The organism is Frigoribacterium sp. PhB107 (assembly GCF_003751515.1).
Lineage (GTDB): Bacteria > Actinomycetota > Actinomycetes > Actinomycetales > Microbacteriaceae > Frigoribacterium.
In genome coordinates this window covers 399,325-860,697 of record NZ_RJKU01000001.1, presented here as the reverse complement: position 1 = coordinate 860,697, position 461,373 = coordinate 399,325, and the positions used below count along the sequence as shown (strand labels likewise).

General features: G+C 72.6%; 411 protein-coding genes, 8 tRNA genes, 2 other RNA genes, 1 pseudogene and 1 riboswitch (2 of these 423 cut by a window edge). Of the genes and pseudogenes, 304 read left to right on the top strand and 118 right to left on the bottom strand.

What is annotated here, in order from left to right:
• From EDF18_RS03875 to EDF18_RS03865, 3 genes are all read left to right on the top strand, one after another.
• Positions 1 to 622 carry the 3' portion of a 1-acyl-sn-glycerol-3-phosphate acyltransferase gene (locus tag EDF18_RS03875; protein ID WP_123546458.1) on the top strand. Its footprint begins 203 nt before the window's first position, so the window shows 622 of its 825 coding nt (coding positions 204-825); its start codon lies off the left edge, out of view; it ends in the stop codon at positions 620 to 622.
• 127 nt (positions 623 to 749) lie between these two features.
• Positions 750 to 1,763, top strand: coding sequence for an NAD(P)H-dependent glycerol-3-phosphate dehydrogenase (locus EDF18_RS03870; RefSeq protein WP_123547277.1), 1,014 nt, complete (start codon positions 750 to 752; stop codon positions 1,761 to 1,763).
• A 93-nt stretch (positions 1,764 to 1,856) separates the two neighbouring features.
• Positions 1,857 to 3,005: a D-alanine--D-alanine ligase family protein gene (locus tag EDF18_RS03865; protein ID WP_123546457.1), complete on the top strand. Its 1,149-nt coding sequence runs from the start codon at positions 1,857 to 1,859 to the stop codon at positions 3,003 to 3,005.
• A 195-nt stretch (positions 3,006 to 3,200) separates the two neighbouring features.
• Here EDF18_RS03865 and EDF18_RS03860 read toward each other — a convergent pair whose 3' ends face one another.
• Positions 3,201 to 3,788 carry a DUF3515 domain-containing protein gene (locus EDF18_RS03860; protein ID WP_123546456.1) on the bottom strand — a complete coding sequence of 196 codons (588 nt, stop codon included), beginning with the start codon at positions 3,786 to 3,788 and terminating at the stop codon, positions 3,201 to 3,203.
• 24 nt (positions 3,789 to 3,812) lie between these two features.
• On the opposite strand from EDF18_RS03860, the gene thiL reads away from it, so the two are divergent.
• A complete protein-coding gene (gene thiL / locus EDF18_RS03855; RefSeq protein WP_123546455.1) occupies positions 3,813 to 4,862 on the top strand; it encodes a thiamine-phosphate kinase in 1,050 nt (349 codons plus the stop codon).
• A gap of 45 nt (positions 4,863 to 4,907) precedes the next feature.
• Here thiL and rsmD read toward each other — a convergent pair whose 3' ends face one another.
• Positions 4,908 to 5,477: a 16S rRNA (guanine(966)-N(2))-methyltransferase RsmD gene (gene rsmD / locus EDF18_RS03850; protein WP_123546454.1), complete on the bottom strand. Its 570-nt coding sequence runs from the start codon at positions 5,475 to 5,477 to the stop codon at positions 4,908 to 4,910.
• A gap of 131 nt (positions 5,478 to 5,608) precedes the next feature.
• On the opposite strand from rsmD, the gene EDF18_RS03845 reads away from it, so the two are divergent.
• The 11 genes from EDF18_RS03845 to smc all read left to right on the top strand — a co-directional run bounded on the left by EDF18_RS03845 (position 5,609) and on the right by smc (position 21,439).
• Entirely contained in the window at positions 5,609 to 7,315 is a 1,707-nt protein-coding gene (locus EDF18_RS03845; RefSeq protein WP_148050033.1) for an acyl-CoA dehydrogenase family protein, read from the top strand.
• 61 nt (positions 7,316 to 7,376) lie between these two features.
• Positions 7,377 to 9,620, top strand: a complete 2,244-nt coding sequence (locus EDF18_RS03840) for an ATP-dependent DNA helicase RecG (RefSeq protein WP_255416168.1) — start codon at positions 7,377 to 7,379, stop codon at positions 9,618 to 9,620.
• Positions 9,621 to 9,654: 34 nt separating this feature from the next.
• Entirely contained in the window at positions 9,655 to 10,137 is a 483-nt protein-coding gene (coaD, locus tag EDF18_RS03835; RefSeq protein WP_123546452.1) for a pantetheine-phosphate adenylyltransferase, read from the top strand.
• 197 nt (positions 10,138 to 10,334) lie between these two features.
• Positions 10,335 to 11,300: a MoxR family ATPase gene (locus tag EDF18_RS03830; protein WP_123547275.1), complete on the top strand. Its 966-nt coding sequence runs from the start codon at positions 10,335 to 10,337 to the stop codon at positions 11,298 to 11,300.
• A gap of 2 nt (positions 11,301 to 11,302) precedes the next feature.
• Entirely contained in the window at positions 11,303 to 12,568 is a 1,266-nt protein-coding gene (locus EDF18_RS03825) for a DUF58 domain-containing protein (RefSeq protein WP_133737744.1), read from the top strand.
• The gene (locus tag EDF18_RS03820; protein ID WP_123546450.1) at positions 12,561 to 14,900 is read left to right on the top strand and encodes a transglutaminaseTgpA domain-containing protein; all 2,340 of its coding nucleotides are present in this window, start codon (positions 12,561 to 12,563) and stop codon (positions 14,898 to 14,900) included. Before EDF18_RS03825 ends, EDF18_RS03820 begins: the two co-directional genes overlap by 8 nt.
• Before the next feature lie 11 nt (positions 14,901 to 14,911).
• The gene (locus EDF18_RS03815; RefSeq protein WP_123546449.1) at positions 14,912 to 15,502 is read left to right on the top strand and encodes a DUF177 domain-containing protein; all 591 of its coding nucleotides are present in this window, start codon (positions 14,912 to 14,914) and stop codon (positions 15,500 to 15,502) included.
• Between the two features lie 69 nt (positions 15,503 to 15,571).
• On the top strand, positions 15,572 to 15,775 hold the full coding sequence (gene rpmF, locus EDF18_RS03810; RefSeq protein WP_043593937.1) for a 50S ribosomal protein L32: 204 nt from the start codon (positions 15,572 to 15,574) through the stop codon (positions 15,773 to 15,775).
• Positions 15,776 to 15,828: 53 nt separating this feature from the next.
• Positions 15,829 to 16,533 (top strand): ribonuclease III, encoded by a 705-nt coding sequence (rnc, locus tag EDF18_RS03805; RefSeq protein WP_123546448.1) that lies wholly within the window; start codon positions 15,829 to 15,831, stop codon positions 16,531 to 16,533.
• Positions 16,534 to 16,536: 3 nt separating this feature from the next.
• Complete coding sequence (locus EDF18_RS03800) at positions 16,537 to 17,565, top strand: Fpg/Nei family DNA glycosylase (RefSeq protein WP_123546447.1); 1,029 nt, start codon at positions 16,537 to 16,539, stop codon at positions 17,563 to 17,565.
• Positions 17,566 to 17,716: 151 nt separating this feature from the next.
• A complete protein-coding gene (smc, locus tag EDF18_RS03795) occupies positions 17,717 to 21,439 on the top strand; it encodes a chromosome segregation protein SMC (RefSeq protein ID WP_123546446.1) in 3,723 nt (1,240 codons plus the stop codon).
• A gap of 33 nt (positions 21,440 to 21,472) precedes the next feature.
• Here smc and EDF18_RS03790 read toward each other — a convergent pair whose 3' ends face one another.
• Both EDF18_RS03790 and EDF18_RS03785 read right to left on the bottom strand, forming a co-directional pair.
• The gene (locus EDF18_RS03790; RefSeq protein ID WP_123546445.1) at positions 21,473 to 22,039 is read right to left on the bottom strand and encodes a histidine phosphatase family protein; all 567 of its coding nucleotides are present in this window, start codon (positions 22,037 to 22,039) and stop codon (positions 21,473 to 21,475) included.
• 131 nt (positions 22,040 to 22,170) lie between these two features.
• Positions 22,171 to 23,190: a TerC family protein gene (locus tag EDF18_RS03785; RefSeq protein ID WP_123546444.1), complete on the bottom strand. Its 1,020-nt coding sequence runs from the start codon at positions 23,188 to 23,190 to the stop codon at positions 22,171 to 22,173.
• A 250-nt stretch (positions 23,191 to 23,440) separates the two neighbouring features.
• Here EDF18_RS03785 and ftsY point away from each other — a divergent pair, with 250 nt between their 5' ends.
• Both ftsY and ffh read left to right on the top strand, forming a co-directional pair.
• Positions 23,441 to 24,310, top strand: a complete 870-nt coding sequence (ftsY, locus tag EDF18_RS03780; RefSeq protein WP_123546443.1) for a signal recognition particle-docking protein FtsY — start codon at positions 23,441 to 23,443, stop codon at positions 24,308 to 24,310.
• A gap of 43 nt (positions 24,311 to 24,353) precedes the next feature.
• Entirely contained in the window at positions 24,354 to 25,931 is a 1,578-nt protein-coding gene (ffh, locus tag EDF18_RS03775) for a signal recognition particle protein (protein WP_123546442.1), read from the top strand.
• 70 nt (positions 25,932 to 26,001) lie between these two features.
• On the opposite strand, the gene EDF18_RS03770 is transcribed toward ffh, so the two are convergent.
• Positions 26,002 to 27,147, bottom strand: a complete 1,146-nt coding sequence (locus EDF18_RS03770; protein ID WP_123546441.1) for a glutamate--cysteine ligase — start codon at positions 27,145 to 27,147, stop codon at positions 26,002 to 26,004.
• Positions 27,148 to 27,399: 252 nt separating this feature from the next.
• Between EDF18_RS03770 and rpsP the strand changes: the two genes are divergently transcribed.
• From rpsP to EDF18_RS03705, 13 genes are all read left to right on the top strand, one after another.
• Complete coding sequence (gene rpsP / locus EDF18_RS03765; protein ID WP_123546440.1) at positions 27,400 to 27,822, top strand: 30S ribosomal protein S16; 423 nt, start codon at positions 27,400 to 27,402, stop codon at positions 27,820 to 27,822.
• Positions 27,823 to 27,825: 3 nt separating this feature from the next.
• Positions 27,826 to 28,062, top strand: a complete 237-nt coding sequence (locus EDF18_RS03760) for an RNA-binding protein (protein WP_123546439.1) — start codon at positions 27,826 to 27,828, stop codon at positions 28,060 to 28,062.
• A gap of 3 nt (positions 28,063 to 28,065) precedes the next feature.
• Positions 28,066 to 28,755, top strand: coding sequence for a ribosome maturation factor RimM (gene rimM, locus EDF18_RS03755; RefSeq protein WP_233568969.1), 690 nt, complete (start codon positions 28,066 to 28,068; stop codon positions 28,753 to 28,755).
• A 10-nt stretch (positions 28,756 to 28,765) separates the two neighbouring features.
• On the top strand, positions 28,766 to 29,458 hold the full coding sequence (trmD, locus tag EDF18_RS03750; protein WP_123546438.1) for a tRNA (guanosine(37)-N1)-methyltransferase TrmD: 693 nt from the start codon (positions 28,766 to 28,768) through the stop codon (positions 29,456 to 29,458).
• A 497-nt stretch (positions 29,459 to 29,955) separates the two neighbouring features.
• On the top strand, positions 29,956 to 30,525 hold the full coding sequence (locus EDF18_RS03745) for a hypothetical protein (RefSeq protein WP_123546437.1): 570 nt from the start codon (positions 29,956 to 29,958) through the stop codon (positions 30,523 to 30,525).
• Between the two features lie 242 nt (positions 30,526 to 30,767).
• Positions 30,768 to 31,115, top strand: coding sequence for a 50S ribosomal protein L19 (gene rplS, locus EDF18_RS03740; protein WP_043596315.1), 348 nt, complete (start codon positions 30,768 to 30,770; stop codon positions 31,113 to 31,115).
• Positions 31,116 to 31,180: 65 nt separating this feature from the next.
• A complete protein-coding gene (lepB, locus tag EDF18_RS03735; protein ID WP_369878094.1) occupies positions 31,181 to 31,933 on the top strand; it encodes a signal peptidase I in 753 nt (250 codons plus the stop codon).
• Positions 31,933 to 32,568, top strand: a complete 636-nt coding sequence (locus tag EDF18_RS03730) for a ribonuclease HII (RefSeq protein ID WP_123546436.1) — start codon at positions 31,933 to 31,935, stop codon at positions 32,566 to 32,568. Before lepB ends, EDF18_RS03730 begins: the two co-directional genes overlap by 1 nt.
• Positions 32,569 to 32,637: 69 nt before the next feature.
• Positions 32,638 to 32,961 carry a DUF2469 domain-containing protein gene (locus EDF18_RS03725; protein WP_123546435.1) on the top strand — a complete coding sequence of 108 codons (324 nt, stop codon included), beginning with the start codon at positions 32,638 to 32,640 and terminating at the stop codon, positions 32,959 to 32,961.
• Between the two features lie 105 nt (positions 32,962 to 33,066).
• Complete coding sequence (locus tag EDF18_RS03720; RefSeq protein ID WP_123547272.1) at positions 33,067 to 33,429, top strand: YraN family protein; 363 nt, start codon at positions 33,067 to 33,069, stop codon at positions 33,427 to 33,429.
• Positions 33,426 to 34,955 (top strand): YifB family Mg chelatase-like AAA ATPase, encoded by a 1,530-nt coding sequence (locus EDF18_RS03715; protein WP_123546434.1) that lies wholly within the window; start codon positions 33,426 to 33,428, stop codon positions 34,953 to 34,955. Before EDF18_RS03720 ends, EDF18_RS03715 begins: the two co-directional genes overlap by 4 nt.
• Positions 34,952 to 36,202: a DNA-processing protein DprA gene (dprA, locus tag EDF18_RS16450; RefSeq protein WP_199732317.1), complete on the top strand. Its 1,251-nt coding sequence runs from the start codon at positions 34,952 to 34,954 to the stop codon at positions 36,200 to 36,202. Before EDF18_RS03715 ends, dprA begins: the two co-directional genes overlap by 4 nt.
• An 83-nt stretch (positions 36,203 to 36,285) precedes the next feature.
• On the top strand, positions 36,286 to 37,227 hold the full coding sequence (locus EDF18_RS03705) for a tyrosine recombinase XerC (RefSeq protein ID WP_123546433.1): 942 nt from the start codon (positions 36,286 to 36,288) through the stop codon (positions 37,225 to 37,227).
• A gap of 93 nt (positions 37,228 to 37,320) precedes the next feature.
• On the opposite strand, the gene EDF18_RS03700 is transcribed toward EDF18_RS03705, so the two are convergent.
• Positions 37,321 to 37,917, bottom strand: a complete 597-nt coding sequence (locus EDF18_RS03700) for a M23 family metallopeptidase (protein WP_123546432.1) — start codon at positions 37,915 to 37,917, stop codon at positions 37,321 to 37,323.
• A 78-nt stretch (positions 37,918 to 37,995) separates the two neighbouring features.
• Here EDF18_RS03700 and EDF18_RS03695 point away from each other — a divergent pair, with 78 nt between their 5' ends.
• The 10 genes from EDF18_RS03695 (at position 37,996) to EDF18_RS03650 (ending at position 46,841) form a co-directional block, all read left to right on the top strand.
• On the top strand, positions 37,996 to 39,516 hold the full coding sequence (locus EDF18_RS03695) for a sugar porter family MFS transporter (protein WP_123546431.1): 1,521 nt from the start codon (positions 37,996 to 37,998) through the stop codon (positions 39,514 to 39,516).
• Positions 39,517 to 39,879: 363 nt separating this feature from the next.
• On the top strand, positions 39,880 to 40,845 hold the full coding sequence (gene rpsB / locus EDF18_RS03690) for a 30S ribosomal protein S2 (protein WP_123546430.1): 966 nt from the start codon (positions 39,880 to 39,882) through the stop codon (positions 40,843 to 40,845).
• 45 nt (positions 40,846 to 40,890) lie between these two features.
• Positions 40,891 to 41,718, top strand: coding sequence for a translation elongation factor Ts (gene tsf, locus EDF18_RS03685; RefSeq protein WP_123546429.1), 828 nt, complete (start codon positions 40,891 to 40,893; stop codon positions 41,716 to 41,718).
• Positions 41,719 to 41,887: 169 nt separating this feature from the next.
• The gene (pyrH, locus tag EDF18_RS03680) at positions 41,888 to 42,607 is read left to right on the top strand and encodes a UMP kinase (RefSeq protein ID WP_123546428.1); all 720 of its coding nucleotides are present in this window, start codon (positions 41,888 to 41,890) and stop codon (positions 42,605 to 42,607) included.
• Between the two features lie 72 nt (positions 42,608 to 42,679).
• Positions 42,680 to 43,198 carry a ribosome recycling factor gene (gene frr / locus EDF18_RS03675; protein ID WP_197980542.1) on the top strand — a complete coding sequence of 173 codons (519 nt, stop codon included), beginning with the start codon at positions 42,680 to 42,682 and terminating at the stop codon, positions 43,196 to 43,198.
• Positions 43,199 to 44,197, top strand: a complete 999-nt coding sequence (locus EDF18_RS03670) for a phosphatidate cytidylyltransferase (protein WP_123546426.1) — start codon at positions 43,199 to 43,201, stop codon at positions 44,195 to 44,197. It abuts the gene before it with no gap.
• 46 nt (positions 44,198 to 44,243) lie between these two features.
• Positions 44,244 to 44,804, top strand: a complete 561-nt coding sequence (locus tag EDF18_RS03665; RefSeq protein WP_123546425.1) for a DivIVA domain-containing protein — start codon at positions 44,244 to 44,246, stop codon at positions 44,802 to 44,804.
• A gap of 95 nt (positions 44,805 to 44,899) precedes the next feature.
• Positions 44,900 to 45,694 carry a lytic transglycosylase domain-containing protein gene (locus tag EDF18_RS16565; RefSeq protein ID WP_233568967.1) on the top strand — a complete coding sequence of 265 codons (795 nt, stop codon included), beginning with the start codon at positions 44,900 to 44,902 and terminating at the stop codon, positions 45,692 to 45,694.
• Between the two features lie 50 nt (positions 45,695 to 45,744).
• On the top strand, positions 45,745 to 46,062 hold the full coding sequence (locus EDF18_RS03655; protein ID WP_123546424.1) for a hypothetical protein: 318 nt from the start codon (positions 45,745 to 45,747) through the stop codon (positions 46,060 to 46,062).
• A gap of 2 nt (positions 46,063 to 46,064) precedes the next feature.
• Positions 46,065 to 46,841 (top strand): alpha/beta family hydrolase, encoded by a 777-nt coding sequence (locus tag EDF18_RS03650; protein ID WP_123547271.1) that lies wholly within the window; start codon positions 46,065 to 46,067, stop codon positions 46,839 to 46,841.
• A 40-nt stretch (positions 46,842 to 46,881) separates the two neighbouring features.
• Here the strand turns inward: EDF18_RS03650 and EDF18_RS03645 are convergent, their stop codons facing one another.
• Both EDF18_RS03645 and EDF18_RS03640 read right to left on the bottom strand, forming a co-directional pair.
• Positions 46,882 to 47,940 carry an AI-2E family transporter gene (locus EDF18_RS03645; RefSeq protein ID WP_123546423.1) on the bottom strand — a complete coding sequence of 353 codons (1,059 nt, stop codon included), beginning with the start codon at positions 47,938 to 47,940 and terminating at the stop codon, positions 46,882 to 46,884.
• Positions 47,941 to 47,995: 55 nt separating this feature from the next.
• On the bottom strand, positions 47,996 to 49,747 hold the full coding sequence (locus EDF18_RS03640; protein ID WP_123546422.1) for a hypothetical protein: 1,752 nt from the start codon (positions 49,745 to 49,747) through the stop codon (positions 47,996 to 47,998).
• Positions 49,748 to 49,994: 247 nt separating this feature from the next.
• Here EDF18_RS03640 and EDF18_RS03635 point away from each other — a divergent pair, with 247 nt between their 5' ends.
• Both EDF18_RS03635 and EDF18_RS03630 read left to right on the top strand, forming a co-directional pair.
• Positions 49,995 to 51,803, top strand: coding sequence for a hypothetical protein (locus tag EDF18_RS03635; protein ID WP_123546421.1), 1,809 nt, complete (start codon positions 49,995 to 49,997; stop codon positions 51,801 to 51,803).
• Positions 51,800 to 52,780, top strand: a complete 981-nt coding sequence (locus EDF18_RS03630) for a tetratricopeptide repeat protein (protein WP_123546420.1) — start codon at positions 51,800 to 51,802, stop codon at positions 52,778 to 52,780. The genes EDF18_RS03635 and EDF18_RS03630 overlap by 4 nt, the downstream gene beginning before the upstream one ends.
• 85 nt (positions 52,781 to 52,865) lie before the next feature.
• On the opposite strand, the gene glgB is transcribed toward EDF18_RS03630, so the two are convergent.
• From glgB to glgX, 5 genes are all read right to left on the bottom strand, one after another.
• The gene (gene glgB, locus EDF18_RS03625; protein ID WP_123547270.1) at positions 52,866 to 55,073 is read right to left on the bottom strand and encodes a 1,4-alpha-glucan branching protein GlgB; all 2,208 of its coding nucleotides are present in this window, start codon (positions 55,071 to 55,073) and stop codon (positions 52,866 to 52,868) included.
• A 473-nt stretch (positions 55,074 to 55,546) separates the two neighbouring features.
• The gene (locus EDF18_RS03620) at positions 55,547 to 57,547 is read right to left on the bottom strand and encodes an alpha-1,4-glucan--maltose-1-phosphate maltosyltransferase (protein ID WP_123546419.1); all 2,001 of its coding nucleotides are present in this window, start codon (positions 57,545 to 57,547) and stop codon (positions 55,547 to 55,549) included.
• Positions 57,548 to 57,939: 392 nt separating this feature from the next.
• On the bottom strand, positions 57,940 to 58,248 hold the full coding sequence (locus EDF18_RS03615) for a DUF1294 domain-containing protein (protein WP_123546418.1): 309 nt from the start codon (positions 58,246 to 58,248) through the stop codon (positions 57,940 to 57,942).
• A 28-nt stretch (positions 58,249 to 58,276) separates the two neighbouring features.
• On the bottom strand, positions 58,277 to 58,804 hold the full coding sequence (gene ybaK / locus EDF18_RS03610) for a Cys-tRNA(Pro) deacylase (protein WP_123546417.1): 528 nt from the start codon (positions 58,802 to 58,804) through the stop codon (positions 58,277 to 58,279).
• Positions 58,801 to 60,855 (bottom strand): glycogen debranching protein GlgX, encoded by a 2,055-nt coding sequence (gene glgX, locus EDF18_RS03605; protein WP_123546416.1) that lies wholly within the window; start codon positions 60,853 to 60,855, stop codon positions 58,801 to 58,803. The genes ybaK and glgX overlap by 4 nt, the downstream gene beginning before the upstream one ends.
• A gap of 95 nt (positions 60,856 to 60,950) precedes the next feature.
• On the opposite strand from glgX, the gene EDF18_RS03600 reads away from it, so the two are divergent.
• From EDF18_RS03600 to ssrA, 8 genes are all read left to right on the top strand, one after another.
• Positions 60,951 to 62,117 carry a cysteine desulfurase family protein gene (locus EDF18_RS03600; RefSeq protein WP_123547269.1) on the top strand — a complete coding sequence of 389 codons (1,167 nt, stop codon included), beginning with the start codon at positions 60,951 to 60,953 and terminating at the stop codon, positions 62,115 to 62,117.
• A gap of 370 nt (positions 62,118 to 62,487) precedes the next feature.
• Entirely contained in the window at positions 62,488 to 63,240 is a 753-nt protein-coding gene (locus EDF18_RS03590) for a hypothetical protein (protein WP_148050032.1), read from the top strand.
• An 83-nt stretch (positions 63,241 to 63,323) separates the two neighbouring features.
• Positions 63,324 to 63,929 carry a hypothetical protein gene (locus EDF18_RS03585; protein ID WP_123546413.1) on the top strand — a complete coding sequence of 202 codons (606 nt, stop codon included), beginning with the start codon at positions 63,324 to 63,326 and terminating at the stop codon, positions 63,927 to 63,929.
• A gap of 11 nt (positions 63,930 to 63,940) precedes the next feature.
• Entirely contained in the window at positions 63,941 to 65,047 is a 1,107-nt protein-coding gene (prfB, locus tag EDF18_RS03580; RefSeq protein WP_123546412.1) for a peptide chain release factor 2, read from the top strand.
• 155 nt (positions 65,048 to 65,202) lie between these two features.
• Positions 65,203 to 65,946: a cell division ATP-binding protein FtsE gene (gene ftsE / locus EDF18_RS03575; protein ID WP_123547268.1), complete on the top strand. Its 744-nt coding sequence runs from the start codon at positions 65,203 to 65,205 to the stop codon at positions 65,944 to 65,946.
• Positions 65,943 to 66,857, top strand: a complete 915-nt coding sequence (ftsX, locus tag EDF18_RS03570; RefSeq protein WP_123546411.1) for a permease-like cell division protein FtsX — start codon at positions 65,943 to 65,945, stop codon at positions 66,855 to 66,857. Before ftsE ends, ftsX begins: the two co-directional genes overlap by 4 nt.
• A gap of 154 nt (positions 66,858 to 67,011) precedes the next feature.
• Positions 67,012 to 67,488: an SsrA-binding protein SmpB gene (smpB, locus tag EDF18_RS03565; RefSeq protein ID WP_123546410.1), complete on the top strand. Its 477-nt coding sequence runs from the start codon at positions 67,012 to 67,014 to the stop codon at positions 67,486 to 67,488.
• Positions 67,489 to 67,572: 84 nt separating this feature from the next.
• Positions 67,573 to 67,950, top strand: a transfer-messenger RNA (tmRNA) gene (gene ssrA / locus EDF18_RS03560).
• 196 nt (positions 67,951 to 68,146) lie between these two features.
• On the opposite strand, the gene EDF18_RS03555 is transcribed toward ssrA, so the two are convergent.
• Complete coding sequence (locus tag EDF18_RS03555) at positions 68,147 to 69,643, bottom strand: hypothetical protein (protein ID WP_123546409.1); 1,497 nt, start codon at positions 69,641 to 69,643, stop codon at positions 68,147 to 68,149.
• A gap of 249 nt (positions 69,644 to 69,892) precedes the next feature.
• Positions 69,893 to 73,291 carry a hypothetical protein gene (locus EDF18_RS03550; protein ID WP_123546408.1) on the bottom strand — a complete coding sequence of 1,133 codons (3,399 nt, stop codon included), beginning with the start codon at positions 73,289 to 73,291 and terminating at the stop codon, positions 69,893 to 69,895.
• 180 nt (positions 73,292 to 73,471) lie between these two features.
• On the opposite strand from EDF18_RS03550, the gene EDF18_RS03545 reads away from it, so the two are divergent.
• Complete coding sequence (locus EDF18_RS03545) at positions 73,472 to 74,971, top strand: MFS transporter (RefSeq protein WP_123546407.1); 1,500 nt, start codon at positions 73,472 to 73,474, stop codon at positions 74,969 to 74,971.
• Between the two features lie 13 nt (positions 74,972 to 74,984).
• Here EDF18_RS03545 and EDF18_RS16215 read toward each other — a convergent pair whose 3' ends face one another.
• The 4 genes from EDF18_RS16215 to aroA all read right to left on the bottom strand — a co-directional run bounded on the left by EDF18_RS16215 (position 74,985) and on the right by aroA (position 79,160).
• Positions 74,985 to 75,134, bottom strand: coding sequence for a hypothetical protein (locus EDF18_RS16215; protein WP_158614604.1), 150 nt, complete (start codon positions 75,132 to 75,134; stop codon positions 74,985 to 74,987).
• A 196-nt stretch (positions 75,135 to 75,330) separates the two neighbouring features.
• Positions 75,331 to 76,212 carry an inositol monophosphatase family protein gene (locus EDF18_RS03540; RefSeq protein ID WP_233569050.1) on the bottom strand — a complete coding sequence of 294 codons (882 nt, stop codon included), beginning with the start codon at positions 76,210 to 76,212 and terminating at the stop codon, positions 75,331 to 75,333.
• A 388-nt stretch (positions 76,213 to 76,600) separates the two neighbouring features.
• Positions 76,601 to 77,734 (bottom strand): ribosome small subunit-dependent GTPase A, encoded by a 1,134-nt coding sequence (gene rsgA, locus EDF18_RS03535; RefSeq protein WP_123546406.1) that lies wholly within the window; start codon positions 77,732 to 77,734, stop codon positions 76,601 to 76,603.
• Between the two features lie 7 nt (positions 77,735 to 77,741).
• A complete protein-coding gene (gene aroA, locus EDF18_RS03530; RefSeq protein WP_123546405.1) occupies positions 77,742 to 79,160 on the bottom strand; it encodes a 3-phosphoshikimate 1-carboxyvinyltransferase in 1,419 nt (472 codons plus the stop codon).
• Positions 79,161 to 79,199: 39 nt separating this feature from the next.
• Here aroA and EDF18_RS03525 point away from each other — a divergent pair, with 39 nt between their 5' ends.
• Positions 79,200 to 79,985: a sigma-70 family RNA polymerase sigma factor gene (locus EDF18_RS03525; RefSeq protein ID WP_369878090.1), complete on the top strand. Its 786-nt coding sequence runs from the start codon at positions 79,200 to 79,202 to the stop codon at positions 79,983 to 79,985.
• Positions 79,982 to 80,224, top strand: a complete 243-nt coding sequence (locus EDF18_RS03520) for a zf-HC2 domain-containing protein (RefSeq protein WP_123546403.1) — start codon at positions 79,982 to 79,984, stop codon at positions 80,222 to 80,224. Before EDF18_RS03525 ends, EDF18_RS03520 begins: the two co-directional genes overlap by 4 nt.
• Positions 80,225 to 80,243: 19 nt before the next feature.
• Here EDF18_RS03520 and EDF18_RS03515 read toward each other — a convergent pair whose 3' ends face one another.
• Positions 80,244 to 80,687, bottom strand: coding sequence for a hypothetical protein (locus EDF18_RS03515; protein WP_123546402.1), 444 nt, complete (start codon positions 80,685 to 80,687; stop codon positions 80,244 to 80,246).
• 57 nt (positions 80,688 to 80,744) lie between these two features.
• On the opposite strand from EDF18_RS03515, the gene EDF18_RS03510 reads away from it, so the two are divergent.
• The gene (locus EDF18_RS03510) at positions 80,745 to 81,185 is read left to right on the top strand and encodes a GNAT family N-acetyltransferase (protein ID WP_123546401.1); all 441 of its coding nucleotides are present in this window, start codon (positions 80,745 to 80,747) and stop codon (positions 81,183 to 81,185) included.
• Positions 81,186 to 81,269: 84 nt separating this feature from the next.
• Here the strand turns inward: EDF18_RS03510 and EDF18_RS03505 are convergent, their stop codons facing one another.
• On the bottom strand, positions 81,270 to 85,085 hold the full coding sequence (locus EDF18_RS03505) for a multifunctional oxoglutarate decarboxylase/oxoglutarate dehydrogenase thiamine pyrophosphate-binding subunit/dihydrolipoyllysine-residue succinyltransferase subunit (protein WP_123546400.1): 3,816 nt from the start codon (positions 85,083 to 85,085) through the stop codon (positions 81,270 to 81,272).
• Positions 85,086 to 85,208: 123 nt separating this feature from the next.
• Between EDF18_RS03505 and EDF18_RS03500 the strand changes: the two genes are divergently transcribed.
• The 3 genes from EDF18_RS03500 (at position 85,209) to EDF18_RS03490 (ending at position 89,254) form a co-directional block, all read left to right on the top strand.
• Entirely contained in the window at positions 85,209 to 86,645 is a 1,437-nt protein-coding gene (locus EDF18_RS03500; RefSeq protein WP_123546399.1) for a GuaB1 family IMP dehydrogenase-related protein, read from the top strand.
• A 150-nt stretch (positions 86,646 to 86,795) separates the two neighbouring features.
• Complete coding sequence (locus EDF18_RS03495) at positions 86,796 to 88,220, top strand: hemolysin family protein (RefSeq protein ID WP_123546398.1); 1,425 nt, start codon at positions 86,796 to 86,798, stop codon at positions 88,218 to 88,220.
• Complete coding sequence (locus EDF18_RS03490) at positions 88,217 to 89,254, top strand: hemolysin family protein (RefSeq protein ID WP_123546397.1); 1,038 nt, start codon at positions 88,217 to 88,219, stop codon at positions 89,252 to 89,254. Before EDF18_RS03495 ends, EDF18_RS03490 begins: the two co-directional genes overlap by 4 nt.
• Before the next feature lie 82 nt (positions 89,255 to 89,336).
• On the opposite strand, the gene EDF18_RS03485 is transcribed toward EDF18_RS03490, so the two are convergent.
• Positions 89,337 to 90,500: an NADH:flavin oxidoreductase/NADH oxidase gene (locus EDF18_RS03485; RefSeq protein WP_123546396.1), complete on the bottom strand. Its 1,164-nt coding sequence runs from the start codon at positions 90,498 to 90,500 to the stop codon at positions 89,337 to 89,339.
• Positions 90,497 to 91,132, bottom strand: a complete 636-nt coding sequence (locus EDF18_RS16735; RefSeq protein WP_123546395.1) for an HAD family phosphatase — start codon at positions 91,130 to 91,132, stop codon at positions 90,497 to 90,499. The genes EDF18_RS03485 and EDF18_RS16735 overlap by 4 nt, the downstream gene beginning before the upstream one ends.
• Before the next feature lie 85 nt (positions 91,133 to 91,217).
• Here EDF18_RS16735 and EDF18_RS03475 point away from each other — a divergent pair, with 85 nt between their 5' ends.
• On the top strand, positions 91,218 to 92,057 hold the full coding sequence (locus EDF18_RS03475; RefSeq protein ID WP_123546394.1) for an ADP/ATP-dependent (S)-NAD(P)H-hydrate dehydratase: 840 nt from the start codon (positions 91,218 to 91,220) through the stop codon (positions 92,055 to 92,057).
• Positions 92,058 to 92,124: 67 nt separating this feature from the next.
• Here EDF18_RS03475 and EDF18_RS03470 read toward each other — a convergent pair whose 3' ends face one another.
• Positions 92,125 to 92,817, bottom strand: coding sequence for a YceI family protein (locus tag EDF18_RS03470; protein ID WP_123546393.1), 693 nt, complete (start codon positions 92,815 to 92,817; stop codon positions 92,125 to 92,127).
• Positions 92,818 to 93,199: 382 nt separating this feature from the next.
• Between EDF18_RS03470 and chvE the strand changes: the two genes are divergently transcribed.
• The 3 genes from chvE to mmsB all read left to right on the top strand — a co-directional run bounded on the left by chvE (position 93,200) and on the right by mmsB (position 97,163).
• Positions 93,200 to 94,333 carry a multiple monosaccharide ABC transporter substrate-binding protein gene (chvE, locus tag EDF18_RS03465; RefSeq protein ID WP_123546392.1) on the top strand — a complete coding sequence of 378 codons (1,134 nt, stop codon included), beginning with the start codon at positions 93,200 to 93,202 and terminating at the stop codon, positions 94,331 to 94,333.
• 77 nt (positions 94,334 to 94,410) lie between these two features.
• Positions 94,411 to 95,958 carry a multiple monosaccharide ABC transporter ATP-binding protein gene (mmsA, locus tag EDF18_RS03460; RefSeq protein WP_123546391.1) on the top strand — a complete coding sequence of 516 codons (1,548 nt, stop codon included), beginning with the start codon at positions 94,411 to 94,413 and terminating at the stop codon, positions 95,956 to 95,958.
• A 50-nt stretch (positions 95,959 to 96,008) separates the two neighbouring features.
• Positions 96,009 to 97,163 carry a multiple monosaccharide ABC transporter permease gene (gene mmsB, locus EDF18_RS03455; protein WP_123546390.1) on the top strand — a complete coding sequence of 385 codons (1,155 nt, stop codon included), beginning with the start codon at positions 96,009 to 96,011 and terminating at the stop codon, positions 97,161 to 97,163.
• 46 nt (positions 97,164 to 97,209) lie between these two features.
• Here mmsB and EDF18_RS03450 read toward each other — a convergent pair whose 3' ends face one another.
• From EDF18_RS03450 to EDF18_RS03440, 3 genes are read right to left on the bottom strand one after another with little or no spacing between them, the layout of a single operon-like run.
• Complete coding sequence (locus EDF18_RS03450) at positions 97,210 to 97,971, bottom strand: amino acid ABC transporter ATP-binding protein (protein WP_123547266.1); 762 nt, start codon at positions 97,969 to 97,971, stop codon at positions 97,210 to 97,212.
• 38 nt (positions 97,972 to 98,009) lie between these two features.
• Complete coding sequence (locus EDF18_RS03445; RefSeq protein ID WP_123546389.1) at positions 98,010 to 98,915, bottom strand: amino acid ABC transporter permease; 906 nt, start codon at positions 98,913 to 98,915, stop codon at positions 98,010 to 98,012.
• Complete coding sequence (locus EDF18_RS03440) at positions 98,879 to 99,703, bottom strand: ABC transporter substrate-binding protein (RefSeq protein WP_123546388.1); 825 nt, start codon at positions 99,701 to 99,703, stop codon at positions 98,879 to 98,881. Before EDF18_RS03440 ends, EDF18_RS03445 begins: the two co-directional genes overlap by 37 nt.
• Before the next feature lie 79 nt (positions 99,704 to 99,782).
• Between EDF18_RS03440 and EDF18_RS03435 the strand changes: the two genes are divergently transcribed.
• From EDF18_RS03435 to EDF18_RS03425, 3 genes are all read left to right on the top strand, one after another.
• Positions 99,783 to 101,162 carry a glycosyltransferase 87 family protein gene (locus EDF18_RS03435; protein ID WP_123546387.1) on the top strand — a complete coding sequence of 460 codons (1,380 nt, stop codon included), beginning with the start codon at positions 99,783 to 99,785 and terminating at the stop codon, positions 101,160 to 101,162.
• 201 nt (positions 101,163 to 101,363) lie between these two features.
• Entirely contained in the window at positions 101,364 to 101,696 is a 333-nt protein-coding gene (locus tag EDF18_RS03430) for a thiamine-binding protein (RefSeq protein ID WP_123546386.1), read from the top strand.
• Positions 101,697 to 101,863: 167 nt separating this feature from the next.
• Entirely contained in the window at positions 101,864 to 103,153 is a 1,290-nt protein-coding gene (locus tag EDF18_RS03425) for an MFS transporter (protein ID WP_123546385.1), read from the top strand.
• Between the two features lie 136 nt (positions 103,154 to 103,289).
• Here EDF18_RS03425 and EDF18_RS03420 read toward each other — a convergent pair whose 3' ends face one another.
• The 5 genes from EDF18_RS03420 to EDF18_RS03400 all read right to left on the bottom strand — a co-directional run bounded on the left by EDF18_RS03420 (position 103,290) and on the right by EDF18_RS03400 (position 109,286).
• Positions 103,290 to 103,967 (bottom strand): response regulator transcription factor, encoded by a 678-nt coding sequence (locus EDF18_RS03420; protein ID WP_123546384.1) that lies wholly within the window; start codon positions 103,965 to 103,967, stop codon positions 103,290 to 103,292.
• A gap of 79 nt (positions 103,968 to 104,046) precedes the next feature.
• Positions 104,047 to 105,306 (bottom strand): hypothetical protein, encoded by a 1,260-nt coding sequence (locus EDF18_RS03415; RefSeq protein ID WP_123546383.1) that lies wholly within the window; start codon positions 105,304 to 105,306, stop codon positions 104,047 to 104,049.
• Positions 105,303 to 106,460, bottom strand: coding sequence for a sensor histidine kinase (locus EDF18_RS03410; protein ID WP_123546382.1), 1,158 nt, complete (start codon positions 106,458 to 106,460; stop codon positions 105,303 to 105,305). Before EDF18_RS03410 ends, EDF18_RS03415 begins: the two co-directional genes overlap by 4 nt.
• Positions 106,461 to 106,673: 213 nt before the next feature.
• Positions 106,674 to 107,882: a homoserine O-acetyltransferase gene (locus EDF18_RS03405; RefSeq protein ID WP_123546381.1), complete on the bottom strand. Its 1,209-nt coding sequence runs from the start codon at positions 107,880 to 107,882 to the stop codon at positions 106,674 to 106,676.
• 72 nt (positions 107,883 to 107,954) lie between these two features.
• On the bottom strand, positions 107,955 to 109,286 hold the full coding sequence (locus tag EDF18_RS03400; RefSeq protein WP_123547265.1) for a bifunctional o-acetylhomoserine/o-acetylserine sulfhydrylase: 1,332 nt from the start codon (positions 109,284 to 109,286) through the stop codon (positions 107,955 to 107,957).
• A 191-nt stretch (positions 109,287 to 109,477) separates the two neighbouring features.
• Between EDF18_RS03400 and EDF18_RS03395 the strand changes: the two genes are divergently transcribed.
• Positions 109,478 to 110,254: an SDR family oxidoreductase gene (locus EDF18_RS03395; protein ID WP_123546380.1), complete on the top strand. Its 777-nt coding sequence runs from the start codon at positions 109,478 to 109,480 to the stop codon at positions 110,252 to 110,254.
• Here EDF18_RS03395 and EDF18_RS03390 read toward each other — a convergent pair.
• Positions 110,241 to 110,891, bottom strand: a complete 651-nt coding sequence (locus EDF18_RS03390) for a hypothetical protein (protein ID WP_123546379.1) — start codon at positions 110,889 to 110,891, stop codon at positions 110,241 to 110,243. The two genes, EDF18_RS03395 and EDF18_RS03390, sit on opposite strands and share 14 nt — an antisense overlap.
• 918 nt (positions 110,892 to 111,809) lie before the next feature.
• On the opposite strand from EDF18_RS03390, the gene EDF18_RS03385 reads away from it, so the two are divergent.
• Genes EDF18_RS03385 through EDF18_RS03350 form a run of 8 tightly spaced genes read left to right on the top strand, consistent with a single transcriptional unit; the run spans position 111,810 to position 121,767 of the window.
• Positions 111,810 to 112,688 carry a glycosyltransferase family 2 protein gene (locus EDF18_RS03385; RefSeq protein WP_233568965.1) on the top strand — a complete coding sequence of 293 codons (879 nt, stop codon included), beginning with the start codon at positions 111,810 to 111,812 and terminating at the stop codon, positions 112,686 to 112,688.
• A complete protein-coding gene (locus EDF18_RS03380) occupies positions 112,685 to 113,662 on the top strand; it encodes a glycosyltransferase family 2 protein (protein WP_123546378.1) in 978 nt (325 codons plus the stop codon). Before EDF18_RS03385 ends, EDF18_RS03380 begins: the two co-directional genes overlap by 4 nt.
• The gene (locus EDF18_RS03375) at positions 113,659 to 114,996 is read left to right on the top strand and encodes a hypothetical protein (protein ID WP_123546377.1); all 1,338 of its coding nucleotides are present in this window, start codon (positions 113,659 to 113,661) and stop codon (positions 114,994 to 114,996) included. Before EDF18_RS03380 ends, EDF18_RS03375 begins: the two co-directional genes overlap by 4 nt.
• Entirely contained in the window at positions 114,993 to 116,813 is a 1,821-nt protein-coding gene (locus EDF18_RS03370) for a glycosyltransferase family 2 protein (protein WP_123546376.1), read from the top strand. The genes EDF18_RS03375 and EDF18_RS03370 overlap by 4 nt, the downstream gene beginning before the upstream one ends.
• Positions 116,810 to 118,690 (top strand): hypothetical protein, encoded by a 1,881-nt coding sequence (locus tag EDF18_RS03365; protein ID WP_123546375.1) that lies wholly within the window; start codon positions 116,810 to 116,812, stop codon positions 118,688 to 118,690. The genes EDF18_RS03370 and EDF18_RS03365 overlap by 4 nt, the downstream gene beginning before the upstream one ends.
• Complete coding sequence (locus EDF18_RS03360; protein WP_123546374.1) at positions 118,687 to 120,081, top strand: hypothetical protein; 1,395 nt, start codon at positions 118,687 to 118,689, stop codon at positions 120,079 to 120,081. Before EDF18_RS03365 ends, EDF18_RS03360 begins: the two co-directional genes overlap by 4 nt.
• Positions 120,078 to 120,989 carry a family 16 glycosylhydrolase gene (locus tag EDF18_RS03355; protein WP_123546373.1) on the top strand — a complete coding sequence of 304 codons (912 nt, stop codon included), beginning with the start codon at positions 120,078 to 120,080 and terminating at the stop codon, positions 120,987 to 120,989. The genes EDF18_RS03360 and EDF18_RS03355 overlap by 4 nt, the downstream gene beginning before the upstream one ends.
• A 13-nt stretch (positions 120,990 to 121,002) precedes the next feature.
• Entirely contained in the window at positions 121,003 to 121,767 is a 765-nt protein-coding gene (locus EDF18_RS03350; protein ID WP_123546372.1) for a YqjF family protein, read from the top strand.
• 68 nt (positions 121,768 to 121,835) lie between these two features.
• On the opposite strand, the gene EDF18_RS03345 is transcribed toward EDF18_RS03350, so the two are convergent.
• Entirely contained in the window at positions 121,836 to 122,135 is a 300-nt protein-coding gene (locus tag EDF18_RS03345; protein ID WP_123546371.1) for a hypothetical protein, read from the bottom strand.
• A 195-nt stretch (positions 122,136 to 122,330) separates the two neighbouring features.
• Between EDF18_RS03345 and EDF18_RS03340 the strand changes: the two genes are divergently transcribed.
• The 5 genes from EDF18_RS03340 (at position 122,331) to EDF18_RS03320 (ending at position 126,663) form a co-directional block, all read left to right on the top strand.
• On the top strand, positions 122,331 to 122,972 hold the full coding sequence (locus EDF18_RS03340; RefSeq protein ID WP_123546370.1) for a phosphoribosyltransferase: 642 nt from the start codon (positions 122,331 to 122,333) through the stop codon (positions 122,970 to 122,972).
• Positions 122,969 to 123,712 carry a Type 1 glutamine amidotransferase-like domain-containing protein gene (locus EDF18_RS03335; protein ID WP_233568964.1) on the top strand — a complete coding sequence of 248 codons (744 nt, stop codon included), beginning with the start codon at positions 122,969 to 122,971 and terminating at the stop codon, positions 123,710 to 123,712. The genes EDF18_RS03340 and EDF18_RS03335 overlap by 4 nt, the downstream gene beginning before the upstream one ends.
• Positions 123,709 to 124,395 carry a uracil-DNA glycosylase gene (locus EDF18_RS03330; protein WP_123546369.1) on the top strand — a complete coding sequence of 229 codons (687 nt, stop codon included), beginning with the start codon at positions 123,709 to 123,711 and terminating at the stop codon, positions 124,393 to 124,395. Before EDF18_RS03335 ends, EDF18_RS03330 begins: the two co-directional genes overlap by 4 nt.
• Before the next feature lie 175 nt (positions 124,396 to 124,570).
• Positions 124,571 to 125,182, top strand: a complete 612-nt coding sequence (locus EDF18_RS03325) for a GNAT family N-acetyltransferase (protein WP_123546368.1) — start codon at positions 124,571 to 124,573, stop codon at positions 125,180 to 125,182.
• 32 nt (positions 125,183 to 125,214) lie between these two features.
• The gene (locus tag EDF18_RS03320) at positions 125,215 to 126,663 is read left to right on the top strand and encodes an amidase (RefSeq protein WP_123546367.1); all 1,449 of its coding nucleotides are present in this window, start codon (positions 125,215 to 125,217) and stop codon (positions 126,661 to 126,663) included.
• 9 nt (positions 126,664 to 126,672) lie between these two features.
• On the opposite strand, the gene EDF18_RS03315 is transcribed toward EDF18_RS03320, so the two are convergent.
• Genes EDF18_RS03315 through EDF18_RS03295 form a run of 5 tightly spaced genes read right to left on the bottom strand, consistent with a single transcriptional unit; the run spans position 126,673 to position 131,672 of the window.
• Positions 126,673 to 127,497, bottom strand: coding sequence for an ABC transporter ATP-binding protein (locus EDF18_RS03315; RefSeq protein WP_233568963.1), 825 nt, complete (start codon positions 127,495 to 127,497; stop codon positions 126,673 to 126,675).
• Entirely contained in the window at positions 127,494 to 128,267 is a 774-nt protein-coding gene (locus EDF18_RS03310; RefSeq protein ID WP_123546366.1) for an ABC transporter ATP-binding protein, read from the bottom strand. Before EDF18_RS03310 ends, EDF18_RS03315 begins: the two co-directional genes overlap by 4 nt.
• Positions 128,264 to 129,205, bottom strand: coding sequence for an ABC transporter permease (locus EDF18_RS03305; RefSeq protein WP_123546365.1), 942 nt, complete (start codon positions 129,203 to 129,205; stop codon positions 128,264 to 128,266). The genes EDF18_RS03310 and EDF18_RS03305 overlap by 4 nt, the downstream gene beginning before the upstream one ends.
• Complete coding sequence (locus EDF18_RS03300) at positions 129,202 to 130,155, bottom strand: ABC transporter permease (RefSeq protein ID WP_123546363.1); 954 nt, start codon at positions 130,153 to 130,155, stop codon at positions 129,202 to 129,204. The genes EDF18_RS03305 and EDF18_RS03300 overlap by 4 nt, the downstream gene beginning before the upstream one ends.
• Positions 130,152 to 131,672, bottom strand: a complete 1,521-nt coding sequence (locus tag EDF18_RS03295; protein WP_123547261.1) for an ABC transporter substrate-binding protein — start codon at positions 131,670 to 131,672, stop codon at positions 130,152 to 130,154. The genes EDF18_RS03300 and EDF18_RS03295 overlap by 4 nt, the downstream gene beginning before the upstream one ends.
• A 319-nt stretch (positions 131,673 to 131,991) precedes the next feature.
• Between EDF18_RS03295 and EDF18_RS03290 the strand changes: the two genes are divergently transcribed.
• Together EDF18_RS03290 and EDF18_RS03285 are read left to right on the top strand one after the other, a co-directional pair.
• Entirely contained in the window at positions 131,992 to 132,441 is a 450-nt protein-coding gene (locus EDF18_RS03290; protein ID WP_123546361.1) for an SIP domain-containing protein, read from the top strand.
• A gap of 92 nt (positions 132,442 to 132,533) precedes the next feature.
• On the top strand, positions 132,534 to 133,496 hold the full coding sequence (locus EDF18_RS03285) for a siderophore-interacting protein (RefSeq protein WP_233568962.1): 963 nt from the start codon (positions 132,534 to 132,536) through the stop codon (positions 133,494 to 133,496).
• Positions 133,497 to 133,534: 38 nt separating this feature from the next.
• On the opposite strand, the gene EDF18_RS03280 is transcribed toward EDF18_RS03285, so the two are convergent.
• From EDF18_RS03280 to EDF18_RS03270, 3 genes are read right to left on the bottom strand one after another with little or no spacing between them, the layout of a single operon-like run.
• Positions 133,535 to 134,356 carry an SDR family NAD(P)-dependent oxidoreductase gene (locus EDF18_RS03280; RefSeq protein WP_123546359.1) on the bottom strand — a complete coding sequence of 274 codons (822 nt, stop codon included), beginning with the start codon at positions 134,354 to 134,356 and terminating at the stop codon, positions 133,535 to 133,537.
• A complete protein-coding gene (locus EDF18_RS03275; protein ID WP_192169191.1) occupies positions 134,353 to 134,709 on the bottom strand; it encodes a Fe-S oxidoreductase in 357 nt (118 codons plus the stop codon). Before EDF18_RS03275 ends, EDF18_RS03280 begins: the two co-directional genes overlap by 4 nt.
• A complete protein-coding gene (locus EDF18_RS03270) occupies positions 134,706 to 136,106 on the bottom strand; it encodes an NAD(P)/FAD-dependent oxidoreductase (RefSeq protein WP_123546357.1) in 1,401 nt (466 codons plus the stop codon). The genes EDF18_RS03275 and EDF18_RS03270 overlap by 4 nt, the downstream gene beginning before the upstream one ends.
• 171 nt (positions 136,107 to 136,277) lie before the next feature.
• Here EDF18_RS03270 and EDF18_RS03265 point away from each other — a divergent pair, with 171 nt between their 5' ends.
• Complete coding sequence (locus tag EDF18_RS03265) at positions 136,278 to 136,448, top strand: CsbD family protein (protein WP_123546355.1); 171 nt, start codon at positions 136,278 to 136,280, stop codon at positions 136,446 to 136,448.
• A gap of 123 nt (positions 136,449 to 136,571) precedes the next feature.
• Here EDF18_RS03265 and EDF18_RS03260 read toward each other — a convergent pair whose 3' ends face one another.
• From EDF18_RS03260 to EDF18_RS03235, 6 genes are all read right to left on the bottom strand, one after another.
• Positions 136,572 to 137,393, bottom strand: coding sequence for a crotonase/enoyl-CoA hydratase family protein (locus EDF18_RS03260; protein WP_123547258.1), 822 nt, complete (start codon positions 137,391 to 137,393; stop codon positions 136,572 to 136,574).
• Between the two features lie 11 nt (positions 137,394 to 137,404).
• Positions 137,405 to 138,232, bottom strand: a complete 828-nt coding sequence (locus EDF18_RS03255; protein ID WP_123546353.1) for an arginase family protein — start codon at positions 138,230 to 138,232, stop codon at positions 137,405 to 137,407.
• Positions 138,233 to 138,278: 46 nt separating this feature from the next.
• Positions 138,279 to 139,355 (bottom strand): DUF418 domain-containing protein, encoded by a 1,077-nt coding sequence (locus tag EDF18_RS03250; RefSeq protein ID WP_123546351.1) that lies wholly within the window; start codon positions 139,353 to 139,355, stop codon positions 138,279 to 138,281.
• Positions 139,352 to 140,074: a PspA/IM30 family protein gene (locus EDF18_RS03245; RefSeq protein WP_123546349.1), complete on the bottom strand. Its 723-nt coding sequence runs from the start codon at positions 140,072 to 140,074 to the stop codon at positions 139,352 to 139,354. The genes EDF18_RS03250 and EDF18_RS03245 overlap by 4 nt, the downstream gene beginning before the upstream one ends.
• Before the next feature lie 119 nt (positions 140,075 to 140,193).
• The gene (locus EDF18_RS16730; protein WP_123546347.1) at positions 140,194 to 142,233 is read right to left on the bottom strand and encodes a TPM domain-containing protein; all 2,040 of its coding nucleotides are present in this window, start codon (positions 142,231 to 142,233) and stop codon (positions 140,194 to 140,196) included.
• Between the two features lie 126 nt (positions 142,234 to 142,359).
• Positions 142,360 to 142,767, bottom strand: coding sequence for a hypothetical protein (locus tag EDF18_RS03235; RefSeq protein ID WP_123546345.1), 408 nt, complete (start codon positions 142,765 to 142,767; stop codon positions 142,360 to 142,362).
• A gap of 83 nt (positions 142,768 to 142,850) precedes the next feature.
• Here EDF18_RS03235 and EDF18_RS03230 point away from each other — a divergent pair, with 83 nt between their 5' ends.
• Together EDF18_RS03230 and EDF18_RS16210 are read left to right on the top strand one after the other, a co-directional pair.
• The gene (locus tag EDF18_RS03230; RefSeq protein ID WP_123546343.1) at positions 142,851 to 143,744 is read left to right on the top strand and encodes a DMT family transporter; all 894 of its coding nucleotides are present in this window, start codon (positions 142,851 to 142,853) and stop codon (positions 143,742 to 143,744) included.
• Between the two features lie 211 nt (positions 143,745 to 143,955).
• Complete coding sequence (locus tag EDF18_RS16210; RefSeq protein WP_158614603.1) at positions 143,956 to 144,132, top strand: hypothetical protein; 177 nt, start codon at positions 143,956 to 143,958, stop codon at positions 144,130 to 144,132.
• A gap of 121 nt (positions 144,133 to 144,253) precedes the next feature.
• On the opposite strand, the gene EDF18_RS03225 is transcribed toward EDF18_RS16210, so the two are convergent.
• Positions 144,254 to 144,325: transfer RNA gene (locus EDF18_RS03225), tRNA-Arg, on the bottom strand.
• Positions 144,326 to 144,413: 88 nt separating this feature from the next.
• On the opposite strand from EDF18_RS03225, the gene EDF18_RS03220 reads away from it, so the two are divergent.
• The 23 genes from EDF18_RS03220 (at position 144,414) to EDF18_RS03110 (ending at position 168,390) form a co-directional block, all read left to right on the top strand.
• Entirely contained in the window at positions 144,414 to 145,115 is a 702-nt protein-coding gene (locus EDF18_RS03220) for a pyridoxal 5'-phosphate synthase (RefSeq protein WP_199732311.1), read from the top strand.
• A gap of 94 nt (positions 145,116 to 145,209) precedes the next feature.
• Positions 145,210 to 145,995 (top strand): gamma-glutamyl-gamma-aminobutyrate hydrolase family protein, encoded by a 786-nt coding sequence (locus EDF18_RS03215; RefSeq protein ID WP_233568961.1) that lies wholly within the window; start codon positions 145,210 to 145,212, stop codon positions 145,993 to 145,995.
• A gap of 96 nt (positions 145,996 to 146,091) precedes the next feature.
• Positions 146,092 to 147,756, top strand: coding sequence for an arginine--tRNA ligase (gene argS, locus EDF18_RS03210; RefSeq protein ID WP_123546339.1), 1,665 nt, complete (start codon positions 146,092 to 146,094; stop codon positions 147,754 to 147,756).
• A 7-nt stretch (positions 147,757 to 147,763) separates the two neighbouring features.
• Positions 147,764 to 148,531 (top strand): DUF2993 domain-containing protein, encoded by a 768-nt coding sequence (locus EDF18_RS03205; RefSeq protein ID WP_123546337.1) that lies wholly within the window; start codon positions 147,764 to 147,766, stop codon positions 148,529 to 148,531.
• A 96-nt stretch (positions 148,532 to 148,627) separates the two neighbouring features.
• Positions 148,628 to 150,031, top strand: a complete 1,404-nt coding sequence (gene lysA / locus EDF18_RS03200) for a diaminopimelate decarboxylase (RefSeq protein WP_123546335.1) — start codon at positions 148,628 to 148,630, stop codon at positions 150,029 to 150,031.
• Positions 150,032 to 150,114: 83 nt separating this feature from the next.
• Positions 150,115 to 151,449: a homoserine dehydrogenase gene (locus EDF18_RS03195; RefSeq protein WP_123546333.1), complete on the top strand. Its 1,335-nt coding sequence runs from the start codon at positions 150,115 to 150,117 to the stop codon at positions 151,447 to 151,449.
• Positions 151,449 to 152,531, top strand: a complete 1,083-nt coding sequence (gene thrC / locus EDF18_RS03190; RefSeq protein ID WP_123546331.1) for a threonine synthase — start codon at positions 151,449 to 151,451, stop codon at positions 152,529 to 152,531. The genes EDF18_RS03195 and thrC overlap by 1 nt, the downstream gene beginning before the upstream one ends.
• A 13-nt stretch (positions 152,532 to 152,544) precedes the next feature.
• Positions 152,545 to 153,498 (top strand): homoserine kinase, encoded by a 954-nt coding sequence (gene thrB, locus EDF18_RS03185; RefSeq protein WP_123547256.1) that lies wholly within the window; start codon positions 152,545 to 152,547, stop codon positions 153,496 to 153,498.
• A 260-nt stretch (positions 153,499 to 153,758) separates the two neighbouring features.
• Positions 153,759 to 156,047: a transcription termination factor Rho gene (gene rho, locus EDF18_RS03180; protein ID WP_123546329.1), complete on the top strand. Its 2,289-nt coding sequence runs from the start codon at positions 153,759 to 153,761 to the stop codon at positions 156,045 to 156,047.
• On the top strand, positions 156,047 to 157,129 hold the full coding sequence (prfA, locus tag EDF18_RS03175; RefSeq protein WP_123546327.1) for a peptide chain release factor 1: 1,083 nt from the start codon (positions 156,047 to 156,049) through the stop codon (positions 157,127 to 157,129). Before rho ends, prfA begins: the two co-directional genes overlap by 1 nt.
• Positions 157,126 to 158,013 carry a peptide chain release factor N(5)-glutamine methyltransferase gene (gene prmC / locus EDF18_RS03170; protein ID WP_123546325.1) on the top strand — a complete coding sequence of 296 codons (888 nt, stop codon included), beginning with the start codon at positions 157,126 to 157,128 and terminating at the stop codon, positions 158,011 to 158,013. Before prfA ends, prmC begins: the two co-directional genes overlap by 4 nt.
• Positions 158,014 to 158,051: 38 nt before the next feature.
• Positions 158,052 to 158,729: an L-threonylcarbamoyladenylate synthase gene (locus EDF18_RS03165; RefSeq protein ID WP_123546323.1), complete on the top strand. Its 678-nt coding sequence runs from the start codon at positions 158,052 to 158,054 to the stop codon at positions 158,727 to 158,729.
• Positions 158,726 to 160,006, top strand: a complete 1,281-nt coding sequence (locus tag EDF18_RS03160; RefSeq protein WP_369878088.1) for an MraY family glycosyltransferase — start codon at positions 158,726 to 158,728, stop codon at positions 160,004 to 160,006. Before EDF18_RS03165 ends, EDF18_RS03160 begins: the two co-directional genes overlap by 4 nt.
• Positions 160,003 to 160,428: a hypothetical protein gene (locus EDF18_RS03155; RefSeq protein WP_123546321.1), complete on the top strand. Its 426-nt coding sequence runs from the start codon at positions 160,003 to 160,005 to the stop codon at positions 160,426 to 160,428. The genes EDF18_RS03160 and EDF18_RS03155 overlap by 4 nt, the downstream gene beginning before the upstream one ends.
• Before the next feature lie 240 nt (positions 160,429 to 160,668).
• Entirely contained in the window at positions 160,669 to 161,475 is an 807-nt protein-coding gene (atpB, locus tag EDF18_RS03150; RefSeq protein ID WP_123546319.1) for a F0F1 ATP synthase subunit A, read from the top strand.
• Positions 161,476 to 161,546: 71 nt separating this feature from the next.
• Positions 161,547 to 161,780, top strand: a complete 234-nt coding sequence (gene atpE, locus EDF18_RS03145) for an ATP synthase F0 subunit C (protein ID WP_043594505.1) — start codon at positions 161,547 to 161,549, stop codon at positions 161,778 to 161,780.
• 20 nt (positions 161,781 to 161,800) lie between these two features.
• Entirely contained in the window at positions 161,801 to 162,361 is a 561-nt protein-coding gene (locus tag EDF18_RS03140) for a F0F1 ATP synthase subunit B (RefSeq protein WP_123546317.1), read from the top strand.
• Between the two features lie 2 nt (positions 162,362 to 162,363).
• Positions 162,364 to 163,158 (top strand): F0F1 ATP synthase subunit delta, encoded by a 795-nt coding sequence (locus EDF18_RS03135; RefSeq protein WP_123546315.1) that lies wholly within the window; start codon positions 162,364 to 162,366, stop codon positions 163,156 to 163,158.
• 58 nt (positions 163,159 to 163,216) lie between these two features.
• Positions 163,217 to 164,854, top strand: coding sequence for a F0F1 ATP synthase subunit alpha (atpA, locus tag EDF18_RS03130; protein ID WP_123546313.1), 1,638 nt, complete (start codon positions 163,217 to 163,219; stop codon positions 164,852 to 164,854).
• A 44-nt stretch (positions 164,855 to 164,898) separates the two neighbouring features.
• Positions 164,899 to 165,798: a F0F1 ATP synthase subunit gamma gene (locus EDF18_RS03125; protein ID WP_123546312.1), complete on the top strand. Its 900-nt coding sequence runs from the start codon at positions 164,899 to 164,901 to the stop codon at positions 165,796 to 165,798.
• Positions 165,799 to 165,837: 39 nt separating this feature from the next.
• Positions 165,838 to 167,298: a F0F1 ATP synthase subunit beta gene (gene atpD, locus EDF18_RS03120; protein ID WP_123546310.1), complete on the top strand. Its 1,461-nt coding sequence runs from the start codon at positions 165,838 to 165,840 to the stop codon at positions 167,296 to 167,298.
• A gap of 2 nt (positions 167,299 to 167,300) precedes the next feature.
• Positions 167,301 to 167,561 carry a F0F1 ATP synthase subunit epsilon gene (locus EDF18_RS03115; RefSeq protein WP_123546308.1) on the top strand — a complete coding sequence of 87 codons (261 nt, stop codon included), beginning with the start codon at positions 167,301 to 167,303 and terminating at the stop codon, positions 167,559 to 167,561.
• 28 nt (positions 167,562 to 167,589) lie between these two features.
• The gene (locus tag EDF18_RS03110; RefSeq protein ID WP_123546306.1) at positions 167,590 to 168,390 is read left to right on the top strand and encodes a YaaA family protein; all 801 of its coding nucleotides are present in this window, start codon (positions 167,590 to 167,592) and stop codon (positions 168,388 to 168,390) included.
• Here EDF18_RS03110 and EDF18_RS03105 read toward each other — a convergent pair.
• Positions 168,360 to 168,920 (bottom strand): methylated-DNA--[protein]-cysteine S-methyltransferase, encoded by a 561-nt coding sequence (locus EDF18_RS03105; RefSeq protein WP_233568958.1) that lies wholly within the window; start codon positions 168,918 to 168,920, stop codon positions 168,360 to 168,362. The two genes, EDF18_RS03110 and EDF18_RS03105, sit on opposite strands and share 31 nt — an antisense overlap.
• 189 nt (positions 168,921 to 169,109) lie before the next feature.
• On the opposite strand from EDF18_RS03105, the gene EDF18_RS03100 reads away from it, so the two are divergent.
• The 9 genes from EDF18_RS03100 (at position 169,110) to EDF18_RS03060 (ending at position 185,872) form a co-directional block, all read left to right on the top strand.
• Positions 169,110 to 169,658 carry an FHA domain-containing protein gene (locus tag EDF18_RS03100; RefSeq protein ID WP_123546304.1) on the top strand — a complete coding sequence of 183 codons (549 nt, stop codon included), beginning with the start codon at positions 169,110 to 169,112 and terminating at the stop codon, positions 169,656 to 169,658.
• Positions 169,655 to 170,449 (top strand): PP2C family serine/threonine-protein phosphatase, encoded by a 795-nt coding sequence (locus EDF18_RS03095; protein ID WP_123546302.1) that lies wholly within the window; start codon positions 169,655 to 169,657, stop codon positions 170,447 to 170,449. Before EDF18_RS03100 ends, EDF18_RS03095 begins: the two co-directional genes overlap by 4 nt.
• 183 nt (positions 170,450 to 170,632) lie before the next feature.
• Positions 170,633 to 172,063, top strand: coding sequence for a serine/threonine-protein kinase (locus tag EDF18_RS03090; RefSeq protein WP_123546300.1), 1,431 nt, complete (start codon positions 170,633 to 170,635; stop codon positions 172,061 to 172,063).
• Positions 172,064 to 172,113: 50 nt separating this feature from the next.
• Complete coding sequence (locus EDF18_RS03085; RefSeq protein WP_148050031.1) at positions 172,114 to 177,924, top strand: Ig-like domain-containing protein; 5,811 nt, start codon at positions 172,114 to 172,116, stop codon at positions 177,922 to 177,924.
• Positions 177,925 to 177,961: 37 nt separating this feature from the next.
• Positions 177,962 to 178,933, top strand: coding sequence for a MoxR family ATPase (locus EDF18_RS03080; protein ID WP_123546296.1), 972 nt, complete (start codon positions 177,962 to 177,964; stop codon positions 178,931 to 178,933).
• A complete protein-coding gene (locus EDF18_RS03075; RefSeq protein ID WP_233568957.1) occupies positions 178,930 to 180,381 on the top strand; it encodes a DUF58 domain-containing protein in 1,452 nt (483 codons plus the stop codon). The genes EDF18_RS03080 and EDF18_RS03075 overlap by 4 nt, the downstream gene beginning before the upstream one ends.
• Positions 180,378 to 182,741, top strand: coding sequence for a transglutaminase domain-containing protein (locus EDF18_RS03070; RefSeq protein ID WP_123546294.1), 2,364 nt, complete (start codon positions 180,378 to 180,380; stop codon positions 182,739 to 182,741). Before EDF18_RS03075 ends, EDF18_RS03070 begins: the two co-directional genes overlap by 4 nt.
• Positions 182,742 to 182,749: 8 nt before the next feature.
• Positions 182,750 to 184,825, top strand: coding sequence for a zinc-ribbon domain-containing protein (locus tag EDF18_RS03065; RefSeq protein ID WP_123546292.1), 2,076 nt, complete (start codon positions 182,750 to 182,752; stop codon positions 184,823 to 184,825).
• A 102-nt stretch (positions 184,826 to 184,927) separates the two neighbouring features.
• Entirely contained in the window at positions 184,928 to 185,872 is a 945-nt protein-coding gene (locus EDF18_RS03060) for a hypothetical protein (RefSeq protein WP_123546290.1), read from the top strand.
• On the opposite strand, the gene EDF18_RS03055 is transcribed toward EDF18_RS03060, so the two are convergent.
• On the bottom strand, positions 185,853 to 186,881 hold the full coding sequence (locus tag EDF18_RS03055; RefSeq protein ID WP_123546288.1) for an asparaginase: 1,029 nt from the start codon (positions 186,879 to 186,881) through the stop codon (positions 185,853 to 185,855). The genes EDF18_RS03060 and EDF18_RS03055 overlap by 20 nt on opposite strands.
• Before the next feature lie 38 nt (positions 186,882 to 186,919).
• On the opposite strand from EDF18_RS03055, the gene EDF18_RS03050 reads away from it, so the two are divergent.
• From EDF18_RS03050 to rbfA, 20 genes are all read left to right on the top strand, one after another.
• Positions 186,920 to 187,399: an OsmC family protein gene (locus EDF18_RS03050; RefSeq protein WP_123546286.1), complete on the top strand. Its 480-nt coding sequence runs from the start codon at positions 186,920 to 186,922 to the stop codon at positions 187,397 to 187,399.
• A 140-nt stretch (positions 187,400 to 187,539) separates the two neighbouring features.
• Positions 187,540 to 188,103 (top strand): FKBP-type peptidyl-prolyl cis-trans isomerase, encoded by a 564-nt coding sequence (locus EDF18_RS03045; protein ID WP_123546284.1) that lies wholly within the window; start codon positions 187,540 to 187,542, stop codon positions 188,101 to 188,103.
• Positions 188,104 to 188,105: 2 nt separating this feature from the next.
• The gene (locus EDF18_RS03040) at positions 188,106 to 189,092 is read left to right on the top strand and encodes an FKBP-type peptidyl-prolyl cis-trans isomerase (RefSeq protein ID WP_123546282.1); all 987 of its coding nucleotides are present in this window, start codon (positions 188,106 to 188,108) and stop codon (positions 189,090 to 189,092) included.
• 44 nt (positions 189,093 to 189,136) lie between these two features.
• Positions 189,137 to 190,216, top strand: a complete 1,080-nt coding sequence (dxr, locus tag EDF18_RS03035) for a 1-deoxy-D-xylulose-5-phosphate reductoisomerase (RefSeq protein WP_123546280.1) — start codon at positions 189,137 to 189,139, stop codon at positions 190,214 to 190,216.
• A gap of 137 nt (positions 190,217 to 190,353) precedes the next feature.
• Positions 190,354 to 191,685, top strand: coding sequence for an RIP metalloprotease (locus tag EDF18_RS03030; RefSeq protein ID WP_123546278.1), 1,332 nt, complete (start codon positions 190,354 to 190,356; stop codon positions 191,683 to 191,685).
• A gap of 101 nt (positions 191,686 to 191,786) precedes the next feature.
• Positions 191,787 to 192,935 carry a flavodoxin-dependent (E)-4-hydroxy-3-methylbut-2-enyl-diphosphate synthase gene (gene ispG / locus EDF18_RS03025; protein ID WP_192041883.1) on the top strand — a complete coding sequence of 383 codons (1,149 nt, stop codon included), beginning with the start codon at positions 191,787 to 191,789 and terminating at the stop codon, positions 192,933 to 192,935.
• A gap of 302 nt (positions 192,936 to 193,237) precedes the next feature.
• The gene (locus EDF18_RS03020; RefSeq protein ID WP_123546274.1) at positions 193,238 to 194,155 is read left to right on the top strand and encodes a MetQ/NlpA family ABC transporter substrate-binding protein; all 918 of its coding nucleotides are present in this window, start codon (positions 193,238 to 193,240) and stop codon (positions 194,153 to 194,155) included.
• 81 nt (positions 194,156 to 194,236) lie between these two features.
• A complete protein-coding gene (locus EDF18_RS03015) occupies positions 194,237 to 195,316 on the top strand; it encodes a methionine ABC transporter ATP-binding protein (protein ID WP_123546272.1) in 1,080 nt (359 codons plus the stop codon).
• A gap of 2 nt (positions 195,317 to 195,318) precedes the next feature.
• Positions 195,319 to 195,978 carry a methionine ABC transporter permease gene (locus tag EDF18_RS03010; RefSeq protein ID WP_123546270.1) on the top strand — a complete coding sequence of 220 codons (660 nt, stop codon included), beginning with the start codon at positions 195,319 to 195,321 and terminating at the stop codon, positions 195,976 to 195,978.
• 29 nt (positions 195,979 to 196,007) lie between these two features.
• Entirely contained in the window at positions 196,008 to 197,042 is a 1,035-nt protein-coding gene (locus EDF18_RS03005; RefSeq protein WP_199732309.1) for a MoxR family ATPase, read from the top strand.
• 5 nt (positions 197,043 to 197,047) lie between these two features.
• Positions 197,048 to 197,929 (top strand): DUF58 domain-containing protein, encoded by an 882-nt coding sequence (locus EDF18_RS03000; protein WP_123546268.1) that lies wholly within the window; start codon positions 197,048 to 197,050, stop codon positions 197,927 to 197,929.
• Entirely contained in the window at positions 197,922 to 198,401 is a 480-nt protein-coding gene (locus EDF18_RS02995; RefSeq protein ID WP_123546266.1) for a hypothetical protein, read from the top strand. Before EDF18_RS03000 ends, EDF18_RS02995 begins: the two co-directional genes overlap by 8 nt.
• On the top strand, positions 198,392 to 199,393 hold the full coding sequence (locus EDF18_RS02990; protein ID WP_123546264.1) for a VWA domain-containing protein: 1,002 nt from the start codon (positions 198,392 to 198,394) through the stop codon (positions 199,391 to 199,393). The genes EDF18_RS02995 and EDF18_RS02990 overlap by 10 nt, the downstream gene beginning before the upstream one ends.
• Positions 199,390 to 200,454, top strand: coding sequence for a vWA domain-containing protein (locus EDF18_RS02985; protein WP_233568956.1), 1,065 nt, complete (start codon positions 199,390 to 199,392; stop codon positions 200,452 to 200,454). Before EDF18_RS02990 ends, EDF18_RS02985 begins: the two co-directional genes overlap by 4 nt.
• Complete coding sequence (locus tag EDF18_RS02980; RefSeq protein WP_123546262.1) at positions 200,451 to 201,275, top strand: hypothetical protein; 825 nt, start codon at positions 200,451 to 200,453, stop codon at positions 201,273 to 201,275. Before EDF18_RS02985 ends, EDF18_RS02980 begins: the two co-directional genes overlap by 4 nt.
• A 67-nt stretch (positions 201,276 to 201,342) precedes the next feature.
• On the top strand, positions 201,343 to 203,100 hold the full coding sequence (locus tag EDF18_RS02975) for a proline--tRNA ligase (RefSeq protein WP_123546260.1): 1,758 nt from the start codon (positions 201,343 to 201,345) through the stop codon (positions 203,098 to 203,100).
• A 152-nt stretch (positions 203,101 to 203,252) separates the two neighbouring features.
• Positions 203,253 to 204,242 (top strand): transcription termination factor NusA, encoded by a 990-nt coding sequence (nusA, locus tag EDF18_RS02970; protein WP_123546258.1) that lies wholly within the window; start codon positions 203,253 to 203,255, stop codon positions 204,240 to 204,242.
• Between the two features lie 80 nt (positions 204,243 to 204,322).
• On the top strand, positions 204,323 to 204,628 hold the full coding sequence (locus EDF18_RS02965) for a YlxR family protein (RefSeq protein ID WP_123546256.1): 306 nt from the start codon (positions 204,323 to 204,325) through the stop codon (positions 204,626 to 204,628).
• 95 nt (positions 204,629 to 204,723) lie between these two features.
• A complete protein-coding gene (infB, locus tag EDF18_RS02960) occupies positions 204,724 to 207,531 on the top strand; it encodes a translation initiation factor IF-2 (protein ID WP_123546254.1) in 2,808 nt (935 codons plus the stop codon).
• 96 nt (positions 207,532 to 207,627) lie between these two features.
• Positions 207,628 to 208,185, top strand: a complete 558-nt coding sequence (gene rbfA / locus EDF18_RS02955) for a 30S ribosome-binding factor RbfA (RefSeq protein WP_123546252.1) — start codon at positions 207,628 to 207,630, stop codon at positions 208,183 to 208,185.
• Positions 208,186 to 208,206: 21 nt separating this feature from the next.
• Here the strand turns inward: rbfA and EDF18_RS02950 are convergent, their stop codons facing one another.
• Positions 208,207 to 209,076 (bottom strand): A/G-specific adenine glycosylase, encoded by an 870-nt coding sequence (locus EDF18_RS02950; protein WP_199732307.1) that lies wholly within the window; start codon positions 209,074 to 209,076, stop codon positions 208,207 to 208,209.
• A 56-nt stretch (positions 209,077 to 209,132) separates the two neighbouring features.
• Here EDF18_RS02950 and EDF18_RS02945 point away from each other — a divergent pair, with 56 nt between their 5' ends.
• The 10 genes from EDF18_RS02945 to EDF18_RS02900 all read left to right on the top strand — a co-directional run bounded on the left by EDF18_RS02945 (position 209,133) and on the right by EDF18_RS02900 (position 217,258).
• Complete coding sequence (locus tag EDF18_RS02945) at positions 209,133 to 209,696, top strand: hypothetical protein (protein ID WP_123546250.1); 564 nt, start codon at positions 209,133 to 209,135, stop codon at positions 209,694 to 209,696.
• 35 nt (positions 209,697 to 209,731) lie between these two features.
• Positions 209,732 to 210,631: a tRNA pseudouridine(55) synthase TruB gene (gene truB / locus EDF18_RS02940; RefSeq protein ID WP_123546248.1), complete on the top strand. Its 900-nt coding sequence runs from the start codon at positions 209,732 to 209,734 to the stop codon at positions 210,629 to 210,631.
• A complete protein-coding gene (locus tag EDF18_RS02935) occupies positions 210,628 to 210,996 on the top strand; it encodes a hypothetical protein (RefSeq protein WP_123546246.1) in 369 nt (122 codons plus the stop codon). The genes truB and EDF18_RS02935 overlap by 4 nt, the downstream gene beginning before the upstream one ends.
• 58 nt (positions 210,997 to 211,054) lie before the next feature.
• The gene (locus tag EDF18_RS02930) at positions 211,055 to 211,492 is read left to right on the top strand and encodes a hypothetical protein (protein ID WP_123546244.1); all 438 of its coding nucleotides are present in this window, start codon (positions 211,055 to 211,057) and stop codon (positions 211,490 to 211,492) included.
• 5 nt (positions 211,493 to 211,497) lie between these two features.
• Positions 211,498 to 212,433, top strand: a complete 936-nt coding sequence (locus EDF18_RS02925; RefSeq protein ID WP_123546242.1) for a bifunctional riboflavin kinase/FAD synthetase — start codon at positions 211,498 to 211,500, stop codon at positions 212,431 to 212,433.
• Positions 212,434 to 212,457: 24 nt separating this feature from the next.
• Complete coding sequence (locus tag EDF18_RS02920; protein WP_123546239.1) at positions 212,458 to 214,095, top strand: SDR family oxidoreductase; 1,638 nt, start codon at positions 212,458 to 212,460, stop codon at positions 214,093 to 214,095.
• Positions 214,092 to 214,292, top strand: a complete 201-nt coding sequence (locus EDF18_RS02915) for a hypothetical protein (protein ID WP_123546237.1) — start codon at positions 214,092 to 214,094, stop codon at positions 214,290 to 214,292. The genes EDF18_RS02920 and EDF18_RS02915 overlap by 4 nt, the downstream gene beginning before the upstream one ends.
• A gap of 106 nt (positions 214,293 to 214,398) precedes the next feature.
• Positions 214,399 to 214,983, top strand: a complete 585-nt coding sequence (locus EDF18_RS02910; protein WP_123546234.1) for a GDSL-type esterase/lipase family protein — start codon at positions 214,399 to 214,401, stop codon at positions 214,981 to 214,983.
• Positions 214,984 to 215,119: 136 nt separating this feature from the next.
• On the top strand, positions 215,120 to 215,500 hold the full coding sequence (locus EDF18_RS02905; protein ID WP_123546233.1) for a DUF6804 family protein: 381 nt from the start codon (positions 215,120 to 215,122) through the stop codon (positions 215,498 to 215,500).
• Between the two features lie 126 nt (positions 215,501 to 215,626).
• Positions 215,627 to 217,258, top strand: coding sequence for a stealth conserved region 3 domain-containing protein (locus tag EDF18_RS02900; RefSeq protein ID WP_123546230.1), 1,632 nt, complete (start codon positions 215,627 to 215,629; stop codon positions 217,256 to 217,258).
• Here the strand turns inward: EDF18_RS02900 and EDF18_RS02895 are convergent.
• Positions 217,255 to 217,794, bottom strand: a complete 540-nt coding sequence (locus tag EDF18_RS02895; RefSeq protein WP_123546228.1) for an NUDIX domain-containing protein — start codon at positions 217,792 to 217,794, stop codon at positions 217,255 to 217,257. The two genes, EDF18_RS02900 and EDF18_RS02895, sit on opposite strands and share 4 nt — an antisense overlap.
• Positions 217,795 to 217,853: 59 nt before the next feature.
• Between EDF18_RS02895 and EDF18_RS02890 the strand changes: the two genes are divergently transcribed.
• Positions 217,854 to 218,660 carry an oxygenase MpaB family protein gene (locus EDF18_RS02890; protein ID WP_233568954.1) on the top strand — a complete coding sequence of 269 codons (807 nt, stop codon included), beginning with the start codon at positions 217,854 to 217,856 and terminating at the stop codon, positions 218,658 to 218,660.
• Positions 218,661 to 218,899: 239 nt separating this feature from the next.
• Positions 218,900 to 222,043, top strand: coding sequence for a GH92 family glycosyl hydrolase (locus tag EDF18_RS02885; RefSeq protein ID WP_123546226.1), 3,144 nt, complete (start codon positions 218,900 to 218,902; stop codon positions 222,041 to 222,043).
• An 87-nt stretch (positions 222,044 to 222,130) separates the two neighbouring features.
• On the opposite strand, the gene EDF18_RS02880 is transcribed toward EDF18_RS02885, so the two are convergent.
• The 4 genes from EDF18_RS02880 to rplU all read right to left on the bottom strand — a co-directional run bounded on the left by EDF18_RS02880 (position 222,131) and on the right by rplU (position 225,244).
• Positions 222,131 to 223,096: a phosphodiesterase gene (locus EDF18_RS02880; RefSeq protein WP_123546224.1), complete on the bottom strand. Its 966-nt coding sequence runs from the start codon at positions 223,094 to 223,096 to the stop codon at positions 222,131 to 222,133.
• 217 nt (positions 223,097 to 223,313) lie between these two features.
• Positions 223,314 to 224,489, bottom strand: a complete 1,176-nt coding sequence (locus EDF18_RS02875) for an alcohol dehydrogenase catalytic domain-containing protein (protein ID WP_123546222.1) — start codon at positions 224,487 to 224,489, stop codon at positions 223,314 to 223,316.
• Positions 224,490 to 224,624: 135 nt separating this feature from the next.
• A complete protein-coding gene (gene rpmA / locus EDF18_RS02870; protein ID WP_123546220.1) occupies positions 224,625 to 224,894 on the bottom strand; it encodes a 50S ribosomal protein L27 in 270 nt (89 codons plus the stop codon).
• A 38-nt stretch (positions 224,895 to 224,932) separates the two neighbouring features.
• Positions 224,933 to 225,244: a 50S ribosomal protein L21 gene (gene rplU, locus EDF18_RS02865; protein ID WP_123546218.1), complete on the bottom strand. Its 312-nt coding sequence runs from the start codon at positions 225,242 to 225,244 to the stop codon at positions 224,933 to 224,935.
• A gap of 88 nt (positions 225,245 to 225,332) precedes the next feature.
• Here rplU and EDF18_RS02860 point away from each other — a divergent pair, with 88 nt between their 5' ends.
• Entirely contained in the window at positions 225,333 to 226,007 is a 675-nt protein-coding gene (locus EDF18_RS02860) for a hypothetical protein (RefSeq protein ID WP_123546216.1), read from the top strand.
• Between the two features lie 19 nt (positions 226,008 to 226,026).
• On the opposite strand, the gene EDF18_RS02855 is transcribed toward EDF18_RS02860, so the two are convergent.
• From EDF18_RS02855 to EDF18_RS02830, 6 genes are all read right to left on the bottom strand, one after another.
• Complete coding sequence (locus EDF18_RS02855) at positions 226,027 to 226,479, bottom strand: DUF779 domain-containing protein (RefSeq protein WP_123546214.1); 453 nt, start codon at positions 226,477 to 226,479, stop codon at positions 226,027 to 226,029.
• The gene (locus tag EDF18_RS02850; protein WP_123546212.1) at positions 226,479 to 228,020 is read right to left on the bottom strand and encodes an aldehyde dehydrogenase family protein; all 1,542 of its coding nucleotides are present in this window, start codon (positions 228,018 to 228,020) and stop codon (positions 226,479 to 226,481) included. Before EDF18_RS02850 ends, EDF18_RS02855 begins: the two co-directional genes overlap by 1 nt.
• 54 nt (positions 228,021 to 228,074) lie before the next feature.
• Positions 228,075 to 229,427: a helix-turn-helix domain-containing protein gene (locus EDF18_RS02845; RefSeq protein WP_123546210.1), complete on the bottom strand. Its 1,353-nt coding sequence runs from the start codon at positions 229,425 to 229,427 to the stop codon at positions 228,075 to 228,077.
• A 128-nt stretch (positions 229,428 to 229,555) separates the two neighbouring features.
• Positions 229,556 to 229,891 (bottom strand): TraR/DksA family transcriptional regulator, encoded by a 336-nt coding sequence (locus EDF18_RS02840; RefSeq protein ID WP_233568953.1) that lies wholly within the window; start codon positions 229,889 to 229,891, stop codon positions 229,556 to 229,558.
• Positions 229,888 to 230,910, bottom strand: a complete 1,023-nt coding sequence (locus tag EDF18_RS02835) for a glutathione S-transferase family protein (RefSeq protein WP_123547247.1) — start codon at positions 230,908 to 230,910, stop codon at positions 229,888 to 229,890. Before EDF18_RS02835 ends, EDF18_RS02840 begins: the two co-directional genes overlap by 4 nt.
• A 45-nt stretch (positions 230,911 to 230,955) precedes the next feature.
• Positions 230,956 to 234,462, bottom strand: a complete 3,507-nt coding sequence (locus EDF18_RS02830; RefSeq protein WP_123546208.1) for a DNA polymerase III subunit alpha — start codon at positions 234,460 to 234,462, stop codon at positions 230,956 to 230,958.
• 146 nt (positions 234,463 to 234,608) lie between these two features.
• Here EDF18_RS02830 and EDF18_RS02825 point away from each other — a divergent pair, with 146 nt between their 5' ends.
• Positions 234,609 to 235,925: an aromatic acid exporter family protein gene (locus EDF18_RS02825; RefSeq protein ID WP_123546206.1), complete on the top strand. Its 1,317-nt coding sequence runs from the start codon at positions 234,609 to 234,611 to the stop codon at positions 235,923 to 235,925.
• 180 nt (positions 235,926 to 236,105) lie between these two features.
• Entirely contained in the window at positions 236,106 to 237,470 is a 1,365-nt protein-coding gene (locus EDF18_RS02820; protein WP_233568952.1) for a glucose-6-phosphate dehydrogenase, read from the top strand.
• Positions 237,471 to 237,532: 62 nt separating this feature from the next.
• Here the strand turns inward: EDF18_RS02820 and EDF18_RS02815 are convergent, their stop codons facing one another.
• From EDF18_RS02815 to EDF18_RS02785, 7 genes are all read right to left on the bottom strand, one after another.
• The gene (locus EDF18_RS02815; protein ID WP_123546202.1) at positions 237,533 to 239,338 is read right to left on the bottom strand and encodes a glycoside hydrolase family 15 protein; all 1,806 of its coding nucleotides are present in this window, start codon (positions 239,336 to 239,338) and stop codon (positions 237,533 to 237,535) included.
• 44 nt (positions 239,339 to 239,382) lie between these two features.
• On the bottom strand, positions 239,383 to 240,069 hold the full coding sequence (gene pnuC / locus EDF18_RS02810) for a nicotinamide riboside transporter PnuC (RefSeq protein ID WP_123546200.1): 687 nt from the start codon (positions 240,067 to 240,069) through the stop codon (positions 239,383 to 239,385).
• A 70-nt stretch (positions 240,070 to 240,139) separates the two neighbouring features.
• Positions 240,140 to 240,278: riboswitch (FMN riboswitch) on the bottom strand.
• Between the two features lie 55 nt (positions 240,279 to 240,333).
• On the bottom strand, positions 240,334 to 240,660 hold the full coding sequence (locus EDF18_RS02805; protein ID WP_123546198.1) for a DUF6504 family protein: 327 nt from the start codon (positions 240,658 to 240,660) through the stop codon (positions 240,334 to 240,336).
• A gap of 73 nt (positions 240,661 to 240,733) precedes the next feature.
• Positions 240,734 to 242,014 carry a type II toxin-antitoxin system HipA family toxin gene (locus EDF18_RS02800; protein WP_123546196.1) on the bottom strand — a complete coding sequence of 427 codons (1,281 nt, stop codon included), beginning with the start codon at positions 242,012 to 242,014 and terminating at the stop codon, positions 240,734 to 240,736.
• Entirely contained in the window at positions 242,011 to 242,358 is a 348-nt protein-coding gene (locus tag EDF18_RS02795; RefSeq protein ID WP_158614602.1) for a helix-turn-helix domain-containing protein, read from the bottom strand. The genes EDF18_RS02800 and EDF18_RS02795 overlap by 4 nt, the downstream gene beginning before the upstream one ends.
• Before the next feature lie 96 nt (positions 242,359 to 242,454).
• Positions 242,455 to 243,507 (bottom strand): App1 family protein, encoded by a 1,053-nt coding sequence (locus tag EDF18_RS02790; protein ID WP_123546192.1) that lies wholly within the window; start codon positions 243,505 to 243,507, stop codon positions 242,455 to 242,457.
• 44 nt (positions 243,508 to 243,551) lie between these two features.
• Positions 243,552 to 244,274, bottom strand: coding sequence for an SOS response-associated peptidase (locus EDF18_RS02785; RefSeq protein WP_123547246.1), 723 nt, complete (start codon positions 244,272 to 244,274; stop codon positions 243,552 to 243,554).
• A gap of 137 nt (positions 244,275 to 244,411) precedes the next feature.
• Between EDF18_RS02785 and EDF18_RS02780 the strand changes: the two genes are divergently transcribed.
• From EDF18_RS02780 to EDF18_RS02760, 5 genes are all read left to right on the top strand, one after another.
• Positions 244,412 to 245,059 (top strand): TetR/AcrR family transcriptional regulator, encoded by a 648-nt coding sequence (locus EDF18_RS02780; RefSeq protein WP_123546190.1) that lies wholly within the window; start codon positions 244,412 to 244,414, stop codon positions 245,057 to 245,059.
• 132 nt (positions 245,060 to 245,191) lie between these two features.
• A complete protein-coding gene (locus EDF18_RS02775) occupies positions 245,192 to 246,097 on the top strand; it encodes an ABC transporter ATP-binding protein (RefSeq protein ID WP_123546188.1) in 906 nt (301 codons plus the stop codon).
• The gene (locus EDF18_RS02770; RefSeq protein WP_123546186.1) at positions 246,094 to 246,822 is read left to right on the top strand and encodes an ABC transporter permease; all 729 of its coding nucleotides are present in this window, start codon (positions 246,094 to 246,096) and stop codon (positions 246,820 to 246,822) included. The genes EDF18_RS02775 and EDF18_RS02770 overlap by 4 nt, the downstream gene beginning before the upstream one ends.
• Positions 246,819 to 247,559: an ABC transporter permease gene (locus tag EDF18_RS02765; RefSeq protein ID WP_123547245.1), complete on the top strand. Its 741-nt coding sequence runs from the start codon at positions 246,819 to 246,821 to the stop codon at positions 247,557 to 247,559. The genes EDF18_RS02770 and EDF18_RS02765 overlap by 4 nt, the downstream gene beginning before the upstream one ends.
• Complete coding sequence (locus EDF18_RS02760; RefSeq protein ID WP_369878087.1) at positions 247,556 to 248,488, top strand: ABC transporter substrate-binding protein; 933 nt, start codon at positions 247,556 to 247,558, stop codon at positions 248,486 to 248,488. Before EDF18_RS02765 ends, EDF18_RS02760 begins: the two co-directional genes overlap by 4 nt.
• A 51-nt stretch (positions 248,489 to 248,539) precedes the next feature.
• Here EDF18_RS02760 and EDF18_RS02755 read toward each other — a convergent pair whose 3' ends face one another.
• The gene (locus tag EDF18_RS02755; RefSeq protein ID WP_123546184.1) at positions 248,540 to 249,196 is read right to left on the bottom strand and encodes a DedA family protein; all 657 of its coding nucleotides are present in this window, start codon (positions 249,194 to 249,196) and stop codon (positions 248,540 to 248,542) included.
• Between the two features lie 76 nt (positions 249,197 to 249,272).
• Positions 249,273 to 250,124, bottom strand: a complete 852-nt coding sequence (locus EDF18_RS02750; RefSeq protein WP_123546182.1) for an aminotransferase class IV — start codon at positions 250,122 to 250,124, stop codon at positions 249,273 to 249,275.
• 11 nt (positions 250,125 to 250,135) lie between these two features.
• Here EDF18_RS02750 and EDF18_RS02745 point away from each other — a divergent pair, with 11 nt between their 5' ends.
• From EDF18_RS02745 to holA, 5 genes and pseudogenes are all read left to right on the top strand, one after another.
• Complete coding sequence (locus tag EDF18_RS02745) at positions 250,136 to 251,560, top strand: anthranilate synthase component I family protein (protein WP_123546180.1); 1,425 nt, start codon at positions 250,136 to 250,138, stop codon at positions 251,558 to 251,560.
• Between the two features lie 103 nt (positions 251,561 to 251,663).
• Positions 251,664 to 254,294 carry a leucine--tRNA ligase gene (gene leuS / locus EDF18_RS02740; protein WP_369878086.1) on the top strand — a complete coding sequence of 877 codons (2,631 nt, stop codon included), beginning with the start codon at positions 251,664 to 251,666 and terminating at the stop codon, positions 254,292 to 254,294.
• Between the two features lie 97 nt (positions 254,295 to 254,391).
• Positions 254,392 to 255,105, top strand: coding sequence for a ComEA family DNA-binding protein (locus EDF18_RS02735; RefSeq protein WP_123546178.1), 714 nt, complete (start codon positions 254,392 to 254,394; stop codon positions 255,103 to 255,105).
• Positions 255,000 to 256,940 (top strand): annotated as a pseudogene (locus EDF18_RS16770) (ComEC/Rec2 family competence protein); the annotation flags it as partial. The gene EDF18_RS02735 and the pseudogene EDF18_RS16770, both read left to right, overlap by 106 nt.
• A gap of 693 nt (positions 256,941 to 257,633) precedes the next feature.
• On the top strand, positions 257,634 to 258,668 hold the full coding sequence (holA, locus tag EDF18_RS16545; protein ID WP_233569047.1) for a DNA polymerase III subunit delta: 1,035 nt from the start codon (positions 257,634 to 257,636) through the stop codon (positions 258,666 to 258,668).
• A gap of 115 nt (positions 258,669 to 258,783) precedes the next feature.
• Here the strand turns inward: holA and rpsT are convergent, their stop codons facing one another.
• Positions 258,784 to 259,044: a 30S ribosomal protein S20 gene (gene rpsT, locus EDF18_RS02725; protein ID WP_123546174.1), complete on the bottom strand. Its 261-nt coding sequence runs from the start codon at positions 259,042 to 259,044 to the stop codon at positions 258,784 to 258,786.
• A gap of 309 nt (positions 259,045 to 259,353) precedes the next feature.
• Here rpsT and EDF18_RS02720 point away from each other — a divergent pair, with 309 nt between their 5' ends.
• The 5 genes from EDF18_RS02720 to hemW all read left to right on the top strand — a co-directional run bounded on the left by EDF18_RS02720 (position 259,354) and on the right by hemW (position 264,986).
• The gene (locus tag EDF18_RS02720; RefSeq protein WP_123546172.1) at positions 259,354 to 260,499 is read left to right on the top strand and encodes a pyridoxal phosphate-dependent aminotransferase; all 1,146 of its coding nucleotides are present in this window, start codon (positions 259,354 to 259,356) and stop codon (positions 260,497 to 260,499) included.
• 73 nt (positions 260,500 to 260,572) lie between these two features.
• Entirely contained in the window at positions 260,573 to 260,917 is a 345-nt protein-coding gene (locus EDF18_RS02715) for a DUF4190 domain-containing protein (protein ID WP_123546170.1), read from the top strand.
• A gap of 230 nt (positions 260,918 to 261,147) precedes the next feature.
• The gene (gene lepA / locus EDF18_RS02710) at positions 261,148 to 263,001 is read left to right on the top strand and encodes a translation elongation factor 4 (RefSeq protein ID WP_123546168.1); all 1,854 of its coding nucleotides are present in this window, start codon (positions 261,148 to 261,150) and stop codon (positions 262,999 to 263,001) included.
• A gap of 3 nt (positions 263,002 to 263,004) precedes the next feature.
• Positions 263,005 to 263,757 (top strand): DUF1990 family protein, encoded by a 753-nt coding sequence (locus tag EDF18_RS02705; RefSeq protein ID WP_123546166.1) that lies wholly within the window; start codon positions 263,005 to 263,007, stop codon positions 263,755 to 263,757.
• Positions 263,758 to 263,759: 2 nt separating this feature from the next.
• On the top strand, positions 263,760 to 264,986 hold the full coding sequence (gene hemW, locus EDF18_RS02700) for a radical SAM family heme chaperone HemW (protein WP_123546164.1): 1,227 nt from the start codon (positions 263,760 to 263,762) through the stop codon (positions 264,984 to 264,986).
• A 96-nt stretch (positions 264,987 to 265,082) separates the two neighbouring features.
• Here hemW and EDF18_RS16765 read toward each other — a convergent pair whose 3' ends face one another.
• Positions 265,083 to 265,592, bottom strand: coding sequence for a DUF4870 domain-containing protein (locus EDF18_RS16765; RefSeq protein WP_123546162.1), 510 nt, complete (start codon positions 265,590 to 265,592; stop codon positions 265,083 to 265,085).
• A 255-nt stretch (positions 265,593 to 265,847) separates the two neighbouring features.
• Between EDF18_RS16765 and hrcA the strand changes: the two genes are divergently transcribed.
• The 11 genes from hrcA to leuA all read left to right on the top strand — a co-directional run bounded on the left by hrcA (position 265,848) and on the right by leuA (position 277,167).
• On the top strand, positions 265,848 to 266,870 hold the full coding sequence (hrcA, locus tag EDF18_RS02690) for a heat-inducible transcriptional repressor HrcA (protein WP_123546160.1): 1,023 nt from the start codon (positions 265,848 to 265,850) through the stop codon (positions 266,868 to 266,870).
• 94 nt (positions 266,871 to 266,964) lie between these two features.
• Positions 266,965 to 268,080 (top strand): molecular chaperone DnaJ, encoded by a 1,116-nt coding sequence (gene dnaJ, locus EDF18_RS02685; protein ID WP_123546158.1) that lies wholly within the window; start codon positions 266,965 to 266,967, stop codon positions 268,078 to 268,080.
• Positions 268,081 to 268,082: 2 nt separating this feature from the next.
• Positions 268,083 to 268,832, top strand: coding sequence for a 16S rRNA (uracil(1498)-N(3))-methyltransferase (locus EDF18_RS02680; protein ID WP_123546156.1), 750 nt, complete (start codon positions 268,083 to 268,085; stop codon positions 268,830 to 268,832).
• 97 nt (positions 268,833 to 268,929) lie between these two features.
• The gene (locus EDF18_RS02675) at positions 268,930 to 269,334 is read left to right on the top strand and encodes an HIT domain-containing protein (protein ID WP_123547242.1); all 405 of its coding nucleotides are present in this window, start codon (positions 268,930 to 268,932) and stop codon (positions 269,332 to 269,334) included.
• Entirely contained in the window at positions 269,324 to 270,454 is a 1,131-nt protein-coding gene (locus EDF18_RS02670) for a PhoH family protein (protein ID WP_369878085.1), read from the top strand. Before EDF18_RS02675 ends, EDF18_RS02670 begins: the two co-directional genes overlap by 11 nt.
• On the top strand, positions 270,451 to 270,912 hold the full coding sequence (ybeY, locus tag EDF18_RS02665; RefSeq protein WP_123546152.1) for an rRNA maturation RNase YbeY: 462 nt from the start codon (positions 270,451 to 270,453) through the stop codon (positions 270,910 to 270,912). The genes EDF18_RS02670 and ybeY overlap by 4 nt, the downstream gene beginning before the upstream one ends.
• A 7-nt stretch (positions 270,913 to 270,919) precedes the next feature.
• Positions 270,920 to 272,236 (top strand): hemolysin family protein, encoded by a 1,317-nt coding sequence (locus tag EDF18_RS02660; protein ID WP_194613311.1) that lies wholly within the window; start codon positions 270,920 to 270,922, stop codon positions 272,234 to 272,236.
• The gene (gene era, locus EDF18_RS02655; RefSeq protein WP_228506190.1) at positions 272,233 to 273,171 is read left to right on the top strand and encodes a GTPase Era; all 939 of its coding nucleotides are present in this window, start codon (positions 272,233 to 272,235) and stop codon (positions 273,169 to 273,171) included. The genes EDF18_RS02660 and era overlap by 4 nt, the downstream gene beginning before the upstream one ends.
• Before the next feature lie 106 nt (positions 273,172 to 273,277).
• Positions 273,278 to 274,549, top strand: coding sequence for a sensor histidine kinase (locus tag EDF18_RS02650; RefSeq protein WP_123546148.1), 1,272 nt, complete (start codon positions 273,278 to 273,280; stop codon positions 274,547 to 274,549).
• A complete protein-coding gene (locus EDF18_RS02645) occupies positions 274,546 to 275,217 on the top strand; it encodes a response regulator transcription factor (protein ID WP_123546146.1) in 672 nt (223 codons plus the stop codon). Before EDF18_RS02650 ends, EDF18_RS02645 begins: the two co-directional genes overlap by 4 nt.
• 189 nt (positions 275,218 to 275,406) lie before the next feature.
• Positions 275,407 to 277,167 carry a 2-isopropylmalate synthase gene (leuA, locus tag EDF18_RS02640; RefSeq protein ID WP_123546144.1) on the top strand — a complete coding sequence of 587 codons (1,761 nt, stop codon included), beginning with the start codon at positions 275,407 to 275,409 and terminating at the stop codon, positions 277,165 to 277,167.
• Positions 277,168 to 277,430: 263 nt separating this feature from the next.
• On the opposite strand, the gene EDF18_RS02635 is transcribed toward leuA, so the two are convergent.
• Entirely contained in the window at positions 277,431 to 278,093 is a 663-nt protein-coding gene (locus tag EDF18_RS02635; protein WP_123546142.1) for a trimeric intracellular cation channel family protein, read from the bottom strand.
• Between the two features lie 34 nt (positions 278,094 to 278,127).
• On the opposite strand from EDF18_RS02635, the gene recO reads away from it, so the two are divergent.
• Positions 278,128 to 278,895, top strand: coding sequence for a DNA repair protein RecO (gene recO / locus EDF18_RS02630; protein ID WP_123546140.1), 768 nt, complete (start codon positions 278,128 to 278,130; stop codon positions 278,893 to 278,895).
• Positions 278,892 to 279,731, top strand: coding sequence for an isoprenyl transferase (locus EDF18_RS02625; protein WP_123546138.1), 840 nt, complete (start codon positions 278,892 to 278,894; stop codon positions 279,729 to 279,731). Before recO ends, EDF18_RS02625 begins: the two co-directional genes overlap by 4 nt.
• Here EDF18_RS02625 and EDF18_RS02620 read toward each other — a convergent pair.
• Positions 279,728 to 280,405 carry a hypothetical protein gene (locus EDF18_RS02620; RefSeq protein WP_123546136.1) on the bottom strand — a complete coding sequence of 226 codons (678 nt, stop codon included), beginning with the start codon at positions 280,403 to 280,405 and terminating at the stop codon, positions 279,728 to 279,730. The two genes, EDF18_RS02625 and EDF18_RS02620, sit on opposite strands and share 4 nt — an antisense overlap.
• A 32-nt stretch (positions 280,406 to 280,437) precedes the next feature.
• On the bottom strand, positions 280,438 to 281,400 hold the full coding sequence (locus tag EDF18_RS02615; protein WP_233568951.1) for a LysR family transcriptional regulator: 963 nt from the start codon (positions 281,398 to 281,400) through the stop codon (positions 280,438 to 280,440).
• Positions 281,401 to 281,481: 81 nt separating this feature from the next.
• Between EDF18_RS02615 and EDF18_RS02610 the strand changes: the two genes are divergently transcribed.
• The 4 genes from EDF18_RS02610 (at position 281,482) to EDF18_RS02595 (ending at position 286,432) form a co-directional block, all read left to right on the top strand.
• The gene (locus EDF18_RS02610; RefSeq protein ID WP_123546132.1) at positions 281,482 to 282,546 is read left to right on the top strand and encodes an aminotransferase class V-fold PLP-dependent enzyme; all 1,065 of its coding nucleotides are present in this window, start codon (positions 281,482 to 281,484) and stop codon (positions 282,544 to 282,546) included.
• Between the two features lie 180 nt (positions 282,547 to 282,726).
• Positions 282,727 to 284,112: a glycine--tRNA ligase gene (locus EDF18_RS02605; protein WP_123546130.1), complete on the top strand. Its 1,386-nt coding sequence runs from the start codon at positions 282,727 to 282,729 to the stop codon at positions 284,110 to 284,112.
• A 620-nt stretch (positions 284,113 to 284,732) separates the two neighbouring features.
• On the top strand, positions 284,733 to 285,698 hold the full coding sequence (locus tag EDF18_RS02600) for a hypothetical protein (RefSeq protein WP_123546128.1): 966 nt from the start codon (positions 284,733 to 284,735) through the stop codon (positions 285,696 to 285,698).
• A complete protein-coding gene (locus tag EDF18_RS02595; RefSeq protein WP_123546126.1) occupies positions 285,695 to 286,432 on the top strand; it encodes a DsbA family protein in 738 nt (245 codons plus the stop codon). The genes EDF18_RS02600 and EDF18_RS02595 overlap by 4 nt, the downstream gene beginning before the upstream one ends.
• A gap of 153 nt (positions 286,433 to 286,585) precedes the next feature.
• Here EDF18_RS02595 and EDF18_RS02590 read toward each other — a convergent pair whose 3' ends face one another.
• A complete protein-coding gene (locus EDF18_RS02590; protein WP_123546124.1) occupies positions 286,586 to 287,119 on the bottom strand; it encodes an aminoacyl-tRNA deacylase in 534 nt (177 codons plus the stop codon).
• A gap of 15 nt (positions 287,120 to 287,134) precedes the next feature.
• On the opposite strand from EDF18_RS02590, the gene dusB reads away from it, so the two are divergent.
• The 10 genes from dusB to EDF18_RS02540 all read left to right on the top strand — a co-directional run bounded on the left by dusB (position 287,135) and on the right by EDF18_RS02540 (position 299,514).
• Positions 287,135 to 288,292, top strand: coding sequence for a tRNA dihydrouridine synthase DusB (dusB, locus tag EDF18_RS02585; protein WP_123546122.1), 1,158 nt, complete (start codon positions 287,135 to 287,137; stop codon positions 288,290 to 288,292).
• Positions 288,293 to 288,390: 98 nt separating this feature from the next.
• A complete protein-coding gene (locus EDF18_RS02580) occupies positions 288,391 to 289,662 on the top strand; it encodes a deoxyguanosinetriphosphate triphosphohydrolase (protein ID WP_123546120.1) in 1,272 nt (423 codons plus the stop codon).
• Positions 289,663 to 289,717: 55 nt separating this feature from the next.
• A complete protein-coding gene (dnaG, locus tag EDF18_RS02575; RefSeq protein ID WP_123546118.1) occupies positions 289,718 to 291,628 on the top strand; it encodes a DNA primase in 1,911 nt (636 codons plus the stop codon).
• 163 nt (positions 291,629 to 291,791) lie between these two features.
• The gene (locus EDF18_RS02570; protein ID WP_123546116.1) at positions 291,792 to 293,417 is read left to right on the top strand and encodes an ABC transporter substrate-binding protein; all 1,626 of its coding nucleotides are present in this window, start codon (positions 291,792 to 291,794) and stop codon (positions 293,415 to 293,417) included.
• 127 nt (positions 293,418 to 293,544) lie between these two features.
• A complete protein-coding gene (locus EDF18_RS02565; protein WP_369878212.1) occupies positions 293,545 to 294,624 on the top strand; it encodes an ABC transporter permease in 1,080 nt (359 codons plus the stop codon).
• A gap of 2 nt (positions 294,625 to 294,626) precedes the next feature.
• The gene (locus EDF18_RS02560) at positions 294,627 to 295,667 is read left to right on the top strand and encodes an ABC transporter permease (protein ID WP_123546114.1); all 1,041 of its coding nucleotides are present in this window, start codon (positions 294,627 to 294,629) and stop codon (positions 295,665 to 295,667) included.
• A complete protein-coding gene (locus EDF18_RS02555) occupies positions 295,664 to 297,412 on the top strand; it encodes an ABC transporter ATP-binding protein (RefSeq protein WP_123546112.1) in 1,749 nt (582 codons plus the stop codon). Before EDF18_RS02560 ends, EDF18_RS02555 begins: the two co-directional genes overlap by 4 nt.
• Before the next feature lie 5 nt (positions 297,413 to 297,417).
• Positions 297,418 to 298,296, top strand: a complete 879-nt coding sequence (locus EDF18_RS02550; protein ID WP_158614601.1) for an ATP-binding cassette domain-containing protein — start codon at positions 297,418 to 297,420, stop codon at positions 298,294 to 298,296.
• Positions 298,293 to 299,297 (top strand): NAD(P)-dependent oxidoreductase, encoded by a 1,005-nt coding sequence (locus tag EDF18_RS02545; RefSeq protein WP_123546108.1) that lies wholly within the window; start codon positions 298,293 to 298,295, stop codon positions 299,295 to 299,297. Before EDF18_RS02550 ends, EDF18_RS02545 begins: the two co-directional genes overlap by 4 nt.
• 144 nt (positions 299,298 to 299,441) lie before the next feature.
• Positions 299,442 to 299,514: transfer RNA gene (locus tag EDF18_RS02540), tRNA-Asn, on the top strand.
• 104 nt (positions 299,515 to 299,618) lie between these two features.
• Here the strand turns inward: EDF18_RS02540 and def are convergent.
• On the bottom strand, positions 299,619 to 300,185 hold the full coding sequence (gene def / locus EDF18_RS02535; RefSeq protein ID WP_123546106.1) for a peptide deformylase: 567 nt from the start codon (positions 300,183 to 300,185) through the stop codon (positions 299,619 to 299,621).
• 40 nt (positions 300,186 to 300,225) lie between these two features.
• On the opposite strand from def, the gene EDF18_RS02530 reads away from it, so the two are divergent.
• The 9 genes from EDF18_RS02530 (at position 300,226) to EDF18_RS02490 (ending at position 308,294) form a co-directional block, all read left to right on the top strand.
• A complete protein-coding gene (locus EDF18_RS02530; RefSeq protein ID WP_123546104.1) occupies positions 300,226 to 301,146 on the top strand; it encodes a DMT family transporter in 921 nt (306 codons plus the stop codon).
• A gap of 105 nt (positions 301,147 to 301,251) precedes the next feature.
• Positions 301,252 to 302,493 (top strand): glycosyltransferase, encoded by a 1,242-nt coding sequence (locus EDF18_RS02525; protein WP_233568950.1) that lies wholly within the window; start codon positions 301,252 to 301,254, stop codon positions 302,491 to 302,493.
• 34 nt (positions 302,494 to 302,527) lie between these two features.
• A tRNA-Ile gene (locus EDF18_RS02520) sits at positions 302,528 to 302,601 on the top strand.
• Between the two features lie 66 nt (positions 302,602 to 302,667).
• Positions 302,668 to 302,997 carry a hypothetical protein gene (locus EDF18_RS02515; protein ID WP_123546101.1) on the top strand — a complete coding sequence of 110 codons (330 nt, stop codon included), beginning with the start codon at positions 302,668 to 302,670 and terminating at the stop codon, positions 302,995 to 302,997.
• Positions 302,998 to 303,076: 79 nt separating this feature from the next.
• A complete protein-coding gene (locus tag EDF18_RS02510; RefSeq protein WP_123546099.1) occupies positions 303,077 to 304,216 on the top strand; it encodes an LLM class flavin-dependent oxidoreductase in 1,140 nt (379 codons plus the stop codon).
• Between the two features lie 10 nt (positions 304,217 to 304,226).
• On the top strand, positions 304,227 to 304,859 hold the full coding sequence (locus tag EDF18_RS02505) for an FMN reductase (protein WP_123546098.1): 633 nt from the start codon (positions 304,227 to 304,229) through the stop codon (positions 304,857 to 304,859).
• Between the two features lie 117 nt (positions 304,860 to 304,976).
• Positions 304,977 to 305,807 (top strand): DUF1684 domain-containing protein, encoded by an 831-nt coding sequence (locus EDF18_RS02500; RefSeq protein WP_123546096.1) that lies wholly within the window; start codon positions 304,977 to 304,979, stop codon positions 305,805 to 305,807.
• A gap of 85 nt (positions 305,808 to 305,892) precedes the next feature.
• A complete protein-coding gene (locus EDF18_RS02495; protein WP_123546094.1) occupies positions 305,893 to 307,551 on the top strand; it encodes a bifunctional 3'-5' exonuclease/DNA polymerase in 1,659 nt (552 codons plus the stop codon).
• 206 nt (positions 307,552 to 307,757) lie between these two features.
• Complete coding sequence (locus EDF18_RS02490; RefSeq protein ID WP_123546092.1) at positions 307,758 to 308,294, top strand: DUF3145 domain-containing protein; 537 nt, start codon at positions 307,758 to 307,760, stop codon at positions 308,292 to 308,294.
• Between the two features lie 146 nt (positions 308,295 to 308,440).
• Here EDF18_RS02490 and EDF18_RS02485 read toward each other — a convergent pair whose 3' ends face one another.
• The 6 genes from EDF18_RS02485 to aceE all read right to left on the bottom strand — a co-directional run bounded on the left by EDF18_RS02485 (position 308,441) and on the right by aceE (position 316,131).
• Positions 308,441 to 309,679 carry a beta-ketoacyl synthase gene (locus EDF18_RS02485; protein WP_123546090.1) on the bottom strand — a complete coding sequence of 413 codons (1,239 nt, stop codon included), beginning with the start codon at positions 309,677 to 309,679 and terminating at the stop codon, positions 308,441 to 308,443.
• Positions 309,680 to 309,782: 103 nt separating this feature from the next.
• Positions 309,783 to 310,031: an acyl carrier protein gene (locus tag EDF18_RS02480; protein ID WP_056054313.1), complete on the bottom strand. Its 249-nt coding sequence runs from the start codon at positions 310,029 to 310,031 to the stop codon at positions 309,783 to 309,785.
• 80 nt (positions 310,032 to 310,111) lie between these two features.
• Entirely contained in the window at positions 310,112 to 311,122 is a 1,011-nt protein-coding gene (locus EDF18_RS02475) for a beta-ketoacyl-ACP synthase III (protein ID WP_123546088.1), read from the bottom strand.
• Positions 311,119 to 312,039, bottom strand: a complete 921-nt coding sequence (locus tag EDF18_RS02470; protein WP_123546086.1) for an ACP S-malonyltransferase — start codon at positions 312,037 to 312,039, stop codon at positions 311,119 to 311,121. Before EDF18_RS02470 ends, EDF18_RS02475 begins: the two co-directional genes overlap by 4 nt.
• Positions 312,040 to 312,149: 110 nt before the next feature.
• Positions 312,150 to 313,349 carry a CdaR family transcriptional regulator gene (locus tag EDF18_RS02465; protein ID WP_123546084.1) on the bottom strand — a complete coding sequence of 400 codons (1,200 nt, stop codon included), beginning with the start codon at positions 313,347 to 313,349 and terminating at the stop codon, positions 312,150 to 312,152.
• A 37-nt stretch (positions 313,350 to 313,386) separates the two neighbouring features.
• Positions 313,387 to 316,131: a pyruvate dehydrogenase (acetyl-transferring), homodimeric type gene (gene aceE / locus EDF18_RS02460; protein ID WP_123546082.1), complete on the bottom strand. Its 2,745-nt coding sequence runs from the start codon at positions 316,129 to 316,131 to the stop codon at positions 313,387 to 313,389.
• A 245-nt stretch (positions 316,132 to 316,376) separates the two neighbouring features.
• Between aceE and EDF18_RS02455 the strand changes: the two genes are divergently transcribed.
• The 4 genes from EDF18_RS02455 (at position 316,377) to EDF18_RS02440 (ending at position 319,430) form a co-directional block, all read left to right on the top strand.
• Positions 316,377 to 316,850: a peroxiredoxin gene (locus tag EDF18_RS02455; protein ID WP_123546080.1), complete on the top strand. Its 474-nt coding sequence runs from the start codon at positions 316,377 to 316,379 to the stop codon at positions 316,848 to 316,850.
• Positions 316,851 to 316,938: 88 nt separating this feature from the next.
• Positions 316,939 to 317,011: transfer RNA gene (locus tag EDF18_RS02450), tRNA-Val, on the top strand.
• Between the two features lie 366 nt (positions 317,012 to 317,377).
• Positions 317,378 to 317,983: a hypothetical protein gene (locus tag EDF18_RS02445; RefSeq protein ID WP_123546078.1), complete on the top strand. Its 606-nt coding sequence runs from the start codon at positions 317,378 to 317,380 to the stop codon at positions 317,981 to 317,983.
• Positions 317,984 to 318,026: 43 nt separating this feature from the next.
• Positions 318,027 to 319,430, top strand: a complete 1,404-nt coding sequence (locus EDF18_RS02440; RefSeq protein ID WP_123546076.1) for a LamG-like jellyroll fold domain-containing protein — start codon at positions 318,027 to 318,029, stop codon at positions 319,428 to 319,430.
• Between the two features lie 73 nt (positions 319,431 to 319,503).
• On the opposite strand, the gene EDF18_RS02435 is transcribed toward EDF18_RS02440, so the two are convergent.
• On the bottom strand, positions 319,504 to 319,785 hold the full coding sequence (locus tag EDF18_RS02435; protein ID WP_123546074.1) for a GlsB/YeaQ/YmgE family stress response membrane protein: 282 nt from the start codon (positions 319,783 to 319,785) through the stop codon (positions 319,504 to 319,506).
• 119 nt (positions 319,786 to 319,904) lie between these two features.
• Here EDF18_RS02435 and EDF18_RS02430 point away from each other — a divergent pair, with 119 nt between their 5' ends.
• Positions 319,905 to 320,573, top strand: a complete 669-nt coding sequence (locus tag EDF18_RS02430; RefSeq protein WP_123546071.1) for a LuxR C-terminal-related transcriptional regulator — start codon at positions 319,905 to 319,907, stop codon at positions 320,571 to 320,573.
• Positions 320,574 to 320,648: 75 nt separating this feature from the next.
• The gene (locus tag EDF18_RS02425; RefSeq protein WP_123546070.1) at positions 320,649 to 321,671 is read left to right on the top strand and encodes a nuclease-related domain-containing protein; all 1,023 of its coding nucleotides are present in this window, start codon (positions 320,649 to 320,651) and stop codon (positions 321,669 to 321,671) included.
• A gap of 49 nt (positions 321,672 to 321,720) precedes the next feature.
• On the opposite strand, the gene cls is transcribed toward EDF18_RS02425, so the two are convergent.
• Complete coding sequence (gene cls, locus EDF18_RS02420) at positions 321,721 to 323,193, bottom strand: cardiolipin synthase (protein ID WP_123546068.1); 1,473 nt, start codon at positions 323,191 to 323,193, stop codon at positions 321,721 to 321,723.
• A 159-nt stretch (positions 323,194 to 323,352) separates the two neighbouring features.
• Between cls and EDF18_RS02415 the strand changes: the two genes are divergently transcribed.
• From EDF18_RS02415 to rnpB, 6 genes are all read left to right on the top strand, one after another.
• Complete coding sequence (locus EDF18_RS02415) at positions 323,353 to 324,012, top strand: TetR/AcrR family transcriptional regulator (RefSeq protein WP_158614600.1); 660 nt, start codon at positions 323,353 to 323,355, stop codon at positions 324,010 to 324,012.
• 7 nt (positions 324,013 to 324,019) lie between these two features.
• Complete coding sequence (locus tag EDF18_RS02410) at positions 324,020 to 325,798, top strand: MDR family MFS transporter (protein WP_123546066.1); 1,779 nt, start codon at positions 324,020 to 324,022, stop codon at positions 325,796 to 325,798.
• A gap of 125 nt (positions 325,799 to 325,923) precedes the next feature.
• Positions 325,924 to 327,243 carry a hypothetical protein gene (locus EDF18_RS02405; protein WP_123546064.1) on the top strand — a complete coding sequence of 440 codons (1,320 nt, stop codon included), beginning with the start codon at positions 325,924 to 325,926 and terminating at the stop codon, positions 327,241 to 327,243.
• Positions 327,244 to 327,252: 9 nt separating this feature from the next.
• Entirely contained in the window at positions 327,253 to 328,068 is an 816-nt protein-coding gene (locus tag EDF18_RS02400) for a Nif3-like dinuclear metal center hexameric protein (RefSeq protein WP_123546062.1), read from the top strand.
• A gap of 92 nt (positions 328,069 to 328,160) precedes the next feature.
• A complete protein-coding gene (locus EDF18_RS02395) occupies positions 328,161 to 328,901 on the top strand; it encodes a zinc ribbon domain-containing protein (RefSeq protein ID WP_123546060.1) in 741 nt (246 codons plus the stop codon).
• Positions 328,902 to 328,951: 50 nt separating this feature from the next.
• Positions 328,952 to 329,335: RNase P RNA component class A (gene rnpB, locus EDF18_RS02390), an RNA gene on the top strand.
• Positions 329,336 to 329,446: 111 nt separating this feature from the next.
• On the opposite strand, the gene ppgK is transcribed toward rnpB, so the two are convergent.
• Positions 329,447 to 330,208, bottom strand: a complete 762-nt coding sequence (gene ppgK / locus EDF18_RS02385) for a polyphosphate--glucose phosphotransferase (protein WP_123546058.1) — start codon at positions 330,206 to 330,208, stop codon at positions 329,447 to 329,449.
• A 28-nt stretch (positions 330,209 to 330,236) separates the two neighbouring features.
• Positions 330,237 to 331,100 (bottom strand): type I methionyl aminopeptidase, encoded by an 864-nt coding sequence (gene map / locus EDF18_RS02380; RefSeq protein WP_123546056.1) that lies wholly within the window; start codon positions 331,098 to 331,100, stop codon positions 330,237 to 330,239.
• Between the two features lie 215 nt (positions 331,101 to 331,315).
• Between map and EDF18_RS02375 the strand changes: the two genes are divergently transcribed.
• From EDF18_RS02375 to EDF18_RS02345, 7 genes are all read left to right on the top strand, one after another.
• Positions 331,316 to 332,383 carry a hypothetical protein gene (locus EDF18_RS02375; RefSeq protein ID WP_123546054.1) on the top strand — a complete coding sequence of 356 codons (1,068 nt, stop codon included), beginning with the start codon at positions 331,316 to 331,318 and terminating at the stop codon, positions 332,381 to 332,383.
• A 76-nt stretch (positions 332,384 to 332,459) separates the two neighbouring features.
• Positions 332,460 to 332,633, top strand: a complete 174-nt coding sequence (locus EDF18_RS02370) for an SPOR domain-containing protein (RefSeq protein WP_123546052.1) — start codon at positions 332,460 to 332,462, stop codon at positions 332,631 to 332,633.
• A gap of 73 nt (positions 332,634 to 332,706) precedes the next feature.
• Positions 332,707 to 334,044 carry a glutamine synthetase family protein gene (locus EDF18_RS02365; protein WP_123546050.1) on the top strand — a complete coding sequence of 446 codons (1,338 nt, stop codon included), beginning with the start codon at positions 332,707 to 332,709 and terminating at the stop codon, positions 334,042 to 334,044.
• Positions 334,045 to 334,059: 15 nt separating this feature from the next.
• Complete coding sequence (locus EDF18_RS02360) at positions 334,060 to 337,005, top strand: bifunctional [glutamine synthetase] adenylyltransferase/[glutamine synthetase]-adenylyl-L-tyrosine phosphorylase (protein WP_123546048.1); 2,946 nt, start codon at positions 334,060 to 334,062, stop codon at positions 337,003 to 337,005.
• Positions 337,006 to 337,538: 533 nt separating this feature from the next.
• Positions 337,539 to 339,191 (top strand): glycosyltransferase family 2 protein, encoded by a 1,653-nt coding sequence (locus tag EDF18_RS02355; protein WP_123546046.1) that lies wholly within the window; start codon positions 337,539 to 337,541, stop codon positions 339,189 to 339,191.
• Positions 339,184 to 340,755 (top strand): glycosyl hydrolase, encoded by a 1,572-nt coding sequence (locus EDF18_RS02350; RefSeq protein WP_233568949.1) that lies wholly within the window; start codon positions 339,184 to 339,186, stop codon positions 340,753 to 340,755. The genes EDF18_RS02355 and EDF18_RS02350 overlap by 8 nt, the downstream gene beginning before the upstream one ends.
• A gap of 85 nt (positions 340,756 to 340,840) precedes the next feature.
• Positions 340,841 to 342,286 (top strand): UDP-glucose/GDP-mannose dehydrogenase family protein, encoded by a 1,446-nt coding sequence (locus EDF18_RS02345; RefSeq protein ID WP_123546044.1) that lies wholly within the window; start codon positions 340,841 to 340,843, stop codon positions 342,284 to 342,286.
• 117 nt (positions 342,287 to 342,403) lie between these two features.
• Here the strand turns inward: EDF18_RS02345 and glnA are convergent, their stop codons facing one another.
• Complete coding sequence (glnA, locus tag EDF18_RS02340; protein ID WP_123546042.1) at positions 342,404 to 343,828, bottom strand: type I glutamate--ammonia ligase; 1,425 nt, start codon at positions 343,826 to 343,828, stop codon at positions 342,404 to 342,406.
• Positions 343,829 to 343,966: 138 nt separating this feature from the next.
• On the opposite strand from glnA, the gene EDF18_RS02335 reads away from it, so the two are divergent.
• Positions 343,967 to 344,407, top strand: coding sequence for an RDD family protein (locus EDF18_RS02335; RefSeq protein WP_194612238.1), 441 nt, complete (start codon positions 343,967 to 343,969; stop codon positions 344,405 to 344,407).
• 90 nt (positions 344,408 to 344,497) lie between these two features.
• Here EDF18_RS02335 and EDF18_RS02330 read toward each other — a convergent pair whose 3' ends face one another.
• Complete coding sequence (locus EDF18_RS02330) at positions 344,498 to 345,220, bottom strand: DUF4191 family protein (protein WP_123546040.1); 723 nt, start codon at positions 345,218 to 345,220, stop codon at positions 344,498 to 344,500.
• A gap of 124 nt (positions 345,221 to 345,344) precedes the next feature.
• Here EDF18_RS02330 and EDF18_RS16205 point away from each other — a divergent pair, with 124 nt between their 5' ends.
• Positions 345,345 to 346,676, top strand: a complete 1,332-nt coding sequence (locus EDF18_RS16205) for a hypothetical protein (RefSeq protein WP_123546038.1) — start codon at positions 345,345 to 345,347, stop codon at positions 346,674 to 346,676.
• A gap of 23 nt (positions 346,677 to 346,699) precedes the next feature.
• Here the strand turns inward: EDF18_RS16205 and sucB are convergent, their stop codons facing one another.
• The 3 genes from sucB to EDF18_RS02310 all read right to left on the bottom strand — a co-directional run bounded on the left by sucB (position 346,700) and on the right by EDF18_RS02310 (position 351,317).
• Entirely contained in the window at positions 346,700 to 348,226 is a 1,527-nt protein-coding gene (gene sucB, locus EDF18_RS02320) for a 2-oxoglutarate dehydrogenase, E2 component, dihydrolipoamide succinyltransferase (RefSeq protein ID WP_123546036.1), read from the bottom strand.
• Positions 348,227 to 348,314: 88 nt separating this feature from the next.
• The gene (lpdA, locus tag EDF18_RS02315; RefSeq protein ID WP_123546034.1) at positions 348,315 to 349,688 is read right to left on the bottom strand and encodes a dihydrolipoyl dehydrogenase; all 1,374 of its coding nucleotides are present in this window, start codon (positions 349,686 to 349,688) and stop codon (positions 348,315 to 348,317) included.
• Between the two features lie 153 nt (positions 349,689 to 349,841).
• Entirely contained in the window at positions 349,842 to 351,317 is a 1,476-nt protein-coding gene (locus tag EDF18_RS02310; RefSeq protein WP_123546032.1) for a leucyl aminopeptidase, read from the bottom strand.
• Between the two features lie 86 nt (positions 351,318 to 351,403).
• Between EDF18_RS02310 and EDF18_RS02305 the strand changes: the two genes are divergently transcribed.
• From EDF18_RS02305 to EDF18_RS02285, 5 genes are all read left to right on the top strand, one after another.
• Positions 351,404 to 352,318, top strand: coding sequence for a proteasome assembly chaperone family protein (locus tag EDF18_RS02305; RefSeq protein WP_123546030.1), 915 nt, complete (start codon positions 351,404 to 351,406; stop codon positions 352,316 to 352,318).
• Between the two features lie 71 nt (positions 352,319 to 352,389).
• Positions 352,390 to 353,730, top strand: a complete 1,341-nt coding sequence (locus tag EDF18_RS02300; RefSeq protein WP_123546028.1) for a nitrate/nitrite transporter — start codon at positions 352,390 to 352,392, stop codon at positions 353,728 to 353,730.
• Positions 353,731 to 353,905: 175 nt separating this feature from the next.
• Complete coding sequence (locus EDF18_RS02295; RefSeq protein ID WP_123546026.1) at positions 353,906 to 355,189, top strand: RNA polymerase sigma factor; 1,284 nt, start codon at positions 353,906 to 353,908, stop codon at positions 355,187 to 355,189.
• A gap of 4 nt (positions 355,190 to 355,193) precedes the next feature.
• Positions 355,194 to 356,453, top strand: a complete 1,260-nt coding sequence (locus EDF18_RS02290) for a MurT ligase domain-containing protein (RefSeq protein ID WP_123546024.1) — start codon at positions 355,194 to 355,196, stop codon at positions 356,451 to 356,453.
• Positions 356,450 to 357,205, top strand: a complete 756-nt coding sequence (locus EDF18_RS02285; protein WP_123546022.1) for a cobyric acid synthase — start codon at positions 356,450 to 356,452, stop codon at positions 357,203 to 357,205. The genes EDF18_RS02290 and EDF18_RS02285 overlap by 4 nt, the downstream gene beginning before the upstream one ends.
• 107 nt (positions 357,206 to 357,312) lie before the next feature.
• Here the strand turns inward: EDF18_RS02285 and EDF18_RS02280 are convergent, their stop codons facing one another.
• On the bottom strand, positions 357,313 to 357,540 hold the full coding sequence (locus EDF18_RS02280; protein WP_123546019.1) for a hypothetical protein: 228 nt from the start codon (positions 357,538 to 357,540) through the stop codon (positions 357,313 to 357,315).
• A gap of 218 nt (positions 357,541 to 357,758) precedes the next feature.
• On the opposite strand from EDF18_RS02280, the gene EDF18_RS02275 reads away from it, so the two are divergent.
• A complete protein-coding gene (locus tag EDF18_RS02275) occupies positions 357,759 to 359,855 on the top strand; it encodes a type IIA DNA topoisomerase subunit B (protein WP_123546017.1) in 2,097 nt (698 codons plus the stop codon).
• Between the two features lie 123 nt (positions 359,856 to 359,978).
• Here EDF18_RS02275 and EDF18_RS02270 read toward each other — a convergent pair whose 3' ends face one another.
• The gene (locus EDF18_RS02270; protein ID WP_123546015.1) at positions 359,979 to 362,489 is read right to left on the bottom strand and encodes a DNA topoisomerase (ATP-hydrolyzing) subunit A; all 2,511 of its coding nucleotides are present in this window, start codon (positions 362,487 to 362,489) and stop codon (positions 359,979 to 359,981) included.
• Positions 362,490 to 362,606: 117 nt separating this feature from the next.
• On the opposite strand from EDF18_RS02270, the gene EDF18_RS02265 reads away from it, so the two are divergent.
• On the top strand, positions 362,607 to 363,743 hold the full coding sequence (locus tag EDF18_RS02265; protein WP_123546013.1) for an alkaline phosphatase family protein: 1,137 nt from the start codon (positions 362,607 to 362,609) through the stop codon (positions 363,741 to 363,743).
• Between the two features lie 40 nt (positions 363,744 to 363,783).
• Here EDF18_RS02265 and sepH read toward each other — a convergent pair whose 3' ends face one another.
• Positions 363,784 to 364,965, bottom strand: a complete 1,182-nt coding sequence (gene sepH / locus EDF18_RS02260; RefSeq protein ID WP_123546011.1) for a septation protein SepH — start codon at positions 364,963 to 364,965, stop codon at positions 363,784 to 363,786.
• Positions 364,966 to 365,177: 212 nt separating this feature from the next.
• Here sepH and EDF18_RS02255 point away from each other — a divergent pair, with 212 nt between their 5' ends.
• Positions 365,178 to 365,471, top strand: coding sequence for a DUF4193 domain-containing protein (locus EDF18_RS02255; RefSeq protein WP_123547235.1), 294 nt, complete (start codon positions 365,178 to 365,180; stop codon positions 365,469 to 365,471).
• On the opposite strand, the gene EDF18_RS02250 is transcribed toward EDF18_RS02255, so the two are convergent.
• Positions 365,446 to 365,901, bottom strand: coding sequence for a DUF3093 domain-containing protein (locus tag EDF18_RS02250; protein WP_123546009.1), 456 nt, complete (start codon positions 365,899 to 365,901; stop codon positions 365,446 to 365,448). The two genes, EDF18_RS02255 and EDF18_RS02250, sit on opposite strands and share 26 nt — an antisense overlap.
• 38 nt (positions 365,902 to 365,939) lie before the next feature.
• Between EDF18_RS02250 and dut the strand changes: the two genes are divergently transcribed.
• From dut to dxs, 5 genes are all read left to right on the top strand, one after another.
• Entirely contained in the window at positions 365,940 to 366,428 is a 489-nt protein-coding gene (gene dut / locus EDF18_RS02245; protein ID WP_369878084.1) for a dUTP diphosphatase, read from the top strand.
• Complete coding sequence (locus EDF18_RS02240) at positions 366,425 to 367,138, top strand: DUF3710 domain-containing protein (protein ID WP_123546007.1); 714 nt, start codon at positions 366,425 to 366,427, stop codon at positions 367,136 to 367,138. The genes dut and EDF18_RS02240 overlap by 4 nt, the downstream gene beginning before the upstream one ends.
• A gap of 5 nt (positions 367,139 to 367,143) precedes the next feature.
• Positions 367,144 to 367,932, top strand: a complete 789-nt coding sequence (locus tag EDF18_RS02235) for a DUF3159 domain-containing protein (protein ID WP_123546005.1) — start codon at positions 367,144 to 367,146, stop codon at positions 367,930 to 367,932.
• 150 nt (positions 367,933 to 368,082) lie between these two features.
• Complete coding sequence (locus tag EDF18_RS02230; protein ID WP_123546003.1) at positions 368,083 to 370,899, top strand: aconitate hydratase; 2,817 nt, start codon at positions 368,083 to 368,085, stop codon at positions 370,897 to 370,899.
• A 118-nt stretch (positions 370,900 to 371,017) separates the two neighbouring features.
• Positions 371,018 to 372,958 carry a 1-deoxy-D-xylulose-5-phosphate synthase gene (dxs, locus tag EDF18_RS02225; protein WP_123546001.1) on the top strand — a complete coding sequence of 647 codons (1,941 nt, stop codon included), beginning with the start codon at positions 371,018 to 371,020 and terminating at the stop codon, positions 372,956 to 372,958.
• A gap of 110 nt (positions 372,959 to 373,068) precedes the next feature.
• Here dxs and EDF18_RS02220 read toward each other — a convergent pair whose 3' ends face one another.
• The 4 genes from EDF18_RS02220 to EDF18_RS02205 form a co-directional block, all read right to left on the bottom strand.
• Positions 373,069 to 375,213 (bottom strand): 3-hydroxyacyl-CoA dehydrogenase NAD-binding domain-containing protein, encoded by a 2,145-nt coding sequence (locus EDF18_RS02220; protein ID WP_233568948.1) that lies wholly within the window; start codon positions 375,211 to 375,213, stop codon positions 373,069 to 373,071.
• Complete coding sequence (locus EDF18_RS02215; protein WP_123545999.1) at positions 375,210 to 376,415, bottom strand: thiolase family protein; 1,206 nt, start codon at positions 376,413 to 376,415, stop codon at positions 375,210 to 375,212. Before EDF18_RS02215 ends, EDF18_RS02220 begins: the two co-directional genes overlap by 4 nt.
• A gap of 72 nt (positions 376,416 to 376,487) precedes the next feature.
• Positions 376,488 to 377,801, bottom strand: coding sequence for an HRDC domain-containing protein (locus tag EDF18_RS02210; RefSeq protein ID WP_123545997.1), 1,314 nt, complete (start codon positions 377,799 to 377,801; stop codon positions 376,488 to 376,490).
• A gap of 20 nt (positions 377,802 to 377,821) precedes the next feature.
• Positions 377,822 to 378,415, bottom strand: coding sequence for a DUF3000 domain-containing protein (locus EDF18_RS02205; protein WP_123545995.1), 594 nt, complete (start codon positions 378,413 to 378,415; stop codon positions 377,822 to 377,824).
• 102 nt (positions 378,416 to 378,517) lie between these two features.
• Here EDF18_RS02205 and EDF18_RS02200 point away from each other — a divergent pair, with 102 nt between their 5' ends.
• The gene (locus EDF18_RS02200) at positions 378,518 to 379,759 is read left to right on the top strand and encodes a S9 family peptidase (protein WP_123545993.1); all 1,242 of its coding nucleotides are present in this window, start codon (positions 378,518 to 378,520) and stop codon (positions 379,757 to 379,759) included.
• Here EDF18_RS02200 and EDF18_RS02195 read toward each other — a convergent pair.
• Genes EDF18_RS02195 through EDF18_RS02185 form a run of 3 tightly spaced genes read right to left on the bottom strand, consistent with a single transcriptional unit; the run spans position 379,680 to position 381,846 of the window.
• Positions 379,680 to 380,495, bottom strand: coding sequence for a dihydrofolate reductase family protein (locus tag EDF18_RS02195; protein ID WP_123545991.1), 816 nt, complete (start codon positions 380,493 to 380,495; stop codon positions 379,680 to 379,682). The genes EDF18_RS02200 and EDF18_RS02195 overlap by 80 nt on opposite strands.
• A complete protein-coding gene (locus EDF18_RS02190) occupies positions 380,492 to 380,941 on the bottom strand; it encodes a SufE family protein (protein WP_123545989.1) in 450 nt (149 codons plus the stop codon). The genes EDF18_RS02195 and EDF18_RS02190 overlap by 4 nt, the downstream gene beginning before the upstream one ends.
• A 5-nt stretch (positions 380,942 to 380,946) precedes the next feature.
• Positions 380,947 to 381,846: a sulfurtransferase gene (locus EDF18_RS02185; protein ID WP_123545987.1), complete on the bottom strand. Its 900-nt coding sequence runs from the start codon at positions 381,844 to 381,846 to the stop codon at positions 380,947 to 380,949.
• Between the two features lie 188 nt (positions 381,847 to 382,034).
• Here EDF18_RS02185 and zapE point away from each other — a divergent pair, with 188 nt between their 5' ends.
• Both zapE and EDF18_RS02175 read left to right on the top strand, forming a co-directional pair.
• Positions 382,035 to 383,051, top strand: coding sequence for a cell division protein ZapE (gene zapE, locus EDF18_RS02180; protein WP_123545985.1), 1,017 nt, complete (start codon positions 382,035 to 382,037; stop codon positions 383,049 to 383,051).
• Positions 383,052 to 383,287: 236 nt separating this feature from the next.
• Positions 383,288 to 384,568, top strand: a complete 1,281-nt coding sequence (locus tag EDF18_RS02175; protein WP_123545983.1) for an ammonium transporter — start codon at positions 383,288 to 383,290, stop codon at positions 384,566 to 384,568.
• A gap of 410 nt (positions 384,569 to 384,978) precedes the next feature.
• On the opposite strand, the gene EDF18_RS02170 is transcribed toward EDF18_RS02175, so the two are convergent.
• The 3 genes from EDF18_RS02170 to EDF18_RS02160 form a co-directional block, all read right to left on the bottom strand.
• Positions 384,979 to 385,050 (bottom strand) — tRNA-Val (locus EDF18_RS02170).
• A 62-nt stretch (positions 385,051 to 385,112) separates the two neighbouring features.
• Positions 385,113 to 385,186: transfer RNA gene (locus EDF18_RS02165), tRNA-Cys, on the bottom strand.
• A 62-nt stretch (positions 385,187 to 385,248) separates the two neighbouring features.
• Positions 385,249 to 385,320, bottom strand: a tRNA-Gly gene (locus EDF18_RS02160).
• Positions 385,321 to 385,495: 175 nt separating this feature from the next.
• Between EDF18_RS02160 and EDF18_RS02155 the strand changes: the two genes are divergently transcribed.
• From EDF18_RS02155 to EDF18_RS02145, 3 genes are all read left to right on the top strand, one after another.
• Positions 385,496 to 385,571: transfer RNA gene (locus tag EDF18_RS02155), tRNA-Val, on the top strand.
• A gap of 88 nt (positions 385,572 to 385,659) precedes the next feature.
• A complete protein-coding gene (locus tag EDF18_RS02150; protein WP_123545981.1) occupies positions 385,660 to 386,691 on the top strand; it encodes an alcohol dehydrogenase catalytic domain-containing protein in 1,032 nt (343 codons plus the stop codon).
• A 135-nt stretch (positions 386,692 to 386,826) separates the two neighbouring features.
• Positions 386,827 to 387,174, top strand: a complete 348-nt coding sequence (locus EDF18_RS02145) for a hypothetical protein (RefSeq protein WP_148050027.1) — start codon at positions 386,827 to 386,829, stop codon at positions 387,172 to 387,174.
• A 49-nt stretch (positions 387,175 to 387,223) separates the two neighbouring features.
• Here EDF18_RS02145 and EDF18_RS02140 read toward each other — a convergent pair whose 3' ends face one another.
• The 4 genes from EDF18_RS02140 to EDF18_RS02125 are packed head-to-tail and all read right to left on the bottom strand — an operon-like array spanning position 387,224 to position 391,546.
• Positions 387,224 to 388,072, bottom strand: coding sequence for a glycosyltransferase family 2 protein (locus EDF18_RS02140; protein ID WP_123545977.1), 849 nt, complete (start codon positions 388,070 to 388,072; stop codon positions 387,224 to 387,226).
• Positions 388,069 to 389,133, bottom strand: coding sequence for a glycosyltransferase (locus EDF18_RS02135; RefSeq protein WP_123545975.1), 1,065 nt, complete (start codon positions 389,131 to 389,133; stop codon positions 388,069 to 388,071). Before EDF18_RS02135 ends, EDF18_RS02140 begins: the two co-directional genes overlap by 4 nt.
• Positions 389,130 to 390,347 (bottom strand): glycosyltransferase, encoded by a 1,218-nt coding sequence (locus EDF18_RS02130; RefSeq protein WP_123545972.1) that lies wholly within the window; start codon positions 390,345 to 390,347, stop codon positions 389,130 to 389,132. Before EDF18_RS02130 ends, EDF18_RS02135 begins: the two co-directional genes overlap by 4 nt.
• Positions 390,344 to 391,546, bottom strand: a complete 1,203-nt coding sequence (locus tag EDF18_RS02125; RefSeq protein ID WP_158614599.1) for a glycosyltransferase — start codon at positions 391,544 to 391,546, stop codon at positions 390,344 to 390,346. Before EDF18_RS02125 ends, EDF18_RS02130 begins: the two co-directional genes overlap by 4 nt.
• 252 nt (positions 391,547 to 391,798) lie before the next feature.
• Here EDF18_RS02125 and EDF18_RS02120 point away from each other — a divergent pair, with 252 nt between their 5' ends.
• The 7 genes from EDF18_RS02120 (at position 391,799) to EDF18_RS02090 (ending at position 399,377) form a co-directional block, all read left to right on the top strand.
• Positions 391,799 to 392,731, top strand: coding sequence for a WcbI family polysaccharide biosynthesis putative acetyltransferase (locus EDF18_RS02120; protein ID WP_123545968.1), 933 nt, complete (start codon positions 391,799 to 391,801; stop codon positions 392,729 to 392,731).
• On the top strand, positions 392,728 to 393,783 hold the full coding sequence (locus EDF18_RS02115; RefSeq protein WP_123545966.1) for a hypothetical protein: 1,056 nt from the start codon (positions 392,728 to 392,730) through the stop codon (positions 393,781 to 393,783). The genes EDF18_RS02120 and EDF18_RS02115 overlap by 4 nt, the downstream gene beginning before the upstream one ends.
• Positions 393,780 to 395,168 carry a glycosyltransferase family 2 protein gene (locus EDF18_RS02110; RefSeq protein ID WP_233568947.1) on the top strand — a complete coding sequence of 463 codons (1,389 nt, stop codon included), beginning with the start codon at positions 393,780 to 393,782 and terminating at the stop codon, positions 395,166 to 395,168. Before EDF18_RS02115 ends, EDF18_RS02110 begins: the two co-directional genes overlap by 4 nt.
• Before the next feature lie 210 nt (positions 395,169 to 395,378).
• The gene (locus EDF18_RS02105) at positions 395,379 to 396,518 is read left to right on the top strand and encodes an ABC transporter substrate-binding protein (protein ID WP_123545964.1); all 1,140 of its coding nucleotides are present in this window, start codon (positions 395,379 to 395,381) and stop codon (positions 396,516 to 396,518) included.
• Positions 396,518 to 397,438, top strand: coding sequence for an ABC transporter permease (locus tag EDF18_RS02100; RefSeq protein WP_369878211.1), 921 nt, complete (start codon positions 396,518 to 396,520; stop codon positions 397,436 to 397,438). The genes EDF18_RS02105 and EDF18_RS02100 overlap by 1 nt, the downstream gene beginning before the upstream one ends.
• Positions 397,435 to 398,298, top strand: a complete 864-nt coding sequence (locus tag EDF18_RS02095; protein WP_123547230.1) for an ABC transporter permease — start codon at positions 397,435 to 397,437, stop codon at positions 398,296 to 398,298. Before EDF18_RS02100 ends, EDF18_RS02095 begins: the two co-directional genes overlap by 4 nt.
• A complete protein-coding gene (locus EDF18_RS02090; RefSeq protein ID WP_123545962.1) occupies positions 398,295 to 399,377 on the top strand; it encodes an ABC transporter ATP-binding protein in 1,083 nt (360 codons plus the stop codon). The genes EDF18_RS02095 and EDF18_RS02090 overlap by 4 nt, the downstream gene beginning before the upstream one ends.
• A gap of 72 nt (positions 399,378 to 399,449) precedes the next feature.
• Here the strand turns inward: EDF18_RS02090 and EDF18_RS02085 are convergent, their stop codons facing one another.
• Positions 399,450 to 399,722 carry a hypothetical protein gene (locus EDF18_RS02085; protein WP_123545960.1) on the bottom strand — a complete coding sequence of 91 codons (273 nt, stop codon included), beginning with the start codon at positions 399,720 to 399,722 and terminating at the stop codon, positions 399,450 to 399,452.
• Positions 399,723 to 399,916: 194 nt separating this feature from the next.
• Here EDF18_RS02085 and EDF18_RS02080 point away from each other — a divergent pair, with 194 nt between their 5' ends.
• Positions 399,917 to 400,723: a DUF817 domain-containing protein gene (locus EDF18_RS02080; protein WP_123545958.1), complete on the top strand. Its 807-nt coding sequence runs from the start codon at positions 399,917 to 399,919 to the stop codon at positions 400,721 to 400,723.
• Here EDF18_RS02080 and coaBC read toward each other — a convergent pair.
• A complete protein-coding gene (gene coaBC, locus EDF18_RS02075) occupies positions 400,683 to 401,951 on the bottom strand; it encodes a bifunctional phosphopantothenoylcysteine decarboxylase/phosphopantothenate--cysteine ligase CoaBC (protein WP_123547229.1) in 1,269 nt (422 codons plus the stop codon). The genes EDF18_RS02080 and coaBC overlap by 41 nt on opposite strands.
• Before the next feature lie 183 nt (positions 401,952 to 402,134).
• Between coaBC and EDF18_RS02070 the strand changes: the two genes are divergently transcribed.
• The 4 genes from EDF18_RS02070 to EDF18_RS02055 all read left to right on the top strand — a co-directional run bounded on the left by EDF18_RS02070 (position 402,135) and on the right by EDF18_RS02055 (position 405,346).
• Positions 402,135 to 402,881 carry an NRDE family protein gene (locus EDF18_RS02070; protein WP_158614598.1) on the top strand — a complete coding sequence of 249 codons (747 nt, stop codon included), beginning with the start codon at positions 402,135 to 402,137 and terminating at the stop codon, positions 402,879 to 402,881.
• Between the two features lie 120 nt (positions 402,882 to 403,001).
• On the top strand, positions 403,002 to 403,868 hold the full coding sequence (locus tag EDF18_RS02065; RefSeq protein WP_233568946.1) for a transporter substrate-binding domain-containing protein: 867 nt from the start codon (positions 403,002 to 403,004) through the stop codon (positions 403,866 to 403,868).
• A 1-nt stretch (position 403,869) separates the two neighbouring features.
• Complete coding sequence (locus tag EDF18_RS02060) at positions 403,870 to 404,535, top strand: amino acid ABC transporter permease (RefSeq protein ID WP_233568945.1); 666 nt, start codon at positions 403,870 to 403,872, stop codon at positions 404,533 to 404,535.
• Positions 404,522 to 405,346, top strand: a complete 825-nt coding sequence (locus EDF18_RS02055) for an amino acid ABC transporter ATP-binding protein (protein ID WP_123545955.1) — start codon at positions 404,522 to 404,524, stop codon at positions 405,344 to 405,346. Before EDF18_RS02060 ends, EDF18_RS02055 begins: the two co-directional genes overlap by 14 nt.
• A 7-nt stretch (positions 405,347 to 405,353) precedes the next feature.
• On the opposite strand, the gene EDF18_RS02050 is transcribed toward EDF18_RS02055, so the two are convergent.
• The gene (locus tag EDF18_RS02050; RefSeq protein WP_123545954.1) at positions 405,354 to 406,580 is read right to left on the bottom strand and encodes a cobalamin-independent methionine synthase II family protein; all 1,227 of its coding nucleotides are present in this window, start codon (positions 406,578 to 406,580) and stop codon (positions 405,354 to 405,356) included.
• A 160-nt stretch (positions 406,581 to 406,740) separates the two neighbouring features.
• On the opposite strand from EDF18_RS02050, the gene EDF18_RS02045 reads away from it, so the two are divergent.
• From EDF18_RS02045 to EDF18_RS01965, 17 genes are all read left to right on the top strand, one after another.
• Positions 406,741 to 408,063 carry an aminotransferase class V-fold PLP-dependent enzyme gene (locus tag EDF18_RS02045; protein WP_233568944.1) on the top strand — a complete coding sequence of 441 codons (1,323 nt, stop codon included), beginning with the start codon at positions 406,741 to 406,743 and terminating at the stop codon, positions 408,061 to 408,063.
• Positions 408,060 to 408,509, top strand: coding sequence for a Fe-S cluster assembly sulfur transfer protein SufU (gene sufU / locus EDF18_RS02040; RefSeq protein ID WP_123545951.1), 450 nt, complete (start codon positions 408,060 to 408,062; stop codon positions 408,507 to 408,509). Before EDF18_RS02045 ends, sufU begins: the two co-directional genes overlap by 4 nt.
• 85 nt (positions 408,510 to 408,594) lie before the next feature.
• Entirely contained in the window at positions 408,595 to 409,647 is a 1,053-nt protein-coding gene (locus EDF18_RS02035; protein ID WP_123545949.1) for a hypothetical protein, read from the top strand.
• Entirely contained in the window at positions 409,644 to 411,218 is a 1,575-nt protein-coding gene (locus EDF18_RS02030; protein WP_123545947.1) for a phenylacetate--CoA ligase family protein, read from the top strand. Before EDF18_RS02035 ends, EDF18_RS02030 begins: the two co-directional genes overlap by 4 nt.
• A 179-nt stretch (positions 411,219 to 411,397) precedes the next feature.
• Positions 411,398 to 413,308 (top strand): threonine--tRNA ligase, encoded by a 1,911-nt coding sequence (thrS, locus tag EDF18_RS02025; protein ID WP_233569043.1) that lies wholly within the window; start codon positions 411,398 to 411,400, stop codon positions 413,306 to 413,308.
• Between the two features lie 2 nt (positions 413,309 to 413,310).
• On the top strand, positions 413,311 to 413,919 hold the full coding sequence (locus EDF18_RS02020; protein ID WP_233568943.1) for an HIT domain-containing protein: 609 nt from the start codon (positions 413,311 to 413,313) through the stop codon (positions 413,917 to 413,919).
• 54 nt (positions 413,920 to 413,973) lie between these two features.
• Entirely contained in the window at positions 413,974 to 414,894 is a 921-nt protein-coding gene (gene pdxS / locus EDF18_RS02015; protein WP_123545943.1) for a pyridoxal 5'-phosphate synthase lyase subunit PdxS, read from the top strand.
• Positions 414,884 to 415,522, top strand: a complete 639-nt coding sequence (gene pdxT, locus EDF18_RS02010; RefSeq protein ID WP_123545941.1) for a pyridoxal 5'-phosphate synthase glutaminase subunit PdxT — start codon at positions 414,884 to 414,886, stop codon at positions 415,520 to 415,522. The genes pdxS and pdxT overlap by 11 nt, the downstream gene beginning before the upstream one ends.
• 108 nt (positions 415,523 to 415,630) lie before the next feature.
• Positions 415,631 to 416,395 carry a YebC/PmpR family DNA-binding transcriptional regulator gene (locus tag EDF18_RS02005; protein WP_123545939.1) on the top strand — a complete coding sequence of 255 codons (765 nt, stop codon included), beginning with the start codon at positions 415,631 to 415,633 and terminating at the stop codon, positions 416,393 to 416,395.
• A 9-nt stretch (positions 416,396 to 416,404) separates the two neighbouring features.
• On the top strand, positions 416,405 to 416,980 hold the full coding sequence (ruvC, locus tag EDF18_RS02000) for a crossover junction endodeoxyribonuclease RuvC (RefSeq protein ID WP_123545937.1): 576 nt from the start codon (positions 416,405 to 416,407) through the stop codon (positions 416,978 to 416,980).
• Positions 416,977 to 417,591 carry a Holliday junction branch migration protein RuvA gene (ruvA, locus tag EDF18_RS01995; RefSeq protein WP_123545935.1) on the top strand — a complete coding sequence of 205 codons (615 nt, stop codon included), beginning with the start codon at positions 416,977 to 416,979 and terminating at the stop codon, positions 417,589 to 417,591. Before ruvC ends, ruvA begins: the two co-directional genes overlap by 4 nt.
• Positions 417,588 to 418,613 carry a Holliday junction branch migration DNA helicase RuvB gene (ruvB, locus tag EDF18_RS01990; RefSeq protein WP_123545933.1) on the top strand — a complete coding sequence of 342 codons (1,026 nt, stop codon included), beginning with the start codon at positions 417,588 to 417,590 and terminating at the stop codon, positions 418,611 to 418,613. Before ruvA ends, ruvB begins: the two co-directional genes overlap by 4 nt.
• An 82-nt stretch (positions 418,614 to 418,695) precedes the next feature.
• Positions 418,696 to 419,130 (top strand): preprotein translocase subunit YajC, encoded by a 435-nt coding sequence (gene yajC, locus EDF18_RS01985; protein WP_123545932.1) that lies wholly within the window; start codon positions 418,696 to 418,698, stop codon positions 419,128 to 419,130.
• 93 nt (positions 419,131 to 419,223) lie between these two features.
• Positions 419,224 to 420,984, top strand: coding sequence for a protein translocase subunit SecD (secD, locus tag EDF18_RS01980; protein WP_123545930.1), 1,761 nt, complete (start codon positions 419,224 to 419,226; stop codon positions 420,982 to 420,984).
• A complete protein-coding gene (secF, locus tag EDF18_RS01975; RefSeq protein ID WP_123545928.1) occupies positions 420,984 to 421,997 on the top strand; it encodes a protein translocase subunit SecF in 1,014 nt (337 codons plus the stop codon). The genes secD and secF overlap by 1 nt, the downstream gene beginning before the upstream one ends.
• Positions 421,994 to 422,359 carry a rhodanese-like domain-containing protein gene (locus tag EDF18_RS01970; RefSeq protein WP_233568942.1) on the top strand — a complete coding sequence of 122 codons (366 nt, stop codon included), beginning with the start codon at positions 421,994 to 421,996 and terminating at the stop codon, positions 422,357 to 422,359. The genes secF and EDF18_RS01970 overlap by 4 nt, the downstream gene beginning before the upstream one ends.
• 105 nt (positions 422,360 to 422,464) lie before the next feature.
• Positions 422,465 to 424,738: a bifunctional (p)ppGpp synthetase/guanosine-3',5'-bis(diphosphate) 3'-pyrophosphohydrolase gene (locus EDF18_RS01965; protein ID WP_123547225.1), complete on the top strand. Its 2,274-nt coding sequence runs from the start codon at positions 422,465 to 422,467 to the stop codon at positions 424,736 to 424,738.
• Between the two features lie 27 nt (positions 424,739 to 424,765).
• Here the strand turns inward: EDF18_RS01965 and EDF18_RS01960 are convergent, their stop codons facing one another.
• From EDF18_RS01960 to EDF18_RS01950, 3 genes are all read right to left on the bottom strand, one after another.
• Positions 424,766 to 425,320: a type IV toxin-antitoxin system AbiEi family antitoxin gene (locus EDF18_RS01960; protein WP_158614597.1), complete on the bottom strand. Its 555-nt coding sequence runs from the start codon at positions 425,318 to 425,320 to the stop codon at positions 424,766 to 424,768.
• Positions 425,321 to 425,413: 93 nt separating this feature from the next.
• Complete coding sequence (locus tag EDF18_RS01955) at positions 425,414 to 426,652, bottom strand: DUF349 domain-containing protein (protein WP_123545922.1); 1,239 nt, start codon at positions 426,650 to 426,652, stop codon at positions 425,414 to 425,416.
• A gap of 117 nt (positions 426,653 to 426,769) precedes the next feature.
• Positions 426,770 to 427,555, bottom strand: a complete 786-nt coding sequence (locus EDF18_RS01950; protein ID WP_123545920.1) for a peptidylprolyl isomerase — start codon at positions 427,553 to 427,555, stop codon at positions 426,770 to 426,772.
• 83 nt (positions 427,556 to 427,638) lie between these two features.
• On the opposite strand from EDF18_RS01950, the gene EDF18_RS01945 reads away from it, so the two are divergent.
• The 34 genes from EDF18_RS01945 to trpA all read left to right on the top strand — a co-directional run.
• Positions 427,639 to 429,048: a replication-associated recombination protein A gene (locus EDF18_RS01945; protein ID WP_123545918.1), complete on the top strand. Its 1,410-nt coding sequence runs from the start codon at positions 427,639 to 427,641 to the stop codon at positions 429,046 to 429,048.
• A 255-nt stretch (positions 429,049 to 429,303) separates the two neighbouring features.
• On the top strand, positions 429,304 to 429,933 hold the full coding sequence (gene rpsD / locus EDF18_RS01940; RefSeq protein ID WP_123545916.1) for a 30S ribosomal protein S4: 630 nt from the start codon (positions 429,304 to 429,306) through the stop codon (positions 429,931 to 429,933).
• Positions 429,934 to 430,126: 193 nt separating this feature from the next.
• Positions 430,127 to 430,363 (top strand): hypothetical protein, encoded by a 237-nt coding sequence (locus tag EDF18_RS01935; protein WP_123545914.1) that lies wholly within the window; start codon positions 430,127 to 430,129, stop codon positions 430,361 to 430,363.
• 67 nt (positions 430,364 to 430,430) lie between these two features.
• Positions 430,431 to 433,103, top strand: coding sequence for an alanine--tRNA ligase (gene alaS / locus EDF18_RS01930; RefSeq protein ID WP_123545912.1), 2,673 nt, complete (start codon positions 430,431 to 430,433; stop codon positions 433,101 to 433,103).
• A gap of 7 nt (positions 433,104 to 433,110) precedes the next feature.
• Entirely contained in the window at positions 433,111 to 433,620 is a 510-nt protein-coding gene (gene ruvX / locus EDF18_RS01925) for a Holliday junction resolvase RuvX (RefSeq protein ID WP_199732303.1), read from the top strand.
• Positions 433,621 to 433,623: 3 nt separating this feature from the next.
• Positions 433,624 to 434,871 (top strand): endolytic transglycosylase MltG, encoded by a 1,248-nt coding sequence (mltG, locus tag EDF18_RS01920; protein ID WP_123545908.1) that lies wholly within the window; start codon positions 433,624 to 433,626, stop codon positions 434,869 to 434,871.
• On the top strand, positions 434,868 to 435,455 hold the full coding sequence (locus EDF18_RS01915) for a shikimate kinase (protein WP_369878083.1): 588 nt from the start codon (positions 434,868 to 434,870) through the stop codon (positions 435,453 to 435,455). Before mltG ends, EDF18_RS01915 begins: the two co-directional genes overlap by 4 nt.
• Positions 435,452 to 436,543, top strand: coding sequence for a 3-dehydroquinate synthase (aroB, locus tag EDF18_RS01910; protein ID WP_123545906.1), 1,092 nt, complete (start codon positions 435,452 to 435,454; stop codon positions 436,541 to 436,543). Before EDF18_RS01915 ends, aroB begins: the two co-directional genes overlap by 4 nt.
• A gap of 80 nt (positions 436,544 to 436,623) precedes the next feature.
• Positions 436,624 to 437,187 (top strand): elongation factor P, encoded by a 564-nt coding sequence (gene efp, locus EDF18_RS01905; RefSeq protein WP_123545904.1) that lies wholly within the window; start codon positions 436,624 to 436,626, stop codon positions 437,185 to 437,187.
• A gap of 18 nt (positions 437,188 to 437,205) precedes the next feature.
• Entirely contained in the window at positions 437,206 to 437,616 is a 411-nt protein-coding gene (gene nusB / locus EDF18_RS01900; RefSeq protein WP_123545902.1) for a transcription antitermination factor NusB, read from the top strand.
• 100 nt (positions 437,617 to 437,716) lie between these two features.
• On the top strand, positions 437,717 to 438,259 hold the full coding sequence (gene pyrR, locus EDF18_RS01895; RefSeq protein WP_123545900.1) for a bifunctional pyr operon transcriptional regulator/uracil phosphoribosyltransferase PyrR: 543 nt from the start codon (positions 437,717 to 437,719) through the stop codon (positions 438,257 to 438,259).
• A complete protein-coding gene (locus EDF18_RS01890) occupies positions 438,256 to 439,212 on the top strand; it encodes an aspartate carbamoyltransferase catalytic subunit (protein ID WP_123545898.1) in 957 nt (318 codons plus the stop codon). Before pyrR ends, EDF18_RS01890 begins: the two co-directional genes overlap by 4 nt.
• Positions 439,209 to 440,579: a dihydroorotase gene (locus EDF18_RS01885; RefSeq protein WP_123545896.1), complete on the top strand. Its 1,371-nt coding sequence runs from the start codon at positions 439,209 to 439,211 to the stop codon at positions 440,577 to 440,579. The genes EDF18_RS01890 and EDF18_RS01885 overlap by 4 nt, the downstream gene beginning before the upstream one ends.
• Positions 440,576 to 441,100 carry a hypothetical protein gene (locus tag EDF18_RS01880; protein ID WP_123545894.1) on the top strand — a complete coding sequence of 175 codons (525 nt, stop codon included), beginning with the start codon at positions 440,576 to 440,578 and terminating at the stop codon, positions 441,098 to 441,100. Before EDF18_RS01885 ends, EDF18_RS01880 begins: the two co-directional genes overlap by 4 nt.
• Entirely contained in the window at positions 441,093 to 442,277 is a 1,185-nt protein-coding gene (gene carA, locus EDF18_RS01875) for a glutamine-hydrolyzing carbamoyl-phosphate synthase small subunit (protein ID WP_123545892.1), read from the top strand. Before EDF18_RS01880 ends, carA begins: the two co-directional genes overlap by 8 nt.
• Entirely contained in the window at positions 442,277 to 445,552 is a 3,276-nt protein-coding gene (gene carB / locus EDF18_RS01870) for a carbamoyl-phosphate synthase large subunit (RefSeq protein ID WP_123545890.1), read from the top strand. Before carA ends, carB begins: the two co-directional genes overlap by 1 nt.
• Positions 445,549 to 446,445 carry an orotidine-5'-phosphate decarboxylase gene (pyrF, locus tag EDF18_RS01865; RefSeq protein WP_199732301.1) on the top strand — a complete coding sequence of 299 codons (897 nt, stop codon included), beginning with the start codon at positions 445,549 to 445,551 and terminating at the stop codon, positions 446,443 to 446,445. Before carB ends, pyrF begins: the two co-directional genes overlap by 4 nt.
• Entirely contained in the window at positions 446,442 to 447,347 is a 906-nt protein-coding gene (gmk, locus tag EDF18_RS01860; RefSeq protein WP_123545888.1) for a guanylate kinase, read from the top strand. Before pyrF ends, gmk begins: the two co-directional genes overlap by 4 nt.
• A 60-nt stretch (positions 447,348 to 447,407) precedes the next feature.
• Positions 447,408 to 447,674, top strand: a complete 267-nt coding sequence (gene rpoZ / locus EDF18_RS01855; protein WP_123545886.1) for a DNA-directed RNA polymerase subunit omega — start codon at positions 447,408 to 447,410, stop codon at positions 447,672 to 447,674.
• 177 nt (positions 447,675 to 447,851) lie between these two features.
• Positions 447,852 to 449,072, top strand: coding sequence for a methionine adenosyltransferase (gene metK, locus EDF18_RS01850; RefSeq protein ID WP_123547222.1), 1,221 nt, complete (start codon positions 447,852 to 447,854; stop codon positions 449,070 to 449,072).
• Between the two features lie 10 nt (positions 449,073 to 449,082).
• Positions 449,083 to 451,098 (top strand): primosomal protein N', encoded by a 2,016-nt coding sequence (locus EDF18_RS01845; protein WP_233568941.1) that lies wholly within the window; start codon positions 449,083 to 449,085, stop codon positions 451,096 to 451,098.
• Positions 451,099 to 451,112: 14 nt separating this feature from the next.
• The gene (locus EDF18_RS01840; RefSeq protein ID WP_123545884.1) at positions 451,113 to 452,117 is read left to right on the top strand and encodes a methionyl-tRNA formyltransferase; all 1,005 of its coding nucleotides are present in this window, start codon (positions 451,113 to 451,115) and stop codon (positions 452,115 to 452,117) included.
• A complete protein-coding gene (locus tag EDF18_RS01835; protein WP_123545882.1) occupies positions 452,114 to 453,475 on the top strand; it encodes an RsmB/NOP family class I SAM-dependent RNA methyltransferase in 1,362 nt (453 codons plus the stop codon). Before EDF18_RS01840 ends, EDF18_RS01835 begins: the two co-directional genes overlap by 4 nt.
• Positions 453,476 to 453,560: 85 nt before the next feature.
• Positions 453,561 to 454,226, top strand: a complete 666-nt coding sequence (gene rpe, locus EDF18_RS01830) for a ribulose-phosphate 3-epimerase (protein WP_123545880.1) — start codon at positions 453,561 to 453,563, stop codon at positions 454,224 to 454,226.
• Positions 454,223 to 454,486 (top strand): phosphoribosyl-ATP diphosphatase, encoded by a 264-nt coding sequence (locus tag EDF18_RS01825; RefSeq protein WP_123354635.1) that lies wholly within the window; start codon positions 454,223 to 454,225, stop codon positions 454,484 to 454,486. The genes rpe and EDF18_RS01825 overlap by 4 nt, the downstream gene beginning before the upstream one ends.
• A gap of 67 nt (positions 454,487 to 454,553) precedes the next feature.
• Entirely contained in the window at positions 454,554 to 455,393 is an 840-nt protein-coding gene (hisG, locus tag EDF18_RS01820) for an ATP phosphoribosyltransferase (RefSeq protein ID WP_123545878.1), read from the top strand.
• Between the two features lie 2 nt (positions 455,394 to 455,395).
• Positions 455,396 to 456,172: an imidazole glycerol phosphate synthase subunit HisF gene (gene hisF, locus EDF18_RS01815; RefSeq protein ID WP_123545877.1), complete on the top strand. Its 777-nt coding sequence runs from the start codon at positions 455,396 to 455,398 to the stop codon at positions 456,170 to 456,172.
• Positions 456,173 to 456,186: 14 nt separating this feature from the next.
• Entirely contained in the window at positions 456,187 to 456,645 is a 459-nt protein-coding gene (gene hisI / locus EDF18_RS01810) for a phosphoribosyl-AMP cyclohydrolase (RefSeq protein ID WP_123545875.1), read from the top strand.
• Positions 456,638 to 458,161, top strand: a complete 1,524-nt coding sequence (locus tag EDF18_RS01805) for an anthranilate synthase component I (RefSeq protein WP_123545873.1) — start codon at positions 456,638 to 456,640, stop codon at positions 458,159 to 458,161. The genes hisI and EDF18_RS01805 overlap by 8 nt, the downstream gene beginning before the upstream one ends.
• Positions 458,161 to 458,844 (top strand): Trp biosynthesis-associated membrane protein, encoded by a 684-nt coding sequence (locus EDF18_RS01800; RefSeq protein WP_123545871.1) that lies wholly within the window; start codon positions 458,161 to 458,163, stop codon positions 458,842 to 458,844. The genes EDF18_RS01805 and EDF18_RS01800 overlap by 1 nt, the downstream gene beginning before the upstream one ends.
• 46 nt (positions 458,845 to 458,890) lie before the next feature.
• Positions 458,891 to 459,139 carry a DUF6704 family protein gene (locus EDF18_RS01795; RefSeq protein WP_123547220.1) on the top strand — a complete coding sequence of 83 codons (249 nt, stop codon included), beginning with the start codon at positions 458,891 to 458,893 and terminating at the stop codon, positions 459,137 to 459,139.
• Complete coding sequence (gene trpC / locus EDF18_RS01790) at positions 459,140 to 459,913, top strand: indole-3-glycerol phosphate synthase TrpC (RefSeq protein WP_123545869.1); 774 nt, start codon at positions 459,140 to 459,142, stop codon at positions 459,911 to 459,913.
• Between the two features lie 2 nt (positions 459,914 to 459,915).
• Positions 459,916 to 461,124 carry a tryptophan synthase subunit beta gene (trpB, locus tag EDF18_RS01785; RefSeq protein WP_123545867.1) on the top strand — a complete coding sequence of 403 codons (1,209 nt, stop codon included), beginning with the start codon at positions 459,916 to 459,918 and terminating at the stop codon, positions 461,122 to 461,124.
• Positions 461,121 to 461,373: the beginning of a tryptophan synthase subunit alpha gene (gene trpA / locus EDF18_RS01780; protein WP_123545865.1), read on the top strand. 566 nt of this gene lie beyond the right edge of the window; 253 of the gene's 819 nt are visible here — the first part of the coding sequence; its start codon is at positions 461,121 to 461,123; its stop codon lies off the right edge, out of view. Before trpB ends, trpA begins: the two co-directional genes overlap by 4 nt.

The following is a 461,373-nucleotide window of genomic DNA, read 5'->3' as shown; positions in this document are numbered from 1 at the left end:
CTTCGTGCTCGCGCCGAACCACTACACGAACATCGACCCCGTCGTCGTGGCGCGGCTGATGTGGACCCTCGGACGCGTGCCGCGGTTCCTGGCCAAGGCGTCGCTCTTCCGCGTGCCCGTGTTCGGCTCGCTGATGCGCGCCATGGGCCACGTGCCCGTCGAGCGCGGCGGCCGGACGCACGACAGCGACCCCCTGCAGGCCGGGCGTGCCCTGGCGACCAGCGGCGGGGGAGTGATCATCTACCCCGAGGGCACGCTCACGCGCGATCCCGACCTGTGGCCCATGAAGGGCAAGAGCGGTGCCGTCCGGCTCGCCCTCCAGGCGGGGGTGCCGCTCATCCCGATGGCCCACTGGGGCAGCCAGCACGTGATGGGCCGCTACTCGGCGAAGATCAGCCTGTTCCCGCGGAAGCGCATCGTGGCCGCGATCGGCGACCCCGTCGACCTGTCGCCGTGGCGGGGCCGCCACCTCGACCAGGCCGCCTACACCGAGGCCACGGCCCTCGTCATGCAGCGCATCACCGAGCTGCTGGCCAGCCTCCGCGACGAGGAAGCGCCCGCCGAGCCGTGGGACCCGCACACGAAGCACCAGAAGGAGACCGGACGCTTTGAGCAGCCGTGACGAGAGCAGCCGTGACGACAGCAACCGCGACGTGACCGGCGACGGCGGTCGAGGCGCCGGGACGAGGGAGGACGCCATCGGGGCCCTCGGGGAGGGCGCCGTCACCACGGAGGCGATCTCGGTCGTGATGCGCAGCGCCGTGCCCCGCACGGTGGCCGTCCTGGGCTCCGGCAGCTGGGGCACCACGTTCGCCAAGGTCCTCGCCGAGGGCGGGGCCGACGTCACCCTCTGGGCCCGACGTCCCGAGGTCGCGCGTGAGATCACCGAGAGCAAGCGCAACAGCGACTACCTCCCGGGCATCAACCTGCCCCGCACCCTCGTGGCGACGCCGGACGTGGCCGCGGCGCTCCGCGGCGCCGAGCAGGTCTACCTCTCGGTGCCCAGCCAGACCCTCCGCGACAACCTCGCCGCGGTGCGCGAGCTCGTCCCGCGCGGCGTCCCGGTGGTCAGCCTCATGAAGGGCGTCGAGAAGGCGACCGGCCTGCGCATGAGCCAGGTCATCGAGCAGGAACTCGGCATCGACCCCGACCTGATCGCCGTCGCGTCCGGCCCGAACCTCGCCCTCGAGATCGCGAAGCGCCAGCCGACCGCCGCCGTGGTCTCGTCGCAGAGCCTCGAGACCGCGACGCTCGTCGCCGCCACCGCGACCAACCCGTACTTCCGCTCGTTCGTGAACACCGACGTGATCGGCACCGAGTTCGGCGGGGTCCTCAAGAACCTCATCGCGGTCGCCATCGGCATCGTCGACGGGGTCGGCTACGGCGAGAACACGAAGGCGTCGATCATCACCCGCGGCTTGGCCGAGATGACCTCGTTCGCCGTCTCGTTCGGGGCCAAGGCCGAGACGCTCGCGGGGCTCGCGGGCCTCGGCGACCTCATCGCGACGTGCGAGTCGCCGCTCTCGCGGAACAACACGGCCGGCCGCCTCCTCGGCCAGGGCTACGCCTTCGGCGACGTCGTCCGGCAGATGAACCAGACGGCCGAGGGGCTGAGCTCCGTCGCGCCGATCCTCGAGCTGGCTCGCTCGCGAGGGGTCGACATGCCCATCGTGCAGCAGGTCGCCGAGGTGCTCGCCGGTACGCTCGACCCGCGGAACATCGCGCCGCACCTGACCGAGACCGACGAGCCCCAGGGCGAGTAGCGGCAGGAGGCGCGGCGTCCGTCACGGACGCGACCCGCGCCTCCTGCCTGCTCACGCGGGCCGGCGGCGCCGAACCACCCGAAGGGCCCCTCGATGACCACCACCACCCCCGCCACGACCGCGGCCCCTGCGACCGGAGCCCCGGCGAGCGTCGAGAAGCAGACCGTCGTCGTCCTGTTCGGCGGCCGCTCGAGCGAGCACTCGATCAGCTGCGCCACCGCCGGGGGCGTGCTCGCCGCGATCGACCGCGACCGCTTCGAGGTGGTGCCCGTCGGCATCACCCGGGAGGGCGCCTTCACGCTGCAGCCCGACGACGCGGCCCTCTTCGCCCTCGACGCCGAGTCGCTGCCGGAGGTGCGCGACAACGGCACCCGGGTGCGCTGGCCCGAGACCGCCGCGAGCCGGGGGCTGAGCGTCGTCGAGCCCGACGGCGGGGTCCGCCTGCTGGGCGACGTCGACGTCGTGTTCCCCATCCTGCACGGCCGGTTCGGCGAGGACGGCACCGTGCAGGGCCTGCTCGAGCTGGTCGGGCTGCCCTACGTCGGCGCGGGCCTGCTCGCGTCGGCCGTCGGCATGGACAAGCACTTCACGAAGACCGTGCTGCAGCAGGCCGGCATCGCCGTCGCGCCGTGGCGCACGGTGCGACGGACCGAGTGGACGAACGCCCCGGAGGCGGTGGCCGCCGAGGTCGCCTCGCTCGGCTTCCCCCTCTTCGTCAAGCCCGCCCGCGCCGGCTCGAGCGTCGGCGTCTCGCGGGTCGACCGCCCGGACCAGCTGGCCGCCGCCATGCAGGTCGGCCTCGCCGAGGACCACAAGGTGCTCGTCGAGGCGGGCGTCGTCGGTCGGGAGATCGAGTGCGCGGTGCTCGGCGGTCGCGACGGCGGGGCCCCGCGCACCTCGGTCGCCGGCGAGATCGTGCTCAGCGACGAGACCTTCTACGACTTCGAGTCGAAGTACCTGGGCGGGGCGGGCGCCGACCTGCTGTGCCCGGCGCCCCTGTCGGACGACGAGCTGGCCGAGATGCAGCGGCTCGCCGCCCTCGCCTTCGAGTCGATCGACGGCACCGGGCTCGCCCGCGTCGACTTCTTCCTCACCGACGAGGGCTGGGTCGTCAACGAGGTCAACACGATGCCCGGCTTCACGCCGATCTCGATGTTCCCGGCCTGCTGGCTCGCGAGCGGCCTGAGCTACCCCGAGCTCATCACCGAGCTCGTCGAGCTGGGGCTCGCCACCGACCGCTGAGCCGGCCGTTCGTCGCCCGCGCCGGAGCGCCCTGCGGCGTACGCCGTACCGGGTCCCCGCACTGCACCGGGTTTCGTACACTGCACCGCGTCTAGACCCGGTGCAGTGTACGAAAGCCGGTGCAGTAGTGGCTGCTCGCCGGGGCGACGGACCAGCGGCCGGATGGCGAGCGAGGCGGCTGGGCCGTGGGCCGGCTCAGGGAGCGGGCGTCTCCGACGGCACGTCGGTCGACGGCACGTCGGTCGACGGCACGTCGGTCGAGGTGTCGGCCGGGTCGCCGACGCTCGGCAGGTCGTCCACGCCGACGCAGCCGCGGCCGTCCTCGGGCAGGTAGCCGACGGCGTCGGCGAGGTCGAAGAGGGCCGTGCTGCCGACCTCGGCGCTGACGACGACCTGCACGGCCGGCGTGCGGCCGTAGGTCGTGAACGTGAAGGTGTCCCCGTCCTCGGGGCCGTCGTCAGAGAGCCAGTCGACGCCCTGGACGTCGTTGCAGGGGAGGTCGGAGATCGCGGGGGACTCGACGCCGCAGCGCAGCAGGACCGTCGAGGGCGTGCCCCATGCGCCCGTGCCCTGGGCATCGGTCTCGCGCCGCTGCTGCGGCTGGCTGTCGGGCCCGACGGTGTCGGGCAGGTGCACGACGACCTGGGCGCAGTCGGGGTCGTTCGCGCCGTCGGCCGACTGCATCGGCACGGCGGCCGTGCATCCCGACAGGATCGACGCGGCGACGACGCCGAGCGCGACGACGAGGGAGGGGTGCAGGAGGCGGCGGGACGGAGCGGACATCCCGGCCAGGCTACCGTCGACCCCATGGAACGATCCTCCAGGTCTCTCGACGCTGCCGACACCGCCGACACCGCCGACGCTGCCGGCAACGCCGACACCGTCGAGGCCGCCGGCGAGCTGGCCACCCTCGCGCGCATCCTGCCCCGCCTGCCCCGCGGTCTCGACACGCAGCTCGGCCCGGGCGACGACGCCGCCGTCGTCGCCGCGCCCGACGGCCGCTTCGTCGTGACGACCGACCTCATGGTGCACGGGCCCGACTTCCGGCGGGCCTGGTCGACGCCGCACGACCTCGGCTGGAAGGCCGCGGCCTCGAACCTCTCCGACGTGGCGGCCATGGGCGCCCGGCCCACCGCCCTCGTGGTCGCGCTGGCCGTCCCGGGCGACACCCCCGTGGCCGACCTGGAGGGCCTGGCCGACGGCCTCCGTGACGCGTGCGCGGCCATGGCGCCCGGCTGCGGCGTCGTCGGCGGCGACCTCTCCGTCTCCGCGGTCTTCACCGTGGCGGTCACGGCGTTCGGCGACCTCGACGGTCACGACCCGGTCCGCCGCGACGGTGCCCGCGTCGGCGACGTGGTCGCCGTGTCCGGCCCGCTCGGCCGGGCCGCCCGGGGCCTCGACCTGCTCTTCCGCCTCGGGGTCGACCACGACGGCGTCCCCGACGCCGCCCTCGCCCGTGAGGTGCGCGAGCGCGACGCCGACGTCGGCTGGCAGCTGGCGCCCACGCCGCCGATCGCCGACGGGCCCGCCGCGGCCCTCGCCGGGGCGACGGCGATGCTCGACCTGTCCGACGGCCTCGCGCTCGACGCCTCCCGGCTGGCCCGCGCCTCCGGTGTCGTGCTCGACCTCGAGTCCGCGGCCCTGGGAGCCGACCCGCACGCCGCCCTGGCCGGGGGAGAGGACCACTCCCTGCTCGCGACGTTCCCTGCCGACGCGGACCTCCCCGGCGGCTTCCGCCCGCTCGGCACGGTGCGGGACCTCGCAGGAGGCGCCCCTCGCGTCGCCGTGGACGGCCACGACCTCGGCGAGCCCGGCGGCTGGGATCCCTACCGACTCTGGACCGGCCAGCAGGGCTGACCTGCTCCCGCCGCTGCTCGGGCGTCCGGCCTCAGGCGTCAGGCATCAGGCGTCGCGCGTCGCGAACCAGACCGTCGTGTCGCCGTACGACTTGCGGGCGTCGAGCGTGAGCCCGTCGGGCCAGCCGGGCTCCCCGTCACGGGAGGCGCGCTCGACGACGACCAGCGCCTCCTCGGCCAGCGACGGGAGCAGCGCCGCGAGGTCGGCCGCGAGCTCGGCCGCCGACAGCTCGTAGGGCGGGTCGAAGAAGACCAGGTCGACGAGGGCGGCGCCGCCGCTCAGGTACGACCGGACCGGCTGGGCGACGACGTCGACCCGGGGTGCCTTCCCGGCGGGTGCCCGGCCCACGACGGCGTCGACGTTCTTCCGCAGTGCCTTCGCGGCGGCCGGCGCCTTCTCGACGAGCACGACCGAGGCGGCCCCCCGCGACGCGGCCTCGAGCCCGAGCCCACCGGTGCCGGCGTAGAGGTCGAGCACGCGGCGCCCGGTGATCTCGTCGCGCGCGTCGAGCGACGAGAACAGCGCCTCGCGCACCCGGTCGCTCGTGGGTCGGGTGCCCGTCTTCGGCACGGCCAGGGTCAGGTTGTCGGCGAAGCCGGAGATGATGCGGGACACGCCCCCATCCTGGTCCATCGCCGCAGCCGTTCGAGCAAGTCGACAACGCGGCCCCGAGGAGGCGCGCGACCGGTCGTGGGACCCGCACAAGCGAGTTGTCGGCCGGCACCCCTGCGGGCACGATCGCCCCCATGACCAGCGTCGATCGTACTGTCCGGCCCTCCTTCACCAAGTCGCTCTTCGCGGGGCGGATCGCGTCCGAGCTGGCGTTCCCGTACCCGCACATGACCACGGCCGAGGCCGCCAGGGTCGAGACGGTCTCGGCGTCGGCCCGCGAGGTGCTGGCCGACTACGACCCGCTGCGGGCCGAGCGCGAGGGCTGGATCGGTGACGACACGGTGCGGGCCCTCGGCGAGCGGGGGCTGATGGGCCTGTTCGTCTCCGAGGAGTACGGCGGGCTGGGGCTGAGCCAGAGCGCCTACTGCCGCGTCTACGAGGAGTTCGGCCGGGTCGACGGCACCCTCGCCACCGTGATGGGCGTGCACCAGTCGATCGGCACGAAGCCGCTGCACCTCTTCGGCACGGACGACCAGAAGGCCCGCTGGCTGCCCGACCTGGCGAGCGGCCGCAAGCTGGCCGCCTTCGTCCTCACCGAGCCGAACGTGGGCAGCGACGCCTTCGCCCTCGAGACCCGGGCCGAGCGGCAGGCCGACGGGAGCTGGCTGCTGAACGGCGAGAAGCGCTGGATCGGCAACGGCGACAAGGACGTCCTCACGGTCTTCGCGCAGAGCGACCTCGGGCACGTGGCCCTGATCGTCGAGAAGGGCATGGACGGGCTCAGCACCGGCCCCCGCTTCGAGACCCACGGCCTCAAGGCCAACCACCTCCAGCGCGTGCACTTCAAGGACGTGCGGGTGCCCGCCGAGAACCTGCTCGGCGAGCCGGGCGACGGCTTCCGCATCGCGGTGAACACGCTGAACAACGGCCGCATGTCGATGGGCACGGCCATCGCGGGCGGCATGAAGCGGTTCCTCGAGCTGAGCCTCACGCACACGGAGGCGCGTCACCAGTTCGGCAGGCCGCTCGCCGACTTCGAGATGGTCGGCGACAAGCTCGCGTGGATGACGCAGCAGATCTACGGCGTCGAGTCGATGTCGTACCTCACCACCGGGCTCGTCGACCGCGGCGACACCGACTTCGCGCTCGAGTCGGCCATGACGAAGGTCACTGCCAGCGACACCGGCTGGTACGCCCTCAACCGCGCGGTGCAGCTGCACGGCGGCGAGGCGTACATGGAGGGGCACCCGCTGTCGAAGGCCCTGCGCGACTTCCGCATCTTCCCGATCTTCGAGGGCGCGAACGACGTCCTCCGCGCCTTCGTCGCCCTCAACGGGCTCAAGGCCCTCAGCGAGGAGCTGCCCGACGTGACCTCCCTCAGCATCGGCGACCCCGGCCGGGCGATGGGCGTGCTGGCGCCGTACGTGGCAGGTCGCGTGCAGCGTCGGATCAGGCCCGAGCGGCCGGTGGGCGTGCACCCGCAGCTCGCGCGCGCCGCGGCCCAGGTGGGCGAGCAGGTCTCCCAGCTGCGCGAGCGGGCCGAGGGCGCCCTCCGCAAGCACGGCAAGCGGGTGCAGGAGGCCCAGCTCGTACAGAAACGCCTCGCCGACGCGGCGTCCGGCATCTACGCGCAGACGGCCGTGCTGTCGCGGGCCTCGGTCGCCCTCGAGGAGGCGCGGGCCGACGCCGACGCCGAGCGTCACCTGGCGATCGGGTTCTGCAAGCAGTCCGCACGGCAGGTCGCGCGGCAGCTGCGGGCGCTCGAGGTGAACGACGACCGGCACGTGACCGCGCTCGCGGCGTCGACCCGCGCCTCCGGCGGGTACTCGTTCCGGCTCTGAGGCGCGGGGCCGGCTCCGCGGACGACCCGGCCCTGTCGGGGGCGCGCAGTAGCGTGGGGACGTGCCCGCGCCCCTGCCCGACCCGTCGCCGCTCGACGCCGCGCTCTCGAGCGCCCTCGGCGGCCGCACGGCCCAGGCGATGCAGAAGGCGTTCGGGCTGCGGACCGTCGGCGACCTGCTGTCGCACTACCCGCGGCGCTACGCCCGGCGCGGCGAGCTGACGGCGCTCGACTCGCTGCCGCTCGGCGAGTCCGTGACTATCGTGGCCGAGGTCCTCGACGTGCGTGAGCGCACCATGCGGGCCCGGCGGGGGTCGATCCTCGAGGTGCGCATCGGCGACGGCGAGGGCATCCTCACCCTGACGTTCTTCAACCAGGCCTGGCGCTCGCGCGACCTCGTGCCCGGAGCGCGCGGCATCTTCGCGGGCAAGGTGGGCGACTACCGCGGCCTCCGGCAGCTGGCGCACCCGGACTACGAGCTGTTCGACGCGTCGCACGAGGCGGTGGCCGGGGTCGGCGACGCCGAGGCGCAGGCCTTCGCCCGGCAGCCGATCCCGATCTACCCGGCCAGCGCCTCCGTGGCGTCCTGGCAGGTGCAGAAGTCGGTCGAGGTGGTGCTCGACACGCTGCCGCCGCTCGACGACCCCGTGCCGGCCCCGGTCCGGGCCGAGCTCGAGCTCGTGCCGCTCCGCGAGGCGCTCGAGCTGGTGCACCGGCCCGAGAAGGACAGGGACCACCTGAGGGGCCGCGACGCCCTGCGGTTCCAGGAGGCGTTCGTGCTGCAGAGCGCGCTCCTCCAGCAGCGGGCCCTGCTGCGCACGACGAAGGCGACGGCGCGCTCGGCACGGCCGGGCGGCCTGCTCGAGCGCCTCGACGCGGCGCTGCCGTTCGAGCGCACCTCCGACCAGGTGCTCGTCGGCTCCGAGATCGACCGCGACCTCGCGGCCGACGTCCCGATGAACCGCCTGGTGCAGGGCGAGGTCGGCTCGGGCAAGACCCTCGTGGCCCTGCGCGCGATGCTGGCGGTCGCCGAGAGCGGCGGCCAGTCGGCGCTGCTCGCCCCGACCGAGGTGCTGGCCGGCCAGCACCTCCGCTCGATCGTCCGGTCGCTCGGCCCCGACCTCGCCGCCGAGCTGCGCCCCGTGCTGCTCACCGGTCAGATGAGCACCGCCGAGCGCCGCAAGGCCACCCTCGCCGTGGTGAGCGGGCAGTCCCGGATCGTCGTCGGCACCCACGCGCTGATCAGCGACGCCGTCGAGTTCTGGGACCTCGGCCTCGTCGTCGTCGACGAGCAGCACCGGTTCGGCGTCGAGCAGCGCGAGGCGCTCCGCCGCAAGGGCGCGGCACCGCCCCACGTGCTCGTGCTCACGGCGACGCCGATCCCGCGCACCGTCGCGATGACGGTCTTCGGCGACCTCGACGTGTCGACGATCACCGAGCTGCCGGCCGGCCGACAGCCGATCGAGTCGTTCGTCGTGCCCCTCGCCGACCGCCCCGGCTGGGCCGACCGCATCTGGCAGCGCTCCGCAGAGGAGATCGCGAAGGGGCGCCAGGTCTTCGTCGTCTGCCCGGCCATCGACGCCGCGACGGTCGAGCAGGGCGAGCCGGCCGCCGGGGCCGGGGGGCCGGAGGCAGGCAGCACAGGCTCCGCCGCGACCGACGGGACCGCAGGAGGCGCGCCTCCTTCCCCCGAGCGCGCCAGCGTCGAGGCCGTCACGGCCCTCGCCCGCTCGCTGCCCGTGCTCGCGGGCGCCCGGGTCGAGCCGCTGCACGGCCGCATGTCGGCCGACGAGAAGGACGACGTCATGCAGCGCTTCGCCCGCGGCGAGATCGACCTGCTGGTGGCGACCACCGTGATCGAGGTCGGCGTCGACGTCCCCAACGCCTCCACGATGGTGGTGCTCGACGCCGACCGGTTCGGCATCTCGCAGCTGCACCAGCTGCGCGGCCGGGTCGGCCGGGGCGGTCACCCCGGCCTCTGCCTCCTGGTGACGCACGCGCCCGTCGACTCCACGGCACGCGAGCGCGTCGACGCCGTCGCCGCCACCCTCGACGGGTTCGAGCTCGCGCAGGTCGACCTCGAGCTGCGGCGCGAGGGCGACGTCCTCAGCAGCCTCCAGTCGGGCGGCCGGTCGTCACTGCGCCTGCTGCGGGTGACGACCGACGGCGACCTGATCGGCATCGCCCGCGAGCACGCCGCCGAGCTGCTCGACGCCGATCCGTCGCTGGGGGAGCACCCCGCGCTCGCGGCGGCCATCGCGCGTCGGCTCGACGACTCGAGCCGCGACTTCATGGCGGCGGGCTGAGGGTCTCTCCGGAGCCACCGGCTAGGGTGACGGGATGAGCAGGATCGCCGTCGTCCCGGGGTCGTTCGACCCGGTCACCCTCGGCCACGTCGACGTCATCGCGAGGGCTGCGGGCATCTTCGACGAGGTCCACGTGCTGGTCGTGCACAACCCCGACAAGACCGCTCTCCTGCCCCTGCCGAAGCGGGTGTCGCTGCTCGAGCGGTCCCTCCGCGACGCGGGCCTGCCGAGCACCGTCTCGGTGCACAGCTGGAGCGTCGGGCTGCTGGTCGACTACTGCACCGAGGTGGGCGCGTCCGTCCTCGTCAAGGGCATCCGCTCCCAGGTCGACGTGGCGTACGAGACGCCGATGGCCATCATGAACCGCAGCCTGGCCGGCGTCGAGACCGTGTTCCTGCTCCCCGACCCGGCCCACGCCCACGTCTCGAGCTCGCTCGTCCGCCAGGTGGCGTCGCTCGGCGGCGACGTCCGGCCCTACGTCCCGACGGCCGTCGCCGACTACCTCGCGACGAGCTGACCGACCCGGCCCACCTGGCACACCGACCCACCTCAGCCGCACCGCACTCCGAACACGACACGACGCACCACGGACCGATCCAGATCACGCCCGGCACCCGAGAGACGACGACGATGACGACGACCACGACCAGCACCCCCGGCAGCGACGCTCGACGCGACCGCCGCAGGCCCGAGGCCGCGGTCGCGGGTCCGCCGATGTCGCTCGACGAGGTCCAGCAGAAGGCGCGCGGCATCCTCGAGGCCGTGGCCACGGTGATCGACGGCAAGGACGGGGCCATCAGCACGGCCCTCACCGTCCTGCTGGCCGAGGGGCACCTCCTGATCGAGGACGTCCCCGGCGTCGGCAAGACGCAGCTCGCCCGGGCGCTCGCGAAGGCGGTCGACGCGACCGTGACGCGCATCCAGTTCACGCCCGACCTGCTGCCGAGCGACATCACGGGCGTCTCGGTCTACGACCGGGAGCGGGGCGGCTTCCAGTTCGTCCCCGGCCCCGTCTTCGCGAACGTCGTCATCGGAGACGAGATCAACCGGGCGTCGCCCAAGACCCAGTCCGCCCTGCTCGAGAGCCTGGAGGAGCGACAGGTCACCGTCGACGGCATCACACACCCCCTGCCGCAGCCGTTCCTCGTCGTCGCGACGCAGAACCCGGTCGAGATGGAGGGCACCTACGCGCTGCCCGAGGCGCAGCGCGACCGCTTCATGGCCCGGATCTCGCTCGGCTACCCCGACGCCGAGAGCGAGCTGCGCATGCTCCGCCAGCGCGAGCGGACGAGCCCCCTCGACGTGCTCCAGCCCCTCGTCTCGCTCGACGACCTGACCCGCATGATCGCCGCCGTCCGCGGCGTCTACGCCGCCGAGGCGGTCGAGCGGTACGCCGTGCGCATCGTGCAGGCGACCCGGGTGCACCCCGACGTGCGGCTCGGGGCGAGCCCCCGTGCGACGCTCCAGCTGATGCGAGCCGCGAAGTCGTGGGCGGCCCTCAACGGCCGCTCGTTCGTGGTGCCCGACGACGTCGACGCCCTGAGCGGGCCCGTCCTCGGCCACCGCATCATCCTCGCCGGCCGTGCGGGGGCGGGGGCCGTCACGGCGGCGTACGACCTCGTCGCCGACGTGGTCGAGGCCACCGACGTGCCGCTCGGCGACCCCGCCGACGCGCGCTGACCGTGGCTCTCGGGCAGGCGCCGCGCCCCACGGCGCGGGGAGCGGGCGTGGTCGCCGCCGGCGGCGTCGTCGTCGTGTCGGGCGTGCTGCTCGACTCGACGCCCCTCGTCTTCGCGGGGCTCGTGCTCGTGCTCCTGGTCGTCGTCGTGCTCGTCTCCCTCGTCGTCCGCCGCCCCGACCTCGACGTGGCCCGGCGCTTCAGCCCCGGCCGCGGCGTCGCCGGGTGGTCGGTCGTCGAGACGCTCTCCCTCACGCCCCGGGGCAGGAGCCAGGTCGTGGTGCTGCGCGAGGGCCTGCCGTGGAGGGGCGGTCCGTCAGCCGAGTCCGCGACCGTCGCGCTCGAGCCGGGTCGCGCCTCCACCGCCGTGTTCCGCCACGTCGACCTCGTCCGGGGCCGGCACCGGGTGGGCCCGCTGACCGTCGACCTCGTCGAGTCGTTCGGCGTCGGACGGCGCCGGACGACCGTCCCCGGCACGCACGAGCTCGTCGTCGTGCCCGAGGTGCTCGATCTCGGGCTCGCGCGCGAGTCGCGGGCCCTCGGCGACGGGGCCCGCCGCCAGCGCGGGCAGAGCCTCACGGGCGCCGAGGACGACCCCGTGACCCGCGAGTACCGTCGCGGCGACCCGATGCGCCGCGTGCACTGGAAGGCCTCCGCGCGGCACGACGACCTGATGGTCCGCCAGGAGGAACAGCACGGCCTGCCGCACGTGCGCCTCGTCCTGCCGACCTCGCTCGGGTCGTGGGACGACGCGACGACGGGGCCGGGAGGCGCGGGCCGGCACAGCGACGCGTTCGAGTGGGCGCTGTCGGTCGTCGCCACGCTCGCGGTCGAGTGGGGCCACGCGGGGTCCGTCGCCCTCCTGACGACGCCGGACGGCGACCTCGTCGCCCGGCACGACCCCGAGACGACGACCGCGTTCCTCGACGCGCTCGCCGACGTCGTCCTCGACGACCCGGCCGGGCCGCCCGCACCGCCCGCCGCGGCTCGGGAGCCGGTCGTCGCCGTCGTGTCCAGCCTCCGGCGCCGCGACCTCGACGTCCTGCTCCGGTCACGCGCGGTCGGCGCGTCCGCCGTCGCCGTCGTGGTCTCCCCGACCCTCGGCTTCACCCACACGGGGCGGCCGGCCACGGGCGACGCCCGCGACGCGCCGCTCGGCCCCGACGAGGTCGCGGCCGCGCTGCGGAGCTCCCGGTGGCGGGTCGTCGAGGCAGGGGCGGGCGACGCCGTCGCGGACGTCGTCCGAGGGGCAGGGCTGCTCGATGGTTGACGGCACGCGCAACGGAGGCACGGCGACCGGCGGCCGTGCCGGCTCTCCGGCACCCCGGACGTCGAGTCCGCGCCCGCCCGACCGGGTCTCGTCGGCTCGTGGACGCCCGACCTCCCCGCCGACGGGCTGGCTCACCAGCCTGCTCGTCTGGCTCACCCTCGCGGCGTCGCTGGCGAGCCTTTCCTCGCTGTTCCAGGGGGCAGGCTGGTGGTTCGCGGGCGCCGGGGTCGCCGCGGTCGTGCTGGGCGCCTCCCTCGGAGCCAGGGCACTCGGGGCCGGGCCGGTGCTCGGTTGGGTCGCCGGGCTCGTCTCGGGCGTCCTCGTCACGTCGGCGCTGGTCTCCGGCGGCACCGCCGTCCTCGGCGTCGTGCCGACGGCCGCGACCCTGCAGCGCCTCCGCGACCTCGGCGACCAGGCGACGACGACGATCGTCGAGGGCACCGCGCCCGTCGAGGTGCAGGACGGCCTCCTCGCCGTCGTCGTGGCGGCCGTGCTCGGCGTGGCCGTGGTGAGCGACCTCGTGTCGACCGTGGGCCGGATGCCCGGCCTCACGGGCGCCTTCCCCGCCGTCGTCCTCGCCGTGCCCTCGTTCGTCCCCGGCACGGCCGTCCGCTGGCCCTGGGTCGTCATCGCCGTGCTCTGCTGGATCGCACTCCTGGCCGTCTCGACCGGGCGGCGCCCCACCCGGGCGACGGCCGTCGGGGGAGTCGCGGCCGTCGGCGTCGCCGCCCTGCTCACGGCGGTGGTGCCCTTCGGCGGCGTCGCCCCGCTGACCGGCGTCGGCACCGGCACCGGGCTCGCGACCGGGGTCAACCCCGTGGTCGACCTGGGCGACGACCTCCGTCGCGGCGCCCCGTTGACGGTCCTCACCTACCGCTCGTCGGACGCCGACGGCACCTACCTGAAGCTGGTCGACCTCGTCGACTTCAGCGGCCGCACCTGGAGCCCCGCCGACGCCGAGATCGACCCCGCCGACGGCCTCGAGGCGATCCCGGACGCGCCGGGCATCGCCGACGGCACCTCGCGTCGCGTCGTCAGCACGGAGGTGCAGATCGGTGCGCTCCGCAGCCCCTACCTGCCGGTGCCCGTGCCGCCGCAGACCATCACGGGCCTCGACGACGGCTGGTCGTTCGTCGACCAGTCGGGCGTGACGGTGCGCAGCACCAGCGAGAGCACCCAGGGCCTCGAGTACACCGTCGAGAGCCGCCCCGTCGACCCGAGCCCTGAGCAGGTCGTCGCCGCGCTGAGCGACCAGGGCACCGACATGTCGACGTACCTCTCGGTCGACGGCGTGCCCCAGACCGTCACCGACCTCGCGGCCGAGGTCACGGCCGACGCCGCGAACCCCTTCGACGCCGCGGTCGCCCTGCAGGACTGGTTCCGTGACGGCGACTTCACCTACTCGGAGGACACCCCGGTCGACGAGGGCTACGACGGCAACGGCCTCGACGCCGTCGAGCGGTTCCTCGAGGTGAAGAGCGGGTACTGCGTGCACTTCGCCTCCGCCATGGCGGTCATGGCGCGAACGCTGGGCATCCCGTCGCGGATGGCCGTCGGATTCCTGCCGGGCACGCCCACGGGCTTCGGCGACGAGACCGCCCGGGCCGTCAGCAGCGACGACCTGCACACCTGGCCCGAGCTGTACTTCGAGGGCCTCGGCTGGTTGCCCTTCGAGCCGACCGTCGGGCTCGGCACGCCGCAGTCGTACCTGCAGGAGACGGGCGTCGAGCCGACGGCCGCGCCCAGCGCGCCCGACGAGGCGACCCCCGAGCCCTCGGCAGACGAGCCCTCCGCCGTGCCGAGCGCGGCCGGCCCGACGCCCGGCGCGGAGGAGACGCAGGGCGCGTCCGCTCAGTCGGGTGCCTCGAGCCCTGTCGCCGTGGCCGGCGGCGCCCTGGGCCTCGCCGTCCTCGCCGCCCTGCTCGTCGTTCCCTCCGGCATGCGCCTGGCCCGTCGTCGACGACGGCTCACGGCGAGTCCGCCCGACCGGGCGCTCGGCGCGTGGCGGGAGGTGCTCGACACCGCCCTCGACCTCGGCGTGGCGCCGCCGGCCGGCGCGACGCCCTCAACGGCCGCAGCCGCGCTCGACGGCGTCCTCCGCTCGGCGACCCGTCCCGACGAGGAGGCGCGGCGCGCCCTGGCCTCGCTGTCGGCGGCGCTCGAGGCGGAGCGGTTCGGCGGCGACCCCGCGGGGGCCGTTGTCGCGGACGACGCTCGACGGGTGCTGCGGGCCCTCCGCGCCTCCTCGCCTCCCGGCCGCCGCGTGGCGGCGACCCTGGCCCCGCGCTCGCTCGTGAGGCCGTCGGAGGCGAGATCGGGCGTGGGCGCGTAGAGTCTTCCCTCGTGCCTCACTACACCAAGACCCCCTGGACGCTGTCGGTCTACGACCTCCTGCACCGAGCGGGCGAGATGCGCGAGCACTCGATCGAGGTCGTCGTCCCCGAGCGACTGGGCGAGGGCCAGGTCGCCGTGCAGGCGGGCGCCGTGCTCGATCTCGACGTGCGGCTCGAGGGCCTGCACGACGGCATCCTCGTGTCCGCGACCGTCAGCGGCACCGCGACCGGCGAGTGCAGCCGCTGCCTCAAGCCCATCGCCGAGCCTGTCGAAGTCGATATCGCCGAGCTTTTCGCGTACGATGTCGACGAAGCTTTTGACTACCAGGTTCACGAAGACCACGTCGATCTTGAACCTGTCGTCAGAGACGCAGTGGTCCTGTCACTGCCCTTCCAGCCGGTCTGTCGTCCGGACTGCCCTGGACTCGACCCGGTGACGGGCGAACGAGTCGAGGACATCCCCGACTACCAGCCCCGTGAAGGCGTCGATCCCCGGTGGTCGGCCCTCGCAGGGTTCCACGCTGAACAGGCACCGGTCCTCCAAGAACCAGTTGGCAGGGCAGTCACCGACAACGAGTCGAAGCCCGACACGTCTGCCTGAGACCACCCGCGTCACCCACCCACGTCAGACCCAGGCCCCCGCGGGGGCCGCAACAGAGAAGAGAACCTCATGGCCGTTCCCAAGAGGAAGCAGTCACGCTCGAACACCCACGCACGTCGGTCGCAGTGGAAGGCCACTCCCGTCCAGCTGGTGAAGACCATCGAGAACGGCAAGGTCACCTACAGCCTCCCGCACCGTGCCAAGGTCGTCGAGGACAGCGCCGGCACCGCCCTGTACATGGAGTACAAGGGCCGCAAGGTCGCCGACGTCTGAACCCGTCTCCCGTGACCACGTCACCCGTGACACCGTCACACCCCGATCAGCCCGTGTCGAGCCTCTGTGCCGACCGGGCTGATCTGTTGGTGCAGCTGGGCATCGAGGTGCGCCCCGACCTGATCGAGCTCGCCCTCACCCACCGGTCGTACGCCTACGAGCACGGCGGCATCGCCAACAACGAGCGGCTCGAGTTCCTCGGCGACTCGATCCTCGGGCAGGCCGTCACGGTCATGCTCTTCACCGAGAACCCCGACCTCGACGAGGGCGAGCTGGCCAAGCGCCGCGCGAGCCTCGTGAGCACGGTCGCCCTCGCCGAGATCGCCCGCAACATCGGGCTCGGCGCACACCTGCGCCTCGGCCGCGGCGAAGAGCTGACCGGCGGGCGCGACAAGCCGTCCATCCTCGCTGACACGGTCGAGGCCATCATCGGCGCGACCTACCTCGACGCCGGCGGAGAGGTCGCGACCGCCTTCGTGCTGCGCCTGGTGGCGCCGCTCCTCGTCGACCCCGCGCGCTTCGGCGCCGCGATGGACCCGAAGACGAGCCTGCAAGAACTCAGCGCCGCCCGCGGCCGGGGGATGCCGTCGTACCACGTGACCGACAGCGGGCCCGATCACGACAAGCGGTTCCACGCCGCCGTGCGGCTCGGCGACTCGCCGGACGACGTCGCCCACGGCACCGGCAGCAGCAAGAAGCAGGCCGAGATGGCCGCGGCGCTCGAGGCCTGGACACGGCTCTCGAGCACCGACCGCTAGCCCGTGCCCGAGCTCCCCGAGGTCGAGGTCGTCCGTGCGGGCCTCGCGCCCGTCGTGGCCGGCTCCGTCGTCACGGGCGTCACCGTGCTCGACGAGCGCTCGCTCAAGCGGCACCGGGGCCCGTCCGTCGACTTCGTCGACCGCCTCGTCGGCGGCACCCTCGACTCGGCCGTCCGCCGCGGCAAGTTCCTCTGGTTCCCGTTCGAGCCAGCTGAGCGGCACGACCACCCCCTCGCCCTCGTCGCCCACCTCGGCATGAGCGGCCAGGTGCTGCTCCGCAGCTCCGACCACCCGGCCGACCGGTTGATGCGCATCCGGCTCGACGTCGACAGCCCGAGCCTCGGTCGCGTGCGGCTCGCGTTCGTCGACCAGCGGATCTTCGGGTCGATGGCCCTCGACGAGACCGTCCCCACGCCCGACGGCCGTGCGGCCGGCTACGCGGGGGCACACCTGCTCGGGTCGCCGGAGGCGGCAGCCGACGACGCGGCACGCGCCGCCGCCGCGGCCCCGTCGGTCGCGGCCCCTGCGGCCTCGTCCGCGGTCCCCGCCGCTCCCGCGTGGGCGCTGCGGGTCCCGCAGCAGGTCGCGCACATCGCCCGCGACCCCCTCGACCCGGCCTTCGACGAGTCCGCCGTCGTGACCCGCCTCCTGGCCCGCCGCACGGGGGTCAAGCGCGCGCTGCTCGACCAGGGCCTGCTCAGCGGCGTCGGCAACATCTACGCCGACGAGAGCCTCTGGGCGGCACGCGTGCACCCCGAGCAGCCGACGGAGGCGCTCTCGCGGGCCAGGGCGCGCCTCCTGCTGTCCGAGGTCCGGGCCGTGCTGCTCAAGGCCCTCGGGGAGGGCGGCACGAGCTTCGACGCGCAGTACGTGAACGTGAACGGGCAGTCCGGGTACTTCAGCCACAGCCTCGCCGCCTACGGGCAACAGGGGCGGCCGTGCCCGCGCTGCGGCACCGCGATCGTGCGCGAGGCGTTCATGAACCGGTCGAGCCACCTCTGTCCGCGCTGCCAGCGGGTCCGCACGGCCTGAGCCTCCCGCCCTCGCGGACACCGCGCGGCAGCCGCGCCGGCGTGCGCCGCCCTGCCCGCGCCTCCCGGGGCCGGGGCCCGCGCTCGCCTATCCTCGGAGGGACGCCGCAGATCGTGTCGACACGTCACCTGGAGCAGGGGAGGAGGGGCGCGTGCACCTGAAGAGCCTCACCCTCAAGGGCTTCAAGTCGTTCGCCTCGCCGACCACCTTCGCCTTCGAGCCCGGCGTCACCTGCGTCGTCGGCCCCAACGGCTCGGGCAAGAGCAACGTCGTCGACGCGCTCGCCTGGGTGATGGGCGAGCAGGGCGTCAAGTCGCTGCGCGGCGGCACCATGGCCGACGTCATCTTCGCCGGCACGTCGACGAGGGGCCCGCTCGGCCGGGCACAGGTGGTGCTGACCATCGACAACGCCGACGGCGCTCTGCCGATCGACTACGCCGAGGTCACGATCAGCCGCACGCTCTTCCGCAACGGGGGCAGCGAGTATGCGATCAACGGCGAGGGCTGCCGGCTGCTCGACGTGCAAGAACTGCTGAGCGACTCCGGCCTCGGCCGCGAGATGCACGTGATCGTCGGCCAGGGGCAGCTCGACGCCGTGCTGCGGGCCACGCCGGAGGAGCGGCGCGGCTTCGTGGAGGAGGCGGCGGGCATCCTCAAGCACCGGCGCCGCAAGGAGAAGACCCTCCGCAAGCTCGACGCCATGCAGGCGAACCTGACGCGGCTGAGCGACCTCGCCGGCGAGATCCGGCGCCAGCTCAAGCCGCTGGGCCGCCAGGCCGAGGTCGCTCGCGAGGCGCAGACCATCGCGGCGGTGGTCCGCGACGCGAAGGCGCGCCTCCTCGCCGACGAGGTCGTGGCGCTGCGCGACGTGGTCGTCCGCCAGTCCAGCAGCGAGGCCGAGCGCCGCAGCGAGCGGAACGTGCTGCAGGAGCAGCTCGACCAGGCCAAGGCCCGCGAGCAGCGCCTCGAGCAGCAGATGGTCGGCGACGCCGTCGACGAGGCGCGCCGGGTCGCCTTCGGCCTCGAGTCGGTCGAGGAGCGGCTCCGCGGCACGTCGAGCCTCGCGCGGCAGCGCCTCCAGCTGCTCGCCGAGCAGTCCGACCAGCCCGAGCTGCCCAGCACCGTGAGCGCCGGCATGGTCGCCGACGCGCGTGACGAGGCCGAGAGGCTCCAGGGAGGCGTGGCCGAGGCGGAGCAGGCCCTCGCCGAGGCGCGGGCCGCCACGGTCGCCGCCCGGGCCGTGCTCGAGGCGCTCGACGACGAGATCGCCGCCCAGAGCGCGCTGATCTCCCGCCACGACCTCCTCCTCGGCCAGCTCCGCGGCGCCCTCGAGGTCGCGCAGTCGCGGCTGGCGGCCGTCCGTGGCGAGGTCCTCCGCCAGGGCGCGGCGCGGGAGGCGGCGGTCGCGCGCCGGGACGCGGGCCGGGCCGAGCTCGCCCAGCTCGAGGAGGAACTGGCGGGCGCGTCGGCGGGTCCCGACGACACGGACGAGGACACGAGCGACGCGGACGACACGGCCGACGGGGTCGGCGAGGGGGCCGACGGGGCTGGTGGCGACCCCGTCGACCACGAGGCCGTCCGCGCCGAGGCCGAGCGCGCCTCCGCCGAGCTGCAGTCCGAGGTCGACGCCCTTCGCGGCCGCCTGCACGCGGCCGAGCGCGAGCGTGACGCGCTGGCCGCCCGACGCTCCGCGCTGACGATGGCCCTCGACCGTGCGGACGGCACGACGGCCCTCGTCGCCGCCGACCGCCCGGGGGTGCGCGGCGCCGTCGCCGAGCACGTGCAGGTGCGGCCCGGCTACGAGGCCGCCGTCGCTGCGGCGCTCGGCAGCGTGGTCGACTCCGTCCTCGTCGACGACCTCGACGCGGCCTTCGCCGCCGTCGCGCACGCGACCGACGCCGAGCTGGGGCGCGTCGAGGTCGTCGTGGCGGCGCCCGAGCGGGTCCTGCCCGCGCTCGCCGTCGACCTGCCCTCGGGAGCCGTGGCCGCCTCCTCCGTCGTCGACGCGCCTCCGGGCGTCCTGGGCCTCCTCGCGAGCACCGTCGTCGCCGACGACCTGACGACGGCCCGGGCCGCCTGGGCCGCGCTCTCGGCGCACCCCCTGCCGGTCACCGTCATCACGCGCTCGGGCGAGGTGCTCACCGACTTCGTCCTCCGCGGCGGCTCGGGCGCCGAGCGCTCGCGCCTCGAGCTGGTCGCCGAGCGCGACGCCGCCGCCGAGCGCCTCGGCGAGGTCGAGGCCGCGGCGAGCCGGCTCTCCGCCCTGCACACGACCGCCGAGGAGGCGCTGGCCTCGTCCCGGGCACAGGCCGCGGAGGCCGCCCGCCTGGCCCGCGAGCAGGCCGCGGAGGAGGCTCGGGCGGCCGCGGAAGCCGCCCGGGCGGCCCGCGAGCAGCAGGCGGCGGCCGCGGCCGTCGAGCAGCAGCTGGCACGCCTGCGGGCCCAGGTCGACGCGGCCGAGGCCGAGGAGGCACGCCTCGGCGAGTCCCTGGCGGCCGCCGAGCAGGGAGCCGTCGCGGCCCAGGCCGCGGTCGACGCGGCACGGGCCGAGCACGACGAGCACGCCTCGCGTCCGCGTCCGATCCTCGACGCCTCGGCCCGCGACGGGGTGCTCGCCGAGGTCGAGCAGGCGAGGGCCGCGGAGATCGAGCGCCGGGTGCAGCTCGAGACCGTCCGCGAGCGGGTCCGTGCCGAGGCCGCCCGCGCCGTCGACCTGAAGCGTCAGCTCGACGAGCAGCGGGCCGCCGCCGACGAGCACGCCCGGCGCACCGTCGTCCGGCAGCGCGAGATGCGGCGTACCTCCGCAGTGCTCGCGGGGCTGCCCTCGGTGCTCGACGCCGTCGGTCGGTCGCTGGCCGAGGCCCGGCAGGAGCTCGCCGCGCAGGAGGCGGCACGCACGCAGCAGAACGACGAGCTCGCGGCGCTGCGACGAGACGAGCGAGCCCTCCGGGAGCGACTGCACGGCGTGACCGAGGACGTGCACGGCCTCGAGATGGAGATCTACGAGAAGAAGCTGCACCTCGGGCAGCTGCTCGAGCGCGCTGCGTCCGAGCTCGGGCTCGACGACGAGGTGCTCGTGGCCGAGTACGGCCCCGACGTGCTCGTGCCCGAGGACGTCACGTCGGGGAACGACTCCGGGGCGTTCGACGGCGACGCGGCGGCGGGTACGCCCTTCGACCGCGCCGAGCAGACCGCCCGGCTCGAGGCCGCGAGCCGCAAGCTCGCCCAGCTCGGCCGGGTCAACCCGCTCGCGCTCGAGGAGTTCTCGGCCCTCGAGCAGCGCCACGCGTTCCTCACCGAGCAGCTCGCCGACCTCACGCGGACGCGGCGCGACCTGCTCGCGATCATCGACGAGATCGACGAGAAGATGCAGACCGTCTTCGCGAGCGCGTTCGCGGACACGCAGGCCGCGTTCGACCGGGTGTTCCCGGTGCTGTTCCCCGGCGGCAGCGGGTCCTTGCTGCTCACCGACCCCGACGACCTCCTGGCCACCGGCATCGAGGTCACGGTGCGACCGGCCGGCAAGAAGATCGAGCGCCTGTCGCTGCTGTCGGGCGGGGAGCGCTCGCTCGCTGCCGTGGCGCTCCTCATCGCCATCTTCAAGGCCCGGCCGAGCCCGTTCTACATCATGGACGAGGTGGAGGCGGCACTCGACGACGCGAACCTCGGCCGCCTCCTCGCCATCTTCGAGGACCTGCGCGAGACCAGCCAGCTCATCGTCATCACGCACCAGAAGCGCACGATGGAGATCGCGGACGCGCTCTACGGCGTCACGATGCGCCAGGACGGCGTGAGCGCCGTCGTCGGCCAGCGGGTCGTCACCGACCGCACGCCGGACCAGCGGACCGCGGCCGCGACGGGCTCCGTGGCCTAGACGGCGTGCGCCGGCCTCGACGGGCTCTGCGGCCTAGACGGTGCGGTCGTTGATCGAGACGACCTTCCAGGCCGACCCGTCCCACTCGACCGTGTTGGCGGCGGCGTTCTCGATGTGCGGCACCTCGGCGCCCATGATCGCGGCCAGGGTGAAGCGGATGATCGTGCCGTGGCAGACGACGACGATGTGCGCGTCGGGGCCGTCGAGGGGCAGGCGGGTGTCGCGGATCATCTCGAGCGCGCCGAGGCCGCGTGCGGCGACCGACTCACGCGGCTCGATGTCGGGGAACGACTCGTTCGGCTCGTCCGGGATGGGGGAGTCGGGCACCCAGCCCTCGCGCGACGCGTAGTCGCGCTCGATCAGCTCGTCGTAGGCGTCGCCGAGCTCGATGCCGAGCTCGCTCGCGATGATCTGAGCCGTCTCGCGTGCGCGCATCAGCGGCGACGACACAATCGCCGACCACTCGGCGCCGGCCAGCACGCGCGCGGCCTCGAGGGCCTGCCCGCGGCCGGTGTCGTTCAGCGGGACGTCCGACGACCCCTGCAGCTTGTCCTGGCTGTTCCAGTCGGTCTGTCCGTGTCGGATGAGCTCGAGTCGCATGTGCCTGTGTTTCCGTCCTGGTGTCGCGGTCGTGGTGGTGCGGTGTCGCGGTCGTGTGGTGTGGCTGTGCCGCAGCTCAGCCGAGGAGGCGGTGCGCGCGTCCCGGGGACGCTCGCACCGCCTCCCGCGCCCTAGCGCTCGTCGGCCTCGGCCTCTGCGTTCGTCGCCGGCAGCGTGTCCGGGATGCCGTCGCGCTTCGTCTTGCGGAGGCTGAGGACCGTCGCGACGGCGATGGTCAGCAGGATGAAGCCGAGCGAGAACCAGATCGGGATCTCGGGGATCCACTCGATCGGCTGGCCGCCGTTGATGAACGGCACCTCGTTGACGTGCAGGGCGTGGAACACGAGCTTGACGCCGATGAAGGCGAGGATGACCGCGAGGCCCTGGGCCAGGTAGACGAGGCGCTCGAGCAGGCCCGAGATCAGGAAGTACAGCTGGCGGAGGCCGAGCAGCGAGAAGGCGTTGGCGGTGAAGACGATGTACGCCTCCTGCGTCAGGCCGAAGATCGCGGGGATCGAGTCGAGCGCGAACAGCACGTCGGTGAGGCCGATGGCGAGCATCACCAGGAACAGCGGCGTGAAGAGGCGCTTGCCGTTCACCTTGGTCGTCAGGCGGTCCTCGTCGTAGTCGTCCGACGTCGGGACGATGCGGCGCAGCGTGCGGATGAGCTTGCTGTCCGCCTGGTCGCCCTCGTCGTGGCCGCCGCGGACCTGGCTGTAGGCGAGCCAGAAGAGCAGGGCGCCGAAGAGGTAGAAGACCCACGAGAAGTTGTCGATGATCGCGACGCCCGCGGCGATGAAGAGGCCGCGCGAGATCAGGGCGATCGCGATGCCGACGAGCAGCACCTTCTGCTGGTAGATCCGCGGCACGGCGAAGCTCGTCATGATGATCAGGAAGACGAAGAGGTTGTCGACCGAGAGGGCCTTCTCGGTGATCCAGCCGGCGAAGTACTCGCCGCCGTAGGTCCAGTTCGAGAAGACGCCGACGCCGACGCCGAACAGGATCGCGATGCCGATGTAGACGATCGACCAGAAGGCCGACTCGCGGATGGTGGGCTCGTGCGGGGTCCTGACGTGGCTGTAGAAGTCGAAGATCAACAGCCCGAGGATGCCGGCGATGGTGATCGCCCAGGTGAGGAAGTGGACGTCCATGGTGTACCTCCAGTACGCGACGGGTACTGAAGGTCTCTTCCGCCCAGGCGACCGTCCAGCGCTGCTGGTGGGTCGAGGACCGGCGCACCGGGTCGAGATCGGTCTCTTCCGTATTGACGATGGCACCGCGAGGGAGTACTCCCCTTCAACCCGCTGAGCTTACATCCACTGCAACGGTCCGGGCGGTCGTCGGCCCGAGAACGAGTCTGCGAGGCCCGTGTGGTCCGTGCGGCTCGTTAGGCTGTGGCCCATGGCTTCCCCCTGGTCCCTCTCCGGTGCCCTCCGCGGCATGTTCGCGAAGAAGACGATCGACGACACCACCTGGGACGAGCTCGAGGAGGCGCTGATCGGCGCCGACTTCGGTCCCGACGTCACCGAGCAGGTCGTCGACGACCTCCGCGAGAAGGTGCAGCGCTACGCGACGACCGACCCGGCCGACCTCAAGCGCATGCTGCGCGAGACCCTGGAGGAGCGGCTGTCGGTGCTCGACTCGACGCTCAAGCTCAGCGCGCGTCCCGCCGTCGTGCTCATGGTCGGGGTCAACGGCGTCGGCAAGACGACCACGATCGGCAAGTTCGCCAAGTTCCTGCGCAACTTCGACCGGTCCGTGGTCGTGGGCGCGGCCGACACCTTCCGGGCCGCCGCGGTCGAGCAGGTGGCGACCTGGGCCGAGCGCGCGGGCGCGCAGATCGTCCGGCCGCAGCAGCCGGGCCAGGACCCGGCCTCCGTGGCCTTCCAGACGGTCGAGTACGCGATGCGCGAGGGCATCGAGATCGTCCTGATCGACACCGCCGGCCGCCTGCAGACCAAGTCCGGCCTGATGGACGAGCTCGGCAAGATCAAGCGCGTCGTCGAGAAGCAGACCGAGATCGCCGAGGTGCTGCTCGTGCTCGACGCGACGACCGGCCAGAACGGCCTGGCCCAGGCTCAGGCCTTCATCGAGCACGCCGGCGTCACGGGCCTCGTCCTCACGAAGCTCGACGGCTCCGCCCGCGGTGGGTTCGTCCTCGCCGTGCAGGAGCAGACCGGCATCCCGATCAAGCTCGTCGGCCAGGGCGAGGGCATCGCCGACCTCACGGGCTTCACGCCGCACGTCTTCGTCCAGAACCTGATCGGCTAGTCCGCAGGGCACCGGTCTCGCGGTCCGTTAAGCTGAGGCCACCATGGCCACATTCGGAACCCTCTCTGACCGCCTCGCGGACACGTTCAAGAACCTCCGCAACAAGGGCAAGCTCACGCCCGCCGACGTCGACGGCACCGTCCGGGAGATCCGGCGCGCCCTGCTCGACGCCGACGTCGCGTTCGAGGTCGTCAAGGCGTTCACCACCAAGATCCGCGACCGCGCCCTGGGCGACGAGGTGAACAAGGCCCTCAACCCGGCCCAGCAGGTCGTCCAGATCGTCAACGAGGAGCTCATCGAGATCCTCGGCGGCCAGCAGCGCCGCCTCGAGTTCGCCAAGAACCCGCCGACCGTCATCATGCTCGCCGGCCTCCAGGGCGCGGGCAAGACGACCCTCGCCGGCAAGCTCGCCAAGTGGCTCGCGAAGGACGGCCACACCCCGCTCCTCGTGGCCTGTGACCTGCAGCGCCCCAACGCCGTGCAGCAGCTCCAGGTCGTGGGCGAGCAGGCGGGGGCCGCCGTGTTCGCCCCCGAGCCGGGCAACGGCGTCGGCGACCCGGTGAAGGTCGCCAAGCAGGCCATCAAGTTCGCCCGCGACAAGGTCTACGACACGGTCATCGTCGACACCGCCGGCCGTCTCGGCGTCGACGCCGAGCTGATGAAGCAGGCCGCGAACATCCGCAAGGCGATCGATCCCGACGAGGTGCTCTTCGTCATCGACGCCATGATCGGACAGGACGCGGTCGCGACGGCCAAGGCCTTCCAGGCGGGCGTCGACTTCACGGGCGTCGTGCTCTCGAAGCTCGACGGCGACGCGCGGGGCGGTGCGGCGCTGAGCGTCGCCTCGGTCACCGGCCGACCGATCATGTTCGCCTCGACGGGCGAGACGCTCGACGCGTTCGAGCCGTTCCACCCGGACCGCATGGCGAGCCGCATCCTCGACCTCGGAGACATCCTCTCCCTGATCGAGCAGGCCCAGGGTGCCTTCGACGAAGAAGAGGCCCGAGCCGTCGCGGAGAAGATCGCGACCGACAACTTCACCCTCGACGACTTCCTGAAGCAGATGCAGCAGCTGCGCAAGATGGGGTCGATCAAGGGCATGCTCGGCATGCTCCCCGGGGCGAAGGGCATGCGCGAGCAGCTCGAGAACTTCGACGAGCGTGAGATCGTGCGCACCGAGGCGATCATCCAGTCGATGACCCCTCAGGAGAGGGCGCTGCCGAAGCTCCTGAACGGCTCCCGCCGGCTGCGCATCGCGCGGGGCTCCGGCATGACCGTCACCGACGTGAACCAGCTCGTGCAGCGCTTCGAGCAGGCCTCGAAGATGATGAAGACCGTGGCGAAGGGCGGCGTGCCGCAGGTGCCCGGCATGGGCCCCATCCCCGGGGCGTCGTACGGCGGCAAGAAGCAGCAGCCGAAGAAGAAGGGCTCCAAGGCCGGCAACCCGGCCAAGCGTGCCGCGCAGAACGCTGCCCTCGCCTCCGGCGGGTCGGCAGGTGCCTCGGGCGGATCGGCGGGCGGCTCCGGCTTCGGCCTCGGCGGCGGCGCCGGTGCCGGTGCCGGCAAGGCGCCCACCGAGGAAGAGCTGGCGTCGCTGCAGAAGATGCTCGGTCGCGGCTAGCGGCCTGTCAGGGGCGCAGGCCCTCGAGAGCGCAGGAGGCGCGGGTCGGCCGACCCGCGCCTCCTCTCGCTCACGAGGCGGGCGCGATCCCCTCGCGGAGCTCGCGCACGAGCGACGAGACGACGGGTCGCAGGTCGCCCCCGTGCTGTGCGGAGACGGTGAGCTGGCGCTGGTAGCTCGCGCCGCGCTCGATGATCGTGTCCACCCCGCGGAGCTGGTCGAGGCAGCCGAGGCGGTCGGCGACGGGCTCGAGGTCGACGAGCAGGTCGCGGAGGTCGTCGGTCACCAGGCGCTCGTCGCCGGCAGCGTCGAGGATGACGATGGCGTCCATCCCGTAGCGGGCTGCCCGCCACTTGTTCTCGCGGACGAACCACGGCTGCATCTGGGCGGGTTCGTGTCCCTCGTCGAGCTTCGCGGACATGTCGTCGACGAGGCACTGCACCAGCGCCGCCATGGCGCCGACCTCCTCGAAGGTGGAGATGCCGTCGAAGACGCGCGTCTCGAGGGTGCCCCACTTCGGCGACGGACGGATGTCCCAGCGCAGCTCGCTGTGGTCGTCGATGACGCCGGTGTGGGTCATGTCGGCGACCATCTCCTCGTAGTTCGCCCAGGCGCCGAACTGCGGGGGGAGGCCGGCGGTGGGCAGCTGCTGGAACATGAGGGCGCGGTTCGAGGCGTAGCCCGTCTCCTCGCCCACCCAGAACGGGCTCGACGCCGTGAGCGCCTGGAAGTGGGGCAGCCACGTGAGCAGGCCGTTGAGGATCGGCAGCACCTTGTCGCGGGAGTCGATGCCGACGTGCACGTGGACGCCCCAGATCATCATCTGGCGGCCCCACCACCGGGTCCGGTCGATGAGCGTCGCGTACCGCTCCTTGTCGGGGGTGACGTCCTGGTCGGCGTACCGGCTGAACGGATGCGTGCCCGCGCACATCAGGTCGGCGCCCAGCAGGTCGGCGCTCGCCTGGACGTGGTCGATGGTCGAGCGGAGGTCGTCGACGGCGTCGGAGACCCGGCGGTGCACGCCCGTCACGACCTCGACGGTGTTGGTGAGCAGCTCTCCCGTGAGGCGCTCGGGCCCGTCGTCGTTGAGGTGGGCGAGGTCGGCCAGCACGGCCGGGGCGTACGGCGCGAGCTCGCCGCTGCCCTGGTCGACGAGGGCCAGCTCCCACTCGACGCCGAGGGTCGACGGCTCGGAGCTCGTGAAGTCGATGCGCATGGTGCCTGCTCTCTCGCCGGGGGTGCGGGTCCTCGCCTGCACCATCCTGGCAGCCGCACGTGATCGGGGTCCGCCGACACGATCTCGAGGGATTGGCAGATCGGCAGTCCGGTCTGCAACAATGGTGGGTCGAGTCTTCGGTCGTCCGACCCTCTAATCAGGTGACCGCCAGACCTCATAGAGCTTCCGAGCCGAGTGTGCCCCCACGCTCACGGCTAGCAACTCGCCCACATCACATCACACAGGAGAATTGTGGCTGTCAAGATCCGTCTCAAGCGCATGGGCAAGATCCGTGCTCCGTACTACCGCATCGTCGTCGCCGACTCGCGCACCAAGCGCGACGGTCGCGTCATCGAGGAGATCGGCAAGTACCACCCCACCGAGGAGCCCTCGTTCATCGAGGTCGACTCCGAGCGTGCGCAGTACTGGCTCGGCGTGGGCGCCCAGCCCTCCGAGCAGGTCGCCGCCATCCTCAAGCTCACGGGCGACTGGGGCCGATTCAAGGGCGACGCCGACGCCGTCAGCACCGTCAAGACCAAGGCTCCGAAGGAGTCCTTCGTCGCCGACGAGAAGAAGAAGCCCGTGCTCGTCCCCAAGTCGGAGAAGCCCGCCAAGGCCGAGCCCGCCGAGGCCCCGGCCGAGGCTGCTGGCGACGCCGAGACCACCGAGGCGTAGTCAGTGCTCGCACCTGCACTCGAACACCTCGTCCGGGGGATCGTCGATCACCCGGACGAGGTGCAGGTCGTCGAGTCGTCGTCGCCCCGCGGCGACGTGCTCGAGGTGCACGTCCACCCCGACGACCTCGGGCGTGTGATCGGCCGTTCCGGCCGGACCGCCAAGGCCCTCCGCACGCTCGTGACGGCGATCGCCGACGGCAAGCGCGTCCGGGTCGACGTCGTCGACAGCGATTCCTGAGCCGTGGCTCCCACCGACAAGACCCAGCTCCGCGTGGGGCGGCTCACCAAGGCCCACGGCCTGAAGGGCGCGCTCAAGCTCGAGCTGTTCACCGACACCCCCGAGCAGCGCTTCACGCCCGGCGCGTCGTTCACCCTGCAGGTGCCCGAGACCAGCGAGTGGAGCGGCAAGACCCTGACCCTGGGCGAGCTCCGGTGGTACAACGGCCACCCCGTGGGCTTCTTCGAGGGCGTCGACGACCGCACCGCGGCCGAGTCCCTCGTCAAGGCCATCCTCTGGGTCGACCAAGATCTCGACGAGCTCCCCGACGAGGACGACGCCTGGTACCACCACCAGCTGGTCGGCCTCCGGGTCGAGCGCGACGGCGTCGTCGTCGGCACGGTGGCCCGCGTCGACCACCTGCCCGCACAGGATCTGCTGGCCGTCGAGACGGAGCACGGCGAGGTCCTCGTGCCCTTCGTCAATGCACTCGTGCCCTCGGTCGACATCGAGGCGGGCGTCGTCACCGTGACGCCGCCTCCCGGGCTCTTCGAGGAGCTCGCAGACGACACGGCCGACGCCGACACGGCCGACGGTGGCACGACTGAGGCCGACACGGCCGACGGTGGCACGACTGACGGCGGCACCGAGGCCGAGGCCGAGCCGGCGTCGAGCGAGGCCGACGACGCAGCGCGTCCCGCCGACGAGAACTGACGGCGGCGCGGTGCGCATCGACATCGTGTCGATCTTCCCGGAGTTCTTCTCCGTGCTCGACATCTCGCTCCTCGGCAAGGCCCGGCAGCAGGGCCTCCTCGACGTCGCGGTGCACGACCTCCGCGACTTCACCCACGACCGGCACCGCACCGTCGACGACACCCCGTACGGCGGCGGCGCCGGCATGGTGATGAAGCCCGAGCCGTGGGGCGAGGCGCTCGACCTCGTGCTCGGCGACGACGCCGACCCGGCGACGACGACGGTCATCGTCCCGTCGCCGGCGGGCACGCCCTTCACCCAGGCGCTGGCGCGCGAGCTTGCCGCCGTGCCGCACCTCGTCTTCACCTGCGGGCGCTACGAGGGCATCGACCAGAGGGTCGTCGAGCACGCGGCGAGTCGGGCGACCGTGCGTGAGATCAGCCTCGGGGACTACGTCCTCAACGGGGGAGAAGTGGCCGTGACCGCGATGATCGAGGCCGTCGGCCGTCTCGTCCCCGGAGTCGTCGGCAACCCCGAGAGCCTCACGGAGGAGAGCCACGAGGGCGGCCTGCTCGAGTACCCCAGCTACACGAAGCCCGCCTCGTGGCGCGGGCTCGACGTGCCCCCGGTGCTCATGGGCGGCAACCACGGAGCGATCGCCTCGTGGCGCCGCGAGCAGCAGCTCGAGCGCACGCGGCGCGTCCGGCCCGACCTGCTCGGCTGAGCCCCACCTCCTGCTGCTGCGGGTGCTGCTGCTCTCGGATGTGAGAGTGATCCGGCACCGAGCCTCGTCCCGTCCCAGCCCGTCAGCCGATCTCTCTCGCTCCGTGATGCGAGCCCGGTCCGTCCGTCCGCAAATGCCGACCGGCTGGCCTGCAATACATGGATATCCGGGTAGCAGAGGGCGTTTCGGGCCCGTTCTGTCGGGTTCTGCGGTGTCCAGCGGTGCTCGGTCCGCGCCTCCCGTGCCCGCCACTGGATCACTTTCGGATCCGAGAGCGCTCGGGCGCGCCGTGACCATCGAGCCCAGGAGGCGCGGTCGAGCTGGCCTGGATCTCTCTCGCTCTGCAGACGGGAGGGGCAGCGCCGGCAGGGGCGGCGCGGCGCGGTGATCCGGCGCAGCACGGCAGGCGAGGTGCGAGGTCCAGGCGCAGCGCACGGCGCGCACGTGGAGCCGCCCTTCGCAGCCAGTTCTCCGCCGACCGCCCGTACCCTCGAGGCATGGCGAGCCGTCGAGTCCTGTACCGCCTCCTCTGGCCTGCCGTCTTCGTCCTGCCCCTGTGGGTGCTCTTCGGGCGGGCGTTCTTCGGCGTGCCCCTCGGGCTGCAGGTGCTCGGCCAGCTCGTGCTGGTGCCCCTGCTCTTCGTCGGGCAGGCGATGGCCGCCGGCGTCGTCACCGCCCGTCGCAGCGTCCGCCACGACCGGGCGGTCTCGTGGATCGACGCCGGCCTGCTCGCCCTCACGTGGGCGGCCCAGCTCGCCCTCGGCTTCTTCCTCGTCGACGGCTCGGCCGCCTCCTCGGCGTCGTCGGCCTTCACCCGTGTGGTGCCCGGCGGCGACCTCGACCTGTCGAGCGCGCTGTTCGGGCTGTCGGCCGTCGTGACCGTCGCGGGGGGCCTCGGCCTGCTCGCGGCGGCTGTGTGGCAGTTCCTGGCGGAGGCGCGACGTCGGGTGGCAGCGTCGCTGGCCGATCTCGACAGGGTCGCCACGGCTGCCAGGGTCGACGCCCGCGCCGGGGGAGTCGCCGCGGGCGACCCCGCCCGTGTCATCCGCATCTCGCCGCGGGAGTAGCGCCCGGTCCGATCGCCCGGTCCCGCCGCCGGCAGCGCCGCCGGTCGCTCTGCCGGCCCGCCGGTCCGGCCGTCGCGGTGGCGACGGGGTGCGCGGCTGTGGCATGATTGACGCTTGTGCCTGGGCACGACTCTGCCTCAGGGGAGTCTGCCTCTCCAGAGCACGTCTTCTTCATCACCAGATGGTGGGCAACCCACCACGAACGGCAGTCGACCTGTGGCGGCTGCAGAGAGCGAACGACTATGCACATCCTCGACGCGGTTGACTCCGCCAACCTCCGCTCGGACGTCCCCGACTTCCGCGCCGGCGACACCGTCAAGGTGCACGTGAACATCATCGAGGGCACGCGCTCGCGCGTCCAGGTCTTCCAGGGCGTCGTCATCGGCAAGCAGAACGAGGGCATCCGCGAGACCTTCACGGTCCGCAAGGTCAGCTTCCAGGTCGGCGTCGAGCGCACCTTCCCGGTCCACTCGCCGGTCATCGACCACATCGAGGTCGTCAGCCGTGGTGCCGTCCGTCGCGCCAAGCTGTACTACCTCCGCGAGCTCCGCGGCAAGAAGGCCAAGATCAAGGAGAAGCGCGACAACTGACCCCGTCGCACGATCTTCACCGAGCTCCCCGCCCTGTACGATGGCGGGGAGCTCGGGCGGTTAAATTGTCGAATGCATCCCTGCGGCGCCGTCTGCGCCGCCCCCGTCGTGACGACGACCGCAAGCGCGGCGTCGGCACGTTCCTGCGCGACGTGGTGGTCATCTTCCTCGCCGCGCTCCTCATCTCGTTCCTGATCAAGACGTTCCTGATCCGGTCGTTCTACATCCCCAGCGGGTCGATGGAGGACACGCTGCAGATCAACGACCGCATCATCGTCAACGAGCTCGTCCCCGACCTCGTCGACGTGAAGCGCGGCGACGTCGTGGTCTTCACCGATCCCGGCGGCTGGCTCGAGGGCACGGCTCCCGTCGCGCCCGCGTCGGGCGGTCCCGTCTCCGACGGTCTCTCGTGGTTCCTCACCCAGGTGGGCCTCGGCGCACAGGACAGCAACGACCACCTGATCAAGCGGGTCATCGGGCTGCCGGGCGACACCGTCGAGTGCTGCAACGACTACGGCCAGCTGTCGGTCAACGGCGTCCCCGTCGTGGAGCCCTACGTCAAGTTCCCCCCGGGCGAGACGCGCGTGTCCGGCGACGACTTCTCCGTCACGGTGCCCGAGGGGTCCCTCTGGGTGATGGGCGACAACCGCTACAACTCGAAAGACTCCCGGTACAACCGCGAGACGCCGAGCCAGGGCTTCGTGCCGATGTCCGACGTCGTGGGCCGGGCGTTCGTGATCAGCTGGCCGTCCACGCGATGGACGTGGCTCGGCGACTACCCCGACGTCTTCCGCGGCACCGAGCGCGACGGCGAGTGATGGCCGTCGTCGATCCCACCCTCGACGTCGAGCGCGAGCTGCACGCCCGTGGCGCCACCTGGGTGATCGGCTGCGACGAGGTCGGCCGCGGCGCCATCGCGGGCCCCGTAGCCGTCGGCCTCAGCGCCGTCCACGCCGAGTGCGGCGAGATGCCCCTCGGCCTGCGCGACAGCAAGCTGCTCAGCGAGAAGCGCCGCGAGGCGCTCTACCCCGTCGCCACCAGCTGGGTGCAGGCGCACGCGGTCGGACTGGCCGAGGCGCACGAGGTCGACCGGATCGGCATCGTGGCCGCCCTCGGCCTCGCCGGTCGGCGTGCCCTGACCGCCCTGCACGAGGCGGGGGTGGGCATCATGAGCTCGGTCGTCGTCCTCGACGGGAACCACGACTACCTGTCCCCGGCGCTGACGACGGTGCCCCGCATCACGACCCGGGTCAAGGCCGACCGTGACTGCGCCTCCGTCGCCGCCGCCTCCGTCATCGCCAAGGTCCACCGCGACCGCATGATGATCGAGGCCGACGAGGTTCATCCCGGCTACGGCTGGGCAGGCAACAAGGGCTACGGCTCGGGGGCCCACTACGCGGCCCTCGGCGAGCTCGGGCCGTCGCCCCTGCACCGCCTCACCTGGCTGCACTGAGACTCGACCGGCTGCGGTGACGAGTCCACGGCGTGCTGCCCGTCCGCAGCCGCGTAGGATGGCTTCTCGATGGACGAGGACGAGTTCGAAGACTACGACCGTGAGGTCGAGCTCGCGTTGTACCGCGAGTACCGGGACGTGGTGTCGCAGTTCCGCTACGTCGTCGAGACGGAGCGGCGCTTCTACCTGGCCAACGAGGTCGATCTCGTGCGCCGCGACACCGAGCACGACTTCTACTTCGAGCTGACGATGACCGACGTCTGGGTGTGGGACGTCTACCGCTCCGACCGCTTCGTGAAGTCGGTCCGCGTGCTCACGTTCAAGGACGTGAACGTCGAGGAGCTGACGGCGCGCGACCTCGAGCTGCCCAAGGAACTCGCACTCGACGAGTAGCTCGTCCCTCCCCAGCTGATCGGTGCTGGGGACCCGTCCCCAGCACTCTGTCCCGGAGCAGCGACCTCGACCCCGCCTCCGGCACAGTCCGTGCAGGAGGTCGAGATGGCGAAGAAGGACGAGACGGGCCGGCACGGCGAGGTGCTCGCGGCCCGGTGGCTCGAGGACCACGGGCTGAAGGTGGTCGAGCTGAACTGGCGGTGCCGCGAGGGCGAGATCGACGTCGTCGCGCTCGACGGCGACGAGGTCGTGGTCGTGGAGGTGAAGACGCGGCGCGGCATCGGCTGGGGCCATCCTCTCGAGGCGGTGACGCCCGTGAAGCTGGCCCGGCTGAGGCGCCTGGCCGGGGCGTGGCTCGAGGCGCACCCCGGCACGGGAAGGCGGGTGCGCATCGACGTCGTCGGCGTCGTCCTCGGCCGCACCCCGGCCGACGACGAGATCTCGCACGTGCGGGGAGCCGGCGCGTGAGCGTCGGCCGTACGAGGGCCGTGTCCCTGCTCGGGCTCGAGGGTGCGCTGGTCGAGGTCGAGGCGGACATCGGCCCCGGCCTGCCGGCCTTCGTCATCATCGGGCTCCCCGACGCCTCGCTCGGCGAGGCTCGTGACCGTGTGCGAGCGGCGGCCACCAACGCCGGGTGCGCCCTTCCGGCGCGCAAGCTGACGGTCAACCTGTCGCCGGCGTCGCTGCCCAAGCACGGCTCGTCGTTCGACCTGGCCATCGCGATGGCGGCACTCGCGGCCTCGGGTCTCGTCTCGGCGCAGTCGGTGGAGGAGGCGGTCCACCTCGGCGAGCTCGGGCTCGACGGTCGTGTCCGGCCGGTCGACGGCGTGCTCCCCGCCGTCCTCGCCGCTCGTCGGGCGGGCGTCCGCACCGTCGTCGTGCCCGTGGACGCGGTCGACGAGGCGTCGCTCGTCCCGGGCATCACCGTGGTCGGGGTCGCGAGCCTGCGCGAGGCGGCCATCCGGCACGGCGCCGACCTCGTCCCCGAGCCCGTCGACGCGATCCGCAGGGCCCGGCTCGACGACCCGGGCCGCACGGACGTCGACCTCGGCGACGTCATCGGCAACTCGGACGCCGTGGAGGCGTTGGTCGTCGCCGCGGCCGGCGGTCACCACCTGCTCATGGTGGGCCCGCCGGGGGCAGGCAAGAGCATGCTCGCTGCACGCCTGCCGGGCCTCCTGCCCGACCTCGACGTCGACGAGGCGCTCGAGGTCAGCTCCGTCCGCTCGTTGTCCGGCAGGCCGGTCGACGGCGAGCTCGAGCGACGCCCGCCCTTCGAGGATCCCCACCACACGTCGAGCGCCGCGGCCATGGTCGGCGGCGGCAGCAGCGTGATCCGCCCGGGCGCCGTGACCCGTGCGAGCCGCGGCGTGCTCTTCCTCGACGAGGCCCCCGAGTTCTCGCAGTCCGTCCTCGACTGCCTCCGCCAGCCCCTCGAGTCCGGGCAGGTGGTGATCCACCGATCCCGTGCCGTCGCTCGGTTCCCGGCCCGGTTCCAGCTGGTGGCCGCCGCGAACCCGTGCCCGTGCGGACAGCACGGCACCCGGGACGGCGACTGCGTCTGCACGCCGATCCAGCGGCGGCGCTACCACGCGAAGCTCTCGGGTCCGCTCGTCGACAGGATCGACATCCAGCTGCAGGTCGCCCGCATCAGCTCGGCGCAGTTCCGCCTCGCCGAGACGGCCGAGGTCGTCACGACGGCGGTGGCGCGGGCGCGGGTCGAGGAGGCGCGGCGTCGGTCTGCCGCTCGGCTCGCCGACACCCCGTGGCGGCTCACCGCCGAGGTCTCGGGCACCTGGCTGCGGTCCCCGGGCCGCCGCCTCCCGCTGTCCGCGACCCGACCGATCGACCGCGCCCTCGAGTCGGGCGCCCTCACCATGCGGGGCTACGACCGCGTGCTGAAGGTCGCGTGGACGCTCGCCGACCTCGACGGGGCAGACGTGCCGGGCCACGGGCACGTCGCTCGGGCGCTCGGCCTGCGGAGGTCGCTGTGAACGCGCTGCTCTCGGCCAGCACGGCCGATCTCGTCGACCTCGCCGCCGGGGTGCGGGCCGACGAGCCGTCCCGGTGCGATCCCGTCGACGCCTTCGGGCTCGCGGCCTGGAGCGGCGTCGCGTCCGACGGCGACGCCGCGGCGGGTGCCTGCCGCAGGGCCCTGGGCCCCGCCGTGTCGCTCCGGCTGGTGCTCGAGTCGCTCGCGGCGCGGCGCTCGGAGCTCGACCCCGGGGTCCTCGGGGCCCGGATGGTCGAGGCCGGGGTCCCCGACGTCGATCGCCTCGAGCTGCACCGGGCGCTGAGCCGGTGGGCGCCACGCGTCGAGGCTGCGACGGTCCGTGGCTGGTTCCGGGCCGCGGCGGCCCTCAGCGTCCGCGTCGTGGTGCCGGGCGACGCGTCGTGGCCGTCGGGTCTCGACGACCTCGGTGACCACGCACCTGCCGCCCTGTGGCTGCGCGGCGGCGGGAGGCTGCCCGAGACGCGGACCGGCGTCGCCCTCGTCGGAGCGAGGGCGGCGACGTCCTACGGCGAGCAGGTCGCCGCCGACCTGTCGAGCGGGCTCTCCGACCGCGGGCTCGTCGTGGTCTCGGGCGGCGCGTACGGCGTGGACGGCATGGCGCACCGAGCCGCCGTCGCGTCCGGTGCCGGCACGGTCGCCGTGATGGCGGGCGGGGTGGACCGCTTCTACCCGACCGGGCACGACGACCTGCTCCGTGCCGTCCTGCGCGACGGCCTCATGGTCTCCGAGTCGCCGTGCGGCACCATGCCCCACCGGTTCCGGTTCCTCAGCCGCAACAGGCTGATCGCCGCCCTCAGCGCCGCGGTCGTCGTCGTCGAGGCCGGTCGGCGCTCGGGATCGCTCAACACGGCCGGCCACGCGACCGCGCTGGGGCGTCCCGTCGGGGCCGTGCCGGGGCCGGTCACGTCACCGCTCTCGGCCGGCTGCCACGCGCTGCTCCGCTCCGGCCTCGCGACGTGCGTCACCGGGCTGTCCGACGTCGTCGAGCTCGTGGGCGGCGAGGACGACCTCGTCGAGCAGGCCTGGCAGGCCGAGCAGCCCGTCGACGTCGGCCGCGTGCAGGACGCCCTCAGCACTCGGGTCGAGCGCAGCACGGACGAGGTCGCCGCCGCCTCCGGCCTCTCGGTGGCGATGGTGCGGACCCTCCTCGCCGAGATGGAGGCCGGCGAGCTGGTCGAGAGGCGGCCCGCCGGGTGGCGCCGTCGTCCCGCCCCGCGACGTGGGTAGCCTGGCCCGGTGCGAGCGACGACGGACAGCGGGCTCGGGGCGCAGGAGGCGACCGGGGCCTCCCGTGACGGCATGGTCAGCCCGTGACGCGCCTCCTCGGCGACGTCGAGCGGTTCCTCGCCCACCTCCGTGACGGGCGGGGGCTCAGCGAGCACACGGTCCGGGCCTACGCGTCCGACCTCGACGCCCTCGACGCCCACGCCGCCGAGCGGGCCGGCCGGCCGCCGGTCACCGCCGACCTCGACCTCGAGCTGCTGCGCGACTGGCTGTGGCGCTCGACGGAGTCGGGGCTCGCCCGGACGACCCTCGCGCGACGAGCCTCGAGCGCGCGGGCGTTCACACGCTGGCTGGACGAGACGGACCGCACCGCCTCCGACGTGGGCGTGCGGCTCCGCGCCCCGAAGGCCGAGAGCCACCTGCCGCGCGTCCTCACGTCGCCTCAGATCGACGGCGTGCTGCGGTCGCTGGCCGTCCGCGCCGACACGGCCGACCCCGGGGCCCGACGCGACCTCGCCGTCGTCGAGTTGCTCTACGGGTCAGGCCTGCGCGTGTCCGAGCTGGTGGGCACCGACGTCGGCGACCTCGACCTCGAGCGGCGCACCGTGCTCGTGACGGGCAAGGGCGCCAAGCAGCGGGTCGTGCCCTTCGGGGTGCCGGCGGCGGAGGCGCTCGACCGCTGGCTCACGCTCGGGAGGCCGACGCTCGCCGAGGCGGCCCCCGTCGAACCGTCCGGAGCCGACGACGCGCGTCGAGCGGCGTTCCTCGGCGCGAGCGGGGCGCGGCTCGGCACCCGCGCCGTGCACCGGCTCGTCGCGGGGCTGCTCGCCGACCTGCCGGGCGGCGGCCCGGCGGGGCCGCACGCGCTGCGGCACACCGCAGCGACCCACCTGCTCGACGGCGGTGCCGACCTCCGGGCCGTGCAGGAGCTGCTCGGGCACGCGAGCCTGGGAACCACGCAGATCTACACCCACGTGTCGACCGAGCGGCTCCGCGAGAGCTACCGGACGGCCCACCCGCGGGCCTGACCCGCCGACTCGTCGTCCACCCCGCCCCGTCGGTCCACCCCCGTCCACACGGCCGATCGCCCGCGGGCTAGACCGCCCGCACGGTCGGCGCGGTCACCCGGGTCGACGTGTCGGCAGCAGCACCGACGGCCGTCCGAGCCCGAGCATCATGAGCGGCGACACGTACTCGCCGTCGATCCGCGCTCCGAGGTGGACGCACTCGACGTCCGGGCAGTGCCCCGCCTGGACCGTCCCGACGACCTGCCCGCGCACGACGGTCTCGCCCGCGGCGAGCTCGCTGACGACGGGCTCCAGGCTGCTGAGCACGCCGTCGGCGTGGCGCAGCGACAGCACGGGACGATCGACGACCACGCCCGCGAAGTGCACGACGCCGTCGTCCGGTGCCGTCACGGCCGAGCCGATCGGCGTGCCGACGTCGATGCCCCGGTGCCCCGGCGACCAGCGGTGCTCGGGCGCGGTGAAGGCCTGGACGACAGGGTGCGGCGGAGCCGCCAGCCACGACCACGGCACGGCTGGCGCCGACGACGTCCCGGCCGTCGTCCCGGTCGACGTGGCGCTCGCCGTGATGTCGGTGCCCGAGACGTGCACGAGAAAGAGTGCCGGCAGCGCGACCAGCAGGCCGAGGAGGCGGCGGAGGCGGGGGAGGGGGCGGCGCGGCCGGGTGCGACCCCGGCGACAGGCGGTGTCCATCGTGAGACTCTGCCGAGCGTGCACCGATCCCGCACCGGGCGTACTGTTCACGCGTGCACGAACACCTGTGCACGACGGATGTGGGGGAGCGAGGACACGAGCCCGCTCCCCGAGCAGTGGAACGGAGACCCAGTGTCGAACGCGGCGCGATCACCAGAGACGACGAAGAGCCTGAACAGACGGGTGACGGCTCTCGCGGTCGCCGCGGCCGTCGGCGGCTTCCTCTTCGGCTTCGACTCGTCAGTCATCAACGGAGCGGTCCAGAGCATCACCGACGAGTTCGGGCTCACCGAGTTCGCCTCGGGCTTCGCCGTGGCCTCGGCCCTGATCGGCTGTGCGATCGGCGCGTACGTCGCCGGCCGTCTCGCCGACAAGATGGGCCGCATCAAGGTCATGCTCATCGGCGCGGCCCTGTTCCTCATCAGCTCGATCGGTGCCGCGTTCGCCTTCGCGGTCTGGGACCTCGTCCTGTGGCGCGTCATCGGCGGCCTCGGCATCGGCATCGCCTCCGTGATCGCTCCGGCGTACATCTCCGAGGTCTCGCCGAAGGCGATCCGGGGCCGGCTCGCGTCGTTCCAGCAGCTCGCCATCACCCTCGGCATCTTCGTCGCCCTGCTCTCGGACCAGCTCTTCGCGGTCACCGCGGGAGGCGCCTCCGAGCCGTCGCTCTTCGGCCTCGCCGCGTGGCGCTGGATGTTCCTCGTCGGCATCGTCCCCTCCGTCGTCTACGGCTTCCTCGCCTGGCGACTGCCCGAGTCGCCGCGCTACCTGGCCGGTGAGGGGCGGGAGGACGAGGCGAAGGACGTGCTGAAGAGCATCGTGCCCGCCGAGACCGTGGACACGAGCCTGAAGGAGATCACGGACTCCATCGCCACCGAGGCCGCCCTCGACAAGAAGTCGAGCATCCGCGGCACGAGGTTCGGCCTGCAGCCGATCGTCTGGGTCGGCATCATCCTCGCCGTGCTGCAGCAGTTCGTCGGCATCAACGTGATCTTCTACTACTCGACGACCCTGTGGCAGGCGGTCGGCTTCCAGGAGAGCGACTCCTTCACGATCTCGACCATCACGGCCGTGGTCAACGTCGTCGTCACGTTCGTGGCGATCGGCCTGGTCGACAAGGTCGGTCGTCGCCCGCTGCTGCTGGCCGGCTCGATCGGGATGTTCGTCAGCCTCGCCGTCACGGCGATCTCGTTCAGCCAGTCGGTCGTCGACTCCAGCGGCGACCCCCAGCTGCCCGGTGCTTGGGGCCCGGTCGCTCTCGTCGCGGCCAACCTCTTCGTCGTGTCGTTCGGCGCCACCTGGGGTCCGCTCATGTGGGTCCTGCTCGGCGAGATGTTCCCGAACAGCATCCGTGCGACGGCGCTCGGCGTCGGCAGCATGGCCAACTGGATCGCCAACTTCATCGTCACGGTGTCGTTCCCGTCGCTCGCCGCCGTCAGCCTCACGCTGTCGTACGGCATCTTCGCGGCCTTCGCCCTCATCTCGTTCTTCTTCGTGCTCGCGAAGATCCCCGAGACCAAGGGCCGCAGCCTCGAGGAGATGGGCGTGTCCGCGGTCGAGTCGAGCTCCGGCAAGCCCGCCAGGGGCGCTCGCGCCTGATCTCCGGCTGCTCGGACGAACGCCCTGCCCGGCTCCGGGCGGGGCGTTCTGCACGAGCGGCTCGACGCGTCGCATCGCTCCTCCGGGGCGCGCCTCGTCGGTGCTACCATGAGCACGCAGCCTGCTCAGCAGGCTGACTTCGCGTGCCCGTGCGTCTCGACGCACCTCGCCCTCTCAGCCCAGTTGCCCCACAGCTCGGCCGCCCGTGGCGTGACACCGGCCTCCGCATCCACTCGGTCCGATCGTGCTCCGGCACGGGCGGCGGATGCGCGCCCGGGCACCAGGCAGCGGCGGCCGTCCGGCCGCCCAGACAACCGACAACAGGCTCGCGTCCGCGCGTGCCGCAGAACTAGGAGAACGACCATGGCCGTCGTCACCATCCGCCAGCTGCTCGACAGCGGCGTCCACTTCGGACACCAGACCCGCCGCTGGAACCCGAAGGTGAAGCGATTCATCCTCGCCGAGCGCTCCGGCATCCACATCATCGACCTGCAGCAGTCGCTCGGCTACATCGACCAGGCGTACGACTTCGTCAAGGAGACGGTCGCCCACGGCGGCACCGTCCTCTTCGTCGGCACCAAGAAGCAGGCCCAGGGCTCCATCGCCGAGCAGGCGAACCGCGTCGGCCAGCCCTTCGTGAACCAGCGCTGGCTCGGTGGTCTCCTGACCAACTTCCAGACGGTCTCGAAGCGCCTCGCCCGCATGAAGGAGCTCGAGGACATCGACTTCGACGACACGACGCAGGGCTTCACCAAGAAAGAGCTCCTGATCAAGAAGCGCGAGCTCGACAAGCTGCACAAGACGCTCGGCGGCATCCGCAACCTCACGAAGACGCCGTCCGCCCTCTGGGTCGTCGACACCAAGAAGGAGCACCTCGCGATCGACGAGGCCAAGAAGCTGGGCATCCCGGTCATCGGCATCCTCGACACGAACTGCGACCCCGACGAGATCACCTTCCCGATCCCCGGCAACGACGACGCCATCCGCTCCGTCGGCCTGCTGACCCGCATCGTCGCCGACGCCGCCGCCGAGGGCCTGGTGCAGCGTCACCAGAAGCCGGAAGACGCTGACGCTCCCGTCGAGCCCCTCGCCGAGTGGGAGGCCGAGCTGCTCGCACAGGGCGAGGCGAAGGCCGCCGAGTCGGCTCCCGCCGAGTCCGCGCCCGCCGCCGAGACGCCCGTCGAGGCCGTTCCCGTCGAGGAGAACGACGCCGACGCCCAGGTCGCCGCGAAGCCCCTGGGCGAGCCGGTCGTCGAGCCCGTCGCCGAGCCCCGCGACGAGACCGCTGCGGAGCCGGCCGACGCCGACGCCGCCGCGGACGCGAAGTAGAACCCCCCACCTCCCCCTTCCGACTCCACGAAAGGAAGTCAGACAATGGCGAATTTCTCCGCCGCTGACGTGAAGACCCTCCGTGACCGCCTCGGCGCGGGCATGATGGACAGCAAGAACGCGCTCGTCGAGGCCGATGGCGACATCGAGAAGGCCGTCGAGATCCTGCGCGTCAAGGGACTGAAGGGCGTCGCCAAGCGCGAGGGCCGTCAGACCACCGCGGGCCTCGTCGCCGCCAAGGCGTCGGGCGGCTACGCCACCCTGATCGAGCTCGCCAGCGAGACCGACTTCGTCGCGAAGAACGAGAAGTTCATCGCGCTGGCCGACTCCGTGCTCGAGGCCGTCGCGGCCTCCGGCGCGAAGGACGCCGCCGAGGGCAACGCCGCCGCGATCGGCGGCCAGACCGTCGAGGCCTTCGTCAACGACGAGGCCGCGCTCATGGGCGAGAAGGTCGAGCTCCGCACGGTCGCCCGTGTCGAGGGCACCGAGTTCGCGATCTACCTGCACAAGACCTCGAAGGACCTGCCCCCGCAGGTCGGCGTGGTCGTGGGCTACACCGGCTCCGACGCCGAGACCGCTCGCTCGATCGCCCAGCACGTGGCCTTCGCCGCTCCGACGTACCTGTCGCGCGACGAGGTCCCCGCCGAGGACGTCGCCAAGGAGCGCGCCATCGTCGAGGAGACCGCGAAGAACGAGGGCAAGCCCGAGGCCGCCCTGCCGAAGATCATCGAGGGTCGCCTGACCGGCTTCTTCAAGGAGATCGCCCTGCTCGACCAGGCCTACGCGAAGGACAGCAAGCTGTCGGTCGCGAAGGTCGTCGAGCAGGCCGGCATCGAGATCCAGGGCTTCGCCCGGATCAAGGTCGGCGCCTAGCCAGCCACGGGACGGGGTCCGGGACGCACGCGTCCCGGACCCCGTTCGTGCGCCCGCCGCCGTCCCGGCCCGTCGAGGTCGAGGAGGTGCGCGCCGGGCACCAGACGATCGGGCACCTGCGCCGCGACTCGCTACCCTGGCTACGGCCACGACACGAGGGAGACCCCACATGACGACAGACACCACCACACGACGACGCGTCCTCCTCAAGCTCTCGGGCGAGGCCTTCGGGGGCGGGCAGCTCGGCGTCAACCCCGACGTCGTCGGAGCCATCGCCCGCGAGATCGCCGAGGCCGCGAAGGACGTCGAGATCGCCATCGTCGTCGGCGGCGGCAACTTCTTCCGCGGCGCCGAGCTGAGCCAGCGCGGCATGGACCGAGCCCGGGCCGACTACATGGGCATGCTGGGCACCGTCATGAACGCCCTCGCCCTGCAGGACTTCCTCGAGCAGGCCGGCGCCGCCACGCGCGTGCAGAGCGCCATCGAGATGACCCAGGTCGCCGAGCCGTACATCCCGCGCCGCGCGGAGCGCCACCTCGAGAAGGGCCGCGTCGTCATCTTCGGCGCGGGCGCGGGGCTGCCCTACTTCTCGACCGACACCGTCTCGGCGCAGCGCGCGCTCGAGATCGGGGCCGCCGAGGTGCTGGTCGCGAAGAACGGCGTCGACGGCGTCTACTCGGCGGACCCCCGGCACGACCCGTCCGCCGTCAAGCTCGACCGCCTCACCTACCAGGAGGCGCTGGTCCAGGGCCTCAAGGTGGTCGACTCGACCGCGTTCAGCCTCTGCATGGACAACGGCATGCCGATGCACGTCTTCGGGATGGAGGGCGAGGGCAACATCGCCCGCGCCATCCGGGGCGAGCGCATCGGGACCCTCGTCAGCAACTGACGACTAAGCTCGACGACGAACCAAGGGAGCATCGTGACGATCACTGACGTACTGACCGAGACACGCGAGAAGATGGACCGGGCACTGGAGTCGGCCAAGACGGACTTCGGGCAGGTGCGGACCGGGCGGATCAACCCCAGCCTGTTCCAGAAGATCCCGGTCGACTACTACGGGACGCCCACGCCGCTGGCGCAGCTCGCGTCGCTGCAGGTGCCCGAGGCGCGCACCATGATCGTGACGCCGTACGACAAGTCGGCCCTGAAGGAGATCGAGAGGGCCATCGCGACCTTCCCGAACCTCGGTGCCAGCCCGACCAACGACGGGACGCTCGTCCGCGTGACGATCCCCGAGCTGACGCAGGACCGCCGCAAGGAGTTCGTCAAGATCGTCCGAGGCAAGGGCGAGGACGCCAAGGTCCAGATCCGCAACGTCCGACGCAAGTCGAAGGAGTCGCTCGACGCGCTCAAGACCGAGGTCGGCGACGACGAGGTCGCACGGGGCGAGAAGGAGCTCGAGGCGGTCACGAAGGGCTACATCGACCAGATCGACGACGCCCTGAAGAAGAAGGAAGCCGAGCTGCTCGAGGTCTAGATGAGCGACGCTCCCGACGGCGCACGTCCCGACGAGTCGGTGCCGACACCCAAGACCACCCTCGGCAGCCGTCGCGCCGACTTCGACGCCAGGGCGCAGGCCGCACGGCACGACCTCGAGAACCAGATCCGCAGTCGCCGTGCCCAGCTCGGCGCCCGCAACGAGAAGCTGACGGCCCGGACTGGACGCAACCTCCCCGCAGCCATCGCGGTCGGCGTCGGGCTCGGCGCGGCGGTCCTGCTGAGCCTGATCTTCGAGCCGGCGTTCTTCATGATCGTCGCCGGCGCCCTGATCGGGTCGCTGTGCTTCGAGCTGACGAGTGCCCTCCGCTTCGCCGGGCGCGACGTGCCCCGGCTGCCGAGCGTGCTGGTGGGCCTGGCCATGGTCCCGCTCTCCTTCGTCTTCGGGGTGCAGGGCCAGTGGCTCGGCCTCGTCGGCGGGGTCCTCGTCGTGTCGCTCTGGCGCGTGGCCGAGCTGGTGCGTCCCTCGCACCGCAAGCCCGCCTCCGTCGTCTGGCGTGACATCGGCGCCGGCGCGTTCGTGCAGATCTACTGCTCGTTCCTCGGCAGCTTCATGCTCGTCCTCGCGGCCGAGCCGAACGGGGCGAACTGGACGCTGGCGACGCTCATCATCGTGATCGCCGTCGACACCGGCGCGTACGCGACCGGTCTCAACTTCGGCAAGCACCCGATGGCGCCGCGCATCAGCCCCAAGAAGACCTGGGAGGGCTTCGCCGGGTCCGTGGCCGCGAGCCTGATCGCAGCCGTGCTCACCTCGTGGCTGATGCTCGACGAGCCCTGGTGGTTCGGCTTCGTGCTCGGCGGGGTGATCATCGTCACGGCGACGATCGGCGACCTCTCCGAGTCGCTGATCAAACGCGACCTCGGCATCAAGGACATCAGCACCTGGCTGCCCGGCCACGGAGGGTTCCTCGACCGCCTCGACAGCACGTTGCCGTCCGCGGCGGCTGCCTACGCGCTGTACCTGCTGGTCACCTGACCCGGCCGAGGGTCCCACCGTGGGCCTGCGAGGTCGATGCGGCATGATGGACAGCGTGAGCTCAACTTTCCCCACGGTGCCCAAGGGCCAGCGCGGCTACGACGTGTCCGAGGTCGAGGCGTTCCTCGCCGAGGCGCGAGCCGCCTACACGGGCGGTGCCGAGGCGGCGTCGCCGGTCGACTCGGCTCGCATCCGCCGGACCGCGTTCGCGATGCGGAAGGGCGGCTACTCCCCGGCGCACGTGGACCAGGCGCTCGAGCGCCTGGAGGACGCCTTCGCGAGCCGCGAGCGTGACCGGGCAGTGACCACCGCGGGCGACGAGGGCTGGTACGGCGAGGCGCGCAGCGCGGCCGAGGAGATCGTGGCCAGGCTCGACCGCCCGGTGGGTCACCGGTTCGACCGCGTCAGCGTGCTGACCATCGGCTACCACCCGAAGGACGTGGACCGTCTGGCGCGGCGACTGCAGGGCTACTTCACCGACGGCAAGGCCCTCAGCATCGACGACGTCCGGGGATCAGTCTTCCGCGCCCGGCGCGGGGGGTACCGCGAGGCCCAGGTGGACGTGCTCCTCGATGCCGTGGTCGACGTCATGCTCGCCGTCCGCTGACGGAGGTCCCGCGGGGCTCGGCGACCTGGCCGTCCACGACGCGCCAGGGAGGGCCCTGGCCGATCCGTGACGGATCCGTTACCCTGGACGAACTCATGGGCAGGCACTCAGCGAACGCGACCACGGGCCACTCTCTCTCCGAGCAGCGGCTGGTCGTCAGTCGACCCCGCACGATCGAGAGGCGTCGCGTCCCCGCCTCGCTCGTCGCGCCTCCTGCGTCACGGCCGGCCCCTGCGCCTCGTGCCTCGGTCGGACACCGCTATGCGCTGCCGCTGGTCGGCTTCGCCGCGACCTTCGCCTTCCTCTCCGCCTCTCTCGTGAACCCGCTGTCGGGTGCCGAGGCGGCGACGACGAGCGTGGGAGGGGCCGCCGCGTTGGTGGCACCGGGCCAGTCGTTCGTCGTGGGCGCCGGCGTCGTCCTGGCTGCTGACCGTGACCAGTACGGCGTCACCCTGCCGCCGCCCCCGCCGCCGCCCGCACCGGTGGTCGAAGAGGCCTCGGCTGACGAGCCTGCGGCCGATGCCGTCTCCGGCACCGCCAAGAAGGCACCGTCGTCCAGCGCGGCGCCCGTGGCGGGCGTCCCCGACCCGGGCACGGCGAAGGCCATCGCCGCCGAGATGGTGGCCGCACGCGGCTGGGGCACCGGCGAGTACGACTGCCTGGTCTCGTTGTGGAACAAGGAGTCGGGCTGGAACATCAACGCCCACAACAAGTCCAGCGGGGCGCACGGCATCCCGCAGGCCCTGCCGGGCAGCAAGATGGCCTCGGCCGGTGCCGACTGGCAGACCAACCCTGCCACGCAGATCACCTGGGGCCTCGGCTACATCCAGGGTCGCTACGCGACGCCGTGCGGTGCGTGGGGCCACTCGAAGTCCGTCGGCTGGTACTGAGCCAGCACCGCTGAGTCCAGGCCGCTGGCCGTCCGGCTACGCTGGAGGGCATGCCCCGCAGCAACCGACCGCGTCGTCCGCGCGACCGAGCGGAGCGGAACCGTACAGAAGAAGTCCGCGACGAGCGCGATCTCGCACGCTCCCTCTTCGGGGGACCACGGACCGAGACGCGACGCGGGCGTGAGTTCGTCGTCCAGTCGGTGTCGGCCTCCTCGGCGGTCAAGGACTACACCTGCCCCGGCTGTGCCCTGACGGTCTCCCCGGGCACGCCCCACCTCGTCGTCTGGCGTGCCGACGGGCTCTTCGGCGAGCAGGACGACCTCGCCTCGCGCCGACACTGGCACACCCACTGCTGGAGGATCTCGTGACCCTGCCCTCTGCCTCTGCCTCTGCCTCTGCCTCTGCCTCTCCCGTGGACGTCCGCGGCGGCGTCGAGCTCCCGGCCCGCCGCTCCGACGTCGAGCTCCGCACGGCGGACGGGCTCACGCTGGTGGGCGAGCTCGCACTGCCGCTCGACCGCGACCCGGTCGCCACCCTGGTCACGCTGCACCCCCTCCCGACGGCCGGCGGGTTCATGGACTCGCACGTGATCCGGAAGGCCGCGGCCCGGCTGCCGGCGCTGGCCGACGTCGCCGTCCTCCGCTTCAACTTCCGCGGCGTCTCGTCGCCCCGGGGGCGTTCCGAGGGGGCGTTCGGCGAGGGCGAGGCCGAGGCAGCCGACCTGACGGCGGCCGTCGCCCTCGTCCGGGGCGCCGGCCTGCCCACGCCGTGGCTGCTCGGCTGGTCGTTCGGCACCGAGGTCGCGCTCAAGCACGGCCGCGGCGTCGACGTCGCGGGGCTCCTCCTGCTCTCCCCGCCCCTGCACCGCACGACGGACGCCGAGCTCGCGGCCTGGAACGACTCCGAGGTGCCGATCGTCGCCGTCGTCCCCGAGCACGACGACTACCTGCAGCCCGAGGAGGCGCGGGCACGGTTCGCCGCCGTGCCCCGCGCCGAGGTCGTCGCGGTCGAGGGCGGCAAGCACCTCTGGGTGGGCGAGAAGCAGACGTCGAGGGTGCTCGACGAGATCGTGCGGCGCGTGGCGCCCGGTGCGCTCCCGCTGCCGACCACGTGGCCTCCCTCGGAGGGCCAGCAGGCCGCCTCCTAGGGGAGCCCCGCCTGCGGCTCGTCTGCGGCGGGTCCTGCCCTCAGCGGGCGTCCTGCCGGGGCACGACGACCTGCCGGATGATCAGGAGGATCGAGGCGGCGACCGGGATGGCGATCAGCGCCCCGAGCACGCCCAGCAGGGTGCCGCCGGTGAGCGCGGCGATGACGACGACGACTCCCGGGACCTTGACCGCACGGCGCATGATGCGAGGGCTGAGGACGTAGGCCTCGACCTGCATGTAGACGAGGTACCAGATGGCGGCGGTGACCCAGGTCGCGGGGGAGTCCGGCAGCAGCACGATCTGCGCGAGCACGATGACGGCCGACCCGCTGATGGTGCCGACGAGCGGGATGATCGAGCCGAGGAACGCGATGAAGGCGAAGACCGCCGGCTGCTGCGCCCCGATGGAGCTGAGGAACACGAAGCTGAGGACGCCGTTGATGGCGGCGAGCGTGAACTGGCCGATCACGTACCGGCCCACCGACTGGCTGATCTGCTCGGCGATGTCGGCGAACCGCACGCGCTTGGACGCAGGGACGAGCTGGTAGATGCCGGCCTTGAAGGTGTTGATCGACGAGGTGAAGTAGAGCACGAGGATGACCACGACGACCGTGGCGAAGACCCCGTTGCCGATGGCCACGCCGACGGCCAGCACGCCGCCGCCGATGGTGACGACGTTGTCGGGGTTCGTGAGGAAGTCCAGGACCGAGTCGAGTGCCTGCTGGACGTCGAAGAAGTTCTGGGGGACGAGCGCCTGGAGGTTGTCGACGAACTCCTGCGTGGTGACGCTCTGCAGGTACGTGACGAGGTTCGTGATCAGGGCGGTGGCCTGGCTGACGATGACGGGCACGATCGCGAAGACCACCCCGACGAAGGCGCCGATCGCGACCGTGAAGACGATGACGATGGCGAGCCAGCGCGGCACCGAGCGGTTCTCCAGCCACGACACGACGGGGTCGAGGCCCAGGGCGATGAAGATCGCGGCCCCCACGTAGGTGAGGATCGTCGACAGCTCGCTGAGGGCACCCCCGATGACGAGGGCGGCGATGACGCCGAGGCCCGCCAGCAGCCCGAGGCGGAACGGATCGTGGATCTTCACGCGGGCGGCTCCTGTCGACGACCGGTGCGCCGTTCAGCTCGACGCCACCGACTGCCTACTCTGACGCACCCTGTGCCTGCGGGGCCAACACGGCGCGCAGGTTCTCGAGGTACCCCGCGACGGCGTCGCGTTCCTCCCGGATCTCGGCGAGCCGGCGCTCGGCGTCGTCCGTGAGCTCGGCTGACCGGCGCTCGGCGTCGTCGACCAGGCTCGCGGCGCGCTGCTCCGCGTTCGTCAGGACGTCGTGGGCCGTGGCGTCGGCCTCGGACCGGACCGTGCGGGCGTGCTCGTGCGACGTGCGCTCCAGCTCGTCCGCCTCGCGTCGCGTCTCGACGGCGCGCTGCCGCGCCTCCTCGAGCTGGCCCGCGGCGTCGTCGAGGTAGCCCTGCGTCTCGGCCACCGCGGCGTGGTGCCGCTGCACCAGCTCGCGCTCGGCCTCGTCGCGTCGGGTGCGCAGCTCGACCTCCGCGTCGCTGCGGCGCTCCTCGAGCTCCCGGGCGAGCTCGGCGACGGCGGTCTCGCGGTCGGCGACGAGCCTCGCCTGCTGGGTCGCGGCCTCGGCTGCGAGGCGCACGCGCTGCGCCTCCTCGTCGTCGACGAGCTGCGCCTGGCTCTCGGCCACCTCGGCGTCGAGGTCGGCCCTCGCGTTGACCGTCTCGGCCTCGACGACGGCCCGTGCCTCGCCCGCCTCGCGCTCGAGCCGGTCCCGTTGCTGCTGCACCTCGCGCTCGAGGCGCTCGTGGGTGGCGGCGACCTCGGCGGAGAGGGCGTCGCGAGCAGTCGTGAGCTCGTGTTCGAGGTCGGCCCGGGCGGACTCGACCTCCCTCCGCACCGCGAGGCGCGCCTCCTCGACCTCGCGCTCCAGGGCGGCGCGCGTCTGCGCGACGTCCGCGTCGAGCTCTGCCCTGGTGACCGCGACGTGCTCCGCGAGCTCCGCACGGCCGGTGTCGACATCGTCGTCGAGCTCGGCGCGGGCAGCCTCGACCTCACGGGCGAGGTCGTCCCGTCGGGTGGCGACCTCGAGCTCGAGATCGGCGCGGGTGGTCTCGTCGAGGCGCGCCAGCTCGGCACGGACCGTCTCGGACTCGCGGGCGAGGTCGGCGCGCACGCGCTCGTCCTCGGCGACGAACTCGGCCCGTGCGAGCTCGGTGTCCCGTGCCAGCGCCGTGGCGCCGTCCCGGGCGTCGGCGACCTCGCGCTCGACCTGGGCCCGCAGCTCGGCGACCTCGCGCTCGGCCGTCGCGTGCAGGGCGGCGACCTCGTGCCGTGCCGTGCTGACGTTCTCGGCCGACTCGGTGGCTGCGGCGCCCCGCATGGCGGAGGAGTCGCGCTGGGCCTCCTGCAGCAGCGAACGCGCCTCGCCGCGCGCCCTGGCCACCAAGCGGTCGGCCTCGCCGGTGCTCTCGGCGACCTGGGCGGCGGCTCGGCCCCGGGCGTCCTCGAGGAGGGCGTCGGCGCGCTCCCGGGCGTCGGAGAGCACCCGGCGTGCCTCGCTCGTCGACGAGGTGCGGAGCTCCTCGGAGTCGATGTCGGCCTTGCTGACGAGGGCGGTCGCCTGCTCCTCCGCGAGCCGGAGGGTCTGCTCGAGCTTGCTGCCCAGGCCGGCGTAGGTGGGCGTCCCGGCCTCCTCGAGCTCCGTCTGCAGGTCGTCGAGGCGCGTCTGCAGATGCTTGACGGACCCCGCCATCTCGGCACGGTCGGCGTTGGCCTTGATCAGCTCGCGACGGAGGTCGCTCAGGGCCGCGTCGACGTCGTCCTTGCGGTAGCCGCGCAGCTCGGTCCCGAATTCCGTGTCGTCAGCAGCCACTGTGTCTCCCTCGCGTCCGTGGCGGGCACTGCTCACGTGCCCGGCGCGACGATTTTAGCGGCCGGAGGAGGGCGTGACGGTCCGCGACGAAGGCCGAGGTGCGGCACTCAGGCTGGTCGGATACGCTGAGCCGTCTTAAATACCCGCCGCCGTGCCCGGCCTCCCGGCCAGGCCCGCGCGAGCTCCGTCGGCGTCTGCCGCGGCGCTCCCACCCGACCGGGATGGCGGCACGGAGGGAGAAAACAACGTGCGTTTCATCATCGCTGTCGTCGTCGTCGTGCTCGCGGCGCTGATGGTGGCCCTCGGGTTCGCCCAGCGCACGGTGTTCGCGCCTCCGTCGAGCGTCTCGTCCTCGGTGTCGACCAGCTCCTCCGAGGCGACCGTCACCGTCGTCCCCGCCAGCGCCCTGCACGGGCGCGAGGGGCGTCAGGCAGTCTCGATCGACGGAGCCGACACGGCGTTCGCGGCCACCGGCCGCACCTCCGACGTGCTCGGCTGGGTCGGCGACGCCGACTACAACCTCGTCGAGTGGGACGCGGACGCGGGCGAGCTGACGACCCGCACGGTCGCTGGCGACGAGACGGCGGTGCCCGACCCGGCCGACTCCGACCTCTGGTACGACCAGTACAGCGGCAGCCCCCTGACCTTCTCCCTGGACGCGCCCGACGACGTGTCGCTCGTCGTCGTCTCGGACGGGACCGCGCCGGCCCCTGCGGACCTCGCGGTCACCTGGCCGCTCTCCCAGGCGACCCCCACCGCCGGTCCGTTGATCGTGGGCGGCCTCCTGACGCTGCTGATCGGCGTGCTCCTCTACATCTGGGCGATCGTGCACCACCGCCGCACCCGCGGCCCCCGCCGCACCTCCAGCGACGGCTCGCGCCCGAAGCTCTCCCGGCCGTCCCGCCGCCGCGCGCTCAAGGCGGGGACCCCCGAGTCGATCGACGCCTCGGCGTCGTCCGGCGCGCGTCGCGGCCGGACACGCCGATCGGTCGCCGTCGTGCCCGTCCTCCTCGTCGGCTCGCTGGCCCTCGCCGGCTGCTCCGCCGACTACTGGCCGGCCCCCGCCGAGGGCGCGGGCGCGAGCTCGTCCGCGACGGCGACCCCGACGGCCACCCCGACCGACGGCGCCGACGCCGAGGACGACGCCCCGAGCGTGCAGCCCCCGGTCGTCACGGTCGCCCAGGCTGAGCGGATCGTCGAGCGCATCGCGGCGGTCGCGGCGCAGGCGGACGGCGCGCTCGACGCCGCGCTGGCCGAGACGCGGTTCACCGGTCCCGCGCTCCAGCAGCGCCAGGCCGACTACGTCATCCGGGCGAAGGACGCCGCGGCCGCCGGCCCCCTGGCCATCCCCGCCGGCGACGTGACCCTCACGCTGCCCCAGCAGTCCGACACGTGGCCGCGCACCCTCTTCACGGTCGTCCAGGACGCCGACGCGACGAAGGCGCCCGTCGCCCTGACGCTGCTCCAGGAGACGGCTCGCGACCCGTACAAGGTCGAGTACGCCCAGTCGCTGGAGGCGCAGGCCACCCTGCCGACGGTCGCGCCCGCCACCATCGGGGCCGCGAGGCTCGCACCGGACGTCAAGCTCCTCACCCTGCGGCCGGACCAGCTCGCCGAGGCCTACGGCGACATCCTCCGCAACGGCGACGAGAGCCAGTGGGCACCGCAGTTCCAGGGCGAGGGCGACACGCTGCGGGACAAGATCGGCAAGGCCTACAAGGACGCGAAGCGGACGGCCCTGCCGACCACCGCCTCCATCGAGTTCTCGTCGACCCCCGTCGAGGACGACGCGGTGGCCTTCGCGACGAACGACGCCGGGGCGCTCGTCTCGGTGGCGCTGAACGAGGTCGAGACGGTCAAGCCGACCGCCGAGGGCGCGAGCGTCGAGCCGCAGGGCGTCGTCAAGTCCCTGCTCGGCCTCGACACGTCCAAGAAGGGCATCGAGGCGACCTACGGTGTCCAGTTGTTGTTCCAGGTGCCTCCCGTGGGCAGCGACGACAAGATCGTCCTGCTCGGCTTCAGCCAGGCACTCATCCAAGCGAAGGAGCTGCCGTGACCGGCCTTCCCCCCGTCCCCGCCGGCCTCCGAGGGGCGGTCGACCTGTCGTCCCTCGTCAACCGGCCCGCACCGTCCGCCGCTGGCGCTCCTGCGCAGCCGACGGCACCCGGCCAGCCTGCCGGCGCCCCGGGCGCCGCCGTCGCGGTCCCCGCGCTCGTCGTCGACGCGACCGACGCGACCTTCTCCCAGGTGCTCGAGCTGAGCAACACGGTCCCCGTGATCGTCGACCTCTGGGCCGAGTGGTGCGGGCCGTGCAAGCAGCTCTCGCCCGTCCTCGACAAGCTCGTGGCCGAGTACGCGGGCCGCCTGCTGCTCGTCAAGGTCGACGTCGACGCGAACCCCCAGCTGACCGAGGCGTTCCAGGCGCAGTCGATCCCCGCGGTGGCTGCCGTCATCGGTGGTCGGCCCGTGCAGCTGTTCGTGGGCGCGCTGCCCGAGGCTCAGGTGCGCGACGTGTTCGAGCAGGTGCTCGAGCTGGCCGCTCAGAACGGCGTCACCGGGACGGCCGTGGTCGACGGCGCCGCGGCCTCCGAGGACGGCGAGACGCCCGAACCCGAGCCCCTGCCGCCGCACCACCAGGACGCCTACGACGCGATCGACCGGGGCGACTACGACGCGGCGATCACCGCCTACCGCACGGCCATCGCCCAGGACCCGCGCGACCAGCTGGCCGTCGCTGGCCTCGCCCAGGTGTCGCTGATCGCCCGCCTGCAGGGCGTGACGATCGCCGACGTCCGTGGCGCGGCCGCCGCGGAGCCGACCGACGTCGACGCCCAGCTGGCCGTGGCCGACCTCGACGTCAGCGGCGGCCACGTCGACGACGCCTTCGACCGCGTGCTGACGGTCTTCCCGTCGCTCGACGCGGCCGGCAAGGACGCAGCCCGCACCCGCCTCCTCGACTACTTCGAGATCGTGGGGCTGGACGACCCCCGCGTCGCCGCGGCCCGGCGTCGGTTGACGATGCTGCTGTACTGATCCGCAGCGTGCACGAAGGGCCCCGACGACCAGGTCGTCGGGGCCCTTCGCGCACGCCGCCCCGGGGGAGGAGCGACGCGGCCGCTCAGCGGCGGAGCTTCAGCCAGACGACACCGAGCGGCGGCAGCTGGACGTCCGCGGAGGCGGGACGCCCGGCCCACGGGCTGTCGACAGCCGTGACGGCGCCGAAGTTGCCGACGCCCGAGCCGCCGTAGATCGTCGCGTCGGTGTTCAGCACCTCGTCCCACGTGCCGGCCTCCGGCAGGCCGAAGCGCATGCGCTGCGGCTGGCCGGAGAAGTTCGCCAGCACGGCGAGCGAGTCGCCCGAGCCCGACTTGCGGAGGAACGCGACCACGCTCTGCTCGCCGGCACCGCCGTCGATCCACTCGAAGCCCTCGGTGTCGAAGTCGTGGGCCCAGAGTGCGCTCTCGGACTTGTACACCTGGTTCAGGCGGCTGACGAGGTCGAAGACCTGCTGGTGCTGCGGCCGGTCGAGCACCGACCAGTCGAGGCCGAGCTCCTGGCTCCACTCCGTCGGCTGGCCGAACTCGGACCCCATGAAGAGCAGCTGCTTGCCGGGGTGCCCCCACATGTAGGCGAGGTACGCACGGAGGTTCGCGCGCTTCTGCCAGTCGTCGCCGGGCATCTTCTCGAAGAGCGAGCCCTTGCCGTAGACGACCTCGTCGTGGCTGATCGGCAGCATGAAGTTCTCGCTCCACGCGTAGTGGAACGAGAAGGTGATCTCGCCGTGGTGGTACGAGCGGTACAGCGGGTCCTTCTCGACGTAGTCGAGGGTGTCGTGCATCCAGCCCATGTTCCACTTGAGGCCGAAGCCGAGGCCGCCCTCGCTGGTGGGTCGCGAGACGCCCGGCCAGCTGGTCGACTCCTCGGCGATCATGACGATGCCGGGGTGGCGGCGGTAGGCCGTGGCGTTGGTCTCCTGCAGGAACGAGATCGCCTCGGTGGCCTCGCGGCCCCCGTGCTCGTTCGGCAGCCACTCGCCGTCGTTCCGGCTGTAGTCGAGGTACAGCATCGAGGCGACGGCGTCGACGCGGAGGCCGTCGACGTGGAACTCCTCGAACCAGTACAGCGCGTTCGCGACCAGGAAGTTCCGCACCTGCGAGTCGCCGAAGTTGAAGACGTAGGTGCCCCAGTCGGGCTGCTCGCCACGACGCGGGTCGGAGTGCTCGTAGACGCTGCGGCCGTCGAAGCGGCCGAGCGCCCACTCGTCCTTCGGGAAGTGGCCGGGAACCCAGTCGACGATCACGCCGATGCCGGCCTGGTGCAGCCGGTCGATCAGGTAGCGCAGGTCGTCGGGGGAGCCCCAGGTGCTCTGCGGCGCGTAGTAGCCGGTGACCTGGTAGCCCCACGAGCCGCCGAACGGGTGCTGGGCGAGCGGCATGAACTCGACGTGCGTGAAGCCGAGCGCGGTGACGTAGTCGACGAGCGGGTCGGCCAGCTCGCGGAACCCGAGGCCGGGCTTCCACGAGCCGACGTGCAGCTCGTAGACGCTCATCGGGCCGGCGTGCTGGTCGCTCGCCGCACGGCGCTCGAGCCAGGCGTCGTCGCCCCAGTCGTGACCGGCCTCGGTGATGACGGAGGCGGTGGCCGGGGGGACCTCGGCGCGTCGGGCCATCGGGTCGGCCCGCTCGACCCACTCGCCGTCGGGCGTGAGGATCTGGTACTTGTACGAGCCCTGGTCGACGCCGGGGACGAACAGCTCCCACACGCCGTTGTCGTCCAGGCGGCGCATCGCGTGACGGTCGCCCCACCAGCCGTTCAGGTCGCCGACGACGCGGACCGCCTGCGCGTGCGGGGCCCAGACGGCGAAGGAGGTGCCGCGGACGCCCTCGTGCTCGCGCACGTGGCTGCCCAGCACGGTCCAGAGCTGCTCGTGACGGCCCTCGCCGAAGAGGTAGAGGTCGAGGTCGCCGACGGTGGGGGAGAACCGGTACGGGTCGTCGGCGACCCAGGGGGCGCCTCCGTCGTACTCGGCGGTCACCTGGTAGCCGCCGAGCGGCGCCGGGGCGACGCCCTGCCACAGCCCGTACGCGTGGTGCTCGAGGACGACGGCCTCGCCGGAGGCGCCCGTCACGCTGACGGAGCCGGCGAGCGGACGGACGACGCGCACGACCGTGACCCCGTCGACGGTGTGCTCGCCGAGGACGGCGTGCGGGTGGGTGTGGCGGCCCTCGGCCGCGGCCAGCACCTCGGCGTCGTCGAGCACGGGGAGCTGCGGGGCCGACGCTGTGGGCTCGCGGCGCACGTCGGGAGGAGTCGGGTCCTCGTGCATGAGCGTGCGCTCATCGGCTGGCTCGGCCGGCTCGGCCGGGCTCGCCGGTCCGAGGTCGAGGACGGGGCGCTCCTCGGTCGGGACCGGGGCGGGCACGGGCGAGGCCAGGAGCGGCTCGTCGGCCTCCGCCGGGTCCGACGGCTCGTCGGGGTCGTCGGCGGTGGACGGCTCGTCGGGCTCGGCGCTCGTGGACAGCTCGTCGGGCTCGTGGCTCTTGGACAGCTCGTCGGGCTCGTGGTTCGTTGCCGGCTCCTCCGCGGGGAGCGGGGGCTCGGCCGTGACGGGCGGGTCGTTCTCGTCGGGCACCGAGGTGACCGGCTCGGCGGCGACGGGCTCGGCAGCGGCGTGCTCGGGTGCGACCGGCTCGGCGACGACGGGCTCTGCGGCTGCAGGCTCGGGCTGGACGGGCTCGCGGCGGTCGTCGTCTCGGGAGGAGCCGTGGCGGGAGAAGATGCTCATGGTGGGTCGCCTTCCTACGGCGCTCGGGTGAGGTCGACGGACAGCACGTGCACGGGCTCGACGAAGGCGTCGAGGCGCACGTAGTTGTCGTCGCCCCAGGTCCACGACTGGCCGGTGATGAGGTCGCGGACCGTGTACGTGCCGCCGGGCACGAGCCCGAACTTCGTCACGTCGAGGTGCACGGTGGTCTCGCGGGCCGAGTGGGGGTCGACGTTGGCGACGACGATGATCGCGTCGGCGCGGCCGCTGCGCGTGTGCGCCCGCGACAGGTACTTCGAGTAGACGAGGACGGCGTCGTCGTCGCTCGAGTGCAGGTCGAGGTTGCGGAGCTGGCGGAGGGCCGGGTGCGAGCTGCGGATGCGGTTGAGCTGGGTCAGGTAGGGGGCGAGGGTCGCGCCCTCCGCCTCCGCGCCGGCCCAGTCGCGCGGCTTGTACTCGTACTTCTCGTTGTCGATGTTCTCTTCCGAGCCCGGACGGGCGACGTCCTCGAAGAGCTCGTAGCCCGAGTAGACGCCCCAGGTCGGCGACGCCGTCGCGGCGATCGCGGCCCGCACCTTGTACGCCGGTCGACCGCCGTACTGCAGGTAGGGGGTGAGGATGTCGTGGGTGTTGACGAACAGGTTCGGGCGCAGCCAGGCGCTCGTCTCCTTCGACAGCTCGTCGAGGTACTCCTCGAGCTCCCACTTCTCGTTGCGCCAGGTGAAGTACGTGTACGACTGGTGGAAGCCGACGCGGGCGAGCGCCTGCATCATGGCCGGCTTGGTGAAGGCCTCGGAGAGGAACACCACCTCGGGGTTCGTCTCGCGCACCTCGTGCAGCAGCCACTCCCAGAAGCGGACCGGCTTCGTGTGCGGGTTGTCGACGCGGAAGATCGTGACGCCGAGCTCGATCCAGTGCCGCACGATGCGCAGCACCTCGCGGCTGACGCCCTCGTAGTCGTTGTCGAAGTTCAGGGGGTAGATGTCCTGGTACTTCTTCGGCGGGTTCTCGGCGTAGGCGATCGTGCCGTCGGGCAGCGTCGTGAACCACTCGGGGTGCTCGGTGACCCACGGGTGGTCGGGCGAGCACTGCAGAGCCAGGTCGAGCGCCAGCTCGAGGCCCGTGTTCTTGGCGGTGTCGACGAACCAGCGGAAGTCGGCGAGCGTGCCGAGGTCGGGGTGCACCGCGTCGTGGCCGCCGTCGGGCGAGCCGATCGCGTAGGGCGAGCCCGGGTCGTTCGGCCCGGCGGTGAGCGTGTTGTTCGGCCCCTTGCGGAACGTCGTGCCGATGGGGTGCACGGGCGGGATGTAGAGCACGTCGAAGCCCATCCGCGAGATGGCGGGGAGGCGGCGGGCGGCGGTGCGGAACGTCCCGCTCTTCCACGTGCCGTCGGGCAGCTTCTTGGCGCCCTCGCTGCGGGGGAAGAACTCGTACCAGCTGCCGACCGCGGCGCGGCTGCGCTCGACGCGCAGCTCCTCGGGGGCGCTGCGCGTGACCAGGCTGGCCATCGGCTTCGCGGCGAAGACGGCGGCGAGGCGCGCGTCGGTCGCGACGCGGAGTCGCGAGCCGGGCGAGAGCGCCTCGTTGGCGAGGGCCTTCGCGGCGTCCCGCACGAGGGTCGTGTCGGGGTAGCCGGGGGCGGCGGCGGCGAGGAGGCGGCTGCCGAGCGCGAAGGTGACCTCGACGTCCAGCTCGGCCGGGACCTTGATCTCGGCGGTGTGCAGCCAGGTCGCCCAGTCGTCGGTGTACGCCTCGACCTGCCAGGTCCAGTCGCCCTCCGTCTCGAGCTGCACCTCCGTCGTCCAGCGGTCGGTGCCGGGCAGGCCCGCGACGAGCGGGTGCCGGGACTCGGACCCGGAGGGGTCGGTCAGGACCAGGTCGGCGCCGACGACGTCGTGCCCCTCGCGGAAGACGGTCGCGCCGAAGGGCACGACCTCTCCGGCGAAGGCCTTCGTCGGGAAGTCCCGGTCGGGGGTGGTCGGGGAGAGCGCCGTGACGGGGATCCGCCCGACTCTGGGTTCGTATGCTGTCGCCACGGGGGCGACGCTACCCGGTCTGGAGGCCCCGCGTACCGCCTCCCTCGGGGACGGCGGGGGCGGCCGGCTGGAGTGCGACGCCCAGCCGGCGACGAACCCCCTGGCCCCTCAACTGGGTGGATGCGATCGCATCGAATTGTCTTGTCCGCCATCAGGGGGACCAGTACAGTCGGATCTGTCGACGCGGCCTGCCCGCCCGGGGTGCGATCCGCCCCGAGAGCCCGGCGCCCTCGACACGCTCGTCAGCACGACGGGCACCGTCCTGCCGTCACCCCGGTCGATCGCCGTGGGTGCCGTCACGGGACGCTGCTGCAGCGCGCCCGGACCCGGCCCGAACCGGTCCGGTCGCCGGCAGCGGCCCCCGCTCGCCCTGATCGCCGTGCCCCGCGGACTCAGCCGGCGAGCAGGCGGACGACGAGCACCGCGACCACGACGATCGCGAGGTTGAGCGCGATCGTCAGCCGGAACGACGATTGGAACGACCGCTTGCGGTTCTTGTGCCGCAGCCGCCGCTGCGCCACGATCGCGCCCGGCCAGCCTCCGGCGAGGCCGAGCGTCAGCAGCGTGCGCTCGGGCACCCGACGGGCCCCTCGCCGGGCGGCCCGCTTGTCGAGCGCGTAGACGAGGACGGTCACGCCGTTGAGCGCGAGCAGCGCCGCGGCGACGGCCACGACGGCCCAGAGGGTCGTGGGGTCCGTCATGCTGGCCGGGTCGGTCACGGTGGCCAGGTCAGTCGCGGGCGACCGGCAACAGCCGCGCCCCGGTGGCGCGCACCAGGTCGTCGGGGGCGATCTCGAGGTCGAGCCCGCGCCTCCCGGCGCTGACGAAGACGCTGTCGAATGAGGCGGCGCTCGCGTCGACGACGGTCGCCAGCGTCGTGCGCTGCCCCACCGGGCTGATGCCGCCCACGACGTAGCCGGTCCGCCGCTCGGCCACGGCAGGGTCGGCGAGCCGGGCCTTCTTCGCGCCGACCGCGGCGGCGAGTGCCTTGAGGTCGAGCCGCCGGGCGACCGGCACGACCGCCACGACGAGCTCGTCGTCGGCAGAGGCCACGAGCGTCTTGAACACGCGGTCCTCCGACAGGCCCAGCTCGGCCGCCGCCTCCTCGCCGAAGTTCGTCGCGGTGTCGTGGTGCTCGTAGGCGTGCGCCGTGAACGGGACGCCCGCCGCGGTCAGGGCGACCGTCGCCGGGGTGCCGGCGCCCGACGGCGCGCGGTGGCTGCTGCCGCGGCTGCCGCTGCTGCGGCCTTCGCTCATGGCACGGCCCGGAAGATCACGACCGTGGGGCCCGACACCAGCACCTCGTCGCCCGGCTCGAGGGGGTGCAGCTCGGCGGAGTCGTCGCTCGACCAGAGCGGCTCCCAGCCGGCGACGCCCTCGGCGGGGGCGAGCCGCACGGACGCCGACGACTCGGCTCCGTGCACCAGCACGAGCACCGTGTTCGGGGCCTCGTGCTCGGGTGTCGACCGTGCCACGTACTGCAGGGTGCGGACGTCCGGGTCCTCCCACTCGTCCTGCCGCATCTCGGCGCCGGACGCGTCGGCCCAGGTGATGTCGTTGGCGCTGAGGGTGCAGGCGCCCTCGAGGCCGAAGCGGATCGGACGCAGCGCGGGGTTCTCCCGGCGGATCCGCGCGAGCGCGGCCACGTCGTCGTGGATTCCCTGCTGCCAGGGCTGCGTCGCCCAGTCGACCCAGGTCAGCTCGCTGTCCGTGCAGTAGCCGTTGTTGTTGCCGCGCTGGGTGCGGCCGCGCTCGTCACCGGCCGTCAGCATGGGCACTCCCGCCGAGACGAAGAGGGTCCCCAGCAGGTTCCGCATCGAGCGGCGTCGCGCGTCGCTGATCCACGGGTTGTCGCTGTGGCCCTCGACGCCGTGGTTGAACGAGCGGTTGTCGTCGGTGCCGTCGCGGTTCTGCTCGCCGTTGCTCAGGTTGTGCTTGGCGTCGTGCGAGACGAGGTCGAGCAGGGTGAAGCCGTCGTGAGCGGTGACGAAGTTGAGCCCGGCGAGCGGCCCGCGGTCGTGCGCGAAGACGTTGCTCGACCCGCTCAGCTTCGAGGCGAAGCTGCCGACGCCGGTCGGGGGAGTGCCCTGCGCCCTGGCGGTCGAGACGTCGGTCAGCCAGAAGTCGCGGGCCCGGTTGCGGAACCGGTCGTTCCACTCGATCCACCCGTCGGGGAACGCGCCGGTCTGCCATCCGCCGGCGCCGACGTCCCACGGCTCGGCGACCATCTTGACGCCCGCCAGGGCCGGGTCGGAGACGATGTCGTGCAGCAGCGGGTGCTCGGGGTCGAAGACGTGGCCCGCGTCGCGGCCGAGCGTCGCGGCGAGGTCGAAGCGGAAGCCGTCGATCTGCATCTCGTTCGCCCAGTAGCGCAGCGAGTCCAGCACGAGGCGGTGCGCGGCAGGGTGGCTCGTGTCGAGCGAGTTGCCGCAGCCGGTGACGTCGACGGGGCGGCCCTCGGAGTCGTGCCGGTAGTAGGCGGTCGAGTCGAGGCCGCGGAGGCTCGTGACGGGCCCGCCGTCCTCGCCCTCTTCTGCGGTGTGGTTGTAGACGACGTCGAGCCAGACCTCGATGCCCGCCTCGTGCAGCAGCCGGACCATGCCCTTGAACTCGCGCACGACGGCGGAGGCGCCCGCCAGCTGGGCGTCGCGGCTCGCATAGGCGGCGTGCGGCGCGAAGTAGGACAGCGTGTTGTAGCCCCAGTAGTTCTCGAGGCCCTGCGCGACGAGGCGCTGCTCGTCGACGTGCTGGTGCACCGGCAGCAGCTGGAGGGCGGTGACGCCGAGGCCCTTCAGGTAGGCGATGGTCGTGTCGGCGGCGAGCCCGGCGTAGGTGCCGCGCAGCTCGTCGGGCACGAACGGGGCGAGCCTCGTCAGGCCTCGGACGTGGGCCTCGTAGACCACGACCCGGTCGAGCGGGGTGCGCGGCTTCTCGATGCCGCCCCAGTCGAACGACTCGTCGATCACGGTGGTGCGGTGCTCGCCGCGGCCTGTCCGGCCGAGGCCGCGGGCATAGGGGTCGAGCAGGGCGGGCGGTTCGACGCCGTCGGCATGGGCCGTGTCGCCCGCCGTCCCGTCGGCATGGTCGGCCCCGTCGACGCGGAGCCAGTAGCGCCGGCCCGGCGTCAGCGCCGCGTCGGTCGCGCTCCACACGTCGTGCTCGTCGCAGGTCAGGGGGACGACCCGGTCGTGCGGCGCGTCGTCGATCACGACCTCGAGGCGCTCGGCGGAAGACGAGAAGACGCGGAGCGTCGGCCCGTCCGGCCCCTGGCGCACTCCGAGGTCGGCGAAGGGGTCGATGTCGTGCACGAGACCTACAGTAGATGAGGGCCGACACGGGCCCGCGACGAGGGTCGGCACGGCCCTCGCGCCGACCGAACGACCGACCGACAGGAGGCGCCCCCATCGTCGTCTACCTCGACCACGCGGCGACGACGCCGATGCACCCCGCGGCGATCGCCGCGTACGCCGCGGCCCTCGGCACGGTCGGCAACCCCTCGTCGATCCACTCCGCCGGCCAGGGCGCCAAGCGCGTGCTGGAGGAGGCACGCGAGCGCGTCGCCGCCTCCCTCGGCTGCGAGCCGATCGAGGTCGTCTTCACCTCCGGCGGCACCGAGTCCGTGAACCTCGGGGTCAAGGGCCTCTGGTGGGCGAGGCAGGCCGACCGGCCGCGCCCGCGCCTCCTCGTGCCCGCCGGCGAGCACCACGCCACCGTCGACGCGGTCGAGTGGCTCGAGCGGCACGACGGCGCCGTCGTCACCTGGCTCCCGCTCGACGAGCACGGCCGGCTGCGGGTCGACGCGCTCGCCGCGGCCCTCGACGAGCACGACGACGTCGCCCTGGTCAGCCTGCTCTGGGCCAACAACGAGGTCGGCACGCTGCAGCCCGTCGACGAGGTCGTGGCGCTCGCCGCCGCCCACGGCGTCCCCGTGCACTGCGACGCGGTGGCCGCGTACGGCCAGGTGCCGATCGACTTCCGCTCGAGCGGCCTCGCCGCCCTGAGCGTGTCCGCGCACAAGATCGGCGGTCCGATCGGCATCGGCGCCCTCGTGCTCGCCCGCACGGCGACCGTCGAGCCGCTGATCCACGGGGGCGGCCAGCAGCGCCAGGTGCGCTCGGGCACCCAGGACGGCCCGGCCGCGGTCGCCTTCGCCGTCGCCGCCGAGCAGCCGCACCACGCCTACGAGCCGCTGCGCGACCGCCTGGTCGCGGGGGTGCAGGCCGCCGTCCCGTCGGCGGTGCTGCGCGGCGATCCGGTCGACCGCCTCCCCGGCAACGCGCACTTCACGTTCCCCGGCTGCGAGGGCGACTCGCTGCTGTTCCTCCTCGACGCGGCCGGCGTCGCGGTGTCGACGGGGTCCGCCTGCCAGGCGGGCATCCCCGAGGCGTCGCACGTCCTGCTCGCGATGGGCCTCACCGACGAGGAGGCGCGGGGCGCGCTCCGCATGACGGTCGGGCACACGAGCACGGAGGCCGACGTCGACGCTCTGCTCGCCGCGCTGCCGGGCGCAGTCGCCCGCGCGACCCGCGCCGGCTACGCCGCGCACGCGCCCGCGACCTTCGCCCGCTAGCGCGCGCAGCGCGCGCGCGCGCGCGCGCCCGCGCCCGCGCCCGCGCCCGAACGATGTGACGCGTCGAGGGGGTGCGCCGCCCGAGCACTCCTCCGTGGCGTCACATCGATGTGCTGCCGTGGGTCGCGCACAGGAGACGGGGCAGAGCGTTCGCCCACAGGGCGGTCGACGTGCCGTCGACGGCGACGCGCACGAGGTGGATCCTCGCGTCATGCGACGCCGTCCCCTTCCGCCCGAGCTCGTGAGGCGCCCGTTCTCGACGTCCGCCGCCCGCCGTGCAGGCGTCTCCGCCGATCGACTGCAGGCGCGAGACCTGTCGTCGCCGCATCGCGGCGTGCGGACGACCGCGGACACGCAACCGTCGCTCCTCGTGGAACGGTGCCTCGAACTCCTCCCCGTCCTCCGGGACGACGAGTCGTTCGCGCACGTGACGGCTCTGGCGCTCTGGGACGTCCCCCTCCCGCATCGACTCGCCACGGAGCCACTGCATGTCGCCTGCGTCGAGTCCCGGCAGAGCCGTCGTCCTGGAGTCCGCGGGCACCGGTTCCCGAGCGACGCGCCGCGTCTGCTCGGCGACCTGCCCGTGGCCTCGCCCGTGGCGGCGATGATCCAGGCGGCTCGCGAGCTGTCCCTCGACGAGCTCGTCGAGGTCGGCGACTCACTCGCAGGGACCTGGTCGCAGCACCCGGTGGCGAGGGGGATCCCCGTGGCAGAGCTGTCGGCTGCCGCAGCCGACGCCCGCGGTCGCCCGGGAATCGGCCGTCTCCGGGATGCCCTGCAGCTCGTGAGGCCCCGGGTCGACTCGCGCCGGGAGACCACGCTGAGGCTGCTCGTCATCAGGGCGGGCCTGCCTGAGCCGGACGTCAACCTGAAGAAGTTCGGCGCTGACGGCTCGTACCTCGGCAAGCCGGACCTGAGCTACGAGGGGGCGAAGCTCGCCCTCGAGTTCCAGGGAGACCACCACCGCCTCGACCGCGAGACGTGGCGGCGGGATCTCCGCAGGCGAGAGCGCTTCGAGGACGCCGGCTGGCGGGTGGTCCTGGTGAGCGACGACGATCTGGTCGGCAGAGCCGCCGTGGAGCTCATCTCCCGGGTCCGCGCGCACCTCCGCCGATCTGGATGACGCTTTCGAGGGATGAGCGGAGTCCTGATGCCTCCGACGCGTCACATGGTCGCGAACAGGAGGGAGGGCAGCAGACTGGGGCGATGCAGATCTACTCGGCGTCGAACGCCGTCCGTGCTCGTCAGGTCGCCGGCGACGTCGTCGCGGTCGGGCTCGTCGTGGTGTTCGTGGCGCTCGGGCTCGCGGTCGCCGCCTTCGTCGGCGGCCTCGCCGAGCTGGGGCGCCAGATCGAGGAGGCGGGCACCGGCTTCCAGGGGACGATGGACGACGCCTCGCGCGTCCTGGGCGGCATCCCGCTGCTGGGCGGCGCCGCGTCCGCACCGTTCGACGGGGCGGCCGGAGCCGGCCAGACGCTCGTCGACGCGGGCCGCCAGCAGCAGGACGACGTGGCGCGCGCCGCGCTCGTGGCCGGGCTGCTGGTCGGCGGGCTGCCGAGCACCGTGGTGCTGTGGGCGTGGCTGCGCGGGCGCGTCGCGTTCGTGCGCCGCGCCTCCTCGGTGCGCGGGCTGCTCGCGCTGCCCGGGGGAGAGGACCTGCTCGCCCTGCGTGCCCTCACCGGCCGGGACGCCCGCGCGGCGCTCGCCGTCTCGCCCGACCCCGTCGCGTCGTGGCGGGCGGGCGACCCGGCCGTGGTCCGCCGCCTCGCCGACGTCGCGCTCCGCGAGGCCGGCGTCGCGCGACCCCGGTAAGCTCGACCACCATGATCGCACTGGACTTCTCTGAGCAGATTGCCGCCCTCCGGGCCACGTTCGAGGACATCCGGGCCGTGATCGGGCAAGACCGTCTCGTCGCCGAGATCGCCCAGCTCAGCGAGCAGGCGTCGGCGCCCGACCTCTGGGACGACACGGAGAACGCGCAGAAGATCACGAGCGCGCTCAGCCACCGCCAGGCCGAGCTCGAGAAGCTCGAGACCACCGAGCAGCGCCTCGACGACCTCGGCGTCCTGGTCGAGATGGCCAACGACGGCGACGACCAGGAGTCCGCCGACGAGGCACAGGTCGAGCTCAAGGCCCTGCAGAAGATGATGGACACGCTCGAGGTGCAGACGCTCCTCGACGGCGAGTACGACCCGCGGCCCGCGGTCATCACCATCCGTGCGGGGGCCGGCGGCGTCGACGCGGCCGACTTCGCCGAGATGCTGCTCCGCATGTACCTGCGCTACGCCGAGAAGCACGGCATGGCGGCCACGGTGATGGACACGAGCTACGCCGAGGAGGCCGGCATCAAGAGCGCGACCTTCGAGATCGACGCGCCCTACGCCTTCGGCACCCTCAGCGTCGAGGCCGGCACGCACCGCCTCGTCCGGATGAGCCCCTTCGGCGCCGCAGGCAAGCGCCAGACGAGCTTCGCCGCGGTCGAGGTCATCCCGCTGATGGAGGAGACGGAGGCGGTCGAGATCCCCGAGAACGACATCCGCGTCGACGTCTTCCGGTCGTCGGGCCCCGGCGGCCAGAGCGTCAACACGACCGACTCGGCCGTCCGCCTCACCCACATCCCGACCGGCACCGTCGTCTCGATGCAGAACGAGAAGAGCCAGATCCAGAACCGGGCCGCGGCGATGCGCGTGCTGCAGTCGCGCCTCCTCCTGTTGCAGAAGGAGGCGGAGAACGCGAAGAAGAAAGAGCTCGCCGGCAACATCACGGCCAGCTGGGGCGACCAGATCCGCAGCTACGTCCTCGCGCCGTACCAGATGGTGAAAGACCTGAGGAGCGAGCACGAGGTCAACAACCCGTCGAACGTGTTCGACGGCGACCTCGACGGCTTCATCTCGGCGGGCATCCGCTGGCGCAAGCGCGACGACGACTGAGCCAGGCGCGAACGAGGCGCGGGGGAGTCATGGAGGAGGCGCGGTGCGCGACAGCACCGCGCCTCCTCCGCGCTCTCCCAGCGCTTCCATAGGCCCGTTCGAGGGGCGAGTCGCGACCGCGATCGGAACAGCCCGCGCTTAGGGTGATCCCCGTCATGATCCGTTTTGATGAAGTCACCAAGGTGTATTCCGGCAACCCCCGGCCGGCACTGAACTCGGTCACCCTCGAGATCCTCAAGGGCGAGTTCGTGTTCCTCGTCGGCGCCTCCGGCTCCGGCAAGTCCAGCTTCCTGCGCCTCGTGCTCAAGGAGGAGAAGCCCTCCAAGGGCCAGATCCACGTGCTCGGGCAGAAGCTCGGCGTGCTCTCGAGCCGCAAGGTCCCGTACTTCCGCCGCAACCTCGGGGTGGTCTTCCAGGACTTCCGCCTGCTGCCGCAGAAGAGCGTGTTCGACAACGTCGCCTTCAGCCTGCAGGTGATCGGCAAGAGCAAGGGCTTCATCCAGGAGGCGGTCCCCGACGTCCTGAAGATGGTCGGCCTGGTGGGAAAGCAGCAGCGCCTGCCGCACGAGCTCTCCGGCGGCGAGCAGCAGCGCGTGGCCATCGCCCGCGCCATCGTCAACAAGCCCTCGATCCTGTTGGCCGACGAGCCGACGGGAAACCTCGACCCCTCGACCAGCGCCGGCATCATGACGCTGCTCGAGCGGATCAACGCCGGCGGCACCACCGTGATCATGGCGACGCACGACGCCGGCATCGTCGACCAGATGCAGCGCCGCGTGATCGAGCTGTCGGCGGGCAACATCCTCCGCGACGAGCGCCACGGCGGCTACCAGACGCAGGCGGTGCCCATCCAGGCCATCGGTGTCGAAGACCTCAGCCTGAGGGGAGCGGACGAATGAGACTCGGACTCGTCCTCAGCGAGGTCGGCAGCGGCCTCCGGCGCAACGTCTCGATGGTCGTCGCGGTCGTGCTCGTCACGTTCATCTCGCTGACCTTCGTCGGCACCGCGGCCCTGCTCCAGCTGCAGATCAACCAGATGAAGGGCTACTGGTACGACAAGGCCCAGGTGGCCGTCTACCTCTGCACCGAGACCGACACGACCGGCAACTGCACGGGCGCCAAGGCCACGCAGGACCAGATCGACGGCGTCGAGGCCCAGCTCAGCAGCCAGGTGCTCGCGCCGTTCGTCGACCGGTCGTACTTCGAGACCCAGGACGAGGCCTACGACCGCTTCACGACCCAGTTCGCGGACAGCCCCGCGACCGAGTTCGTCCAGCCCTCGTACCTCAACGAGACGTTCTGGGTGAACCTCAAGGACCCGACGCAGTCGGACGTCCTCACCGAGAGCCTCTCGAGCCTCGCCGGCGTGCAGAGCGTCGTCGACCAACGGGGTTACCTCGACCCGATCTTCTCGGTGCTCAACGCCGCGAGCTACACGGCCATCGGCATCGCGGTGCTGATGCTCATCGCGGCGGTGCTGCTGATCGCCACCACCATCCGCCTCAGCGCCTTCAGCCGACGGCGAGAGCTCGGCATCATGCGGCTGGTGGGCGCGTCGAACAGGTTCATCCAGACCCCGTTCATCCTCGAGGGCGTGATCGCCGCGTTGGTGGGCTCGGTGCTGGCGGGCGGCGCCCTGATCGTGATCGTCAACTTCTTCGTCAAGGGCTATCTCGTGACGACCTTCGCGTCGACGCCGTTCATCGGGCTGCGCGAGACGGCGATCGTCGTGCCGGTGGTGGTCGTGATCGGCATCGCCCTGGCGGCGCTGTCGGCCAACGTCGCCATCAAGCGCTACCTCAAGGTCTAGCGACGCCGAGGGCCGCGACGTCCCGACGAGCGGGTCCTCGAAGGAGGCGCGGTGCAGGTCAGCCTGCACCGCGCCTCCTTCGTCGTCGGGCTGTGTAGACTGACAGGCTGCCTGATCGCGGGCAGACCACCACACGAACGACCGGAGGCACAGCGTGGCGAAAGAACGCGGCGAGAAGGTCGTGGCCACCAACCGTCGGGCGCGCCACGACTACCTGATCGAGGACACCTACGAGGCGGGCATCGTGCTGAGCGGCACCGAGGTCAAGTCGCTGCGGCAGGGGCGTGCGTCGCTCGTCGACGGCTACGCCTTCGTCGATGCCGGCGAGGCCTGGCTCGACGCGGTGCACATCCCCGAGTACACCGAGGGCACCTGGAACAACCACGCGCCCCGGCGCAAGCGCAAACTGCTGCTGCACAAGCAGCAGATCGTCAAGATCGGGCAGAAGACGAAGGAGGGCGGCTTCACGGTCATCCCCCTCAAGATCTACTTCAGCGACGGCCGGGCGAAGGTCGAGATCGCGGTCGCCAAGGGCAAGCGCGAGTACGACAAGCGGCAGACCCTGCGCGAGCGCACGGCGACCCGTGAGGCGCAGTCGGCGATGTCGGCCCGGAAGCACCTGGGCGAGTAGAACCGTCCCGCCCGGCGGAGTAGACTCGTCCACAGCGACAACGGTTCTTCACAGATCAACAGAGTGTGACAACGGCCCCCTCACGGGGATGATCGGTTTCGACATCGCCTGTGTGCGAACGAGAAGCGGGCCGAGGATCCAGGGTTATCTCGTTAACGATCTCTGGAAAACAATAAGTGCCAATAACAAGCGCACTGACTTCGCTCTCGCTGCGTAAGCAGTAGAGCCACATGGAGTCCGTCAGTCTGGTGACCGCCTTCTAACCAGAGCCTGACGTCATCTAGAGGGCTTGCTGCGTGACTACGCCTGAGGGTCACGCGGGACTTTCACTCGGGCTGGGCTCGTCGACCTAGAAGCCAGTAGCGAAGGTCGGGGCCGAGCAGAACGTCTCATCTGGCTACGCCCGTAGAATGCGTGCAATCTCAGCGATGGACGGGGGTTCAATTCCCCCCATCTCCACCACCGGGTCGTTGTCACACTCTGTTCCGTCGTCGCGGCGTCGAAGGCCCCCTCCCATCTCGGGAGGGGGCCTTCGTCGTTCCGTGGGCGCACGGCCCGCTGCACACCGCAGGGCAGCCCGCAGGAGGCGCGGTGCCAGAACACGAGGAAGGCCCCCGACCGTGCGGTCAGGGGCCTTCTCCGTGTGCGTGGTGCGGTGCTACTCCGAGTCGGTGACCGACAAGGGGGCGAGGCGCGCACGGCGACGAGCCGCGACGGCGAGGCCGGCGCCGGCGAGGGTCAGGGCAGCGCCCAGGCCGATCGCGAGGCCCTGGTCGTCCGAGCCGGTGTAGGCGAGGCCGCCCGGGGCACGGACGGGGGTGACGGCAGCGGCGACCGCGGTGGCGGCGACGACGCTGAAGTCGACCGAGTTCGAATCGCCGGAGATGCCGGTCAGGACGCCGTCGGCGTCGACCGTGAACGCGAAGGCGACGACGGTGAAGCTGCCGGCCTCGACGTTGCGCAGGGTGGTGGTCCAGTTGCCGGCCGCGTCGACGACGATGCTCTCGTCGGCGATGGCCTCGTCGAAGGCAGCGGACGACTCAGGCGTCTGGCCCTTGGGGAAGACCACGTAGGCGATGTTGTCGCCCGGCGTGCCGGTGCCCGAGATGACGACGTCGGAACCGACGATGACCTGGTCGGGGATCGGCGAGGTGATGACCGGAGGGGCGAGCACGGTCGGGGTGACCGGGACGGCCGCGACGGCGGGCAGGGTGAAGGCACGCGTCACGGTGTTGTCGAAGCCGCTGCCGCCGACGAAGCCGCTGACCGTGACGGTCTGCGCGACGGGGGCGGTGTCGGAGTAGGTGACGACGATCGACCAGGTCGAGCCGCTGCCGAGGTTCTGACGGCCGAGCTCACCGGTCGGGCCGTTCACGACGACCGTGGAGCCGACGGGCGCCGTGCCCGAGAACGTCACGGTGCGGCTCGCGGTCGTGGAGCCCGCGACGGGGCTGTCGAGTGCGACCACCTTGGCGGCGGCCGGCGCGACGACGGGCGCCGGGATCGAGAACGCACGGGTCACGGGGGTGATGCCGCTGCCGCCGAGGGTGCCGTTCACGGTGACCGACTGGGCCGCCGCCGACGTGTCGGCGTAGGTGTACGTGATCGCGTACGACGTGGCGTTGCCGAGGTTCTGGCGTCCGAGCTCGCCCGAGGCGTTGCTCACGACGACCGTCGAGCCCTCGGACGCGGTGCCCGAGAAGGTGACGGTGCGCGTGTCGAGCACCTGGGCCTCCGTCGGGGTCGCGACGGTGAGGAACTTCGAGATGGGGAGGCGGAAGGCCACCGTCTTGGCGTCCGAGAAGCCGCTGCCGCCGGCGATGCCGTCGACGAAGACGCTCTGTCGCGAGGACACGGTCTCCGCGTAGGCAGGCAGGTCGACGGTGAAGGCACCGGTGGTGCGGTCGGTCGTCGCCGAGCCGAGGAGGGTGGTGCGAGTCGTGTCGCTGAAGACACGGATCGACGAGCCGGCGACGGCCGAGCCCACGATGTCCACGTCACGGGAGGTCGTGGTCGCCCCCTCCGCAGGGCTCGTGACGACGAGGTCGCCGACAGCGGCGGAGGCGGCGGTGGAGGTGAGGAGGACCCCACCGAGGGCGAGCGAGAGCGCAGCCGGAACGGCTAGCGCGCGACGCCAAGAGAACTTGGTGATCACGTACCTGGTGCTTTCTGTAGGAGATGGAGCGACAGTGCTCATCGCCCTAGCCCAGCGCCGGGGGACATGCGTGGGGCACCCAGACGAGGCCCCTGTGACGAGCCTAAGGAGATCCGCCCACCATTTCCGGGTCCGTGGGGTGGTCGCCGGATGGTCTCGGCCCTCGAACGGGTGACGAGCCGGGTGGTCCAGATGGGGGACACAGGACAGGCGCGGCGAGTTCGCCGTGCCCGTCCTGTCGCGGCTCGGTCAGCGACGCTGGTGTCGACCGCCGCCCGTCCGGAGGCGCGCGACCGACACCGCACCGATGCCGGCCACGAGGAGCATCGCCGCGAGGCTCGCGAGCCAGGCGCTCTCGGCACCCGTGAACGCGAGACCGGTGCGACCGGCCGTCGTGCCGCCGCCGCCGTTCCCGACGCCGGGTGCCGTGCCTGCTCCCGGACCGGGCGCGACCGGCGTGACGGTGCCCGGCCCGACGGGGCCCGTCCCCGGATCGACGGGCGGCGTCGAGGGATCGGTCGGCGACGTCGGCACCGCTCCGGCCTCGACCGTCACGATGTCGGCCGCCGAGGTGACGAGCGTCCCGCCGGGGGCGGTGCCGGTGGCGCGGGCCGTCGTCCGCACGGTGCCGTCGCCTGCTGCGGCGGCGAGCACGTCGCGGTCCGTCACCGTCCGCGTGGCGGTGAAGGTGACCGACTCGCCCGGGGCGAGGTCCGCTGACTCGGGGGCGAGACCCTGGGCGTCGGGGTCCGCGACCGAGACGCCGGTGAGGCTCAGCGTGCCGTCGTTCCGGACCACGTAGCGGTACGTGACGACCTCGCCTGCGTCGGCCACGCCGTTGCCGTTGGTGTCGGTGAGCACGGCCGTCACCTCGATCGACAGGCCGGCGGTGCCGGGGGCGACCGGCGTCGGGATCGCGAGGGCGACCTCGGGTGACGTCACCGCGCCTCCTTCCGGGTCGGTGGCCGTGGCGACCGCCGCGGCGCCCAGGTCGGTGCCGGCGTCCACGTCGGCCTGCGTGACCACGTAGCTGCCGGTCACGGTGACGGATGCTCCCGGTGCCAGCGACGCGGGCGGCGCCGTCGTGACGGGGGTGCGCGGCGCCGTCACGCCCAGGCCGGTCAGCGTCGCCGTGCCCGTGTTGGTCGAGGTGTACGTGTAGGTGATCGTCTCGCCTGCGTCGGCCGCGCCGTTGCCGTTAATGTCGGAGAGCACGGCCGTGAGCTCGAGGTCGAGGCCGCCCACGGCAGCGAGCAGCGGCGTACTGCCCGAGGCCGCGGGGCTGTCGATCGTGGTGCCCTCCGGAGTCGTGCCCGTCGCCGTGGCGGTGACCACGAGAGGGTCGCCCGCGTCGACGTCGGCCTGCGTGACGGTGCGGGGAGCGGACGTGAAGCGGACGGTGCCGTCGGGGGCGGCGGTCCCGTCGCCGACGCGCTCGGGCCGCAGCACGCCCGGGCCGGCGATGACGATGCCGGTCAGGCTCGTGTTGCCCGCGTTCGTCACGACGTACTCGTACGAGATCGTCTCGCCCGGGTCGGCCAGGCCGTTCCCGTTCGTGTCGTCGAGCACGGGCACGACGTCGACCGCCAGCGCGTCGTCGGCCGCGGCGGTGAGGGTCTGCACCGAGGCGGGCGCGGTGGTGAGCGGCCCGTCGACCCCCGTGGCGGAGGCGGTGGCCGTCTCCGTGACGGGGGCCGGGCTGTCGACGTCGGCCTGGGTGATCGTCGTCGTGGCCGTGTAGGTCACGGAGGCGCCCGGGGCGAGGGACGCCGGGTCGCCGCTCAGGACCACGACTCCGGTGCCGCGCGTCGGGGCGAGGGCGACGCCGGTGAGGGTGCTCGTGCCCGTGTTGGTGACCGTGTACTGGTAGGTGACGACGTCGCCGAGACCGGCCAGGCCGTCGCCGTCCGCGTCGGTGCTGAGGGCCTGCTCGACGCCGAGCTCGAGCAGGTCCGAGGCCGTCAGGAGGGGCGTCGCGACGACCGAGGGGCCGCTGGCGGCCGTCAGCCCCGAGGGCGACGAGCCCGTGGCAGAAGCGGTGTTGACGAGCGGGCCGCCCGCGTCGACGTCGGCCTGGGTCACCGGGCGGTCGGACGTGAAGGTGCGGGTGCCGCCCACCGCCAGGGCGACCCCGGTGGTGTCGACGGCCGGGGCGGATCCCGTGTCGACGGCGAGGCCGCCGAGGGGCGTCTCGCCCGTGTTGGTCACCGTGAAGCGGTAGCGGATCGTGTCGCCCGGGCCGGCGACGCCGTCGCCGTCCGCGTCGATCAGCTCGGCGGTCTGGGTCAGGCCCACGGCGGGCTGCAGCTGGTCGAGCGGCGCGGTGGCCGTCGACGGGTCGCTGACGATCGGCGCCCCGTTGCCGGCGTCGACCGCGCGGGCGGTCGCCGTGTTCGTGAAGGTCGCGGTCTGCGCGTCGGCGGTGGTCACCGTGTGCCCGCCCGTGCAGACGGTCGTGGCTCCCGGCTGGCCGACAGGGGCGAGGGTCGTGGTCGGGCAGCTGAGGCCGTCCGCGAGGGCGTCGGCGATCGACAGGGCGTTGAGCCTGACGACGGAGGTGTTGCTGACGGTGAACGAGTAGTCGATGCGGTCGCCGACGGCGTATCCCTCGGTCGGCGTCGAACTCGAGACGGACTTGACGACGTTGAGCGCGCCGAGCTCCTGCACCGACGAGACGGAGAGGTTGCGGATCAGGTGCACGTCGGTCGCGCCGCCCGTCGAGCCGAGGAAGCCGAGCTTGTAGGTGTCGGGGGCGGCGTCGGTCATCTGGTGCTCGAGCACGCGCAGGTAGCCGCGGCCGTCGTGGAAGTCGATGTCGACGGTGACGAGGGGGAGCGCGTCCGGGCTCAGGGTCACGCGGACGGAGTCGCGGCTGGTGTCGTCGGCGCCGGTGCCGCGCAGCGAGCCCGGCAACGTCGAGGCGAACCGGTCGCCGCCGGTGTTCGCACCCACCGTGCCGGCCAGCCAGCAGTAGCCGGTGGTGCCGCTGCCGGGGCCGCGGAGCGACACGGCGTTCGGCACGAAGCCGGGGCCGACCTCGGGCGGGGTACAGGTCGCGTCGCGCAGTTCGGTGGGGTTCGCGAAGTTGCCGTAGGCGTCGAGGCCGATGCCGACGTAGCCGCCGACGACGCCGGGGTCGCCGTTGCGGTTGCCGTAGCCGAGCGAGCCGCCGTCGGCGCCCGTCATGGTGAGCTGCTCGCCGCCGTCGGTGAGGAAGAAGCCGATCCCGTCGCCTCCGTCGCCGCCGTCGGGGCCGTACTGCCACTGGTCGAACTCGACGACGAGGCCGCCGTTGCCGGGGATGGCCTGGTTGTAGACGACGCCGCCGCGACGGAAGCCGCTCTCGGCGTTCAGCTGCAGGAAGCCGGGGGTGCCGACCGCGGGCGACCCGCTCAGGTCGGAGCACTGCGACAGGTTGCTGCTGCCGGCCGGGGCCGCCGCGGTGGCCCCGGTGAGGCAGGCGTCGTTGAGGCCGCGCCAGGCTTGGTCGGCGATCGAGCTGCCGGTGAAGGACTCGGTCAGGAGGGGCGTGCCGGCGGCGTGGGCCGGCCCGGCGACGAGGAGGGCGGGGGAGACGGCGGCCGCGGCGACCGCGAACGCGACGAGCGTCCGAGTGAGCCGGCCACGGGGTGTCGTGACGCTGCGCATGGGGATCCTGATCCGTGAGGGCCGGCCCAGGTGACAGGTCGGCGTCGACTTGAGTGATCTTCACACGGATCAGGGAGGCACGACAGGGGCGAGGACCGCCGAACGGGCGCACGCTCGCAAACGGGCCAGGCATCCCCGGTGAGAGCCGTGCAGTCTCTGCAGGTGTATGACGGAACCTCCATGACGAACGCGCCCGACACCTCCTCCGTGCCCACCTCCTCCTCGTCGTCGGGGTACGACGAGCGTCAGAAGTGGCAGGCGTTCTGGGTCTGCGTGGGCGTCGCGGCGCTGACGATCCTCGACCTGTCGAAGGTCAACGTGGGCCTGCCGAGCATCGAGGCGTCGCTCGGTGCCGGACCGACGGCGCTGCAGCTCATCGTCGCGGGCTACGCCCTCGCCTTCGGCCTGTCGCTCGTGCCGTCGGGCCGCCTCGGCGACCTCAAGTCGCGGCGCCTGATGTTCGTCATCGGCCTCAGCTCGTTCACCGTGGCCAGCGTGCTCTGCGCGATCGCTCCCACCGTCGAGCTCCTCGTCGCCGCGCGCATCCTGCAGGGCGTCGCGGCGGGGATCCAGATGCCGCAGGTGCTCGGCCTGATCCAGCAGCTGTTCCAGGGACGCGAGCGCGGCCGTGCCTTCGGCCTGTTCGGGGCGGTCATCGGCGTCTCGACCGCGTTCGGCCCCACGATCGGCGGCCTGTTGATCGCGGTGGGCGGCGCCCAGGACGGCTGGCGCCTCCTGTTCTGGATGAACGTGCCGCTCGGCATCGTCGCCATCGTCTTCGCCCTCAAGCTGCTGCCCCGCACCTCGACCGCCCCGAGCGGGCACAACGAGCTCGACCTCATGGGGATCGTGCTGCTCGGGCTGACGATCCTCACCCTGATGCTGCCGTTCGTGCTGACGACCGGCCAGGGCGACGACCCGCTGCGCTGGCTGTTCCTGATCGGGTTCGCGGGGTTCGGTGCCCTCTTCGTCTGGTGGGAGCAGCGCTACAAGGCCCGCGGCAAGTCGCCGGTGGTGCACTTCTCGCTGTTCTCGCTCGCGTCGTACCGCAACGGCACCCTCATCGCGACCGTGTACTTCTGCGCGCTGCCCGCGACGTTCCTGCTCACGACGCTCTTCCTGCAGCAGGGGCTCGGCCTCGAGCCCGTCTACGCCGGCATGGTGACCATCCCGTTCGCGCTGACCAGCGCGGTCGCCGCGTTCTACGGCGGACGCATCGTCGAGAAGTACGGCCGGAGCCTCGTCGTGCTCGGCCTCGTGCTCGTGGGGGTCGGCTTCGTCGTCCTCCTGCTGGCCGCGACGCTCACCCCGCCCGAGTACACGCCGTGGGCGATGGCGGGCGGCATGCTCGTCGCCGGCACCGGCGGAGGCTTCGTCATCTCGCCGAACCAGACCCTGACCCTGGCGGAGGTGCCGGTCGAGATGGGCGGGGTCGCCGGCTCCATGGGCCAGGTCGGCCAGCGCGCCGGCACCGCCATCGGCACGGCCGCGGCGGTCTCGACCTTCTACTCGGTCATCGCCGGACGCAGCGAGGGCTCGACCCTGGACATCTACCACGAGGCATACCGCAGCGGATTCCTGGTGACCATCGCCCTGGTGGCGGGAGCGCTCGTGCTGGCGCTGCTCGACCTGCGGGCGCGCAGGCAGGGGCGGGTGGGCGAGGCGGCCGACGCCTCCTAGCAGCTGCTGCCGCTCAGGCGGCGGGCGACTGCGCGGCCGCAGCGTCGAGCCAGGCGGTGATGTCGACGGCGAGCGTGCGGGGCAGGTCGACGGCGGCAGGGTCGACGCGCGTGACCGTGCTGGTGTGGGCGGCGACGACGGAGGCGGCGGTGACGACGGACATGGTGGGCTCCTCTGCGAGACGGTCTGGTTGGCGGGGCCGCCGCGGCCCGTCGAGGTGACGACGGACCGCGGGGCTCCTGGCTCGCTCACCCGCCCTTCGGCGGGACCCCTCCGGGGTGTGGCGACTGCCTGCGGCCAGTCAAGCCGACCGGGTGTTTCGTCAGCATCAACCAGAGGGACCGGTTCCCGGCCGGGGCCTACACCGAGCGGATGACCCTCGGTGCCGCGTCGGGGGAGGCGGCGACGACCGCGAGGACGTCGTCGTGCAGCAGGCCGTTCGACGCGAGGGCGCTGCCGTGCCACGGCCCGGGCTCGCCGTCGGCGCTCGTGAACCGGCCGCCCGCCTCCTCGACGATCGGGATGACGGCTGCCATGTCGTAGGGCTGGAGCCCCAGTTCACCGGCGATGTCGAGCGCACCCTCGGCGACGAGCAGGTACGACCAGAACTCGCCGTACGCACGGGTGCGCCAGACCTGCTCGGTGAGCGTCAGCAGCCGCTCGAGCCGGCCTGCCTCGCGCCAGTACTCGAGGCCGTTGTAGCTCAGCGACGCGTCGGCCAGGTCGTGCACCCCCGAGACGCGCAGGGGGGTCGTGCCGTGCTCGGACGAGAACGCTCCGCCGCCCGTGCTCGCCCACCAGCGACGCCCGAGTGCGGGGGCGCTGACGACGCCGAGGACGGGGACTCCGTCGACGACGAGCGAGATGAGCGTCGCCCAGACGGGGACGCCCCTCAGGAAGTTGGCGGTGCCGTCGATCGGGTCGACGATCCACTGGCGGCGGGGGACCGCTCGGGCGTGGCCGGCAGCATCGGTGCCGGTGCCGGTGCCGGTGTCGTCCGTCGCAGCGGCGTCCTCGTGGGCGCTGTCGACCCCGGCTGCGTCGTCTCCGTACTCCTCGCCGTAGAAGGAGTCGTCGGGGCGCTCGGACTCGATCCCGGCCCGGATGGCCCGCTCGACGGCCTGGTCGGCGTCGGTGACGTGCGTGCGGTCGGGCTTGAGCGACACGTGCAGGTCGGCGGAGCGGTAGCGCTCCGTGCTGATCGCGTCGGCCGCGTCGGCGAGCGTGAGCGCGAGCCGCAGGTCGGCGGCCCAGCGGGCCCCGCCGTCGGCGGCGTCGGCAGCGGCGTCGGACGAGGAGGCGCGGGTCGGGTCGGTCACGCTGCCAGCGTACCGAGCGCACTCGGCCGACACCGCGCCTCCTCGTCTCCGCACTGCGTACCGGTCACATCTCGGGGGTGGGGATCGCAGAGCGAGAGCGATCCTGCTCCCAGTGCCCCGCTTCTCGCGAGAAACGCTTCGGCGACGGCGGATCACTCTCAAATTTGAGAAAGGAGCTGGCAAATGCCGACCAGAAGGCCTCGCATTCTGCTGCAGAACAGGGAAATCCGGTTGTTGCAGGGTGCGCGGTCGGCATCTGCGGGCCCGGGTACGGGTCCGGATGCGAATGCCCGCGGCGGCGGCCGGCCGGCTAGCGCGGCGGCTGCTCGTCCGAACGTGCGTCCTCGTCGCGGGCGGCCTGCTCGCGGCCGCTGACGCCGCCCTTCGAGGCGAGCAGCGTCTGCAGCGAGGCGAGCCGCTCCCGCCCGACGTCGCCGAGCTCGCCGGCCTCGACGCGGTCGACGATCTCCCAGTCGTGCGCCTCGGCCAGCGGGATCCCGTCGCGCGAGGGCTTCTCGGAGGGGCGGGCGTGCCGGGCGAACGACCGCAGGATGTTCTCGGGGTCGACGTGCCCGAGCCCGAACGAGCGGACGCCCGGGGTGTCCACGATCCAGCCGCCGCTCGGCACCTTGAACGAGACGGTCGACGACGACGTGTGCCGACCGCGTCCGGTCACCGCGTTGACGACGCCGACCTCGCGCTGCGACCCCGTGAGGGCGTTGACGAGGGTCGACTTGCCGACGCCCGAGTGCCCCACGGTCACCGTGACGTGCCCGTCGAGCAGCTCGCGCAGCTCGTCGAGCACCGGCGAGGGCGACCCGTCGGGCAGGGGGTCGAACGACGTGGAGGTGGTGGTCACGATCCGCAGGTCGAGGCACGAGAAGTGGGCCGCGAACGGCGCGGGGTCGGCGAGGTCGGTCTTCGTGATGCAGAGGATCGGCTCGACGCCCGCGTCGAAGGCGGCGACCATGTAGCGGTCGACGAGACGGGGGCGCGGCTCGGGGTCCGCCGCGGCGACGACGATGAGCATCTGGTCGGCGTTCGCGACGATGACGCGCTCGACGGCGTCGCTGTCGTCGGCGCTGCGGCGCAGCAGCGTCGTCCGCTCTTGCACCTTGACGATGCGGGCGAGCGACCCCTCCGCCCCGCTCGTGTCGCCGACGACGCCGACCCGGTCTCCCGTGACGACGCTCTTCTTGCCGAGCTCGCGGGCGCGGGCGGTCGTGATCTCGCGCTCGTCGGGGGTGCCGGCGTCCATCAGCACGCCGTAGCGGCCGCGGTCGACCGTCCAGACCACGCCCTCCTCGGCGTCCGCGTACGCGGGCCGCTGCTTGGTGCGCGGCCGGTTGGCCTTCGGGTTCGGCCGCTGTCGCACCGAGCTCTCGTCGTACTGGCCCCAGGCCTCGTCCTCGACGGCGTCGTCGCCGTCGTTCCACCAGCTCACCGGGGGCCTACAGGAACCCGAGCAGGTCGATGTCGGCCGGTCGCTCGACGACGCGGCGGCCGAGCAGGTCGTCCCACAGGTCGACGAACTGCGGCAGCGTCTTCGAGACGACGCGCACGTCGTCGAGCTCGACGCCGTCGACCGCGAGGCCGATGATCGCCGCGGCGTGCGCCATCCGGTGGTCGCCGTAGGTGCGCCACTGGCCGGCGTGCAGGGGCGAGGGCTCGACGTGGAGGCCGTCGTCGAGCTCGGTGACGAGGCCACCGAGTGCCGAGATCTCGCTCGCGAGGGCGGCGAGGCGGTCGGTCTCGTGCCCGCGCAGGTGACCGATGCCCGTGATGGTGCTCGGACCGGAGGCGAGGGCGGCCAGGGCGACGAGGGCCGGGGCGAGCTCGCCGCCGCGGGACAGGTCGACGTCGACGCCGGGCAGCGAGCCGCCGCCGACCAGGCCGTCGCCGCCGTCCACGGTCAGCACGCCGTCGTCGAGCGTGACGGTCGCGCCCCAGAGCGGCAGCAGCTCGATCAGGTCGGCCCCGACCTGCGTCGTCTCGGCCGGCCAGTGCGCGATCGAGACGGTGCCGCCGGCCACGAGGGCCGCGACGAGGAACGGCGCGGCGTTCGAGAGGTCGGGCTCGATGGTCAGCTCGCGTCCGGCGATCGCGGTGGGGGGCACCTCCCACACGCCGGGCTCGGGGGTCGCGACGGCCACGCCGCGCTGCGCGAGCGCGTCGATCGTCATCTCGATGTGCGGCGTGCTCGGCAGCACGTCTCCCGTGTGGCGGAGCGTCAGCCCGCGCGAGAAGCGCGGGGCGGACAGCAGCAGGCCGGACACGAACTGGCTGGAGGCGGACGCGTCGATCTCGACCTCGCCTCCCTCGACCTCGCCCGTGCCGTAGAGGCTGAAGGGGAGCGAGCCGCGGCCGTCGTCCGACACGTCGACGCCCAGGGCGCGCAGCGAGTCGAGGGTCGCGCGCATCGGGCGGCGCCGGGCCGCCTCGTCGCCGTCGAAGGTGACCGGGCCGAGGGCGAGCGCCGCGACGGGGGGCAGGAACCGCATGACGGTGCCGGCCAGGCCGCAGTCGACGGTCGCGCCGCCCGTGAGCTCGCCAGGCGTGACGACGAGGTCCGGGCCGAAGGGCTCGCCCGACTCGAGCTCGTCGATCGTCGTGCCGAGCGCGCGGAGCGCCGCGATCATCAAGGAGGTGTCGCGCGAGTGCAGGGGAGCCCGCAGCGTCGAGGGGGAATCGGCCAGTGCCGAGAGCACCAGCTCGCGGTTCGTCAGCGACTTCGACCCGGGCAGCGACAGGGAGGCGCGGAGCGGCCCGGCGGCGCGGGGCGCGACCCAGCGCCCGTCGTCGACCGTCGGGGGAACGCCGCCGTCGTCGTAGGGGGAGAACTCGGGCCCGGAATACCTGTACACCTGCATCGGTTCACCAGGGTAATGCAGCGACGACCTGGAGGACACGTGCCCACAGCACTTGCACCGAGGCGGATCACCGTGGCCGAACTAGAATCGGCCGTGATGATCACCCCCGAGGGCGACGAGCCCACACCCGCGACCAGCGCGACCGCACCCGACCCCGTCGAGGCCGGCGGCGGCGTCGCCGAGGCGACCGTCGAGGCCGTGGCGGCCGTCGAGGCGTCGGACGAGGGCGAGCCCGACCTGCGCGCACTGTTCGAGGAACAGGCCCTGCCGTTCATGGACCAGCTCTACGCCGCGGCGATGCGGATGACGCGCAACCCGGCCGACGCCTCCGACCTCGTCCAGGAGACGTTCGTCAAGGCGTTCGCGGCGTTCCGGCAGTTCCAGCAGGGCACGAACCTCAAGGCCTGGCTGTACCGGATCCAGACGAACACGTTCATCAACACGTACCGCAAGAAGCAACGCGATCCCTACCAGGGCACGATCGACGAGCTCGAGGACTGGCAGATGGGCGGCGCCGAGTCGGCGACCCGCACCTCCGGCTCCACCCGCTCGGCCGAGGCCGAGGCCATCGACCACCTGCCGGACAGCGCCGTCAAGGACGCGCTCCAGAAGGTCCCGGAGGACTTCCGCATGGCGGTCTACTTCGCGGACGTCGAGGGCTTCTCGTACCAGGAGATCGCCGACATCATGAAGACGCCCGTGGGCACGGTGATGAGCCGTCTGCACCGCGGCCGCCGACTCCTCCGGGGACTACTCGCCGACTACGCCCGTGACCGTGGGATCGCGGTGCCGGCCGGCACGACATCGAAGGGCAGCACCAAATGACCGACTGCGGTTGCGACAAGGCGAAGGCCGAGCTCGAGGAGTTCCTGCACGACGAGCTCTGCCGTGAGGACGCCGCCGACATCCGGGAGCACATGGCCACGTGCGCCGACTGCTCGGGTGAGCACAAGGTGGGCATCGTGCTGACGGAGGCGGTGCAGCGCGCCTGCAAGGAGACGGCTCCCGAAGACCTGCGCTCGACCGTGCTCGCGCGCATCCGCGACCTGCAGGCCTCGCACTAGGCCCTGGGGGGCTGGCCGGTCAGGCCAGCGTCGCGTCCTCGCGACGTGCCGCGTGCGCCACGACGTCGTCCCAGAGCAGCTCGAGGGAGGGGTCGCCTGCGTCGCCCGTCCGCTGGACGACCTTCGAGACGGCCGGCACGCAGAGGCGGAAGTCCGGCTCGCCGACCACCAGCACGAGCGGGTCGCTGCCGGTGCCGGAGCAGAGCCGCCCGCCGTACTCGCGGCGCACCGTCTCGAAGAAGTAGCAGGCGGCGCCGAGCGAGACCGCGTCGGGCACCCCGTCTGCGTCCACGTCGCCCCGGTGACGGGCGAGCACGGTGTCGAGCGCACGGACGGAGCCCGGGCTGAAGTCGAGCGAGGCCGCGTCGTCGCGGTGCCCGCCCTTCGCGACCGACTTGACGAAGCGGGCTGCCTCGTCGGCGACGTGCTGCTCGGGCGTCGAGTTCCGTGTGAAGAGACCCATGACGATCGACCCTATCGTCCGACGTCACAGGTCGTCGACCTGCGCTAGCGTCGTCGCATGACCGCCACGGTGGAGATCCTCGCCAGCCCGACGTCCGACGACCTCGACGACCTGGTGGCCCTCGTCGGGCTGCTCGGCCACTCGCTCGACGCCGAGGTGCTCTCGGCTCGCCTGTCCCACCTCACCGCGGCCGCGGGGCACGAGACCTGGGTCGTCCGGGGCGACGACGGCCGCGTGGTCGCCGTGGCCGGCGCGCACGTGCGATGGGCCTACAACGCCGACGCCCCGACCGCGCAGCTGCTGCTGCTGGTCGTCGGGGAGGCGGCCCGCCGGGACGGCACCGGCTCGCACCTCCTGCAGCACTTCGAGGAGTGGTCGCGCGGCCACGGAGCCCGCACGCTCGAGGCCGTCTCGGCCGCAGCCACCGACTCCGCCCACCGCTTCTACCGCAAGCGTGGCTACCACGAGGCCGGCGTGCGCTACTCGAAGCTCGTCTGACCCCTCGAATCGCCGCACGGCCGACGACGACGGCCGCCCTCCTGCGGGGAGGGCGGCCGTCGTCTTCGGTGCGGGGCGTGGACGCTAGAGCGTGAGCGCCGCCGCGATCAGCTCGGCCTGCTGGGCCGCGCTCGCCTTGGTCGAGCCCGCGGCGGGCGAGGCCGACGCAGGTCGCGAAGCGACTGTGATCCGGCGGTCGAGGTGCTTCTGCAGCTCGAGGACGACGAACGGCCAGGCGCCCTGGTTCTCCGGCTCCTCTTGGGCCCAGACGATCTCGGCCGAGGGGTAGCGCGACAGCACCTCGCGGATGCGGTCGAGCGGCAGCGGGTAGAGCTGCTCGAGGCGGACGAGCGCGATGTCGTCCTTTACGCCGCGCTTGTCGAGCTCGGCGGTGAGGTCGTAGTGGATCTTGCCCGAGTGCAGCACGATCCGCTTCGTCGCCGACGGGTCCTGGACGCGGGTGCAGTCGAGCACCGGCTCGAACCGGCCGCTCGTGAACGCGTCGACGCCGCTCGTCGCGCCGCGGAGTCGCAGCATCGCCTTCGGCGTGAAGACGACCAGCGGACGGCGGGGGCGCGCGTACGCCTGGCGGCGCAGCAGGTGGAAGTAGGAGGCGGGGGTCGAGGGGCGCGCGATGGTCATGTTGTCCTCCGCGCACATCTGGAGGAACCGCTCCATCCGGGCCGACGAGTGGTCGGGCCCCTGCCCCTCGTAGCCGTGCGGCAGCAGCAGGACGACGCTCGAGCGCTGGCCCCATTTCTGCTCGGCGCTCGAGATGAACTCGTCGATGATCGTCTGCGCGCCGTTGCTGAAGTCGCCGAACTGCGCCTCCCACATCACGAGCGCGTCGGCCCGCTCGACCGAGTAGCCGTACTCGAAGCCCATCGCCGCGTACTCGCTGAGCAGGGAGTCGTAGATCCAGAGGTTCGCCTGGTCGTCGGTGATGTTCTGCAGGGGCAGCCACTCCTGGCCGTTCTCCCGGTCGTGCAGCACCGAGTGGCGCTGCACGAAGGTGCCGCGGCGGCTGTCCTGGCCGGCGAGGCGCACAGGAGTGCCCTCGGTCAGGACCGAGCCCATCGCCAGCAGCTCGGCGAAGGCCCAGTCGATGCCGCCGTTCCGGCTCATGTCGACACGCTTCTTGAGGAGCTGCGAGAGCTTCGGGTGCACCGAGAAGCCCTCGGGCGGGTTGTCGTGCGCGTCGCCGATCGCGTGGATCAGGTCGAGGTCGACGCCCGTGCTCTCGGGCTCGCCCGAGGCGTCGTCCCGCTGCGACCGGGGGCGCTCGAGGTCGTCGACGTCTCCGCCGTCGTCGGTGATGACGGGCATCGAGCCGGTCTGGGCCGCGTGCGTCTCCTGGAAGGCACGCTCGAGGCGGTCCTGGAAGTCGCGGTGCGCGCCGTCGTACTCCTCCTGCGTGATGTCGCCGCGGCCGACGAGGGCCTCGGTGTAGAGGGTGCGGACGCTGCGCTTGGCCTCGATGAGGTTGTACATCAGCGGCTGCGTCATCGAGGGGTCGTCGCCCTCGTTGTGGCCGCGACGGCGGTAGCAGATCAGGTCGACGACGACGTCGCGCTTGAACTGCTGGCGGTACGAGAACGCGAGCTCGGCGACCCGGGCGACGGCCTCGGGGTCGTCGCCGTTGACGTGGAACACCGGCGCCTGGATCGTCTTCGCCACGTCGGTCGAGTAGATCGACGAGCGCGACTCGGACGGCGGGGTCGTGAAGCCGACCTGGTTGTTGATCACCACGTGGATGGTGCCGCCGACGCGGTAGCCGCGCAGCATCGACATCTGCAGGGTCTCGACCACGACGCCCTGGCCGGCCATCGCCGCGTCGCCGTGGATGAGGATGGGTAGCGTGCCGAAGACGCCCTTCGGGCCGCGGTCCTGCTTGGCCCGGACGATGCCCTCGAGCACGCCGTCGCCGGCCTCGAGGTGCGAGGGGTTCGCGGCGATGTAGACGGGGATCGTCTCGCCCGTGGCGCTCGTGAACTCGCCCTCGGTGCCGAGGTGGTACTTGACGTCGCCCGAGCCCTGGACCGTCTTCGGGTCCTGAGTGCCTTCGAACTCGCGGAAGATCTGTCCGTAGGTCTTGCCGGCGATGTTGGTGAGCACGTTCAGGCGGCCACGGTGAGCCATCCCGATCGCCACCTCCTCGAGTTCCTCGCGGGCCGCCTGCTGGATGACGGTGTCGAGCAGGGCGATGGCGGACTCGCCGCCCTCGAGGCTGAAGCGCTTCTGGCCGACGTACTTCGTCTGCAGGAACGTCTCGAACGCCTCGGCCTCGTTGAGCTTCGCGAGGATGCGCATCTGCTCGTCGTGCGACGGCTTCACGTAGGGCACCTCGACGTGCTGCTGCACCCAGGCGCGCTGCGCGGGGTCCTGGATGTGCATGTACTCGACGCCGATGGTGCGGCAGTACGAGTCGCGGAGGATGCCGAGGATGTCGCGCAGCAGCGCGGAGGTGTGGCCGCCGAGGCCGCCCGTGACGAACTCGCGGTCGAGGTCCCAGAAGGTGAGGCCGTGGCTCTCGATGGCGAGGTCGGGGTGGCTGCGCTGGCGGTACTGCAGCGGGTCGATGTCGGCCATGAGGTGGCCGCGGACCCGGTAGCTGTTGATGAGCTCTTGCACCCGAGCCGTCTTGCCCACGCGCTCGGCGAGGTTGACGTTGATGTCGGGGTTCCAGTGGATGGGCTCGTACGGGATGCGGAGGGCCGCGAAGATCTGCTCGTAGAAGCCGCGCTGGCCGATCAGCAGCTCGTTGACCTTCTTGAGGAACTCGCCCGAGCCGGCGCCCTGGATGACGCGGTGGTCGTAGGTGCTCGTGAGCGTGACCGTCTTGCCGATGCCGAGCTCGACGAGCGTCTTCGACGACGTGCCCTGGAACTCGGCGGGGTAGTCGAGCGCGCCGGCGCCGATGATCGAGCCCGCGCCCTTCATCAGGCGGGGCACGCTGTGCACCGTGCCGATGCCGCCCGGGTTCGTCAACGAGATCGTGTTGCCCTGGAAGTCGGCCGCGGTCAGCTTGTTGTCGCGGGCACGGCGGACGACGTCCTCGTAGGCCGACAGGAAGTCGGCGAAGGTCATCTCGTCGGCCTTCTTGATGCCGGGGACCAGCAGGGCCCTCGTGCCGTCGGGCTTCGGGATGTCGATCGCGAGCCCGAGGTTGATGTGCGCCGGCGTGACGACCGAGGGCTTGCCGTCGACCTCGTCGTAGAAGACGTTCTGGCTCGGGAACTCCTTGAGGGCCTGGACGAGCGCCCAGCCGATGAGGTGCGTGAACGAGACCTTGCCGCCGCGGGCGCGCTTGAGGTGGTTGTTGATCACGATGCGGTTGTCGATCATCAGCTTCGCGGCGACGGTGCGGACGCTGGTGGCGGTCGGGACGCTCAGGCTCGCGTCCATGTTCGTGGCGAGCGACTTGGCCATGCCGCGGAGGGGAGCGACCTTCGCCTCGGGCTCCGGTGCGGGCTCGGCGCTGCTGCGGGGCTTCTCGGGGGCCTTGGCCGGCGACTCGGCCGGGATCGGCTTCTCCGACGGCTCGACCGAGGTGGTCTTGGCGGCCTTCTTGCCCGCGGGGGCGGCCGGGGCAGGTGCGGGCGCGGCGGGCTCGTTCTCACCGGGGGCGCCGGTCACCTCGTCGGGCACCTGCGCCTCGCCGCCGGACGCCTGGTCGGCTGCGGGGGCCTGGTCGGCCGCGGGGGCCTCTGCGGAGGCAGGGGCCTCGGCCGGCGTCGCGGCCTCGGAGCCGCCCGAGGGCGTGTAGGCCTCGAGGACGGGCCACCACGACTCGTCGACCGCGGACTTGTCGACCACCCACTTCTCGTAGAGCTCGTCGACCAGCCACTCGTTGGCCCCGAAGGCACCCTCGTCGGTCGTTCCCGTCACGTGGCTCGTCACAGCCGATCGCCCACTCTCCGTTGATCGTTCGATGTCACGGCGGGCAGCGGCGCCCGCCGGGGACCAGCTTAACAACGTCCGCCTGGCCGCGTCCCGACGACCCGCAGGGATTACCGTTGACCCATGAGGTTCTACGAGACGACGCCGACCCACGACCTGACGTACTCCGACGTGTTCCTGGTGCCCAGCCGCTCGTCGGTGACGAGCAGGCTCGACGTCTCGCTGGCGCCGGGAGACGGCACGGGCGCCACCGTCCCGATCGTCTCGGCGAACATGAACTCCGTCACCGGCCCCCGCCTCGCGGCCACCCTCGCCCGGCGCGGCGGCCTCGGGGTCCTGCCGCAGGACATGCCGCTCCAGGAGCTGGACGCGGCCATCCGCTGGGTCAAGTCGCAGCCCGTCGAGTGGGACACCCCCTGGTCGCTCGACCCGGGGGAGACCGTCGCCACGGCCCTCACCCGCGTGCCCGCCGTCGAGGGGCACGGCATCGTGCTCCACGACGCCGACGGCGGGTTCCTCGGCTGCATCGCCGCTTCCCGGCTGGCCACCGCACCGCGCGACGCCGTGCTGGGCGACCTGCTGCACGGCGCGCTCACCTCGCTCGACGCGGACGACGTCGACTCGCCCCGGGCCGCCTTCGACCGCATGGTCGCCGCCGAGATCGACTTCGCGCCCGTGCTGCGACACGGGCAGGTCGTCGGCACGGTGAGCCGCAAGAGCGCGCTCCGGTCGACGATCTACCAGCCGGCACTCGACCGCGACGGCCGCCTCCGGGTCGCCGCTGCCGTCGGCATCAACGGCGACGTCGAGCAGAAGGCCCGCGCGCTCGCCGCCGCCGGCGTCGACGTGCTCGTGCTCGACACCGCGCACGGCGACCAGGACGGCATGGTCGCCGCGGTGAAGCAGGTGGCGGCCGCGGGGCTCGGCCTGCCGATCGTCGCCGGCAACGTCGTCACCGAGGAGGCGGTGCGCCACCTCGTGGGCGCGGGCGCGGACGTGATCAAGGTCGGCGTCGGCCCCGGGGCGATGTGCACCACCCGGATGATGACCGCCGTGGGCCGCCCCCAGTTCTCCGCCGTGCTCGAGACGGCGGCGACCGCCCGGTCGCTCGGCGCGCACGTCTGGGCCGACGGAGGCGTCCGCTACCCGCGCGACGTCGCCCTCGCCCTCGCCGCCGGCGCGTCGTCGGTGATGATCGGCTCCTGGTTCGCCGGCACGGTGGAGGCGCCCGGCGAGCTGGCGACCGACGAGCGCGGCCTCTACAAGGAGAGCTGGGGCATGGCGTCGACGAAGGCCGTCCAGGGCCGATTCGGCCGGCTCGACCCCTTCGAGCTCGCCCGCAAGACGCTCTTCGCCGAGGGCATCTCGTCGTCGCGGATCTACCTCGATCCGCTGCGGCCGGGCGTCGAGGACCTGCTCGACATGATCACCTCCGGCGTGCGCAGCTCGTTCACCTACGCGGGTGCGCGCACCCTGCCCGAGTTCGCCGAGCGGGCGCTCGTGGGCATCCAGTCGGCGGCGGGCTACGAGGAGGGCAAGGCGCTCCCCGTCAGCTGGTGACGAGGCTCCTCGCCTGATGACGAGCAGATGGGGCCGACCGGTGACGGACGGGGCGTGCAGCGGCTAAGATTCCCTCTCTATGGATGACCCTCCGTCTCAGCCCGCTGCACCCTCCCACCATCCCGTGACTGAGGGCGGTGCTCCGTCGTTGTGAACGAGTGGATCCTGCTCGCGATCGGCATCGTCCTCACGATCGGCACCGGCCTCTTCGTCGCCAGCGAGTTCTCGTTGGTCAACCTCGACCGCTCCGACCTCGAAGCCCGTCAGGCCAAGGGCGAGAAGGGGCTCGCGCCGACCATCGGTGCCCTCCGCATCACGTCGACCCACCTCTCCAGCGCCCAGCTCGGCATCACGCTGACGACGCTGTTGACCGGCTACACGATGGAGCCGGCGATCTCCCGGCTGCTCGCGCCGCCCCTCCTCGGGGTCGGCCTGCCCGAGCCCGTGGTCACGGTCGCGGGGCCGGTCGTTGCGATCGTCGTCGCGACCCTGCTCTCGATGATCGTCGGCGAGCTCGTGCCCAAGAACTTCGCGCTGGCTCTGCCGCTGCGGACGGCGAAGCTCGTCATCCCGTTCCAGGTCGGATTCACGACGGTGTTCCGTCCCGCCGTCGCCCTGCTCAACAACACGGCTAACGCGATCCTGCGGGGTGTCGGGATCGAGCCCAAGGAAGAGCTGTCCGGCGCGCGCACCGCCGAGGAGCTCTCGTCGCTCGTGCGCCGCTCGGCCTTCGAGGGCAGCCTCGACCTCGACACGGCGACCCTGCTGGCGCGCACCCTGGCGTTCAGCGACCACACGGCCTCCGACGTCATGACGCCGCGGCCGCGCCTCTCGACCGTCACGCGCACCGACTCGGCCGAGACCGTGCTGCAGCTGGCCCGGCGTACCGGCCTGTCGCGGTTCCCGGTGACCGACGACGGCATCGACGACGTGGTCGGCCTCGTCCACGTCAAGCAGGCCGTGTCCGTGCCGCGGGAGAAGCGGGCCGACGTGCCCGTCTCGGCGCTGCTCACCGACGCCGTGCGCGTCCCCGAGACCATGACGCTCGACAACCTGCTCGGCGAGGTCCGCGGCCGCGGCTACCAGATGGCCGTCGTCGTCGACGAGTACGGCGGCACGGCCGGCGTCGTCACCCTGGAGGACCTCATCGAGGAGCTCGTCGGCGAGGTGTCGGACGAGCACGACCGCAGCCGCGTCGACGTCGTCCGCTCGCGAAACTGGCTCACGTTCCCCGGGCTGCTGCGCCCCGACGAGCTGCTCGAGCGCGCGTCGGTCTCGGTGCCGGAGGACGGCCCCTGGGAGACCGTCGGCGGCTGGGTGATGAGCGAGCTCGGACGCCTGCCCGTCGTCGGCGACGTCGTCGAGTCCGAGGCGGGCACGTTCCGCGTCGAGCGGCTCGACGGACGGCGCATCGACCGGATCAGGTTCACGCCGACGCCCGAGGACGAGGTCGTCGACCAGCCCGAGCGCGGTGGCCGCGCCGAGCGCGCGAGCCGGGCCGAGCGCGCCGGCAGGTCGGACGCCCCGGCGTCGATGCGCGGCGTCGACGCCCGTCAGAAGGAGTCGGCCCGATGAGCGACTGGTGGGGCATCGTCTGGCTCGTGCTGCTGCTGATGGGCAACGCGTTCTTCGTGGCGGCGGAGTTCGCCGTGATCTCGGCGCGCCGGTCGCAGATCGAGCCCAAGGCCGAGGCCGGCAGCAGGGCGGCCAAGACCACCCTCTGGGCCATGGAGCACGCGACGATGATGCTGGCGACGACCCAGCTCGGCATCACGATCTGCTCGCTGCTCATCCTGAACGTCTCCGAGCCCTCCATCCACCACCTCCTCGAGGGCCCGCTCGGCCTGACCGGGCTCAGCGAGCAGCTGGTGAGCGTCGTCGGGTTCGTCATCACGCTGCTGCTGGTGTCGTTCCTGCACGTCGTGCTCGGCGAGATGGTGCCGAAGAACATCTCGTTCTCGCTGCCGGACAAGGCGGCGCTGCTGCTCGCGCCGCCGCTGGTGGCCGTGGCGCGCCTCCTGCACGTCGTCGTGGTGTCGCTCAACTGGTCGGCGAACGCCGTCCTGCGGGCGTTCCGCGTCGAGCCGAAGGACGAGGCCGCCAGCGCGTACACCGTCGACGAGGTGGCCACGATCGTGGCGCAGTCGCAGCGTGAAGGGACCCTGCGCGACGGCAGCGGCACGCTCCAGGCCGCGTTCGAGTTCACCGAGAAGACGGTCGACGACGTGGCCGTGCCGATGTCGGGCCTCGTCACCCTGCCCGAGGACGCCACCCCGGGCGACGTCGAGCGGGCCGTCGCGCAGAACGGCTTCTCGCGGTACGTGCTGGTCGACGACGCCGGCGAGCCGACGGGGTACCTGCACCTCAAGGACGTCATCGACCTCGACGAGGACGAGTTCGGCGACCCGGTGCCGCCGAAGCGCATCCGCCAGCTGATCTCGATCTACCAGGGCACCGACCTCGAGGACGCCCTCGCGACGATGCGCCGGAGCGGCGTGCACGTCGCCCGGTCGTTCGACGAGCGGGGCGACACCCAGGGCGTCCTGTTCCTCGAGGACATCCTGGAGGAGCTGATCGGCGAGGTGCAGGACGCGACCAGGCGGTCGTAGGTCGGACCGGACGACGACGGCCGCGCCGCCCCTCGGGGTCGGCGCGGCCGTCGTCGTGTGGGCCGGTCGGGCCCCTCAGGGCCTAGGAGGCACGGAACGGCGCCCGGAGGTACTGCTCGGGCCAGTAGTCGAGCTCGACGCCCAGCTCGGCCGCGGCGCGCAGCGGGAAGTGCGGGTCGCGGAGGAACTCGCGGGCCATCAGCACGACGTCCGCCCGGCCCTCGGCCACGACGGCCTGCGCCTGCCGGGCCGACACGATGAGGCCGACGGCCCCGGTCTCGACCTCGGCCGTCTCGCGCACGTGCTGCGCGAACGGCACCTGGTAGCCGAGGCCCACCGGGATCGTCACCCCGGCGACGAGCCCGCCGGTCGAGATGTCGAACAGGTCGGCGCCGGCGTCGCGCGACCAGGCGGCGACGGTGGCCGTCTCGTGCTCGTCCCAGCCGCCCTCGGCCCAGTCCGTGGCGGAGAAGCGGACGAGCAGCGGCAGGTCGTCGCCGACCTCGGCCCGCACGGCGCGGACGACGTCGACGAGGAGGCGCGCACGGTTCTCGAGGGAGCCCCCGTACTCGTCGGTGCGCTCGTTGCTGAGCGGCGAGAGGAACTGGTGCAGCAGGTAGCCGTGGGCGGCGTGCAGCTCGATCAGCCCGAAGCCGGCCTCGACCGAGCGGCGGGCCGCGGCGCGGAACGCCTCCACGAGCCCGACGACCTCGTCGCGGGTCAGCTCGCGCGGCGCGGCGTAGCCCTCGAAGGCGACCGCGGACGGCGCGACGGTCGGCCAGCCGCCCTCGGCCTCGGGGACGGAGCCCTGGGTCTCGCTCCAGGGGCGGAACGTGGACGCCTTGCGCCCGGCGTGCGCGAGCTGGATGCCGGGCACCGAGCCCTGCGAGCGGACGAACGCGGTGATCGGCTTCAGGGCCTCGACCTGGTCGTCGTTCCAGATGCCCAGGTCCTGCGGCGAGATGCGGCCGTCGGGGGTGACCGACGCGGCTTCCGAGATGACGGCGCCCGCGCCTCCTCGGGCCAGCGAGCCGAGGTGCACGAGGTGCCAGTCGGTGGCGACGCCGTCCTGCTCCTCGGCCGAGTACTGGCACATGGGCGCGACCCAGAGCCGGTTGCGGAACGTCTGGCCGCGCAGCGTGACGGCGTCGAAGAGGCCGACGGGGGAGTCGCCCTGCGTCGAGGCGGGAGAGGTGTCGGAGGTGGGGGAGGGTGCAGCGTCCGTCTGGGTCACGAGAGCGGTCATCGCCTTTCGGTGGGGAGGCCCGCGAGCCCCTCGACGAACAGTCGGAGCGGCTCGGGGCCGGTGAACAGGTGCCCGGTGATGCCGAGGGCCTGGGCGGCCTCGACGTTGTCGGGCCTGTTGTCGATGAACACCGTGTCGGCTGCGGTTGTTCCGAGCTCGGCGAGCACGTGCCGGAAGATCGAGGCCGACGGCTTCAGGTCGTCGAGCTCGGCGCTGACGAAGACCTGCTCGAACAGGTCGCCGAGGGGCGAGTGGCGGAACGGCGAGGCGAAGTCCTGGCCGGCGTTCGAGAGGATCGCGAGGCGCGTTCCGCCGTCGGCGAGGTCGGCGATCACGTCGAGGGTGCCGGGCTCGGGCACGAACCACGACGGGAAGTCGGCGGCCCACAGCTCGTGGACGCGGGTGCGCGACCAGTCGGCGCCGGTGTCGGCCTCGACGGCGCGCCAGTAGGCGGTGGCCGTGAGGCGGCCGTGGTCGAGGGCGTGCCGGTGGGCACCGTAGCTGGGCCAGAGAGCGGCGGGCTCGACACCGGCGAGTTCCTCGATGCGCCGACGCGATGCGTCGTCGGGGAACCGGGAGATCACCTCGCCGTAGTCGAAGACGACGGTGCGGCCGGGGATCGAGATGCTCATCCTCCCACCGTATCGGCGGCCCCAGGCGTCTCGGCTCGGCCGGGGCTCTGGACGCCGGCGCCGCGAGCCCGACTAGCGTCGGGGCGTGACCACCGACCCGCACACCGCCTCCCGCCCTGCCGCCTGGACCGCCGCCGACGCCGCTGACTGGATCGCCGTCCCCGCGGTCGACGACGACAAGTACAGCCGTGGCGTGCTCGGCGTCGTGACCGGCTCGACCGCGTACCCGGGGGCAGCCGTCCTCGGCGTGGAGGCGGCGCTGCACACCGGCGTCGGCATGCTCCGCTACCTCGGCCCGGCGCGCGCCTCGGACTTCGTGCTGCACCGACGGCCGGAGGCCGTGACGAGCCCCGGCCGGGTGCAGGCGTGGCTGCTCGGCTCGGGGGTGGACCCCGACCACCTCGACGACGAGACCGCGGAGGGCTTCGAGACGGCCGCCTCCTCGGGGCTGCCCCTCGTGCTCGACGCGGGTGCGTTGTCGCTGCGCGAGCGGGCGACGGGGCCGGTCGTGCTGACGCCGCACTTCCGCGAGCTGGCGCGGGCGTCCGGGCGGTCCGTCGACGACGTGGCGGCCGACCCGGGAGAGGCCGCGGCACGGGCGGCGGGGGAGTGGGGCTGCACCGTCCTGGTGAAGGGCCACCGCACGCACGTCGCCTCGCCCGGCGGCACCCGGCTCATGGCGGAGAGCGCACCGACCTGGCTCGCGACGGCCGGTGCGGGCGACGCGCTCGGCGGCGTGCTGGGCGCGCTCGTCGCCACCCACTCGGACGAGGCACTCGCCCAGGAGGACGCCCTCGCCCGTCTCGCGGCCACCGCCGCGGTCGTGCACGGCCTGGCCGCCGAGCGCGCGAGCGCCGGAGGCCCGCTCACGGTCCTCGGCCTCGTGGACGCGCTCCCGGCGACGATCGCCGCGCTGCTGCGCTGATCGAGATGACGTTCCGGGGCAGTCCGCCTCGGCGAGATGCCCCGGCGGCGTCACGTCGGCCGGTCGTCTAGGAGGCGGGGGTCGCCGACACGAGGAACTCGACCGTCCCCGAGTCCTCGACCTGGACGAAGCCGAAGCTCGGCGCCTCGACGCCGTAGTCGCTGAAGGTCACCGGCACCGATCCGCTGATCTGCACCCCGTCGCCCGAGAGTGCGGCCTGCAGCGAGACGGTGACGCTCTGGGTGACGCCGTGCATCGTGAGGTCGCCCGTCGCCTCGACGGTCTCGACGTCGCCGTCGGCGGGGACGCCGGCGTCGATGGGCTGGGTCAGCACGAAGGTCGCGGTCGGGTAGGTCGAGGCCTCCATGGCGTCGTCGCGGAAGTAGCCGTCGCGGTTGCCGCTGTCCGTGGCGATGCTCGCGACGTCGACGTCGATCGTGGCGGCCGTGACCGAGTCGCCCTCGACCGTGACGGTGCCGGTGACCTGGTCGGTCGTGCCGACGACGGTGACGTCGGTGCCGTTCAGCACCTCGTCCACGCGGTAGCCCGCGGTGCTGCCGTCGCCCACGGTCCAGGCGCCGCTGAGGTCGCTCGTGTCGATGGTCGTCGCGCCGGGCGTCACCGAGACGGTGGGGGCGGCCTCGGGCTCGCCGACGATCACGTCGCGGTAGAAAGCGGGGCCGGCGACCGCGGCGGTGACGCCGAGGCCCACCACCACGACCGCTGCGACTCCGAGGACGATTCCGGTCTTCTTCTGCATGGTGTGTCTCCTGGGGTCGGCTCGGGTGCTGCTCGGGCTGGTCGGCACGGAGGAGGCGCCTGCCCAGGATGATGACGCGTCACCCTAGGACGGCGCTGGGAAGGTGCAGGCACGGCAACCGCCTCTCGACCAGGGTGAACGCGAGCATCGTTCATCTCGATTCGGTAACGACGCCTCCCCGCTCTGGCGCGCGCCTCCTCACGGCTATATGTTCCGAGAGCCAACAAATAGCCGACGCACCCTCGTCGGCCTCGAGCACTACAGCGAAGTACAGCTCGATCTGGACCGGTTCGACGACGAACCACGGCCACGACGCTCCCCACGCACCCGGAGGGAGCCGCGACCCGTCGCCCGGGCAGATCCCATCGGAAGGATCCGCACCATGACCACAGCACGCACGCTCTCCGTGGCGGCCCTGACGCTCGGCCTCGTGGCCGGCCTCGCGGCTTGCGCACCCGCCGGCTCCTCGGGCGGCTCCTCCGGCGGCGGGGACGACGCCGCCGGCACCGACTGCAACGTCGGCATCAGCATGCCGACGCGCAGCCTCGAGCGCTGGATCAACGACGGCGAGGGCCTCAAGGAGAAGCTCGAGGGCGACGACTGCACCGTCGACCTGCAGTACGCCGACAACAAGACCGACCAGCAGATCAGCCAGATCCAGAACCAGGTCGCGGGAGGCGCGAAGATCCTCGTCGTCGCCGCGATCGACGGGCAGACCCTCGGCCCCGTGCTCGAGGACGCCGCCTCGCAGGACGTCACCGTCATCGCCTACGACCGCCTCATCAACGGGACGGAGGCGGTCGACTACTACGCGACGTTCGACAACTACAAGGTCGGCCAGCTCCAGGGCCAGTACATCGAGGACCAGCTCGGCCTCGCCGACGGCGAGAAGGGCCCGTTCACGATGGAGCCCTTCGCGGGCAGCCCGGACGACAACAACGCCGGCTTCTTCTTCGCCGGCGCGTGGGACGTCCTGCAGCCCTACGTCGAGAGCGGCGTGCTGACCGTGCCGAGCGGCAAGGCACCGGCCGACGACGACGGCTGGAAGGCCATCGGCATCCTCGGCTGGGGCTCGGACGACGCCCAGGCCGAGATGGACAACCGCCTCCAGTCGTTCTACACGGGCGGCGACAAGGTCGACGTCGTGCTCTCGCCGAACGACAGCCTCGCGCTCGGCATCGAGGCCAGCCTCGACGCGGCCGGCTACCAGGCGGGCACCGACTGGCCGATCATCACCGGCCAGGACGCCGACGTCGCGAACGTCAAGGCGATCCTCGCCGACCAGCAGTCGATGACGGTCTGGAAGGACACGCGTGAGCTCGGCACCCAGGTGCAGGCGATGATCGCCTCGATCGTCGCGGGCGAGGACCCCGAGACGAACGACACCGAGACGTACGACAACGGCGTCAAGGTCGTGCCGGCGTACCTGCTCGACCCGGTGGTCGTCACGAAGGACGACGTGCAGTCCGTCCTCGTCGACTCCGGCTTCGTCGACGCCGGCGACGTGGGTCTCTGACCCCACCACCCGGCAGCCGGCGGCGGTCCCCACGGGCCGCCGCCGGCTCCCTCACCCCTGAACGGAACGAGGACCACATGGACGACGTCATCCTCCAGATGACCGACATCGTCAAGGAGTTCAGCGGCGTCCGCGCGCTCGACGGAGTCTCCGTCAGCGTGCGGCGCGGCGAGGTGCACGCGATCTGCGGCGAGAACGGCGCGGGCAAGTCGACGCTGATGAAGGTGCTCTCGGGCGTCTGGCCGCACGGCAGCTTCGGCGGCGTGATCGAGCTCGACGGCCGGCCCGTCCGCTACTCGTCGATCAACGACAGCGAGCGCGACGGAGTGGTGATCATCCACCAGGAGCTCGCGCTCAGCCCGTTCCTCTCGATCGCCGAGAACATCTTCCTCGGCAACGAGGTGCAGCGCGGCGGCGTCATCGACTGGAACCGCACCAACCTGGAGGCGGCGGCCCTGCTGCAGAGGGTCGGCCTCGCCGAGAGCCCCGTCACCAAGGTGCTCGAGCTCGGCGTCGGCAAGCAGCAGCTCGTCGAGATCGCGAAGGCGCTCTCGAAGGAGGTGAAGCTGCTGATCCTGGACGAGCCCACGGCCGCGCTGAACGACGACGACTCGGCGCACCTGCTGGGCCTGATCGACCAGCTGCGCGACCAGGGCATCACGGCGATCATCATCAGCCACAAGCTCGGCGAGATCCGGGCGATCGCCGACACGGTCACGGTCATCCGGGACGGGAAGACCATCGAGGCGTTCGCGGTCGAGGACACGCCGGAGATCGAGACGCGCATCATCCGCGCCATGGTCGGCCGTCCGCTCGACAGCCAGTTCCCGCCGCGGGTGCCCGACATCGGAGCCGAGAAGCTGCGCGTCGAGAACTGGACCGTGCACCACCCGGTCGACGCCGACCGCGTGGTCGTCGACGACGCCTCCTTCACCGTGCGGGCCGGCGAGATCGTCGGCTTCGCGGGCCTGATGGGGGCAGGGCGCACCGAGCTCGCGATGAGCCTCTTCGGGCGCTCGTACGGCAGCGACATCTCGGGCCGCGTCTACAAGGACGGCGTCGAGATCCAGACCCGCACGGTCGGCGAGGCGATCAAGAACGGCATCGCCTACGTCACCGAGGACAGGAAGCGCTACGGCCTGAACCTGATCGGCAGCATCACGGTCAACGTGTCGGCGGCCGCGCTCGGCAAGCTCGCCCGGCTCGGCGTCATCGACCGCAACCGCGAGTACGCCGTGGCGGACGACTACCGCCGGCAGATGAACATCAAGACCCCGTCGGTCTCGTCGGTCGTGGGCAACCTCTCCGGCGGCAACCAGCAGAAGGTCGTCCTCAGCAAGTGGATCTACTCGGGCCCCGACGTGCTGATCCTCGACGAGCCCACCCGGGGCATCGACGTCGGGGCGAAGTACGAGATCTACGGGATCATCGCCGAGATGGCGGCCCAGGGGAAGGCGGTCGTCGTCATCTCGAGCGAGCTGCCCGAGCTGATCGGCCTCTCGGACCGCATCTACACCATCGCGGAGGGGCGGCTCACGGCCGAGCTCTCGCGCGCCGACGCCAGCCAGGAAGAGCTGATGCGCCACATGACCGCGACCAGGAACCTAGGAGCAGAAGCCTCGTGACCACCACCGCACCTCCTCGTCCGTCCGCACCGCCTCCTGCGTCCGGGCCGATGCCGGGCTCCAAGCGCCGCCTGCGCATCGACATGCGGCAGTACGGCATCCTCGCCGCCCTGCTCGTCATCGTGCTGCTGTTCCAGGTGCTGACCGAGGGGCGACTGCTCTACCCCGGCAACGTCAGCAACCTGATCCAGCAGAACGCCTACGTGCTGATCCTCGCGATCGGCATGGTGATCGTCATCATCGCCGGGCACATCGACCTCTCGGTCGGCTCGGTCGTCGCCACGGTGGGCGCGGTCGCTGCGCTGGCCATGAACGACTGGGGGCTGCCCTGGGGCGTCGCCGTCGCGCTGTCGCTGCTCGTCGGCGCGCTGATCGGGGCGTGGCAGGGCTTCTGGATCGCCTTCGTCGGCATCCCGGCGTTCATCGTCACCCTCGCGGGCATGCTCGTGTTCCGCGGCGTGGCCCTCGTGCTGCTCACGGGCGGCACCATCAGCGGGCTGCCGAGGGCGTTCAACTCGATCGGCTCGGGCACGCTGCCGACGACCGGCCAGCCCGACCTGTTCACGCTGGGCATCGGCCTGCTCGCCTCGGCGGGCCTCGTCGCCCAGCAGCTGCGGGCCAGGGCGAACCTGCGGCGCCTCGAGCTGCCCCGCGAGCGGGCGGTCTCGTTCGTGCTCAAGATCGCCATCGCCGTCGCCGCGATCATGTACCTCTGCTACCTGCTGGCTTACAACCGGGGGACGCCGATCATCCTGATCATCCTCGCGACGCTCGTGCTGCTCTACTCGTTCCTGCTGACGCGCACCGTCTTCGGCCGTCACGTGTACGCGATGGGCGGCAACCTCTACGCGGCGATGATGTCGGGCGTGAAGACGAAGTGGGTCACCTTCGGCATCTTCGTCAACATGGGCCTGCTCGCCGGGCTCGCCGGCGTCGTGAGCACCGCCCGCGCCGGCAGCGCCGTCGCGTCGGCGGGGCAGAGCTTCGAGCTCGACGCGATCGCGGCCGTCTTCATCGGCGGTGCCGCGGTCCAGGGAGGCATCGGCACCGTCGTCGGGGCCGTGATCGGCGGTCTCGTGATGGGCGTGCTCAACCAAGGTCTGTCGATCCTCTCGGTGGACGCCGCGTGGCAGCAGGTCATCAAGGGGCTCGTGCTGCTGCTCGCCGTCGCGTTCGACGTGTACAGCAAGCGCCGGCGCCGCTGAGGGCGGACGCGGGGCGCCGGCGGTCCCCAGGAGGGGCGCCGGCGCCTCAGCCCGAGACGCGGGCGAGGAACTCCCTCGCCCGCTCGGTGCGCGGCGACCCGAAGAGCTGGGCCGGCGGCCCCTGCTCGGCGATGCGGCCGGCGTCGAGGAACACCACCCGATCCGCGACGTCGCGGGCGAAGGCCATCTCGTGGGTCGCCATCAGGATGGTGGTCCCCACCTCCTTGAGTGTGCGGACGAGGTCGAGCACCTCGCCCACGAGCTCGGGGTCGAGGGCGCTCGTCACCTCGTCGAGCAGCAGCACGGCGGGCCTCGGGGCGAGGGCCCGCGCGATCGCGACGCGCTGCTGCTGGCCGCCCGACAGGCGGTCGGGGTAGGCGCGGGCCTTGTCGCCGAGCCCGACACGCTCGAGCAGCTCGAGGGCCCGCGCCTCGGCCTCGGCCCGGGGGCGCCGCAGCACGTGTCGGCTGGCCAGCGAGACGTTGTCGAGGACCGTGAGGTGCGGGAACAGGTTGTAGTGCTGGAACACGACGCCGATGCGCGCCCGGACCGCGTCGACCCGGACCCGGGGATCGGTGATGTCCTCGCCGCCGAGCACGATGCGCCCGTCGTCGACCTGCTCGAGCAGGTTCACCGTGCGCAGCAGCGTCGACTTGCCCGAGCCGCTCGCGCCGATCAGGGCGACGACCTCGTCGCGCGCCACGTCGAGGTCGATGCCGTCGAGCACGGTCGTGCCGCCGAATGACTTCCGCACGCCCTCGAGGCGCAGGACGACCTCGGCGGACTGCGCCGCGCCTCCTGCGGTCAGGTCGGCCTGGCCGTGGCCCTTGCTCTGGTCCTGCTCGTTCACACGACGCTCCCGGCCTGTTCGCGCCGACGGAGGCGCGCCGACAGCCAGTCGGTCAGCCAGACCGTCGGCAGGGCCAGCAGCACGAAGAGCAGTCCGGCGAGCACGTAGGGCGTGAAGTTCGCGGCCGTCGCGGTCTCGATCTGGGCGGCGCGCACGGCGTCGACCGCGCCGAGCACCGAGATCAGCCCGACGTCCTTCTGCATCGAGACGACGTCGTTCATCAGGGCCGGCGTGACCTTGCGGATCGCCTGGGGGAACACGACCAGCCGCAGCGTCGCGGCGTGGCTGAGGCCGAGCGAGCGGGCGGCCAGCCGTTGGGACGGGTGCACGGCGTCGAGCCCGGCGCGGATGACCTCGCTGACGTAGGCCGAGTAGGTGAGCACGAGCGCGACCGTGCCCCAGACCTCGGCGGGCAGCCTGGGGATGCCGAGGCCGAGCCCCGGCACGCCGAAGCCGACGAGGTAGAGCACGATGATCAGCGGCAGCCCGCGGAACAGGTCCGTGTAGCCGCGCACGAGGGCTCGCACCGGGAAGAAGACGGGGCCGCGCAGCGTGCGGAGGGCCGAGAGCAGCGTCGCGAGCACGGCGACGCCGACCAGCGCCACGAGGAGCACCCGCACGTTCAGCCAGAGGCCCTCGATCACTCGCGGCCAGGCCGCGACGAGGGTGGGCCCGTCGAAGAAGCTGAAGCGCACCCTGTCCCAGCCGGGCGTGCTCGTGACGGCCCACCATGCCAGGGCCGCGAAGGCGATCGTGCTGACGGCGGCGATCGCGACCGAGCGCCCCGACTGCCGACGTCGGAAAGCGCGCCGGCCGAGCTCGAGGTCGCTGACGGGGTGGTCGTCGACCGCGAGCGCTGAGCGGGCTACGAGAGCTCCGTCACGTCGTAGTCGGCCAGCCACTCCTGCTGCAGCTGGTCGAGGGTGCCGTCGGCGCGCAGGGCGTCGACCGCGTCGGTGACGTCGCCGGTGAGCGCGCTGCCGAGCGGGAGGACGATGCCGAGCTCGTCGCTCGCGCCGTCCTCGGCGGCGAGCTGGCCGAGCACGACGCCGCCCTCGACGAAGTAGGTGGCGGTCGGCACGTCGAGCACGATCGCGTCGACCTGGCCGGCCTCGAGCGCCGCCTTGGCGTCGTCGTTCGAGTTGTAGGCCTGCACGCCGCCCTCGGGGTCGATGACCTTCTCGGCCGCGGTGAAGCTGGTCGTGCCGCTCTGGGCGCCGATGGCGAGGCCCCGCAGGTCGGCGACGCTCGTCGCGCCCTCGGCCGCGCTGCCGGGCAGGGTGACGACGGCCTGGCGCGTCTCGTAGTACGGCGACGAGAAGTCGACGGCCTTCGCGCGCTGCTCGGTGATCGAGAACTGCTGCAGGTTCAGGTCGAACGTCTTGGGGCCCGGTGCGATCGCCTCGTCGAAGGTCGAGCGCACCCAGACGACGTCGTCCTTCGCGTAGCCGAGCTGGTCGGCCACGGCGTACGCGAGCGCGGCCTCGAAGCCCTCGCCGGTGGTCGGGTCGTCGTCCTCGACCCAGGGGCTGTAGGCCGGCTCGCCGGTCGCGACGGTCAGCTTGCCCTCGGTGACGAGGCCGTCGCCGGACCCGCCCGAGCCGGACGTGGGGGCGCAGGCCGACAAGGAGGCGACGGCGGCGACGACGGAGACGGCGGCGGCCGTGAGACGGAGACGGGTGCGGGGCATGAGGGGCAGGATATCCGTCCGCGGTCGCGCGCGGCGGCACCGAGGCGTCGTGTGACGCCGGACGGCTAGCCTTGCCCGCATGACCGTCGCCGCGCCTCCTCGTGCACCCGGCGCGGACGGGGCCTCCCGCCGACTCTCGGCACGCGTCGCGGCTCACCCTGCCGTGCTGTGGTCGGCCTTCGTGCTCGTCCACCTCGTCGTCGGCCACGCGGCGCTCACCGGGCCGAACCAGCCGATGGGCGACGTGTGGAGCGTCTACCGCACCTGGATGCAGCAGGGCGTGGGAGGCGGCGACTGGGTGGGCGTCGACCGGCCGTGGGTCTACCCGCTGCTCGCCGCCGTGCCGATGCTGCTCGCCCGCGTCGGCGGCGACGCCCACTACGGGCAGGCGTGGCTGACGATCGTGCTGCTGCTGGACGCGGGGGCGTTCGCGGTGCTGACCGGGGGGCTGCGTCGCGGGACTCGCGCGCACGGCCACGTCGGGGCGGCCTGGTGGTGGCTGCTGTTCCTGCTCGCGCTCGGGCCGATCGCCGTCGGGCGCATCGACGCGGTCACCGTGCCGTTCGCGATCGTCGGGCTGTTGCTGCTCTCGTCCCGGCCGCTGGCCGCGTCCGTGCTGCTGACGGTCGCCGCGTGGATCAAGGTGTGGCCGGCGGCCCTCGTCGTCGCGGCCGTCGTCGCCCTGCGGGGTCGTGCCCGGCGCGACGTCGTCGTGGGCGCCGTCGCGACGACCGTCACCGTCGTCGCGATCTCGCTCGTGCTCGGCAGCGGGGCCACCGTGCTCGGCTTCGTGGGGGAGCAGGCCGGTCGCGGGCTGCAGGTGGAGTCGCCCACCGCCACCGCGTGGCTCTGGCGGGCCGCCGCCGGGATGCCGGGGGCCTTCGTCTACTACGACCACCAGATCCTCACCTACCAGGTGGAGGGCGACGGGGTGGGCACCGCGGCTCGCCTCACGACCGTGCTGATGGCGCTCGTCGTGCTGCTCGTGCTGCTGCTGGGGCTTCGGGCCGTGAGGCGCGGCGCGTCGGCCGTGCACCTCCTCGCGCCCCTGTCGCTGGCTTTCGTCACGGCCCTCATCGTCACGAACAAGGTCGGTTCGCCGCAGTTCGTCTCCTGGCTCGCGCCGCCGGTGGTGCTCTGGCTCGTGCTCTCCCGCCGCGGGGGGCCGTCGGCCGCTGTGCCCGCCGCGCTGGCCGTGGGGATCGCCGCGCTGACGCAGGTGATCTACCCGTGGGAGTACCAGGCCCTGCTCGGCGTCGAACCCTGGATGCTCGTGCTGATCACGGTGCGGAACCTCGGCGAGGTGGTGCTGTTGGTCGTCGCACTGGTGCAGCTGTGGCGGGCCGGGTCCCGTCGGCCGGCGGCGCGGGCCGAGAGCTCAGCTCAGGCAGCCAGGACGCCGCAGAACCCGACAGATCGACGCGGGGGCGCGTCGCAGCACCCGGATATCCACGTATAGGAGGCTCTCCGGTCGGCATTTCCCGACCGGCGGTACCGTCCGAGGTGTCCACGGGACCGCAGCTGCCGCGGAGCGGGACAGATCTGCTCGCGCGAGGCCCGCAGACTGAGCCGGACCGGCCTCGGACGTGCACATCTGTCTCAGGTCACGGGGGAAGGGCGCAGGGTGCCGTCCCGGCCGCGACGGTGCGAGGATGACCGCATGATCGTCGCCTTCTCCGTCTCTCCCAGCGGCGGCCCGTCCGCCGGATCGCTCGACCCCGAGGCGCACGGCGACTCGGTGCACGAGGCGGTGGCCGCGGCGGTCGCGGTGGTACGCGCGTCCGGGCTGCCGAACTGCACCTCCTCGATGTTCACCGAGATCGAGGGGGAGTGGGACGAGGTCATGGACGTCGTCAAGCGAGCGACGGAGGCGGTGGGCCGGTACGGCACGCGTGTCTCGCTGGTGCTGAAGGCCGACATCCGCCCCGGCCGCACGGGCGAGCTCGACGGCAAGGTCGAGCGGCTCGAGCGGGCGCTGGGCGAGCAGGGCTGAGCCCTCGCTCTTCGTGCCTGCCAGGCGGTAAGATCGTCGCGGAGCTGTCGAATCGATTCGAACGACAGGCTCCTGACGGACGGGCCTCGTGCCCGTCACGCACCAGCCAGCTCGACGGAGAGTCCCTGGATCCCAGCCCGCCCCTCCGACCTCGAAGGCAGCCGCCCGTGATCGTCCTCACCACTCGCCGCAAGACCCTCGCCCTGATCGCCCTCGCGCTCGGCGGGTTCGGCATCGGCTCGACCGAGTTCGTCGCCATGGGCCTGCTGCCGAACATCGCGCAAGATCTACTGCCCGGCCTCTACGCGCAGTCGTCCGACGAGGGCATCGCGCGGGCGGGCTGGCTCGTCAGCGCGTACGCGCTCGGCGTCGTCGTCGGCGCCCCGACCATCGCGGCGATGTCGTCGCACCTGCCGAAGAAGAAGCTGCTGATGGGGCTCCTCGCCCTGTTCGTGGTCGGCACGGTGCTGTCGGCGGTGCTGCCGACGTTCGGCTGGGTGCTCGGGGCGCGGTTCTTCGCGGGCCTGCCGCACGGCGCCTACTTCGGCATCGCCTCCATCGTGGCGGCCACCATCATGGGCCCGGGCAACCGCGGCAAGGGAGTCGCCCTCGTGCTCAGCGGGCTGACCATCGCCAACGTGATCGGGGTTCCGTCGATCACTGCTCTCGGCCAGGCCCAGGGCTGGCGCGTCGCCTACCTCGCCGTCGCCGCGATCTTCGCGCTCACCTTCGTCGCCGTCTGGCTCGCCGTGCCGCGGATGGAGGGCGACTCGTCCGCCTCGATGCGCCGCGAGCTCAGCGCGTTCGGGAAGCCGCAGGTGTGGCTCGTGATGGGCATCGGCGCCATCGGCTTCGGCGGCTTCTTCGCCGTCTACAGCTACATCGCCAACGCGGTGACCGAGGGCACGGGGGTCGACGAGGGCGTCGTGCCGTGGGTGCTCGTCGGGGTCGGCGTGGGCATGACGATCGGCAACGTGATCGGCGGCTGGGCCAGCGACAAGAACCTCAAGGCCGCGCTGACGGTCGGGTTCATCGGGCTGATCACCGCACTCGTGGCGTACGCGTTGCTCGTCGACGGCATCGTGGGCATCTTCGTGACCACGTTCTTCCTCGGGCTCGTCAGCTCGATGATCGGGCCGTCGGTCCAGTCGCGCCTGATGGAGGTCGCAGGCGAGAGCCAGGTGATCGGCGCCGCCCTGAACCACTCGTCGATGAACCTCGGCAACAGCGCGGGCGCCTACCTCGGCGGTGCCGTCATCGCCGCGGGCTTCGGCTTCGCCGCCCCCGGCTGGGTCGGCGTGGCCCTCGCGCTCGTGGGCGTCGTGCTCACCGTGATCAGCTTCCGGCTGCAGAAGTCGGGTGACGCCCGCCAGGCCGCGCTCTGCGCCGCCGCGGCCGACGCAGACCACAAGGAGGACACCGACACGGGGTCCGTCTTCGTGGTTCAGCAGCGCTAGAAGCGCCGCTCGAACGCGTTGTACGCCAAAAGGGACGAGATGCCCGGGGGCCCCCGGTGATCTCGTCCCTTCCCGCGTACCTCGCAAGCGGCGGCACCGGCGCGCAACGCCCGGCCGCGGCCGCCGCCGACCAGCGCTAGAAGCTCGTCTGCGCCGGCATGTCGGTCTGCAGCAGGATGCCGTCCGTGATGGCGCGCTTCCGCAGGGCCACCTTGGTGCCGACGTCGTAGCCGGCCACGCGGTACTTCTCGCGGATGCGCTTGAGATAGCTCTTCGCCGTCTCCTCGCTGATGCCGAGCTGGTAGGCGACGGCCTTGACGGGCTCGCCACCGCCGTAGAGGGCCATGACGCGGCGCTCCTGCGCGCTTAGCTTCGGCACCCCGCCGATCTCGGCGGCGTTGAGCGCGAGGTCGAGCTCGGCCGAGATGTACGACTCGCCCTTGGCGGCGGCCCGGATCGCCTCGACGATCATCTCGGCGTCCTCGCTCTTGACGAGGTAGCCGAGGGCCCCGGCGGCGAGGGCCTCGCGGACGACGTTGGGCTCGGAGTAGGTGCTCATCAGCACCGTCTTCACGCCGGTCGTCTTGAGGGTGTTGATCTTGAGCGAGATCGGGATGTTGTCCTTGAGGTCGAGGTCGAGCAGCACGACGTCGACGGGGAACTCGGGGTGGGTGAGCAGCTCGGGCCAGGACGCGACGGCGGCGACCATCGAGATGTCGCTGGCTGCGCCCCGGATCCACTCGCTCAGGGCGCCGAGGAGCATCTTGTGGTCGTCGACCAGGGCCAGACGGATGCGGTCGTCGGGTGTCGTCACGGGGCGGTCCTTCTTTCTGAGGAGGTGGTGTCCATGCTAGACGGACGGGTCGAGGTGCAGACAGCCCTGTCGTGGGCGGTCACGACTCGGCGGGGTTGTCGACGATGCAGTGGATGCGCAGGCGGAGGCTCGACTCGTGGGTCGAGGCCGAGTACTCGCCCACGCGCTCGAGGGCGCTCCACGTCGCGGGGGTGACCCGGTTGCGCCGGATGCCGGTCGTCGAGACGACGATCGGGACCTCGACGCTGCGGCCGGCCAGCGAGGCGATGGACTGGGTGACGGCGGCCACGGGGCCGAGGGTCAGTGTGATCGCCGCGCTCGGCGCCCTCGTCTTCGAGTCGCCGAGGAGGAGCCACACGGCCTGCAGGAGTCCGTCGCGCTGCGGCGGCGCGAGCAGCCCGGCGAGCGACGACGGGTCGACGAGCGTCACCGAGCGCCCGAGGTACTCGGACTCGGTGACGGCGTGGTGCAGCCAGGTCTCGCGGCGGCCCTCGATGAGGTGCAGCCGCAGCTCGGTCGCGAGCGACGCGGCCTGCGAGGCCACCTTGGGCGCGAGGGGGAGCGGCACGTCGCCGCCGGCGACGCCGTCGAGCAGCTTCTCGGCGGCGAGGTCGAGGCGGGCGAGCTCGTCGCTCGCGAGCATCCCCACCGCGAAGCGGGGCTGCGAGACGTTGCTCTGGACCAGCACGCGGTCGAGCTCGACCTGCACCATCCGTCGGAACCGCTGCACCACCGAGACGGCGACGGCGCCCGGCAGCACGGCGAGCGCGACGATCGAGATCTGCTGGGGCACGGAGTCGGCGGTGAGGGGGGTCGACGCCACGACCATGGCGACGAAGCCGACGAGGAGGACGGCGACGGCGACGACGATCTCGCGGGCCGGTCTCAGCGTCACGACGGGCAGCAGGCCGAACCCGACCGCGACGCTGGCCGTCGCGTAGGCGCCCACGTCGTGCAGCGGCCAGATCGCGACGAAGTCGAGGGCGACGACGACGACCATGATGCCGCCGATGACGGCGAAGACCCCGCCGGTGAGGCGCTCGCCCCGGATCGTGACGAGGGCCGCCGTGCCGACGAAGGCGGCGATGTAGAGCAGCCAGGCCACGAGCGCCGGCGCGACCATGGGGTAGTCGCTCAGGTGGCTGAGGAAGAAGACCAGGCCGTACACGGCCTGCACCGCGGCGACCACGGCGGCACCGAGTCCCAGGTAGCCGGTGCCGAGGGTCGCGCCGGCGGCACGGGCCTGGCGCAGGGACCGCGCCCCCGTCGAGCCGATCGGCAGGCCGCGGGCGGCCCGGCGGCCGCGCTGCACCCCGAGGGTGTTCTCGTCGATGCTCATCGGGGCGCCTCCAGGACGACGGTGGTGCCGGAGCCCGGCGACGAGAAGAGCCGGGCGCTGCCGCCCACCTCGCGCAGGCGGCCGACGACGGACTCCTTGAAGCCGAGGCGCTCCTCGCTCACGCCGTTCAGCTCGAAGCCGACTCCGGCGTCGGTCACCATCGCGCGGACCATGGAGTCGTCGTGGATGATCGTCACGTGCGCCTCGGTGACTCCGGCGTGGCGCCGCACGTTCTCGAGGCACTCGGCGAGGGCGAGCAGGAACGCGTCGAGCACGTGCGTCGGCAGCAGCACCTGGCCGGTGCCGTGCCAGCTCACCTCGAGGCCCATGCGCCCGAAGCGCTGCTTGACCGACTCGAGGGTCTGCCCGAGGGGCGACTCCTCGACGGTCTCGAGGGTGTACTCGCCCGACGCCTGCGGCTGGGGCGTCCCGCCGAGGCGGAGGTGACGCAGCAGCCGCGCGTCCTCCGCCGCCTGTGCCTGCAGCGCCTCGGGGGTGACGCCCACGCCCGAGTGGGCGAGCAGGGTCAGGGTCGCGAGGACGGTGTCGTGCAGGAGGCGAGCGCCCTGCCGGCGCTGCGCCTCCGTCTCGCTCGCCTGGCGCTCGGCACGGTGCGCGTTGCCGATGCTGTAGATGCGACGGGCGGCGAGGGGGACGGCACGGCCGAGCCAGACGCCGACCACGAAGACGAGGACCCAGCCGAGCACGACGGCCGCGACGGGGAAGGTGAGGACGGAGCCCGTGGCGAGCGAGACGCACGCGACGGAGACGGCGAACGCGACGACGGCGGTGACGACGCGGATGCGGCTCGTGGACAGGACGAAGGCGAACGACGCGTTGGCGCCTCCTGCGAGGGGGATGACCGCCGTCGCGACGGCAGCGTCGGCCGGCGCCCCGAACGGGAGCAGGGCCACGACCGTGGCGGCGAGGCCGGCGGCCATGCCGCCGAGCACGGCCCAGCGCGAGCCCGACCGGCCGACGACGACCAGGGCCGCGACGAGAGCGGCCACGAGCACGGCCACGAGGGCGAGGTGAGCCGGCTCGGTCACTCCCGGGAACGCCAGGGCCACGAGCGACACCCCGGCGCAGGCGATGCCCAGGGTGCGCGTGGTGGAGCTCAGGAGCCGATCGCGTTCCTGGGCGAATATGTCCATGGTGATCCAACGGGTACGACGACGTGATGCGTGTCTGTCGGGTGACAGCGACCCCTCATGTTTCCACATGTGCAGGCCCTGTGAGGCGCACGGGCGTGCGCGACGCGCCGAGGACACGTGGATCACTCGTGTCGCGGGCAGACGCGGAACGGGGGACGTGTCGGCCGTTCGGGGGACCGGCCAGGGGACGCCTCGCCGGGGCGGGGAGCCGGGTCAGCTGGCCAGCAGGCGCCGGAGGTGGTGGCCGACCGCGTCGTCCTCGATGAGGAAGCCGTCGTGCCCGTACTCGCTGGTGATCACGACGGCCTCGCCGTCGTCGAGGCTGTTCGGCAGGTGCCGGGCGATCGCCTGCTGGTCGCGGGCGGGGAAGAGCCGGTCGCTGTCGACCCCGAGCACGAGCGTGCGCGCCGTGACCCGTGCGAGCGCCTCCTCGACGCCGCCTCGGTCTCGGCCGACGTCGTGGGAGTTCATCGCCCCCAGCAGGGCGACGTAGCTGCCGGCGTCGAAGCGGCGCGTGAACTTCGCGCCGTGGAAGTCGAGCCAGCTCTCGACCTGGAACCGGCCGGGGCCGCCCAGGGGAGAGATGTCGCTCTGCCAGGCGCGCCCGAACCGGGCCGCGAGCTCCTCCGGCGATCGGTAGTTCAGCAGGGCCATGCGGCGTGCGAGGGCCAGGCCGCGCCAGGGCCCCTCGCCGTCGACGGCGTCGTAGAAGTCGCCGCCCGCGAAGGCCGAGTCCATCCGGATCGCCTCGGTCTGCACCGTGTTGAGGGCGATCTGGTCGGCGCTCGCGAGGGGCGGTGCCGCCAGCACGGCGAGCCGCTCGACCCGGTCGGGGTGCGTCACGCCCCACTCGAGGGCGTGCATGCCGCCCATCGAGCCGCCGACGACGGCGGCCCACCGCTCGATGCCGAGCTCGTCCGAGAAGGCCGCCTGGGCGGCGACCTGGTCGCGGATCGTCAGGTGCGGGAACCGCGAGCCCCACTCGACGGCGTCGGGGCCGAACGACGAGGGGCCGGTGCTGCCCTGGCAGCCGCCGAGCATGTTGGGCGCGACGACGAACCAGCGGTCGGTGTCGACGGCGAGCCCGGGGCCCACGACGCCGCCCCACCAGCCGGCCGTGCGGTGGCCGGGGCCGGCCTGCCCCAGGACGTGGCTGTCCCCGGTGAGCGCGTGCAGCAGGAGCACGGCGTTGTCGCGGGCGGGGGAGAGCTCGCCCCAGGTCTCGTAGGCGATGCGGACGCGGTCGAGCGCCGTGCCGCTCTCGAGGTCGAGCCGGTCGAGTGCGACGAACGACCGGTAGCCCGGGTCGTCGCCGTCACGCCAGGCCCCCGTCACGGGCGGGCGAGCCAGCATCGCGAGCCGGGTGCGCTCGCTCACGACGCTCGACGGGACGGTGTCCTCGGGGGTGCTCTGCCAGTCCATGTGCTGCCATCCTGCTCGACCCGAGGAGGCGTGGGCCGTTTGTTACGTCCGCCGCGCCTCCCCGGTGCGACCTCAGGAGGTGCGCAGCGCCTCCTGGGTGACGGCGCGGGCTGCTGCGAAGCCGGCCTCGAGGTCGGCCTTCAGGTCATCGACGTTCTCGAGGCCGACCGAGAGCCGGACGAGCCCGGGGGTCACGCCCGTCGTGAGCTGCTGCTCTGGGGTCAGCTGCGAGTGCGTCGTCGAGGCGGGGTGGATGACGAGGCTCCGCACGTCGCCGATGTTCGCGAGGTGGCTGAAGAGGCGCAGCCCGTCGACGAGGGCCCGGCCGGCGTCCACGCCGCCCTTGAGCTCGAACGACAGCACGGCGCCGACGCCGCGCGGCGCGTACTTGTTGGCGGCGGCGTACCAGGGGCTGGTCGGCAGCCCGGCGTACCAGACCGCGGCGACGTCGTCCCGGGCGTCGAGCCACTCGGCGATCTCCTGGGCGTTCTGCACGTGGCGCTCGATGCGGAGGCTCAGCGTCTCGATGCCCTGGATCAGCGAGAAGGCGCTGTCGGCGCTGTTCGAGGCGCCCAGGTCGCGGAGCAGCTGGACACGGGCCTTGATCACGTAGGCGAGGGCGTCGCCCACCGCCTGCGTGTAGACGGCGCCGTGGTACGACGGGTCGGGCTGGGTGAGCCCGGGGAACCGCTCGGCGTTGGCGCTCCACGGGAACCGCCCGCCGTCGACGATGAAGCCGCCGATCACGGTGCCGTGCCCGCCGAGGAACTTCGTGGCCGAGTGCACGACGATGTCGGCCCCGTGCTCGATCGGGCGGATCAGGTAGGGGGTCGCGATCGTGTTGTCGACGATCAGGGGCACGCCCTCGGCGTGGGCGACGTCGGCGACCTTCTCGATGTCGAGCACGTTGATCTTCGGGTTGCCGATCGTCTCGGCGAAGAAGAGCTTCGTGTTCGGGCGGACGGCGCGGCGCCACTCGTCGGCGTCGTCCTGGTCCTCGACGAAGGTGGTCTCGATGCCGAGCTTGGCGAGCGTGTAGCGGAACAGGTTGTACGTGCCGCCGTAGATCGACGACGACGAGACGATGTGGTCGCCTGCCTCGGCGAGGTTGAGCACGGCGAAGGTCGACGCGGCCTGGCCGGACGCGACGAGCAGCGCGCCGACGCCGCCCTCGAGCGCGGCGATGCGCTGCTCGACCACGTCGTGGGTCGGGTTCATGATGCGCGAGTAGATGTTGCCGTTCTCGGCGAGGGCGAAGAGGTCCTGCGCGTGCTGCGAGTCGCGGAACACGTACGAGGTCGTCTTGTAGATCGGCGTCGCCCTGGCGTGGGTCGTCGGGTCGGGTCGTGCCCCGGCGTGGATCTGCTGGGTCTCGAACTTCCAGTCGGGCGTCTCTGCGCTCATGGTGTGCTCCTCGTCCGGGTCGGGGGTGGTGCGGCTGCGGGCCACGGTACGGAGGCGCGGGGCGGGTGTCCACGGGCTCGGACTCGCGGCGTAACGGGCGACGTCGGTCCGCCGCGCTAGCGTGGGCGACGGCCGCAGGCGGGACGCGGCGGTCACCACGGACGAGCACGAACGAACGACGAGGACGGCACATGGCGAAGCGGGCACTGGTCACGGGAGCGAGCTCGGGCATCGGCGCGGCGACGGTCCGGCTGTTCCGGGCACGGGGCTGGGACGTGCTCGCGGTCGCCCGACGCGAGGACCGCCTCCGGGCGCTCGCCGACGAGACGGGGGCGACCTGGTTCCGGGCCGACGTCACGAGCGACGACGACGTCGCGGCCCTGCGCGCGCACGTCGACGAGACCGGCCCGCTGCACGTGCTGGTCAACAACGCCGGCGGCGCCTTCGGCCTCGACTCGGTCGAGCACGGCTCGGTCGACGACTGGCGGCGCATGTTCGAGGTCAACGTGCTCGGCACGAAGCGCGCCGTGTCGGCGCTGCTGCCGGCGCTGCGGCGAGGGGCCGAGGAGGCGGGCGGCGCGGACGTCGTGACGGTCACCTCCATCGCGGGCCACGTCGCGTACGAGGGCGGCGGCGGGTACAACGCGTCGAAGTTCGCCGAGCACGCACTCGTCGCGGTGCTCCGCCTCGAGCTCACGGGGGAGCCGATCCGGGTGGTGGAGATCGCGCCGGGCATGGTGCACACGGAGGAGTTCTCGCTGGTCCGTTTCGGCGGCGACCAGGCGCGGGCCGACGCCGTCTACTCGGCGGTGGAGGCGCCGCTCGTCGCCGAGGACGTCGCGGAGTCGATCGTGCACTCGGTCGAGCTGCCGGCACACGTGAACCTCGACCTCGTGACGATCAAGCCGGTCGCCCAGGCCGCACCGTACAAGATCGCGAAGGGTCCGTTGCGGGTCAGCCGCGACTGAGGTCGGTGCCGGTGCCGGTGCCGGTGCCGGTCTCGGGCCCGGTCTCGGCGCCGGTGCCGCTGCCGGCGTCGTCCTCGCGACCGGCCGTGCGCAGCAGGTCGGCCAGGTCGCCCTCGACGAGTCCGCGGATGCGCTCGTCCCGCCCGTCGTCGTAGCCCGGCGCGGGCGACGCCGCCCAGCCGAGCCGGTCGACCACGGTGCTGCCGACGTCGTCCCAGGCGCGCGACCTGGCCGCCTCGACGACGCCGCTGACGAACGCGGCGTCGTCGCGCCTCCTCGTCAGCTCGGCGGCGAGCGCCTTGGCGGTCGCCTCGCGGAGCTTCAGTGCCCCGGCGTCGTCGGTGCGGTAGTCGAACTGGTGCCGCGACTGGCCGTAGGCGCGGCCGGTCTGGCGGCGCAGGCGCCGCACGCGGGCAGCCCCGGCGAGCTGCTGCTCGGCCAGGCGGGCCATGTCGTCGCGGACGACCTGGGTGGCGACGGCCTCGTCGAAGGGCAGCGCCTCCTGCAGCGCTCGCCGGATGACGTGGTTGGTCGCCGAGACCACGAGGGCCGAGCGAACGATCAGGAGGCCCTCGTCGACGGAGCGCTCGAGGGCGGTCCGCTCGGCGCGGCGGCGCTGGCCGGGGCCGTGGGGCACGGGTGACCTCCTGGGGCTGGATCGGGACGCCACCAGGCTAACGACGTCGGGTCGACCTCGGCCGACCTCGGCCGACCTCGGCCGACCTCGGTCCCCGCGTCCGGCCGTCGGCGCCACTTCCCGGTCGTGGGGCGACGCGCCCGGTCGACGAGGTGACACGTCCCCATTTCGGGTGGTTGTCGAGCACACCCTGAGGGGCTGACCGGGGCACGCCCTGCCTGAGCGGCGCCTCAGCGTCCGGGGGACACGCCGTCGGCAGAAGTGCCGACCCTCGATCGGGGGTCCGGGAGCCGCGAGCGTCAGCGTCCGGGCCGATATCGACCGCAGGCGGCGGCGCCGCAGAGGCTGCAGTCGCTGCCGCGCCGGTAGTGCTCGTGTGCCGCCTCGTCGTGGCCGCATCTGCACACCGGCTGGCATCGGGGGGTCTCGTCGGCCATGTGCGACACCTGTCGTTCAAGTTGGGCTGAGCAGGGCTTCATCGCCACCTGCTTGGCCCCGTCGGTCGGGATCGACGACGCCTGCGGCAGATCGTAGTCGGACGACGGCCGGGGGCGCCGGGGCGCGCCACCCGGACGGGGGGACACCGCGGGTCGGCGAGGACGGCGCGGAGGACCGCCCCCGGAGGGTGACCGGGGGGCGGCGGAGGCCGGGTGCCCCCCATCAGGGGGCAGGCGCCGTGATGGACGCCAGACCTATGGTTCTCACGACCCCCGGCGGGGCCCGACCCGAATCGGCCCCGCCGCACGACGGACGACCCGACCCGAATCGGCCGTCCGCCCGGGGGCCCGCCTACCCGAGGCGCGGCCTCCGTCCCGAGTGATCCCTCGTCGCCGCGCGGATCGCGTCGGTCCGTGGCGCCTCCCCGCGCCGCGGTCCGGCGCGCCCCGACGCGTCCGCCTACCCCAGAGGACCCGACCCTTGCGCTCCACGCCGCACGTCCCCGCAATCCCCTCCCTCCCCGCCGTCCCCCGCATCTCGATCGTCGTCCCCGCCCGCAACGAGGCCCGCAACCTCGAGGCCGTCCTCCCGACCCTCCCGGCCGTGCACGAGGTGATCCTCGTCGACGGCAACTCGGTCGACGACACCGTCGCGACGGCCCGCCGGGTCATGCCCGACATCGTCGTGCTGACCGAGACCCGCCGGGGCAAGGGCGCGGCCCTCGCCCGGGGCTTCGAGGCCGCCACGGGCGACGTCGTCGTGATGTTCGACGCGGACGGCTCCGCCGACGCCGCGGAGATCCCTCGTTTCGTCGACGCCCTGCTCGCCGGCGCGGACGTCGCCAAGGGCAGCCGGTTCGTCCCCGGCGGCGGGAGCGACGACATCACCGGAGTCCGCCGCCTCGGCAACTGGTTCCTCAACACCGTGACGAACGTCCTGCTCGGCACCCGGTACACCGACCTCTGCTACGGCTACAACGCCTTCTGGGCCCATGTCGTGCCGGTGCTCGACCTCGTGCCGAGCAGTGCGCCCGCGCCGACCGGCGGCCGCATGCTCTGGGGTGACGGCTTCGAGATCGAGACGATCATCAACTGCCGCGTCGCCACCGCCGGCCTGCGGGTCGCCGAGGTCCCGAGCGTCGAGCTGCCCCGCATCCACGGCGAGAGCAACCTCGACGCCGTGAGCGACGGGCTCCGCGTCCTGCGCACGATCCTCGCCGAGCGGGGGCGCGGGCGTGCCGTCCGCCTCCCGGCACTCGCTCCCGCACCCGTCACCGCCGCGGCCCTGACCCCCGCGGCCGCGACCGTCGTCGACGCCGTGGGCGCCACCGCCCCCTCCTCCGCCAGGATCGTCGCGTGAACGGCTGGACGCAGCGCGTCAGCGTCGTCGTGTGCGCCTACACGACGCGCCGCTGGGACGACCTCCAGGCGTCGATCGAGTCCGTGCGGGCACAGCCCGAGGCGGACGAGGTCGTCCTCGTGATCGACCACGCGCCCGAGCTCCTCGCCCTCGCCCTGGCCCGCTGGGACGACGTCGTGATCGTGGAGAACGCCCAGCGGCGCGGCCTCTCCGGGGCCCGCAACACCGGCGTCCTCGAGGCCTCGGGCGACGTCGTCGCGTTCCTCGACGACGACGCCGTCGCGGAGCCCGACTGGGTCCGCCTGCTGGTCGAGCCCTTCGTCGACCTCGACATCGTGGGCGTCGGCGGCCGTGCCGAGCCGGTCTGGCCCGTGGGAGGCCGTCGTTTCTACAGCGACGAGCTGCTCTGGGTGGTGGGCTGCAGCTACGCCGGCCTGCCCGAGGGGGACGCCGACGTCCGCAACGTGCTCGGCTGCACGATGGCGTTCCGCCGCTGGGACCTGGTCCAGGCGGGCGGCTTCGACCTCGACACCGGTCGCGTCGGGCGCATCCCGCTCGGCTGCGAGGAGACGCAGCTCTGCATCCGCCTCCGCCAGGACGACCCCGACGCGCGCATCGTGCTCCGCCCCGCAGCGCTCGTGCAGCACCGGGTGACGCCCGACCGCGTGACGTGGTCGTACCTCCTGCGCCGCGGCTTCTTCGAGGGCGTGTCGAAGGCCGCCCTCGCCCGGGAGCTCGGCCGGGAGGACTCGCTGTCGACTGAGTCGCACTACCTCTCGCGTACCCTGCCGGGCGCCGTGCTGCGCGAGCTCGGCCTCGCGGGCCGCGGCGGGCTGCGTCGTGCGGCCGCGATCGTCGCCTGCGTGGCGGCCACCGTGGCCGGCTGGGCCCTCGGCACGGTCGCGGGCGCACGCCTGGGAGGCGCGGGCTCGATCGCCGCGACGGCCGACCTCCTCGAGCGGGCCGGCCGGTGAGCCCGGCGCCCCTCGTCGGCGCGGCCCCGGCGGGCGTCGCTCCTCGTCTTGCCCAGGAGGCGCCTCCCCGGCCGTCCGTCGGACGTCGCGTCACGCGCGACTCCCTCTGGATCCTCAGCGGCTACGCCGTCACCTCCGGCGCCGGCTTCGTCTTCTGGATCGTCGCGGCCCGCACCGTCTCGCCCGAGCGCCTCGGCGTCGACACGGCCGTCTACTCGGCCGTGACGGCGGCCGCGGCCATCGCGTCGAGTGGGGTCGGCAACGCGCTGCTCGTCACGATCTCGAGCGACGGGCGGCACGGGGCCTCGGCCCTGCGGCTGGGGCTGGCGATCGCGGCCCTCGTGGCGCTGCTCGCCGGCCTCGGTGCAGGGCTCGGGGTCGCGGCCCTGGTCGACCCGGGCGCTTCGCCGGTCGCGACCGTCGTGGCCGTGGCTCTGGCGGTCGTCGTCTGGACCGCCTTCGTCCTCAAGGACCCGGTGCTCACGGCCCTCGGCGCGGCCAAGTGGCTGCTCGTCATGAACGGCCCGGTCAACGTCGCGAAGCTCGCGGTGCTGCCGGTCGTCGTGGTGGCCCTCGGCACGCTCGGCTCGCCCATCGTGGTGGCGGCGCTGCTGCCCGCGACCGTCGCGGTCGCGATCGCATGGGGCGTGCTCGTCCCGCGCCGCCTGGGCGTCGTGGTCGGCGACCGGGAGCCCCTCGCGCTCAGCGAGCCCGAGCGCCGGTCGTTCCGTGCCTTCGTCCTGCGCGACGGCACGGCCAACGGCCTGTACATGGGGGGCGCGCTCCTCCTGCCCTTCGTGGTCACGACCTTCGCGGGGGCCTCGGAGGGGGCGCTCTTCGCCCTCTGCTTCCAGATCGGCCTCGTGCTCGATCTCGTCGTCGTCAGCGTGGGCACGTCGCTCATCGCCCACGCGTCGAGCGAGCGGGGCCTCGTCGGCGCCGTCGCGTTCCGCACCTGGCTGGTCGTGCTCGGCGTCGTCGCGGTCGCGGCCACCTGCCTCGTCGTGGCCTCGCCCCTGCTGCTCTCGCTGCTCGGGCCGTTCTACGCGACCCCCGAGGGGTCGCTCGTCCTCGCCCTGCTGGCCGGCGCCTCCGTCGTCCGCACGGCCTACGAGGTATGGGGCTCGCAGCAGCGTGCTCGACGCCGGACGACCCCCGTCCTCATCTGCAGCGTGGCGTCCACCGCCGTGCTCGTCCCCGGGGCCGTCCTGGCCGCCGGTGCCGGGGGCGCCGTCGGCGTCGCCGTCCTCGTCCTCGGCGTCACCCTCGGCCTCGCGGTCGTCGGCGTCGTCGGCCTGGCGCGTTCGCGCCGTGTCCTGGAGGTGGCCTCGTGACCCACGGCCTGCTCACCCGTCCGATGTCCAGCCCCGTCGGGCCCGCCTGGAGCGGCGCCGTCTGGGTCGGCGAGCTGGACGCGGCGGAGGTGGCGTACACGCCCCTCGACCGCTTCCGCCTCGTCGACCACGAGGGCTACGCCACGGCGCGGTTCCTCCTCCGCCGTCGGCACACCGTGCTCGGCTTCGTCGAGGCGCCCGTCGTCGGCGGCACGGTCGACGTGGCGGTGCTCCGGGAGGGGCTCCGCGCGCTTCCCCGGGTCGAGGACGTCGCCGAGCCCACGCGGCTGTCGCGTGTCACGGTGGTCATCTGCACCCGGGACCGCCCCGACGACCTCCGGTCGGCCCTGACGAGCGTGCTCGCGCTCGACCACCCGTCCTTCGACGTCGTGGTGGTCGACAACGCGTCGCGCACCGACGACACGCGCCGCCTCGTCGAGACCGAGTTCGACGACGCCAGGGTCACACTCGTCTCCGAGCCGCGACCCGGCATCTCGAACGCCCGGAACGCGGCCCTCCGCCACGTCACCGGCGACCTGGTCGCCTTCACCGACGACGACGTGGTCGTCGACCGGTGGTGGCTGCGGCGTCTCGAGGCCGGGTTCGCCCTCGCCCCCGACGTCGCCCTCGTCTCCGGCCTCGTGCCGAGCGGCGAGCTGCGGACGCCCGTGCAGCGTTACTTCGACGACCGGGTCTCGTGGGCCGGCAACGTCCGCACGGCCGTCTACCGCCTCGCCGAGCAGCCGCGCGACCTGCCGATGTTCCCCTTCTCGGTCGGCGAGTTCGGCACCGGCGCGAACTTCGCGCTCACCCGGGCCGCTGCCCGCGAGCTCGGCGGCTTCGACCGCGCCCTCGGCGTCGGCACGCCGACGAACGGGGGAGAGGACCTCGACGTCTTCGCCCGCACCCTCTTCGCCGGGCACGCGCTCGTCGTGGAGCCGTCCGCGCTCGTCTGGCACCGTCACCGGTCGGACGTGGCCGCCCTGCGCAAGCAGTCGGTCGGCTACGGCACCGGTCTCGGGGCCTGGCTGACGAAGGTCGCCGCCGACGGCCCCATGCGGCGGAAGGCGGCGACCCGGGCCCCGCGGGCGCTGGTGCGCCTGCTCTCCAAGGGCGGAGGCGGCCTCGCCCAGCCCGACATGGCGGTGTCCGCCGGCGAGACAGCCACGCCCGAGGCCGTCGCCCGGGCCCGCGCCGAGGCGGTCGCGGCCGCCGAGCTCGCCCGCGAGGTGTCGCGGATCGGCTGGCTCGAGCTCGCCAGCGTGCTGCGCGGACCCGGCCTGTACCGCCGCGAGCTGCGGGCGGTCGCACGCCGCGAGGCCGATGAGGCGGCGGCCGACGACCACGACGGCGGTCCGGCTGCCGAGGCGCGCGGCCCCCGCACCACGGCCGCGAGCTCTGCTCCGGCCACGGCCACGGCAACGGCAACGGTCCGCTCCGAGGCCGACGTGCGCCGTCTCGCCGCTCGTGCCGCCGTGCTCTCCGGGGCGGCCGCCCTCGTCGCCGCGCCCGGGCTGCTGCCGTCCTGGCTCCAGCTGCCCCTCGTCGCGGCAGCCGTGCTGATCGGCCCGGGAGCGGTCCTCGCCTCGTGGCTGCGCCTTCGTCGCTCGGCCGCGGCCGTCGTCGTGCCCGTCACGGGGCTCTCCCTGATCGTCCTGCTCACGACGGCGGCCGCGACGGCCGGGCTGTGGTCGCCACGGCTCGTGCTCGCCGGCCTAGGGGTCGCGCTCGTCGTCGCGGGCGCCCTCCGCCTCGCGCGGCTGAGGGCCGGCAGCGGTCGGCGGGTCGCGCGGGTCGTCGGCGGGACCGCCTCGTGACCGACCTGCTCGATCGTCCCGCAGCGCCGGGCGCCCGACGGGACGAGGAGGCGCGGCGCACCGTCCCGGGGCGCGTCGCCCGCGCCGCTCGCGTCGCCCGCACCTCCGCGCCGGTCCGTGCGCACCTCACGCCCGCCCGCCTCCTGATGGCCGTCGCCGCGGCCCTCTGCCTCGGGTCCCTCCCCGCGATCCCCGACTCACGGCACACCACCCTCGGTCTCCTGGTCAGCACGGTGCCCGGGGTCCCGGCGTCGATCGCCCTGTCGGCCGTGGCTGCGGTCCTCGCCCTGCGGGGCCGACGTGCCTCCGACCGGGTGCTGGCGCTCGCCGTGTCGCTCGCCTGCCTGAGGCTGCCCACCGCGCTCGGCACCGCCGAGCCGATCTACGGCTGGACGTACAAGCACCTGGGGGTGATCGACTACCTCCAGCAGCACGGGTCGGTCGCCACCGGGGTCGACATCTACGGCGGCTGGCCGGGGGCCTTCAGTGCCGTCGCCTGGTTCTGCACGGTCACGGGGACCACGCCGATCGCTCTGGCCCAGTGGTTCGCCGTCCTCGTCCAGGCCTTCGCCGTCCTCGCCGTGTTCTCGCTCGCCCGGGGCCTCGGGCAGACCCACCGCCAGGCATTCGTGGCCGCGTTCCTCGCCCAGGCGCTGGGCTGGGTGGGGCAGGACTACCTGTCGCCGCAGGCCGTCGGCTGGGTCCTCGCGCTCGGCGTGCTCGTCCTGCTCGTGCACAGCCGTCGTCGCCCGGCGCTCGGGCTGCTCGCCGTCGTGCCCTTCGCAGCCGTCGTCGTGACCCACCAGCTCACGCCGTACTGGCTCGTCCTCGCCGCGCTCGCCCTCGGCGCGCTCGGCGTCGTCCGCCCGCGCTGGCTCGGCCTCGCGTTCGGGCTCGCCGCCGGGGGCTGGCTGCTGCTGCACACGGCCGACCTCGGCTCGTCGGCGCTGTTCTCCGGGGCCGACCCGCTGGCCAACGCCCGGACGCCGCAGACCGGGGCGGGCAGCACCGGCCAGACCGTCACCTCCCTCGCTGCACGCGGCACCGCGGTCGCGCTGTGGGCGCTCGCCGGGGGCGTCGCGGGCCACGGGCTGCTGGCCGGGCGCCTCCGCCGAGGAGCGTCCCGCGTCGTCGACCGTCGGCTCGACCCGCGAGCCGTGGCGCGACGCCAGCACGTGCTCGTCGCGGCGGTGCTCGCCTTCGCGCCCTTTGGCCTGCTCGCCGGCCAGAGCTACGGGGGAGAGGCCCTCTTCCGGGTGTACCTCTACTCGCTGCCCGGCTGCGTCGTGCTCGTCGCGCCGCTGGTGACGCGCCTCCTCGTCCCGCGTGCGCCCGGCGCTCCCTGCGCCGTGGTCCCGCTCGTCGCCGCCGTGCTGGTGGTCGCCGCCGCCCTCGGCAGCGCCCAGGCCTACTACGGCGGCTGGTTCGCCAACGTCGTGCAGCCGCGCGCCGTCGAGGTCGGCAGCGAGCTGCTGCGGACCATGTCCGTCCCGTCCCGCCTCCTCAGCCCCGTACCCGTGGGCCCCGGCCGCATGGTCGGCGACTACGTCGCCCAGGCCGCGGCCGACCCGCTCTACGACGCGAGCATGACGACCTGGGACGGCTGGCTCGGCGAGTCGTTCGACGACCCCACCGTCGAGCGCGACCTCACGAGCGACCTCGTGTTCGAGGGAGAGCCCACCTACCTCCTCCTGACCCAGCAGATGCGCGACTACGGCGACCTGTACGGCCTCTACCCCGCGGGCGCCCTCGACCGGTTCGCCGACCAGCTCGACGCCGACGCCCGCTGGACGAACGTCATCGACGACGGTGGCGTGCAGCTCTGGGTGCTCGAGGGCACCACCCCCGCCGCCCCCGACCGACAGGACCGATCGTGACCGTCACGCAGCCCCGCCCCCACGACGTCCCGGAGGCTCCCCGCCAGCTCAGGATGCCGCCCCTCGACCGCCTCGCCGCCTCCTGGCACGTGCTCAGCCGGCTCGGCCCGCTCGAGCTGCCGACCCGCGACGCGCTCGTGGCGGCGCTCCGACGCGTCGCCTCCGTCGGGCCGGACGCGCGCGTCGGGCTGCTCCCCGGCCGGCCCGGCCACTGGACCTGGGACGCGACCCGGCTCGACGCGGCCGTCCAGCGCATGGTCGTCGTCGACGAGACCGGCGAGCTCGGCCGGCTCGACGCGTCCGCGGCGCTCTCGGCGCTCGCCGACCGGGTCGACCGCTCGCTGCCGGTGCAGTTCGTGCTCTCCGGCCAGCACCTCCTCGCCGTCTACGACCACGCCGTGGTCGACGCCCGCTTCACCGCGGCCCTGCCCGGCGCGCTCATCGACCTCGCCGCGGGCTCGGCCATGCCCGAGTGGATCACCGCGGTCGGGGCGCGACGTCCGCTCGTGTCGGCCCTCGTCGCGACCTTCGTGCGCCACCCGCGTCGTGTGCTCGGTCTCGTCGCCAGCCGGGGCACCAGCCGCGGAGGCGCTCTGACGCCCGCGTCCCGGGCCGAGGCGCGGCACGACGCCCACGTCGACGCGGCCCGCTCCGCTCCGTCTCCGTCCGCGGGCGGCCCGGCCCCGCACCGCGTGGTGGTCGTCCGTGCGGAGGGCACCGTCGAGGCGTACCGGGCGCTCCGCCGCCGCCTCCGCGAGGTCGACCCGGCCCCGTCGTTCGCCGCCGCGGTGCTCGTGATGCTCCGCCGTGCCCTGCTCGACGAGGGGGTCGACCTCGACCCGCTGAGCGACGTCGTCTACGACGTGCGGCAGTGGCTCGACGGAGACGACCAGGTGCCCGGCAACTTCGTCACCGCCCTGCCGATCGGCGGCGGCCTGGACGCCCTCGCCGTGGAGCGGGCCCTGCGGGCGACCGTGTCGTCGGGACGGCCGCTCGCCGCCCTCGCGATCGGTGCCGCACGCGAGACGCTGAGGCCGCGCCGATCCGCCCCGCCGACGGCGTCCGGCGGACCAGGTCCCTCCGCGGCCCGTCCCGGCAGCGTCCCCGCGCGCGTCTCGCTCAGCTCGGTCGGTGTCGTCCGCTCGATCCAGCGCCTGCCGTGGGTCCGCGACGGCCGCCCCGCCGAGGCGGCGTACGCCGTCGACCCGGTCGGCCCCGGCGCGGTCAGCGTGCAGCTCCTCATCGTCGACGGGGTGGTGCAGGTGACCGTCGCGCTCGGGGCGGGCGCCCCGTCGCCGGAGGTCGTCGAGCGGGCCGCGCGGCGGGTGCTGACCGAGCCGGTCGCGCTGCTCGACGCCCTGGGAGTCGGCACGGCGGACCAGGCGTCGTGAGTCGCCACGCTGGCCGCGGGGACGACGGCCCGGTCGGCCGCCGAGTCGCCCGGCGCGCCGGCCGCCTCGCGGCGCGCCCTGCCGTGGTCGCGGGCGTCGTCGCCGCCGGCTCGGGCGTGCTCGCCCTCGTCCTGGTGGGCGCCTCCGTCGTCGTGCCGGTGGTGCGCGCCGCGACCGGCATCGAGGCCCCGCTCGGCGACGCGACCTGGACCGAGGACTTCGACGGCCCCGCGGGCACGCCGCCGGACGCGGCGTCGTGGACGGCGCAGACCGGTGCGGGCGGCTGGGGCAACGACGAGCTGCAGACGTACACGGCCGACGCGGCCGTGCTGGACGGCGACGGGCACCTCGTGATCACCGCGACCGTCGGCGCCGACGGCTCGGCCACCTCCGGTCGGATCACGACGCAGACGAAGCGGTCGTTCGGGGCCGGCACGGTCGCGGCACGCGTCCGGCTGCCCGACGGCACCGGCCTGCTGCCTGCCTTCTGGCTGCTCGGCGACTCGGTCGACACCGTCGGCTGGCCGGCCGCCGGCGAGGTCGACGTCGTCGAGACCCCGTTCTCGACCGGCACCTCGACGCACCTGCTGCACGGCGGCACGCTCACGGCGCCGACCACCGACGCGCAGGCAGGGGGAGACGCGGTCCACGACGTCCCCCTGTCCGACGACTTCCACGTCTTCGCGGTGACGCGCACCGTCGACGCCGTCACCTGGACGATCGACGACGAAGAGGTGCAGCGCGTCGACCGCGCGTCCGCGCCGGACGGGCTGCGGTGGGTGTTCACGCAGCCGTTCCATGTGCTGTTCTCCCTCGCCGTCGGCGGCCGCTGGCCGGGTTCGCCCGACGAGACGACGCCCGCTGAGAGCCGCATGGTCGTGGACTGGGTGCGCGCGACGGAGGGGTAGCTAGCGTGGCGTCATGACCGCCTCCCCGCTGGACGCCTCCCCGGTGTCGGCCGCCGCGCCTCCTCTGCTCCGTCGCCCCTTCGTGCGTCAGCACTGGGGCGGCCTGGCGTTCGCGCACTGGCGGGTGGAGCCCGAGCGGGTCGCGCCCCTGCTGCCGCCCGGCACCCGGCCCGACGTGCACGACGGGTCTACGTGGGTCGGGCTCATCCCGTTCCGCCTCTCGGGCAGCGCGTTCGGGCCGTTGCCCGCAGTCCCGTGGGCGGGCTCGTTCCTCGAGACGAACGTGCGGCTGTACTCGGTCGACGACCTCGGCCGCCGCGGCGTCGTGTTCCGCACCCTCGAGGCGCAGAAGCTGCTGCCGGTGCTCGGCGCGCAGGCCGGTCTCGGCCTGCCCTACCGCTGGGCGTCGATGTCGAGACGAGAACGAGGAGGCGTCGTCGAGTACGCCTCCCGCCGCCACGGCCCCGGAGCGCGGCCGTCCAGCCGCCTCGCCGTCCGCCCGCTCGCCGACGAGGTGGCCGGCGACCCCCTCGCGGACTTCCTCACCGGCCGGTGGGGCATGCACGTGGCCCGCGGCGGACGCACCCGCTACTGGCCGAACGAGCACGCGTCGTGGACGCTGCGCCGCGCCGAGCTGGTCGACCTCGACGACGAGCTCGTCGCCGACTCGGGTCTGCCCGGGGTCACCGACCGCGCACCCGACTCGCTGCTCTGGTCGGACGGCGTCGACACGGTGTTCGCGCCGCCCGGCGGCCGGTGGGAGCAGCCCGACCGCTGACGGGGCCTGGACGCCGGCCCGTGGTGCACCTGCGCCGACGGTGGCTGGCCGCGGGCGACGCGTCGTGGTCAGCCGGCGTTGTTGTCGGGGTGCAGCGCCTCGAGATCGATGTCGTGGTCGATGATCGCCTGGACGGCTTCGGGGCTCGCGTCGAGAGCCGCCGAGAGGTCTGCGACGGGGACGTGGGCATCGACGGCGTGCTCCAGGGCGAAGACGGCGGCCGCGGCCGCGTCGTGGATGCCCTCGGCAGGGCTGGCGAGGAACGCCTGGACTTCGTCACGAGCGGTGTCGGCGAGGGACCCTTGCTCGTCCGTGAGTGCTGCCGAGGTGAGGTCGGACGTGGGCAGCGGAGAAGAAGGGTCGCTCATGACGCTGATCCTAGAGCTCGCCGTTCCTGGGACGACTCCGCACGGAGCGGAGCGGCTCGTCCGCCCGCCACCTCAGGGCCCTGAGTCGGCCCGCTCCTCGCCCGCCTGCCGACGAGGTCCAGGGGCCGACCGGCAGGGACGTCTCGTCCCGCGACGGGCGTCGCCGACTGCGCCACGGCCCGGTACGGTTGCGGGATGGTCTCCTCACCCGACGCCCCGTCCGACCTCGACCCCTCGTCGGCCACAACGGCCCCCGTCGTGGTGGAGGACGACGTGGCGGGAGATCCTGACGCCGCTGCCCCTGCCGCAGCCGCCGCCTCCTCTGCTCCCGGTCCCGCACCGTCGGCAGAGCGCGAGGTCCTCGGCTGGCTCGAGTTCGGCGAGGCCGCACGGCACCTCGCCCGCGACGTCGTGGCGGCCGACTTCACGCCCGACGTGATCGTCGCCGTGGCCCGTGGAGGCCTCGTGCTCGCCGGCGCGATCTCGTACGCACTCGACACGAAGATGTGCGGCTCGATCAACGTCGAGTTCTACACGGGCGTCGACGAGCGCCTGCCCGAGCCCGTGCTGCTGCCCCCGACGCTCGACGCCCCGGCGCTGGCGGGCAAGCGCGTGCTCGTCGTCGACGACGTCTCCGACTCGGGCCGCACGCTCGCCCTCGTCCGCGACCTGCTCGCGGAGGTCGCCTCCGAGGTGCGCACGGTGTGCCTCTACAGCAAGCCCCAGACGATCCTCGAGCCTGACTTCACCTGGAAGCGCACCTCCCAGTGGATCACCTTCCCCTGGAGCGCCCTGCCTCCCGTCACCCGCGACGCCGGACAGGGCGACGTCTCGTGAGCATCCACCTGGTGGGCGGCGGCTGGGCGCCCGACGAGCCCGGGCTCTACGACCTCTTCGTCGCCGAGGCGGCGGTCCGCGGCCGCGCGGTCGGGCGCGACGTCCCGCGCGTGGGCGTGCTGATCGTCGTCGCCGACGACTCGCCCTCGGAGGAGTGGCGCGCCGGGTTCCCCGCCCTCATCGCGTCCGGCGGCCGCTGCGAGGCCGTCACGACCGTGGTCGAGGCAGGCGACGTCTTCGACACCCGGGTGCTCAGCGACGTCGACGGCCTCGTCGTCGGCGGCGGGCTGACGCCGGCCTACCTCGAGGCGGTGGCTCCGCTGGTCGACCAGGTGCGCCTCCTCGTCAGCGACGGCCTGCCGTACGTCGGGTTCTCGGCCGGTGCCGCGATCGCGGCCGACCGGGCCCTGCTCGGCGGCTGGCTGATCGGCGACGTCCCCGTCTGCCCCCAGGACGCCGCGGAGGACCTCGACGAGGTCGAGCTCGGCGAGGGCCTCGGCCTCGTCGACCTCGCCGTCGACGTGCACGCCGCCCAGTGGGGCACGCTCACGCGCCTGGTCGCCGCGACCGAGGCGGGCATGGTCCGAGGAGGCGTCGCGATCGACGAGCACACCGCCCTCGTCGTCGGGGAGGGCGCGTTGACCGTGCTCGGCCGCGGCAGCGTCTGGCGAGTGGAGCCGCAGGTCGACGAGCAGGGCGACGTCGTCGGCGTGTCCGTCGGCTCGCTGGGCGCGGAGTGATCGCGCGCCCGCTCGCCGACCTGGTGCACCCGAGCTGGGCTGAGGCGCTCGCGCCCGTCGCGCCGCTCGTCGCCGACATGGGCGAGTACCTCCGCGCCGAGGTGCGCGCCGGTCGCGGCTACCTGCCCGCGGGCGAGGCCGTGCTCCGTGTCTTCACGACGCCGCTCGACGAGGTGAAGGTGCTCGTCGTCGGCCAGGATCCCTACCCGACGCCCGGCCACCCGATAGGTCTCTCGTTCGCCACGGCCCCCGACGTCCGGCCCGTGCCGCGCAGCCTCGCGAACATCTACCGCGAGCTGCAGGACGACCTCGGCCACCCGCCCGTCGCGCACGGCGACCTCACCTCGTGGCAGCGCAACGGGGTCATGCTGCTCAACCGCGTGCTGACGGTGCGTCCCGGCGAGGCCGGCTCGCACCGCGGCAAGGGCTGGGAGCCCGTCACCCAGCGGGCCGTCGAGGTGCTCGCGGCCCGCGGCGGACCGCTCGTGGGCCTGCTCTGGGGGCGCGACGCGGCGTCGCTGGTGCCGCTGCTCGGCGACGTCCCGACGGTGCAGTCGGCGCACCCGAGCCCGCTGTCGGCGTCGCGCGGGTTCTTCGGGTCGCGGCCGTTCAGCCGCGTCGACGAGCTGCTCGTGCAGCAGGGCGGCACGCCCGTCGACTGGCGCCTGCCCGATCTGCCCTGAGCTCGCTGGTCTGCCCGCGCCTCCTCGGTGCCGGACCCGCGCCTCCTTCGCGGTTCAGGAGATCGCGGGCGGCGCCTCCTGCATCGTGCACAGGTCAGGACTCGCCTTCCCCCCGACGCGCGATCCAGGACCGATCTTCCTGAATGAGGGGGTCGCGGCGTGCCAGAGTGGGGACGTGCTCGAGGAGGAATACCAGCAGAGGCGGCAGCTGCCCCGTCGGCTCCGCCCTGCGCCGGCCCCCGAGCCCGAGTTCTCGTTCGAGATCAGGCCGCTCGAGCCCGCCGACCTGCCGTACGTCCGCGAGATCCACTCCCACTACGTCGCGAACTCGAGCGTGACCTTCGACGAGAAGGCGACGACCCTGGCCGAGTGGCGCCGCAAGGCGGCCGTCGGGCAGAAGCTCGGCATGCCGTTCCTCGTGGCGGTCAGCCCGGCCGGCGAGGTGCTCGGCTACGCCCACGCGACGCCGTGGGGCGGCAAGGCCGCCTACCGGTACACGGTCGAGACGTCGATCTTCCTCCGGGCGGCGGCGACCGGACGTGGCCTCGGCCGGGCCCTGCTGGAGGCGCTGGTCGAGGCCTGCAGGGAGGCCGGCATCCGCGAGATGATCGCGGTCATCGCCGACGCCAAGGCCGACGCGTCGATCGCCCTGCACGCGCGGCTCGGCTTCGTCGAGGTGGGCCGGATGGGCCGGGTCGGGTTCAAGTTCGGCCGCTGGCTCGGCACGGTCACGATGCAGAAGTCGCTGAAGAAGCGGCGTCGTCGTGACTCCGCTCCGCGCGCCTGAGGGCCGCGTGCCCTGCGCCTAGGCTCGGGGGCGTGTTCGAACTCCACCACCTGAGCGCCCAGGAGCAGTGGGACTGGCTCCGCCGCGGCGAGGTCACGCCCCGCGAGCTGACCGACCACTACCTGGCGCGGATCGACCGGCTCGACTCAGGCGCCGACGGCGTCGGCGCGTTCGTCGCGGTCGGGGCTGACGCCGCGCGCGGCCGGGCCGACGCCCTCGGGCGCGCCGGCCGCAGCACCGCCCCACTGTGGGGCCTGCCCCTGGCCGACAAGGACCTCACCGACCGTGCGGGCCTGCCGACCGGTCTCGGCTCGCGGCTCTCCCGCGGGCGCGTCGCCGAGCAGGACTCGGAGATCTCCGCGGTGCTGGGCGAGGCCGGCGCGGTCAGCCTCGGCAAGACGGCGACGCCCGAGTTCGGCCTCACGGGCTACACCGAGCCGGTGGTCGGTCCCGTCACGCGCAACCCCTGGCGTCGCGACCTCGGCGCCGGCGGCTCGAGCGGGGGAGCGGCGGCCGCGGTCGCCGCCGGCCTGCTGCCGTTCGCCCCCGGCTCGGACGGCGGCGGCTCGATCCGCATCCCCGCCGCCGTGACCGGGCTCGTCGGCCTCAAGCCCTCGCGCGGCCGGGTGCCGGCCCAGTCGGGCATCACGAGCCTCGGCGGCCTCGCCGTCGGCGGCCCGATCGCCCGCACCGTCGCCGACGCCGCGATGCTGCTCGACGCCATGGTCTCGCCCGACGGACGGGCACCGCGCGACCACTTCGCCCTGCGGGCGCCCGGCTCGCCCGACGGGGCGTGGCTCGGCACCGCCGTCCGCGGCGAGGGGCGGTTCCAGCTCGGGGTGCTGACGGCCAGCCCGTGGGACGACGCGTACGACGTCCGGGTCGACCCGCGCCTCCTCGGGGTGCTGCGCGACACCGCCGACCAGCTCGATGTGCTGGGTCACGGCGTGGAGGACGCGACGCTGCCCGGCTCGGACCCGGGGTCCCCGAACTACCCGGCCCTGTTCCGCACGATCTGGCAGGCCGGAGCGGCGGGCATCCCGGCCGAGACCGACGCCGACTTCGCGCTGCTCGAGCCGATGACGGCGTGGCTCGTCCGCCGTGGCCGCGAGCTCGGCGCCCGCGAGCTGGGCGCCGCCCTCGCCGGCCTCAGCGCCTTCGAGCAGAGCGTCGTCGCGGCCTTCGACCGCTTCGACGCCGTGCTGACGCCGTCGCTCGCCCTGTTGCCGCCGGCTCTCGGCTGGCACGACGCCGACGACCCCGAGCGGGCCTTCGAGCAGCAGTGCCTCGTGTCGCCGTTCACCTCGTTCGTGAACGTGGCGGGCCTGCCGGCGATCACGCTGCCGGTGGCCGAGGTCGACGGGCTGCCCGCGGGGGTCCAGCTGATCGGCCGACCGGGCCGCGAGGACGTGCTGCTCGCGATCGGCGCGCAGCTCGAGCGCCGGCTGCGCTGGCAGCGGCGGCACCCCGACTGCTGGTGAGGCGCGCGGTCAGGACCCGTCGAGGGTCGGCACGGACGCGATGAGCCGCTTCGTGTAGTCGTGCTGCGGCCGCCCGAGCACGTCGGCGGTGGCGCCCTGCTCGACGATGCGGCCGCCTTGCAGCACGGCCACCCGGTCGCTGAGGTGCTGCACGAGCCCCACGTCGTGCGAGACGATCAGCAGCGACAGCCCGAGGTCGTGGCGCAGCTCGGCCAACAGGCCGAGGATCTGCGCGCGCACGGTCACGTCGAGCGCGCTCATCGGCTCGTCGCCGACCAGCAGGTCGGGGCCGTGCACGACGGCACGGGCCAGGGCGACCCGCTGTCGCTGGCCGCCGCTCAGCTCGTGCGGCCAGAGGTCGACGCCCTGGGGGTCGAGTCCGACACGGTCGAGCACGTCGGCGACCATGCGCTCGTGGTCGCCCGGCACGTGCAGCAGGCGCAGCGGCTCGGCCACGACGTCGCCGATCCGCATGCGGGGGTCGAGCGAGCTGTACGGGTCCTGCAGCACGACGCCCGTGCGGCGGCGCAGCCAGCGGAGGCGCGACGCGCGGTCGGGACGCACCTCCCGCCCGTCGAACGTCACGGTGCCGGCGGTCGGCCGGTCGAGCGCGAGCAGGAGGCGCACCAGGGTCGACTTGCCCGAGCCGGACTCGCCGATGAGGGCGACGCTCTCGCCCCGCCCGACGTCGAGGTCGGCCTCGACGAGGGCGTGCCGCACGGGCCCGGGCTGGAGCGGCGATCGGCGGGGCAGCGTGAAGGTGCGCGAGAGCCCGCGGCCGCTGAGCAGCGGCCCGGTGCCTCCGTCGACGTGCTGCGTGTCCGAGTCGGTCACGGTGCCCTCCAGGTCGTCGCCCGCGTGGCCTCGACGAGGCCGCGCGTCACGGGGTGGGCAGGCGAGCCGAGGAGGCGGGCGACCGGCCCGCTCTCGACCACGCGTCCCCGGGACAGCACCGCCGCCTCCTCGGCCACCTGGGCCAGCACCGCGAGGTCGTGGGTCACGAACAGGAGCGAGGCCCCGCGTTCGTCGACCAGCCGGCGGAACAGCGCGAGCACCTCGGCCTGGGTCGTCACGTCGAGCGCGGTCGTGGGCTCGTCGGCGAGCAGCACGGCGGGGCGGGCGATCAGCGCCGTCGCGATGACGACGCGTTGCCGCTGGCCGCCCGACAGCTGGTGCGGCCAGGAGTCGGCGACCGACTCGTCGAGCCCGACCTCGGCCAGGGCCTCGACGGCCCGGCGGCGCGCGTCGGCCCGCGAGACGCGGCCGTGCAGGCGCAGCGGCTCGGCCACCTGACGCCCGATGGTCATGACGGGGTCGAGGGCCGTGCGCGGGTCCTGGAACACGGCCGCGATCGCCGCTCCCCGCAGCGGGGCGAGCTGCCGGTCGGAGAGGCCGACGAGCTCGCGGCCGTCGAGGCGGATGCTGCCCGTCACGACGGCCTGCGGCGGCAGCAGGCCGAGCACGGCGAGCGTCGTCATCGACTTGCCCGAGCCGGACTCGCCGATCAGGCCGAGGCGGGCTCCGTCCGCGAGGTGCAGCGAGACGCCGTCGACGACGCGGCGCCCGTCGATCGTCACGGTCAGATCGTCGACGTCGAGGCTCACGAGGTCACTCCGGGGGAGGCGGCGGGGGAGTCGGCAGCGGCAGGCGCGGCCGTGGGGGCGGCCGGGGCGCCGGGGTCCACGGACAGGCCGGCACGTCGCCCGCCTCCGCGGAGGCGCGGGTCGGCGGCGTCGCGCACCGCGTCGCCCAGCAGGTTCAGCGCCAGCACGGTCAGCGTGATCGCGAGCCCGGGCCAGAGGATCGTCCACGGGTGCACGCCGAGGAACTTCTGCAGGTCCGCGAGGAGGCGCCCCCACGAGGCCGTCTCGGCCGACGCACCGTAGCCGAGGAAAGACAGCCCCGCCTCCGCGAGGATCGACGTCGCCATCGCGAGCGACAGCTGCACGACGAACACCGGCGCGATGTTCGGCAGCACGTGCCGCAGCAGCACCGTCGCGGTCCCGGCGCCCGAAGCGCGGGCGGCGGTGACGTAGTCCTCCCGGGCGACCCGGCGGATCTCGCTGCGGGAGACGCGGGCGATCGTCACCCCGTAGCCCAGGCCGGCGGCGACCACGACGACCCCGAGCGACCCGCCGAACGCCGCGGCGAGGGCCATCGCGACGAGGATGGTCGGGAACGCCACGAGCACGTCGATGAGCACGGCGACCGACTCGCGCACGATCCGGGCGGTCAGCGAGCCGAGGGCGGCGAGGCCGAGCCCGACGACGAGCGCGAGGAGGCCGGCGGAGACGGCGACGACCACGGTGGTGCCGCTCGCGGCCATCACGTAGCTGGCGATGTCGCGGCCGACGGCGTCGGTGCCGAACAGGTGCGTCCCCGACGGGGGCAGCCAGGCCGAGTAGGGATCCGTGCGGAACGGGTCGGCCGGGGTCCAGAAGGGGCTGACCGCCGCGGCGAGGGCGACGAGGGCCAGCCAGGCGAGGGCTGCCGCGCCCTGGGGTCGGCGCAGCAGGGCGCGCACGAACGAGCCGCGCCTCATCGCTCGACCTCGCGCAGCCGGGGGTCGAGCCGACGGTGCGCGACGTCGACGAGCAGCCCGACGAACAGGACGATCGCGGTGAGCGTCATCAGCTCGCCCTGGACCTTGGTGAGGTCGCGGCGGCCGACGTCGGTGACGAGCATCCGTCCGAGACCGGGCAGCGTGAAGAGCTGCTCGACGACGACGGCGCCCACCACGAGACCGACGACCTGCAGGCCGAGCACGCTGACGACGCTGAGCATCACGTTCGGCAGGCCGTGCCGGAGCAGCGCGCGGTCGAGCGTCATGCCCTTGGCCGCGGCGGCGCGGACGTAGTCCTGGTCGAGCGCGCCGATCGCGGCCGACCGGGTGAAGCGCAGCAGCACCGCACCCTCGATGATGCCGATCGTGAGGGCAGGCAGCACGAGCGAGCGGAGCGCTCGCCCGGGGTCCTGCCAGCCGTCGAGGGGCCAGCCCTGGGTGGGCAGCCAGCCGAGCGTCACCGCGAAGAGGGCAATGAGGAGCATGCCGAGCCAGACGGCCGGCACCGCGGCGAGCAGCTGTGAGCCGACGCCGACGACGAGGCCGACGGGACGGCGGTGCCGGGCCGCGGCCCAGACACCCGCGGGCACTCCGATCAGCAGGCCGAAGACGAGCGACAGACCCGCGAGGGGCAGGGTGACGCCGAGCTTCTCGGCGATCTCGCCGGCGACGGGGCTGCCGGTCACGAGCGACTCCCCGAGGTCGAGCCGCAGCAGCCCGCCCGCCCAGTCGAGGTACTGCGCGACGATCGGCCTGTCGAGGCCGAGCTGCTCGCGCAACGCCGCGACCTGGGCGGGCGAGCCCGTCGTGCCCGCGATCGCCTGCGCCACGTCGCCGGGCAGGAGGCGGAGCGCCGCGAAGATCAGCACGCTCGCGACCACGAGCCCCAGGGCGAAGAGGGCCGTGCGTCCGAGCAGGAAGCGGGTCACTCCGAGACGGCCAGCGCGGACAGGTCGAGGCGGGTGCTGGTGGACGACGTCGGGAAGCCCGTCACGCCGTCGCGCACGGCCGTCAGCGTCGTGGCGGTGTACAGCCACTCGGCCGGGGCGTCCTCCGAGACGATCCGGGCGGCCTCGGCGAGCTTCGAGGCGGCGACCTCGGGGTCGGTCGCGGCCAGCGACTCGGCGTACACCTGCTGGACGGGAGCCGAGTCGTAGCCCCAGTAGTAGGTCGGGTCGGCCCAGTTCGAGAAGTCGTGGGTCTCGGCGTGGTTCACCATGCTCAGCTGGAAGTCGCGCGTGCCGCCGTCGGCGGGCGGCGCGAGCACGTCGTCGAGCCAGGTCGTGAAGTCGACCTGCTGCACCGTCAGCGTGACGCCGACGTCGGCGAGCTGGGTGGTGAGCACGTCGCCGATCGCGGCGGGGTAGAAGTTCGCGTACTCGAGCGTGAGGTCGAGGTCGTCGGCGTGGCCCGCCTCCGCCAGCAGCTGCTTCGCCTGGTCGGGGTCGTAGGCGTCGACGTCCGTCAGGTCCTCGTAGCCGGGGTCGAGCTCGGGGATCGGTCCGCCCTGGTCGACGGCCGAGCCGCCGACGGCCGCGATCAGGGCGTCGTTGTCGACGGCCATCCGGATCGCCTGGCGCACCCGCGGGTCGGTGAAGGGGGCGACCGCGTTGTTGAAGGCGAGGGTGTACTTGTCGGTCGTCTGGCCCTCCTCGACCGTGATGCCGTCGACGCCGTCGAACTGGGAGGCGAGGGTCGCGTCGACCGCCGTCTGCACGTCCAGGTCGCCCGAGAGCGTCGCGTTGATCGCGGCCGAGCCGTCCGTCACGTAGCGGAACACGACCCCGGCGACGCCGGCCGCCTCGCCCCAGTAGTCGGCGTTCCGCTCGAGGCGGAGGTTGTCGCCCTGGGTCCACGAGCCGAGCGTGAAGGGCCCGGTCCCGTTGGCGGTGGTCGAGAGGTCGTTGGTGGCCGCCTGCTCGAGGACGAGCCCGGCACGGCCGGTCAGCGCGAACAGCAGAGCCGAGTCGGGCTGCGACAGCGTGAGCACGACGGTGTCGTCGGCGGGCGAGCTGATGTCGGCGACAGAGGCGAGGTCGGCGTGGCCCGCCAGCGACTCGTCGTCGGCGACCTGCTGCAGCGACCACACGACGTCGGCTGCCGTCATCGGGGCACCGTCGTGGAACGTCACGCCGTCCTGCAGCGTGAACGTGTAGGTCAGGCCGTCCGCGCTGATCGTGTGCTCGCTGGCCAGCACGTCGACGATCTCGTTGTCCTGCGTGCGGCCGACGAGGCCCTGGTAGACGTTGTCGATCAGCACCTGGTCGAGGGCGATGCCCGAGGTGGTCCGGACGTCGAGGTCGGAGGGCTCGAGCACGAGGCCCACGGTGACCGTCGCGTCGGATCCGCCGCGCGGGGCGTCGGAGCCGCCCGCGGTGCACCCGGCGAGCAGGGCGAGGGAGGCGGCGGCGGCGACCACGGGGACGAGGAGGCGGGAGGGGCGCATGGCGGTGGAGGTGCCTTTCGGGAGCGGTTCGGGTCGGCGTGCACCGTCGCTCGTGGCGACCTGCACGCTCCGGTCGAAGGAGGACCGTCGTCGCTTGTGGACGTCGGACCACGGCTGGCACGTCGTCGCTGCCGGACTGACGCGCCGCCCCTCGCCCCCAGGTCGCTGCCGGACCCGTGGACGTCAGAGAATCTACTACACGGGGGTCGGCCCGGCACCGGGCCGCGCGTGCGCCCGAACGGGCGGCGCCTGTGCACCTGCCGCGAGCGCCGGCCGCCGAGTGGCGGATGAGGCAAGGCTCACCTACATTGGGCGGGACATGTTCCTCGACTTCGCCGACCCGCCCCTCCCGTACGACGCGATCCGCGTGCTCTTCGCGGGCGACGCCTCCTCGGTCCCCACGCTCCGTGCCATGCTCGCGGCCCTGCCGATCTGCGCCCGGGGCCAGGTGTTCGTCGAGGTCGACACCGCGGCCCAGATCGAGGAGCTGCCGTCGCCGGGCCGCGTCACGGTCACCTGGCTCGCCCGCGACCGCCGCTCGGGCGCGCCCGGCAGCGGACTCGCCTGCGCGTCCGGCGAGGCGGTCGAGCGGGCCGTGCGCGCGTGGCTCGCCGAGATGTACGTCGACGCGGACGCGCTGGCCGAGGCCGAACACCTCATGTGGGTCGGGGGCCCCGAGGGCTTCGCGTGGGACCTGCGTCGCGACCTGCACGACATGGTCTCGCACCACCAGAGCGTGTCCACCGACCGGGGCGCGACCGCGGTCTGAGCGCGCGCCTCCTCGTCTCGTGGTCGACACCTGTCGTTCGACGTCGAGACGGGTCCCGTCGACTTAGGTAAGGCATGCCTTAGGCTCGACCCGTGACGATCACGACAGAGGCCCCGCCCGAGGCCCGCCCGAAGCCCGCCCACCGCCCGTACCGGGTGCGCGTCGCGGCCCTGCAGGCCCTGAGCCCGCACTTCGTCCGCGTGACCTTCGCCGGCGACGACCTCGCCGACTTCGGCGTCGACGGCCTCGACCAGCGGATCAAGCTGGTGCTGCCCCTCGAGGCCACCGGCTACGACACGTTCCCCACCGACGACTGGTGGCCCTCCTGGCGGGCGCTCCCGGGGCACGAGCAGAACGCCTTCCGCACCTACACGGCACGCGCCGTCCGGCCGCAGCTCCGCGAGGTCGACGTCGACTTCGTCAGCCACGGCGACCAGGGTGCCGCGGCGTCCTGGCTGGCCCGTACCCGCGTCGGCGACGAGGCGATGCTGATCGGGCCCGACGCGACGAGCGGGGTCACAGGCAGCGGCGTCGAATGGGCGCCCGGCCGTGCCTCCACCGTGATGATCGCCGGCGACGAGACCGCCGTGCCCGCCATCTCGTCCATCGTCGAGTCGTTGCCGGCCGACGCTCGGGGCTGCGTGTTCCTCGAGGTGCCGACCTCGGACGACGTGCTGCCGCTGGTGGCGCCGGCCGGCGTGACCGTGCACTGGCTGCCGCGGGCCGGCAGCGGGGCACCGGCCGCCGACGCTCCCGACGCCGCTTACGGTGCTCCGCTGCAGACCGCCGTCCGGGCTTGGACGGCCCGCTACGTGACCGCCTGGCACCGCGGCGTCGACCTGGAGGAGGTCGACATCGAGCACGACGTCCTCTGGGACGTCCCGCAGGGCGAGGCGCAGCACGGCGCCGCCCTGCAGGGAGAGCTCTACGCCTGGCTGGCAGGCGAGGCGGGCGCGATCAAGGCGCTGCGACGGTTCCTCGTGAGCGAGGTCGGCGTCGACCGCCGCCAGGTCGCCTTCATGGGCTACTGGCGGCTGGGCCGCGCCGAGATGTGACCCGGGGCGACGTGGATGCTCGCCTCGGGCCGCGCCGCTCAGACCTGGGGGTCGACCCCGACGATCTCGCTCGTCCGGTCCCAGAGCGCCTCGGCCAGCAGGTCGTCCTGCGCGTGCCGGTGCAGGCGGCCGTGCGGCTTCAGCTGGTCGAAGTAGGTGCCGTTCTCGACGCTGACCGAGCTCGGGCCCGACAGCTGGATCAGCGGGACGGCGCCCGCGTGCGCCGAGATGCCGTAGTTGCCGTTCGAGAGCACGTTCGCCATCCGCCACATCGGCGACGACGAGCCGAACGACGTCTTGACGATGCCGGGGTGGAACGAGAACGCCTCGAGGCCGGTGCGCCGGGCGAGCTCGCGGACGAACAGGATCGTCTCGATCTTGCTCGTGCCGTACTGGCGCCAGCCGCCGAGCCAGGGCCGCTTCGCCCAGTTCAGGTCGTCGAGCCGGACGCTGCCGAACAGGTTGGCCACGCTGGCCGTCGAGACGACCCGGCCCGAGCTCTCGAGCAGGCGGGGCAGCAGGAGGCGCGTCAGCAGGAACGGCGCCAGGTGGTTCGACTGCAGGATGCGCTCGTGCCCGTCGTGGCTGAGGCCTCGCTCGCTGACGAGGCCGCCCGCGTTGTTGGCCAGCACGTCGATGCGCGGGTACGCGTCGAGAAGCTCGTCCGCGAGGCGGCGCACGTCGTCGAGCTGGTCGTAGTCGGACAGGAACGCCCGGCCGCCGACCTGGTCGGCGACGGCGCGGGTGCGCTCGGCGTTGCGGCCGACCACGGCCACCTGGGCGCCTCCCGCCGCGAGCTCGATCGCTGCCTCCCGGCCGATGCCGCTGCTGGCTCCGGTGATGATCACGGTGCGGGTCATCGATAGCCGCCTTCCTCGAGGCCTGCCTCGATCTCGAACCTGTTCGTCAGCGGGTCGCTGCCGGCCAGGAAGTACAGGAACGGCATCAGCATGCCGTACTTCTGCCACTGCCTCACGTGGACGGCCTCGTGCTGCAGCACGCGGGGGCCGTCGTTGTCGCGGGTCAGGTAGACCCGACCGACGCAGGTGCCGCCCCGCTTGAACGCCCACCGGGGGAGGCCCCGGCAGACGATCAGGTCGCCGACGACGCGCACCCGGCCGACGCTGAGCGGCACGCCGATCGCGAGCCCGACGGCAGTCGCCCACGCGCAGCCGAGGCGCGAGACCGGCGAGTCGAGGAGGGGGTTCCTCACGGACGCCCGTAGGCGTCGAGCAGGCGCAGCCAGATCTCGCTCACCGTCGGGTACGCCGGGACGGCGTGCCACAGGCGGTCGATCGGCACCTCGCCGACCACGGCGATCGTGGCGGCCTGGAGCAGCTCGGCGACGTCGGGCCCGACGAACGTCGCGCCGACGAGGACCTTGCGGCTCTCGTCCACGACGATCCGGGCGTGCCCCTCGTAGTCGTCCGAGTGCAGGGCCGACCCGGCCACGCCGGCGAGGTCGTAGTCGACGACCTTCACGTCGATGCCCCGCTTCTCGGCGGCGTCCGCGGTGAGGCCGACGCTCGCGACCTCGGGGTCGGTGAACGTCACCTGGGGCACGGCGGCGTCGTCCGCGGTCGCGACGTGGGCACCCCACGGCTCGGTCTGCAGCTCACGGCCGAGGGCTCGGGCGGCGATGACCTCGCCGGCGGCCCGGGCCTGGTACTTGCCCTGGTGCGTGAGCAGCGCGCGGTGGTTCACGTCGCCGACGCCGTAGAGCCAGTCGGTGCCGTGCACGAGCAGCGTGTCGTCGACCTGCAGCCAGTCGCCGGGCTCGATGCCGACGTTCTCGAGGCCGAGGTCGGAGGTGCGCGGCACACGGCCCGTCGCGACGAGGATCTCGTCGGCGATCACGACGCTGCCGTCGTCGAGGGTGACCTCGACCGTGTCGTGCTCGGTGCGCAGCACGGAGGCAGGGGACGAGCCGACGCGCACGTCGACGCCGCGCTCCTTCAGCGTCTTGCCGACCAGCTCGCCGGCGAAGGGCTCCTGGACGCCCAGCAGGCCACTGCGGGCGATGACCGTCACGGTCGAGCCGAGGCCCTGGTAGGCGGTGGCCATCTCGAGGGCGACGACGCCGCCTCCGACGATGACGAGGCTCTGGGGCACGGTCTGCGCGCTGGTCGCCTCGCGGCTCGTCCACGGACGCGCCTCGGCCAGGCCGGGGACGTCGGGCAGCAGGGCGGTGGAGCCGGTGGCCGCGACCACGGCGTGACGGGCGGTGTGCACGGTCCCGTCGACCGTCACCTCCTTCACGCCGGTGATGGTCGCGTGGCCGCGGAGCAGGGCGATGCCCGCGCCCTCGACCCAGTCGGCCTGCCCCGAGTCGTCCCAGCCGCTCGTGAACGAGTCGCGGCGACGCAGCACCGCCGCGACGTCGACGTCGCCGGTCACGGCCTGGGCGGCCCCGCCCACGGACTTCGCGGCCCGGATCACCGAGGTGGAGCGCAGCAGCGCCTTCGACGGCATGCAGGCCCAGTACGAGCACTCGCCGCCGATCAGCTCGGCCTCGACGAGGGCCACCTCCAGCCCGCTGCGGGTGGCGTAGTCCGCCACGTTCTCGCCGACCGCGCCGGCTCCGATCACGATGAGGTCATAAGTCGTCATGGCTCAGACGGTAGTCCCGGTGGCCTGTCGAGTGCCGGGGGAGCGCACCGCAGCCGCATGAACGACGGCTGTACGGATTCTGAGTACTGGGTGACCGGGGAGGACGTCGCGGGCCCCAGGGCGTACGGTGCTGGAAAAGGCGCAGACAGCGCCGTTAGCGAGGAGGTCACCATGGGACTCGACGACAAGATCAAGAACGCCGCTCAGGACATCGCCGGCAAGGCGAAGGAGGCCATCGGAGACCGCAAGGGCGACGACAGCCTCAAGGCCGAAGGTCAGAAGGACCAGGCCGGCGCGTCCGCCAAGAAGGTCGGCGAAGACGTCAAGGACGTCTTCAAGTAGGTCGATCCGCCTCGTTCTCGAGCCCGTCTCCCCCCAGGGGGAGGCGGGCTCCTGCGTGTGCCCGGGGCCCGCAACGTCCGGGCCCGTCGTCGTCCGTGCCGAGGAGGGCGACCCGAGGAGGCGTCAGTCGCCCTCGTACTCCGCGGTCGTCCTCGAGAGGAACGCCTCCATGCCTCGACGCGCGTCTCCGGACTGCATGAGCCGCACGAGCTCCGGCTGCAGCCGCGCCTCCGCGGCGGCGTCGCCCTCGCGCACCGCGAGCCGGGCGTTCGCCAGCGTCGCCTGCACGGCCAGCGGGGCCTGGGCGGCGATGCGGCGCGCGAGCTCGAGGCCGCGGGTGCGGGCCTCGCCCTCGGGGACGACCTCCTGCACGAGCCCGATGCGCCGCGCCTCCTCGGCGTCGAACAGGTCGCCGGTGAGCATCCAGCGCATCGCGTCGCCCCAGCCGACCCGGCGGGGGAGCCGGATCGTGGCCCCGCCGAACGGGAGGATCGCGCGGCTCACCTCGACCTGCCCGAAGCGGGTGCCGACCTCGGCCACGACGACGTCGCTCGCGAGGGCGAGCTCGACCCCGAGCGTGAGGCAGGTGCCCTGCACGGCGGCGACGACGGGCTTCGTGAGCTGTCGCCCCTCGACCTGCCAGGGGTGCAGCCCGCCCTCGGGGACGAGGCTGAGCCCGTCCTCGCCGACGGCGGGCGCGACGTCGCCGAGGTCGAGGCCCGCCGTGAAGTGCTCGCCCTGGCCGACGAGCAGGCCGACCCGCAGGTCGGGATCGCGGTCGAGCAGGCCGTAGGCGAGCGAGAGCTCGCGGAGCATCCGGAGGTCGGCCGCGTTCCGCTTCTCGGGGCGGTCGAGGCCGATGACGAGCACGTGTCCGTCGCGCTCGACGGAGACGCGGGGCCGGTGGTCGCTCGCCGCGCCGTCGTCAGCCGCGCCGTCGTTCATCGGGCCGTCGTTCACCGGGCCAGCGCCCCGACGACGCGGAGGATCGTGCCCATGTCGTCGGCCGCGGCGGCCGCGTCGACGGGGGCGAACGAGCACAGGCCCGCCCCGACGAGGGTGAAGCGCTCCTTGAGCGCGGTGATCGTCGCGATCAGGGCGGCCGGGTCGAGGCCGAAGGGGACCGGCTCGAGCAGCCCGTCGAGGGTGCCGGGGTCGAGCACGTCGAGGTCGACGTGCACGTACACCTCGGTGGCACCGGTCGCGGCGACCGCCTCGACCACCTCCTCCGGGGTGAGGTCGAGCGACGACACGGTGCGCACGCGGCGGCTCTCGACCCAGGTGTCCTCGGCGTCGTCGTAGGTGCGGCTGCCCGCGAGGACGATCCGCCCCGGCTCCAGACGCCTCGCGCCGGGGCCGGCCTCGAGGGCGCCGAGCTCGTCCGTGCCGTCGCCGGTGAGGGCCCGGAGGACCATCCCGCTGAAGGCACCGCTCTCGCTGGTGCGCGGGCTGTGCAGGTCGGGGTGGGCGTCGAACCAGACGACGGCGGTGTCGGGGCCGAGGGCGTGCTGCACAGCGGCGTACTCGACGCCGCAGTCGCCGCCCACGACGAGGGCGGGCGAGGCGTCGGCCTCGAGCTCGCGGCGGAGCGACGCGGCCACGGCCACGACCGACGAGAACCTGTGCACGCGGGTGCCGAGCGAGTCGCCCGCGCCGACCGGCACCTCGACCAGGGCGGTCGACTTCGCGGGCAGGTCGCCGAGCACGGCGTACGCGCCCTCGGCGAGCCGCATCGCCCTCGACGACGGAGAACCCTGCCACTGGGGGACCACGACGAACCTCATGCGCGTGAGTCTGGCACAGCGCGGTCCGCCGAGCGCCGGGTCGCGCTCATCCCCAGGGCCTGCTCACCCGGGCCACGACCCGCTCGAGCGGACCGCGGCCGACGAACCGGCGCCAGAGGACGGCCCAGGCGATCGTGAGGACGACGGCCGCGACCAACCAGCCGAGGGGCAGGCCGTACCGTCCGCCGTCGAGGCGGTAGAGGGTGAAGAGGGGAGCCGTCAGCACGAGGTGCGCCGAGTAGATGGTGAGCGGCTGGCTGCCGACGGCCGCGACCGGCGACAGGCCGATGGCGAGTGCGCGCCCTGCCGCCCAGGCCGGTCGTGTGGCGAGCAGCAGCAGGCCGACGACGGCCAGCGCCGTGCCGCCCGAGCCGACGATCTCCGCCGGCGCTCCCTCGTGCGCGGCCGGGTCGAGGGCCGGCCACGAGGAGGCGCCCGGCAGCCACCGGGACCCGTAGCCGACGACCGCCGCGACGGTCCCCCCGACGGACAGGACGACGGCCGTGCGCAGCCGCCGGAGGTCGCTCCGGGCGGCGACGAGCCCGACGAGCAGGAACGGCAGCCAGACGAGCGCCGGGTAGGAGCCGACGAGCAGGGCATCCTGGGCGAGGCCCACGAGCCCGCCCGCGAGCGGGCTGCCGAGGTTCGTCACGGGCACCTGGTCGGCGAGCCACGGCGCGACGACGGTCACGACCGCGGCCAGCCCGAGCAACGCCGGTCGCGGTGCGAAGAGGACGACGGCGAGCAGCGCGAACATCACGCCGTAGTACGGCAGGATCACGAGCACGTACTCGTTCCAGGCCTGCAGCACGAGGCCGAGCAGCACGAGCACGGCGGCCCGGATCAGCACGGAGCCGACGACTCGAGCACGTCCTCCCGGGGCGACGGGACGCGCACCGCCCGACGACAACCCCAGCGAGATGCCGGCGAGGGTGGCGAACAGGATCGCCGATCGGCCGTCGAAGACACGTTCGTCGAGCTCGGCCCTCGGCCACATGTGCGCGGCGAACATGCCGAGCACCGCCAGCCCCCGCGCGACGTCCACGGCGACGACGCGCGACGCCCCGCCGCCCGGCCGGTGCACGGCGGGAGGCGGGGCGAGGGAGCCGGAGGCGGTGGTCACGCGTCGAGGGCGCCCAGCTTCAGGGCGGCGAGGCGAGCGTCGACCTCGGTCTGCTGGTCGAGGTCCTCGAGGCCCTCGAACTGCGCGTCGAGGCTGGACGCGGCGAGCTCCTGCTGGCCGAGCACCTTGGCCTCCTCGCGTCGGACCTTGTCCTCGAAGCGGCCGATCTCGCTCGTGGGGTCGAGGACGTCCATGCTGCCGAGGGCGTCGGCGACCTGTGACTGGGCCGCCGCGGTCTTCGAGCGGGCGATCAGCTCGTTGCGCTTCGAGTCGAGCTGGTCGAGCTTCGACCGCATCCCGGTGAGCCCCGCCTTCAGCTTGTCGACGACGACTGTCTGGGAGGCGATCGTCGGTTCGGCGTCCTTCACCTCCTTCTCGGACGAGATCTGCTTGCCGAGGGCGACCTTGGCGAGCGCGTCGAACTTGTCGGCGTCGGCGGCGTTGCCGGAGGTGCGGAGCTGGTCCGCCTTGTTGCTGGCGGCGAGGGCCTTCCGCTCCCAGTCGGCGGCCGCCGCGACGTCCTCCGCGTGGTCCTGCTCGAGCAGGCGCAGGTTGCCGATCGTCTGCGCCACGGCGGACTCGGCCTCGGCGATGCTGTTCGTGTAGTCGCGCACCATCTGGTCGAGCATCAGGGCAGGGTCCTCCGCCTGGTCGAGCAGGGCGTTGATGTTGGCCCGGGTCAGCTGCGCGATCCGGCCGAAGATGGACTGCTTCGCCATGGTGGTGTCCTCTCGTGGGTGGTGCGTCGATCCCGCCGGGCGGCGCCCGCCGGGGAGTCTGGTCGTGGTCGTGGTCATGCTGGTGGTCGTGTCCGCGTGAGGCAGAGGTCGGGTCTCGGTCAGAACCGTCCGCCGCCGGAGCGACGTCCGCCGCCGCCGCCGCCTCCTCCGAAGCCCCCGCCTCCTCCGAAGCCGCCGCCCCCGCCGCTGCGGCCGCCGAAGCCGCCCAGACCCCCGAGGCCGCCGCTGCCGAAGCCTCCGCCTCGCCCGCCGCCGCCCCCGCCGAGCAGTCCGCCGAGGACGATGCCCGTCACGATCCCGCTCAGGTCGGCCCCGCCGCCGCGTCCGCCGCCCCCGCCGAACGGCACGCCCTGCTGGTACGACGAGACCTCGGCCTGTGCCTCCGACGCGGCCGTGCCGGCCAGCTGCACCGCGAGGTGCGCCTCGCCGAGGGCGCGGTCGCGGTCGGAGGTCGCGAGCGAGACGGAGGTCGCGAGGTGCCGCTCGGCCTCGGACAACCGGGTGCGGGGCTGAGGGCCGACCGCGCCACGCCGGGTCTCGATGAAGTCGCGGGCGGCGCTGATCTGGCTCCGCGCCGTGAGGAGCGCCTGGTCGAGCGCGGCCTGGGCCCTGCGGTCCTTCTCGGCGGCGTCGCGCAGCGCCACGAGGGCAGCGTCGATGCGCACGTTGGCGGCATCGAGGCCCGAGAGCACGGCGAGCGGGTCGTCGGTCTGCGTCTCGCCGAGCGCGACGGCCGCACGGGCCGCGGCCACCGAGCCCACCACGTCGACGCCCTCGGGGACACGGTCGGCGGGCAGGCCCTCCGCAGCCGCGATGTCGCGACGCAGGTCGGCCGAGAGCGCGGCGATCGTCGTGCCCGCGGTGCGCAGGGACTCCGCCGCCTTGTCGACGGAGCCGACGAGCTGGTCGACCTGGCCGAGCGACTGGCGCGCGGCACGAACGGCCCCCACGGCCTCGCCCGTGTCGCCTCGGTCGATCGCCGCGGTGGCCGTCGCGGCCGACTCCTCGGCGAACTCGAGGAGCCGGTCGGCCTGGTCGGGCGCGTCGGCGACCGTGGCCACGGCCCGGGCCGAGTACGTCTGCTGCAGCTGCGTCACGAGCGACCGGGCCCGCTGCACCGTCTCACGTCGGCTCGCGACCTCGCCCGGCAGGGCGGCGGCGTCGCGCGGCGCACGTTCTTCGTCGGCGCGGAGGGCGTCGAAGGCCGCCGACTGCTCGTCGAGCGACCGGCCCGCCCCGTCGCAGAGCTGGACGATGCGCTCGGTCCACTCGCGACGCTGCTCGGGCGAGTCGGGCACGGAGTCGTCCAGCCGCTGCTGCAGCTCGAACGCTTCCCGGGCCTGTTCCCTCGCTCCGGTCAGCGCGGCGGCGAACGGCGCGACGGCGTCGTCGCCGAACTGCGCCGCGGCGAAGCCGACCTCCTGCGCGCCGGCGGTCAGCTCGTCGTCGAGGGCGACGAGCAGGGCGGCCGCGCGCCGGTCGAGCTGAGCCTGCGCCTCCTCGGCCGACCGGAAGGCCCGGCGGCGGGCACGGGAGCGGACCACGGCGAACACGACGGCCCCGGCCGCGGCCAGGACGACGAGCGCGACGAGCACCCAGAGCAGCCAGGAGAGATCGGGGCCTGCGGCGTCCTGCCGGATGCCGTCCGCGAGGGCCACGGCCGCCCCTGCCCAGTCCGAGTCCCGCAGCTCGGGCTCGAGGACGTCCGACTGGAGGGACTCCTGCTGGCCGGTGGTGATCGTCGAGCTCGAGGAGACGGAGAGGTCGTAGACCCGGTCGTCGACCGCGACGCTGAGGAGGACGTCGTCCGTGCCGAGCTGGTTGCGCTCCGCGGTGGCGACGCCCCAGGCCGCACTGTCGGCGGGGGACTCGAAGGAGTCGACGTAGACGACGAAGAGGTCGATGCCGGCATCCGCCGAGAGCTGGTCGAGGCTGTCGGTGACCTGCGAGACCTCGGCCGTCGAGAGGACGCCCGCGTCGTCGAGCACGTAGGCGCCGTCGAGGTCGACGGGCGACGACGCCGCGGCCGGCGTCGCGCCGAGGCCGATCGCCCCCACGGCGAGCAGTGCGGCCACGCCGGCGGTGACGGCCCCGCGCACCCCTCGTCGGTCTCGTCGACCCTTCGCGCTGACGGTCACGGTTCTCCCCTCGTCCCGGTGGCTGGAGTCTAGCCACGGGCCCGCTGACGGGGGCCGGGCGGGGTGCTCAGGGTGAGGGAGGGCATCCGTGCCCGACCTGGGGAGGGAGCTCGGCGGAACGGGAGCTCAGCCGACGAAGAGCAGGACGATCGAGGCGACGGCGCAGAGGGCTCCGACGCCGATCAGGATCCACCCCACCGTTCGTAGGGCCTTGCCGTCCTCGTGCGGCGGGTCGAGCCGGGGCCGGGTGGGCCGCCACGGGTCGTAGTGCACCGCCAGCTCCGTCTCGACCGGGGTGTCGACGGGGTGGTCGTCGAACTCCGTCTCGTGCAGCTCGCCCGAGGAGTCCATCCACCTCGCGGTGGCCGCGTGCGCCCAGTCGGGCGCGGGGATGACGACGGCGACCGTCTCTTCCCACCGACGAGAGCGCGAGCGCATGACGGTGCCGGCGAGCAGGAAAGGCGTGCCCACGATGAACCCGAACCAGCCGAAGAGCTCCACGACGGGGGAGATCACGGTGAGGGCGTCGGACACCCCTCGATCGTACTGTGGCCGGGCCGCGTGGTCCTGCCGCCCTAGACTCGTCCCGCCCCGACGACCCCGGAGACCTGCCGACCGTGACCCGCCCCGCCGCCCTCGAGCGCGTGCCCGCCCCGCTGCTCGCCGTCGCGGCCATCGTGTCGGTCCAGTTCGGCGCCGCCCTGGCCCGCACCCACTTCGACGCCCTCGGCCCGCTCGGCGCGGCGGCGCTCCGCCTGGGCTTCGGCGCCCTCGTCCTGCTGCTCGTGTTCCGGCCGCGCGTCGGCGGCTGGCCGCGCCGCACCTGGCTCGGCGTCGTCCTGCTCGGCGCTGCCCTCGCCGGGATGAACCTGCTCATCTACCTGGCCATCGACGTGGTGCCCCTCGGCGTCGCGGTGACGCTCGAGTTCCTCGGCCCGCTCACCGTCGCCCTCGTGCAGACCCGCCGGTTCGTCGACGCGGCCTGGGCCGTCCTCGCGCTGGCGGGGGTCGTCGTGCTCGGCCTCGACTCGAGCGGGGCCACCCCTCTGCTCGGCGTCCTGTTGGCACTCGGGGCGGGCGCTTTCTGGGCCGGCTACATCGTCGCCAACGCCAGCCTCGGACGGGGCGACGACTCGCTCGGCGGCCTCGCCGTCGCGATGACGGTCGCCGCGGTGATCGTGGTGCCGCTGGGGGTCGGGGACGCGGCCTCGGCCGTCTCGGCCGACCCGAGCCTCCTGCTCGTGTTCCTCATCGTCGCGGTGCTCACGAGCGCCTTGCCGTACTCGCTCGAGATGGTGGCCCTGCGGCGGCTGCCGACGCGGGTGTTCGGCGTCCTGTCGAGCCTGGGCCCCGCGACGGCCGCGCTCGCGGGCCTCGTCGTGCTCGGCCAGGCCCTGGGGGCGCGCGAGCTCGTGGCCCTCGCCCTCGTGACGGCCGCGAGCGTCGGCGTCACGGCCACCGCGTGCCGGCCCCGTCGCGACGGGCCGCTCGTGGAGCCGCCGCCCACCTGACGTCGTACCCCTGCGACACCCGTTCCGCCGACGGGTGGTGAGCGGGCGGTCCTGGAGTGACGAGGAGGGGTCGTTGCCGGCTGTACCCCGTTCACGGGGCTTCGCGGCGGCTTCGCGGGGTAGTCTCCGGAGACCGGCCTGACCCGAGGCCGTCTGACCTGAGGAGGACATCATGGGTGCTGTTCTTGAGAGGACGTCTCGAGCGGAGGTCGTGCCCCTGGGCGACGGCTTCCACCGGGTGTCCACCCCCACCGCCGGCGTGATCGGCTTCGTGCACGAGACCGAGGGGCGCTTCGAGGTCCTCCGTGGTCGCGTCCGCTCGGCGACCCGTGCCGAGGGCGCGTACCGGACGCTCGACGTCGCCGTCATCGCGCTGACGTACAGCTGAGCCGCGACGAGGAGTCGACCGCCGGCAACGGAGCCGGGGGCCGACCGCCCACCAGCACGACGAAGGCCCCGCATCAGCGGGGCCTTCGTCGTTGCCGGCCGGTCGGCCGAGGTGGTGCGTGTGCCCCCAGAAGGATTCGAACCTTCGCCCCTGCCTCCGGAGGGCAGTGCTCTATCCCCTGAGCTATGGGGGCCAGGGACCTCGACAAGGCTAGCAGCGATTGCACGCGGTCACGGACGTGGTCGACGGACGCGGCGACCGGACGGGAGCAGGCTGGTCCTGTGACTCCTCCCGACTCCGCGCCCGGCGCCTCCTCGTCCTCGTCCTCGTCCTCGTCCTCGTTCCGCGACCGAGTGAGAGGGGCGGCGTCGCCGAGCCCCGACGTCCGCGAACTCGATGTCTCGTCGACGCCTGCCGACCCGGTCTCGCTGTTCCTCGAGTGGCTCGACGCCGCCGTCGCCGCCGGTGTTGTCCAGCCGCACGCGTTCACGTTGTCGACGGCCTCGACGGCTTCGGGGCCCACCGCCCGCACGCTCCTGCTCAAGGACGTCGACGACGCCTTCTGGTTCACCTCGTCGGCGCTGAGCCCGAAGGGCCGACAGATCGCCGAGGACGAGCGCGTCGCGCTCACCTTCTTCTGGGCGGCGCAGGGGCAGCAGGTCCGCGTCACCGGCTCGGCGGTCGCCGGCCCGCGGGACGTGGCGGAGCAGGACTTCCGCCACCGGCACCCCGACTCGCGTGCCGTCGCCGTCGCCGTGCCGCAGAGCACGGAGGTGGACGACGTGCGGGCGGCCGACGAGGCGCTCGACCGTGCCCGCGCCGAGGTGGAGGCCGACGACGACCTCGTGCCCGACGACTGGACCGCGTACCGAGTCCTTCCGGTGTCGGTCGAGTTCTGGCAGGCCACGACGGGCCGCGACCAGGTGCGCGTGCGGTACGACAGGGTCGGCGACGACTGGCGCCGCGCCTCCCTCTGGCCCTGAGGCAGCGACCGGTTCTGCTGTCGGGCCGACGCCGGAACCGTAACGCCGCGACACACAGCTGGCCAGGGCCGCGGCCGCCGACGAGCATGGAGCCATGACCTCCTCCCTCGTCCGCCCCGGGTCCGCTGCCGTCGTCGCCGCGCGCCCGATGCTGGCCGTGGTCGAGGTGACGGCGCACCGGCCCCACGCTCCGCGGTACCACGCGTACGTCCAGACGCTGAACGAGCGGATCGTCGAGGACGCGATCGCGCTCGGCTGGGACGCCCGGCGTCTCGCAGCGGGCGACCTCGGCGCCGCCGAGCTCCTCCGCGTCACCGACGGTGCCTCCGCGATCGTGATCGCCGGGGGAGAGGACCTCGATCCGGTCACCTGGGGCGGACGCCGCGGCTACGAGGGCGAGGGCCGTCACGACGAGGAGGCGGACGCCGGCCAGATCGCCCTCGTGCGTCGTGCACTCGTGCGGTCCACGCCCCTGCTCGGCATCTGCCGCGGGCACCAGGTGATCGACGTGGCGCTCGGCGGCACGCTCGTGCCGCACCTCGACGACGCCGACGGCGCCCACCGGGGCTCCGGAGCGGTCGAGAGCCTCATGGTCGACCACGACGTCGAGTTCGCCCCTGGCAGCCGCGTCGCGGCGGCGTTCGGCAGCACCACGGCCCGTGTCCGCAGCGCGCACCACCAGGCCGTCGACCGTGTCGGCGAGGGCCTGGAAGTCGTCGCCCGCACCGCCGACGGCGGGGTCGAGGCCGTGGAGCACCAGACCGCGCCGATCACGGGCGTGCAGTGGCACCCGGAAGACCGCGGCGCCGACCGGACGCAGCTGCCGCTCCTCCTGTCCCTGCTGGCGGCCCAGGCCGCCGAGGTGTCCCGCGCCGCCTGACCGCCGCGTCCCGCGCACCGTCCCGACGACCGCGGCTCGGCCGGTGGTCGACCGATCCGCCGGTCGCCCCGCGCCCAGCCGGTAAGATCGACGACCGTGACTCCCGCCGAACTCTCCACGTCCCTGCTCGCCGTCGTCGACGGGGTGCTCCAGCGTCGAGGCGTTCCCGCCGACGTCGTCGTGACGCCCGCCGACGTCGTGCTCGAGCGGCCCCGCAACCGCGACCACGGCGACTGGACCACCAACGTGGCGATGAAGTTCGCCAAGCGGGTCGGCGCCTCGCCGCGCGACCTCGCGACCGAGATCGCGGCCGAGCTGGCCGAGGTCGACGGCGTGTCCGACGTCGACGTCGCCGGGCCCGGCTTCGTCAACGTGCGGCTCGACGCGGCCGCCGCGGGCCTGCTCGCGCGGACGATCGTCGAGCAGGGCGCCGAGTTCGGCCGCGGCACGTACTACGACGGCGTCACCATCGACCTCGAGTTCGTCTCGGCGAACCCGACCGGGCCGATCCACATGGGCGGCGTCCGCTGGGCGGCCGTGGGCGACAGCCTCGCCCGCGTCTTCGAGGCGCAGGGCGCGCTCGTCACCCGCGAGTACTACTTCAACGACCACGGCGGGCAGATCGACCGCTTCGCGCGCAGCTTGGTCGCCCGGGCGCTCGGCGAGCCGACCCCGGAGGACGGCTACGGCGGTCAGTACATCTCCGACATCGCCGACCGCGTGCTCGCGGCGACCGACGTCGACGTGCTCGCGCTGCCGCGCGACGAGGCACAGGAGGCCTTCCGGGCCGCCGGGGTCGACTTCATGTTCGCCGACATCAAGCAGTCGCTGCACGACTTCGGCGTCGACTTCGACGTCTACTTCCACGAGAACGAGCTGCACGAGTCGAAGGCCGTCGAGCGCGCCGTCTCCCGGCTCCGCGAGCTCGGGCACATCTACGAGGCCGAGGGCGCCACCTGGCTGCGCACCAGCGAGTTCGGCGACGACCGCGACCGGGTCGTCATCAAGACGGACGGCGAGGCGGCGTACATCGCGGGCGACCTCGCCTACTACCTCGACAAGCGCGAGCGCGGCTTCGAGCGCAACCTGATCATGCTCGGCGCGGATCACCACGGCTACGTCGGCCGCATGATGGCGATGTGCGCCGCGTTCGGCGACGAGCCGGGCGTCGCCCTCGAGATCCTCATCGGCCAGATGGTCAACCTGCTCCGCGACGGCGAGCCGATGCGCATGTCGAAGCGCGCCGGGACGGTCGTCACGATGGAGGACCTCGTCGACGCCGTCGGCATCGACGCCGGCCGCTACTCGCTGGTGCGCAGCCCGGTGAACAGCTCGATCGACATCGACCTGGACCTCTGGACGCGGCGCACCAACGACAACCCCGTCTTCTACGTCCAGTACGCGCATGCCCGCACGCGGTCCGTGGCGCGCAACGCCGAGGCCGCCGGCGTGACGCGCGACGCGTTCGACGCCTCCCTGCTCGTCCACGAGACCGAGAGCGCCCTCCTCGGCGCCCTGGCCGAGCTGCCGCGCGTCGTCGTCCAGGCCGCCGAGCTCCGCGAGCCGCACCGGGTGGCTCGCTACGTCGAAGAACTGGCAGGCACGTACCACCGCTGGTACGACAGCTGCCGGGTGACTCCGCTCGGCGACGAGGAGGTGACCGACCTGCACCGCACGCGCCTCTGGCTCAACGACGCGGCCGGGCAGGTCATCCGCAACGGCCTCGGCCTCCTGGGAGTCTCCGCTCCCGATCGGATGTGACGAGGGCATGAGCGACGTCGACGACTTCTTCGCCGAGCGGGCCGTCCCGCGCCGCCGTGCCCGGGGCGCCGCCGCCGGTCTGTTCGTGCTGGTCGGCGTCCTGGTGGTGCTCGCGATCCTCGCGGTCGTCGCCGACGTCGTGACCCGCGGCCTGGTCGAGCAGCGCGCCGCAGCCGAGATCTCGACCGCGACCGGCCTCGACGACGTGGCCGTCGACGTCCACGGCACCTCCGTGCTCTGGCAGATCGTGCACGGCTCGCTCGACGACGTGACGCTCTCCTCGGGCTCGGCGGGCGACCCCGTCTCGTTCCGGTTCGACGTCAGCGACGTCCCCACCGATCTCGAGGGCACCTCCGGCGCGGTCACGGGCACGCTCTCGGCCGACTCCGCGACGGTGAGCTCGCTCGAGGGCGTCTCATCCGCCGGCGCGACCGTGACGCTCGGCGACGGCGAGATGACCTACGCCCGCAGCTTCGACGTGCCCCTGCTCGGGCCGGTGCCCGTCGACGTGACGGCCACGCCCGCGATCGCCGACGACGGCCGTGCCCTCGACTTCACCCCGACGCGGGCGTCGCTGCCCGACACCTCCCTGTCGCTCGACCTGACGCCGTTCCTCGGCGACTTCGCCCAGCGCGTCTGCGTCGCCGAGCAGCTGCCCCCGGGCGTCGTGCTCACGTCGGTCGACGTCGAGCCGGGCCGGGTGCAGCTCGGCCTCCGGTCGGACGGGCTGCCCCTGACCTCCTCCGGCCTGGCCGCGAAGGGCAGCTGCAGCTGATGCCGGGGCGCCGACCGCCGCAGGGCTCCGTCACGCGCGGCCGCTGTCGCTAGGCTCGTCGTCGTCCCGCCCCTCCCGATCCCCACCGAGGTCCCCGTGTCGCCCAACCCCCTCGCTCCCGACTGGCTGCTCGAGCCCGACGACGTCGACGAACTCGACCGCTCGGTCTGGTCGCACGGCGCCCTCCGCGGCGACGACGGCGTCGTCGCCGTCGCCGGCGTCCGGGCCACCGAGCTCGTCGCCCGTCACGGCAGTCCCCTCTACGTCGTCGACGAGGACGACTTCCGAGGGCGCGCCCGCGGCGCGAAGGAGGCGTTCGACCGAGAGCTCGGACGTGTCGGCACCAGCGCGGTCGTGTACTACGCCGCCAAGGCCTTCCTGTCCGTCGAGGTCGCCCGCTGGGTCGCCGAGGCGGGCCTGCGCGTCGACATCTGCACCGGCGGCGAGTTCGCCGTCGCCGCGGCGGCCGGGGTCGAGCCCTCGCGCATGGCGTTCCACGGCAACAACAAGTCGCTGGCCGAGATCGACCGCACCGTCGCGGCGGGCATCGGCAACATCGTCGTCGACAACGCGGAGGAGGTGGTGCGGGTGGCCGAGGCCGCGGCCCGTCACGGCGTCGTCCAGTCCGTCCGCGTCCGCGTCAACAGCGGCGTGCACGCGTCGACCCACGACTACCTCGCGACGGCCCGCGAGGACCAGAAGTTCGGCATCACCCTCGCCGACGCACCGGCCGTGGTGGCGGACATCCGCAGCCGGCCCTCGCTGCGGCTCCTCGGCCTGCACTCCCACATCGGCTCCCAGATCTTCGGCTCGGACGGCTTCGGCGAGGCCGCGCGCCGGCTCCTGGCCCTCCACTCCGAGCTGCTCGTCGACGGTCCGGTCCCCGAGCTCAACCTCGGCGGCGGCTTCGGCATCGCCTACACGTCGGTCGACGACGCACGGCCCCTCGACGAGCTCGCCGCAGCGCTGGCCGACATCGTCGCGGCCGAGTGCGCTCGGCTCGGCATCCCGCTGCCCGTGGTCGCCGTCGAGCCCGGCCGGGTGATCGCCGGGCCGTCCGGCACGACCCTCTACACGGTGGGCACGGTCAAGGACGTCGCGGTCACGGTCGACGAGCAGACCGGCGAGACCGCCGTCCGTCGCTACGTCAGCGTCGACGGCGGGATGAGCGACAACGCCCGGCCGGCCCTCTACGAGGCCGACTACTCCGCACGCGTGGTGAGCCGCGCCTCCTCGGCGGCCCCTGCCCTCGTCCGGGTCGCGGGCAAGCACTGCGAGAGCGGCGACCTCGTCGTGCTGGCCGAGTACCTGCCCGCCGACGTCGTGCCGGGCGACCTGCTCGGCGTGCCCGCGACGGGCGCGTACTGCTGGAGCCTCGCGAGCAACTACAACCACGTCGGGCGGCCCCCGGTCGTCGCGGTGCGTGACGGGGCCTCGCGGGTCATCGTCCGCGGTGAGACCGAGGCCGACCTGCTCGCCCGCGACGCCGGCCTCGACTGAGCCTCGCGGCGCACGTCTCCCGACCACCCCTGCCCCTCAGCTCACGGCGCCCCGACCGGGTCGCCTCCACAGAACGGAACACCATGGACGAATACCGCGACGTGAGGGTCGCCCTGCTGGGCGCCGGATCGGTCGGGTCGCAGGTGGCCCGCCTGCTCCTCGAGCACGCCGACGAGTTGGCGGGTCGCGCCGGCGCCGGCCTGCAGCTGGTCGGCATCGGGGTCCGCGACGTCGACGCGCCCCGCGACGTCGACCTGCCGCGCGAGCTGTTCACCACCGACCTCGAGTCGCTGATCCTCGGGGCCGACATCGTCGTCGAGCTCATGGGCGGGCTCGAGCCGGCCCGCCTCCACGTGCTGCAGGCGCTGCTGTCGGGCGCCGACGTCGTCACGGGCAACAAGGCGCTGCTCGCGCACCACGGCCCCGAGCTCTTCGCGGCGGCCGAGCAGGTCGGCGCCCAGCTCTACTACGAGGCGGCTGTCGCCGGCGCCATCCCCATCATCCGACCGCTCCGCGACAGCCTCGCCGGCGACCGGATCCGCCGGATCATGGGCATCGTCAACGGCACGACCAACTTCATCCTCGACCGGATGGACACCGACGGCGACACGCTCGAGGACGCCCTGGCGACCGCGACGGCCCTCGGCTACGCCGAGGCCGACCCGACGGCCGACATCGAGGGCTTCGACGCCGCGCAGAAGGCGGCCATCCTCGCGAGCCTCGCCTTCCACACGACGGTGCCGCTCTCGGCCGTGCACCGCGAGGGCATCACGTCCGTGACGCACGAGCAGGTGCAGGCTGCGCGCAAGGCCGGCTACGTGGTCAAGATCCTGGCGATCTGCGAGCGGCTCACCGACTCGGACGGCGTGGACGGCGTGAGCGCACGCGTCTACCCGGCGCTCGTCCCGCTCGACCACCCGCTGGCCGCCGTCCACGGGGCGAAGAACGCGGTGTTCGTCGAGGCCGAGGCCGCCGGCGACCTCATGTTCTACGGCGCCGGCGCCGGGGGAGTTGAGACCGCCTCGGCGGTGCTCGGCGACCTCGTGTCCGCCGCGCGCCGACACGTCATCGGCGGCCCCGGCGTCGCCGAGTCGACCCAGGCCGACCTGGCCGTGCTGCCCATCGGCCACGTCGTCACCCGATACCAGATCACCCTCGACGTCGCGGACCAGCCCGGCGTCCTCGCCGAGGTCGCGACGGTGCTCAGCCAGCACGGCGTCAGCGTGCACAGCGTCGAGCAGACCGGCGGGCTCGAGCCCGGCGCGTCACGTGACGAGGAGGCGCCCCCCGCGACCGCTACCCTGATCATCGGCACCCACCGTGCCCGCGAGTCCGACCTCGCCGCCACGGTCGTCGCCCTCCGCAACACCGCGGTCGTGAACTCCGTCACGAGCGTCCTGAGAGTCGAAGGAGCCTGATGGCCCACCAGTGGCAGGGTGTCCTGCGCGAGTACGCCGACCGTCTCGACGTGACGGAGGCGACCCCGGTCGTCACCCTCGGCGAGGGCGGCACGCCCCTCATCCCGGCGCCGGCGCTGTCCGCGCGCACCGGGGCGAAGGTGTTCGTCAAGTACGAGGGCATGAACCCGACCGGCTCCTTCAAGGACCGCGGGATGACGATGGCCATCTCGAAGGCGGTCGAGCACGGCGCCAAGGCCGTCATCTGCGCGTCGACCGGCAACACGTCGGCGTCGGCCGCCGCCTACGCCGCGCACGCCGGCATCACCGCCGCGGTGCTCGTGCCCGAGGGCAAGATCGCCATGGGCAAGCTGAGCCAGGCCGTCGCCCACGACGGTCAGCTGATCCAGATCCAGGGCAACTTCGACGACTGCCTCGACATCGCGCGCGACCTGGCCGAGAACTACCCGGTGCACCTCGTGAACTCGGTCAACAACGACCGCATCGAGGGCCAGAAGACGGCCGCGTTCGAGGTCGTCGACGTGCTCGGCGACGCCCCCGACTTCCACTTCCTCCCCGTGGGCAACGCCGGCAACTACACGGCCTACACCCGCGGCTACCGCGAGGACGTCGAGGCCGGTCGGTCCACCCGCCTGCCGCGGATGTTCGGCTTCCAGGCCTCCGGCTCGGCACCGATCGTGGCCGGCGAGGTCGTGAAGCACCCCGAGACCATCGCGAGCGCGATCCGGATCGGCAACCCCGCCTCCTGGCAGCTGGCCCTCGAGGCCCGCGACCTCACGAACGGCTGGTTCGGAGCGATCACGGACGAGGCGATCCTCGCCGCCCAGAAGATCCTGGCGGCCGAGGTCGGCGTCTTCGTCGAGCCGGCCTCGGCGATCAGCGTGGCGGGCCTGCTCGAGCGCTCCGACGCGGGCGTCGTCCCGGCGGGCGCGACGGTCGTCCTCACGGTCACCGGCCACGGCCTCAAGGACCCGCAGTGGGCCCTCCGTCGCGCCGACGGCTCCGAGGTCACGCCGACGGTCGTCGAGAGCGACACCTCGCGCGTCGCCGAGGTGCTCGGGCTCGTCCCGGCCTCTGCGTGACCGAGGCGTGCTGATGACCCGAGCGGGCGACGTGCGGTCGGTGCTGGTCCGGGTGCCGGCGACCTCGGCGAACCTCGGCCCCGGCTTCGACACGCTCGGGCTCGCCGTCTCGCTCTACGACGAGCTCGTGGTCACCACGACCACGGGCTCGGGCGTCGAGGTGCACGTCGAGGGCGTCGGGGCGGGCGAGGTCCCCACCGACGAGGGCAACCTCGTCGTGCAGGCGATCGCCGCGGCCTACGCATCCGTCGGCCAGCCGCTGCCGGGTCTCCGGCTCGAGGCCCGCAACGTGATCCCGCACGGGCGCGGCCTCGGCTCGTCGGCCGCCGCCATCGTCTCCGGCGTCGTCGCGGCCAAGGGCCTGCTGGAGGGGGTGGTCGAGTTCTCCTCCGCCGACCTGCTGCGGGTGGCCACCGAGATGGAAGGACACCCCGACAACGTGGCCCCGGCGCTCTTCGGCGGGCTGACCATCGCGTGGATGACCTCGTCGGGCCCCGCCCACAAGCGCCTGCTCGTGCACCGGGGCGTGTCTCCCGTCGTGTTCGTGCCGGAGTCGACCCTCTCGACGAAGCTCGCACGCAGCCTCCAGCCCGCGTCGGTGCCGCACGAGGACGCGACGTTCAACGTGTCCCGCTCCGCGCTGCTCGTGGCGGCGCTGATCCAGAGCCCCGAGCTGCTGCTCGCCGCCACGGAGGACAGGCTCCACCAGAGCTACCGGGCGAGCGCCATGCCCGAGACCGACGCGCTGATCACCATGCTGCGGGACGCCGGCCTGGCCGCGGTCGTGTCCGGCGCGGGGCCGTCGCTGCTGGTGCTCGGGAGCGACCCCGCGCAGCGCCTCTTCGCAGCGGATCTCGTGGCCGAGCACTCCCTGTCCGACTGGCGCGCCGTCATGCTCGCCGTCGACCTGCGGGGTGCTACAGTGAAGCCGCACCCGGTAGAGAATCAAGATCCCCTGGGCTTCTAGCAGCACCTCCTCGGTTCTCGAGTAGGCGTGTCGAGTCCCCAGGCTCCCTGATCCCCCCGGGCCGCACATCCCGTAGTGCACATCTCGCAGCGTCCGTCCGCCTGTCTGGCGTACGTGCGCCGCACCTCCGTGAGCTCCTCTGCGCATCCCGCGCAGCGCGCATCCGCGCAGGGCCTGCCGACAGGGCAGACCCCAGGCCACGAGGTGTGACCAGCTCAGCCTCGCGGCTCTCGCGGGGGAGCGGAAGGAACCCAACACCAGTGTCAGACGTCGACATCCCCAACTCTGCGGACACCACCGCCGAACTCAGCGCCATGCGCCTCCCGCAGCTCCAGGCCCTCGCCTCCTCGCTCGGCATCAGCGGTCTCTCCAAGCTCCGCAAGGGCGACCTCGTCGCCGCGATCGCCGCCGTGCAGGCGCAGTCGGCCGGGGGCGCCGCTGCCCCGGCCGAGGCCGCCGTGCCCGTCGTCGAGCAGCCCGTGCTCGACGTGCCCGTCGAGGCAGTCGCCGACGCGCCCGTCGAGGGCGTCACCGGCACCGAGCAGGCCGACGCTGCCCAGGTCCCCACCGCCGACGAGGCGCCCGTCGCCCCGACCCGTGCCCGTCGCGGCTCGCGTCGCGCCACCTCCGCGGCCGGCGCTCCCGCCCAGCGCGGCGCCGGCGACCACGTCAACGGCGGAGAGTCGGGCGTCGAGCCCGTCCTCCAGGCCCCCGCCGCGACCCCGGTCGAGGCTCCCGTCGCGCAGGCCGAGCAGGCTCCCGCGGCAGAGGTCGCCCAGGAGGCGCCCGTCGCCGCCGAGCGTCCCTCGCGCAGCCGCCGTGGCTCGCGCCGCGCCTCCGACGCGACCGTCGCCGAGGCTCAGGCCGCGGCGCAGGGCGAGCAGCCCTCCGACGCCACCACCGACCTCGACACGTCCGGCGACGCCGCCGAGCGCGCCCAGGGCGACCAGGGTGCGGACGACCAGGGCCAGGGCCAGGGCGACCAGGCGCAGGGCGATCAGGGCCAGGGCGACCAGTCCGGCCAGCAGGGCGGCGGCCGTCGCAGCCGCAGCCGCGGCCGCGGAGACCGCAAGAACGGCCAGTCCGGCCAGCAGGCCGCGGCCGGCGAGCAGCAGCAGGACCGTCAGCAGCAGGGCGGCCAGAAGGCCGACCAGCAGCAGGGCGACCGCCAGCAGCAGGGCGACCGCCAGCAGCAGGATCGCCAGCAACAGGGCGGCCAGAAGGTCGACCAGCAGCAGGGCGACCGCCAGCAGCAGGACCGTCAGCAGGGCACCGGCCCGCAGCAGCAGGACGAGAACGGCCGTCAGGGCCGTGGCCGTCAGCGTGACCGCAAGCGCGGACGCGGCGTCCAGACCGACGAGTTCGAGCCTGAGATCTCCGAGGACGACGTCCTCATCCCCGTCGCCGGCATCCTCGACGTGCTCGAGAACTACGCCTTCGTCCGCACCACGGGCTACCTGCCCGGCGCGAGCGACGTCTACGTGTCGCTCGGCCAGGTCAAGAAGTACCACCTCCGCAAGGGCGACGCCGTCGTCGGCGCGATCCGCCAGCCGCGCGAGGGCGACCAGGGCCAGGGGCGCCAGAAGTACAACGCGATCGTCCGGATCGACTCGATCAACGGCCAGCCCGTCGAGGAGGCCGCCAAGCGCGTCGAGTTCGGCAAGCTCACGCCTCTCTACCCCCAGGAGCGACTGCGCCTCGAGACCGAGCAGCAGAAGCTCTCGACCCGCATCATCGACCTCGTGTCGCCCATCGGCAAGGGCCAGCGCGGCCTGATCGTCTCGCCGCCCAAGGCCGGCAAGACGCTCGTGCTGCAGGCGATCGCCAACGCCATCGCGGTGAACAACCCCGAGGTGCACCTCATGGTCGTCCTGGTGGACGAGCGTCCCGAAGAGGTCACCGACATGCAGCGCACGGTCAAGGGCGAGGTCATCGCCTCGACGTTCGACCGCCCCGCTGAAGACCACACGACGGTCGCCGAGCTCGCGATCGAGCGGGCGAAGCGCCTCGTCGAGCTGGGCCACGACGTCGTCGTGCTGCTCGACTCCATCACCCGTCTCGGCCGCGCCTACAATCTGTCCGCCCCGGCCTCCGGCCGCGTGCTGTCGGGCGGCGTCGACTCGTCGGCCCTCTACCCGCCGAAGCGCTTCTTCGGCGCCGCGCGCAACATCGAGAACGGCGGCTCGCTGACCATCCTGGCGACCGCGCTGGTCGAGACCGGCTCGAAGATGGACGAGGTGATCTTCGAGGAGTTCAAGGGCACCGGCAACATGGAGCTCCGCCTCTCGCGCCACCTCGCCGACAAGCGCATCTTCCCGGCCGTCGACGTCAACGCCTCCGGCACCCGTCGCGAAGAGATGCTGCTCAGCCCCGACGAGGTCAAGATCACGTGGCGCCTGCGCCGCGCCCTCGCCGGGCTCGAGCAGCAGAAGGCGCTCGAGATCGTCCTCGGCAACCTCAAGGAGACGCAGTCGAACGTGGAGTTCCTCGTGCAGATCCAGAAGTCGATGCCCGCGAACGGCCACGACGCCGGCCACAAAGACCACTGATGTTCGAGTCGGTGTCCGTTCTCCTCGCGGAGCACGACGACCTCCAGACGCAGCTCAGCGACCCCGCGGTGCACGCGGACGCCGCTCGCGCCAAGAAGATCAACCGCCGCTACGCCGAGCTCAGCCGCATCGTGGCTGCCCACTCGGCGTGGCAGCAGGCGGGCGACGACCTCGAGGCCGCACGGGAGCTCGCGAAGGAGGACGAGGCGTTCGCCGACGAGGTGCCCGCGCTCGAGCAGGGCCTCGACGAGTCCCAGGAGAAGCTGCGGCGCCTCCTGATCCCTCGTGACCCCGACGACGGCCGTGACGTGATCATGGAGATCAAGGGGGGCGAGGGAGGCGCGGAGAGCGCCCTGTTCGCCGCCGACCTCCTGCGCATGTACCTGCACTACGCCGAGGGCATGGGCTGGAAGTCCGAGATGATCCAGAGCGACGACAGCGACCTCGGCGGCTACAAGAACGTCCAGGTGGCCATCAAGTCGAACGCCACCGATCCGTCGCAGGGCGTCTGGGCCCATCTGAAGTACGAAGGAGGCGTGCACCGCGTCCAGCGCGTGCCCGCCACGGAGTCCCAGGGGCGCATCCACACCTCCACGACCGGGGTCCTCGTGTTCCCCGAAGTCGACGAGCCGGAGGAGGTCGACATCAACCAGAACGACCTCAAGATCGACGTCTACCGGTCGTCCGGCCCCGGGGGCCAGTCGGTCAACACGACCGACTCGGCCGTCCGCATCACCCACCTGCCCACGGGCATCGTGGTGGCGATGCAGAACGAGAAGAGCCAGCTGCAGAACCGCGAGGCCGGCATGCGCGTCCTGCGCGCGCGCATCCTCGCGCGCCAGCAGGAGGAGCAGGCGGCGATCGCGTCGGACGCCCGCAAGAGCCAGATCCGGGGCATGGACAGGTCGGAGCGCATCCGCACCTACAACTTCCCGGAGAACCGCATCGCCGACCACCGCACCGGCTACAAGGCGTACAACCTCGACGCCGTGATGGACGGGGCCCTGCAGCCCGTCGTCGAGTCGTGCATCCAGGCCGACGAAGAGGCTCGCCTCGCCGAGATCGGCGACGCCGCGTCGTGACCGACGCCGTCGCCGACCTCGGGCACGCCCGCACGGTCGACTCCGCCCTCGCGGCGGGGTCGGCCGTGCTCTCGTCGTCCGGGGTGCCGACACCGGACGTCGACGCGGAGCTGCTGCTCGCCCACGTGCTCGACCTCGGTCGGGGTGTGCTCCGCGCCCGGGTCGTCACCCGGTGCGCCCTGACGGCCGACGCCGCCGGCGCGTTCGCCCGCGCGATCGCCCGGCGCGCCGCCCGTGAGCCTCTCCAGCACATCACGGGCACCGCTCCGTTCCGGTCGATGCAGCTGCACGTCGGACCGGGCGTCTTCGTGCCCCGGCCCGAGACCGAGGGGGTGGCGCAGCTGGCCGTCGACGCCCTGCGCGCCGCGGCCGAGCCCGCCCCGATCGCGGTCGACCTCGGCACAGGCAGCGGCGCCATCGCCCTGGCCATGGCCACGGAGGTGCCCCGAGCGTCCGTCGTCGCGGTCGAGCTCTCGGCCGAGGCCGCCGTCTGGACCCGTCGCAACATCGCCGCGGTCGGCGCCGAGAACGCCCGCCTCGTCGAGGGCGACCTCGCGGACGCCCTGCCCGAGCTCGACGGCACCGTGTCCGTGGTCGCCTCGAACCCGCCGTACATCCCCGTCGGGATGGTGCCGCGCGATCCCGAGGTGCGTCTGCACGACCCCGCGCTCGCCCTCTACGGGGGAGCCGACGGCCTCGACGTCGTGCGCGACCTGTCGGCGACGGCCCTCCGCCTCCTGCGCGTCGGTGGTGTGCTCGTCATCGAGCACGGCGAGGCACAGGGAGGCGCCATCCGGGACCTGCTGGACGCCGACGGCTGGCGGTCCACGGTCACCCACCCCGACCTCACCGGTCGCGACCGTGCGACGACGGCGGTGCGCTGACGCCCTCTCCAGGTCGTCCGCACTATCATCGTCAGGTCATGGCCTCCCTCTACGACCTCTCCGTCGACTCCGAGCTCCTCGCCGGCATGCGCCGAGCACGCGGCGCCATCGGCCGGGGCGAGCTCGTCGTCCTGCCCACCGACACGGTCTACGGCGTGGCCGCCGACGCGTTCGACCCCGGCGCGGTGCAGAAGCTCCTCGACGCCAAGGGGCGGGGCCGCCAGTCGCCGCCTCCCGTCCTCATCAAGGGGCAAGAGACACTCGCCGCGCTCACCTCGACGGTGCCCGAGGTCGTCAGGCCGCTGCTCGACGAGTTCTGGCCGGGGCCGCTCACCGTGATCTTCCGCGCGCAGGCGTCCCTCAGCTGGGACCTCGGCGACACGCGGGGCACCGTCGCCCTGCGCGTGCCGAGCCACCCGCTCACCCTCGAGCTGCTCGAGGAGACGGGGCCGCTCGCCGTCTCGAGCGCCAACCTCACCGGCCAGGCGGCGGCCGAGACCGCCCAGGCGGCCCTCGACATGCTGGGCGACTCGGTGTCGGTGTACCTCGACGCCGGGCCCGTGGGCAGCGACTGGGAACGACGGCCCGGCGCCAACACGGGCTCGACGATCGTCGACGCGACGGGTGCGTCCGACGGCGTCGTCCGCATCGTCCGGCACGGCGTCCTGCCCGACTCCGAGATCAGACGCGTCGTCGGGGCCGACGCCCTCGCGTGAGGTACTACCTGCTCGCGATGGTCATCGCGGCAGTCGTCAGCTTCGTGCTGTCCGTCGTCGTGTGGCGCCTCGGCCTCCGATTCAAGCTCTACCCGACGATCCGCGAGCGAGACGTCCACCAGACGCCGACGCCTCGGCTCGGGGGAGTGGCGATGTGGGCGGGAGTCGTGGTCGCCCTCCTCGCGGCGTGGTTCGTCTTCCCCCTCATCTCCGGCGTCGACTACTTCCGCCTCGTGTTCGCGGACCCCGGCCCGCCGCTGGCGATCCTGGGCGCGGCGACGATCATCGTCGTGATCGGCGTGGTCGACGACCTCTACGACCTCGACTGGATGACCAAGCTCGCCGGCCAGATCATCGCGGCGGGCGTCCTCGCGTGGCAGGGCGTCCAGCTGGTGTCGCTCCCGATCGGCGGCAGCCTCGCCATCGGTTCTCCCTACATGTCGCTGATCCTGACGATCCTGGCCATCGTCCTGGTGATGAACGCGGTCAACTTCATCGACGGCCTCGACGGGCTGGTCGCCGGGGTGACGATCATCGCGAACAGCGTGTTCTTCATCTACAGCTTCGTCATCTCGATCACCATCGGCCAGACCGAGTACTTCAACCTGGCTGCGCTGCTCACGGCCGTCCTCATCGGTGCCTGCCTCGGCTTCCTCCCCCTCAACTGGCATCCGGCACGCCTCTTCATGGGCGACGCGGGCGCCCTGCTCACCGGGCTCGTGATGGCGACCAGCGCCATCTCCGTGACGGGCCAGATCGACCCGGCCACGATCTCACGGTCCGCGCTGCTGCCCGCCTTCATCCCGATCCTGCTGCCGTTCGCCGTCCTGGTGGTGCCCCTCCTCGACTTCGGCCTCGCCGTGCTTCGTCGCGTGAGCGCAGGCAAGTCGCCGTTCACTGCCGATCGCAAGCACCTGCACCACCGCCTCCTCGACATGGGCCACTCGCACTTCCAGGCCGTGCTGATCTTCTACTCGTGGACCCTCGTGGTCTCCGTCGGCTGCCTGATGTTCCTCTTCGTCAAGCCCGCCTGGCTCGTCGGGCTCTTCCTCGGCGTCGGCCTCGTGGTCTGCGCTGCCCTGACCCTCGCTCCGCTCAGCCGCAGGAAGCGCGTCGAGGTCGCCGTCCAGAGCACCCGCACCGCCGACCTCGCGGCGAGCGAGTCGGGACGCTTCGACCCGCTCGACGAGGCCGCCGGAGTCCTCGACCCGTCTGACACCGACACGGCGCAGAACGCCGTGGTGCCCGAACTGACACCCCCGGAGGAACGCCCATGAACGCCCGATCGATCTTCACCAAGATCCTCACCTACACGGGCTTCCTGGCCCTCGCGATCGCCGTGGTGGGAGGCGGTCTCGGGTACGCCCTCGCGGGGACGGACGGGCTCTGGAGCGCGCTCGTCGGGGTGGCCCTCGCCGTCGTCTTCGCCGGCATCACCGCGGCGAGCATGCTCATCGCGATCCGGTTCCGCCTGGCGGCCTTCTTCGGCATCGTGATGGGCGCGTGGCTGCTCAAGCTCGTCATCTTCGTCGTGCTGCTGGTCCTCGTGAAGGACCAGCCCTTCGTGAACGACGTCGTGCTCTTCCTGGCCCTCGTCGTGTCGATCATCGGCACCCTGGCCATCGACGCCCTGGTGGTCGTCCGCGGTCGACTCGGCAACGTCAGCGACGCGGTCCTGCCTCCCGCGCCGCAGGACTGACGGGTCCACGGACCACCACGACGAGGCCCTCCCGGGCCCGTGTGCGGCGGCGACCGGGTCATGTTCCTTGCAGGGCATGAAAAGACCGCCGCCGATTCGTGCCAGCGCCGAATACCTTGATAGAGTCATGACCGTTCCCCGGCCGCGATTCTCTGCGGGTTCGGATGACAACCCCACCAATCGTCGCGACACTTCAGGGTGCTCGCCCCGACACAGGAGATAGCGCTGATAGCGAACGCTGTGAACCTGCTCTCCGCTGCCGAGACCGGCCACGGAGACGGGGGATTCCACGCCCCGACTCTTGACGAGTTCTTCCCGTCCGCGATCTTCTTCGAAGGCACCCCCTTCGAGCTGAACCGCATCATGCTGGTCCGCCTCTTCGCGATCGCCGTCATGCTGCTGCTCTTCTGGCTCGCCCTCCGCAAGGGGCGCCTCGTGCCGTCCCGCGGCCAGAGCATCGCCGAGCTCGGCCTCGACTTCGTCCGCGTGCAGATCGTCGAAGAGATCTTGGGCGAGAAGCTCGGCCGAAAGTACCTGCCGCTGCTGGCCGCGATGTTCTTCGGCATCTTCGCGATGAACATCACGGGCATCGTGCCCGGGCTGAACATCGCAGGCACCTCGGTCGTCGCCATGCCGCTGCTGCTCGGCGTCGTCGCGTACGTCATGTTCATCTACGCGGGCTTCCGCGAGGTGGGCGGGGCGACCTTCTTCCGGAACGCGCTGTTCCCGGCCGGTGTGCCGTGGTACATGTACATCCTGTTGACGCCCATCGAGTTCATCAACATCTTCATCGTCCGGCCCATCTCGTTGGCCTTGCGACTGCTGCTGAACATGATGGTCGGCCACCTCCTCCTCGTGCTCTGCTTCGCCGCGACGCACTTCTTCTTCTTCAGCATGAGCGGTGGGTTCATGGCGTTCGGCGCCCTGACCCTCATCGGCGGATTCGTGATGACCATCGTCGAGATGGCCGTCGCCGTGCTGCAGGCCTACGTCTTCACGCTCCTCGCCTCGGTCTACATCCAACAGGCCGCGTCGAACGAACACTGAGCGTCGAACGAACACTAAGAACGACGGGGCCCGTCGCCTGACGAGCCCCGCCCAACCGGAAGGAAACACAAGTGGACACCACCACGATCCTCGCTGAGATCAACGGCAACATCGCGACCGTCGGCTACGGCCTCGCAGCGATCGGCCCCGGCATCGGCATCGGCATCGTCGCGGGCAAGACCGTCGAGGCCATGGCACGTCAGCCCGAGCTGGCCGGCCGCCTCCAGGTCACGATGTTCCTCGGCATCGCGTTCACCGAGCTGCTGGGCTTCATCGGCCTCGCCGCCGGCTTCATCTTCTCCTGATCAGTTAGGACGACACACCGATGATCGAGACGATCCTCGCGGCCGAGGGCGGTGCTCCCGAAGGGGCTGCCGTCTTCTTCCCCGCCGGTTACGACATCCTCTGGTCTCTCGTCGTCTTCGTGGTCATCGCCGCGTTCTTCGGGATCTTCGCGATCCCGAAGTTCCGCAAGATCCTCGACGAGCGTGCCGAGCGCATCGAAGGCGGCATCGCCCACGCCGAGGCCGCACAGGCCGAGGCGGCGAAGGCCCTCGACGAGTACAAGAAGCAGCTTGCCGACGCCCGTGCCGAGGCGGCTCGCATCCGTGAGGCCGCTCGTGCTGAGGGCGCCGAGATCCTCGCCGACCTCAAGCAGCAGGCACAGGCTGAGGCCGATCGCGTCACCGCGAACGCCCACGTCCAGATCGAGGCCGAGCGCGCGGCTGCTGTCGCGTCGCTCCGCGCCGAGGTCGGCTCGCTGGCCATCGACCTCGCGTCGGGCGTCATCGGCGAGTCCCTGGCGGACGACGCCAAGGCATCGGCCGTCGTCGACCGGTTCCTGGCCGACCTCGAGGCCGACCAGAACACGAAGGCGGGCCGCTGACGATGGGCTCCATGTCCCGTGAGGCGCTCGGGTCGGCGAGGTCCACCCTCGCCGACCTCGGCGGTGCCGCAGACCTGACCACGGGCGAGCAGGTGCTCGACGCCGGTCGCGTCATCGGCGGCAATGTCCAGCTCCAGGCCTACTTCGCCGACCCCGCCGTCGGCGCGGCCACCAAGAAGCAGCTCGTCGACCGCGTGTTCGGTGCCTTCACCGAGCCGGCGCGTGCGCTGGTGCTGTCCGTGGTGGGTCGCCGCTGGTCCTCGAAGCGCGATCTCCTCGCGGGCATGGAAGAGATCGGCATCCGTGTCGTCGCCTCCACGATCCCCGACGGCAGCACGATCGCGAACGAGCTCTTCGCGTTCGACGCAGCCGTCCGTTCCGACTCCTCCCTCGAGCTCGCCATCGGCACCAAGCTGAGCGATCCCGAGGCGAAGGCAGGCCTCGTGCAGCGCCTCCTCGGGGGACGCGCGAGCGAGCAGACGATCACGATCGTCGGCCACCTCGTCCGTCAGCCCCGCGGCCGTCGGATCGGGGAGCTCCTCCGCACGGCAGCCGAGATCGTGTCCGACCAGTCGGACCAGCTCGTCGCCACGGTCACGACCGCGCGCGTCCTCGACGACGCCCACGCGGCCCGCCTCGAACAGGGTCTGTCCCGACAGTTCGGGCGTAGCCTCCGCATCAACCAGGTCGTCGACCCCGCCGTGATCGGCGGGCTCCGCGTCCAGGTCGGCGACGAGGTCATCGACGGGACCGTCGCCACCAAGCTCAGCGCGCTCCGCCTCCAGCTCGCCGGCTAGGCACGCACCCCACACAGACTCGAGGCCTCCTGAAGCCTCGCTACGAATAGGAATCACAATGGCAGACATCAAGATCAGCCCCGATGAGATTCGCGATGCGCTGAAGGACTTCGTGTCGTCGTACGACCCGTCCAAGGCCTCGACGACCGAGGTCGGCTACGTCACGGACGCCGCTGACGGCATCGCGCACGTCCAGGGTCTCCCCGGCGTCATGGCCAACGAGCTCATCCGCTTCGCGGACGGCACGCAGGGCCTGGCCCAGAACCTCGACGAGGACGAGATCGGCACGATCGTGCTCGGCGAGTTCTCCGGCATCGAGGAGGGCATGGAGGTGACCCGCACCGGCGAGGTCCTCTCGGTCCCCGTCGGCGACGGCTTCCTCGGCCGCGTGGTCGACCCCCTGGGGGCGCCCATCGACGGTCTCGGCGAGATCGCGAACGAGGGGCGTCGCGCCCTCGAGCTCCAGGCCCCCGGCGTCATGCAGCGCAAGTCGGTGCACGAGCCCATGCAGACCGGCATCAAGGCCATCGACGCCATGATCCCGGTCGGCCGTGGCCAGCGTCAGCTGATCATCGGCGACCGCCAGACCGGCAAGACGGCCATCGCGATCGACACGATCATCAACCAGAAGGCCAACTGGGAGTCGGGCGACGTCAACAAGCAGGTCCGCTGCATCTACGTCGCCATCGGCCAGAAGGGCTCGACGATCGCGTCCGTGAAGGGCGCCCTCGAAGAGTCCGGCGCCATGGAGTACACGACGATCGTCGCCGCTCCGGCGTCCGACCCCGCGGGCTTCAAGTACCTCGCCCCCTACACCGGCTCGGCCATCGGCCAGCACTGGATGTACGGCGGCAAGCACGTCCTCATCATCTTCGACGACCTCTCGAAGCAGGCCGAGGCCTACCGTGCCGTGTCGCTCCTCCTGCGTCGCCCGCCGGGCCGCGAGGCGTACCCCGGCGACGTCTTCTACCTGCACTCGCGTCTGCTCGAGCGCTGCGCGAAGCTCTCGGACGAGCTGGGCGCCGGCTCGATGACCGGTCTCCCGATCATCGAGACCAAGGCCAACGACGTCTCGGCGTACATCCCGACCAACGTGATCTCCATCACCGACGGCCAGATCTTCCTGCAGTCCGACCTGTTCAACGCCAACCAGCGTCCCGCTGTCGACGTCGGCATCTCGGTCTCGCGAGTGGGCGGCGACGCGCAGCTGAAGTCGATCAAGAAGGTCTCCGGCACGCTCAAGCTCGAGCTGGCGCAGTACCGCTCGCTCGAGGCCTTCGCGATGTTCGCGTCCGACCTCGACGCGGCGAGCCGTCGTCAGCTGGCTCGTGGCGCGCGCCTCACGGAGCTGCTCAAGCAGCCGCAGTACTCGCCGTACCCCGTCGAGGACCAGGTCGTCTCGATCTGGGCCGGCACGAACGGCAAGCTCGACGAGGTCCCCGTGCCCGACGTGCTGCGCTTCGAGCGTGAGCTGCTCGACTACCTCGGTCGCAACACCTCGGTGCTGTCGGACCTCCGTGAGAAGAACGTCCTGTCGGACGACATCGTCTCGGCGCTCGACGCCGGCGTGGACGCCTTCAAGCAGGAGTTCCAGACGGGGGAGGGCAAGCCCCTCGCCTCGGTCGGCACCGAGCAGTTCGAGGCCACCGACGCGGCCGACGTCAACCAGGAGAAGATCGTCAAGGCCAAGCGCTGACGCGCTCGACCGACGATCACGACTGACGAGACAACAGGAGAGTCATGGGAGCCCAGCTAAGGGTCTACCGCCAGAGGATCCGGTCCGCGCAGACCACCAAGAAGGTCACGCGTGCGATGGAGCTCATCTCGGCCTCGCGCATCCAGAAGGCGCAGGCCAGGATGAAGGCCTCCGGACCGTACTCGCGTGCCATCACGCGTGCGGTCTCGGCCGTGGCGACGTTCTCGGACGTCGACCACATCCTCACCACCGAGCCCGCGACCGTGGAGCGTGCAGCGGTCGTCGTGTTCACGTCCGACCGCGGCCTGAACGGCGCCTTCAGCTCGAACACGCTGAAGGAGGCCGAGCAGCTCGCGACCCTGCTCCGCGGACAGGGCAAGGACGTCGTGTTCTACCTCGTCGGCCGCAAGGCGCAGAACTACTTCGCGTTCCGCAAGCGCGACTCGGAGCAGATCTGGACGGGCAACACCGACCAGCCCGAGTTCGCGACTGCGAAGGAGATCGGCGACGCAGTCGTGGCGAAGTTCCTGACGGACGCGTCCGAGGGCGGCGTGGACGAGATCCACATCGTCTACAACCGCTTCGTGAACATGGTCAGCCAGGTTCCCGAGGTCGTCCGTCTCCTTCCCCTCGAGGTCGTCGAGGGCGTCGAGGCGCCCGCCGACGACGAGATCCTGCCGCTGTACGACTTCGAGCCCGACGCCACCGAGGTGCTCGACTCGCTGCTGCCGGTCTACATCGAGAGCCGCATCTTCAACGCGATGCTGCAGTCGGCGGCGTCCGAGCACGCTGCTCGCCAGAAGGCCATGAAGGCTGCCAGCGACAACGCGGACACCCTCATCCGGGACTTCACCCGTCTGGCGAACAACGCTCGCCAGGCCGAGATCACGCAGCAGATCTCCGAGATCGTGGGCGGCGCAGACGCCCTCAGCTCGGCCAAGTAGATCTGCCCCCCAGCATCACCATCCGAAGAGAGAGAAGCCATGACTGACACCGCAACCGCGCCGGTCGCGACCGAGTCGGCTCCCGGCGTCGGGCGAGTCGCCCGGGTCACGGGCCCCGTCGTCGACATCGAGTTCCCGCACGACGCCATCCCGGGCGTGTACAACGCGCTCCACACGACGATCACCATCGGCGACACGACGAGCGAGCTGACCCTCGAGGTCGCACAGCACCTCGGCGACGACCTGGTCCGTGCCATCGCCCTCAAGCCGACGGACGGCCTCGTCCGCGGCCAGGAGGTCACCGACACCGGTGCTCCGATCTCGGTGCCCGTCGGAGACGTCACCAAGGGCAAGGTCTTCAGCGTCACGGGCGAGATCCTCAACCTCGGGGGCAACGAGCAGGTGGAGATCACCGAGCGCTGGCCGATCCACCGCAAGCCCCCGGCCTTCGATCAGCTCGAGTCGAAGACGCAGCTCTTCGAGACCGGCATCAAGTCGATCGACCTCCTCACGCCGTACGTGCAGGGCGGCAAGATCGGCCTCTTCGGGGGTGCGGGCGTCGGCAAGACCGTCCTCATCCAGGAGATGATCCAGCGCGTCGCGCAAGATCACGGTGGTGTGTCGGTGTTCGCCGGCGTGGGCGAGCGCACCCGCGAGGGCAACGACCTCATCGCCGAGATGGACGAGGCCGGGGTGTTCGACAAGACCGCCCTCGTGTTCGGCCAGATGGACGAGCCGCCGGGGACGCGCCTCCGTGTCGCCCTGTCGGCGCTGACGATGGCGGAGTACTTCCGTGACGTGCAGAAGCAGGACGTCCTGCTCTTCATCGACAACATCTTCCGCTTCACGCAGGCCGGTTCCGAGGTCTCGACGCTGCTCGGCCGCATGCCGTCCGCGGTGGGCTACCAGCCGAACCTCGCCGACGAGATGGGCGTGCTCCAGGAGCGCATCACCTCGACGCGTGGTCACTCGATCACCTCGCTGCAGGCGATCTACGTGCCTGCCGACGACTACACCGACCCGGCCCCCGCCACGACGTTCGCGCACCTCGACGCCACGACGGAGCTGTCGCGTGAGATCGCCTCGCAGGGCCTCTACCCGGCGATCGACCCGCTGACCTCGACCAGCCGCATCCTCGACCCCCGGTACCTGGGCGAGGCGCACTACAACACGGCGATCCGCGTCAAGGCGATCCTTCAGAAGAACAAGGAACTGCAGGAGATCATCGCCATCCTCGGTGTCGACGAGCTCTCCGAGGAGGACAAGATCACGGTCGCTCGCGCGCGCCGGATCCAGCAGTTCCTCTCGCAGAACACCTACATGGCGAAGAAGTTCACCGGCGTCGAGGGCTCCACGGTCCCCCTCAAGGAGACCATCGAGTCCTTCACCGCGATCGCGGACGGCGAGTTCGACCACGTCGCCACGCAGGCCTTCTTCAACGTCGGGTCCATCTCCGACGTCGAAGAGAAGTGGGCTCAGATCCAGAAGGAGAACGGCTGATCGTGGCTGCTCTCACCGTGAGCGTCGTCTCGGCCGACCACGAGGTGTGGTCGGGCGAGGCGTCGTCCATCGTCGCCCGTACCGCTGAGGGTGAGATCGGGATCCTGCCGGGTCACGAGCCTCTCCTGGCGATCCTGGCCACGGGCAAGGTCCGCGTCCGCCTGACCGACGGCTCGACCGTCGAGGCGACGGCGGACGACGGGTTCCTCTCCGTCGAGAACGACACGGTCACGGTCGTCGCGCGCAACGCGCAGCTGGCCTGACCTTCGTTCCGACCCTGCCTGATCCACCGTGCTGTTCCTGCTGCCCCCGTCCGAGACCAAACTGGACGGGGGCAGCGGCATGTCCGGGCTCGACCTCGCGTCCCTGTCGTTCCCGCAGCTGAGCGAGGTCCGTCGTGACGTGACGGACCGCCTCCTGGCTCTCTCGTCCGATCGAGAAGCGATGATGTCCGGCCTGAAGCTCGGACCGCGTCTCGCCGACGAGGTCGAGCGCAACAGAAGGGTCGAGTCCTCGCCGACGATGCCGGCCCTGGCGCGGTACACCGGGGTCCTGTTCGATCCTGTCGGGGTCGACGAGCTGGACGAGACGGGCTGGCGGTGGGCTCACCAGCACGTGGCCGTCCACTCTGCGTTGTTCGGGCTGGTCCGGGCGGGGGACCCGATCCCGGCGTACCGGCTGTCCCACGACTCCCGTCTGCCTGTGGCGTCGCTCCGATCCACCTGGTCCGACTCGGTAGCGTCCGTCCTGGCCGACGTCGTCGAGTCAGGGGAGTTCGTCGTCGACCTCCGTTCCGAGGGCTATGTCGCGCTCGGGCCTGCTCCGTGCCCCGGGTCGGTCTTCGTCCGTGTCGTGTCCGACGCGTCCGGTCGACGTCGAGCCCTCAACCACTTCAACAAGAAGTCGAAGGGGCTGCTCGTCGGTCGCCTCCTCCAGGACCGCCCCGAGCTCGCCGGGCTGGACGACCTCCTCGCGTGGGCCCGGAGGGCCGGCATCGTCTTCGAGCCGTCGGCCGAGGGTGAGCTCGTCCTGGTGTCCGAGTCGCTGCTCGGGGACCCCGGTCAGACGACCGGCACGGGCCCGATCCGGTAGACGATGCCCTCGTGGCGCAGCAGCCACTGTTTGGTCGGCACGCCCCGGCCGACCGTGTAGCCGGTGACGCCGCCCGTCCGGCCGAGGACCCGGTGGCACGGGACGAGCAACGGCAGGGGGTTCGACGCGACGGCGCCGCCGACGGCCCGCCCGGCCTGCGGGCTCCCCACAGCACCGCCGAGGCGCCCGTAGGTCGTCGTCAGCCCCCACGGGACCGAGACGAGCGCCGACCAGACGGACAGCTGGAAGGCGGTGCCGATCGGCCTGACAGGGAGGTCGAACTGACGACGTCGGCCGTCGAAGTAGTCGTGCACCTGCCGTCGGGCGGCCTCGAGCAGGTCGTCCGAGTGCTCGACGAGCCCGTCGTGGGGCAGGCCTCGTCCGTCGTCGACGAGGACGCGTTCCACGGCGTCCCGTCGACTGTGGATCTCGATCCGACCGACGGGGGAGTGGAGCCGCACGAAGCGCACGTCGCCCGGGTCGTCGTGCAGCCCCGGCGCCAGCGGAGGGACGAGGGTGAGGTCGGGCATGGGGGCACGCTACGGAGGTGCTCCCGCGAGGTCGTGCTCGGCTGCGGCACTTGTGGAGAGGGTGAGGCCGGCGGATCCTGGGGAGGGACCTCGCCAGGAGGCGCGACGCGCGGAGGTGGGGAGCGATCGACCGGTAGCGTGGTCGCGAGGCGTGACGCGCCTCCTCGACCACCCCCTCGTGAGGACACCGTGACACGATCCGATCCACACGACGGCGAGGAACTCGACGACACCGTCCTCGTCGTCCGTGGGGCCGCGACGTCACCGGTCCCTGACGACGACACGGTCGTGCGTCCCCGCGCCAGGACCCACGACGAGCGCCGCAGCGCACCGCCCGTGCCCCCGGCCCCGCCCGCGCAGCCCGCCCGTCGGGTGCACGCGCTCCGCGTGGGCGGCGAGAGCCATCGGCTCGAGGGCCCCGTCGTCGTCGGTCGACGACCGGCTGCCCCGCGTGTCCCGACCGGTGCCCCGATGGTCCTCGTCGTCGTGCCCTCGCCGACCGGCGAGGTCTCGGGCAGCCACGTCCGCGTCGAGCAGGTGGGCGCGACCGTCGTCGTCACCGACCTGCGCTCGACGAACGGCACGGTCGTGACGATGCCCGGACGCCTTCCCGTGACTCTCCGGCAGGGCGAGTCGTCCGTGGCGCTGGCAGGGACCATAGTGGACGTCGGCGACGGCAACCTCCTCGAGATCCTCCCGCCTCCCCGACCCTCAGCCCACGAAGGACCTCGCCCGTGACAGAGCTCGGCCGCCCCACGACCGCCCACCCCCTCGCCGCCGACGCGCCCGGCCTGTCGATCGACTGGGCGGGCGTGACCGACGTCGGCCTCCGCCGCGCGCACAACGAGGACAGCTACGTCGCCGAGGCGCCGGTCTTCGTCGTCGCGGACGGCATGGGCGGGCACAGCGCCGGCGACGTCGCCAGCGACGCGGTGGTGCGGCGGATCGCCGAGGCGGCGGTCCGGGACAGCCTCAGCACGGACGAGCTCGAGGATGCGCTGCGGCGTGCGACGGCGGACATCGCCGTGGCCGCGGCCGAGACCGAGCTCGGGGTCGGCACGACCGCCACCGGCGTGTTCCTCTCCGGCGAGGACGGCGAGGCCGAGTTCACGGTCTTCAACGTGGGGGACTCGCGGGTGTACCTCGTCGCCGACGGCGCCCTGCAGCAGATCACCGTCGACCACTCCGTGGTCCAGGAGATGGTCGACGCGGGCCTCCTCCGTGCAGAGGACGCCGAGTCCCACCCCGACAGCAACGTGATCACGAGGGCCGTCGGCTTCGACGTCGACCAGCGTCCCGACTACTGGCGGATCCCCGCTCGCGCCGGCCTGCGCCTCCTCGTCTGCTCGGACGGGCTGACCAAGGAGCTGTCCGGCCCCGACATCGAGCGTGTGCTCGCCGAGCAGCCGGAGTCGCACGCCGCGGCGTCGGCGCTCGTCCGTGCGGCCGTCGAGGCCGGCGGCCGCGACAACGTCACGGCCGTCGTGGTCGACGTCCGGGGTACAGCGACCGAGCTGCCCGAGGCCTAGCCGCGGCCGTCGTCCACAGGCGTCGAGGCCTTCTTCCTCCCCCGAAGTGGGGGCCCGTCGGTCGTCCCCCGTCCGAGCCGGACGGGGCACGGCCCCCGAGGGCCCGACCTACAATGGCGAGGGCCGGCAGCGTGTCGGCGCGTCCTGCGCGGGCGCACGCCGGAGACAGCCGAGGAGGGTGACGTGGCACGACGACTGCCGTCCCCGCCGCCGGTGCTGCCCGGTTTCTCGCATGTCCACGTGCTCGGCTCCGGCGGCTTCGCCGACGTCTTCCTCTACGAGCAGAACATGCCGAGGCGTCAGGTCGCCGTCAAGGTCATGCTGACCGAGGTCGTGAACGACCAGGTCCGCCAGATGTTCCAGGCCGAGGCCAACCTCATGGCCCAGCTGAGCGCGCACCCCTCGATCCTCACCGTGTACCAGGCGAGCGTGTCGGCCGACGGCCGCCCGTACCTCGTCATGGAGCTCTGCTCGTCGTCGCTCAGCGAGCGCTACCGCCGCGACCGCATCCCGGTCGCGGACGTGCTGCGGATCGGCGTCAAGATCGGCAGCGCCGTCGAGACGGCTCACCGTCAGGGCGTGCTTCACCGCGACGTCAAGCCCTCGAACATCCTCATGACGGCCTACGGCCACCCCGTCCTGTCCGACTTCGGCATCGCCGCCTCGCTGAGCGAGAGCGAGCCGCAGGAGGCGGTGGGCATGTCGATCCCCTGGTCGGCGCCCGAGGTCCTCCTCGACGAGACGAACGGCACGATCGAGTCCGAGGTCTGGTCGCTGGGCGCGACCGTGTACTCGCTGCTCGCCGGCCGCAGCCCCTTCGAGATCCTCGGCAGCGACAAGAACGGCGCCTCCGACCTGATCGGGCGGATCGACAAGGCGAAGTTGGCGCCGACCGGCCGCACCGACGTCCCCGCGAGCCTCGAGCGCATCCTCGCCCGGGCGATGTCGAGGCGACCGGAGCAGCGGCAGGCGAGCGTCCTCGAGCTGCTGCGCGAGCTGCAGCAGGTCGAGTCCGAGCTCGGCGTGGGGCAGACCCCGATCGAGGTCGCGGTCGACGACTGGGCCCTCGCGACGGTGGCCGACCTCGAGGACAGGACGCGCCTGCGCGGTGCCGCCCCGGTGCAGTCGACCCGACGTCGTCGCCGACGCCGTCGCGTGACGGAGGCGCAGGCGGCGGCCGTCCACGGCTCGGGACTCGGGCACAGCAGGGCGGTGCCGCGCAGCACGGGGACCCGACCAGCGCCCCGCAGCCGTCGTGCCCTCGTGCTCGTCTGGTCGCTCGTCGCCGCGGCCGTCGTCGCCATCGGCCTGGGCGCGACGGCCACGCTCGTCCTCGTGCGGGCCACGTCGACCGAGATCCCGCGCGTCTCCGAGATCTCGGCCACGACCGAGGGCTCGTCCGTCGTCTTCACCTGGAGCGACCCGGGCCTCCGCTCGGGCGACGCCTACATCATCTCCACGGGCTCGGACACGAGCCAGCAGACGTCCAACCGCTTCGTGGCCAGCGCCTCCGACACGGGCGAGCAGCTCTGCATCACGGTGAGCGTCAACCGGGCTGGCCAGAGCGGCGAGCCGAGCGGCGAGCAGTGTGCCGTGGCCGGGGGCGGCGAGTGACGCGCCTCGGCGCCTGGGCCCGGTCACGTCGGTCCGCCGTGGCGACCGGCGTGAGCGTGGTCGCCGTCACGGCGCTCGTCGTCACCGTGGCCGTGGCCAGCACGGGCTACGAGGCCCAGCGCCTCGATCTCGACGACGGCACCGTCTGGGTCGCGAACGGCTCGCGCACGGCGCTGGGCCGGGCGAACACCGATGTCGCCGAGCTGAACGCGGCCGTCAGGAGCACCGGAGGCGACCTGTCCGTCGCGCAGTCGTCCGACGCCGTCCTCATGGTCGACCGGAGCAGCGCGACCGTCGGCATCGTCGACCCGGCGACCTCCACCATCGGCGAGAGCGTGCCCCTGCCGCCCGACTCGCCCGACGTCCTCCTGTCCGGCGACCGGGCCGTGGTCGTGTCGGGCGGCACGGGCGAGCTGTGGAGCCTGCCCGTCTCCGACCTGGCGACGTTCAGCGCGGAGGACGACGCCGACCTCAGCCTCGGCGAGGACGCCGTCACGAGCGTCGCCCCGGACGGCACGGTCACCGTCTTCTCGGCCGCCAGCGGCGACGTGTCGCGCGTGGGCCCCGGCGACGCCTTCGACGTCGACTCGACCCGGTCGACGTCCCTGACGGGCCCCGGCGAGCACCAGGTCACGAGCGTGGGCACGCACTGGGCCGTGCTCGACGTCGAGGCCGGGCGTCTCGTCGTGGACGGCGACGAGGTCGACCTCTCGAGCTCCGCCGCGGGCGGGCTCGCGCTCCAGCAGGCCTCCGACGAGGGCGACGGCATCCTGGTGGCGACGAGCACGTCGCTCCTGCGGGTCCCGTTCGACGGGGGCGAGCCGAGCGAGGTCGTCACCGACCAGACGGGGCTGCCCGCACGGCCGGCTGTCGTCGGGACGTGCACGTACGCGGCCTGGTCGGGCGGCACCGCCTGGAGCGACTGCTCGCGGGCTCGGGGCGGCGTGATGCAGCTCGACGGCGTGCCGGGGGCGGCCGCACTGGTCTTCGACGTCAACGGTCGTCGGACCGTGCTCAGCGACCCCGTCGGGGGCAGCAGCTGGGCCGTGCAGAGCCGCGGCCAGCTGATCGACAACTGGGACGAGCTCCTCGACCGCGACGACGAGCAGCAAGAAGAAGAGAACGACACCACCGACGAGCCGCCTGAGCTCGATCCCGACCAGAAGCCCCCGGTGGCGATCGACGACGACCTCGGCGCGCGCCCGGGTCGGGCCAGCACCCTCTCCGTCCTGCTGAACGACTACGACCCCAACGGCGACCCCCTCGTCGTCGACCAGGTGTCCGACCTCGACCCGGCGACGGGCCGCCTCGACGTCGTGAACGACCGCCAGCAGGTGCTGCTCACCCTCACGGACGAGGCGACCGGGTCGTTCAGCTTCGACTACACCATCAGCGACGGGCGCGGGGGGACCGCGACGGCGACCGTGACCGTCACCGTGCGAGCGCCCGGCGAGAACAGCCCCCCGGCACAGGTGCGGCGGACCTCGGCCGATGTGTCGTCGTCGGGGCGCGTGACGACCTCCGTGCTCGGCGACTGGGTCGATCCCGACGGCGACGCGTTCTACCTGACCAGTGCCGCCGGCGGCGAGGGCGTCTCGTACAAGCCGTCGGGCGACGTCGTCTACCAGGACGCGGGCGCCGGCGCCACGACGCTCGACGTCGGGCTCGTCGTCTCGGACGGCCAGGTCGAGGGCCGAGGGAGCATGACGATCCGCGTCGCGGGGTCGTCGCCGCTCACCGCCGACTCCTTCTCGGTGCAGGCCTACGCGGGCCAGCAGATCACGGTGCGTCCCCTCCCGTACGCGAGCGGGGGCTCCGGCTCCATCCGGCTCAACAGCGTGCCGGCGAAGAACGGGTCGACCGTCACGCCGAGCTACGAGGCAGGCACGTTCCGGTTCGTCAGCGACGAGGTCCGCACCCACAACCTGGAGTACGCCGTCACCGACGGCGACCAGACCGCGACCGGCACCATCAGGGTCGACGTCCAGTCGCCGCCCGATCCGTCGAGCCCGCCCGTCACGACGCCGAAGACGGTCTTCGTCGAGACCCTCAGCAGCCAGACCCTCGACGTGGTGGCGACGGACCACGACCCTGCCGGCAACGTGCTGATGGTGACGTCCACCTCCGAGGTCCCGCTGTCGTCCGGCGTCCGCGTCGAGACGCTCGACCAGCGGTACCTGCGCCTGACCCTGGCCGCGCCCCTCGACGAGGGACCGGTCACCTTCACCTACACGGTCACCAACGGCCTGGCCTCGGCCGAGGGCACGGTCACCGTCATCGAGACGCCGCGGCGTTCGCAGACGCAGCCGCCCGTCGCGACCGACGACCAGGTCACCGTGCGCGTCGGCGACGCCATCGACATCGACGTGCTGGCCAACGACGAACAGCCCGACGGCGACGAGATCACGCTGGTGCCCGACCTCGTCCAGGACGTCCCGACGGACGGCGGGCTGCTCTTCGCGTCCGGCTCGATCCTGCGGTACCTCGCCCCGACGACGCCCGGGAACGTGACCGCCGTCTACGCGGTGGAGGGACGCGACGGTCAACGCGACACCGCGCAGGTCACCATCGCGGTGCGCGAGGCCGACGTGGCGACGAACAACCCGCCCGTGCCCCAGACCGTGACGGCCCGGGTCGTCGCGGGCGAGTCCGTCCGCGTGACCGTGCCCCTCGACGGCGTCGACCCCGACGGGGACAGCGTCTCGCTGCTCGGCGTCGGCACGAACCCGGAGAAGGGCAGCGTGACGAGCGTCGGGACGGACTCGATCGAGTACCAGGCCAACGGCACGAGCGCGGGCACCGACACCTTCACCTACACCGTCGTCGACGGCCTGGGCGCGCGCGCCAGCGGCAAGGTACGGATCGGCATCTCGGCACGGGCCGACGGCTCGCGCAACCCGATCGCCGTGGCCGACGACGTGACCATGCGGCCCGGCGGCACGATCACCGTGCGCGTGCTCGACAACGACTCGGACCCCGACGGCGGGGCGCTGTCCGTCACCGGCGTCGAGGCCAACGACGCGGACACGACCGCGGAGGTCGTCGACGGGACGATGATCGCCGTGCGGCCGCCCGCGGCCGAGGGGCAGTACGGACTCGTCTACACCGTCGAGAACGAGCAGGGCGGCTCGAGCTCGAGCTTCGTGACGGTGAACGTCGACGCCGACGCGCCGCTGAACCACCCCGTCGTCGACGACACGGTGCTCGACCTCAGCGACATCGCGGGGCGGCAGTCGGTCGACGTCAACGTCCTGACCAACGTCTTCTTCGCCGACGGCCCGGTCTCCTCGCTCGGGCTCGACCTCGAGCCCGGCTACGACACGACCTCGCAGATCACGCCGGACCGCCGCGTGCGGGTCACGATCACCGACTCCAGCCAGATCATCCCGTTCTCGGTGTCGCACCCCGACGACCCTGCCGTCCGCACCTACGCGTTCGTCCGGGTCCCGGGCTTCGACGACGCGCTGCCGCAGCTCGACAAGACCGCACGTCCCCTCACCGTCGTCAGCGGCGACCGGCTGACGATCGACCTCACCCGGTACGTCATCGCCGCCGGCGGCAAGAGCATCCGCCTGACCGGGGACGACTCGGTCATGGCGACGCACGCCGACGGCTCCGACCTCGTCGTCGGCCCGACCACCCTGGCCTACACGTCGGAGGAGCTCTACTTCGGCACCGCGTCAGTCTCGTTCGAGGTGACCGACGGCTCGTCCGCGGACGACCCCTCGGGCCGCACGGCGACGTTGGTCCTGCCCATCACGGTGACCCCGCGGGAGAACCAGCCGCCGACCTTCACCGGCACCTCCGTCGACCTCGAGCCGGGGCAGTCGCGGACCCTCGACCTGCAGCGCCTCACCTCGTACCCGTACCCGGACGACCTCTCGGAGCTCCGCTGGAGCGCCGACGCCCAGGCGGTGCCCGGCTTCGCGGTCAGCGTCTCCGGTCGGGACATCACGATCACGGCCGACTCGGGGACGCCCAAGGGCACCACACGCGCGCTGCCCGTGTCGGTGGCGGACGCCGTCACGACGGGTCAGGCCGGGGCGATCCGCCTGGCCGTCGTCGGTTCGAGCAGGCCCCTGGCGCAGCCCGCGGCCGACACGCAGGCGGTGCGCCGTGGCACCTCGGCCTCGATCGACGTGCTCGCGAACGACCAGGCGACCAACCCGTTCCCGGGCCAGCCGCTGCGCGTCGTCGACATCCGAGGGCTCGGCGGAGGCGGGCTGCCGGCAGGCGTCAGCGTCACGCCGAGCGCCGACAACCGCACCCTCGCCGTCACCGTCGGGCAGGGCGCCCAGCCCGGCGACACCAACCTCCAGTACCGCGTGGCCGACGTCACGGACGACCCCGACCGGTACGTGTGGGGCAACGTGACCATCTCCGTGCAGGACATCCCGGACGCTCCGGCGGCTCCCGTCCGCACCGGCACCTTCACGGGCGGCCAGCTGACCCTGAGCTACGCCGCACCCCAGGCGAACAACTCGCCCCTGACGCGCTTCCGCCTGACGGGCACGGGCAGCGCGGGCGGTTCGTACTCGAAGGACTGCGGACTCACCACGGTCTGCACGCTGACCGACCTCGACCCCGAGCAGACGTTCCGCTTCACGGTCGTCGCCACGAACGGCCTCGGCGACTCGGCTCCCAGCGCGGCCAGCCCCTCGTACAGCGCCGACTTCGTCCCGGCCGCGCCGACCGGAGTCACGGTGACGCCGTCGTCCACGACGCCGAACGAGCTCGTCGTCCGGTGGAACCCCGTGCCCAAGCCAGAGCGGGGAACCCCCGTGCTGGGTGCCGGCGGCTACGTGGTCGAGGTCACCGGTCCGGCGGACGCCCCTGTGGCGATCACCTCGTCGACCACGACAGCCTCATTCGCAGGCACACCGGGCGCTGTGTACGACGTGCGCGTCTACGCGAAGAACCGGGCACAGGTCTCGAGCGAGGCGGACTGGGCACGGAGCGGAGTCGCGAGGGGAACGGCCGTGGGGACGCCTGGATCTTTCGCTGTCACGGCGACGTCGACGGCCAACGACGCGACCGTTCGCTGGACTGCGCCCGTCGCGGCCGGGGGCGCAACGATGACCTTCTCCGTCTACCGCCAGAGCGGCAGTGCAGCCCCTGCACAAGGGTGCACCGCGTCGGGGCAGCGCATCGTCGAGAACACCTCGGCGACGGTCGTCGACGACTCGCCGCCAGAGGGGTCCTATACCTACACGGTCGTCGCCTCGAACGGGTTGTTCTGCTCCTCGGCGATCGCTGCCACCGAGAGCGTCACGCCCCCGGGCAAAGCCACCGGCACCGTCCGAGTCGTCTCGACCGGCGATTCCGGACTCTTCAAGCTGGCCGTCGATCAGGTCAACGCCTCGGGTGCGGTCGACAAGTACCAGTACCGAGTCGCGGGTGGCGCATGGGCAGACGTCCCCACGGGCGGGGATCGGACGATCGCCAACGACGCCGCGAACGGCTCGATCGTCACCGTGGCTTTCCGAGGATGTCGTTCCGGCGCGACGCGTGTCGAGTGCGGCCCGGCCTCGGATGCGGTTTCGGCCGTCCCGCTGACGACGCGGGCACCCAGCGCGATCTGCAACGTCGGTCAGCCACTCGACGTGGTCGATCCCCGGAACGCGTCAGAGGCGGTCCTCACGTCGATGTCGGTCCAGTTCCGACTCGTCACCCTCGACGTCGGGGGCATCCCCTTGGCCAGGGAGTGGGCGTCGGCAGGGCCGGATGATGATGTTCCGTACACCCGGACGTCCGTCGTCCCGTCGAACGCCGACGCTGTCCGCGTGGTCAGCAGGGTAGACGCGAACGGGGCGACCTACGACGATCCCAAGTACCTGGAGACCGCGTGTTCTGCAGGATGATGGCCACTCACACCACCACGAGAGAGACGAACACCGCATGAGCATGACCCCCGAGCAGGCGACCTGGTTCTCCGAGATCTTCGGTCGCCTCGTCGCGAACGTCGACCAGGTCCTCCTGGGCAAGACGTTCGTCGTGCGACTGTCGTTCACGGCGCTGCTCAGCGAGGGGCACCTCCTGCTCGAGGACTTCCCCGGCACGGGCAAGACGTCGCTCGCCCGCGCCATCGCCCAGAGCGTGCAGGGCACGAGCAACCGCGTCCAGTTCACGCCCGACCTGCTGCCCGGCGACATCACCGGCGTGAGCATCTACGACCAGAAGGCGGGGGAGTTCGAGTTCCACCGAGGGCCGATCTTCTCGAACATCGTCCTCGCCGACGAGATCAACCGGGCCAGCCCGAAGACCCAGTCGGCCCTGCTCGAGGTCATGGAGGAGAGCCGGGTCACGGTCGACGGCGTCAGCCACGACGTCGGCAGCCCCTTCATGGTGATCGCCACCCAGAACCCCGTCGAGCAGGCCGGCACGTACCGGCTGCCCGAGGCCCAGCTCGACCGGTTCATCATGAAGACGTCGATCGGGTACCCCGACCACGCGGCGACCGTCCGGATCCTCGAGGGCTCCGCGACACGGGTCCACGAGGGCAGCCTCAGCCCCATCGTCCAGGCCGGCGTCGTCACCGAGATGGCGCAGCTCGCCCGGACCGTGCACGTCGAGTCGACCATCAGCGACTACGTCGCCCGCCTCGTCGAGGCGACGCGGACCGCCGAGGAGGTGCGGCTCGGCGTCAGCGTGCGAGGCGCCCTCGCCCTCGTCCGCACCGCCAAGACCTACGCCGCCTCCCAGGGGCGCCACTACGTCGTGCCGGACGACGTCAAGGCCCTCGCCGAGCCCGTGCTCGCCCACCGGCTGGTGCTCGACCCCGAGGCGGAGTTCGACGGCGTGACGCCGTCGAGCATCGTCAGCCAGCTGCTGATCGAGACGCCGCCGCCCTCCGAGCGGATCGCCGTGTGAGCGACGCCGGACCAGGCAGCACCGACAGCCGCGCACGTCGGGACCGCGACGCGTCCCGCAGCCGGACGCACACCCGCGGCGGCCGCACCCAGTCGCGGACGGGCTTCGACGGCGGGTTCGCGACGGGGACCCAGGGGCTGACGAACGCGCGCACCCGCATCGTGGGCGACCGCTCCGGGCCCGTGGCCGACGCGCTCGTCCTCGCCGTGCGCCTCCTCCGCTCTGCCAGGGCGTGGCTGACCCGGGCGTTCCGGGCGGTCTCGAGCGTCGTGACGCCCGTCGGCTGGGCCGTGCTCGTCGTGGTGCCCGTCGGCTTCGTCGTCGGCTACCTGCTCGGCTGGCTCGAGCTCGTCGTGGTCGCCTGGGCCGCGCTCGTCGTGCTCGTCGTCGCCGGCCTGAGCCTGATCGGCCGCAACGCGTTCCGCGTGGCGCTCGACATCCCGCACGAGCGCGTCACGGTCGGGGAGCCCGCCTGGGGCAGCGTCGTCGTCGAGAACCCGACCCGCCGCCGCATCCTCGGCGTCTCGGTCGAGATCCCAGTGGGGGCCGGTCTCGCCGAGATCAGCCTGCCCGGCCTCCGTGGGGGCGACAGCGTCACCGAGACCTTCTCGGTCCCCACCCAGCGGCGCGGCGTCATCCGGGTCGGTCCCGTCCGCACCGTCCGCGGCGACGCCGTCGGGCTGGTGCGGCGCGAGCTCGACTGGACGGGGGTCACGGAGATGTTCGTCCACCCCCGCACCATCGGCATCCCGAGCACGAGCACGGGCCTCATCCGCGACCTCGAGGGCAACCCGACCCGCGACCTCTCGCCGAGCGACATCTCGTTCCACGCGCTCCGCGAGTACCAGCCGGGCGACGAGCGGCGCAACATCCACTGGAAGTCGACGGCGAAGACCGGCACCTACATGGTCCGACAGTTCGAGGAGAGCCGGCGGAGCCACATCGTCATCGCGCTCAGCCTGGCCACCGCCGACTTCGCCTCGGACGACGAGTTCGAGCTGGCCGTGAGCGTCGCGGGCTCGCTGGGGGCGCGGGCCGTGCGCGACGCCCGCGAGGTGAGCGTCGTCGTCAGCGAGCGCACGCCCGAGTTCGCCAAGCGCAAGACCCTCGAGATCCGGTCGCTGAGCACGCTGACCCGCACGCGCCTCCTCGACGACCTCGCGGTGGTGGAGCACGCGGAGTCGGCCCTCGGCATCGTCGACGTCGCCCGTGTGGCCGGCGACCGCGTCGCAGGCGTCTCCGTCGCGTTCCTCGTCGTCGGCAGCACCGCCACCCTGACCCAGCTGCGCTCGGCCGGCCTGCACTTCCCGGTCGGCGTCGAGGCGGTCGCCATCGTCTGCGATCCCGAGGCCGTGCCCGGGATGACGCGGATCAGCGACCTGACCGTCCTCACCATCGGCTACCTCGAGGACCTGCAGAAGTCGCTCGCCCGGGCGGCCGCCACATGACCGGCGTCCAGGCTCCCGCCGCGTCCCGGCCGGGCGATCTCCGGACGCGCGTCCGCCGACCCCGGCTGCGCGCCTCCTTCGTCCTGCTCGCGAGCGGGCTGCACGTCGTGGCCCTCTTGGCGGCCGCGGCGGTCTTCTGGCCCGTCTACCAGAGCGCCGAGTTCGTCGTGCTGGCGCTGGTCACGGTGGCGGTGGGCAGCGTGGTCGCTGTCGCGGGGGCGGTGCTGCGGCTCTCGAGCTTCGGGGTGCTGGTGCTCACCGTCGCGGCGTACCTGCTGCTCGGCGTGCCGCTCGCCGTCCCGTCGCAGGCCCTGTGGGGCGTGGTGCCGACGCTCGGCGGCCTGGGCCAGCTCGTCACGGGCACCGCTCTCGCCTGGAAGCAGCTCGTCACGATCACCCTGCCGGTCGGCAGCTACGAGTCCCTGCTCGTGCCCGTGTTCGTCCTCCTGCTGCTGGCGTCCGTCGTGGGGCTGACGACGGCCCTGCGGTCGCGCCGGGCCGAGCTCGCGGCCCTCGGCCCCGTCGTCGTCTGGCTGGCCGGCATCGTCCTCGGCCCCGCACAGGCCTTCTTGCCGGTGGTCTCAGGGCTCACGGTGCTCGTCGTCTCGGTGGCGTGGGTGGTCTGGTGGCGCCTCCGTCGTCGCCGGCTCGCCGTCGAGGCCCTCGGGGGAGGCTCGGCGGGCGCACGGGCGCACGGACACGGCTCCGTCGCCGGGAGGGCCGTCGCCGGGACGGTGGTCACCCTCGTCGTCGCCGGAGCCGCCGCCGCGGGCGCCGTGGCCGTCGTCCCTCCCGCCGCGGAGCGCACCGTCGCGCGGACCGTCGTCGTCCAGCCCTTCGACCCCCGCGACGTGGTCAGCCCGCTGACGAGGTTCCGCGTCTACGAGCAGGACCCGACGGTCGACGAGACGCTCTTCGAGGTCGAGGGGCTCGCGACCGGCCAGCTGCTTCGCCTCGCGACGCTCGACACGTACGACGGCGTCGCGTACACCGTCGGCAGCGACGAGGTGACGAGCGAGTCCGGCTCCTTCGACCGGGTCCCCTCGGTGTTCGACCAGTCGGGGGTGTCCGGGCGACAGACCACCCTCGCCGTCACCGTCGACGGGTACAGCGGGGTCTGGCTGCCGACGGTCGGCAAGTTCGAGTCGATCGACTTCGGCGGCGCGACGGCGACCGACCGGCGCGACGCCTTCTTCTACAACGACACGAGCGGCACCGCCGCCGTCGTCGGCGGGCTCGAGGAGGGCGACCGCTACCGGCTGGAGGCGGTGCTGCCCGACCAGCCCGCCGAGGGCGAGCTGGAGGGCCTCACGCCCGGCTCGGCCCGGGTCCCCTCGCCCCGTGCCGTCCCCGACGAGCTGACCGACGCCGTGCAGGAGGCGGCGGAGGGCGTGCAGGGACCGGGCGCCCGCCTGCAGGCCGTGCTCGACCTGCTCGCCGAGGACGGCTACATCAGCCACGGTGTCGGAGCCGACGAGCCGATCAGCCTGTCGGGCCACGGCTCGGCGCGCATCGCCCAGCTCTTCACGGACCCGGTCATGGTCGGCGACGCCGAGCAGTACGCGACGGCCGCGGCCCTGATGGCCGACGAGCTCGGTTTCCCCTCGCGAGTGGTCATGGGCTTCGTCCCGGACGCCGACGAGCTCGCCGACGCGACCGGCCCGGTGCCGGTGCGCGGGGGAGACGTCACCGCGTGGATCGAGGTGGACACGGCCCAGGCGGGCTGGGTCGCGCTCGATCCCGTCCCGGCCGAGCGCCCCATCCCCGAGGACGTCGTGCAGGACCCGAGCGAGGTCTCGCGCCCCGAGTCGGTCGTCCAGCCGCCGCCGCAGGAGCCTCAGGTGCGCGACGACCAGACGCCGCCGCAGTCCGAGCAGGAGGACCCCGACACGGCGCCCGCCTGGCTGGCGGTGCTGCTCGTCGTCGTCCGGGTGATCGGTTGGACGGCGCTCGTCGCCGGGGTGGTCGCGGCGCCGTTCCTGGCCGTGGTGGCGGTCAAGCTGCGCCGTCGCCGTGCCCGACGTCGTGCTCCCGACGCCGCTTCGCGGATCACGGGCGGGTGGCGCGAGTTCGAGGACGCCGTCGTCGACCACGGCATCGAGACGCCGCGGTCGGGGACGCGGAGCGAGGTCGCCCAGGCGGTCGGCGGGGCCCGGCCGGCCGTGCTGGCCCGCGTCGCGGACCGGGCCGTCTTCGCCCCGACGCCGCCGCCGGCCGAGGACGCCGACCGCGTCTGGGCGGCCGTGGCCGAGATGCGCCGGGCGCTCGACGCCGACCTGACGCGGTGGCAGCGCGCCAAGGCCGCGGTCTCGCTCCGCTCGCTCCGTGGATACCATGGCGGGACACGTCCCGAGCGTTAGAGGTCCCGATGCACTGCCCCACCTGCGACAGCCCGCTGCCCGTCGGCGCCATGTTCTGCGGAGTGTGCGGCCGCGCCGTCACGAGCGCCGACGTCGCTGCGGCGGCCGCACGTCGCGACGAGGGCGCGGAAGCCGGCTCAGGCGCGGGCGCGCAGGCCGAGCCGCCGGCGTGGCAGCTGCGCCAGCCGCCGCGGCCCACGACGTCGGGCGACGCGCCCTGGTGGGTCCGAGACCGTCGCGTCGAGCAGGAGCCGGTCGACCAGGCACCCGTCGGGGCCGCACGCGACGAGGCTGCCCCCGACCGTGATCGTGGGGACGAGCGCGCAGGGGGCGAGCGTCGCGCGGCCGAGGCCGGAGCCGAGGAGGCGCCTCCCGCGTGGATCGTCCCTGCCCGGTCGGTCGAGATCACGGGCGCTGACGCGACCCTCGTCGACCGCGAGGCGGAGGCCCGCGCGCGACAGGACGATCCGTCGTCCGCCGAGCCCTCGGCCGAGTCGCCGTCGGAGGTCGCGGAGCCGGCGGCACCGGCACCGGCACCGGCACCGGCTCCTCGGCCTGCGGAGCCCGTGGCGCCGGCGCCCGCGCCCGCACCTCTGCGTGCGCCCACTCCGCACGCCGACAACGGCCCGCGACCGACGTCGGCCCCCCTGTGGACCGCGTCGTTCTCGCGGCTGCCCTCCGAGGACGACGTCCCGGCCCCGGCCCCGGCCCCGCGCGACGAGACGCCCTCGGCGGCCGGCCCGGCGGACGACGCCGTCGCGGCCGAGGCATCCGGCCAGGAGGCCGGGCAGTCGTCCGGCGTCCGGCACGACGCCGCCCGTCCCGAGGGCGGCGGAGTCGTCGGCTCCTCGGCCGCGGCCGACGGGGACGACTCGGGTGACGGACACGACAGCTCCGCCCCGGGAACGACCGAGACCCAGACGGCGCCGGACGAGACGCCGGGACCGGCCGACCCCGCGGGGCCCGTCCCCGGAGCCGACGACGGCGAGGACGCCGCCGAGCCCGAGCTCTCGTCCGAGGTGGCACCCCACCCCGGTCCCGACGCATCCGAGCCCGGGCAGTCGTCCGAGCCAGGGCGGCCGTCTGCGGCCGACCCCGTGGCCCCGGTGCCCCTCCGTGAACCGGCTCCCGCTCTCGACGGCGTGGCCGGCGACACGGCTCCGGTGACACCGCTGCCTCGGGCCGTCCCCGGCGCTTCCCCGGCGGTCGCGCCGGTGCCGGACGGCGACCCTGTCCCGCTGGTCGAGCCCGGTCAGCAGAAGGTCGTCGAGCACTGCACGCACTGCGGCGCCCTGCTCGACGAGGACGACATCTTCTGCCCCGAGTGCGGGGCCGTCGTGCAGTCGGTTGCGCTGTCCTTCACCGGACCGGTCGCCCCGCTGCCGCCCGAGTGGCGTCCGAGCGCTGCGGCAGCGTCACCGGCACCGGCACCCGCACCCGATCCCGAGAGCGTCGTCGACGCGGGCGGCGCGGCCAGTCCGGTCGTCGACGAGCACCGTGCCGAGCTGCGGCCCGAGCGACAGGCCGACCGGCCGACCGCTCCGAGGTCCGAGCCGCCGGTCCAGCCGGGGGTGGTCCCCGGCCGCTGGGCGGGGGCGACCGCAGGAGACGGCGGGACAGGTCTCCCTGACCTGCCTCCCATGCCGACGTCGGCGCCGGCGTCGGCCCTGTCGGGTCTCCTCGCCGGTGACGCCCGCTCCCGATTGGTCACGGACGACGACGTCGACGAGACCCGTCTCGTGAGGAGGGGCCCCGTCGGCACGGAGTACCTCTTCCAGTTCAGCACGGGCGAGAGCGTCACCGTCGACGGTTCGGGCCTGCTCGGACGGGCACCGACACCGCAGCCGGGGGAGCGGTTCGACCACCTCGTCCGCATCGCCGACCCGGGCAAGTCCGTCTCGAAGACCCACCTCGAGTTCGGGCAGGAGCTCGGGGCCCTCTGGGTGAGCGACCGGTGGTCGGGCAACGGCACCGTCGTGCGGCCCCACGAGCAGCCCGCGCGACGTGTCGAGCCGGGAACGCGCGTGCGCGTGGCCCGCGGCACGAGGGTCGAGATCGGCGAGCAGTTCTTCATCGTGAGCTGATCACGTGAGCTGATCCCTCCCCAGGCCGCTCTCCGAGCCGAGGTCCGACCTCGGGTCGGGGACAGCCGCTACGGTGCCGGGTCGTCGTGGTGGGCTGACCTCGTGACCGTCCCCGACACCGCGACCACCTCCTCCTCGCCCGGCGTGGTCGTGGTGCCCTCTCCGTCGCCCGAGCCGTCGCGTCGGGTCCTCTCCGTCGCCGCCGCCCTGGTCGCCGGCCTGACGGTCGGGGGTGCGGGAGCGGCCCGTGGCGACCTCGACCTCCTCGCCGTCCTCCTGGCCGGGGCGTCGGTGGCCTCGGCGCAGGGCCTCGCGGGCCTCGTCGGACGGCAGGCGGCCCGCGCCGCCCGAGACCGGTGGTTCGCGGCCCTCGACGAGACCGAGGCGATCTGCGACGCCCGGCTCGACTCACGTCGTCGCTCCCTGCAGCACGTCTGGCCGACCTCGGCCGACCTCGTGGAACGGCTCCGTCGAGGTGAGGTCCCACCGGTCGTGGGCGTGCGCTCCCTCGTGGTGCTCGGCAGCGGCCGGGTCGACAGCGGGATCGTCCTCGTGGGCGACACCGGCACCGCCGTCGTGCGTCACGCCCGCACCGAGGTGCTCCGACGGCGCGTCGACGAGCTGTCCGACGGTCCGCTCTGCGTCGACGCCGCCGGCGGGGTGCACGTGCGGGGCCCGGAGCTGCTGGCACGGTCCCTCGCGGGCGGCTACCGCGCCCAGCTGCGGCACCGGGGCTCTCACGACGGCCTCGTGACCTGGCAGCCGACGGTGGCCGACGAACACGATGGGGGAGAGAGCCGAGCTGCCGAGGCCGAGGCAGGGCAGGGCGGAGGAGGCGGTGGCTCCGGCCCGTCCGCCGCCTGCGTCGTCGAGATCTCGCGCCACGGTGCGGTGGTCGTCGTCCGACGCGACGGCACGGCCTGCTCGGTGCCGGTCGCTCCGGCGTGGACGTCGGTGCTCGACGCCCCCGACGCCCCCGAGGCCCCCGAGGCCCCCGACGCCCCCGACGGACGTCGCCGTCAGCGGGTCAGGCCCGAGCGGCCGTGAGCGCCCCGCTGAGTCGGAGCGAGCCGACGGGGACGCCCCCGCCGAGCACCTTCTCGAGGGTCGCGGCGGTGACGCGGTCGGCGGCAGCCTGCTCCACGACGCCCTGCTCCACGAGGAGGTGCAGGGCGACGAGGGTGCCGGCGCGGACGTTCCCGTCGAGCACCTTGACCGCGACCCCGACGCCGCCGGTGGTCCCCATCACCATGACGCCCTCGGCCCCGAGCTTGGCGAACACGCCGAGCTCGTCGATCGTGACCGTGTTGTCCCGTCCCGGGCCGTCGATGGCCCACGCGTCGGCGAGCACCGAGCGGACGAGGTGCGCCGCGTCGGGGTCTCGGTCGTCTCGGACGTCGCCCGCCGACCCGGCCACCCGGCCGACGGCCCGGGCGAGGCCGGTGACCGTCGTGGCGAACACGGGAGCGCCGCAGCCGTCGGTCCCGGCGTGGTCGACGACCTCGCCGGTGAACTCGGCGACGGTCTCTCGCACTGCCGCCTGGAGGGGGTGGTCGATCGCGGTGTAGGTGGCCGCGTCCCAGCCCTGCCGGTCGCAGGCGAGGAGGAAGGCGGCGTGCTTGCCCGAGCAGTTCATCGCCGCGCGACGGGGCTCGTCGAGCAGGCGGGCGCTGCGGCGGTCGCCGGGCCAGTCGGCGGGGCAGAGCAGGTCGTGCTCGTCGTGGTCGCCGCGGGTGAGCATCGCCTCGACGACCTCGAGGTGGGCGGGGGTGCCCGCGTGGCTGGCGGTCGAGAGCACCGCCTGCGGCCCCTGGAGGTCGACGCCGGCGCGCAGCACGGTGAGAGCCTGCAGCGGCTTGAGGCAGGAGCGGGGGTAGATCGAGGCCCCGACGTCGCCGACCGAGCGGAGCACGGCCCCGTCCGGCCCGACGACGACCGCGGCGCCGAGGTGGCGGCTCTCCTCGAGGCCCGAACGGACGAGGACGGCGAGCTCGACGCTCCCGTCGGCGGTGAGGGGACGGCGCGGGTCGCCGGCGGAAGCGCTCAGGTGGGTCATGATGGGGAGTGTATCGACGCCCCGCCGAGGAGGATCCCGTGCTCGACCACCACTACGCCGTCGACCTCGCCTGGACGGGAGACCGGGGAGCCGGCACGACGTCGTACCGCAGCTACGGTCGCGACGCCACCGTCTCCGCCGCCAGCAAGCTCCACGACATCCAGGGGTCTGCCGACCGCACGTTCCACGGCGACGCCGATCGCTGGAACCCGGAGGAGCTGCTCCTCGCCGCCCTGGCCGAGTGCCACCTCCTCAGCTACCTGCACGTCGCCGCGTCCGCGGGCGTGGTCGTGGTCGCCTACCGGGACTCGGCCGAGGGCTCCATGACGCAGACCGCCGACGGGGGAGGCCGCTTCACCTCGGCCACCCTGCGACCCGTCGTCACCGTGGCGGACGCGTCGATGGTCGAGCTCGCGGGCACGCTGCACGCCGAGGCCGCCCGCAAGTGCTTCATCGCCGCGTCGGTCGCGTTCCCCGTCGGTCACGAGCCCACGACCCTGGTGGCCGCCGCCTCCTGATCCGGGTCGACGTGCCTCGGCTGTTCAGCGGGCCCTGCGGCAGCGTGGGGCAGAATGACCTGACCCGGCGCCTCGCGACCCGGGCGGCTCCGTGCCGTCCCGGCTCCGCGCCGTCCCCGCCCCTCGATCGAGAGACTCCCATGCGCCGCTCCCTCTCCCTGCTCGCCGTCCCCGTCCTCGTGCTGGGCCTCGCCTCCTGTGCCTCCGAGGCCAGCACCGGCGACACCGCGACCTCCGCCCCGTCCTCGTCGTCGAGCGCTCCCTCCGACGTGCCCACCCGTGCCAGCGGCGAGGCGCAGGAGCCGCAGGCCGGCTTCCCGACGGTCGAGCTCGACTCCGACGGCCGCCCGACCGTCACCCTGCCGGGCACGGAGGCGCCGACCGAGCTCCAGGTCGAGACGCTGATCAAGGGCGACGGCCCCGTCGTCGAGGACGGCGCCCAGGTCACCGTCCAGTACCAGGGCTCGCTCTGGAAGGACGGCACGGTCTTCGACGAGAGCTGGAAGCGCGGCGAGCCGACCACGTTCGGCACCGGCCAGGTCATCCCCGGCTTCGCAGCGGGCATCGTCGGCCAGACCGTCGGCTCGCAGACCGTCGTCGTCATCCCGCCGGCCGAGGGCTACGGCGAGGCGGGCGCTCCGCAGGCCGGCATCGCGGGCGACGACACGCTCGTCTTCGTGATCGACATCCTGGCCGCGAACTGACCGTGACCGTCATCGGTCGCCGCGCGCGCCTCCTCGGCCTGGTCGGGGTGCCGCTCCTCGCGGTCGCCCTGGTCGGCTGCACGGACGACGCGGCGCCCGAGCCGTCGGCCACCACGCCCGGCGCGAGCCCTGCCGCGACCGCCTGCCTCGGCGGCGGCGCCGAGGCGGACTCGGTCGAGGTGTCGGGCGAGGTGGGGCAGAAGCCGACCATCGCGCTCTCCGGCCCCCTGGGCGCGGCGACGAGCCAGCGGGCCGTGGTCTCGCAGGGCACCGGGCCGGAGACGAAGTCGGGCGACGTCGTGCAGGTGGCCGTGACGGTCTTCGACGCCACGACCGGCGCCGAGCTGAGCTCGGCCGGCTACGAGCGCGGCAGCGGCGAGCAGCTCACCATCAGCGCCGACTACTACGTGCCCGGGCTGGAGGCCGCGCTGCTCTGCAACCAGGCCGGCTCGCGATCGGTGACGGTCGCCAGCGCGGCAGACATGCAGCCGGCCCAGACGGGCACCGCGCCGCCGAACGCGGCGGCCGTGATCGTGGTCGACACGTTCTCGATCGTGCCGACGCGCGCGACCGGCGTCGACCAGCCCGCTCAGCCGGGCTTCCCCGAGGTGAGCCTCGCCGACGACGGCCGTCCGACCGTGACGATCCCCGACTCCGACCCGCCGGCCGAGCTGCAGGTCGAGGTGCTCAAGAAGGGCGACGGCGAGGTCGTCCCCGACCCCGCGAACGTGACGGTCCAGTACCAGGGCGTCAACTGGCGCGACGGGAAGGTCTTCGACGAGAGCTGGGGCGAGGGCACCCCGACCCCGTTCTCGACCGCGCAGGTCGTCCCGGGCTTCGCCGCGGCGATGATCGGCCAGACCGTCGGCTCGCAGGTGCTCGTAGTCGTCCCGCCCGCCGAGGGCTACGGCGACGGCGGACAGCCGAGCGCGGGCATCGAGGGCGGCGACACGCTCGTCTTCGTCATCGACGTCCTCGCCGTGGCCTGAGCGGCACCTCCGCACCGGGCCGGGCGCGCCCCTAGGCTGACCGCATGCGTCGCGTCATCCTCCTCGGCTCCACCGGCTCCATCGGCGTGCAGGCGCTCGACGTGGTCGCCGCCCACCCCGACCTGTTCACTGTCGTCGGGCTGTCGGCCGGCTCGAACGCCGCCCTGCTGGCCGAGCAGGCAGCCCGCTTCGGCGTCGAGCACACCGCGCTCGGCACCGACGAGTCGGTGGCGCTCGTCCGCGACGTCGAGGCCGACGTCGTCGTCAACGGCATCACGGGCAGCGTGGGCCTCGCGCCGACGCTCGCCGTGCTCGACTCCGGCGCCACGCTGGCTCTGGCCAACAAGGAGAGCCTGATCGTCGGCGGCGACCTCGTGCGCGAGCGCGCGGCACCGGGGCAGATCGTGCCGGTCGACTCCGAGCACTCCGCCATCGCGCAGGCGCTCCGCTCCGGCGACCGCGGCGAGGTCCGTCGCCTCGTGCTCACCGCCTCCGGCGGGCCCTTCCGCGGCCGGACGCGCGCCTCCCTCGCCGACGTCACCCCCGCCGAGGCCCTCGCGCACCCCACGTGGGACATGGGCCGCGTCGTCACGACGAACTCGTCGACGCTCGTCAACAAGGGGCTCGAGGTGATCGAGGCGCACCTGCTCTTCGACGTCGACTACGACCACATCGACGTGACGGTCCACCCGCAGTCGATCGTGCACTCGATGGTCGAGTTCGTCGACGGCTCCACGATCGCCCAGGCGTCGCCGCCCGACATGCGACTACCGATCTCGCTCGGGATGGCCTGGCCCGACCGCGTGCCGGGCGTGGGCGTGCCCCTCGACTGGACCACCGCCTCCACCTGGACCTTCGAGCCGCTCGACGACGAGGCGTTCCCGTCCGTGCTGCTGGCGAAGCAGGTCGGCCGGGCGGGCGCCACCTGGCCCGCCGTGTTCAACGCGGCGAACGAGCAGGCCGTCCACGCGTTCCACGACGGCAGGGTCGGCTACCTGGGCATCCTCGACACCGTGCGCGAGGTCGTCGACCGGCACACAGCGGGGCCGAGCACCCTCGAAGGCGTGCTCGAGGCCGAGCGCTGGGCCCGCGAGGCTGCCGACGCGCTGCTCGCCCGCCGCTAGCGGCCACCGTCCCGCCGTCCCGCCGTCAGTGCGTCGGGCACACGGCCGGGCCGAGGAGGCGCGGGCCCCGACCCCTCACAGCGTCGCCATGGCCGGTGCGGGGCCGGCTCCCCGTCTCGGACGGCTACCCTTGCCCGGTGGAAACCGTCCTGCTCTACCTGCTCGGCATCGTCGTGATCGTCATCGGGCTCGCCGTCTCGATCGCGCTGCACGAGATCGGGCACCTCGTGCCGGCCAAGAAGTTCGGCGTCAAGGTCGGGCAGTACATGATCGGGTTCGGGCCGACGGTCTTCTCCCGCCGCCGGGGCGAGACCGAGTACGGCGTCAAGGCGCTGCCGCTCGGCGGCTACATCTCGATGTCGGGCATGTACCCGCCGGCACGCGAGGGCCAGAGGGGCCGGACGGCGAGCACGGGCTTCTTCCAGACCCTCGTCCAGGACGCGCGCACCGCCAGCGCCGACACGATCGACCAGGGCGACGAGCACCGCACCTTCTACCGGCTGCCCGTCTACAAGCGGATCATCATCATGCTCGGCGGGCCGACGATGAACCTGCTCATCGCGGTCGTGCTCTTCACGATCCTGCTCTGCGGCTTCGGCACGGCGCAGTCGAGCACCACCGTCGGCCTCGTCAACCAGTGCGTGCTGCCCGCCGGCTCGACCGAGACCGAGTGCCCGGCCGACGCCACGGCGGCGCCCGCCTTCGCGGCCGGCATGGAGAACGGCGACCGCATCGTGTCGATCGACGGCGTGGCGATGACGGACGGCGACCAGGTGACGAGCGCGTTCCGCGCGGCTCCCGACCAGACCCTCAGCGTCGTGGTCGAGCGAGACGGGAGCGAGCAGACGCTCGAGGTCACCCCGGCGCTCTCCGCACGTCAGGTGATCGACTCGGCGGGGGTGCCCGTCGTGGGCGACGACGGCGCCCCGGTCACCCAGGAGGTCGGCTTCGTCGGCATCGGCTTCGCGACGGTGACGGTGCAGCAGCCGGTCACGGCCGTGCTGCCGACCGTCGGCACGAACATCGGGCACGTCGCGAACGTCATCGTGCACCTGCCGCAGCGCATGGTCGCCGTCGCCCAGGCCGCGTTCGGCGGGGGAGAGCGCGACGCGAACGGCCCTGTGAGCGTCGTCGGGGTCGGCCGGATGGCGGGCGAGGTGGTCAGCCTCGACACCGTGCCGTTCATCGACCGGGCCGCGTTCCTCGTGAGCCTGCTCGCGAGCCTCAACGTCGCCCTGTTCGTCTTCAACCTCGTGCCGCTGATGCCCCTCGACGGCGGCCACGTCGCGGGCGCGCTGATCGAGGCGATCCGTCGTGGCTTCGCCAAGCTCTTCCGCCGTCCCGACCCAGGGCCCGTCGACACGGCGAAGGTCATCCCGCTCACGTTCGCGGTCGTGACCGTCCTCGGCGGCATGGGGCTGCTGCTCGCCTACGCCGACATCGTGAACCCGATCTCGCTGATCCGCTGACCCGCTCGGCAGCCGGCCCGCGGACGTCCTGACCTGCTGGCCCGCTGGGCGTCCTCGCCTCCGACATCGCGCGCCCAGCGCACGGGTCTACGATCGACGACGTGCCTGCAGTCAATCTCGGAATGCCGAAGGTCCCCGAAACCCTTGCCCCGCGACGCAAGTCGCGGCAGATCAAGGTCGGCAAGGTCCTCGTCGGAGGCGACGCTCCCGTCAGCGTCCAGTCGATGACCACCACGCCCACCACGAACATCAACGCGACGCTCCAGCAGATCGCCGAGCTCACCGCGTCGGGCTGCGACATCGTGCGCGTCGCCGTGCCCACTCGCGACGACGCGGAGACGCTGCCGATCATCGCGAAGAAGAGCCAGATCCCGGTGATCGCCGACATCCACTTCCAGCCGAACTACGTGTTCCAGGCGATCGACGCCGGCTGCGCCGCGGTGCGCGTCAACCCCGGCAACATCCGCAAGTTCGACGACCAGGTCGGCAAGATCGCCGCCGCCGCCAAGGCCGCGGGCGTCTCGATCCGCATCGGCGTGAACGCCGGGTCGCTCGAGCCCAGCATCCTGCAGAAGTACGGCAAGGCGACGCCCGAGGCGCTCGTCGAGTCCGCGGTGTGGGAGGCGTCCCTCTTCGAGGAACACGACTTCCACGACTTCAAGATCTCGGTCAAGCACAACGACCCGGTCATCATGGTCAAGGCGTACCGGCAGCTCGCCGAGCGTGGCGACTGGCCCCTGCACCTCGGCGTGACCGAGGCCGGCCCCGAGTTCCAGGGCACCATCAAGTCGGCCACGGCCTTCGGCATCCTGCTCGGCGAGGGCATCGGCGACACCATCCGCGTGAGCCTCAGCGCGCCTCCTGCGCAGGAGGTCAAGGTCGGCCTGCAGATCCTCCAGTCGCTGAACCTGCGCGAGCGCAAGCTCGAGATCGTCAGCTGCCCCAGCTGCGGTCGTGCGCAGGTCGACGTGTACAAGCTCGCGAACGACGTCACCGACGGCCTCGAGGGCATGACGGTCCCGCTCCGCGTGGCGGTCATGGGCTGCGTCGTGAACGGCCCGGGCGAGGCCCGCGAGGCCGACCTCGGCGTCGCGTCGGGCAACGGCAAGGGCCAGATCTTCGTCAAGGGCGAGGTCATCAAGACCGTGCCCGAGTCCGAGATCGTCCAGACGCTGATCGACGAGGCCAACCGCCTCGCGGCCGAGATGCCCCCGGGCGAGGTCGGCTCGCCCCAGGTCCTCACGGTCTGAGGCTGATCGCGGGTCGGTCACCGACCCGACCGCCCCGAGGAGGCGCGGTGCAGGCTCCGGCCGCACCGCGCCTCCTCCGCGTCGCAGCCTGCCCGCCGCCGGTGACGTGTCCGGCCGACGCTGGTGCCCCCGCCTCCCGGCCTCCCGATCAGTGTTCGTGCATGCTCGCGGAGCAGGTGTGTCGCCGTGTGACGCGCCGATTGTGACCCGGCCCGCCCCGCCGGTCACGATGGAGGGACGCACGGTCGTGGTGCCGGCAGCAGCAGCCGGCGACGTGCGTCGCACCGTCTGAGAGGAACGTCATGTCCGAGGCAACACCCCTGATCGAGGCCCCGAAGAAGAAGCGCGGACGGCTGATCGCGATCGTCGTGGCGGTCGTCGTCGTCCTCGCCGCCGTGGGCGTCGGCATCGCCGTCGCGAACCGGGGCGGCGACGCCGTGCGCATCGGGGTCGTCGGCGCGAGCGACCCGTACTGGGCCACCTTCACGCAGGCCGCCGCCGACGAGGGCATCGACGTCGAGATCGTCGACTTCGCCAACTACGAGCAGCCGAACCCGGCGCTGACCGAGGACGAGCTCGACCTCAACCAGTTCCAGCACATCGTCTACCTGGCCCAGTACGACGTGTCGGCCGACGCCGACCTCGTGCCGATCGGCTCGACGGCGATCTACCCGCTGCCCCTGTACTCGCAGGAGCACACCTCGCTCGACCAGTTCAGCAAGGGCGACACCGTCGCCGTGCCCGACGACGCGAGCAACCTCGCCCGCTCGCTGCTCGTGCTGCAGTCGAACGGCCTGATCGAGCTCAAGGACGGCGGCGACATCTTCTCCGGCCTCGACGACATCGACACCGAGGCGTCGACGGTCACGGTCTCGCCCGTCGCGGCCGACCTCGCCGCGACGTCGCTGCCCGACTTCGACGGCGCGATCATCAACAACGAGTACGCCACCAAGGCGGGGCTCTCGCCCGACACGATCATCGCGACGGACGACCCGAAGGACCCGGCGTCGCTGCCCTACGTCAACGTCTTCGCCGCTCGTGAGGGCGACGCCGACGACGAGACCTACAAGAAGCTCGTCGAGATCTACCAGGACACGAAGGCCGTCACCGACGGCGTCGTCGAGAACTCGGGCGGCACGGCCCTCACCACGAAGGTGCCCGTCGCCGACCTGCGCGAGTCGCTCGAGCAGACGAAGGAGCTCGTGGAGCAGAACGGCTGACGCCGCCTGCCCCCGCCCGGGCCCGACCCGCTCGCCACGACGGCGCGCTGGTCGGGCCCTTCCGACCGTGACGAGGAGACCATGCCCGCCATCACCCTGACCGACGTCGTCAAGACCTACCCGCCCCGCGAGAAGGGCGCCGCACCGCTGACGGCCGTCGACGGCGTCAGCCTCGAGATCGCCGACGGCGAGATCTTCGGGATCATCGGCTACTCCGGCGCCGGCAAGAGCACGTTGGTGCGCCTGATCAACGCGCTCGAGCCGACGACGAGCGGCCGGATCGAGATCGACGGCCGTCCCGTGACCGGGCTGCGCGAGCGCGAGCTCCGCGGGGTGCGCGCCGGCATCGGCATGATCTTCCAGCAGTTCAACCTGTTCTCGTCGAAGACGGTCTGGGGCAACGTCGAGTTCCCGCTCAAGGCGGCCGGGGTGCCGAAGGCCGACCACCAGCGGCGGATCAGCGAGCTGCTGCACTTCGTCGGGCTGGCCGACAAGGCGCACGCCCGCCCCGACCAGCTGTCGGGCGGCCAGAAGCAGCGCGTCGGGATCGCCCGCGCACTCGCGACGTCGCCGGGCGTGCTGCTCGCCGACGAGGCGACGAGCGCGCTCGACCCCGAGACCACGCAGGAGGTGCTGGCCCTGCTCCGGCGGGTCAACGCCGAGCTGGGCATCACCATCGTCGTCATCACGCACGAGATGGACGTCATCAAGTCGATCGCCGACCGCGTCGCCGTGATGGACCGTGGTCGGGTCGTCGAGATCGGTCGCACCTTCGAGGTCTTCTCGGCCCCGCGCGAGGCGTCCACACGGCGCTTCGTCTCCACCGTCGTCGCCGGCTCGCCGGAGGGCGACGACCTCGCGGCGCTCCGCCGTCGCCACGAGGGCCGCCTCGTGACCGTCCGCGTCTCCGAGGGCGGCGTCGACCAGCAGCAGGTCTTCGGCGTGCTCGCCCGCCACGGCGTCCGCTTCGAGATCGTCTTCGGCGGCATCGACGAGATCGGCGGTCGGACCTTCGGCACCCTGACCCTGGCCCTCACGGGCGCCGACGGCGACGTCTCGGCGGCCGTCGCCGAGCTCGGGGCCGCGGCGACCGAGCTCCCGGCCTCGCCCACGACCGAGGCCGCGCCCGCCCGGCCGGCCCACGACGCGGAGGCTCGCTGACCATGGACTCCCTGATCGACCTGCAGCCCCAGCTCTGGAAGGCGGCCTACGAGACCGTCTACATCGTCGCCCTGACCCTGCTCTTCGGCGGGCTCGGCGGGCTCCTGCTCGGGCTCGCCCTCTACCTCACGCGCGAGGGCGCCCTCTTCGCGAACCGCGTCGTCTTCGGCGTCCTCAACGTGGTCGTCAACGTGTTCCGGCCGATCCCGTTCATCATCTTCCTCGCGGCCGCGCAGCCCCTCGCCCGGGCCGTCGTGGGCACGGGCGTCGGCAACACGGCCATCATCTTCACGTTGTCGCTCGCGGCCTCGTTCGCGATCTCGCGGATCGTCGAGCAGAACCTGCTCACCGTGCAGCCGGGCGTCGTCGAGGCGGCCAGGGCCGCGGGTGCAGGGCCGTTCCGGATCATCGGGAGCATCGTGCTGCCGGAGGCGCTCGGCCCGTTGATCCTCGGCTACACGTTCATCTTCGTCGCGCTCGTCGACATGTCGGCGGTCGCGGGCTACGTCGGCGGCGGGGGACTCGGCGCGTTCGCCCTGCTCTACGGCTACCGGCAGTTCGACCCCGTGGTCACGTGGGGCGCGGTGCTGCTCATCATCGTGCTGGTGCAGCTCGTCCAGTTCCTGGGCAACCACCTCGCGAGGAGGGCGCTCCGGCGGTGACGTCGGACGCCTCGGTTACAGTGGGCCGGGTGACCGACACCTCCACGACGCCCCCGCCTCCCGCCGCGGTCGGCACCCCGATCAGCCCCGCCGACCTCGAGCGTGCCGCCGGTGTCGTCGATGCCGTGTCGCACGCGTTCTCGCGCAAGGTGGTGGGCCAGACCGGCCTCCGCGACACCCTGCTGATCGCGCTGATCACGGGCGGGCACGTGTTGCTCGAGAGCGTCCCCGGGCTGGCCAAGACGACCGCGGCGGCGACGCTCGCGCAGTCCGTCGAGGCGAGCTTCACCCGCATCCAGTGCACGCCCGACCTGCTGCCGAGCGACATCACCGGCACCCAGATCTACGACGCGCAGAAGTCGACCTTCGTGACGCAGCTCGGCCCCGTGCACTCGAACTTCGTGCTGCTCGACGAGATCAACCGCTCGAGCGCGAAGACCCAGAGCGCGATGCTCGAGGCGATGCAAGAGAGGCAGACGAGCATCGGCGGCACCGTCTACCCGCTGCCCCGGCCCTTCCTCGTGCTGGCCACGCAGAACCCGATCGAGCAAGAGGGCACGTACCAGCTGCCCGAGGCGCAGCTCGACCGGTTCCTCCTGAAAGAGGTGCTCGACTACCCGTCGCCCGCCGAGGAGGCCGAGGTCATCCGGCGCATCGAGGCCGGCGTCTACGACGAGCAGCAGGTCGACGCGCCGACCGGCGTCTCGCTCGAGGACGTCGTGTGGCTGCAAGAACTGGCCAAGCGCGTGTACGTCGACGCGTCGATCGTCAACTACATCGTCCAGCTGATCTACGTGACGCGGCACCCGCAGCAGTACATCCCCGGCAGCCTCGCCGACTACGTCCAGTTCGGCGCGAGCCCGCGTGCCAGCATCGCGTTCATGCAAGCCGCGCGTGCCCTGGCCCTGCTGCACGGCCGCGACTACGTCATCCCGGAAGACGTGAAGCACCTGCGGCACGGCGTGCTGCGGCACCGCGTCATCCTCGGCTACGAGGCCACGGCGGACGACGTGGCCCCCGAGACGATCATCGATGCCGTCTTCGCCTCCGTGCAGACTCCCTGACGACCGTGGCGAGCCTCCTCCTCCGGGTGCGCACGAAGATGTCCCTGTTCGCGCACCGCCGCACCCTCGACCTGCTCGAGGGCGGCTGGGCGTCGGTCCACCACGGCCGCAGCCACGACTTCGACGACCTGAGGGCCTACGTGCCGGGCGACGAGGTGAAGGACATCGACTGGAAGGCGACCGCCCGTCACGGCGAACCGCTGGTGAAGCGCTACGTCGCCAGCAGGAGGCGGTCGCTGGTCCTCGTCGTCGACACCGGTCGCAACATGGCCGCGACGGCCGCCAGCGGCGAGACCAAGAAAGAGATAGCGATCATGGCGGCCGGCGCCCTGGGCTACATCGCGTCGCGCCACGGCGACGTCGTCTCGCTCGTCGCGGGCGACGAGGGCGGCACCGTCGCCCTCCCCGCCGGGGCGACCGAGGCGCACCTCGAGCGCCTCCTCCGCCAGGTCGACCGTCGTGTCTCGCTCGACGCACCCCGCAGCGACCTGCGGGGCGTCCTCGACTGGGTCGCCCGCGGCGTCCGCCGCCGGTCGATCCTCGTCGTGGTGACCGACGACGTCGTCGTCGACGCCGAGCTGGTGAGGCTCCTCCGACGGCTTCGCGCCCAGCACGAGATCGTCTGGGTCACCGTCGGCGACGCCGACCTCATGACGCGGTCCGGCCACGCCGGGGACGTCTACGACGTGCAGGAGGTCACGGCCCTCCCGGCGTACCTGCGCGAGAACGCGGCCCTGCGACGCGCCTTCGACGAGTCGTCCGAGCGGCGTGCGGACGACGCCGGCCGGCAGCTGCAGGCACTGGGCATCAGCAGCGAGAGGCTGTCGAGTCAGGCGGGCGTCGTGCCCGGGCTCTTCACGCTGATGGAGAAGCACCGCCGTGCTTGACGACAGGGGCTTCTTCGGGCCGTACCAGTACCCGCTCTGGGTCCTCTGGCTGGTGCTCGGGCTCGTCCTCCTGGGCCTCGTGGCGGCGTGGATCGTCTTCGTGCTGCGCTTCTCGGCGCGGCGGCTGCCCCCGTCGGCCCGCCGGGCGGCAGCAGCCGCGGTCGTCGACCTGCCGTCGGTCCGGCTCCGATACCTCGGCCTGATCGACGAGGTGCAGGCCGCCTCCCGCGACGGCCGTCTCGGCGAGCGGGCGGTGCACAGCCGGCTCAGCCTCCTCCTCCGGTTCTTCGTCCACGAGACGGCGGGCGCCGACACGCACGTGATGACCCTCGCCGACCTGCGCGAGGCCGACCTGCCCCGCGTGGCCGACGCGGTCGAGCAGTGGTACCCGCCGGCCTTCGCGCAGCAGCACTCCGGCGACCCCGACCGTGCCGCCGAGACCGCGCGCGAGGTGGTGCGCTCGTGGTCCTGATCTGGTGGTGGGCCCTGCTCGCAGCCCTCGTCGTCGCCGGGCTCGGCGCCTGGCTCTGGCTCGTGCTGCGACGCCGCGAGCGCGCACGACTGCGCCGCGCCGGCACCCCCGTCGCCCACAGCGAGCGCCTGACCGAGCTCCCCGTGTACCGCCGGCTCGTCGCCCGCTACCGCGCGGCGCTCGTGGGCGCCCTCGTCCTCGTCGTCGCCCTCACCGGCCTCGGCGCCCTGCTGATCGCCCGGCCGGGCACGGTCCAGGTCGTCGAGCCGCCGTCCTACAAGCGCGACATCGTGCTCTGCCTCGACGTCTCGGGGTCGATGACCGAGGTCGACTCCCAGATCGTGTCGACCTTCGCCGAGCTCGCGTCGGGCCTCGACGGCGAGCGGATCGGGCTGACCCTCTTCGACAGCTCGTCCGTGCAGGCGTTCCCCCTGACCGACGACTACGACTTCGTCGCCGAGCAGCTGAGCCAGTACCGCGACTCCTTCGACAGCGCGGGCGAGGACGGCACGCGGTACTGGACGGGCACCGACCTCGGGCAGGGCGCCTCGCTGATCGGCGACGGCCTCGCCGCCTGCGCCCTCAGCTTCGACGGGGGCAGCGAGAGCACCCGGCCGAAGTCGATCGTGCTGGCGACCGACAACTACGTGAACGGCGCGGCCCTGCTGACGCTCGACGAGGCGGGGCAGCTCGCGACCGACCGCGGCATCCGGGTCTACGCGCTGAACCCCGCGGACTACTCCGACGACGCCGTGGCGGACGAGGTCGCCGGCGAGCTGCGCACCGTCGTCGAGTCGACCGGCGGTGCCTACTACGCGCTCGACGGCGCGACCACCGTGGCCGAGATCGTGCAGCAGATCGACGACCAGGAGGCGGGCCTCTTCACCGGGACGCGTCGCCTCGTCACGACCGACGCCCCGCAGGTCGCCGTCATCGTCGCGCTCCTGCTCGCCGCGGCCTCGTTCGTCCTGCTCTGGCGGGTGCGGCTGTGACCGCGGCGACGGCGGCGCTGCCCGCCGCGATCGTGCTGCAGCCCGTTCTCCCGTGGTGGCTGCTCGCCGTCCTCGGCGTCGCGCTGCTGGGCTTCGTCGGGTGGCGGGTCGTCGCCGAGCGGGGCGACCGCCGCCTCCTGCGCAGCTGGGTCCGCCGTCTCGTGGTGGTGGCGCTGCTGCTCGTCGTCGCCGTGCGCCCGGGCGTGCCCGGCGGCAGCGCGCAGGCGTCGACGGCGGCGCTCAACGTGTTCTTCGTCGTCGACACCACCTCCAGCATCGCGGCGGAGGACTGGGACGGCGACCGCCCGCGGCTCGAGGGCGTCCGGAGCGACGTCGACGCGATCGCGAGCGAGCTGGCCGGCGCCCGCTTCTCGCTCATCTCGTTCGACAGCACCGCCGTGCTCCGCACCCCGCTCACCGACGACGCGGCGGCCGTCGTGACCGCGGCCTCCGTCATGAACCAGGAGATCACCTACTACTCCAGCGGCAGCAGCATCACCGAGGCCTCCGACCTCCTGGCCGAGCGACTGCAGGAGGCGCGCGAGGCCGACCCCGAGAGGGCGAACGTCGTCTACTACCTGGGCGACGGAGAACAGACGGCCGACGAGGCGCCCGGCTCGTTCGCGGCGGCTGCAGCCGACGTCGACGGGGGAGCGGTGCTCGGCTACGGCACCGCCGCGGGCGGGCGCATGAAGGTCTTCGACGGGTACGGCGACGCCTACAGCAGCACCGAGTACATCAAGGACAGGACGCAGCCGGGCGAGCCGGACGCCCTCTCGGTGATCGACGAGGACGCCCTCCGCACGATCGCCTCCCAGCTCGGCGTCGACTACGTGCACCGGGAGGCCGACACGGGCGTCGGGGCCGTCGTCGCCGACGCGCGCGACGGGTCTGTCGCCTCGGACGAGGGCCGTGCCGAGGCCGTCGTCGACCTGTACTGGATCGCCGCCGTCCCGCTGTTCCTGCTCGCCCTGGTCGAGGTGGCCGTCGTCGCCCGAGCCCTCGCCGAGATCCGCGTCCGGCCCCGGGCCGACCGTGCACCCGGAAGGACGTCGTCGTGACCGACACCCTCGCCCCGCCGCCCGTCGACGACCGCGACCGGGCGACCGCCGCGGAGCCGAGCCTCGACCAGTACCGTCGCCGGCTCCGACGCCGGATGTTCCTCTGGTCGGCCCCGGTCGTGCTGGTCGTGCTGCTCGTGGCGCTCAAGCTGCTCAGCCTCCCGCTCTTCGCGGGCCTGACGGAGCACGCCTACGACGCCCGCGCCTACGAGCGTGCCGCCTCCCTCACCGCGCCCCTCGGCGTCGCCAACGTGGTCGAGCCGTGGGTGCACCACTTCGACCGCGGCACGGCGTGGGCGAGGGTCGGGGTGCTCGACGTCGCGCGGCAGGAGTTCGTCACCGCGCTCGACCTCGCGCCCGAGGGCGACGAGACGATCTCGTGCGTCATCCGCACCGACCTCGTGCTCGTCATCGAGGCCCAGGGCGACGCCGCGCTGCTCGAGCTGCGCTACGCCGACGCCGAGCAGCTCTACGAGCTGGGGCAGTCGACGATCGCCGAGGCTCCCGAGGGCTGCTTCCAACCCCCGGACGACCCGCAGCAGCCCGACACGTCGCAGCCCCTCGACGACGCGCAGGGCAGGCTGGGCGACAAGCAGCAGCAGGCCGAGGGCGGCGACCAGGGCGACCCCTCGGGAGGCGACGGCTCGGATCCCGGACAGGGCGGCGGCGAGGACGAGGGCGACGCCGGGGCGGGCGGCACCGACCCGCTCGACCAGCTGCAGCAGCAGGGCGACGAGAGCCAGCAGGAGCGCCAGCAGGACACCGACCGCGAGCGGTACTACGAGCAGGCGCCGGGGGAGTACGACGGCAAGCCCTGGTGAGCGTGACCGGGACGAGCCTCGGGGCACGGGGCCGCGTCCCCTCCGGGCACGCCCCTATGCTGGGCGGGTGTCCACGCGCCTCTCCCAGCTCTTCGTCCGCACCCTCCGTGAAGATCCCTCCGACGCGGAGGTGACCAGCCACCGCCTCCTCGTGCGGGCCGGCTACATCCGCCGCCAGGCGCCCGGCGTGTTCGCCTGGCTGCCCCTGGGCCTCCGGGTCAAGGCCAGGATCGAGGCCGTCGTCCGCGAGGAGATGACCGCCGCGGGCGCGCAGGAGGTGCACTTCCCGGCCCTGCTGCCGCGCGAGCCCTACGAGGCGACCGGCCGCTGGACCGAGTACGGCGAGGGGATGTTCCGCCTCAAGGACCGCAAGGACGCCGACTACCTGCTCGCCCCCACGCACGAGGAGGCCTTCACGCTCCTGGTGAAGGACCTGTACTCGTCGTACAAGGACCTGCCGCTGACGCTGTTCCAGATCCAGGACAAGTACCGCGACGAGGCACGGCCCCGTGCCGGCCTGCTGCGCGGTCGCGAGTTCACGATGAAGGACGCCTACTCGTTCGACGCCAGCGACGCCGGGCTCGAGGCCAGCTACCAGCTGCAGCGCGACGCCTACGAGCGCATCTTCACGCGTCTCGGCCTCGAGTACGTCATCGTCCAGGCCGACGCCGGCGCGATGGGCGGCTCGCGCTCCGAGGAGTTCCTCCACCCCACCGAGGTCGGCGAGGACACCTTCGTCCGCTCGGCCGGCGGCTACGCCGCGAACGTCGAGGCGTTCACCACGACGGTGCCCGAGGTCAGGCAGATCGAGGGTCAGCCGGCCCCGGTGATGCTCGACAAGGCCGTGACGCCGACCATCGCCTCGCTCGTCGACCAGCTGAACGCGTCGCACCCCCGCGAGGACGGCCGGGACTGGGCCGCTGCCGACACCCTGAAGAACGTCGTCGTCGCGCTCACGCACCTCGACGGGACGCGCGAGCTCGTCGTCGTGGGCCTGCCCGGCGATCGCGACGTCGACATGAAGCGCCTCGAGGTCGCCTTCGCGCCCGCCGAGGTCGACGCGGCGGGCGACGCCGACTTCGCCCGGACCCCCGGTCTCGTCAAGGGCTACATCGGGCCCGGCGGCGCGGGCTGGGGAGCCGCGATCCGCTACGTCGTCGACCCCCGTGTCGTCGAGGGCAGCTCGTGGGTGACCGGAGCGAACATCGACGGCGTCCACGTCGCCGGGCTCGTCGCAGGTCGGGACTTCGAGCACGACGGCGTCGTCGAGGCGGCGCAGGTCCGCGAGGGCGACCCGGCCCCCGACGGCTCCGGTCCGATCGAGACGGCTCGCGGCATGGAGATCGGCCACGTGTTCCAGCTCGGCCGCAAGTACGCCGAGGCCCTCGGCCTCAAGGTGCTGGACGAGAACGGCAAGCAGGTCACCGTGACGATGGGCTCGTACGGCATCGGCGTGACGCGCATCCTCGCGGTGATCGCCGAGGCGAACAACGACGCCAAGGGCCTCGTCTGGCCCGCCAACGTCGCGCCGTTCGACGTGCACGTCGTCGCGACGGGCAAGGACCCGGTCGTCTTCGAGGTGGCCGAGGCGCTCACCGCCGAGCTCGAGGCGCACCGCCTCGACGTTCTCTACGACGACCGCCCCAAGGTCTCGCCCGGGGTCAAGTTCGGCGACGCCGAGCTGCTCGGCGTCCCGCAGATCGTCGTCGTCGGGCGCTCCGCCGGCGAGGGGATCGTCGAGCTCTGGGACCGCCGCACGGGCGAGCGCACGCCCGTCCCGGTGGCCGAGGCCGTCGCGGCCCTCTCGGCTCCGCGCGCCTCCTGACGTCGTCGGCCCGCGCCTCCTCGAGTCCCCACGGACGCAGGAGGCGCGGGCCGCGTCCGGTTCTCCGCCCCCGTCGCACTCGGGTACCGTAGGGGGATGCTGTGCGCGCCACCGTGTGCGCAGCCTGAAGATCTGAACAGTGGAGGCCCTCAGTGGACATCGACCTGAGCGTGCTGCGTCTCATGGAACGCGAGCGCGAGATCCCCTTCGAGGAACTCGTGGGCATCATCGAGCAGGCCATCCTCACGGCCTACCTCAAGCACACCGACCAGCCGGAGAGCCGCGTCCCGGCGGCCCGGGTCGAGCTCGACCGCAAGACCGGGCACGTGTCCGTCTTCGCCATCGAGCGCGACGAGGAAGGCGAGGTCGTCGGCGAGTCCGTCGACAGCCCCAGCGACTTCGGCCGCATCGCCGCCTTCGCGGCCAAGCAGGTGATCAACCAGCGCCTGCGCGACATCGGCGACGACAAGGTCCTCGGCCAGTTCAAGGGGCGCGAGGGCGACATCGTCGCCGGCGTCATCCAGCAGGGGCCGAACCCCCGCATGGTGCACGTCGACCTCGGCACCGTCGAGGCGATCCTGCCTCCCGAGGAGCAGGTGCCCGGCGAGAAGTACGACCACGGCACGCGCATCCGCGTCTACGTGACCGGCGTCAGCAAGGGCACGAAGGGGCCGCAGATCACCGTCTCGCGGACGCACCCCTCGCTCGTCCGCAAGCTCTTCGCGCTCGAGGTCCCCGAGATCGCCAGCGGCGTCGTCGAGATCGTGTCCCTGGCCCGCGAGGCCGGGCACCGCACCAAGATCGCGGTGCGCGCGACCGAGCCCGGCGTCAACGCGAAGGGCGCGTGCATCGGCGAGATGGGCGCTCGGGTGCGGGCCGTGCAGACCGAGCTCGGCGACGAGAAGATCGACATCGTCGACTACTCGAGCGACCTGCCCGTCTTCGTCGCCAGCGCGCTGTCGCCGGCCAAGGTGTCGTCGTCCTTCGTCATCGACCAGGCGACGAAGGCCGTCCGGGCCCTGGTGCCCGACTACCAGCTGTCGCTCGCCATCGGCAAGGAGGGGCAGAACGCCCGTCTCGCCGCGAAGCTCACGGGCGCGCGCATCGACATCCAGCCCGATTCGATCCTCGAGGACGACTGACCGATCCCGACGCCGAGGGCGGGCGGCGCACCACGCCGTTCGCCCCCGGCGTCTCCCGTCCGCCCACCCGAGGGGGTAGAGTGGTACCCGTAAGAACGTGCATCGGTACTCGAGCGCGCGCTCCGCGGTCCTCACTCGTGAGGGTCGTCGCCCGTGACGGACGCCTGGTGGTCGACGAGACCGCCACGCTGCCCGGGCGGGGCGCGTGGTTGACGCCTTCGATGGACGCGTTCGAGTCGGCAGTGAAACGCAGGGCATTCCGCCGTGCGCTCCGCCTCGACTCCGAGCCCGACACCGAGCAGCTCCGCGACCACCTGATGCGGCTGCAGACCGATGTGCACACCCCGAGTTCCACCACGACCACTGGCCACGACAGAACAGGCTGACAGGCACATGGACAACTAATGAGCGGCTCGAAATGAGACCCGTCCAGAACTGACGGCTCCCTCCTGACCGGGAAGGGGCCCGAGACAGGAGAACTGTGGCTAAACCACGCGTACACGAGATCGCCAGCGAGCTGGGGATCGACAGCAAGACAGCACTAGAGAAGCTCAAGGAGATGGGCGAGTTCGTCAAGGGACCGTCCTCCAGCGTCGAGCCCCCCGTGGCCCGCAAGCTGCGCCAGGCGTTCGCCGGTGCCGCCGCCGCGCCCAAGGCCGGCGCCGCACCTGCCGCGAGCCCGAAGGCGTCGGCTCCCGCCGCCTCCTCCGCACCGAAGCCCGGCGGGCCCCGTCCTGCCGCTCCCAAGCCTCCCGTCGCCGAGCAGCCCGCTGCTCCCGTCGAGGCCCCGGCCGCCGCTGACGACACGGAGGCGGCACCTGCCCCCGTCGCGCCGCTCACCGTCGCCGAGCGCCAGGCCAAGGCCGAGGCGGAGCGCGCCGCGGCCGCGGCCGCCAAGGAGTCGGGCACGGCGCCCGCCGAGTCCGACGCTCCGACCGAGGCCGGCGCGTCCGCGCCGAAGCCCGGCGGACCCCGCCCCGGCGCCCCGCGCCCCGGCAACAACCCCTTCGCCAGCAACCAGGGCATGGGCCGCCCGAGCGCGCCCCGTCCCGGCGGCTCCGGCGCCGCGACCAGCATGCCCCGCCCCGGCGGAGCAGCGGGGCCGCGCCCGATGGCTCCCCGTCCCGGTGCTCCTCGTCCGGGCGCTCCGCGTCCCGGCGTCGGCGCCAGCCCCCGCCCCAACGGCTTCGGCCAGCGCCCCGCGGGTGCCGGCGGTCGTCCCGGCGGTGCCGGCGGCGGCTTCCAGCGTCCCGGCGGCGGTGCTCCCGGCGCGGCCGGCGGCTTCCGTCCCGGCTTCGGCGCTCCCCGCCCTGCGGGCGGCGGTGGCGGCGGCCGTGGTCGCGGCCCCGGCGGCGGCACGGCCGGCGCGTTCGGTCGCGGCGGCGGCAAGAGCAAGGCACGCAAGTCGAAGCGGACCAAGAGGGCCGAGTTCGAGATGCGCTCCGCCCCGTCGCTGGGCGGCGTCAGCGTCCCCCGCGGCGACGGCAGCACGATCGTCCGTCTGCGTCGCGGCGCGTCCATCAGCGACTTCGCCGACAAGATCGACGCCAGCCCCGGCAACCTGGTGACCGTCCTCTTCCACCTGGGAGAGATGGCGACCGCCACGGAGTCGCTCGACGACGCGACGTTCCAGGTGCTCGGCGAAGAGCTCGGCTACCGCATCCTCGTCGTCTCTCCCGAGGACGAGGACAAGGAGCTGCTAGAGGGCTTCGACATCGACCTCGAGCAGGAGCTCGAGGACGAGGACGAGGACGTGCTGCAGGTCCGTCCGCCCGTCGTCACGGTCATGGGCCACGTCGACCACGGAAAGACCCGACTGCTCGACGCGATCCGCAACGCCAACGTCGTCGCCGGCGAGGCCGGCGGCATCACGCAGCACATCGGTGCTTACCAGGTCTGGGCGCCCCACGAGGGCGTCGAGCGAGCCATCACCTTCATCGACACCCCGGGCCACGAGGCGTTCACCGCCATGCGTGCCCGTGGTGCGCAGGTCACCGACATCGCGATCCTCGTGGTCGCGGCGGACGACGGCATCATGCCGCAGACGGTCGAGGCGCTGAACCACGCCCAGGCTGCCAACGTGCCGATCGTCGTCGCGGTCAACAAGATCGACAAGGAGGGCGCGAACCCGGCCAAGGTGCGTCAGCAGCTGACCGAGTACGGCCTCGTCGCCGAGGAGTACGGCGGAGACGTGATGTTCGTCGACGTGTCCGCACGCGACAACAAGAACATCGACGCGCTGCTCGAGGCCGTCCTCCTCACGGCCGACGCCGGTCTCGACCTGCGGGCGAACCCGGACAAGGACGCTCGTGGAGTGGCCATCGAGGCACGCCTCGACAAGGGCCGCGGCGCCGTCGCGACCGTGCTCATCCAGTCGGGCACCCTGCGGGTGGGCGACGCGATCGTGGCGGGAACGGCCTACGGCCGTGTCCGCGCGATGATGGACGAGAACGGCGAGACCGTCGACGAGGCCTTCCCGAGCCGTCCCGTGCTCGTGCAGGGACTCTCGAGCGTGCCCCGTGCCGGCGACACGTTCCTCGTCACCGAGGAGGACCGTACGGCCCGTCAGATCGCCGAGAAGCGCGAGGCCGTCGAGCGCAACGCGTCGCTGGCCAAGGCCCGCAAGCGCATCTCGCTCGAGGACTTCACCCGTGCTCTCGAAGAGGGCAAGGTCGAGGCGCTCAACATCATCATCAAGGGCGACGTGTCGGGTGCCGTCGAGGCGCTCGAGGAGTCGTTGCTCAAGATCGAGGTGGACGACAGCGTGCAGCTGCGCATCATCCACCGCGGCGTGGGCGCCGTCACCGAGAGCGACGTCAACCTGGCGACCGTCGACAACGCGGTCATCATCGGGTTCAACGTCCGACCGGACACGAAGGCCCGCGAGCGTGCTGCCCGAGAGGGCGTCGACGTGCGCTTCTACTCGGTCATCTACGCCGCGCTCGAGGACATCGAGAACTCGCTCACGGGCATGCTCAAGCCCGAGTTCGAGGAGAAGCAGTCCGGTGTCGCCGAGATCCGCGAGATCTTCCGCTCGTCGAAGGTCGGCAACATCGCCGGTGTCATCGTGCGGTCGGGAACGATCACGCGGAACGCCCGGGCCCGTGTCATCCGCGAAGGCGTGGTGGTCGGCGACAACCTCGCCATCGACTCGCTGCGTCGCTTCAAGGACGACGTCACCGAGGTGCGGACGGACTTCGAGGCCGGAATCGGTCTGGGCAAGTTCAACGACATCCAGATCGGCGACGAGATCGAGACCATCGAGATGGTCGAGAAGCCGCGGGGCTGACGCCCGGCGACGCATCGTCAGAGGCCCCGCCACGACCACGGTCGGGGCGGGGCCTCACCCCTCTCGCCTGCGGGCGAACAGCAGAAGGAGCAACGAATGGTCGACGCACAGCGCGCCCGCAAGATGGCCGACCGCATCCACGAGATCGTGGCGCGGCGGCTGGAGCGCGGCATCAAGGACCCGCGCCTCGGGTTCGTCACCATCACCGACGTCAAGGTGACCGGTGACCTGCAGCACGCGTCCGTGTTCTACACGGTCTACGGCACCGACGAGGAGCGCGCCGACACCGGCGCCGCCCTCAAGTCCGCCACGGGCATGCTGCGCAGCGAGGTCGGCAAGAACATCACGGCACGGCTCACCCCGAGCCTCGAGTTCATCCTCGACGCCCTGCCCGAGAACGCGGCGTCCATCGACCGCCTCCTGCAGGAGGCGCGTCAGCGCGACCAGGACAGCCAGACCGTCGCGGCCACGGCCGAGTACGCCGGAGACTCCGATCCCTACGTCAAGCCCCGCGACGAGGACGACTACGACGACGAGGACGACGACCTCGACGACGACGACACCGACGAGGTCGCTCCGGTCGTCGACGAGGCCGACGTCGAGTCGGGCGCCGTCGACGACGGCACGGTGGAGCCGGACGGCTCCACGCGCTGACCCAGCTCGGCTGCCGGGCGCTTAGCTCGGCAGCGACCAGCCCTCGTCGACCGATCCCGTGACCAGCCCGTCACGGAGGAGGCCGGCGAGGGCTCTGTCGCGCTGTTCGGCGTCGGGCCACACGCGGTCGACCTCGTCGCTCGTGACCGGCACGTCACTGGCCCGCAGCTCGGCCATGACCAGGCCGCGTACCTGTCGGTCCGAGCCGGCGAAGGCGGCCTGACGGCGGAGGGGAGGCCCCGCGTGCTCGGGGCGCCCGCCCAGCACCCACGCGCACTGCACGACCAGCGGGCACTCGTCGCAGCGCGGCGACCGCGCCGTGCAGACGAGCGCGCCGAGCTCCATCACCGCGGCGCTGGCGACCCGGGCCTCGGCGACGTCGGTCGGCAGCTGCGACTCCATCGCCGGCAGGTCGCGGCGGGCGTTCGGCGCCCAGGGCTCTGCGAGGCCCTCGACCGCACGGGCGAGCACCCGGCGCACGTTCGTGTCGACGACCGGGTGCCGGTGACCGTAGGCGAACACCGCCACCGCGCGTGCGGTGTAGTCGCCCACGCCCGGCAGAGCCAGCAGCTCCGGCACGGTCTCGGGCACGACGCCGCCGTGCCGCTCGGTGATGACGACGGAGGCGGCGTGCAGGGCGAGCGCCCGGCGCGGGTACCCGAGGCGGTCCCACGCGCGCACCGCCTCCGAGGCGGGGGAGGCGGCGAGGTCCGAGGGCGTCGGCCAGCGCTCCAGCCACTGCTCCAGGCGGGGGACGACCCGCACGACCGGTGTCTGCTGCAGCATGACCTCGCTGACGAGGGTGCCCCAGGCGGTGAAGCCGGGCCGACGCCAGGGCAGGTCGCGCCCGTGCTCGCGGAACCACGACGAGACGGCGGGGGCGATGGTCACCGGACGATCCTACGGGCGCTCGGACCGCTGTCGGCGGCCCGGCCTAGGGTGACCGCATGACGACTCGTTGGGCCCCCGCCAAGAAGGACACGCTGCGCGCTCTCGCGACCGAGATCCTGCACAACTACTCGAGGGGCCGGGCGTTCGTCGCCGTCGACGGCCCCGCGGGTGCCGGTCAGTCGGCCTTCGCCGACGACCTCGCGGCTGCCCTGGTCGAGGCGGGCCACGCGGCCTTCCGAGCGTCGGTCTCCGACTTCGGCAGGCCCCGGGGCGAGGGAGGCGCGGTCGCCGACGGCGAGCCCGCCCCGGTCGACGGGGCGCTCCTGCGCCGGGTCCTCGTGGAGCCGTTCCGGCTGGGCGGCAGCACCGCGTGGGTGCCGGCGGCGTTCGACAGCGCCTCGCAGCGCGAGGTCGAGCCGCGTTGGGTGACGGGCCCCGACGACGCCCTGCTCGTCGTCGACGGCGAGGCGCTCGGGCGCCCCGAGCTCGCCGGGCTCTGGAACTACACGGTCTGGGTCACCCCGGGCGGCGGTCGCGGCGGCCTGCGGGCCGTCGCCACGGCGGTCGTCGACGTCGCCGACCCCGAGCACCCGCGCCGCGTGTTCGACGACGCGTGCTGAGCGTCGGCCCGGGCACGGTGCGGTAGCGTCGTCGCGTGAACAGCGGCATCCTCCTCGTCGACAAGCCGCAGGGCATCACCAGCCACGACGTGGTCGCCCGCGTCCGCAAGGCCGCCGGCACCCGCAAGGTCGGCCACGCGGGCACGCTCGATCCCCTCGCCACCGGCCTGCTCGTGCTCGGCCTCAACTCGTCGACCAGGCTCCTCACGTTCCTCGTCGGGCTGGACAAGACGTACGAGGCGACGATCCGGCTGGGCGTCTCCACCGCCTCCGACGACTCCGAGGGCGAGGTCACCTCCACCTCCGACGCGTCGGGTGTGGCCGACGCCGCGGTGGACGCCGGCATCGCCGACCTCACCGGGCCGATCAGCCAGGTGCCGACCACGGTCAGCGCCATCAAGGTGGGCGGTCGACGTGCCTACGACCTGGCCCGTGAGGGCGTCGAGGTCGAGCTCAAGGCGCGTGACGTGGTGGTCTCCGAGTTCGTCGTGCTCGACCGCCGTGACGCCGTCGCCGACGGCGTGGCCGTCCGCGACCTCGACGTCCGGGTCAGCTGCTCGTCGGGCACCTACGTGCGGGCCCTGGCTCGCGACCTCGGCGGCGCGCTGGGCGTGGGCGGGCACCTCACCGCGCTGCGGCGCACGCGGGTCGGATCCTTCGACGTGGCCGACGCCGCGGTGCTCGAGGGCATCGAGGTCGCGCCGGCCCTCCTCGCTCCCTCGGCCGTCGCCTCCTCGTTGTTCCCCGTCTGGTCGATGACGGCCGACGAGGCGACCGACCTCGGCCACGGCAAGCGGCCCGCCGCGGGGCTGGCCGACACCGAGGGCCCCGTGGCCGCGGTGACCGCCTCGGGCGATCTCGCCGGGCTGGTCTCGGTGCGCGGCGGCCGTGCCGTGCCCATCGTCAACTTCCCGACCGACGAGGTGCGCGCGTGATCGAGTGGTTCACCTGGGCCCAGGTGATCGTGGCCTGCGTCGCCGGGCTGGTCTGCCTGGTGGCCGGCTTCTCGGGCAAGCTGCCGAACGACATCACGGTCGGCGCCACGGCGCTCGTGCTGCTGCTGCTGCTCGTGCAGCTGGTGGTCGCGATCGTCGCCCCGTTCACGGGCAACCCGCCGACGGGCAACGTCGTCGAGTTCTACATCTACCTCGTCTCGGCGATCCTGCTGCCGCCGCTCGCCGTCGTCTGGGCGCTCGTCGACCGCACCCGGTGGAGCAACCTCGTGCTCGCGGCGGCCGTCTTCGCGGTCGCGGTGATGGTCTACCGCATGCTGCAGATCTGGACCGTCCAGGTCGCGTGACGAGCGCCTCCTGCGTCCTGGCGCCGGTGCACAGGCGCGCGCCATATCCTTGTCGGTGATGGTCACTCAGAAGTCTTCTCGTGCGGTCGGCGTCGGCCGGGTCCTCATCGCGGTGTACGCGGTGCTCGCCCTGGCGGCGACCGGCCGGTCCGTGTTCCAGATCCTCGAGCAGTTCGACGAGGCGCCGCTCGCGTACACGCTGAGCGCCCTCGCCGCCGTGGTCTACATCGTCGCCACCGTGTCGTTGATCCGCCGCGGACGCACCTCGTACGCCGTCGCCTGGGCGACCATCTCGTTCGAGCTCGCCGGAGTGCTGATCGTCGGCCTGGTGACCGTGCTCGACCCGGAGCTGTTCCCCGACGACACCGTGTGGTCGTGGTTCGGGCGCGGCTACGGCTTCGTCCCCCTCGTCCTGCCCGTGCTGGGCATCCTCTGGCTGCTCCGCTCCCGGCCCGCCGTCGCCGCCGAGGCGGACGCCGCCGACCGGACGGAGTAGCTGCCGTGCAGTTCTGGGACGCCCTCGCCGACGTGCCCGCCGATGTCGGCCCGACCGCGGTGACGATCGGCAAGTTCGACGGCGTGCACGTGGGGCACCGCGCCGTGATCGACCTGCTCGAGCAGGTGGCGGCCGAGCGCGGCCTCACCTCGGCCGTGGTCACCTTCGACCGGCACCCCCTCGCCGTGCTGCGGCCGGGCTCGGTGCCGCGGTCGCTCGTCAGCAACCGCCAGAAGCGCGAGCTGCTCGGGGCCGCCGGGGTGGCGGCGACCCTCATGCTCACCTTCGACGACGAGCTCCGCAGCCTCACGCCCGCGCAGTTCGTCGACCGGATCCTCGTCGGCGCCCTGCACGCCCGCGTCGTCTTCGTCGGCGACGACTTCCGCTTCGGCGTCCGGGGCAGCGGCAACGTCGACGCGCTGCGCGAGCTCGGCGCCGAGCGCGGGCTCGAGGTCGTGTCGATCGACGACGTGCGTCTCGGGGGCGGGCGCCGCGCCTCCTCGACCTGGATCCGGGAGCTGCTCGAGGCCGGCGACGTCGCGCGCGCCGGCGAACTGCTCGGCCGGGAGCCGGCCGTCCGCGGGATCGTCGTGCACGGCGAGCAGCGCGGTCGCGAGCTCGGTTTCCCGACCGCCAACCTCGCGCCCGACAGCGAGGGCTACGTCCCGGCCGACGGCGTCTACGCGGCCCGCGTGCTGGTCGGCGACACGACCTATCCCGCCGCCGTCTCGGTGGGGCACAACCCGACCTTCGAGGGCGTGCCCGAGAAGCAGGTCGAGGCACACCTGCTCGACGTCTCGATGGACCTCTACGGCCAGGAGCTGACGGTGATGTTCGTCGACTGGGTCCGCGGCAACGTGGCCTTCGAGGGCATCGACGCGCTGATCGAGCACATCCGGGCCGACGTCGTCCGCACGCGCGAGGTCCTCGGCCTGTCCTGAGACCGGCGGCGTACCGTCGTCGACATGCCTGCTGAGAACGACCCGACGACGAACGCGCCCACCGGAGCGCCTGAGGCGACCGTCGAGACCGACGTCACGCGCGACACGGACGAGGCGGTCTCGCGCCGCCGCGTGCTCGTCACCGGGGCCACCGGCTACATCGGAGGCCGCCTCACCCCGCGCCTGGTCGAGGCCGGAGCCGACGTGCGCGTCCTCGTCCGCTCGCCCGAGAAGCTCGTCGACGTGCCGTGGGCCGACGACGTCGAGGTCGTCCAGGGCGACCTGACCGACCCCGAGTCCGTCCGCGTCGCACTCGACGGCGTCGAGGTGGCGTACTACCTCGCCCACGCCATGGGCAGCAAGGGCGACTTCGAGCGGGCCGAGGCCGAGGCCGCCCACGTGTTCGCGGACGCCGCCCGCGACGCCGGGGTCGCCCGCATCGTCTACCTCGGGGGCCTGCACCCCGACGGGGAGCTGTCGCAGCACCTCCGGAGCCGCCGCGACGTGGGCGACGTGCTCCTGGCGAGCGGCGTGCCCACCGTCGCCCTCCAGGCCGGGGTCGTGATCGGGTCGGGCTCCGCGTCCTTCGAGATGATCCGCCACCTCACCGACGTGCTGCCCTACATGCCCGCGCCGAAGTGGGTCCGCAACCACATCCAGCCGATCGCCGTCCGCGACGTGCTGCACTACCTGATCGGCTCGGCCGACGTGCCCGCCGACGTCAACCGCACGTTCGACATCGGCGGACCCGACGTGCTCCGGTACGGCCAGATGATGAACGGCTACGCGCTGGAGGCGGGCCTCGCGCAGCGCCCGATCGCCTCCCTGCCCGTCTTCACGCCCTGGCTCGCCTCGCAGTGGGTGAACCTCGTCACGCCGATCCCGCGCGCCCTCGCGATCCCGATCATCGCCTCCCTGCAGTACGACTGCGTGGTGAGCGAGAGCGACATCGACGACGTCGTGCCGCCGCCCGCCGAGGGGCTCCTGCGCTACCGGGCCGCCGTGCGGCTGGCGCTGCAGCGCGAGAAGGACGGCGAGGTCGAGACGAGCTGGCAGGACTCGTCGGTCGCCGGCGCCCCCAGCGACCTCCTGCCGAGCGACCCCGACTGGTCGGGGCACACGGTGTACACCGACGACCGCGAGACCGACTCGACCGCGTCGCCGGAGGCGCTCTGGCGCGTCGTCGAGGGCATCGGCGGCGAGAACGGCTGGTACTCGTTCCCGCTCGCCTGGGCCGCGCGCGGCTGGATGGACCGGCTCGTCGGGGGAGTGGGGCTCCGTCGCGGGCGGCGCAGCGCCACGTCCCTCCGGGTCGGCGACGCGCTCGACTGGTGGCGCGTCGAGACGCTCGAGCGAGGCCGGCTGCTGCGGCTGCGCGCCGAGATGAAGGCGCCGGGCGGGGCATGGCTCGAGATGCGCGTCACCCCGCGCGAGGGAGGTGGCTCGCACTACCGCCAGCGCGCCGTGTTCTTCCCGCACGGGCTCGGCGGCCGGCTGTACTGGTTCGCCATCCTGCCGTTCCACGGGGTGATCTTCAGCGGCATGCTGCGCCGGATCACGGCGACGGCCGCACGGGACGCGTCGGGCCTGGGCTCGGGTTCGGAGAGCGCTGCCGGTGCCGGTGCCGACGTGGCGTCCGAGGTCGCCGCGGCCCGGTCGTGACCCTCGCGGCCGTCCTGGCGGCGACGCCGACCCCGCTCTACCCCGCGGAGGCCGGTGCGGGTTCGCCGGTGCCCCTCTGGCTCGGCGTGGCCTTCGGGGTGCTCGTGGTCGTGGTCTCGTTCGTCGTGCTGCTGCCGAGCGTCCGGCACGCGCTCGACCGGATCGCCGCTCGGCGGCCGCGGCGCTTCCGCCGCTGAGACGGCCGCCCGGGTCGTGCGCAGCCGGCGAGCGGTACGCTTCCCCGAGACGACACGCCGGGGGCCGTCCGGCCCCTCGGCACATCGACACCACCCGGAGGTACCCATGGCGCACGGCGAGAGACTGGTCTTCGTCGGAGACAGCACGACGGCAGGCGGCGACTGGTCGGCCTGGTTCCCGGACGACGACGTCGTCGCCCTGGGCCGTGACGGCGACACCACGGCGAGCCTGACGGAGCGCCTCGACGAGGTCGTCGCGGCACGTCCCGACTCCGTCGTGCTGCTGATCGGCAACGAGGACTTCACGGCCCGACGCACCGTGGAGCAGGTCGTCCGCGGCGTCGAGTCGCTCATGGTGACGATGCGTCGCGAGCTGCCGGGCACGCGCCTGCTGCTGCAGTCGATCCTGCCGCGCACCGCCGACCAGGCGCCGCGCATCCAGGACGCCAACCGCCACCTCCGCCAGTTCTCGTCGACGGTCCGGGCCCAATGGCTCGACCTGTGGCCGGCACTGGCCGACGAGTCGGGGGAGGCGCTCCGCCCCGAGTTCACCACCGACGGCGTGCACCTGAGCGACGAGGGCTACCGTGCCTGGGTCGCCGAGCTCCTGCCCGGGCTGGAGCGCCTCCGCGGCGAGCCGCCGATGAGCCGGCCCCTCACGGTGCTGCACGTCCCTTACGACATCGACTGAGGTCCGCCGTTCAGCCTCGACGCCCCCTCGACGAACCGTCGTCCCGGGGGCGTCGCCGCGTCCAGGGTGCGCCACGACGCCCGTCGCTAGGCTCTCCCGGGCACGATCGTGCCCGACATCGACGAGAGGCGGCTCCGTGCCCACGCCCCAGGCCCCCGATTTCCTCCGCCCGGCCCTCGCGCCCGGCCTGCTCGGCGCCGTCGTGCTCACGGTGGGGGCCTTCCTGCTCGACTCCGGCACGTTCACCGTCGTGCGCTACGTGGTCGCCATCCTCGCCCTGATCATGGCGGTCTTCGCCTGGCGCGGGCGGGCCTGGTGGGCGGTCGCGCTGCTCGGCGCGATCGCGGTCCTCTGGAACCCGGTCGTCGTCGTGCCCCTCAGCGGTCAGCCCTGGGCCGCGATGCAGTTCGCGGCAGCGGTCGTCTTCATCGTCGCGGGCGTCCGCACCAAGGTGCCGAACGCCGAGGCGGGCCGCGGCGCCGGAGGCGGTCGTCCCGCCCCCGGACGGCGTCGCTGACCGCCCTGCACGCCGCATCCTCCGCCACCCGCCAGCACCCCTGCACGCGGCCCGCTCCGCGGACCGCTAAATTGGGTGTCGACGTGCACGAGCCTGCCCGAGGCGAGCACAGGGAGTTGAGCCTAGATGGTCACCGAGATCACCGGAACGACGGAGAGTCCGCTCCTGACGCCCCGTCCCCGAGCCGGTGGTCTGGACCGCGACGACGTCGTGGTCCGCAAGGGCCAGTTCACGCTCCTCAACGGCCACCTCACCCCGCAGCAGTCGATGATCGAGGACCTGCTCTTCATCCGTCGGGTGCTCGACGAGGCCGAGGTCCCCTTCTTGCTGGTGCGGGGCAACGACGTCCGTCCCGTCATCGCCGTCGACACGGTCCACCGCGACGCCTTCGCCGAGGCGATGACCGCAGCGGCCGCGACCGAGCCCTTCTACGCCAAGCCCCCCAAGGGCCAGGCCGTGCTCGTGTCCGAGGGCGGCCTGCTCGACGAGGACGAGCGCATCTTCCGCCTCTACCGTCCGCGCGTCGAGCCCATCGGGCGCCTGCGCTACGGCGCCGGCACCGCGGTCCAGGTCGAGTTCTGGATCCTCACGGACGACCAGATCCTCGTCCCGGTCGAGAACGCGCTCATGCGCACCGACCTGCCGCGCTCCGAGGCCGTCGAGGAGACCGTCGAGCGCTACGGCATGCAGTGGCCCACGCTCGCCCACATGTTCGACGACCACGCCACCGACATCACCTTCGACGTCGACATCGTCTTCTCGTGGGTCGACGGCAACTCCGTCGAGTACCAGCGCGCCCGAGCAGCCCGCGCGAACGGCCACGTGGTGGGCGAGGGCGACGACGCGCCCGCGCGGTTCCGTCAGATCGACGAGCTCAAGTACGCGCTCCGCTCGGTCTACATGTTCGCGCCGTGGGTGCGGAACATCTACATCGCGACCGACTCGCCCGTGCCCGAGTGGCTCGGCGACCACCCCCGGGTCCGCGTCGTCCGCAGCGAGGAGTTCTTCTCCGACCTCTCCTGGCTGCCGACGCACAACTCGCAGGCCGTCGAGTCGCAGCTGCACCACATCGAGGGCCTCAGCGAGCACTTCCTCTACTCGAACGACGACATGTTCTTCGGTCGCCCGGTCGCGCCGTCGATGTTCTTCTCGCCCGGGTCGGTGTCGAAGTTCATCGAGGCCGACACCCGCATCGGCCTCGGGCTGAACAACCCCGAGCGCAGCGGCTTCGAGAACGCCGCCCGGGTCAACCGTCGCCTCCTGCAGCAGCGCTTCGGGCGGGTCACGACGCGTCACCTCGAGCACACCGCCGCGCCTCTGCGCCGCAGCGTCCTGTTCGAGATGGAGCACGAGTTCGCCGACGACTTCGCCGCCACGGGCGCCAGCCCGTTCCGCGCGAAGGAGAACATCTCGGTCACCAACTCGCTGTACCACTACTACACGCTGATGACCGGCCGGGCGATCGTGCAGGAGAACGCCAAGGTGAGCTACGTGGACACCACGATGGTCTCCGGTCTCGCGTCGCTGTCCGAGGTGCTGAAGAAGCGCTCGTTCGACTTCTTCTGCCTGAACGACGGCAGCTTCCCCGAGGTGACCGACGAGGAGCGCACCGACACGGTGACCGACTTCCTCGAGCGCTACTTCCCGTTCGCGGCGCCGTGGGAGCAGGCCGAGATGGACCGGGTCGCGCGAGAGGCCGCCGAGCAGGAGCGACGTACGCTGCGTGCCGGCGGCCCGCAGGGCAGCATCGAGTCCTAGGAGGCGGGGGCCGCGCCGGCAGGACCGCCGACGTCGTCCCGGCGCCGGCCGCCTCCCCGGAGCTCGTCCGCCGCGGTGAACCGGGCGCCGGGCTCGTCCGAGAGCCCGGCGTCGATCCTGCCGCGCATCTCGTCGCTGATCGGCGGGAGCGCGTCCTGGGGGAACCACCGCGCCTCCGTGTTCTCTCCGTCGGCCGGGGCGGGCTCGCCCGAGACCCAGCGCAGGGCGAAGGTGTGGTCGAGGTAGCTCGCCTGGTCGCCGTTCGGGTAGGTGACGACCCCGGTGACCCCGACGGCCGCGAGACGGACGGGCTCGGCCGTCACGTCCGCCTCCTCGAGCACCTCGCGGACGGCCGCGTCGGCAGGGTGCTCGCCCGGGTCGACGATGCCGGTGACCGGCGTCCACGCCCCGGTGTCCGAGCGGCGGACCATCAGCACGTCGTCGCCCTTCGTCACCACGGCGGTGACGCCCGACAACCAGAGCGGGGCGGTGCCGACGGCCTCGCGGAGGGACAGGACGAAGTCGGGGGTGGCCATGCCGAGAGCCTAGCGAGGCGCCCGGCGGCCTCCCCGGGCGGCCGCCCTAGGCTGGCCCGGTGCACGAGGACGAGGTGAGACAGGGCCGCGACGTCCGCGGCATCCGCGACATGGCGGGGGAGGCCCTGCTGCTCGGCGCGGGCGGACGCGCCATCCTGCTGCAGCTCGCCTGCCCGGGCGTCGGCCACGGCGTGGCCGAGCACAGCGACTTCGTCGACCGGCCCCTGCAGCGCCTGCACGGCACGATGACCTACCTCTACGCGATCGTCTACGGCAGCGAGGAGGAGTCCGCGGCCGTTCGCCGTCTCGTCGACCGGGCGCACGCACCGGTCCGGAGCGACGCCTTCTCGTCCGTGGCCTACGACGCGCACGACCCGCAGCTGCAGCTCTGGGTCGCCGCGACGCTCTACGACTCGGCGATCGACCTGTACGAGCGCGTCTACGGCCCCGTCGCGGCGTCCGAGGAGGTCTACCGCGACTACGAGCGGGTGGGGACCGCCCTGCAGCTGCCCCCGGGGGCCTGGCCCGCCGACCGGGCGACCTTCCGCGCCTGGTGGGACGCGCGTCTCGACGAGCTCGTCGTCGACGACGTCACGCGCGACGTGGCGCACCAGCTGCTGCACCCGCGGGCCGTGCCCCTCGCGCTGCGGCTCGCCATGCCCCTCGCCCGGCTCGTGACCACCGGGCTGCTGCCGGATCGCCTGCGCGAGGCCTTCAGGCTCCCGTGGGGGCCCGTCCGGGCCCGCGCGTTCGGCGCGGTGCTGCTGCTCTGCCGTCTCGTCGTGCCGCGGCTGCCGGCTCGCCTGCGGCACGTGCTCCGCGACCACTACCTGCGCCGGCTGCGCGCGTACCTCGCCCGCGGCTGAGCCGGACGAGACGGGCCACGGAGCCGTCCGGCGTGACCAGCACCCAGGGGCCGCCCCGTCGGTCGACGTACCCCGACGAGTGTCGTCCGGGGTACGTCTCGTGGTAGACAAGTCACGCCCTCCCGCTGTCGGCCCCGAGCCGTGCCGCCCCGTGACGTCGCCGTCCGGTCGGGTGCACGCCGACGTGCACCCGGGCGAGCAGGAGGCGCGGATCGTTCGTCGAGGAGGACAACGCCCCCATGCCCCACCCGATCACCCCCGCCCCGGGACGACGTCAGGGTCGTTCACCGTCGCCTTCCGGCTCCCGCCCGCACGGCCGTCGCGTCGCCGCAGCCCTCACCGCCCTCGCGGTCGCCGTCGGCGGAGGCGCCCTCACGGGGCTCGCCGCCGTGCCGGCCCAGGCCGCTCCCGCTCCCGCCCCCGGCGTCGGCGTCTCGGCCCCCGACACGGGCCTGTCGGCGCTCGTGAACCCCTTCGTCGGCACCGAGAGCGAGGGCAACGCGTTCCCCGGCGCGACGGCGCCGTTCGGCATGGTGCAGCTGAGCCCCGACAACACGGCCTCGTACGCGTCGACGTCGTACAGCAAGGACGCGGGCGAGGTCTGGGGCTTCAGCCACCAGCACGTCAACAGCGCCGGCTGCCCGGCCGCGGGGGAGGTGCTGGTCACCCCGAGCGCCGGCGGCGCCCCCGTCACCGAGCGGACGGCGATCGCCCTGAAGGACCAGGCGACCACCGAGCAGGCCTCGGCCGGGTACTACACGGCGCTCCTCGCCGACGACGTCGAGGTCGAGCTCACCGCGTCGACACGCGTCGGCGAGCACCGCTACACGTTCCCCGAGGGCGCCACGGGCTCCGTCTCGGTCAACGTGGGCCAGACCCTCCGTGACGCCGGCGCCAGCAGCGTCACGTGGCTCGACGACCGCACCGTCGAGGGCTGGGTCGACAACGGCGGCTTCTGCGGCGGCACCGACGACTCCGTCCGGTACTTCTTCAGCGCCGAGTTCGACCGTCCCGCCGCGATGCACGGCACATGGGGGACGGACGGCAGCTTCGTGCCCGCGTCCGAGGCGAGCGCCGTCGACGTCGGCCTGAACGGCGCGGCCGCGACGTTCGACACGACGACCGACCGGACGGTCGAGCTCAGCGTGGGCGTCTCGTTCGTCGACCTCGACGGAGCCCGGGGCAACCGCGTCGCCGAGACCACAGTCGACGGCGAGCGTCTCGGCTTCGACTCCGTGCGCGCCTCGACGGCCGCGGCGTGGGACGACGCGCTCGGCCGCTTCGACGTGACGACCGAGACCGACGAGCAGCTGCGGGTCTTCTACACGCAGCTCTACAAGAGCCTCCTGTCGCCGACGACCGGCAGCGACGTCGACGGCCGCTACCTCGGGATGGACCTGCAGCAGCACGTCGCCGAGGGATGGACCTACTACCAGCGCTTCTCCCTCTGGGACACGTACCGCACGCAGGCGACCCTGCACGCGCTGTTCGAGCACGACCGGGCGGAGGACGTGGTGCGGTCGATGCACCGCGCGAGGATCGAGGGCGGCTGGCTGCCCCGGTGGTCGCTCGGCGCGCTCGAGACGAACATCATGGCCGGCGACCCGGTGTCGCCTTGGCTGGCGGAGAACTTCGCCCTGGGCACGGTGCCGGACGACATCCACGACGAGCTCTGGGGCTTCCTGACCGAGAACGCGACCACCGCGCCTCCGGCGGGCGTCGCCTCCGTGGGCCGCCAGAGCGCCGAGTTCTACCTCGCGAACGGGCACGTGCCCTGGTACGCCGAGAACGGCGGCGGGCTCGGCGGGCAGTTCGAGGAGTACCGCCACGGCGGCTCGGCGACGATGGAGTTCGCCCTCGCGGACGCGGCGATCGGCGCGGCGGCGCAGCGACTCGGCAAGGACGACGAGGCGGCACCGTTCCTCGAGCGGGGCCGCAACTGGCGCACCCTGTGGAACCCCGACGTCGAGCTGACGGGCGGCTTCACCGGCATCGTCAACGCCGTCGGACCCGACGGCACGTTCAACTCCGCGCCTGAGCTCGCCGAGGTGCAGCAGTCCGGGTTCCACGAGGGCACGCCCTGGCACTACCAGTGGATGGCCCCGCAGGACGTCCCCGGCCTCGTCGACGCCATGGGCGGTCGTGAGTCGTTCCTGGAGCGCCTCGACCAGTACGTCGACCTGCCGGCCCTGCGCGCCGCGCCGGGCGTCTCGCCGGCGAGCTGGGCCGAGGGCGGCAGCGACTACTACTCGAGCATCGGCTACAACCCCGGCAACGAGCCCATGTTGATCGACCCCTGGCTCTACGACTTCGTCGGCGAGCCCGCGAAGGTCAACGACGTGCTGGCCGCCAACCTCAACCGGTTCCCGGACACGCCTGGCGGAGGCGTCGGCAACGACGACCTCGGCACCCTCTCGTCCTGGTACGTGCTGGCCTCGCTCGGCATGATGCCGGTCGAGCCCGGCTCGGGCATCATGGCCGTCAACGCGCCGCGGGTGCTGTCGGCGACGGTCACGCTCGACGACGGCGCGCAGGTCTCGGTGTCCGCGCCCGCGGCCTCTGGCGACTCCCCCCGCTACGTCCGCGGCCTCAGCGTCGACGGCGTGCCGCACACGCGCACCTGGTTCGACGCGACCGACCTGCAGGACGGCGCCGAGCTGGTCTTCGACCTCGCGTCGTCGCCCGAGGGCCTCACCTGGGGCACCGGCCCGGACGACGCCGTCCCGAGCGTGTCGGCCCCCGGCCAGGCCGAGCTCGCCCTCGCTCCGGTCGGCGCGCAGCCCGTGCCGGCCGAGGTGGGCAGCGCGGTCGAGCTGCGGCTCGCCCGTGCGTCGCTGACCCGGGTGACGCCGGCGTTCCCGGTGTCGTCGGGCGTCACCCCGACGCCGGCCGTGCTCGCGACCGAGACCACCGCGATGGAGGCGCAGGTCGAGTGGGACGACGGCGTCGCCGCCCCGGCCACGGTCGTCCCCGACGGCGACACCTGGCTCGTGACGACGACCCGGGCCTTCGACGTGGCCGGCGACCGAACGGCGACGGTGACGGTCTCGAGCGCGGCCGACCTGCCGGCGTTCGCACCCGTGCCCTTCGCCCCGGCCTCGATCGCCGTGCCCGTGTCGGTCGGGGCTGCCCCGGTGGTGCCCGGCGACCCGCCGGGCGGCGGGGGAGACGGCGTCGGCCAGGGAGCAGGCACCTCGCCCGGGTCCTCGGGCGACGGGACCGCCTCCGACGGCTCGTCGTCGACCCTCGCCGACCGCGGAGCCCTCGCATCCACGGGAGCCGGCCCCCTCGGGGCGCTCGTGGCGGCGGCGCTGACGGCGCTCCTCCTCGGTGCCCTGCTCGTGCGTCGGTCGTGGCGTGCCCGGCGGCTCACCACGCGCTGACCGGCCCTGTCGACTGACGGTGACGACGCTGCCCCCGGGAGCCCGGGGGCGGCGTCGTCGTCAGGCGGCCGTGCGGGCCGCGCGTCCTCAGAGGGTGTCGATCGGACCCGTCAGCGCGAGGTCGCGCACGATCGGCACGGGCGCCGTGTCGGTGCGGCGGTGCCGCGGCGCGGCGGCCTCGATCCGCACGCCGGCGACGGCGAGGCGCTCGGCCGTGGACTCAGCGGAGACCGGCTCGCCCACGGTGTCGTAGGTGCCCATCGGCACGACCGAGTGCACGACCGTGTCGCGGTACAGGTGCACGAGGTTGAACGACTGCGCGCCGTCGCGGCCGCGGGTGCCGCCGAGACGCGAGTTGAGGTCCTGCGTGTAGCAGGTGGCGGAGGCGACGCTCACGGGGACGCCCGCGAACATCGCGGTGGTCGAGTAGTGCAGGTGGCCGGCGATGATGGTGCGGACGTCGCTGCCCTCGATCACCTCGGCGAGTGAGGCCTGGTCGCGCAGCTCGACGAGCACGCTCAGATCTTGCACGGACGGGACGGGCGGGTGGTGCATGGCGATGACCGTGCCGTCGGGGGCGGGCGTGCTGAGCTCCTCGGCGAGCCAGTCGAGCTGGGCGCCGCTGAGCTCGCCGTGGTGGTGACCGGGGACGCTCGTGTCGAGCGTGATGACGCGGAGCCCGTTCACGTCGTAGACGAGGTCGACGGGCCGGTCGGAGGGGAGCTGCCCGAAGAGCTGCTCGCGGAACGCCCCGCGCTCGTCGTGGTTGCCCATGGCCCAGATGAGCTGAGCGCCGAGCCGTTCGGCCGCCGGCTCGAGCAGTGCCCGGAGCTTGCGGTACGCCTCCGGCTCGCCCTTGTCGGTGAGGTCGCCCGTCAGCACGATCGCCTCGGGGCGGACGCCCGAGGCCTCGATCTCGCGGATGATCTGGCCGAGGCGGGCCTCGCTGTCGACGGCCCCGTAGAGGGGCCTGTCGCCTCCGACGAGGTGCGTGTCGCTCAGGTGCAGGACGAAGTGCTCTGGCCGGGGGTGCTCGGCCGTCCGGAGATCCATGAGTGCTCTCATTCGATGTCACCGACGGGGGCCTCGGGATCGGGACCCTCGTTGTGTGTTCGACACCAGTCCATCATCCGGTAGCTCCGTGTGGGGTGAACGGACCTGCGTGTTCCGGTGAACGGTGGGCGAACTCAGGGCCGGACCCAAGGCCGGGGGCGCAGGAGGCGCCTCCTCGGCTCTCGGGTCCGGCCCGGTGAGCGGATGGTGCGGTCGGTCAGGGCTTGAGGACGACCTTGATGCAGCCGTCCTCCTTCTTCTTGAAGATCTCGTACATCTCGGGCGCCCGGTCGAGGGGCACCGGGTGCGTCGTGAGGTCCTCGGTGCCGAGCGGGTCGGACGGGTCCTCGACGAGGGGCATGAGGGTGTCCATCCACTGGTGCACGTTGCACTGGCCCATGCGGATGGTGATCTGCTTGTCGAAGAGCGTGAGGAACGGCGTCGGGTCGGCGGTGCCGCCGTACACGCCGCTGAGCGAGACGGTGCCGCCGCGGCGGACGACCTCGAAAGCGAGGTGCATCGCGCTGAGGCTGTCGACGCCCGCCTTCTGCATCAGTGCCTGGCCGACCTTGTCGGGCAGCGCCGCCGCGAACTTCTGCACCATGCTCACGCCGCCGTGGTCGTGGGCCTCCATGCCGACCGCGTCCACGACCGAGTCGGGCCCCCGGTCGTCGGTCATGCCCTTGATGACGTCGGCCACGTCTTTCGTGAGGTCGAGGACCTCGACGCCGTGGCGCTCCGCCATCGCGCGGCGCTCGGGCACCGGGTCGACGCCGATGACGCGGAAGCCCTTGTGCACGCCGATGCGCGAGGCGAACTGGCCGACCGGGCCGAGGCCCAGCACGACGACGGTTCCGCCGTCGGGCACGTTCGCGTACTCCACGCCCTGCCAGGCGGTGGGGAGGATGTCGCTGAGGAAGAGGTAGCGCTCGTCGGGGAGGTCGTGGCCGACCTTGACGAGGTTGGCGTCGGCCAGCTTGATGCGCAGCTGCTCGGCCTGGCCGCCGGGGACCTGCCCGTAGAGCTTGGTGTAGCCGTAGAGGGTGGCGCCGGAGCCGTACTCGGTGACCTGGGTGGTCTCGCACTGCGAGAAGAGGCCGCGCTGGCACATGAAGCACTCGCGGCAGGCGATGACGAAGGGGACGACGACGCGGTCGCCGACCTGGATGCGCGAGACGGCGGAGCCGACCGCGGTCACGACGCCCATGGTCTCGTGGCCGAGCACGTCGCCTTTGTCGAGGTAGGGGTCGAAGACGTCGTACAGGTGCAGGTCGCTGCCGCAGATCGCGGCGGACGTGACCTTGATGATCGCGTCGGCGGGATCGACGATGGTGGGATCGGGCACCTCGGTGACGGCGACGTCGGCGATGGACTGGTAGGTGAGAGCCTTCATCCGTCCCGTCTACGCCGGGGGACCGGGAGCGCCCTGGACCGGCAGGGTACAAGTCGGGGGGACACGACGACGGCGGCCGCCCCCGTGAGGGGGCGACCGCCGTCGGACGATCCCGCGCGTGCGCGGGACCGGGTGCTACGCGTCGACCGCGACCTGGGTCGCGACGATGTTGACGACCTTGCGGCCGCCCTTGTTGCCGAACTCGACCGCGCCGGGGGCGAGGGCGAACAGGGTGTCGTCACCGCCACGACCGACGTTGGCGCCGGGGTGGAAGTGGGTGCCGCGCTGGCGGACGATGATCTCGCCGGCGAGGACGACCTGGCCGCCGAAGCGCTTCACGCCGAGGCGCTGTGCGTTCGAGTCGCGGCCGTTACGAGTGGACGATGCGCCCTTTTTGTGTGCCATGTGGTGTCAGCTCCTGGGATGTCTTCGGCGTCGCGGTGCTACTTGGTGGTGATCGAGGTGATCTTGACGCGGGTCAGGTCGGCACGGAAGCCCATGCGACGCTTGTAGCCGGTCTTGTTCTTGTAGTTCTGGATGACGATCTTCGGGCCGCGGAGGTCGTTCAGGACCTCGCCCTCGACGGTGACCTTCGCAAGGTCGTCGCCGGTGAGGATCGTGTCGCCGTCGACGTGCAGGACGGGGACGAACGAGACGGTGTCGGATGCCGAGGCCTTGAGGCGGTCGACGGTCAGGATCGTCCCGACCTCGACCTTCTCCTGACGGCCGCCGGCGCGCACGATTGCGAATGCCATGGGAACTCCTGGGAAGATTGGGGTGTGACGTCCGGATCGCCGGACGACGTCGCGCTGCCGCTCGGGCAACTTGGATAGTCTTTCACAGATGTCACGACCGATCAAACTTCGACGCCCGCCGCAGTTCACGGCCGAGATCGTCGACGACGCCCGGGGGCGCCTCGTCGACCTGCTGGCCGACCTGCACGCCCTCACGACCGAGCACGGCGACGACATCGAGGTCTGGGGCTCCGCCGTCACGGCGGCGGGCTGGGAGATCGCGAGCCTGGGGCAGTGGCTGGCTCTCGAGGGGGAGGCGGTCCTGCTGCTGGGCGGCGCCTCCTACCCGGAGATCGCCGAGCACCAGGGCACCAGCGCGTCGGCGGTCCACGGCCGGGTCGGCCGGTCGCTGACGCTCGGCCCGTACGCCCAGGCCGCGGGGCCGGACGGCGCCACGACGCGGGTCACCGCGGAGGGGCTGGCGCACGCCCGTGCCGAGTACGTCGCCGAGGCCGGGGTCGACCCTGCCTCGGCCGACGACGGGCCGCAGGCCCCCGCGGGCAGCTCGTCGGGTGACTCGCTCGCGGAGCGGCTGCCCGAGGTGCTCCGCGCCGGGGCCCTGCGCACCACCGGGATCGTCGAGGCGCTCCCGGGCTACCGCCGCTCGAGCGTGCTCTCGACCCTCTCGGTCCTGGCGCGGCAGGGCGTCATCGTGCGGACCGGCCACGGCGTCTACGCCCTGCCGCCCGCCGAGAGCGGGACGGCAGCGGCGCAGACGCCGTAGACCTGCGGGGTCCTCTCGGTCAGCTCTCCGGGATGAGTCCGAGGGCTGCCTGCTCGGCGTCGTCGAGCATGCGCGACCGGATCAGGAACCGGCGCCCCTCGGGCGACTCGACCGAGAAGCCGGCGCCCCGGCCCGCGACGACGTCGATCGTGAGGTGCGTCCACTTCCAGTACTCGAACTGGCTGCGCGACATGTAGACCTCGATCGGGTCGAGACCGTCGACGTGCAGGTCGCCGAGGTGGACGTCGACCGCGCCGACCCGGAAGAAGCCCACCGGGTAGCACATCGGCGACGAGCCGTCGCAGCAGCCGCCCGACTGGTGGAACATCAGGGGGCCGTGCTCGGCCGTGAGGTCGACGAGGAACGCCGCCGCCTCCGCGGAGACGTCGACCCGGGAGGGCAGGGCGACCGCTTCGGGGGCCGGGGCAGGATCGGCCGGGACGACCCGAACCTCCTTCGCTGCGGTCTCCATCAGAAGAAGCCCATCGGGCCGTCCGCGTAGCTGACGAGCAGGTTCTTCGTCTGCTGGTAGTGGTCGAGCATCATCTTGTGGTTCTCGCGCCCTATGCCGGACTGCTTGTAGCCGCCGAACGCCGCTCCCGCGGGGTACTGGTGGTAGGTGTTCGACCAGACGCGGCCGGCCTGGATGTCGCGGCCGGCCCGGTAGAGCTGGGCGCCGTTGCGGCTCCACACGCCGGCGCCGAGGCCGTAGAGGGTGTCGTTGGCGATCTTGATCGCGTCGTCGTAGTCGGAGAAGCTCGTGAGGCTGAGGACCGGGCCGAAGATCTCCTCCTGGAAGATGCGCATCGAGTTCTTGCCCTCGAAGATCGTCGGGTTCACGTAGTAGCCGTCGGTGAGGTCGCCGCCGAGATCGGCGCGGTCGCCGCCGAGCAGCAGCGTCGCTCCCTCCTGCTTGCCGATGTCCATGTAGCTGAGGATCTTCTCGAGCTGGTCGTTCGAGGCCTGAGCGCCGATCATGGTGTCGAGCGAGAGGGGGTCGCCCTGCTTCACCTTCTTCACCCGCTCGATGCCGTCGGCCGTGAACTGGTCGTAGATCGACTGCTGCACGAGCGCCCGGGACGGGCAGGTGCAGACCTCGCCCGAGTTGAGGTTGAAGAACGAGAAGCCCTCGAGCGCCTTGTCGTAGAAGTCGTCCTGCTCGTCGGCGACGTCGGCGAAGAAGACGTTGGGGCTCTTGCCGCCGAGCTCGAGGGTGACGGGGATGAGGTTCTCGCTGGCCATCTGCATGATGAGCCGGCCGGTGGTCGTCTCGCCGGTGAAGGCGATCTTGCGGATGTTCGGGTGGCTGGCCAGGGGAGCGCCGGCCTCGACGCCGAAGCCGTTGACGATGTTCAGGACGCCGGCGGGCAGCAGGTCCTTGATCAGGTCCATGAAGACGTGGATCGACGCGGGCGTCTGCTCGGCCGGCTTCAGCACGACGCAGTTGCCCGCGGCGAGGGCAGGCGCGAGCTTCCACACCGCCATCAGCAGGGGGAAGTTCCAGGGGATGATCTGGCCCACCACGCCGAGCGGCTCGTGGAAGTGGTACGCGACGGTGTCACCGTCGATCTCGCCGGTCGAGCCCTCCTGGGCGCGGATGGCGCCGGCGAAGTACCGGAAGTGGTCGATCGCCAGCGGCACGTCGGCGGCCAGCGACTCGCGGATCGGCTTGCCGTTGTCCCAGGTCTCGGCGACGGCCAGCATCTCGAGGTTCGCCTCCATCCGGTCGGCGATCTTGTTGAGGATGATCGAGCGCTCGGTGATGGTGGTGCGCTTCCAGGAGTCGAAGGCCCGCCACGCCGCCTCGACGGCGCGGTCGACGTCCTGCGCGTTGCCCCGGGCGACCTCGGTGAAGGGCTTGCCGTTCACGGGGCTGGGATTCTCGAAGTACTTCCCGCTCGCCGGGGCGACGTACTCGCCCCCGATGAAGTGGTCGTATCGGGCCTCGAACTGCACGGCGGCGCCCGGCTGGCCGGGCTGCGCGTAGGTGCTCGGGGGAGTGGTGACGGTCATGGCTGTCCCTTTCGACGACGGTGTCGGAGGCCACGGATCGCGCGGCCCGTGGGGTCAGGGTAGGTCGGCCGACGTTGCGTCCCGTTGCGCGTCTCGATCCGCTGCGGGACCCCCGACGGCGCCCGCGACGAGACCCGCCCGGCGGGGCGACCGGGGCGGCAGCAGCCGCAGCAGCTCGCGGCGGGCCGGCTCGTCGTCGGCGCCCTGGGCGGTGGCCACCCACTGCAGCAGCACGTCGACCGAGGCGGAGGTGCGCAGGGACTCCCCGAGGTGTCGCGCGAGCTCGCCGCGGAGGCTCTCGACGCCCGGGGCCGACGAGCCCGGCAGGAGCGGGCCCGTCGCGGCGCGCAGGGCGGCGCGGTGCGCGCCGCGGTCGAGCAGGTGCACGACCTCGTCGGCGTCCGTGGCCAGTCCCGTCGGCAGCCGGTACGGCCGCGACGTCGGCACGAGCGAGGGGGCGACCGCCTCGAGCACGTGGCGGAGCCGGACGAGCTCGGGCCGCAGGGTGCCGACCGCGCCGCGCTCGCCCCAGATCGCGTCGGCCAGCGCCTCGGCCGACCACCCCTCCGGCCGAGCGGCGAGCAGGAGGAGGAGCTCGGAGTGCCGGGCGCTCAGCGTCGTGGCGGTCCCGCCGGCGTGGAGCACCGCCTCGTCACGGCCGAGCACGTCGAGCCGCGGGGGTGCCGGCGTCGCCGGACCGGTCTGGTGGGCCCGAGGCCGTCGGGCGGGGCGGGAGCCGGTCCTGGGGCTGGAGGCGGCGCCGGGGGCCGCGCCTGCGCCGGTGCCGACGCGGCGTGGGGACCGCGTCCTCGAGAGGGCGAGCTCCGCCTCCATCGCGGCGACCGTCGCGCGCAGCAGCGGCAGCGTCTGCTCGCCGGCGGCACGGTCGTCGCCGGTGATGTCGACCACGCCGATGAGGCGTCCGTCGGCGGGGTCGTGCACGGGGACGGCGGTGCAGCTCCACTCCTGGACGAGGTGGGAGAAGTGCTCGGGCCCCCTGACCTGCACGCCGCGGTCGAGCTCGAGGGCGGTGCCCGGCGCGGAGGTGCCGACCCTCGACTCGGCCCAGCCGGCCCCGGCGACGAAGAGCATCGACTCGGCCCGGCGCCGTGCCTCGCGGTCGCCCTCGACCCAGAGCAGGCGACCGCGTTCGTCGCCGACGGCCACCAGCAGGCCGCTGCCCTCGACGTCGTCGATCAGGAGGCGCTGGACGACCGGCAGCAGCAGCGCGAGCGGGTGCTCGCGGCGCCACGAGGCCAGGTCGTCGTCGGGCAGCTCGAGCAGGGGGAGCGCGTCGGGGTCGACACGGTGGTCGGCGGCCCGCTTCCAGGACGCCGCGAGCAGGAGCCGGCGCGCGGCCCCGCGGGACGCGCGAGCGGTCGGCGGGTCGGGTCGCGCCGCTGCCATGTCGCCCCTCGTCATCGAGCGGAGGCGTCGGCAGGGCAGTCGGGCCCGGCATCGTCGCCGTGGTGTCGGCAGCCTACGTCGCGGCTGCTCGCGGCGGAAGTGCCACGGGGGTGCCCCGCAGGGCAGGGTCAGCGAGCGCAGTCGATGCAGAGGCGGGCGGTGGGCCGGGCCTCGAGCCGCGCCTCGCCGATCCGCGCGGCGCAGCGCTCGCAGCGGCCGAAGGTGCCGTCGGCCAGCCGGCCGAGCGCCGCCTCGGCGTCGGCGGCGCGCTCGAGCCCTGATCGACGGACCGCGTCGAGCTGCGACCGTTCGTAGGCGATGGTCGAGCCCTCGGGGTCGTGTTCGTCGTCGACGTTCGCTCCCTCGCGGGCCTCGGCCACCGCCTCCATGTCGCGCAGCAGTCGCTCGGCCAGCGCGAGCGCCTCGTCGCGGGTCCGGCGCAGCTGCTCGGTGGGGTCGGTCACGCGACGCGCGGCGGCACCCGCTCGCCCTCGGGAGGCGCGGCCGGGGGAGTGCCGTCGCCGAACGGCCGCCCGCCGAGCTCCTCACGGCCGTGCTCGGTCAGCCAGCCCGACGGGTCGGGGCCGGCCGGGACGATCCCCGTCGGGTTGATGTCGCTGTGCACCACGTAGTAGTGCGCCTTGATCTGGGCGAAGTCGATCGTGTCGCCGAAGCCGGGCGTCTGGAACAGGTCGCGGGCGTAGGCCCAGATCACCGGCATCTCGGCCAGCTTCGAGCGGTTGCACTTGAAGTGGCCGTGGTAGACGGCGTCGAAGCGGGCGAGGGTGGTGAAGAGGCGGATGTCCGCCTCGGTGATGGTGTCCCCCACGAGGAAGCGCTGCCCCGCGAGGCGATCGGACAGCCAGTCGAGGCGCTCGAAGAGCGTGCGGTACGCCCGCTCGTAGCTCTTCTGCGAGCCGGCGAACCCGGCGCGGTACACGCCGTTGTTCACGTCGCGGAACACGACCGCGTTCACCTCGTCGATCTCGGCGCGCAGGCGCTCGGGATAGAGCTCGGGCGCACCCTCGCGGTGGTGCTCGGTCCACTCGGTGGCGAAGTCGAGGGTGATCTGCGGGAAGTCGTTGGTGACCACCTTGCCGGTCGGCACGTCGACGATCGCGGGCACGGTGATGCCGCGGGCGTAGTCGGGGGTGCGGGCGAAGAACGCCTCCTGCAGGCGCTCGATGCCGAGCACGGGGTCGCGGCCGTCCGGGTCGAGGTCGAAGGTCCAGCTGCGGGCGTCGTGGGTCGGCCCGGGCAGGCCGAGCGAGATCGCTCCCTCGAGGCCGAGGAGGCGGCGCGAGATGACGGTGCGGTTGGCCCAGGGGCAGGCGCGGGCGGCGACGAGCCGGTAGCGGCCGGCCTCGACGGGCCAGCCGTCGACGGCGTCGCGCGTGATCCTGTCCTCGATGTAGTTCGTGTCGCGGGTGTACTCCTGGCCGGGCTCGACGTACGTGCCCTTCGCCTGCTGCTCGTCGCTCATGCTCGCCACCCTACGCAGACGCGTCCGAGAGCCCCGCCGGGAGCCTCACGCGGACGCGTCCGAGAGGTCGGGCAGCTCGTGCCCCTCCGGTGCCGCTCCGGCTGCGCCCGCCGCCGCACGGCCTGCCTGCCAGTCGCGCCACATCGCCTTGAGGTCCCAGGCGGCCTCGGCCTCGAGCGAGATGCCGCGCTCGCCGGTGCGCCTGGTCCGCCCCTGGATCAGCAGCAGCTTCGTGCCGAACAGCTGCGGCCCCGACCTCGCCTGCGCCTCCTCGAAGAACGTCGCGTCGGCGCAGCCCGTGCCGTCGTCGACGCTGATGAACACGACCCGTTTGCCGCTGCGCATCGGCGGCGTCTGGGTGGCGATCCGGATGCCCGCGACGAGCACGGTGGTGCCGTTCCAGTGGTCGCGCAGATCGGCTGCCCGGACGACGCCGAGGTCGTCGAGCATCGGGCGGTAGCTCTCGATCACGTGCTCGCTGACCTCCATCGACAGGATGTCGAGCTCGTCGCCCACCCTGTCGCGCAGGCTCACGTCGGGGGTGCCGGTGGGCACCTCCGCCGAGTCGTCGACCGAGAAGTCGAGCTGGTTCTGCACGTCGGAGGCGCGTGGCCGTGCGGTGCGCTGCGTCAGCGACCGCACACGGGCGAGCACGTCGCCCCTCGTCCGCCCGGGGCCGGCCAGGGAGTCGAGCGCGCCGACCTGCGCCAGCCGCTCGATCAGCCGCCGCGACGGCGTGGCCCGCTGCCAGAAGTCGGTGATCGACTCGTAGGGCCGGCCCACGACGACGCGGGCGAGCTCGGAGTCGCTGATGCCGTGCACGTCGGACAACGACAGCCGGATGCCGAGGTCGCCGGGGCGGCTGGGCGCGATCGGCGTCGCCGGGGCACGCACCCGCTCGACCCTGTAGACGTCGGTCGACGCGTTGACGTCGAGCGGCAGCACGGGCACGCCCATGCGTCGCGCCTCGGTCAGCAGCAGCCGCTTCGGGTACATCCCGGGGTCGTGCGTCAGCACCCCGGCGAGGAACTCCGCCGGGTAGTGGGTCTTGAGCCAGGCGGTCTGGTAGGTGGGCAGCGCGAACGCGGCGCCGTGCGCCTTGCAGAAGCCGAAGGAGCCGAACCCCTTGAGCACCGCCCAGATCTTGTCGACCTGGGCGTCGGTGAACCGCCTCCTGCCGTCGTCGTCGACGTTCCCGGTCGTGCGGCGTCGGAACTCGACCTCGAGGGCGTCGTCCTGGCCCTTGCCCATGTGCCGGCGGATCTCGTCGGCCTCGGCGAGCGAGACCTCCATCGTGGCCTCGAGGATGCGCAGCACGTGCTCGTGGTAGATCACCACGCCGTAGCTGTCGTCGAGGAACGGCGCGAAGCTCGGGTGCAGGTAGTCGGGCCGCTGGAACCCGTGCTTCGTGTCGAGGAACGGCGCGACCATGTTGCCCTTCATCGGGCCGGGGCGGAACAGCGAGATGTCGGCGATCAGGTCGCTGTAGCGGTCGGGCTGCATCTTGCCGATCAGCTCGCGCTGCCCGGGGCTCTCGATCTGGAACATGCCGAGGGTGTGGGTGGTGCGGATCGCCTCGAAGGTGGGCTCGTCGTCGTGCGGGATCTCGTCGAGCTCGACCCGCCCCTGCCGGTTCACGTAGGGGACGTCGACGGCGAGCCCGCCGGCCAGGGCGGCGCGGGCGCCGTTCACCCGCTCGATCTCGTCGAGCGCGTAGGCCATCGAGCTCTGCATCCGGACCCCGAGCACGTCGAGCTTCAGCAGGCCCGCGTCGTTCATGTCGTGCTTGTCGAACTGGCTCATCGGCAGCCCGATGCCGCTCGGCTGCACCGGGGTCGTGCTGAGCAGGTCGGAGTCGCCGAGGATCACCCCGCACGGGTGCATCGAGATGTGCCGGGGCAGTCGGTCGAGCCGCTCGGTCAGGTCGACGAGCAGGTCGATCTGGCCGTTCTGCCGGGCGAGGTCGGCGATGGCCCGCAGCTCGGGCTTCTCGGCCATGGCGGTGCGGAGGTCGCGGGCGTTCGAGCGCCACACGTTGTTCGCGACGAGGTCGATCTGGTCGTCGTCGAGCCCGAGGGCCTGGCCGGCGTCGCGCACCGCCCCCCGGCCGCGGTAGGTCGACTGCATGGACATGAGGGTGACCCGGTTGCTGCCGTAGCGGTCGAAGATCGCCCGGTAGATCTCGTGCCGCCTGGCCGACTCGACGTCGATGTCGATGTCGGGCAGCGTCTCGCGCTTGTTGCCGAGGAACCGCTCGAACAGCAGGTCGTGCTCGATCGGGTCGACGTTCGAGATGCGCAGGAGGTAGGTGACCAAGCTGCCGGCGCCCGACCCCCGCGCGGCGTTCCGCACCCGCATGTCGCGCATCAGGGCCGAGACGTCGGCGACGGTGAGGAAGTAGCTCGCGAAGCCGAAGCCCGTGATGATCCCCAGCTCGTAGCGCATCCGTTCGTCGACGGTGCGACGGAGGGCCTGGTCGGCGTGGCCGAAGCGCTCGGTGACGCCCGCCTCGGCCCGACGGAACAGCACCTGGTCGGGATCGCCGTCGACGCCGATGGCGCTGAGCTCGGGCGTCTTCGGTCGGCGCCAGCGCAGGTCGGCGTCGGGGTCGAGGCGGCAGCGGTCGGCGAGCCGCTCGGTCTCGGCGAGCATCTCCTCTGCCGCCCGGCGGGGGCACGAGGAGGCGTCGGCGACGAGGGTCGCCAGCGCGCGCATCTCGTCGCCCCGCTTGAGCGACGCCTGGGCGTTCGGCTGCGGGGTGAACGCCCCCAGCGGGGCCAGGTGCCCCGCCGAGTCGAGCACGTCGGCCGTGACCGCGCCGTCGGGGTCGAGGTAGCGCACCGCGTTGGTCAGCACGGCGGGCACCCCGACGTGATCGGCCAGCTCGAGCATGCGCGCCGCGTGCCGCACGCTGCGGCTCTCGCCCGGCTCGGTGAGGTGACAGACGACCTCGACGGCCACGCCGCCGGGCAGCTCGCGCGCCCAGGCGGCCAGCGACGCCGCAGCGGCAGTGTGCCTGCCCTCCGCCACCAGCCGCCCCACGTCGGAGTCGGGCCCGAGCAGCACCGTCGCGTCGGCGCCCTCGTCGCTGCGGAGGAACGCCCGCAGCCGTGACCGCGGGATCGTCGCGACGCTGTTCGCGCTGCCGCTCACCCGCCTCGTCGCCCTGCCGTGCGCGGCGCTGATCAACCGGCAGAGAGCGGCCCAGCCCGCACCCGGACGCCCCCCGCCCGCCCCGTGCGCGAGCACCACGATCCGGTCGACCGAGGAGGCGCCCGCCCTGCCCCCGGGACCGGCACCGGCCGCCGCGCCACCCTGGCCCTCGTCGTCGGCCGTGTCGTCGACGCAGCCGAGCTCGACGCCCACGATCGGGTCGATGCCCGCCGCCCGGCAGGCGCCGATGTGCCGGATCGCCCCGTAGAGGCCGTCGCGGTCGGTGATCGCCAGCGCGTCCGCGCCGTGGGCGGCGGCGTGCTCGACGAGCTGCGCCGGCGGCGTCGTGCCGTAGTGCGCGCTGAACGACGATGCCACGTGGAGGTGGGTGAAACGCATCGTGCTGCCTCGGTGCTTCTCTCGTCGGACCTCCCGGCCGAGGTCGGTTCGAACGTGTGTTCGACGAGTGTACGTCGCCCTGGCGGGGTACGACGACCCTGCCGGCGCCCCAGGCGGCGACCGCGCCCTGCTGTCATCATCGTCAGATGCCAGACCGACGAGCCGCCGCCCAGGACTCCGCCAGGACCGCCTCCCGGTGGACGCGGACCCTGCTGGCCCAGCCGCGCCTCCTCATGGCCGCGAAGGGGGCGCTCGCCGCGGCTCTCGCCTACTGGATCGCGCCCCACGTGCCCGGCGTGGCCGCCGAGTACCCCTACTACGCTCCGCTCGGGGCCGTGCTGGCGCTCTGGCCGACCGTGAAGACGTCGCTCAAGCAGGGGCTGCAGACGATCCTCGGCCTCGTGATCGGGGTGCTGCTCGCGACGACGGTGTTCGCCCTGCAGGAGGGGCAGCCGGGCGTGCTGGCCGTGGCGCTCGTCGTCGGCCTCGGCACGCTCATCGCGGGGATCCGCTGGTTGGGCGCCGGCCGCGACTGGGTGCTGACCGCCGGGCTCTTCGTGCTGCTGCTCGGCGGAGCGAACGCAGGGGACTACTCCACCGGCTACGTCGTGCAGATCGGCGTCGGCGTCGCCGTGGGCGTCCTCGTCAACCTCCTCCTGGTGCCGCCCCTCTACACCGGCCGTGCCGAGCAGCGGCTCCGGCTCGTGCAGGCGTCGCTCGCCGACCGCGCCGACGACGTCGCCACTGTGTTCGAGGCGGACTGGCCGATCGAGGACGACGACTGGGAGCGACGCGTCGCGGTCCTGCCGAGCACCCTGCGGCACGTCCGCGACGCCGTCCAGTACGCCGACGAGTCGCGCCGCCTCAACCCGCGGTGGCTGCTGCGACGACGCGACCTCGGCACCGAGTACGCCGACCTCGTCGTCTTCGAGCGGGTGGGGTTCCACCTGCAGGACCTCGCCGAGGTCTCCGGCATCCTCGGCCGCCGGATCGGCCGACAGATCGGCATCGTCGACGACCTCGCCCCCCTCGTCGCCCGTGCCGTCCGCAGCGTCGGAGAGGTGATCAGGAGGCGCGGCGGCGACGACCGGGACGCCTTCGTCACCGCCCGCCGCGACGTCGAGGCGCTCTGGCGGGCCATCGACACGCACCGCGAGCTGCCGACGGTCGCCACGAGCGGCGGCGTCTCGGTCGCCGTCTCGCTCGGACGGATCGTCGCCGCGCTCGACCCCGACGACTCGACGGCTCCCCGCCCCGACGACGAGGCGGTCGGCGACCTCGACGGAGACGGGGACGTCGATGCCGACGACGTCGCTGCCGAGGTCGGCGGCACCACGAGCACCGGCCCCGTCGACGACCCCACGGCACCCCGCGACACCGCGCCGCGTGACAGCGAACGACGCCAGGAGGCGCAGGGCCCGGCCGCCGACGGCGAGGCGGAGGACGCTGCCCGCGAACGCTGACGGCGTCCGACGCCCGGGCGCAGTACGGTGGGGGAGGCATCGTCGCCGAACGCCCCGCCGCGCCCTGCGCCGGTCTCGCGGATGCGCCCACGGCGTGCCGCGACTCCGCCCCGGCCCGGCAGCCCGTACCCCTCACACACCGAGCGGCGACCCGTCGCCGCCTTCACGGAAGCCGTACCTGTGACAGACACCACCACCCTCATCATCCTCGGAGCCTCGGGAGACCTGACCGAGCGCCTCCTCCTCCCCGGTCTCGCGAGCCTGCTCAAGAGCGACCGCGGGGTCGACGTGCAGCTGATCGGCACCGGCCGCAGCGAGCGCAGCCCCGAAGAATGGGACGACGTCGTCACGACCGCCTTCAACGGCGACGCGGGCAGCGACCTCGCGAAGAAGACGCTGGCGTCCAGCCAGTACATCCAGGGCGACCCGACCACGGTCGAGCACCTGAAGGCCCTCTTCGAGGCGTCTGAGGGCACGCCCGTCATGTACTTCGCGCTGCCCCCGGCCATCAGCACCAAGGTGATCCAGGCGCTCGCCGAGATCGACCTGCCCGACGGCCTCCGCCTCGCGCTCGAGAAGCCCTTCGGCTCCGACGAGGCGAGTGCCCGAGAGCTCAACGCCGAGCTGCTCAAGATCGTGCCGGAGGAGCGCATCCACCGCACCGACCACTTCCTCGGTCGCGCCACGGTGCTCAACATGATCGGCCTGCGCTTCGCCAACCGCCTCTTCGAGCCGGTCTGGAACAGCGAGAACATCGAGAAGGTCGAGATCTTCTACGACGAGGTCCTCGGCCTCGAGGGCCGCGCGCAGTACTACGACAAGGCCGGCGCGCTGATCGACATGATCCAGAGCCACCTGCTGCAGGTGCTCGCCGTCATCGCGATGGACGCCCCGTCGAGCATCGACTCGGTCGAGCTGCGCAGCGAGATCGCCCGCGTGCTCCGCGCGACGTGGGTCAAGGGCGCCGACCCGATCGCCTCGAGCCGCCGCGCGCAGTACGCGGCCGGCACCATCGACGGCAAGGACGTGCCCGCCTACGCCGACGAGGACGGCGTCGACAACGAGCGCCAGACCGAGACCCTGGCCGAGGTCGAGTTCGAGGTCAAGACCCGTCGCTGGGCGGGCGTCCCGTTCATCCTCCGCTCGGGCAAGGGCATGACGAAGATCCGCAAGGAGGTGCTGATCACCTTCAAGCCGGTGCCCGCGCTCCCGGAGGGCCTCAACGGCTCGTCGACGCCCGACACGCTCCGCATCGAGATCAGCCCCGAGACGATGGAGCTCGGCGTCACGACCAACGGCTCGGGCAACCCCTTCGACCTCGAGAAGTCGACGATGTCGGTCACCCTGGGCAAGCCCGAGCTCACCCCCTACGGCGAGGTCCTCAGCGGCATCTTCCACGACGACCCGACGCTGTCGATCCGCGGTGACGTCGCCGAGCGCTGCTGGGCGATCGTCGCTCCGGTGATCGAGGCCTGGAAGGCCGGCGACGTGCCGCTCGACACCTACGCGGCCGGCTCGACCGGCCCGTCGGACTGGCCCGCCTGAGCCTCGGCGCTCCTGCAGCCGACGGCCGCCCCGCTCCTCGAGCAGGGCGGCCGTCGCCGTCGTCAGACGTCCTGCGACACCGGCCCGCCGTCGGCGTCCCGTGCTCGGCCGATCGCATCGGCGGCCCGGACGAGGGCGAGGTGCGACAGCGCCTGCGGGGTGTTGCCGAGGTGGTGCCCGGTGGCGACCTCGATCTCTTCCGAGAGCATGCCCACGTCGTTGGACCAGCCGATGAGCCGGTCCATCAGAGCGGTCGCCTCGGCGAGGCGCCCTGAGCGCGCCCACTGCTCGACGAGCCAGAACGAGCAGGTGAGGAACGGGTTCTCCGCGCCGTCGAGCCCGTCGACGCCGGACTCCGTGCGGTAGCGCAGCAGCAGCCCGTCGCTCATGAGGTCGTGCTCGATCGCGGCGACGGTGCCGAGCATGCGCGGGTCGTCGGGCGCGACGAAGCCCACCTGGGCGAGCTGCAGCAGCGAGGCGTCGACCTCGGAGGATCCGTAGTGCTGGGTGTAGGTGCCGCGCTCGGCGTCCCAGCCCTTCTCCTCGATCTCGCGTCGCACCTCCTCGCGGAGGCTGCGCCAGCGCTCGACGGGGCCGTCGAGGCCGTGCTGCTCGATGCCTGAGACGGCACGGTCGAGCGCCGCCCAGATCATCACTCGCGAGTGGGTGAAGTGCCGGGGCTCGCCGCGGATCTCCCAGATGCCGTTGTCGGGCCGGGTCCAGTTGTCCTCGATGAACTGCATCAGCAGGCGCTGCAGGGGCCAGGAGGCGGCGCTCTCGGTGACCCCGAGCTCGCGAGCCTCGTGCAGGGCGACCATGACCTCGCCGAAGATGTCGCCCTGGTACTGCTGGTAGGCGGCGTTGCCGAGTCGCACCGGCGAGGCGCCCTCCCAGCCCGGCAGGTGCGGCAGCTCGCTCTCGGTGAGGGTGCGCTCGCCAGCGAGTCCGTACATGATCTGGACGTCGGCCGGGTCGCCGGCGATGGCGCGGAGCAGCCACTGACGCCACTTCTGGGCCTCGTCGGCGTATCCGTGGAGCATGAGGGCCTGGAGGGTCATGGAGGCGTCGCGCAGCCAGACGTAGCGGTAGTCCCAGTTGCGGGCGCCTCCTCGCTGCTCGGGCAGGCTCGTCGTCGCCGCGGCCACGATGCCGCCCGTGTCCTCGTTCGTGAGGGCGCGGAGCAGCAGCAACGACCGCCGCACCTCGGCGGCGTAGGCAGTGGGCTCCTCCGAGCGCGACGCCCAGTCCCGCCACCAGGAGACGGTCTTGTCGAGGGCCGCCTGGACGTCGACCCCGGCGGGAGGCTCGCGGTGCGAGGGGTACCAGGTGAACGTCATGTCGACCGTCTCGTCGGCGGCGACGTCGAACTCGGCCTGGTGGGCGTGGTCGACCGCGGTGAGGCGGGGGCCGCGGACGACGACCGCGTCCGGACCGGCGACGGCGAGCAGCGCGACGTCGTCGCCGTCGGGCACCTGGCGCACCCAGGGGAGGGCGGCGGCGTAGTCGAACCTGATGCGGAGGTCGACGTGCATCGCGACGGTGCCCTCGACGCCCCTGATGCGCCGCACGACGTCGGCGCGACGGTCGCCGACCGGCATCAGGTCGGTCACCTCGACGATGCCGGTCGGCGTCGTCCAGCGCGTGACGAGGACGAAGGTGTCCTCGACCCACGACCGGGTGGACGTCGAGGCGGCGTCGACCGGGGCGACGAGCCAGCGCCCGTGGTCGGGGTCGCCGAGCAGGGCGCCGAAGACGGACGCCGAGTCGAAGCGGGGCAGGCAGAGCCAGTCGATGCTGCCGTCGGTGCCCACGAGGCAGCCGGTGTGCAGATCGCCGATGAGCGCGTAGTTCTCTATGGCCAGGGGCATGGGCACATCCTGCCAGCGGCTGCTCTGATCCAGCTCGGCTCGGCTCAGCGTTGCAGCGTCGGGTCGGGCCAGAGGGTCTCGACCTGCGGCTTGCTGCGGCGGGTGCGCGCCCACACGAAGAAGCCGACCAGGGTGAAGGCGCCGTAGAAGACGTACATGAGGCCCGAGGCGTAGTAGCCGGCACTGAAGAGCAGGGGCGTGCCGACGAGGTCGACGGCGACCCAGATCAGCCAGAACTCGACCCAGCCCTTGGCCATGCCCCAGGTGGCGAGCAGCGAGCCCGTGAAGATCCAGGCGTCCGCCCACACGGGCTCGTACGAGCCCAGGGCGCTGAAGACGGGGGTGAGGACGGCGGTGCCGCCGAACAGGGCCACGACGAGCACGACCCGGTTCTTCGCGCCGGCCCAGCGGGGCTCGACAGGTGCGCTCGCGCCTCCGTCGCGGGAGCGGCTCCAGCGGTACCAGCCCCAGATCGACACCGCGATGAACATCACCTGACGCCCTGCCTGGCCGAGGAGGTTCACCGGGTTCGGGGTGTCGAAGACGGCCCCGAGGAACACGGTGAACAGCAGGGCGTTGCCCACGATGCCGACCGGCCAGGCCCACACCTTGCGGCGCATGCCGCCGAGGGCGCTCAGCAGGCCGAAGACGTTGCCGATCACCTCGCGCCACAGGATCGTCTGGTCGCCCAGCACGAGCTGCGCGTCGAACAGCCAGCGGATCAGGGTCATCGTGTCCTCCTCGTCGGTGACGACGCCGGGCGTCGTCGGATCGGGGAGGCGCGACCGCAGGCGCGATCGACGCTCGCTTCTCTCATCCAGACTTTACTGTCGGCTCCAGAATTGCCCTCGCAGGGCTGTCACTGGATCAGCCTCTCGGTGTCGAGAGGGTCGCGGGCTGTCACCGCCGGTACGGAATCACACCGTCCCCGAAGCACTCGTGAGAACGAGTCTTGCACCCCGGGCATTCCCGAGGGTCGCGGGCGTCTCGCGACGTCACGCGAACAGCTGCTGCTCGACCCGGTCGTCGAACACGCCGAGGAGCAGCCACGAGCCGTCGGCGCCGTCGCAGGCGAGGTCGAAGGTGCCGTCGACCCGGTGCGCCCCGTCGGTCAGCGGCAGCGCGTCGACCCGCCAGACCGGCAGCTCGAGCAGCGCCTCCCCGGCGCCCCGGGGCGCCCTGGCCGCCGATCGCCACCACTCGCGTCGGGTGACCCACCGCTCCGGCGGGCTCACCACGCCGTACACGACCCCCCGCCAGACGAACCGCAACGGCGCCCCGCCCTCGGTCGTCTCGACCGGCACCGCTTCGTCGACCTTCATGCCGCCTCCTCGTTCGAACGTGTGTTCGACCTCGAGTGTAGGTCGGGCCCCCGACATCGGCCAGGGGCCTCCGTCACCAGGGCAGCAGGCTCTCCTGCACGTGACGCGCGACGCCCCCCGGCACCCCGGCCTCGTCGGCGAAGCCGCGCCAGCCGGCGACCGCGTCGTGCACCTCCGCCACGATGTCCGACGCGCCGGGCACGAGGTGTCGGTCGGCCAGGCGCATCACGTCCGCCTCGGCGGGGTCGCGCCACACGCCGTCGACCCCCATCAGGTGCTGGTACGTGAACCTGCCCGTCGGGTTGTGCGCGAACGTCACGTCGTACGCGGGCGCCAGCTCCCACGGCGACGTCGCCGACCGGAGCAGGAACGACGTGTTCTTCGTGTGGTCGTCGTTGTTCGCCGCCAGCACGTTGAACACCATGCGCCGGAACGCCTGCGGCAGCGCCTCCCGCCCGACGACGCGGGTCGCCACGTCGAACAGCTGCCCGTAGTCGTGCACCTGTCGCTGGCGGAAGTCAAGGTGCGCCGTGCCGCAGAGGGTCACCGTGTGCGCCTTGCCCGACGGCAGCCGGTCGAAGCGCCGGGTCATGAAGTGGGCCCTGTCGCCCTCCTCGAGCAGCCGGCACTCGGCCATGTCGATGCCGGCGGCCCCTGCCATCGCCGAGTACGCCAGCTCCACCCTGCCCGACGAGTCGCCCTGCCCGAGCTCCGAGTCGGCGCCCATGCCGTCGAGCTTCAGCAGCCAGTGCTCGAACCCCTCGGGAGCCGGCAGCTGGCCGGACCGGACCTCGCCGGTCTCGCGGTCCCACGCGACCACGGCCTTGGCCCGGGCCCCTCCCGCCGACGTCCCCACCTGGATCAGGGAGCGGACCGCCGACTCGTTCTCCCGGTCGTCCGAGAACTCGGCGTCGAGGACGCTCCGCGCACCCGCGACCAGGTCGCTCAGCTCGACCGCGCTCGCGGTCCGGTGACGCGGCCCCCGGGACGGCCGGAACTCGAGGGCGCCCATCGCCCGGTCCGCCATGTAGGCCAGCCGGTCGAGCGGCGTCGCCGCCCCGCGCCCGACGCCCTGCCTCGCCAGCCACGCGTCGATCACGGCGTTCCCGAAGTCGTCGGGCAGAGCGTCCGCCAGCAACGCGGGGAGGCGGTGGAACGTCGTCTCCGGCAGCTGCGGGAACACGTGCCGGCGCCGACGGACCGGCATGGTCAGCGGGGCGAGCTCGACGCCCCGCGCCGCCCACTCGGGGTAGTACTCGAACACGTACGCACCGAGCGCGGGGTCGAGGGCGACCGCGCCGACCCGCTCGCCCCAGGCCGTGACCTCGACCGCCTGGACCGGCACCCAGCTCACGACCCGCTGCTCCCGCGCGGTGCCCGTGGCCGGTACACGCGACGACGCGGGGCCGGGTCGGCCGATCGGAGGACGTCGATGGGGCTCACGGCGCTCGCCGGGGCCAGGGCGTCGAGGGCGTCCTCGGCGCCGAGGGCCCTCAGCACGCGCACCAGGGTCGAGAGGGTGCTCCCGCGGCCGTTCTCGAGCGACTGGAGGGTGCTGGTCGAGAGGTCGGCCCGGCGTGCCAACGAGATCTGGTCGAGCCCGGCATCGAGTCGCGACGCCCGCACCTGGCTGCCGATCCGGGCCTCCCACTCGTCCGTGGACCGCGCGGGGGGATCGGGGAAGGGCTGATCCATCATGGTCCTCCTGTACGTGGATTTCCGATCATAAGAGCCACATCGCATCCTGACAACCGGATTTCCCGTCATAGCAGGACCGCAACTTCTCGCGACGGCTCAGGGCGTCCGGGCGGTGACGACCCCTGCCTCCGTCAGCTGGTCCCAGAGGCCGGCGCCGTCCGGCGCGGACACCCAGGCGACGTCGGTGCCCTGGGCGTGCTCCGACCGGGACCGCCCTCCGGCCAGCACGGCCTCGCTCGGCGACAGCTCGCGGATGGCCACCGCGGCCACGTTCTCGGGGTGGTCGTGCAGGAACCGGCCGTAGAGCTCCTCGTCGTGCTGCCCGTCGTCGCCGACGAGCAGCCACCGTACCTGGGGGAACTCCTCCGCCAGCCGGTCGAGCGAGCCCTGCTTGTGGAGTCGACCGCTCCGGAAGAAGCGGTCGTGCGTGGGACCCCAGTCCGTGAGCAGCAGGGGGCCGCGGGGATAGAGGTTCCGCGAGAGGAACCGCGAGAGCGTGGGGGCGACGTTCCAGGCGCCCGTCGACAGGTAGACGACCGGGCAGCCTCCCGACGACGCGTGCAGCCGTTCGTACAGGACGGCCATGCCGGGCACCGGCCGCCGAGCGTGCTCGTTGAGGACGAAGGTGTTCCACGCCGCGAGCAGGGGCCTCGGGAGGGAGGTCACCATGACCGTGTCGTCGATGTCCGAGACGATGCCGAAGCGCGCGTCGGGGTCGATCACCGCGACCGGCGCCTCCACCGGGAGGGAGCCCTCCGTCGTGATCGTCACGACGTGCCAGCCCGGCGCCAGGTCGGACTCGAGCCGCACGTCGAGGACGCCGCCGCGATCCGTGGTCACCGTCTGCGTCCGTCCGCCGATGGTCACCTCGACGACCGCGTGCTCGACGGGCACGCTCGTGAAGCTGCGCCAGCCGCGGACGTTCGCCCGGTCGGCGCCGTCGAGGGTGCCGGTCCGCGTGAGCAGCACGCGCGACAGGACACGGACCCACCCGCTCGAGCCGTAGCCCGTGTACGGCACGATCGTCGGACGCAGGCCTCGCTTGCGGGCCCGCTTCTCGCGGAACCGGTGCACGGAGTTCTCGATGCGCGCCGCCCGGTGCAGGAGGGGCTCGACAGCGGCCGGGGCCGGCTTTCGGATGTCGGGCATCCGGTCATCCTCGCACGGTCGACCGACCGTGCGCCCTCACGGCCTCACACGGGCAGCAGCAAGGAGGGGGAGTCGTTCGCGACCGAGCCGACGTCGGGGGAGACCTCGTGCACCACGAGCCGAGCGGCGATCTCGTCGGACAGCCCCGCGACGCCCTGCAGCAGGTCGTCGTCGCCCTCGGCCTCCGGGTCGAGCCAGTCGTCCATGACGTCGGCGCCGACGAGCACGGGCATCCGGTCGTGGGCGGCCGCGAGCGGACCCGAGGAGGCGCGGGTCAGCACGGTCGTGGACAGCAGCCACCGGGACGGCGACCCCACCTCCGCGCCCGGGTCGCGCCACCACTCGTAGAGCGCCGCGAACAGGACGACCTCGTCGTCGGGGAGCCGCACCGCGACGGGACGCTTGCCCCCGTCGGGCAGCGCCTGCCACTCGTACCAGCCCGTCGCCGGCACGAGGGCCCGCCGTGAGGCCAGGGCCTCGCGGAACATCGGCTTCTCGGCGGCCGTCTCGGACCGTGCGTTGAACACCGGGGGGCCGACCGGACCGTCGGAGCCGGCCGGGACGAGGCCCCACCGAGCGGCGGCGAGGCGGCGCACGGGAGGCCCGCCCGCGTCGTCCCCGCGGGGCGCAGCGTCGATCAGCACCGTCACCGGGCGGGTCGGAGCGATGTTCCAGGAAGGGTCTGGGAGACTGTCGCCCGAGACGTCGACGTCGAACAAGGGCACCAGGTCGCTCGAGGCACGCGCCATCACGAATCGTCCGCACATGCGCACCATTCTCCCGGCTGCGACCGACATCGGTCGACGAGGTCGCCCTGACGCCCCCTCAGGACCCTGACCCGCCGGTCACGGACCGCACCGCACGCACCACGTCGCTCCGGCGACGCCGCACGAAGGAGAACCCCTTGCTCGTCACCGACGTCCACGACGCACTGCCCGGGGGTTCGTCGCTGCTCAGGAACGAGCCCGTGCAGGCTCGCAGCTCCGCACGGCTCACCGGCCTCCTCGACGCCGCCGCCGCGATCATCGACGAGATCGGCTACGAGCGCCTGACGACGGCGATGGTCGCCGAGCGGGCCGGCGCCTCCATCGGCACGGTCTACCGGTACTTCCCCGACCGCATCGCGGTCGTCGACGCCCTCGCGCTGCGCTGCGTGCAGCGCTTGACGAACCGGGTGGCCGACACCCTCGACGCAGACGGCGCTGCCGACTGGCGCGGCGCCGTCGACATCGTGATCGACTCCAAGGTCGAGCTCTACCGGAACGAGCCCGGCTTCCGGGCCATCCGCTTCAGCGACGCTCCCGACGCGGGCTCGCCGCAGGCCACCTCCTCGCTCAGCCCCTTCGCCGAGGCCGTGCTCGGGATGTTCGAGCAGCGCTTCGGCGTCGTCCGCGACGCCGACTCCGAGCTCGCCGTGCAGGTCGTGGTCGAGATCGGCGTCTCGCTCCTCGCGCGGGCGTTCCTCGCCGGCGGCGACGGCGACGCGCGCTTCGTGGACGAGTGCCGTCGTGTGTCGAAGTCCTACCTCGAGGCGCACCTCACCCTCGCCTGACGCGTCGGCGGGCCCCGGACGGTCCGTTCTGCGAAGAGGACGAGGCGGGGACAGCCCTCATCCGTCGTCGTGTGGTTCAGTGTCGGGACTGGCAAGTGTCGATTCGTGCTGCCCACGAGGAATGAGCCACCCATGATCGAGTTCACCTCGGTGACCAAGCAGTATCCCGACGGCACCCTGGCCGTCGACGACTTCAGCCTCGTCATCCCGTCCCGTCAGACGACGGTCTTCGTCGGGTCGAGCGGCTGCGGCAAGACCACCATCCTCAGGATGATCAACCGGATGGTCGACCCGACCAGCGGGTCGATCGAGATCGACGGAGACGAGATCGGCGGCCTCGAGCCCGTGGGCCTCCGCCGCAGCATCGGCTACGTGATGCAGAACTCGGGGCTGCTGCCGCACCGCCGGGTCGTCGACAACATCGCGACCGTCCCGGTGCTCAAGGGCGTCTCCAAGAAGGAGGCGCGGAGCCGGGCCCTGGACCTGATGGACACGGTCGGCCTCGACCGCTCGCTCGCCGACCGCTGGCCGAGCCAGCTCAGCGGAGGCCAGCAGCAGCGTGTCGGCGTCGCCCGCGGCCTCGCGGTCGACCCGAACATCCTCCTGATGGACGAGCCCTTCGGCGCCGTCGATCCGCTCGTCCGGGCCGACCTGCAGCGTGAGCTTGTCCGGCTGCAGCGCGACCTCGACAAGACGGTCGTGTTCGTCACGCACGACATCGACGAGGCCTTCCTGCTGGGCGACCAGGTCGTCATCCTCGAGAAGGGCGGCAAGATCGCCCAGAAGGGCTCGCCCGCCGAGATCCTCTCCGACCCGTCCAGCGACTTCGTGGCCGACTTCGTCGGTTCGAACCGGGGCAAGCGGGCCCTGCACATCGAGCAGACCGCCACCGGCCAGGTCGTCGTCGACGACGAGGGCCGCACGACCGGCGTGCTGACCGCACCCGGCACCGTGCCGCGCGCGAGACCGGCCAGCCCGAGCGAGGCCGGTGCCGTCTCGGCGCCGGGTGCCCCGGCGCAGGGTGGGCACGCGTCGTGAACTGGATCTGGTCGAACGCCGACTACATCTGGGACAAGACGCTGGTGCACCTCGCCCTTAGCGTGCCTCCGGTCGTCCTCGCCTTCGTCATCTCGCTGCCGATCGGCTGGCTGGCGAACCGCTACCGCGTGTCCCGCGGCATCCTCACGGTCGCCGGCCTGTTCTACGCGATCCCGTCGCTGCCCCTCTTCGTCGCCCTGCCCGCCCTCGTCGGCACGTCGCTCCGCAGCCCCGTCAACATCGTGATCGGGCTGACGCTCTACGGGGTCGCGCTGATGGTCCGCTCGGTCGCCGACGCCCTGGGCGCCGTCGAGGTCGACGTGCGCCAGTCGGCGACCGCCGTGGGCTACTCGAGCTGGCAGCGCTTCTGGCGCGTCGAGTTCCCCCTCGCCGGCCCCGTCATGCTCGCCGGCCTCCGGGTCGTGGTCGTCAGCACGGTCAGCCTCGCCACCGTGGGCGGCGTGCTGGGCGTCAACGGCCTCGGGCTGCTCTTCATCGACGGCTTCCAGCGGGACATCCCCGAGGAGATCCTCGCGGGCATCGTGATCACCATCGTCATGGCGCTCGTGCTCGACGGGTTGCTCGTCCTCCTCGGCCGCGCGCTGATGCCGTGGAGCCGTCCCGGCAGGCCGCGCCGCGCCTCCTCGAGGCGCTCGTCCGCCCGCTCGTCCGAGACCGGCGCCTCCTCGCCCCAGTCGTCTCGCCGAGAGGCGGTGCGCTCGTGAACTTCTTCGCGGAGGCCTTCGCGTTCATCGGCGACGGCAGCAGCTGGGGCGGCCCGAACGGCATCCCCACCCGCCTCGGCGAGCACCTCTGGTACTCGGTCGTGGCGGTCGCCCTGGCGTCGATCGTCGCGATCCCCGTCGGCTTCGCCATCGGCCACACCGGTCGGGGGCGTGCGATCGCCGTCGCCGTGTCGGGGGGAGCCCGGGCGCTGCCCACCTTCGGTGTCATCACGCTCATCGCCGGCTGGGTCGGCATCGGGCTCACGGCCCCGATGATCTCGTTCGTCATCCTCGCGATCCCGTCGGTGCTCGCCGGTGCCTACGCGGGGTTCGAGGCCGTCGACCGCTCCACCGTCGACGCCGCCCGTGCCGTCGGCATGACCGAGTGGCAGATCGTCACGCGCGTCGAGGTTCCCCTCGGGCTGCCCCTGCTGATCGGCGGGATCCGCTCGGCCGTGCTCCAGGTCGTCGCGACCGCGACGCTCGCGACCATCGTCGGCTCCGGCGGCCTCGGCAGCTACATCATCACCGGCCTGCGCGCCAACGACTACGGCACGATGCTGGCCGGCTCGATCCTCGTGATCGCCCTCGCCGTGGCCCTCGAGGTCGTCTTCTCCGTCGTGCAGCGACTCGTCGTCCCGGCCGGCGTCACCGCCGGGCGCCCCACCGACTCCCGCGCGCGCGTCGCCCGACGCGCCCCGGGCACCGCAACACCCCTCCAGGAAGGAACACAGTGATCAACACAGCGAAGAAAGGCCGGCTCACCGTTCTCGGCGCAGTCGCGATCGGGGCCGTGGTGGCCCTGGCAGGGTGCTCGTCGAGCGACCCTCTCAGCAGCGGCTCCGACGACACGGCGTCGTCCTCCGACGCCCTCGTGATCGGTTCGCAGCAGTACTACTCGAACAAGATCGTCGCCGAGCTCTACGCCCAGGCGCTCGAGGACGGCGGCTACACGGTCGACCGTCAGTACGACATCGGCCAGCGCGAGGTGTACCTGCCCGAGCTCGAGGGCGGCAGCATCGACGTGTTCCCCGAGTACTCCGGCAACCTGCTCCAGTTCTACGACGCCGAGACGACGGCCAAGACACCCGAGGAGGTGGAGTCCGCCCTCGCCGACGCGCTGCCCGACGGCCTCACCAGCCTCACCGCCGCCGAGGCGACGGACCAGGACAGCTACAACGTGACGAAGGAGTTCTCCGAGGAGAACGGCATCACGAGCCTGGCCGACCTCAAGGACTACTCCGGCTCGATCGCCCTCGGCGCCCCGCCCGAGAACGTCGACCGTCCCTACGGCCCTCCCGGCCTGAAGAGCATCTACGGCGTCGACGTCACCTCGACCCCGATCGACGACGGAGGCGGCCCGCTGACGGCCAAGGCGCTGTCGGACGGCAGCGTCCAGATCGCCGACCTCTACTCGGCCAGCCCGCTGATCGTCGAGAACGACTTCGTCACCCTCGACGACCCCGAGAACATGATCCTGCCGCAGAACGTGGTGCCGATCGTCTCGGACAAGGTCGACCAGGGCGCCCAGGACATCATCGACGCGGTGGACGCGGCGCTGACCTCGGCCGACCTGCAGGAGATGAACTCGAGGAGCCAGACCGACAAGGAGTCCGAGGGCACCATCGCCAAGGACTTCCTCGAGAGCAAGGGGCTCGTCGGCTGACCAGCGGCGAGCAGAGGAGGGGCCGGCACGCACGTGCCGGCCCCTCCGTCGTCAGACGGCGTCGTCGTCCGGGTGGGCCATGTGCTTCTCCTCGCGCCGGTGCACGAGCCGCTTGACGAGCAGCACGACCACGGCGAACGCGACCACGATGCCGACGAAGACGTAGCCGGCGCCGTGCAGCCGGTCGGCGAGCTCCCGGTAGCTGCCGGCGGCGGCCGCGCCCACCGACACGTACGCCGTCGCCCAGAGGAGGCAGGCCGGCGTCGTCCAGGCGAGGAACGTCCGGTAGCGCATCGGGCTGGTGCCCACGGTCAGCGGGATGAGCGAGTGCAGTACGGGCAGGAAGCGCGACACGAAGACGGCGATGCCGCCGCGCCGGGCGAGGTAGTTCTCGGCCCTGGCCCAGTTGTGCTCGCCGAGGCGCCGGCCGAGACGGCTGCGCCGGATCGCCGGGCCGAAGTGCCGCCCGAGCGCGAAGCCGATGCTCTCGCCGGTGAGGGCGCCGAGCACGAGGGCGACGACGAGCGAGGCGAACTCGACCGGGCCGACCACCGCGGTCGCGGAGACCACGGCCACGGTGTCCCCGGGCACGAGCAGCCCGAGCAGCACGCTCGTCTCCAGGATCATCGCGAGCCCGGCGAGCAGGGTCCGGAGGAGCGGGTCGACCGACTGCACGAGGTCGAGGAGTCCTGTCAGCACGTCGTCCACCCGGCCGATCCTATGCACCGCCGGTCGGGAGCCCCCTGGTCCCGCAGGTCGTGAGCCCCCTGGTCTCGCAGGCCGGTCAGGACCTCGCCGGGAGCGGGCGACGCAGGGCGTCGAGGCGGGCCTGCCACGTGGCGAGCCTCCCAGGCTGCTCCGCCGGGGAGGGGCCGTCGACCCACCCGGAGACGATGCGGACGCCGTGCAGCGCGCTGAGCGACCATATCTCGGCGCCGTCGAGCTCCGCCGGCGTCGTCCGGTCGTGCAGCACGTCGACGCCGAGCACGGCCGCGAGGGTGAGCACGGTGCGCGAGGTCACCCCGGGCAGGCGGGGCAGATCGTCGGCCGGCGTGCAGAGGGAGTCGCCGCGCCACCAGACGAGCGAGCTCCACGCGCCCTCGACCACGTGGCCCTCGGGGGAGAGGATCACCGCCTCCTCCGCTCCGCGAGAAGCGGCCTCCGCCCGGACGTCCCCGAGGGCGGCGAGATCGGGGCCCTTGACGAGGGGCGACGTGCGGGGGTCGCGGGCCGCGGTCGCCACCCGGACCGATCTCGTGCGGTCGGGAGCGGTCCGCAGTCGAGCCCGCAGCTCGGGTGCCCCGGCGGCGGCGCGGACCAGCTCGACGCGGGGGAACCAGGCGCCGTCCCGCGGCAGGCGGTCGACCACCGCGCCCCAGAAGGCCTCGACGTCGTCGTCGGCGACCAGGCCCGTGGCCGTCACGGACGACGTGAAGCGGTCCCGGTGCACGTCGAGGGCGCGGACGGCGCCGTCGAGCACGAGCCACGAGTCGGCGACGAGCACGTCGGGGGTCGACGCCGTGGGCTGCTCAGCCGTCGACGCCTTCGACGCCGTCGAGGCCGTCGGTCCCGCCGACTCCGCGGGCGACGACGCGAGCTCGCCCCCGCGCCACAGGAGGGTCTCGCCGGGGCTCATACACTCAGGGTATGCGCCTCCCGGTCCACCGTCGTCCGCTCTCGTGGCGCGACCCGGAGGCCGTCGTGCTCGCCCTCGCCCGCAGCGGGGACGTCGTCTGGACCGACGCGGGTCCCGGTGCCTCGTCGGGGCGCTCGGTCGTCGCCTGGGGCCCGGCGCTGACGGCGACGGGCCCCGACGACCTGGCCGTCGCGTGGACCGAGCTCCGGGCCGTCCTCGCCGATCCCCGAGGCGACGCCGATCCGCTCGGACCCGCCGGCTGGCTCGGCTACGGCGTCGGGACCTGGCTCCTCGACCGGGACGCGACCGTCGGCGTGGGCCGGGGCGCGCCTCCCTCGGTCACGGCCGGGCTCCCGCTCGACCCCGACGCCCCCGCCGACCTCGCGCTGCTGCTGACCGACCGCGCGCTGGTCTTCGACCACGGCGACAGGACGGTGGAGGCGGTGGTCCTGGGCGACGACCGCTGGCTGTCGGCCGTCGCAGCGGCCTGGTGCGACGTTCCCGAGGGCGACCCCGGGCACCCGGCCGAGGCGACGGCACCGTCGCGCCCCGCCGTGCGTCAGCACGACGACGACGCCTACCTCGCGCTCGTCGAGCGCTGCCAGCAGGCCATCACGGCGGGAGACGCCTACGTGCTCTGCCTCACGACGACGACCACGGTCGGGGGCGACGTGGACGACCTGGCCGTTTACTGGAGGCTGCGCCGGTCCTCTCCGGCCCCGCACGCCTCCTTCGTGCGGATCGGCCCGACGTCCGTGCTCGGGGCGTCGCCCGAGTCGTTCCTCCGGGTCGACGCGGCAGGCGTGGTCTCGTCGTCCCCGATCAAGGGGACCCGGCCGCGGTCGGCGGACGCGGTGCTCGACGCCCGCGCCGCCGCCGAGCTCGGCGCCGACGAGAAGGAGCTCGCCGAGAACCTGATGATCGTCGACCTCGTGCGCAACGACCTCACCCGCGTCGCGGCGCCCGGCACCGTCGCGGTGGCCGAGCTGTTCGCCGTGCGGTCCTACCGCCACGTGCACCAGCTCGTGAGCACGGTGACGGCCGTCCTGGCCCCGGGACGCACCGCCCTCGACGTCGTGGAGACGGCATTCCCCGCCGGCTCGATGACCGGCGCGCCGAAGCGCCGGGCCGTGCAGCTGCTCGCTGCCTGGGAGGGGCGGCCGCGCGGCGTCTACTCGGGCGTCGTGGGGCACCTCGGCCTGGACGGCTCCGCCTCGCTCGCCATGGCCATCCGGTCGATCGTCGTCGAGCGGGCGACGTCGCGACGGCCCGGCCGCGCGAGCGTCGGCGCCGGGGGAGGCGTCACTGCGTCGTCGGTGCCGTCCGTCGAGCTCGAGGAGGTGCGGCTGAAGTCTGCCGCCCTGCTGCGCGCCCTCGACGCGGTCGCGGAGGGCGCCTCCTCGGCTCCCGCCGTGCCGACGCCGCCCGTGCCCTGACGAGACGGTCGGCCCGCTACCCTGGACGACGGACCGCCCCGCGCGTGTGCCCTCGGGGCGCCCCCGGGCCGTCCGCCTCCCCACCGCAGCGATTGAGAGTCCCGTGGCCCACGAGCACGACACGATACCGTCCGCCGACCAGGCGTCCACCACCCCGGCGTCCGAGACCCCGGCCCCCGCCGAGGGCGAGACGGAGCGCGCCTACGACCCCGCCCGCCTGCAGCACAAGTGGCAGGCGATCTGGGAGGAGGCGAAGCCCTTCGCCGTCGACCCGGACGACGTGCGGCCGCGCAAGTACATCCTCGACATGTTCCCGTACCCGTCGGGCGACCTGCACATGGGGCACGCCGAGCAGTACGCGCTCGGCGACATGGTCACGCGCTACTGGCGCCAGCAGGGCTTCAACGTGCTGCACCCGATCGGCTGGGACAGCTTCGGCCTGCCCGCCGAGAACGCGGCGATCAAGCGCGGCGTCGACCCCCGCGAGTGGACCTACGCGAACATCGAGCAGCAGAAGCAGAGCATGAAGCTCTACGCACCGTCGTTCGACTGGGACCGCGTGCTGCACACGAGCGACCCCGAGTACTACAAGTGGAACCAGTGGCTGTTCCTGCAGATGTACGACAAGGGCCTCGCGTACCGCAAGGACAGCTGGGTCAACTGGGACCCGGTCGACCAGACCGTGCTCGCGAACGAGCAGGTCCTCGCCGACGGCACGTCCGACCGCTCGGGCGCCGTCGTCGTCAAGAAGAAGCTGACGCAGTGGTACTTCAAGATCACCGACTACGCCGACCGCCTGCTCGACGACCTCAACCAGCTCGAGGGCCACTGGCCGACCAAGGTGCTGAACATGCAGCGCAACTGGATCGGCCGCTCGATAGGTGCCGACGTGCACTTCGAGATCGAGGGCAGGGAGGAGCGGGTCACGGTCTTCACGACCCGTCCCGACACGCTCTGGGGCGCCACCTTCATGGTCGTCGCGCCCGACTCCGACCTCGCGGCCGAGCTCGTCGCCGACGCGACCGACGACGTCAAGGAGACCTTCGCCTCCTACCTGGTCGAGGTGCAGAAGGCGACCGAGATCGAGCGCCAGTCGAGCGAGCGTCCGAAGACCGGCGTGCCCCTCGGGCGCGTCGCGGTGAACCCGGTCACGGGCGACCCGATGCCCGTCTGGGCCGCGGACTACGTGCTCGCCGACTACGGCCACGGCGCCGTCATGGCCGTGCCCGCGCACGACCAGCGCGACCTCGACTTCGCCCGCAAGTACGACCTGCCGGTCCGCGTCGTCGTCGACACCAACGCGCCTGTCACGGGCGTCATCCCCAAGCTGCAGCTGGACGAGGACGGCCAGGCGATCCTGCCCGACGACCTGCCCGACCTCGACCCCGCGTCGACCGGCGTCGCCCTGACCGGCGAGGGCCGGTTGATGAACTCGGGGCCGCTCACCGGCCTGAGCAAGTCGAACGCGATCAAGCGCGTGATCGAGCTGCTCGAGCAGTCGGGTTCCGGCAAGGCCGCGAAGACCTACCGCCTCCGCGACTGGCTGATCTCGCGCCAGCGCTTCTGGGGCACGCCGATCCCGATCGTGCACGGCGCCGACGGCGTCGAGGTGCCCGTGCCCGTCGACCAGCTGCCCGTGCTGCTGCCCTCGACCGAGGGCCTCGACCTCAAGCCCAAGGGCAGCTCGCCCCTGGGCGCCGCGACCGACTGGGTGAACGTGCCCGACCCGCGCGACGGCTCGCCGGCGCGCCGCGACGCCGACACGATGGACACCTTCGTCGACAGCTCGTGGTACTTCCTCCGGTTCCTCGACCCGACCGACTCCGAGCGGGCGTTCGACCCGGCCCAGGCGAGCAAGTGGGCCCCCGTCGACCAGTACGTGGGCGGCGTCGAGCACGCGATCCTGCACCTGCTCTACGCGCGCTTCATCACCAAGGTGCTCTTCGACCTCGGCCACGTCGACTTCACCGAGCCGTTCAGCGCCCTGCTGAACCAGGGCATGGTGCTGCAGGACGGCGCCAAGATGAGCAAGAGCAAGGGCAACGTCGTCAGCCTGTCCGACGAGATCGCGAAGCACGGCGTCGACGCGATCCGCCTGACGATGGCCTTCGCCGGCCCGCCCGAGGACGACATCGACTGGGCCGACGTCTCGCCGGCCGGGTCCGCGAAGTTCCTCGCCCGGGCGTTCCGGCTGGCGACCGACGTCGACAGCCCGCGCGACGTGGTGTGGGCCGAGGGCGACCAGGCGCTGCGCCGGATCACCCACCGGTTCCTCGCCGAGGCCCCCGGGCTCAGCGAGGCGTTCAAGTACAACGTCGTCGTCGCCCGCCTGATGGAGCTCGTCAACGCCGTCCGCAAGACGATCGACAGCGGCGCCGGCGCCGCGGACCCCGCGGTCCGCGAGGCGACGGAGACGGTCGCCCTCGGGCTCTCGCTCTTCGCGCCCTACACGGCGTCGGAGATGTGGGAGCTGCTCGGCTACGACGGCGTGGGCGTCGCCCACTTCGGCTGGCGCCGGGCCGACCCGACCCTGCTCGTCGAGACCAGCGTCACGGCCGTCGTGCAGGTGAACGGCAAGGTCCGCGACCGTCTCGAGGTCTCGCCCAAGATCGGGTCCGACGAGCTCGAGGCCCTGGCTCGCGACTCCGCCGCGGTGCAGCGTGCGGTCGGCGACAAGCAGATCGTGAACGTCGTCGTGCGGGCGCCGCGCCTCGTCGCCATCGCGGTGAAGTAGCCCACTCGCTCCTCCCCGCCGCCGACCGGCCGTCCTGGTTCCCCAGGGCGGCCGTCGTCGTCTGCGGGTGCTGTGCCGCTCCTCCTACGGTCGGGGGATGGTCGTCGACTTCCGCTCCGCGCCCGATCCGGCGGCCCCCCGCGGGCCGCGCTGGCGCCTCGGCGTCGGGGCCGTGGTCGTGCTCGTGCTGGCGGTGCTCGCGGTCACCGTCGCGATCTCGGCGGCGGCGACCCGAGGAGGCGCGGGCGAGACCGCGATCACGTCGCGACCGACGCCCGCCGACGGGATGTCCGAGGCGGCCGACTCGTCGGGGGCACCCGGGGCAGCCGGCTCGCCCGTCTTCGTGCACGTGCACGGCAGGGTCGCGCTGCCGGGTCTCTACGAGCTCGCGTCGGGGGCACGCGTCGTCGACGTCGTCGCGGCCGCCGGGGGCTTCGCCGACGACGCCGAGCAGGGCGCGGTCAACTTGGCCCGGCCCCTCGTCGACGGCGAGCAGCTGTACGTGCCCGCGACGGGGGAGGCGGCCGCGGCAGGGCCCGGCGGCGGGTTCGGCGCGGGGGCGGGGTCGGGGGCGGGTGCCGGCTCCGCGCTGGACGGCGGCGCGTCCGGGCCGGGGGCAGCTCTCGTCGACCTCAACTCGGCCGACGCCGCCGCGCTCGAGACGCTCCCCGGGATAGGGCCCGCGACGTCGGCGGCGATCCTCGAGTGGCGGAGGCAGAACGGCGCGTTCCGGTCGGTGGACGACTTGCTGGGCGTCAGCGGCATCGGGGAGAAGACCCTCGCCAAGCTCAGCCCCCTGGTCACCGTGTGAGGGCGCCGACTCAGGTCGACGTCCGCTGGGCCGCGCCGGCGGGCTCGTCGTGGGCCGTGCTCGTCGCGGTCCTGCCGAGGCCCGACCTGCACGTCACGGTGAGCGTCCTGCTCCTCCTCGTCGGGGCCGCGGCCCTGCTCGTCGCCGTCGGGGCCGGACGACGGGCTCGACGAGAGTGGTCCTCGGCGTCTGCGTCGCCGTCGCCGTCGGCGTCAGGTCGGCAGCGCGCCTCGGGGTCGCCGGGGTCTCGCGTCGTCCCCGCCGCGGCGTTGGTCGCGCTCGTGGCGCTCGTCGCGGGGCTCGTGCTGGCGGGTGCGGCCGCACGGCAGCACGTGCGCTACCCGGAGGAGCTCGTCGCCCTGTCGGGCCACTCCGCCGAGCTGCACGGCACGGCGACGGGCCGTGTGGCGGCGGGCACACGAGCCGTGCAGGTGACGGTGCGCGAGGTCGTCGTGGCCGACGAGGTCGTGTGGCGCGGGCGGGCGTCGTTCCTCCTCCTCGGGCCGAGGGTCGCGGAGGGGGCGGCGATCGAGGTGGGGCAGGAGGTGTCCGCCCGCGTCTCGGTCCTCCCGGTCGAGCCGGGCGACGACGTCGCCTTCGTCGCGGCCGTGCGAGGCCAGGTCGTCCCCGGGGCGCCGCCGTCCGGGGCAGCGGGCCTCGCCGACTCGGTGCGCTCCGACTTCCGCGGCGTGACCGCGGAGCTGCCGGGCGACGGCGGCAGCCTCCTGCCCGGGCTCGCCGTCGGCGACACGTCCGCCGTCGACGACGAGCTCGACGAGGCCATGAAGGCGTCCTCCCTCTCGCACCTGACCGCCGTGTCCGGGTCGAACTGCGCCGTCCTCGTCGCCCTCGTCATGCTCGTGGGCGGGGCCCTGGGAGTACCGCGGCTGGCGCGCCTCCTCCTCGCGGCGGTCCTGCTCCTCGCGTTCCTCGTGCTCGTCACCCCCGAGCCCAGCATCGTCCGCGCCTCGGTCATGGCCCTGGTCGTGCTCGTCCACCTCGCGGCGGGTCGGCCCGTGTCGGGACTGCCCGTCGTCTCGTTGGCGGTCTCGGGCCTGCTCCTCGGCGACCCCTGGCTGGCCCGCGACCTCGGCTTCGCCCTGTCGGTGCTCGCCACGGCGGGTCTCGTGGTGCTCGCGGCGCCCCTCGCCGACGCGTTCGCCCGGTTCCTGCCGCGCCCGGTGGCGGCCGTGCTGGCCGTGCCCGTCGCCGCGCAGCTCGCGTGCCAGCCGGTGCTGCTGCTCCTCGACCCCCGGGTGGCCGTGCACGGCGTCGTCGCGAACGTGCTGGCCGAGCCCGCGGCGCCCCTGGCGACCGTGGGCGGCCTCGTCGTGTGCGCCACCGCCTCCTGGGCTCCGGGCCCGGCCGAGCTCGTCGCACGGGCCGCGTGGGTGCCGGCCACGTGGATCGGCGCGGTCGCCCGCTCCGTGGCGTCCTGGCCGCTCGCCCGGGTGGAGTGGCCCGGCGGGCCGACGGGAGTCGTGCTCCTGGCTGCTCTGACCGTCCTCGTCGCCGGGGCGGTGCTCGCCCGGCCGGGCGGGCGGCTGCGGCGGGTCGTCGTCGTCCTGCTCACGGGCGCGCTCGCGGTGGGCGCCGGTGCGGTCGTGGGCGTCCGCACGGGGGAGCGCAGCGCCGTCCCTGCCGACTGGACGATCGCCCAGTGCGACGTCGGGCAGGGCGATGCTGTCCTCGTCCGGAGCGACGGCCAGGTGGCCCTCGTCGACGTCGGCGACGACGAGGCCGCGCTCGGCGGCTGCCTCCGCCGGTTCGGGGTCGACCGGATCGACCTCCTCGTGCTCACGCACTTCGACGCGGACCACGTCGGAGCCGTCGACGTGGTCACGGGACGAGTCGGCCGTGCCCTGGTCGGGCCGACCGCGAGCCCCGACGACGAGCGTGTCGTCGACGACCTGGCCGGCGGCGGTGCGGAGGTCGTCGAGGTCGCGGTCGGCGTGGGGGGAGTCCTCGGCGAGCTCGGCTGGTCCGTGCTCTGGCCGGTCCGGGCGGACGCGGCGGGCAACGACGCGAGCGTCGTCACCCTGTGGCGGCCGCTGCCCGGCTGTCGGACGGGCTGCCTGTCGCTCCTCGACCTCGGCGACCTCGCCGAGGCGCCGCAGCGTCTCCTCCTCTCGTCGTCGGGCGGGGCCCTCTCGGGCGTCGACGTCGTGAAGGTGTCCCACCACGGATCCGCCGACCAGCACGCGGGTCTCTACGCGGCCGCCCGGGCCTCGGTCGGGCTCGTCGGGGTCGGTGCCGACAACAGCTACGGGCACCCGCGACGAGAGGCTCTCGACATGGTCGAGGAGGCGGGCGCCGAGGTCACGAGGACCGATCTCGACGGCGACGCCGCGGTCGTCGTCGACGACTCGGGCGGCGTGCGGCTCTGGCGCCGACACGCCGTCGCGGGCCACGCGCCGTCCGCCGACCCGTCGGCCGCGGGGGCCGCGGGGTCCTGGGCGCCGGCGGCGTCGGGGGAGGCCGTTACGCTGGGAGCCGGGCGCCCGAGGCGTCCTCGACCGAGGAGGACCGTGGCCGCGAGAACCACCGGCAAGACGACGAAGAAGGCGAGCGTCGCCGTCGACCAGGTCCCCTGGCACGCGATCCGCCCCGCGCCGGTCGTCCTCGTCAGCGGGCCCGAGCAGTTCCTCGCCGAGCGTGCCGTGCGGCAGCTCCGCGACCAGCTCGTCGCCGAGGACTCGAGCCTCGAGGTCCACGACCTCGAGGCCGACCACTACCAGCCCGGCGAGCTCATCACGCTCGCGAGCCCGTCCCTGTTCGCCGAGCCGCGCCTCCTGCGCGTGGTGTCGGTCGAGAAGTGCACCGACGCGTTCCTCACCGAGACGCTCCGGTACCTCGAGTCGCCGGCCGACGACACCTACCTCGTGCTGCGGCACGGCGGGGGAGTGCGCGGCAAGAAGCTGCTCGACACGATCCGTGCGGGCGTGGGCGGCGGCGTCGAGGTCGTCTGTGCCGAGCTCAAGAAGGACACGGAGAAGCACGACTTCGCCGCGGGCGAGTTCCGGTCGGCACGTCGACGTGTGTCGAGCGGCGCACTCCGCGCGCTCGTGACGGCGTTCTCCGACGACCTCGCCGAGCTCGCCAGCGCCTGCCAGCAGCTGATCTCCGACGCGGCGGACGAGATCACGGAGGCGACGGTCGAGAAGTACTACGCCGGCAGGGTCGAGACGAACGCCTTCAAGGTCGCGGACGCGGCCATCGCGGGGCGCCAGGGCGAGGCGCTCGTGCTCCTGCGGCACGCCCTCTCGTCGGGTGCCGACCCGGTCCCCGTCGTGGCGGCCTTCGCGATGAAGATCCGCACCATGGCGAAGGTGCAGGGCGTCTACGGCCCGTCCGGCCAGCTCGCGTCTCGCCTCGGCATGGCGCCGTGGCAGGTCGAGCGGGCCCAGCGCGACGTGCGTGGCTGGAGCGAGGACGGCCTGGGCCGGTGCATCGAGCTGCTCGCCGAGACGGACGCCGCGGTCAAGGGCGCGCAGCGCGACGCGATCTACGCGCTCGAGCGGATGGTCACGACCGTGGCGACGCGGGGTGCCGTCGGGCGCTGACCGGCTGCCCGGCTCGCGGGTCTGTCATCCTGACGTCCTCGTGGAACGCGAAGGGCCCCGTCTCGGTCGAGACGGGGCCCTTCGCAGCGAGCGCGATGCGCTCAGGGGGTCAGGCTCAGAGAGCGCCGACCTGCTTCGCGATCGACGACTTGCGGTTCGCGGCCTGGTTCTTGTGGATGACGCCCTTGCTGGCGGCCTTGTCGAGCTTCTTCGAGGCGAGGGCCAGCGACGCGGTCGCCTTGTCCTTGTCGCCGGCGACGATGGCCTCGCGCGCGGCGCGGACGGCGGTCTTCAGCTCGCTCTTGACGGCCTTGTTGCGGTCCTGGGCCTTCTTGTTGGTGCCGATGCGCTTGATCTGCGACTTGATGTTCGCCACGTTCGCTACTTCCTGTTTCGTGTGTCGTATGACTGGGCTGTCGGCACCAGGATGCGGCGCCGTGCCCGGGGGACGGTTCTGTGAGGTGGTGCTGCGAGCCGACCGGGAGGAGACGCGCTCTCCCCGGACTGCCGCCGGTGGTGCCACCGGAGCGGCTCTCGGCTGCGTTCGCGATCCGTCACGTCAGACGTTCCGCGCAAGCCAACAGGCAACGTTACCAGCACGTCGCCCGACTCTCAATGATAGGGCGTCCCCGAGGGGCGGTGGTGACCCAGCGGGAGGGCGTGTCGCCCGTAGTACGGTGCCGTCATGCCGTCGCTCGCCCCGCACATCGCATCCGTCCCCGCCTCCGGGATCCGCAGGGTCTTCGAGCTCGCCGCCGGCCTGGACGACGTCGCGATGCTGGTCATCGGCGAGCCCGACGTGCCCGTTCCCCACCACGTCGGCGACGCGGCCCGCCGTGCCTGGTCGGAGGACCGCACCGGCTACACGCCGAACGGCGGCATCGCGCCCCTCCGCGAGGCCCTCGTGGCGAAGCTGGCCCGCGAGAACGACCTGCACGTCGACGTGGAGCAGGTCTGGGTCACGGTCGGGGCCACCCAGGCGCTCCACCAGGCCATGGGGCTCGTCCTCGCGTCGGGCGACGAGGTGCTGGTGCCCGACCCCGGCTACACGACGTTCTCGATGAACGCGCACATGCTCGACGCCGTCCCCGTGCCGTACGCGCTCTCGCCCGGCCACGGCTTCCTGCCCGACCTCGACCAGCTGGAGGCGGCCGTCACGGTCCGCACGCGAGCCGTCGTCGTCAACTCGCCGTCCAACCCCCTCGGGGTGGTCTGGCCGCGGGAGGTGCTGCAGGGGCTGCTCGACCTGGCCGCCCGACACGACCTCTGGGTGATCAGCGACGAGGTCTACGAGTACTTCACCTACGGGACGCCGCACGTGAGCATCGCCTCCCTCGACGCCGACGACCGCGTCTTCAGCGCGTTCTCGCTGAGCAAGACCTACGCCATGACCGGCGTGCGCGTCGGCTACCTGGTGACGCCGCGTGGCCTCGCCCCGACGATGCGGACGGTCCAGGAGGCGATGATCAGCTGCGTCGCCGAGCCCGACCAGCACGCGGCCCTCGCCGCCGTCACCGGCGACCACGGGCCGGTGTCCGAGGCCCGGGAGCACTATCGCCAGAACCTCGAGCTCGCCACGGCGCTGCTCGTGGAGCGCGGCATCGCCCACCTCGACCCGCAGGGCGCCTTCTACCTCTGGATCGACGTGAGCCACGCGTCGCAGGGCGACGTCGCCGGCTGGGCCGAGCGCTTCCTGCTCGAGCGGCGGGTCGCCGTCGCGCCGGGCAGCGCCTTCGGCCGGTCCGGCGAGGGCTGGATCCGCATCTGCCTGGCCGCGGCTCCCGAAGTGATCGAGCGCGGGCTCCGGGCCCTCCCCGCACCCGGCGCCTGACGGGGACGCCCCCGCCTCGATCCGGGGGTCTGCCCCCTTCAGGCGGGCTGCGTCTCCTTCGTAGGCTCGAGACATGACGAACACCGCACCGACCACCCCGCCCGTCGCCGCGCACACCGCGGCCCCTGCCGCTCCTGCCGCCCCCGCGGCGGCCGGCGGACTGCACTCGCCGCTGAGCCTCACGAGCCTCGTGCTCGGGATCGCGTCGGTGGCGCTGAGCTTCACCTTCGTCGTGCCGATCGTCGGCGTCGTCCTCGGCGTCCTGGGTCGCCGACGCGAGCCCGAGGGCCGCACGATGGCGCTGATCGGCATCATCTCGTCGGGGGTGATGCTGCTCGGCAGCGTCGTCCTCCTCGTCGTCGGGCTCCTGGCCGCGGTCCCGATCGGCCTGCTCGGCCTGTTCCAGTACTTCGGCTGACGCCTGCTCGTCAGCTGACGCCTGCCCGTCGGTTGACGCCTGCCCGTCCGCTGCCGCCCGCTCGGTGGGGCCGCGCCTCGTGTCGACAACTCCTGACGGGTGTGCCGGGAGCCCCCGGCAGCGCAGTCACGGCGATGGTGCAGTGCACAGCGCAGGAGTTGTCGACACGGTTCCCGAGCGCGACGTGGGAGAATCGAGGCGACAACCGCCCGCCACCCCCTGAGGACCGTGTGAGCCCCCTAGCAACCCGTGCACTCGAGCCGGCGAAGACCGCGCCCGAGCACATCCGCAACTTCTGCATCATCGCGCACATCGACCACGGCAAGTCGACGCTCGCCGATCGCATGCTGGGCATCACCGGCGTCGTCGAAGACCGGGCGATGCGCGCCCAGTACCTCGACCGCATGGACATTGAGCGCGAGCGCGGCATCACGATCAAGAGCCAGGCCGTGCGCATGCCCTGGGAGCGCGACGGCCAGACCTTCGCCCTCAACATGATCGACACGCCCGGCCACGTCGACTTCAGCTACGAGGTCAGCCGGTCGCTCGCGGCGTGCGAGGGCGCGATCCTCCTCGTCGACGCAGCGCAGGGCATCGAGGCCCAGACGCTGGCGAACCTCTACCTGGCGCTCGAGAACGACCTCGAGATCATCCCGGTCCTCAACAAGATCGACCTGCCGGCGGCCGACCCGGAGAAGTACGCGGCCGAGCTCGCGAGCCTGATCGGGGGCGACCCCGCCGACGTCCTGCGCGTCAGCGGCAAGACGGGCATCGGCGTCACCGAGCTGCTCGACCGCGTCGTCGACCGCATCCCGTCGCCCACAGGCGACTTCGACGCCTCGCCGCGCGCGATGATCTTCGACTCCGTCTACGACAGCTACCGCGGCGTCGTCACCTACATCCGCATGATCGACGGCACCCTGCACCCGCGCGAGAAGGTGCAGATGATGTCGACGAAGTCGACGCACGAGATCCTCGAGATCGGCGTCTCGTCCCCCGAGCCGACGCCGAGCCAGGGCCTCTCGGTCGGCGAGGTCGGCTACCTGATCACCGGTGTGAAAGACGTGCGGCTCTCGAAGGTCGGCGACACCGTCACGACCTCGGCCAAGCCCGCGACGGAGGCGCTGGCCGGCTACGTCGAGCCCCTCCCGATGGTCTACTCGGGCCTGTACCCGATCGACGGCAGCGACTACCCCGACCTGCGCGAGGCCCTCGACAAGCTCAAGCTGTCCGACGCCGCCCTCGTCTACGAGCCCGAGACCAGCGTCGCGCTCGGCTTCGGGTTCCGCTGCGGGTTCCTCGGGCTGCTGCACCTCGAGATCATCACCGAGCGCCTCGAGCGCGAGTTCGGCCTCGACCTCATCACCACGGCGCCGAGCGTCGTCTACGAGGTCACCACCGACGACAAGCAGACGGTGACCGTCACCAACCCGAGCGAGTTCCCCGGCGGCAAGATCGCCAGCGTGAGCGAGCCGATGGTCAAGGCGGCGATCCTCGCCCCGAAGGACTACGTCGGCGTCATCATGGAGCTCTGCCAGCAGCGCCGCGGCGCCCTGCTCGGCATGGAGTACCTCGGAGAGGACCGGGTCGAGATCCGCTACGCGATGCCCCTCGGCGAGATCGTCTTCGACTTCTTCGACAGCCTCAAGTCGAAGACGGCCGGCTACGCGAGCCTCGACTACGAGCCCACCGGCGACCAGGAGGCCGACCTGGTCAAGGTCGACATCCTTCTCCAGGGCGAGCAGGTCGACGCGTTCAGCGCGATCGTCCACCGCGACAAGGCTTACGCGTACGGGGTCCTCATGACCGGTCGCCTCCGCGAGCTCATCCCTCGACAGCAGTTCGAGGTCACCATCCAGGCCGCGATCGGCGCCCGCATCATCGCGCGCGAGAGTATCCGCGCCATGCGCAAGGACGTCCTCGCGAAGTGCTACGGCGGCGACATCAGCCGCAAGCGCAAGCTGCTCGAGAAGCAGAAGGAGGGCAAGAAGCGCATGAAGACCATCGGTCGCGTCGAGGTGCCCCAGGAGGCGTTCATCGCCGCCCTGAGCGGCGACACCGAGGCGAAGAAAGAGAAGAAGTAGCCGATGCGCCGCTCGACCCACGCCGAGACCCACACGACCTACGGCGAGGTCGGGGCGACGCAGGCGCCCGACCTGATGCAGTACCCGCCCAAGGGCTTCCGCCCCGCCGAGTACCGCACCAGGGTCGGCCACGGGGACGCCCGCTTCGAGGCGGCGTGGATCGCCACGATGACCTGGAAGATCCAGGAGCGCAGCGGCATCGAGGTCCACGTCGACTCGGTGCCGCCCGTCGAGGAGGGCGGCTACCACCCCGTCACCTTCGACGACGACGGCGTCCCCGTGGACCCGGCGCACTGGGAGCAGGGCCGCGACGAGTCCCGCTTCGCGCCGGACGGCACGCCGTTCCTCACCGCGGGCACGACGGCGACCCTGTCCATCTCGGCCTACGGCCGCAGCGTGCAGGCACCCGTCCGGGTCGTCTACGTCGTCGACGAGCCGAGGCGCAAGGGCTTCGCCTACGGCACGCTCGACGGCCACCCGGAGAGCGGCGAGGAGAGCTGGGTCGTCGACCAGACCGACGACGGCTCCGTCTGGCTGTCGATCCGCTCGTTCTCCCGCCCCAGCACCTGGCGCTGGAAGCTCGTCGAGCCCTTCATGCGCCGCCAGCAGGCGATGTACACGCGTCGTTACCTGCGCGCCCTCAGCCTGAGCGAGCCCGACGTCCCGGCCGAGGCCGACGTCGACCTCGAGGCCGCCGCCGAGGCCGCTCACGACGACGAGATCCGCGAGCCCGGCTCGCGCCGGTCGGGCGACTGACGGTGCCCGGAGCCCTTCCCCTCGGCGACCCTGCCCCCGTCGACGGCTCGCTGCCGGCCTCGGTGGTCGAGGGCGTCGCCGACCGCAACTTCGGCGTGTACCTGCACGTGCCCTTCTGCCGGGTGCGCTGTGGCTACTGCGACTTCAACACCTACACGGGCGACGAGCTGCGCGGGGCCCGACGTGACGACTACGCGCAGGAGGCGGTGGACGAGGTGCGCCTCGCCGGTCGCGTCCTCGGGGGCGCCGGGCTGCCTCCTCGTCCCGTCTCGACCGTCTTCTTCGGCGGCGGCACGCCCACGATGCTGTCGCACTCCGACCTCGCCGCGATGCTCTCGTCGGTCGTCGACACCTGGGGGCTGGTCGACGGCGCCGAGGTGACGACGGAGGCGAACCCCGACTCGGTCGACGCCGAGTACCTCGAGGCGCTGGCGACCGCCGGCTTCACGCGCGTCAGCTTCGGCATGCAGTCCGCGGTGCCGAGCGTGCTCGCGACCCTCGAGCGGACGCACGACCCCGAGCGCGTGCCCCTCGTCGTGCGCTGGGCGCGCGACGCCGGGCTCGACGTCAGCCTCGACCTCATCTACGGCACGCCCGGCGAGACGATCGACGACTGGTCCCGGTCGCTCGACGTCGCCCTCGAGCAGGAGCCCGACCACCTGTCCGCGTACTCGCTCATCGTCGAGGACGGCACGAAGCTCGCTCGGCAGATCCGCCGTGGCGAGGTGGCCCAGCCCGACGACGACACCGCGGCCGACATGTACGAGCTCGCCGACGACCGGCTCGCCGCCGCGGGCTACGGTTGGTACGAGGTGAGCAACTGGGCGCGCGACGAGCAGCACCGCTCGCGCCACAACCTGTCGTACTGGCAAGGCCACGACTGGTGGGGCGTCGGCCCGGGCGCCCACAGCCACGTCGGCGGGGTCCGCTGGTGGAACGTGAAGCACCCGGCTGCCTACGGCCAGCGCATGGCCGCGGGGGAGTCGCCGGGGGCCGGCCGCGAGACGCTCGACGCGGAGACGCGCCGGGTCGAGCGGGTGCTGCTCGCCGTCCGGATGCGCGAGGGCCTGCCCACCTCCGACCTCGATCCCGAGGGCCGCGCGGCCGTGGCGGGGCTCATCGCGGACGGCTGGGTCGAGGGGCGCGAGGCGCTGGCCGGTCGGGTCGTCCTCACGCGCACGGGGCGGCTCATGGCCGACGCCGTGGTCCGTCGGCTGCTCCCGGTCTGAGGGCCGACGCGACCCGAGTCGACGCTGGACGCGGCCGGGACGACGCGAGGCGCGCCTCCCGAGCGGGAGACGCGCCTCGACGAGCGTGCCGGCGGGCTACGCCTTGACGAACTCGATGCTCAGCGGGTACTTGTAGTACTCGCCGCGGTTGGCGGCGAGGGCCGCGATGATCCCGAAGACGATCACGACGATCGCCGCGGCGAGCGTGATCAGCACGCCGATGCCGAGGAACGACGTGGCGCCTCCGACGACGTACGCGATGACCATCGTGATCTGGAAGTTCAGTGCGACGCGGCTGTGCTCGCGGACGAACGGGCCGCGGTCCTTGAGCACGAGGTAGCCGACCAGGGGCGCGACGAAGCTGAGCAGGATGCCGCCGACGTGGATCAGCGTGGCCCAGAGCTTCTCGTCCTCGGGCCGCAGGGGCTGCGGAGGCTGCGGGGCGCCGTAGCCGGGCTGCTGCCCGTAGCCGGGCTGCTGCGGGCCGGGCTGACCCGGCTGCTGCCCGTAGCCGGGCTGGCCCTGACCCGGCTGGCCCTGGCCGGGCTGCTGGCCCCAGCCGGAGCCCTGCGGGTCGTGCGGCTGGGAGGGAGGGGTGTCGGTCATCTGCTCACCTGTTCGTCGTCGTGGGCCCGACCGGGTCGAGGCGAACGGGCGCATCGCGGGTGGTCGGTGCTGGCCGCCCGGCCGGACGAGGTCGTCCGGCGGGCGTCACGGCGAGCATAGGGCAGGAGGTGCGGGTCGAGTAGGCCTCGCGGGCCGCGTGACGTAGGATTGGCAGTCTGGCAGGACGAGTGCCAGCGAGCTCGGGTCGTCGTCGTGACGTGCCCCGCCGCCGGCCGTGCGAGAGGGAGGTGCGTCGTGGTCTCGGAACGTGGTCTCGAGGTGCTGCGCGTCATCGTGCACGACTACGTCGCCTCCCGCGAGCCCGTGGGCTCGAAGTCGATCGTCGAGCGTCACCACTTCGGCGTCTCGGCCGCCACGATCCGCAACGACATGGCGCTCCTCGAAGAAGAAGAGCTGATCGCGGCGCCGCACACCTCGTCGGGTCGGGTGCCGACCGACAAGGGCTACCGTCTCTTCGTCAACCACCTCGCCGACCTGCGTCCGCTGAGCAGCGCGCAGCGGCAGGCGATCGAGACGTTCCTCGGCGACTCTGCCGACCTCGACGAGGTCCTCGGCCGCACGGTCCGCCTCCTGTCCCAGCTGACGAACCAGGTCGCGCTGGTGCAGTACCCCTCATTCTCGCGGGCGCGCGTGCGGCACGTCGAGCTGGTCAGCCTGGCCGAGCGGCGCGTCATGACCGTGCTCATCACCGACACGGGGCAGGTCGAGCAGCGGCTCGTCGAGCTGCCCGTCGTCGTCGACGACGAGTTCCTCGCTGAGCTCCGCGGGGCGCTCAACGCGGCGGTGGGCGGCACCGAGCTGAGCGCGGCCGCCGCGCTGCTCGGCGACCTGCACGACCGCTTCCGCCCTGAGCAGGCCGTCGTGGTCGGCGTCGTCGTCGCCAGCCTGGTCGAGCAGCTCGCCGCCGGGCGTCAGGAACGCCTCGTGATGGCCGGCGCGGCCAACCTCGTGCGCACGGGCGACGACTTCAGCGGCGACCTCTACCCCGTCCTCGAGGCGATCGAGCAGCAGGTGGCCCTGCTGCGCCTCTTCGGCGAGATGCAGCTCGACGCGGTCGACGTCGCCGCGAGCATCGGGCGGGAGAACGCCTCCTTCGGCCTCTCCCAGGCGTCCGTGCTCGCGAGCGGGTACACCTCGACGGGCAGCGAGGTCGCGCGCCTCGGCGTGCTCGGCCCGATGCGCATGGACTACTCGACCAACATGGCCGCCGTGCGTGCGGTGGCCCGCTATCTGTCGTCGCTGCTCTCCGAGCGCTGACGAGCCGCACCTCCCCGGCCCTGCGCGACCGCGCCGCGCCCCCTGACCAGCCCCCACGAGACCACCCCCAGACACCAGAGGCAGACGAGAACAAGTGGCAGATCATTACGACGTGCTCGGAGTCGACCGGTCGGCGACGCCGGACGAGATCAAGAAGGCGTACCGCAGGCTCGCGCGCGAGCTGCACCCCGACGTCAACCCGAGCCCCGAGGCGTCCGAGCGCTTCAAGGACGTCACGCACGCCTACGACGTGCTGAGCGACCCGCAGCAGCGCGAGCGCTACGACCTCGGCCCGCAGGCCGGGTTCGGCGGCGGAGGCGGGGGCGCGGCGGGCTTCGGCGACATCTTCGACGCGTTCTTCGGAGGCGGAGGAGGCGGGGGCCAGCGACAGGGCCCGCGTTCGCGTCGCGAGCGCGGCCAGGACGCCCTGTTGCGCCTCGAGGTCGACCTCGAGGAGATCGTCTTCGGCACGACCCGCGACATCGAGGTCGACACGGCCGTGCTCTGCGAGACCTGCAACGGGTCGTGCTGCGCGCCCGGCACCTCGCCCCAGACCTGCGACATCTGCCACGGCTCCGGCCAGATCCAGCGGACCGTCCGGTCGCTGCTCGGCAACGTCATGACGTCGAGCCCCTGCGGCACCTGCCGCGGCTACGGCACCGTCATCCCGAACCCGTGCCCCACCTGCCAGGGCCAGGGCCGGGTGCGCGCACGCCGCACGATCCCGATCGACATCCCCGCGGGCGTCGACACGGGCATCCGGCTGCAGCTGCCGAGCCAGGGCGAGGTCGGCCAGGCCGGCGGCCCGAACGGAGACCTCTACCTCGAGGTCAAGGTGCGCCACCACGACATCTACAGCCGCGACGGCGACGATCTGCTCGCGACGCTCGAGGTGCAGATGGCCGACGCCATCCTGGGCACCGAGACCACCCTGCACGCGCTCGACGGAGAGGTCGAGATCGAGCTCAAGGCCGGCACCCAGAGCGCCGACGTCATCACGATCCGCGACCGGGGCATCACGAAGCTCCGCGGCACAGGTCGAGGCGACCTCAAGATCGGCGTGCAGGTGGTGACGCCCACCAAGCTCAGCCACAAGGAGCGAGAGCTCATCGAGAAGTTCGCGGCCGGACGCCGCTCGGCGGCGCCCGAGCTCTCGCAGTTCCAGCAGGGCCTGTTCGGCAAGCTCCGCGACCGGTTCCTGCACTTCTGATCGTGGCCCACTTCTACCTGGTCGACGACCTGACGGACGCGTCCGTCGGGAGCACCGTCGTGGTCGAGGGACAGGAGGCGCGGCACGCGGTGACGGTCAGCCGGGTCCGTGTCGGCGAGTCGCTCGCGCTCGGCGACGGGCGGGGCACGTCGGTGCGCGGAGAGGTCGTCGAGGCGACGGACTCGCGGCTCACGCTGGTCGCCGCCGAGGTGACCCGGGTCGAGCGGCCGGGGACCCGGCTCGTGCTCGTCCAGGCGCTGGCCAAGGGCGACCGCGACGAGCTCGCCGCCCAGGCCGCCACCGAGCTGGGCGTCGACGAGGTCGTGCCGTGGTCGGCCGCCCGCAGCGTCTCGCGCTGGGAGGGCGCCAAGGTGGCCAAGGGCACCGCCCGGTGGCGCTCCATCACGCGGGAGGCGACGAAGCAGGCGATCCGGCCCTGGGCTCCCGTGGTCTCCGAGCTGTCGTCGACGAAGCAGGTCGCGGCGCGCGCCACGGACGCCACGACGCTCGTTCTCGTGCTCGAGCCGAGCGCCGAGCGCGCACTCTCCGACGTCGTCGTCGAGGGCGGGGGAGGCGCGCCGTCGTCGGTCCTGGTGGTGGTCGGCCCCGAGGGCGGCATCTCGCCCTCGGAGCTCGAGCTGCTCGCGAGCGCGGGGGCCGTGCCGGTGCGGCTCGGCGACGCCGTGCTGCGCACGTCGACGGCGGGGCCCGCCGCCCTCGCGGTCCTGAGCGTGCGGCTCGGGCGCTGGTAGGCGCCGGGCCGGCGGTGGGGGCCGTGGGGCCGTGCCGGCGGTGAGGGCCGTGCCGCTGGTGGGGGCCGTGTCGGCGGCCGCGACTACCATGGGACGCATGTCCGAGCCAGAGCCAGCACCGACCGAGGCGTCGGTCTTCAGCCGCATCATCTCGCGCGAGATCCCCGCCGACGTGGTCTTCGAGGACGACTCGGTGATCGCCTTCCGCGACATCGCGCCCCAGGCGCCGTTCCACGTGCTCGTCGTGCCCAAGACCGCGCGTCACCGCGACGTCGTCGAGCTCGCGGCCGCCGACCCGGCGCTGCTCGCCCAGATCGTGGCGACGGCCTCGGCGCTCGCCTCCGACCCGGCCCTCCTCGGCGACGAGGTCGTGGCGGCCTCGGGCGGCACGGGCGATTTCCGACTGATCTTCAACACCGGCGCCTCCGCCGGCCAGACCGTGTTCCACGTGCACGCCCATGTGCTCGCAGGCCCCCTCGAGGAAGGCTCCCTTGCCCACTAGCGAGACCCGCTCCACCGACCCTCAGCCCGCAGGCGAGGGCACCACGCGTGTCGACCTCACCGTCGACGGCGTCGCCATGGTCCAGCTGCTCGGTCCCCAGGACCGCCTGCTGCGCACCGTCGAGAAGCAGTACCCCGACGTGCGCGTGCTCGTCCGGGGCAACGAGGTCGCCCTCGAGGGGCCGACCGCGTCCGTGAGCCGGGCCCGGGTGCTCGTCGACGAGCTCGTCGGGCTCGTCCGCGGGGGCCACGACCTCGCGCCGGCCGAGGTCGAGACGTCCGCGAAGCTGCTCGACTCGGGCGCGGCGGCCCCGTCCGACGTGTTCGGCCAGTCCATCGTCTCGAGCCGCGGCAAGGCCGTGCGCGCGAAGACGCTCGGGCAGAAGCAGTACGTCGACGCCATCGACCAGCACACGATCACGTTCGGCATCGGCCCCGCAGGCACGGGCAAGACCTACCTGGCGATGGCGAAGGCCGTCCAGGCCCTGCAGCGCCGCGAGGTGCAGCGCATCATCCTCACGCGCCCCGCCGTCGAGGCCGGCGAGCGGCTCGGGTTCCTGCCCGGCACGCTGACCGACAAGATCGACCCGTACCTGCGCCCGCTCTACGACGCCCTGAACGAGATGATGGACCCGGAGATCGTGCCGAAGCTCCTGGCGGCCGGCACCGTCGAGGTGGCGCCCCTGGCGTACATGCGCGGCCGGACGCTGAACGACGCGTTCGTGGTGCTCGACGAGGCGCAGAACACGACGCCCGAGCAGATGAAGATGTTCCTCACGCGCCTCGGGTTCGGCTCGCGGATGGTCGTCACCGGCGACGTGACGCAGGTCGACCTGCCCACCGGGGCCAGCGGCCTCCAGCTCGTCACCCGTGTCCTCGACGACATCGACGACATCCACTTCGCCCGGCTGACCAGCGACGACGTGGTCCGACACACCCTCGTCGGCCGGATCGTCGACGCCTACACGACCTACGACGCCGAGCGGCAGGCCCAGCGGGCCGAGCGGCAGGAGGCGGCCGACTCGGCCGCCTCGGCGGGGGTCTCCGGCGACGGCGCGAACCGGGCCGAGCGCCGGTCGTCCGCCAGCCGCGACCGGCTCCCGAAGAGAGGCACCCGATGAGCATCGAGGTCAACAACGAGTCCGGCCTCGAGGTCGACGAAGCGGCGATCCAGCGCCTGGCGACCTTCGCGCTCGACCAGATGCACGTGCACCCCGAGGCCGAGCTCGCGATCGTCTTCGTGGACGAGGCGGCGATGGAGCAGCTGCACGTCCAGTGGATGGACGAGCCGGGTCCCACCGACGTGCTCAGCTTCCCGATGGACGAGCTCCGTCCCGGCACCGAGGACGAACCCACGCCGGCCGGCCTGCTCGGCGACATCGTGGTCTGCCCCCAGGTCGCGGTCGCCCAGGCGGTCACGGCGGGCCACAGCCCCCTCGACGAGATGTTGCTGCTGACCTGCCACGGCGTGCTGCACCTCCTCGGCTTCGACCACGCCGAGCCCGACGACGAACGCGAGATGTTCGGTCTCCAGCGCGAGATCCTCGCCGCGTTCGCCGGCGCAGACGAGAGACGGTGACGCCGTGATGGTCACCGTGTTCGTCATCGTGGCCGTCGTGCTCGTCGTCCTCGGGGGGCTGCTCGCGGCCGTCGACGCCGCGCTGGGGGTGCTGAGTCGGGGCGACCTGCTCGAGGAAGCCGAGTCCTCGCCCCGCAGCAGCGCCTCGTTGTCCGCGGTCGCCGCCGACGTCGGAGCCCACGTCAACGCGGTCAACTTCACGCGGGTGGTCGCCGAGACGTCCGCTGCGGTCCTCGTCTCGCTGTCGTTCGCGTTCACGGTCGAGCACTGGTGGCTCGCCCTCCTGTTGTCGGCGCTGATCATGACCCTCGTGTCGTTCGTGCTCGTCGGCTCCAGCCCGCGCAGCGTGGGCCGGGCGCACGCCCGAGGCCTCGTCGTCGCGACCGCGGGCCTCGTCCGGGGACTCCGTGTCGTGCTCGGACCGCTCGCCGACGCCCTCGTCGCCATCGGCAACAGGGTCACGCCGGGCCGGCCCCGCAGTGCGTCGTTCTCGTCCGAGGAGCAGCTCCTCAGCATGGTCGACGAGGCCACCGAGCTCGACGTCCTCGAGGAAGACGACCGTGAGCTGATCCACTCGATCTTCGAGTTCAGCGACACGGTGGTCCGCGAGGTCATGGTGCCCCGCACCGACATGGTCACCATCGAGTCGACGGCCTCCGTCCGCTCGGCGATGAGCCTCTTCCTGGGGCGCGGTGTCTCGAGGGTGCCGGTGGTCGGCCGCGACAGCGACGACGTGGTCGGCGTCGTCTACCTCCGCGACCTCGCCCGGCGCCTGCACGAGCACGCCGGCGCCGACGACGCCGCGGTGGCCGACCTCGCACGCCCCGCGGTCTTCGTACCCGAGTCGAAGAAGGCCGACGACGCGCTCCGGCAGATGCAGCTCGACAAGAACCACCTCGCGATGGTCGTCGACGAGTACGGCGGCATCGCCGGCCTCGTCACCCTCGAGGACCTCATCGAAGAGCTGGTCGGCGACATCAGCGACGAGTACGACCGCACCGTCGCCGAGCACCGCGAGATCTCTCCGGGGGTCTACCGCGTCAGCGCACGGCTGGCCGTCGACGAGCTCGGCGACCTCTTCGGCATCGAGCTCGACGACGACGACGTCGACTCCGTCGGCGGCCTCCTCACGAAGCAGCTCGGGCGCCTGCCCGAGAAGGGCTCGACCGTCACCGTCTCCGGTCTCGTGCTCACGGCCGACCGCACGGAGGGGCGACGTCGCGACCTGCAGACGGTCCTCGTCGAGCGCGACCCAGCCCTGGTCTCCGCCCAGGCGGCCTTCACCGACCCCGATCCCGTCCCCTCCCCGAGAGAAGCACCATGACGACCACCGGCGACGACTCCGTCCTGCCTCCCATGCCGACCGCCGGCCCCGACCACCGTGCGGGCTTCGTCTCGTTCGTGGGGCGGCCGAACGTCGGGAAGTCGACACTGACCAACGCGCTCGTCGGCGAGAAGGTGGCCATCACCTCCTCGAAGCCCCAGACGACCCGGCGGGCCATCCGCGGGATCGTGCACCACCCCGCGGGCCAGCTCGTGCTCGTGGACACCCCGGGCATGCACCGGCCCCGCACCCTGCTCGGCGAGCGCCTCAACGACGTGGTGCAGACGACCCTGGGCGACGTCGACGTGATCGGGCTCTGCATCCCGGCCGACGAGAAGATCGGGCCGGGCGACAAGTTCATCAACGAACAGCTCGACGCGTTCCCACGGGCCAAGAAGGTCGCGATCGTCACGAAGACGGACACGACCTCGCGGCCGGCCGTGGCGGAACAGCTGCTCGCGGTGAGCCGGCTCCGCGACTGGGAGGCGATCATCCCGCTCTCCGCCCTCGGCGACGTGCAGCTCGACGTGCTCGCCGACGAGCTCATCAAGCTCATGCCGCTCTCGCCCGCGCTCTACCCGGCGGACGCCGTGACCGAGGAGGTCCTCGAGGACAGGGTCTCCGAGTACATCCGGGAGGCGGCTCTCGAGGGCGTGCAGGACGAACTCCCGCACTCCCTCGCGGTCACCATCGACGACATGGTCCAGCGCGACGACAAGGACATCCTCGAGATCTACGCGAACCTCTTCGTCGAGCGCGACAGCCAGAAGGCCATCGTCATCGGCAAGGGCGGCGCGAGGCTGCGCGAGGTCGGTGCGCGCGCACGGGCGCAGATCGAGCCGCTCGTCGGCCATCAGGTGTTCCTGTCGATCCGGGTCAAGGTCGCGAAGGACTGGCAGCGCGACCCGAAGCTGCTCGGCCGCCTGGGCTTCTGATCCTCGGTGGCCGCCCGTCCCTCCACAGGATGATCCTGGTCGGCCGCTGGTCGTCGGGACGTCCGTGGCCCACCCGGTCGGCCCGTCCGCGCCCTACGCTCGTCGGATGAGCTTCCGCCGCCTCGCGCCCTACCAGGTGGTCGTCGACGTCTCGGCGGCCCTCCTGCTCGGGTTCGTCTCCCTGCTGTTCCTCGAGGGCGACCTCGCGGGGGGCCTGGTCGTGCTCGGCATGGTCGTCGCCGCGGCGATCCGGCGCCTGTCCCCGTCGCTGGCGTTGACGATCGCCTGGGCCGTCGCCCTCGGCGAGATGGTCTCGCTGTCGACACCAGGCGTCAGCAACCTCGCCGTCTGCGCCGTGCTCTACTCCGTCGCCGCCTACGGCAGCGAGCGGGCGAAGTGGGCGGGTCTCGGGTCCGTGGCCCTGGGCGCGATCTCGGGCACCTTCTACGTCTCGTTCGTGCAGACGTCGCTCTTCGGCATCGACTACAACGTCTACGGCATCACCGACGTGGTCCGCATCTTCCTGCAGCTCGGCATCACGTTCCTCGGCTTCCTCGGGCTCCTCGGCCTCCCGTGGGCCGCCGGGCTGCTGACCCGGGCGCGCTCGACCGCGCGGGTGAGCCGGGAGGCGCAGCTCACCGCCGAGCGCGAGACCGCACGGGCCGAGGGCGACGCCGCGCGGGCCGAGCGCGAGGCGGCGCGGGCCGAGCGCGACATCGCCGTCGAGCAGGAGCGCAACCGGATCGCTCGCGACATGCACGACGTCGTGGCCCACTCGCTCGCCGTCGTCATCGCCCAGGCAGACGGCGCACGCTACGCCGCGAGGGTCGATCCCACGAGCGTCGACGAGGCGCTGCAGACCATCGCGGGCACGGCCCGCGAGGCGCTCGGGGACGTCCGTGTGCTGCTGGGGCAGCTGCGGCACAGCCAGGGCGAGGCGCCGCAACCCGCGCTGGGCGACCTCGACCGCCTCCTCGACCAGATGCGCGGCTCCGGTCTGCAGATCGACCACCGCGTGCACGGCGAGCCCCAGCAGCTCGGCACCAACCGACAGCTCGCCGTGTTCCGCATCGTCCAGGAGTCGCTGACCAACGCGCTCCGACACGGTGCGCGGGACGCTCCGGTCGAGCTGCTGTTCGACTGGCGCTACGACGCCCTCCACCTGGTGGTCTCGAACGTGGTCCGTCCGGTCACCGAGCCCGTCGACACGCGGGCGACGGGCGAGACGCGCCGCGGCGGCCACGGCCTCGACGGGATGCGCGAGCGGGCCACGCTGGCAGGCGGGTCGCTCACCACCCAGGACGCCGACGGCCGGTTCGTCGTCCACGCCATCGTGCCGACGCTGGCGCTTACCCAAGAAGTAGGGATGATCCGATGACCACCACGATCCGTGTCGCCCTGGTCGACGACCAGGCGCTCTTCCGGGCCGGCATCAAGATGCTCGTCGGCTCCCAGCCCGACCTCGAGTTCGTCGGCGAGGCCAGCGACGGCGAGGAGGGGGTGGCGATGGTCGCCGAGGCACGTCCGGACGTCGTCCTGATGGACATCCGGATGCCCGTGATGGACGGGATCGCCGCGACGAGCGCCGTCCTGGCCCAGGCCGAGGCGGCCGCCCGCCGCCCGCCGCGCATCATCGTGCTCACGACCTTCGACCTGGACGAGGCGGCGACCCGCGCGATCCGGGGAGGCGCGAGCGGCTTCGTCCTGAAGGACGCGGACCCCGAGTTCCTGCTCGCGGCGATCCGCACCGTCCACGCGGGCACCGCCGTGATCGCGGCCTCGGCCACGCGGGAGCTCTTCGAGCACTTCGACGGCCGCTCCTCCCGGGCGGCGTCGATCCCGCCCGCCTTCGGCACCCTGACCAGTCGCGAGCGGGACATCTTCGACCTCGCAGCCAGGGGGCTCAGCAACTCGGAGATCGCCGGGCGCGAGTTCCTCAGCGAGGCCACGGTCAAGACGCACATCAGCCGGGTGCTGTCGAAGCTGTCGCTGCGCGACCGCGTCCAGCTCGTCGTCTACGCGTACGAGCACGGGATCACCGAGTAGCGGCGGCCGACGGGGCTCGTCCGTCACGGACCGGGCTCGGGTGCTAGATTCGCCTCGTGCTGTTCGGTCTGCTCCTCCTTAGCTGCCGCGACGAGTCCTGACCCAGGCCTCCCTCGTCGCGGAGTTCGTCGTCGGCCGACACCATCCACGCGCTGAGGCCCCGTCGTCGGGGCAGAGAAGACCTGAGTCATGAAGAACGCACAGATCCCGTCGGGGATGCCGATCCACAAGTACCGCCCGTTCCACGAGCAGATCGCCGTCGACCTGCCCGACCGAACGTGGCCCTCGCGTCGCATCACCGAGGCCCCGCGCTGGTGCGCCGTCGACCTCCGCGACGGCAACCAGGCGCTCATCGACCCGATGAGCCCCGAGCGCAAGCGCATCATGTTCGACCTGCTCGTCGGCATGGGCTACAAGGAGATCGAGGTCGGCTTCCCCAGCGCCTCGCAGACCGACTTCGACTTCGTCCGCAGCCTGATCGAGACGGGTGCGATCCCGGACGACGTGACGATCCAGGTGCTGACCCAGGCGCGCGAGCACCTGATCGCCCGCACGTACGAGGCCATCGCCGGTGCCAAGCAGGCGATCGTGCACCTCTACAACTCGACGAGCGTCCTGCAGCGGGACGTCGTCTTCCGCACCGACCGGCAAGGGATCGTCGACATCGCCCTCGAGGGCGTCCGGCTCTGCCGTGCGGCCGAGGCGACCATCCCCGAGACGGCCGTGTTCTACGAGTACTCGCCCGAGAGCTACACCGGCACAGAGCTCGACTTCGCCCTCGACATCTGCAACCAGGTCATCGAGGCCTTCGACGCGACCCCCGAGCGCCCCGTCATCGTCAACCTGCCGGCCACGGTCGAGATGGCGACCCCGAACGTGTACGCCGACTCGATCGAGTGGATGCACCGCAACCTCGCCCGCCGAGACAGCGTCGTCCTGTCGCTCCACCCGCACAACGACCGCGGCACGGGCATCGCCGCCGCCGAGCTGGGCTACCTGGCCGGCGCCGACCGCATCGAGGGCTGTCTCTTCGGCAACGGCGAGCGCACCGGGAACGTCGACCTCGTCGCGCTCGGCATCAACCTCTTCACGCAGGGCATCGACCCCCAGATCGACTTCAGCGACCTCGACAAGGTCAAGCGCACCGCCGAGCACTGCAACCAGCTGCCGGTGCCGGAGCGCAGCCCGTGGGCGGGCGACCTCGTCTACACGGCCTTCAGCGGCTCCCACCAGGACGCCATCAAGAAGGGCTTCGAGGCGATGGCCGCCGAGGCGGAGGCGACGGGGACGAGCGTCGACGACCTCGTCTGGGCTGTGCCCTACCTGCCGGTCGACCCGAAGGACCTGGGCCGGAGCTACGAGGCCGTCATCCGCGTCAACTCCCAGTCCGGCAAGGGCGGCGTCGCCTACCTGCTCAAGGCCGACCACGCGATCGACCTGCCGCGCAAGCTGCAGATCGAGTTCAGCGGGGTCGTCCAGGCGCGCACCGACGCCGAGGGCGGCGAGATGTCGAGCGCCCACATCTGGACGATCTTCCAGGACGAGTACCTACCCGCTCCGATCGACGACGACAAGTGGGGCCGGTTCGAGCTGACGCGCACGGGGACGTCCAGCGACATGGGCGGCGTGACGTCGCTCGACGTCGACCTGCGCGTCGGCGACACGGTCGAGTCGACCTCCGGCCGGGGCAAGGGGCCGATCGACGCCTTCATCCAGGTCCTCGCCGACCACGGGGTGCGGGTCGAGCTCTACGACTACGTCGAGCACACCCTCAGCGCCGGCGGCGACGCCCAGGCTGCGGCGTACGTCGAGCTCGACGTCGACGGGACGCGCCTCTGGGGCGTGGGCATCGACGCCGACATCTCGACGGCGTCGCTCAAGGCCATCGTCTCCGCGGTGAACCGAGCCGTCCGCCGGACGACGACGGTGCGCGAGCTCGCCACCGCCTAGCCGCTCCGCGGCCGCGGGCACGGGCCGCCGCTCGGCCCGGCTGCAGCTGGCCGCTTGCTCCGTCGGCAGGCCGTCGATCGTGTCGGCAACTCCTGACGCGTGCCCGGTCACGCGTGCGGGTAGCGCTGGCGCGCGGCAGCGCCGGCGTGCCCGTCAGGAGTTGCCGACACGGAGCGCGCCGGTGCGACGGCCGGCGCCGACACCGAGCGCGCCGGTGCGGCGGTCGGCGCCGGCGCCGGCGCCGCAGCGCATGCCGGGCGACGTCAGCGCGGTCGACGCCAGCGCGGCAGCCGGCTCAGAGCACGCTGCTCGGGCAGGGTCCAGCCGAAGCGCACGGCCAGCAGCCGGATCACCAGGGTGACCGACGTGCCGATGATCGCGGAGAGCGCCACCGGTGCCCCGACCGAGACGAGCACGACGAGCACGACGGTACCGGCGGCGGCGGCCACGGCGTAGAGCGACCCGACGTGCATCATCGCGATGGTCAGGTTCATCAACAGGTCTCGCAGCACCGAGCCCCCGACAGCGGAGATCACCCCCACGAACACGGCGGGGATCTCGGGCAGCCCGAGCGCCAGCGCCTTCGTCGAGCCGATCGCGCCGAACAGGCCGATGGTGAGGGCGTCCAGGGCGGTGATCAGCCCCGCGAGCCGGTGGAACAGGCGCTGCAGCGCCATCCCGACGAGGGCGGCGGCCACGGCCACGAGCAGGTACCAGTTGCTCGACATGGCACGGGGCACCTGCCCGAGCAGCACGTCGCGCAGGATGCCGCCGCCGAGCCCGGTGGCGATGCCGATGATCGCGACCCCGAGCAGGTCGAGGCGTCTGTCCTTGAACTCGGAGGCGAACATGGCGCCCTGCAGGCTGCCGACCCCGACGGCGAGGAGGTCGGCCCACAGGGGGATGGCGAAGGCCGTGGCGTGCATCCTGCACTTGTACCACGCGTGGGATCATGGCCGAGTGCCCGTGTACCGAGATGAATGCGTCGTGCTGCGCACCCACAAGCTGGGTGAGGCGGACCGCATCCTCACCATGCTCAGCCGCCAGCACGGCAAGATCCGGGCCGTGGCCAAGGGGGTCCGGCGCACCGGGTCGAAGTTCGGCTCGCGTCTCGAGCCGATGATGGTGGCGGACGTGCAGCTCTACGAGGGCCGGTCGCTCGACGTGGTGACCCAGGCCGAGTCGCTGGGCTCCTACGGTGCCCTGATCGCCGCCGACTACGCGAGCTACACGGCCGGGAGCGTCATGGTCGAGACGGCCGACAAGCTGACCGACGCCGAGGCCGGCCTGCAGCAGTACCTCCTCCTCGTCGGCGCCCTGCGGTCGCTGAGTCGGCGGGAGCACGCCCCCCAGCTCACCCTCGACTCCTACCTGCTCCGCGCGCTCAGCATCGCCGGCTGGTCGCCGAGCTTCGGCGACTGCGCCGTGTCGGGCGCCCCGGGGCCGCACTCGGCGTTCGTGGTGCAGCTCGGGGGAGTGGTGGCCGACGAGCACGCGCCTCCGGGGGCTCCGCGACTCGCGCCTCCTGCGCTCGAGCTGCTCTCGGCGCTGTTGACCGGCGACTGGGAGGCGGCCGACGCGACCCCGGACGCGACCCGCAACCAGGCGAGCGGCGTCGTCGCCGCCTACACCCAGTGGCACCTCGAGCGCGGCCTCCGCTCGCTCCAGCACATCGACCGAGAGCCCGGCCGGGCACTGCCCGCCGCCGCGAGGGAAGGCACCCCGTGAAGAAGACCCACCGCGACTCCGTCGACTGGCGCCCCGTCGACTGGACGGGCCTGTACCCGCCCGAGCTGCCCCGGGGCGCCGTCCCCGAGCACGTCGCCATCGTCATGGACGGCAACGGGCGATGGGCGAACGCGCGGGGCCTGTCCCGTGTCGAGGGCCACAAGCAGGGCGAGGCCTCGCTGCTCGACGTCGTCGCGGGCGCCATCCAGCTCGGCGTGAAGCACCTGAGCGTCTACGCCTTCTCGACCGAGAACTGGAAGCGCTCGCCCGACGAGGTGAAGTTCCTGATGGGCTTCAACCGCGACGTCCTGCACCGGAGGCGCGACCAGCTGAACGCGTGGGGCGTGCGCGTCCGGTGGGCGGGCCGCAAGCCGCGGCTCTGGGGCTCCGTCATCAAGGAGCTGCAGTACGCCGAGGAGCTCACCCGGGGCAACGACGTGCTGACCCTCACGATGTGCGTCAACTACGGCGGCCGCACCGAGATCGCCGACGCCGTGCGTGCCATCGCCGAGGACGTGGCGGCGGGCCGCGTCAAGCCGTCGGGGGTCACCGAGAAGCTCATCCAGCGCCACCTGTACGCGCCCGAGCTGCCCGACGTCGACCTCTTCGTCCGCAGCTCGGGCGAGCAGCGGACGAGCAACTTCCTGTTGTGGCAGTCGGCCTACGCCGAGATGGTGTTCCTCGACCGGCTCTGGCCGGACTTCTCGAGGACCGATCTCTGGGAGGCGGTGGTCACATACGCCAGACGCTCTCGCCGCTTCGGCGGGGCTGTCGACGCGCCGACGACGGCGGCCAGCGGCACCAGCACCGGCGCCGACACGACCGGCAGCGCCTAGAACTGGATGTTCGCGCCGAGGAAGATCCTCTCGGCGGGCCAGAGGAACTGCAGGGTGAGGGGCCCGTCGGCGGGCCGGTGGAACCAGGCGTTGGCGAACACGGCCGACTCGCCCGGCAGCAGGTACCAGGTCGCCGCGTCCGCCGGGAAGGCCGACCCGAGCGACGTCGAGTAGCCGGCGTCCGTCAGCAGGTCCTGGCCGGCGAACACGTCCTGCTGGGCGAGGTCGTTGCCGTAGGCGGAGTAGTCGGCGCTGAGGTCGGTGAGGTCGAGCCGACGTTGCGAGTTGTTCGCCAGCACGTAGGCGGTGGCCTCGACGGTGGTGCCGGCGGGGTAGGGGTCGCTGCCGTCGGGCCGCGCGTAGATGGAGGGCGCCGTGGTCGTCAGCGTGCCGACGCTGTAGACGTAGATCGTGAGGTCCTTGTAGTTGACCTGGTTGAGGAGCGTGCCGCCCGGTGCCAGCTCGTCGGGCGAGGCGCCGCCCGTCCCTCCGCCGGTGCCCGGCGCACCCGTGACCTGGGGCTGGGGCGCCTGGGTGGCCGTGCCGCCCAGGCCCGAGCCGCCGTCGACGCCGGCCTGGCCGACCGGCTGGAGGGTCGTGAGGTCGGGGAAGCAGGCGGTGAGGCCCACCAGCAGGACGGCGGCGAGGCCGACGGCGGTCAGTCGTCTCTTCACGGAGCGGGCACCCTTCGTCTCGTCCGGTCAGCCTAGCTCGGGCCTGTGACAGCGCCCTGCGGCCCGACCGCCTCGAGGCCGTGCCGGTCCGGCAGCACCGCGGCCACCGCCTCCGTGAGGACGCGGATGCTGGGAACCCGCCGGGCCCCGCGGCGGTGCGCGACCGCGATCACCCGCGAGACGGACGGGGGCAGGGTGACGACCCGCACCTCCTCGGGGAGCGCCGCCGACTGCAGCGACAGGCCCGGCAGCAGCGCGATCCCGAGGCCCGCCGCGACGAGGCCGAGCACGGCGAGCGCGTTGTCGGTCTCGAGGACGATCTCGGGCGCGAAGTCCGCGGCCGCGCAGGTGGTGAGGAGGTGGCCGCGGCAGCGCGGGCAGCCCCCGATCCAGCGCTCGGCGTGCAGCGTGCCGAAGTCGTCGCCCTCGACGAACGGGTGGGGGCGGGGCAGCACGAGCACGGTCCGGTCGGCGAACAGCGCGGTCTCGCGGAGCGACTCGGGCACGCTCTCGCGATCGGTGGCGGCCCGGCCCGCATGGCGGAACACCACCGCGGCGTCGACGGCTCCGTCGCGCAGCAGCGTCAGCGCCTCGGGGGGCTCCGCCTCGACGTAGTCGACCTGCAGTCCGGGGTGGCTGGTGCGCAGCCGCGACAGCACGTCGGGCACGAGTGTCGAGGAGGCGCTGGGGAAGCCCGCGAGCCGCACCCGTCCCGAGGTCGCGCCGCCGAGGTGGTCGAGCTCCTGGCGAGCGGCGTCGAGGGCGGCCTGCACGTGGACGGCGTGCTCGGCCAGGCGCCGCCCGGCCTCGGTGAGCTCGACCCCGCGGCCCGCCCGCAGCAGCAGCGGGTGGCCCACCCGGGCCTCGGCCCGCCGCAGGTGCTGGCTGAGCGCCGGCTGGCTGTAGCCCAGCTGGGCGGCGGCCGCGGTCACCGTGCCTGTGTCGGCGACGGCGCGCACGATGCGGAGGGTCGACAGATCGAGGTCGTCGGTCATGCTCGAACCATAACGCGACGTTATGTGTGGTGTCGTCATCCTGGTCTTGTCGTCCTGCGGCGCACGGCCCAGTCTGGGGCGATGCCCGACACGACCAGCATCCTCACCGTCCCGGAGGCGGCCTCGCGCTTCGCGAGCGGCACCGGGTACCTCGCCGCCTGCACCATGGGGCTGCCCCTGGCCGAGACGCTCGCGGCCCAGCGAGACGACCTCGCCCGCTGGGCCACCGGGTCGCGCTCGCCCGTCGGCTACGGGGACGTCGTCGAGCAGGCCAGGGCCTCGTACGCGCGGCTGGTGGGCGTGCCCGTCACGAGCGTCGCCGTCGGCTCGCAGACCTCGGCCATGGTCTCCGTGGTCGCCGCGGCCGCGCCCGACGGCGCCGAGGTCGTCTGCGTCGACGGCGACTTCAGCTCGGTCGTCTACCCGTTCCTGCAGCAGGCGCACCGGGGCGTGACGGTGCGCAGCGTCCCGGTCGACGAGCTGGCGGAGGCGGTGGGGCCCTCGACGTGGTGCGTGGCGTGGTCGGCCGTCCAGTCGGCCACCGGCGTCGTGGCCGACGACGCGAGGATCCGCGCCGCGGCCGCGGTCCACGGCGCCCTCACCGTCTGCGACGTGACGCAGGCGGCGGGTGTCCTGCCGGTCGACGCCTCCGCGTGGGACGTCTCGGTCGGACACGCCTACAAGTGGCTCTGCTGCCCCCGGGGCGCGGCCTTCATGACGCTGTCCGAGCGTGCCCTGGCGGAGCTGCGGCCCGTGCAGGCCGGTTGGTACGCGGGCGACTCGGTCTGGTCGTCCTGCTACGGGCCCGCGATGCAGCTCGCCCACGACGCCCGCGCCTTCGACGTCTCGCCGGCCTGGCCGGCCTGGCCGGGCGCCGCGGCGGCCCTCGCCACGTTCGCCCGCCTCGACCCTGCCGAGACCTGGGCACACGCCAGCGGGCTCGGCGACGAGCTCTGCCGACGCCTCGACCTGCCCGAGCAGCACCAGGCGATCGTCACGTGGGCCGACGTCGACGGCCGGGCCGCCACCGCGATGGGGGAGGCGGGCCTCACCGTCTCCGCCCGGGCCGGTCGCGTGCGGGTCGCCTTCCACCTCTGGAACACGGCCGAGGACGTGGAGGCGGTCGTCGCCTCCCTGGGACGCTGACCCGGATGGTCGAGGCGTCGAGGCGTCGGGGCGTCGGGGCGTCGGGGCGTCGAGGCGTCGAGGCGTCGGGGCTCGTCCGGACGCCGGGCCGGGGCGGGCCGAGCCGCCCGCGCGGCTAGAGTTGCCGGGTACCTCGACCGCCGGGCCCCGAGCCCGGACCGATCCTCTGGAGCACACCCCGTGGCAGCACCCAACCGTCTCGATTCCGTCATCGCCCTGGCCAAGCGCCGCGGGTTCGTCTTCCAGTCGGGCGAGATCTACGGCGGGTCCCGGTCGGCCTGGGACTACGGGCCCCTCGGCGTCGCGCTCAAGGAGAACATCAAGCGCCAGTGGTGGCAGACCATGGTGCAGGGCCGCGACGACGTCGTCGGGCTCGACTCGGCCGTCATCCTGCCGCGCCAGGTGTGGGAGGCCTCGGGGCACGTCGAGGTGTTCAGCGACCCCCTGGTCGAGTCGCTGCACACCCACAAGCGCTACCGGGCCGACCACCTCCTCGAGGCGTACGAGGCCAAGCACGGTCACCCGCCCGAGAACGGCCTCGCCGACGTGCGCGACCCCGAGACCGGGCAGCCCGGATCGTGGACCGAGCCGCAGAACTTCTCCGGCCTCCTCAAGACGTTCCTCGGGCCGGTCGACAACGAGCAGGGCATGGCGTACCTCCGGCCCGAGACGGCCCAGGGCATCTTCACCAACTTCGACAACATCCTGCAGTCTTCTCGCATCAAGCCGCCCTTCGGGATCGGCCAGATCGGCAAGAGCTTCCGCAACGAGATCACCCCCGGCAACTTCATCTTCCGCACGCGCGAGTTCGAGCAGATGGAGATGGAGTTCTTCGTGGAGCCCGGCAGCGACGAAGAGTGGCACCAGTACTGGATCGACGCCCGCTTCCAGTGGTACGTCGACCTCGGCATCGACCCCGAGAACCTCCGCCTGTACGAGCACGCTCCCGAGAAGCTCTCGCACTACTCGAAGCGCACCGTCGACATCGAGTACCGTTTCCGGTTCGCCGGCGGCGAGTTCGGCGAGCTCGAGGGCGTCGCGAACCGCACCGACTACGACCTCAAGACGCACGCCGCCGCCTCCGGCAAGGACCTGTCGTACTTCGATCAGGCCAAGAACGAGCGCTGGACGCCGTACGTCATCGAGCCCGCCGCCGGCCTCACCCGGTCGCTCATGGCGTTCCTCGTCGACGCGTACACCGAGGACGAGGCGCCCAACGCGAAGGGCGGCGTCGACAAGCGCACCGTGCTGAAGCTCGACCGCCGCCTGGCGCCGATCAAGGTCGCCGTCCTGCCGCTGAGCCGCAACGAGCAGCTCTCGCCGATGGCGCGCGGCCTCGCCGCGGACCTCCGCAAGTACTGGAACATCGACTTCGACGACGCCGGGGCGATCGGCCGTCGCTACCGTCGCCAGGACGAGATCGGCACGCCCTTCTGCGTCACGGTCGACTTCGACTCGCTCGAGGACGACGCGGTGACGGTCCGCGAGCGCGACACGATGGAGCAGCAGCGCATGCCCCTGTCGGCGCTGCGCGGGTACCTCGCGGAGCAGCTGCTCGGCGCCTAGCGCCCCGCGGGCCTGCCGGGCGCCGCCGGGCCGCCGGCCCTCCGCGCCTGCGGTGCCCGCCGCGCATGTCCGGGCCACCGGCCGCGGGCGACTCTCGGGGGCCGGGCCGGGCCGGGTCGGGTCGCCGGTCGGCAACTCCTGCACGGTGCCCCGTCGCAGTTGCACGCAGCGGGGTCGCGTGCGACTGCCTGCACTCGTCGCAGGAGTTGCCGACGCCGGCTGCTCCGCGTCGCTCTCGACTCGTACTCGCGGCCTGCTCGCGACCTGCACGTCCCGCGGCTCGCACGACCCGGGGCCTGTACGGCCCGGGGCCGGCACGACCGCTGTTCGCCGGCCCCGGGCCCGGGCTGCCGGATGCGCCGCCCGCGGTCGGCAACTCCTGATCGGGGACGCCCGACGGGCTGCGATGCGCAGGTCGGTGCACCGTGCGTCGCGTTCTTCAGGAGTTGCCGACGTGCACAGGGCGGCCCTGGCACCGGGCGCCTGCACGCGGCGGTGGAGTCGCGTCCTCCCCGTGGCGGTGGAGGTGCGTCCTCCACGCCGTCGAGCGGTGGTCGTCTCGTCCACACGCTGGCCCTCGAGCCCACCGCTACGAGCACATGGGCGTAGATCCTCAGGAGATGACGACGATCCGAGAACTGGTGGCTGCGGCCGGCGGGCTGCTGCACAAGCGCGACCTCGTCGGATACGGCGCCACCGACAGGCACCTCACGGCGGCGGTCCGGGCTCGCGACGTCCGGCGTCCGAGGCGCGGCTGGTACTCGACCTGGCCGCCCACCGACCCGAGGTTCGTCGCCGTCGCGGTCGGGGGGAGGCTGACCGGGGCAGCCGCGCTCGCCCTCCTGGGCGCGTGGGCGTGGGATCTCCGTCCCCCCGACGTCGTCGTCTCCGTGTCCCGCACCGCCTCGCGCCTGAGGCGCCGCCACGGCGTGCGCGTCGTGTGGGACGGAGCAGACGTGGCCGAACGGGGCGGCGCCGCGACCGTGGACGCCCGCGACGCTCTGGCCCGCGCCGTGGTCGAGACGCCCACCTTCGAGGACGCGGTCGTCCTCGCCGACTGGGCCCGCTCCGTCCAGCTGATCACCGAGGCGGACGACCGAGTCGTCCTCGGCCGGCACCGAGCGGACGCATCGGGGCTGGCTGAGTGGAGCGACGTCGGCGCACAGAGCATCCTCGAGAGCGCGGCGGGCACCCGCCTGCGCCTGGCGGGCCGCGTGGTCGAGCGTCAGGTCGTCGTGGGTCCGCGAGGCGAGGCGGTCGACCACGTCGTCGACGGGACGGCGTCGCTCGAGACGGACGGTCGCGAGCACCACGCCGACCACTTCGAGCGCGATCGACGGAAGGACCTCCTGACGATCGCGGCCGGATTCGTGCCGTGCAGGGTCAGCTACCGGCAGGTCCGCGAGGAGTGGGCGGCGGTGCAGGAGGCGGTGAACAGGCTCGTGGGGCTCGCCGGCGGCCCGCCGCCCTCCGCGCGCCCCGAGGCGCGGCTGCCCCGCGTGCTGCGCGCGAGGGGCCGGCGCCGCTGGAGGCTGGGGCGTGACCCGGGAATGCCTCGGACCCGCACCGACTTTGCCCTGTCGTGACCGACACGACCACCGCCTCCTCGCCCCTCGCCAGTTCCCCGATCAAGGTCGACGTCTGGAGCGACATCGCCTGCCCGTGGTGCTACATCGGCAAGCGGAAGTTCGAGGACGCGGCGGCGCGCTTCGACGGCGAGGTCGAGGTCGAGTACCACTCGTTCGAGCTGTCGCCCGACACACCGGTCGACTTCGAGGGCGACGAGGTCGACTTCCTCGTGGAGCACAAGGGCATGCCGGCCGACCAGGTGCGTGGCATGCTCGACCAGGTCACCGGCATCGCCGCCGAGGTCGGGCTCGCCTACGACTTCGGGTCGCTGCACCACACGAACACGGTGAAGGCGCACCAGCTCCTGCACTTCGCGAAGGCGCGCGGCCTGCAGCTCGAGATGACCGAGCGGCTGCTGGCCGCCTACTTCGTCGAGGGCCGTCACGTGGGCCGCGTCGCGGACCTCGGCGACCTGGCCGCCGAGGTCGGCCTCGACAGCGACGAGGTCGTCGCGGCCCTCGAGTCCGATCAGCACCTCGCCGACGTGCGCGCCGACCAGCAGCAGGCGCAGGCGTTCGGCATCACGGGCGTGCCCTTCTTCGTGCTCGAGGGCAAGTACGGGATCTCGGGTGCCCAGGCGCCCGAGGCGTTCCTCGGCGCCCTGCAGCAGGTGCAGTCCGAGCTGGCCACGGCGAGCGGCGCCGCGTCCGCGCCGGGCACGGCCGCGACCGGGACGGACGCCGTCCGATGAGCCCGTTCGCCATGCTCGGCGACGCGGACGCCCTCGCCTGTGAGGGCGATTCGTGCCTGCTGCCGGCCGCTGTCGCCACCGTCGGTGCCCTGACCCCGTGCGCGTCACCGGCCGACGTCCGGACCGAGGCGGACCCGGCCCCGGAGGCGGCGGTCAGTCGCTGATGTCCGCCACGGTCGCGGAGTACGCCTCGATGAGCTCGTCGGCCTCGACGAACGCGCTCAGGCCGTGCCCGCCGGCGCCCATGGCCACTCGACGCCCGACGATCCGCTCGTCGGCCACGACGGGCCAGGCGGTCGAGCTGCCGACGGGAGTGATGGTGCCGCGCTCGAAGCCCGTCGCGTCGAGGGCGACCTCGGCGGCAGGCATCGAGAGCTTGTTCACCCCGACGACGGTCCGCAGCTTGCGCCACGAGATCTGTCGGTCGCCGGGGACGAGCGCGAAGAGGAACGTCCCGTCGTGCCGCTTCACCACGAGGCTCTTCACGACCGAGGACGGGTCGACCCCCATCAGGGCCGCCGCCGCCTCGAGGCTGTCCGCCGCCGGGCGCGCGACGATCTCGACGGCGAGGCCGCGTTCCGCCGCGTCAGCGAGGAGCCGCTGCGTGCCTCGCCCCTGCACGTCGCTCGGCCCTGTGACGTCCTCCACAGGCGAACCGTCGGAGGCTGTCGGGGCAGGATCGCTCATGGGAGAATCGTACCGATGACCACCACCACCCTGCCTTCCCCCGGCCTCTCGATCGGACCGATCGACGTGGCCTCGCCCGTCGTGCTCGCGCCGATGGCCGGGATCACCAACACGGCTTACCGTCGCCTGTGCCGCGAGCACGGCGCCGGCCTGTACGTCAGCGAGATGATCACGAGCCGCGCCCTCGTCGAGCGCACCCCCGAGTCGATGCGGCTGATCACGCACCACGAGAGCGAGACGCCCCGCAGCATCCAGCTCTACGGCGTCGAGCCGAACACCGTCGCCGAGGCGGTCACCATGCTGGTCGCGGAGGACCGCGCGGACCACATCGACCTCAACTTCGGCTGCCCCGTGGCGAAGGTGACGCGGCGCGGCGGGGGAGCGGCCCTCCCCTGGAAGATCGGGCTCTTCCGCGAGATCGTCGAGCGAGCGGTGAAGGCCGCCGGCGACGTCCCCCTGACCGTGAAGATGCGCAAGGGCATCGACGACGAGCACCTGACGTACCTCGAGGCGGGCCGGGCGGCCGAGGGCGCGGGGGTCGCGAGCGTCGCTCTGCACGCCCGCACGGCCTCCGAGTATTACTCGGGCCAGGCCGACTGGTCGGCGATCGCGAAGCTGAAGCAGACGGTCACGAGCGTGCCCGTGCTCGGCAACGGCGACATCTGGTCCGCGGCCGACGCTCTCCGCATGGTCGACGAGACGGGCTGCGACGGTGTCGTCGTCGGCCGGGGCTGCCTCGGGCGCCCGTGGCTGTTCGGCGACCTCGCGGCCGCGTTCCGCGGCGAGGAGCAGAAGGCCGAGCCGGCCCTCGGCGAGGTGGCCGCGGCGTTCCGACGGCACGCCGAGCTCCTGGTCGAGTTCTACGACGGCGACGAGCCGCACGCCTGCCGCGATATCCGCAAGCACGTCGCCTGGTACTTCAAGGGCTACCCCGTGGGCGGCGACACGCGAGCCGCCCTGGCGGCCGTCGAGTCGCTGCAGCAGATGGACGACCTGCTGGCGACCCTCGACGCCGCTCAGCCGTACCCCGGCGATGCGGCCGAGGGGCCGCGAGGTCGCGCCGGCAGCCCGAAGCGGCCGTCGCTGCCCGACCGCTGGCTCGAGAGCCGAGAGCTCGACGAGGCGTTCCGCGGCGAGCTCGTCGCGGCCGAGCTGCACCACAGCGGGGGCTGAGGCGTGACCTCCTCGACGTCCGTCCGCCCCACCCCCTCGATCGCGACGGCACCCGCCACGGCGGCCGCACCCGCACCCGCCAGCCTGAGAGGCCCCCGGTGACCACTGCCTCCCTGCACGGCGTCGGCGTCGACTACGCCCCCGCCGACTCCGAGCGCTGGCTGCCCGAGCAGCACTCGAACCGCCGGAGCGACTTCGCCCGCGACCGAGCACGCCTGCTGCACTCGAGCGCGCTCAGGCGCCTCGCTGCCAAGACGCAGGTGCTGAGCCCGACTGCCGGGCTCGACTTCGCCCGCAACCGCCTGACGCACTCGCTCGAGGTGGCGCAGGTCGGCCGCGAGCTCGCGACGAGCCTGGGCCTCGACCCCGACGTCGTGGACACCGCGTGCCTGGCCCACGATCTGGGCCACCCGCCCTTCGGGCACAACGGCGAGCGAGCGCTGAACGAGTGGTCCTCGGGCATCGGCGGCTTCGAGGGCAACGCGCAGACCCTCCGTCTGCTCACCCGCATCGAGCCGAAGGTCATCGACGCGACGGGCCGCAGCTTCGGCCTCAACCTCACCCGCGCCAGCCTCGACGCGAGCTGCAAGTACCCGTGGCCAGCAGCGCAGGGCGTCCCCGACCCGGGCGGACGCATGAAGTTCGGCTTCTATGACGACGACACGGCCGCCTTCGACTGGCTGCGGGCCGGTGCGCCGAGGCGTCGCCGCTGCATCGAGGCCCAGGTGATGGACCTCTCCGACGACATCGCCTACTCGGTGCACGATTTCGAGGACGCCGTCGTGAACGGCTACGTCGACGTGTCGAGCCTGGGCTCGCCCGACGGCCACGAGGCCCTGGTCACGGCCATGCACGCGTGGGTCGGCGGCGAGCTCAGCCGCGACGAGCTCGAGGAGGCCTTCGACCGCCTCCGCCGCCAGCCCTTCTGGCTCCGTTCCTACGACGGCGGCCGTCTCGACCAGGCCCGACTGAAGAACCTGACCAGCCAGCTGATCGGCCGCTTCGCCGGCTCGGCCACGCAGTCCACGCGAGAGTCGTACGCCGAGCAGTCCCTCATCCGGTTCAGCGCGAGCATGGTCATCTCTCCCGACGTGATCGGCGAGATCGCCGTGCTCAAGGGCATCACGGCGGCCTTCGTGATGACGCAGGGCCACCGCCAGCCGATCTACGAGCGTCAGCGCGAGGTGCTCACGACCCTGTCCGACGCCCTCTGGGCGACGGGCGACTCCGAGCTCGACCCCGGCTTCCGTGCCGACTGGGCCGTCGCCGACGACGATGCCGGCAGGAGGCGCGTGGTCGTCGACCAGGTCGCCTCCCTGACCGACCAGAGCGCCGTCAGCTGGCACGACCGCCTCGTCGGGGCGCGATGAGCGGCCCCGTGACCTCCGTCGCCACCCGGCCCGAGCACCCAGGAGGGACCGTCCCGTGCCCGGCCTGATCAAGCGCGACGACATCGACGAGGTGCGCTCCCGCACGAACATCGCCGACGTCGTCGGCGACCACGTCACGCTCAAGGGCGCCGGCGTCGGCTCGCTGAAGGGCCTCTGCCCGTTCCACGACGAGCGCAGCCCGAGCTTCCACGTCCGCCCCCAGGTCGGCCGGTACCACTGCTTCGGCTGCGGTGAGGACGGCGACGTCTACAGCTTCGTCATGAAGACCGACCACACGACGTTCCAGGAGGCGGTCGAGCGGCTGGCGAGCCGGATCGGCTTCACCCTGCGCTACGAGGACGGCGGCAAGGCGAGCGACCACGGCGGCCGTGCGCGTCTCATCGCCGCGAATGAGGCCGCGCGGGAGTTCTTCGCCCAGCACCTCACCGCCGCGGACGCGGACCCGGCCCGTCGGTTCCTCGGCGAGCGCGGTTTCGACCCTGCGGCGGCCGAGCGCTTCGGCGTGGGGTTCGCGCCCAAGTCGTTCGACGCCCTCCGCTCGCACCTCAAGGGCGCGGGCTTCGCCGACGAGGAGCTCGTCACGGCCGGGCTGCTGAGCCAGGGCGACCGCAGCCCCTACGACCGGTTCCGGGGCCGTCTCGTGTGGCCGATCCGCGACGTCACCGGGTCGACCATCGGCTTCGGGGCCAGGCGCCTCCTCGACGACGACAAGGGCCCGAAGTACCTGAACACTCCCGAGACGCCGATCTACCACAAGTCGCAGGTGCTCTACGGGCTCGACCTCGCCCGCCGCGACATCGCGAAGGGCAAGCAGGTCGTCATCGTCGAGGGCTACACCGACGTCATGGCGTGCCACCTCGCAGGCGTGACGACCGCCGTCGCGACCTGCGGCACCTCCTTCGGCGTGGACCACATCAAGCTGCTGCGGCCGATGCTGGGCGAGAGCGCTGGACACGACCTCTCGGCGCTCGGCCAGGTCGTCTTCACCTTCGACCCCGACGAGGCCGGCCAGAAGGCCGCGTCCCGGGCCTTCGCCGAGGAGCAGCGGTTCCAGACGCAGACGTTCGTGGCCCTCCCGCCGGAGGGCCTGGACCCCTGCGACCTGCGGCTCGCGAGGGGCGACGACGCCGTCCGGCGCATGATCGACACCCGTCGACCGATGTTCGAGTTCATGATCCAGCGCAGCGTCGTGGGGTTCGACCTCGAGACGGTCGAGGGCCGTGCCAGCGCGGTGCGAGCAGCTGCCCCGGCCGTCGCGTCCATCCGCGACAACTCGATCCGCCTCGGCTACGCGCGGTTCCTCGCGAAGGCGGTCGGAGAGGACACGGAGAGCGTCGTCGAGGTCGTGACGTCCGTGATGCGCCAGGCGCAGGCCGTCGCGGCGGCACCTCGTGCGCTGCCGGCCAACGCCTCCGAGGGGCGTCAGTCCATCACGAGCCTGCCGCCCCTGCCCGAGGAGCCCGCGGGCCCCAGCCTCATGACGCTGCCCGGCGACCTGACGACCCGCACCGAGCGCGACGCGGTCATGGCCATGCTGCAGCACCCCGACGCCGTGGGCTTCGAGCTGATGCGGCGAGCGGTCCAGGCGCGACTCGAGACCACCTCCCTGGCGGTCGTGCGCGACGCCATCGGCGCGAGCCTCGACAAGTTCGGCGACGCCTCCTGGCTCGACGTCGTGCTCGACCAGACGCCCGCGCCGTTCGACGCCCTGGCGAAGGAGCTGGCGGTCGCGCCGATCCCGGAGCGCCAGGACAGGGAGATCACGACCTACTGCCGCGGCATCGTCGTCTCGATCGTCGAACGGGACCTGATCAGGGAGAAGTCGGAGCTGATGGGCCGGTCGTTCCGCACGGACGTCAAGACCGACCCCGACAAGTGGCGTGAGATACAGGTGCAGCTGGCCGCCCTCGAGGTCGAACGGAGGGCGCTCACCGCCGAGCAGTGAGGCGACCGGACCACGTGGCAAACTTCGTTGCGAGTTTGTAAACGATCGCCTATCGGTTGCAGCCGAGAGCTGACTGTGTGTTACCAATAGCTACCCCCCGTGCACTGTCGCACCCACAGCTGCGGCCTCGGGGTCCCTGCACACAGAGAAAGAGGCAACCGGAATGACATCCGACTCCAGGCTCAACCGCCGCGTCCTCGCCGTCATGGGAGGAGCAGCCGCCACGGCTCTCGTCCTGGCCGGCTGCGCGTCCGGCGGCGACGCGGCCGACGACGCGCTCAACGGCATCAGCGTCGGCACCACCGACGTCATCACCTCCCTCGACCCGGCCGGGTCGTACGACAACGGCTCGTTCGCGGTGCAGAACCAGGTCTTCGGGTTTCTCATGAACTCGCCCTACGGCAGCCCGGACGTCGAGCCCGACCTCGCCGAGTCGGCCGAGTTCACCGACCCGACCACCTACACGGTCACCCTCAAGGACGGCCTGACGTTCGCCAACGGCAACGCGCTGACCTCGAGCGACGTGAAGTTCACCTTCGACCGCCAGCTGGCCATCGCGGACGACAACGGCCCCTCGTCGCTGCTCGGCAACCTCGCCAGCACCGAGGCCCCCGACGACAAGACCGTCGTCTTCACGCTCAAGGGCGCCGACCAGACCTGGCCCCAGATCCTCTCGAGCCCCGCCGGGCCCGTCGTCGACGAGGACGTCTTCTCGGCGACCAGCCTGACCACGCCGGACGACATCGTCTCGGGCAACGCCTTCTCCGGCCAGTACACGATCACGGACTACTCCGAGAACGAGTCGATCCAGTACGCGGCCAACGAGTCCTACGACGGCGTGCTCGGCGCGGCGAAGACGGACTCGATCACGGCCACGTACTACACGGAGGAGACCGACCTCAAGCTCGCCGTGCAGGAGGGCGACGTCGACGTCGCGAACCGCAGCCTGAGCCCGACCGACCTCGCCGACCTGGCCAAGGACGACTCGCTGACCGTGCACAACGGCCCCGGCGGCGAGATCCGCTACATGGTCTTCAACTTCGACACGATGCCCTACGGCGCGACCCAGCCCGACGCCGACGCGGCGAAGTCCCTGGCCGTGCGTCAGGCCGTCGCGAGCGTCGTCGACCGCGAGGCCCTCGCCAAGGAGGTCTACAACGACACGTACACGCCGCTCTACTCGGTCGTGCCCGACGGCCTGACCGGCGCCACCAAGCCGCTCGAGTCGCTCTACGGCGACGGCCAGGGCGGCCCGGACGCCGACGCCGCGACCGCGGCGCTGTCGGCGGCCGGCGTGGACGTGCCCGTCCAGCTCGACCTGCAGTACAGCCCCGACCACTACGGCGCGTCGAGCGACGAGGAGTACGCCCTCATCAAGACGCAGCTCGAGGCGTCCGGCCTGTTCACGGTGAACCTGCAGTCGACCCTGTGGGACACCTACTCCACCGAGCGCCGCCAGGACGCCTACCCCGTCTACCAGCTCGGCTGGTTCCCCGACTTCTCGGACGCCGACAACTACCTGTCGCCGTTCTTCGTGAAGGACAACTTCGTCGGCAACCACTACGACTCGGCGGCCGTCCAGGCCCTCCTGTCGCAGGAGATCGCCGAGGAGGACGAGACGGCCCGCACCGCGCTCATCGGGGACATCCAGGACGCCGTCGCGGCCGACCTGCCGACGCTGCCGCTCCTCCAGGGCACGCAGGTCGTCGTCTCGGCCAGCGACGTCCAGGGCGTCGACGACACCCTCGACCCGTCGTTCAAGTTCCGCTACGGAGCGCTCAGCCGCTAGTCGGCAGGACGACCGCCACACGGCACGACGACGAGGGGTGCTCCGCCCACGGGCGGGGCACCCCTCGCGTCCGCCCCCGTTCCACCCAGAGAGGCACATCGACGTGACAGTGCTCACCGGCGACCAGATCGCCCCCGAGCGGCCCGCCCCCGCGGCCCCCCGACGACGCCGTGCAGGCGGCGGAGGCGGTGGTCTCGGACGCTACCTGGTGGTCAGGGCCGTCCTGATCATCCCCACCGTCTTCATCCTCGTCACGCTGGTGTTCTTCCTGATGCGCGTGGTCGGCAACCCGATCACCGCCTCGGTGGGCGACCGCCTGACGGAGGCGCAGCTCGCCGAGCGGCTCGCCGCGGCCGGCTACGACCGGCCGATCATCGTCCAGTACGTCGAGTACCTCGGCCAGATCGTGCGCCTCGACTTCGGCACGACCGCCACGGACAACCGCCAGATCAGCGACATCATCGTCACGTACGGCGCCGCGACCCTCGAGCTCGTGATCTACGCGCTCATCGTCGCGCTCGTGATCGGCATCCCGCTCGGCATGCTCGCGGCCTACCTCCGCGACCGCTGGCCCGACGCCGTGCTGCGCATCCTCGCGATCTTCGCCTACGCCACGCCCGTCTTCTTCGCGGGCCTGCTGCTCAAGCTCACCTTCTCGGTCTGGCTCGGCTGGCTCCCGCTGAGCGGGCGCGCCGACACCCGGATCGCGATCGCGCTCGGTCGGATCGAGAACCCGACCGGCATCTACATCCTCGACGCGCTGCGGCTCGGCAACTCGACCATCACGCTGAACGTCCTCAGCCACGCGGTGCTGCCCGCCCTCACGCTGGGCCTGCTCACGGCGGGCATCTTCCTCCGCCTGGTGCGGACGAACGTCATCGGCACGCTCGGCTCCGAGTACGTGGACGCCGCGCGCTCGCGCGGCGTCTCCGAGCTGCGTCTCGTGCGGAAGCACGCGCTCAAGCCGGCGCTCATCCCCATCATCACGGTGATGGGCCTGCAGATCGCGATGCTGCTCGGCGGCTCGGTGCTCACCGAGACGACCTTCGGCTGGCGCGGCCTCGGCTTCCAGCTGCAGCAGTACCTCTCGGCGCGAGACTTCGTCGCCGTGCAGGGCATCGTCGCCGTGCTCGCCGTCATCGTCGCCGTCACGAACTTCCTGGTCGACGTCATCGCGGCCCTCATCGACCCGAGAGTGAGGTACTGACCGTGTCGTCCACCACCTCCGGCGTCCTGTCCGACCGGCACGAGCCCCTCTGGAAGCGCCTCCCGATCGTCGCCCACGTGCGCCGCTCGGTCGGCCTGCAGCGCGGCATGCTCGTCGCCGGGATCGTCATCTGCGTCGCGTTCATCGTGCTCGCCGTCTTCGCCCCGCTCATCGCGCCCTACGGCTACGGCCAGCTCAGCGACGACGCGGGCACGTTCGCCCGCCAGGCCGCGCCCTCGGCCCAGCACCTCTGGGGCACCACGGTCGGCGGGTACGACGTCTTCAGCCGCGTGGTCTGGGGCACCCGGACCGCGATCTCCGTCGTCGTCGTCGCGGTCGTGCTCTCGATCGTCCTCGGCGTCGTCCTCGGCCTCGTCTCCGGCTACCTCGGCGGCTGGGTCGACCGCGTGCTCGTCGTCGTGGCCGACGCCGTCTACGCGTTCCCGTCGCTGCTGCTCGCGATCGTCGTCTCGATCGTCATCAGCGGCGGCCAGTCGAGCCTCTGGGGCGGCATCCTCTCGGCGGGCATCTCGATCACCGTCGTGTTCGTGCCCCAGTACTTCCGGGTCGTCCGCGCTGAAGCCGTCCGGCTCAAGTCCGAGGCCTTCGTCGAGTCCGCCAAGGTCGTCGGCAGCAGCACGCCCCGCATCATGTTCAAGCACGTGCTCCGCAACGCGACCCGCAGCCTGCCGCTCATCCTCACGCTGAACGCGTCGGAGGCGATCCTCACCCTGGCCGCGCTCGGCTTCCTGGGCTTCGGCATCGGCCCGACGTCGGCCGCCGAGTGGGGCTACGACCTGAACCGCGCGCTCAGCGACACGGCGAGCGGCATCTGGTGGACGGGCGTGTTCCCCGGCGCGGCCATCGTCCTGATGGTGCTCGGCATCACCCTCGTGGGCGAGAGCCTGAACGACCTGGCCGACCCGCGCCTCCGGACGCGTCGTCGGGCCGGTCGCGGCAAGAAGGCAGGGCGCAGCGGCGCCGGCAGCACGACGACCACGACGGCCGCAGCGCCGGTCGAGCCGCAGGAGGCGACAGCATGACCACCGGACCGCTCGACCAGGGCGCACAGGCCGCCCAGCCCGTCCGCCACGCCGCCCACGACGTCGCCCGCGACGAGCGCGACGTGGCCGTCGGCATCACCGACCTCCGTGTGACGTTCGCGACCGACGGCGGCGACGTCGCGGCGGTCCGCGGCGTCACCCTCGACGTGCGCGCGGGCGAGGTGCTCGCCATCGTCGGCGAGTCCGGCAGCGGCAAGTCCGTGACGGCCAAGACGATCCTGCGGCTCCTCCCCGAGACGGCGGTCGCGTCCGGTGCCGTCGTGCTCTCGGGGAAGAACGTGCTCGAGATCGGCCGCGGCGCCGTGCGCGAGATGCGCGGCACCGAGGTCGCGATGGTCTTCCAGGAGCCGTCGACCGCCCTCAACCCCGTCTACACGGTGGGCTGGCAGATCGCCGAGGGCATCCGTGCCCACGGCAAGGTCGGCCGGAAGGAGGCGCGGGCGAGGGCCGTCGACATCCTGCGGAAGGTGGGCATCCCCGACCCCGAGACCCGCGTCGACTACTACCCGCACCAGTTCTCGGGCGGCCAGAAGCAACGCGTGGTCATCGCCATGGCCCTCGTGCTGAACCCGTCGGTCATCGTCGCCGACGAGCCGACCACGGCGCTCGACGTGACGGTGCAGGCCGAGATCCTCGACCTGCTGCGCCGCTGTCGCGACGAGTTCGGCACCGCCATCGTGCTGATCACCCACAACATGGGCGTGGTGGCCGACCTGGCCGACCGGGTGGCCGTGATGTACCAGGGCGAGGTCGTCGAGCAGGCGACCTCGGAGGCGCTGTTCGCGTCGCCGCAGGACGACTACACGAAGCGCCTCCTCGGCAGCGTCCCCGTGCTCGAGCCGCGCGGCGCGCAGGTGCAGGCCGGCGAGGCCGACCGCGACGTCGTCGTGCGCGCCACGGGCCTCGAGATCGAGTACCCGGGACGCCTCGGCCGCGGCGGGTTCCGGGCCGTCAAGGGCGTCGACTTCTCGATCGCGAAGGGCGAGGTGCTCGGCCTCGTCGGCGAGAGCGGCTCGGGCAAGACCACCATCGGCCGTGCCATCGCCGGCCTGACCAAGGTGACCGGCGGCTCCCTCGAGGTGCTCGGCGTCGAGATGAACGGCGTGCACGAGCGCGACTTCAAGCCGCTGCGGGCCGACATCGGGTTCGTCTTCCAGGACCCGGCGTCGAGCTTCAACCCGCTGCTGACCATCGCCGAGTGCGTGGCCGAGCCCCTCATCGTGCACGGCCGCGCCGGCGACGCGCGCGCCGCGCGCCCACGCGTCGACGAGCTGATGGAGGCGGTGCAGCTGCCCAAGGCGTTCGGGGACCGCTACCCGCACGAGCTCAGCGGCGGCCAGCGGCAGCGCGCCAGCCTCGCCCGGTCGCTGGCCCTGGAGCCGAGCCTCCTCATCGCCGACGAACCCACGAGCGCCCTCGACGTGTCGGTGCAGGCACGCGTGCTCGAGCTCTTCCGCGAGCTGCAGGCCGACCTCGGCTTCGCGGCGCTCTTCATCAGCCACGACCTCGCGGTCGTGAACATGCTCGCCGACCGCATCGGCGTCCTGTACCACGGCGACCTCGTCGAGAGCGGGCCGAACGACCAGGTGCTCGGCGCCCCGGAGCACCCGTACACCCAGCGGCTGCTCGCCTCCCTGCCGGTGCCCGACCCGGCCGAGCAGGCGGCGCGTCGTCGCCGTCTCGCCGAGCTCGACGCGCGCGCGGCGTCGGGCGAGGTAGCGTGACGCGGGTGAGCCCCGAACTCGACCTGGACCGCCCCGTCACGACGGACGATCTCTCGCTGACCTACCCGGCGCGTGCGGGCCACCCAGCGCTGCGGGCGGTCGACGGGGTCACCCTCGACATCCGGGTCGGCGAGATCATCGCCGTGCTGGGGGAGAGCGGCTCCGGCAAGTCGACCCTGGCGCTGGCCGTCGCCGGCCTCGTCGGCAAAGGCCGCCCGCCGGAGGGCCGTCCGCAGATCAGCGGGGGAGCGGCGAGCGTCTTCGGCCTCGAGCTGACCCGGGCGAGCGCTCGACGTCGCGGCCGGCTGTCGTCGGTCGTCGGCTACCTCGCGCAGGACGACGGCGAGGCCCTCAGCCCCGACCTGACTGTCGGCGAGGCCATCGCCGAGCCGATCTACCTGCGTGACCGGCACTTCGACCGCCGCGAGGCGGGTCGTCTCGTGACGGCGCTGGTCGACGCGGTGCACCTCCCGCTCGGGACGATGCTCAAGCAGACCTGGGAGCTCAGCTCGGGTCAGCGGCAGCGCGTGGCCCTGGCGCGGTCCCTGGTGCTCGAGCCGCGCCTCCTCGTGGCCGACGAGCCAGCGCGGGGCGTCGACGTGCTCGTGCGGCAGGCCGTGCTCGACGTCATGAAGAACCTGCACGCCGACCGCCAGTTCTCGGCGATGGTCGTCACGTCGAGCGTGTCCGAGGCGCGGGCGATCACCGACCGCGTCGCCGTCATGCGCGGCGGCCGCCTCGTCGGCCTCGGTCAGATCGACACGGTCCTCCGCGACGGGGTCGACCCCTACGTCAAGGTGCTGTCGACCACGACGCCGATCGACGTCATCAGCCCCGAGGAACGCGAGCGCGGCGACCGACGGCGCGACGAGCGACGACCGTGACCGCGGGAGGCGCGCGCGGCCACCGAGCAGCGGCCACCGCGGCCGTCGACCTGCCACCGGAGCGCCGCCCTCGTCCCGGCGCCGTGAGCGTCGGCCCGCGCGGCTCGGCGGTCTTCGAGGACGCCGTGCACGAGGCGGGCGGTGAGCTCGTCCCGCTCGGCCCGGACACCCGTGGCCTCATCTGGCTCTCGTACCGCGACGTCGCCGGCCTCGAGGCTGCCCTCGCGGAGCACCCGGGCATCGAGTGGGTGCAGCTGCCCTGGGCCGGGGTGGACGCGTTCTCCGGGGTGCTCGAGGCACATCGCGACCGGGCGCTGCCGCTCTGGACGAGCGCGAAGGGCGCCTACGCCGAGCCGGTCGCCGAGCACGCGCTCGTGCTGCTCCTGTCGCTGTTGCGCGTCGTGCCCTCGCGGGTGCTGGCGTCGACGTGGCAGACCGAGCAGCGGGGCATCTCGCTCTACGGCCGGCACGTCGTGATCGTCGGTGCCGGGGGCATCGCGCGCGAGCTGGTGCGCCTGCTGGCGCCCTTCGAGGTGCGGGTGACGATCGTGCGCCGCACGGCGGACCCGGTCGAGGGCGTCGCGCGGACCGTGGGGGTCGACCTGCTCGACGAGGTGCTGCCCACCGCCGACGTCGTCGTGGTGGCGGCAGCCGCGACCCCGGGCACGGCCCGGCTCTTCGACGCTCGCCGGCTGGCCCTCCTCCCGTCCCGTGCCGTGTTCGTCAACGTCGCCCGGGGGAGCCTCGTCGACACCGACGCCCTCGTCGCCGCCGTCCGCGCCGACCGGCTCTGGGGCGTCGGCCTGGACGTCACCGACCCGGAGCCGCTGCCGGACGGCCACCCGCTCTGGCGCGACCCTCGGGTCGTCGTCACGCCGCACCAGGCGGACACCCCGGAGATGACCGCGCCGCTGCTCGCCGGTCGCATCCGCCACAACGTCAGGGCCCTGGCGGGCGAGGGGCACTTCGTCGGCGTCGTCGACCCTGTCGTCGGCTACTGAGCCGGCGGGTCGGTCGAGCCGCTCGGGCCCGACCGTCGAGGAGGCGCGCGACGCGCCCGGCGGTCACCTCGTGTTCAGAGACCGCCGTGACATGCGCTAGTGTTGTGTCCGCTGTCAGGGACTCCGGTCCAAGTCAGCTGCCATTCCTCGATAGCTCAATTGGCAGAGCAGCCGGCTGTTAACCGGCAGGTTGTTGGTTCGAGTCCAACTCGGGGAGCGAAGGCCCAGCGGCTCCACCCGCTGGGCCTTTTCTCTTTCGTGGGTGCTCGGTCAGTGTGGGTGCTCGGTGAGGGCGGGTGCTCGGTCAGTGTCAGTGCTCGGTCAGTCGTCGAGGTGGTCGACGCCCGGCAGCCAGGTCTGGCCCGGCACGCCCCAGCCCGACTTCTTGACGCTCTTGACCGCGGCCTTGTGCAGGGGGTGCTCGAGGCGGTCGGCGTAGAGGACGCCGTCGAGGTGGTCGTACTCGTGCTGGAAGATGCGGGCGAGCCAGCCGTGCGCCTCGATCTCGTACTCGTCGCCGTCGAGGTCCGTCGCGCGGAGCAGCACGCTCTCTGCCCGGCGCAGCGGGAACCGCTCGCCCGGGATCGAGAGGCACCCCTCCGACTCGTCGTCGTCGTCGAGGGGCTCGATGCCGAGCGGGCTCTGCCAGAGCGTCGGGTTGATCGCGACGCCGCGCCAGGGCTCGCCGTCGTCGTCCACCCACGAGTACACGAAGAGACGGAGTCCGACCCCGACCTGCGGGCCCGCGAGGCCCACTCCGGGTGCGGCGTCCATCGTCTCGAACATGTCGGCGACGAGCGTGCGCAGGTCGTCGTCGACGACCTCCACCTCGGCGGCTCGGGCGTGGAGGACGGGTTCTCCCGTGATGGTGATGGGTCGTACGGCCATTCGCCCAGACTATCCAGCGCGCTGCCGCTACCGTGTCACCGTGAGCGCTGACCTCGGGGACCTGACCGCCCAGGTGTCGTTGACCCCGTACCAGGCGCTGGGCATCCCCATCGCCCTCGTCGGCGCGGTCTTCCTCTCGATCGGCGCGCAGCTGCAGAGCCGCGGTGTCGAGAAGGTCGAGCGGCGCCTCGGGGCGGCGCAGAGCGGCATGAGCGTGCGCCAGGTGGTCGCGCTGGTCGGCAGGCCGTCCTGGGTGGCCGGCACGCTCCTCCTGGGCCTGGCTGTGGTCTTCCAGCTGACCAGCCTGAACATCGCACCTCTGCTCGTCGTCCAGCCGCTCGGCGCCGTGGCCCTCGTGGTCACCGCCGTCGTCAACGCTCGCGTGACCAAGCAGCGGCTGAGCGCGAAGGTGAAGCGGTCGATCGCGCTCTGCGTGGGCGGCATCGGGCTCTTCGCGACCGTCGCCGCGTTCGCCGCGACCGAGTCGCCGATCACCACCCGACAGCTGGTCACGGTGCTCGTCCTGCTGCTGGTCGTGGGGGCCGTGCTGGCTGCCGCCTTCGTCGTGCTGCGGCACCGCCGCAACGTCCTGTTCTACGTCATCGGCGCCGGGGTCCTGTACGGGTTCGTCGCGACCCTCGCCAAGGTCGTGCTCAACAGGATCACGTCGGGCACCTTCGACTGGCTCGAGGTCGTCTGCATCGTCATGCTCGTCGCGGCCGCGGTGCTCGGCGGCTACTTCGTCCAGAACGCGTACTCGTCGGGGTCGCCCGACCTCGTCATCGCGGGCCTGACCGTCGTCGACCCGATCATCGCGGTCACCATCGGGATCGTCGTGCTCGGCGAGGCGGCCACGGCGCCGCCGATCGCCGCCGTGCTCTTCCTGGTGGCGGGGGCCGTCGCCGTCGCCGGCGTCTTCCAGCTCGCCAAGCACCAGCCGCAGAAGAAGAGGGTCAGCTGAGCTACCGTGGTCGACGCGGGTCGCCGGGCGTCCGGTTCTCCGATCCGCCGTCCCGCCTCCTCCTGCACCCGGGCCCGACCATCCCTCACGACAAGGACTGACAACGTGACCGACGCCCACGGACCGACCGATCCGAGCGACACCGCAGCCTGGGCCGACGCGCCGAGGTTGACCGTGCTGATCGCCGCCGACACGTTCCCGCCCGACGTCAACGGTGCCGCGAACTTCGCCGAGCGGCTCGCCGTCGGCATGGCGGCCCGGGGCCACGACGTGCACGTCCTCGCCCCCGCCGCCAGCCGCAAGCACGGCACGTTCCTGGAGCAGCACGCGGGCGTGACCCTGACGGTCCACCGGCTCTACTCGACCCGGTGGCCCCTGCACGACTGGCTGCGCTTCGCGACGCCGTGGCGCGCCGAGGCCAACGCCGAGCGCGTCATCCGCCAGATCCAGCCCGACGTCGTCCACATCCAGTCGCACATCGTGATCGGCCGCGCGGTGGTCCGGGTCGCGAACCGCCTCGGCATCCGGGCCGTGGCGACCAACCACTTCATGCCCGAGAACCTGCTCGAGCACACGGGGCTGCCGCACGCGCTGCGGGCCACGGCGGTGAAGATGGCCTGGGCCGACGCGAGCCGCACCTACCACCGCGTCGAGTCGATGACGACGCCGACCGACAAGGCGGCCCGGTTCCTCGAGAAGGCGATCGACGTCGAGGGCGTGCTCGCGGTCTCGTGCGGCATCGAGGCGTCGAACTACACGGCCCGCGACGACCGGCCCGAGGGCAACCGCATCGTCTTCGTCGGACGCGTCACCGCCGAGAAGCAGATCGACGTGCTGCTGCGCGCCATGACGCTGATCGACCCGACGCTCGAGAGCACGCTCACGATCGTCGGCGGCGGCGACCTCATGCGTCACCTGCAGCAGCTCAGCGTCGACCTGGGCCTCGCCGGGCGCGTCACGTTCGCCGGCTACCTCTCCGACGCCGAGCTGCGCCGCACCCTCACCGACGCCACCGTGTTCGCGATGCCGTCGATCGCCGAGCTGCAGAGCATCGCGAGCCTCGAGGCGATGGCGTCAGGTCTGCCGATCGTGGTCGCGGACGCGATGGCCCTGCCGCACCTGGTCGACGACGGCGGCAACGGCTGGTTGTTCCGCCCCGGCGACAGCGCCGACCTGGCCGACAAGCTGACGCGGGTGCTCACGTCCCCCGACGACGAGTACCTCACGATGCGGCGAGCCAGCCTCCGGATGATCGAGGGGCACGACATCGAGCGCACGCTCAACGTCTTCGAGGGCCTGTATCGTGGGCAGCCGGTGGCTCCCACCACCGACGTCGTCTCGTACTGACCACACCCGCGGGTGCCGGTCGGGCCGGCGACACGGGGCGGTAGCTCAGCCGGTTAGAGCAGTCGACTCATAATCGATCGGTCACGGGTTCAAGTCCCGTCCGCCCTACTCCCGCGCCGGCGCCGGAGCCGCGCCTCCCAGCCCTCCCGCTCGTCCGTCTGGCACCATGGCGGGATGTTCTTCAGCAAGAGCGCAGGCCCCGACCAGGGGGACGACTCCCTCGCGTCCGTCGGCGCCGAGCCGCGGATGGGTGTCGGGGCGCAGGTGTACGTGCTCGACTCCGACGAGGATCCGACGTCGCCGTGGCCCTTCGGCCCCACGGGCGTCGTCATGCGCGCAGGTGGCTCAGCGTGGCAGGGCGTGTCCGCGATCGGCGGCTCGGCCCGGACGTGGTGGGTTGAGTTCGACTCGCCGCAGCTCGACCGTGACGGTGACGGCCCGGTGCAGAGCGCCCAGGTCGCCGAGCGGTTCCTCCGCCTCGCGCCGCCGATCGCACCTCGCTGACACGGCCGGGAATAGTCCCGCCCGACAGGTCGTTCACCCATCTACATGCAGACGCATGAACTAGATCTGAGGTGAGACCATGCAGTTCGGAGTCTTCTCCGTCGGCGACATCACGGCCGACCCGACCACCGGCCGGGTGCCGACCGAGCACGAGCGCATCAAGGCGATGGTGACCATCGCCCAGAAGGTCGAGGAGGTGGGCCTCGACGTCTTCGCGGCTGGCGAGCACCACAACCCGCCCTTCGTGAACTCGAGCCCGACGACGCTGCTCGCCACGATCGCGGCGACGACCGAGCGCATCCAGCTGAGCACGGCGACGACGCTCATCACGACGAACGACCCGGTGAAGATCGCCGAGGACTTCGCGATGCTGCAGCACCTCGCCGACGGCCGGGTCGACCTGACCCTCGGCCGCGGCAACACGGGCCCGGTCTACCCCTGGTTCGGCAAGGACATCCGCCAGGGGATCAACCTGGCCATCGAGAACTACGCTCTGCTGCGCCGCCTCTGGACCGAGGACGTCGTCGACTGGAAGGGCCACTTCCGCACGCCGCTGCAGGGCTTCACCGCGACGCCCCGCCCGCTCGACGGCGTCGCCCCGTTCGTCTGGCACGGCTCGATCCGCAGCCCGGAGATCGCCGAGCAGGCCGCGTACTACGGCGACGGGTTCTTCGCCAACCACATCTTCTGGCCTGCCTCGCACACGAAGCAGATGGTCGACCTCTACCGCAGCCGCTTCGAGCACCACGGCCACGGCCGCGCCGACCAGGCGATCGTCGGGCTCGGCGGGCAGGTCTTCATGGCCAAGAACTCGCAGGACGCGAAGCGCGCCTTCCGCCCGTACTTCGACGAGGCCCCCGTCTACGGCCGCGGTCCGAGCATGGAGGACTTCACGAGCCAGACGCCGCTCACCGTCGGCAGCCCGCAGGAGGTCATCGACCGCACGCTCGGCTTCCGCGAGTACGTCGGCGACTACCAGCGTCAGCTGTTCCTCATCGACCACGCGGGCCTGCCCCTGCAGACCGTCCTCGAGCAGCTCGACATCCTCGGCGAGGAGGTCGTGCCCGTGCTCCGCCGCGAGTTCGCGTCCCGTCGTGCTGCGGGCGTCCCCGACGCGCCGACGCACGCCTCCCTCGTGGCCGCGGCCGCCGCCTCCGCCGCGACCTCGTCCGTCACGTCCTCGGTCACGGCCGACGCCGCGTCCGTCCCGAGCCTGTAGGAGGCGCCCCGTGAGCACCAGGAAGATCATCGTCCTCTCGGCAGGGCTCGGCCAGCCCTCCTCCACCCGGCTCCTCGCCGACCGTCTCGCCGAGGCGAGCGCCCGGGCCCTGCTCGACCAGGGTTCGCCCGCCGAGTTCCGGGTCGTCGAACTCCGTGACCACGCCCACGACGTCACCGACGCGATGCTGACGGGGTTCCCGTCCGAGGCGCTGGCGGACGTGCTGGCGGCCGTCGGCGCCGCGGACGGGGTCGTCGCCGTCACGCCGGTCTTCACGGGCTCCTACAGCGGCCTCTTCAAGTCGTTCTTCGACGTGCTCGACAACACGGCCCTGACCGGCACGCCCGTGCTGATCGGCGCGACGGCGGGCACGGCGCGGCACTCGCTCGTCCTCGACCACGAGCTGCGCCCGCTCTTCTCCTACCTGCGTGCCGTCGTCGTGCCCACCGGCGTCTTCGCCGCGGCGGAGGACTGGGGCGCCGGCGACTCGACGGCCACGGGCCTGCCCGAGCGCGTGACGCGCGCGGCGGACGAGTTCGCCGCGCTGGTCTCCCTGCGGCACACCGAGCGTCGCGACCCGTTCGTCGACGTGGTCTCGTTCGAGGAGCAGCTGGGCCGCCTGGGCGTCCCGGACGACGTCTGACCCGCCCACCGGGCCGATCAGCCCCGGACCTCGCCGTGCCGCAGGGCGCGCGGCCCCGGACGGGTCGATGATGGTCACGCCCGACGCGGCGACCCGCGCGCACCCCGAGGAGGACGCATGACCGACACCCGCAGCCCCGCCGACGAGCTCGCCCGGTTCCACGAGGCCAGGCGCGCCCGCGCCGTGAGCCCGCGCGGCCCCCTGGCGCTCGTCAACACGCAGTGGGTCGACTCCGCCCAGCCCGTCTGGGGCGTCGCGGGCACCTGGGCCCCGGCGCCCGACGGCCTCGCGGGGCTCCTCGTCACCGCGACGGCCGCCGACGGCGTCCGGGTGGACGACGAGGTCGTGGACGGCACCGTGCTCGTCGTGGGCGACGACGCGGTGACGCCGAGCGCCGTGAGGTTCTCCGACACCCTCTCCGGGACCGTCATCGCGAACGACGACAGCACGAGCTGGGGGCTGCGCGTCTGGGACGCGGACTCCGAGGGCATCCGTCGGTTCGGGTCGATCGACTCGTTCGAGCACGAGCCTGCCTGGGTGGTGACGGCCGACTTCGTGCCGACCGAGGCAGGCACGGAGGTGGACATCCGGCACCAGGCGGACCTCGACCTGAGCCGCCCGAAGCCCCTGCCCGGGCTCATCCGGTTCTCGCTCGGCGGCGTCGACCACGAGCTGGCCGCGTTCCCGAGCGGATCCGGCGAACGCCTCCAGCTCGTCTTCGGCGACGCGACGAACGGCGAGAGCACCTACTCGGTCGGCCGCTTCCTCTTCCCGACCCCCGGCGACGACGGCACGATCGTGCTCGACTTCAACCAGGCAGTTCTGCCGCCCTGCGCGTTCTCGTACGCCTTCAACTGCCCGATCCCGCCCCCGCAGAACCGACTGACAGTGCCGATCGAGGCCGGCGAGAAGAACGTGCTCGACCGCGACGGCGCCCTGCTGCACTGACGGCGTGGCCGGTCCCGACGGAGCGAGCGGCGAGGCTCCGGGGCCGTGGGCGCGTCCTGTCGCCCGGGGGTGGGATGATCGACGGATGTTCGTGCTCGCCCGTCGCCTCGCCGACGGCGACGTCGAGCTGACGACGTGGCGGCGTCCCGCCCCCGACCAGGTACTGGCCCCGGGCGACGTCGAGGTCGTCGGCGACGCCGACCTGGCCGAGGCCGTCCGGAGGCGCGAGTCGGGCCCCGAGGGCACGGCAGGGCCCCGCTGGGTCTGGGACGACACCCCCCGGTGGTACCCGCGCCTCCTCGAGGCGGGCGTCCGCGTGGCGCGCTGCGTCGACCTGCGGCTCTGCCACGCGCTGCTGCGGTCGGCCGTCGCGACGGCCGGGTCGGAGCTGCACGGGGCGCCCCGCGGCCCGTGGGACGTCCCGCAGGGCGTGGACGGTCCCCGCGACGGGCTCTTCGACGTGCTGCCCGAGTCGCTGCCCGACCCGGCGGGGGAGTTCCTCCGTCAGCGGGCGGCGATCGAGACGAGCCCCGAGCGGGCACGACTCGAGCTGCTGTCGACCGCGGAGTCGACGGGCGCGCTGATCGCCGTCGAGATGCGGCACCACGGCGTGCCGTGGTCGGCCCGCGTACACGACCGCGTCCTCAGCGAGGCTCTCGGGCCACGGCCGGCCGCGGGGGAACGACCGGCGCTGATGCGCACCGACCTCGACGAGGTGCGCAGCCGGCTCGACGCCCCCGACCTCAACCCCGACTCGCCCGCCGAGCTGGTGCGCGCGCTCAACTCGGCCGGCGTCCACGTCGCCTCGACGACCAAGTGGGAGCTCGAGCGTCACGACCACCCAGCCGTCGAGCCCCTGCTGCGGTACAAGAAGCGACAGCGGCTGCTCGTCGCCAACGGCTGGGCCTGGCTCGACGCCTGGGTGCGTGACGGGCGCTTCCGGCCCGACTACGTGCTGGCCGGCAGCGTCACGGGTCGCTGGGCCACGAGCGGGGGAGGCGCCCTGCAGCTGCCGCGGGCCGTCCGGGCGGCCGTCGTGGCCGACCCGGGCTGGAAGCTCGTCGTCGCCGACGCCTCGCAGCTCGAGCCGCGCATACTGACCGGCCTCTCCGGCGACCGCGCGATGGCGGCGGCGGGCCAGGGCGACCTCTACGAGGGCATCGTGGCGAGCGGCGCGGTGGCGAGCAGGGCCGAGGCCAAGGTCGCGATGCTCGGGGCGATGTACGGCGCGACCCAGGGTGAGAGCGGGCGTCTCGTACCGCGGCTGGCACGCCGGTTCCCGCAGGCGATGGCCCTCGTCGAGACCGCCGCCCGGACCGGCGAGCAGGGGGGAGTGGTCCGCACCCTCCTCGGGCGGACCTCGCCGTCGCCGGCCGACACCGCCGCCGACGAGCTGCCACCCGAGATGCCCCGTGCCGAGGTCGGGCGCGACGCCCGGTCGTGGGGGCGCTTCACCCGCAACTTCGTCGTACAGGGCACGGCGGCCGAGTGGGCGCTGTGCTGGCTGGGGGCGTTCCGCCAGGCGCTGCACGACCGCTTCGGCGAACGCGGCGACGACGCCCCGCACCTCACGTTCTTCCTGCACGACGAGGTCGTCGTGCACGCGCCGGCGGACACGGCCGACGAGGTCGCGGCCCTCGTCGTCGAGGCGGCTGCGGCCGCGGGCCGGATGCTGTTCGGCGACGCCCCGGTGCGGTTCCCGCTGACCGTGGCCGTCGTCGACGACTACTCGCAGGCCAAGTAGGAGGCGCGGGCGGGTCCGAGGGCGCGCCCGCCGCCTCCTCGTCGCGCGTCCTGCCCTGCCCGGCGGGGACAGGCCGGGCCGATTGCCAGCCGTTGCACGGTTGTGACGTTCAGGGAGCACGTGTCATGATCGACCCAGCGGACCGAGGTCCGCGCACAACCGAACATGCACGAAAGCACGCACACGGTCCACGTGTCCACAGGTCGATGGGGAAGTCGCACCTAACGGATGGAGGAATCGTGGCTGCTGCAACGGCTAGGGGAGTGCTCTTCGTGCACTCGTCCCCTCGTGCACTGTGCCCGCATGTCGAGTGGGCGGTCGGTCGTGCCCTCGGGCACGCCGTGAACTTCGCCTGGGTGGCGCAGCCGGTCCTCTCCGGCGCCCAGCGGACCGAGTTCTCCTGGCAGGGCGACGAAGGTGCCGGCGCGCGCATCGCCTCGGCGCTGCGCGGCTGGGAGCACCTCCGGTACGAGGTCACGGAAGATCCGGGCGTCGAGAACGACGGCGGGCGCTGGATGCACACGCCCGACCTCGGGGTGTTCTTCGCGCAGACCGACACGGCGGGCAACACCGTCGTGCCCGAGGACCGGATCCGCTACGCCATGGACATCGCGGGCTCGAACGCGCTCGAGCTGCACCGCGAGCTGCGGCTCGCGCTCGGCCAGGCCTGGGACGACGAACTGGAGCCGTTCCGCTACAGCGGCGAGGGCAACCCCGTCGTCTGGCTGCACAAGGTCGGCTGACCTCGGTCGCCGGCCTCGGTCGCTGACCTCGGTCGTCGACGCCCGTCGGCTGACCTCCACGCACCCGCGCGACGCGACGAAGGCCGGTGACCCCGTGGGGACACCGGCCTTCGTCGCGCCCGTCGCGGAGGCGCGGGCAGGGAGGATCAGACCGAGCGGAACGCGACGACCGCGTTGTGCCCGCCGAAGCCGAACGAGTTGCTGACCGCGACGATCTCGCCGTCGGGCAGCCGGCGCGGCTCGCCGACCACGACGTCGAGGTCGATCTCGTCGTCCATCTGCGTGACGTTGATCGTCGGGGGAGCGATGCGCTCGTGCAGCGCCTTCACCGTGAAGAGGGCCTCGATGGCTCCGGCACCGCCGAGCAGGTGCCCGGTCGACGCCTTGGTCGCCGAGACGATCAGCTTCGAGGTGTGGTCGCCGAAGACCCGCTTGATCGCGTGGTACTCGGCGATGTCGCCGACCGGCGTGCTGGTCGCGTGCGCGTTCACGTGCACGACCTGGTCGCGCTCGACGCCGGCGTTCTCGAGCGTCGCGATGACCGCCCGGGCGGCACCGGTGCCCTCGGGGTCAGGGGCGGTGATGTGGTACGAGTCGCTCGTGACCGCTCCGCCGATCAGCTCGGCGTAGATGCGGGCGCCGCGGGCCAGCGCGTGCTCCTCGGTCTCGAGGACGAGCGCCGCGCCTCCTTCGCCGAGGACGAAGCCGTCCCGGGTGACGTCGTACGGACGGGAAGCGGTGGCCGGGTCGTCGTTCCGCTTCGAGAGCGCCTGCATGGCCGCGAACGAGGCGAGGGGCATCGGGTGGATGGCCGCCTCGGAGCCGCCGGCGACGGCGATGTCGGCGAGGCCGGACTGGAGGTGGTCGTAGGCCATGGCGATCGACTCGGTGCTGGAGGCGCATGCCGAGACGACCGTGCGGGCGCCGGCGCGCGCGCCGAGGCTCATCGAGATCGCGGCGGCGGGCCCGTTGGGCATCAGCATCGGCACGGTCATCGGCAGCACGCGCCGCGGGCCCTTCTCGCGGAGGGTGTCCCACGCGTCGAGCAGGGTCCACACGCCGCCGATGCCGGTGGCCCAGTCGACGATGAAGCGCTCGGGGACGACCTCGGGCGAGCCGGCGTCGGCCCAGGCCTCGCGCGCGGCGGTGAGGGCGAACTGGCTGGACGGGTCGAGGCGCTTGGTCTCGCGGCGGTCCAGCACGTCGGCCGACGGCACCTTGGCCTGGCCGGCGATGGTGACGGGCAGCTCGTACTTGGCGACCCACTCCTGCTCGAGGGTCGTGATGCCGGACTCGCCCGTGAGGAGCGCGTTCCAGCTGTCGACGGCGGTGCCGCCGAGGGGGGAGGTGCCACCGAGGCCGGTGACGACGATCTTCTTGGTCATGACGATTCTCCTGGAGAGACGGTGCGTCCCTCGGCAGGCGCGGAGCCCACGAGGGGGGACGGAGAGGCCCGGTCGCCCCGAGGGGAGACCGGGCCGTCGACGTCTAGTCCTGTGCCTTGGTGATGAAGGTGACGGCGTCGCCGACGGTCTTGAGGTTCTTGACCTCTTCGTCGGGGATCTTCACGTCGAACTTCTCCTCGGCGTTGACCACGATGGTCATCATCGAGATGGAGTCGATGTCCAGGTCGTCGGTGAACGACTTGTCCATCTCGACGGTGTCGGTCGCGATGCCCGTCTCGTCGTTGACGAGCTCGGCCAGGCCGGCGAGGACTTCTTCGGTGGACAGTGCCATGGTGTGTTCTCCTTGAGGGGGTGTCGTGGTGACCGGGGTAAAGCCTATACAGGGCGGCGGCGGCGAGCCGTCGCGGCGCGCTACGGGAGGACGACCACCTGGGCGCCGAACACGAGCCCCGCGCCGAAGCCGATCTGCAGCGACAGGCCGCCGCTGAGCTCGGGGTGCTCCTCGAGGAGGCGGTGGGTCGCGAGCGGGATGCTGGCGGCGGACGTGTTGCCGGTGGTCGCGATGTCGCGGGCGATGACGACCGTGTCCGGCAGGCCGAGCTGCTTGGCGAACTCGTCGACGATGCGCATGTTGGCCTGGTGAGGAACGAACGCGGCGAGCTGGTCGCTCGTGACGCCGGCCTGCTCGAGGGCCTGCTTCGCGACCTTGACCATCTCCCACACGGCCCAGCGGAAGACGGTCTGGCCCTCCTGGCGGAGGGTGGGCCAGGCGACCTCGCCGGCCCCGGCGCGGTACTCCTGCATCGTGTTCGTCATGCGGATGGCGTCCCACTTCGAGCCGTCGCTGCCCCAGACGGTGGGGGCGATGCCGGGGGTGTCGCTCGCGCCGACGACCGCCGCGCCCGCCCCGTCGCCGAGGAGGAACGAGATGGTGCGGTCGGTCGGGTCGATGAAGTCGCTGAGCTTCTCGGCCCCGACGACGAGCACGTACTCGGCGAGACCGGACTTCACGAACGAGTCGGCCTGCGCGATGCCGTAGGCGTAGCCGGCGCAGGCGGCCGAGATGTCGTAGGCGGCGGCCGGGTTCGCACCGATCTTCTCGGCGAGCAGCGAGGCGACCGAGGGGGTCGCGACGCCGCCGCTGATGGTCGAGACGAGCACGACGCCGATCTGGTCGGCACGGATGCCGGCCTTGGCGATCGCCTCGTTCGCGGCGGCCTCGGCGAGGTCGACGACGTGCACCTCGGACGACGCCCGCACGCGCGTCACGACGCCGGTGCGCTGCTGGATCCACTCGTCGCTCGAGTCGATCGGCTCGACGATGTCGGCGTTCGGCACGACCTGGTCGCCCCGGGCGGCGCCGATGGACAGGATGCGCGTGTACTCGGTGCCGTGCTGCTGCTTGAGCTGGGGGGTGGTCATTCTGCTCCCTCGAGGAGGTCGACGGCGGCCTGCAGGTCGTCGGGGGTCTTCACCGCGACGGAGGGGACTCCGCGCAGCGCGCGCTTGGCGAGGCCGGTCAGGGCGCCCGCAGGGGCGAGCTCGACGATGCCGGTGACGCCGGCGTCGGCGAACGAGGTCATGACGGCGTCCCACCGGACAGGCGAGGACACCTGGCCGACGAGCAGCTCGACGAAGCGGTTGCCGGAGTCGACGGCGCTGCCGTCGTGGTTCGTCCAGAGCCGCAGGGTCGGGTCCGAGGCGGTGACGGAGGAGGCGGCGGTGCGGAGGCGCTCGACGGCCGGCTCCATGAAGCGCGTGTGGAACGCCCCGGCGACCTGCAGCGGCACGACCCGGCTCTTGGCGGGCGGCTCGGCGGCGAGGGCGGCGAGGGCACTCAGCTCGCCCGCGACGACGATCTGTCCGCCGCCGTTGTGGTTGGCTGCGGTGAGCCCGAGGGCCTCGAGGCGGGCGGCGAGCTCGGCCTCGTCCCCGCCGAGGACGGCGCTCATGCCGGTCTCGACCGACGAGGCTGCCTCGGCCATCGCGCGGCCGCGCTCGGCGACCAGGCGCACGGCGTCGTCGTCGGTGAGCACGCCGGCCACGGCCGCCGCGGTGAACTCGCCGACCGAGTGGCCGGCGACGCCGCCGACGCGGCTACGGTCGACGCGGGAGAAGAGGGCGCGAGCCGTGAGCAGGCCGGCGGCGACGATGAGGGGCTGGGCCACGGCGGTGTCGCGGATGGTGTCGGCGTCGGACGTCGTGCCGTGGGCGACGAGGTCGACGCCGGCCGACTCGGAAAGCTGCTCGAGGAGGCGGCGCTGGGCGTCGTCCTCCAGCCAGGGCTCGAGGAATCCGGGGGACTGGGAGCCCTGTCCGGGCGCTACGACGACGATCACTCGACCATCATGCCAACGACGTGTCCCGTCCGTGTGGAGCAACTCGACCAAAGATCGCTGGGGACACTGTGGATCACCACAGCCGCGACCCACAGCCGCGACCGCAGCGGTCAGCGTCGCCGGGGCGTCTGCCCGTCCGTGTCGGCGATCGACCCGAGGATGAGCGCCGACTGCAGCACGATGGCCTCCCGTGAGCCGGTGGCGTCCCAGCCGATCACGTCCGAGACGCGCTTGAGGCGGTAGCGGACCGTGTTGGGGTGCACGAACAGCTCGCGTGCCGTGGCCTCGAGCGACCGCCCGTTGTCGAGGTAGCACCACAGGGTCGTGAGCAGCTCGGTCGAGTGCGTCTTCAGCGGCTTGTAGATGCGGTTGACGAGGGTCGAGCGGGCGAGGGGGTCGCCGGCGAGGGCGCGCTCGGGGAGCAGGTCGTCGGCGAGCACCGGACGAGGCGCGTTCCGCCACGACCGGGCGACGGCGAACCCGGCGAGGGCGGCCTTGGCGCTCTGCGCCGCCTCGACGAGGCTCGGCACCTCGTGGCCGAGCACGAGGTGGCCGTCGCCGAAGCCGGGCTCGAGGGCCGACGCGATGTCGGTGAACGGGGGCTGCGACGTCGAGACGCCGTTCTCGTCGGTCTCCTGCTCGGCTCGGCCGATCACGAGCACCAGCCGGCTGCCCTGCACGCCGATCAGGACGTCGGCGTCGAGGTGGCGCGCCGTGCGGCGGAGCTGGTCGACGTCGAGCATGCGGGGGGCCGTGCCGACCAGCACGGACACCTCGCCGTGGCCGTGCCAGCCGAGCGCGGCGATGCGGCTCGGCAGCTCGTCGTCGTACTCGCCCCGCAGGATCGAGTCGACCACGAGGGCCTCGAGCCGGGCGTCCCAGAGGCCGCGCGCCTCGGCGGCCCGGGCGTAGACGTCCGCCGAGGCGAACGCGATCTCCCTCGAGTACAGGAGGATCGCCTCCCGCAGGCTGTCGTCGCCGTCCTTGACGCGTTCTTCGACCACCTCGACCGTGACCCGGATGAGCTGGAGGGTCTGTTGGAGGCTGATGGAGCGGAGCAGCTCTCGAGGGGCCGCGCCGAACACGTCGGCGGCGATCCACGGCGTCGACCGGGGATCGTCGAACCAGCTGATGAAGGAGGTGATGCCCGCCTGGGCGACGAGCCCCACCGCCGACCGGCGGCCGGGCGGCATGTCGCCGTACCAGGGGAGCGTCTCCTCCAGCCGCTTGATGGTCGCCGTCGACAACTCCCCGGACACCGTCCGCAGCCACGCGAGCGTTCGCCCCTTCGTGGCCGCGGACGGCTCCATCGGCGAGGCTGGGACCCGCTCGGCGCTCACGCGGTCGTCAGCTCTCCCCGCCGGCGGTGCCGCTGGTGCCGGCCGTCACGTCGTGCAGCTGGTAGCGGTCGATCGCCTGCTGGACGACGCTGCGGTCGACGTCGCCGCGACGCGCGAGCGCCTGCAGCGTGCGGACCACCATGGAGGGGCCGTCGATCTTGAAGAACCGACGAGCAGCCGCGCGGGTGTCCGAGAAGCCGAAGCCGTCGGCGCCGAGCGTCAGGTAGTCGCCGGGCACGTACTCGCGGATCTGGTCGGGCACGGCCGCCATGAAGTCGGACGTCGCGATGACCGGGCCCTCGGAGCCCTGGAGCTTCTCGGTGACGTAGGGCGTGCGGGGCTCGGCGCTCGGGTTGAGGAAGTTGTGCTCCTCGGCCTCGAGACCGTCGCGGCGCAGCTCGTTCCACGAGGTGACGCTCCACACATCGGCGGCCACGTTCCAGTCGTCGGCGAGCAGCTGCTGGGCCTCGAGGGCCCAGCGCACGCCGACGCCCGAGGCGAGCAGCTGGGCGCGGGGCCCCAGGTTCTCGGCGGACTTCAACTTGTAGATGCCGCGCACGACGCCGTCCACGTCGAGGTCGTCCGGCTCGACGGGCTGCTGCATCGGCTCGTTGTAGACGGTGATGTAGAACATGACGTTCGGGTCGTCGTGCGACGGGGTGCCGTCGTCGTTCTTGCCGTACATGCGGTCCATGCCCGCCTTGACGATGTGCCCGAGCTCGTAGCCGTACGCCGGGTCGTACGAGACGACGGCGGGGTTGGTCGAGGCGAGCAGCAGCGAGTGGCCGTCCGCGTGCTGCAGGCCCTCGCCGGTCAGCGTCGTGCGGCCCGCCGTGGCGCCGATGATGAACCCGCGGGCCATCTGGTCGCCCGCTGCCCACATGGCGTCGCCGGTCCGCTGGAAGCCGAACATCGAGTAGAAGACGTAGACCGGGATGAGCGGCTCGCCCTGCGTCGAGTACGACGTGCCCACGGCGGTGAAGGCCGCGAAGGCGCCGGCCTCGTTGATGCCGACGTGCAGGAGCTGGCCCTGCGGGCTCTCCTTGTAGGCCAGCAGCAGCTCCCGGTCGACGGACGTGTAGTGCTGCCCGTTGGGGTTGTAGATCTTCGACGTCGGGAAGTACGCGTCCATGCCGAAGGTGCGGGCCTCGTCCGGGATGATCGGGACGATGCGGTGGCCGAAGTCGGGGGAGCGCAGCAGGTCCTTGAGCAGGCGGGCGAAGGCCATCGTGGTGGCCACCTCCTGCTTGCCCGAGCCCTTGCGGACGACGTCGTAGGACTTCGCCTCGGGAACCGCGATCTCGGTGTACTTGCTGCGGCGCTCGGGCACGTAGCCGCCGAGGGCGCGTCGACGCTCGTGCAGGTACTGGATCGCCTCGTCGCCGTCGCCCGGGTGGTAGTACGGCGGCAGGTACGGGTCCTCGTCGAGCTGCGCGTCGCTGATCGGGATGCGCATCTCGTCGCGGAACTGCTTGAGGTTGTCGAGCGTGAGCTTCTTCATCTGGTGGGTCGCGTTGCGACCCTCGAAGGCCGGGCCGAGGCCGTAGCCCTTGACGGTCTTCGCGAGGATGACGGTGGGCTGGCCCTTGTGCTCGCTGGCGGCCTTGAAGGCCGCGTAGACCTTCTTGTAGTCGTGGCCGCCGCGCTTGAGGTTCCAGACCTGGTCGTCGGTGAAGTCCTTCACGAGCTCGAGGGCGCGGGGGTCGCGGCCGAAGAAGTTCTCGCGGACGTACGCGCCGCTCTCGGCCTTGTAGGTCTGGAAGTCGCCGTCGGGCGTCGTGTTCATCAGGTTGAGCAGCGCGCCCTCGGTGTCGCGGGCGAGCAGGTCGTCCCACTCGCGGCCCCAGACGACCTTGATGACGTTCCAGCCGGCACCGCGGAAGAAGCTCTCGAGCTCCTGGATGATCTTGCCGTTGCCGCGGACCGGGCCGTCGAGGCGCTGGAGGTTGCAGTTGATGACGAAGTTGAGGTTGTCGAGCCCCTCGTTGGCCGCCACCTGGAGCTGGCCGCGGCTCTCGACCTCGTCCATCTCGCCGTCGCCCAGGAACGCCCAGACCTGCTGGTCGGAGGCATCCTTGATGCCGCGGTTGGTGAGGTACTTGGCGACCTGCGCCTGGTAGATCGCGTTGATCGGCCCGAGGCCCATCGACACGGTCGGGAACTGCCAGAACTGCGGCATGAGCCGGGGGTGCGGGTACGAGCTGAGGCCGCCGGTGTGGTGCGACTTCTCCTGGCGGAAGCCGTCGAGCTGGTCGGTGCCGAGGCGGCCCTCGAGGAACGCGCGGGCGTACATGCCGGGGGAGGCGTGGCCCTGGAAGAAGACCTGGTCGCCGCCGCCCGCGTGGTCCTGGCCGCGGAAGAAGTGGTTGTAGCCGACCTCGTAGAGGGCGGCCGACGAGGCGTAGGTCGAGATGTGGCCGCCGACCGAGACACCGGGGCGCTGGGCGCGGTGCACCGTGACGGCCGCGTTCCAGCGGACCCAGCGGCGATAACGGCGCTCGAGCTCTTCGTCGCCGGGGAACTCGGGCTCGTCCTCGGGGGCGATGGTGTTCACGTAGTCGGTCTTCGGGACCATCGGCACGCCGAGGTGCAGCTCGCTCGAGCGAGACAGCAGGCTCTTCATGATCTGACGTGCGCGTTCGTGGCCCTGCGCCGCGACGAGGGAGTCGAGGGACTCCCTCCACTCGGCGGTCTCCTCGGGATCCTGGTCGGTCGTGTCGACCGTGTACGGATCCTGATCGTTTACCGTCACCCTTGACCTCTATCACTCGTGTGTGGTGGACAACAGCCGCCGCCCCACGGGGGCGCACGGCGGCCAGCTCGACGCGGCTCGGGTCCCGGGTCGTCGTCGCGCACTGACCTGGCGAGTCTAGTTGGCTCCGCCGACGGAGGCTCGGCACGCCCTGGGAGAACGTCCTCGCGCGCGGCCGTCAGAGGCGTAACATCGCTCCTCGTGTTGACGTCGGTCGCCCGGACCGGCGCGGAAGGAACGTGCTCATGGCGCTGGAGAACGACATCCAGGCTCCCGACTTCGATCTGCCGAACCAGTTCGGCGAGCACGTGCGACTGGCGGACTACCGCGGCGTGCGCCCCGTCGCCCTCGTCTTCTTCCCGCTGGCCTTCTCCAGCACCTGCACCGCCGAGCTCTGCACGCTCCGCGACAACCTGGCGATGTTCCAGGACGCCCGCGTCGAGCTGATCGGCATCTCCGTCGACTCGAAGGCGACCCTGCGGGCCTTCGCCGAGGAGGAGGGCTACGACTTCACCCTCCTGGCCGACTTCTGGCCGCACGGCGAGGTCTCGAAGGAGTACGGCGTGTTCCTCGAGCACAAGGGCTTCGCCACCCGCGCGACGTTCCTCATCGACGTCGACGGCGTCATCCGCGAGCACTTCCTCACCGAGCCCGGCCAGGCACGCTCGCTGGCCGACTACCGCGCCGCGCTCGACCAGCTCACGTCCGTCCCGGCCTGACTCGCCGTCAGGGCCAGCCCGCAGGAGGCGCCGGTCGCGTCTGCTTCGCGATAACCTGTCTCCTGCTCGCCCGGCCCGCCCGGCGCGAGGGCCTTTAGCTCAGTTGGTAGAGCGCCACGTTTACACCGTGGATGTCATCGGTTCGAGCCCGGTAGGGCCCACCCCGCGAGTCGTGATCCACGTGTCGAGCCGTCGTGTCCTCGGACGTCCTGGTCGGCCGACCCCGAATCGATCGTCAGCGGCGCGCGAGCTGCTCAGGCCCCTGCGCCGTGTCGGCTCGCGGTGGACGGCGGCGCACGGCACGGCGACGTACGGAAAGTGAGTGCGGCCGCTCGGTCGCGTGGCGGAACAGGCGCAGGAAGGCGCGGGGTACAGCGACATCCCCATCTTTGGGGACACCCGACCCCTTACCGTCCTGGCGACCCGTCGGTACCGTCACGTCATCGGCACCGTGCCGACCCTCGCGAATCCCTACCCGACCGGCACCACCGGGGGCTCCCGAGGCGCGACCCGAGAGACCTCCCGACATGTCCCGAACGATCAGCCGCGCCCGCTGGACGCGCCGTGCCCGCTGGGCAGCCCTGCCCGTCGCCGTGATCGCCTCCGGCGCGATCATCTCGACCGCCTCGTACTCGGCGTTCTCCGCCAGCACGTCGAACCCGACCAGCAACTGGTCGACCGGCACCGTCCAGCTCACGGACGACGACTCCGACGTCGCCCTGTTCTCAGCTTCCGGCCTGAAGCCCGGCGACACGGGCAGCAAGTGCATCACGGTCACGTCGAAGGGCACCCTGCCGTCGGCGGTCAGGCTCTACGGCACGTCGGCGACGACGACGAACTCGCTCTCGTCCTACCTCGACCTGCGGATCGTGCAGGGCACCGGCGGGTCGAGCGCCTCGTGCGACGGGTTCACGCCCGCGACCGAGGACGCCCAGGTCTGGTCGGGCACCCTCGCGGACTTCGCGAGCCAACGCACCGGCTACGCGACCGGCGCGCCGACCTGGTCGCCGTCGGGCACCGCCCCCGAGTCGCGCTCCTTCCAGTTCACCTACACGTTGAGCTCGGCCACTCCGAACACCGGGCAGGACTCGCGTGCCGCCCTCGCCTTCACCTGGGAGGCCCAGACCCGCTGACCGCGGTCGACCCCGGTCGACCACTCGGAGCGGGAGTCCTGTCATGACCCCGACCACCACGCCGCAGCCCGGCCGCACGGCCTTCTCCTTCTGGGGTGCCCTCTGCGTCGCGACGTGTGCGCGGGTGGCCCTCACGACGATCGCCTGCCTCCTCCTCTGGGCAGCCGTGCCGGCCCTCTGGGGCTGGTCGCCGACCACCGTCGTCTCGGGGTCGATGGCGCCGACGATCGTCGCGGGCGACGTCGTCGTGGCGATGCCCCTGGACGCCGACGAGCTCGTCCCCGGTCAGGTCCTGCTCGTGGACGACCCTGACCGCCCCGGCGAGCTGCGGCTGCACCGGCTGGTCGAGAGCACCGCCGACGGGCTCCGGCTGCAGGGCGACGCCAACACGACGGCCGACTCGAGCCCGGTGCCGGTCGAGGACGTCCACGGCGTGGGCGTCCTGCTCGTGCCCGGGGTCGGCTCCCCGATGCTCTGGCACGGCGGCGACCGTGTGGCCGGCGGCCTGCTGGCGTCGCTGGTCGTGCTGGCGCTGATCGCCCTGACCCGGCTCGAGCCGAGGGGCGACGAGGAGGTGGTCGACCCGCTCGGTCTGTCCCGTCACCGTGCGCGTGCCCCCGTGACGACCATGACGTGGGCGGCCAGGGCGTCCGGGACGGTGCTCGCCGTGGTCGGCGGCGTAGCCGTGCTGCTGCTGGTCTTGGGCTCGAGCCACTCCGCGTTCGCCGGCACGACCTCGACGGCGAGCAGCCTCGCCACGTCACGGTTCACCTGCCTCGATCGACCTGTCGCCGCGCAGACGCACTTCGCCTACCAGTACAACGACGGTGCCGGCACGTCGCTGCGGGACAGCAGCGGCAACGGGCGCGCGGGCACGCTCACCCAGGGGGCGATGATCCAGAGGGGGAGCTGCGCGTCGGGCCCGAGCCCGTGGCTGTCGCTCGACGGGGTGACCGGGCAGGTCACGACGCCCGAGCGGCTGAGGGCGCCCCAGGTCTTCTCGATCGAGACGTGGTTCCGGACGACGACGACAGCCGGGGGGAAGCTCGTCGGCTTCGGCAACAGTCAGGCGGGGGCGTCGACCCAGTACGACCGGCACCTCTACCTCACGAACCGGGGCACGCTCGTCTTCGGCGTGTACAGCGGCCAGCAGTACACGATGTCGAGCACCGCCTCCTACGCCGACGGGGCGTGGCACCTCGCCACCGTCACCTTCGACGGGTCGGGCATGGTCCTCTACGTAGACGGGGCGCAGGTCGCGTCCTCGCCGCAGAACGCGGCCGAGGACTTCCTGGGCTGGTGGCGGATCGGCTACGACACGGTGGGGGGAGTGTGGCCGGAGGCGCCGTCCAGTCCGCACTACCGAGGCGATCTCGAGAACACCGCGGTCTACGACGTCGCCCTGACGGCGGCCGACGTGGCTGCCCGCCACGCCGCCGGGCGCTGAGCAGGCCCACCACCTCGGGGGAGGGGCCGGGACGTCCGTGACGGCCCGGCGCACCCCCGCGACGACGACGGCCCTAGCGGCGGGCGGCGCTGCGTCGGCCGGAGACGGCGACCCAGATCGCGAGGACGACGATCGCGCCGATGATCGAGCCGATGATGCCGGCGGGCTGGAAGAAGCCGTCGGTCGGGTCGTGCTGGAACAGCAGGAAGCCGAGGAACCCGCCGACGAACGAGCCGATGACGCCGAGGAGGATCGTCATGGCGATCGAGAGGCTCTGACGCCCGGGGACGACCGCTCGGGCGATGAACCCTGCGATGAGGCCGATGACGAGCAGGCTGATGATGAGTCCGATCATGGTGTTCTCCTTCCGGGAGAGGTGCGCGACGGGCGCCGTCGGTGCCGTGGAGTCGCGCAGCTCAGCAGACCACCCCTGGAGGTGTGGCGGCACACCCCTCGGGGTGGGATGGTGTCGTCATGCCCCTCGCCCCGACCCGCTCGATCACCGTCGCCCTCGTCGACGACTACGACGTCGTGCTCGCCGGCCTCGCCCACATGTTCGACCAGTACCGCGACCGGGTCGTCGTCGCCGAGATCGACGCGACGACGGCGCTGTCCGACGAGGTCGACGTCGTCCTCTACGACTCCTTCGCCCAGCCCGAGTCCGACCACCACGAGCTCGCCGAGCTCGTCGCGAACCCCGCGGCCGGCAAGGTGGTCGTCTACACCTGGAACTTCCACCCGGAGCTGGTGGAGGCGGCCCTCGCGCAGGGCGTGCACGGGTACCTCTCGAAGACCCTCACTGCGCGCGAGCTCGTGGAGGCGCTCGAGGCGGTGCACCGAGGCGAGCAGGTCGTCAGCGACGTCCGGGGCCGTGCGCCGAGCGCCCCCGGCCTCGACTGGCCCGGCCGCCGCGAGGGCATCACTGACCGCGAGTCGGAGATCCTGGCGCTGATCACGCAGGGCAAGAGCAACGCCGAGGTCGCCGCCCTGACCTACCTCAGCCCGAACACGGTCAAGTCGTACATCCGGTCGGTCTACCGGCGCATCGGTGCGACCAGCCGCACGCAGGCCGTGCTCTGGGGCGTGCAGAACGGCTTCCGCCCCGACCACCACCGGATCGACCACTGGCTCGGCGGTCCCTGAGGCCCTCGGCCACCGCCTCCGGCGGGCACGGTGCGCCTCCTCGGCGCCTGCCGCCCGGCGTGTTCTGCTGGGCGCATGCCTGACGCGAGCGAGCTGACCACATACCTGCCCTGGGCGGTCGCCGCCGTCCTCCTCATCGTGCTGATCGTGCTCGTGGTGCTGCTGCGTCGACGGGCGACGGCGGCGCAGGAGGCGCTGCGGACCCGCGAGGAGGCGCACCGGAGGGCGCTCGACGAGGCCACGGCCGAGCGCGAGCGCGCCGCCCGCGACGCCGCCGAGGCCCACGCCCGCGAGCTGGAGCAGGTCGAGGCGCGGCGCGTCGACGCCGAGACGTCCGCCCAGCAGAGCCGCGCCCTGGTCGCGGCCGGGGCGAAGTGGGAGGAGACCTCCCGCCGCATGGTGCTCGACGCGGTCACCGACCTCGGCCTCGACGGCGCCCTCGTGACGAACCTCGTCTTCGTCCCCGTCGACGCGACGCGGACCCGGCGTTTCGTCGCGCAGGTCGACCACGTCCTCCTGCTGCCGACGGTCGCCCTCGTGATCGAGAACAAGGGGTGGAAGGGCGTCGTGCTCGACGGCGTGCACCCGCGGGACGCCGGCTCGTCGTTCGCGACGCTCCTCGGCGACCTCGAGCTGGAGCCGCCCTTCGCGGTCCAGGTCAAGCGCGACTCGCTCACCTCGCTCGAGCTGCGCACGCACGACCAGGGCCACGCCCCGCGCAAGCAGGTCCGGCGCCAGGCGCAGCGCATCTCCGACCTCGTCCGTGCCGAGACCCACCGCAAGCCGTGGTTCGACACCGCGGTGCTGTACTCGCACCCCGACGCCGACGTCCACGCCGACCCCCGGGCCGACGACGAGGGCGTGAGCACCGTGGTCATCGCCAGCCAGGCCCAGCTCCGCGCCCACCTCGAGGAGCTCGTCCGACGCCGTCGGCCCGGCCCCGACAGCCCCCGCATCGACGAGCTCTCCGCCCTCTTCGCCGGTCTCGGGGCCGAGGTGACCTCCTTCGGCAAGCCGCTCGACCGCGCGACGGCGGCGGGCCTAGCTGGCCCGGCAGGCCAGCCCGAGAACGCAGAGTCCTCGCCGACGCAGACGTAGCGCTCCTCGGTCGTCGCGCCTCCTCTGACGCCGGCCTGCCGCGTCGGGCCTACTGGACCGACGCGGTCAGCCGTGCCACGTTGTCGAGCACCTGCAGGCCCGCGGGACGGGACAGCCAGCCCTCGAGGGTGATCTCGCGCGACTTGCGGCGGTAGTCGTCCTCGATGAGGCGGACCTCGTCGACGAACGACTTGCCGTGCACCATCAGCGACACCTCGAAGTTGAGGCTGAACGAGCGCATGTCCATGTTGCTCGAGCCGATCACCGCGACGGTGTCGTCCACGGTGAAGTGCTTCGAGTGCAGCACGATCGGGCGCTCGTAGAGGAAGATGCGGACACCGGCCCGCAACAGCGTCTCGTAGTACGAGCGCTGGGCGTGGTAGACCATGAACTGGTCGGCCACCTCGCACGCGAAGAGCTGGACCTCGACGCCGCGCTCGGCAGCCGTCGTGATCGCGTAGAGCATCGAGTCGTCGGGCACGAAGTAGGGGCTCGCGATGATCAGCCTCTCCTGCGCGCCGTAGACGAGTGCGTTGAACAGGCGCAGGTTGTTCTCGCCGTCGAAGCCCGGGCCGCTCGGCACGACCTGGCACTCGAGGCTGTCGGGCCCCTGCCGCTGCTCGATCAGGGGCTCGGCCTCGGCATCGGTGGGCAGCTCGTCGGTCTCGCTGTACCAGTCGGTGATGAAGAGGGCGTTGAGGCCGACGGCGGCGGGGCCCTCGAGCCGCACCATGAGGTCCTTCCACTGCAGCCCGCGCTTGATGTTGCCGCGCTTGTTGTAGCTGGGGTCCGTCATGTTCTGCGAACCCGTGAAGGCGACGTCGCCGTCGATCACGACGATCTTGCGGTGGTTCCGCAGGTCGGGTCGGCGCCACGCGCCCTGGAACGGGCGGAAGGGCAGCATCTCCTCGAACCGGATGCCCGAGTCGCGCAGCCACTGCCGGGTGACCCGGCCCTGAGGGTTCCGCATCGTCGCCCAGTGGTCGTAGAGCACCCGGACGGCGACGCCTCGCGCGTGCGCGCGCTCCAGCGCCTCGAAGAAGAGGAAGGTCGACTCGTCACGGGTGAGGATGTAGAACTCGACGTGCACGTACCGCTCGGCCTTGTCGACGGCGGCGGCCATGGCCGCGATCGACTCGGCGTAGTCGGGCAGCAGGGTCGCCGTGTTGCCGGGCAGCAGGGGCATGGCGCCGAGCGTGCGGTTGAGGGTCACGACCGTGCCGAACCACGGCGGGCGCGGGTCCGTCACAGCGTGGACGTCGTCGATGCCCTTGGTCGCGTCGAGGATGCGGTCGTTGATCTCGCGCTGCTTGTCGCGGCGGTCCTGGGGCAGCTTGGAGCTGCCGAGCAGGCCGAAGAGCACGCTGCCGGGGATCGGCGACACGAAGATCGCCAGCAGCCAGGCCATCGCGGAGCTGGGGCGCCGGTTGCGGGGCACGGCCACCACGGCCACGATCCGGATGAGGATGTCGACGACCAAGATCACCGTCGGGAAGTGCTTGAAGATCCTGCGCCACGTCATGCGTCGATCTTGTCAGCCCGGGGGCCGGCTCGTCGCTGCCGTTCGTCCGCAGGACATGTGAATTGCACTATTGCCCGCAGAGTGCAATCATCTCCGGTGGGCACCCGCCCTCCGGCGACGTCGCCGCACCGCGCACCGACGACCGAGAGGAGGCACCCCGTGAGCACCGAGACCGTCCCGTCCGTCAGCAAGGCCGCGATCCGCCGCCTGCGGACCCGCTCCGAACTCGTGGGCGTGGCCCGCCGGCTCACCGCCGAGCACGGGCTGGCTGGCTTCACCCTCGAGCAGCTCTGCGACGAGGTCGGCATCTCCCGGCGCACGTTCTTCAACCACTTCGCGTCCAAGGACGACGTGGTCGTCGGCGTGGGGCTGGACGACGACGAGGACGAGGCGCTCGAGGGCTACGCGTCCTCGCGGCGCGACCCGCGCCTCCCCGTCTTCTCGACGACGCTCGACGACCTCGCGGCGCTCGTCGTCCAGCGTGTCGAGCACGTCGGCCTCACCCGCGAGCGGGCCGCCGAGTTCAAGGCGGCACTCGACCGCGAGCCACGGCTGCTGCAGGCGATGCTGACGCAGGGCGACGAGCAGCAGCGTCGCGTCGCGGCCGCCGTGGCGTCGCACGAGGGCGTCCCCGCCGACGACCCGCGCATCGGCGTCGTCGTGGCGGTCGCCGGCTCGCTGGTGCAGCGCGCCATGACCCGCTTCTTCTTCGACGAGGGCCCGCCGGGCCTCCGCTTCGACCACGTCCTCCGTGACCAGCTCGCCCTCGCCCGCGCGCTGTTCTCCGCCGCACCGCCCCTCGACCAGGAAGCACGCTGACACGACCATGACCACCACCACCGCGAAGACGGCCGACGCGCCGTTCCTCCTCACCCAGAGGCGGATCTGGATCATCTTCGGCGCCCTCATCTCGGGCATGCTGCTCTCGAGCCTCGACCAGACCATCGTCTCGACCGCCATGCCGACGATCGTCGGCGAGCTGGGCGGCGTCGAGCACCAGGCCTGGATCACCACGGCCTACCTGCTCGCGACCACGATCGTGATGCCGATCTACGGCAAGTTCGGCGACGTGCTCGGTCGACGGAACCTCTTCCTGGCGGCCATCGCGATCTTCACGCTCGCGAGCATCGGCTGCGCGTTCGCCACGGACTTCTGGGCGTTCGTCGTCTTCCGGGCGATCCAGGGCCTCGGCGGCGGCGGCCTGATGATCCTCTCGCAGGCGATCATCGCCGACATCGTGCCTGCCTCGGAGCGAGGCAAGTACCTCGGCCCGCTCGGCGCCGTCTTCGGCCTGTCGGCCATCGGTGGCCCCCTGCTCGGCGGCTTCTTCGTCGACCACCTCACCTGGCAGTGGGCGTTCTACATCAACGTGCCCGTGGGCATCGCCGCGTTCGCCATCGCCTGGATGGCGCTGACCCTGCCGAGCAAGAAGGCCACGAAGCGCGTCGACTGGCTGGGCGTCGTCCTGCTCTCGGCCGCCACGACCTGCCTCATCTTCTTCACGGAGTTCGGCGGCCAGGCCGACCACGGCTGGGGTGCGCCCGAGACGTGGCTGTGGGGTGCGGGCGTGCTCGTCGCCGTCAGCGCGTTCGTGCTCGTCGAGTCGCGCGCCGAGGACCCGATCATCCCGTTGTCCTTCTTCCGCAACCGCGTGTTCGTCCTGGCGACGGCCGTCGGCTTCGTGCTCGGCATCGGCATGTTCTCGGCGATCGCGTTCGTCCCGACGTTCCTGCAGATGTCGTCGGGCGCCTCAGCGGCCGTGTCCGGGCTGTTGCTGCTGCCGATGATGGCCGGCCTGATCGGCACCTCGATCCTCTCGGGCAACCTGATCACCAAGACGGGGCGCTACCGCGTCTTCCCCATCGTCGGCACGCTGCTGACGGGCGTGGCGATGGCCCTCTTCACGACCCTCACGGCCGACACGCCCCTCTGGCTGATCTGCGTCTTCCTGCTGGTCTTCGGCGCCGGGCTCGGCCTCATCATGCAGGTCGTGGTGCTGGTCGTGCAGAACTCCGTGGACGCCGCGAACGTCGGCACGGCGACGAGCACGAACAACTACTTCCGCGAGGTGGGTGCCGCCCTGGGCGTCGCCATCTTCGGCGCCCTGTTCACGAGCCGTCTCACGGAGAACCTCACGAGCGTCTTCACCGGTGCCGGAGCGTCGAGCGGCGACGCCGCCCAGGCCACGGCGACGCTCGACCCCGCGGCCCTGAACGAGCTGCCCGAGGCGATCCGCCGCCAGGTCGTCGAGGGGTACGCCGACGCCTTGGCGCCCGTGTTCGCCTACCTCATACCGTTCATCGCGGTCGCCTTCGTGCTGGCGCTGTTCCTGCCCCAGATCGCCCTCAGCGACGTCGCCGGCATGGTGGCGCGCGGCGAGGCGGTCTCGGGCGACGAGGCGGAACAGCTCGAGAAGGAGGCGCGCGGCCGGTCGACGGGCGCGGTCGCCGAGGCGGCCACCGCGTCGGCGGTCGCGGCCGGAGCGCCGTCGACGGCGGTCGGCGACGGCCCCCGGGGGAGCGTCGCCGGCGGGACCGCGGACGGCGGCGACCACGAGGTCACGGACGCCGGGGGAGCCGACCGCGACGGAGACCGCCGTCCCTGAGCTCTGAGCAGCGGGAGGGCGTCCGGTGGGGGAGGCGCCCTCCTGGTGGGCTCACGCCAGGAGATGTCCCGGTCGCACCGGCGAGTCCGCCGGGCGTGGGCCCCGGGCGGACGTACGATCCGACCATGAGCGAGAGCACCGGCACGACGGAGTGGGACGTCGACGTGCTCCCCGTCGAGGCGCCGCCCTCGCCGCGGGGAGCCCGCACCGCCGTCCCGGCTCCTCCCGCAGTCGACCCCACCGCGTCGCACGCACCCGCGACGCACGAGCAGGAGCACCGCCCCGTGACACCCGTCCTCGCACCCGAGGCCCCCGCAGCACCGTCCGACGTCCTCGTCACCCGCCGCGATCCGCGTCCGGCCTCGGTGCCTTTGCACCGCGCCGACACGACCGACGACGTCGTGCCCACCGACCCGACGGAGCCGCGACCGGCCAGCGTCGCCCGTCACTCGGTCGAGACCTCGGCCATCACCCTGCCCGTCTTCGCCCCGGACGTCGATCCCTCGCTGCCGCAGCCGCCCGATCGACTCACCCTCGACGACGACGTCCTCGTGCGGATGGTCGAGCGTCGTCTCGACGACACGGCGACCGTCGACCTGATGGCGGTCGTGCAGGCTCAGCTCCAGGCGCGCCGCGTCGAGGCCGCCCGCTTCGCCTCCTGGGCTCGCGAGATGGACCGCGTGGGCACCGACGAGGCCGCGGACGCCCTCGAGCGGACCCGGCTCCGCTTCACCGGCGTCATCGACGTCGTGCTGCCGATCGACCTCGACGAGGTCCACGGCGACGACGCCGTCGACGATAAGCCCGAGGCGACGCCCTACACGACCACCGACGTGCAGTCGTCGGACCCGGCTGCGACCCCCTCGGAGGCCTCGGGCGCACCGAGCGGCCTGTCCGCGCCCGCACCTGCTCCGACTCCCGCCCCTGCGCCGACCCTCGCGCCTGCGGCCCTCGCCGAGCCGGCCCTCCAGATCGACGAGGCCCACGAGGTCGAGCGGTCCGCCGGTCAGGCGCCGCGCATCCCGATCGTCGCCGGTCTCGTCGTCGCGGGACTCGTCGTCCTCGCTGCCGTGGTGCTCGCCCTGGTCGTCCCCGAGCTGCTCGCCTCCGCCGTGCTCGCCACGGTGGCCGTCCCCGTCGCGGGCGGCCTCGGTGCGGCCGCCGCGCTGATCGCCGTGGTGCACGGTCCGGCCGACGCCCTGCGCGTCGCCGCCCGCGGGCCCGTCGCCGTCGTCGCCGGCATCGTCGTGTCCGCCGCGCTCGGCTACGGCGTCCTGGTGACGGTGCCGGCGTCGCTGGCCTGGCAGGGCTGGCTCGGCCGCCTCGTCGGCTTCACGGGCATGACGCCCGGCATCGCCGCCGTCGCCGCGCTGCTCGTGGCCGCAGCCGCCGCCTTCGTGGTCGCCGTGCTCGCGACGGGTCTCCGGTCGAGCTCCCGCCGCTAGGCTGAGGCGGTGTCCACACTCGCCTCCGTCAACGCCGTCGTCGAACGCCTCTGGCCCCTCTCGGGCGCCGAGCCGTGGGACTCCCCGGGCGTCGTCGTCGGCGATCCCGATCAGCCCGTGACCCATGTCCGCCTCGCGGTCGACCCTGTGCTCGAGGTCGTCGACGAGGCCGTCGACATCGGTGCGGACCTGTTGCTCGTCCACCACCCGCTCCTGTTCCGCGGCGCGACCACCATGGCCGAGGACACGACGAAGGGCGCGGTCGTCTCCCGCCTCGTGCGGGCCGGCTGCGCGCTGATCGCCGCCCACACGAACGCCGACGTCGTCGAGACCGGCACCTCGCGTGCCCTCGCCCACCAGCTCGGCCTCGTCGACCAGCGACCGATCACCGAGGGCGCGACGAGCTCGACCGGCCTCGGCGTCACGGGCCGCCTGCCGCGCCCCATGAGCCTGGTGTCGTTCGCCCGTCAGCTGGGCGAGCTGCTGCCGCCGACCGCCGCGGGCGTCCGCGTGGCCGGTGACGCCGAGCGCGTCGTCGAGACGGTCGCCCTCTGCGCCGGCGCTGGCGACTCGCTGCTCGACCACCCCGTGGTCGGGGCGGCCGACGTCTACCTGACGAGCGACCTGCGCCACCACCCCGCGAGCGACGCCCGCGACCTGATGCTCCTCGGCCGGGGCCCCGCGCTCGTCGACGTCTCGCACTGGGCGAGCGAGTGGCTCTGGCTCGACACGGCCGCCGCGCAGCTGCGGGAGGCCCTCCACGACGTCGAGGTCACCCTGAGCGACCTGCGCACCGACCCCTGGGACTTCACGGTCGTGCAGTAGCCGACCCGACCCTGCCTCGCCCCCGGCCCTGTCGGGCCCGCCACATGAACGCCGCACCACCACCGCCGCACCACGACCACGAAGCAGGCACCATGGCCCTCCAAGCAAGCCCCGCCGACCAGGCGCTCCTCCTCGACCTCCAGGCGCTCGACACGTCGATCCAGCAGCTCGCCCACCGCGCGGCGAACCTGCCCGAGATCGCCGTGCTGGCCACGATCGACGGCGACGCTTCCCGCCTCCGCAGCCGCCTCTCGTCAGAGCAGGGCGCCTGGGAGGACGCGCAGACCGAGCTGACGCGCATCGAGTCCGACGTGGCCGTCGTCGTGGCCCGTGCCGAGCGCGACCGCACACGGCTGGCGTCGTCCTCGTCCGTCAAGGACGTCGCGGCGCTGGAGGGCGAGCTCGTCGCCCTGGCCCGTCGTCAGAGCGACCTGGAGGACGCGCAGCTCGAGGTCATGGACCGGGTCGAGTCGCTCGGTGCCGTCGCCGCGCTGACGAAGTCCGAGCTCGACCAGATCGAGACCCGTCGTGCCGAGGCGGCCGACGGCCGTGACGCCGGGCTCGGCAGGCTCGAGGTGGAGCGGGGCGAGGTCGAGGCCGACCGAGCCGCCATCGCCGAGAAGGTCCCCGCCGAGCTGCTCGCCCTGTACGAGCGCCAGCGGGCCCGCTACGGCGTCGGCGCGTCGCTGCTCCGCGGCGGGGTCTCCAGCGCGAGCGGAGTGACGCTCACCGGCAGCGACCTCGCGGCCGTGCGGTCCGCCTCCGCGTACGACGTCGTCCTCTGCCCCGACAGCGACGCGATCCTCGTGCGCACGGGCGAGTCGGGCATCTGACCGTCCCGTCGTGACGGGCGGGTGACGCCCGCTAGCATGGTCGACGCGGATGGGTCGGCAAGACGGTCGCGTCACCGCGGGGTCCGCCCCGCGGTGCCGAGGAACGTCCGGGCTCCACAGAGCAGGGCGGTGGGCAACACCCACCCGGGGCGACCCGCGAGACAGTGCAACAGAGAGAAGACCGCCACGGTCGTCGCCGAGAGGCGGCGCCGGGGTAAGGGTGAAACGGCGGTGTAAGAGACCACCAGCGGTTCGGGTGACCGACCGGCTATGTAAACCTCGCCCGGAGCAAGGTCAGACAGAGGACGTCGAGGCTGCTCGCCGAGTCCTCGGGTAGGCCGCTAGAGGGCTGCGGCAACGCAGTCCCGAGAGAGATGGCCGTCCATGGTGCTCACGCACCGGGACAGAACCCGGCGTATCAGCCGGCCCATCCGCCTCAGCCGTGCACGCGGCTGACACACGACGAGAGGGACCCTGGTCCAGGAGGCGCGCCTCCCGAGCCAGGGTCCCTCTCGTCGTGCCGGCCGCGGGTCCGCCGCGCCGCCTCAGGCAGTCGGGCGGGAGCCCGCGGCGAGAGCAGCTGCGCCCATGATGCCCGCGTTGTTGCGCAGCACCGCCGGCACGATCTCGGCGCGGAGGTCGAGCAGCGGCAGGAACTCCTCGTGGTGCTTCGAGACGCCGCCGCCGACGATGATGCGCCGGGGGTAGAGCAGCGCCTCGAGGTGCGAGTAGTACTTCTGCAGGCGCTTGGCCCAGTGCTTCCAGCTGAGGTCGTCGCGCTCCTTGGCGGCGTACGAGGCCTTCGTCTCGTAGTCCTTGCCGCCGATCTCGAGGTGGCCGAGCTCGGCGTTGACGATGAGGACGCCGTCGTTGATCAGGGCGGTGCCGATGCCGGTGCCGAGCGTCGTCATGATCACGAGGCCGGGCACGTCCTTCGCGGCGCCGTAGCGGGTCTCGGCGTAGCCGGCGGCGTCTGCGTCGTTGACGAAGTGGATCGACCTCCCGAGGGTGGTCTCGAACAGCTTCTCGGCCTCGAAGCCGATCCACTTCTTCGACACGTTCGCGGCCGAGAGGGTCTTGCCGTCCATGATGGCGGCCGGGAAGCAGACGCCCACCGGGATCGCGTCGTCGTCGAGTCCGAGCTCGTCGACGATCTGCTTCACCACCGCCACGATGGCGTCGGGTTCGCCTCCCTCGGGGGTCGGCTTCTTGATGCGGTCGGTGAGGAGCTCGCCCGACTCGACGTCGACGATCGCCCCCTTGATGCCGGTGCCGCCGATGTCGATGCCGACTGCCTTCTGTGCCACGGGTCGTCCTTCTTCCTGGTGCTCGTCGTCAACTGAGGGTGAGGACGTCGGCACCGCGTTCGGTGACGACGAGGGTGTGCTCGAACTGGGCCGTGAGCGACTTGTCGCGGGTGGTGACGGTCCAGCCGTCGGCCCAGATGTCCGCCTCGACGCCACCGAGGGTGAGCATGGGCTCGATGGTGAAGACCATCCCCGGCACCATGACGTCGTCGAACTGGGGGGCGTCGTAGTGGGGGATGACGAGGCCGGAGTGGAACGCGCGGCCGACGCCGTGGCCTGTGTAGTCGCGTACGACCCCGTAGCCGAAACGCGCGGCGTACGACTCGATCGCCCGGCCGATCACGTTGACCTCGCGACCGGGGGCCACCGCCTTGATGCCGCGGCGCAGGGCCTCGCGGGTGCGGTCGACGAGGTCGACGGTCTCCGGGGCCGCGTCGCCGACCACCACGGTGCGGTTGAGATCGCCGTGCAGCCCGTCCTTGAAGGCGGTGATGTCGATGTTGACCAGGTCGCCCTCGACGAGCACGGTGTCGTCGGGGATGCCGTGGCAGATGACCTCGTTCACCGACGTGCAGACCGACTTCGGGAACCCACGGTAGCCGAGCGTCGACGGGTAAGCGTCGTGGGCCACGAGGAAGTCGTGGGCGACCCGGTCGAGCTCGTCCGTCGTCACGCCGGGGCGGATCGCGGCCTCGACGGCGTCGATCGCCTGCGAGGCGATCCGGCCGCTCGCGCGGATCAGCTCGATCGTCGGGGCGTCGTACACGTCGCCGCCGGTGTAGGGAGCGGGGCCCGCCTTGCCGACGTACTCGGGTCGGGTGATGGACGAGGGGACCGGCCGGAGTGGTGAGACCCGGCCAGGGGTCAGTGATCCGTCGAGGTCCCGGGGCATGCCGTCCAGCTTAGGGGGAGGGCGGCTCCGCGGGATGCGCCGTGCACGGACGTGTCGAAGGCGTCGTCGCTGGCGTCGTCGCTGGCGGAGGCGCTGGCGGACGCGCTGGCCGCTGCCCGAAGAGGGGGGAGCGACGGGCGAGCCCCGCCGGTTAGCGTTCATCGACTCCCGTGCCCGACGGGAGTCGACTTCTCGCTCTCGTCCCCAGGAGGACCGTGTTCCCGCGCCGTGCCCGCATCGTCACCCTCGCCGCAGCCGTGCTGGCGCTCGTGATCGGTGCCCCCGCTGTCATCGCGGCCTCGGCCCCTGCGGCAGCCCCGGCTCCCCGGGGCGCCCTCGACCTCATCGAGGTCAGCGGCGACGTCGTCTCGGTCGCCGGCTGGGCGTGGTCGGGCGTCGCCGGACCCACCGAGGTCCACTTCTACGACCGGGCCGGCGGCTCCGTCTACGCGGGCAAGCTCAGGACGTCGGTCAGTCGCCCGGATGTCGCGGCCGCCGTGCCGGGAGCGCCGGCGGACACCGGCTTCGAGGGCGAGTTCAGGATCCCTGACGGAGCCCACCGCATCTGCGCGTACGCGATCGGCGGGGCGAACCCGATGATCGGCTGCCTGGCAGCCTCGACCGCGAAGGTGACCGCGCGGGACGTCACCGTCGGGGCACTCGACGCCGTCTCGCGTGAACGGGAGGGCATCCGTGTCCGGGGTTGGGCCTGGGCCCCCCAGGACGACGGCGGCCTCGCCGCCGTCACCGTCACGGACGAGACCGGCGGGACCGTCGTCGAGCTCTCCGTCGTGTCCGACGGGCAGAGTCGTCCCGACGTCAACCGTGCGTTCCCCGGCGCGTACATGACCACCGGCTTCGACATGTCGCTCTACGAGGGGATCCCCCAGGGCGACCGGAAGATCTGCGCGACCGCCGGATCGGGCACCGGGGCGAGGAGCCTCGGCTGCCGGACGGTGCTCGGCGTCGGCGACCCCGTCGGCGCCTACGACGCGCTCGTGTCGTCCCGGGCCGGGCAGCTCACCGCGAGCGGCTGGGCCTTCGACTGGTCCGGCCAGCCGACCGACGTGCACCTCTACGACAACGGCCGCTTCCTCGCCGCCGTGTCTCCCGACCACAGCCGCGCGGACGTCCTCCGTGCCTACCCGGGATCGCCGGACCTCGACGGCTGGGCCACGAAGGTCTCGGTGGCCGTGGGGTCACACACCGTCTGCGCCTACGCCTACAACACCCCCGACGGCAACAACCCGCTGCTCGGCTGCAAGACCGTCACGGTCCGGTAGCCGACGCGGGGATCCCGGTCGCAGTCGCCCGGACCTGGTCCGGGACGGCCTCGCCCGGGCGCGGTACCCTCGCCCCATGACGACTGAGTTCTGGTTCAACACCCGCACGCACGAGGTCGAGGAGGGCAAGGTCTCGCCCGCGGTCGACCGCGCCGGGCCCTACGCGACGCGCGAGGAGGCTGCAGCCGCGATCAGGACGATCCAGGAGCGCAACGCCCGCCTCGACGCCGAGGACGCGGCCGACGACTGACGGATCCTGCGCGGGCGTGACCGTGGCCGACGGGTGCGTCCACTAGCCTCGACGCAGAGCAGAAAGGCTGTCGATGGACAAGCAGAGGGACTTCGTCCTCCGGACGATCGAAGAACGCGGCATCAAGTTCATCAGGCTCTGGTTCACGGACGTGATCGGCACCCTGAAGAGCGTGGCCATCGCCCCGGCCGAGGTCGAGGGCGCGTTCGCCGAGGGCATCGGCTTCGACGGCTCCGCGATCGAGGGGCTCACCCGCTCGTACGAGGCCGACGTGCTCGCGCAGCCCGACCCGACCACCTTCCAGATACTGCCGTGGCGGGGCGAGATCGACCCGACCGCGCGCATGTTCTGCGACATCACGACGCCCGACGGGCAGCCGGCCGTCGCCGACCCGCGGAACGTCCTCAAGCGCACGCTCGCGCGCGCAGGCGAACGCGGCTTCACGTTCTACACGCACCCCGAGGTCGAGTTCTACCTGCTGAAGGACGCGCAGGGCGGGCCGGACGGCCCCCAGCCCGTCGACTCCGCCGGCTACTTCGACAACGTGCCCGGCGGGACGGCCCACGACTTCCGCCGCCGCTCGGTCCGCATGCTCGAAGACCTCGGGATCTCCGTCGAGTTCAGCCACCACGAGGCGGGCCCCGGGCAGAACGAGATCGACCTGCGCTACGCCGACGCCCTGACGACCGCGGACAACATCATGACGTTCCGCACCGTCATCAAGGAGGTGGCGATCGAGCAGGGCGTGTACGCCACGTTCATGCCCAAGCCCTTCAGCCAGCACCCCGGCTCCGGGATGCACACGCACATGTCGCTCTTCGAGGGGGACGGCAACGCGTTCTACGAGGCCGGCGCCGAGTACCAGCTCTCCCGCATCGGCCGGCAGTTCATCGCGGGCCTCCTGCGCCACGCGCCCGAGATCACGGCGGTGACGAACCAGTTCGTGAACAGCTACAAGCGCCTGTGGGGCGGCGACGAGGCGCCCAGCTTCGTGACCTGGGGCCACAACAACCGCTCGGCGCTGGTGCGTGTGCCGCTGTACAAGCCGAACAAGGGCAACTCGAGCCGCGTCGAGTACCGCGCGATCGACTCCGCCGCGAACCCGTACCTCGCTTTCTCGCTCATGCTCGCCGCCGGCCTCAAGGGCATCGAGGAGGGCTACGAGCTCCCCGCCGAGGCCGAGGACAACGTCTGGGGCATGAGCGACGCCGAGCGTCGTGCGCTCGGCTACAAGCAGCTGCCCGCCAGCCTCGACCACGCCCTCTCGATCATGGAGGACAGCGAGCTGGTCGCCGAGACGCTCGGCGAGCAGGTCTTCAACTACGTGCTGCTGAACAAGCGGCAGGAGTGGAAGTCCTACCGCGCGCAGGTGACGCCGTTCGAGCTGCGCTCCAACCTCGAGATCCTCTAGCGGGCCGGCTCCACCATGCCCCGAGCCGCGACGGCCCTGTCCGACCTGGCGCGGCTCGGGTTCGCCGAGCTCGGCACCGCGCGCGAGCGGCTGGACCGCCTCGTCGAGGCGACCCCGTCGCTCGCGTCGGCCGTCGCCTCCTTCGCTCGCAGTCCCGATCCCGACCAGGCCCTGCTGCACCTCGAGCGTCTGCTCGAGCGCTCGCCCGACGGCGTCGCCGCGCTGCTCGAGGCCGGTGCGGGGGAGCGCCTGCTGCGCCTGCTCGGGTCGTCGTCCGGCCTCGCCGAGTTCCTGGTGCGCCGACCGGCCGAGCTCGGGCTGCTCCTGCAGCCCGCGCCCGTTCCCCGCAGTCGCGACGCCTACGTGGACGACCTCCAGTCGCGCGTAGCCGGGCTGGTCGACGAGGAGGCGCGGTTAGCCCTCCGCGTCGGCTACCGCCGTCACCTCGTGCAGATCGCCGGCTGGGACCTCGACCGGCCCGACCCGGTCGAGGCGCTCCCCGTGGTCGCCGCGGCCCTCGCCGACCTGGCCGGTGCCGCTCTGCACGCCGCCCTCGACGTGGCCCGGCGCGAGGTGCCGTTCCCCGCGGACGACGTGTCGCGCACGCGGCTCGCGGTGATCGGCATGGGCAAGGCGGGGGCACGCGAGCTGAACTACCTCAGCGACGTCGACGTCGTGTGGGTCGCCGAGGGCGCCGACGGCCTCGAGAACGGGCGCGCGGTCGAGATCGGCACCCGGCTCGCGGTGCACACCGTGCGGGCGATCACGGACCTCGCGCTCGAGCCCGAGCTCTGGGAGGTCGACTCCAACCTGCGGCCGGAAGGGAAGGACGGCGCCCTGGTCCGCACCCTCGAGTCGCACGTCGCCTACTACGAGCGCTGGGCGAAGGGATGGGAGTTCCAGGCGCTGCTCAAGGCGCGTCCGCTCGCGGGGGACGTCGACCTCGGCGACCGGTACGCGGAGCGCATCGCGCCGTTCGTGTGGTCCGCCGCCCAGCGCGAGGCCTTCGTCGAGTCGGTGCAGGCCATGCGCGAGCGCGTCACCGACCTCCTCCCCGCCGACGAGGTCGACCGGCAGCTGAAGCTGGGGCCCGGCGGGCTCCGCGACGTCGAGTTCACGATCCAGCTGCTGCAGCTCGTCCACGGCCAGGCGGACGACGGCGTGCGGCAGCGGTCGACGCTGGAGGCGCTGGCCGCCCTCGCGAGACGGGGCTACGTGGGGCGCGCCGAGGCCGCCGAGTTCGATCGCGACTACCGGGTGCTGCGCGTCCTCGAGCACCGCGTGCAGCTGGCGCACCTGCGGCGGACCCACCTGATGCCGACTGACGAGAACGCGCTCCGGGTGCTCGCGCGCTCCTCCGGGCTGAGCTCGTCGGGCACGGGTCTCGTGGAGGCGTGGCGCGAGGTGAAGCGGCGCGTCCGCACCCTGCACGAGCGCCTCTTCTACCGGCCCCTGCTCTCGGCGGTCGCGGCCCGTCCCGAGGAGGACCTCGCGCTCAGCAGCGACCAGGCCGCCGCCCGGCTGGCCGCGATCGGCTTCTCCGACCCGCGCGGTGCACTCGGGCACATCGCCGCCCTGACCGGGGGAGTCTCCCGGCGGGCGAGCATCCAGCGGCACCTGTTGCCCGCGATGCTGCAGTGGTTCGCCGACGGCACCGACCCCGACCTCGGACTGCTCGCCTTCCGCAGGCTCAGCGACGGGCTCGGCGAGTCGTACTGGTTCCTCCGCATGCTGCGCGACTCGTCGGGGGCTGCCCACCGGCTCACGACCGTCCTCTCGTCGTCGACGTTCGTCGCCGACCTGCTCGACCGGTCCCCGGAGGCGGCCGCCTGGTTCGAGTCCGACGCCGAGCTCAGACCACGGACGCTCGCCAGCCTGCTCGACGAGACGAGCGCCACCGTGGCGCGGCACGAGTCGAAGGAGGGGGCGGCCGGCGTGCTGCGGCAGGCCCGTCGCCGCGAGGTCCTCCGGCTGGCCATCTCGGGGATCCTGGGCCTCGTCACGATCGACCAGCTGGCTCAGGGGCTCACGGACGTCACGACCGCGACGATCACGGGCGCCCTCGCCCTGGCCCGTCGGGACGTGCCCGACATCGAGATGGCCGTCGTCGCCATGGGTCGCTACGGCGGACGCGAACTCGGGTTCGGGTCGGACGCCGACGTGCTCTTCGTCCACCGGGGGGCCGAGGGCGACGACACCTCGCAGCGCCGGGCCGCCGGCGTGGTGGCCGAGATGGGTCGTCTCACCTCGGACGCCCTCGTGCCGCTCGACCTCGACACGGGCCTGCGTCCCGAGGGCGGGAACGGACCGGTGACCAGGTCCCTCGCCTCCTACCGGGCGTACTACGCCAGGTGGTCGCTCACCTGGGAGGCCCAGTCGTTGCTGCGCGCCCGCGTGGTGGCGGGCGACGCCGGCCTGGGGGCCGAGTTCACCGCGCTGGCGGACGAGGTCCGCTACCCGGCGTCCCTCTCGGACCAGGAGGTGCGCGAGGTCAAGCGCATCAAGGCCCGCGTCGAGGCGGAGCGCCTCCCCAAGGGCGCCGAGCCGTCCCGTCACCTCAAGCTCGGCCGCGGCTCCCTGAGCGACGTGGAGTGGTTCGTGCAGTTGTTGCAGCTCCGGCACGCGCACGACGTCCCCGGTCTCCGCACGACCTCGACCCTGACCGCCCTCGAGGCGGCGGCCGCCGCCGGGCTCGTCGACGTCGAGGACGCGGCCAAGCTGCACGACGCCTGGCTGATGGCGTCCCGTGCCCGTTCCGCCGTCGTCCTCTGGACCTCGCGCACCTCGGACGTCCTGCCGACCGACCGTCGCCAGCTCGAGGGCGTCGCCCGCCTGATGGAGTACCCGCCGGGGTCGGCCACACGCCTCGAGGAGGACTACCTCGCGGTGACCCGTCGCGCGCGTGCGGTGTTCGAGCGGGGCTTCTACGGCCTGGACGAGGCGCCGGAGCCTACCGCCTGACCTCGCCCGGCGCGACCGGCGTCGCGGTCACGAGGTGCGACACGCCCGGGATGCACTCACCCGGGGGGTGACGCCCGAATTGGTCACGGGTGATTTTGTCGTACCCCGAAAAGGGGGTGCGTACCCCGGTCGAGATGTCTGCCGTGTTTCGGACGCATGACCGCCCAGCACGCACGGCCCCAGAGCGCCATGGGCTTTCCTCACCTCCCGCACCGCGGGCCGAGTCGAGGCGGGGTGGTCAGAACGGCCCTCTGACCTGGCTTTTCGCTCGCGGCCTCCGTGCGCTCAGGAGGGCAGGAAAGGGTCGTGTCCGGTGAGTGCCGCTGCGCCTCTGACAGGCACTCGGCCCTGTCGGCATTTCGTGCGACACCGATGGGAGGACAAGGGCGTACCCCGCCCGGCCGGGCCGAGTCCCCGAACGGGTGGTCGGTTGTGAGTCCCCTCCGAACCGCCGCAAGATTGCACCGACCCGACAGACCCCTTTCCTCGAAGACGCGGAATCATCCTTTTCCCATCCCCGTGAGGCGGCCCTCGTGTTGACTTTCATCCTCCAGATCCGATCGATGGCAGGCGGCCACGCCGAGCTGTACCTGTTCGCGGTCTACTCGGCATTCATCTGGATCCTGTGGATCATCAAGGTGCTGCTCTCGAGGCGGTACCGTCCCTTCACGGGGGAGTTCTCCGGCTCCACGAGCGTCGTCGTCCCCGTGGTCGACGAGCCCCTCGACCTCTTCCGCGACGTCATCGGCCGCATGGTCGAGCAGCAGCCGGGCGAGATCATCGTGGTCATCAACGGCAAGCCCAACCCGGAGCTGGCCGCCGTCTGCGACGAGTACGCCCCCCTCGTCCGCTGGGTGCACACCCCCATCCCCGGCAAGCGCAACGCCGTCATGATCGGCACCGAGCTCAGCCGCGGCGACATCACCGTGCTCGTCGACTCCGACACGGTGTGGACGCCGGGGACGCTCTCCGAGCTCGTCCGTCCCTTCGCCCACGAGAACGTCGGGGGCGTGACCACGCGTCAGCGCATCCTGGAGCCCGAGCGCAGCTGGATCACCCGTTGGGCCGACTGGCTCGAGAACTCGCGTGCGCTCTACTCGATGCCCGCGCAGAGCGTCCTGGGGCAGATCGGCTGCCTCCCCGGCCGGACGATCGCGTTCCGCCGCGAGATCCTCGTGCGGGTGATGGACCGGTTCATGACGGAGAAGTTCATGGGCGTCTTCCTCGAGGTCAGCGACGACCGCACCCTGACGAACCTCACGCTGAAGGAGGGCTACCGCACCGTCTACCAGCACACGAGCCTGGTCTACACGGACGCCCCGCTCGAGGTGAAGAAGCTGTTCAAGCAGCAGCTCCGCTGGGCCCGCGGCAGCCAGTACAACACGTTCCGGATGATGCCGTGGATGCTCGGGCACGCTCCGATGCTGGCGTTCTTCTTCGCGATGGACATCATCCTGCCCTTCCTCCTGATGGGCGTCATCGGCGGCTGGATCTACCGGGGCATCACCGGCCAGGGCGTCAACCTGTACCGCGGCATCCTTGCCGAGTACGGGGTCTCCACCGGGCTGGTCAGCATCGTGGTCCTGATGGTGCTGTCGTCCGTGCTCAGCATGGCCATCCGACAGATGCGGCACCTGGCCGAGAAGCCGTCGGACTTCCTCCGCCTGCCGGTCTTCATCATCGTGTCGACCTTCTTCCTCATGCCGATCCGCGTCATCGGGTTCTTCCGCATGGGGCACGCCAGCGGCTGGGGGACCCGTGCCGGCGCCTACGCCGGCGGAGCCGCGGACGACGCGGCCCAGCAGATGGCCCACCAGGCCACCGGCGACGACTCGCTGCAGGTCCTGGAGCGCGAGTTCGACGACGAGACCGATCCCGGCGTCGACGCCCTCTTCGACTTCGGCGGTTCCCCGACCCCGGCCGGTCCCACGTCGGACGCGACCACCGTCCGACGCGGCGACACGGGCGTGGTCCTGGTGCGGAGCCACCGCGCCGAGACGGCCGTCGAGACCGCGCCGTCGCCCCAGGACGACGCCGTGACGACCTCGTCGGCGACCGCCTTCGCCGCGGCCACGGCCCCCGTGGCCGCCGTCGCGCCTCCTCGTCGTCGCCTCAACCCCAAAGCCGGCTTCCCGTACCTGATCGGTGCCGTCATCATCGCCCTGGAGGTGTGGTTCATTGTCTGAGTCCCCGCAGACCTTCGTCGCCCCGCTGCACGTGCAGTCGGGAGCCTGGTGGGCCTCGTCCCACGGGAACGCCCGCCGCACGGCCCTCGGCGCGACCGCGACCGTCGTCCTGTTGGCCATGATCTCGTGGCTCATCTGGATCTCGCCGACGGACAACCCCGTCCGCACCGCCGTGCAGGAGGCGGTCGGCACGTCCCCTGCCCAGGTCACCACCCTCAAGGAGGACCGCTCGGCCCTCCTCGACCAGCTCGTCGCCGCCAAGCGGCAGCTCGCCGCGAGCAAGACCGAGCTGGCGGACGTGCAGCAGCAGGCTTGGACGTCCGAGGGGCAGCTCACCGACGCACAGGCTCGCCTCGCGTCGGCGCAGGACGCCCTCCGTGACGCCCAGGCCGCGACAGGCGGCGGCTCGTCGTCCGGCGGCGGCTCGTCGGCCGGCGGCGGCAACGGCAGCGGAGGCTCCGGGGCCGTGGCCACGGGGCCCAAGGGCGGCTCCGGCAGCGGCAACGGCTCAGGCGTCTCCGGCTCGGGCAGCGGCAGCGGCAACGGCTCAGGCGGGGGCGCGACGACCGGCCCCGTGCCGATCACCGCTCCGCCCCTCGCGGACATCGTCTCGCCGGAGTCGCGCTACTTCGGGCTCTACACGACCCAGTCGCCCTTCAGCTGGTCCGAGTTCGACGACGTGAGCACGAAGATCGGCGCGCAGCCGAACATGGCGGGCTACTTCCAGGGCTTCGACCAGGAGTTCAACGCCACGGCGGTCAACCGGTCGTGGGCCAAGGGCGACCTCCCGTTCCTCACCTGGGAGTCCCGACCGATCGCCGCCGGCAACGAGGCGGTCGTCGACCCGGACTACGAGCTGAGCAAGATCATCGAGGGCGACTTCGACGCGTACCTCACGCGCTGGGCCGACGCGCTCGTGGCCAACGGCCTGCCGATGGCCATCCGTCTCGACCACGAGATGAACGGCAACTGGTACCCGTGGGCCGAGGGCGTGAACGGGAACGAGAAGACCGAGTACGTGCAGATGTGGAGGCACGTGCACGACCTCTTCGAGGCACGCGGCGCGAACGAGCTCGTCGCCTGGGTCTGGGCCCCCACCCGGGTCGAGGGCGTGCCCACCAAGAACAGGGGCGTCGAGTACACGGCGAGCCTCTACCCCGGCGACGACTACGTCGACTGGGTGGGCATGACCGGCTACCTGCGGAACAGCCCCGAGACGCCCCAGACCGGCGACTTCCAGGGCACCTTCGGCAAGACGCTGGCGCAGCTGCGGCAGATCACGACCAAGCCGATCATCCTCGCCGAGATGGGCGCGGCCGAGCTCGGCACGACGAAGGACGCCCAGAAGCCGAAGTGGATCGACTCGCTCTTCAGCGAGCTGGCCAAGCCGGAGAACGACGACATCCTCGGGTTCTCCTGGTTCAACCTGACGGCCACGACCGTGTCCAGCGGCTCGTATCTCACGAACGACTGGCGGATCGTGTCCCGGCAGGACTCCCTCGACGCCTTCCGCCGCGGCATCGCCCGCACCGACACCGACTTCGCCCTGAGGACGCTGCCGTGACCACGGCCGACGACTCGAGGCTCTCGTCCCTCCCCACCCCCTCCGCCCCACTGACTGCAGCACCCCAGATCGCGAGGAGCGCATCATGAGCAAGAACACCAGCCCGGCCGACGGCGCCGGCACCGACCCCCAGTCCGTCGACGCCGCGGTGACGTCGGCCTCGACGAAGCCCCGCATCAGCGTCATCGGCACCGGCTACCTCGGGGCGACCCACGCCGCCGCGATGGCCGAGATGGGCTTCGACGTCATCGGCGTCGACACGGACCCCTCGAAGGTCGAGGCGCTCAGCCAGGGCCGAGTCCCCTTCTTCGAGCCGGGACTGCCCGAGCTGATCCTCCGCCACGTCGAGTCCGGTCGACTGCTCTTCACGACGGACATCGCCGAGGCCGTCGCCCTCTCCGACGTGCACTTCATCTGCGTCGGCACGCCGCAGCGCCGGGGGAGCCACGCCGCCAACCTGAGCTACGTCGAGGAGGCCACCCGCAAGGTCGCCGAGTCGCTCAGCCACGACGGCCTGATCGTCGGCAAGTCGACCGTGCCGGTCGGCACCGCGGCCCGCCTCCGGGAGATCGTGGCCGGCGTGCTGCCTCCCGGGGTGTCGGCCGACGTCGTGTGGAACCCGGAGTTCCTCCGCGAGGGCCACGCCGTCGAGGACACCCTGCGTCCCGACCGCATCGTCTTCGGCGGCACCGACGTCCGCAGCGAGGCGATCCTCCGCGAGGTCTACGCCGAGCCGATCTCGACGGGCACGCCCGTCATCTCGTGCGACCTGCCGACGGCCGAGCTGGTCAAGGTCAGCGCGAACGCGTTCCTGGCGACGAAGATCTCGTTCATCAACGCGATCAGCGAGCTCTGCGAGGCCGCCGGGGCGAACGTCTCGACGCTCGCGGACGCCCTCGGCTTCGACGACCGGATCGGCCGCAAGTTCCTCAACGCGGGCCTGGGCTTCGGGGGCGGCTGCCTGCCGAAGGACATCCGCGCGCTGATGTTCCGGGCCAACGAGCTGGGAGCGCACCGTGCGGTCAGCCTCATGCAGCAGGTCGACGAGATCAACATGGCCCAGCGCCAGCGGGTCATCGACCAGGCCATCGACGCCTGCGGCGGGTCGGTCCTGAACCGGCGCATCGCCGTCCTCGGCGCCGCGTTCAAGCCGCACACGGACGACGTCCGCGACTCGCCGGCCCTGAACGTGGCGGCGGCGCTGCACCTGCGCGGCGCCCAGGTGCTGGTCGTGGACCCGGAGGCGACCCAGACGGCCCAGCGCAGCTTCCCGACCCTGTCGTTCGCCGACAGCATCGAGGAGGCGGTCTCGGACGCCGACGCCGTGCTGCTGCTGACGGAGTGGCCCGAGTTCGTCAGCGCGGAGCCCTCGGCCCTCGCCGAGCTCGCGGCCAACCCCGTCGTGATCGACGCCCGGAACGTGCTCGACGCCGAGGTCTGGTCGAGCGGCGGCTGGGAGGTGCGACCCCTCGGCGGTCGTCGGACCCCGGCTCAGCGCCGCGTCCTCACCGGGAGCAGCATCCCCGCCTGACGCCGACCGGCGACGGGAGAAGGCCCGCACCCCGAGGGGGTGCGGGCCTTCTCCCGTCCGATGGCCACGACGACGGACGGGGCGCGACCGAGTTGGTCGCGCCCCGTCCGGTGTCGCCTAGACGCCGAAGTAGAGCTCGAACTCGAAGGGGTGCGGGCGCTGCGCCATCGGCAGGATCTCCTTCTCGCGCTTGTACGCGATCCACGTCTCGATGAGGTCCTCGGTGAAGACGTTGCCCTTGGTGAGGAACGCGTGGTCGGCCTCGAGCGCGTCGAGGGCGCCGTCGAGCGACGCGGGCACCTGGGGGATGCCCTTCGCCTCCTCGGGGGGCAGCTCGTAGAGGTCCTTGTCGACGGGCTCGTGCGGCTCGATCCGGTTCTGGATGCCGTCGAGGCCCGCCATCAGCTGCGCGGCGAACGCGAGGTAGGGGTTGGACGCGGCGTCGGGGACGCGGAACTCGATGCGCTTGGCCTTGGGGTTCGTGCCCGTGATCGGGATGCGGATGGCCGCCGAGCGGTTGCCCGCCGAGTAGACCAGGTTGACGGGGGCCTCGAAGCCCGGGATCAGCCGGTGGTACGAGTTGATCGAGGGGTTCGTGAAGGCGAGCACGGCGGGTGCGTGCTTCAGCAAGCCGCCGATGTACCAGCGAGCGAGGTCGGAGAGCCCGCCGTAGCCGTTCTCGTCGTAGAACAGCGGCTTGCCGTCGCTCCAGAGCGACTGGTGGGTGTGCATGCCCGAGCCGTTGTCGCCGAAGAGCGGCTTGGGCATGAAGGTCGCGACCTTGCCCCACTGCTCGGCGGTGTTCTTGACGATGTACTTGAACTTCAGGATGTCGTCGGCCGCGTGGACCATGGTGTCGAACTTGTAGTTGATCTCCTGCTGGCCGCCGGTGCCCACCTCGTGGTGGGCGCGCTCGAGCTCGAGGCCCGAGTCGATCAGCTTGAGGCTGATGTCGTCGCGAAGGTCGGCCGTCTTGTCGACCGGGCTGACCGGGAAGTAGCCGCCCTTGTAGGCGGTCTTGTTGGCGAGGTTGCCGCCCTCCTCGACACGGCCTGTGTTCCAGGCGCCCTCCTCGCTGTCGACGCTGTAGAAGCTGGCGTTCTGCTTCACCTCGTAGCGGACGTCGTCGAAGATGTAGAACTCGGCCTCGGGGGCGAAGAACGCCGTGTCGGCGATGCCGGTGGAGGCGAGGTACTTCTCGGCCTTCTTGGCCACCTGGCGGGGGTCGCGGCTGTAGAGCTCGCCGTTGCGCGGGTTGAAGATGTCGAACACGAGCACCAGGGTGCGCTCGGCGCGGAAGGGGTCGACGTAGCCCGTGGTGACGTCGGGGATGAGCTGCATGTCCGACTCGTGGATCGACGCGAAGCCGCGGATGGAGGACCCGTCGAAGAGCTGGCCGACGGAGAAGAACTCCTCGTCGACGGTGGACGCGGGGATGTTGAAGTGCTGCTGGACGCCGGGCAGGTCCGTGAACCGGATGTCGAGGAACTTGACGTCGGTGTCCGTGATGAACTTCAGCACCTCGGAAGAATCGGTGAACATCTAGGTGTCTCTCCAATGGGCTCAGATCGGTCAGACTGCCGGACGCAGCCTTCGACGACGTTATGGCGGGGCCGTTTCGTCGCGGTGTCCCCATTGTTTCAGAGATGTTACGGGTGCCGCGTCGGTAGGCTCGGAGGCATGCACGACGACCGCTCCCGCCCTCCGTCCGACCCCGTCGACGGCGGTGCGGCGCCCCGGCAGGACTGGCCGGGCCAGCGCCTCGGCCTGCCCCGCACGGGCCCGCGCTCGATCGCACGTCTCGGTCGCCGGATCGCCGGGGTGACGATCGACTGGGCGCTCGCCTACGTCGTCGCGTTCGCCTTCTTCGACGGCCAGGGGCTCGCCATCACGGTCGTCTTCAGCGTCGTCCAGATCCTCTTCCTGGTCACCCTCGGCGGCACCGTCGGTCACCTGGTCCTCGGCATGCGCCTCGTCCCGATGGCCGGTGGCCGGACCGGTCTCTGGCGCCCGGTCGTCCGGACCCTGCTGCTCGCGGTCGTCATCCCCGCGGTGGTCTGGGACCAAGACCAGAGGGGCCTGCACGACCGCGTGGCGGGGACGGTCCTCGTCCGCGTCTGACCGACGCTCCACAGACGGAGGCGCCCGTCCCCTCGAGGGGGACGGGCGCCTCCGTCCGTCGCCGGTCCGTTCAGCGGGTCGCGTCGACCGTCAGCGCGGTCGTCCGGCCCGCACCTTGAACGGGTCGACGCCCTTGGGGATCGGCAGGCCGTTCTTGCCGAGCGACTGGAGGCGGTTGCTCACGGCGAGCACCTCGTTCCGGTTCAGCGACGACTTGATCTTGTTCATGCGGCCGGCGATCTTGTGCAGCGGCACGGACTCGGCGTCGGGGCCGACGTGCAGCACCGTGATGGGGACGTTGGGCAGGATGCGTGCGACCTTGCGGCGCTCCTCGTCGACGAGCTTCTTGGTCTGCGCGACCGAGCCCTCGCCGATCAGCACGACGCCGCCCTTGCCGACGGCTCGGTAGACGGCGGCCTGCGAGCGGCCCTGGACCGCGACGGGCATCTCGGCGGCGCGCCACGAGCGACGGAGGCCGCTCTTCATGACGGCGCCCACGGCGCCGGGCTGCCCCTCGATCTGCGAGTAGGCGGCCCTCTCGGCCTTGCGTCCGAGGACGATCAGCAGCAGCAGGATGCCGAGCATCAGGCCGACCACGATGTACAGCACGAGCGCCAGGACGTTGCCTGCCGAGAGGAAGAGACCCGCGAGGACTCCGGCCGCGACCGGCAGCAGCAGCGCCAGCAGCATCAGCGGCAGCGCCGACTTGTCGACGCGGCGGGTCATCTTGAACACCTGCCACATCTGCGAGAAGCGGCCCGGTTCCTTGGGCGGCTTCGGGGACGTGTTCTCCGGTGACGTGCGTCGTGCCATGCAGACCAGGATACGGGGTCGCGAGCCGCCGTGGGTCCTCCCCGGGGGGCTCGCCGTCGTCGGTCGTCCCCGGCCGGGACGAGGAGGCGCGCGTCGGCCCCTCGGAGACCAGCACGATGGCCCCATGGTCACCTCCTCACTCGGCCCCTACGAGCTCGCGCCCGGGTCGTCCTGGCCCCCCGGTCCGGGCGGCGCCGTCGGGGGCACCGCGCCCGACGGCAGCCGGGTGCTGCTGCGTCGCTCGTCGCCGGCCCTCGTCGCGGCGGCGAGCTCGTCGCCGCACCCGCACCTCCTCCGCCCGGTCGACCTGATGGTCGACGACGAGGGCGCCCTCGTGGTCGTCTCGGACGAGCCGGGCGGGGAACGACTCGACAGGTGGGCTCGGCGCCGCGGCACGATGTCGGCCGGAGAGGCCGTCACGGTCCTGCTCCCCGTGCTCTCCGCGGTCGCCCACCTGGCCCGGCGGGGGACGGCGCTGGGCAGCGTCGGCCTCGAGGACGTCGTGCTCGACGACCGGGGCGCCCCGGTCCTCGTCGGCGGCAGGACCGCACAGCCCGGTGCGGCGCCGCTCGTGGCGGCGGCCGAGGGGGCTCAGGCCCTCGTCGAGGCCGTGGCAGGTGAGCTGTCTCCTCGCGACCGGGCCCGGTTGCGGGGCCCGAAGGGTGCCGACACCTGCCTGGACGAGCTCGTCGAGCGGGTCCACGACCTGGCTCCTCCCGTCGCGTTGCCGACCGTCGTGCCGAGCACGGGCGTCGAGGAGGCGGCGGTCGCCTGGCGACCACCGCTGGGAGACCCGCCGAGATCCGGCTGGACCAGCGTCCTGCCCGAGTCCGCGCTCCTCGACGGCGTCGCGGACTGGTGGGAGGCGGTCGCGGCCGTGCCGATCGTCGACCGACTGCGGGCGGTCAGGCCACGCGCCTGGGTCCTGGCCGGCCTCGTGGCAGTGTCTCTCGTGGTGGGGGCAGCCGTCGTGCCGCGGGGCGGCGACTCCGGCCTCGGGCGCTCCGACTCGGCTCCGCCCGCGGTGACGTCCCCTGCCGATCGGCCGTCCGGCCCGGCCGTCTCGGCGCCCGGCCCGGTCACCGCCGTCCCCGTCCCGGACCGCGCCCTTGACGAGCCGGTGAGCACGGAGGAGGCGGCGGTACGGGGCGACGACCCGCTCGCGGCGGCCACGGTGCTGCTCCGAGCCCGGGTCTCGTGCGTCCGCGAACCGTCGACGTCGTGCCTCGCAGCCGTGGACCAGGAAGGGTCGCCCGTGGCGGCGGGAGACTCCCGGATCATGGCCGACCTCGCGTCGGCGGGCGACCTGGTGCTGCCCACGGTCGTCGAGTCGGAGGTGCAACGGCTGGGGGAGACCGTCCTCCTCGCCTGCCGCACCGCCGACGACGAACCGGCCTCGGTCCTCGTGGTGAGGACCGAGGCCGGCTGGCGTCTCAGAGAGGTACTGCGTCGCTGACGTGCGCGATCACCGTGGCGAGGTCAGAAGCCCAGCACCCCGGCGAAGTCGCCCGCCTCGAGGCGGGTCTTGACCGCCACGAGGAACCGGGCGGCGTCCGCACCGTCGACGATGCGGTGGTCGTACGACAGGGCCAGGTAGACCATCGATCGGACCGCGATGGCGTCGGCGCCGTCCACGGAGACGACGACGGGGCGCTTCACCACGACGCCGGTTCCGAGGATGGCGACCTGGGGGAGGAACACCACGGGAGTGTCGAACAGCGCGCCCCGCGAGCCCGTGTTCGTCACCGTGAAGGTGCCGCCGGCCAGCTCGTCGGGCTTCAGCTTGTTGTCGCGCGTGCGCTGCGCCAGGTCCGCGATCTGGGCGGCGATGCCGGCCAGGTCGAGGTCGGACGCGTCCTTGATGACGGGCGTGAGCAGACCGCGCTCCGTGTCGACGGCCATGCTGACGTTCTCGTGGTCCGGGTAGACGATCGAGTCGCCGTCGACGGTGGCGTTCAGCTTCGGGTGCGCCTTGAGCGCCTCGGCGGCCGCGAGCGTGAAGAACGGCAGGAAGGACAGCTTGTTGCCGGTCTTCTCGAGGAACGCCGCCTTGTTCGCGTCACGGAACGTCGCGACGGCTGTGACGTCGACCTCGACCACGCTCGTGAGCTGGGCCATCGCCTGCATCGACTGGACGGCGCGCTCCGCGACGACCTTCCGCAAACGCGTCATGGGCACGGTCGTGCCGCGCAGCGGCGAGACCTCGACGGGCGCCGACGCCGTGGCCGACGTCGTGGACGCCGAGCTGGCGGCCTCGACGGCAGCGAGGACGTCCTCCTTGCGGATGCGGCCGCCGACACCGCTCCCGGTGAGGGTCGAGATGTCGATGCCCTTCTCGTTCGCGAGCTTCCGGACCAGTGGTGTGACGTAGCCGGTCGGAGCCGACGACGAGTCGGCCGAGGCCGCCGGCGCAGCGGCTGCCGGGGCGGCGGCTGCGGGGGCAGCAGCTGCAGGAGCGGCCGCCGCCGGGGCGGGAGCTGCCGCTGCGGGGGGCGCGGCCGCCGCGGGGGCCGCCGCGGCAGCCGGGGCGGTGGCGGCGACGGCCGGGGCCTGGTCGGCAGGCTGCTCGGCCGCCGGCGCCGGGTCGACGTCGTCCGCAGGTGCGGGGGCGTCGGCCGACGACTCCTCGCCGGGTGCCGGTGCCGCCGACGACGCGACGACGGCGTCGTCCGCCTCGTCCTGACCGCCCTCGGCCGGGCTCTCGGGCTGCGAGGCCTCGGGGGTCTCCTCGGCAGGAGCGTCGTCGGAGGAGTCGCCGCCCTGGCCGCTGCCGTCGCCGATGCGGACCAGCGCGGTCCCGACCTCGACGGTCTCGTCCTCGGGCACGAGGATCTCCTCGATGACGCCGGCGACGGGGGAGGGGATCTCCGTGTCGACCTTGTCGGTCGAGACCTCGAGCAGGGGCTCGTCGACCTCGACCCGGTCGCCGACGTTCTTCAGCCAGCGGGTGACCGTGCCCTCGGTGACACTCTCTCCGAGTGCCGGGAGGTTGACGGATTCGCTCATGCGGGGGACTCCTTCGAAGACATCGTGTGTCTGTGTGATCGGGTGGTGCGGAAGTGTGCGGGTGGTTCGGGTGTGACGGGGGACGCGACTACATCGCGTGGAGCGGCTTGCCCGCCAGGGCCAGCATCGCCTCTCCGAGAGCCTCGTTCTGGGTCGGGTGGGCGTGCACGAGCGGCGCGACGTCCTCCGGGTAGGCCTCCCAGTTGACGGCCAGCTGGGCCTCGCCGATGAGCTCGCCGACACGGGCGCCGATCATGTGGACCCCGACGACCGGACCGTCGACGACGCGGACGACCTTGACGGAGCCGCTGGTGCCGATGATGTGGCTCTTGCCGTTGCCGGCGAGGTTGTAGTCGTAGCTCGTCACCTTGTCGGGGCCGTGCTTCTCGGCCGCCTTGGCCTCCGTCAGGCCCACGGACGCGACCTCGGGGTCGGAGTAGGTGACCTTGGGGATGTTGGTGTCCTCGATGACCTGCGGCGCCAGGCCCGCGATCTCCTCGGCGACGAAAATGCCCTGCTGGAAGCTGCGGTGCGCGAGCTGCAGGCCGGGGACGATGTCGCCGATCGCGAACACGCCGGGGACGCTGGTGTGCAGTCGCTCGTCGGTGATGACGAAGCCGCGGTCGATGGTGACGCCCACCTCCTCGAAGCCGAGACCCTGGGTCGAGGGTCCGCGCCCCACGGCCACCAGCAACAAGTCGGCCTCGATCGTCTTGCCGTCCTCGAGGGTCACGACGACGCCGTCGTCGCTCTGCGTCACGCTCTTGAACCGGACGCCCAGCGCGAAGCCGATGCCGCGTTTGCGGAACGCGCGCTCGAACTGCTTCGAGATGGACTCCTCCTCGTTGGGGACGAGGTGGGGGAGGGCCTCCACGATCGTGACGTCGGAGCCGAAGGACTTCCAGACGCTCGCGAACTCGACGCCGATCACGCCGCCGCCGAGGATGGCGACACGGGCCGGCACGTGGTCGAGGGCCAGGGCGGCCTCGCTCGTGATGACCTTGCCGCCGATCTCGAGGCCCGGGAGGCTGCGCGAGTACGAGCCGGTCGCCAGGACGACGTTCTTGGCCGTCAGGGTGGTCTCGCCCACCTGGACTGTGGTGGGCGAGGTCAGACGACCTTCGCCCTCGACGACGGTGATGCCGCGGGCCTTCACGAGGCCCTGCAGGCCCTTGTACTTGCTGGCGACGACGCCCTCGCGGTAGGCCGTCACGGCCGGGACGTCGATGCCGTGGAAGTCCGTCGACACGCCGTACTTCGCGGACTCACGCGAGACGTCGGCGACCTCGGCGGAGTGCAGCAGCGCCTTGGTCGGGATGCAGCCCCGGTGGAGGCAGGTGCCGCCGAGCTTGTCCTTCTCGACCAGCGCGACGCTCAGCCCCAGCTCGGTGGCCCGCAGGGCCGCGGCGTAGCCGCCGCTGCCGCCGCCGAGCACCACCAGGTCAAAATTCTGTTCCGACACCCAGCAACTCCCTCGTGCGTTCGGAGGTTCCCGAGGCGGGGGAGGCGCCGTCGTGGTGACGTCGGCGTCGCGTCCGCGTCCACCTCGGTGAGGAGGAGGCGGCGTCGCCCGGGGGACCGATCTCGGCGGGTCGCTCCCGCCGCCTCGACCCTACTACGCGGCCGAAAAGTCGCGGGCCAGCTCTAGCAGCGTTCTCACGGAAACGCCCGTGGAGCCCTTGCCGGTGTAGCCCCAGCCCCCGCCCTTGTTGTTCGACGGCCCGGCGATGTCGAGGTGCGCCCAGGGCAGCGGCGTTCCCGTGCCCTGCTTCTCGCCCACGAACTCGTTCAGGAACACGCCCGCGAGCAGCATGCCGGCGGCGGTGTTCCCCGGGGTGGCGTTGACGAGGTCGGCGACGTCGGACTTGAGCCGGCTGCGCAGCTCGCCGGGGAGCGGCATGCGCCACGCCGCCTCGCCGGCGCGGTCGGCGAGCTCGACCACGCGGCTCGCGAGGTCGTCGTTGCCCATGACCCCGACGGTGCGGGTGCCGAGCGCGACGACCTGGGCGCCGGTCAGCGTCGCGACGTCGACGATCGCGTCGGGCTGCTCCTCGCTGGCCGCGACCAGGCCGTCGGCCATGACGAGGCGGCCCTCGGCGTCGGTGTTCGTCACCTCGACGGTGGTGCCGCCGCGGATCGTGAGGACGTCGTCGGGCCGGATGGCCGTGCCGCTCGGCATGTTCTCGGCGACGCAGAGCCAGGCCGTGAGGCGGACGGGCAGCTCGAGCCGCGCCGCGGCGACGACGACGGCGAGGACCGTGGCGGCGCCCGTCATGTCGTCCTTCATCCCCAGCATGCTGCCCGCAGGCTTCAGCGAGAGCCCCCCGGTGTCGTAGGTGATGCCCTTGCCGACGAGGGCGAGGTGCTTGGAGGCGCCCTCGGGCGCGTAGACGACCTTGACCATCCGTGGACCACGGCTGGACCCCTGGCCGACGCCCAGGATCCCCCCGAAGCCGCCCGCGCGCAGCTCGTCCTCGGCGAGGACGGTCACGTCGAGCGGCAGGTCCGTGGCGAGCTCGACGGCGTGGTCGGCGAGCGCCTGGGGGAACATCTGCTGCGGGGGAGTGTTGGCGAGGTCGCGGACCGTGTGGACGGCCTGTGCGACCACGGCCGCCTGCCGCACCGTCGCCTCCTCGACGTCGAGGTCGGTCGCGAGCACCAGGGTGCGGGCATGTCGGCGCGACTCCGACGCCGACGACCCGCGGAACGCGTCGAACTCGTAGGAGGCGAGGGCCGCGCCCTCGAGGACGGCCAGGGCCTCCGCCTCGGTCGAGACGGGCAGGTCGAGCACGACTCGGTCGACGCCGGTCAGCTGGCGGACGGCGGCGCCGGCCGCGTAGCGCAGGGCCTCGGCGTCGACGACGTCGCCGAGCCCCACGAGGGCCGTCACCGTCGCGGCGCCCGTGCTCGGCAGCTTCACGAGCTCGTCTCGCGCGCCGATGACCCCGAGCGCCCGCAGGTCCGACGGCAGGCCGGGCACGTCGCGGGTGACCGAGGGGCCGTCGGCCCCCGTGACGACTCCGACGACGAGGACGTCGGCCTCGACCTCGGCTGCGGGGGAACGGGTGGTGGACAGGAAGAGCTCGGTCATCCCTCGATCGTAGCCACCGCGGGTGTTCGCTCTCGGCACGTCGCCGGAGGCGGCCGGTGCCGGGCGGGTTGCCTAGCATTGAGGACATGCACGACCCCGCCGGACTCTACGACCTCGCTCCCGACGCCTCCGACGTGCCCGAAGGGCTGCCGCTCGTGGCGGGCCTGACCGGCTCTTCCGACGCGGGGGGCGCTGTGGGGCAGCTCGCCGAGTTCCTCGTGGGCGAGCTCGACCACTCGATGGTCGCCTCCTTCGACGCCGACGAGCTCCTGGACTACCGCGCCCGTCGCCCCGTCTTCACGTTCGACCAGGACCACATCTCCGAGGTCTCGACGGCGACCCTCTCGCTCCGGTTGATGAGGGACGACATCGGACAGCCCTTCCTCCTCCTGTCCGGTTTCGAGCCCGACTTCCAGTGGCAGCGGTTCACCTCCGCCGTCGTCGACCTCGTGCGTCGCTACCGGGTCTCGACGACCACGTGGGTCCACTCGATACCCATGCCCGTGCCCCACACGCGTCCGATCGGGGTCACGGTCAGCGGCAACCGGTCCGACCTCGTCGAGTCCCTGTCGGTGTGGCGGCCCGTGACCCAGGCGCCCGCGAACGCGCTGCACCTCGTCGAGCAGCGGCTCGGCGACTCCGGCCACCCCACCGCGGGCTTCGTCCTCCTGGTGCCGCACTACCTGGCCGACACCGAGTTCCCGGACGCCGCCGTCGCGGCGCTCTCGAGCATCAGCGCGGCGACGGGACTGATCTTCCCCACCGACCGGCTCCGCTCGGAGGGGCGCGACTTCCTCGCCAAGGTCGACGAGCAGGTGCAGGGCAACCACGAGCTCTCGCGGCTCGTCTCCACGCTCGAGGAACGCCACGACACCTACATGGAGGGCAACCCGCTCCCCTCGCCGCTCACGGACCAGGACGGCCAGGTCCCCTCCGCGGACGTCCTCGCCGCCGAGCTCGAGCGCTTCCTCGCCGGCCGGCGCAGCGACGAGGAGTCCTGACCCTCGACCGCTCCACGGCCGTCTCGCACGGCCAGGAATCGAGGACGCACGACTCCAGCTAGGGTCGTCGGGTGAACTCGTCGCGCGCCTGGCTCGTCTGGGGCGCCGCCGTCGTGGCCTACGTCGTCGCCGTCCTCCAGCGGTCCTCGCTCGGCGTCTCCGGGGTCGAGGCCCAGCACATCTTCGGCATCTCGGCGTCGACGCTGTCGACGCTGGCCGTCGTGCAGCTGATCGTCTACGCGGGCCTGCAGATCCCCGTGGGCGTGCTGCTCGACCGCGTCGGCCCCCGGGCCCTGATCGTCGCCGGCGGGGTCCTGCTGGTCGTCGGGCAGTCGGTGGTCGCGCTCGCGCCCCCGCACATCGGCGTCGCCATAGTCGGGCGCGTCCTCGTGGGCGCGGGCGACGCGATGACCTTCATCAGCGTCATCCGCCTGCTGCCCGCCTGGTTCCGAGGGCCGATCCTGCCCCAGATCTCGCAGTGGACCGGCAACGTCGGCCAGCTCGGCCAGGTGCTCTCGGCGGTGCCCCTCTCGATCGTCCTGCACGGCAGCGGCTGGCAGCCGGCCTTCCTCGGCGCGGCGGGCCTCTCGGTGGTCGCCGTCGTCCTCGTGGTGGTCGTCGTGCGGGACTCCCCGCTCGGACGCCCCGCCGAGTCGGCCGGGACGACCTGGCGCGACGCCGGTCGTCAGCTCGGGGAGAGCATCCGGCGACCCGGCACCCGCCTCGGCTTCTGGTCGCACTTCGTGACGCAGTCGTCCGGGACGGTCTTCAGCCTGCTCTGGGGCGTCCCCTTCCTCGTCGGGGCGCTCGGCTTCACGGCGACGCAGGCATCCGGCATGCTCACGCTGCTCGTCGCCTCCGGCGTCGTGGCCGGCCCGGTCCTCGGCCTGCTCACGGCCCGTTACCCGCTCCGGCGCTCGAACCTCGTCCTCGGCATCGTCGCGGCCCTGGGGATCACGTGGACCGTCCTGCTGGCCTGGCCGGGGCAGCCCCCGCAGTGGCTCGCGTTCGTCCTCGTCGTGGTGCTCGGCGTCGGGGGCCCCGGCAGCCTCATCGGCTTCGACTTCGCCCGGTCGTTCAACCCGATGCGCAGCCTCGGCGTGGCCAACGGCATCGTCAACGTCGGGGGCTTCCTGGCGAGCTTCGTGATGATGTTCCTCATCGGCGTCGTGCTCGACCAGCTCGACGCGGCACGGGTGGCCGGCGGGGCGCCGAGCGACCTCTTCTCGTTCGAGTCGTTCCGCGTCGCGTTCCTGGTCCAGTACGTGGTCGTCGGCGGAGGCGTCGTCTGCCTCGTCCTGGAGCGCCGACGCACGCGGCGCCTCCTTCACCTCGAGGAGGGAATCCAGGTGGCCCCCCTGTGGGTTGCACTGAACAGGAGATGGCAGACCCGCCGTCGGCGGAGTTCCTGACGCCCGGGGCGGCCCGTGGTCGGCGTCGCCGACCAGACGTGCAATAATCGGAGTCGGACCCGTTCATGTTCCGTGCAGGTGCTCGACTCTCGTCGGGGCGCTCAGCCATGGGGACTTGACATGGGTCCTAGTACTGCCCGAAAGACCCAGTGCAGATGAAGTGGAAGGTGTTCGCATGGCTACTCGCAGCAAGGCGACCACGGTCGTCGACGAGACCGTGACCGACGGCGTGGTGCTCGAGACCGAGCCCGCGACGACCGAGGAGGCGCCCGCGGCGCCCAAGAAGGCCCCCGCCAAGCGGGCGCCCGCCAAGAAGGCGGCGGCTGCCAAGGCACCCGCCGCGAAGAAGGCCGCCCCCGCGAAGGCGGCGAAGGCCGCTGAGCCCGAGGGTGACGACGAGGCCGAGCCCGTCGACGCCGACGCGGCCGACACAGACGCGGACGGCGAGGGCGGCAAGCCCACGACCCCCGAGGTGCTGCCCGCAGGGGCCCTCGTCATCTCGCAGGACGACGACGACGAGATGCCCGTCTACTCGACGACGATCACCGGCGCCACCGCCGACCCGGTCAAGGACTACCTGAAGCAGATCGGCAAGGTCGCCCTGCTGAACGCCGCGGAGGAGGTCGAGCTCGCGATGCGCATCGAGGCCGGTCTCTTCGCCGAGGACAAGCTCTCCCACAGCACGGGCCTCAGCAAGGAGCTCGAGCGCGAGCTCCGCTGGGTGTCGCGCGACGGTCAGCGGGCCAAGAGCCACCTCCTCGGGGCCAACCTGCGACTCGTCGTCAGCCTCGCCAAGCGCTACACGGGCCGGGGCATGCAGTTCCTCGACCTCATCCAGGAGGGGAACCTGGGCCTCATCCGTGCGGTCGAGAAGTTCGACTACACCAAGGGCTTCAAGTTCTCGACCTACGCCACCTGGTGGATCCGCCAGGCGATCACGCGGGCCATGGCCGACCAGGCGCGCACCATCCGCATCCCCGTGCACATGGTCGAGGTCATCAACAAGCTCGCCCGCGTCCAGCGGCAGATGCTGCAGGACCTCGGCCGCGAGCCCACGCCCGAAGAACTGAGCCGCGAGCTCGACATGACGCCCGAGAAGGTCGTCGAGGTCCAGAAGTACGGCCGCGAGCCCATCTCGCTGCACACCCCCCTCGGCGAGGACGGCGACAGCGAGTTCGGCGACCTCATCGAGGACACGGAGGCGGTCGTCCCGGCCGACGCCGTGGGCTTCACCATGCTCCAGAAGCAGCTCGAGTCGCTCCTCGACAGCCTGTCCGAGCGCGAGGCCGGCGTCATCCGCATGCGCTTCGGCCTCGGCGACGGCATGCCGAAGACGCTCGACCAGATCGGCGACACGTTCGGCGTGACCCGCGAGCGCATCCGCCAGATCGAGTCCAAGACGATGGCCAAGCTCCGCCACCCGTCCCGGTCGCAGTCGCTCCGCGACTACCTCGAGTAGGCCCGTGCGATACCTCGTGCCCGTCCTGGCGGGCCGGCTCGTCCGTGCGGTCGCCCGCCTCCGCGGCGGCGGCTCGGCCTACCCGGGCCGCACCGTCCTCGCGCTGGCGCCCGACTTCCTCACCCACGTCTCGTCGCAGTTCGAGCAGGGCGTCGTCTTCGTCCTCGGCTCGAACGGCAAGTCGACGACCACGATGATGCTGACCGAGACGCTCCGGGCCCACGGCCTCCGCGTCTTCACGAACCCCACCGGCGCCAACCTCCCGCAGGGCATCGCCTCTGCGTTCCTCCGCGAGGTGACGCCGTTCGGCCGCGTGAAGCACGACATCGGCGTGATCGAGGTCGACGAGGCCTTCGCGGTCGAGCTGACCCGATCGCTGCACCCGTCGACCGTGCTCATGCTCAACGTGCAGGTCGACCAGCTCTACCGCTTCTTCGAGACCGAGCGCGTCGGCACGATGATGACGGACACCGCGGCCCTGGCCACGCGCGCCGTCGTGACGAACCGCGACGACCAGCACCTCGCCCCCTACGAAGCGAAGCCCGGCCAGACGGTCACGCGCTTCGGCGCCGCCCCCGACGTCGTCGCTGCCGCGCCCAACGGGCTGCAGAACGCGAACGACTTCTCCCGCGAGGCGGACTCCACCCGTCCCGTCGAGGCCGAGGTCGTCGCGATGGACGGCGACCGCGCGAGCATCCGGGTCGGCGAGACCACCGTCGACGTGCGGCTCCCCGCCCGCGGGCTGCACTACGCCGTCGACGCGGCGGCGGCCCTGCAGACCGCGTCGGTCGTGCTCGGCGAGCCCGTCGACCAGGAGGCGGTGGCTCGTGCCTTCGACACGATGAAGCCGGCCTACGGTCGGGGCGAGCGCATGTCGCTCGGCGCCGACGAGGCCGAGTTCATCATGTTCAAGAACGCGGCCAGCCTGCAGCTGAACCTCGACGCACTGCCGCAGGGCGCCGAGCAGGTCATGCTCGCGATCGACGAGGGCACGCCCGACATCTCGTGGATCTACGACATCGACTTCTCGCGCCTCGACCACGTCGACGTGCTGGCGGGCGCCAAGGCCTGGCAGCTCGCCCTGCGCCTCGAGCACGAGGGCATCCCCGTGCACGTGATCGAGGAGGACATCGCGAAGGCGATAAAGCTGATGCGCGCGCTGCCCTCGCCCCGCGACCACACGAAGCACTTCGTGACCAACTACGAGCAGATGATGCTGGCCCGTCGCATCCTCGGCCACCCCGACCTGGAGAAGACCGCGTGAGCGCCGACACCCTCCGCCTCGTCCACCTCTACCCCGAGCAGCTCGGGGTCAGCGGCGACCGGGGAAACGTCACGACGCTGGTGGCCCGTGCGCGGCGCGCCGGCCTCGAGACCGAGGTCGTGGAGTACCGGGTCGGCGACGACGTGCCCACCGTGGCCGACGTCGTCCTCCTCGGGCACGGCCCGCTCTCGGGGGTCCGCTCGGTGAGCGCCGACGCCCAGCGCCTCGTCCCGGCCCTCGAGGGCTTCGCCGCGTCGGGCGTCCCCGTGATCGGGGTCGGCGGCGGCATGGAGCTGCTGACCAGGGGCGTCGTCACCGAGCAGGGCGAGACCGTCACCGGCATCGGGTTCTTCGACGCCACGGTCCGTCGCGGCGCCCCGCGCCGGACGAACTACTTCCAGGTGACGACGACCTACGGCGGGGACGAGCTGACCCTCTTCGGCTTCGAGGACCACGCCGCACACCTCGAGCTCGGCACCGGCGTCGAGGCCTTCGGCCGTGTGGTGCACGGCGGGGGCAACGGGACCGGCGGCGCCGAGGGCGTCGTGCGCGGCGCCTCCTTCGGCACGCAGCTCAAGGGGCCGTTGCTGCCCCTCAACCCGGCGCTGAGCGACCGGGTGCTCCGCGCGGCGCTGACGCGTCGCAGCATCTCGTACCACGCGGGGGAGGCGCACGCGAAGCTCGACGAGTACGCCGAGCAGTCGCAGCGCGTCATCCGCGAGAACCTCGAGCGGTCGTTCAAGGCCATGTGACCGGGTCTCCGCCGTCGGACACATGAAGGGCCCGCATCCGTGAGGATGCGGGCCCTTCGTCGTGCCGCCGAGGTGCTGCTCCCCGGACGGTCTCGTGGTCGTCGAGCTCAGTGCTCGTGGAGCTTGGAGCTCTCGTCCAGCCACTCGACTGCGGTGGGCTGGAGCTTGTCCTTGACCTTGGCACCGTGGTGCGCGCAGAACAACAGCTCGCCGCTCGCCATGGTCACGCGGACGTAGGCCTGGGCCCCGCAGCTGTCGCAACGGTCGGCGGCGGAGAGCTGGTAGCGGGAGCCGAGCTCGTCGACGGCGGTGTGGTCGGTGGCCATCTGAGTCATGTGATGCTCCTCCTGACGGTGGTGCTGCGGATGTGAAGACCTCATCAAAACACGCGCTCCCGGGTATCGGGTGCGATCCGAGCCGATTTCGCTCATCGCGTAGTGACGGAGGGGGGTGAGCGCCTCCCGGGACTGTCCGTGGGCGCTCGTAGGATGGAACCAGACCCCCGCCTCCGGAATTCCCGCCGGTCGGCTCTGCCTCGCGTCAGGAGAACACCATCGCCACGTCGGACTACTCGGCTCGCCACCTCTCGGTCCTCGAGGGGCTGGAGGCCGTCCGCAAGCGTCCCGGCATGTACATCGGGTCGACCGACTCGCGCGGCCTCATGCACTGCTTGTGGGAGATCATCGACAACTCGGTCGACGAGGCCCTCGGCGGGCACGGCGACGCCATCGACGTCGTCCTGCACGCGGACGACAGCGTCGAGGTGCGCGACACGGCCCGCGGGATCCCCGTCGACATCGAGCCCAAGACGGGGCTGACGGGCGTCGAGGTCGTCTTCACCAAGCTGCACGCGGGCGGCAAGTTCGGCGGCGGCTCCTACGCCTCGTCGGGCGGCCTGCACGGCGTCGGGGCGTCCGTGGTCAACGCGCTGTCCGAGCGGCTCGACGTCGAGGTCGACCGTGGCGGCAAGACGTGGGCCATGTCGTTCCGCAGGGGCGAGCCCGGCACGTTCGCCGACGACGGCGCGCCCACCCCGGACGCGCCGTTCACGCCTTTCGTCTCGGGCAGCGTGCTGCGCGAGGTGGGCAAGGTGAAGCGCGGCGTGACCGGCACGCGCATCCGGTACTGGGCCGACCGCCAGATCTTCACCCGTGGCGCGTCCTTCCAGCCCGACGAGCTGTCCGGGCGCGCGCGTCAGACGGCGTTCCTCATCCCCGGGCTCACGCTCCGCATCCGCGACGAGCGGCCCGGGTCGCTCACCGACGGGGGGTTCCCCCACGAGAGCACGTACCGCTTCGACGGCGGCATCAGCGAGTTCGTCGAGTTCCTCGCCCCCGACGCCCCGGTCACCGACACCTGGCGCATGACGGGCACGGGCACGTACACGGAGACGGTGCCCGTCCTGACCGAGGGCGGCGCGATGGTCGCCACCGAGCTCCAGCGCGAGTGCGAGGTCGACATCGCCCTCCGGTGGGGCGGCGGCTACGAGACGGTCCTCCGCAGCTACGTGAACATCATCGCGACCCCGAAGGGCGGCTCGCACCAGACGGGCTTCGAGGCGGGGCTGCTCAAGTTCATGCGCCAGCAGGTCGAGCTCGCGGCGCGGCGGCTCAAGGTCGGCACCGACAAGATCGAGAAGGACGACGTGATGGCGGGCCTGACCGTCGTGCTCACGGTCCGCCTTCCGGAGCCGCAGTTCGAGGGTCAGACGAAGGAGATCCTCGGGACGCCCGCCGTCCGGGCGATCGTCGCCAACGTCGTCCAGACGCGCTTCGCCGAGCTCTTCGCGTCCGCCCGCCGCGAGGACAAGGCACAGACGGCCCTCGTCCTCGACAAGGTCGTCTCCGAGATGAAGTCGCGCATCGCGGCGCGAGCCCACAAAGAGACTCAGCGGCGCAAGAACGCCCTCGAGAACTCGTCCCTGCCGGCGAAGCTCGTCGACTGCCGGTCGAACGACGTCGGCAACAGCGAGCTCTTCATCGTCGAGGGCGACTCGGCCCTGGGCACGGCGAAGCTCGCCCGCAACAGCGAGTACCAGGCGCTGCTCCCGATCCGGGGCAAGATCCTCAACGTGCAGAAGGCGTCGGTGAGCGACATGCTCTCGAACGTCGAGTGCGCCTCGATCATCCAGGTGCTCGGAGCGGGGTCGGGCCGGTCGTTCGACATCGACGCCGCTCGCTACGGCAAGGTCATCATCATGAGCGACGCCGACGTCGACGGAGCCCACATCCGCACCCTGCTCCTCACGCTGTTCTTCCGGTACATGCGCCCGATGATCGAGCAGGGTCGCGTCTTCGCGGCCGTGCCGCCCCTGCACCGCGTCGTCGTCATCAACCCCGGCAGCAAGCCGAACGAGACGATCTACACCTACTCCGAGAAAGAGCTGCAGACGCTCCTCGCGAAGCTGCGTCGCTCGAACAAGAAGTTCCAGGACCCGATCCAGCGCTACAAGGGCCTCGGCGAGATGGACGCCGAACAGCTCGCGACGACCACGATGGACCGCTCGGGGCGCATGCTGCGCCGGGTGCGGGTCGACGACGCCGAGGCCGCGGCCAGGGTCTTCGAGCTCCTCATGGGCAACGAGGTCGCGCCGCGCAAGGAATTCATCATCGACGGCGCGGGCCTGAGCCGGGAGCGCATCGACGTCTGATCTGCGCTGACCGCCCGTGCGGCCAGACCGCCCGCCAGGCCGGAACGCGGTCAGGCCGACCCGCGCATCTGGCCACCCCACGCATCTGGCCACCCGGCAGCTGGCCGGGCTGGCGGGCCGTCCTCACTCGGGCTCGGTGCCCGCGGGCGCTCCCGTCGCGGCGTCGGTGACGTGGGCCAGCGACGCGCCCACCGCGGCGACGACCGCCTCCAGGGGCGTGCCGGACGCGTCGCGACGCACGAGCGTCTCGGGGAGCGACCGGACGCCTCCGTCGACCGCCACCGCTCGGGCCGGGGCGGGCCCCACCCAGGCGAGCGACAGCTCGGACTCGCCCTTGAGCAGCGCGTGCGACCGGACGCCCCCCGTGGCGCGGCCCTTGGCGGGGAACTCGGAGAAGGCGCTGACCTTGGCACGACCGGGGTCGGTGCCCTCGAGCGCGCCGGCGGCGGACGAGATGGTGGCGACCACCGCCTCCTGCCCCTCGGGGACGGCGCCGAAGAAGACGACGCGGGCGTCCGGGGCGACGGAGACTCCGGCGACGCCGCCACCGGCGGGCCCCTGGGGGCGCACCGACGACGCCGGGAACCGCAGCAGCTGCGTGCTCGACGTCACGAAGACGAGCTCGTCGTCGTCGGCGCCCTGGGCCGCCCCGACGACGGAGTCGCCCTTCTTGAGCGTGATCACCGGGAACTCGGGCTTGGGCGGGTACTGCCCCGTCGCCACGCGCTTCACGACGCCCCGGGCGGTGCCGAGGGCGATCGGGCGGTCGGCCGTCAGCGAGACGAGCGCGAGCACCCGCTCGGACCTGTCGGCCAGGCCGAGGTAGTCGCGCACGGGGACGCCCGCTCCGAGCTGCACCGAGGTGGGCGGCACCGCCGGCAGGTCGACCGGCGTGAACCGCAGCAGCCGCCCCGTCGTCGTCACCGCTCCGATCTCGGCGCGGGTCGTCGTGTCGATCGACGACAGCACGGCGTCGTGCGCCGTCCGCCGGGACGGGGGAGCGGGCGTGGCCGCCGTCGGGTCCTGGTGGTCGACGCGCAGGAGGCGCCCCGTCGTCGACAGGAACACCCGCGTGGGAGTGTCGGCGATCTCGAGCACCGGGGCGTTCTTGCCGCGGCCCTGCTTCGCGATGCTCGGGGCGGCCTCGGTGAGGAGGGTGCGGCGTGGCGTCCCGAACTGCTCGGCGATGTCGGCGAGCTCGCTCGAGACGAGCGCCCGGAGCCGAGCCGGGTCGCCGAGCAGCGCCTGCAGCTCGGCGATCGCGGCGCGCAACTCGTCGCGCTCGGTCTCGAGCTCGACGCGGCTGAACTTGGTGAGGCGCCGCAGCTGCAGGTCGAGGATGTACTCGGCCTGGATCTCGCTCAGGTCGAAGACCTCGCGGAGGCGGGCGCGGGCGGCGGCCGTGTCGTCGCTCGAGCGGATCACCTGGATGACCTCGTCGATGTCGAGGATGGCGATCAGGAGCCCCTCGACCAGGTGGAGGCGCGCCTCCTTCTTGCCGAGGCGGTGCCGGGTGCGACGGGTGACCACCTCGACACGGTGGCCGACGTAGACCTCGAGCATCTCCTTGAGGCCGAGGGTCCGCGGCTGGCCCTCGACGAGCGCGACCGCGTTGATGCTGAAGCCGTCCTCGAGGGGGGTGTAGCGGTAGAGCTGCTCGAGCACGGCCTCCGGGCTGAAGCCCGTCTTGATGCCGATGACGAGGCGCAGGCCGTGGGTGCGGTCCGTCAGGTCGGTGACGTCGGTGATCCCCGTGAGCTTCTTCGCCTGGACGCCGTCCTTGATCTTCTCGATCACCTTCTCGGGGCCGACGAGGTACGGCAGCTCGGTCACGACGAGGCCGGACTTCCGAGCCGTGATGCTCTCGACCTGCACGCGCGCGCGGGTCTTGAACGACCCGCGTCCGGTCGCGTAGGCGTCGCGGACCCCGGCGAGGCCGGAGATGGTGCCGCCGGTGGGCAGGTCGGGCCCCGGCACGAAGGCCATCAGGTCGTCGAGGCTCGCGTCGGGGTGGTCGATCAGGTGGCGGGCGGCACCGACGACCTCGACGAGGTTGTGCGGGGCCATGTTGGTCGCCATGCCGACGGCGATGCCGCTCGCGCCGTTCACGAGCAGGTTCGGGAACGCCGCGGGGAGCACCTCGGGCTGCATGAGCTGGTTGTCGTAGTTGGGCACGAAGTCGACGACGTCCTCGTCGAGGCTCCGCGTCATGGCGAGCGAGGCCTCGGCGAGCCGGGCCTCGGTGTACCGCGGCGCGGCCGGTCCGTCGTCGAGCGAGCCGAAGTTGCCGTGCCCGTCGATCAGCGGGACGCGCATCGTGAACGACTGCGCCTGCCGCACCATCGCGTCGTAGATCGCGGTGTCGCCGTGCGGGTGCAGCTTGCCCATCACCTCGCCGACGACGCGCGCGCTCTTGACGTGGCCCCGGTCGGGGCGGAGCCCCATCTCGGACATCTGGTAGAGGATGCGTCGCTGCACCGGCTTGAGGCCGTCGCGCGCGTCGGGCAGGGCCCGGGAATAGATGACCGAGTAGGCGTACTCGAGGAACGACCCCTGCATCTCGAGCGAGACGTCGATGTCCTCGATGCGCTCTCCGGAGTCGGTCGGGCCGGTCGTGTTCTCGGTCGTCGTCATGCACTTCTCTGGGACAGGAGGTGCGGGAGGCACCTGGGCGGGCGGTCGTCGACGCGAGGAGGCGGCAGCGGCGGGAGGGCGGTCCGCTCGCGGACCCGCTGTGCCAGACTGGTGCCGATGACGACCATCGTACCGGCGCGTCCCCCCGGCGCGGTGAGCCTGGCCGACGTCCTCCCGTCCGTCCTCGCCGCGCTGACCGGCGGCGTCGGGGCCGTCCCTCTCCCGCCCGCCCGCTCGGCCGTCGTCCTGCTCGTCGACGGGCTCGGCTCCGCGGCCCTCGGGGCCCGCCGCGGCCACGCTCGCCACCTGGCAGGCGCCTCCGGCAGCCTCTTCTCCGGCTTCCCGACGACCACCGCGGCAGCCCTCACGACCTTCACCACCGGCCGCCTGCCGGGCGAGCACGGCCTGGTCGGATACTCGGTGCTCGACGCCGAGCGCGACCGCGTCGTCAAGCAGCTCTCCGGCTGGGACGCCGGCATGCGGCCCGACACGTGGCAGCTCAGCGGCACGGTGTTCGAGGACGCCGCCGCCCGGGGAGTCCGCAGCGCGGCCGTCGGCCCTGCGCGCTACGCCCGGTCAGGGCTGACGGAGGCGATCCTGCGCGGCGCCGCCTACGAGACGGCCGAGTCGATCGCGGACAGGTTCCGTCGCGCGCGCGACCTCGTCGCCGCCCCCGGGGCCACGATCGTCTACCTCTACGTGCCCGAGCTCGACATGATCGCGCACCGCCTCGGCTGGCAGAGCGACGAGTGGACGGCCGCCCTCGAGGAGGTGGACGGCGAGGTGGGCAGGCTCGCCGCCTCCCTCGGGCCCGACGAGGGACTCCTCGTGACGGCCGACCACGGCGTGCTCGACGTCGGAGAGAGGGGACGCATCGTCTTCGGGCACCGCGCCGCGTTGGTGGACGGGGTGCGTCACGTGGCAGGCGAGCCCCGGTGCCTGCAGCTGCACTTCGAGCCCGACGCGTCGGAGGCGGTCCGCGCCGCCACCCTGGAGGCCTGGCGCGCGGCCGAGTCGGACCGCGCCTGGGTCGTCACCCGCGAGGAGGCGGTGCAGGGCGGGTGGTTCGGCCCCGTCGATCCCGTCGTGGCACCCCGCATCGGGGACGTCCTGGTCGCCGCCCGCAAGGGCGTCGTCTGGTACGACGGCAGGACCTCGGGAGGACAGGCAGGGTCGATGATCGGCCAGCACGGTTCGTGGTCGGGCGACGAGACGCAGGTGCCGCTGCGACGATTCGGCGCCTTCGCGCGCTGATCCGCGCGCACGTCGTGCGCGCGAGGACTCAGACGGGGCGTCAGGCGGGGTCGTCGTCCGAGCGGGCTCCGAAGACGATCTCGTCCCAGCTCGGCATGGACGCGCGGCCGCGGGCCTTCTTCGGACCGCCCTGACCGGGCACGACGCCGTCCGGTCCGGGCATCGGGCGTCGACCGCCGCGGGCCTGTCCCACGGTGCGCGCGCGCTGCCCGCCGTCTCCCTGCGCCGAGGGGGCACCAGGGAGGAGGGGCTGCGGCGTCGTCTCGCCCTCGGGCAGGTCGAAGTCGTCGAGGGGCACATCGATGACCCGGATGGAGCTGGTGGCGAGCTCGTCCCGCGACGAGTCGTCGGAGAAGCGCGCCGCCTCGCGCTCGCCTCGGCGTCGACGGAGCGCCTCGAGCAGGTCGGCGGTCTGGGCGTGCGGGTCCCCGGCGGCGGCGTCGGGGTCGCGGTTCGTGGCCGCGAGGGAAGCGGGGGAGCGGACGTCCTGTCGCGCGACCGCTGCCGGGCGGTCCGAACGGTGCTCGTCCGGGGCCGCGTCGTCCAGGTGCCCGTCCTCGGGCTCGACGAGGAACGCGCCACTGTCGAAGCGCCCCGTCACGGGCTCGTCGTCTGCCGGGCGGAGGCCGACGGCCCGGAGACGCGGGACGAGGGGGCCGACGTCGGCCGAGTGCTGCGAGAGGGTGCGGGCGTCGCCGGCGTGCGGGACCAGGGAGAGGGCCTTGGGGTCGAAGCGCCAGGTGGCGTCTCGCGACACCTCCTGCGTCACGTACGAGACGGAGACGAGCCAGCCGTGCTCGGCGTCCTTGTAGCTGGTCCAGTGACGGTCGGTCGCAGCGGCGGTGTCGAGGCGCGACTCGATGACGCCCCCGAAGGAGGACGAGTCGCCGTCGGGCTGCACGTCGGAGGCGACGGTGACGGCGACGCCGAGGGCGGTGCGCAGGGCGTGCGACCTCTCGGCGAGGACGGGGCCCTCGAAGCGCCGGACGTAGGCGAGGTCCGCTCCCGTGCGCTCCGCCGCCTGCTCGGGCGAGAGCCCGGAGCGGATGAGCGACTGGATCTCGCGCGGCGGCGCCTTGCGCTCGACCGGGGTGCTGTCGGGGGCCGCAGCGCGCAGCTGCGACCTCAGCGACGGGGTGACGGGGAGCCGGTACTCGGCACCGCCGTCGGCGGCGACGACGAGCGCTCCGCTCTCGACCCCGATGACCCTCAGATCCTGCATCTCGCACGCCTTTCCACCGTCGTGTCCTGGCCAGAAGCGTCCCACGTCAGGGGCGTGTTCCCGGGAATGGATCGGGCGTGCCGCGAGTTCCTCCAGAGCGGCCGAGAGGCCCCTTCGGCGGGTTTGCTATTCGACAACGAGTGATGCAAACTGTGCCCGCCGAATTCGGTACACGAACTTCGGTACACGAACTATTGAAGAACTGGATGGGCATGGCCACCGACTACGACGCACCTCGCAAGAACGACGACGACGGCTCGGAGTCGATCGAGGGGCTCAAGGAGCGCACCCCCGACAAGACCACCGGAGTGATCGACGACGACGCGGACAACCCGGGCTCGTTCGAGCTCGCCGGCCAGGATCTCTCCGACCTCGACCTCGACGTCGTCGTCCTGCCCCCGCAGGTCGACGAGTTCACCTGCGTCGAGTGCTTCCTCGTGAAGCACCGCTCGCAGCTCGACCACGAGACCAAGCTGGGCGCTATCTGCCGGGAGTGCGCTGCCTGAGCGACTCCAGGAGACGGACGACCTCGTCGGGTCGTCTCGTCGACACCAACCAGTAGGGTGCGGGATCCGTCTCGTCGGTGAGGGTGATCCTCACCACCGGCTTCACCCAGCCACGGAAGAGGGTCCAGGCTCGCGCGTCGAGCCGGGGCCCTCTCTGCTGTGTGGCCTCCGCTCCCGAGAAGCCCCGCACCTCTCCGATCTCGTGCGGGAAGAGACGGGCGCGCCCGGCGGAGAACCCCTCGTCGTCGATGCGGAGCACCGGCGAGGTGAAGACGAGGGCGAGCACCGTGGCCGCGTAGAAGAGGACCGCCACGACGACCCCGACGAGCTGGTCGATGGGCAGGAAGACGAGCAGCGTCGCGGGGACGACCAGGGCGGTCGCGACGAAGACGGTGGCCGGCGGCGTGAGCCGTTCGCGGTACGGGTTCATGGGTCCATTCGACCAGACTTCTGCACTAGCCTCGACACGTGACCCCGACCCTCGACGTCCTCTTCACGGCCGACCGAGCCGGCGCCTCCTCGTCCCCGGACGACCTGGCCCCGCGGTACGCGCACCCCGGCGACGCGGGGGCAGACCTCCTGTCGTCCGAGGCGCTCGTCCTCCGGGCCGGCCACCGGGCGCTGGTCGGCACCGGCGTGTCGATCGCGCTGCCTGACGGCCACGCGGCGTTCGTCGTCCCGCGCAGCGGGCTGGCGGCCAAGCACGGCATCACCGTCGTGAACAGCCCGGGCACGGTCGACGCGGGCTACCGCGGCGAGATCAAGGTCACGCTCCTGAACACCGACCTCGAGTCGGACCACCAGATCGAGGTGGGCGACAAGATCGCCCAGCTCGTCGTCGTGCCCGTCGTCCGGGCCGTCTTCGTCCCCGTCGACGAGCTGCCCGAGAGCAGCCGGGGCACGGGCGGCTTCGGCTCGACGGGCTACGCACACACCACCGGAGGCACCGCATCATGAGGAAGTCGAAGCGCGAGGCGCAGCAGCTGGCCGAGATCGAGGTCGAGACCGCCGACCTGGCCGACGTCGAGGTCGACATCGAGGCCCTGGACGACGCCGAGGTCGAGGTCTTCGACGACTCGAAGTCCGCGCCCGCCGACCGGGCCGACGAGGGCCCGCTCGACGAGACCGAGGCCAATCCTGTCCGCCCGTACGTCGACCTCGGCGGCGTCAAGATCGTCCCGCGCGACGGCCTGCACCTGCGACTCGAGGTCGAGGAGGGCAGCAAGCGCGTCGTCGCGGTCGGCCTCGACTTCGCGAAGTCGACGCTGCAGGTGCAGCCCTTCGCGGCTCCCCGCACGACGGGCCTCTGGAACGAGATCCGCGAGCAGATCAGCGAGCAGATCCAGAAGCAGGGCGGCACGACGACCGAGGTCGACGGCCCGTTCGGCCCCGAGGTCCGCGCCGAGATCCCGCTCATGGGCGGCGACCCCGGCAGCACGCGCCTCGCCAGGTTCATCGGCGTCGACGGCCCGCGCTGGTTCCTCCGCGGCGTGATCGCCGGCGACGCCACCGTCGACGACGAGGCCGCCGCGAAGATCGAGGAGCTGTTCCGCAGCATCGTCGTCGTCCGGGGCACCACCCCGATGCCTCCTCGCGAGCTCATCCCGCTCAGCATGCCCAAGCCGAGCGCGGTCGACGCGTCCGCGGGCGCCGCCGACCAGGCCTGACCCTCGTGGAGCACGACGGGGCGACGGCCCGGCCCGACGACGAGCGACCCCTGCCCGGCGAGGAGTCGCCGCTCGACGATCCGCGCGTCTCGTTGGCCGCCCAGCTGCGGGCCGCGGCGCAGAAGGCCGGCATCGGGCAAGTGGCGCCCGGCGAGGTGCCCACCGCCTCCGCGCTCCTGACTGCCATCGGCGGGGTCCGCGGCCTGGCGGAGTCGATCGTGCCGGGCCTGGGCTTCGTGGTCGTCTACACGATCACCGGCCAGCTGCTGCCGTCGGTGCTGATCCCCGTCGCCCTCGCCGCCCTCTTCGTCGTGTCCCGCGCCGTGCAGCGCGGTCCGGTCGCGCAGGCACTCGCCGGCGTGCTGGGCGTCGCGCTGTCGGCCGGCATCGCCCTGCTGAGCGGTCGGGCCGAGGGGAACTTCGTCCCCGGCATCGTGATCAACGCCATCTCGCTCCTGGCGATGGTCGTCAGCATCGCCGTTCGCTGGCCCCTGGTCGGCATCATCGTCGGCCTCCTCACCAACGAAGGAGGCGCTTGGCGGCATGACCGCGCCAAGCGCCGCGTCCTCGTGCTCGTCACCTGGCTCTGGGCCGGTCTCTTCGCCGCTCGCCTCGCGGTGCAGCTCCCGCTCCTGCTGAGCGGGCAGATCACCGCGCTCGCCACCCTCAAGCTCCTCATGGGCGTGCCCCTCTACGCCGGCCTCCTCTGGGTCACGTGGTTGCTCGTCCGGACCGTCTACCGCGGTCGCGCCTCCGGCGACGATGTCGTCGACGCGCAGGGTACCGTCAGCTAGCCCACCGCCTCCGGTGCTAGGTTTGTCTCGACATCAAGACAGTTCGACGACATGCGCCCGTGGTCCGTCGGCGACTTAGGCTGACCTCGCTGGTGCGGTCCCTCGTCGTCGGGTCATGATGAGGGCGAAGTCCAGCAAGGGAGACGGCACGTGTCTGCAATCAACAGCTTCAGCTCGAAAGACGTCCTGACGGTCGGCGGCACCGACTACGAGGTCTACCGCATCGACGCGGTGGACGGCTCGCAGAAGTTGCCCTTCAGCCTCAAGGTCCTGCTCGAGAACCTGCTCCGCACCGAGGACGGCGCGAACGTCACGGGCGACCAGATCCGCGCGCTCGGCTCGTGGCAGCCGACCGCCGAGCCCGACACCGAGATCCAGTTCTCGCCGGCGCGCGTCGTCATGCAGGACTTCACGGGGGTGCCCTGCATCGTCGACCTCGCGACGATGCGCGAGGCGGTCTCGGCCCTCGGCGGCGACCCCACCAAGATCAACCCCCTCGCCCCGGCCGAGCTCGTGATCGACCACTCGGTCATCGCCGACCTGTTCGGCTCGGCCGACGCCCTCGAGCGCAACGTCGAGATCGAGTACGAGCGCAACGGCGAGCGGTACCAGTTCCTCCGCTGGGGCCAGACGGCCTTCGACGACTTCAAGGTCGTGCCGCCGGGCACGGGCATCGTGCACCAGGTCAACATCGAGTACCTCGCGCGTGTCACCTACAGCCGCGAGGTCGGCGGGGTCCTCCAGGCCTACCCGGACACCCTCGTCGGCACCGACTCGCACACGACGATGGTCAACGGCCTCGGCGTGCTCGGCTGGGGCGTGGGGGGCATCGAGGCCGAGGCGGCCATGCTCGGCCAGCCCGTCTCGATGCTCATCCCCAAGGTGGTGGGCTTCAAGCTCAGCGGCTCGATCCCGACCGGCGTCACCGCGACCGACGTGGTGCTGACGATCACGCAGCAGCTGCGTCGCCACGGCGTCGTCGGCAAGTTCGTCGAGTTCTACGGCGACGGCGTGGCCGAGGTGCCCCTGGCGAACCGCGCCACGATCGGCAACATGAGCCCCGAGTTCGGCTCGACGGCCGCGATCTTCCCGATCGACGACGTCACCCTCGACTACCTGCGCCTCACCGGCCGCAGCGACGAGCAGATCGAGCTCGTCGAGAAGTACGCGAAGCTCCAGGGCCTCTGGCACGACCCGTCGGTCGAGCCGGTCTTCAGCGAGTACCTCGAGCTCGACCTCGCGACCGTCGTCCCGTCGATCGCCGGGCCGAAGCGTCCCCAGGACCGCATCGAGCTGACGAACGCGAAGAGCCAGTTCGGGGTCGACCTCGACAACTACGCCACGACGGACCACTCGATGGTCGACGCCGCGGTCGAGGGCACGTTCCCGGCGTCCGACCCCGTGGGCCTCACCGCGCAGGACGAGGAGTCCTCGCACGCCCACTCGCACACGCACACCTCGCACGCTCCGTCGACGGTGTCGAAGCCGACCCAGGTCGCCCTCGACGACGGCTCCTCGTTCACGCTCGACCACGGCGCGGTCGCCATCGCGGCCATCACGTCCTGCACCAACACGTCGAACCCCTCGGTGATGCTGGCGGCCGGCCTGCTCGCCCGCAACGCCAGCCAGAAGGGCCTGAAGGCCAAGCCGTGGGTCAAGACGACCCTGGCGCCCGGCTCCAAGGTCGTCACCGACTACTACGAGAAGGCCGGTCTCACCAGATACCTCGAAGACCTGGGCTTCTACACCGTCGGCTACGGCTGCACGACCTGCATCGGCAACTCGGGCCCGCTGCTGGACGAGATCTCGACTGCCGTCCAGGACAACGACCTCGCCGTCACGGCCGTCCTCTCGGGGAACCGCAACTTCGAGGGCCGCATCAACCCCGACGTCAAGATGAACTACCTGGCGAGCCCGCCGCTGGTGATCGCCTACGCGCTGGCCGGGTCGATGAACTTCGACTTCGAGGCCGACGCGCTCGGCACGTCGCCGGACGGCAGCGACGTCTACCTGCGCGACATCTGGCCCGACGCGGCCGAGGTGCAGTCGACCATCGACTCGTCGATCGACACCGACATGTTCACGCACGAGTACGCCGGCGTCTTCGACGGCGACGAGCGCTGGCGGTCGCTTCCGACGCCCACGGGCGCGACCTTCGAGTGGGACCCGGAGTCGACCTACGTCCGGAAGCCCCCGTACTTCGAGGGCATGACGCTCGAGACGACCCCGGTGACGGACATCGTCGGGGCGCGCGTGCTGGCAAAGCTCGGCGACTCGGTCACGACCGACCACATCAGCCCCGCCGGGTCGATCAAGACGGACAGCCCCGCCGGCCACTACCTGGCCGAGCACGGCGTCGACCGCAAGGACTTCAACTCCTACGGGTCGCGTCGCGGCAACCACGAGATCATGATCCGCGGCACCTTCGCCAACATCCGGCTGCGCAACCAGCTGCTCGACGGCGTCGAGGGCGGCTACACGCGCGACTTCACGCAGGCCGACGCCCCCCAGTCGTTCATCTACGACGCGAGCGCCCGGTACCAGGAGCAGGGCACGCCCCTCGTCATCCTCGGCGGCAAGGAGTACGGCTCCGGCTCGTCGCGTGACTGGGCGGCGAAGGGCACGAGCCTCCTCGGCGTCAAGGCGGTCATCACCGAGAGCTTCGAGCGCATCCACCGCTCGAACCTGATCGGCATGGGCGTCGTCCCGCTGCAGTTCCCGGCGGGCGAGACCTGGGAGTCCCTGGGCCTCGACGGCACCGAGTCCCTCAGCATCCACGGGCTCGAGCAGCTGAACGAGGGCACGACGCCCAAGACCGTGCACGTGACTGCGGAGCCGACCGAGCACTCGGCCGACGGCGCCCGCACGATCGAGTTCGACGCCGTGGTCCGGATCGACACGCCGGGCGAAGCGGACTACTACCGCAACGGCGGCATCCTGCAGTACGTCCTCCGCAGCCTGGTCTAGCCGCACCCCGAGGCCCTCGACGTCGTGTCCGCACGGCGCCGGGGGCCTCCCGGCGTTCCCGGCGGTCCGCGCCTAAACTGAGGATCGCCGCCTCCGGGCTGCCGGAAAGGAAATCCCGATGAGCATCCTCGAGACGATCAAGGGTCCCCGCGACCTCGATCTCCTCACCGACCAGCAGATGATCGCGCTGGCCGCCGAGATCCGCCGCTTCCTCGTGACCGAGGTGTCCAAGACCGGCGGGCACCTGGGGCCGAACCTGGGCGTCGTCGAGCTGACGCTGGCCATGCACCGGGTCTTCGAGTCGCCGCACGACGCCTTCGTCTTCGACACCGGCCACCAGTCGTACGTGCACAAGCTCGTCACCGGGCGGCAGGACTTCAGCGGGCTCCGTCTGCGCGGCGGCCTGGCGGGCTACCCGCAGCGCTCCGAGTCCGAGCACGACATCGTCGAGAGCTCCCACGCCTCCAGCAGCCTCTCGTGGGCAGACGGGATCTCCCGGGCTTTCCAGCTCACAGGTCAGTCGGACCGACACGTCGTCGCGGTGGTGGGCGACGGCGCCCTCACCGGCGGCATGACGTGGGAGGCCCTGAACAACATCAGCGACGACAACGGTCGCCGGCTGATCATCGTGGTCAACGACAACGGCCGCTCGTACGCGCCGACGATCGGCGGCATGGCGCGGTTCCTCAACACCGTCCGCACCCGCAGCACGTACCGCGACATGCACCGCGGCTCCGAGGCCGTCTTCGACCACCTCGGGCACCCCGGCCGTGCGCTCTACCGCGGCGTGCGGGGCGGCCTGCACGGTTTCCTCAGCCGCTTCACGAACAACGAGGCGCTCTACTCGAACCTCGACATCAAGTACCTCGGCCCGGTCGACGGACACGACCAGAAGGCGATGGAGGAGGCGCTCACCCAGGCGAAGGACTACGGCGCCCCGGTCATCGTCCACGCCATCACGGAGAAGGGCCGTGGCTACGACCCGGCTCGTGCCGACGTCGCCGACCAGTTCCACGCGGTCGGCCAGATCGACCCTGAGACGGGCGAGCCGCTCGAGACGGCCAACGCCCCCTCGTGGACGAGCGTCTTCGCGGACGAGATCGTCTCGATCGCCGAGCGCGACGAGACCGTCGTGGGCATCACCGCCGCCATGCTCCGTCCCGTCGGGCTGCACAAGCTCGCCGAGCGCTTCCCGAGCCGCGTCCTCGACGTCGGCATCGCGGAGCAGCACGCCGTGACGAGCGCGGCCGGCCTCGCCTTCGGCGGCCTGCACCCCGTCGTGGCCCTCTACGCCACCTTCGTCAACCGCGCCTTCGACCAGGTGCTCATGGACGTCGGCCTGCACCGGGCGGGCGTGACGTTCGTCCTCGACCGGGCGGGCGTCACCGGCCCCGACGGGCCCAGCCACCACGGCATGTGGGACCTGGCGCTCCTCCAGATCGTCCCGCACATCCGCCTCGCCGCCCCGCGGGACGCGTCTCGCCTGCGCGAGGAGCTCCGGGAGGCCGTCGCCGTGACCGACGCACCGACGGTGGTGCGCTTCTCGAAGGGCAGCGTCGGCACCGAGCACGAGGCCGAGTCGCGCCTCCCGGACGGCGTCGACGTCCTCGCGAGCGACGAGCGGCGCGACGTGCTGCTGGTCTGCGTGGGGCCGATGGCCACCGTCGGCCTGGACGTCGCCGAGCGCCTCGCGGCGCAGGGGATCGGGGCGACCGTCGTCGACCCGCGCTGGGTCGTCCCCGTGCCGCGGTCCGTCATCGAGCTCGCCGCTGAGCACCGCCTCGTCGTCACCATCGAGGACGGCGTGCGCGTCGGGGGGATCGGCACCCGTGTCCGTCAGGACCTGCGCGAGGCCGGCGTCGACACCGCGCTCACCGAGCTCGGGCTCCCCGACGAGTTCCTGCAGCACGGCTCTCGCGCCGAGATCCTCGAGGAGGCGGGCCTCACCCCGCAGCACATCGCACGGGACGTGGTGGCCCAGGTCCTCGGCAGCAAGATCCCCGTGGCCCGCCCGCTGGACGACGCCTCGTCGCGCCGGGTGGACGCGCAGCAGGACTAGGGCGTCCGTACAGCGGACGGCGCACGACGAGGGAGGGCCCCGACCAGGTCGTCGGGGCCCTCCCTCGTGACGTGACGGGCGCCTCCTCGGCAGACGCCGGGACGCCCGTCTCAGGCCGGGACGCGCACCGCGTGCTCCGGGCCGACCACGAGGGGGTCGTGGAACGTGCGTCCCCGCACCCGCTCGGAGGCTCCGACACGGTCGAGGTAGGGCGTCACGCCGCCCATCTGGAACGGCCAGCCGGCGCCGAGGACCATGCACAGGTCGACGTCCTCGGCCGCCGAGACGACCCCGTCGTCGAGCATCCGGCCCACCTCGTCGGCGAGGCCGTCCTCGATGCGGCGCCGCAGCTCGTCGTCCGTGAGGGGAGTGCCCTCGCCGGCGACGAGCGCGACGGCCTTCTTGTCGAACCCCTTGCGACGGCCCTTGGCGTCGCGCTCGAAGACCCGCCCGTACTCGGCGAGCCGGTGCAGGCCGTCACTGGCGAAGAATCGGTCGGGGAACGCCGCGTTGTGCGTGTCGAGCACGTGCGCCCCGACGGTGAGGCCGACGAGCTCGAGCAGCTCGAAGGGCGTCATCGGGAGGCCGAACGGTGCGGTGGCCCGCTCGACCGTCTCGAAGGGGGTGCCCGTCTCGACGGCATGCATGGCCTCGCCGAGCAGCTTGGCCAGGACGCGGTTGACCACGAAGCCGGGCGTGTCGGCGGTGATCACGGCGTTCTTGCGCAGTGCGGCTGCCGTCACCATGGCCGTGCTGAGGGTCGCCTCGTCGGTCGCCGGTGCCTTCACGACCTCGATCAGCGGCATCACCGCGACCGGGTTGAAGAAGTGGAAGCCCACGAGGCGCTCGGGGTGCGCGAGGCGCGCCCCGATCTGCTCGACGCTGAGCGACGACGTGTTCGTCGCCAGCACCGTCGTCTCCGAGACGACGGCCTCGACGTTCGCGAAGACCTCCTGCTTGACGCCGAGTTCTTCGAAGACGGCCTCGATGACCCAATCCGCGTCGGCGAAGTCGGCGAGGTCGGTCGTGCCGGTCACGAGCGCGGTGAGCCGGTTCGACTCGTCGCCCGAGATGCGCCCCTTCTCGGCCAGCTGCAGGATCTCGCCGCGGATGCGCTCCACTCCGGCGTCCACGCGGGCCTGGTCGATGTCGGTGATGACCACCGGGACCTGCAGCCTCCGGACGAAGAGCAGCGCGAACTGGCTGGCCATCAGGCCGGCCCCCACGACGCCGACCTTGCCGACCTTCCGCGCGACGTCGGGCGACGGAGCCCCCGCAGGCTTCTTCGCCCGCTTCTGCACCAGGTCGAAGGCGTACATGCTGGCGTGGAACTGGTCGCCCGACACGAGCTCGGCGAGGGCTTCGTCCTCCGCGGCGAAGCCCGTCGCCCGGTCGGTGTTCCGTGCCGCCTCGAGCAGGTCGAGGGCGACCCAGGGAGACCGCGCCACCCGGCCGATCTTCGACTCGAGCGACTTGCGGGCGATCGAGATCGCGGCGCCCCACTTCACGGCCCGCTCGATCTTCCCGGGCACGTTCGGCCGGGCGACCTTCGTGCGGCCCGCCACGACCCCGTCGGCCCAGCGGATCGAGTCCTCGAGGAACGCGGCCGGGCCGAACTCGACGTCGACGATGCCGAGCTCGAGGGCCTGCGCGGCCTTGAGCGTGCGGTTGTTCTTGAGCGGGTTCTCGAGCACGACCTTCAGCGCGTTCTCGATCCCGATCAGGTTCGGCAGCAGCCAGGCGCCGCCCCACGCGGGGACGATGCCGAGGAACACCTCGGGCAGGGCGATGGCCGCCGCGGACGAGTCGACCGTGCGGTAGTCGGCGTGCAGGGCTATCTCGAGCCCGCCTCCCAGGGCCAGGCCGTTCACGAAGACGAACGTGGGGACACCGGCATCGTGCAGCTTGCCGAGGGTCGAGTGGCCCAGACGGGCCAGCTCGCGGGCGACGTCGCGGCTCGGGATCTGGCTGACCTTGCTGAGGTCCGCACCGGCCGCCAGGAAATACGGCTTGCCGGTGACCGCGATGGCCTGGACCTCACCGTGGGAGGCGCGGGCCCGGAGGCCGTCGAGGGTCGCGGACAGCTCGACGAGGGTCGCGGGCCCCAGCGTGCTCGGCCGCTTGTGGTCGCGGCCGTTGTCGAGCGTGACGAGGGCGAGGACGCCGCCCGAGGGCAGCGGCACGTCGCGGACGAACGAGTGCGTCACCACCTCGTCGGCGCTGAGGGCGGTGAGCTGGTCGACTGCGCTGCTCACGATCGAGCCGCCTTCCGTGAGTGGTGGGGGTTCTCCCAGATGACGCTGCCGCCCTGGCCGAGGCCGACGCACATGGCCGTGAGCCCGTAGCGGACCTCCGGGTGCTGCTCGAACTGGCGGGCCAGCTGGATCATCAGGCGGACGCCCGACGACGCGAGCGGGTGGCCCACGGCGATGGCGCCGCCCCAGGGGTTGACGCGCGGGTCGTCGTCGTCGACGCCGAAGTGGTCGAGCAGCGAGAGGACCTGGACGGCGAAGGCCTCGTTCAGCTCGAACAGGCCGATGTCGTCGATCGTCAGCCCTGCCTTGCGGAGGGCCTTCTCGGTCGAGGGCACCGGGCCGATGCCCATGATCTCGGGCTCGACCCCGGCGTAGGCGAAGCTGACGAGGCGCATCTTGACGCCGAGGCCGAGTTCGTCGGCGGCTCCGCGGGAGGCGAGCAGGCTGACGGTCGCACCGTCGTTCAGCCCCGACGAGTTGCCGGCGGTGACCCGCCCGTGGGGGCGGAACGGCGTGCGGAGCCCGGCCAGCCCCTCCATCGTGGTCTCGGGCCGTGGCGCCTCGTCGCGCGTGGCCAGGCCCCAGCCCTCGGGCGTCTGCACCGCGACCGGCACCAGGTCCGGCTGGATGTGGCCCGCGTCGTAGGCGGCGGCGAGCTTCTGCTGCGACCGAAGGGCGAAGCGGTCGGAGCGCTCCTTGGTGAGCTGCGGGAACCGGTCGTGGATCCGCTCGGCGGTCGAGCCCATGTTCAGGGCGTCGCCGCTGACCAGCTTCTCGGTGAGGAACCGGGGGTTGGGATCGGCCGCGAAGCCCATCGGGTGCCGACCCATGTGCTCGACGCCGCCCGCGAGGACGACGTCGTAGGCGCCGAACGCGATGCCGCCGGCGAGGGTCGTGACGCTCGTCATGGCGCCGGCGCACATCCGGTCGATGGCGAAGCCCGGCACCGACCGGGGCAGCCCCGCCAGGAGGGCTGTGGTGCGACCGAGGGTCAGGCCCTGGTCGCCCTGCTGCGTCGTGGCGGCGATCGCGACGTCGTCGACGCGGTCACGGGGGAGCGAGGGATTGCGCTCGAGCAGGCCCTTCATGGCCTTGACGACGAGGTCGTCGGCCCTCGTTCCCCAGTACATGCCTTTTTCTCCGGCCCTGCCGAACGGGGTGCGTACCCCGTCGACGAAGACCACGTCTGTCGTGTCGGCCACAGTGCCTCCAGTGCTCGGAACTGCTCCGATCCTAGGGAGGGGCCTGCTGCCGGGAGAATCCTTGGCGGATTGCTACGAAGCGTCGGCGGGGTCGCTCTCGGGTTCTTGGTGGGCGTCGACAAAGGCCTCGGCCAGCCGCTCGGCGACGGCGTCGACCTGCCACGGGCGGGCGCCGAGCTCGACGAGGGCCGCCGCCAGCGTCTCGGTGTCGAACGGGATCGGCGGCTCCCAGCAGAGGCGCCGCAGCAGCTCGGGCGTGAGCAGGTTCTCGACGGGCAGGTCGAGTCCCTCGGCGATCTCGGCCACCGCGGGGCGTGCGTGCCGGAGGCGCGCGTCGGCCATCGGGTTCTTGTCGGCCCAGCTGCGGGGAGGCGGCAGGGTGTCGCCCGCCGGCCCGCGGGAGGAGGGCAGGTCACGGGTCGCCATGCCGCGCTCGATCGCGGCCCACCAGCGGTCGAGCTCGCTGCGGCTGGCGCGACCGACGAACTCCTTGACACCGGCGAGGGCGCGCTTGTCGGCGGGCTGCGCCTTCGTCGCGGCGACGAGCGACTGGTCGGGCACGAGCCGGCCGGCGGCCGTGTCGACCTGGCGGGCGTAGTCGTCCCGGGCCTGCCAGAGCTCGCGGGCGACGGCCAGCGAGCGGGCGCCGCGGACGGTGTGCAGGCCGGTCAGGCGCCGCCAGGGCTCCGCCTTGGCCGGCTTCGCCTCACGAGCCACCGTCGCCGCGAACTCCTGGCGCGCGATGTCGAGCTTTCCGTCGCGCTCGAGCAGCTCGGCCATGGCGTCGCGGAGGTCGACGAGGAGCTCGACGTCGAGGGCGGCGTAGACGAGCCAGCTCTGCGGCAGGGGCCGCGTCGACCAGTCGGCGGCCGAGTGCTCCTTGGCGAGGTGGACCCCGAGCAGCTGCTCGACCACGGCGCCGAGGCCGACCTTGGGCAGGCCCGCCAGACGGGCGCCGAGCTCGGTGTCGAAGACGAGGTCGGGGTCGAGCCCGACCTCGCGCAGGCACGCGAGGTCCTGGCTCGCGGCGTGCAGCACCCACTCCTCGTGGCCGATGACGGCCTGCAGCTCGTCGAACGAGCCGATGGCCGGGGGGTCGAAGAGGAACACGCCGCTGCCCCGGCGGAACACCTGGATGAGGTAGGCGCGCTGCGAGTACCGGTAGCCGGAGGCGCGCTCGGCGTCGATCGAGACCGGTCCGTGCCCCGCGGCGATCGCCTCCACGGCCTCGAGGTAGGCCTCGCGGTCCGCGATGACGTGCACCTCGCCGTGCACGGAGTCGGCGGTCGCGGCGCGCGGGACGATCGTCTCCGGGACGACCGTGACGGCGGGGGAGGAGGGCGACGACTCGTCGACCGGGGATGACTCGGGTGTGGGGGCGCTCATGTCTCCGTCGTTCCGGGGGGTCAGTCGCGGCCGACGCGACGCGACGCGAGGAGCGTGACGCCCTCGACGGTCGGCGGCAGGCCCGCGAGGGTGCAGATCAGCTCGCTCCACGCCGCGACGTGGGGGGCGAGATCGGTGCTGGTGGGGGTCCACGAGGCGCGCAGCTCGAGCTGCGCCCCGTCGCCCTGGGCGGCGAGCTCGCCGTAGCCGGACGAGAGCACCTTCGTGGCGGTGCCCGAGGCGGAGTGCCGGGAGGCGCCTCCTGCGTCGAGCGAGTCGACCAGCCAGGACCACGCGACGTCCGCGACGAAGGGGTCGAGGGCGAGGTCGGTCTCGAGCGGGGCCTGCGCGAAGCAGACGACGCGGAAGACACCGCCCCACGCCTCGGGCGCGCTCTCGTCGTACAGCAGGACGAAGCGCCCGGTGCCTAGCTCGGCGTCGGCCCGCCCGGACGCGCCCACCACGTCGCCGGCGAGGGCGAGGGCGTGCGGGGCGAGGCCGCCGGGAGCAGGGATCTCGGACACGGCGAGGTCGTCGCGCGAAAGGGCCTCGCGGACGGCGGCCGACGCGGCGGCGAACGCGGCCGGGACCGGCGGCGAGGAGGTGTCGGACACCTCAGCAGACTAGGCTCCCACCCGGCTCACAGCCGAGCGGCACGCCGCAGGTGCCCCCGCGCACGTGCCCCGTAGCTCCGCCCCGCCCGCCCGGAGGTCTCGATGTCCCGTCGCCCACGCACACGCCCTCGCCGCACGCCGGCGGCCGTCGCCGGCCTCGTCGTGTCCGTCTCCCTCGGCGGCACCGTGGTCGCGGCGTCGCTCGCCCTGGCGGCGGGCGCCGTCACGATGGCGCGGAAGGTCGTCACGCCGGCGCGGCGCCGCCCTGACGACGTCCGGGTGCTCGGGCACGACCCGGCGGCAGCGACGGTGACCCTCGCGGCGAACGCCGACACGCGCCTGTCCGGCCGCTACAGCTTCTGGTTCGACCACGGGAGGGGGCACGCCCGCCTCGGCGAGGTCGTGCGGGAGGAGCGGGGCCGCGTCGTGCGCCGTGTCGAGGCCGTCGACGAAGGCGACCTGGCCACGGCGCGGGCCGGACGGATCGGCGGCTGGCTGTGGCGGTCGCCGCGCGACGCCGGGCTGACGGTCGAGGACGTCGAGGTCGGGACCCCGGTCGGGCCGGCGCCGGCCTGGCTCGTGCCCGGTCCGGACGGCACGGAGGGGCCATGGATGATCGGCGTGCACGGGCGCGGCGTGACGCGGGCCGAGACCGTGCGCGCAGCGCCGGTCTTCCACCGGGCGGGGCTGACCTCCTTGCTCGTGTCGTACCGCAACGACACCGAGGCACCCCGGTCGGCCGACGGCCGATACGCGCTCGGCGACGCGGAGTGGACCGACGTCGAGGCCGCGATGAGCTGGGCCGTCGACCACGGCGCGACGTCGATCGTGCTGATGGGCTGGTCGATGGGCGGCGCCACCGTGCTGCAGGCGGTGACCCGGGCCGAGCACCGCGACCGCGTGGTCGGCGTCGTGCTCGAGTCGCCCGTGGTCGACTGGCGCACCACCCTCCGCTACCAGGGGACGGCCATGCGCGTGCCGCGGGTCGTGCAGGAGCTGGCGATGCGCCTCCTGCAGTCCCCTCGGGCGTCACGGCTGAGCGGCCGGGCCGAGCCCCTGGACCTCGATCGTCTCGACCTGGTGGAGCGGGCCGGCGAGCTGCGCGTCCCCGTGCTGGTGCTGCACAGCGACGACGACGGCTTCGTGCCGTCGACGGCCTCGCACGCCCTCGCCGCCGCCCGGCCCGACATCGTGCAGCTCGAGGTGTTCGAGGTCGCCCGGCACACGAAGATCTGGAACTACGACCCCGAGCGCTTCGAGGCGGTCATCGCCGAGTGGCTGGGCCGTCTGCCACGAGCCAGCGTGCGTACAGGGCGCTCTGGTCGTCCATCATCAGCTGGCTGAGCGAGAGCCGCGACGGGTCGAAGCGCTCCCGGCCGAAGACGGGCAGCCCGCTCCCGATGACGACGGGCGAGGTGGAGAGGCAGAGCTCGTCCACGAGGCCGTCGTGCAGCAGCTGCCCGGCCAGCGAGGGGCCGCCCTCGCAGACGAGCGAGCGCAGGCCGTGGCCGCGGAGGCGGTCGACCAGGGTGGCGGGAGCGACCACGCCGTGGTCGTCGTCGACGACGAGGACGGTCGCCCGGGCTGCGACGTCGACGCCGAGGGTCTCCGTGACGCGATCGACCGCCGCTGCGGGGCAGACGACCACGACACGGTCGGCGCGCTCCGGGTCCATCCGGTGTCCGCTGAGGTCGCCGCTGGCCGTGAGCACGACGAGCTGGGCGGACCGGGGCACCCGGTAGCCCTCGGCGCGGACGCTCGCGGCGCCCACGAGCACCCCGTCGGCCAGGTCGCGGATCGCGGCCAGCACGGCACGGTCGTCCGCGTTGCTCAGCGTGTCGGAGGTGCCGTCCTCGCCCGCCGCGTCGCCGCTGACGGCCGCGATCAGGTTGAGGCGCAGCCAGTCGGCCGCAGGAGGCGCGTAGAGCTCGCGCAGACGCGCCCGCCCTTCGTCGGTTCCTGCCTCGACGACCGTGCCTGCCTCGATGACAGGGTCCGCCCCGACGACACGGTTCGCCTCGACGAGCGCGCCGGTGCCCGCACCCCGCGCAGGAGCCGGGTGCAGCACCCGCAGGGTCACGCCGCCGACTTCTCTCGGACCTGGCGCTTGGCGCGGGCGAGCAGCGCCGTCATGCCCCGCACTCGGAGCGGGCTGACCGCCACGCCGAGGCCGATCGTCTGCGGGTAGTCGTCGGGGACGTCCTCGAGCACCTCGCGCACCGACAGGCCGCTCAGCCCCTGGGCGAGGATCGACGCGAAGCCGCGTGTCGTCGGCGCCTCGCGAGGAGCCGTCGCGTGCATCGTCACGACGTCGTCGGACACCTCGACGAAGATGAACACGGGCGACTGGCACTCCTCCACGCGCTCGAGCAGGTCGGGGTGGCCCTCGTACTCGGCGGGCAGCGACGGCAGCTCGTCCGAGAACTCGAGCAGCAGCTGCAGCCGGTCCTTCACGTCGAGGGCGAGGAAGTCCTCGCGGGTCTCCGCCAGGACGCGGGGGAGCGCCCCGGGCTCGGAGGCCGACACCGCGCTCAGCGCCCCGGGACCGTGCCGGGCTCGACGCCCTGCACGATCGGCACGCGCACGGCGCTGCCCCACTCGGTCCACGAGCCGTCGTAGTTGCGGACGTTCTCGAACCCCATCAGGTGGTGCAGCACGAACCACGTGTGGCTCGACCGCTCGCCGATGCGGCAGTACGCCACGACGTCGTCGCCGTCGGAGAGGCCGGCGCCGTCGCGGTAGATCGCGTCGAGCTCGCCAAGGCTGCGGAAGCGGCCGTCCTCGGCCGCCGCCTTGCCCCACGGCACGTTCTGCGCCGACGGGATGTGGCCGGCGCGCAGCGCGCCCTCCTCGGGGTAGGCCGGCGCGGTGGTGCGCTCACCCGAGTACTCCTCGGGGGAGCGGACGTCGATCAGCGGCGAGCCGAGGTGCGCGAGCACGTCGTCCTTGTAGGCGCGGATGCGGCTGTCGTCCCGCTCGACGACGGGGTAGTCGGTGGCGACCGGCTCGGGTGCGTCGGTCGTGTACCCACGGCCCTCCGCCTCCCACGCGGCTCGTCCGCCGTCGAGCAGGCGTACGTCGTCGTGGCCGAAGAGGGAGAAGACCCACAGGGCGTAGGCGGCCCACCAGTTGTTCTTGTCGCCGTAGATCACGACGGTGCTGTCGCGGGAGATGCCGCTGCGCGACATCAGTGCGGCGAACGCCTCGCCGTCGACGTAGTCGCGCTGCACGGGGTCGTTGAGGTCGAGGTGCCAGTCGATCTTGACGGCGCCCGCGATGTGGCCGGTGTCCCAGAGCAGCACGTCCTCGTCGGACTCGACGACCACGAGGCCGGGCGTGCCCAGGTTCTGCTGCAGCCAGTCGGTGCTGACGAGGCGCTCGGGGTGGGCGTACTCGCTGAACCGTGCGGACGTGTCGTGCTCGACGACCATTGCTGTACCTCCTGGGTCGGCCCCGAGGGGCTGGGCGGTGTCGTGGGGGCGGCGGATAGGATCGCCGCGCGGCCCCGTCGAGGCTACGCACCCTCGGTGTGCCCCGGCCGGGTCCCTCTGACTCTGACACAGATCGCGTCCCGGACATTCCCGCGGGCGCCCGTCCCGACGCCTGCGAGGTCGCACCGATGCCCACCGATCCCCTCCGCACCGTCGTGTCGCTCGTCGACCGGGCACCGACCATCACGGGCGCCGAGATCGTGGCCGAGCTCGTGCCGCCGCGGCAGTTCGCCGAGGCCTCGCTCGAGAACTACCGACCCGACGACGCGTTCCCCTCCCAGGCCGAGGCGGTCGAGGCCGTCGCCTCCTTCTGGGCCGCCGCCGAGCGCCCGGCCCGGCGCGGGCTGTTCCGACGTCGTCCGGAGACGCAGGAGGCGCCTCCCGGCCTCTACCTCGACGGCGGCTTCGGCGTCGGCAAGACGCACCTGCTGGCCGCGGCGTACAACCGCGCGGCAGGCCGGCGCTACTTCGGCACCTTCATCGAGTACACGGCCCTCGTCGGCGCGGTCGGCTACGCAGGGGCGGCGAAGCAGCTCGAGGGCGCGGCGCTCGTCTGCATCGACGAGTTCGAGCTGGACGACCCGGGCGACACGATGATGATGACCCGCCTGCTCGGCGACCTCGCGGACGCGGGCACCCGCATCGCGGCGACCTCGAACACGCCGCCCGGCGCACTCGGCGAGGGGCGCTTCGCCGCGGCGGACTTCCTCCGCGAGATCCAGGGGCTCTCCGACCGGTTCCGCACCCTCCGCATCGACGGGAACGACTACCGGCGCCGCGAGGTCGAGGCACGGGCGCACGTCGTGGACGACCTGGACGCGGCCGTCGCCGCGGTCGCGGGCACCGCCTCCCTCGACGACTTCGGGGCTGCCGTGCAGCACCTGTCGACGGTGCACCCCAGCCGCTACGTCAAGCTCATCGGCGGCCTCGACGCCGTCGGGCTGCGCGACGTGACGCCGCTCACGAGCCAGACCGACGCCCTGCGCTTCGTCGCCTTCGTCGACCGCCTCTACGACGCGCAGGTGCGCGTGCTCGCGACCGGGACCCCCCTCGACGAGGTGTTCAGCGACGAGATGCTCGCCGGCGGCTACCGCAAGAAGTACCTGCGCGCGACGTCGCGGCTCGTCGCGCTGACCTCCTCCTAGACCTCTCCGAGCAGTTCCGGGGCGTCGTCCCGGCTGCCGGGGAGCCTCCGGAAACGCGTTGTTCACACGGGGCCGGATCCTGTTACATCGCCGAAACACGGGTGCACACGGTCCGAAACGAGGCGCCGCGACACTGGGGACCGCACCGCCCGAGCCCCGTGCTCACAGCCCGCTCACCCTCGCGGACGGGTCGGGACCGGTGCGCCCCTGGCTCCCGAACTCGAGAGGTACCACCCATGGATCAAGGCAACACCGCGTTCATGCTGATCTGCGCAGCACTCGTGCTGCTCATGACGCCCGGACTGGCGTTCTTCTACGGCGGCCTCGTCAAGGCCAAGAGCGTCATCAGCATGATGATGCTCAGCTTCGGTGCGATGGGCCTGATCGGCGTCCTCTGGGTGCTCTACGGCTACGCGATCGCGTTCGGCAACCCGACCTCGATCCCCGGCGGCTCCGACGCCTTCGTCGGCATCCAGGGCTGGTTCGGCATCGACACCGCGTCGCTCGGCCTCGACAGCGCCTTCCAGGACAGCCTCGCCCCGGCCGGCGACTACCCGACGATCGCTTTCGCCGCCTTCCAGGCGACCTTCGCGATCATCACCGTCGCCCTCATCTCCGGCGCCATCGCCGACCGCGCCAAGTTCGGCGCGTGGATGATCTTCGCCGGCGTCTGGGCCACGGTCGTCTACTTCCCCGTCGCGAGCTGGGTCTTCAACTTCACCACGGACGACGACGGCAACGTGGTCGGCGGCTGGATCGCCGCCATGGGCGTCATCGACTTCGCCGGCGGCACGGCCGTCCACATCAACGCCGGTGCTGCGGCGCTCGCCCTGGCGCTGGTGCTCGGCAAGCGCGTCGGCTTCGCCAAGGGCGCCGACAAGCCGCACAACCCGCCCTTCGTGCTGCTGGGCGCCGGGCTCCTCTGGTTCGGCTGGTTCGGCTTCAACGCCGGCTCGGAGCTCGCTGCCGACGGCGTCGCCGCCCTCGCGTTCCTCAACACCATCGCCGCCCCCGCCGCTGCCGTCCTCGGCTGGCTCGTCGTCGAGAAGCTCAAGGACGGCAAGGCCACGTCGGTCGGCGCCGCCTCGGGCGCCGTCGCCGGACTCGTCGCCATCACCCCGGCCTGCGCCGCGCTGACGCCCGGCTGGGCGGTCGTGCTCGGCGTCGTCGCCGGCGCCGTCTGCGCCCTCGCGATCGACCTCAAGTTCAAGCTCGGCTTCGACGACTCCCTCGACGTCGTCGGCATCCACCTCGTCGGCGGCCTGCTCGGGACGCTCTACCTGGGCATCTTCGCGAACGAGACCGGCCTGATCTTCTCCGGCACCTTCACGCAGCTCGGCATCCAGGCGCTCTCGGCCGTGGCCGTCATGCTCTACTCGTTCGTGCTCGCCTTCGTCATCGGCTTCGTGATCGAGAAGACCATCGGCTTCCGCGTCAAGAACGAGGACGAGGTGGCCGGCATCGACCTCGCCCTGCACGGCGAGGAGGGCTACGTGCTCGAGAACGCGCGCGCCTAGCGCTCGGCCTCACCGCACCTCCCCGGCGGCCCCGGTCCTCGCGACCGGGGCCGCCCTGTGCGCTCTGAGTGCGTCGCGCTGGTCCTGCGGCCACTGCGCGCCGCTCGTGCTGTCGCCGGGGCTGCTGCGCGCCGCTCGTGGTGTCCCCGGGCCTGCTGCACGCCGCTCGTGGTGTCCCCGACGGACCGCGCGCACGCAAGGGGGTCCGTACCCGAGGAACTCGCGCGGACCACGGAACGCGCAGCAGGGTGTGCGCGGTCCCCAGGGCTCCAGGAAAGCGAGGAGGCGTGCGCCGGGCACGCGGGGGAGCTTCCGACAGCGTGGGCCAGATCGGCGAACGACACGAGCCCGGTGACGGCACGAGTCCGGGAACGACGAAGGCCCCCGATCTCTCGGGGGCCTTCTCTGTGTGAGCGATACTGGGATCGAACCAGCGACCTCTTCCGTGTCAGGGAAGCGCGCTACCGCTGCGCCAATCGCTCATGCTTGTTCAGTTGTCATCGTCTCGGGAGACGAATCGATCATAGACCCAGAGGATGATCCATGGAGGTGGAGACGGGATTTGAACCCGCGTGAACGGCTTTGCAGGCCGGTGCCTCGCCTCTCGGCCACTCCACCAGATGAGATACTCCCAGAGGGAGCCACCATCGGTGGACTCCCTCTGGTGAGCTTTACACTCGAGCGGATGACGAGATTCGAACTCGCGACCCTCACCTTGGCAAGGTGATGCGCTACCACTGCGCCACATCCGCACTTCGTTCTGCATTCCTGCGAACAAGAAGAACACTACCCAGACCCTGGACAGAAAACAAATCGAGAGATGTTCGTGTCTTGGTCGCCTCCTCGACGCCTCGCCGGAGGCGCAGCCGGCCTCCTCGAATGGCGCCCGGGTCACAAGATCCACTAGTATCGACGAGTCCCGATCAGGGGCGATTGGCGCAGTTGGTAGCGCGCTTCCTTCACACGGAAGAGGTCATCGGTTCGAGTCCGGTATCGCCCACCACGAGTCTGAACGACCACGAGCCCCGGCCCGCCAGCCGGGGCTCTCGTCTTGCCCGGGCGCCGTCACCCGACGGTGCCAGGATCGGGGGATGCGCGCCGTCCAGTACGACCACTTCGGGTCCGTCCCGTCCATCGTCGAGCTCCCAGAGCCCGTGCCCCCGGCTGACGGTGTCGTCGTCAGGGTCGCCGCGACCGGCGTCTGCCGCAGCGACTGGCACGCCTGGAAGGGACACGACGACTCGGTCCGGCTGCCGCACGTCCCCGGGCACGAGTTCGCCGGCGTGGTCGCGGCCGTGGGCCCGGACGTCGCCCGGGTCTCGGTCGGGGACCGCGTGACCGCTCCCTTCGTCTTCGCGTGCGGCACGTGCGACGAGTGCCGCGCGGGCGCCACGCAGGTGTGCACGCGTCAAGAGCAGCCCGGCTTCACCCTTGCTGGCTCCTGGGCCGAGTCCGTGGTCGTGCCGCACGCCGACGTCAACGTGATCGCCCTGCCGGACGCCGTCGGGTTCGTGGCGGCCGCCGCGCTCGGCTGCCGTTTCGGGACCGCCTACCACGCGCTCCACGACCGGGCCCAGGTCCGATCGGGCGAGCAGGTCGCCGTCTTCGGCTGCGGTGGGGTCGGCCTCTCGGCGATCGCGGTGGCCGTCGCCTCCGGTGCCCGCGTCGTCGCCGTCGACGTCTCGCCCGCGGCCCTCGAGCGGGCGGCCGCCCTCGGTGCCGACGTCGTCCCGATGGACGAGCAGGCCGTCGACGCTGTCCGTAGCCTCACCGGAGGCGGTGCGGACGTCGCCCTCGACGCCTACGGCAGCCGCGCCACGTCCGCCGCCTCGGTCCGCTCGCTCCGGCCCAGGGGGAGGCACGTCCAGGTGGGGCTCCTCCTCCACGACGAGGCCGCCCCCGTCATCCCGATGGGCAGGGTCATCGCCGACGAGCTCGAGCTGCTGGGCAGCCACGGCATCTCGGTCGGGGAGTACGCCGCGATGATCGCCGACGTCGTCGCGGGCCGGCTGCGGCCCGAGGAGTCGATCGGCCTGACGATCGGCTTCGACGACCTCCCCGGCGCCCTAGCCGCCATGGAGCGTCCGGCGACCACCGCCGGGATGACGGTCGCCGTCTTCTGACGACTCGGAACTGAGCGGCCTCTCGGGCGCACGCCGGGACGGCCTCCTCGGGGACCTCGCCTCGGGACCAGGGCAACATGGACGGACAGGGCTCGCCGGCAGGACGAGCCGACGCCGACCCAGGAGGAGACCGCGGTGCCGCGACTGACGATGGACGAGCTCACGGGCTGGATCGACGAGTTCCACTCGTCCGAGCAGGTCGACGCCGCCGCACCGCAGGCCGTGGACACGTCGTGGGACGAGACGACGGTCGACACCGGGCTCGTCGTCCTGCGTCTCGAGACGTCCGGGACCGAGGTGTACCTGCGCCGCAAGATCGGTGGGTCGCCCGAGTGGACGGTCACGTTCGAGGCCCGCGAGCACGCCGCCGAGGCGACGTCAGCGCAGGTCACGGCCCTGGCGGCCGAGGTGAGCGCCGTCGCACGGCTCTGTTCGTTCCTCAGCGAGCGCACCGCCGAGCACGCCCGGCTCCGGTCGGGATGACGGAGGGCCGTCTCCCGCGCCCGGCGGACAGGCGAGGTGCGCAGACCGCTCAGGCCGTGACGCGCTCCCAGCCGCCGTCCTCGGCGACGCGCACCGCGCCTCCTTCGCGGAACGCCTCGAGCCAGCCGCCCATCGGCCACTCGCCCCACCGCTCGGCGAACCGCCGGCCGTTGCGGAGGATGTCGTCGAGGTGCTGCCAGGGCGGCGCCGTCGTGGGGTGCCACTGGTGGTACGCGTGCGCGCCGCCGACCCAGACGAGCGGGAGGCCGAGCGACCGGGCGGTGAAGGCGAAGTCGGTGTCCTCGCCGCCGTAGCCCTCGTAGCCGGGCTCGAAGCCGCCTGTCCGCGCCCAGGTGTCGGCGGCGAGGGCGAACGAGAGCGACCAGAACAGCGCGTACTGGTCGTGCCCCGCGACGACGGTCTCGCCGGCCTCGGGCGAGGGGCGCGCCGCGTGCGGCCGCGTCGCGGCGTCGAGCGAGTGGTCGTCGAGGCCGACGTGGCCCTCGGGCAGGTACGTGACCGGGCCGCAGAGCAGCGCGTCGGGGTGCGCCGACGCGGCGGCCTCGTACCGCACGACCAAGTCGGGGCCGGGAACGCAGTCCGCGTCGAGGAACACCACGAGCGAGGCACCGAGGGCGATCGCCTGCTCGGCACCTGCGTTCCTGCCGGCCGCGAGGCGCAGGCCGTCGGGTCCCGGCGGCACGTGCAGCACGTGGGCCTCGGCCAGCTCGGGGAGCGCGGGCGCCGGCGTCTCGTCGAGCCAGACGACGACGTGGGGCACCGACGGCCGGAGGCGCGCCAGGGCCTCGCGCTGGGGCAGGAGGTGGTCGAGACGGGCGGCCGAGCAGAGCGTGACCGCGACCGTCGAGCCGGTCGGCGCGGGCTGCCGCCCCGTCACCGGGCGACCTCGGAGATCACCGCGGCGGCTCGGGCACCGGCGCCGTCCACTTGCCAGAGCGACCAGTCGGGAGCGAGCGCGCACGCCCGGTCGAGCAGCTCGGGCCACGCGTCCGGCGCGGGCCAGCCGTGGTCGGCACGGCCGTGATCGGGCACGACGGCGAGCCCGCGCTCGGCGAGGAGGCGCCCCGTCGTCCGCTGCTCGTCGAACGGGCGGTCCTGGGGGACGACGACGGCGCGGGCGCCGGCGGCCGCGAGATCGGCGACGCTGTTCTGGCCGGCGGCCGAGACGACGACCTCGGCTCGGCGGAGGAGAGGCCACGGGTCGTCGACCCAGCTGTCGGCCGAGGCGCCGAGCAGGGACCAGCGCCAGGCAGGCGTGGCCCTCGAGGCCTCGGCGACGCGCTGCGCGAGCCCCTCGCGACCCTCCGCGCCCCCGCCGGCCAGCACCAGGACGGTGCCGGGGGCCGGTGAGCCGGGGCCGTCGACCCGGCCGTCGTGCCGGGAGATCCCGCCCACGAACCGGACCCTGTCCCGGACGCGGTCGAGAGCGGACGAGACGTGCAGCCCCTCCGCCCAGGGCGCGAGGACACGGTCAGCCGCGTCCCAGCCGAGGGCGTGCGGAGCGTCCGAGCGGTCGCCGGGCTGGGCGACGACGACGGGCGGCACCCCGAGCAGGCGGACGAGCAGCGTGACCTCGACGGAGACGTCGACGACGAACGCCCGGGGCCGGGCGTGCGCGATCCAGGCCGCGACGGCGGCGAGGCGCCCGGCGTGGCCGTCGTGGTGCAGCGGCGCCCAGTGCAGCATGCCGCGCACCGTCGGGTCGGTGCCCGACTCGGGGTCGCCGGGGGCCCGGGTCGTGCCGTCGGGCGCGACCACGTCGTGGTCGTCCCGCGGGAGCTGCAGCCAGGTCGTGGCCTCGGGCAGGACGGCCGGTGCAGCGAGGGAGCTGAAGACGACCACGTCGGCCTCGAGGTGCGGCCGCACCGCCAGCAGCCGCGTCAGGTGGCCGGCACCGTGGTGGTGCACATACCAGCCGACGAGGGGACGCGCGGTCACGCGACGGCCTCGGGGGCGAGCAGGGCCCTGGCCCTCCCGGCACCGGTGAGGTGGCCCGCGACCAGAGCCTCGTGCACCTCCTCGACCACCTCGGCACGGCGGTGCAACGAGAAGCGTGCCACCGCGTCGGCCCGCACCCTGCGGCGGAAGCCCGGCGTCGTCGAGGCCTCCGCGGCGAGCCCGGCCACGAGGTGCGCGAGCCCGGCCACGTCGTCCCGCGGGACGAGACCTGCCCCGATGCTCGAGCCGACGACCTCGGGGACGCCGCCGGTCGCGAAGGAGGCGACGGGCGTGCCGGTCGACAACGCCTCCGCGATGACGAGCCCGAACGGCTCCTCCCAGCAGGGCGTGACGAGGGCGCAGGCCGACCGGCCGACGAGGTCGGCGAGCTCGGGCTGCCGCAGCGGCCCCACGTGCTCGGCGTCCGCCCCCAGCAGGGGCACGACCATCGACTCGTGGTAGTCGACGTCCCCGACCCGCCCGGCCAGCACGATGCGTCGGCCGGCGAGGCGCGCGGCCTCGATCGCGAGGTGCGGCCCTTTCTCGGGCACGATCCGCCCGGTCCAGACCAGGTCGTCGCCGCCGGGGCCGAGGGGCCAGAGGTCCGTGTCCACCGCGTTGGGCAGCACGCGCGCCTCGACGCCCTCGGCTCGCCAGACGGCCGCCGTGTGCTCGCTCACGGCGAGGAACGCGCTGCGCGGCTCGACGCCGGCCCGGTGGTGCTCGAGCAGGTCGGGCAGCGTCGGGGTGTGCAGGGTCGAGACGACGGGCACGCCGAGCTCGCCGGCCCGCGAGAGCACGTGGCCGCTGAGGGAGTGGTTCTCGACGACGTCGATCTGGTCGGCGTGGTCGCGGATCCAGTCCAGGGCGCGGTGGAGCGCCGGCACGGCCACGTCCAGGTAGCCGGCGGGGTAGGTCGAGTCGGTGGCGTCGGCCGGGTCGTCCCAGTGCACGGCGGGAAGTGCGAACTCGGGGGGCCCGCCGAGCAGGTGGTCGCTGCCCTCGACCGCGCAGAGCAGCACCTGGTGGCCACGGGAACGGAGGACGCGCACCTGGTGCCACACGCTCGACTCCAGGCCGCCCGCGTGGGGCTCGGCGATCGGGTAGCGCAGAGGAGCCACGACGACGATGCGGCGCGGGCGCGCGGCCGTGCGCGCCGGCTCGACGAGCCCGGTCGACGAGGAGGCGGCGCCCGTCCCGGACACGGCCGTCACGAGACCAGCTCCGAGGGCCGGGCGGAGGAGGTGGGCTCGGTGGCACCGGACGCGTGACGGGCCGCGGCCGTGACGACGGCGCGCTCGTACGCCGCGAGGTGCGCCTGCGCGATCTCGCCCCGCTGGGCCCGTCGCTGCTCGCGGCGCTCCGCCACGAGGGCCCGTCGGGCCGCTGAGCCGGGCCGGGTGGGAGCGTCGCCGCGCGCCCGCAGGAGCGAGGAGACGGCGGCCGCCAGCTGGCCGGCGTCGCCGGCGTCGAAGGACGCGGTGTCCACGGCGGCGGGGTGCTGGTCGGCGACGTGGCCCACCCGCGGTGCTGCGACGGGCACGCCCAGGTCCCAGCTCAGCTCGACCCAGCCGGAGTGCGTCCCGTGCGAGTACGGCAGCACGACGACGTCGAGGTCGGCCAGCGCCTCCGCCAGCTCGTCGTCGTCGAGCCGCGGGTGGACCGCGAGCGAGACGTCGAGATGACCCGGCGCGTCGGCGACGAGGGCCCGCACCTCGGCGAGCGCCGCCGCGTCGCGGACGCGCTCGTTGACGTCGACCCGCACGGCGACGGGCCGACCGTCCTCGGCCAGCAGCCCGGCGGCCGCGATCAGGGTCGCGACGGAGCCCGGTCCGTCGACGTTGGGGCGCAGGTCGCGCAGGCTGACGCCGACGACGACCTCGTCGTGCGCGGCGCCGGTCGGGGCTGCCGAGTCGAGGGGAAGGAGGTGCGGGTGCGGCACGACGACGGGCCGGCGCCCGAAGGTGCGCTCGACCTCGTCGGCGGCTCCCTCCGTCAGGGTGAGCACCTCGTCGGCCTCGGTGACGAGCAGGCCCAGGTGGGCGCGGTGCGGCGCCTGGTCCACCAGCTGCGGGTTCACGAGGTCGTGCACGGTGTGGACGATCGGCAGCCGTGCGGCACGGGCGGCGTCGACGACGCGGCGGAGGTGCTCGAGGTCGTACGACTCGGTGCCGAAGTGCACGTGCAGCACGTCGACCTGGGCGGCGTGCTCGGCGATCCAGCCGGCGTCGAGCACGACGGGCGGCCACCAGCGGGCGGGCTCCGAGGGGTCGGGCAGCGGGTCGGCGAGACGGACGACGACCCGCGCGACGGCGGAGTCGTCGACCGGCTCGAGGTGGCGGACGTAGGGGTGGCCGGCGGGCACGGACGCGACGCGCAGGGCGTCGCGGGCGGGCGGCGGGGTGTCGATCATCGGGCCTCCTCGGCTCAGTCGGGGCGCGACGGTCGGGCAGACCGTCGGGAGGTGAGCCGGGGCGACTCGGGGACCCTGGGGAGACCGGGGGCCCGGTTCGCGTCGAGGGAGGGGCCGATGGGAGCGGCCTTCCTGCACCATAGCCGGAGAAGGGCCTGTGTGCCCGGTGACGCAGAGTGGCCCTCACGGGGCGCCATCCAGCACGATGGGGTCGTCGCGTCTGCCACCTGCGGGACGCCACGGAGAGGCACCATGACCCAGCACACCCCGGCCGTCGACGGCCGCACCCGGCACTACGGGCATTTCTACGGTCTCGGCGAGCCCGAGGGCGACGGTCCCGTCGCCGTCGTGATCGGCAACTGCCAGGCCGAGTCGCTCCGGGTCGCTCTCGACGGGGGCGGCCTCCGCACCGTCCGGACACCTGCTGTTCACGAGCTCGTCACCGCCGACCTGCCGCACCTGGACCGCTGGCTGGCCCGCGCCTCCGTGCTGGTCTCCCAGCCGGTGCGCGACGACTACCACGACCTCCCGCTCGGCACGCGGCAGCTGACCGCCCGGCTCGGCCCCGGGGCACGCGTCGTCGCCGTGCCCGTCGTCCGCTTCGCGGGCCTCTACCCGACGTCGGCGATCGTCCGGCCGCCGCACGACCCGTCGCTGGTGCCGCCGCTGGTCGACTACCACGACCTCGTCGTGCTGGCCGAGGCGGCCGCCCGGCGTGACGGCACGACGACCCCGGTCCCACGGCTGGACGCAGAGTCGGTCCGGTCGGTCGCCGCGCTCTCGCTGCACGAGCTGCGGAAGCGCGAGGAGGCGCACGACGCGGTGGTCGCGTCCGACCTGTTCGACGACCCGTCGTTCGCGCAGATGCGCACCCTCAACCACCCGGGCAACCCCGTGTGGACGGCGCTCGCGTCCCGTGTCCGCGATCGCCTGGGGCTGTCCGAGCACGTCGTCGACCCCGGACGGCAGCTGCTCGACAGCGTCCACGCGCCGCGGCTGCAGGCGGTCGTCGACGCCTTCGGGCTCGACGACGAGGCCACCGACCACTGGATCGTCGAGGGCACCCGGGTGCCCCGCGAGGAGGTCCGGGAGGCGCACCTCCGGTGGTACGAGCGCGAGCCGCAGGTCGTCGACGCCGGCCTCGCCCGCCACGCCGACTCCTTGGCGCTGCTGGGGCTCGCGTGAGCGCCGACGACCGCGCCGCGCCGCACCCGGAGGCACCTGCCCTCGTCGTGACCGACGACCCGCAGCACGGCGTGACCGTCCTCGCCCGGCGCGTCGCCGACGCGGTCGCCCGCCGCACTGGTCGGGACCTCGCGGTCTCGCCGTCCGACCTGACCGGGCCCAGGCCGCCCGCCTCGGCCCACCTGCACTTCACCGACCGGCTGTGGGCGACGTCGCCCGAGGACGCCGCGGACCGCCTCGTCGACCTCGCCGGCCGGGTCGCCCTGACGGTCACGCTGCACGACCTGCCCCAGCCGTCCGACGGCGAGCGCAACCTCGTCCGGCGCGGCGACTGCTACCGGCGCGTGGTCGAGGCCGTGGCGGGCACGGTCGTCAACAGCGAGCACGAGGCGCTGCTGCTCGCCGAGCACACGACCGACGGGGTGCGACCCGGCATCGTCCCGCTCCCCGTGGACCTCGCCCCGCCGCCGACCGGACGGCCCGCGGCCGACGGCACCGCCGCCGTCATCGGCTTCGTCTACCCCGGCAAGGGCCACGCGGAGCTCGTCGACGCCGTCGCCCGGCTCCGGGCCCGCGGGGACGACGCGGCAGGGTCGCTCCGCGTCACCGCGCTCGGCCGTGCCAGCGCGGGGCACGAGGCCGAGACCGACCAGCTCGTGTCGGACGCCGCCTCCCACGGGGTCGTCCTCGACGTGACCGGGTACCTCGACGACGCGGTGCTCCTCGACCGCTGCCGCCGCGCCTCCGTGCCGGTCGCCGTGCACCGACACGTCTCGGCGTCGGGCTCGATCGCGACCTGGATCGGCGCCGGGCGACGCCCGATCGTGCCCGACACGCGGTACTCCCGCGAGATGGCGGCGCTCCGGCCCGGCACCCTCAGCCTGATCGACGACGATCCCGACGCCCTCGCCGAGGCCATCGCGCGGGCCGTCGCCGACCCGGACTCCACCTGGCTGGCTCCCGACGCCTGGACAGCGCCCGACATCGACGACGTCGCGGCGGCGTACCTCGCGTGGTGGGGCGGCCGCGAGCGAGCGGGGGCGACGCCGTGACCGACGAGCGACGAGACGAGGAGGCGCCCGCCCGTGCCCTGAGGGAGCCCAGGGGAGTGCCGGGCAACCGCTGGGACCTGCTCGACGGCCTCGTGCCCGACCCGCTGCCGACCGTCTCCGTGGTCGTGGCCCACTACCGCCAGCAGGCCGAGCTGGACCGGACCCTCGCCGCCCTCGCGCGTCAGGACCACCCGGCCGAGCTGCTCGAGGTCGTCGTTGTCGACGACGGCTCGCCCGAGGCGCCCCGCGTGCCCGACGGCATCCGGCTGGTGGTCCAGGCCGACGAAGGCTTCCGGCTCTCCGCGGCGCGCAACCTCGGGGTGCGCTCGTCGACGGGCGAGGTGCTCTGCTTCCTCGACGCCGACACGGCGCCCGAGCCCGGCTGGGTGACGGCCATGTCGAGGCTGCCCGCCCTCGCGCCGGAGGCCGTCGTCGTCGGCACGAGGCGCCACGCCGACTTCGGCGGCGTCGCCGTCGACGCCCCTGTCGAGCAGGAGGGGCCACGGCACGAGCTGCCCGCCCCGCGCTGGCTCGACGACGCCTACCGCGCCAGCCGCGACCTGCTCGACTCCGACGACCGCTCGTACCGGCACGTCATCGGCGCCGTGCTCGCGTGCTCCCGCTCGTTCCTCGAGGCCGTCGGCGGCTTCGACGAGGACTTCACGACCTACGGCGGCGAGGACTGGGAGTGGGCCTGGCGTGCCTGGCGCGGGGGCGCGGTGCTCGCCCACGAGCCCGCCGCCGTCGCCTGGCACGACGGCCCCGACTGGGCCGGCCGCGACTCGGTCGACCGCCAGCGGCAGAAGAACGGCGAGACGCTCGTGCTCAGCGGGCTCGTCCCCGTCGAGGGCTCGCGGCCGCGAGGGCTGCGCGGGGCGACCCCCGACGTGCTGGTGCGGCTCGCCGCAGCGCCCTCGGCGGGCACCGCCTGGCTCTGCGTCGACACCGTCCTGGCCGCGCTGCCCGGCTCCGTCGTCGTGGTGCCCGACGAGCACCTGCCCGTCTTCGCTGCCGACGCCCGGGTCGTCGGAGCCTCGGACGAGGTCGCTGCCCGGGCGACGCGTACAGCGCGGGTGACCGTCGACCTGCCGGCCCCGGTGCGCGTCCGCGACGCCGCCTCCCTGCTCGAGGCGGTCTCCTCAGTGGGCGTCGGGGCCCTCGGCACCGTCGAGGTCACGGAAGGCTCGACGGGCGACGGGCAGGACGGCGCACCGGACGAAGGAGGCGGCACCTCCGTCCTGCGCATCCGCTCGAGCCGGGCCGAGGCCCGCGCCCGGCTCCACGGCACCGAGGAGTTCTTCGAGACCCGCTGCGTCGCCGCGACCTGGTGCGAGCGCGTCGAGGGCGAGCCGTCGCTCGCCGCCTACCTGGGCGGCTGGGGCTGAGTCGGGGCGGGCGATCCAGGGGCGGGCAGGCCCGGGGCGGGCACGCCCGACGGCCGAGGGCCCGCGCGCCATCGACCGTTCACCCGCGCTCCACCCGGCGCCCCCCGGACCGACGCCGGGCCTCCCTACCGTGCACGCAGGCCGACCGACGCCCCTCCGCGAGCTGATCCCCAGACGCGACCGGCGGCCGAGCACCAGGAGGACCCACCCGTGATCGACAAGCGACACCTCGCCGCCGCCGCCGCCCTCGGCGCCCTCGCCCTCGCCCTCGGCCTGACCGGCTGCTCGGCCTCCGCCGACGCGTCCGACGCGGCAGGCGCCTCCGGCACCGACGCCACCACCGCGACCAGCGCCGCCGACCTGGGCGGGATGGACGCCCTCGTCGCCGCCGCCGAGGCGGAGGGCGAGCTCAACGTCATCGCCCTGCCCGACACCTGGGCCAACTACGGGAAGATCATCGACGCGTTCGAGGCCGAGTACGACATCACGGTCAACTCGGACAGCCCCGACGTGTCGAGCGCGGAGGAGATCACCGCCGCGCAGAACCTGGCGGGGCAGGACGGCGCCCCCGACGTCTTCGACCTCGGCTCGGCCGTCGCGCTGGCGAACACGGACCAGTTCGCGCCCTACAAGGTCACCACGTGGGACGACATCGCCGACGACCACAAGGACGCCGACGGCACCTGGGTCTACGACTACACGGGCCTGATGTCGGTCGGCTACGACGCGGACGCCGTCCCCGAGCCCAGCAGCCTCGACGACCTGCTCGGCGACGACTACAAGGGGAAGATCGCGATCAACGGCGACCCGACCCAGGCGGGCGCGGCCGCGGCCGCCGTCCAGTGGGCCGCCCTGCAGGACGGCGGCAGCGCGGACGACGTGCAGCCGGGCGTCGACTTCTTCGGCCAGCTGGCCGACGCCGGCAACTTCCTGCCGACCGACCCGACCCCGGCGACGATCGCCTCGGGCGAGACTCCCGTGGTCTTCGACTGGAGCTACAACAACCTCGCTGCGGCGGCCGACGCGGGCGGCCGTGACTGGAAGACCGCCGTGCTGCCCGGCACGGCCCTCGCCAGCTACTACAACCAGGCGATCAACGTCGACGCGCCGCACCCGGCCGCCGCGCGTCTGTGGCAGGAGTTCATCATGGGCGACACGGCGCAGAACCTGTACCTGGCCGCCGGTGCCTACCCCGTCCGCCTGGCCGCGATGGTCGAGGCCGGCACGGTCGACCAGGACGCCCTGGACGCCGTGGGCGAGCAGCCCGAGGACACCGTGCAGCTGACGAGCGAGCAGACCGAGGCCGCCTCGGCCCTGCTCGCGCAGTCGTGGGCCGCGGCGATCGGCTGATCGTGACCACCCTGGCGGAGACCGTCCCCCAGGCCTCCGTCACCCCGGACGGCGCCGTGCCCACGAGGGCCCGGCGCCGTCCGGCGGCGTGGTGGGGGCTCACGCCGTTCGTGCTGTACGTGCTGGCGTTCCTCGTGCTGCCGTGCCTGCTCGCGCTCGGCACCGGCCTCGTCGACGGCGACGGCCGGCCCACGCTGTCGAACCTGAGGGCGCTCGGCGACCCCGTCGTGCTGCGCACCTTCGCCAGCTCGTTCCTCGTCTCGGGAGTGACTGCCGTCGGGGGAGCGGTCGTCGGCGCCGTCGTCTGCTGGGGCCTCACCGCTCTCCGCCCCGACGGGCTCGTCCGAAGCCTCGTCGACGGCGCCGCCAGCGTGCTCGCCCAGTTCGGCGGCGTGATGCTCGCCTTCGCGTTCACCGCGACGATCGGCATCCAGGGCGTCGTCACGCAGCTGCTGCTGACCCGGGCGGGCGTCGACATCTTCGCCGACGGAGCGTGGATCTACGAGGTCCCCGGTCTGCTGCTGCCCTACCTGTACTTCCAGGTGCCGCTGATGGTCATCACCTTCATGCCCGCGGTCACCGGCCTCGCGCCCCAGTGGCAGGAGGCGGTCGCCACGCTCGGCGGGACGTCCCGCCAGCACCTGCTGCGCGTCGTCGTCCCGGTGCTGGCGCCCGCCTTCACCGGCAGCCTGCTCCTCCTCTTCGCCAACGCGTTCTCGTCCTACGCGACCGCGGCGGCCCTGATCAGCCAGGGCTCGCAGATCGTGCCGCTCCAGATCCGCGCCGCCCTCGTCAGCGAGACGGTGCTCGGCCGGGAGAACGTCGCTGGCGTGCTCGCCCTCGGGATGGTGCTCGTGATGGTCGTGCTCATGGTCGGCTACTCCCTGCTGCAGCGCCGCACCGACCGGTGGACGCGATGAGCGCGGCCGGCCGCGGCACGACCCGCGGCAGCGGCCCCGGCGCAGCGTCGTCCGCCGCCCGCCGCGCGGCCCTCGTCGTCATCGGCCTCGTCTTCGCCGTGCCGATCGCCGCCATGGTCGCCTTCTCGCTGCGGAGCGCCGACGGCACCGGCCACGACCTCGGCCACTGGCTCGCCCTGGCCGACCCGGAGAACGGCCGCGCCTACCGGAACCTCGTCGAGGGCGTGACGAACAGCCTGGTGCTCGCGGTCGTCACCGCGGTGCTCGTCCTCGTGATGCTGGTGCCCGCGATGGTGCTGGTCCACCTGCGGTACCCGCGCCTGTCGCGGGTGCTCGAGTTCGTCTGCCTGGTGCCGATCACGGTCCCGGCGATCGTGCTCGTCGTCGGGCTCGCGCCGGTCTACTCGGTCGTGGCGCGCCTCCTCGGCTCGGGGGCCTGGACCCTCGCCCTCGCCTACGGGGTGACCGTCTTGCCCTACGCCTACCGGGCCGTGCAGTCGGACCTCGCGGCGACCGACCTCCGGACCCTGACCGAGGCGTCGCGGACGCTCGGCTCGAGCTGGCTCTCGACCCTCGTGCTGGTCGTCGTGCCGAGCCTGCGTCGCGGGCTGCTCGCCGCAGGGTTCATCACCGTCGCCGTCGTGCTCGGCGAGTACACGATCTCGTCGCTGCTGAACCGCGTCACCCTGCAGACCTCGCTCGTCCAGATCAGCCGCAGCGACCCGTTCGCCGCCGTGATCGTCGCCCTGCTCGCACTCGCCTTCGCGTTCGTGCTGCTCGTCGTGATGGGCCGGGTCGGCTCCGTCGGCACGGCGCGTCCCGCCGTCTCCTCCTCCACCTCCCGGAAGGCCCTCTCGTGACCGCCACCCTGCCCGAGCGGCCCGCCGCCGCCTCCTCGACGACGACCGGCGCCGCCGGCGCGACCGTCGCCTTCCGGTCCGTGGTCAAGGAGTACGCCGGCCACCGCGCTCTGACCGGTCTCGACCTCGACCTGGGTGCCGGCGAGCTGGTCGCCCTGCTCGGGCCGTCTGGCTGCGGCAAGACGACGGCGCTGCGCAGCCTCGCGGGGCTCGAGGCCGTGACGAGCGGGACCGTCTCGATCGACGGCCGTGACGTCGTCGGCGTCCCGACGCACCGGCGCGACGTCGGGATGGTGTTCCAGGCGTACTCGCTGTTCCCGCACCTCACAGTCCAGCAGAACGTCGAGTTCGGCCTTCGGATGCGACGCGTGGCCCGGGCCGAGCGGGCACGGCGGGCTGCTGAGATGCTCGACCTGGTCGGGCTCGGCGACCTCGGCTCCCGGTACGCGCACCAGCTGTCGGGCGGCCAGCAGCAGCGCGTCGCGCTCGCCCGCGCCCTCGTCACGCGGCCGCGCGTGCTGCTGCTCGACGAGCCGCTGAGCGCCCTCGACGCGAAGGTGCGCGTCCAGCTCCGCGACGAGATCCGCCGGATCCAGCGTGAGCTGTCGATCACGACGCTGTTCGTCACCCACGACCAGGAGGAGGCGCTGGCGGTCGCCGACCGCGTGGCGGTCATGCGCGCCGGCGGCATCGAGCAGATCGGTGCCCCCGAGGAGCTCTACGCGACGCCGGCGACGCAGTTCGTCGCGGAGTTCGTCGGGACGAGCAACCGGCTGCGCTCGGAGGTCGTCTCGGGGAGGGTCCGGCTGCCCGGGGGAGAGGTGCCGGCCGTCGGCGTCTGCGCGGACGGCCCGGTCTGGGCCTACGTCCGGCCGGAGGACGTGGTCTTCGCCGACCGGGGCCTCGCCGGCACGGTCGAGCAGGTGTCGTTCCGCGGGGCCACCGTGCGGACCGTGGTGCGGACGGCGGGCGACGTGCTGATCACCCTCGACCACCGGGCCGACCGCCGCCGCGCCGTCGGGGACACCGTCTGCCTGGCCATCACGGCGCAGGCCGTCGCCGTCGCCGCGATCGACTGACGCGGCGGCTGCGGCTGCGGCGGGCACGTCCGAGGGCAGGGCCGCGGCGGTCGGGCCGCCGCGGCGAGCCCGCTAGTCGTCGTGCTTCTTCGTCTTCTTCGTGGCGATGGCGTCCCGCTCGCCGCGCAGCGACTGCACGGTCTCGGGGTCGAGGAAGTCGACGAAGGGGTTCGGCTGGCCCGTCTTGTCGGCGACGACCTGTGTGTAGGCGGAGGCGGCCTGACGCACCTTCTCGGTGGCCCTGCCCGCGCGCTTGGCGCTGACGGGACGGTCGCTCATCACCTCGCCGTGGTGCTCGAGGGCCTTGACGAGGGACTTGAGGGCTGCGTCGATCTTCTTGCTCACGAGGGCATTGTGTCGCACCGAGGTTAACGCGCAAGTCGGCGTCCCCCGGTCGGCGGTCGACGTCCCCCACCGGCGACACGTGTCGATCTCCTCACCACGGACGAGCCAGGTGCTCCCTGAGGACGACGCGCCGTCGGGCCCGCTGCTCGTAGCGTCGACCCGACGTCGACCACCGGCGTCGGGAGGAGGGCGTCGTGACCGGTGCACGATCCGTCGCGGGCAGCCGCGCAGGAGGCGCCGACCGCCTCCTCGAGGTCGGTCGCGACCTCGTCGCGTTCGGCGTGCAGCAGGCGCTCTCGTGCGCGTTCGCCGTGGCCGTGCTCGCGGGCCTCGCCCTGACGAGCGTCGTCGACGTCGGGCTGCCGCGCTACGACGCGATGCTGGTCTGGTGCGTGCTCGTGCAGGTCGTCTTCGTCGCGACGCGCCTCGAGACCCGTGACGAGCTCGTCGTGATCTGCCTGTTCCACCTGCTCGGCCTCGGTCTCGAGGTGTTCAAGGTGGCGGTCGGGTCGTGGTCGTACCCGGAGCCGGGCGTGCTGCGGATCGGCGAGGTCCCGCTCTACAGCGGCTTCATGTACGCGGCGGTGGGCAGCTACGTCTGCCAGGCCTGGCGGCGTCTCGACCTGCGGGTCGACCGGCTGCGGATGCTGCCGACCCTCGCCCTCGCGCTCGCCTTCTACGTCAACTTCTTCACGAACCACCGGTTCGTCGACCTGCGCTGGGCGCTGCTCGGCGTGGCCGTCGTGCTGCTGGGACGCAAGGGGGTGACGTTCCGGGTGCGGGGCCGCGACCGGAGGATGCCCCTGCTCGTCGCCTTCGCCCTGATCGGCTTCTTCATCTGGGTCGCCGAGAACGCCGCGACCCTGATGGGCGCCTGGACCTACGCCTCGCAGGCCGACGGCTGGTCGATCGTGCACCCCAGCAAGATCGGGTCGTGGATGGTGCTCGTCGTCTTCAGCTTCACTCTCGTGCTGTGGCTGAAGCAGCGCCGAGCAGGCTGACCACGGCGTCGAGCAGGGCGCGCGCCGTGTCCGCCTTGGTGCCGCTCGACTCCCCGACGACGGCGCCGTCCCGGCCGAGCAGGACCGCGACGGACTCGTCCCGGCCGAAGCCCTCGGCCCAGCCGACCTGGTTGAGCACGAGCAGGTCGGCGGGCTTCCGCATGAGCTTGCGGCGGCCCAGGGCGATCAGGTCGTCCCGCCCGGTCGAGGTCTCGGCGGCGAAGCCCACGACGACCTGGCCCGTCCGGCGCCGTGCCACGAGGCCGGCCAGCACGTCGACGGTCCGCACCAGGTCGAGGGTGAAGCGGTCGCCCGCGTCGTCCTTCTTCAGCTTGGCGTCGGCGACGGAGGCGGGCGTCCAGTCCGCGACCGCGGCCGCCATCACGACGACGTCGGCCTCCTCGGCGGCCGCCGTGGTGGCGACGTCGAGCTCGGCCGCGGTGCCGGCGGTCCGCACCTCGACGCCCGCCAGCTGCGCGACCGCAGCCGCGACCTCGTCGTCGACGTGGGCCGCGAGGAAGACCACGCGGGCGCCACGGGCCGTGGCCTCGCGGGCGACGGCGAGGGCCTGCTTGCCGCTGGAGCGGTTGCCGAGCCAGCGCACCGGGTCGAGGGGCTCGCGCGTCCCGCCGGCCGTGACGACGACGACCCGGGAGGCGAGGTCGCGACCGGCCAGGTCACGCCGTCGCGCCTCCTCGGCCCGGCCCTCGACCACCGCGAGCGCCGCGTCGACGATCACGTCGGGCTCGCTCAGCCGGCCGGGGCCGCTGTCGCCGCCGGTCAGCGGGCCGTCGTCGGGACCGACCACGACGACGCCCCGCGCACGGAGCAGCGCCACGTTGTCGGTGGTCGAGGCCGCCTGCCACATCTGCGTGTGCATCGCCGGCGCGACGACGAGCGGCGCCGTGCTCGCGAGGACGGTCGTGCCGAGCAGGTCGTCGCTCAGCCCGTGGGCGAGCTTCGCGAGGGTGTGCGCGGTCGCCGGCGCGACGACGATCAGGTCGGCCTGCTGGCCGAGGGCGACATGTCGCACCTGGGCGACGTCGTCGAAGACGGAGGTGTGCACCGTATTGCGGCTGATCGCCTCGAGGGTGGGGGCGCCGACGAACCGGAGGGCCGCCTCCGTGGGGACGACGTGCACGTCGTGGCCCCGGAGCACGAGCTCGCGCACCACGGACACGCCCTTGTAGGCGGCGATGCCGCCGCAGATGCCGACGACGACGGTCAGCCGGCGGGCGTCGGGACCGACCGCGTGGTCGTCTGCGGCTGCGGCGGTGCTGTCGGTCACGATGGTGCTGTCGGTCACGATGGTGCCCTGTCGGTCGGCCGCCGAGCTGGTGCCCGTCGGCGGGTAGCGTTGCAGCCACCACGATGCCGCATGCCGACGGATCGTGCCGGAGGAGGCCGCACCGTGTGCACCGTCGTCGTGTCCGTCGCTCCTGGCACCGAGTGGCCGGTGGTGTTCCTCGGGCTCCGCGACGAGTCGGCCGACCGCCCCTGGGATCCTCCCGCCGCCTGGTGGCCCGAGCTCGGCGACCGCGTCGAGGGCCTGCACGACCGCGAAGCCGGGGGAGCCTGGCTGGCCACGGCGACCGGGCCGGCCCGCGCCTCCGTCGTCCTCAACCGGCGGGAGCAGCCGCCCGTCCCCGAGGGGGGCTGGCGCACCCGCGGGGCGCTCCCGCTCGAGGCGGTGTCCGCCGGCCGACTGCCGACCGGACGTCCCTCGACGCGCACCTTCAACCTCCTCTCGGCCGACGCCTCCGGAGCCGTGCACACGAGCTGGGACGGCGACCGGCTCGCGAGCCTGCGGCTCTCGCCGGGCGTCCACGTCCTCACGCACGGTGCGCCCGATGACGACCAGGTGGCCCGGGTGGCGCGCTGGCTGCCCCGGTTCCGAGGCGTCGCCGCACCGGTGGGCCCGCTTCCCGAGCAGGACGAGGGCAGCTGGCGGCCGTGGCTCGACCTGCTGCGCGAGAGCAGCGCGCTGCCGTTGTCCGACGAGGAGGCGCTGGTCCGGGCCGACCTGCTGCAGGGCACCTGGTTCGGCTCGCTCTCGCTCAGCCTCGTGGCGCTGTCCGCCGACGGCGTCGCCCACGAGCACCTCCGGCTCGACGCCGGCTCGGGCGTCGACCTGCCGGGTGCCCTCGCCGCCCGCTGACGCTGCCCCGAGCACCCTCGCCGACGTCATGAGACGACACGGGGAATCACCGCCGCGCCTGCGCGGTTAGGGTCGGAGGCCCGGCAGACCCGGGCCGCTCATCGACCAGGAAGACCACCCGTGACGTTCTCGACTCCTCGCCTCTCCCGCACGACCCGGATCCTCGCCGTCGGCGTCGCCTCCGCCGCAGCGCTGCTGCTGACGGCGTGCGCGCCCGCCTCGACCGACGACGTCGTCTCGCAGACCGGGAGCGCCACCGCGGACACCAGCGCGGCGAAGAGCCTCTCCGACATCCAGGACGCCGGCGTGCTCGTCATCGGCACCGAGGGCACCTACCAGCCCTTCACCTACCACGAGGGCGGTTCGGGAGCCCTGACCGGCTACGACGTCGACGTGGCCACTGCCGTCGCCGAGAAGCTCGGCGTCGAGCCCAGCTTCCAGGAGACCCAGTTCGACGCGCTGCTCGCGGGCCTCGACGCCGGCCGCTTCGACGTCGTCGCGAACCAGATCTCGATCACCGACGAGCGCGAGGCGACCTTCGACTTCTCGACGCCGTACACGGTCAGCCGCGGCGTCGTCGTGACCGCCGCCGACGACACCTCGATCACGTCGCTCGCCGACCTCGCGGGCAAGACGACCGCACAGTCGCAGTCGAGCAACTTCTACGACACGGCGAAGGACGCCGGCGCCGACGTGCAGGTCGTCGAGGGCTGGGCCCAGTCGGTCGCCCTCGTCGAGCAGGGCCGCATCGACGCCACCGTCAACGACGAACTGACCTTCCTCGACTACGTGAAGACCAACCCCGAGCAGGCGGCGGCGATCAAGATCGCGGCGACGACCGACGACGTGTCGCGCTCGGCGCTCGTGACGACCAAGGGCAGCGACGACCTCGTGCAGGCGATGGACGACGCCCTGGCCGAGCTGGGGGCCGACGGCACGTTGGCCCAGATCTCGGACAAGTACTTCGGCCAGGACGTCAGCGAGTAACGTGCAGTCCTCACTCGACCTCTTCGGCCGGGCGTTCTGGCCGATCGCGTCGGGTGCCCTGGTCGCCTCGATCCCATTGGCCCTCGCCTCCATGGCGATCGGCCTGGTCATCGCCCTCGTCGTCGCGATGATGCGGTTGTCGGGGCGCGCCTGGTTGTCCGGGCTGGCGCGGTTCTACACGTCGGTGATCCGGGGCACGCCGTTGCTCGTGCAGCTGTTCGTCGTCTTCTACGGGCTGCCGTCGATCGGCGTGCGGCTCGACCCGTGGCCGAGCGCGATCATCGCGTTCTCGCTCAACGTCGGCGGGTACGCGGCCGAGGTGATCCGGGCGGCCATCCTCTCGGTTCCCAAGGGCCAGTGGGAGGCGGCGCACACCATCGGCATGTCGCGCGCCCTGGCGCTGCGGCGCATCATCTTGCCGCAGGCCGCGCGCGTCTCGGTGCCCCCGCTGTCGAACACGTTCATCAGCCTCGTCAAGGACACCTCGCTCGCCAGCGTCATCCTCGTCGTCGAGCTGTTCCGGCAGGCGCAGCAGATCGCGACCGTGTCGAACCAGTTCTTGCTGATCTACCTCGAGGCGGCCCTGATCTACTGGGTGATCTGCCTCGTGCTGTCGTTCGGGCAGGACGCCCTCGAGAAGAGACTGGACCGACATGTCGCCCGCTGACCCGCCCCTGTCCGGCGCCTCCTCCCGTCCCACCCGCCCCGGCCAGGCTGCCGAGCTCGTCCTCCGCGTCGAGGGCCTCCGCAAGTCGTTCGGCGCCACGGAGGTGCTCAAGGGCATCGACCTCGAGGTGCGACGCGGCCGCGTGGTCGCGATCATCGGGCCGTCAGGCTCGGGCAAGACGACCGTGCTGCGGTCCCTGAACAGCCTCGAGGTCCCCGACGGCGGACGGGCGACCCTGTCCGACGGGCGGGTCGTCGAATTCGGAGGCAAGGTCGCGAAGCGCGACCTGCTCGCCCTCCGCGACCGGTCGTCGATGGTGTTCCAGCACTTCAACCTGTTCCCGCACCTCACGGTGCTGCAGAACGTGGTCGAGGGGCCGATCCGCGTCCAGGGCCGTGACCCCGAGGAGGCGCGGGCCGAGGCCCGCGAGCTCCTCACGCGGGTGGGCCTCGCCTCCCGAGGCGACGCCTGGCCGGTCGAGCTCTCGGGCGGCCAGCAGCAGCGGGTCGGCATCGTCCGCGCCCTGGCCCTCCGGCCGGAGCTGCTTCTCTTCGACGAGCCCACGAGCGCCCTCGACCCCGAGCTCGTCGGCGACGTCCTCACCGTCGTCAAGGAGCTCGCCGACGAGGGCTGGACGATGGTCGTCGTCACGCACGAGCTCGAGTTCGCGCGCCGGGTCGCCGACGAGGTCGTCTTCATGGACGACGGCGTCGTGGTCGAGCGCGGGGCCCCCGCCGAGGTGCTGAACCGCCCCCGCGAGCCGCGCACGCAGCAGTTCCTCCGCCGCGTGCTCAAGCCCCTCGACGACTGACCTCGCCTCAGCCGAACAGCCGCGAGCTCGCGATGCGCGCGCCCTCGCCGAGCGCGGCGAGCTTCGCCACGGCGATCTGCGGGTGGATGCGACCGCCGAGGCCGCAGTCCGTCGAGGCGACGACCCGCTCGGGCCCTACGACGGACGCGAAGGCCTCGATGCGGTCGGCGACGAGCTCGGGGTGCTCGACCACGTTCGTCGCGTGGCTCACGATGCCGGGGATGATCTTCTTGTGCGCCGGCAGGTCGAGGTCGCGCCAGACCTTCCACTCGTGCTCGTGCCGCACGTTGGCCGCCTCGAACGAGTACGCGCCGGCGGTGATCTCGAGCATGAGGTCGGCGATGTGCCGGAACTCGATGTCCGTGGTGTGCGGCCCGTGCCAGCTGCCCCAACAGAGGTGGAACCGGATCTGGTCCTCGGGCAGGCCGCGCAGGGCGTGGTTCAGCGCCTCGACCCGGATGCGCGTGAACGCGCGGTAGTCCTCGACGCTCGGCTCGGGGACGATCTGGTCCCAGTTCTCGGCGATCGAGGGGTCGTCGATCTGCACCGTGAGGCCGGCCTCGACGATCGCCGTGTACTCCTCGCGCAGCACCTCGGCCCAGGCCCAGATGTGCTCCTCCTCCGTCGCGTAGAAGTCGTTCGCGATGCGCGCGCCGCTGCCGGGCGACAGCGACGTGATGAAGCCGGACGACGGGTCCGCGCCGGTCGCCGCGAGCCCCGCCTTCAGGTTGGCGATGTCGGAGGCGATGGCCGCCTGGCCGACGTAGGCGAGCGGCCCCGTCGTGCTGGGGAACGCGGTCGCGGTCTTGCCCGTGCTGATGCCCGAGGTCGGGTCCTGGTAGGCGTCGGCGAAGATCGTCCAGTCGCGCCGGTCGGGGAACGACGTCAGCCGCACGTTCCCCGGCGACGAGCGCACCGGCTCCTGCGAGAAGATGTCCGCGCCCGTGACCGTGAGGCCCGAGACCCGCTGGAACGAGTACGACCACCAGGCGCCGTAGTCGACCGCGCTCGTCATGGCCTTGCCGTACTCGCCGTCGCCGACGACGGTGATGCCGAGGTCCTGCTGGCGGCGCACGAGGTCGACCACCGCGGCGGTCAGCAGCTCGTCGAACTCGGGCGTGCGCTCGAGCGTGAGGCCGTCGTCGGCCAGGCGGCGGGCGTCGTTGGCCGCGATGAGCTCGGGCGTGCGGGGCAGGCTGCCCGCGTGGCTGGTCTCGATCCTCTGGTTCGTCATGTGCCGATGGTGGTCCTCGGTCCCGCCGGTGTCACGTTCCTGTGTCACGCGCCGTCACGAAGGCGCAGGAGGCGGCGGCGCGGGAACAGGACGGGCACGCTGTTCGTTGCCCCCGTCGACCGCCGACCGGCCCTGGCTACGATCGTCGGGAAGGGACACCGTGACTCAGACACCGCAACAGACCACCGCCGGCCCCGCCCGCCCCCTCGACGACGTCGAGGTCGAGCGGCTCCGCGCCGACTTCCCGATCCTCGGGCAGCAGGTCTCGGGCGAGCCCCTGGCCTACCTCGACTCCGGTGCGACGGCACAGCGCCCGCGCTCGGTGCTCGACGCCGAGCGCCGGTTCCTCGAGGCCGACAACTCGGCCGTGCACCGCGGCGCACACACCCTCGCCGCGCTGGCGACGGAGGCGTTCGAGGAGGCACGCGAGACCGTCGCGCGCTTCGTGGGCGCCGCCTCCCACGAGGTCGTCTGGACGGCGAACGCGACCGACGCGATCAACCTGGTCGCGCACGGCTTCACGGCGGCGACCCTCGGCCGCGGCGGCGAGGCCGCCCGCCGCTTCGCGCTCCGCCCGGGCGACGAGATCGTCGTGACCGAGGCCGAGCACCACGCGAACCTCGTGCCCTGGCAGGAGGTGGCGGCCACCACCGGCGCCGTCCTGCGCGTCGTGCCGGTCGACGACGACGGCGTCTGGACCCTCGACGACGCGCGAGGCGTCGTCACCGAGCGCACGCGGGTGCTGGCCTTCGCCCACGTGTCGAACGTGACCGGGCTCGTGGCGCCCGTCGAGCAGCTGGTCGAGCTCGCCCACGGGGTCGGCGCGCTGGTCGTGCTCGACGCCTGCCAGTCGGTGCCCCACCGCCCCGTCGACTTCCGTGCGCTCGGCGTCGACTTCGCCGCGTTCTCCGGCCACAAGATGCTCGGGCCGACCGGCATCGGCGTGCTCGTCGGCCGCGGCGAGCTGCTCGACGCCCTGCCCCCGTTCCGCACCGGCGGCTCGATGATCACGACCGTGACGCTCGAGTCCGCCGAGTACCTGCCCGCGCCCCAGCGCTTCGAGGCCGGCACGCAGCCGGTCTCGCAGGCCGTCGCCCTCGCCGAGGCCGTCCGCTACCTCGAGGCCGTCGGCCTCGAGCGCGTCCGCGACCACGAGGAGGCGCTGGCCGAGCAGCTGGTGGTCGGCCTGTCCGCGCTCCCCGGCGTCCGCGTCGTCGGCCCGCCCGCCGGCGTGCCGCGCTCGGGCCTCGCCAGCTTCGTCGTCGACGGCGTGCACGCGCACGACGTCGGCCAGTACCTCGACGCCCAGGGGATCGCCGTGCGCGTCGGCCACCACTGCGCGCAGCCGCTGCACCGGCGGCTGGGCGTGACCGCGACCACGCGGGCGAGCACCTACCTGTACACGACCGTCGCCGAGGTCGACCGTCTGGTCGCCGGCGTCGCCGGGGTCCGCAGCTACTTCGGGGCGGAGGACGCCCGATGAGCGCCTCCCTCGACTCGCTCTACCAGCAGGTGATCCTCGACCACGCGAAGGCGCGGCACGGCGACGGCGAGCTCGCCGGCGCCGATGCCGAGCACTTCGAGCGGAACCCGACCTGCGGCGACGAGATCACCGTGCGGGTCCGGCTCGAGCCGGGCACCGACCGCGTGGCCGACCTGCGCTGGCAGGGCGCGGGCTGCAGCATCTCGATGGCGTCGGCGTCGGTCCTGTCCGGCCTGGCCCCGGGCCGCACCCTGCCCGAGCTCGCGGCGCTCGTCGGCGAGTTCCGCACGATGATGCGGTCGCGGGGCGCGGGGGAGCCCGACGACGAGGTGCTCGGAGACGCCGTCGCGCTGCACGGCGTCTCGAAGTTCGTCATGCGGGTGAAGTGCGGCATGCTCGCCTGGGTCGCCGCCGAGGCCTGCGGCGCGGAGCTCTCGGCTCGTTGACCCTCGAGGGCACCCCGGCGCGGCGGTCCAGGGTTCATCCCTGAGGTGCAGGTGCCCGGGCGAGTCGCCGCACTAGTGTCGGCCCATGGAACCTCGGGGGAGCGACCGGCCGACGACGCCCTGGCCGGCACTGATCGACCAGGCGCGGCACTACCCGTCGCCGCACAACTCGCAGCCGATCGTCGTGCAGCCGACCTCCGCGACGACCGCGACCGTCTGGTACGACCTCGACCGGGGCCTCCCCGCCGAGTCGTTCGGCATCCCGTTCGCCCACGTCTGCGGAGGGGTGTTCCTCGCCGGCCTCGCGATCGTCGCCCGCGCCCAGGGCTTCGTCGTCCGCGAGACGCTCGACCTCTCGCCGATGGACTTCGGCGGGGACGCCCGGCTGCACCGCCTGGCCGAGGTCGTGATCGAGCCGCACGAGGCGACCGACGCTGACCGCGCCGCCCGTGGCGCCTTCCTCGCCCGGCAGACGTCGCGCCGCCCCTACGACGCGACGACCGTGGACGAGGAGGTGTTGGCCGGCGCCCGCGCCATCGCCGCCTCCCACGGGCACCTGCTCCGCAGCACGACCGACGCCGCGACGGTCGACGACGTGGTCCGCATCAACCAGGAGACGCTCTTCGACGACCTGCAGGACGACGACGTGCACGCCGAGATCATGACCTGGCTGCGCTTCTCGGCGAAGCAGGCCGCGGAGACCGGCGACGGCCTGAGCGCCGAGACCATGTTGATGCCGGGGCCGGTGCTCCGGTTCGCCATGGGCCACCGTGGCCTCTGGACGGCGCCCGTCGTCGGCGACGCCGTCAGGCGGATCTACCTCGGCACCATGAAGGGCGTGCGCCAGCTCGCCTGGCTGGAGGGCCCGTTCGCGGGCCCCGCCGACCACGTCGAGGCGGGCCGGACGTTCCTCGAGGTGTGGCTCGAGCTGTCGCGGCACGGCGTCGCCCTGCACCCGTTCGGCACCGTCGTCACCAACCCGCGGTCGCACGCCGCGTTCGTCCGCGCCGTCGACGTCGACGAGCAGGACGGGCGGATGGCCTGGATGCTGTTCCGGCTGGGGCGGAGCGCTCCGCCGCCCGTGGCCCATCGACGCCCGGCCGCCGCGATGACGATCGGGGCGGGGGAGGGACGATGAAGCGGCTCGTGGTCTTCACGCTCCTCCGGGTCGTCGACGGCCTCGTGAAGCTCGCGATGCCCCGGGTCGAGACGCACCGCCTCCTGCTCGTCCCCGGCATCGAGCCGCTGCGCTGGCGGCTCGGGCGCTGGCGTGCCTGGCGCACCATGGAGCGAGCGGCGCGGTCGGTCCCCGCCTACCGGGCGTTCCTCCGCGAGCACGGGCAGGGCCGTCGACTCGACACGCGGAACGGCGTCGAGGCGGCTTTCGCCCGACTGCCCGAGATGGACAAGGAGTCGTACGTCAAGCGCTGGAGCATCGCCGAGCGCTGCCTCGGCGGCCGCCTCCCGCGCCGAGGCGTGGTCGTCGACGAGTCGTCGGGCAGCTCGGGCGTGCCGACGAGCTGGGTGCGCGGCCCCGACGAGCGCCAGGCCACGAGACAGCTGCTGCAGCTCGGGTTCGCGCGCACGTCGGCCGAGCTGCCGCACCCGCCGTTCGTGCTCAACGCGTTCTCGCTCGGCGCCTGGGCCACCGGCATGAACGTCACCGCCTCGCTCACCGAGTCGACGATGATCAAGTCGATCGGACCGGACCCGGACAAGATCATCCAGACGATGCGCGAGTTCGGCACCGGCTTCACCTACGTCATCCTCAGCTACCCGCCGTTCCTCAAGGGCCTCTTCGAGGACGACCGGCTCGACTGGTCGCAGTACACCATCGTCGCCGCGTTCGGGGGCGAGGGCATCAGCGAGAACATGCGCGGACACATCCTCGAGTACGCCCGCGCGGTCCTCGGCTCGTACGGCGCGAGCGACCTCGAGATCAACCTCGGCATCGAGACCGAGTTCACTGTGGCACTCCGCCGCGCGATCGCGGACGACCCCGACCTCGCGGCCCGGCTCACCCGGCAGCAGGAGTACGGCGTGCTGCCGATGATCTTCCAGTTCAACCCGTTCGGGTACCTGATCGAGACGAACGACGCCGGCGAGCTCGTCGTCACGATCGCCCGCGCCGAGAACATCAGCCCCCGCATCCGCTACAACATCCACGACCGGGGCCACGTCACCCGGATGCGCGACGTCCTGCCGGTGCTGCGCGAGAAGGGGCTGTCGGCGGTCGTCGCCGAGAAGTTCCTCGACCTGCCGCTGCTGTTCCACTACGGCCGGAGCGACCTCTCGGTCGACTACAACGGCGCCGTCGTCGCGCCCGACGCCCTCCGGGACGTGCTCCAGGGCGACCCTGCCCTGCTGCAGGCCGTCGAGAACCACCGGCTCATCGCCTTCGAGGACGCGGCGGGCGACCGTCAGCTCCACATCGCGCTGCAGCTCTCGGCCCACGCCGGAGACCTGGACACCGGCCCGTGGCGCGACGTCGTCGTGAGCGGCCTGAGGCGCCTGAACCTCGACTTCTCGAACGCGATCCGCACCGCGGCGCCCGCGACCCTCCCCACCGTCGCCTTCTACGCGCACCGGACAGGCCCCTTCGCCCGCGACGGCGCGAAGCTGAAGAACGAGTACGTCTGGCAGCTCGGTCCCGGCGAGGTCGACCAGCACGACCTCGACCTGGGCTGGACGGCGCCGAGGGAGGCCTGACCGGCGGAGGCCGCCGCTGCCGACGGCACTAAACTGGCGCGCGTCCCCTCGATCGTCAGGAGCCCTCCACCGTGTCAGACCAGCCTGCCCCCGCCGCCCTCTCCGCCGCGCCTGAGACCGTCGAGGCGACCGAGACCACGACGGGGCTCGAGCTGTTCACGGACAAGGGCGTCGTCGCGATGCGCGTCGCCGGCGAGCTGCGCGACCTCGCGTCCGAGCTGCACGCGGGCGACGTCGCCGAGGCCGTCACCATCGGCTCGCCCGACGGCCTGGCCGTGTTGCGGCACTCGGCCGCGCACGTCATGGCACAGGCCGTGCAGGGCATCAACCCGGAGGCGAAGCTCGGCATCGGCCCGCCCGTCACCGACGGCTTCTACTACGACTTCGACGTCGCCGAGCCCTTCACCCCCGACGACCTCAAGGCGATCGAGAAGGGCATGGAGCGGATCATCCGCCAGGGCCAGCGCTTCCGCCGCCGCGTCGTCACCGAGGCCGCGGCCCGTGCCGAGCTCGCCGGCGAGCCCTACAAGCTCGAGCTGATCGGCCTCAAGGGCGGCTCGGCCGACGAGATCGGCGACGACGGCGAGTCCGTCGAGGTCGGCGGCGCCGAGCTGACCATCTACGACAACGTCGACCCGAAGTCCGGCGACGTGCTCTGGTCCGACCTCTGCCGCGGCCCGCACGTGCCGAGCACCCGCGTCCTCGGCAACGCCACGAAGCTGATGCGCGTCGCCGCCGCCTACTGGCGCGGCTCGGAGAAGAACCCGCAGCTGCAGCGCATCTACGGCACCGCCTGGCCCACGAAGGACGAACTGCGCGAGTACCAGGCCCGCCTCGAGGAGGCGGCGAAGCGCGACCACCGCAAGCTCGGCGTCGAGCTCGACCTCTTCTCGTTCCCGGACGAGATCGGCTCGGGCCTCGCGATCTTCCACCCGAAGGGCGGCATCATCCGTCGCGAGATGGAGGACTACTCCCGTCGTCGCCACGAGGCCGCCGGCTACGACTTCGTGTACACGCCGCACATCACCAAGGCGAGCCTGTTCGAGACCTCGGGCCACCTCGGCTGGTACAAGGACGGCATGTTCCCGGCCATGAAGCTCGACGAGGCCCGGAACGACGAGGGCGAGGTCACCCGCCAGGGCGCCGACTACTACCTCAAGCCGATGAACTGCCCGATGCACATCCTCGCGTACCGCTCGCAGCCCCGGTCGTACCGCGACCTGCCGATGCGCCTCTTCGAGTTCGGCACCGTCTACCGCAACGAGAAGTCAGGCGTCATCCACGGGCTCACCCGGGTGCGGGGCATGACCCAGGACGACGCGCACATCTTCACCACGCGCGAGAAGATGAAGGAGGAGCTGACCGGCACCCTGAACTTCGTCCTGTCCCTGCTCCGCGACTACGGCCTGACCGACTTCTACCTCGAGCTCTCGACGAAGGACCCGGTCAAGTACGTCGGCGACGACGACATCTGGGACACCGCGACGCAGACCCTCCGCGAGGTCGCGGAGGAGTCCGGACTCGAGCTCGTCCCCGACCCGGGCGGAGCCGCGTTCTACGGCCCCAAGATCTCGGTGCAGGCCCGCGACGCCATCGGCCGCACCTGGCAGATGTCGACCGTCCAGCTCGACTTCAACCTGCCCGAGCGCTTCGAGCTCGAGTACGCGGCCGCGGACGGCACCCGGCAGCGTCCGGTGATGATCCACCGCGCGCTGTTCGGCACCATCGAGCGCTTCTTCGGCGTCCTCACCGAGCACTACGCCGGGGCCTTCCCCGTGTGGCTGTCCCCGGTCCAGGTCGTGGCGGTCCCCGTGGCCGACGAGTACGGCGACTACCTCGACGACGTCGTCCGCCAGCTGCGGGAGAAGGGCGTCCGCGCCCAGGTCGACCACGGCGACGACCGGTTCCCCAAGAAGATCCGCACGCACACGAAGTCGAAGGTGCCCTTCCAGCTCATCGCGGGCGAAGAAGACCGCACCGCCGGCGCCGTGAGCTTCCGCTACCGCGACGGCTCCCAGGAGAACGGCGTGCCCGTCGCCGACGCCGTGGCGAAGATCCTCGAGGCGATCGAGACGAAGGCCCAGGTCTGACCGTGGGGGCAGGCGCCGACGAGCTGCCGGCCGACGTCGACCCGGCCGACCACGGGTCGGCGCGCGTCGAGTCGTCGGACGACTTCGCGTCGGCGCCCGACGCGTTCCAGCGCCTCTGGACGCCGCACCGTGCCGTGTACGTCAGCCGCGGCCAGGGCGCCCACGACGACGCGTGCCCCTTCTGCGCCGCTCCCTCTCGGAGCGACGACGACGCGCTGATCGTCGCCCGGGGACAGCACGCGTTCGTGCTGCTGAACCTGTACCCGTACAACCCCGGCCATCTGCTGGTCTGCCCCTACCGGCACATCTCGACCTACGACCTGGCCACGCCCGACGAGGTCGCCGAGATCGGTGCCCTGACCCAGACCGCCATGCGCGTCGTCCGCGAGGTCTCACACGCCCAAGGGTTCAACATGGGCATGAACCAGGGGTCGGTCGGCGGTGCCGGCATCGCCGAGCACCTGCACCAGCACGTCGTGCCGCGCTACGGCGGCGACTCGAACTTCTTCCCGATCATCGCCCAGACCAAGGCCGTCACCCAGCTGCTCGGCGACGTCCGCGAGGCGCTGGCGGCCGCGTGGCCCGCCGGGGGAGACCAGGCCACTCGGTGACGAGCGGCACATCGGCGACGCACGCCCCCGGGCAGCGCCTAAACTGAGGCCATCATGAGCGACAGCACCCCCACCTCCGTCCCGTCCGCCGGCAGCACGACCGGATCGGACCGCGTCAAGCGCGGTCTCGCCGAGATGCTGAAGGGCGGCGTCATCATGGACGTCGTCAACGTCGAGCAGGCGAAGATCGCCGAAGAGGCGGGCGCCGTCGCCGTCATGGCCCTCGAGCGCGTGCCCGCCGACATCCGCTCGCAGGGCGGCGTCGCCCGCATGAGCGACCCCGACATGATCGACGAGATCATCGCAGCCGTCTCGATCCCCGTCATGGCGAAGGCGCGCATCGGCCACTTCGTCGAGGCACAGATCCTCCAGACGCTCGGCGTCGACTACATCGACGAGTCCGAGGTGCTGAGCCCCGCCGACTACGTCAACCACATCGACAAGTGGAACTTCACGGTCCCCTTCGTCTGCGGTGCGACGAACCTCGGCGAGGCGCTCCGTCGCGTCACCGAGGGTGCCGCCATGATCCGGTCCAAGGGCGAGGCCGGCACCGGCGACGTGTCCGAGGCGACCAAGCACATCCGCACCATCTCGAGAGAGATCGCGCAGCTGCAGGGGCTCAAGACCGACGAGCTGTACGTGGCCGCGAAAGAACTGCAGGCGCCGTACGAGCTCGTCAGGGAGGTGGCGGAGACCGGCAAGCTGCCCGTCGTCCTCTTCACCGCCGGCGGCGTCGCGACGCCCGCCGACGCGGCGCTGATGATGCAGCTGGGTGCCGACGGCGTCTTCGTGGGCTCCGGCATCTTCAAGTCGGGCAACCCCGCCGAGCGAGCCGCCGCGATCGTCAAGGCCACGACGTTCTTCGACGACCCGCAGGTCGTCGCCGACGCGTCGCGCGGCCTCGGCGAGGCCATGGTCGGCATCAACGTGCCCGACTTGCCCGCGCCGCACCGCCTCGCCGAGCGTGGCTGGTAGCCGACACGAGGAGGCGGCGGCCCCGCGGGTCGGGGTCCTCGCCCTCCAGGGCGACTTCCGTGAGCACCTCGCGGTCCTGACCTCGCTCGGGGCGGTCGCCGTCCCGGTACGCAGGCCCGACGAGCTCGCGTCGGTGTCGGGTCTCGTGATCCCCGGCGGCGAGTCCACGGTGATGGACAAGCTCAGCCGCACCTTCGGCATGGCCGAGCCGCTGCGCGCGGCCGTCGACGCGGGCCTGCCCCTCTACGGCACCTGCGCCGGGCTGATCATGCTGGCCGACCGCGTCGTGGACGGGCCGGCGAGCCGACACCTGACGGGGCAGCGCACGATCGGCGGGCTCGACGTCGCCGTGCGCCGCAACGCCTTCGGCGGCCAGAACGAGTCCTTCGAGACCGATCTCCTCGTGCCCGTCGTGGGCGACGACCCCGTGCACGCCGTCTTCATCCGGGCGCCCGTGGTCGCCGAGGTCGGCCCGCTCGCCACCGCGATCGGCGTGCTCGACGACGGCCGCGTCGTCGCCGTCGAGCAGGACAACCTGCTCGGCACGTCGTTCCACCCCGAGGTGACCGGTGAGCTCCGGTTCCACGCGCGGTTCCTCGACAAGGCTCGCGCCTGGTCCTCGCGCTGACGCGCCTCCTCATCCTGCGCCCTGCCCGGTCCTGACCCGTCGCTGCCGCCCCGGCGGCGGGCCTGCCGGTAGGATGGTCCGGATCGTCAACCGGAAGTGAGGAGCACCGTGTCCGGGCATTCCAAGTGGGCCACGACCAAGCACAAGAAGGCCGTCATCGACAGCCGTCGCGCCAAGTCGTTCGCCAAGCTCATCAAGAACATCGAGGTCGCGGCCAAGCAGGGCGGGGCCGACATGTCCGGCAACCCGACGCTCGTCGACGCCGTCCAGAAGGCCAAGAAGACCTCGGTCCCCAACGACAACATCGACCGCGCCGTCAAGCGCGGCGCGGGCCTCAGCGGCGAGTCCGTCGACTACCAGACCATCGTCTACGAGGGCTACGGCCCCAACGGTGTCGCCCTGCTGATCGAGTGCCTGACCGACAACAAGAACCGCGCGGCGGCGAACGTCCGCACGGTCATGTCGCGCAACGGCGGCACCATGGCCGACCCGGGCAGCGTCGCCTACAACTTCAGCCGCAAGGGCGTCATCGCCGTCATGAAGACCGGCGAGCTCAGCGAGGACGACGTGCTGGCCGCCGTGCTCGACGCCGGCGCCGAAGAGGTCACCGACCGCGGCGAGGGCTTCGAGATCGTGACCGAGCCGTCCGACCTGGTGCCTGCGCGCACGGCGCTCCAGGAGGCGGGCATCGACTACGACTCCGCCGACGTCGAGTTCGTCCCCGGCCTCAAGATCGAGGTCGACCTCGAGACCGCCCGCAAGGTGTTCCGCCTCGTCGACGCGCTCGACGACGACGACGACGTGCAGAACGTCTACGCCAACTACGACGTCCCCGCCGACGTGCAGGCCGCGCTCGACGACGACGACGACTGAGCCGCCGAGGTGACCCTGCGGGTGCTCGGCATCGACCCCGGCCTGACCCGCTGCGGGGTCGGCGTCGTCGAGGTCGACGCGACCCGCCGGGCCACCCTCGTGGCGGTGACCGTCATCCGGTCGCCGGCCGACATGCCGCTCGAGCAGCGCCTCCTCACGATCGGGCGTGGCATCGAGCAGCTGGTCGACGAGCACCGCCCCGACGCGATGGCCATCGAGCGTGTCTTCGCGCAGAACAACCTGTCGACCGTGATGGGCACCGCCCAGGTGAGCGGTCTGGCGCTGCGCGCCGCCGCCGAGCGCTCCGTCCCCGTGGCCATGCACACGCCGTCCGAGGTCAAGGCGGCCGTGACCGGCTACGGCTCGGCGGACAAGGCCCAGGTCGGTGCCATGGTCGCCCGCCTGCTCGGCCTCGCCGAAGCGCCGAAGCCGGCCGACGCCGCCGACGCCCTGGCGCTGGCGATCTGCCATGCGTGGCGTCGTGGCGGCCTCCCCTCGGCACCGGCCGGCGGCGGTCTCACGGCCGCGCAGAAGGCGTGGCGCGAGGCGGAGAAGTCGGCGCGGACTCCTAGGCTGGGCAGATGATCTCGAGCGTCCGCGGCACCGTGCTGTCCGCCTCCGGAACCAGCGTCGTCGTCGAGGTCGGGGGAGTCGGCCTCCGGGTCGGAGTGACGCCCCAGCTCGCCCTCACGGCGACGGTCGGCACGACGCTCCAGCTGTTCACGACGCTGATCGTGCGAGAAGACGACCTCTCGCTCTTCGGCTTCGCCGAGCTCGAAGAACTCGAGGTGTTCGACCTGTTGCGGAGCGTCACCGGCGTCGGCCCGAAGTCGGCGCAGGGCGTGCTCGCCACGCTCAGCCCGTCGCAGGTCGCGCACGCGGTCGCCGACGACGACGACGCGCCCTTCCGACGTGTGTCCGGCATCGGGCCCAAGACCGCGAAGCTGATCGTCCTCTCGTTGGCGGGCAAGCTCGACGTCCGGGTAGCCGCGCCCTCCGTGACCGCCGCCTCCTCGACCTCGGCCGACGTCCTCACGGCGCTCGTCGGGCTGGGCTGGTCCGAGAGGGAGGCGCAGGCCGCCGTCGACTCGGTGGTCGCCGACCGCGGGCCCGACGTCGCCGTCTCCGTGCCCTCCCTCCTGCGTGCTGCACTCGGCCACCTCGGCCCGCAGAAGTCGCTGGGCGCCCGAGCGTGACCGACGCCGACCTCACGCGACCCGTCGTCGAGTCCGAGGCGGAGCTCGCCTTCGAGGGGGCGCTCCGCCCTACCTCGCTCGACGAGTTCGTCGGCCAGAAGAAGGTGCGCGGACAGCTCGAGCTGCTGCTCAAGGCGGCGTCGATGCAGGGGCGCACCCCCGACCACATCCTCATGGCGGGTCCTCCCGGGCTCGGCAAGACCACCCTCGCGATGATCGTGGCGCACGAGAGCGGCCGGCCGCTCCGCATGTCGTCCGGACCAGCGATCCAGCACGCAGGCGACCTCGCCGCCGTGCTCTCGGCCCTCGTCCCCGGCGAGGTGCTCTTCATCGACGAGATCCATCGCATGGCGCGCTCGGCGGAGGAGATGCTGTACCTCGCCATGGAGGACTACCGGATCGACATCATGGTCGGCAAGGGCGCCGGCGCGACGAGCATCCCGCTCGAGCTGTCGCCGTTCACGCTCGTCGGCGCCACCACGCGGAGCGGCATGCTGCCGAACCCCCTGCGCGATCGGTTCGGCTTCACGGCCAACCTCGAGTTCTACGACGCCGCCGAGCTCACCGAGGTGCTCCGCCGCGCCGCGACCCTGCTCGGCATCCCCGTCGACGGCGACGCCCTGGCCGAGATCGCCGGTCGGTGCCGCGGCACGCCGCGCATCGCGAACCGCCTGCTCCGTCGGGTCCGCGACTACTCGCTCGTCCACGGACGGGACGCCGACCTGGCGACGGTGCGGGACGCCCTGGCCCTCTACGACGTCGACGACCTGGGCCTCGACCGGCTCGACCGCGAGGTCCTGTCGACCGTGCTCACGAGATTCGGCGGCGGGCCCGTCGGGCTCGGCACGCTCGCTGTGTCGGTCGGAGAAGAGGCGGACACCATCGAGTCCGTCGTCGAGCCGTTCCTCGTCCGCATCGGACTGCTGATCCGCACCCCCCGGGGCCGCGTGGCCACGCCGGAGGCCTGGCGGCACTTCGGGCTGCCGCGCCCGTCAGGGGCGCTGTTCGGCGATGAACTATGATCGCCGCTAGGCCTGTCGGCGCGAGGCACCCTCACCACCGCCCGCGCCGCCCATCCCCACGAGCTTCGAAAGGCAGTTCCTCATGGACGCCACAACAATCATCATGGTCCTCCTCCTGGTGGTCCTCGTCTTCTTCATGTTCCGCAACAAGCGCAAGCGCGACGCCCAGCAGGCGACGCTGCAGTCGAAGATGGTCCCCGGCGTCGAGGTGATGCTGAGCTTCGGCGTCTACGGCACGCTCGTGTCGATCGACGACGAGGCCAACACCGCCGAGGTCGAGGTCTCGCCCGGCACCGTCCTGCGCGTGCACCGCCAGACCCTGGGCCGCGTCGTCGAGCCCGTCGTCGCCGACGAGGCCGTGGTCTCCGACGCGGACGAGCTCGACGCCCGCCCGGCCGACGACCTGATCGTCGACGACACCACGACCGCCGACCGCACGTCGCCCGCCTACGGCGAGCGGGTCGACGAGACGCGCCTCGACTCCACCACCGACACGGACAAGCCGAACAAGGCCTGACCCGCCGACAGCCGGGGCCCACTCGTGGGCTCCGGCCCAGACGACGACGCGCGCCCCTCGGGGCGCGCGCTCCCATGAGAAAGCAGAACCTCCGTGGCACGTTCGACGCCGGTCAAGAAGGCAATTCGTTCCCTGACGTGGTTGCTCGTCATCATCGCCGGCCTCGCCGCGCTGAACGGCACCGCCACCGCCCTCAACGACTCGGGCCGTGACGGCTGGTGGGACGGTGCGAGCTGGGTCCCCGAGCTGGCGCTCGACCTGCAGGGCGGCACGCAGATCACCCTCGCCGCGCAGCTCGACAACGGCCAGTCCGTGTCCAGCCAGCAGCTCGACCAGGCCGTCACGATCATCCGCCAGCGCATCGACAGCGCCGGCGTCTCCGAGTCGGAGATCACCCGCCAGGGCGCGCAGAACATCGTCGTGTCGATCCCCGGTCGGCCCGACAACGAGACGCTCGAGCGCATCGAGGCCTCGGCCAAGCTGACCTTCCGGCCCGTGCTCTACACCGAGGCAGTGAGCAACGCCGCGGTCGGCGGCGACGCCGACGCCACGGCGAGCCCCTCGGCGACGCCCTACACGCCGAACCCCGACCTCAACTCGACTCCGACGGCCTCGCCGACGAACGCCTCCGACCTGAACTGGATCACGGAGCAGCTCGCGGACGAGTACACGAACTACCAGTGCGCCGCCGACAACGACCTGTCGACCGCTCGCGACGACGAGCCGCTCGTCACCTGCTCGACCGACGGCACCGCCAAGTTCATCCTCGGCCCGGTCGAGGTGCAGGGCAGCGACATCAGCGACGCCACCAACGGCCTCGCCACCGACTCGCAGGGCAACTCGACGAACACGTGGGCCGTCAACCTCGAGTTCGACCGCCAGGGCACCGACCGGTTCAGCGACGTCACGTCACGACTGGTCGCCCTCCAGGCCCCTCAGAACCAGTTCGCGGTGACGCTCGACAACCAGGTCATCACGGCCCCGTCCGCGAACGCCGCGATCACCGACGGCAAGGCCCAGATCACGGGCACGTTCACGCAGGACACCTCGAAGACCCTCGCCGACCAGCTCAAGTTCGGCGCCCTGCCGATCAGCTTCTCCGTGCAGAGCAACGAGAACATCACTGCGACCCTCGGCCAGACCCAGCTGGTGAGCGGCCTGATCGCGGGCCTCATCGGCCTGATCCTCGTCGTGATCTACTCGCTGATCCAGTACCGCGCGCTCGCCTTCGTCACCGTCCTGTCGCTGATGATCGCCGCGCTTCTCACGTACCTCGTGATCGCGATCCTGTCCTGGCGAGAGGGCTACCGGCTCTCCCTCGCCGGCGTGACGGGGTTGATCGTCGCGATCGGCATCACGGCCGACTCGTTCATCGTCTACTTCGAGCGCATCCGCGACGAGCTGCGCGACGGCCGCATCCTCGAGAGCGCCGTCGAGTCCGGCTGGAAGCGCGCGATCCGCACGATCGTCGCCTCCGACACCGTGAACTTCCTCGCCGCCATCACCCTGTTCATCCTCGCGGTGGGCAACGTGAAGGGCTTCGCCCTCACGCTCGGCATCACGACGGTGATCGACCTGATCGTCGTCGCGCTCTTCACGCACCCGATGCTGCAGCTGATCGCCCGCACGCGGTTCTTCGGCGAGGGCCACGCGTTCAGCGGGCTGAACCCGAAGGCGCTCGGCGCCGTGTACCGCGGTCGGGCCCAGTTCCGCACCCCCGTCCCCACGGGGGCCCGAAAGGGCGCGGGCGGACGAGAGGCGGCCAAGCGCCAGACCATCGCCGAACGCAAGGCGGCAGAGAGCACGAGCACCCGGGTCGACGACTCAGCGCGCGGTGAAGGGAAGGACAGCTGATGGCCAGCTTCTCCAAGTTCGGCAACGACCTCTACACGGGGGCTCGTTCCTACGACATCGTGGGCCGTCGGCGCACGTGGTACATCATCGCCGCGTTCGTCATCGTGATCTGCGCGACGGTGCCGTTCCTCCGGGGCGGCTACCACTTCGGCATCGAGTTCACCGGCGGCTCCGAGTTCCAGGTGGCCCAGCCCGCCGAGCTCGACCAGGACCTCGCGACGCGGACGGTCGACGACGTCGCCCCGGGCGCGAACCCCCGGGTCACCCAGGTCGGCAGCGACACCATCCGCGTCCAGACCTCGCAGCTCGAGGCGACACAGACCAACGACGTGGCCGACGCCCTCGCGACGGCCTACGACGTGCCCGCCGAGCGGGTGACCTCCTCGTTCATCGGCGCCTCTTGGGGTGCCGACATCACGGGCCAGGCCATCAAGGGCCTCGTGATCTTCCTGATTCTCGCGGCCATCGGCATGACGCTCTACTTCCGCACCTGGAAGATGTCGCTCGCCGCCATGACGGCGCTGCTGCACGACCTCGTGCTCACCGCCGGCATCTACGGCATCGTCGGTTTCGAGGTCACGCCCGCCGCGGTCATCGGGTTCCTCACCATCCTCGGCTACTCCCTCTACGACACCGTCGTGGTGTTCGACAAGATCCGCGAGAACACGGCAGAGGACGGCGAGGGCTCCAGGCGCACCTTCGGCCAGTCGATCAACCTCGCGATCAACCAGACGCTGGTCCGGTCGATCAACACCTCGGTCGTCGCCCTGCTGCCCGTCGCCGCGATCCTCTTCATCGGCGCGTTCGTCCTCGGTGCCGGCACGCTCCGTGACATCTCGCTCGCCCTCTTCATCGGCATCCTGGTGGGCACCTACTCGACGATCTTCATCGCGTCCCCGCTCTACGCGACGCTCCGGATCGGCGAGCCCGACATCAAGAAGCGCGACGACCGCAAGCGCGACGATCGTGCGCGGGACGCCGACGCCGCCGCGGCCTCGGTGATCGCGTCGTGAGTGCGCCCCTGGGCGGAGGCCCCGCCTCCTCGATGCCCGAGGTGACCGCGCAGGAGGCGGTGGCCTTGGTGGGCGACGGCGCCTACCTCCTCGACGTGCGCGAGCAGTCGGAGTGGGACGAGGGCCACGCCTCGCGGGCCGTGCTCCTCCCGCTCTCCGAGCTGGCCGAGCGGGTCGACGAGGTCCCCTCGGACCGCGACGTGCTCGTCGTCTGCCACTCGGGCATGCGCTCGATGCGGGCCACGGCCGCGCTCCGGCGCGCGGGCCTGCGGGCCGTGAACGTCGAGGGCGGCATGCTCGCCTGGCGAGACGCGGACGGCGACGTCGTCAGCGACGGCGACGCCCGCCCGACGGTCGACTGACCGGGAACGAGTAACGTTGTCCCGACTCGTGCACGACCCGACGCCCGTTCCCGGAGGCGCGTCACCGTGCACGAGCGACGACGAGGAGGCGCGCTCGTGACCGAGATCACCACGAGGGAGACCCCCGCGGGTCCCGAGCAGGGCGGCACGGCCTCCCTCCGCACCCTGCTGCCGAGGTTGTTCTCCCGCAGCCAGCCCGCCGGTGCCGTCGACCGCCTCGTCAAGACGGTCCGCATGCACCACCCGAAGGCCGACCTCGTGGTCATCGAGCGGGCCTACACGGTCGCCGAGAAGGCGCACCGCGGCCAGCTGCGCAAGAGCGGCGAGCCCTACATCACGCACCCGGTGGCCGTCGCGCAGATCCTCGCCGACCTCGGCATCGGCTCGAAGACGATCGCCGCCGCGCTGCTCCACGACACCGTGGAGGACACCGACTACACGCTCGACATGCTGCAGCGCGACTTCGGCGACGAGATCGCCATGCTCGTCGACGGGGTGACGAAGCTCGACAAGCTGAAGTACGGCGACAGCGCCCAGGCCGAGACCGTCCGCAAGATGGTCGTCGCGATGTCGAAAGACATCAGGGTGCTCGTGATCAAGCTCGCCGACCGGCTGCACAACGCGCGCACGTGGGGCTTCGTCGAGTCGTCGTCGGCGACGCGCAAGGCGACCGAGACGCTCGAGATCTACGCCCCCCTCGCTCACCGGCTGGGCATCCAGGCCATCAAGTGGGAGCTGGAGGACCTCAGCTTCGCCGTCCTCCACCCGAAGCTCTACGTCGAGATCGACAACCTGGTCAAGCAGCGCACCCCGCAGCGCGAGCAGTTCGTCCAGAACGTCATCAACGCGGTCAAGTCCGACCTCAAATCGACGAAGATCCGCGGCGAGGTGGTCGGTCGGCCGAAGCAGTACTACTCGATCTACCAGAAGATGATCGTGCGGGGTCGCGAGTTCGACGAGATCTACGACCTCGTCGGCATCCGCGTGCTCGTCACGTCGCTGCGCGACTGCTACGCCGTGCTCGGCTCGATCCACGCCCGCTGGAACCCGATCCCCGGTCGCTTCAAGGACTACATCGCGACGCCCAAGTTCAACCTCTACCAGTCGCTCCACACGACGGTCATCGGCCCCAAGGGGCGACCGGTCGAGATCCAGATCCGCACGCACGAGATGCACCAGCGAGCCGAGTTCGGCGTCGCGGCCCACTGGAAGTACAAGCAGAGGATGAACGGCGGTCGCGACGACACGGCCACCGGTGCCCGCACCGAGACCGACATGGCGTGGCTGGCGCACATCTCCGACTGGCAGGCCGAGACGGCCGACCCGGGGGAGTTCCTCGACAGCCTCCGCTTCGAGATCGGCGCGAAGGAGGTCTACGTCTTCACGCCCCAGGGCAAGGTCATCGGCCTCCCGTCGGGAGCGACGCCCGTCGACTTCGCCTACGCGGTCCACACCGAGGTCGGGCACCGCACGATGGGCGCCAAGGTCAACGGCCGTCTCATCCCGCTCGAGAGCGTGCTCAACAGCGGCGACGTCGTCGAGGTCTTCACCTCGAAGAACCCCGACTCCGGTCCCAGCCAGGACTGGCTCGGCTTCGTCAAGAGTCCCCGTGCCCGGAACAAGATCCGGCAGTGGTTCACGAAGGAGCGCCGCGACGAGGCGATCGAGCAGGGCAAGGACGCGATCGCCCGCGCGATGCGGAAGCAGAACCTGCCGCTGCAGAAGCTGATGAACCAGGACAGCATCACCGAGGTGGCGTCCCAGCTGCGCTACGACGACGTCTCGAGCCTCTACGCCGCCGTCGGCGAGGGCCACCTGTCGACACAGTCGGTCATCGAGAAGGTGCTCGCCTCGGTCCAGCAGCAGACCGAGGTCGAGGGGGAGTACGAGTTCCCGAGCAAGGGCGTGTCACGGCCTCTCCGCAACAGCGACTCAGGCGTCCTCGTCCGCGGTGCGCCCGACATCCTCGTCAAGCTCGCGAAGTGCTGCACGCCCGTCCCCGGCGACCAGGTCGTCGGCTTCGTGACGCGCGGGCAGGGCGTCAGCGTGCACCAGGCCACCTGCCACAACGTGCAGGGCCTCATGCAGGAGCCCGAGCGGATGATCGAGGTCGAGTGGGCCCCGTCGTCGAAGAGCGTCTTCCTGGTCCAGATCCAGATCGAGGCCCTCGACCGCGCAGGCTTGCTGTCCGACGTCACGCGGGTGCTGTCCGAGCACCACGTCAACATCCTCTCGGCGAACGTGTCCACCTCGGACGAGCGCCTGGCGATCAGCCGCTTCGTCTTCGAGATGGGCGACACGACGCACCTCGACCGTGTGCTCAACGCCGTGCGTCGGATCGACGCCGTCTACGACGTCTACCGGGTCAGCGCCGGCTGAGTCGGGGCGGACGCCTCACTGCGGGGATCAGACGACCAAGGGGTCGACGAGCGTCCGCAGCCGAGTCGCCGCTCGCCGTCGGCCCGGCAGCCGACCGTGTCGTCGCACGAGGCCGGTGACCCGACGCGGATCGACGTGGTGCTCGACGAGCAGGGTGCGCACGAGGCGCTCCGCGTCGGCCGACCAGTCGTCGGCCCGGAGCAGGTCGAGGACGGTGCGGGTCGGGGTCGTCACCCGGACGCGTCCGACCTGCGAGATCTCGTCGGCGTCGATGAGGACCTCGCCCACCATGACGTCGGACCGATCGTCGCGGTGCCGTGCCCACGACGGCACCACCGCCTCCAGCCGGCGAGGGGCAGCGGCGCGCGCGCCCCAGATCCAGGCGGCCGTGCCCCGCGCTGCCACGACCACCGTGCCGAGGCGGTCGGCCAGCGCCTCCGCCCGCCGCCACGCGTCGTCGGGATCGGCGATCGACGCCCAGCTGTCGGCCACCCGGCAGACCTCGCCGTCGAGCGCCGCAGCCTGCAGCTCGACCTCGGGCAGGTCTCGAGCGGTCAGGAGTCTCGGCAGGGTAGGGGTCACCGCCCCAGCATGACCGCCGAGGCACAGGACGACGAACCGCCCGCCGCCTCCTGTGGAGAACGGCGGGCGGTCAGGGCCCGGGGGAGGCGCGGGTCAGGACCCGAGGGCGTCCAGCCAGACGCGACGAGCGTCGAGGGCCTCGCGCGCCTCCTTCACCTTGCGGGCGTCGCCGCCGGCCTCGGCCGCGGCGAGCTCGTCCTCGAGCTTGGTGATGGCGTCCTGCAGCTGGCTCGCGAGCCCCTCGGACCGGGCCTTGCGCTCGGGGTTGTTCTTCTCCCAGTGCGTCTCGTCGAGCTGGCGGACGTGCGACTCGACCTTGCGCAGCCTGTCCTCGACGGGTCGCACCTGGTCGCGCGGCACGCGGCCGATCTCGTCCCAGCGCAGCTGGATCGTGGTGAGTGCCTCCCGTGCCGACACGCGGTCGTCGTTCGTGAGGATCTTCTCCGCGTCGTCGAGCAGGGCGAGCTTCGCCGTGAGGTTGTCCGCGTACTCGGCGTCGTCCTGCGCGACGATCTCGCCCTTGGCGGCGTAGAGCACGTCGCCGGCGCGCTTGAAGCGGGCCCAGAGCGCGTCGTCGTACTTCTTGCCTGCACGACCGGCGCGCTTCCAGTCGTCGAGCAGACGCCGGTACTCGGGGATGCCGTCGGCGCCCTTGCTCGCGAGGGCGTCGGCCGACTCGACGAGCGCCTGCTTGCGCTGGCGTGCCTCGCGGTGGGTGGCGTCGAGGTCGGCGTAGAACGCCTTGCGGTGCTGATCGATGGTCGACCGGGCCGCGCGGAAGCGCTTCCAGAGGTCGTTGCCCTCGCCCTTGGGGATCCGGGGCCCCTCGGTCTGGTGCTTCTGCCAGCGGGCGAAGATGTCGTCGACGGAGGCGGTGACCTGCTTCCACTGCACGCGGGCGGGGTCCTGCGCGGCGAGGGCCTCGGCCTCCGCGACCAGGGAGGTGCGGTAGGCGACGGCCTCGACCAGCGCCTCCTGCGCCTCGGCGCTCTGCTTCTCGGTCAGCTCGCCCACCGTGCTGTCGAGGGCGTCGACGCGGGTGCGGAGCGCGGCGACGTCGCCGACGGCGCTCGGCTCGACGAGCAGCTGCTTCAGGTGCGCGACCGTCTTGGTCACGTCCGACGCCGAGGCGCCCCGCTTGACCCGCTGCTCGAGCAGGGTGACCTGCCCGTTCAGCTCGGTGTACTTGCGCTCGTAGTAGGCGAGGGCCTCGGCGGGCGTGGCGTCGGGGTACTGCCCCACAGCCCGCTCGCCGTCGCCCTCGCGCACGTAGACGGTTCCGTCGTCGTCGACGCGGCCCCAGGGTGCCTGATCGTCAGTAGCCACTGTCATCCCTTGCTGGAGGTGCTCGTCGCGGAGCCCAGGACGGGCCCCGGCGATGGGTGCCCAGCCTATTGCACGAGCAGGGACGCCCGCCTACTCCGTGGTCGGGCCGCTCCTGCGTCGGGTCTACTCGAGCGTCAGGGACGTGATCGTGGTCGGCACGACCGGGGCGCCGTCGTTGGGGACCTCGGCGGTCGACGGGGTCAGGCCCGCGTCCGTGATGTTCGCCGTGAGCTGGTCGAGGCCGCTCGTCACCCGGCCGACGACGGTGTAGCCGCCCGTCGACGTGTCGAGGTAGGTGTCCCCGTAGGTGACGAAGAACTGGGTCGACTGCGAGTCCGCCGCCTCGCCCCGCGCCATCGCGATGGTGCCGGTCGGGTAGAGGCCGTCGGCCGGCACGTTCTCGAGGGGCCCGAAGGTGAAGCCCGCGTCGCCCGTGCCGTCCCCGTTCGCCGAGCCGCACTGGATGAACTTCGCCGTCTCGGCGTCGCTCATCCGGTGGCAGGTCGTGTCGGTGTAGAAGCCCTGCTGAGCGAGGTCGATGATCACCGAGGCGGCCTGGGGCGCCGTGGCCCCGTCGAGCTCGACCCCGAGCTGGACGTCGTCGTTGAGGTCGAGCTGCCCCGTCCAGGTGCGTCCCTCGGCGATGTCGGCGCTCGGGACGTCCCCGGTCGCCGACGCCGTCTCCGAGGGGGAGGGGCTGGCGGAGGCGGTGGCCTCGTCAGCGCTGCCGTCCGTGTTCCACACGACCTGGGTGACGACCGCCAGGCCGACCACGACCACGACGCCGACGGCGGCGAGGAGGTTGTCCCGGCGGCGGCGGCGCACCTGCGTCTCGTGCACCCGCTGGCGGGCCGTGTACGCCCTCAGCCGGTCGCGTGCCTCACGGTCCTGGTTCCTGCTCGGTGCCACGTGTCCTCCATGCCGGTGATGTCCCGGACGACTGTATCCGAGCCGCCGGTCGGTGTCGGCGGCCCGGTCTACCATTGACCCCCATGAGCCCTCTCCCGCAGAGCTCGACCCCCCTCGCGGTCCGCATGCGCCCCACCAGCCTCGACGAGGTCGCCGGTCAGCGACACCTCCTCCGGCCCGGCTCCCCGCTCGTCACCCTGGCGAGCGACACCACCGGCGAGCAGGGCGCCGTCTCCGTCATCCTCTGGGGCCCGCCAGGCACCGGCAAGACGACGCTCGCGCAGGCGATCGCCCACACGTCGGGGCGGCAGTTCATCGAGCTCTCGGCGGTGACGGCCGGCGTGAAGGACGTCCGGCAGGTGATGGAGAAGGCGCTGACGAACCGCGACCTGTACGGCACGACGACGGTCCTGTTCCTCGACGAGATCCACCGCTTCACGAAGGCCCAGCAGGACGCGCTGCTGCCGGGAGTCGAGAACGGCTGGGTGATCCTCATCGCGGCGACGACCGAGAACCCGTCCTTCTCCGTCATCACGCCGTTGCTCTCCCGGTCGCTGCTGCTCACGCTCGAGCAGCTGAGCGACGACGACCTCGGCGACCTCGTCCGGCGGGCGGTCGTCGACCCCCGCGGCCTGGCCGACCGGGTCGTGCTGGACGACGAGGCGCTGGCGACGATCGTCCGCCTCGCGTCCGGCGACGCTCGTCGGGCGCTGACCGCCCTCGAGGCCTCGGCCCACTCCGCCGCCGCGACCGCCGAGGAGGCGCGCGGAGCCCGTCCGGACGACCCGTCCGCCGACGCGGACGCCGACTACGACCCCGACGCCGAGTACGACGACCCGGACGACGCCGACGACCGGCCCGTGATCACCGCCGAGACGGTCGCCCAGTCGGTCGACCGCGCGCTCCTCCGCTACGACCGCAACGGCGACGAGCACTACGACGTCATCAGCGCGTTCATCAAGTCGGTCCGCGGCTCCGACGTCGACGCCGCGCTGCACTACCTCGCCCGGATGATCGAGGCCGGCGAGGATCCCCGCTTCATCTGCCGGCGCATCATCGTGTCCGCTGGCGAGGACATCGGCATGGCCGACCCGAACGCCCTCACGGTCGCCGTCTCGGCGGCCACCGCCGTGCAGATGATCGGCATGCCGGAGGGGCGCATCCCGATGGCCGAGGCGGTCGTCTACCTGGCCACCGCACCGAAGTCGAACCGTTCCTACAGCGCCCTCGACGCCGCGATCGCCGACGTCCGCGCCGGCGCGGCCGGCCCGGTGCCCAAGCACCTCCGCGACGCGCACTACCCAGGCGCGAAGCGCCTCGGCCACGGCAAGGGCTACAAGTACTCGCACGACTCCGAGTTCGGGGTCGTCGAGCAGCAGTACCTGCCTGACGAGCTCGTCGGCCGCACGTACTACGACCCGACGGCCAACGGCAACGAGCGCGACGTCGCCGCCCGGCTCGAGAAGCTGCGTCGGATCACCCGCGGCGGCTGATGCGGGGCGAGAGGCCGTCGGCTGGTCGACGACACGCGCCCAGGTCGGGGTCGCCCACCAGACCGTGCTCCTGTATGCTCGGGGGGTTGCCTGCACTCGGGCGTCGACGCGCGGCTGCTGATGACGACCCGACCAAGGCGGTCCGACCTGTAGCCGGTCTCCGCCGCGGCGATCATCCCTCTTGTTAGGCCCGTCGGCGCTCACGCGCCTGGCTGGCGGAACATCACCACCGACAAGATCTCGATAGGAACACGCATGTCCACCAAGTCCCGCACCCGGAGCAAGACGCGTCTCTCGCGTGCTCTCGGCATCGCCCTCACCCCGAAGGCCGCCCGCTACCTCGAGAAGCGTCCCTACGCTCCCGGCGAGCACGGCCGCACCAAGCGCAAGACCGACAGCGACTACGCCGTCCGTCTCCGGGAGAAGCAGCGCCTGCGCGCCCAGTACGGCATCCGCGAGGCCCAGCTCAAGATCGTCTTCAACGAGGCCCGCAAGGCCTCGGGCCTGACCGGTGAGAACCTGGTCGAGCTGCTCGAGACCCGTCTCGACGCCCTCGTCCTGCGTGCCGGCTTCGCCCGCACCACGGCGCAGGCTCGCCAGATGGTCGTGCACCGTCACATCCTCGTCGACGGCAAGCTCGTCGACCGCCCCTCGTTCCGCGTCAAGCCCGGCCAGATGATCCACGTCAAGGCCAAGAGCGAGACGACCGAGCCCTTCCAGGTCGCCGCGGCCGGCGGTCACGTCGACCTGCTGCCCAAGACCCCGAGCTACCTCGAGGTCGAGATCGACAAGCTGCAGGCCCGCCTCGTGCGTCGCCCGAAGCGCGCCGAGGTCCCCGTGACCTGCGAGGTCCAGCTGGTCGTCGAGTACTACGCAGCCCGCTAGCACCACCCGCACCACTTCCGAGGGAGCGCTCCACGTCGCGTGGGGCGCTCCCTCAGTCGTTCCCCGCGGAGCTCCTCCCTGTGCCGTTCCCGGCGCAGCTCCTCCCTCCGCAGTTCCCGACGGGCGACGGCGACGAAGTAGGCTGACGTGTCGTCCCGTGTGCTCGTCACGGGACACGTCGTGAGGAGCACCCGTGAAGAACCTGGTCCTGCTGTCCGTCGGAGTCGCGCTCGGCCTCGTCGGTGCGCACCTCCTCAACTCGACCCCGCGTGGCCGCCGCTTCTTCGGCGAGCTCGACGGCGGACTCGACCACTTCCGCGCCGCGGTGGTCGACGGGTACCGCTCCCGTGACGCCGAGCTCCGCGCCACCGACCCGAGCGACGACGGCGGCCCCACGACAGGGCCGGCCGGCACCACCAGCGCGAGCTGACCGCGCGAGGCGCCCGGCGCCTCCTCGTCAGCAGCCCCACCGACCGACCCCCTCCCTCAGGAGAACCATGCAGACCGCCGAGATCCGCCGCCGTTGGCTCGACTATTTCGGGGAGCGCGGGCACACCGTCGTCCCGTCCGCCTCGCTGGTCAGCGACGACCCGTCGCTGCTCTTCACCGTGGCCGGCATGGTGCCGTTCATCCCGTACCTGACCGGTCTCGTGCCGACCCCGTACGCGCGGGCGACGAGCGTGCAGAAGTGCATCCGCACCAACGACATCGAAGAGGTCGGGAAGACCCCCCGGCACGGCACGTTCTTCCAGATGAACGGCAACTTCTCGTTCGGCGACTACTTCAAGGAGGAGGCGATCGGCTACGCCTGGGAGCTGCTGACCTCGAGCGAGGCCGACGGCGGCCTCGCGTTCTCGCCCGACGACCTCTGGGTCACCGTCTACGAGGAGGACGACGAGGCGATCGCCCTCTGGAAGAAGGTGGCGGGCCTCCCCGACGAGCGCATCCAGCGCCTCGGCAAGGACACCAACTACTGGCACACCGGCCAGCCCGGCCCGGCGGGCCCGTGCTCCGAGATCTTCTTCGACCGCGGCCCGGCCCACGGCGCCGACGGCGGCCCCGCCACGGACGACGACCGCTACGTCGAGATCTGGAACCTCGTGTTCATGCAGTACCAGATCGAGAACGTCCGGTCGAAGGTCGACTTCGACATCGTCCGCGAGCTGCCGAACAAGAACATCGACACCGGCATGGGCCTCGAGCGGGTCGCGTTCCTCAAGCAGGGCGTCGACAACATGTACGAGATCGACCAGGTCCGTCCCGTGCTCGACGCCGCCTCCGAGCTGTCGGGGCGCCGCTACGGCGCCGTCCACGACGACGACGTGCGCATGCGCGTCATCGCCGACCACGTCCGCAGCGCCCTCATGCTCATGAGCGACGGCGTCCGGCCGTCGAACGAGGGCCGCGGCTACATCCTGCGCCGCCTGCTGCGACGCTCGGTCCGCTCGATGCGCCTCCTGGGCGTCGAGGGCACCACCTTCCCGGTCCTGTTCGCGGCGTCCCGCGACGCGATGAAGTCGGCCTACCCCGAGGTCGAGCGCGACTGGGACAGGATCTCGGGCCTCGCCTTCGCCGAGGAGGAGACGTTCCTCCGCACGCTGGCGGCCGGCACGAGCATCCTCGACATCGCCGTGGAGGACACCAAGGACAAGGCAGGCGCCGGCACCGCACCTCGCCTGGCCGGCGACACGGCCTTCCTGCTGCACGACACCTTCGGGTTCCCGATCGACCTCACCCTCGAGATCGCCGAGGAGAGCGGCCTCACGGTCGACCGCGAGGCGTTCGACCGGCTGATGAGCGAGCAGCGCGCCCGCGCCAAGGCCGACGCCAAGTCGCGCAAGGTGGCCCTCGCCGACCTGAGCGTCTACAGCGCCTTCCGCGCGCAGGGCGAGACGGTGTTCACCGGGTACGACGTGCTCGACACCGAGACGCGCGTGCTCGGCCTCATCGTCGACGGCGCCAGCGTCGACCGCGCCGTCGCGGGCGACATCGCCGAGGTGGTCCTCGCCGAGACGTCGCTGTACGCCGAGTCGGGCGGCCAGGACGCCGACGCCGGCAGCATCGTCGGAACGGGCTTCGACCTCGAGGTCCTCGACGTCCAGAAGCCGGTCAAGGGCCTGGTCAGCCACCGTGTCCAGGTGCGCTCGGGCGAGGTCGGTGTCGGCGACGCCGCCACCAGCGTCGTCGACCCTTCCTACCGCCGCGGCGCCACGCAGGCGCACTCGGCGACGCACCTCGTGCACGCCGCGCTCCGGGAGGTGCTCGGCCCGGAGGCGCACCAGGCCGGCTCGTACAACAAGGCCGGCTACCTCCGCCTCGACTTCAACTGGAGCCAGGCGCTCAGCCCGGCCACCCGCAGCGAGGTCGAGGAGGTCGCGAACGCGGCCGTCCGAGAGGACCTCGCCGTCACCACCCGCGTGCTGCCCCTCGACGAGGCCCGGTCGATGGGCGCGATGGCGCTCTTCGGCGAGAAGTACGGCGAGACGGTCCGGATGGTCGACATCGGCGGCCCGTGGTCGCGCGAGCTCTGCGCGGGCACCCACGTCGCCACGAGCGCACAGATCGGCCTCATCAACCTCGTCAGCGAGACCTCCGTCGGCTCCACGAACCGTCGGGTCGAGTCGCTCGTCGGCCTCGACGCGTTCCGCGACTTCGCCGCGGAGCGGGCCATCGTCTCGCAGCTGACGTCCTCGCTCCGCACGCCGCGCGAGCAGCTCCCGGAACGGATCGGCGACCTGGTCTCCAGCCTGCGCGCGGCCGAGAAGAAGATCGCGGAGTTCGAGTCGGCGCAGCTGTCGCTGCGCGTCCCCGCGCTCGTCGAGCAGGCGGCTGCCGTCGGGTCCCTCACCGTCGTCGCCGAGTCGGTGGGCACGGTCAAGACGACCGACGAGCTGCGGTCGCTCGTCCTGTCGGTGCGCGAGCGCCTCGGCAGCGACTCGGCCTCGGTGGTCGCGCTGGCCGCCGACGTCGCCGGCAAGCCCGCCGTCATCGTCGCCACGACGGCGCCCGCCCGCTCGGCCGGCGTCAAGGCGGGTCAGCTCGCCCGTACGGCGGCAGGGATCCTCGGCGGGGGCGGCGGCGGCAAGGACGACCTGGCGCAGGGCGGCGGATCCGACGTCACCGCGATCACGACGGCGCTCACGGGCATCGTCGCCGCGCTGCGGTCCTGAGCGCCGCGTGAGGACGGGAGTGCGCCTCGGCGTCGACGTGGGGAAGGCCCGCATCGGCGTCGCCCGCACCGATCCGTCGGGCATGATCGCGACGCCCGTCGAGACGGTGCCGCGGGCGGCGTCGGGGTCGGCCGACGTCGACGCCATCCTCGGCCACGTGTCGGAGCTCGACGCCGTGGAGGTGGTGGTCGGCCTCCCGCTGTCGCTGTCGGGAGGCGACACTGCGTCCACCGGCGACGCCCGCGACTTCGCGGCGGCCATCGCGGCCCGGTGTCCCGTGCCCGTGCGCCTGGTGGACGAACGACTGTCGACGGTGAGCGCGCAGACTGCACTTCGCGCTTCAGGGCGCAAGGGCAAGAGACAACGATCCGTCATCGATCAAGTCGCCGCTGTTATCATCGTCCAGCACGCGCTCGAGCTCGAGCGGTCGAGCGGTCTCCCGCCCGGTCAGCTCGTGAGCGCCCCGGTCGTCGACGACGGCGCCGGAGACCGACCCGACACCGACGAAAGACGATGACGCGTGGCCGACGATCCGAACTGGGACGACATCTTCTCCTCTCAGCCCCCCACCGAGGCGAAGGACGACGCCGGTCGCCCTCCCGCTGCAGCACCGACCACCCGCAAGTCGACGCGCGAGCAGGAGAAGGCCCCTCGACGCCCTGAGCGCCGTGCCGCCCGCGACGACGGCGGCCACCGGCCCCGTCGCAGCCGCAAGGGCGGCATTGTCCTCCTCGTCATCGCCCTCGTCGTGGTGGGAGGCGGCACCGCCGGCGTCGTAGCCGCGTGGGGCGCGGTCGCGCCCCTCGTCGCGAAGCTCGGCGGGAACGACGCGCCAGAGGACTACCCGGGCACCGGCAACGGGACCGAGGTGTCGTTCGCGATCACGAGCGGCGAGAACGGCTCGGACATCGCCACGAACCTCTTCGACAGCGGCGTCACGGCCAGTTTCGAGTCGGTCTACGCGATGCTCGTCGCCGACGCCGCCCTCACCTTCCAGCCCGGCACGTACACGCTCCAACAGGAGATGAGCGCGACGTCGGCCGTCAGCGCCCTTCAGGACAGCGCCAACCGGGTGACCGACAAGCTGGTGATCCCCGAGGGCACCGCCGCCGTCGACGTCTACAGCCTCATCTCGTCGGCGACCGAGATCCCCGAGGCCGACGTCCAGGCCGCGGCGGCCGACGTGGCCTCCTTCGGCCTCCCTGCCGAGGCCACGTCCCTCGAGGGCTGGTTGTTCCCCGCGACGTACGAGCTCGATCCCGGGCTCGACGCGCACGGCTACCTGCAGCTCCTCGTCGACACGATGAAGCAGCGCCTGGTCGACGCCGGCGTCGCGCCGGCCGACCAGCAGCACGTCATCGTCTTCGCCTCGCTGATCCAGCGCGAGGCCGGTCTCGCGGACGACTACCCGAAGGTCGCGCGCGTGTTCCAGAACCGCCTGGACGACGGGATGCTCCTCCAGTCAGACGCGACCGTCGCCTACGGCACCGGCAACACCCACCGGGTCACGACGACCGACGAGGAGCGCGGTGACGAGTCGAACCCGTACAACACCTACCAGCACCTCGGCCTGCCGGTCGGGCCCATCTCCAACCCGGGCGACCTCGCGATCAACGCGGCGATCGCGCCCGCGGACGGCACGTGGCTGTACTTCGTGACGACGAACCTCGACACGGGCGAGACGACGTTCTCGACGACGTTGGCCGAGCACGAGGCCGCCGTGAAGGTGTGGCAGGCGTGGATGCGGGAGCACCCCGAGTACCAGTGACCCCCTCGACCGACACGAACGCCGCGGGCGCGGCACCGCTCGACCGCCCCGTGGCGATGATCGGCCCGATGGGCGCGGGCAAGTCCAGCATCGGCAAGAAGCTCTCCCGGCGTCTCGGCGTGGGGTTCGTCGACACCGATCGCCTGCTCGTGCAGCGGCACGGCCCCGTGGCCGAGATCTTCTCCCGTGACGGCGAACCGCGCTTCCGGGAGCTGGAGCGCGAGGTCGTCGCCGAGGCGCTCGCCTCGACCGGCGTGGTGTCGCTCGGAGGAGGCGCGGTGCTCGACCCGCTCACCCGGGAGCGCCTCCGGGGCGCCTCCGTGGTCCTCCTCACGGTGACGCCCGAGGCGGTGGCGGACCGGCTCGCGGGGTCGACTCGCCCCCTGCTCGCCCAGGGCGGCATGGACGCCTGGCGGGCCATCGCGCTCGAGCGCGAGCCCGTCTACCGCAGACTGGCCGACCTGGTCGTCGACACCTCGAGGCGCCCCGTCTCCCACGTCGTCGACGACGTGGTCGCCTGGCTAGCCGCCGCCGCTGCCGGCTCACCCGACCTCCCGCACCACCGACAGGAAGACGACGCATGACCGACGAGACGACCGACGTCACCACCATCCGCGTCGAGGGCGAGGCCCCCTACGAGGTCCTCGTCGGCCACGGGGTCCGCTCGCGCATCCCCGCGCTGCTCGGCCCGCAGACGAAGAAGGTCCTGATCGTGCACGCGCCGACGCTCGGGCGCAAGGCGAACGAGCTCCGCGACGCGCTGGTCGAGGCCGGTCTCGAGGCCCTCATCGCCGAGGTCCCCGACTCGGAGGACGCCAAGCGCGTCGAGGTGGCGGCGTTCTGCTGGCAGGTGCTCGGCCAGGCCGACTTCACCCGGACCGACGCGGTGATCGGGCTCGGCGGGGGAGCCGTGACCGACCTCGCCGGCTTCGTCGCCGCCACCTGGCTCCGGGGCGTGCAGCTCGTCCAGGTGCCGACGACCGTGCTCGGCATGGTCGACGCCAGCGTCGGCGGCAAGACCGGCATCAACACCGCCGAGGGCAAGAACCTCGTGGGCGCCTTCTGGGCCCCGACAGCCGTGGTGGCCGACCTCGACATGCTGGACACGCTGAGCCGCAACGAGATCCTCGCGGGCTTCGCCGAGGTCGTGAAGGCCGGCTTCATCGCCGAGCCCGAGATCCTCGACATCGTGGAGGCAGACGTCGACCGTGCCGTCGACCCGACGACCCCCGAGTTCCGACGGGTCGTCGAGCTGTCGATCGCCCTCAAGGCACGGGTCGTCGGCCAGGACTTCACCGAGCAGGGCCTCCGCGAGATCCTCAACTACGGGCACACGCTCGGCCACGCCGTCGAGCACGCCGAGCGCTACCAGTGGCGGCACGGGGCCGCGGTGTCGGTCGGGATGGTCTTCGCCGCCGAGCTCGGCAGGCTGACGGGGCGGCTGTCGGACGAGGCCGTCGACCGCCACCGGCGGATCCTCGAGTCGTTGACCCTGCCGACGAGCTACCCGCTCGGCCGCTGGAACACGCTCCTCGCCACGATGCAGCGCGACAAGAAGGCCCGAGCTGGCATGCTCCGGTTCATCGTGCTCGACGACATCGGCAAGCCGACGGTCGTCACCGGCCCCGACTCGAGCCTGCTCTTCGCGGCGTACCAGGAGATCGGCTCCTGAGGGCTCGCGGCCCGTCCGCTACACTCGAACCCGGCCAGATCCGGCCCCACCCACCTCACTCCCGATCGGACCTCGCACGCATGGCGACCACCAACGACATCAAGAACGGCGCCGTCCTCGACCTGGACGGCCAGCTCTGGAACGTGATCGAGTTCCAGCACGTGAAGCCGGGCAAGGGCGGCGCCTTCGTCCGCACCAAGATGAAGAACGTGCGCTCGGGCAAGGTCGTCGACAAGACCTTCAACGCCGGCACCAAGATCGAGTTCGCCAACGTCGACCGCCGCGAGTACACGTACCTCTACGCCGAGGCCGACGGCTACGTCTTCATGGACACGACCGACTACGACCAGATCAACGTGCCCGCCACCATCGTCGGCGACGCGAAGAACTTCATGCTCGAGAACCAGAACGTCCAGATGGCGCTGCACGACGGCAACCCGCTCTACATCGAGTTGCCCGCCTCCGTCGTCCTCGAGGTCACCTACACCGAGCCCGGCCTGCAGGGCGACCGCTCCACCGGCGGCACGAAGGCGGCCACCGTCGAGACCGGCTACGAGATCCAGGTCCCGCTGTTCCTCGAGACCGGCACGAAGGTCAAGGTCGACACGCGCGACGGCGGCTACCTCGGCCGCGTCAACGAGTAGTCGGCGGCCACCCGCACAGTGAGCGCACGCACCAAGGCGCGCAAGCGCGCCCTCGACGTCCTGTACGTCGCCGACATCCGCCAGATCAGCATGACCGACGCCCTGGCCGCCGAGACGGCGCGGGCCCGTCAGGAGCCCGAGCGGAACTCCAGCTGGGGCTACGCCCGCGACCTCGTCCAGGGCGTCATCGACCACCAGGCCGAGATCGACGAGCTGATCGAGACGTACGCCCAGGGCTGGACGATGGCCCGCATGCCGACGCTCGACCGGGGCATCCTCCGGATCGGCGTCTTCGAGCTGCTGCACAACGACGAGGTCCCCGACCACGTCGCGATCAGCGAGGCGGTCGAGCTGGCCCAGTCGCTCAGCACCGACGACTCGGCTCCCTTCGTGAACGGGCTGCTCGGGCGCATCGCCACGAGCGGCTAGGCTCGGTGCCGGCGACGGGCACCCTCGACGGGGCGACCGAGCCGGCACCACCACCGACGTCCTTTAAGTTCCGTCCCGAGAGGCGGGGAAGGAGGTCCGATTGAGCACACGCACCGTGCTGAGTCAGGCTGACATCACGCGCGCCCTGACGCGCATCTCCCACGAGGTCCTCGAGTCGAACCGGGGCCCCGACGGCCTCGTCGTGCTGGGCATCCCCACGCGAGGCGTCGTCCTCGCCGAGCGGATCGGCGCCCAGCTCTCGTCGATCTCCGGCGTCGCCGTCCCGACCGGCTCCGTCGACGTGACCATGTACCGCGACGACCTGCGGCGCAACCCGACGCGGGCCAGCCAGCCCACCCGCCTGCCCGACGGCGGCATCGACGGCGCGACCGTCGTCCTCGTCGACGACGTGCTCTACTCCGGTCGCACCATCCGCGCCGCCCTCGACGCCCTCAGCGCCCTCGGACGCCCCCGGGCCGTCCGCCTCGCCGTGCTCGTGGACCGGGGCCACCGCGAGCTCCCGATCCGCGCCGACTTCGTGGGCAAGAACCTGCCCACGTCGGCGGCCGAGCGCATCTTCGTGCGGCTGCACGGCGTCGACGACGACGAACTCGTCGCCATCGAGGGGGGTGCCGACTCGTGAAGCACCTCCTCAGCACCGCCGACCTCGGTCGCGACGACGCCCTGCGGATCCTCGACGTCGCGGAGGACATGGCCGACGTCTCGACCCGTCAGGTCAAGAAGCTGCCGACCCTGCGCGGCACGACCGTCGTGAACCTCTTCTACGAGGACAGCACCCGCACCCGCATCTCGTTCGAGGCGGCGGCGAAGCGCCTCAGCGCCGACGTCATCAACTTCGCCGCCAAGGGATCGAGCGTCTCGAAGGGCGAGTCCCTCAAGGACACGGCCCAGACGCTGGCCGCGATGGGCGCCGACGGCATCGTCATCCGGCATCCGGCGTCCGGGGCGCCCCGCGTCCTCGCGGACAGCGGCTGGGTCGACGCCGGGATCGTCAACGCGGGCGACGGCACGCACGAGCACCCGACGCAGGCCCTGCTCGACGCCTTCACGATGCGCCGTCGGGTCCACGGCGACGCGAGCCGCGGCCGGGACCTCGACGGCCTGGAGGTGCTGATCGTCGGCGACATCCTGCACTCGCGGGTCGCGCGGTCCAACGCGTGGCTGCTGCGGACCCTCGGGGCCCACGTGACGGTGGTGGCGCCTCCCACGCTCCTGCCGGTCGACGTCAGCCGCCTGGGCGTCGACGTGCACTACGACCTCGACGAGGCGATCGCCCGGGTGCAGCCCGACGTGGTCATGATGCTGCGCATCCAGCAGGAGCGCATGGCCGAGGCGTTCTTCCCCAACGCCCGCGAGTACGCGCGTTCCTGGGGCCTCGGGGCGGCGCGCTTCCGGTCACTGCCGCCCGCGGCGCTCGTCATGCACCCCGGCCCGATGAACCGCGGCCTCGAGATCGGCGACGACGCCGCCGATTCGCCCCGCTCGACCGTGCGGGAGCAGGTCGGCAACGGCGTGGCCGTCCGGATGGCCGTGCTCTACCTCACACTCGCCGGCGACCGGGAGGACTCCCTGTGACCACCACCCACCTGATCCGCGCCGTCGAGACCGTCGATGGCACCCGTACCGACGTCCTCGTCCGCGACGGCGTCGTCGTCGAGCTCGGCTCCGGCCTCAGCGCCACGGGGGCCGAGGTGATCGACGCCGACGGCCTGCTCGCGCTGCCCGGCCTCGTCGACCTGCACACGCACCTCCGCGAGCCGGGCGGCGAGGGCGCCGAGACCGTCCTCACCGGGTCCCGCGCGGCCGCCGCCGGCGGCTTCACCGCGGTCAACGCCATGGCGAACTCCTCGCCGGTCGCCGACACCGCGGGCGTCGTCGAGCAGGTGCAGGCCCTCGGCGAGCGCGCGGGCTACGTCACGGTCCGACCGATCGGCGCCGTCACCCAGGGCCTCGAGGGCCGCCGGCTCTCCGAGATCGGCGCCATGGCCCGGTCCCGCGCGGCCGTCCGCGTCTTCTCCGACGACGGCCACTGCGTCTCCGACCCCCTGCTCATGCGCCGCGCGCTCGAGTACGTCAAGGGCTTCGGGGGAGTCGTGGCCCAGCACGCGCAAGAACCTCGCCTCACCGAGGGGGCCCAGATGAACGAGGGCGCCCTGTCGGCCGAGCTCGGGCTCGGCGGCTGGCCCGCCGTCGCGGAGGAGTCGATCATCGCCCGCGACGTCCTGCTCGCCGACCACGTCGGCGCCCGCCTGCACGTGTGCCACGTCTCGACGGCAGGCAGCGTCGAGGTCGTCCGCTGGGCCAAGGCACGGGGCATCGACGTGACCGCCGAGGTCACGCCGCACCACCTCCTCCTCACCGAAGATCTCGTCTCGAGCTACGACTCGCGCTACAAGGTCAACCCGCCGCTCCGCCGGGCGGAGGACGTGGAGGCGCTCCGGGCGGCCCTGGCCGACGGCACGATCGACATCGTCGCCACTGACCACGCCCCGCACACCTCGGAGGCGAAGCACTGCGAGTGGGACGCCGCCGCGAACGGCATGGTCGGCCTCGAGAGCGCCCTCTCCGTCGTGCACCGGACGATGGTCGAGACGGGCCTGATCGGCTGGGCGGACGTGGCCCGCGTGCTGTCGGTCGCACCGGCGCGCATCGGGCAGGTCGAGGGGCACGGACGACCGCTGGCCGTCGGGGAGCCCGCCGAGCTGACCCTCTACGATCGAGGGGTGAGCAGGACCTTCGGCACCGAGCACCTCGCGGGCCGCAGCCGCAACTCGCCCTTCCTCGGGCACACGTTGCCCGGGCAGGTCGTCGCGACGCTGCACCAGGGCTACGCCACCGTCCGTGACGGCCTCGTCGTCGACGAGCGCGAGATCGCCGACCGCGCCGCACGCGTGGTCGCGGCGGCCGTGCTGGCCGCCCCCGAGCCGGCGGGCGCCCCGTGAACCGCTGGGTGATCGGCGCGGGCATCCTCGTCCTGCTCGTGTTCGTCGTCCTCCTCATGGTCCGCTCCTGGCGGGCGCGAGGTCGACGACAGGCGGACATCGCCCTGCCCGAGACGGCTCCCGACGCCCTGTCGACGGCCCTCGTCGAGCACGACGGCTTCTACGTCGCGACGACCCGGGCGGGCGACCCGCTCGACCGGATCGTGGTCGGCGGGCTGGGCTTCCGGGGCAGGGCCGTCATCTCGGTGCACCGGGAGGGCGTCCGCCTCGAGATCGCGGGCGAGCCCGCGAAGCTGATCCGCGCCTCCTCGATCCGCGACGTCGGCCGCGCGACCTGGACCATCGACCGCGTGGTCGAGACCGACGGGCTCGTGCTCGTCGCCTGGAACCTCGGCGACACCGACGTCGACACCTACCTGCGCGTCACGGACGACCCCCGCCCGCTCGTCGACGCCGTCCGCACCATCACGACCTCGGCCCCCACGGCCGGCACCACCACAGGAGAGCAGACCATTGACTGACGCGTCCACCACCACCCGGGCCGTCCTGGTGCTCGAAGACGGGACCCGCTACGCCGGCCGCGCCTACGGCGCCGTCGGGCGGACGCTCGGGGAGACCGTCTTCGCCACCGGCATGACCGGCTACCAGGAGACCCTCACCGACCCGTCCTACGCGGGCCAGATCGTCGTCATGACGGCCCCGCACATCGGAAACACGGGCGTCAACGACGAAGACCCAGAGTCGCGTCGCATCTGGGTCTCGGGCTTCGTCGTCCGCGACGCCAGCCGCGTCGTCTCCAACCACCGAGCCCAGGGCAGCCTCGACGACCAGCTCGTGGCCGACGGCGTCGTGGGCATCCGCGGCATCGACACCCGCGCGCTGACCCGTCGCCTCCGCGACGTCGGCTCGATGCGCGGCGGGGTCTTCAGCGGACCCGACGCCGAGCTCCGCGACGACGAGCAGCTCGCCCTCGTGCGCGGCTCGGCCGACATGCGCGGCCTCAGCCTCTCGAGCCAGGTCTCGACGGTCGAGCCCTACGTGCTCGAGGCCGAGGGCGAGCTCGTCGGCTCGGTCGCGGTGCTCGACCTGGGGGTCAAGACCTCGACGCTGCGCTACCTCGCCCAGCGCGGCTTCCGGGTGCACGTCCTCCCGCAGGACACGACGCCCGAGCAGCTCCGCGCCCTCGCGCCCGACGCCCTCTTCTTCTCGAACGGTCCCGGCGACCCCGCGGCCAGCGACGCCCAGGTCGAGCTGCTGCGCGGCGCCCTCCGTGACGGCCTGCCCTACTTCGGCATCTGCTTCGGCAACCAGCTGTTCGGCCGGGCCCTCGGCTTCGACACGTACAAGCTGCCCTTCGGCCACCGGGGCATCAACCAGCCGGTGCTCGACAAGACCACGGGCAAGGTCGAGATCACGAGCCAGAACCACGGCTTCGCGGTCGACGCGCCCGTCGAGGGCGTGCTCGACTCGCCCGCCGGCTTCGGCCGCGTCGAGGTCAGCCACTTCAGCCTCAACGACAACGTCGTCGAGGGCCTCCGCGCCCTCGACATCCCGGCCTTCTCGGTGCAGTACCACCCCGAGGCGGCAGCCGGGCCCCACGACAGCAACCACCTCTTCGACCGCTTCCGCGAGGCGGTCGTGGCACGCAAGTCCGGCCAGCCCGTCGACTTCGGCTCCGACCTCGAAAGCAGCAACTGATGCCCAAGCGCACAGACATCAACTCGGTCCTCGTCATCGGCTCCGGGCCGATCGTCATCGGCCAGGCGGCCGAGTTCGACTACTCGGGCACCCAGGCGTGCCGCGTCCTCCGCGAGGAGGGCGTGCGCGTCATCCTCGTGAACCCGAACCCGGCCACGATCATGACCGACCCCGACTTCGCCGACGCCACCTACGTCGAGCCCATCACGTCCGAGGTCCTCGAGGCGATCATCGTCAAGGAGAAGCCCGACGCGATCCTGCCGACCCTCGGCGGCCAGACGGCGCTCAACGCCGCCATCGCGCTCGACGAGGAGGGCATCCTCGCCAAGCACGGCGTCGAGCTGATCGGCGCCAAGGTCGAGGCGATCCAGAAGGGCGAAGACAGGCAGCTCTTCAAGGAGCTGGTGCTCGAGTCGGGCGCCGACGTCGCGAAGTCCTACATCGCGCACACCGTCGAGGAGGCGGTCGACTTCGCCGAGGACCTCGGCTACCCGCTCGTCATCCGTCCGTCGTTCACGATGGGCGGCCTCGGCTCGGGCTTCGCGTACACCCGCGACGAGCTCGTCCGCATGGTCACCGACGGCCTCCACCAGAGCCCGACCACCGAGGTCCTGCTCGAGGAGAGCATCCTCGGCTGGAAGGAGTACGAGCTCGAGATGATGCGCGACACCGCCGACAACACGGTCGTCGTCTGCTCGATCGAGAACGTCGACCCGGTCGGCGTGCACACGGGCGACTCGATCACGGTGGCCCCTGCGCTCACCCTCACCGATCGCGAGTACCAGAACCTCCGCGACATCTCGATCGACATCATCCGTCGCGTGGGCGTCGACACGGGCGGCTGCAACATCCAGTTCGCGATCGACCCCGCCGACGGCCGCGTCATCGTCATCGAGATGAACCCGCGCGTCTCGCGCTCCAGTGCGCTCGCGTCGAAGGCGACGGGCTTCCCGATCGCCAAGATCGCCGCGAAGCTGGCGCTCGGGTACCGCCTCGACGAGATCCCGAACGACATCACCAAGGTGACGCCCGCCTCCTTCGAACCGACCCTCGACTACGTGGTCGTCAAGGTGCCGCGGTTCGCCTTCGAGAAGTTCCCGGCGGCCGACACGACCCTCAGCACGACCATGAAGAGCGTCGGCGAGGCGATGGCCATCGGCCGCAACTTCACGCAGGCGCTGCAGAAGTCGCTGCGCTCGCTCGAGAAGCGCGGATCGAGCTTCCACTGGGAGGGCGAGCCCGGCGACGTGGAGGCGCTCCTCACGCTGGCGCACACGCCCACCGACGGCCGCATCGTCACCGTGCAGCAGGCCCTCCGTGCCGGCGCCACGGCCGAGCAGGTCTTCGACTCGACCGCGATCGACCCCTGGTTCATCGACCAGGTCGTGCTGATCAACGAGGTCGCCGACGAGATCGCCGCCGCGGCGGAGCTCGACGCCGACCTGTTCGCGCACGCCAAGGACCACGGCTTCAGCGACGTGCAGATCGGCCAGCTGCGCGGCCTCGGCGAGCAGGAGGTGCGCGAGCTGCGCTGGTCGCTCGGCGTGCGCCCCGTCTTCAAGACGGTCGACACCTGCGCCGGCGAGTTCCCCGCCCTGACCCCGTACCACTACTCGAGCTACGACCTCGAGACCGAGGTCGCGCCGAGCGACCGCCGCAAGGTGATCATCCTCGGCTCGGGCCCGAACCGGATCGGCCAGGGCGTCGAGTTCGACTACTCGTGCGTGCACGCCAGCTTCGCGCTGAGCGACGCGGGCTACGAGACGATCATGGTCAACTGCAACCCCGAGACGGTCTCGACCGACTACGACACGAGCGACCGGCTCTACTTCGAGCCGCTCACCCTCGAGGACGTCCTCGAGGTCGTGCACGCCGAGTCCGCCAGCGGCGAGCTCGTCGGCGTCGTCGTCCAGCTGGGCGGCCAGACGGCCCTCGGCCTGTCGAAGGGCCTCGAGGCCGCCGGCGTCCCGATCCTCGGCACCTCGCCCGACGCCATCGACTCGGCAGAGGAGCGGGGGCTGTTCTCCGCGATCCTCGACGAGGCGGGCCTGCTGGCCCCCCGCAACGGCACCGCGACCGACTACGAGAGCGCCGTCGCCGTCGCAGAAGAGATCGGCTACCCCGTCCTCGTGCGTCCGTCCTACGTGCTCGGCGGCCGCGGCATGGAGATCGTCTACGACAGCCCGTCGCTCGCCGACTACTTCGTCCGGGTCAGCGACCAGGCGATCATCGGCCCGGACGCGCCGCTGCTCGTCGACCGGTTCCTGGACGACGCCGTCGAGATCGACGTCGACGCCCTCTACGACGGCACCGAGCTCTACGTCGGCGGCGTCATGGAGCACATCGAGGAGGCGGGCATCCACTCGGGCGACTCGAGCTGCACCCTGCCCCCGGTCACGCTCGGCAAGGGCGAGATCGACCGCGTCCGCGAGGCCACCCTGGCCATCGCCGAGGGCGTCGGCGTCCGCGGCCTGCTCAACGTCCAGTTCGCGATCGCGGCCGGCGTCCTCTACGTGATCGAGGCCAACCCCCGGGCGAGCCGCACGGTGCCGTTCGTCTCGAAGGCGCTCGGCATCCCGCTCGCCAAGGCGGCGTCGCTCGTCATGGTCGGCCAGAGCATCCGCGAGCTCGTCGAGAGCGGGCTGCTGCCCGCCCAGGACGGCTCGGACGTCCCGCTCGACTCCCCGATCTCGGTCAAGGAGGCGGTGCTCCCGTTCAAGCGGTTCCGCACGAAGGAGGGGCAGGTCGTCGACAGCGTCCTCAGCCCCGAGATGCGCTCGACCGGCGAGGTCATGGGCATCGACCGCGACTTCCCCCGCGCCTTCGCGAAGAGCCAGACGGCGGCGTACGGCGGGCTGCCCACGACGGGCACCGTCTTCGTCAGCGTGGCCGACCGCGACAAGCGGGCGATCGTGCTCCCCGTCCTGCGCCTCCAGCAGCTCGGCTTCCGCGTGCTCGCGACCGAGGGCACGGCCACCGTCCTCATCCGCAACGGCATCGCTGCCGAGATCGTGGGCAAGTTCAGCGCCGGCGGCGAGAGCGTCGTCGACCTGATCAACCGCGACGAGGTCGACATCGTGATCAACACGCCGAGCGGCTCGAGCGCCCGCGCCGACGGCTACGAGATCCGCGCCGCGACCGTCGCGGCCGACAAGGCCCTCTTCACGACCATCGCACAGCTCGGCGCGGCGGTGGCGTCGATCGAGGCGATCCACACGCCGTTCGAGGTCACGAGCCTGCAGGACTACGGTCTGGCGCGGGCGGCACGGCGGTGACGGCCGACCCTGCTGCCCCCGCCGTCGCGGTCGGCGGGGCGGCCGCCTCCTTCGGCGCCCGCCTGGCGGACGTGCTCGAGACGACCGGCGGGCTCTGCGTCGGCATCGACCCGCACCCCTGGCTCCTCGACGAGTGGGGGCTGCCGACCAGCGCCTCCGGCGTCCGCGAGCTCGGCCTGCGCGCGGTCGAGGCGACCGTGGGGTCGGCCGGGGTGGTCAAGCCCCAGGTCGCCTTCTACGAGCGCTGGGGGTCGGCGGGCTTCGCGGCCCTCGAGGACGTCCTCGCGGCAGCTCGCGACGCCGGTCTCCTCGTGATCGGGGACGCCAAGCGCGGCGACGTCGGGAGCACCATGGACGGCTACGCCGACGCGTGGTTCTCGCCCGACTCGCCCCTGCGCGTCGACGCCCTGACGGTGTCGCCGTACCTCGGCTTCGGCTCGCTCCGGGGCACGATCGACCGGGCCCGGCAGGTCGGCGCGGGCGTGTTCGTCCTCGCGGCCACCTCCAACCCGGAGGCGCGGGCCGGCCAGACGGCACTGGTCACCGGCCCCGTCGGCACGTCGCGCACCCTGGCGGCAGGTATCGTCGACCAGGTGCGAGACGACGACCAGGCAGCGGGGGAGACCCGACTCGGCTCCGTGGGCCTCGTGCTCGGGGCGACCGTCGATCTCGCGTCGTACGGCATCGACACGGCGGCGCTGACCGGTGTACCCGTCCTCGCCCCCGGCTTCGGCCACCAGGGGGCTCGCGTCTCCGACCTGACGGCCCTCTACGGCGCGGCAGCACGCACCGTCCTCGTCTCGACCTCCCGCGGCGTCCTCGCAGCGGGTCCCGACGGGATGGCCGCTGCCGTCCGCGACGCCGCGGAGGAGGTGCGCTCGTGCCTCGCATGACCCCGCCGCCGGTCGACCGTGCCGCCGCCGCCCGGGCCGCGGTCGCCGCCCGTCGTGCCCGCGCCGCCGTGAAGGCGTCCGTGGCCGAGCGCCGGCGCACCGCGCTCGACGTCGCCGAGGCCGCCTGGGCCGGCGAGCCGACGGCCCCCGAGGCGACGCTGCGCGTCCGCGAGCTCCTCACGAGCATCCCCGGCATCGGGCCCACCCGGGTCGCCCGCATCATGACCGACCTCGGCATCGCCGAGTCCAAGCGCGTCGGCGGCCTCGGCGTCCGGCAGCGCCGCATCCTCGGCGACTGGCTCGCCGTGCGCGAGGCCCGGGGGCGCGTGCGCTCGCGGCTCGTCGTCCTCGCCGGCCCGACGGCCGTCGGCAAGGGCACGGTCTCGACCCACATCCGCGAGAACTACCCCGACGTGCACCTCTCCATCTCCGCGACCACCCGGGCGCCGCGACCGGGCGAGGTCGACGGCGTGCACTACTACTTCGTCGACGACGCCGAGTTCGACCGGATGATCCGCGAGCGCGAGCTGCTCGAGTGGGCCACCGTGCACAACTCGTACCGCTACGGCACGCCGCGGCCCCCGATCGACGCCGCCCTGCAGGCCGGGCGGAGCGTCCTGCTCGAGATCGACCTGCAAGGTGCGCGCCTCGTCCGCACGGCCATGCCCGAGGCCGTCCTCGTCTTCCTCCTGCCGCCCACGTGGGACGAGCTCGTCCGCCGGCTGATCGGCCGGGGCACGGAGGACGCGGCCGAGCAGCAGCGCCGACTCGAGACCGCGAAGGTCGAGCTGGCGGCCCAGGACGAGTTCGACGTGAAGGTCGTGAACCACGACGTGCCCGAAGCGGCCCGCGAGGTCGTAGAATTGATGACTGCGCCCGAGGACGCACGCCCGCGAGCGTGACTCGCGCCCCGATCTCCGCACCTGCCGGTGCCTGACAGAACCCCACAACGAGGAGTACCCATGGCCGACAAGAACAAGGGCATCATCGATCCGCCCATCGACGAGCTGCTCTCGAAGGTCGAGTCGAAGTACGCGCTCGTCATCTTCGCGTCGAAGCGCGCACGTCAGATCAACGACTACTACGCCGACCTGCACGAGGGCAGCCTCTTCGACAACGTCGGCCCGCTCGTCGACAGCACCATCGACGACAAGCCGCTCTCGGTCGCCATGCACGAGATCAACGAGGACAAGCTCGAGGCCAAGCCCCTGCCCGCCGCCGCGGAGTAGTCCCCCCGCGATCGCCCACGGTCCCCGTCGTCCAGCGACAGTGACGGTGGGCGGCCGTAGCATCGAACGAGGCCCCCTGGGAGACCGTCCCGCGGGGCCTCGCCGCGTCCGACGGCGCCTGACGCCGTCGACCCTGCCCTCGCCCTCGACCCCGGAGCACCTGTGACCTCGACCGACGTGACACCCGCCAGCAGCACGACCGCCTCGACGAGCCTCCGGCTCTTCACGTCCGAGTCGGTCACCGAGGGCCACCCCGACAAGATCTGCGACCAGATCTCGGACGGCATCCTCGACGCGCTGCTCGCGGTCGACCCGCAGAGCCGGGTCGCCGTCGAGACGATGGTCACGACCGGGCTGGTGCACGTGGCCGGCGAGGTGACCACCAAGGGCTACGTCGACATCCCCACGATCGTCCGCGACCTCATCGTCGGCATCGGCTACGACTCCTCGGCCGTCAGCTTCGACGGCCGCACCTGCGGCGTCGAGGTCTCCATCGGCGCCCAGTCGCCCGACATCGCCCAGGGCGTCGACACGGCGCTGGAGGCGCGGGGCGGCACCTCCGACGACGCTCTCGACCGCCAGGGCGCCGGCGACCAGGGCATCATGTTCGGCTACGCCACCAACGAGACGCCGCAGTACATGCCCCTGCCCGTCTGGCTGGCCCACCGGCTGGCCGAGCGCCTGGCGCACGTCCGCAAGAGCGGCGAGCTCGACTACCTCCGGCCCGACGGCAAGACCCAGGTCACCGTCGGCTACGACGGCGTCGTCCCGCGCACGGTCGACACGGTCGTCGTCTCGACGCAGCACTCGCCGAGCGTCTCGAGCGAGCAGCTCGAGGCCGACGTCATCGCCCACGTCGTCCGACCCGTGCTCGACGAGGCCGGGCTCGACTCGACCGGCACGCGCTTCATCATCAACCCCACGGGTCGTTTCGAGATCGGCGGCCCGCAGGGCGACGCCGGCCTCACCGGCCGCAAGATCATCGTCGACACGTACGGCGGCGCGAGCCGCCACGGGGGCGGCGCGTTCTCGGGCAAGGACCCGTCGAAGGTCGACCGCTCGGCTGCCTACGCCATGCGCTGGGTCGCCAAGAACGCCGTCGCGGCGGGCCTGGCCGACCGCATCGAGCTGCAGATCGCCTACGCCATCGGCCGGGCGGCCCCCGTCGGGCTCTACGTCGAGACGTTCGGCACCGGCCACGTGGCCGACGACGTCATCATCGAGGCCGTCCGGCAGGTCTTCGACCTGCGCCCGGCGGCGATCATCCGTGACCTCGACCTGTTGCGGCCGATCTACGCAGCGACGTCGACCTACGGCCACTTCGGCCGCGAGCTGCCCGAGTTCACCTGGGAGGCCCTCGACCGCGTCGACGCGCTCCGGGCCGCCGCCGGTCTCTGACCCGTCGCCCGTGACCGTGCCCGTCGCGAGCGAGCGGCCGTCACCGCGCGCCGTGGCGCGGGTGCTGGTCGAGTCGCCGCTGCCGCAGCTCGACCGGCTCTTCGACTACGCCGTCCCGTCGCACCTGCGCGACGACGTCGTGCCCGGCATCCGGGTCAAGGTCCCGCTCCGGTCGGCCGGGCGCATCGCGGACGGGTTCGTGGTCGAGGTCGTCGAGTCGTCCGCGCACGGGGGCGAGCTGAGCGAGGTCGAGGCGATCGTCTCGACCGCCTCCGTGCTGGCCCCTGAGGTCTTCGCCCTGGCCAGGGCCGTGGCCGACCGTGCCGGCGGCTCCGCCAGCGACGTGCTGCGTCTCGCGGTGCCGCCCCGCCAGGCGAGGGTCGAGAAGCAGGTGCTCGCGGCCGCGACGGCCGCCGCCGAGTCGGGCGAGACGGTCCCGCACCCCGTCGTGGTCGCCTCCGAGGTCACCGGCTACGGCGCCGACCAGCTCGCGGGCATCGTCGCCGCCCGCGGCCGCGCCGCGGTCGACGCCGTCCCCCTGCTCGACGAGCTGCCCGACGGCTCGTGGGTCGGCCGCTGGGCAGTGACGGCCGCGCAGCTGGCGACGGTGACCCTGGCCGGGGGCGAGAACGCGATCGTCGCCGTGCCCGACCACCGGGACGAGGACCAGGTGCTGCGGGCCCTGGCCGCGCTGCTGCCCGCGGAGAGCGTGGTGCGGCTCGACTCGAAGCAGTCCAACGCCGACCGCTACCGGTCGGTGCTGCGGGCGAGGGGCGACCAGCCGCTCGTGCTCGTCGGCAACAGGTCCGTGCTGCTCGCGCCGTCGGCGCGCCTCGGCCTGATCGTCGTCTTCGACGACGGCGACCCCCTGATGGGCGAGCCGTTGAGCCCGTACGTGCACGCGCGGGACACCGCGCTGGTGCGGCAGTCCCAGCAGCAGACCGCGCTCGTGTTCCTCGGCCACGCGCGGAGCACCGACGTGCAGCGACTCGTCGAGATCGGCTTCCTCGCCGAGGTCCGCCCCGACCCCCGCTACCAGCCCCACGTCGTGCCCACGTCCCAGCAGGCGGCCCAGGACGGCTTCGCCGCCCAGGCGCGGATACCCTCGACGGCCTGGACGGAGGCGCGGGCGGCGGTCGAGCACGGGCCGGTGCTGGTCCAGGTGGCCCACCCCGGCTACTCGCCGCGCCTGGCCTGCACGGAGTGCGGCGACACGGCACGGTGCACGCGCTGCGGCGGGCCGCTCGTCCAGCGGGCGCCGGGCGGCCAGCCGGCCTGCTCGTGGTGCGGCGCCCTCGCCGTGGGCTGGCGCTGCTCGACCTGTGAGGGCACGCAGATGAAGTCGGTCGGCACGGGGGCGTCCCGCACGGCCGACGAGCTCGGCAAGGCCTTCCCGGGGGTGCGCGTCATCGTGTCCGACGGCTCCCGCCAGGTGACGCACGTCGACTCCGAGCCCGCGATCGTCGTCGCGACGCGGGGGGCCGAGCCGATCGCGCCCGGCGGCTACCGCGCCGTCCTGCTGCTCGACGGCGAGCGGATGCTGGCCCGCGAGAGCCTGCGCGTGGCCGAGGACTGCCTGCGGTGGTGGGCCAACGCGGCCGCACTGGCGGCGCGCCGTGCGCCGATCGTGCTGGTCGGGGTCGGCGGGGCCATCGCCTCCTCGCTCGCGACGTGGGAACTCGCCCGGTACGCGTCCGGCGAGCTGGCCGACCGGCGTGAGCTGAGGTTCCCGCCCGCCGTCCGCGTCGCGACCGTGACGGGCGGCGTCGAGACCGTCGCCCGTGCCCTCGACGAGCTGCCCGAGAGCGTCCGGAAGGAGACCCTGGGGCCGGTCGACGTGCCCGACGCCGGCGTCCGCGCGATCGTGCGCTTCGACTACGCCAGCGGGCACGACGTCGCGCAGGTGCTGCGGTCCCAGGTCATCCGCGCCGCGACGGAGCGCCGCAAGGCGATCGGCTCCCGGCGCGGCCGGGGCCTGCCTACACTCAGGGTGCGGTTCGACGACGTCGAGCCGTTCACCGACTGACCTCCAGGAATCCCTTGCGCCTCGTCTTCGCCGGCAGCCCGTCGGCCGCCGTCCCGTCCCTGACCGCCCTCGCCGCGAGCGAGCACGAGGTGGTCGCCGTCGTCACCCGTGACGACACGCCCCAGGGCCGTCGCCGTGTCCTCACCGCGACCCCTGTCGCCCTCGAGGCCGAGCGCCTCGGGCTGCCGGTCATCAAGACGCGGCGGATCACGGAGGAGGTGGCCGAGCGGATCACCGCCATGGACGCCGACCTCGGGGTGGTGGTCGCCTTCGGCGCCCTGCTGCGCGAGCCCGTGCTGTCCGCGCCCCGGCTCGGCTGGGTCAACCTGCACTTCTCCCTGCTCCCGCGCTGGCGCGGGGCCGCCCCGGTGCAGCGCGCGCTGATGGCCGGCGACGAGAGCACGGGCGCCGTGGTGTTCCAGCTCGTGCCGGAGCTCGACGCCGGCGACCTGCTCGGCGCCCTCGAGCGACCCCTCGACGGCACCGAGACGGCCGGGGCGCTGCTCGACGAGCTCGCGGCGAGCGGCGCCGACCTCCTCGGCGACGTCGTCGACCGGCTCGCCGCGGGCACGGCCGAGCCTCTCGTCCAGGTGGGCGAGGTGACCCTCGCCCCCAAGCTCGTCCTCGACGACGGCGCGCTCGACCTCTCGCTCCCGGCCGGTCGCGTGCTCGACCGCTGGCGGGGCACGACGCCCGAGCCGGGCGCGCACCTGCCGCTCGGCGACGCCCGGCTCAAGGTGCTCGAGCTCCGTGCCGTGGACGCAGGCGCGGGCGCAGACGTCGACGCCGCGACAGCGGACGGTGAGCCTCTCGCACCGGGGCGGATCGCAGTCCGGGGCGGCCGCCTCCACGTGGGCACGGGCACCGCACCGCTCGAGCTGGTCCGCGTCCAGCCGCCCGGCAAGAAGCCGATGGCCGGGGCCGACTGGAGCCGCGGGCTGCCCTCGACCGACGACGTGCTGCTGACCACGAGCCCCGTGACGAGCACCACCACGACCGACGAGGAGGCCCCCGCGTGAGCCGCGTCCAGCCCGCCCGCCAGGTCGCCCTCGACGTGCTGCGTGCCGTCGCCGACGACGACGCCTACGCCAACCTGCTCCTGCCCGCTCGCATCGTCCGCGCCGGCCTCGACGCGCAGGACGCCGCCCTCGCGACCGAGCTGACCTACGGCACGCTCCGCATGTCGGGCTACTACGACCGCGTCGTCGCCCTCGCTGCCCGGCGCCCGGCCGATGCGATCGACCCGGCCCTGCTCGACGTGCTCCGACTCGGCGTGCACCAGCTGCTGTCGACGCGGGTGGCCGCGCACGCGGCGGTCGACGAGTCGGTCGAGCTCGCGCGCCAGGTCGGCAGCCGCGCCGGCACGGGCTTCGTCAACGGCGTCCTCCGGACGGTCGGCCGCTCGACCCCCGACGAGTGGCGCGAGCGCGTGCTCGCCGCCGCGACGAGCGACGACGACCGGCTCGCCGCCGAGTGGTCGCACCCGGTGTGGGTCATCCGAGCCCTGCGCCGCTCGCTCGCGGCGGAGGGCCGACAGGACGAGCTCGTCGACCTGCTCGCCGCGGACAACGTGCCGCCGCGGGTCAGCCTCGTCGCGCTGCCGGGGCTCGCCGAGCCGTCCGAGCTCGGCGGCGACGACGCCCTGCTCTCGCCCCTCGCGCGGGTCAGCGCCGGGGGAGACCCTGCCCAGCAGCCCGTCGTCCGGACGGGCCGGGCCCGTGTCCAGGACGAGGGCTCGCAGCTCGCCGCCCTGTTGCTGAGCCGGCACCACGACGCCTCGCCCGGCGAGCGCTGGCTCGACATGTGCGCGGGCCCCGGCGGCAAGGCCGCGCTGCTCGCCGCCGAGGCGGCCAGGGTCGGTGCGCACCTCGTCGCCAACGAGCTCGTGCCGGCCCGCGTGGGGCTGGTCCGCCAGGCACTCGCGGCCGTCCCCGGAGACGTCGACGTCCGGGAGGGCGACGCCGTCCGCTTCGGCGTCGACGAGCCCGGCGGCTACCAGCGCATCCTGCTCGACGCGCCGTGCACCGGCCTCGGGGCCCTCCGCCGTCGTCCGGAGGCGCGCTGGCGCAAGCAGCCCGGCGACGTGGGCGAGCTCACCCGCCTCCAGGCCGACCTCCTCGCCAGCGCCCTCGACGCGCTCGCGCCGGGCGGCCTGCTCGCCTACGTCACCTGCTCGCCGCACCTCGCCGAGACCCGGGCGATCGTCGAGTCCGGGCTTCGTCGCCGCGACGACGTCGAGCTGCTCGACGGCCCCGAGGCCGTCGCCCGGGTCGCCGTGGGCGAGGTCGACCTCGCCTCCGGGCCCTACGTCCAGCTGTGGCCCCACCGCCAGGGCACGGACGCCATGTTCGTCGCCCTCGTGCAGAAGAAGGCCTGACGCAGGAGGAGGCCTGACTCAGGAGAGGGCCCGAGGCACGAGAGGGCCTGGGGCCGAGGAGGCGCGTCGCCGGTAAGATCGTCCGGTGTCCGTTCGCATCAGCCCCAGCATCCTCTCGGCCGACTTCGCCAACCTCGAGCGCGACCTCGCCCGCATCTCCGACGCGGACCTCGTCCACGTCGACGTGATGGACGGGCACTTCGTGCCGAACCTCACCCTCGGCCTGCCGGTCGTCGAGCGCCTCCAGCAGGTCAGCCCGGTGCCGCTCGACGTGCACCTCATGGTCGAGGACGCTGACCGCTGGGCGCCGCGCTACGCGGAGCTCGGCGCCTTCTCCGTGACGTTCTCCGCCGAGGCCGCCGCCGACCCGGTGGCGACCGCGCGGGCGATCCGCAGCACCGGGGCGCGTGCGTCGATCGCGGTCAAGCCCGGCACCGACCTCGAGCCCTACCTGCAGACCCTGGACGAGTGGGACATGATCCTCGTGATGACGGTCGAGCCGGGCTTCGGCGGGCAGTCGTTCATGCCCGAGACGATGCCCAAGCTGGCTCGCGCGCGCGAGGCGGTCCGCGCCTCCGGCCTGGACGTCTGGCTCGAGGTCGACGGCGGCATCGGGCTCGACACGATCGTGACGGCCGTCGAGAACGGCGCCGACACGGTCGTCGCGGGGTCGGCCGTCTACGGCGGCGAGCCCGCCGAGCGCATCGCCGCGCTGAGGGCGGCCGCGGCGACGGTAGCCTTGTCGTCGTGAAGTCCTTCGACCAGCTGTTCTCCGAGCTCAGCGACAAGGCCCGTGACCGTCCCGAGGGCAGCGGCACCGTCGCCGAGCTCGACGCCGGGGTCCACCAGATCGGCAAGAAGATCGTCGAGGAGGCTGCCGAGGTGTGGATGGCCGCCGAGTACGAGGGCGACGTCGCCACGGCAGAAGAGATCTCGCAGCTCATCTACCACGTGCAGGTGCTCATGATCGCCAAGGGCCTGACCCCCGACGACGTGTGGCGACATCTCTGAGCCCGTCCCCACCACCTCACGACGTGACGCCGCCGACCGGCGGCCCCAGAACGGACAGCTCACCACCATGCTCCGCGTAGCAGTGCCCAACAAGGGCTCCCTCAGCGAGACCGCCAGCCAGATGCTCCACGAGGCGGGCTACCAGGGTCGCCGCGACCCGAAGTCGCTCTACCAGGCCGACGAGCGCAACGGCGTCGAGTTCTTCTACCTCCGGCCACGCGACATCGCGACCTACGTCGGCCAGGGCGCGCTCGACGTCGGCATCACCGGCCGCGACCTGCTGCTCGACTCCGGCTCGACCGCCGGCGAGATCGCTCCCCTCGACTTCGCCTCCTCGACCTTCCGCTTCGCCGGCCCGGCCGGTCGCTTCCGCGAGCTGGCCGACCTCGAGGGCCTCCGGGTCGCGACGAGCTACGTCGGACTGGTCGGCGCGTTCCTCCGCGACGCCGGCGTCTCGGCCCAGCTCGTGGGCCTCGACGGGGCCGTCGAGAGCGCCGTCAAGCTCGGCGTGGCCGACGCGATCGCCGACGTCGTCGAGACGGGCACGACCCTCCGCGCCGCCGGACTCGAGGTCTTCGGGCCGGTCATCCTGCAGTCGACCGCCGTGCTGATCGCCTCCGACGCGCAGGCCGCGGGCATCGACGTGCTGCACCGCCGCCTCCAGGGCGTCCTCGTCGCGCGACGCTACGTGATGATGGACTACGACGTGCCGGTGTCGGCCCTCGAAGCGGCGACCGCCGTGACGCCGGGCATGGAGTCGCCGACGGTGGCGCCGCTGCACGACGCCGACTGGGCGGCCGTCCGCGTGATGGTGCCCCGCGGCGACACCAACCAGGTGATGGACGCCCTGTACGACCTGGGCGCCCGGGCCATCCTCGTGAGCCCGATCCACGCCGCGAGGCTCTGACCGTGACGACCGCCGATCCGTCCCTCGCGGTCCGGGTCGTCCCCTGCCTCGACGTCGCCGCCGGGCGCGTCGTCAAGGGCGTCAACTTCCTCGACCTGCGCGACGCGGGCGACCCCGTCGAGCTCGCCCGCACCTACTACGAGCAGGGCGCCGACGAGATCACGTTCCTCGACGTCACCGCGACCGTCGACGACCGGGCCACCACCTACGACGTCGTGCGGGCGACCGCCGAGCAGGTCTTCATCCCGCTGACCGTCGGCGGGGGAGTCCGCTCGACCGACGACGTCGCGCGCCTCCAGGCGGCCGGTGCGGACAAGATCGGCGTCAACAGCGCGGCGATCGCCCGCCCCGCGCTCGTCGGCGAGATCGCCGACCGCTTCGGCGCACAGTGCGTCGTCCTCTCGCTCGACGTCAAGCGATCGGCCCGCATGCCCTCCGGCTTCGTCGTGACGACCCACGGCGGCCGCACGGAGACCGACATCGACGCCGTGGCCTGGGCCCGCGAGGCCATCGAGCGCGGTGCGGGCGAGCTGCTCGTCAACAGCATCGACGCCGACGGCACGAAGCAGGGCTTCGACCTCGAGCTCGTCGCCCTGATGCGGTCGAACAGCCGCGTGCCGGTCATCGCCTCCGGCGGGGCCGGTGCCCTCGAGCACTTCGCGCCCGCTGTGGCCGCCGGCGCCGACGCCGTCCTCGCCGCCTCCGTGTTCCACAACCGCGAGCTGACCGTCGGCGACGTGAAGCGCGAGCTGGCCGCCGCCGGCGCCGTCGTCCGATGACACCGGGAGTCCCCATGACCGACCAGACAGCGCCCGATCAGACCCTCACCCGCGAGACCGTCGAACCGGTCGTGGCGCGTGCCCGCTTCGATGCGAGCGGGCTCCTGCCCGCGATCATCCAGGACGCCGTCTCGCGCGACGTGCTGATGATGGGCTGGATGGACGAGGAGGCGCTGCGCCGCACCCTGACCGAGGGTCGCGTGACCTTCTGGTCGCGCTCGAGGCAGGAGTACTGGCGCAAGGGCGACACCTCCGGCCACGCCCAGTTCGTCCGGGCCGCAGCGCTCGACTGCGACGACGACGCGCTCCTCGTCACGGTCGAGCAGATCGGCGCCGCGTGCCACACCGGCGCTCACTCGTGCTTCGACGTCGACCCGCTCAGCCCGGCCACCGCCTCCTCGACCGGCGCGGGCTCGGGCGGCGCGGACCCCGACTCCGACTCCGACTCCGCAGCGGAGGCCGACCGTGGCTGACCGCTCGTCCACCACGCGTGCGGGCTTCGACGCCTTGCTCGATGGCCACCGGGTGATCCCGGTGGTGCGCGACCTCTTCGCCGACGGCGAGACGCCGGTGGGCATCTACCGCAAGCTCGCCGCCGGCCGTCCCGGCACGTTCCTCCTCGAGTCCGCCGGACAGGGCGGCATCTGGTCGCGCTGGTCGTTCGTCGGCGTCTCGTCGTTCGGCGTCCTCACGACGCACGACGGCGAGGTGCGCTGGCTGGGCCACGGACTCGACACCGACCGTGCCCTCGGCGGTGCGACCGGTCGTCCGCTCGAGGTCCTCTCCGCCCTGCACGAGCGCTGGGCGACGCCGCGCATCCCCGACCTCCCGCCCCTCACGGGCGGCCTGGTCGGCTTCGTCGGCTGGGAGGCGGTCCGTGAGCTGGAGCACCTCCCCGACGTGCCCCCCGCCGACTTCACGGTCCCGTCGCAGGCGCTCAGCTTCGTCTCCGAGCTCGTCGCGCTCGACCACCGCACCGGCGCCGTGATGCTGATCGCGACGGTCCTCAACGACGGTGTGGACGACGCCGACGCGCTCTGGGCCGACGCCCAGGCGCGCCTCGACCGGCTGCAGACGGGCCTGGCGGCACCGAGCGACGCCTTCCTCTCCGACGTCGACCTGGGCGTCCAGCCCGCACCGGTCGACCGGACGCCGCGGGCGGACTACGCGGAGGCGATCGAGCGCTCGAAGCAGTTCATCGTCGACGGCGACGTGTTCCAGGTCGTCGTCTCGCAGCGCTTCGACCACGAGCTGTCCGCCGACGCCCTCGACGTCTACCGGGTGCTGCGCACCCTCAACCCGAGCCCGTACATGTACCTCGTCAGCCTCGAGGACGCCACGGGCGAGCCCTACCAGATCGTCGGCTCGTCGCCGGAGGCGCTGGTCAAGGTCGACGGACGACGCGCCTTCACCCACCCCATCGCCGGGTCGGCCCCCCGCGGAGCGACGCCGGAGGAGGACGGCGCGCACGCCGAGCGCCTGCTCGGCGACGAGAAGGAGCGGGCCGAGCACCTCATGCTCGTCGACCTTGCCCGCAACGACCTGCTCAAGGTCTGCACGCCCGGCACCGTCGAGGTGACCGAGTTCATGCAGGTCGAGCGCTTCAGCCACATCATGCACCTCGTCTCGAGCGTCGAGGGCGACCTCGCGCCCGGGCGGAACGCCATCGACGCCTTCCGCGCGACGTTCCCCGCCGGCACGCTCTCGGGCGCGCCGAAGCCGCGCGCCCTCGAGATCATCGACGAGCTCGAGCCAGCCCAGCGCGGCGTGTACGGCGGCGTGGTCGGCTACTTCGACTTCGCCGGCTCGGCAGACGTCGCGATCGCGATCCGCACGGTCCTCCTGCAGGGCGGCATCGCCCGCGTCCAGGCCGGTGCCGGCCTCGTCGCCGACAGCGACCCCGACGCCGAGGCACAGGAGGCGCGCAACAAGGCCGCGGCCCCCCTCCGTGCCGTCGCCGTGGCCAACGCCATGACGAGGCTCGGCTGATGGCGCCGCGACGGCTCAAGCTCGTCACGATCCTCGTCGGGGTCCTCCTCGCCGGCGTCGGCCTGCTCACCTGGACGCAGCCGTGGTTCGGCGTCGTGGTCGAGTCGCCGCAAGGCGGGCAGCTCGACCTGACCGCGGCCGGCGACGTCGCCGGGTCGCCCGTGTCCGCGCTCTCCCTGGCCGCCCTGGCCCTCGTGGGCGCCCTCACGATCGCGGGGCGCGTCTTCCGGGTCGTCCTCGGGCTGCTGCAGGTCGCGCTCGGAGCCAGCATCGCCGTGACGGCGGGCACCGCGCTCTCCGACCCGGTCCGCGCCTCCGGCAGCGTCGTCACCGACGCGACCGGCGTCGACGGGCAGGACAGCCTGCGCGCGCTCGTCTCGTCGACATGGGCCACCCCGTGGCCCTGGCTCGCGCTCGTCGTCGGCGTGCTCGCCGCGCTGCTCGGCGTGGCGATCGTCGTCACCTCGGGTGCCTGGCCGCAGGCCGGGCGCAAGTACACGGCCACCCGGCTCGTGCCCGCCGACCCCGCGAGCGACCCGAGCGCGACGTGGGACAGCCTCTCCGTCGGCGACGACCCCACCGACCCCGACGACCCGACCGACCTCGTCGCCCCCGACGAGCCGGCCGCGCCGGTCGACGACGCCGGGGCCCGTCCGGGCGCCGACGACCGACCTAGCCGGTAGACTCGCCCCGTACCGCACTGATCCGAGGAGCACCGTGAGCCAGCAGATGACGAAAGCCGCCGAGACCGAGACCGCCGACGACCTCGGCCACGGGAACTCCCCGGCGGCCTGGACGGCCGTCGTGATCATGCTGGTCGCCTTCTCGATCGGCACGGTCGCCTTCTTCTTCGCCGTCGTCTGGGTCGTCTGGGCCTCGGCCGCGCTGCTGCTCGTCGGTCTCGTCGTCGGCCTCGTGCTCAAACGCGCCGGCTACGGCGTCGGCGGCCACCGCTACGTGCCGAAGGCGCACAACTAGGTGCTCGACGACCTGTACGCGGGCGCTCTGGCCGATGCCGACGCCCGCCGCGAGTCCCTGCCCTTCGCCGCCGTCGAGGCCGCCGCGCTCGACCGTGCCCCCGCGCTCGACGCCCGGGCCGCCCTCGCTCCCGCAGCCGGGGTCAAGATCATCGCCGAGGTCAAGCGCGCGAGCCCCTCGCGGGGCGACCTGCACGCGATCCCGGATCCCGCCTCCCTGGCCCTGTCGTACGCGACCGGGGGAGCGAGCGCCATCAGCGTCCTCACCGAGGGCCGCAAGTTCAAGGGGAGCCTGGCCGACCTCGAGGCCGTCCGCGCCGTCGTCGACGTGCCCGTGCTCCGCAAGGACTTCATCGCCGACCCGTACCAGGTGTTCGAGGCCCGCGCGGCCGGCGCCGACCTGGTGCTGCTCATCGTGGCCGGACTCGAGCAGGCCCGCCTGGTCGAGCTGCACGACCTCGTGCGCGAGCTCGGCATGACCGCCCTCGTCGAGACGCACTCGGCCCACGAGGTCGCTCGCGGCCTCGACGCCGGGGCCGAGGTGCTGGGCGTCAACGCGCGCGACCTCTCGACCTTCGAGCTCGACCCCGACCTGTTCGGCCGCCTGGCCGACTCGATCCCCGCCGGCGTCACCCGCGTCGCCGAGTCCGCCGTCATGTCGCCCGCCGACGTGGCGCACTACCGTCGTGCCGGCGCCGACGTCGTGCTCGTGGGCGAGGCCCTCGTCACGCACGGCGACCCCGTCGACGCGCTCACCCGCTTCCTGGAGGTCTGACCGTGGCACTGCGAGACGAGACCGGGCCGTACTTCGGCTCCTTCGGCGGGCGCTTCGTCCCCGAGTCGCTGGTCGCGGCGCTGGACGAGCTCGACGCCGCCTACAAGGCCGCTGCCGTCGACCCCGAGTTCCAGGCCGAGCTGGCCGCGCTGCACGCGACGTACACCGGTCGCCCGTCGATCGTGACCGAGGTGCCGCGCTTCGCCGAGCACGCCGGGGGAGCGCGCATCCTCCTCAAGCGCGAAGACCTCAACCACACGGGCTCGCACAAGATCAACAACGTGCTCGGCCAGGCGCTCCTCGCCCGCAAGCTCGGCAAGACCCGCCTCATCGCCGAGACCGGGGCGGGCCAGCACGGCGTCGCCACGGCGACCGCCGCCGCCCTCTTCGGCATGTCCTGCGTCGTCTACATGGGCCAGGTCGACACCGAGCGCCAGGCGCTGAACGTCGCCCGGATGCGCCTGCTCGGGGCCGAGGTCGTCTCGGTCACGACGGGCTCGCGCACCCTCAAGGACGCGATCAACGACGCCATGCGCGACTGGGTCGCCAGCGTCGACACCACGCACTACGTGCTCGGCACGGTCGCGGGCCCGCACCCGTTCCCTGCCATGGTGCGCGACTTCCACAAGATCATCGGTGAAGAGGCCCGCGAGCAGGTGCTCGCCCTCACCGGCAAGCTGCCCGACGCCGTCACGGCGTGCGTCGGCGGCGGCTCGAACGCCATGGGCATCTTCCACGCGTTCCTCGACGACCCGTCGGTCGAGCTCTGGGGCTACGAGGCGGGCGGCGACGGCGTCGAGACGGGGCGCCACGCGGCCTCGATCACGCTGGGCCGCATCGGCAACCTCCAGGGCACGAAGTCGTACCTCATGCAAGACGAGGACGGCCAGACCCTCGAGAGCCACTCCATCTCGGCCGGCCTCGACTACCCGAGCGTCGGGCCGGAGCACGCCTGGCTCGCCGAGAGCGGCCGCGCGCACTACGAGCCCGTCACCGACGCCGAGGCGATGGCCGCGTTCAAGCTGCTCACGCAGACCGAGGGCATCCTCCCCGCCATCGAGACGGCGCACGCCCTCGCCGGCACCATCAAGCTCGGCCAGCGCCACCCCGACTGGACGATCCTCGTCTCGATGAGCGGCCGCGGCGACAAGGACGTGGCGACCGCGAGCCGCTACTTCGGTGTCCTCGACGAGGAGGCGCAGCAGCTGTGACCGACACCACCTCCGCCCCGCAGGCCGGCAGCAAGGTCGCGACGGCCATCCGTGCCCGCCGCGACGCGGGCACCGGCGCCCTGATCGGCTACCTGCCCGTCGGCTTCCCCGACCTCGCCACGAGCATCGAGGCCGCCGTCACCCTCGCCGAGAACGGCGTCGACGTCATCGAGCTGGGCCTGCCCTACTCCGATCCGGTCATGGACGGGCCCGTGATCCAGGCGGCGACGCAGCGGGCCCTGGCCGAGG

What these genes read in the sequence shown, in the direction of transcription:
- EDF18_RS03870 (WP_123547277.1), top strand. Translation starts at nt 750, where the DNA reads ATGCGCAGCGCCGTGCCCCGCACGGTGGCCGTCCTGGGCTCCGGCAGC.
- EDF18_RS03865 (WP_123546457.1), top strand. Translation starts at nt 1,857, where the DNA reads ATGACCACCACCACCCCCGCCACGACCGCGGCCCCTGCGACCGGAGCC.
- EDF18_RS03860 (WP_123546456.1), bottom strand. Translation starts at nt 3,788, where the DNA reads ATGTCCGCTCCGTCCCGCCGCCTCCTGCACCCCTCCCTCGTCGTCGCG.
- thiL (WP_123546455.1), top strand. Translation starts at nt 3,813, where the DNA reads ATGGAACGATCCTCCAGGTCTCTCGACGCTGCCGACACCGCCGACACC.
- EDF18_RS03845 (WP_148050033.1), top strand. Translation starts at nt 5,609, where the DNA reads ATGACCAGCGTCGATCGTACTGTCCGGCCCTCCTTCACCAAGTCGCTC.
- coaD (WP_123546452.1), top strand. Translation starts at nt 9,655, where the DNA reads ATGAGCAGGATCGCCGTCGTCCCGGGGTCGTTCGACCCGGTCACCCTC.
- EDF18_RS03830 (WP_123547275.1), top strand. Translation starts at nt 10,335, where the DNA reads ATGTCGCTCGACGAGGTCCAGCAGAAGGCGCGCGGCATCCTCGAGGCC.
- EDF18_RS03820 (WP_123546450.1), top strand. Translation starts at nt 12,561, where the DNA reads ATGGTTGACGGCACGCGCAACGGAGGCACGGCGACCGGCGGCCGTGCC.
- rpmF (WP_043593937.1), top strand. Translation starts at nt 15,572, where the DNA reads ATGGCCGTTCCCAAGAGGAAGCAGTCACGCTCGAACACCCACGCACGT.
- EDF18_RS03790 (WP_123546445.1), bottom strand. Translation starts at nt 22,039, where the DNA reads ATGCGACTCGAGCTCATCCGACACGGACAGACCGACTGGAACAGCCAG.
- EDF18_RS03785 (WP_123546444.1), bottom strand. Translation starts at nt 23,190, where the DNA reads ATGGACGTCCACTTCCTCACCTGGGCGATCACCATCGCCGGCATCCTC.
- ftsY (WP_123546443.1), top strand. Translation starts at nt 23,441, where the DNA reads ATGGCTTCCCCCTGGTCCCTCTCCGGTGCCCTCCGCGGCATGTTCGCG.
- ffh (WP_123546442.1), top strand. Translation starts at nt 24,354, where the DNA reads ATGGCCACATTCGGAACCCTCTCTGACCGCCTCGCGGACACGTTCAAG.
- EDF18_RS03770 (WP_123546441.1), bottom strand. Translation starts at nt 27,147, where the DNA reads ATGCGCATCGACTTCACGAGCTCCGAGCCGTCGACCCTCGGCGTCGAG.
- EDF18_RS03745 (WP_123546437.1), top strand. Translation starts at nt 29,956, where the DNA reads ATGGCGAGCCGTCGAGTCCTGTACCGCCTCCTCTGGCCTGCCGTCTTC.
- rplS (WP_043596315.1), top strand. Translation starts at nt 30,768, where the DNA reads ATGCACATCCTCGACGCGGTTGACTCCGCCAACCTCCGCTCGGACGTC.
- EDF18_RS03730 (WP_123546436.1), top strand. Translation starts at nt 31,933, where the DNA reads ATGGCCGTCGTCGATCCCACCCTCGACGTCGAGCGCGAGCTGCACGCC.
- EDF18_RS03725 (WP_123546435.1), top strand. Translation starts at nt 32,638, where the DNA reads ATGGACGAGGACGAGTTCGAAGACTACGACCGTGAGGTCGAGCTCGCG.
- EDF18_RS03720 (WP_123547272.1), top strand. Translation starts at nt 33,067, where the DNA reads ATGGCGAAGAAGGACGAGACGGGCCGGCACGGCGAGGTGCTCGCGGCC.
- EDF18_RS03700 (WP_123546432.1), bottom strand. Translation starts at nt 37,917, where the DNA reads ATGGACACCGCCTGTCGCCGGGGTCGCACCCGGCCGCGCCGCCCCCTC.
- EDF18_RS03695 (WP_123546431.1), top strand. Translation starts at nt 37,996, where the DNA reads ATGTGGGGGAGCGAGGACACGAGCCCGCTCCCCGAGCAGTGGAACGGA.
- rpsB (WP_123546430.1), top strand. Translation starts at nt 39,880, where the DNA reads ATGGCCGTCGTCACCATCCGCCAGCTGCTCGACAGCGGCGTCCACTTC.
- tsf (WP_123546429.1), top strand. Translation starts at nt 40,891, where the DNA reads ATGGCGAATTTCTCCGCCGCTGACGTGAAGACCCTCCGTGACCGCCTC.
- pyrH (WP_123546428.1), top strand. Translation starts at nt 41,888, where the DNA reads ATGACGACAGACACCACCACACGACGACGCGTCCTCCTCAAGCTCTCG.
- frr (WP_197980542.1), top strand. Translation starts at nt 42,680, where the DNA reads ATGGACCGGGCACTGGAGTCGGCCAAGACGGACTTCGGGCAGGTGCGG.
- EDF18_RS03670 (WP_123546426.1), top strand. Translation starts at nt 43,199, where the DNA reads ATGAGCGACGCTCCCGACGGCGCACGTCCCGACGAGTCGGTGCCGACA.
- EDF18_RS03665 (WP_123546425.1), top strand. Translation starts at nt 44,244, where the DNA reads ATGGACAGCGTGAGCTCAACTTTCCCCACGGTGCCCAAGGGCCAGCGC.
- EDF18_RS16565 (WP_233568967.1), top strand. Translation starts at nt 44,900, where the DNA reads ATGGGCAGGCACTCAGCGAACGCGACCACGGGCCACTCTCTCTCCGAG.
- EDF18_RS03655 (WP_123546424.1), top strand. Translation starts at nt 45,745, where the DNA reads ATGCCCCGCAGCAACCGACCGCGTCGTCCGCGCGACCGAGCGGAGCGG.
- glgB (WP_123547270.1), bottom strand. Translation starts at nt 55,073, where the DNA reads ATGCACGAGGACCCGACTCCTCCCGACGTGCGCCGCGAGCCCACAGCG.
- EDF18_RS03615 (WP_123546418.1), bottom strand. Translation starts at nt 58,248, where the DNA reads ATGACGGACCCCACGACCCTCTGGGCCGTCGTGGCCGTCGCCGCGGCG.
- ybaK (WP_123546417.1), bottom strand. Translation starts at nt 58,804, where the DNA reads ATGAGCGAAGGCCGCAGCAGCGGCAGCCGCGGCAGCAGCCACCGCGCG.
- EDF18_RS03585 (WP_123546413.1), top strand. Translation starts at nt 63,324, where the DNA reads ATGCAGATCTACTCGGCGTCGAACGCCGTCCGTGCTCGTCAGGTCGCC.
- prfB (WP_123546412.1), top strand. Translation starts at nt 63,941, where the DNA reads ATGATCGCACTGGACTTCTCTGAGCAGATTGCCGCCCTCCGGGCCACG.
- ftsE (WP_123547268.1), top strand. Translation starts at nt 65,203, where the DNA reads ATGATCCGTTTTGATGAAGTCACCAAGGTGTATTCCGGCAACCCCCGG.
- ftsX (WP_123546411.1), top strand. Translation starts at nt 65,943, where the DNA reads ATGAGACTCGGACTCGTCCTCAGCGAGGTCGGCAGCGGCCTCCGGCGC.
- EDF18_RS03550 (WP_123546408.1), bottom strand. Translation starts at nt 73,291, where the DNA reads ATGCGCAGCGTCACGACACCCCGTGGCCGGCTCACTCGGACGCTCGTC.
- EDF18_RS03545 (WP_123546407.1), top strand. Translation starts at nt 73,472, where the DNA reads ATGACGAACGCGCCCGACACCTCCTCCGTGCCCACCTCCTCCTCGTCG.
- EDF18_RS16215 (WP_158614604.1), bottom strand. Translation starts at nt 75,134, where the DNA reads ATGTCCGTCGTCACCGCCGCCTCCGTCGTCGCCGCCCACACCAGCACG.
- aroA (WP_123546405.1), bottom strand. Translation starts at nt 79,160, where the DNA reads ATGCAGGTGTACAGGTATTCCGGGCCCGAGTTCTCCCCCTACGACGAC.
- EDF18_RS03520 (WP_123546403.1), top strand. Translation starts at nt 79,982, where the DNA reads ATGACCGACTGCGGTTGCGACAAGGCGAAGGCCGAGCTCGAGGAGTTC.
- EDF18_RS03515 (WP_123546402.1), bottom strand. Translation starts at nt 80,687, where the DNA reads ATGGGTCTCTTCACACGGAACTCGACGCCCGAGCAGCACGTCGCCGAC.
- EDF18_RS03510 (WP_123546401.1), top strand. Translation starts at nt 80,745, where the DNA reads ATGACCGCCACGGTGGAGATCCTCGCCAGCCCGACGTCCGACGACCTC.
- EDF18_RS03500 (WP_123546399.1), top strand. Translation starts at nt 85,209, where the DNA reads ATGAGGTTCTACGAGACGACGCCGACCCACGACCTGACGTACTCCGAC.
- EDF18_RS03490 (WP_123546397.1), top strand. Translation starts at nt 88,217, where the DNA reads ATGAGCGACTGGTGGGGCATCGTCTGGCTCGTGCTGCTGCTGATGGGC.
- EDF18_RS03485 (WP_123546396.1), bottom strand. Translation starts at nt 90,500, where the DNA reads ATGACCGCTCTCGTGACCCAGACGGACGCTGCACCCTCCCCCACCTCC.
- EDF18_RS16735 (WP_123546395.1), bottom strand. Translation starts at nt 91,132, where the DNA reads ATGAGCATCTCGATCCCCGGCCGCACCGTCGTCTTCGACTACGGCGAG.
- EDF18_RS03470 (WP_123546393.1), bottom strand. Translation starts at nt 92,817, where the DNA reads ATGCAGAAGAAGACCGGAATCGTCCTCGGAGTCGCAGCGGTCGTGGTG.
- chvE (WP_123546392.1), top strand. Translation starts at nt 93,200, where the DNA reads ATGACCACAGCACGCACGCTCTCCGTGGCGGCCCTGACGCTCGGCCTC.
- mmsA (WP_123546391.1), top strand. Translation starts at nt 94,411, where the DNA reads ATGGACGACGTCATCCTCCAGATGACCGACATCGTCAAGGAGTTCAGC.
- mmsB (WP_123546390.1), top strand. Translation starts at nt 96,009, where the DNA reads ATGCCGGGCTCCAAGCGCCGCCTGCGCATCGACATGCGGCAGTACGGC.
- EDF18_RS03440 (WP_123546388.1), bottom strand. Translation starts at nt 99,703, where the DNA reads ATGCCCCGCACCCGTCTCCGTCTCACGGCCGCCGCCGTCTCCGTCGTC.
- EDF18_RS03435 (WP_123546387.1), top strand. Translation starts at nt 99,783, where the DNA reads ATGACCGTCGCCGCGCCTCCTCGTGCACCCGGCGCGGACGGGGCCTCC.
- EDF18_RS03430 (WP_123546386.1), top strand. Translation starts at nt 101,364, where the DNA reads ATGATCGTCGCCTTCTCCGTCTCTCCCAGCGGCGGCCCGTCCGCCGGA.
- EDF18_RS03415 (WP_123546383.1), bottom strand. Translation starts at nt 105,306, where the DNA reads ATGAGCATCGACGAGAACACCCTCGGGGTGCAGCGCGGCCGCCGGGCC.
- EDF18_RS03410 (WP_123546382.1), bottom strand. Translation starts at nt 106,460, where the DNA reads ATGGACATATTCGCCCAGGAACGCGATCGGCTCCTGAGCTCCACCACG.
- EDF18_RS03405 (WP_123546381.1), bottom strand. Translation starts at nt 107,882, where the DNA reads ATGGACTGGCAGAGCACCCCCGAGGACACCGTCCCGTCGAGCGTCGTG.
- EDF18_RS03400 (WP_123547265.1), bottom strand. Translation starts at nt 109,286, where the DNA reads ATGAGCGCAGAGACGCCCGACTGGAAGTTCGAGACCCAGCAGATCCAC.
- EDF18_RS03395 (WP_123546380.1), top strand. Translation starts at nt 109,478, where the DNA reads ATGGCGAAGCGGGCACTGGTCACGGGAGCGAGCTCGGGCATCGGCGCG.
- EDF18_RS03350 (WP_123546372.1), top strand. Translation starts at nt 121,003, where the DNA reads ATGACCGCCTCCCCGCTGGACGCCTCCCCGGTGTCGGCCGCCGCGCCT.
- EDF18_RS03345 (WP_123546371.1), bottom strand. Translation starts at nt 122,135, where the DNA reads ATGAGCGACCCTTCTTCTCCGCTGCCCACGTCCGACCTCACCTCGGCA.
- EDF18_RS03340 (WP_123546370.1), top strand. Translation starts at nt 122,331, where the DNA reads ATGGTCTCCTCACCCGACGCCCCGTCCGACCTCGACCCCTCGTCGGCC.
- EDF18_RS03305 (WP_123546365.1), bottom strand. Translation starts at nt 129,205, where the DNA reads ATGAGGCGCGGCTCGTTCGTGCGCGCCCTGCTGCGCCGACCCCAGGGC.
- EDF18_RS03295 (WP_123547261.1), bottom strand. Translation starts at nt 131,672, where the DNA reads ATGCGCCCCTCCCGCCTCCTCGTCCCCGTGGTCGCCGCCGCCGCCTCC.
- EDF18_RS03290 (WP_123546361.1), top strand. Translation starts at nt 131,992, where the DNA reads ATGTTCCTCGACTTCGCCGACCCGCCCCTCCCGTACGACGCGATCCGC.
- EDF18_RS03280 (WP_123546359.1), bottom strand. Translation starts at nt 134,356, where the DNA reads ATGACCCGCACCGTGATCATCACCGGAGCCAGCAGCGGCATCGGCCGG.
- EDF18_RS03270 (WP_123546357.1), bottom strand. Translation starts at nt 136,106, where the DNA reads ATGACGACTTATGACCTCATCGTGATCGGAGCCGGCGCGGTCGGCGAG.
- EDF18_RS03265 (WP_123546355.1), top strand. Translation starts at nt 136,278, where the DNA reads ATGGGACTCGACGACAAGATCAAGAACGCCGCTCAGGACATCGCCGGC.
- EDF18_RS03260 (WP_123547258.1), bottom strand. Translation starts at nt 137,393, where the DNA reads ATGAACGACGGCGCGGCTGACGACGGCGCGGCGAGCGACCACCGGCCC.
- EDF18_RS03255 (WP_123546353.1), bottom strand. Translation starts at nt 138,232, where the DNA reads ATGAGGTTCGTCGTGGTCCCCCAGTGGCAGGGTTCTCCGTCGTCGAGG.
- EDF18_RS03245 (WP_123546349.1), bottom strand. Translation starts at nt 140,074, where the DNA reads ATGGCGAAGCAGTCCATCTTCGGCCGGATCGCGCAGCTGACCCGGGCC.
- EDF18_RS03215 (WP_233568961.1), top strand. Translation starts at nt 145,210, where the DNA reads ATGACCTCCTCCCTCGTCCGCCCCGGGTCCGCTGCCGTCGTCGCCGCG.
- EDF18_RS03205 (WP_123546337.1), top strand. Translation starts at nt 147,764, where the DNA reads ATGAGCGACGTCGACGACTTCTTCGCCGAGCGGGCCGTCCCGCGCCGC.
- EDF18_RS03195 (WP_123546333.1), top strand. Translation starts at nt 150,115, where the DNA reads ATGGACGAATACCGCGACGTGAGGGTCGCCCTGCTGGGCGCCGGATCG.
- thrC (WP_123546331.1), top strand. Translation starts at nt 151,449, where the DNA reads ATGGCCCACCAGTGGCAGGGTGTCCTGCGCGAGTACGCCGACCGTCTC.
- thrB (WP_123547256.1), top strand. Translation starts at nt 152,545, where the DNA reads ATGACCCGAGCGGGCGACGTGCGGTCGGTGCTGGTCCGGGTGCCGGCG.
- prfA (WP_123546327.1), top strand. Translation starts at nt 156,047, where the DNA reads ATGTTCGAGTCGGTGTCCGTTCTCCTCGCGGAGCACGACGACCTCCAG.
- EDF18_RS03165 (WP_123546323.1), top strand. Translation starts at nt 158,052, where the DNA reads ATGGCCTCCCTCTACGACCTCTCCGTCGACTCCGAGCTCCTCGCCGGC.
- EDF18_RS03155 (WP_123546321.1), top strand. Translation starts at nt 160,003, where the DNA reads ATGAACGCCCGATCGATCTTCACCAAGATCCTCACCTACACGGGCTTC.
- EDF18_RS03140 (WP_123546317.1), top strand. Translation starts at nt 161,801, where the DNA reads ATGATCGAGACGATCCTCGCGGCCGAGGGCGGTGCTCCCGAAGGGGCT.
- EDF18_RS03135 (WP_123546315.1), top strand. Translation starts at nt 162,364, where the DNA reads ATGGGCTCCATGTCCCGTGAGGCGCTCGGGTCGGCGAGGTCCACCCTC.
- atpA (WP_123546313.1), top strand. Translation starts at nt 163,217, where the DNA reads ATGGCAGACATCAAGATCAGCCCCGATGAGATTCGCGATGCGCTGAAG.
- EDF18_RS03125 (WP_123546312.1), top strand. Translation starts at nt 164,899, where the DNA reads ATGGGAGCCCAGCTAAGGGTCTACCGCCAGAGGATCCGGTCCGCGCAG.
- atpD (WP_123546310.1), top strand. Translation starts at nt 165,838, where the DNA reads ATGACTGACACCGCAACCGCGCCGGTCGCGACCGAGTCGGCTCCCGGC.
- EDF18_RS03105 (WP_233568958.1), bottom strand. Translation starts at nt 168,920, where the DNA reads ATGCCCGACCTCACCCTCGTCCCTCCGCTGGCGCCGGGGCTGCACGAC.
- EDF18_RS03080 (WP_123546296.1), top strand. Translation starts at nt 177,962, where the DNA reads ATGAGCATGACCCCCGAGCAGGCGACCTGGTTCTCCGAGATCTTCGGT.
- EDF18_RS03070 (WP_123546294.1), top strand. Translation starts at nt 180,378, where the DNA reads ATGACCGGCGTCCAGGCTCCCGCCGCGTCCCGGCCGGGCGATCTCCGG.
- EDF18_RS03065 (WP_123546292.1), top strand. Translation starts at nt 182,750, where the DNA reads ATGCACTGCCCCACCTGCGACAGCCCGCTGCCCGTCGGCGCCATGTTC.
- EDF18_RS03055 (WP_123546288.1), bottom strand. Translation starts at nt 186,881, where the DNA reads ATGACCCACCTGAGCGCTTCCGCCGGCGACCCGCGCCGTCCCCTCACC.
- EDF18_RS03045 (WP_123546284.1), top strand. Translation starts at nt 187,540, where the DNA reads ATGCGCCGCTCCCTCTCCCTGCTCGCCGTCCCCGTCCTCGTGCTGGGC.
- dxr (WP_123546280.1), top strand. Translation starts at nt 189,137, where the DNA reads ATGCGTCGCGTCATCCTCCTCGGCTCCACCGGCTCCATCGGCGTGCAG.
- EDF18_RS03020 (WP_123546274.1), top strand. Translation starts at nt 193,238, where the DNA reads ATGTCCGAGGCAACACCCCTGATCGAGGCCCCGAAGAAGAAGCGCGGA.
- EDF18_RS03015 (WP_123546272.1), top strand. Translation starts at nt 194,237, where the DNA reads ATGCCCGCCATCACCCTGACCGACGTCGTCAAGACCTACCCGCCCCGC.
- EDF18_RS03010 (WP_123546270.1), top strand. Translation starts at nt 195,319, where the DNA reads ATGGACTCCCTGATCGACCTGCAGCCCCAGCTCTGGAAGGCGGCCTAC.
- rbfA (WP_123546252.1), top strand. Translation starts at nt 207,628, where the DNA reads ATGGTCGACGCACAGCGCGCCCGCAAGATGGCCGACCGCATCCACGAG.
- EDF18_RS02945 (WP_123546250.1), top strand. Translation starts at nt 209,133, where the DNA reads ATGACGACTCGTTGGGCCCCCGCCAAGAAGGACACGCTGCGCGCTCTC.
- EDF18_RS02930 (WP_123546244.1), top strand. Translation starts at nt 211,055, where the DNA reads ATGGTCACTCAGAAGTCTTCTCGTGCGGTCGGCGTCGGCCGGGTCCTC.
- EDF18_RS02920 (WP_123546239.1), top strand. Translation starts at nt 212,458, where the DNA reads ATGCCTGCTGAGAACGACCCGACGACGAACGCGCCCACCGGAGCGCCT.
- EDF18_RS02910 (WP_123546234.1), top strand. Translation starts at nt 214,399, where the DNA reads ATGGCGCACGGCGAGAGACTGGTCTTCGTCGGAGACAGCACGACGGCA.
- EDF18_RS02900 (WP_123546230.1), top strand. Translation starts at nt 215,627, where the DNA reads ATGGTCACCGAGATCACCGGAACGACGGAGAGTCCGCTCCTGACGCCC.
- EDF18_RS02895 (WP_123546228.1), bottom strand. Translation starts at nt 217,794, where the DNA reads ATGGCCACCCCCGACTTCGTCCTGTCCCTCCGCGAGGCCGTCGGCACC.
- EDF18_RS02885 (WP_123546226.1), top strand. Translation starts at nt 218,900, where the DNA reads ATGCCCCACCCGATCACCCCCGCCCCGGGACGACGTCAGGGTCGTTCA.
- EDF18_RS02880 (WP_123546224.1), bottom strand. Translation starts at nt 223,096, where the DNA reads ATGGATCTCCGGACGGCCGAGCACCCCCGGCCAGAGCACTTCGTCCTG.
- EDF18_RS02875 (WP_123546222.1), bottom strand. Translation starts at nt 224,489, where the DNA reads ATGAAGGCTCTCACCTACCAGTCCATCGCCGACGTCGCCGTCACCGAG.
- rpmA (WP_123546220.1), bottom strand. Translation starts at nt 224,894, where the DNA reads ATGGCACACAAAAAGGGCGCATCGTCCACTCGTAACGGCCGCGACTCG.
- rplU (WP_123546218.1), bottom strand. Translation starts at nt 225,244, where the DNA reads ATGGCATTCGCAATCGTGCGCGCCGGCGGCCGTCAGGAGAAGGTCGAG.
- EDF18_RS02860 (WP_123546216.1), top strand. Translation starts at nt 225,333, where the DNA reads ATGTCACGACCGATCAAACTTCGACGCCCGCCGCAGTTCACGGCCGAG.
- EDF18_RS02855 (WP_123546214.1), bottom strand. Translation starts at nt 226,479, where the DNA reads ATGGAGACCGCAGCGAAGGAGGTTCGGGTCGTCCCGGCCGATCCTGCC.
- EDF18_RS02850 (WP_123546212.1), bottom strand. Translation starts at nt 228,020, where the DNA reads ATGACCGTCACCACTCCCCCGAGCACCTACGCGCAGCCCGGCCAGCCG.
- EDF18_RS02845 (WP_123546210.1), bottom strand. Translation starts at nt 229,427, where the DNA reads ATGGCAGCGGCGCGACCCGACCCGCCGACCGCTCGCGCGTCCCGCGGG.
- EDF18_RS02835 (WP_123547247.1), bottom strand. Translation starts at nt 230,910, where the DNA reads ATGAGCGACGAGCAGCAGGCGAAGGGCACGTACGTCGAGCCCGGCCAG.
- EDF18_RS02830 (WP_123546208.1), bottom strand. Translation starts at nt 234,462, where the DNA reads ATGCGTTTCACCCACCTCCACGTGGCATCGTCGTTCAGCGCGCACTAC.
- EDF18_RS02825 (WP_123546206.1), top strand. Translation starts at nt 234,609, where the DNA reads ATGCCAGACCGACGAGCCGCCGCCCAGGACTCCGCCAGGACCGCCTCC.
- EDF18_RS02815 (WP_123546202.1), bottom strand. Translation starts at nt 239,338, where the DNA reads ATGCCCCTGGCCATAGAGAACTACGCGCTCATCGGCGATCTGCACACC.
- pnuC (WP_123546200.1), bottom strand. Translation starts at nt 240,069, where the DNA reads ATGACCCTGATCCGCTGGCTGTTCGACGCGCAGCTCGTGCTGGGCGAC.
- EDF18_RS02805 (WP_123546198.1), bottom strand. Translation starts at nt 240,660, where the DNA reads ATGAAGGTCGACGAAGCGGTGCCGGTCGAGACGACCGAGGGCGGGGCG.
- EDF18_RS02795 (WP_158614602.1), bottom strand. Translation starts at nt 242,358, where the DNA reads ATGATGGATCAGCCCTTCCCCGATCCCCCCGCGCGGTCCACGGACGAG.
- EDF18_RS02790 (WP_123546192.1), bottom strand. Translation starts at nt 243,507, where the DNA reads ATGCCCGACATCCGAAAGCCGGCCCCGGCCGCTGTCGAGCCCCTCCTG.
- EDF18_RS02785 (WP_123547246.1), bottom strand. Translation starts at nt 244,274, where the DNA reads ATGTGCGGACGATTCGTGATGGCGCGTGCCTCGAGCGACCTGGTGCCC.
- EDF18_RS02775 (WP_123546188.1), top strand. Translation starts at nt 245,192, where the DNA reads ATGATCGAGTTCACCTCGGTGACCAAGCAGTATCCCGACGGCACCCTG.
- EDF18_RS02750 (WP_123546182.1), bottom strand. Translation starts at nt 250,124, where the DNA reads ATGAGCCCCGGCGAGACCCTCCTGTGGCGCGGGGGCGAGCTCGCGTCG.
- EDF18_RS02745 (WP_123546180.1), top strand. Translation starts at nt 250,136, where the DNA reads ATGCGCCTCCCGGTCCACCGTCGTCCGCTCTCGTGGCGCGACCCGGAG.
- EDF18_RS02735 (WP_123546178.1), top strand. Translation starts at nt 254,392, where the DNA reads ATGGTCGTCGACTTCCGCTCCGCGCCCGATCCGGCGGCCCCCCGCGGG.
- EDF18_RS02720 (WP_123546172.1), top strand. Translation starts at nt 259,354, where the DNA reads ATGCCGTCGCTCGCCCCGCACATCGCATCCGTCCCCGCCTCCGGGATC.
- EDF18_RS02715 (WP_123546170.1), top strand. Translation starts at nt 260,573, where the DNA reads ATGACGAACACCGCACCGACCACCCCGCCCGTCGCCGCGCACACCGCG.
- EDF18_RS02705 (WP_123546166.1), top strand. Translation starts at nt 263,005, where the DNA reads ATGCGCCGCTCGACCCACGCCGAGACCCACACGACCTACGGCGAGGTC.
- EDF18_RS16765 (WP_123546162.1), bottom strand. Translation starts at nt 265,592, where the DNA reads ATGACCGACACCCCTCCCTCCCAGCCGCACGACCCGCAGGGCTCCGGC.
- EDF18_RS02675 (WP_123547242.1), top strand. Translation starts at nt 268,930, where the DNA reads ATGTCCGAGCCAGAGCCAGCACCGACCGAGGCGTCGGTCTTCAGCCGC.
- ybeY (WP_123546152.1), top strand. Translation starts at nt 270,451, where the DNA reads ATGAGCATCGAGGTCAACAACGAGTCCGGCCTCGAGGTCGACGAAGCG.
- EDF18_RS02660 (WP_194613311.1), top strand. Translation starts at nt 270,920, where the DNA reads ATGGTCACCGTGTTCGTCATCGTGGCCGTCGTGCTCGTCGTCCTCGGG.
- era (WP_228506190.1), top strand. Translation starts at nt 272,233, where the DNA reads ATGACGACCACCGGCGACGACTCCGTCCTGCCTCCCATGCCGACCGCC.
- EDF18_RS02650 (WP_123546148.1), top strand. Translation starts at nt 273,278, where the DNA reads ATGAGCTTCCGCCGCCTCGCGCCCTACCAGGTGGTCGTCGACGTCTCG.
- EDF18_RS02645 (WP_123546146.1), top strand. Translation starts at nt 274,546, where the DNA reads ATGACCACCACGATCCGTGTCGCCCTGGTCGACGACCAGGCGCTCTTC.
- leuA (WP_123546144.1), top strand. Translation starts at nt 275,407, where the DNA reads ATGAAGAACGCACAGATCCCGTCGGGGATGCCGATCCACAAGTACCGC.
- EDF18_RS02635 (WP_123546142.1), bottom strand. Translation starts at nt 278,093, where the DNA reads ATGCACGCCACGGCCTTCGCCATCCCCCTGTGGGCCGACCTCCTCGCC.
- EDF18_RS02615 (WP_233568951.1), bottom strand. Translation starts at nt 281,400, where the DNA reads ATGACCGACGACCTCGATCTGTCGACCCTCCGCATCGTGCGCGCCGTC.
- EDF18_RS02610 (WP_123546132.1), top strand. Translation starts at nt 281,482, where the DNA reads ATGCCCGACACGACCAGCATCCTCACCGTCCCGGAGGCGGCCTCGCGC.
- EDF18_RS02600 (WP_123546128.1), top strand. Translation starts at nt 284,733, where the DNA reads ATGACGACGATCCGAGAACTGGTGGCTGCGGCCGGCGGGCTGCTGCAC.
- EDF18_RS02590 (WP_123546124.1), bottom strand. Translation starts at nt 287,119, where the DNA reads ATGAGCGATCCTGCCCCGACAGCCTCCGACGGTTCGCCTGTGGAGGAC.
- dusB (WP_123546122.1), top strand. Translation starts at nt 287,135, where the DNA reads ATGACCACCACCACCCTGCCTTCCCCCGGCCTCTCGATCGGACCGATC.
- EDF18_RS02570 (WP_123546116.1), top strand. Translation starts at nt 291,792, where the DNA reads ATGACATCCGACTCCAGGCTCAACCGCCGCGTCCTCGCCGTCATGGGA.
- EDF18_RS02555 (WP_123546112.1), top strand. Translation starts at nt 295,664, where the DNA reads ATGACCACCGGACCGCTCGACCAGGGCGCACAGGCCGCCCAGCCCGTC.
- def (WP_123546106.1), bottom strand. Translation starts at nt 300,185, where the DNA reads ATGGCCGTACGACCCATCACCATCACGGGAGAACCCGTCCTCCACGCC.
- EDF18_RS02515 (WP_123546101.1), top strand. Translation starts at nt 302,668, where the DNA reads ATGTTCTTCAGCAAGAGCGCAGGCCCCGACCAGGGGGACGACTCCCTC.
- EDF18_RS02510 (WP_123546099.1), top strand. Translation starts at nt 303,077, where the DNA reads ATGCAGTTCGGAGTCTTCTCCGTCGGCGACATCACGGCCGACCCGACC.
- EDF18_RS02500 (WP_123546096.1), top strand. Translation starts at nt 304,977, where the DNA reads ATGACCGACACCCGCAGCCCCGCCGACGAGCTCGCCCGGTTCCACGAG.
- EDF18_RS02495 (WP_123546094.1), top strand. Translation starts at nt 305,893, where the DNA reads ATGTTCGTGCTCGCCCGTCGCCTCGCCGACGGCGACGTCGAGCTGACG.
- EDF18_RS02490 (WP_123546092.1), top strand. Translation starts at nt 307,758, where the DNA reads ATGGGGAAGTCGCACCTAACGGATGGAGGAATCGTGGCTGCTGCAACG.
- EDF18_RS02485 (WP_123546090.1), bottom strand. Translation starts at nt 309,679, where the DNA reads ATGACCAAGAAGATCGTCGTCACCGGCCTCGGTGGCACCTCCCCCCTC.
- EDF18_RS02480 (WP_056054313.1), bottom strand. Translation starts at nt 310,031, where the DNA reads ATGGCACTGTCCACCGAAGAAGTCCTCGCCGGCCTGGCCGAGCTCGTC.
- EDF18_RS02475 (WP_123546088.1), bottom strand. Translation starts at nt 311,122, where the DNA reads ATGACCACCCCCCAGCTCAAGCAGCAGCACGGCACCGAGTACACGCGC.
- EDF18_RS02465 (WP_123546084.1), bottom strand. Translation starts at nt 313,349, where the DNA reads ATGGAGCCGTCCGCGGCCACGAAGGGGCGAACGCTCGCGTGGCTGCGG.
- EDF18_RS02455 (WP_123546080.1), top strand. Translation starts at nt 316,377, where the DNA reads ATGGCGCTGGAGAACGACATCCAGGCTCCCGACTTCGATCTGCCGAAC.
- EDF18_RS02445 (WP_123546078.1), top strand. Translation starts at nt 317,378, where the DNA reads ATGTCCCGAACGATCAGCCGCGCCCGCTGGACGCGCCGTGCCCGCTGG.
- EDF18_RS02440 (WP_123546076.1), top strand. Translation starts at nt 318,027, where the DNA reads ATGACCCCGACCACCACGCCGCAGCCCGGCCGCACGGCCTTCTCCTTC.
- EDF18_RS02435 (WP_123546074.1), bottom strand. Translation starts at nt 319,785, where the DNA reads ATGATCGGACTCATCATCAGCCTGCTCGTCATCGGCCTCATCGCAGGG.
- EDF18_RS02430 (WP_123546071.1), top strand. Translation starts at nt 319,905, where the DNA reads ATGCCCCTCGCCCCGACCCGCTCGATCACCGTCGCCCTCGTCGACGAC.
- EDF18_RS02425 (WP_123546070.1), top strand. Translation starts at nt 320,649, where the DNA reads ATGCCTGACGCGAGCGAGCTGACCACATACCTGCCCTGGGCGGTCGCC.
- cls (WP_123546068.1), bottom strand. Translation starts at nt 323,193, where the DNA reads ATGACGTGGCGCAGGATCTTCAAGCACTTCCCGACGGTGATCTTGGTC.
- EDF18_RS02410 (WP_123546066.1), top strand. Translation starts at nt 324,020, where the DNA reads ATGACCACCACCACCGCGAAGACGGCCGACGCGCCGTTCCTCCTCACC.
- EDF18_RS02405 (WP_123546064.1), top strand. Translation starts at nt 325,924, where the DNA reads ATGAGCGAGAGCACCGGCACGACGGAGTGGGACGTCGACGTGCTCCCC.
- EDF18_RS02395 (WP_123546060.1), top strand. Translation starts at nt 328,161, where the DNA reads ATGGCCCTCCAAGCAAGCCCCGCCGACCAGGCGCTCCTCCTCGACCTC.
- map (WP_123546056.1), bottom strand. Translation starts at nt 331,100, where the DNA reads ATGCCCCGGGACCTCGACGGATCACTGACCCCTGGCCGGGTCTCACCA.
- EDF18_RS02370 (WP_123546052.1), top strand. Translation starts at nt 332,460, where the DNA reads ATGACGACTGAGTTCTGGTTCAACACCCGCACGCACGAGGTCGAGGAG.
- EDF18_RS02365 (WP_123546050.1), top strand. Translation starts at nt 332,707, where the DNA reads ATGGACAAGCAGAGGGACTTCGTCCTCCGGACGATCGAAGAACGCGGC.
- EDF18_RS02360 (WP_123546048.1), top strand. Translation starts at nt 334,060, where the DNA reads ATGCCCCGAGCCGCGACGGCCCTGTCCGACCTGGCGCGGCTCGGGTTC.
- EDF18_RS02345 (WP_123546044.1), top strand. Translation starts at nt 340,841, where the DNA reads ATGAGCAAGAACACCAGCCCGGCCGACGGCGCCGGCACCGACCCCCAG.
- glnA (WP_123546042.1), bottom strand. Translation starts at nt 343,828, where the DNA reads ATGTTCACCGATTCTTCCGAGGTGCTGAAGTTCATCACGGACACCGAC.
- EDF18_RS02335 (WP_194612238.1), top strand. Translation starts at nt 343,967, where the DNA reads ATGCACGACGACCGCTCCCGCCCTCCGTCCGACCCCGTCGACGGCGGT.
- EDF18_RS02330 (WP_123546040.1), bottom strand. Translation starts at nt 345,220, where the DNA reads ATGGCACGACGCACGTCACCGGAGAACACGTCCCCGAAGCCGCCCAAG.
- EDF18_RS16205 (WP_123546038.1), top strand. Translation starts at nt 345,345, where the DNA reads ATGGTCACCTCCTCACTCGGCCCCTACGAGCTCGCGCCCGGGTCGTCC.
- sucB (WP_123546036.1), bottom strand. Translation starts at nt 348,226, where the DNA reads ATGAGCGAATCCGTCAACCTCCCGGCACTCGGAGAGAGTGTCACCGAG.
- EDF18_RS02310 (WP_123546032.1), bottom strand. Translation starts at nt 351,317, where the DNA reads ATGACCGAGCTCTTCCTGTCCACCACCCGTTCCCCCGCAGCCGAGGTC.
- EDF18_RS02305 (WP_123546030.1), top strand. Translation starts at nt 351,404, where the DNA reads ATGCACGACCCCGCCGGACTCTACGACCTCGCTCCCGACGCCTCCGAC.
- EDF18_RS02295 (WP_123546026.1), top strand. Translation starts at nt 353,906, where the DNA reads ATGGCTACTCGCAGCAAGGCGACCACGGTCGTCGACGAGACCGTGACC.
- EDF18_RS02280 (WP_123546019.1), bottom strand. Translation starts at nt 357,540, where the DNA reads ATGACTCAGATGGCCACCGACCACACCGCCGTCGACGAGCTCGGCTCC.
- EDF18_RS02270 (WP_123546015.1), bottom strand. Translation starts at nt 362,489, where the DNA reads ATGACGACGACCGAGAACACGACCGGCCCGACCGACTCCGGAGAGCGC.
- EDF18_RS02265 (WP_123546013.1), top strand. Translation starts at nt 362,607, where the DNA reads ATGACGACCATCGTACCGGCGCGTCCCCCCGGCGCGGTGAGCCTGGCC.
- sepH (WP_123546011.1), bottom strand. Translation starts at nt 364,965, where the DNA reads ATGCAGGATCTGAGGGTCATCGGGGTCGAGAGCGGAGCGCTCGTCGTC.
- EDF18_RS02255 (WP_123547235.1), top strand. Translation starts at nt 365,178, where the DNA reads ATGGCCACCGACTACGACGCACCTCGCAAGAACGACGACGACGGCTCG.
- EDF18_RS02250 (WP_123546009.1), bottom strand. Translation starts at nt 365,901, where the DNA reads ATGAACCCGTACCGCGAACGGCTCACGCCGCCGGCCACCGTCTTCGTC.
- EDF18_RS02240 (WP_123546007.1), top strand. Translation starts at nt 366,425, where the DNA reads ATGAGGAAGTCGAAGCGCGAGGCGCAGCAGCTGGCCGAGATCGAGGTC.
- dxs (WP_123546001.1), top strand. Translation starts at nt 371,018, where the DNA reads ATGAGCATCCTCGAGACGATCAAGGGTCCCCGCGACCTCGATCTCCTC.
- EDF18_RS02210 (WP_123545997.1), bottom strand. Translation starts at nt 377,801, where the DNA reads ATGAGCGCCCCCACACCCGAGTCATCCCCGGTCGACGAGTCGTCGCCC.
- EDF18_RS02200 (WP_123545993.1), top strand. Translation starts at nt 378,518, where the DNA reads ATGTCCCGTCGCCCACGCACACGCCCTCGCCGCACGCCGGCGGCCGTC.
- EDF18_RS02185 (WP_123545987.1), bottom strand. Translation starts at nt 381,846, where the DNA reads ATGGTCGTCGAGCACGACACGTCCGCACGGTTCAGCGAGTACGCCCAC.
- zapE (WP_123545985.1), top strand. Translation starts at nt 382,035, where the DNA reads ATGCCCACCGATCCCCTCCGCACCGTCGTGTCGCTCGTCGACCGGGCA.
- EDF18_RS02175 (WP_123545983.1), top strand. Translation starts at nt 383,288, where the DNA reads ATGGATCAAGGCAACACCGCGTTCATGCTGATCTGCGCAGCACTCGTG.
- EDF18_RS02150 (WP_123545981.1), top strand. Translation starts at nt 385,660, where the DNA reads ATGCGCGCCGTCCAGTACGACCACTTCGGGTCCGTCCCGTCCATCGTC.
- EDF18_RS02125 (WP_158614599.1), bottom strand. Translation starts at nt 391,546, where the DNA reads ATGATCGACACCCCGCCGCCCGCCCGCGACGCCCTGCGCGTCGCGTCC.
- EDF18_RS02120 (WP_123545968.1), top strand. Translation starts at nt 391,799, where the DNA reads ATGACCCAGCACACCCCGGCCGTCGACGGCCGCACCCGGCACTACGGG.
- EDF18_RS02095 (WP_123547230.1), top strand. Translation starts at nt 397,435, where the DNA reads ATGAGCGCGGCCGGCCGCGGCACGACCCGCGGCAGCGGCCCCGGCGCA.
- EDF18_RS02055 (WP_123545955.1), top strand. Translation starts at nt 404,522, where the DNA reads ATGTCGCCCGCTGACCCGCCCCTGTCCGGCGCCTCCTCCCGTCCCACC.
- EDF18_RS02050 (WP_123545954.1), bottom strand. Translation starts at nt 406,580, where the DNA reads ATGACGAACCAGAGGATCGAGACCAGCCACGCGGGCAGCCTGCCCCGC.
- sufU (WP_123545951.1), top strand. Translation starts at nt 408,060, where the DNA reads ATGAGCGCCTCCCTCGACTCGCTCTACCAGCAGGTGATCCTCGACCAC.
- EDF18_RS02035 (WP_123545949.1), top strand. Translation starts at nt 408,595, where the DNA reads ATGGAACCTCGGGGGAGCGACCGGCCGACGACGCCCTGGCCGGCACTG.
- EDF18_RS02030 (WP_123545947.1), top strand. Translation starts at nt 409,644, where the DNA reads ATGAAGCGGCTCGTGGTCTTCACGCTCCTCCGGGTCGTCGACGGCCTC.
- thrS (WP_233569043.1), top strand. Translation starts at nt 411,398, where the DNA reads ATGCGCGTCGCCGGCGAGCTGCGCGACCTCGCGTCCGAGCTGCACGCG.
- pdxS (WP_123545943.1), top strand. Translation starts at nt 413,974, where the DNA reads ATGAGCGACAGCACCCCCACCTCCGTCCCGTCCGCCGGCAGCACGACC.
- ruvA (WP_123545935.1), top strand. Translation starts at nt 416,977, where the DNA reads ATGATCTCGAGCGTCCGCGGCACCGTGCTGTCCGCCTCCGGAACCAGC.
- yajC (WP_123545932.1), top strand. Translation starts at nt 418,696, where the DNA reads ATGGACGCCACAACAATCATCATGGTCCTCCTCCTGGTGGTCCTCGTC.
- secF (WP_123545928.1), top strand. Translation starts at nt 420,984, where the DNA reads ATGGCCAGCTTCTCCAAGTTCGGCAACGACCTCTACACGGGGGCTCGT.
- EDF18_RS01955 (WP_123545922.1), bottom strand. Translation starts at nt 426,652, where the DNA reads ATGACAGTGGCTACTGACGATCAGGCACCCTGGGGCCGCGTCGACGAC.
- EDF18_RS01945 (WP_123545918.1), top strand. Translation starts at nt 427,639, where the DNA reads ATGAGCCCTCTCCCGCAGAGCTCGACCCCCCTCGCGGTCCGCATGCGC.
- rpsD (WP_123545916.1), top strand. Translation starts at nt 429,304, where the DNA reads ATGTCCACCAAGTCCCGCACCCGGAGCAAGACGCGTCTCTCGCGTGCT.
- alaS (WP_123545912.1), top strand. Translation starts at nt 430,431, where the DNA reads ATGCAGACCGCCGAGATCCGCCGCCGTTGGCTCGACTATTTCGGGGAG.
- aroB (WP_123545906.1), top strand. Translation starts at nt 435,452, where the DNA reads ATGACCGACGAGACGACCGACGTCACCACCATCCGCGTCGAGGGCGAG.
- efp (WP_123545904.1), top strand. Translation starts at nt 436,624, where the DNA reads ATGGCGACCACCAACGACATCAAGAACGGCGCCGTCCTCGACCTGGAC.
- carB (WP_123545890.1), top strand. Translation starts at nt 442,277, where the DNA reads ATGCCCAAGCGCACAGACATCAACTCGGTCCTCGTCATCGGCTCCGGG.
- gmk (WP_123545888.1), top strand. Translation starts at nt 446,442, where the DNA reads ATGACCCCGCCGCCGGTCGACCGTGCCGCCGCCGCCCGGGCCGCGGTC.
- rpoZ (WP_123545886.1), top strand. Translation starts at nt 447,408, where the DNA reads ATGGCCGACAAGAACAAGGGCATCATCGATCCGCCCATCGACGAGCTG.
- hisG (WP_123545878.1), top strand. Translation starts at nt 454,554, where the DNA reads ATGCTCCGCGTAGCAGTGCCCAACAAGGGCTCCCTCAGCGAGACCGCC.
- hisI (WP_123545875.1), top strand. Translation starts at nt 456,187, where the DNA reads ATGACCGACCAGACAGCGCCCGATCAGACCCTCACCCGCGAGACCGTC.
- EDF18_RS01800 (WP_123545871.1), top strand. Translation starts at nt 458,161, where the DNA reads ATGGCGCCGCGACGGCTCAAGCTCGTCACGATCCTCGTCGGGGTCCTC.
- EDF18_RS01795 (WP_123547220.1), top strand. Translation starts at nt 458,891, where the DNA reads ATGACGAAAGCCGCCGAGACCGAGACCGCCGACGACCTCGGCCACGGG.